Raw genomic sequence first — 461,373 nt, forward strand, 5'->3', positions numbered from 1 at the left:
ATCGGCAAAGGTCAAACTGCAAAGCAAGAGCCTGTACATTCTTTAGAAGAACTTCCAGAAGCAGTGAAAAATTTAATTGACGAAAATAATAGCGTTCTTGTAGGGCGCAGCGGTACAACTGCATTCGTTTCTTTATCAGAAGAGGCGAAAACAAAAGGCGTTATTCTTACAGATATCGTAACAGCTGCAACTGAGCATGCTGAACTAGTACAAAAGTATTTAATGAAAGACGGCGTGAAAGTTGACGAGCATCGTTTAACAGCGCTTCATGCTGCACTAATCAACGGCGGTGCGTTCGTATACGTTCCGAAAAACGTTGTTCTTGAAACACCGCTTCAAGCTGTATTCTTAGTAGACGGTGAAGAAGCAAATGTATATAACCACGTATTATTTGTAGCAGATGCAAACAGTTCTGCAACATATGTAGAAAACTACGTGGCAAATGAAACTGTTACTGGTATTGCAAATATCGTGGCAGAAGTAATTGTAGAACAAGGTGCACAAGTGAAATTTGGTGCAGTTGACTTATTAGCAAAAGATGTAACATCTTACGTAAACCGCCGCGGCGTAGTTGGACGAGATGGACGTCTAGAGTGGGCATTAGGTCTTATGAACGATGGAAACACAATTTCTGAGAACGTAACAAACTTAATGGGAGACGGTTCATTTGCTGATACAAAAACAGTAACAATTGGCCGTGGTAACCAAACACAAAACTTTACAACAAAAGTTGTTCACTTCGGTAAACATTCTGAAGGCTTTATCTTAAAACACGGTGTACAAAAAGATAGCGCAACATCTATCTTTAACGGAATTGGTAAAATTGAGCATGGTGCTTCTAAATCAAACGCACAGCAATCTTCTCGCGTTCTGATGTTAAATGAAAAAGCACGCGGCGATGCAAACCCAATTCTTTTAATCGATGAAGATGATGTAATGGCAGGTCACGCAGCTTCTGTAGGACGCGTAGATCCTACACAACTATACTACCTAATGAGCCGTGGTATTCCGAAGAAAGAAGCAGAACGTTTAGTCATCCATGGATTCTTAGCACCTGTAGTAAATGAGCTTCCAATCGAAGGAGTAAAAGCACAGCTTGTTGAGGTAATCGAAAGGAAAGTTCGCTAATGGATATTCATGAAATACGCAAACAGTTTCCAATTCTTGATCAAAAAGTGAACGGCAAACAACTTGTTTATTTCGATAGTGCGGCAACTTCTCAAAAACCAATTCAAGTAATTGAAACGTTAGAACGTTACTATAAAGAATACAACTCTAATGTTCATCGCGGTGTTCATACGCTCGGTACGAAAGCAACCGATGCGTATGAAGGCGCACGCGAAAAGTTCGTAAGTTTATTAATGCGAAGTCTATGGAAGAAATTATTTTTACGCGCGGTACAACAACAGCGTTAAATACAGTTGCGGCAAGCTATGGCATGGAAAATGTAAAAGAAGGCGATGAAATTGTCATCTCTTACATGGAGCACCATAGTAATATCATTCCTTGGCAACAAGTTGCTAAGAAAACAGGCGCAACGTTAAAATATCTTCCGCTTCAAGAAGACGGAACAATCTCATTAGAAGATGTTCGTCAAACGATTACGCCAAATACAAAAATCGTTTCCATCATGTACGTATCAAACGTACTTGGAACGATTAACCCTGTAAAAGAAATTGCAGAAATCGCACATCAAAACGGTGCAATTATGGTCGTTGATGGTGCACAAAGTACACCGCATATGAAAGTGGATGTACAAGATTTAAACTGTGATTTTTACACTTTATCCGCTCATAAAATGTGCGGACCTACAGGTGTCGGCGTATTATATGGTAAGAAGGAATTGCTTAACAATATGGAGCCAATTGAATTTGGCGGTGAAATGATCGATTTCGTAGATTTACAAGAATCTACGTGGAAAGAGCTTCCGTGGAAATTCGAAGCAGGTACACCGATTATTGCGAATGCAATCGGACTTGGAGCTGCAATTGATTTCTTAGAAGAAATCGGTCTTGATAATATTGAAAGGCATGAACATGAATTAGCGCAGTATGCTTTAGAAAGACTATCAGAAGTAGACGGTGTTACAATTTATGGTCCAAAGCGCCGTGCAGGTCTTGTTACATTTAATATTGATGACGTACATCCACACGATGTTGCTACAGTATTAGATGTAGAAGGCATTGCGGTTCGTGCAGGTCATCATTGTGCACAGCCGTTAATGAAGTGGCTAAAAGCTTCTTCTACAGCACGTGCAAGCTTCTATTTATATAACACAAAAGAAGAAATTGATACATTTGTCGAAGCGCTGACGAAAACAAAGGAGTATTTCACAAATGTCATTTAATAATTTAGATACGTTATATCGTCAAGTTATTATGGATCATTATAAAAATCCACGTAACCATGGCGTATTAGAAGATAGTGTTACGGTTAATTTGAACAATCCAACTTGCGGTGACCGCATTCAACTTACAATGAAAGTAGAAGACGGTATTGTTCAAGAAGCGAAGTTTGAAGGAGAAGGTTGTTCCATCTCTATGTCTTCCGCTTCTATGATGACGCAAGCGGTAAAAGGAAAGAAAATTGAAGAAGCACTTCAGCTTTCTAAAATTTTCTCTGATATGATGCTAGGAAAAGAGTATGATGACAGCGTTGATTTAGGAGATATTGAAGCATTGCAAGGTGTATGCAAATTTCCAGCGCGTATTAAGTGTGCAACATTAGCTTGGAAAGCGTTAGAAAAAGGCTTGAACGAAGAAAAGTAATGCAAATGAGTTCCTAAATACGAAGTTTATCCAAGGAGGGACATACGAACATGGCGAAACAGCTGCCAGATATCGGCGATTATAAATATGGTTTCAAAGATAAGGACGTTTCAATTTTCCGTGCTGAGCGCGGTTTAACAAAAGAAATCGTAGAAGAGATTTCACGTATGAAAGAAGAACCACAGTGGATGTTAGACTTCCGTTTAAAATCACTGAATCATTTCTATGAAATGCCAATGCCACAATGGGGCGGCGACTTAAATGACTTAGATTTCGATGAAATTACGTACTACGTAAAACCATCTGAGAAATCTGAGAAGTCTTGGGATGAAGTACCTGATGAAATTAAAGCAACGTTTGATAAATTAGGTATTCCAGAAGCAGAACAAAAGTATTTAGCGGGTGTATCTGCACAGTACGAATCTGAAGTTGTATACCACAACATGAAAGAAGACCTAGAAGCTCTAGGAATCGTATTTAAAGATACAGATAGCGCATTAAAAGAGAACGAAGATATTTTCCGTGAGCATTTCGGGAAAGTAATCCCGCCAACTGATAACAAATTCTCTGCATTAAACTCTGCAGTTTGGTCTGGTGGATCATTTATCTACGTTCCAAAAGGTATAAAAGTTGATACACCACTTCAAGCGTATTTCCGTATTAACTCTGAAAATATGGGACAATTCGAACGTACGCTTATTATCGTAGACGAAGGCGCACACGTACACTACGTAGAAGGTTGTACAGCACCTGTTTACACAACAAACTCACTTCACAGTGCGGTAGTAGAAATCATCATTAAGAAAGATGCATATTGCCGTTATACAACAATCCAAAACTGGGCAAACAACGTATACAACCTAGTTACAAAACGTGCAGTTTGTGAAGCAAACGCAACGATGGAATGGATTGACGGTAATATCGGATCGAAATTAACGATGAAATACCCAGCTGTTATCTTAAAAGGCGAAGGCGCTCGTGGTTTAACATTATCTATCGCGATTGCTGGTAAAGGCCAACACCAAGATGCTGGTGCGAAAATGATTCACTTAGCGCCAAACACATCTTCAACAATCGTTTCTAAATCGATTGCGAAACATGGTGGTAAAGTAACATACCGTGGTATCGTACAATTCGGACCAAAAGCGACAAACTCTCGCTCTAACATCGAGTGTGACACATTAATCATGGATAACCAATCTACATCTGATACAATTCCTTACAACGAGATCAAAAACGATCACGTATCACTTGAGCACGAAGCGAAAGTATCAAAAGTATCAGAAGAACAATTATTCTACCTAATGAGCCGCGGTATTTCTGAGCAAGAAGCAACAGAAATGATCGTAATGGGCTTCATCGAGCCATTCACTCGCGAACTTCCAATGGAATACGCAGTAGAAATGAACCGTCTAATCAAATTTGAGATGGAAGGTTCTATCGGTTAATATGAAAAGCAGAAGCGCCCTGTTAAACAGGGCGCTTTTTTAATTGGGCGCAAATATATCGGCGCTTTTCATACGATATTTACTTTGTTAGGGCGCTCGGACACGTATTTTATTTTTGTGGAAGTTTCACTTTATAGGCATAAAGATGTTAAGGAGTAAAAAAGGACCGGGTGCATGAAAGTAGCTGAAAAACTATCTGAAAAAATTTTATCAATATACAAAAATTGAAATTTTATGATACAATTTTTTGAAAAAGGAGGTTAGTTTTTAGATAATTCTAAACTTTATTGAGGGAATAAAATTCATAGTATGTTTATTAGTTAATTTATGCACTATTAATTATTCGTTTATTCCCTTCGCTGAAACTTAAACAAGTAATTCAGCTGATGCAACAAAATTATTCTAAAAAAGGAGTTGAATTTTTTGAAAATTATAAATAACATTAGAGGAATAAAGTTTCTAGCATGTTTATTAGTTAGTTTATGCACTATTAATTATTCATTTATTTCCTTTGCTGAAACACAAACAGATAATTCAGCTGATGCAACAAAAAATGCTAGTGGAATTGATACTGGCATAGCAAATTTAAAGTATGATAGTAGAGATGTTTTAGCAGTAAATGGTGATAAAGTAGAGAGTTTTGTTTCAAAGGAAGGTATCAATTCAAATGGTAAATTTGTGGTGGTTGAACGTGAGAAAAAATCACTTACAACTTCACCAGTGGATATTTCAATTATTGATTCTATGACTAATCGTACATATCCAGGAGCAGTACAACTTGCAAATAAGGCTTTTGCGGATAATCAACCTAATTTATTAGTGGCTAAGAGAAAACCTTTGAATATTAGTATAGACTTACCAGGCATGAGAAAAGAAAATACAGTAACTGTCCAAAATCCAACATATAGTAATGTGTCTGGAGCAGTAGATGATTTAGTATCTACTTGGAATGAAAAGTATTCAACAACACATACGTTACCTGCAAGAATGCAGTATACAGAATCTATGGTTTATAGTAAATCTCAAATAGCAAGTGCTCTTAATGTTAACGCTAAATATCTTGATAATGGACTGAATATTGACTTTAATGCGATTGCAAATGGAGAGAAAAAAGTGATGGTTGCGGCATATAAGCAAATATTTTATACCGTAAGTGCAGAACTACCTAACAATCCATCAGACCTTTTTGATAATAGCGTTACTTTTGAAGAGTTAACTCGTAAAGGGGTAAGTAATACGGCTCCGCCTGTTATGGTGTCAAATGTAGCTTACGGCAGAACAATTTATGTAAAATTAGAAACAACTTCTAAGAGCAAAGATGTACAAGCTGCCTTTAAAGCTTTACTTAAGAATAACAGCGTCGAAGCGAGTGCGCAGTACAAAGATATTTTTGAAGACAGTACCTTTACCGCTGTAGTATTAGGCGGAGATTCAAAAGAGCATAACAAGGTTGTTACAAAAGATTTTAATGAAATACGAAATATAATTAAAGATAATGCAGAATTAAGTCCTAAAAATCCAGCATATCCAATTTCATATACTAGCACTTTCTTAAAGGATAACGCAGTTGCTGCTGTTCATAACAATACAGATTATATCGAGACTACAACTACAGAATATTCCAGTGCTAAAATGACGCTTGATCATCATGGTGCATATGTTGCTCAATTTGAAGTATCCTGGGATGAATTCTCATATGATGAAAATGGAAAAGAAGTACTATCCCATAAAAATTGGGAAGGAAACGACAAAGACAAAACTGCTCATTTCTCTACAGTAATACCACTTCCACCTAATTCAAAAAATATAAAAGTCGTAGCATGGGAATGCACAGGTCTTGCATGGGAATGGTGGAGAACCGTTATTAATGAACAAAATGTTCCATTATCAAAAGAAATCAAAGTTTCAATTGGAGGAACGACATTATACCCAAGTGCTAATATTAGTTATAATTAAAGGTAATGTATACGTCCGAAGCGCCCTGTTTACAGGGCGCTTTTTTCATGGGCGCAAATATAACGGTACTTTTTACAATATATCGGCGCTTTGACACAATATAAAGACCTTCTGAAGAAGTTCGACATGCGAAAAGCTTTTGTTAATTACAAACATGCTGCATCTTCTCCTTAACTTTTAAAGAAGAAACTTTTGCTTTTTCCATCAATGAGAGTACAATGTAAAATAGCAAGAAAAGACGAAAAGTATTTACAGGATTCGAGCTTACATGTAGCGTAAACAAGAAGTATGGAATTGAGAGGAGGTTTTTCTCTGAATATAGATACAGAAGTAACAATTCATCTTTATCATACAAATGATATACATAGTCATTTTGAAAATTGGCCGCAAATTTCTCGGTTTGTTGTAGAAGAGAAAAAGCGTCGTCTTGCTGCTGGTGAAGCGGTCTTTACATTAGATATTGGCGATCACGTTGATCGCTTTCATATGATTTCTGAGGCAACGAGCGGAAAAGGAAATGTGCAGCTATTAAATGAAGCGTTGTACGATTATGTAACGATTGGGAACAATGAAGGGATTACACTTGCGAAGGAGCAACTGGATCATTTATACGACGATGCAAATTTTGAAGTGCTCGTTGCCAATTTATTTGAAACAAATCAAGCACGTCCTAGCTGGGTAAAACCATACGTGCTGCAAACACTTGATAATGGGGTTACAATTGCTTTTATCGGTTTAACAGTGGCATATCCTGACTTTTATGCGAAGTTAGATTGGCATATTGAAGATCCGTTTCTACATTTGGAAACAATTTTAGAAGAGGTACGTTCACAGGCGGATGTCATTGTTGTATTGTCTCATTTAGGAAAGAATGCAGATGAATATATGGCAGAGCATTATGATATAGATGTTATTTTAGGCGCACATACCCATCATTTATTTGAGCGCGGTGTATTAGTGAATGGAACGCTTCTCTGCTGCGCAGAGAAGTGGGGACATTATGTGGGGCATGTGCAAATAACGGTGGACTTACAAACAAAGCAAGTGACGAAAAAAGATGGACGGGCAATTAGTGCGAAGCGATTAGGCGCATATGGAGAGCCCAATATTTTATTAGGAGAGCTTGAACAAGAAAGTAAGTTCATCATGGCAGAGCCTGTTGTAAGTTTAAAGGAATCGTTAGAAATGGATTGGTTTCAGGAAACGAAATTTGCTCATATGCTTGCCGAATCCCTTAGGGAGTGGTGCGATGCTGAAATTGGCATGGTGAATGCTGGTGTATTACTCGAGGGATTACAGGAAGGTGTAGTTACCCGAGGAGATATTCATCGCATTTGTCCACATCCGATTAATCCATGCCGTTTGCAAGTGAAAGGGAAAACATTGCGAGATGTTATTTTGAAAGCACGACGTCCAAACATGGAACAGCTTGAAGTAAAAGGTTTAGGTTTTCGCGGGAAAGTCATGGGGAAAATGATGTATGCTGGCTTAGATGTTGTGCCAGATACGATTCCGGGTAATAAAATTTTACTCGAAGACGTAATCATTAACGGGGAATCATTAGATCTAGAACGAATCTATACAGTAGGAACGATTGATATGTTCACATTCGGTTACTTATACCCAGAGCTTGCGGTCGTGCCGGAAAAAGAGTATTATATGCCGGAATTGCTCCGTGATGTTTTGAAGGATACACTAATGAAATGCGCATTATCTGTGAAATTATAGCCTACTGATTACAGTAGGCTTTTTATATTCACATTCTTTTTTCTAATTTCATACAGATAAAGGAGAGAGGAGTGTGAACTATGGTTAATATAGAACCAATTATAATAAATGAATATACGTTTATAGCAGTAAGCGTAAAGCTTCCAAAGACAAATTTGTTAGCAGTTATGAGCGATAAAGGATATATTATGTGCGGGGCGTTAGATGTGGGATTGTTAAACGAAAAGTTAAGCGATCGCGGCATTCTTGCAGGGCGCGCTGTTGGCGTAAGAACGATTGAGCAGTTGTTAGAAGCACCGCTTGAATCGGTTACGATTGAAGCGGAAAGGTTAGGGATTACAAATGGTACAATTGGAAAAGATGCACTGCTAAAAATGATCTAAATATATCGTCCCTCTTTTTTGCATATACATGTGTAAGAAGGAGGGATTTGTTATGCGTGCGTTTCGCCCCCGGACTTCTCGGTTTCGGAAAGGACCACTGCCATTTCGGTACGTATTGCTTATTTCATTTGCTATTTTTATTATACTGACCTTACAAGGATTGTGGCTTGTAAACAAAAGCATTCAGCCAACATTAATGACATATGCAGAAATGCAGACGAAGCAAACTGCGACAGTTGTGATGACGAAAGCAGTAAAGGATAGGATTGCACAAGGGATCGATGTCGATTCATTAATGAAAGTGCAAACGGATAAGAATGGAAAAGTATCTACAATTGATTTAAATACAGAAGCAGTGAATGAGATTGTAACATCGACAACAACGTACATAGAGAAATATTTACATCAAGTCGAGAAAGGGGATACGAAGGGGTTAGGATTATCAGAAGATGACGGAACTGCACTATCTGTTCCTCTTGGTAGAATTACGGATAATGCATTACTTGGGAACATAGGACCAGATATTCCAATTACGTTTACAACAATTGGTCATGTATCCACAAATATTAAACAAGATTTTCAGCAGCAAGGAATTAACAATACGGCTATTAAAATTGTGATGGAAATTGAAGTGGCTCTTCAGGTTATTATTCCGTTTCATACGAAGGAAGTAACTGTGAAGCAAGATATTCCAGTAGCCACGCGCATTATTCAAGGAGAAGTACCTGGCTATTATGGAAGCGGCGGAGTTGTTGCACCAGAGAAAAAGGAGAAAAAAGCGGATAACTAATGTTACCCGCTTTTTTATATTTTTCATAACCGCCGCACTGCGGTTATTTTTTGGAGTTCATCCGTTCTTTCCGCTCCCATATGCTTAAATGCATGTACGGATCAAACGCCCATTCTGTATAGCCGTTATCTTTATACAATCCAAAGTGCAAGTGAGGCGGGAATTTACCTGCTGTTCCAGGCGGACCATAACCAGTACTGCCGACAAATCCAATGACAGTTCCAGGCTCGACGATTTGTCTAAGCTGTATTTCTTTGGAAAATCCGCCTAAATGTGCGTAGTAATGGTAGTTGTTATATAAGTCGCGAATACCAATGCGCCAGCCGCCAAGACGATTCCAACCTTTCGTTTCAATAATGCCATAGCAAGTAGAACGAACAGGTACACCATAGCCAGCGAAAATATCTGTTCCTTCATGCATACGCCGTCCGCCAAAGCTTCGTTTAGCACCAAATGTACTGCGATAACTATGATCGCTGCGAACAGGCAGAGGGAAAGCATTACCTTCTAAATTAATCCGATTGTAGTGCTTGTACATACGAGCATAACCTAATATTAGCTCTACTGTTTTAGTCCGCTGATAATATTCCCACAACATAATTTTTAGCTGTTCTCGATTTGTCCCACGTTTCCCTAATATGGTGGTCATTGTATAGAGAACATCTTTTTCATTATTTGCGTCTGCCAATCCATCGTTGTCTCCGTCTAACCCCATGCCTCCAAATAAGGAGATTGTGTACGGTTTTGTATCATGGGGGTCTGGATTTGCTGGTCCGGACCATACTTCTGGTTTGAAGTAAATAGAGATAATGGCATCTGGCTTTTTCGGAATATCGCTGCGAACAGCACGGATATTTCGCTCGTATTGATCGATGGCAGCAAAGTAGTACCATGGAATAAGAGAGAATGTCTCCATTTCTTTATATAATGTCATTCGCTTCATGTATATGTCTTCTTGCTTGTTTTCTTGTCCGTACACAATGTTTGTTTGAAGAAGAAGAAAACAGATAGAAAACAGAAGGAAAAATTTTCGATGCACGGCAGTAAGCTCCTTTCGAAATCACTACCTTTAGTGTGGGATATACACGATATTTCATTATAAGTAATAATTGGAAGGAATTCTTTGAATCTTCATTTGAGCAAATCGCTTTCATACGATAAAATAGATATGTTACATTGAAAGAAGCGAACATGGTAAACTATTTCATATTGTGCGGAGTTGATAAACATGACAAAACAAACAGAATATATGCGCAAGCCCGAGTGGTTAAAAATTAAATTAAACACAAATGAAAACTATACAGGCTTAAAGAAAATGATGCGTTCTAAGAACCTTCATACCGTTTGTGAAGAGGCGAAGTGTCCGAATATTCATGAATGCTGGGCTGTTCGTAAAACAGCAACATTTATGATTTTAGGTGCAGTTTGCACGCGCGCATGCCGTTTCTGTGCGGTTAAAACAGGCTTACCAACAGAACTTGATTTACAAGAGCCAGAACGCGTAGCAGATTCTGTAGAACAAATGGGCTTAAAACACGTTGTTATAACAGCAGTTGCACGTGATGATTTGAAAGACGGAGGAGCAGCTGTTTTCGCTGAAACAGTACGCGCAGTTCGTCGTAAAAATCCATTTACGTCTATTGAAGTTTTACCTTCTGATATGGGCGGAGTAGAAGAAAATTTAAAAATGTTAATGGATGCACGTCCTGATATTTTAAACCATAACATTGAAACGGTACGTCGATTATCTGACCGAGTTCGCGCTAGAGCAAAATATGATCGTTCTCTAGAATTTTTACGTCGTGCTAAAGAAATGCAGCCTGATATTCCAACAAAATCAAGCATCATGGTAGGACTTGGGGAAACAAGAGATGACCTTATCGAAGCAATGGATGATCTACGTGCAAACAACGTTAATATTTTAACGCTTGGTCAATATTTGCAACCATCTAAAAAGCATTTACCAGTTATTAAGTATTACACACCAGCAGAATTTGCAGAGCTAAAAGAAATTGCACTTAGCAAAGGATTTAGTCACTGTGAAGCTGGTCCGCTTGTACGTTCTTCTTACCATGCAGATGAGCAAGTACAATCTGCAAAAGCAAATACGGTAGAAGCAAAATAATGAGGAAATCCTTCTTAGTAAATGAGCTAAGGGGGATTTTTTTGGACAAGATACCAGTGTAGACAATGCAGAGGATAAAGGGGGAGTTTTATGAAAGGGTTTGTTTTTTTAGCGATTGCAATTGTGAGTGAAGTATTTGGGACAACGATGCTAAAGTTGTCAGATGGATTTACGAAAGTATGGCCAAGTGTCGGTGTTGTCCTTGGTTTTATATCTGCATTTTATTGTTTATCCCAAGCGTTGCAATACCTTCAACTTAGCACTGCTTATGCGATTTGGTCTGGAGTTGGTACAGCGCTAACGGCATTACTTGGTGTTCTCATTTGGAAGGACGCTTTTACATGGCAAACGTTCGTTGGCATAGTGCTTATTATTGGCGGAGTTGTTGTATTAAATATGTCGGGTTCGGGTGCACATGGATGAAAAAAGAACTGAAATTTTCAGCTCTTTTTCATTCATATTCTAATACGGTATTTCCACATGTGGATAACACTTTACGCAATTCTTCTGTGGATAAAGCAATTGTAAATTCAGGGACACCAGGTGAAATCAATATTTTTTCGTATTGATAGATAGAAGAATCCACAATAATTGTTACATCCTCTGTATAGCCAAAAGGAGCAACACATCCTGGGATGCATCCTGTTGTCGTTCTTAGTTCATCAGGTGAACAAAGAGAGACGCTTGTACCGATCATATTTTTCATTTGCTTCATATCAAGGCGAGTTCCTTCTAATGTAAAAAAGACATAGTAAGCCCCGGATTTCGTTTTTAAAAAGAGACTTTTACTTGGTTCACCATCTAAACCGAGACGTTCCCGAATCATTCGATCTGTTTCATAATTTAAAACAGGTTCATGTTCAAATTTCTCATATAAAACATTCGTTTTATGTAGTAATGAGATGACTTCTTCGTACATTGGAATACAAGCTCCTTTCTTTTCCCTTTTGTAGTTCTCATGTTTCAATTCAAATTTTATGTGCGATATATTCCTCGTTGGTGCACAGTAAATATGCTCTGATTTAATGCGAGAGTGGTTCAACTAATCATCAATGGGGGATGAAGAAAACCCCCATTGATGGAAGTTTCACTATATCAGTAGCTAACGTAACGATTTTCTAATTGCTCCCTCCACAATCTGTGGATAGTTGTTGCATGCTTGTCTAATGTAATTTCGTATACGTCTGGATTGCTTAAGCTTTCCCATGTGGAAAAACCAACGTTTTTGTCAAAAAGCCTTAAAATGAGTGTGAATAAGTTACCATGTGTAACGAGCAGTGTTACTTTTTTCGTATCTTCTTGTAATATGCTGTGGATAAGTGACTGTACTCTCTCCGTCGCTTGGCGCGTCGATTCTCCGCCAGGAAATGCGACATCTATTTCTATAAATGTTTGCTCTAGCATTTGTAGCCAATTACTCATTGGAGCGCCGCTCAGTATACGCTCAGTTAACCGCATATCCTCTTGAATAGGGAGCTGCATATGTGACGCGTAAGGTGTAATGGATTGAACAGCACGAGTAAATGGGCTAGAGATAATGTTTTCGATAGGGAGCTGTTCTGTGATGAGAAAATCTGCAAGAGCTTTAGCTTGTTGCTGACCTACTGCTGTAAGTGGTGCATCATGTTCTTGCCCAGTTGCAGTGCAATGGCGGACAACAATTAATTTCTTCATGATTCATCCCTCACTTATGAATAGACGAATTTGTACGTACTTCGACAAATAGAGTGAGGAATCCTCCTTTCTCTAGTTATTGGTAACTGAAATCAAAATAAAAAGCTAAGCCGATTCGGCTTAGCTTGCATGTTCTGCTAGGAATTTTGTTTTCATTTTACGAATTAGGATGTAAGCACCAATGCCAAACAGTATCATAATTCCTTCCGTTACGAACAAATTGATTTGTCTACGTTGGTAAAGCGCTGCGAAAAAGTCAACAAACGAATGAAGAAATACTGCCAGCCCTACAAACATATACTTCTTATGCTTTACGCCATATAAGACAAGCATTGTAAGAGCAATTTGCATGATAAAAGCAACGATCCGCTCTATTCCGCCAAGTAAATAGAAGTAAGGCGGAGTATGTAGTAATGCATCTTGGACAGCGCTGAGCTGAGGTACCTTTTCAATCATTTTGGAGAAGGTTCCATTATTAATAGAGAAAGCAAATACAAGACTTTGCACTCCGGCAGTCGCCCCAATTAATAATGATTCAATCCCTCCGTGACCGATTCCATAAGCAAGGCCGTCTTTATACTCCTGGTACTTCTTGAGTAAAAAGAAAAAGGCGATAAAACGTGCAAGTTCTTCAAAAATACCAGCAGTTAATCCGCCATATATAGCATAGATAAACGGATTTTTTAGTAGCTCAGTTGCTGCTGGATTTCCAAATACATAGACATGTAACGTTTTTTCTAAAATTTGTGAGAATCCCAAAAAGAATACAATCCCGACACCGACAATTTTTAAAGAGATTCCATACTTCTTTCGACAGTAAACGAGAGCAATGATTGGGATAAGAACTGAAATAGCAATTTGCACAATCATACTTCCAATTGTTGCATTTGAAACCATACATTTCACCACTTTCTAATATATATACTATTTCTATTATGCAGGAAAAACGGTGAAATGTTTAGTAAATAACCTGAGAGTATATTCTCAGGTCATTTAATGTATCCTGTTATTAGTAATATTTTAGCAAAAGTAAAGGAGTGTTAACTGCCGGCAGTCGCCCGATTGGTTCAACTAACCTTTTGGGGAAGAACGCTCCAAAAGGAAGTTTCACTTTACTTCATTGTGTTAGGCAGTGTAGTATTTTGCGTGTTGCTTAAATGCGGATTTTTGCTCATTTCATGCTTGAGCATATCGAGTGTTTGGGCATATTCTTTATCATTTAATGTGCCAGATTTGAGTCCTTGGATTTGTGATATCAATTTTTGATCCGTTGATACATATGCTTTGTAATAGCGGGGAACAACGGACAATGCTGCTTTTTGTACTTGATCAGCGACTAGAGCTGGATCTGTCGTGTTTGCTCGGTATACAACAAATACTTCATCATCTGTTACAAGTGTTGCGGCATTTATAACGTCTGGAAGTTTCACCGTTATATCTGTAATCATTTCTGCTAATCGTTCCTTGTTAATCGTACCGACTTGGCGATTCGACACTTCATCTTTTTGTTTTTGAGAATAGCCGACTTTTGTCAGCCTGTCGTTTGGCACGTCTTTCCCGTATATGTCTCTATGCGCAGACAAGAGTACGCGGCTTCCTTCTTCCTGTTTCATTTCCGCTTTGTTGTTTGTTTGACATCCAGCAAAGATGGAAAGGGTGAGAAGGGATAGGAGCAGTTGTTTTTTCATGATTGTTTCCTCCTTATTGATCTTGCTATTTGCGGGCAGTAGTACCCACATCTCAAGATTCAAGGAAAAACGAGGAAGATAGGTAGGGGATAACTGCCCGAAAAAGCCTAATTGGTGAGAGCTTTATTCATCCCGCCCTAACGGACAGTAAAGCTCCCCCCCCTCAAGATTGTGAGAAGTTGAAGAAGATAGGCGGGAGATAACTGTCCGTAAGAGCTCGATTGATTCAATTAACCTTTTGAAGAAGAACGCTTCAAAAGGAAGGTTCACTCCATAGCATTTCCCACTTAGGAGGTTTTTTGTATTTGAAATTGTTGGTTTTGTGGCTTTATGATACGATAAAAAGAAGAAAGAATAGGAAAGGGAATGGAAGATGGAGCAGAAGCAGGAGATTCGCACTACAGTTTACGTGAATAATATCCAGTATGAAGTCATACAAGAAAATCGAAATGGATTTAATGAAGAAGCATTTAAAGCTCGTTACGCAGAAATTTTAAATAAATATGATTATATCGTGGGTGATTGGGGGTATGATCAGCTACGATTGCGCGGCTTTTTTGATGATAGCAACCAGCGTGCAACGTATGATACGAAAATTAGTACGTTATCGGAGTATTTATACGAGTATTGTAATTTTGGATGTTCATACTTTGTACTGCGAAAAGTGAAGAAGTAAAAGAATTCCTCTTACACCGTTGTAAGAGGAATTTTTTTAACATTGTTATATCAATTACAGGTATATAGAAATACAATCGCCAGCTGAAAGTTTGGCATTTGGTTTAATGTGTTGACCGTTTAAATGAATAGAGCCGTCTTTAATTTTTCCCGTAATCACTGTTCGGCTCCAGCCTGAAATGTAGCTTGCAAGTGCTTTATCGATGCGAAACGAACCGTGCACGAATTTTAATAAAATAGTTAATTGCGTTGTTCCTGCATTTTTATAGAGCATCATTGAAATGGCGTTTAATGTTGCTTGGTGTTCTTCTTGAGATATATCGACTGTTTCAACATGTTCAGAATACGTTTTATATATGTGTAATTTCTTATTCCATGTATGTCCTTTTTCGCATTTATAAATTGCAAAACGATAAATGTTTTTACCGTTCGCATTATGTCTGCGAATATGTGTATCAGTAAACAGGACTGTATGACCACAATTTTTACAATGTTTTTCTACAGTATCTTCTAATTCTGTCTTATATAAATTCCAAGAAAGTTGTATGTTCTGCATTTTCCTTCACCTCGCATTTAGATTAAGGAACGTGAGACATCTATTTGGATGTCTTGCAGTATGAAATATAGAAAACAGAGAAAAATAAAAGAAGATTCCCCTGTGAGGAACCTTCGTAACAATCATACTACAGATGTGCTACGTTCCTTTGTAATGGGAATTGGGCAGACTACTCCCCGGAAAAAAGCGTTGTGCTTTTTTGAGAGTAATACTATCCAGTTGCTGCTCCATTACAAAGTATATGTTGGCATACGTAGTGTAACATCCTTTCTATCCAAATAGATTTGTCGTTATTATATAACATTAAACTGAAAATTCGAAATATATAACATAAAAAATCACCAACTCTGTTGTAAGTTGGTGATTTAAATTTACATCAGTTCAAATAAAAATGAACGTAATTCTTCTGCATTTTCTTCTGAAATAGAAAATGCATGTTCTAAGTAGCCAGGTTCTTCTAAGTCGTCACGACCGACAATGGCAAATTTATTGCGCTGTATATCAAGGACGATAGTTTTACCATAATGACGGTCAGAATACAAAAGTGCTAAATCGTGGCGCTCGTTTTCTCCCATAAAGCTTACGAAACGCGTTTTTGTTTCCACTGTATCATCGTAAAGAAAAAAACGTTCTCCCATGAACATGACTCCTTTTTAAATATCTAAATTTAAGTGTGGTTTATGATCTAAATGGTGGTGTGTTTTAATAAAGCGCACTGTTCTTGTTTTATAGCGCATAACGATAGAATATGTTTCTGCTAAATCTCCGCCAAGGAATTTCACACCATCTAATAACTCGCCAGCAGATACACCTGTTGCTGAGAAGATTGCATCGTCACCGGATACTAAATCATCTAGCATAAGAAGTTGACGTGGGTCTTCTAAGCCCATGGCATGGCAACGTGCTTCTTCTTCTTCATTCATTGGAACGAGACGTGCTTGCATTTCTCCGCCAAGACATTTGAGTGCAGCAGCAGAGATAACGCCTTCCGGAGCACCGCCAGTACCGATAAATAAGTCGATTCCTGTTCCAGGAAGCGCTGTTGCGATAGATGCACCAACATCACCGTCACCGAATAATTTTACACGTGCACCTTTTGTACGTACTCGTTCGATGATGTCTTGATGACGTTCACGCTCTTGTATGATAACTGTTAAGTCACGAATTTTTTTATTGTTTGCTTCGGCTACAATTTCAATTGTCTTTTCAATTGGATCATCTAAGCTAATTTTACCAGCTGCATTTGGACCAACTGCGATTTTTTCCATGTACATATCAGGAGCGTGTAGAAGGTTTCCTTTATCAGCGACAGCGATAACAGCCATTGCGTTTGCAAGACCTTTTGCTACGATATTTGTTCCTTCTAATGGATCAACAGCGATATCTACTTCTGGGCCGTTTCCTGTTCCAAGCTTTTCACCAATGTAAAGCATTGGTGCTTCATCAAGTTCTCCTTCTCCAATCACAACAGTGCCTGCCATGTTCACAGAGTCAAACATCGTACGCATTGCAGTTGTTGCAGCATCATCTGCTTCATTTTTCTTACCGCGGCCCATCCATTGTGCGGATGCAAGGGCTGCTGCTTCTGTTACACGGACAATTTCTAATGCGAGTTCACGTTCCATGGTGCCATTCCTCCAATTCTCCAATTCCGAAAATCATACACGTATAACTATAACAAAGAATGGGAAAAAGGTGAATTCGAAAAATTGTCGATTTTTTTCGAATAAAGGGGTACAATTGGGAATGAAAATGCTTTAATTTCCAGGTAGGTGACATATATGTACTTTGTAGACCGTAAAAAAATTGAACAAATGTTACAGTGTTTAGAGAAAGTTGTTGCAGCATTTCAAACAAAACAAGAGTACCGCGGAGCGCTTGATGAATATGCATTAGAGCGCATGGCACATCTTATGATTGATTGTATTTTAGACGTAGGCAATGCCATGATTGATGGATTTATTATGCGTGATCCAGGTAGTTATGAAGATATTATTGATATTTTAATGGATGAAAAAGTGGTTACGAATGAAGAAGGAGAGCGTTTAAAAGAAGTCGTTCGTCTTCGTAAAATGATTGTGCAGGAGTATGTAAATATGAACCATACAGAAGTGTATGATACAGTACAAAAACATATTGATATGATCAAACAATATCCTGCTAATATTCGCCGTTATTTGGAGCAAGAACTTGGTCCTGTATCTGCATTTGCAGGAGAGTAAAGTGAAACTTCCATCAGTGAGGGATTCATCCCCACTGATGGAAAGCTCTCAACAGTCAGTCCCCACCTCTTTTCTTTGTTTTTTCAGAATTTTGAGGTGGGGGTTTTACTGCCTGCGAATAGCGGGATGAATTCATGTGGCTCTAATGGACTGTGATTTACTTTGTTCATTAGAGCTTGATAAAAGGAAGAAGGTAGAGAAATGGGGGAAGCAGCACGTTCTACAAAAGAAGAAATTCTTCAGCTTTTGAAAGTAAGGGGAGAACAGACTGTTGCGGTATTAGCGGAAGCATTGCAAATCACGGAGATGGCAGTGCGTCGTCATGTAAGTAGGCTTGAAAAGGAAGAGTTGATTGAAACGAAGATGGTGCGTCAACATGTCGGGAGACCGATGTATGTCTATCGTTTAAGTACGAAAGGAGAAGACTTGTTTCCGAAACAATATAAGCAGTTTGCAGTCGAAATGTTAGAAGACTTGCTACATATTGGCGATGAGGAACTCGTTAAGAAGCTTTTAAGGGCACGTACGAACCGTATGGAAGAACAATTGGCAAACCGTATAAATCGAAAAGAAACAACAGTAGAACGATTAAAAGAAATTGCAGTCATGCAAGAGAAAAATGGTTATATGGTGCGTGTGCAGCAAGAAAGTGAGCGCTCCTTCCTATTACAAAAGCAAAATTGTCCGTTAATAGAGGTAGCTGAAAAATTTCCGCAAATTTGTCATGATGAGAAAAACATGTATAATACACTGTTGCCAGATGCTGATGTGAAAGTATTATCTAATATGTGTGATGGAGATTGCTTCTGTTCGTATCAAATAATAGAAAAAAAATGAACATTATGGGACGCTTTTTGAAAAAGCGTTTTTTTCTTTTGGGAAAAAGGATACGATAAGAGGAGAGTATGTATCAAGAAGGAGTGGCACCTATGTATAAAGGCTATTTAATTGACTTAGACGGAACAATGTATCGAGGCGAAGAACGAATTGAAGAGGCAAGTGATTTTGTAAAGGCGCTGCAAGAGCGTAACTTACCATATTTATTTGTTACGAACAACTCAACGCGTAAACCAGAGCAAGTTGCAGACAAGCTTGTGCAGTTTGATATTCCGGCTAGCGCAGAACAAGTATTTACAACAAGCATGGCAACAGCGAACTTTATATATGAAAGAAAGCAAAATGCTTCTGTATATATGATTGGAGAAGAAGGCTTACGCGATGCCCTTGTGGAAAAAGGATTCACACTTGTGGATAGTAATCCGGATTTTGTCGTCGTTGGATTAGATCGCGAAGTTACATACGAAAAGCTAGCAAAAGCATGCTTAGCTGTTCGAAACGGGGCAACATTCATTTCAACAAACGCTGATATTGCGATTCCGACAGAACGCGGCTTATTACCAGGGAACGGTTCCTTAACATCCGTTGTAACAGTATCCACAACAGTAAATCCAATTTTCATTGGTAAACCGGAATCCATTATTATGGAACAGGCTCTAAAAGTGCTTGGTACAACGAAAGAAGAAACGTTAATGGTTGGGGATAACTACGATACGGACATTTTAGCTGGTATGAATGCGGGGATGGATACGCTTCTTGTCCACACAGGAGTCACATCTGTGGAAAAATTAACAGAATATGATGTGCAGCCAACGCATGTTGTCCACAGTTTAACAGAGTGGATTGAGAAGATGTAAGAAGAGATAGGCAATCGTAAAAGGTTGCCTATTTTTTTATAACAAAAAAGTTCGTTCTGGTGATATATATGGTCGAATTGTGTGAAGTTTTATTCCTTCCTTGCTGAACAGGTGAATGGTATAATATGGAACAAATGTGATAAGGAGGCGTATTTATGAAGTGCACAAAAATGATGGGGGTACAAATTTAAGGGGAAAACGCATCATTTACCCTATAAACTGCGTGGTTCCCCTTTAATATGGGGGTATCATCCTAGTGGAAAAAGATTTACAAGAATTAAAGAATAGTAATATATCAACTACAGTAACCGATTTATCGAATTATGTATTTAGTGATGTAAAGAAGGCTTTTCTATGGCTTGGCTTTCTTGCTTTCTTCAGCGTATTGAACGAAATGGTTTTTAATGTAGTTTTACCTGATATCGCGAAAGACCTTGGTATATCACCGTCTTTGGCTAACTGGGTAAATACAAGTTTTATGCTTTCATTTGCTATTGGGTCAATCACGTACGGAACAATAAGTGATAAATATGGTGTGAAGAAATTACTTGTTTTCGGTCTGCTAGCTTATAGTGGTGGGTCACTTTTAGGTGTGTTGGCACATTCTAATTTTTTTGCTGTAATTGCTGCGCGTTTTATTCAAGGTGTTGGTGCATCATCAGTGCCGGCGCTTATTATGGTAATCGTTGCACGCTACGTGAAATCAGAGAATCGTGGTAAAGCATTTGGTATAATCGGCTCGTTGGTAGCTATGGGAGAAGGAATAGGTCCAGCTCTTGGCGGGACGGTTGCCCATTATGTACAGTGGCCATTTCTTTTTCTGATTCCGATGCTGACACTTTTCACTATCCCCTTTTTTTAAAAGAACTTCCTAATGAATCCACAGAGGGAGAGAGGATAGATACTTGGGGATTAGCGTTACTGTCCTGTGGGATTGTCACATTTACTATATATACAACGCAATATAACTGGTTGTATTTGTCGGTTAGTTTTGTGTTGTTTGCAGGATTCGCTTTGCATATACACAAGGCTGAATCGCCTTTTATAGAACCACGATTATTTATAAATCAAAAGTTCATATTGGGAGTTCTAACTGCTTGTATTCTGCTAGGTACTGTGGCAGGTTGTATATCAATGATTCCTTATATGATGAGAGATGTACACCAACTGTCTGCAAGTATGATTGGGTGGGTTATATTCCCAGGAACTATTAGTGTGATGTTATTCGGTATAGTTGGTGGTAGCCTGGTTGATAAACGAGGAACTACGTTTGTTCTATGGATTGGCTCATTTTTCATTATTGCGAGCTTTCTTATCATTTCATTATTTGCAGATCAAAAACCATGGTTAGTTTCAGGTATGTTGATTCTAATGTTTGGTGGACTTTCCTTCGTTAAAACAGTAATTTCTACGAGTGTTGCGGATGCTCTGGGGCCGAAGGAAATCGGCGCAGGTATGGGATTTCTCAACTTCGCCTGCTTCTTAGCGGAGGGATTAGGGATGGCTATTGTTGGTGGGTTGTTAACAAAACATATTCTAGAATATCCGTTACTTTCCACTATACAAAATGCTAAAGCGTACTTGTATAGTAATTTACTACTTGTTTTTATTGTTACCATATTAATTGGAGCAACCATTTATACAGTAGCTTATAGTCGAAGAAGGAAAAGGCTATAAAATGTTCGTAAAGGGGCATCTCCGCAAGAGAGTAGTATAGAAAAGTGGATTTATTAGAAGTGAAGATATAAAAGAGTTAGAAGAAGTCCTGCAAAGATATATCCCTAAAATTATTGGAAATTAAAAATCCACCTTCACAAGGTGGATTTTCGTTAAAACAAACGATTCACTAGTTCTTTCACTTCTTCAAGGTATTGTGTTCTCACTTCGTTATCCACAGAAGGAACACTCGTATAGAAAGCGTGCTCTACTGCTTCAATACCAGTAAAATCAAAAATCCCTGCATCAGTTGTTTTCTTCATTGCTTCAAACATACCGCCTGCATCGTAATTCTCTTTTGAATTGCCCATTGTGGATAATAATACCCCTTTTTTACCTGTTAAAAATTTATCAACACCATTTGGACCGTATGTAAAAGCAAATCCTTGGCTAAATACACGTTCTACATACCCTTTTAAGATAGCGGGAAGGCCTGCCCACCAAACTGGATAAATAAATGTGATCACATCTGCCCACGTAATATGTTCTTGTTCTGCCTTAATATCAGCCGGCGTATTTCCTTGTGAAAAGGAAATGAAATCATCGGCAGCTAATACAGGATTGAAGTTTATCGCATATAGATCGCGAACACGTACTTCATGTCCTTTTTCTTGTAACTGTCCTTGAAATGTTTCTAAAATTGCATGATTAAAGCTTTGTGGATTCGGGTGTGCATAAACGATTAAATGTTTCATTACAATTCCTCCTGTCTGTGGATATGTTAGTAATATGTCCAAAAGTGTAAACAAAACATATTTTGTAACAATTGTAGTTACATTGTATTAGGAAGTCAAAGAAGATGCTTCTTACAGATTAAGAAACAGGAGTTTTCCTAGCGTGAGCGAATTTGTACAAGGAAAGAGACGGTGAACGTACAAATGAACATTCATACACTTACGTTAGAAGAAGCGCAAGAAATAAATGTATGGCAATATGATGCGCCGTATGAATTATATAGTTTTACCGGAGCGTCTGAAACGCTGGAGGAATTGTTGGACGGTACATATTATGGCGTTCGTAATAAGCGTAATGAAATCGTCGGTTATTTTTGTTTTGGGGATAACGCACAAGTGCCGGGCGGAAGAGAGGCAAAGTTATACACAGGTGAGTGTGTTGTGGATATTGGGCTTGGAATGAAACCGGCGTTAACTGGAAAGGGATTGGGGATATCTTTTTTACAAGCTGGACTGCAGTTTGCGAACGAGCAATTTAGACCAGAGAAAATCCGTTTAAGCGTAGCTACTTTTAATGAGCGTGCAATCGCTCTGTATATGAAAGCAGGTTTTCAAAAGAAGACTTCTTTCATGAGCAGGGGAAGGGAATTTTTACTTATGGAGTATGACGCGGCGGAATGTAAAAACAAATAAGAAAAACCAGCTTAAAGAAGTTGGTTTTTCCTGTTTTTGTACTATTCAGCATGTGCAGCTCTATGCGCTAAACGGCTGGATGCAGCAGCGGCAATTGCTCCGACGATATCATCGAGGAATGTATGAACTTTACCTGTGGATTTGTCATTTAAATATTCTAAAATACCTGGTTTTAATTTATCAATATAGCCAAAGTTTGTGAAACCGATTGAACCGTATACGTTGACGATAGATAAGGCAACGACTTCATCTACACCGTATAATCCTTCGTCACGATGTATGATGTCTTGAAGAGGAGCGCTTAACAACCCTTTTTCGGCAAGGACGTCCAGCTCAATTCCTGTAATGAGTGCATTTTGCACTTCGCGTTTGGATAAGACGCGTTCTACGTTATAACGACACTCTTCCATTGCTAAATTGGGATGATATTTTTTTGAAGAAAATGAACGAGGTCTGCAATATCGTCAATTGTTACACCGCGTTCTTGTAGTAAGTGTAATGCTCTTTCTTGTAGTTCATTTCGTTGTGTCATGATTATCACCTTTTTTTCTTTTTAATATTGTATACGTATAGGTGTACTATGTGCATAGGAATGAAAGTTAATCAGAAGCTCATATATATATAGAAAAAATATAGGTGGCGAGTACGATGATTCAACATATTTATGAGCATTATCATATACACGTTAAAGAATTTACAACCCTCGGTCCCTATAAAAGCTTTTGGGTTCGAAATAAAACTTATGTGCTTCTTGCTACGGGAAACTTGCAAGAAGAAGAGCTTTTGAAATGAAGAAGTTAAGTGATTATATGAATCAGCAAGGCGATATTACAGTTGCGACGTTTGTTCCAAACATACAAGGTTATTATGTTAGCGAGATAGAAGATACAAATTATTGTTTGCTGAAAGGAATGCGTATGTTAGAGCGCAATGTAATGTCTTCAGGAAGCGAGCTATCGTTATTTCATAAGCGCGGAGCATTCTATTCTGATGATATTGAACATCTCAGCCGAATTGGTGAATGGAAGGCGCTGTGGGAAAAACGATTAGATCAGCTCGAACGCTTTTGGCAATCAAAAATAGTAAGTCACCCTACTGACATGTTTGAACAATTATTTATCGAATCATTCCCTTACTATTTAGGTCTTGCCGAAAATGCGATTCAATATGTAATGGATACAGAAATTGATGATGTTCCTCAACGCGCTGACGCCGCAACGATTTGTCAGGAACGATTTACGCCATTACTTTGGCAGCAAACGAAGCGATTAAAGCTGCCTGTTGATTGGGTATACGATCATCCAAGCCGCGACTTAGCAGAGTGGGTCCGTCACGTTTCTTTTGAAAAAAGAGCAAACTGGGAAGAAGAAATTGCTCAATTTGTAACCGACTATGAACGTAACTATCCATTATCTTCTTTTGGATGGCGGCTGCTATTTGCGCGTCTGCTCTTTCCTCTTCATTACTTTGAAACAATTGAAGGGTATTACTTAACTGGAAGCGAGACGCAGAAATATGTATATCAAGATCGGCTAGAAACCATTTTACAGCGGGTAGATCAATCGGAACAATTTCTTCAGCGCTTTTATGATCTTATTCGTTTACCTGTTGATAAGTTAGGAATTCGTAAGCTGGATTGGTTAACATAATATGTAATTTAGAAAAAAGAGACCATAGTGGGTCTCTTTTCTTTAGCTTAAAATACTTGTTCTACTTCGATTACGCCTGGTACTTCTTCTAAAAGTGCGCGTTCGATACCAGCTTTTAATGTGATTGTAGAACTTGGGCAGCTGCCGCAAGCACCTAGAAGGCGTAATTTAACGATACCGTCTTCAATATCTACTAATTCTACGTCACCGCCATCGCGAAGTAAGAATGGACGTAATTTATCTAATACTTCTACTACTTGTTCGTGTAAGTTTTCGTTTTCCATTTTTATCGACTCCTTTCATTAGTTTTATTATAATCAAGATACAGGGGAAAATCTATTTTTAATATCTTTCTGATGTTGTCAAAATAGTTTATAGAGAATTCCTTCTTATATGTGACAATAAGATGCAGAAAAAAATGTATGTGCGAATGGGGGAGAAAATATGATAAAAGTTAGCGTTTACGGGGCGAAAGTTGTGTGTGCTAGCTGCGTTGGGATGCCGTCATCAACAGAAACGTATGAATGGCTGCAAGCAGCAATTGGACGAAAGTATGAAGGACAAGAAGAGAAATTTCATTTTGAATATGTGGACATTCACGAGCAGCAAGAAGAGGAAGAAAAACGAGCTTTTGCTGAGCGTGTGATTGAAGAAGACTTATTTTATCCTGTTGTTCTTGTGAATAATGAGATTGTCGGAGAAGGCAATCCTCGCTTAAAGGATGTATACGAAGAAATTGAGAAATATTTATAATATAACTTATAACTCACAGAGCTCTTGCAACGTAGACTACGAATCGCAAGGGCTTTTTCTGTATTTGAAGGGGTGGATGAGATGAAGAAGGGCTTTGTAATAGGGAGTATAGGGCTTTTTGCAGTCAGCGGTATTGCCTATATGGAAGGAGATGCAGCGATGATTTACTCGTTAGCAGGTTGGCTGAGCCTCTTTTTCTTAGCTAGTGCAGCATTTCTTTGTATAGATGGATTCATTTTAGGAGCGCGGGGGACATTTTCTTCAGCAAAGCCAAGGCGAAAAGAATCCCGTTTTCAATCTGCTAAAACGAATGTGTTTGCAGCGATTCCAAATGTGGCAGCTGCGTTAGGGGTATACTTATGGGTATCGTAACGGAGCATTTTGTACCAGAAGAAGTAAAGGTCTTATTAGAGCAGTATGTGAATGGACTTCAGGAAATCGTTTCTAAGGAAAAACTAGTTGGCGTGTATTTGTATGGTTCATTAGCATTAGGAGCTTTTCATTTGGAAACGAGTGATGTTGATTTTGTAACGGTGACGACAGAACAAGTGAGTGAAGTAGAGAAAGTGAAGATACGTGAACTACATAAGAAACTTTATAAACATGATCTTGGTAAGCGAATGGACGGTATGTATATTCCGCTTGTTGATTTAGGAAAGCAAAATCATGAAATGTCACCGTATTTATATTGTTCAGACGGAAAAATGAATGAAGGGCATTGGGATATTAATTCTGTGACGTGGTGGACATTAAAAAATCAAGGTATTACTGTGTGGGGTAAACAAGTAAACGAACTTCCGTATGCAATCACGTGGAATGATGTTGTGAACACAATGAAATACAATGTGGAACAATATTGGAGTGAGAAAGTAAAGCGTCCGTATTTATTTTTATCTACAGAATGGGTGGAGTTTGCAGTTGTGACAATGGGACGTATCATATACACGTTAGAGGCGGAACGGATTGTTTCTAAAGATGAAGGGCTGCAATACGTGATGCAATCTTTTAAGCAATGGGAACCGCTGCTGCAAGACGTATATCGAATTCGTCACAAAGGAGGAATGAAACCGTCCTTATCGAGATGGAGACGTGCTGAGATGACGAAGCAATATTTGTTATTTGGAATAGAGGAATGTAAGAAGAAGTGGGGAAAATAAAGTGAAACTTCCATTAGTGGGGGGATACTGCCCGCGAATAGCGAGATAAAAGAAGTTCATGCTTTTGTGTGCTTTCATTGAAATCGTCTCTAATGTATATAGGTAATAAAAAAACAAGAGCTGCATGGCGGCTCTTGTTTTTTGCTTAACCATTATGATGCTTATACATCCAAAGAATACCTGATTTTAAAAGGCGAGGTACGCGGCCCATTAACGGCTGATTTGCGAGTAAACCGAAGCCGTGTTTTTTACCGAGAGAACCAAGAACACCTTTTAATTTAATAACAGGTAGTTCTTCTGGTAATGTTTCATTATTCCAACGTTTTAATAATATTTGGACAATTTGCTCGCCTTGTCCTTCTGCAAGCTGAGCAGATGGTGCGTGCGGCAACGCAGCGCAATCACCTAACACATATACATTCTCATAATCTGGAATATTATGATATTTTGTTAATACAACACGACCGCTATTATCGTGCTCGACAGGTAGATTACGAACAACCTCACTTGCTTGAATGCCAGCTGTCCATACGATTGCGTCGCATTCAAGTGGTTCATCGTGGTTATACACAATATTTGGCTCCACTTTTGTAATGTTTGAGTTGCGAATGATTGTAACATTATGTTTCAAAAACCACTCTTCCACGTATCTACTTAATTTTTCTGGGAATGGGAAAAGAATGCGATCTTTTCGGTCAAATAAATAAATGTTTAAGTCTGGACGGCTTTCACGAAGTTCACTTGCTACTTCAACACCGCTTAGTCCAGCTCCTACAACAGCAACTGTTGCGTGTGGCTCTAAACCGTTTAGTTGTTGATATGTTTGACGAACTTGTTCAATGGATTGAAGGCTATACGTATGTTCTTGCGCTCCTGGAACGTTGTGATAGTTGTCTTCACAACCAAGTCCAATAATTAAGTCATCATAATTCACAATTTCACCGTCATCAAGATGAACGGCTTTGTTTTCTAAATCAACATTAGTTATCGTCCCGTATTGAATATTAAGTCGTGGATGTTCTGGAAATGGAATGCGAATATGCGTTTCAGAAATCGTTCCTGCTACTAATGCGTAGTATTCTGTTTTAAAACAGTGATACGGCACTTTGTCGATTAATGTCACTTGAACATCATCCGGAAGTTGGTTGCTCGGAAGAAGACGCTGTAAAACTCTCATTCCACCGTAGCCCCCACCAAGTATTACGAGGTGCTTCATGATGGATTACCCCTTTTCTGTTGAAATATCCCCTAATTATAAAAAGTTTTTATATTACAAAAATATTTTGACTTTACCCACTCAAATTATATCGAATTCAGAAGCAAATAACAATGTATGAATGCATAATCTGTTGTACAATAAGAAGAAAAGTGGGGCGATTTGTGAAAAAATTGTAGAATGTTGCAGTTTTCGACCGAAAAGTGCTTTTTATTAAGGATTAACGCATAAAACGATTGAAAATTTTAGTCGTTTCAGCTCGATTTATACAACATCTTAGTTTTACTGTTATAAAACAAGGGTTAATATATAGATGTAGGGGGGAATAAGGGTGATTAAACCGTTAATTGAATTTTGTGTTGGCAACCTTGCAAGTGGTGCGCAAAAGGCAAGGGAACAACTAGAGAAAGATCCGAATTTAGATGTGATTGAGTATGGTTGTCTTGGTTATTGCGGCATTTGTTTTGAAGGGCCGTATGCACTTGTGAACGGTGAAGTTGTAAAAGGCGAAACACCAGAAGAACTTGTGAAAAACATATACGATTATTTAGATGAAAATCCAATGTTTTAAGGCGTTGCAACGTGGCAGCGTCTTTTTCATTTAATGTGAATAAAAGGAAAGGATAAACGCATAAAACCATCTCGAAGGAACAAGCTAACAAGTACAGCAATCGTTGGTATGCATATAAAAAAAGAAAGCCCTTTGTTGAAGGGCTTTTTTCTTACACGATACGTGCAAGCACGACTTTGTTACGCCAAAATTGTCGTTGAATATGAGAAACGGGGGACATTCTTATTGTTTTCCAAAAGCGCTCATTTTATACTTATAACAATAAAAAATTTTGGAGTGAACCAATATGGAACAACTTTCTTTCACGAAAATGCATGGTCTTGGAAATAATTATATTTATGTGAATATGTTTGAAGAGCAAATTGCGGAAGAGCATCTAGCGAAAGTTGCTGAAAAAGTGTCAAATGTGAATACTGGGATTGGTTCTGACGGAATGATTCTAATTTGTCCATCTGACGTTGCTCCTGTAAAGATGCGTATTTTTAATAAAGACGGTTCAGAAGGAAAAAGCTGCGGGAATGGACTGCGATGCGTTGCAAAGTACGCATATGAGCATAAATTAGTAGAAGAGACTGTTTTTACAATTGAAACGCTAGCAGGAATTGTTACAGCAGAAGTAGTAGTTGAAGATGGAATTGTAACTTCCGCTACAATTGATATGGGTGCGCCGCGATTAAAACGCACGGATTTACCGATGTTAGGTGAAGGAGAAACACCATTTATTCGTGAAGATTTCCTTTACAGCAATCACCGCTATGCATTTACAGCTGTCTCAATGGGAAATCCGCATGCTGTTATTTTTGTTGATGATATTGACGAAGCGCCGCTTACAACATTAGGACCTGTGCTGGAAACACATGAGATGTTTCCGGAAAGTGTGAATGTAGAATTTATTGAAGTTCTGAATCATCATGAAATGCATTTCCGTGTATGGGAACGCGGTTCTGGTATTACACAAGCGTGTGGAACAGGAGCATGTGCCGCAGTTGTAGCTGCAATCTTGAATGGAAAGATGAAGCGCGGGCAAGAAATCACTGTTCATTTAGCAGGCGGGGATTTAATGATTACGTGGACAGAAGAAGGAACAGTTTTAATGAATGGTCCTGCAGAAGTCACTTGCAGCGGTGTATATTATTATAAGATTGAAGAGTAAAGATGTATAATAGAACGAAAGAAGAAAGGAAGGTGGATTCTATGATTACTGTAACAGAACAAGCGGCATATCAAATTAAAGATATGTTAAAAGATGCCGAAGATGGAGAGAAATACGTTCGCCTTGCAGTGCACGGCGGTGGATGCAGCGGTCTTTCTTACGGCTTAGGATTTGAAAGAGAACCAAAAGAAGACGACACAGTTCTTGAATTTTTCGGTGTTGAATTTGTTATTGATAAAGAAAGTGCTCCGATTGTAAAAGGAGTAAAAATCGATTATAAACAATCTATGCTTGGCGGCGGATTCACAATCGATAATCCGAACGCAATCGCATCGTGCGGCTGCGGATCATCTTTCCGCACAGCGACGAATGCTGGTAAACCTGAAGAGTGCTAATGCAACTTTTTAGTATCGAGATATGAGTATTCAATCGAATATGAGAAGCTGCTAAAGAAGCCTATTGAGGATTTAATCAAATGGTTATCTAATTCGCTATAAATGAAAAACGCTTGGATTCGTTCAAGCGTTTTTTTGGTGATTTCTAATAAAATCATGGCAGCATTCTAATACTAATAAAAAGAGGTGATTTTGATGGGAAAATGGAATGAACAGGCGGCACCGAATAATAATTTGCCAGCCAGCACAATTCGGTCATCTGAATTGCTGTTAGGAAAGAAAGCAGATCATGAATTTTCAGAGGAGCTTTCCGATGGCGGAGAAAGAGATAAAAACATTCAGATACTCAAAAACAGTCCTAAATAGAAAAAAATGATGCAGAGGTGACGATGAAAAAATCGTCACTATTTTTTTGTTTTGCACCCCCATATTCTCTCAACATACGCTTCAAAAAAATATGCCAAAATCAAAAGGATTATTGTATAGTTTAAATATTAAATCACCTAGGAAGAACTATGCAGCAATTAGTGATGTTACGTAATCACTTTTAAGAAAAAGATACTAACTTTGTTTCTATTTTATTACTAAAGGGGGATTAGACATGGCACAACAACAATTGAAACGCGAACTGCAACCGCGTCACATCAGGCTTATGGCAATAGGCGGGATGATTGGGACAGGAATTTTCAAAGGAAGTGCAGATACAATTTCAGCTGCAGGACCCGGCATCGTTTTTTCTTATTTATTTGCAGGATTTCTTCTTCTCATTGTTATGAGTGCAATAGCGGAAATGGCTATTGCTTATCCTGGTTTAAACATTCAAGGGATGATTCAAAAAGCTTTCGGTTCTCGTTTCGCCTTTGTCATTGGTTGGCTCTACTGGGTCGACTGGATTTTAGTTATTATTGTTGAGGTTTTGGCAGGGGGAGCTTTTTACAATATTGGATTCCATCCGCTCCTTTATGGCTGCTTAGTCTAGCATGTACTGCGCTTCTTCTTCTTATCAATTTGTTTAGCGTCAAACTTTACGGTGAAATAGAGTTTTGGCTTGCGAGTTTCAAAATTATTACTCTTGTTTTATTTATTTTGCTTGGTTTTGCCTTATTATTTGGCTTCATTCCAAATCATGAAGCAGCATATTTTACAAACTATACAAGTCACGGCGGATTCTTTCCAAAAGGATTGGGAAGTATTTTCACAGCACTCTTAATAGTTGTCTTTTCTTTCGGAGGTTCAGAATTAATTGGATTAACTGTAACAGAAACGAAAAACGTGGAACAGACGCTTCCTAGAGTAATAAAAGGGGTCATGTTCCGAGTAGTTTTATTTTACACATTACCTATTCTTATCATCACTGGACTTATCCCTTGGGACGAAGTAGGAAAGCAAGGCAGTCCTTTCGTACAGGTTTTCTCTGCAACCGGATTACAAGGTGTAGCACATATTATGAACTTTATTTTATTGACCGCTGTGTTGTCGGCTGCCAATTCAGGAATGTATGCTACTTCCCGTATTTTGTACTCTCTAGCGCAAAATAAAGAAGCTCCTGCTTTATTCTCGCGTCTTACTAAGCGCGGTGTTCCTATCTGGGGAGTTCTTGTCAGTTGCACTGGTTTATTAATTGGAGCTTTTATCGCGTTCCTTACGCCAGAGCATGTTTTTGGCTATTTGATGTCTATCCCGGGCTTTACTGTTTTGCTCATTTGGACTAGCATTTGCCTTGCGCAATTCAAGTTGCGTAAACAGTATCCTAAAATGCCGTATTTTCGCGTGTGGTTCTTTCCATACAGCACCTTGTTTGCAGCAGCTGCCTTGGCAATTATTTTTATTTTCTTCTTGTTCAACGCAGGCAATATAATTAACTCTATTGTATGCGTAAGTATTCTTATCCTTTTATCTGGCCTATCTATTTTGGTTGGTAGAAAGGAATCGAAATAAAGATCTTCAGCTAAAAAGGCCGTGTGAAGCGGCTTTTTTTGTCTTAGCATTTCCGTTTTATTAAAAAAACTTCTGTAAGACTTTAACAGAATGCATATTCCACACATGGTTAGTTAATATAACATGTTTGCAAAAAATTTCAGATGACAATAGTAATTATGGAAAAATAATTCTTCACATAACGTTTGAAAAAATATTTGAAAAATCTAAAAAATTAGATTATTATTTAATTAAGGTTGATTTTTCGACAAATAAAGTCAAATGTTTACAAAGAACGAGAAGTTTTGTGGTTGTATTTTTCATTCTATATCTTTGATTCTATATCTTTGATTCCAAAGAAAATAAGGAGGAATGATTATGCCAAAAAAAACCCGTAAATTACTCAGTAAATCATTTAAAGAATTAGTGCAAGAAAATAAACAAATGATACTTAATGATAAACAAGAATTGGAACGAATTGAACAACGAATTGAACAACGTCATATAAATAAAAAACCAGCCTCATAATGGCTGGTTTTTTCATTTATTCTGCTATTCGCGGGCAGTAAGACCCCCACCTCAAGATTCAGAGAGAAGCAAAGAAGATAGGGGGGATAACTGCCCGTAAAAGCTCGATTGGTTCAACTAACCGTCAGTGGGGGATGAAGCCCCCACTGATGGAAGTTTCACTTTATTAAAAAAAGCTTCTGCAAGACTTTAACAGAAGGCATATTTCCTACATGATTAGTTAACATAAGATTTTTAAAAAATTCCCAGATAATTAATGGTAACTTGGGAAAAATAATTTTTCACATAACGTTCAAATAAACAACGTTTGAAAAATCAAAAGTTATAGTATTATTTAGGTAAGTCGAATTTTTCGACAAATTAAGACAATTTTTTACAAAGAGCGAGAAATTTTGTGGTTGTATTTTTCATTCTGCATCTTTGATTCCAATGAAAATAAGGAGGAATGATTATGACAAGAAGGCACCGTAAATTACTCAGTAAATCATTTAAAGAATTAGTGCAAGAAAATAAAAAAAAGATACTTAATGATAAACAAGAATTGGAACGAATTGAACAACGAATTGAACAACGTTATATAATTACAAAACCAGCCTCATAATGGCTGGTTTTTTCTTTCACTGAAATACTTGAGGGAACTGCTTTACTATTCCTTCAGTAAGCGCATCTGCCATTTCTAAGGCTTCTTTCTCAATTTTGTCATACAATTGCACACCTGATTGATAATCTTTCTTTAGCATGGATACTGCCTCAGCTTTAGTCAATGCTAGATGCTCATAAAACATTTTCCTAAATTTTTCTTTAGGTATATGAGGATTTATGCTGCTTATGAATTCAACAATTTGGTCTGCATTGGTGTACCATTTTTTCTCTGCGATTGAGGTAGCGTTTTGATCGCCGGCTTTTGCTGCCTTGACAAGGTCTGCGGCGATTACTAAGTGATCTTTTATCAAATTACTATATTTTGTAGCTGCATTTTGACCGTAGAAAGGTTTGAGTAAATTACCCATATCCGGAGCGTTTTTAAGGAGTCGTGTAATAGTAACGTTAACATCTGGTAAATTAAAAATAATGCTAATGATGGCCAGCCTTGTCCAAGCGACATGCTGTTCCCATAGTGAGCGCATATAGCTTTTTAAATCAACTTCATTTTTACTGATACGGTAATTTCGTGCCATTGAAAACGCAGATTGTGGATCCCAACTTACATAAGGTATATCATATGTGAAATAATTGGATTGCCAATAAGGGTACATAATGATTACACTCCTTTGAACATATATACCTCACGGTATGATAAATGTCATTCTTAAGTTCTGTGTCCAAATGTTTTTATCTTCTATAACGATTTCTTCATTTTCTTGTTCATATCGTTTGATTTCTTCACTCTTCTTACGTTCGTATAAAATCATCTTCCGAAATCACCGTAAAACCATGTCGTCTGAATAAGGCAGTTGTAACGCCGTAACCATCTTGTTTTTTTCCGTTAAACTCTCCTGTGTAAATAACGGAACTTCCGCAAGATGGACTGCGTTCTTTCAGAATAATATACTCAGGGTCTAAGTCTTTGATTTGATGTAATGCTTCATAGGCCCCAGCAATAAAGATTTCCGTCACATCATTTCCGTTTTGGTCTATTACTTTTGCAGTTCCGTTCAATACATCGTCACCGTTTCCACCGACAATTTCGGCAGGTGTACGAGGTGTTGGCAATCCGCCTAATACTTCCGGACAAATAAGAATCGTTTCTTCTTTTTCTAGCAGTTCTTGAATCTTTGTAACGAGATTATCATTTCCGTCATAACGACAAGCAATTCCAGCTAAGCATGCACTGATTACGATCATATTTTCACCTCAGTTTGATAGATTTACTTTCATCATACAACAAAATCTTTCGCCACTTTTATGTTTTTCCTCTTATTTATACAGTGAAACTTCCATCAGTGGGGGGATTGCCCGCGAATAGCGGGATAAACAGGGGTGATAAATATGAGTAAACTGTATGAGTTAATGAAAGAATATAGCGAGTTTCAAAGTAAAGAAGAGTTTAATACATATCAAAATCAAATTTTAACGCGGTACCAAGCTCATATGAATAAAACAGATTTTCTCGTGATTCGTTTGTTAGGAAGGTATGCGATAAATGAAAAACAAAAAACGGTTGGTGTTGCATGTCCGTTAATGGAAACAATTGCGGTGAAAATAGGGAAGAGTGTACGGACTGTACGACGTTCTGTTGCAAAGCTTGAGCAGCTTAGTATTATTAAACGTGTGTTCACGAAGGAAAGATATAAGCGCGGGGGATATAGTGCGAATTTGTATGTGTTTTGTAAACAGGCAGTTGACCGCATGAGTGACCGTATGCAAATGACCGCATGTGAAAATGACGGGAGTGCAGGAGAGTGTAAGAAGGAGCAGTTGAATGAGGAAACGGAAACTATTGTTTATGAAAACAATTTAAAGATACAACAGAAAGTAAAAACGTATGATATGGACGAAACGTATTGTCGTCATGATATTCCAGTGCGATTTGTAGATGCGATTTCACCAATGTCTCGTCATCCACAAACAATTAATTTTACCTGGAGTAAAGTGGAACTCGCTTATAAAAAGAGCGGTTTATTTGAGCTAGGGTTGTTGTGGGAACAGATTATGAAGCATGATGATATACAAATGCAAATCATTCGGCGGACAAAAAGCGTTGTAAGGGCGTATAAGTACGGTGAGATTCGCAAAGACTTTGGTGCACTTTTATATGGTACGATGCAGGCATTATTTTTAGATGTCGCATTAGAGTGGGGGGCGGCAGTGAGGAGGAACAGCGGGATTGTTTTATATAATCCATTTGAAAGTGAAAAAAGAAAAGAGTCATGCTTATGAAGCATAACTCTCTACTTTTAATCAAATTTTCGCACAGTCGGAACGCGAATGGCGATAAATAATACAAACAGAATGACAGCAATTGCACCGCTTTTCATAATCGTGACAATCGGTATCCCGGCAGCTAGTGCAAGTGAGGTAAGGGCATACGAAATAGGGATAAAGCCCATCGATGATAACATGAGTAAGCTCATGACTCGGCCCATCATTTCTTCTTTCACAGTTGATTGAATCATGGCCATTAACGGTACGATGGCCATTGCGATTGAAATACCGTAAAAGCAGCCTGCCAGAACTGCTTGCCAAAGTGTTGTACTAAAGTTAATAGATAAGAAGAAAATACCGGATAGCAGCATCATAATAATGCAAAATAAACCGCGTCGCCGATTAATATTTCGCAGCCCGACGATAACTGCACCAATGGCCATTCCCCCACCAACAGCAGCTTCTAAGTAACTAAAGTGGAGCGAGTCACCGTGCAGCACATCTTTAATGAACAGCGGAAAACCGACTTGCATCGGTCCAATTAAAAATAAATTCAAAAAGGCGCTGCAAATAAGAAACGTTGATAAAAATGATGATTCTTTCACATAAAGGATGCCTTCTTTAATAGAAGTGAACATGCCTTTGTTTGGATTTGTTTCTTCTTGCACTGTACTTGTGTGAACTTTTTGGATGAGTATGGCAGCAATAAGTAATAATAAAATCACTATCGTAAAAATTGTTTCATAATTACTGAATTTAATTAGTATCCCGCCAAGGACAGGACCAAGAATAACGGATGCTTGGTTTGTCATTTGCGTGAGTGAATTTGCTTGTGTAAGGCGATGCTTCTCTACGAGATCCGGTAAGATAGAGCCATCAGCTGACCAGAAAAAGGCATCAGCTAAACCAAAGAAGAGCGCAAAGAAAGCAAATGTGTATAATGTGACGTGCCCAATGATGAACCAAATGAGAATGATCGTTACAAGAAGCGCACGCACAATATTAGAATAAAACATGATGTTTTTTTCTGGAACTTGTCTGCAACGGCTCCGCCGATAATCATAAAGATCAGGCGCGGAACACTAAGGGCAACAAATACAATTCCAAGTGATGCTTCTAAGTTTAATGTCTTTGCTATGTACCACGTTTGCGAAAACGTAAAAAATGCTAAGGCAAAGCTTGAACATAGGGTAGCGCCCCAAAGAAAGAGGAAATTGGTATTTTTTAATAAAGGTGTTCCCATTTCTTTTGAAGCAAGTTTACTTTTATGTAATTCCTCCATATGAATCCCTTTCTGTCATATGTCTTTTTATCTTTGTTAACAGTTTCTAATTTTTCTATACAGATACTTTTCCATTGTATTCAAAAAAGCAGAATTTGCCCAGCGGATTTTTGAAGCATAAAAATAAGAAGATGCCGAGGCATCTTCTTATTTTACACTTTAAACTAACGCAATATAAATATCAACTTGTGCATTATTTGGATCGAAAGTTCGTTTATCCTACATTAACGGGCAGTAAGGCTCCCACCTCAAGATTGAGAGAAAGCAAAGAAGAATGGCTGATAGTAACCACTCCTATGTCTAATTTAAGGATAATTATGGTGAAGATAAGTAACTAAGTCAATACAGTAATAGTACAAGTGTGTATATTTGGTAGTAATTGACCATAATTATTTGTAAGAGGTGATCAATGTATGGAACAAAAAATAATATGTTTTAGTGCTTGTAGTTCAGAAGCTTATAAAAATTTTCAAGAATCCGTTGAACAACCAGTATCAGTTAATCAATTGGGCAAAAATATTAAAGTAGCTATTCAAGAAGTTGATAGTTCTTTAGATTCTGTATCGATATGGGCTATGCGCTACAGCCCTAAAAATCAAAAGCTTTGGGAGAAAATTGATGAAGGCGATATTGCCCTTTTTTATGGAAATAGGAAATTTATTTCGTACGGTAAAATTATTAAAACGTTAATGTGTGAACAGGCAGCAAAAAATATTTTTGGTGATACCATTTACAAGTTACTTATCATAATGGAAAAAAATAAAGCTGTAGATCAAAAAAGAGATAAGCTTTGGAATACATTTAAGTACTCTGAAATAGCTCGTATTCAAGGTATGATGATCCCAAATATAAAAGTGCAAAATGAACTTTTACAACTTCACAACAATAATATAAGCAGTTTATTAAATGACTTATTAGAAATAAAAGATAATGTAGGTTGATATTAAACTGTTCCATTAATAGACACTTCGAAAAAAGTTGATTAATTTTTCGAATGATTCTTTTGATTGATTAAGTACCTAATTATTTTGATATTTGCTCAAATTTCATATAGATATTTACCGTATTTGGGAATTTATATCTTTTATGATTGGTTTTTTATAATAACAGCTTGATTTGCATAAGTCGTTTAGAGGTCATCACAAATATAGCATATCGCCTAAAACATAAAATACTGAATCCCACATATAAGAATATATCTAATATGTGGGATTCAGTATTTTATTGTGATTTGTCGCACTGTTATTGTATGTTAAAATAGTTTAGCCCATGAATTATCCGTTTGACAAATTATGAGGTGATTATAAATGTGGAACAAAGTTTTTAAAAATATGGAATTTGAAAACCTTCACAATAATGATAGCTTTGTAGGATTGGGAGATAGTGTAGATCTACTTAAGAAGGTTAATGATAAAACGATTGATTTAATATTTGCAGATCCTCCTTACAACATCGGGAAAGATTTTGGTAATAATAAGGACAAGTGGGATAATACTCATGAATACATTAATTGGTGCAAGCAATGGATTGACGAATGTTTCCGTGTGTTAAAGGATAATGGAACATTTTATTTTATGACAGCAACACAATACATGCCTTACTTAGATGTTTATATTAGTGAAAACTACAATGTACTATCTAGAATTATTTGGACATACGATAGCTCAGGGGTTCAGTCTAAAAAAATGTTCGGTTCACTTTATGAACCCATTCTTATGGTAAATAAGGACTCTAAAGCAGCTTATACTTTTAATGCTCAAGATATTTTAGTTGAAGCAAAAACGGGTGCAAAAAGAAAACTAATTGATTATCGTAAGAATCCACCACAGCCTTATAGTACTGAAAAAGTTCCTGGGAATGTGTGGGAATTTCCGCGTGTTCGATTTAAGATGGAAGAATACGAAAATCATCCGACTCAGAAACCAGAAGCTCTTTTGGAAAGAATTATAAAAGCTTCTTCTAATCCGGGGGATATTGTTTTAGATCCATTTTCTGGTTCGTTTACTACTGCTGCGGTTGCTGTTAAGAATGGCAGAAAAGCATTGGGGTTTGAGTTCAATAAAGACTTCTATTTAATCGGTTTGAGAAGAACGGGAATAACAGAAAGATATGACGGAATTAAATTAGAAAAAGATAAGAGTCGAAAAACAACCAATAAATCTAAAAAAGACCACGTAGTTAGAGAAGGTAACATTACTTCTGAAGTGGAAGAAATAGAACACCTTGAAATGTTTTCAGGAGCTAATTTAAAAGTCCGCTAAATGCGGGTTTTTAAATCAGCTCCTTTTTGATTTCCTTCTACTTTTCGATATTATCCAATTCCAGCGGCTCGGCTACTCGCATGTCGAACATCGTCGAAGGGTCTTTATCCCGCATTAACGGGCAGTAAAAGCTGGAGAAGAGCGGGGAAGAAAATTGCCCGTAAAAGCCCGATTGGTTCAACTAACCATCAGTGAGAAAAGCATCACTGATGGAAGTTTCACTTTATATCATGTCGAAGCGCCGATATATCAGAAATAGCGCCGATAAATGCACCACTTCCGCCGATATTTCGGCGGACACGTAAAAGGGACTGATCTCAAAAGGCACTTACGTGCCTTTTGAGATCAGCCCTATATTAAAACATGCTAGAACTATGCATTGGTTGCAGCTTCGCATTTGGATCGAAGTACGCTTTTGCATTGTTTACTGCTGTTGGCGCTTCGCCAAATCCGCATGCAATTAGTTTTACTTTTCCTTCATATGTACAAATATCACCAGCTGCGTAAATACCAGGGATGTTTGTTTCCATTTTAGAGTTTACAACGATGCTGTTTTTTTGGATATCTAAACCCCAGTCTTTAATTGGACCAAGAGAAGATACGAAGCCGTAGTTTACGATGACATCATCAACATCAATGACAACTTTTTCTTCCGTTTTCACATGTTGAAGTACAACTTGTTCAATTTTCTCTTCACCGATCAGTTCAACTGGAACGTATGGTGTTTTTACTTGTGCGCGAGAGTTCATTAACGTTTCAACGCTATGCTCATGTGCGCGGAATTTATCACGACGGTGAACAATTGTTACTTCTTCTGCGATTGGCTCTAACATCATTGTCCAGTCTACCGCAGAGTCTCCGCCGCCAAACACGACAACGCGTTTGCCAGCAAATTTATTCATATCCTCAACGAAATAGTGTAAGTTTGCTTTTTCGAATTTCTCTGTATCCTCTAATTCTAAACGGCGTGGTTGGAACGCACCGTTTCCAGCTGTAATGATGACTGATTTAGAGTAGTGTGTTTCTTTATTTGTTACAAGCTTGAACACGCCATCTGCTTGTTTTTCTAACGTTTGAACAGCTTCTTCTAAACAAACAGTTGGTTCGAACTTGCTCATTTGTTCTTTTAAGTTATTAATGAGTTCTTGTGCACGAATTTTAGGAAAACCTGCAATATCATATATGTACTTTTCAGGATATAATGCAGATAATTGACCACCGAGTTGTGGCAAGCTTTCGATAATCTTTACGCTTGCTTGCCTCATACCGCCGTAAAAAGCTGTGAATAGTCCAGTTGGGCCTCCACCAATAATAGTGATGTCATATACTTTTTGATTTTCTGTCACTGTTTACTCCCCCTATAATTAGGAAATTTTTCGTGATTCTCCTATATACACTCGTATGTATGTTATACGGAACTTCCGTGAACGGAGTGCAAGCGCACTCAAGACAAATGATATCATATTTTATAAAAAAAGCGTTAGAAAACGACTGAATTGTGTATACACTTCGTATAGATTTGTTAGAAAAGAAAAACTAGCCAATAAGTGAAGTACATATCATTTGGTAATTATCACCATCTGTAGTTAATTGAATAGATTTATAGATAATGATTTCACATTTGAAGGTGAGAAGACAGTAATTGTCTCTTGAATTCTGAGCAAATAAGGGAATGTGAAAAAACTTAAAAAGACCTCGTTATTTTAAAATATTGATAATTCTACAACTGCTTGAAAAGTAAAGAGAAAACGACTAATATAGGAAAGTGAATGTGTTAATTTTTTGTGACAAATTTCGTAACATTTTTCAAACTTAATTTTTTATTTTGTCTAGATTGTGAAAAAGTCTACATTCTTAGCATTTAAATTGTTTTAGCATTATTTTTGCTATTTTTACTATCTATATAAAGAAGATTAATTTTTTTATTTTGTCTAGATTGTGAGAAAGTCTACATTCTTAGCATTTAAATTGTTTTAGCATTATTTTTATTATTTTTACTATCTATATAAAGAAGAGGGTTGTGATTAGGGTGAAGAAGCCAAAAATCGTAGTTCTAGGCGCAGGTTATGGCGGAATGATTACTACTGTTCGTCTGCAAAAAACATTATCTGTAAGTGAAGCTGAAATCACATTAGTAAATAACAACAGCTATCATTATCAAGCAACTTGGTTACATGAAAGTGCAGCTGGTACGTTGCATCATGACAAAGTTCGCTTAGACATCAAGGATGTAATCGACACAAATAAAGTAAACTTCGTACAAGACACAGTTGTAGAAATTAAAGCAGCTGAAAAGCGCGTTATCTTAAAGAATGGCGAGCTAGAGTATGATTACTTAGTGATCGGTCTTGGTTTCGAATCTGAAACGTTTGGTATTAAAGGATTAAAAGAGCATGCATTCTCTATCGCTAACATTAATGCAACTCGTCAAATCCGTGAGCATATGGAGTATATGTTCTCTTTATATGCTTCAGAAAAACGTGACGAGTTAGTTACAATTGTTGTCGGCGGTGCTGGATTTACAGGTATCGAGTACGTAGGTGAACTTGCAAACCGTGTTCCTGAGCTTTGCAAAGAGTATGATGTTCCTCGCGAAAAAGCACGCATCATCTGTGTTGAGGCTGCTCCAACAGCGCTTCCTGGTTTCGATCCAGAGCTAGTTGAGTACGCTGTAAAACAATTAGAGAAAAAAGGTGTAGAATTCCGCATCGGTACAGCAATTAAAGAAGGAACTGAAGAAGGTATTCTTGTTGCAAACGGTGACGATGTAGAATTACTGAAATCTGCAACTGTAGTTTGGGCTGCAGGTGTTCGCGGTAACGGTATTGTAGAAGAGTCTGGCTTTGAAGCAATGCGTGGCCGTGTAAAAGTGGACGAGTACATGCACGCTCCAGGTCATGAAGAAGTATTCATGGTTGGTGATGCAGCGTTAATCATTAACGAAGAAATTAACCGTCCATACCCACCAACAGCACAAATTGCAATTCAACAAGGTTATAACATTGCACATAACTTAGCTGTTCTTGTTCGTGGTAAAGGCGAAATGCAGAAGTTTGTATTCGATAACAAAGGTTCTGTATGTTCATTAGGTCATGACGATGCAATGGGCGTTGTAATGGGCAAAAAATTAACTGGTTGGAAAGCTTCATTCATGAAGAAAGTAATCGACAACCGTTACCTATTCATGCTTGGCGGACCTTTATTAGTTCTTAAAAAAGGTAAGTTAAAGTTATTTTAATACGTAATGTAAAGCAGAAATGGCTGTAAGCTGTTTCTGCTTTTTTTATTTTTATTTTACTGAATATTCCGAAGTGAATAAAGACCTTTCACAAAGAGTACACATTTCCCAACATTCTCCTTTCGAAAGCTTTATCCCGCTATTCGCGGGCAGTAAAACCCCACTGACGGAAGTTTCACTTTATAGTATAATGAAAGAAAAGAATGAATATTCTGTTCGTTTGATTGGAAGGGGTTTGCAGTGATGAGTAAGCGAGGAAATGTGTGGCTAGCGGTAAGTGGTCTCGTTATCACAGCAGATGGAAGATGGCTTGTCGTTAAGAAAAAATATGGTGGATTAAAAGGGGAATGGTCATTGCCTGCGGGTTTTGTGAACGAAGGAGAAACAATCGATCAAGCAGTGCAGCGTGAAGTATTAGAAGAAACAGGAATTGCCACAAGTGTAAAAGGAATAATGGGTGCACGATCTGGCGTGATACGCGGTGAGATTAGTGATAATATGATTATTTTTCTTTTAGAGCCAAAAGGAGAAGACATTGTTGTTCAAGAGCGAGAATTGTATGAGGGAGCGTTCCTATTTCCAGAGGATATTGTAAATGATGAAAATGCCTCAGTGTTAATTCGTTATTTGTTAGAAGCGATGCCAGCACCGCTTTTAAAAATGGACGAGACGTTAAATCCAGGGGAACAGTTTGATTATACGGTATATAACGTTTTTGTAGGAAGAGTAGATTGATAAGTAAGAAAGGGCGAAGAAATCATGAGCATACCTGTTTTATTAATCTCAATGATGTTATTTTTAGTCTTATTTTTTGGAATTGGCTTTTTATTAAATATGATTTTACGAGCAACATGGGTGATGGTCGTTGTATATCCGCTTATTTGTGTGTTTATTATTGATAAAGTTGATTTCTTCGATTATTTTGTACAGCCGAAAGAGGCTTTCTCTTCATTAGGAACAAGTTTTCTTCATCTTGGACAAGCTGATATTATGATTTTATCAACTGGCTTAGTTGGTGCTGCTTTATCTGGTGTTGTGATCAAAGCATTGCGGAAAAATGGATATCAAATGTTTTGAGGCTCCTTTCATAGGAGCTTTTTTTAGAGATGTCTAGTTTCAGCGCTTGTCTTTGCTAAACAGGGCACTTACGTGTTTCATGCGTATTTTCTTCATCGTTTAGGGAACAATAACGATGAAGGAGTGTGAAAAATGATAAAACGATTTAGCATTCGCATGATGATGGTTTGCTTATTTTTAGTTGCATTATGTGTAACTTGGCAAGCTGTGTCAGGAATCTCTCTTTCTGAAATGATTCATATGTATAAGAAAAATGAAGTGAAAGAAGTTCACGCAGCTGAGCAAAGTAAGCAAGCGATTCCAAGTACCTCAGTCATTCGTGCTTTAGAGAATGAAAAAGATTGGTCAAAATATCGTTCGATGGAAGTTATGGCAACAGGATATACAGCTGGCAGGGAGTCAACAGGGAAGACAAAAGGACATCCTCAGTATGGGATTACATATTCCGGTGTAAAAGTAAAACGGGACATATACTCAACAATTGCGGCTGATTTGCGCGTATTTCCGATTGGAACAATCTTGTTTATTCCTGGATATGGCTATGGTGTTGTAGCGGATAAAGGCGGTGCTATTAAAGGAAATCGACTTGATTTATATTATGAAACCGTGCAAGATGTATACAGTCAATGGGGAAAGAAGACAGTGAATGTTTACATTGTAAAAATGGGAAATGGAAAATTTACAGAACAAGAGTTAACACTTTTAAACGAAGCGGAACCGATGCAAGTGTTTCGCGGACAATATTTAAACCAACGATAGTCTAGACGCTTATAGCGCTAGACTTTTTTTATTCTCTTGTCATCATGAAATAGAGGGGAAAGAAAATATAGCAAAGGGAGAGCATATATGGAAGACTATCCTTTAGCGTATTATGAGTTTTTCATAAAGTATAACGAAGGTGATTATTATACGTGTCATGACTTATTGGAAGAAATGTGGCTCGAAGACCGGGGGAATTTGTTTTTAAAAGGTTTATTGCAAATGGCAGTTGCTCAGTATCATTACAGCTATGGGAATGTAAAGGGAGCGCGAATGATGATGGAAGTAGCGGAAGAATATTTAACTCCATATTGTCCTGTTTATTGGAATTTGAATGTTGAAAAGGTCGTACACTTTATTCAATTGTGTCGCAAAATTTTACCGAAAGAGATAAATCGAATTCCATACGAGCAAGTGCAGAATTTGCCGCAGCTCCCAGAGTTTATTTTATATATGGAAGAAGTTTGAATTGTCGCATTTTCACGAAAATAAAGCTATAATAGAAACAGAAAAAATCTGGGGGTGCTAGCATGTTTCAAGTACAAAAAGAACTAGCAAGTCATGAAGCGGTAGTTGTCGCCTTATTTGAAGATGAGGTAATGAGTAGTTTTGTAAAAGAATTAGATCAAGCATTTGATGGACATTTACAAGTGCTACTAGACGAGAAAGAAATTTCTCCGAAGAAAAAGTAATTTCGAAAGTACATAGCTTAGGAAAAACAGATGCAAAGCGTTACTACTTTGTCGGTCTTGGCAAAAAAGACAGATGTACAACAGAAACATTGCGCGGTGCACTTGGAAAGTTAGCGAGAACGTTACACGGTGCAAAAGTAAAAAATGTCGCACTTGTATTAGATTCATTCGTTACTGAAAAAATGGACGCAATTGATGTAGCGCATATTGCAGCAGAAACTTATTTACTTGGTACATATGAGTTAGTAACATATAAAACGGATAAAAAAGAAGCGCATCAATTAGAAAGTTTTGTTGTTGTTACAGAAGAAGATCCGCAAGAGATTGAAGCAGCATTAACGGTTGGTTATGTACATGGACGTGCTACAAACTCTGCGCGTACGCTTGTGAATTTGCCGCCAAACGTATTAACGGCAACTGCTTTAGCAGACTATGCAGTTGATCTGGCAGAAAAATATGATATGGACTATAAAGTGCTTGAGAAAGAAGAGATGGAAGAGCTTGGAATGGGTGCGCTTCTGGCGGTCAACCAAGGCTCCGCAGAACCGCCAAAAATGATTGCTCTTTTATATAAAGGTAAAGAAGAGTGGACAGATGTAATTGGCTTAGTTGGTAAAGGTATTACATATGATACAGGTGGTTATTCTTTGAAACCGCGCGAAAGCATGGTTGGTATGAAAGGCGATATGGGCGGCGCAGCAGCTGTTCTTGGAGCGATGGAAATTATCGGTGAGCTTCGCCCAGAGCAAAACGTAGTTGCGATTATTCCTTCTACGGACAATATGGTGAGCGCAACTGCATTTAAACCAGATGATGTGATTACCTCAATGAGCGGTAAAACAATTGAAGTATTAAATACAGATGCAGAAGGCCGCTTAGCATTAGCTGACGGTATTACGTATGCGAAAAAGCTTGGTGCAAATTATCTTGTTGATGTTGCGACATTGACAGGTGGTATTATCGTTGCTCTTGGAAACCATACAACAGGTGCAATGACAAATAACGAAGCATTTTATGAGCAAATGTTAGAAGCAGCGATGGAAACGGATGAGCCAATTTGGCAATTACCGATTTTTGAACGTGATAAAGAACGTGTTCGTAACAGTAAATTTGCAGATTTAAATAACTCACCAGGACGCGATGGTCATGCAATTATGGCAGGAACATTCCTTGGAGAGTTTGCAGAAGAAACACCTTGGGTGCATTTAGATATTGCAGGAACATCTGATACAAAGAGCGTACACGACTTAGGTCCAGTTGGTGGAACAGGCGCGATGGTGCGTACATTAGCAACATTTGTTGAGCGTTTTGGGGAAGAGTAAATGAGGAAAGGATTGGCAGACGCCAATCCTTTTTTTAGATTATTGCCAATGTTTTCCTTTAGTGAACAAAGAGTTAAATGTTGTAAAAAGATAAAAAATATTTGAGGGAAGCGCTATTTTTTTCATATAATGGGATTATGTCTATTGAGAGGAGAGAGCAACATGAATTGGAAAAAAGAATATGAACGCTGGATTTCCTTTGCGAATTTAGATGCAGAGCTAAAGCAGCAACTAGAAGCAATGCAAAGTGATGAAAAGAAAATTGAAGATAGTTTTTATAAAGATTTAGAATTTGGTACAGGTGGTATGCGCGGGGAACTAGGTGCTGGCACAAATCGTTTAAATGTGTACACTGTCCGCAAGGCAACAGAAGGTTTAGCCCGTTTCATTGAAAACCAAGGTGAAGAAGCAAAAGCACGCGGCGTTGTTGTCGCATATGATTCTCGTCACAAGTCTCCAGAGTTTGCGATGGAAGTAGCAGCAACACTAGGTGCTCATGGCATTAAAACATATGTATTTGAAAGTCTGCGCCCAACACCAGAGCTTTCTTTTGCAGTACGTTATTTACATACATGCAGTGGAATCGTTCTTACGGCAAGCCACAATCCGCCTGAATATAATGGCTATAAAGTGTACGGAGATGATGGCGGGCAATTGCCTCCAAAAGAAGCGGATGAGTTAATTCATTATGTAAATGATGTAAGTGACGAATTGACAGTAGAGGTTGCTGATGTAGAGCAATTGAAACAAAATGGTCTCTTACAGATCATCGGTCAAGAAGTTGACGATGCGTATTTAGAACAATTAAAAACGGTTATTCTTAATAAAGAGCTTGTGAAGGAAGTTGGACAAGATTTAAAAATTGTCTTCTCACCTTTACATGGAACATCTAATATTCCGGCTCGCCGTGGTTTGGATGCAGTTGGGTTTAAAAATGTAACTGTTGTGAAAGAACAAGAACAGCCAGATCCAGACTTCTCAACGGTAAAGTCACCAAATCCAGAAGAACATGCTGCATTTGAATTGGCAATTCGGTACGGTGAAGAAATTGATGCAGATGTATTAATTGCAACAGATCCGGATGCTGACCGTCTTGGTGTAGCAGTTCGTAATCATGATGGCCAGTATCAAGTGTTGACAGGAAATCAAACAGGTGCTTTAATGTTGGATTACTTATTAACACAAAAGAAAGAACAAGGTATTTTACCGACAAACGGTGTTGTATTAAAAACAATCGTTACATCTGAATTAGGACGCACAATCGCAAAAGCTTACGGACTTGATACAATCGATACGTTAACTGGCTTTAAATTCATCGGTGAAAAGATTAAGCAATATGAAGCGAGCGGAGAATATGAGTTCCAGTTTGGTTATGAAGAAAGCTACGGTTATTTAATTCGCCCGTTCTGCCGTGATAAAGACGCAGTACAGTCTGTATTATTTGCATGTGAAGTTGCCGCATATTATAAAGCGCAAGGTAAAACATTATATGATGGTTTACTTGAAGTATTTGAAAAGTACGGATATTTCCGTGAAGGACTTGTTTCCTTAACGTTAAAAGGAAAAGATGGAGCAGAGCAAATTCAAAATATGATGACATCTTTCCGTGAAAATAGACCGACAGAAGTGGCTGGCTTAGAAGTAACGATTGCGGAAGATTATAAAGCAAGCGTTAGAACAAAAGTAAAAGAAGATGCGACAGAAGAAATTGAATTACCAAAATCAAATGTATTAAAGTATTATTTGGCAGATGGATCTTGGTTCTGCCTGCGACCATCAGGAACAGAGCCGAAGATTAAGTTTTACTTTGGTGTACAAGGAGATTCACTACAACATAGTGAAGAGAAGCTTGAAGCGATTAAAGAAGATATTATGAATCGTTTTTAATATGAGTAAAGAGGGGGAATATTTTCCCTCTTTTTTTATTTTGCTTATGTTTCTATAATAAAGACAAGAAAGATTATGAGATAAGCATGAAATTTCTCTTATTCTGTGATAGAATTTTATATCGTGTGGGATAAGTATACGCTTTCAAATTGAAAGTTTAGAAGAATTATGTTTTATCTATACGTCAAGAATGGCGAATTAATATCGAAATATTCGGAATGTTTGAAGAAGAGCCCAGAAGTGGCTGGTTGATTCAACTGATCATCAGTGCAGGATGAAGGAAATCTCCACTGATGAAAGTTTTATTTTCTATCTAGGTTTTAATTCACAAAAAGAGAGTTGAGTGTATGAAAGCATCTACTAAAAATTATGTGTTTTTACATGCAGCCTTTTTTTATACTCTATCATAATGGTGTATATGAAATGGGCGGCAAAATTTTCAGTTACTTCAATTAGTTTTTTCTTAGCTTACATGGGGCTTATTATTCTTTTGTTTGGATATGCAATTATTTGGCAGCAAGTAATTAAACATTTTGAAATATCTAAAGCGTATTCACATCGAGGGATTATTATTTTATGGGGGCTTCTATGGTCCGTAGTATTTTTTGGAGATGTCATAAAATGGAATAATTTGCTGGGTGCAGCTATCATTATAATTGGAATTGTTGTGGTGACAAGAGATGAATAAATTTGTACTGCTTTATATTTTCGGCATTATTTTGGCGAACTATTCCCAAATTTTATTAAAAAAAGCAACATTAGCTGTTTATGATACGAAATGGAAAGAATACGTGAATCGTTATGTAATTATTGGATATTCTTTATTTGTGATAAATGCGGGTTTAAATGTAATTGCGATGAAAGGTGTCCCGTTAAAGCAAGCACCTGTTTTAGAATCGCTTAGTTATGTTGTTATTTTAATATTCAGTTGGTATTTTCTTGGTGAGAAAATCACGAAAAGAAAAATAATCGGAAATATTATTATCATTATAGGAATTGCTGTGTTTTGTATGCAGTGAGAGGAGTGTATTTCTATAATAAGTAGTGTTAATTTAAGACAAATAATATAAATGGAGTGTTATGTTGTATGATAAATAGGAAAAAGATATTTTTGTCTTTTTTTGTAGTTTTTTGTGCAGTTTTGTATGTATGCCTGACGGGACCTATTCATACTGTAAACAAAAGTCTTGCTTATAGCAATTATAAGATGGTTGATTTAGCCGAGGGCGATGAATTACGACAAGAGTTTCATTTTGATGGGGAAAACCCAAAGAATTTGTTATTACCTCTTACAAGCGAAAGTTATCATAAAAATGCACTATTGGAGTATGAACTTTCGGTTAAAGGAAGAGTAGTGAGTAAAGAGACAATCGATTTGAACAAATGGGGTGGAGAAGACTATATTAAAGATCCTCATTTTAAAAGTAGTATCATAGTTCCTATTCCAAAAGATTTAGATAATGATGTTGTCTTAAAAGTGAAAATCGTGAAAGCGGAGAATGGTGAAAAAATTGGTATTCGTACTGGGGCATCATTATCATCAGATGGAAAATTGATTGTTAATGGTAAAGAAGATAAAGGACAAGCAGTAGCAGCTAAAATATTATACGATCAACTGGATTGGCTAAAAATTAGACAAGCTACAATTACTGCATTAGTTGCCCTAGTTGTTTTAGCTTTAATTGGGAAAAATACAATTAAGAATTTTGTTGTTGTGGCTGGAGCAATGGGGATTATGTTTAGTTTTAATAATCCGCTTTTTGAAGCAACTGATGAGAATTTTCATTTTGCAAAAGCGTATGATATTAGTTTAGGGCATCTTCTGTCTACGAAACAAGGTGATAAAGTAGGCGTTAACTTGCCAGAGAATATAGATGACATGCCACGACCAAATCAATTTGAGACAACCTATGGATTGCTTGCAAATGGCGAAAGATACGATAGAGCTAAGAGCGAGGCTTGGGATACGTATACCTTTGCAAATAAAACAAAATTTGTCGAGCAACCGACAACGGCTGTTTATACACCAATTCCATATATTCCACAGGCTCTTGGTTTGTTTATTGCCAATATATTAGGTTTAAAAGCTTTCAGCGCTCTAATGTTAGGAAGAATTTTTAACTTAATTGTGTATATTGTCTTGACTGCAATGGCGATAAAAATAATTCCAAGATTGAAAAATACGCTAGCGTTTTTAGCTGCATTTCCGTTATTTGTATCATTAGCTGCATCATTTTCGGCTGATGCAATGTTGATGGGGCTAACTTACTTATTTATCGCTATTATATTACAGAAACTTATGTGTTCGGAAAAGGATGTATTACGAGTTAAGGACTTTGTTATTCCAACCTTGTTATTAATCCTTATTGTATTGTGTAAATTTACGTATTGGCCATTATCATTCTTAATGTTGTCATTTGTTGGACGGGACCTATTCCGTACGAAAATGCAAGGTATTATTTCTTTCCTTATGCTTGCAGGGATATCTGGTTTAATGATGAGTTCTTGGAATGTATTTGTGATGAAGTTTGTTGGAACAATTAATCCAAATGTAAACATTAATCCAGTTGAGCAATTGAAATTCATGTTTGGACATCCATTTGAGGCTATGAGAACATTCTTTGGAACTTTTGAAAACGGAATGAGTACGTGGCTGACCATGTTAAATCAAGTTGGATGGGTAACGCATTTACTGAGCGGTATTGTAATTATTAGTTTGGTTGGGCTTGTTATGACAGCAATCTTTGATTATACAGAAGATAAGTTTAAATTACGCAACTTCGATTATGGGATTTTTATTTTAACAAGTATAAGTATAATTGGACTAGTTATGTTAAGTTTATATTTAACTTGGTCTGAAGTTGGTGCAGATTTTATAAGTGGGCTACAAGGAAGATATTTCTTACCTATTTTGCCAATTATATTGTTTATGTTTAATGAAAAAATGAATGTGAAACAGCATTCGGAGTTAACGGCACAAAGATCCGCGCAGTTAGCATGTTGTATGTTGTTGTATGCAAATGTTTTTATGTTAGGTTATTTATATTAAAGTGGAGTGGGGGATTACTTTTGTTTAAAAAGAAGCTCATTATTATTCCTGCCTATAATGAATCAACGAATTTAATTCATGTTGTAGAGGATATAGAAACGAATGCACCGGATTTTGATTACGTCATTATTAATGACTGTTCAAAGGATGATACAGAGCAAATTTGTAAAGATAATAATTTTAACTACGTCAGTTTGCCAATTAATTTAGGAATCGGTGGAGCGATGCAAACGGGGTATAAATATGCGCAGCGCTACGGTTATGATATTGCTGTACAATTTGATGGTGATGGTCAACATGATGCTGCCTATTTAGGCGTTCTTCTTCAGACGATGGAAGAAGAACAGGCAGATATGGTTATTGGTTCACGTTTTATTAATAAAGAAGGCTTTCAGTCTTCCTTCACAAGAAGATTAGGAATTCGTTTCTTTGAAAAGTTAATTAAAGCTGTATCTGGAAAAATGATCACAGATGCTACTTCTGGATTTAGAATGGTGAATCGCGATATTATTAATGAATTTTGCGATTACTATCCAAAAGATTATCCAGAACCAGAAAGTATTGTTTCTGTATTAAGAAATGACTATAAAATAGAGGAAGCCCCTGTACTTATGCGAGAAAGAATCGGTGGCACATCTTCAATTGTAAATTACAAAGCAATTTATTATATGATTAAAGTGACACTTGCGATTACAATCGACAGATTAAAACCTAAACGAAAGGAGAATGCTTCATGACAATTCGCCTTCAAGTATTAATTATTTTAGGTGTATTAGTAGGATTGATTATTTTTACAAACTTAGTGCGTAAAGAGAAATTAGACCTGAAGTATGTACTAACATGGTTTGGCGTTTTAATCGGTATTCTCATCATTGGAATCGTACCAAAAACGATTAATGTTGTATCGGATTTATTAGGCGTTGCAACGCCAATTAACGCATTGTTTTTCTTCGGATTTATATTTGTAACATGTGTATTGTTCTTTTTAACGATTGTTGTTTCAAGATCTTCTGCTCGTATTAAAGAGTTGACGCAAATCGTAGCGATTCATCAGCATGAAAATGAAAAAATGAAGAAAAAATTGGATAACTATTATAAAGAAGAGAACCAAAAAGTGACTATGTAATAAAGTGAAATTTTTATCGTAGCGCTTCCCTACTGATGGTTAGTTGAACGAATCGGACCCTAACAGGAAACCTAACTTTTTGGATTGCTCAGGACTTTGAGTTGAGGGCTTATTGCCTATTAGAGTGGGATAAAGAGAACAAAAAGGAGTGAATCTTGTATTCACTCCTTTTTGCATGCGTGTAATTCAAACTCATTTAGGTGAATATAAAGTAGGAATATTATGATTATTGGTGATGTTTATATAATAATTAGGGTTGCTTCATTTTCTTACTATTTAAGTGGATTTTTTCGTTGGAAAAGTATAGTAAATTCTTATTTTATTGAAGTAAAAAGAATGAAGAAGTAACGGCAGGAGCATATGGTAATGCTAGAACAAAGCATGTTACATGATGTGCGCTTTTAGATATTAACTGTTTATTAAAGGAAAGTGACAAATAAAGGACAACTATAAAGTAACCTTGACGAATAAAGAAGCAATCATGTAGAATTTGTAGGAAGTGTCATTTTCGGTAAGTGAGAAACAAACATGTAAGAAAACTGTAATATGACACTCAGATTAATAGATATATAATATAGAAGTTGCGTTTTTTCTATAAGGGATGTCTTGTCAAGGAATAAAATGTATTCAATAAATGTACTTTGACGGGGCAAATTAAAAAAATAAATATTTGTATAAATGCGCATATAAACCAACAAAGAAAGAGGTTATAAGCATGAAAAAGGTAAGAAAGGCCATTATCCCAGCTGCTGGTCTTGGAACACGTTTTTTACCAGCAACGAAGGCAATGCCAAAGGAAATGTTACCAATTGTTGATAAACCAACAATTCAATATATCGTTGAAGAAGCAGTTGCTGCAGGTATTGAAGATATTATTATCGTTACAGGTAAAGGAAAACGTGCAATTGAAGACCATTTCGATAATGCTTTTGAATTAGAGCAAAATTTATTAGAAAAGAAAAAGTATGAGCTACTTGAAAGGGTACAAGCTTCTTCTAAAATGGTGGATATTCACTATATCCGTCAAAAGGAACCAAAAGGTTTGGGCCATGCAGTATGGTGCGCGCGCAAATTCATTGGTGATGAGCCGTTTGCTGTATTACTTGGAGACGATATTGTACAAGCAGAAACACCTTGCTTAAAACAGTTAATCGATGAGTATGAAAAAACACTGTCATCCGTAATTGGTGTGCAAACAGTTCCAGAAGATGAAACACATCGCTACGGTATTATTGATCCATTAGAAAAAGACGGCCGTCGTTATCAAGTAAAACAATTTGTTGAAAAACCAGCACAAGGTACAGCACCTTCAAATTTAGCGATTATGGGCCGTTATATATTAACACCGGAAATCTTCCGTTTCTTAGAAGAACAACATATCGGTGCTGGCGGTGAAATTCAATTAACGGATGCAATTCAAAATCTAAATGAAATTCAACGCGTATTCGCTTACGATTTTGAAGGAAAACGTTATGATGTTGGTGAGAAACTTGGCTTTATTCAAACAACAATTGAAATGGCGCTGCAACATGACGAATTAAAAGAAGATTTACTACAAATTATGCAAAACCTTGTGAAAGAACAGGGAGAAGCGATTAAAAACTAATTATTGATAGATGTTCAAGATTAGACATAGTGAATTGGAGAATGAGGTATTCTAAGGAAAACATCCAATTTACTATGTCTAATCTGTGCTTATAAATTGTTCTTTACTTGGAAAATTTGAAAAAGAAAGGGGTACCTACTTTGAAGACCATTACAATTTTAGTACCGGCCTACAATGAAGAAGAAGTGTTAGATCAGTTGTATAGTCGGTTGACAGGAGTAATTGAGTCGGTGCCAAATTACGACTTTGAAATTTTATTTGTGAATGATGGAAGTAAAGATAATACATTAAATATTATTAAAGAGTTTCGAGTACGCGATAAACGCATTTCTTATGTAGATTTATCTCGTAACTTTGGAAAAGAAACAGCAATGATTGCCGGACTGGATCATGCAATGGGAGATGCGGTTATCATTATTGATGCTGATTTACAAGACCCACCGGAATTAATCCCGGAAATGATTCAATATTGGGAGCAAGGCTATGATGACGTTTATGCAAAAAGACGTTCTCGTGCAGGAGAATCTTGGGCGAAAAAATGGACGGCTGGGAAATACTATAGTCTATTAAAGAAAACAACAAGAATCCCAATTCAAGAAAACACAGGAGATTTTCGTTTACTGGACAGACGCTGCGTGGAAGCATTAAAGAAAATTCGTGAAACACAGCGCTATACAAAAGGAATGTTCAGTTGGATTGGCTACAATAAGAAAGAAATTTTATTTGACCGCGATCCGCGCGCAGCTGGTGAAACGAAATGGAATTACTTTAAATTAATGGATTTAGCAATCGAAGGGCTTACATCCTTTACTACGTTCCCATTACGTCTTGCATCTTTCACAGGGTTTACCGTATCATTCTTTGCATTTTGTTACATTGTGTGGATTATTATTAAGACGATGATGTATGGTGAACCGGTAAGCGGCTATCCATCTATGATGACAGCGATTTTATTCATCGGCGGCGTACAGTTAATCGCAATTGGAATTATCGGTGAATATTTAGGACGTATCTTTAACGAAACGAAAAATCGTCCACTATACTTTGTAGATGAGTATAATGATGATAAAGTAACAAATTTGGATGAAAAGCCGACAGCAAAGTTATATCGCGTAGAAGATCATAAAGTAAAATCAAATCGTTAGGAGATTACAAACGTGAATAACAAAACGAAGGAAATCTTTAACTATTTGGTTTTTGGCGGTTTAACGACGCTGGTCAACATTGTTACGTATTATGTTTGTGCAACTTTAGCTGGAATGGATTACAAAGTTGCCACGACAATTGCATGGATTGTATCTGTGTTGTTTGCGTATATTACAAATAAAAAATATGTATTTAGCAGCCAACAAACAAGCTTTGCCCATGCCATGAAAGAATTCTTCTATTTTATGGGCTTTCGCGTAATATCTTATTTCATAGATATCTTCTCCATGATTGCATTAGTCGAATGGTTAGGTATTAATGATTTAGTATCTAAGATTATCGCGAATGTTATTGTTGTAGTTGTTAACTATTTTGCAAGTAAATATATAATTTTTAAAAAGAAGGCCGAAGTTAAAGAAGGCCAAAATGCATAAAAAACAAATAGCTTGGCTATATGCCGGCTATTGTTTTTTATACATATATATTTTGAACTAGGAATAACATGGAGGCGTATAATGCAACAACTGTTAGATTTATTTAAGAAAAAGAAATTTTTGTACGCATTAGCTTTTTTCCTTCCGTTTTCTATTTATGGTGTAATGTTTATACTGCTTGGTATTGCTCCATTTGGAGAAAAGTCAATTCTTGTTACTGATTTGCACACACAGTATGTACAGTTTTACACATATTTATATGATGTTATGAAAAATGGAAAAAGCATTTTTTATAGCTGGGAAGGCGGAATGGGACTAAACTTCCTTGGCGTATTTGCCTATTATTTAGCAAGCCCGTTTTCTATTTTAATTCTCTTTTTTGATCGTGCTCATATTCCAGAAGCGATTATGGTCATGACATTATTAAAAGTCGGGTTAGCTGGTATGACAATGACGCATTATTTAAGTCACATGATGAAGCGTCGTGATATTACAATTGCAGTATTCTCAACTTTTTATGCATTAATGTCATTTGTAACAGTCTATTCTTTCTGTGTCATGTGGCTAGATGCAATTTATCTACTTCCACTCATTATGCTTGGAATTGAGAGGTTGCTGACGACTAAAAAATACGGATTGTTTATTTTTAGTTTAGCTCTTACATTTATTACAAACTTCTATATTTCGTATATGGTTGGAATCTTTACATTTATTTACTTTATCGTGCGTTTTTGTGTCCTTTATGACATTCGCAATGTAAAGCAATTCTTTCAAAAGTTTGTATGGTTCTGTATTGGGACAGGTTTAGCAGTTGGAATGTCAGCATTCATCACGATCCCAACGTATTTGGACTTAAAGAGCAATTTTGCGGAACGTGCGAAAATTCCATTTTCTACATCGTTTAATTTTGACCCATTTGACTTTTATAGTCGTTTCTTTAATGGAGTTGTAGATACAACGGTTAATGGAATGCCAAACGTTTATGCTGGTGTATTAACAGTATTGCTTGTACCATTGTTCTTTGTAACAAAGAAGATTTCATTAAAAGAAAAAATTGCGTATGGGGCAGTGATGCTGTTTTTAGTTATTTCTTTTGAAATACCGTTTTTAAATATTGCTTGGCATGGTTTTGAGCCGCCAACGAATTTCCCGTATCGTTATTCGTTTGTATTTTCATTTTTGCTTGTTTATGTAGCTGCTCGAACATTTATGATATTTGGGGAAGACTTATTACCAGCATTAAAAAAAGTAGTTTTCTTCAACATATTTATGATCATTTTACTTGGGAAAGTAGCACCTTCTTATATGCAATCCAATAAAATGATGGCAAACATCTTTTTGGTTGTTGTTTATGCGTTGTTACTATACTTAAAGGTTCGACTAAAAAACAAAAAAGCATTAGTATCTTTTGCCTTGTTAGCTATAGCCTCGCTGGATGTTGCACTGAATACAATGTATTCGATTAAGCTAATGGGTTATGAGTATGGTTACATTAATCGTCAAGAATATGCATCCCCATATCCGGGATATGAAGAAACGATTCAAAAAGTAGCTGAAAAAGATCCAGGGTTATATCGCATGGAAACAACAATGGGGAGAACCTGGAATGATGCGATGCGCTTTGGATATAAAGGGATTACTCATTTCAATTCTGTTGCGAATGGGCATTTGAATTTATATATGCAAGATTTAGGTTACGGTTATTTGGACGCATTAATTTTACAAAACGGCAAAGGAATTGTTTCAACTGATGCCCTGTTTGGTATGAAATATATGATTTCGGATAGTCCATTAAATAAATATGGTTTTGAAAAAATCGACAGTGTCGGTGACTTCTCCATATATGAGAATAAAAATGCCCTTCCGTTTGGCTATATGGTCAATAAAGAAGAGTTTGATACAAAAGGAAAAGATAAGTTAAAGGTTCAAAAATACAATTATACAAACTCATTTGAAGAGCAAAATAAACTAATTGGCAAGTTAAATGGACAAAGTGTTGAATATTATAAAGCGCTTCAACCGGTTTCTGTTCAATATAACAACTTACAAGTAGTAGAAACAGAAAAAAGCAAGAAGCAACTTGCTAATGAAAAGCAAAAAATGGCTCTTACAAACCAAAAACCAATCGAATTGGCAAAACTGCAAGATGATAAGCCAGCGAGTATTAAATACGTGTTTGATGTTAAAGGAAAACAGCAGTTATATACAAAATTGCGTGTGAACCCAACTGGTGTAACAAAGGTTTACGTAAATGGAAAAACATTAGGTAAAACAATTGGTGAGGGACCGGATAGCGACTTATCTAATTATCCAGAGTATTATTGGAACAATGGTATTCTTGACTTGGGCTCTTTTGAAAATGAAAAAGTGGAAGTAGAAGTGCAGGTAAAACCTCATTCCATTGAATTAGATCAACAATTGTTCTATGGACTTGATGTAGATACATTTGAAAAACGGGTAGATGAATTAAAACAACAGCCGTTGAACGTAACAAACTACACGGGTCGCAGTGTTGAAGGAAAGATTGATGTAAAAGAAGATAATTTCCTTTTCTTATCTATTCCATATGATAAAGGATGGAAAGCAACAGTTGATGGAAAAGATGCAAAAGTACTGAAATTAAATGATGCATTTCTTGGAATAGAACTACCAAAAGGTACGCATACAATTGAATTGAAGTATACATCCCCAGGATTTACAGTAGGGGTCATTGTTTCTGTTATCAGCTTACTAGCAACGGTTTTTCTTTGCTTTATCGTGCTGAAGAAGAGGAAGTAAAATGAAAGAGGATCCTCTCTAAGTAGGGCTAACAGAGCCTACTTAGAGAGGATTTTTATATATTCGCTTACGTCAAGAAACAGCAAGTACGCAAGAGGAAAATAAAAATAAAACAGGAGCGTAAAATAATGAAAAAATTAAGAAGTCTGTATGGCGTTCTGTTCTTTTTCGTTCCATTCTGTATATTACTTATATGCTATGCTTTGTTCGGTGTGTATCCGTTTGGAAAGTATTCAATATTAATTAGTGATTTAAACACGCAATATGTTCAATTTTATTCTTATTTACATAGCGTATTTACAGAAGGGAAGAGCTTACAATATACAATTGAATTAGGCGGGGGACTTAACTTTCTCGGGACATTCGCCTACTATTTAGCAAGCCCGTTTTCTGTTCTTCTTTACTTCTTTAATAAGGAAAGCATTCCAGAATTTATTTTTCTTATCACACTTTTAAAAGTGGGATTTGCAGGATTAACATGTGGTTGGTTTTTACGTTATGTGATAGGGAAAGAGCATAAAGGGTTGTTACTGTTTTCAACTGCTTATGCATTGTCAGGTTATGTTATGGCCTATTCGTTTCATGTCATGTGGCTAGATGGTGTCGTGTTCCTACCGGTTGTTTTAATTGGAGTTGAAAAGCTTTTACGAGACAGAAAGGTTATTTTCTTTACGGTTGCATTAGCGATTATGTTTATCGCTAATTTCTATATTTCATTTATGTTCGGGATTTTTACATTCCTTTATTTTATCATTCGACTCTTTTCACAATATAAGTTTCGAGATATAAAAACATGGGGGAAATATTTTCTGTTGTTTTGCATTGGAACGGGACTAGCTGTTGGAATAGGATCTGTAATTATTTTTCCAACTCTTGGAGCGTTAAAGAGTAACCCATATAGTATCAGTTCAATGGACTTCAAATTAGAATGGAATCTTAATTTACTTGATTTTTATTGGAAGCTATTATCTGGAGGATATGATTCAAGTTTATTTGGTGCTCCTAATGTATATGCGTCCACATTAGTATTAGTATTATTACCTTTATACTTTGTTAATAAAGAAATTAACAAGAGAGAAAAATTCTTATCTATATTTGTATTTTTGTTCTTAATTTGCAGTTTTGCAATTCCATTTTTAAATTTAGCTTGGCATGGGAATAAGCCACCAAATGCGTACCCACATCGTTTTGCCTTTGTATTTGTTATGTTAACAATTTTTATGGCAGCCAGAGTATTTCAACATATGAATCGAAAATATGTTGTGCCATTATGGATTAGTTACATCGTACATCTTATTCTACTCTATTCATTATCAGTGAAAGGATATAAAGCAGTTCATAACGATATACTGCTTACAAACGCTCTTTTTATTACGGTTGTTGTTATCGTATTGCATATTCGTATGATGAAACCATCATTATCAAAATTAACAACAGGATTATTGTTCATTTGTTTAATAGTTGATGTTGGTTTTAATACAAATAACTACATTCATGGTCTCCATAAAGAAATGACTTATGCAAAGCGGAAAGAATACGAACTGAATAAAACTGCTAAACAAGCTATTCAATATGTAAATGAAATCAATACAGAGCGGTCTCGTGTAAGTTCTCAATATTTTCGAACGCTAAATGATTCATTACAATATGATTATCCATCTTTTCAAACATTTAATTCGATGGCAAATGGATCATTTCATCGCTTTTTAAAGCAGACAGGGTACTCAACGTCTCCCGATTTTTTAGTAGCAAATAATCATGGTGACACATTGTTATTAGACGCTATTTTAAAAATTGGATATAGAATTGAAGATGGTAGTATACCGAAATATGGGTACGAGAAAATAAAACAAATTGGTTTTGCTAATGTGTTTAAGGATAACAATATTATTCCATTCGGCTATCCGGTTGAACGTATACCTTCTAAAGATGAAAAGAATCCTTTTGTTTTTCAAGAAAAGCTGGTTGGTGCAAAAGAAGGAACGCTATTTAAAAAGCTAGCAGACCCAAAAATTTCGCTAAAAAATATGGCCGCTGTTTCAGGAGAAGAAGGAATATATGAAAGAGTTAATAAGGTAGAGCCGGGATATATTACGATTCAAGTAAGTATACCAAAAGAGGTTCAATTATATGGATTAGCTGATGGAATTGAAAAGTGGAAAGAAATCGTAGTGAATGACCAGTATACGTGTTACTTACCGCCTGATCCAGAAAAATCTATAATTGATTTTGGATACTTCCCAACAAAAGGGATTACAACAATGAAGATAAAGGTTGAGGACGAAGATGTCTTCTCATTAAAAGGGCTCCAGTTTTATGGATTAGATATAGACAAATTTAATGAGACGGTAAAAGAATTACAAAAGAGCACAATGAAAGTTACTGAAAACAAAGGAACAACAATAAAGGGAAATATAGCATTAAATAATGAATCTACATTTGTATTTCCGATTCCTTATGATGCTGGCTGGTCCGTTACAATTGATGGGAAAGAGCAGCCTACAGAAAAAATTGTGGATGGTTTATTAGGAGTCAAGGCGAACGCTGGTGACCATGAAGTTGTACTTACTTACCATTCTCCAGGTTTAAAACTAGGTATCAGTATTTCTGTTGTGAGTGTCATCCTTACTGTATTATTTGCTATTGTACAGACAAGGATGTTACGGAAAAAACGTAGAATAAGAAATGAAAAATAAAGAAAAAAGCTACTGAATTCTTCAGTAGCTTTTTTTGTACGGTGCTGTATATACCCAGTTGTTAAAAAGAAGTACAACATAAATGAAGCATTTTCTAATATGTTATAAAATGCGCTGCCAATAATTACTCCAACTATTAAATATAAAACAAGAGGAGCGAATGTTAATTCTTTCCTGTATTTCCAAAGAAGAGAAACGAACCCAAAGGCGAATCCCGCACATAAGAGTACGCCTATTATACCTGTTTCAGCAAGTATTTGAATGTATTGATTATCGGAATAGAAGTCCCATGTAATCTTATAGTGTTTATAAATAGGCGATGAGAAAGTTTGCGTAGCAGCATCACCAAATGTTCCAAATCCATAGCCGGTAATTGGTTTATCTTGAAAGATTTCAACTGCTTTTTTTACATAGTAAATGCGCCCATCTTGTTTACTAAGTTCAACTGTGTCTTCTGAGAGTGCTTCTGTAAATCGTTTTACACCCATTCTCTCTCCCTCTAAATAGTTCGTCATTTTGGAGATGCATGAAGCGCATAGGAATGACACAAGAGCGATTACTAGCAGTGATTTCCAATTTGAAAATTTCCGGTTGATGCATAAATAGACAACTAAAAAGACAGTAATTGTTAGAAATGCACCACGTGAATATGTGAGCCATAATGTTGTGGCAATGAGTGTGAGCCCTATATATGTGACATATTTCATTTTTCCTGATACGTTTCGAAGAACGTATAGTGAAATAAGAAAAGCTAATATCAAATATAGTGCCAATTCATTTGGGCCGCCCGCCATTCCGTATATCCGAATTTTGTTTGTTGGAGCAAGCACAAGATGTTTCCAAGCTTCTGGCAAAAACATGGTTCGCAATGATAGTTTCTCAATCAGCCCCTGTATAGACATAATGACAGAAGCAATGAAGGTGATTTGCGCAAAAAATAATATATCCTCATCGTGAATGGTGATACGAGAAGCGATATAGTATACAAAATAAAATAGAAGCAGTGTGTGTAATTGCATAGCAATTGCGACAAGTGAAACACCATGCGATAGACCGATTGCAGCACCAAACAAGCAGAAAAGAAAATATAATATTTCAAAGTATCGGAATGAAAAAAGCTGTGAAATATTATGTCGGTACTGCCATAATAGACGCAATAAGAGAGAAATAATGATGAATAGACCGATAAACTTTAGCCCAGGATTATAAGCAACGAGAAAGGGGCGCATCGGAATAAACATTAGTAAATAAGCAATACCGAGCTTTTCATCTCGAAAAGCAGCACATGCTAGTGCGACAGAAATGAAAAGTCCGGTATAAGTTGATGGAAACAGTAATCCCAATATAACGAAGAAGATACTTGCCCATATATAGTAGAATCGAGTTGAATGTGTCATATATATCCTCCTTTAACATGATGATGGTGTGCGATAAATTGCTGTAACTTCCTTTAACATTTTTGAAAAAGTGAAGTTTTGTAAGTAATGTTCGCGTCCACATTCTGCTAAGGAATGATATAACTTTTCATCTTGTAATAATTGTGCTAAAGATGCAGCCAATGTTTCTTCCGATCCATACGGTATTAATAAACCCGAATGATTATGAACAATTACTTCTGGCAAACCACCGACATTTGTTGCAATAACAGGTTTTTTCATAGCAATTGCTTCAATAGCGACATAGGATAATCCTTCATTTTCTGATGGAATCACAATAATGTCATGTTTTGTATATTCTTTTATAATGTCGTCTTGAAAGCCTGTTAATGATACATGTTCACATAGTGATAACTCTTGAATCATCTCTGTTAACTCTTCTTTTAACGGTCCTTCACCGATAATATCACAATGCCATTGTAAAGATGGATGTAGTGCTTTTAGCTCTTTCAAGCCTTTTAATAAGAATAGTTGTCCTTTTTCTTTGCTAAGCCTTCCGATAACAGCTATTTTTTTTGGGTGATGCTGAGAAAGAGAGGCATCTATATACGGATCTGCAACGCCGTTATAAATGACCTTTATCTTTTTTCTGGTACGCCCTTTTGACATAGCTGCTCCTTCATAAATTGAGAGATGCAAATGATAGCATCATTATAGCGGGTAAAAAAGGAATTGCTCCACTTTAGGTGAAATGACATCGGCACATTTACGTGGTATGTCCAAATAACCCGAATAGGAGCACCTAATAATTTGGCTAGAATAGCGATATAATTTTCACGTAAAAACTGTGCATGAACAATATCGATTTTTTCTTTTTTATAATTTTCTTTAACTGCATAGCAGCTTGTATATCAAAAGGATGACGCATTTTGATTTGATACATCGGTACGTTTAGTTGTTCAAACTTTTTTAAGAAAGGACCAGGGATAGAGTATACAAGGATACAGTGTTCTGGACCAACGGATTCCATTAAATCTAGAACGTATTTTTCGGATCCGCCATCCCCGATATAATTTAAAAGGTACATAATTTTATTCATTTATATTCTTCCTTTTACCTAAAAATAGCGACAGCAATTGTTGTAGCTCCTTTATCTTTAATATATAAGTAACGAGTAAGTAAACGATGGCACCAATTGCTATTGCTAATAAGATAAGCAACTTTGTATCGTGTGAGAAATGAAGCAGCAGTTTAGAAGCATACAAACTTACAAAAGATGCAACAATACATTTAAGTAAAAAGCCACCGTAGTGCGAGCTTACCTGTTCTTTCTCTTTCATGAATTTTCGGAGCATCCATAATAGCATGAGTACAGTGCTGGCTGATGCTATTGAAGTGGAAAGAGCTGCACCAGCTAAACCAATTTGGTTAACGAGTATAATGCATAATATAACATTTATAATCATGGAAATAATCGATGCATACATAATGTATCGATTCAGTTTCAAAGAAAAAGCAAGCGATCAAGTAAGTCTTTTAAAGGCTGCATGAGGGCAGCTAACGCATAAAATTGCAGCGCGGTTGCTGTCATTATGATAGAATCTTCCCCAAATGCACCATAGTTATAAACAACTTTGACAATTTCCTCTGTAAAAAAGGTGAAATAAATAAAAACAGGAATAAACAAATATAACAGCACCTTTATATTTGTTTCCATTAATTTTGTGAAGTCTTTCCAGTTCGAATGATTTACGTATTCGACAAATTTAGGATACATAACTGTTAAAACAGGAGCAGCAATTAACCCAAGCGGAATAAAGTATAGCTTTTGGGAGTAATTAAGAGCTGCGATGGATCCTTCTTGTAATCCGGAGACTAGTGTACGATCTACAAGTAGATTAATTTGAACAGACATACTTGTAATAAAAGCAGGAATGCTCAAAGATATCATGGTTTTTAAAGAAGGATCTTTCCAATCGATTACAAATTGATAGCGATATCCTTCACGCTTGGAGGCGAAATAAACGAGTATATTTTGTACGATGTTTCCGACAATAACACCTAATGCTAGTGCATAAATTCCTATCCATTGTACAAGGCAAATAAAAATAATAAGTGTAATACCGTTTAATACAACCCATTGCATACTCGTAATACGAAATTTATGTAAACTGTTCAAATAAGCATTAAAAATATCAATCATGAATGTACAAAATACAGTCGGAAAAATAATTTGCAATAGATGAGCCGATAATAAAGCTGTTTGCTCAGGGAGCCCATGCGCAAATATTGAAATGAAGAAGCGGGGCTGTAATTCAATGAGCAAAAGCGGAATGAAAAAAATAAGTAGAACTATGTTTAAAAAGTTATTCATAAATCGATATGCTTTATGTGGATCTTTTCCTTTTAACTCCATAAAGATAGGAATGAAAGAAAAGGCGAAAGCCCCTGTAATACCAGTGAAAACAATAGTTGGTATATTTAAAGCTACAACGTATGCGTCAACGGAATAATTTGTACCGAAATAAGCTCCAAGTGTTACTTCTTTTGTAAATCCAAGTAGTTTTCCTAAAGCTGTCCCAAGGGTGAAAAATAGTGTTACAATGAGAAATCTTTTTGTATTGTCTTGAGATGCCTCTCTACTCATTTATAATCAATTCCTTATTTAAATTTAATTCTTTTTCAAGCATAATTTATTTGTATGTAAAAATCAAATATATCTTGGTAACGTAAAATGTTTCCCAATTAAAAAAGGATATCACCCAATAGGGGCGGATATCCTTTTTAGCTCGCAATAAAAGACCGTAATAATTCTCGCCTCTTATAACAAAACAATAGTATGAAATAACGGTTTCACCTTATGAAGCAAGGCGACTATTCTGATAGGCAGAACGGCGAACAGCATAGTATATACGAGGTGCAATAACTGCACCGATCATTGTAAAGATGATATCTTTTACAGCAAACCACATCATAACTTTCCAAGCTGCTGCATAGCTAATATGACCGCCTACCCAATTGTTTATAGCTAAGTACATATAAGTCGTTCCAATAATATAGACAAGAATGATTCCGACAGCAGAAGCAGTAGCAAATGTACCGAATTTTGGGTTTTTGACTTGCTCAACGATTTTACCTGTTACATAAGCAACAACAATGAAAGAAAGAATAAATCCGCCAGTTGGGCTTAATAGAGTACTAAATCCAGCTTGAAAGCCAGCGAATATAGGTGCTCCTGCAATTCCAACTAGTGTATAAACAATCATAGATAAGGCCCCGATTCGGCTTCCAAGAAGAAGACCAGCTAAAATAGCAAAGAATGGCTGCATAGAAAGCGGAATACCTGCAACTTGTAGAAATGGTGCCCAAGATGTAATATTTGCGCCAATTGCCATAAGTGCGACAAACATTGCAGCTAAAGCTAAGTCTGATGCACGAAGTTTATTCATAATGTTAACCTCCGATTGTTTTGTAGTTAACATTATCGTACTGAATTCATCTATGCATTGTCAATTAGAATATTTTGATATTTTGGCTTTAATACTTCACGAAGTAATGTATATGGAATCCGGAATTGTGGGATACCACTTGCGTACGGCGCAATTTCGTACAGCGGGAAATAAATCATGAGATGATCTTGTTCTAAAACGTATTTGAGTTTTTTTCGTTCATCGCTTTCTCGGCAGCATCTGGGAAGAAGTTCTCCTTATTTTGCTCAATTTGTCTAACGATTTCTGTCTTAATGATTGTTTCATATTGACTATCTTTTTGAAATAAGTCTGCTAAGCGGAGAGGTTTGTTTTTCTCTACATCAAATGTATTTGCTTTCCACTCGTACATGCCATGAGCGCCACCCGTATATTGATAGCGATTTACATATAGACTGAGCAATGGGAATTTATTTAATCCTACTTTGTAGTCAACATTCGCGATATATGGATGAAATGGAGCATCTGTCTCTTTTGATTGTTCATAATATGTTTTTGCATCTTTTTCTAAGTTCTTTTTAAACTGGTTCGTGCTTTTTTCATAATACGTATTTAATTTCTTTTGAAATTGTCCATCTGGAATGTTATGAAATTGTGGATAGTTGAGTTGATATTCAAAATAAGGGTTCTTACCTTTTTGGGTCATAGTATGAACTTTAATTGTAAGGTTAGATGGTTGGGCTGCTATTGCATTTTTTGGTACAATAGCGATAGAGAAGTAAAAAAATAATATAATATATAATAGTTTCTTCATAAAAGGTACCTCCATGTATTATAGATTCACTGATAGTTTGAAAAGAAATAGATATTATTATGCGTTTTTTGGTAATTCGAAAGGGGATAATTGTATGCCTAAAACATTAATGGAAGCATTAGGTATTGAATTATTAGAAATGACAGAGGAGAAGGTTGTAGCGACAATGCCAGTACATGGAAGTACGCATCAACCATTTGGTTTTTTACACGGAGGAGCATCTGTTGCTCTAGCAGAAACAGTTGCAAGTGTTGGTACATATAATTTAATTGATCAAGATAAATATCTGTGCTTTGGTCTTGAAATTAATGCAAATCATTTACATTCAAAACGAGAAGGAATTGTAACAGCGATCGGAACACCACTTCACAAAGGGAAAACGACGATGGTGTGGGACATTCGAATTATTGATGAAGACAATACTTTAATTTGTATTTCCAGATGTACAGTTGCAGTGAAAGAGAAAAATAAAAACGATTGCCGATATTGGCAATCGTTTTTTTTCTTTCATGCTGTATTCATTGAACATTGTGGAAGGGTCTTTATCCCGCATTAACGGGCAGTAAAGGCTGGAGAAGAGCGGGGAAGAAAACTGCCCGTAAAAGCCCGATTGGTGAGAGCTTTCCATCAGTGAGAAAAGCGTCACTGATGGAAGTTTCACTTTATATCCTGTCGAAGCGCCGATATATTGAGAAGATGAAAAAAACGACTGCCTCAAGCAGTCGTTTTCTCATTAAAATTGAATTTTCTTCTCTAAGAAGCCTTTTAGTTCGCTAATTGGCATACGTACTTGTTCCATTGTGTCACGGTCACGTACTGTAACTGCTTTGTCTTCAACAGAGTCGAAGTCGTAAGTGATACAGAATGGTGTACCGATTTCGTCTTGACGGCGGTAACGTTTACCGATAGAACCTGTTTCATCGAAGTCCACCATGAAGTCTTTTGCAATTTCTGCGAACACTTCTTGTGCACCTTCAGATAGCTTTTTAGAAAGCGGCAGGATTGCTGCTTTAAATGGCGCTAATGCTGGGTGGAAACGAAGAACTGTACGAGAGTCGTTCTCTAATTGCTCTTCTTCGTATGCATCACATAAGAATGCTAATGTTACGCGGTCTGCGCCAAGAGATGGCTCGATGCAGTATGGTACGTAACGTTCATTCGTTTGTGGATCTACATAGTTAAAGTCTTCAGTAGAATGCTCCATATGACGGTTTAAGTCAAAGTCTGTACGAGACGCGATGCCCCAAAGTTCGCCCCAGCCAAATGGGAATTTAAATTCGATATCAGTTGTTGCGTTACTGTAATGAGATAATTCTTCTTCACCGTGGTCGCGAAGACGCATACTTTCTTCGTTCATACCAAGTGTAAGAAGCCAGTTTTTACAAGTGTTGCGCCAGAATGTGAACCATTCTAAATCGTCGCCAGGTTTGCAGAAGAATTCAAGTTCCATTTGTTCAAACTCACGTGTACGGAATGTAAAGTTACCAGGTGTAATTTCATTACGGAAGCTTTTACCGATTTGGCCGATACCAAATGGGAGCTTTTTACGCATAGAGCGTTGAACGTTTTTGAAGTTTACGAAAATACCTTGTGCAGTTTCAGGACGAAGGAAAATTTCGTTTGTGCTAGATTCTGTAACACCTTGGAATGTTTTAAACATTAAGTTGAACTGACGAATTTCAGTGAAGTCTTCGCTGCCGCAATCTGGGCATTTTACTTCGTGTTCTTTCATTAATCCAGCCATTTGATCGAAAGTAAGACCGTCAACGATCATTTCGATGCCTTTTGCATCTAAAGCATCTTCGATTAATTTGTCAGCACGGTGGCGCGCTTTACATTTTTTACAGTCGATCATTGGATCGTTGAAGTTTCCAACGTGGCCAGATGCTACCCAAGTTTTTGGGTTCATTAAAATTGCTGCGTCTAAACCTACGTTATACGGAGATTCTTGAATGAATTTTTTCCACCAAGCTTTTTCACGTTGTTTTTTAATTCGATACCAAGTGGACCGTAATCCCAAGTATTTGCAAGACCACCGTAAATTTCAGAACCCGGAAAAACAAAACCACGATGCTTTGCTAAGTTTACGATTTGTTCCATTGAAGCCATTTTCAATTCCTCCTTAAAAGGTAACGTATTGGCGATGAAGGATAGAGTAGTACTTGTAGAAGTGATGGGGAGTGAGCCGCTTCCGCTTTTCAATAAAAAAACGCTCGTCCCAAGGCTTATTCAGCCTAGGGACGAGCGTTTGCCCGCGGTTCCACCCTAGTTGACACACAAAATTGTATGTCCACTTTATATTGCATTGCTCGGGACTGCCTTTTTCCTTGCAGTTTCAGGCTTTCACCATCCCTGAATCGCTTCGTTTTTGCAAGTACTTATTTGTCCTTCATCGCTACCATATTTAAAAAATAGATGACCATATTTTATCATGTTCTCTTTTAATTCACAATAGAGAGACGTATTTAGCGTAGTATATGCAGTATCTAGTATGTAGTATAGCCCAAAAATTACTGCTCGAATACATTTTTGATATGTTTAATAGCTTCACGTTTACTAAGCGGTGCAAGATGATGTGTTTGTACGAATTCCCATACAGCTTGCGGATTTGTTTTTGCGTATTCACGAAGTACCCAGCCGATTGCTTTTTGAATGAAAAATTCTTTAGAGTGACTGAGCTGCTCGATTAACGAGAAGAGGAGTTTTATATCTGTTTTTTCTTTATACTTAAGCTGGAATAAAAGGCATGTTCGCTGCAGCCACATATTGTTAGACGCCATCCACTTTTGCACATACGCTTCGATTAAATGTGGGTGTGTCGCTAAGATGAGGCCAACAAAATGACTTGCAAGCATATCCACAGAATCCCACCATGATTTTGTAGTAATGAGCTCTTCTAAGAGTGGTAAATGTGTTTCATTTAAATGTTTGCGATATTTATCTAATAGAGTTAAAGCAACCATTTGAAATTCTCGTTCTGGCAGTGCCCATAGTTCGCGAAGAATAACAGGAAGTTCTGCTCCTTTTGGTGCCTCAGTATTTTGTAACACTTCCCGAAATAACTGTTTTCGCTCTGGGGTTTGAATGCCGAGAAATGGAAAGTGATTTTTCATATAACGTTCCATTGGTTCTGCTTTTTCCCGGTTGCGATGTGCTTCAAAGTGTTTCTGTAGGCTTTCTGTGAAAGGATGCATATATTCACTCCTTATTCTTATTTTTCTATTTAAGTGTAACGCTTTTGGGACAAGATAAAAATTTTTTTATCCACTTCTTAATACTTTCCGTTACGAATATATAGAAAAAGAACGGAACTGAGTTAAAAGGGGGTATTAAGATGGGTGACCAAGTTGTAATAGGTGGGACAGCGAATGATGGGATTATAGCCGGCTTTTTAGCGTTAGGACTTATTTTTGTTATTATCTTTTTAGTCTGGGTTGTAGCTGCTTATTTATTAACAGCATTCGCGCTGTATAACATGGCAAAAGCTGATGGGTTGGAAGATTCCTTCTTTGCGTTTATTCCATTTTTAAATTGTAAAATATGGGGAGATTTAATTGGAAAGAAATTACCGCAATTTATGCAGCCGCAAGCGGGATGGAAGTTATTTGGTGTGTATGTTGCCTGCTTTATTATCGGATGGATTCCATTTTTGCATACCATATCTTCAGTCCTATTGATTGCGTTAGGTATTTATATCGTATATTTACTATTAGAAAGATACACAACAAATGCAGTACTATATACGGTGCTACACGTTATTACATGTTCCATTTTTCTTCCGATTCACTTATTTGTAATTCGAAATAATGAACCGAGATATTAAGGATAAGAAAAAACGGAAGGGTTTCCTTCCGTTTTTTCTATTGTCTAGCTCCAGCAGCTAGCATGGTCAGTGGCTTCGCTTCTCATTCTGAGCGAGCCGCTTTCGCTTTACGTTACATTAAGTAACGGAAATAAATATAAATGTTCGAAATGATTAATGAAACAATTGTAATTGGGAAGCCAACTTTTAAGAATTCCATATAGCTAAAGCTATGTCCTTCGCGGTTTGCAATACCTGCAACGATTACGTTTGCGGATGCCCCGATTAATGTTCCGTTTCCACCTAAACAAGCGCCAAGTGCTAGTGCCCACCAGAGTACGTCGACCTGTGCATCAGATGGTGTTAAGCCGAGTCCAATTGTCATATCATTAATAAGCGGGATCATTGTTGCGACGAATGGAATATTATCAATCGTTGCAGAAGCGATGCCAGATACCCATAAAATAAGTACAGCAGCGAAAGAAATGTCACCGCCAGTTATATTTAATACTTGCTGTGCTAACGATGTAATTAAACCAATATCGATAAGACCGCCAACAAGTACGAATAAGCCAGCAAAGAAGAAAATTGTAACCCATTCTACATTAGCAAATACTTCTTCAATTTCATGCTCTTTTACACCGATTAACATTAATATCGTTGCTCCTGTTAAGGCGATAACTGCTGCATCAACGTGAAAAATAGAGTGTGTCATGAATCCGATGATTGTAAGCCCCAGTACAGTTAGTGATTTTTTCATTAGTACTGGATCTTTAATGTATTGCTTTTCATCTAGACTCATTAATTTTTTAATTTGGATTGGATCAGCTATTAATTGTTTTCTATACATGAAGTACAGCATAACTGCTGTTACTGCAATAATGATGATTACAATTGGAGCTAAGTTCACTAAGAAAGCATTAAAATCTAAATGTTTATTTGCAGAACCAATCATAATATTTGGAGGGTCACCGATAAGTGTAGCTGTTCCACCGATATTTGAGAAAATAATTTCTGATATTAAATACGGAACAGGATTTACTTGTAAAATACGTGTGATAGATAGCGTAACTGGTACGACGAGAAGAACCGTTGTTACGTTGTCTAAAAAGCAGAGCCAACTGCAGTTAGTAAAGAAAGGATAATTAAAATACGAATTGGATTTCCTTTCGCTTTCTTAGCGGATTTAATCGCAACATATTGAAAGACCCCTGATTTGCTCGTAATGTTAACTAAAATCATCATACCAATGAGTAAGGTAATCGTTCCCCATTCAATATGCTTCGTAAAAGCATTATGTAAGTCAACAACTCCTACAATTACCATTAAAGCTGCACCAAGCAGTGCGATGACAGCACGGTTAACTTTTTCAGAAATGATGATGGCATATGTAACTAAAAAGACAGCAATTGCAAAATAGTATTGCCAGTTTGCAATTTCTTGTGTTGTTTCATGCAAAAATCCCATCTCCTCTCAGTAGTTTTTCTTATTGTTTGATACGATTATGTAATAAACACAATTAAAGCCATTATAAAGTAGAAAAATGTAAGATGTAAATGAAAGCAATTGTTTTGTCATATTTTCTGCACAAATGAATTGAGTTATTTTCTTATTTTTGAAAATATTTGCTGTTATTTGACATATATATAAGATACATCTTATTGAACCAATCGGGCTCTTATGGACGCTTCTTCTTTCTCAATTAGGATTCATGCACGTAAACGTATTCGGGGTTATTTGTTGTGATATAATGGATTAATATGGAAGAATTTATAAGGAAGGGATCGTATGGATGAACAACAATTATTATTTTTAGATTTTGAGTTTACAATGCCTCAGAATCGAAAAAAGCCAAAAGGATTTTTCCGGAAATTATTGAAGTAGGAATTGTTTCGGTTGTAAATCATGTTGTAGTTGATACGTATTCTTCTTATGTAAAACCGGAAACCTTTTCATCGTTAACAGAACGGTGCAAAAAGTTTTTAGGAATTCAGCAAGAAGCAGTGGATGATGGGATTTCATTTGCAACGCTTGTTGAAAAGCTGGCAAACTATGATAAACGTTGCAGTACAACAATTGTGACGTGGGGAAACATGGATATGAGAGTGCTGAAACATAATTGCGAAATAGCGAATATTCCTTATCCGTTTACGGGACAATGCCGTGATTTATCGTTAGAGTATAAGCGTTTTTTTGGGGATCGCAACCAAACTGGATTATGGAAAGCTATTGAAGCATACGGAAAGGTCGCTACAGGTAAGCATCACTGTGCGTTAGATGATGCGATGACGACATATAACATTTTTAAACTTGTTGAGAAAGATAAACAATACTTAGTAAAACCAGCTCCTCCAACACTTGGCGAGCTTGTAGACTTTTCGAAAGTATTAAAAAAGGTAAGTGCACAATAACAGCCAAATTACAATCATAATTGTAATTTGGCTGTTTTGTTTGTTCGGCGCTACTGATTTTACAATTGATAATCATGCTTTAATTGTTCTAGCATTTGTAAACTTCGCTGTGCAAATGGAGAGTCGTCCTCTTGTAATTGTTGCATTTGTTCTGTTAATGCTTTTTGAAGCGATTCTTTATAATCAGGCACGTCACCTTCATATTGCTTGACCATTTGCTGTGGGATATTTGTTTGTTCACGAAATGCTAAGGCACGGCGTTCATGGAAAAAGGGCACGTCAGCTTGTTTTACGTTATGTAAGTCGCCTTGCATTGGATGTTTCATAACTGCGAGCACCTTTACAAGATAATGCTGTGGACGAACATTTGTAATTTCACCAATGTACTTCCCTGTTTTGTAAATGCCTGTTACAACATCACCAATTTGGAATGTTTCATTCATGTTTTTCACCTCTTTCTCATAGTAAGCAATGGAAGAGAAGGAGTCAAAGGAGAAGGAAGTTTTGTTTTGACTGAAATTTCTGTATAATCGGTTGTATAAGGAAATAAACAAAGGAGTGAAGAATTATGATGCCTTTATACTTTCCAGAAGACAAGACAGAATATATTATACCTGGTATTGTATGCGTGTTATTTCTTGTTGGAGCAGTTGCTACATGGCGTATTTTTATTAAATCATCAGAACGAGAAGCAGAGAATTTAAAAGAGATGGAAAAACGTATTATGGGACAAGAGAAACGGTAAAGCGAAACTTCCTTTTGGAGTGTTTTTCTCCAAAAGGTTAGTTGAGCCAATCGGGTTCTTACAGACGGTTTGTTATTTCTTCATAGCCGAGCATCTTACCGACTGTTAGAGCGGGATAAAGCGAAACTTCCTTTAGGAATGTTTTTCTCCAAAAGGTTAGTTGAGCCAATCAGGTTCTTACAGACGGTTTGTTATTTCTTCATAGCCGAGCATCTTACCGACTGTTAGAGCGGGATAAAGCGAAACTTCCTTTAGGAATGTTTTTCTCCAAAAGGTTAGTTGAGCCAATCGGGTTCTTACAGACGGTTTGTTATTTCTTCATAGCCGAGCATCTTACCGACTGTTAGAGCGGGATAAAGTGAAACTTTCTTTAGGAATGTTTTTCTCCAAAAGGTTAGTTGAACGAATCGGGCACTTACGGATGCTTTTTCGTCGAGAATTGTCTTAAGTATAGCGTCTATAAGTGGCGGGAGTTTTTGTATGTTTCCTTCTAGGCTCGGACAATATAAGAACAGAATGAGTCTGGAGGGAATACGGATGAAAAAGCAACTCGTATTGGGATGTTTCGCAGCCTTCCTCTTTGCTGGATGTGCACAAGAGAAGCCGACAAAAATAGAAGTGAAGCTTTACAATGCTTTTGGAGATAAAGTTGGAACAGCTAAGGTCTCTCAGGAGACAAGCGGTGTAAAGATTTCTATTAAAGCAGAAGGATTTACACCTGGTGTACACGGAGTACATATTCATGAAATGGGTGAATGTAAAGCACCGGACTTTATTTCTTCTGGAGATCATTTTAATGTTGAGAAAAAAGAAGCATGGATTATTGCATCCGCAAGGGTATGAAAACGGAGATTTACCGAATGTAATTGCAGATGGTGAAGGAAAGATTAAAGCGGATCTTACTGCACCGCAAGTGAGTTTAAAAGAAGGAAAAACAACGCTGCATAAAAAAGACGGTGCATCGCTTATTATTACAGAAAATGCAGATGATGGAATGACGCAACCAGCTGGAAATTCTGGAAAACGAATTGTATGCGGTGTGATTGTGAAAAAAGCTTCGGATATAAAAAAGGAAAAAGGAAAATAAGAAAAACGTTCGGCAAACCGAACGCTTTAAGGCTGCCGGGAAAGTCTCGGCAGCCTTTATATATTTTAATGTTAAAATCACCGATACAAGTTCTTGGATGCGGGTACAAAGTGTTTCAATAAAATTTGGTCCTTTGTGTAAGGTAACTCATATTCGCGTGCGACATCCGCTAAAGCACGGACAATTTCACGGCGATAAGCAGCAGTCGAAGAACGAACATGGAAGTTTCACTTTATCACCTGAAAATATTTGTTTTACTACTTGATACCCCAGTTTGTATTAATATAACCTATTAATATATAATATTTCCATTTTATCCCTGTATTTGTGGACGGTAAGACCCTCACTTCAAGATTCAGAGAGAAACGAAGAAGATAGGCGGGGGATAAAGAAAGGGGATTACATGAAAAAGAAGCTTCTATATATTGAGGACAATAAGGAAATTGGTGCTTGGGTATGTGAAGATTTATTCGAACGGGGCTATCAGGTAACTTGGATTACTTCAGGTGAAGGTGCCATTGAACATATGGCGGAAATCGACCTAGTAATTCTTGATATTATGCTTCCAGGATTGGATGGCTTTTCAGTTGGACAGCGATTGAAAAAGGATTTTCCAAAGACTCCTATTTTAATGCTATCCGCCAGATCATCGATTGATGATAAGTTGCAGGGACTGCAGTTTGCAGATGATTATATGACAAAGCCTTTTCACCCCGATGAACTCGCGGCACGGGTGGAAGTGCTTCTCAGGCGGTTTGACAAGATATGCTCCCCGCTCATTGTACTATCACATCTCCGCATTTATTTGAATGAGAACCGCATTGTGGATTCCAGATCGAATAATGATGTCATACTTACGGCTAAGCAGTTTCAAATTTTCACCTATTTACTCCGTCATCCAAACCAAATCTTAACAAAAGAACAAATTTATGAGGCTGTATGGGGAAATCCGTATATCGAAGGAGATAAAACCTTAATGGTACATATCCGCCATTTACGCGAAAAAATAGAGCAGGAGCCAAGTCAACCACAAATAATTGAAACAATTCGCGGTATTGGATACAGGGTGAAACAATGAAATTCCGACATTCGCTGTTAGCTAGATATTTGTTGATCATTACAACTGCGCTCGTTTTATGGCCGTTTGTTTTACCTCTTTATTACTTGCCGAAATATACACTAGACAAGGAGATGTACCAAAAGGTCAAGTATATGGATACAAAAAAGTTGGAACAAATGTGGAATGATGAGGCAGCAAAGTTGGACGGGGCGCCCCCGGATCAAGTGAACAAACAACTTCGTTCGTTAAAAGAACGGTATTCAATGGCGACAATGTTTTGGGTTGACGCCGCAGGCAAAACACAGCTCAAGCTTCCCGAAAAAAGAGTATACCTGACCAATGGACGTTTCAGGAAAGCACTAAGTTTATGAAGAAAAATGTTGATAATAACCTGTTCACAATGATTGCTTTTATTGGCGGCGACCAGAGTCAAGGCTTTATGGTTTTTCAAGTCCCTCTTTCCGTTACACAACCAGCCAGCGTGTCCTTCATCGATGATAAGTTTTTACTAGTATATGCTGTGCTTGTCTTTGCGATTTTTCTAATTGCATCTTGGGTATTTTTCTCGAAAATTCGCAGGCGGCTCGTTCAACTACAAACCGCAATGGCCGGAGTCGATGAGAACGGCATTCCTCAGAAAATTCTCGTTCGTAAAAAGGACGAAATCGCGCAACTAGGGTCGGCATTCAATCATATGATTGACGAGTTGACAAACGGTAGGAAACGTGAACTGGAGGAGGAAGTTCTTCGTAAACAATTGATTGCTAATATATCACACGATTTACGGACACCACTCACCACCATCCGTGGACATGCTTATTCATTGCAAAAGGAAACTTTATCTCCTAAAGGGAAGGAATCACTTCATTTGATTGAAAGTAAGGTGGATGCTCTTAGCCAATTGCTCGAAAACCTTCTTTCCTACACGTTATTATCGGCGGGAAAATATACTTTGCAACAGAAGAAGACAGATATTATCCGATTAACCCGGACTTCCGCTGCAGGGTGGTTTCCTGTATTTGAAAAGGAAGGATTTGAAGTAGAAGTTCATTTGGCAGAAAAAGCTTTAACGTGGAATGTTGATCCGCACTGGTTTACCCGTATATTAGATAATCTATTCCAGAACGCTGTTAGACACGCAAAAGCCGGACGGTATGTTGGTGTAAGTTTGGAAGAGTTAGATGGAAGGACTGCTATTGTTATTGAGGACAAAGGCCCTGGAATGGATAGCATCTCCAGTGAAAAAGGAGCTGGAATTGGTTTATCCATTGTTTCATTGATGCTCCAAGAAATGAATCTGGAATGGAAAATAGCAAGTTCGACGAACGGCACTCGCATTTATCTATATGAAAAAATTGAACTGTAAACAAAATAAGCACTGTACATGCATTAGCTCACCTGACAAAAGTTAAACGAAATTTAAACTAGACCCCACCATCATTTTAACCTTCACTGATTAGAATGATGGTGGGGTTAAATTTTGAAACATAAATAAATACCAATACCCTATCTGGTTGGTTCCTTAGCTTCAGGTCGTAGGTGTTTACAATAGTAAAGAAAAGAGGATGATTTCAATGGAGACTTCATCACCGATAATTGAAGAAAAAACTAGAAAAGGCTTTACACGATGGCCCTTATGGATTGGATATGGCGCTGCGGGATGGTCACTGCTCTACGGGATTGTACAGCTTTACTGGTTACTTGGAGGGGCGGGGTATCCCTTCAAACGTGGTGAAATGGATTTGTTTGCGGCTATGGTTACTTATCTTCCCTCCAAAGTTGGAGGCCTCATTTTTGTTATTCTTTGTTTACTAGGAATAGTGATTGGCGTAGCCATGCAAAAAACGGGGAGAGGTGTTCTTCTTCGGTGGCTATTCCTTACTTTTGCTTGGTGCTTTGCCGTTGCCTTGCTCCTTTTTGTTCCTGATATTAGTCTAATCGAGGTCATGGCTTATGCCTTTTTATTTAAGTTTGCTTTTAACTGGATTATGCTCAATCAGATTATTTGTATTATAGGTGCTCTGCTTTGGATCATGACTGCTGTTGCATATCAACGTAGGACCCGTGATGCTTGTGAATATTGCGGGCGGACAGAGAACGGAAACGCATTTGTATTGGTACGCTGGGGTAGATGGCTAACCATTATCGCGGCTCTCGCACCTATTCCTTATGCCCTCACACGTTTTGCGTGGGCACTTAATATGGACCCGCAATTCCTACACGATTTTTTAAAAGTCAACCCCATGGCACAGATAACAGCATGGGTATTTGGATTTGTTTGTGTAGGCGGAGGGATTCTTACACTTGGTTTGATTCAAAAATGGGGCGAAATATTCCCCCGTTGGTTTCCGTTCATTGGCGGTAAAAGAGTCCCCATCATGCTCGCGGTAGTTCCAGCTTCTATTGTAGCCATTGCTGTAACTGCAGCCGGATTTGTCTTTACCTTTTGTTTTTTTGCTGTGACATTTCACCTTATACCAGTCGACAATATCTTCTTCAGTCAGATAGGGTGGACGATTGGACCAATGCTTTTCTGGGTGCCATGGGGAGTAGCACTTGGTCTTGCTGCCATCGCTTACTATTATCGTCGGCGTGGTAAGTGTACGCATTGTGGGAGAGACGATCAAAATTGAAGCAGAAAAAGGAGAGTTGCATGAATATGAACAAAATAACGAATAATGGAGAATCTTCCGTGCAAATATTGAATGTTTTTGAACGCTTTACAAAGAAAGCGGTATGGCCTGGTTACGTTGGTTGCCTATTGGCATTTATGTATGCAGTTTTTGTTCGATTTTATGAAGCGGCAGGGGGAATATAGGCTTTTCGGGCCAACTTAATGACCCTAAATCATTTTACATGGCAAGTTACATCGCTGGTGTCATCATCATGTTATGTGGATTTGCCTTGCTTACACTTATCAAACCATGTGGAAAGGTCATTCCGAAATGGGTGCCGTTGATAGGAGGCAGAAAGATCCATCGTCTTATTTTATTAATTCCTACTCTTATCGGAACTGCCTTTTTAATTGCTCATGGAGTCAGTGGCATGATTACAAAAGCTATGCTTTTGGCAGGTGTCATTACAATTAACTTCCCTGGCTGGGCTGTACTCGATGTCCATAGCTTAGCTATATGGGATCTCTTGTTTTACGAACCGTGGTTTGTCATTATGGGTATTTTGGCTGGTTTGACTGCTTCCCATTATGCGCAAGCTTCTGGTGTTCCACTTTCTGCATTCAGACGCTGTACGTTAATTTATTTGAGTTTGGTTTTTCTCCTTACTGCGCTTTTTGTGTTCGCTATAATTTTTTGACTTCGGAAAATTTTAATTACCGCTACTGCGTCGGATCTTATATGAATCTATCACCATACAGATTCTGGTTTGGCGCAGCAGCGGATTTTTATCCCGCATTAACGGGCAGTAAGACCCCCACCTCAAGATTCAGAGAAAAGCAAAGAAGATAGGTGGGGGTAGTTCAATCAAAGAAAGTTGGAATGTATAATAACCAGGCTTAAGTCACATAGATAGCTTTTCCTTGGAAGTACATGAAAACGCGCATTGTAAGCGGCGGAGCGCATCTTCTAATACAGGGCGTGGACAGCCGAGATTTAAACGAATGTGTTGCTCACCGCCAACACCAAATTTTTCTCCTGGCTCTACAATGATTCTCCCTTTTTTTCTAATAATTCCATTCGCTCATTTTGAGTCAGCCCAAGTTTGGAACAATCAATCCAAAGTAAGAATGTACCATCTGGCTGAATGACGGATAGTTTCGGAATATGCTGTTTAATAAAGTCACATGCAAATTGTGCATTCTCTTCTATATAAGGTAACAGCTCTGCTAGCCATTCATTGCATTCTGTGTATGCACTTTGCATTGCTGCGTAAGCAAACGTGTTTAAGCCATGAAAGCCTTGGCGATGCTGCACAGCGGTAAAGGCATCTCGCAGCTTTTCATTTGGAATAATAATAACCGATGCTTGCAGTCCAGCAATATTAAACGTTTTACTTGGAGCGATGCATGTAACAGTTCGCTCTGCTAAGTTTGCTGATAAAGAGGCAAGTGGTATATGCTTGCGTCCATTAAAGATAATATCAGCATGAATTTCGTCTGCAACGACGATTACATCATATAATTCGCAGAGCGTACCGAGTTTAGTTAACTCTTCCACTGTCCATACACGTCCAATCGGATTGTGCGGACTGCACAGGAACATCAGTTTTACACCTTGCTGAAATTGTTTCTCTAATTGTTCAAAATCCATTTTGTAAACACCGTTTTCTAGGCGCAATGGATTGGTAAGTACTTGACGACTATTTGTTGTTACCATTTCGAAAAATGGTGAATATACAGGCGGCTGTACAAGTACTGAATCTTGCTTTTCAGTAAAAGCTTGTACAGAAACGCTAAGTGCAGGAACGATGCCAGCGCTAAAGACAAGCCATTCTTTTTCAATGACCCAATTATAATGTGTTTTTACCCAATGACAAATTGCTTCTTTTACTTGTTCACTTGAAGTGTTATAACCGAAAATCGGGTGTTGTAACCGGTTTTTTAAGGCGTCTTGAATTGGTGAAGGAACAGGGAAGTCCATGTCTGCAATCCAGGCATGAAGAAGCTCCTCGTTTTTATGTGTATCCCATTTAACGGAATCTGTCCCGCGGCGATTTACCATTTCGTTAAAATTCCCCATATTTGTTACTCCTTTCAATAATAGGTTAAAAGTACTGAATGTTCTCTCATTTCTTCTAGCATAGCTGATATGATACGATAAAGAAAAGTGGAAAATAAGAAAAAGGCGGGAAGTGTATGGGGACGTATGAGAAAATGATAGATTTTGTGAAGAGTTGGGATCCGTTTCGAATGGGGCCAGAATTTTATGAAACAGAAGCAAGTGATATCGTCTACATTGTAAGTACATTTGATGATGCGAAATATATCGCAAAGAAAATACAGCACATTTATTTGCTATCATTTGAAAAAACATTACCTATTGAAAAGTGTCAATGGTTAGCAGAACAATTGTTACTATTAAAAGGTGGCGGAAGCTGTACGCTATAAAGTGAAACTTCCTTTTGGAGCGCTCTTCTCCAAAAGGTTAGTTGAACCAATCGGGCTCTTACGGACGCTTCTTTCATAAGAATTGTCTTAAGTATAGTGCTCGTAAGTAGCGGGAGAAAGAGGCTGAAATCCAGAAGGTCATAGAAGTTAGACTTTTGGGTGTCAGCCTCTTTCTTTATCCTGCTATTCGAGGGTTTAGTGCTGGTATGCGCCAAGTGCGTTCAATTTGCTAAGAAGGTCATAATTTCTTCATATACGTGTTCCGGCTTTTCTTCTGGTAATAGATGTCCTGTGTCTTCATAAGAGATAAAGTGTGAATGCTGTAGGTCATTATGTAATCGGTATCCAACATTAATAGGAACAACACGATCTTTTTCTCCCCAAATGAGCAAAGTAGGTGTCTTAATTTGTTGTAGCTCTTTTGATGTTAAGTCTCCTTCGCGATCTCGAATCATGCGGGTTAGTGCCGGAAAGATACGATTATCATAAAAAGGTGCTGCATAGCCTTGCATCATTTCATCATCGATTAAAGAATGATCATGAACAACATTCATTAAATTATGGATGATGCCTCGTCGTATAATCCAATTTTTTACGTATAAATGAAAGAACGGTAAATAAGAAGTGTAGATAAGCGGCAAATTTGCTCGTGATAAATAGCTTGAACTGCATAAAAGAACTGTCTTTTGGATTAAATCAGGCCGCAACCGGTTTATATATAACGCAATTTGTCCGCCCATTGAATGCCCCACTAAAATAACGTTTTTTTCTGTAAATGTTCAATGAGTTCAATAACAATCGTTGCGAGGTTCTTATAGGAATATGTGAAATGATACGATTTATCGCTTTTTCCAAATGGCGGTAAGTCTAGAGCGACAACATTCCCTTGCTGAGCGAGCAGTGGGATGAGACGCCGATAGCTAAAGGTTGAAGAGAGAAAACCGTGAATTAAGACAAAGGTTGGCTTTTCTTCTGTGTTGAAAGACTGGTAAAGCTCATAATGAATTGTTACCCCTCTTGTAGAAAAGGTGAAGTGAGGGAGTTGAACTTCGTTTTCCATCTTCATCACTCCGTTGTTTTTTGTTCATATCATCTCCTTGTTAGGGGAAATTATCCCGTGGAAGAAGGGAAAGCAGGAAGAAAACCAAATGCATAAAAAAGACAAAACCACCGTGATGTGGTCTTGTCTTTTTATTGATTATTTCAGTTCATTGACGAGATTTGGAGGGGTATTCCCTTGCAATCCAGCTACTAAGTTTTTTGCTGCTGTCATCGCCATATTTTGTCGTGTTTTTAACGTTGCAGAACCAATGTGAGGGAGCGTAACGACATTTGGTAGAGATAACAATGGATTATCTTTTTCAATTGGTTCTTGTGTAAATGTATCAATGCCTGCCGCGAAAATTTTTCGTTGTTGCAGCGCTTCGATTAATGCTGTTTCATTCACCGTTTTACCACGAGACGCATTAATAAAAACAGCTGTTTCTTTCATTATATTAAATTCTTTTTCTCCAATTAAATGATGAGTTTCTTCTGTTAATGGTGTAAGTAGAACGATAAAATCTGCTTTTTGCAGTAACGTTTCTAATTCGCAATATGTTGCGCCAAGCTCGCGTTCTGCTTTTTCTTTGCGGCTCCGATTGTAGTATAAAACGTCCATATCGAATCCGAATTTCGCACGTTTGGCAACGACTTCTCCGATGCGACCCATGCCGATGATTCCAATTGTTTGATGGTGAACGTCTAAGCCGAAATGCTCTTTGCTAATTTCTGCATCCCATTTTCCGGATTTCACGTAACGATCAAGTTCGCAAACACGGCGAGAGGCAGATAGCATTAATGCAAATACAAGATCAGCGACAGTATCATCTAACACGTACGGTGTATTTGTTCCGATTATGTTTCTTTTTTTCATAGCTTCGATATCGAAGTTGTCATAGCCGACAGAAATATTACTTACTACTTTCAACTGCGGAGCTGCTTGGAGTAATTCTTCATCAATGGTTGCCCCGAAATTTAATAGTCCATGTGCATCTTTTACTTTTTCTAATAGTACGTGGCGTGGGATTTTTTCGTTTTTATCCCATGCCTCATATTCATAATGCTCAGCAATGTATTCTTCAACAAAGGCAGGAACTTGTTCTGCGATGTATACTCTTTGTTTCATGATTTCATCACCTTTCTATATTATTCGCTACTTTTGAACAGTAAGTCCCTCACCCTAAGATTATGAAGAGACAAAGAAGATAGATGAGAGTTAACTGCTCCTTAAGAGTCTGATTGAGTGGGCTTTCCATTAGTAGGAGATGAAGAAAAAACCCACTGATAGAAGTTTCACCTTATTGTTACATAATTCTCTGAAAAAATCTTCTTTTCAAATAGGAAAAGCAGTCTGTATAATTTAGAAAATACACAAAAAGGGAAGGACGAATATGATGACAGAAAAAGAATTAGAATTGTTAGCTTGTCTTGAAAAGAATAGCCGATTATCTGAAGAAACATTAGCCAAAATGTTAAACATAGATGTAGAAGAAGTGATAGCAATCCTTGAAAAATTAGAAAAGGAAAAAGTGATTGTAGACTATGTTACGCTGATTGATTGGACAAAGGTAAAAGAACATACAGGTTTAACAGCAATGATTGATGTGAAAGTTACACCGAAGCACGGCGTTGGATTTGCCGCGGTAGCGGAGCAAATTTATCGATATCCAGAGGTGAAGTCAGTTTACTTAATGTCAGGTACATATGACCTTTCCATTACTGTAGAAGGAAAAGGGATGGCTGAAGTTGCGACATTTGTAGCGGAAAAGTTAGCGACAATTGAATCTGTTGTATCGACGACAACGCATTTTATTTTGAAAAAGTATAAGCATGAAGGAATTATATATGAAAACAAAGATGATGATAAGCGAATTGTGGTGGCACCATGAGTAAATTTGAATTATCAAAAGTAGCACAATCTTTACAACCGTCCGGTATTCGTAAGTTTTTTGATTTAGCGGCGGGTATGAAAGGTGTTATTTCATTAGGTGTTGGCGAGCCGGACTTTGTAACGCCTTGGAATGTAAGACAAGCTTGCATTCGTTCATTAGAAGAAGGATATACGGCATATACTGCGAATGCTGGATTATTAGAGCTTCGCGAAGAAATTGCAAAATATTTAGAAAAAAATTTGCAGTATCTTATGATCCGAAAGAAGAAATTATTGTAACGGTTGGAGCAAGCCAGGCGTTAGATGTCGCAATGCGTGCAATTGTAAATCCTGGTGATGAAGTTATTATTATTGAACCAAGCTTTGTATCATATGCACCGCTTGTTACGTTGGCTGGCGGGGTACCGGTACCTGTTTCCACATCTCCAGAGGATGAATTTAAAGTGCAGCCGGAGCAGATTGAAGCTGCCATTACATCGAACACGAAAGCGATTTTATTATGTTCGCCAAACAATCCGACAGGAACGCTCTTAAATAAAGAAGAATTAGAAAAACTTGCGGTCATTATAGAGAAATACAATTTAATCGTACTATCCGATGAGATTTATGCAGAGCTTGTCTATGATGAGACATATACAAGCTTTGCGAGTGTGAAACATATGCGTGATCATACAATTTTAATCTCTGGTTTTTCAAAAGGGTTTGCGATGACAGGCTGGCGCCTAGGTTTGATCGCAGCCCCTCAACATTTTGCGGAATTGATGTTAAAGATCCATCAATATTCTATGATGTGTGCGCCGACGATGTCGCAATTTGCAGCATTAGAAGCACTTCGCTCTGGAGAACAAGAAGTTGTTCGAATGCGTGAGAGTTATAAACAACGCCGAAACTTTATGGCGACTTCATTTAATGAAATGGGACTAGATTGTCATATGCCAGGCGGAGCATTCTATGTATTTCCTTCAATTCGTTCAACGGGATTATCTTCGGCGGAATTTGCCGAACGTTTATTATTAGCGGAAAAAGTCGCTGTTGTACCTGGAAGTGTGTTTGGCGAGAGCGGTGAGGGATTCATTCGCTGCTCATACGCAACATCACTTGAACAACTTATGGAAGCGATGAAACGCATGAAACGGTTTATGGAGAACGAAAAAAGGACAAAACATAATACGTTTTGTCCATAAAAGGGGGGAATACTAGAAAGCCATGTGTTAGTATTTTATCCCGATATTTGAAGATTTATACATGTTAAGGAAAATTTTTTCATGATTTTTGAATGAAATGCTAGTAAGTGGTATAATTTACTAATACAAAAGGTAAAACATATGGGAGTGTTTCTTATGTCAGACAAATACACAACAGGAGTGGTTGTGAAGGGAAAAGTGACAGGAATTCAAGATTACGGAGCATTCGTTGCATTAGATGAAGAAACGCAAGGTCTTGTGCATATATCTGAAATTACAAATGGGTATGTGAAAGATATTCATGATTTTTTAAAAGTTGGGGATGAAGTAGAAGTAAAGGTGCTTTCAGTTAATAGAGAGAACGGAAAAATGAGTCTATCATTGAAGGCTGCCAAACGTAAACAAGGAAAGGTGCGTATACCGAATCCTTCTGCAAATGGATTTAACACATTGCGAGAAAAGTTAACAGAGTGGATTGAAGAATCTCAAATCACAAAATAAAAGCAGGGAGCATAGCTCTCTGCTTTTATTTCTTTTTCACCAAATAATCGGTGAATGTGATACATTATGATATAAAATAATCAAACATTTCTTTTGCTGCATTTGTAATCAGTATAAAGAAACATCCGTATGTCAGAAATTAGTAAAGCATCATAGATCTCCACTTGTGTGAAAACAAGTGGAGATGTATGTTTTATCATATCATTTTAGAATGGTATTAGATTTATCGTACTTCACGTGCTTCTGGGTGTGTTCCAAGTTCTTCAGAAGGTTTAAATAATAAGCCAAGGTTAATTAAACCTGAAATACCCACAATACCATAGATAATTCGAGCAAATGCTGTATCTTGCCCTCCAAAGATAGCTGCTACTAAATCGAATTGAAAGAAGCCAATGAGTCCCCAGTTTACTGCGCCAATAATCGTAAATACTAAGGCAATGCGTTGTAATGTACTCATTTTAAGCAGTCCCTCCTTAAATGATGAAGCAAAAACGAGATACATTCACTCGTTTAATGAAGCTTCCTTTATAGAATGGATACCTTTTGTTGTTCTTATACCCAAAAAATTAAAATTTCTTATTGTATACTTGTCTAGACCGAAAAAAGGAAGTTATGACGATTTTGTAAAAAAATAAATTGGCTACGCTTACAATTTGTAGTTCACTTGATTTACAACTGTGGTTTCGCTAAAGTGAAGACAGAAATACATATACATATTGTATTGGAGGGAAAAAGATGAGCACACATGTAACGTTTGACTATTCAAAGGCGTTATCGTTCATCAGTGAACAAGAATTAACATATTTACGTGATGCAGTAAAAGTATCACACCATGCAATTCATGAAAAAACAGGAGCAGGTAGTGACTTCTTAGGTTGGGTAGAGCTTCCGCTTGCATACGATAAAGAGGAATTTGCTCGCATTCAAAAATGCGCTGAGAAAATTAAAAATGACTCTGAAATTTTACTGGTTATTGGGATTGGTGGTTCTTATTTAGGAGCGCGAGCAGCAATTGAAATGCTAAACCATTCTTTCTACAACACGCTGTCTAAAGAACAACGCAAGACTCCACAAGTGCTATTTGTTGGACAAAACATTAGCTCCACTTACATGAAAGATTTAATGGATGTATTAGAAGGTAAGGACTTCTCTATTAACGTTATTTCTAAATCAGGTACAACAACAGAGCCTGCAATTGCATTCCGCATTTTCCGTAAGCTATTAGAAGAGAAATACGGAAAAGAAGAGGCGCGTAAACGTATTTATGCAACGACAGATAAAGCGCGCGGTGCTTTAAAAACATTAGCCGACGGAGAAGGATACGAAACATTCGTGATTCCAGATGACGTTGGTGGTCGCTTCTCTGTATTAACACCAGTTGGTTTATTGCCGATTGCTGTAAGTGGTTTAAATATTGAAGAAATGATGCAAGGGGCAGCTGTAGCTAGTGATGATTTTGCGAAATCAGAACTTGAAGAAAATCCAGCTTATCAATATGCAGTTGTACGCAATGCTTTATACAATAAAGGTAAAACAATTGAAATGCTTGTTAACTACGAACCAGCACTTCAATATTTTGCTGAATGGTGGAAACAATTATTTGGTGAGAGTGAAGGAAAAGATCAAAAAGGTATTTTCCCATCTTCTGCAAACTTCTCAACTGACCTGCATTCTTTAGGTCAATACATTCAAGAAGGACGCCGTGATCTATTTGAAACAGTTCTAAAAGTAGGAAAGTCTACACACGAACTAAAAATTGAATTAGATGAGAACGATTTAGATGGATTAAATTATCTTGCTGGTGAAACAGTGGACTTCGTTAACACAAAAGCATACGAAGGAACATTGCTTGCACATAGCGATGGCGGTGTACCAAACTTAATCGTCAATATTCCTGAACTAAATGAGTATACATTCGGTTATCTTGTATACTTCTTCGAAAAAGCATGTGCGATGAGCGGCTACTTATTAGGCGTAAATCCATTTGACCAACCAGGCGTAGAAGCATATAAGAAAAACATGTTCGCTCTACTTGGAAAACCAGGATTCGAAGAACTAAAAGCAGAACTAGAAGAACGTTTGAAATAAGAAAAGCTGTTGGGATTATCCCAACAGCTTTTTTTGATGAATGTGCGTCGAATGTTGTCGCAAGGTCTTTATCCCGCATTAACGGGCAGTAAAGGCTGGAGAAGGGCGGGGAAGAAAACTGCCCGTAAAAGCCCGATTGGTGAGAGCTCTCCATCAGTGAGAAAAGCGTCACTGATGGAAGTTTCACTTTATATCATGTCGAAGCGCCGATATATGGAGCGCGAAATGGGTATGCTAAAAAAATCTAGAAAGGATGATACATTTGATTCGGATTCATTCGAAGTTAGAAGGACAAACATTCGCTCTTTTCCAGTTAGAAGAAATATTAAAGCCGCTCGGTTATACAATCGGTGGGAATTGGGATTATGAGAAAGGCTGTTTTGATTATAAGATAGATGAGGAAGATGGATATCAATTTTTACGATTACCGTTTACAGCCGTTGAAGGAGAGCTTGATGTAAACGGAGTTATCGTTCGTCTTGATACACCTTATCTTCTTTCGCATGTGTACCAAGATGAACTAGATGATGAGGTAAATACATTCACAGCAGGCTTATCGTCTTTCGATCAGTTTGCAGAACCGAAAGATGCAGATGGGGACATGCAAGCTAAATATATTGATATTGGCAAAGCTATAGTTCGAGAGTTAGAAGAATATCTCTTTAATGTTTAATGACAATGAGTGAATCATTTTCTTGCAGAGTAAGTGAGTGAACTGGATTTATGTGATATTGTCCGTCGCGTTGTATACCAAGTAATAGTATATTTTGTTTTAATAAAGCACTGTTACAATATTCGAATGTTTCACCAGCGTATGTCTGAGGGATATGCGTAAGCTGCAATTTATTTGCAGTAATTTCATTATAAATTGTAAACAGCACCTCTGAAATCGAAGGAAATAATAGGGAAGCGGTAAATACATAACTTGTTAATTTATTTCCTTCAATAATTTCTGTCGCCCCAGCTCGTTTTGCATTTCGAATTTGATCGGAAGTTAGCATTTCAACAATGCAATAAATATTTGGATGTAATCCTTTCGCTGTTAAAATGGTTAGAATAGATTGTGTATCAGCAGAACTCTCACTTTTTTCTTTATCAGCTGTAATCAAAATGGTATGTGCGGTACGAATATTTGCTTTGAGTAAAATATGATCATGATGAGGACAGCCTTTAATAAATTGTAAGTGATGAAATGACTTAGGGAGTAGAGGAAGCGTTTCATCTATAAGAACAATATCAAGGTTTGGTTGTAATACGTGCAGTTGACTTACAACATGCTTAACACGTTCATTCCAACCGACAATAATCATATGACCATGACAAGAGGCAGCCTCTTCACCTTTTATTTTCATATATTGTTTACTAATCATTTCCGTAGCGAACGATATCATATAATAGGAGACGAATCCAGTTCCTAATAAAATAAGAATAATTGCGAGTATTCTTCCAGGTACACTGTGAGGAACATAATCGCCGTATCCAATAGTGAACGTTGTGACAAGCGCCCACCATATGCCGTCAAACCATGTTGGAAAGTGGAGTGGTTCTAATTTGTGTATAAGAAATCCAAAGAGGATAATGAATCCAGTAATTAGGGTAACCAATCGTAAAATGATAGAGTTGCGGAATGTGTCTAAAATACTACTCCGTGCATTCAATGTCTGCAGCTCCTCTCCAATCAATATGGTTATAGTGTTACCATTATAAAAAGAAGAAAAACCCCCTCATAGGAATAAGGGAGTCTTCACATGCTTTCAACTTCGGCTTGTCGTACACTTTCAAGATGCTGAATGGCATAGTACACGTCAGCTGTATGCATTTTTTGGTCAACAGATATTTTCATTTGTAGAAAATGAGCTCCATTTTCTAACGTTTTGAGTTTCATATTTTTAACTTTTATATCCATCTTTTTGATGTCTTCGATAACGATAGGGATGCTTTCCATACTATTCACAACGAGTTTTACAGCAATCTCGCGTTGACGAAGTGACTTTGGTCCTAAAACACTCATTGCAAAAGGAATAAGTTCTACACTAATCATAAGAAAGCACATGCCGGAAATTGCTTCTAGATAAAAACCAGCTCCGACTGCGATGCCAATTCCAGATGCTCCCCAAATCATTGCAGCAGTGGTGAGGCCTGCGATGCTATCGTTATCTCTTCGTAAAATAACGCCTGCTCCTAAAAAACCGATTCCTGATACAACTTGAGCTGCTAAGCGGAGGGGATCCATGCCGATTCTGTTTGAGACGGAGCTTGGTAAGTTATAAGCTGCTTCAATTGAAACAATGGTAAGTAAACAGCTAATAATAGAAATAACTAAGCAAGTTTTGAGGCCTAGTGGCTTGCGCTTTAATTCCCGTTCTAAACCAATCCCAAATCCTAAAATGGCAGAGAGGCCTAGCTTGAGTAATAAATCGAAGTGTTCCATTTGTATCCCTTCCTGTAAAGTGAGGTAATAGACGAGCTTATATTTTATGTATATGGTAAAAGGAAGGGAAGTTGGACAGTTTTTATAAAAAAATTTAAAAAGGATGTTGCATTTCGATTTTCACCATGCTATATTAATAAACGTCGCTGATGCACAACAGCAGAAAGCGAAAAGAAAAAGAAATAAAAAACAATGTTGACATCAAAAAACAAAGATGCTAACATAAGGAAGTCGCAATTGAGCGGCGGACAAGTTCTTTGAAAACTGAACGAAACAAACAACGTGAAACGTCAATTTTTATTTATGATGCTAGACAAACACTTTATTGGAGAGTTTGATCCTGGCTCAGGATGAACGCTGGCGGCGTGCCTAATACATGCAAGTCGAGCGAACCAATTAAGAGCTTGCTCTTAAGAAGTTAGCGGCGGACGGGTGAGTAACACGTAGGTAACCTGCCTATAAGACTGGGATAACTCCGGGAAACCGGGGCTAATACCGGATAACATTTTGCACCGCATGGTGCGAAATTGAAAGGCGGCTTCGGCTGTCACTTATAGATGGACCTGCGGCGCATTAGCTAGTTGGTGAGGTAACGGCTCACCAAGGCGACGATGCGTAGCCGACCTGAGAGGGTGATCGGCCACACTGGGACTGAGACACGGCCCAGACTCCTACGGGAGGCAGCAGTAGGGAATCTTCCGCAATGGACGAAAGTCTGACGGAGCAACGCCGCGTGAGCGATGAAGGCCTTCGGGTCGTAAAGCTCTGTTGTTAGGGAAGAACAAGTGCTAGTTGAATAAGCTGGCACCTTGACGGTACCTAACCAGAAAGCCACGGCTAACTACGTGCCAGCAGCCGCGGTAATACGTAGGTGGCAAGCGTTATCCGGAATTATTGGGCGTAAAGCGCGCGCAGGTGGTTTCTTAAGTCTGATGTGAAAGCCCACGGCTCAACCGTGGAGGGTCATTGGAAACTGGGAGACTTGAGTGCAGAAGAGGAAAGTGGAATTCCATGTGTAGCGGTGAAATGCGTAGAGATATGGAGGAACACCAGTGGCGAAGGCGACTTTCTGGTCTGCAACTGACACTGAGGCGCGAAAGCGTGGGGAGCAAACAGGATTAGATACCCTGGTAGTCCACGCCGTAAACGATGAGTGCTAAGTGTTAGAGGGTTTCCGCCCTTTAGTGCTGAAGTTAACGCATTAAGCACTCCGCCTGGGGAGTACGGCCGCAAGGCTGAAACTCAAAGGAATTGACGGGGGCCCGCACAAGCGGTGGAGCATGTGGTTTAATTCGAAGCAACGCGAAGAACCTTACCAGGTCTTGACATCCTCTGACAACCCTAGAGATAGGGCTTCTCCTTCGGGAGCAGAGTGACAGGTGGTGCATGGTTGTCGTCAGCTCGTGTCGTGAGATGTTGGGTTAAGTCCCGCAACGAGCGCAACCCTTGATCTTAGTTGCCATCATTAAGTTGGGCACTCTAAGGTGACTGCCGGTGACAAACCGGAGGAAGGTGGGGATGACGTCAAATCATCATGCCCCTTATGACCTGGGCTACACACGTGCTACAATGGACGGTACAAAGAGTCGCAAGACCGCGAGGTGGAGCTAATCTCATAAAACCGTTCTCAGTTCGGATTGTAGGCTGCAACTCGCCTACATGAAGCTGGAATCGCTAGTAATCGCGGATCAGCATGCCGCGGTGAATACGTTCCCGGGCCTTGTACACACCGCCCGTCACACCACGAGAGTTTGTAACACCCGAAGTCGGTGGGGTAACCTTTTTGGAGCCAGCCGCCTAAGGTGGGACAGATGATTGGGGTGAAGTCGTAACAAGGTAGCCGTATCGGAAGGTGCGGCTGGATCACCTCCTTTCTATGGAGAATTGATGAACGCTGTTCATCAATATAAGTTTCCGTGTTTCGTTTTGTTCAGTTTTGAGAGAACTATCTCTCGATTAGATACAGCGTGAATATATAGTCTTATATGCGGCTGCGTCTGCAAGTGAAATCCACGATGATGGATTCCTCGCCGCAAGCCAGCAAAGAAGCGTATTCAACGCAGTAGGCTTGTTCTTTGAAAACTAGATAACAGTGTAGCTCATATTTTTTTAATTTTGGTTAAGTTAGAAAGGGCGCACGGTGGATGCCTTGACACTAGGAGTCGATGAAGGACGGGACTAACACCGATATGCTTCGGGGAGCTGTAAGTAAGCTTTGATCCGGAGATTTCCGAATGGGGAAACCCACCATACGTAATGGTATGGTATCTTTATCTGAATACATAGGGTAAAGAAGACAGACCCAGGGAACTGAAACATCTAAGTACCTGGAGGAAGAGAAAGCAAATGCGATTTCCTGAGTAGCGGCGAGCGAAACGGAATCTAGCCCAAACCAAGAGGCTTGCCTCTTGGGGTTGTAGGACATTCTATACGGAGTTACAAAGGAACGAGGTAGACGAAGCAGCCTGGAAAGGCTCGTCATAGAAGGTAACAACCCTGTAGTTGAAACTTCGTTCCCTCTTGAATGTATCCTGAGTACGGCGGAACACGTGAAATTCCGTCGGAATCCGGGAGGACCATCTCCCAAGGCTAAATACTACCTAGTGATCGATAGTGAACCAGTACCGTGAGGGAAAGGTGAAAAGCACCCCGGAAGGGGAGTGAAAGAGATCCTGAAACCGTGTGCCTACAAATAGTCAGAGCCCGTTAACGGGTGATGGCGTGCCTTTTGTAGAATGAACCGGCGAGTTACGATCCCGTGCGAGGTTAAGCTGAAGAGGCGGAGCCGTAGCGAAAGCGAGTCTGAATAGGGCGTTTAGTACGTGGTCGTAGACCCGAAACCAGGTGATCTACCCATGTCCAGGGTGAAGTTCAGGTAACACTGAATGGAGGCCCGAACCCACGCACGTTGAAAAGTGCGGGGATGAGGTGTGGGTAGCGGAGAAATTCCAATCGAACCTGGAGATAGCTGGTTCTCCCCGAAATAGCTTTAGGGCTAGCCTCAAGTGTGAGAGTCTTGGAGGTAGAGCACTGATTGAACTAGGGGTCCTCATCGGATTACCGAATTCAGTCAAACTCCGAATGCCAATGACTTATCCTTGGGAGTCAGACTGCGAGTGATAAGATCCGTAGTCAAAAGGGAAACAGCCCAGACCGCCAGCTAAGGTCCCAAAGTGTGTATTAAGTGGAAAAGGATGTGGAGTTGCTTAGACAACTAGGATGTTGGCTTAGAAGCAGCCACCATTTAAAGAGTGCGTAATAGCTCACTAGTCGAGTGACTCTGCGCCGAAAATGTACCGGGGCTAAATACACCACCGAAGCTGCGGATTGATACCTATGGTATCAGTGGTAGGGGAGCGTTCTAAGTGCTGTGAAGTCAGATCGTAAGGACTGGTGGAGCGCTTAGAAGTGAGAATGCCGGTATGAGTAGCGAAAGACGGGTGAGAATCCCGTCCACCGAATGCCTAAGGTTTCCTGAGGAAGGCTCGTCCGCTCAGGGTTAGTCAGGACCTAAGCCGAGGCCGACAGGCGTAGGCGATGGACAACAGGTTGATATTCCTGTACCACCTCTTTATCGTTTGAGCAATGGAGGGACGCAGAAGGATAGAAGAAGCGTGCGATTGGTTGTGCACGTCCAAGCAGTTAGGCTGGTAAGTAGGCAAATCCGCTTACCGCGAAGGCTGAGCTGTGATGGGGAAGCTCCTTATGGAGCGAAGTCTTTGATTCCCCGCTGCCAAGAAAAGCTTCTAGCGAGATAAAAGGTGCCTGTACCGCAAACCGACACAGGTAGGCGAGGAGAGAATCCTAAGGTGTGCGAGAGAACTCTGGTTAAGGAACTCGGCAAAATGACCCCGTAACTTCGGGAGAAGGGGTGCTTTCTTAACGGAAAGCCGCAGTGAATAGGCCCAAGCGACTGTTTAGCAAAAACACAGGTCTCTGCGAAGCCGTAAGGCGAAGTATAGGGGCTGACACCTGCCCGGTGCTGGAAGGTTAAGGAGAGGGGTTAGCGCAAGCGAAGCTCTGAACTGAAGCCCCAGTAAACGGCGGCCGTAACTATAACGGTCCTAAGGTAGCGAAATTCCTTGTCGGGTAAGTTCCGACCCGCACGAAAGGTGTAACGATTTGGGCACTGTCTCAACCAGAGACTCGGTGAAATTATAGTACCTGTGAAGATGCAGGTTACCCGCGACAGGACGGAAAGACCCCGTGGAGCTTTACTGTAGCCTGATATTGAATTTTGGTACAGCTTGTACAGGATAGGCGGGAGCCTTTGAAGCCGGAGCGCTAGCTTCGGTGGAGGCGCTGGTGGGATACCGCCCTGGCTGTATTGAAATTCTAACCTACGGGTCTTATCGACCCGGGAGACAGTGTCAGGTGGGCAGTTTGACTGGGGCGGTCGCCTCCTAAAAAGTAACGGAGGCGCCCAAAGGTTCCCTCAGAATGGTTGGAAATCATTCGTAGAGTGCAAAGGCATAAGGGAGCTTGACTGCGAGACCTACAAGTCGAGCAGGGACGAAAGTCGGGCTTAGTGATCCGGTGGTTCCGCATGGAAGGGCCATCGCTCAACGGATAAAAGCTACCCCGGGGATAACAGGCTTATCTCCCCCAAGAGTCCACATCGACGGGGAGGTTTGGCACCTCGATGTCGGCTCATCGCATCCTGGGGCTGTAGTCGGTCCCAAGGGTTGGGCTGTTCGCCCATTAAAGCGGTACGCGAGCTGGGTTCAGAACGTCGTGAGACAGTTCGGTCCCTATCCGTCGTGGGCGTAGGAAATTTGAGAGGAGCTGTCCTTAGTACGAGAGGACCGGGATGGACGCACCGCTGGTGTACCAGTTGTTCTGCCAAGGGCATAGCTGGGTAGCTATGTGCGGAAGGGATAAGTGCTGAAAGCATCTAAGCATGAAGCCCCCTCAAGATGAGATTTCCCATAGCGTTAAGCTAGTAAGATCCCTGAAAGATGATCAGGTTGATAGGTTCGAGGTGGAAGCATGGTGACATGTGGAGCTGACGAATACTAATAGATCGAGGACTTAACCATACAATATGTATACTACATTGATGTTATCTAGTTTTGAGAGAATATAAAAAAACTTGTTGACTTTTTTAGTGAATCAAGTATAATAATGATTGTCTCAATTGAATACAGTCTGGTAATGATGGCAGAGAGGTCACACCCGTTCCCATACCGAACACGGAAGTTAAGCTCTCTAGCGCCGATGGTAGTTGGGACTTTGTCCCTGTGAGAGTAGGACGTTGCCAGGCAAATGGAGGATTAGCTCAGCTGGGAGAGCACCTGCCTTACAAGCAGGGGGTCGGCGGTTCGATCCCGTCATCCTCCACCATATAATGCCGGCTTAGCTCAATTGGTAGAGCAACTGACTTGTAATCAGTAGGTTGGGGGTTCAAGTCCTCTAGCCGGCACCAGCAACTATGGCGGTTGTGGCGAAGTGGTTAACGCACCGGATTGTGGCTCCGGCATTCGTGGGTTCGATTCCCATCAGTCGCCCCATTTTTTCTTGAAAAATTATATTATGCGGGTGTGGCGGAATTGGCAGACGCACCAGACTTAGGATCTGGCGCCTTTGGCGTGGGGGTTCGACTCCCTTCACCCGCACTTTTAATAAAATATCTCATATATGTCTGCGGAAGTAGTTCAGTGGTAGAATACAACCTTGCCAAGGTTGGGGTCGCGGGTTCGAATCCCGTCTTCCGCTCCAATTTTCAATATGACATGCCGGGGTGGCGGAACAGGCAGACGCACAGGACTTAAAATCCTGCGGTGGGTGACCACCGTGCGGGTTCGACCCCCGCCCTCGGCACCATATGCGCCCGTAGCTCAATTGGATAGAGCGTTTGACTACGGATCAAAAGGTTAGGGGTTCGAGTCCTCTCGGGCGCGCTTATTAACGGGAAGTGGCTCAGCTTGGTAGAGCACCTGGTTTGGGACCAGGGGGTCGCAGGTTCGAATCCTGTCTTCCCGATAGTTTTAAAATAATGGGGCCTTAGCTCAGCTGGGAGAGCGCCTGCCTTGCACGCAGGAGGTCAGCGGTTCGATCCCGCTAGGCTCCACTTATACTTTATTTATGGCGGTGTAGCTCAGCTGGCTAGAGCGTACGGTTCATACCCGTGAGGTCGGGGGTTCGATCCCCTCCGCCGCTACCATAAAGGACCTTTAGCTCAGCTGGTTAGAGCAGACGGCTCATAACCGTCCGGTCGTAGGTTCGAGTCCTACAAGGTCCACCACTCAAGTTTCATATATCTCGGAGGTATACCCAAGTTCGGCTGAAGGGATCGGTCTTGAAAACCGACAGGCGGCGAGAGTCGCGCGGGGGTTCGAATCCCTCTACCTCCTCCATTTTTATTTAAAAGAATATTATATCATCGCGGGGTGGAGCAGTCTGGTAGCTCGTCGGGCTCATAACCCGAAGGTCGCAGGTTCAAATCCTGTCCCCGCAACCAATGGTCCCGTGGTGTAGTGGTTAACATGCCTGCCTGTCACGCAGGAGATCGCCGGTTCGACCCCGGTCGGGACCGCCATTTATATTAAGGCTCGGTAGCTCAGTCGGTAGAGCAGAGGACTGAAAATCCTCGTGTCGGCGGTTCGATTCCGTCCCGAGCCACCATTTTGAAATATACAAGCCGGCTTAGCTCAATTGGTAGAGCAACTGACTTGTAATCAGTAGGTTGGGGGTTCAAGTCCTCTAGCCGGCACCATTTCAAAATGAGCCATTAGCTCAGTTGGTAGAGCATCTGACTTTTAATCAGAGGGTCGAAGGTTCGAGTCCTTCATGGCTCACCATTTTTATGCGGGTGTAGTTTAGTGGTAAAACAAGAGCCTTCCAAGCTCTGGTCGAGAGTTCGATTCTCTTCACCCGCTTTTTCTATGGGCCTATAGCTCAGCTGGTTAGAGCGCACGCCTGATAAGCGTGAGGTCGATGGTTCGAGTCCATTTAGGCCCACCATATTCCGCAGTAGCTCAGTGGTAGAGCTATCGGCTGTTAACCGATCGGTCGTAGGTTCGAGTCCTACCTGCGGAGCCATATATAGAGAAGTACCCAAGTGGCTCAAGGGGCTCCCCTGCTAAGGGAGTAGATCGCTTACGCGGTGCGAGGGTTCGAATCCCTTCTTCTCTGCCAGAAATTGGCCCGTTGGTCAAGTGGTTAAGACACCGCCCTTTCACGGCGGTAACACGGGTTCGAATCCCGTACGGGTCATAAAAAAAGAGATAGCATATATGCTATCTCTTTTTTATTTGTCTTGTGTTAATGGATAATTAATCCTCAACTTTAATCACATGAGTATTAATTAAAGAAGATAGTTTTTTTATTTAAAATACAATTCTTCGTTTTAATATCAATAAAAATGCTAAAGAACAATTGCATCAATGCGCTCGCAATTAGCGAGGATAATGCGCCCACTTTTATCTATAAACGTAGCAAGACCTGTGTTAAAGTGAAATCCTGTGAAAATTGAAACGGTTAATGGTGTGCCATTAACTATAATTTCGTTTACTTTTCTTCCTAAATTAAAGGTGTTTAAAAGGCAACAAATATCTTCAAGGTGTTTGTTTTTATTTTTTATATGTGAAGATTGTATATCTGTGTCCTTTACTAAATTCGGATTGAATATTTTAGGGGTAGCAGTATGATTTATGAGAATTGACATGTTTCTTTCCCTCTTCCTCTTTTGTTTATCTCGGATAGAAATATATTTTGAAATTATAAAAAAAGAGCTTTTTTCAAAGCTCTCTTTTATAAACTAGCCCTTACTAATTGTAAGTGCTTGAATATCACGGCAATCTATAAGAAGTACTCCTCCTTCTTCGTCTCCTTCTGTAAATACGAAAGTTGCGCAAAAGTTTTCAGGATTAAAGTTAACAAACGTAACATCATCTATAAAGTTTCCATTTAGAAAAATATCTACTACTGTACCTACCTGTAATTCTGCTAGTTGTTCACAGACGCATTTTGTATGCTTATTTATATAAACCAACTCCTTTCAAAATAAATTTTTGACTCAATATATAATATTTGAAAGCTGAAAAAAGGTGTGGACAACTTATATAAGATATATGAGTATTTTCATTTAGCTTAATAATACAAAGGTGCATTGTATTATTATGGGATTTTGTGTTGTCAACTTGTTATATGCCGGCGCTGTTATTGGGTTATGTTTCTTCTTTTTATAAAGTGAAACTTCCATCAGTGGGGGTTCTTCATCCCCCACTGATGGTTAGTTGAACCAATCGGGCTTTTAAAGGCCGTTATCCTCCGCCTATCTTCTTCGCTTCTCTCTCAATCTTGAGATGGGGGTCTTACTGCCCGTTAATGCGGGATAGAAAAAACGGGGCTTATCCAAAGGCAAGTAGGTGTCTTTTGGGAGAGTCCCTTTTACTGCTTACGTATGTTGGATATTGGCGAATCGCCGAATAGACGATAAGTGGTTTATGATTCTGGCGGAACTAGTATGTGAATGTATTTCGCTTAAACTGGGATAGATTCCATACCTGATACTATAATTTTCTCTCATCTGTGAAAAAGTTCACAAATAGGTCATAATTTGTGAATACATTCACAAATGAACGTGCTACAATATGTGTGTAAGGAAGTTAAACAATATAAAATCAGTATTTTAATTATTTACTTAAATGACAATGATAATAATAATAATGAAATGAAAAATAGAGAGGGGATTTTACCATGAAAAAAGGTATTAACCGCGTAGTATTAGTAGGAACAGGAGCTGTAGGTTGCAGCTATGCATATTCTATGATTAACCAAGGTGTAGCTGAAGAGTTTGTTCTTGTTGACGTAAACGAAGCAAAAGCAGAAGGGGAAGCAATGGATTTAAGCCATGCTGTTCCATTTGCTCCAGCTCCAACAAAAGTTTGGAAAGGCAGCTATGCAGATTGTAAAGATGCAGATCTTGTTGTTATCACTGCTGGATTACCACAAAAGCCAGGTGAAACTCGCTTAGATTTAGTTGAGAAGAATACAAAAATCTTTAAACAAATCGTTCGCGGCATTATGGATAGCGGATTTGATGGTATCTTCTTAATCGCAACTAACCCAGTTGATATTTTAACTTATGTAACTTGGAAAGAATCTGGATTACCAAAAGAACGTGTAATTGGTTCTGGTACAACTTTAGACTCTGCTCGCTTCCGTTACATGTTAGGTGAATACTTAGATGTGGATCCACGCAACGTTCACGCATATGTTATTGGTGAACATGGCGACACAGAGCTTCCAGTATGGAGCCATGCTACTGTTGGTGTACAAAAACTTGAAACAATCTTAGCAAACAATGAAAAGTACAATCAAAGCGATTTAGATGAAATCTTTGTGAATGTACGCGATGCTGCTTATCATATTATTCAACGTAAAGGTGCAACTTACTACGGTATCGGTATGTCACTACTACGTGTAACTAAAGCGATTTTAAACAACGAAAACAGCGTATTGACAGTATCTGCATATCTTGAAGGACAATATGGACAACAAGATGTTTACGTAGGTGTTCCAGCAGTTATCAACCGCCAAGGTGTTCGAGAAATTGTAGAGCTTGAATTAAATGAAGAGGAAGAATTGAAATTTGATCATTCTGTAAAAGTGCTAAAAGAAACTATGGCACCAGTACTATAATCCAAATTGTATAAACCCCTTTCCGGCAGCCCCCTGTATATCCCCTTTTGCCGGAAAGGGTTTTTTTATGTTTTGCTGAAAGTTAATTACTTTTTAAACGTAATATGTATTTTACTCTAATAGGAAGTAATGAATCGCAGTAAAATCTCCCCTCTTTTTCATTTTGAAAATTATTCTAAAATAAAACGCTTACAAGGAATATTCGTCAAAATTCGATATTTTCAGCGGAAATTTACGGAATTCCCATGAATTTCCGCGAAAAAAACGTATGTTTTTTTAGAAAATCGCAAGGATATTTCTATTTACCGAAGAATAGTAATAACATATTTAAAATTCTGTCATCTTGTGAGGTGAACATAGTGATTGTAACAAATTGTAATGAGGAAAAAATGCTATTGTTTCATAAAGAGAAATTTTACGATAGCTACGAAATATTTGGTGCTCATCTAACGAAGGAAGATGGGGTGCAAGGAACACGTTTTTCTGTATGGGCTCCTCATGCACAAGCTGTGAGTATTGTAGGAGATTTTAATGAATGGAATAATCAAATTCATAAAATGGTGCGAGTGACAGAGGATGGAATTTGGTCTTTATTCATACCAAATGTAGCTCAGCTGGAATTGTACAAATATGCAATTGAAGCCTTAAACGGCCATACAATTTTAAAAGCTGATCCGTATGCAATATATGCTGAAGTGAGACCAAATACGGCATCCATTGTTTATGATATAAAAGGATATAAGTGGAAAGATCAGAAGTGGTTTCAAAAAAAGAAACGAAAACCAATTTATAATGAACCGTTAGCAATTTATGAGCTTCACTTTGGTTCATGGAAAAAGAAAGAAGATGAGTCTTTTTACTCTTACAGAGAAATGGCAGATGAGCTTATTCCGTATGTAGTAGAGCATCAATTTACTCATATTGAAATTATGCCGCTTATTGAACACCCATATGATCGTTCTTGGGGATATCAAGGGACTGGATATTATGCACCGACAAGTAGATACGGAGCACCGCAGGATTTTATGTATTTTGTCGATGAATGTCATAAATATGGGATCGGTGTCATTTTAGATTGGGTACCAGGGCATTTTTGTAAAGATGCTCATGGGCTTTATTTGTTTGATGGAGAACCAACGTATGAATATAGAGATCTTGATGTACAAGAAAATCACGTATGGGGAACTGTGAATTTTGATTTAGGAAAACAAGAAGTACGAAATTTTCTCATTTCGAATGCATTGTTTTGGATGAAGTATTATCATATCGACGGCTTTCGCGTTGATGCGGTTGCTAACATGCTATATTGGGAGCGAAACGGGGGCAGGAAAGTAATGAACATGCTGTATTATTCCTGCAACAGCTGAATGAAGCAGTATTTGCGGAAGATCCAACTTTCTTAATGACTGCAGAAGATTCAACAGCATGGCCGCTCGTAACTGCACCGACATACGAAGGTGGACTTGGTTTTAATTATAAATGGAATATGGGCTGGATGAATGACATTTTAAAATATATGGAATGTGCGCCGGAGTATCGGAAATATATTCATGACAAAGTAACATTTTCACTGCTTTACACGTATTCTGAGAATTTTATTTTACCGTTATCACATGATGAAGTTGTACACGGGAAAAAGTCGCTATTAAATAAAATGCCGGGTGATTATTGGTCCAAGTTTGCTCAGCTTCGTTTATTGTATGGCTATTTATTTACACATCCAGGTAAGAAGCTGCTCTTTATGGGCGGCGAGTTTGGACAATATGACGAATGGAAAGACCTTGAAGATTTAGATTGGGGCTTACATGATTTTGAAATGCATGATCGTACGCATGATTACTTTAAGGAGCTCATAGCATTGTATAAGCGCTCTAAGCCGCTTTGGCAGCTTGATCACACAGAAAATGGTTTTCAGTGGATTGATGCGGATAATCGTGAGCAAAGTATTTTTTCGTTTATTCGCCAAGGGAGAGAGAAGAGGATGTCCTCGTTATCGTTTGTAACTTTACAAATGCGGTGTATGAAAACTATAAAGTTGGCGTACCAGCATTTCGCTATTATAACGAAATTTTAAATAGTGATAGTTCTGCATACGGCGGTTCGGGACAAATCAATAAGAAGCGATTAAAAGCAATTATGGAACCTTATCATAATCAGCTTGCTCATGTTGAAATGACAATACCACCATTTGGAATTTCAATTTTACGGCCGGTGAAAACACGAAAGGGAGTAGTACACAAGATGGTACAAAAGCAGACGTGCGTAGCAATGTTATTAGCAGGGGGAAAAGGTAGTCGTTTAAGCGCCTTAACAAAAAATCTAGCGAAGCCAGCTGTTCCATTTGGCGGTAAATATCGCATTATTGATTTTACATTAAGTAACTGTGCGAATTCTGGTATTGAAACAGTGGGGATTTTAACACAATATCAGCCGTTAGAATTGCATAGTTATATCGGTATTGGAGATGCATGGGATTTAGACCGTGTAAATGGAGGGGTTACTGTACTCCCTCCTTATGCAGAGTCTTCTGGAGTGAAATGGTATACAGGAACGGCAAGTGCCATTTATCAAAATTTGAATTATTTAAAGCAGTATGATCCGGAATATGTTCTCATTTTATCTGGCGATCATATTTATAAGATGGATTATGCAAAAATGCTCGATCATCACATGGAACGAGAAGCAGATGTCTCTATTTCTGTTATTGAAGTACCGTGGGATGAAGCAAGCCGCTTTGGCATTATGAATACGAATGAAGCGATGGAAATTGTTGAGTTTGAAGAAAAACCGCAGTTTCCAAAAAGCAATCTAGCTTCAATGGGCATTTATATTTTTAATTGGGCTATTTTAAAAGAGTATTTAGAAATGGATGCAAGAAATCCAGAATCTAGTAATGATTTTGGAAAAGATGTGATTCCCCTTTTATTGGATGAAGGGAAAAAGCTTGTTGCGTATCCATTTAGCGGGTATTGGAAAGACGTTGGAACAGTGAAGAGCTTATGGGAAGCAAATATGGATTTGCTTCGCGAAGATTCATCACTCAACTTATATGACCGTGATTGGCGAATTTGTTCCGTTAACCCGAACCAGCCGCCTCAATATATTGCACCGTCAGCTAAAGTGGAAGAATCGTTAATTAACGAAGGTTGTGTTGTAGAAGGTGATGTGCAGCATTCTGTATTGTTTCAAGGGGTAATCGTGGAGGAAGGCAGCAAGGTTGTAGATTCAGTTATTATGCCAGATGCCAGAATTGGAAAGAATGTTGTGATTGAGCGTGCCATTGTTGGGCCAGGGATGGTCGTTGAAGATGGAGCAATCATTCGTCCGGAACGAAATATTGAAGACGTTGTATTAATTGCAGAGGAAAATTAAATGAAGTAAAACTAATGATTAGCAAGGGGAGCTTAATCCCTTCACAAATAGTTAGCGGAGACAATCGGAGCTTTTACGGATAGTGATTCTATTCCTATCTTCTTTGAGTTTATGGAAGGTTACGGTGATAATTTTACTGTCTGTTAGAGCGTGACGAAAAGGGGATGAGATGAGTGAGAGAATCAATGTTAGGAATTATTAATGCAACAGAGAATTTTCCATCACTACAACAAGTAACAAATCATCGATCATTGGCGGTATTGCCGTTTGCTGGGCGTTACCGTTTAATAGATTTTATGCTTTCCAATATGGTAAATTCTCATATTCATAGTGTAGCCATTTTCACAAGTCATAAAAATCGTTCACTCATGGATCATCTCGGTTCTGGAAAACAGTGGGACTTAGATCGAAAACGTGATGGTTTATTTTTATTTCCTCCAAATTGTCAATGTGATCAAGATGAGTTTGGTACATTTGCTCATTTTAGCAGACATATGGATTACTTTTTACGTAGTAAAGAGCAGTACGTTGTGATTACAAACAGTCATGTTGTAACAGCGCTTGATTTCCAAGCGGTATTAGACCGTCACTTATACACAGAGGCAGATATTACAGAAGTATGTCACCAAGGTGAGTCACTTCAGACATATGTATTAAAGAAGGAGTTATTATTACATTTGTTTGAGACGTATCAAGACATGGGATATTATAGATTAATTGATGTTGTAAAAGAAAAACGAAACACATCATTGCATATTGAAAGTTATGAGCATACTGGCTATGTGGCGGTAATCGATTCAATTGAAAGTTACTATAAACATAGCTTGGAAATACTGCAGCCGCATATTTGGAAGCAAGTGTTTAAGAAAGAAACGCCGATTTTTACGAAAGTAAAGGATGAGCCGCCAACAAGGTACGGAAAAAACGCGAGTGTACATAACGCGATGGTTGCGAATGGCAGCATTATTGAGGGAGAAGTAGAAAATAGCGTTGTCTTTCGTTCTGTAAAGATTGGAAAAGGTTCGATTGTTCGTAACAGTATTATTATGCAAAAGAGCCAAATTGGAGAGAATTGTATACTAGATGGTGTAATTATTGATAAGGATGTAAAGATTGAAGATGGAACGACGTTAACAGGCGGAGCCCATTCTCCATTTGTTGTAGAGAAAGGAACAATACAAAGCAGTAATATAACGATTTACTAAGATGTATATTTGAAAATTGAGAGGAGGAATCTGCAGGCATGGCATAGGTAAGCATAGTTTGCCTATGCTTGCTGCTGCAGAGAGACAATCGCAGTGAATATTTTATTTGCAGTATCAGAATGTGTACCATTTATTAAATCGGGTGGATTAGCAGATGTAGCTGGAGCACTTCCAAAGGCATTACAAAAACTTGGAATGAACGTGCGTGTTATGCTTCCGTACTATAGTTTGATTCCAGAGCATGTACGAAAAGAATGTGTGCTTCATAAAGTGATTACGGTTCAGCTTGGTTGGCGTAATCAATATTGCGGTATTTTGAAAATGGAGCATGAAGGAATTACGTATTATTTTATCGACAATGAATATTATTTTAAACGCGATTCACTATATGGTCATTATGATGATGGCGAACGTTTTTCATTTTTCTCAAAGGCGGTATTAGAATGCATTCCGCATATAGATTTTGAAGTAGATGTTCTGCATTGTCATGATTGGCATACAGCGATGGCAAATTTTTTATTACGTGAAAAATATCGTGATCAGCCATTATACGAAAAGATAAAGACAGTCTTTACGATTCATAACTTGCAGTTTCAAGGCGTGTTTCCGCGCATTGTTATGGATGACTTATTGGGGCTTGGCAATGAGTATTTTCATAGTGAGCAGCTTGAGTTTTACGGAAACATCAACTTCATGAAAGGCGGAATTATCGCCTCTGATATGATTACAGCGGTAAGTCCGACATATAAAGAAGAAATTCAATATCCATTTTTCGGAGAGAAGTTAGATGGTTTATTGCGTAAATATAACGATAAACTTGTTGGAATTGTAAATGGAATTGATGATGTTTTGTACAATCCGAAGAATGATAAAACGATAGCGGCAATGTATGATGCAAATTCACTTCATAAAAAAAGAGATAATAAACGTGCATTACAGCGTTATTTTGGATTGCCAGAAAAAGAAGAGGCACCTATTATTGCGATGGTTACACGTTTAACGCAGCAAAAAGGATTAGATTTAGTGCGTCATGTTTTTCATGAAATGATGCAAGAAGATGTGCAATTTATTGTACTTGGATCGGGCGATAAAGAATATGAACAGTTTTTTGAACAAATGGCATATGAATATCCAGATAAAGTGAAAGTGTATATCGGATTTCATGAAGGGCTGGCACATCAAGTGTATGCCGGGACAGATTTGTTTCTAATGCCATCTTTATTTGAGCCATGCGGCCTTGGACAGTTAATTGCCCTTGCATACGGAGCGATTCCAATTGTGCGGGAAACAGGCGGTTTAAATGATACAGTTCAATCGTACAATGAAGCTATAAATGAAGGAAATGGTTTTAGTTTTACGAACTTCAATGCGCACGATATGCTGCATACGGTGCAGCGTGCACTGCACTATTATCATGACAAAAAGGTATGGCAGTCTCTTGTGAAACGAGCAATGACAGAGGATTATAGCTGGAAGCAGTCCGCACGTAAGTATAAGGAGCTTTATGAAAGCTTGTTCGAGTCAAATGAGGAACCACAATCTCATGAGGAACAAAAGGAGATTGATGATAAGCAACCGATTCTTTTTGTTCATCATCAGTAGGAAAGCGTAATTGATACATGTTTCACTGAACGGGTTGTATGTGTGAAGGATTCATTCGTTAGAACCGGATTGGGAGGGCTAACCAGCAGCGGGAAATCCACTGCTGGTAGTTTCATTTTGGAAGAGGTGAGAGAGATGTTTTCGAGTACAGAGAGTTTTAAAGCTGCTTTTTTAGAAAAGCTAGAAACGATGTATGGTAAAAGTTTTAAAGATTCGACTGTGCAAGATCAATATAATACGCTCGGACATATGGTACGTGAATATATTAGTCAGCGCTGGATTGAGACGAATGAACGATATCGGACAGACAATCAAAAGCAAATGTATTACTTATCGATTGAGTTTTTATTAGGGCGTTTATTAGGAAGTAATGTCTTAAACTTGGGAATACGTGATGTATGCGAGAGAGGATTAGAAGAACTTGGGATTTACTTACAAGACCTTGAAGAAATTGAAGCAGATGCTGGACTTGGAAATGGCGGTCTTGGTCGTTTGGCGGCCTGTTTTCTTGATTCTCTTGCTTCATTAGATTTGCCAGGCCACGGGTGCGGTATTCGCTATAAGCACGGTTTGTTTGATCAGAAAATTGTGGATGGTTATCAAATCGAGCTGCCGGAGCAATGGCTGCGTCACGGGAATGTTTGGGAAGTAAGAAGGCATGATCAAGCTGTGGAAGTTAGCTTTTGGGGACAAGTTGATACATTTCAGTCAAATGAACGTCTTGAATTTCGGCATATAAATGCGGAAACAATTATGGCTGTACCGTATGATGTACCTGTTGTTGGCTATCAGACAAATACTGTAAATACACTGCGTCTTTGGAGTGCAGAGCCGGTTCTATTTCCCCAAAATTGCAAGGATGTATTGAAATATAAACGGGAAACGGAAGCAGTATCGGAGTTCTTATATCCAGATGATACGCATGATGAAGGAAAAATACTTCGTTTGAAACAGCAATATTTTCTTGTGTCTGCTAGCTTACAAATTATTGTTCGGTTGCATCGTGAACGAAATGGCACGCTGCGCAATCTGCATGAGAAAATTGCGATTCATATTAATGATACGCACCCTGTCTTAGCGATTCCGGAATTAATGCGTATTTTGCTTGATGAAGAAAAGATGAGCTGGGAGGATGCGTGGTACATTACAAGACATACGATTTCTTATACAAACCATACAACCTTATCTGAAGCGTTAGAAAAGTGGCCGATTCATATTTTTGAGCCGTTATTACCGCGCATTTATATGATTGTACAAGAAATTAATGAGCGCTTTTGTCGTGATTTATGGGAGCGGTATTCGTATGAGTGGAATCGCATTGAAAATATGGCGATTATCGCTCATGGGCTTGTGAAGATGGCACATTTAGCAATCGTTGGCAGTCATAGTGTAAACGGTGTTGCTAACATTCATACGGAAATATTAAAGCAGCGAGAAATGCGATTGTTTTATGAGTTTTATCCAGAGAAATTCAATAATAAGACGAATGGAATTACCCATCGGCGCTGGTTATTAAAAGCAAATCCGCAGCTGTCAAAATTAATTTGTGAAACAATTGGAACAGATTGGATGAAGGAGCCAGATCAGCTGCAAACTTTAGGAAATTATAAGTATGATGCAGCATTTCAAGATGCGCTTCATAATGTAAAACAAGTGCGAAAAGAATTGTTAATGAAGCGGATTGAAAAACAAACAGGTATTGTTGTTGATCCATATTCTATTTTTGATGTGCAAGTAAAACGGCTACATGCATACAAGCGGCAATTATTAAATGTGCTGCATATTTTATATTTGTACAATCGTTTAAAAGAAGATTCTAGTTTTTCCTTTTATCCGCGTACATTTATTTTTGGTGCAAAGGCATCGCCTGGTTATTATTATGCGAAAAAGATTATTAAACTTATAAATGAATTAGCCCGAAAAGTGAATGATGATCCGTATGTAAGTCAATATATGAAAGTTATTTTTCTAGAAAACTATCGCGTTTCTCTTGCTGAAGATATTTTTCCAGCGGCAGATGTGAGTGAACAAATTTCAACTGCAAGTAAAGAAGCATCAGGAACCGGAAATATGAAATTTATGATGAACGGTGCGATAACGGTTGGTACGCTAGATGGTGCTAATGTTGAAATAAAAGAAACTGTTGGAAATGATGCTATTTTTATTTTCGGTTTAACTGCAGAAGAAGTACTACATTATTATCAAAATGGCGGATACCGTGCTAGCGATTATTATCATCATGATATGCGCATTCAAAAAGTCGTCAATCAGCTGACAAATGGCTTTTTTGAGGATGCGGGTGATGAGTTTGAAGCTATTTTCGACTCCCTTCTTATTCAAAATGATGAATATTTTGTTCTCCGGGATTTTGCACCGTATGCAGATGCGCAAGAAAAAGTTGGAAGAACATATGAGAATCGAAAAAAATGGCTTGAAATGAGTACTGTTAATATTGCGAAATCTGGTCATTTCGCAAGTGACCGAACAATCTTACAGTACAGTCGTGATATTTGGAGAATCGCAGAGGGCATGCGAGCGCGGTAAAAGAAAGTAGAGTTTCATCTAAATAGTTTCGAGAAGCGGAACAATTGTTTACTAAAGGAAAACGAAAAAAACGACTTGTAAACATTTCAAGTCGTTTTACTTTGTGGCAGAAGTAGGATAGAACGGTGCATATAATATACCGTGTCCATCGTATTCTGCTGTAGCAAAGTACGAAAATGTAAAGAAACCTGTAAAAACAACAAGCATAACTAGAAAGAATGTAACGATAGCTTTTACTATGTTCGGTCTCCAATATAGACCTTTTAAAAAAGAGCGGTAATTGACGTTTTATAAGTTGTAATGTGATGGTTTTTTGTAATGGAATTCATATTTTTCGTAAAGGTCATACTGCGATGAATATGGGAATATTCCCATTTATTTTCTTCGAATTGTACTTTACGAGGGGAAGAAGCGGGACGACATCAAATAAATTTACGAAGCGAAAGCTGTTGGACACTTGCATTTTATAATAATTTCGAAAGGCAATATCTCCGACTTTCGGGGAGCCGAAATTGTAGAGAGTGTAATGAGAGAATGAAGTGTTTACACGGGCGTCTAGTATGTGCAGGGTAGCAAGGGCTCCTCCTAAACTATGTCCAGTAACGAAAAGTGCTTTATGAGAAGATAGGGAAACGAGGGTGTCCATTATTGTATCTCTACATGATTCGTAAATAGAAAGAAAGCCGCTATGAACATTGCCGCTATTTGCAGTAAATGGATATGGTTTTTGTTGGACTATCGAATCGGCCATCCAATCACGGTCGGATTGTGTCCCGCGAAAGGCTACAATAATTTGATCCTCTGATTCTAAAATAAATCCAAACCATGTTGTTGTTTGAATGGCTTTTGCCTGAAAGCCTTGTATATATCGAAAACCTTCGGGAATGGTGAAAATGCCATTTTGCTTATATTGCTCATATGTTAGTTCGCAGCATGTAGCTAACAACACAGCGGTATCCTTATGAAAGGATACAGAAGTTGGCATAGAAAAGTCCTCCTCATGATGAAATATAATTCAATATATGAGGAGGATATGGAATTCATTCTTTTACTTACCCCGCACTAACGGGCAGTAAAGGATGGAGAAGAGCGGGGAGTAAAACTGCCCGTAAGAGCCCGATTGGTTCAACTAACCATCGGAGAAAGGCACTCCCGATGGAAGTTTCACTTTACCCCGCACTAACGGGCAGTAAAACTTTACTCGTCGCCATCCAGAATGCGTCCAAGTCCACCGAGAATACTGCCTTCTCCAGAATTTTTTGCTCCTGGGCCAGCAATGCGCTGTGCTAAGCGGCTTAATGTTAAAGATTGAACCCAAACCGTTCCCGGCCCTTGTAATGTTGCGAAGAATAGGCCTTCACCGCCGAAGATTGCACTTTTTACATTACCAACAAATTGAATATCATAATCAACATCTTGTGTCATGGCAACAAGGCAACCTGTATCAATTCGTAATCTTTCTCCTGGTTTTAACTCACGCTTATAAACCGTTCCGCCGGCATGCATGAAAGCAAGGCCGTCACCTTCAAGTTTTTGCATAATAAATCCTTCGCCGCCGAAGAAGCCGCTACCAAGTTTTTTTGTAAATTCAATGCCGACAGAAACACCTTTTGCAGCACATAGAAAAGAATCCTTTTGGCAGATTACTTTTCCGCGATACTCAGTTAAATCAACAGGGATAATTTTCCCAGGATACGGAGCTGCAAATGAAACATGACGTTTTTCATGTCCTGTATTTGTAAATACAGTCATGAATAAGCTCTCACCTGTCACGAGACGTTTCCCAGCACCGACAAGCTTGCCGAAAAATCCACCTGTTTGTGCAGCACCGTCACCAAATACTGTTTCCATTTCAATATTGTCTTCCATCATCATCATAGCACCGGCTTCAGCAACTACGCTCTCTTGCGGGTCTAACTCAATTTCAACAAACTGCATATCATCGCCGTATAATTTGTATTCGATCTCATGTGCTTTCATGGTTTCACCTCAATTATAAATATGTATATCCGTATTTATATTGTACCGAAACATTTTCAAATAGAAAATACAAGTTTTGTTAATTTTCAAAAAGATATTTTTGTTTTGTTTGACGTTTTATTCCGGGCGTGATATAGTAAAAGAACTATTGAGCTGCATAATGTGGTACGGAAATAAAGCGTGTTTGTTTCAAAGCATTAGCTTGTGAGGAAATCATGATGTTTATCTCGACCTTTGTATGTAGTTTCCAATAGATAGATTTCTTTTTATTTAGGAGGTACATGCAATGCAAACAGGAAAAGTAAAATGGTTTAACGGCGAAAAAGGTTTTGGTTTCATCGAAGTTGAAGGTGGCGAAGATGTATTCGTACATTTCTCTGCAATTCAAGGCGAAGGCTTCAAAACTTTAGAAGAAGGTCAAGAAGTTTCTTTCGAAATCGTTGAAGGTAACCGCGGACCTCAAGCTGCTAACGTTACTAAAAAGTAATGAAGGCAAAAGAAACATTCCTGAATAAGGAATGTTTCTTTTTTTCGCTTTAACGGGCAGTAAAGGCTGTGGAAAGAGCGGGGAAAAAAACTGCCCGTAAGAACCCGATTGGTTCAACTAACCATCGGAGAAAAGGCACTCCGATGGAAGTTTCACTTTATGGTCTTGAACTTGACTCATCTGAAGAAAGTTCGCCGTTAAAGGTTCTTTTTTCGTAGTCATCTAGCATTTGTTCATATTCTTCATGTGCTTCTGTGGCATATACTTGTACGTTTTTTCCGTACATATCTGTTCCAATAAAGTTTTCAAAATCCTCAACATATCCGCGCGGTTCCTCTGCATCTACATACATCTCATTAAAATTTTTAGAGTCGCGGCGCTCTAAATCAGCAGGAGTTTCTGACGTTCCATATAAAGCAACATCTTGCCAAGCATCTTCAGCATCATAACCAATAGCACTATCCATATCATATTTACCAAAAGGAGGCTCAATAAGTTCTTCTTCAATAGGACGCGCACCAAGGATTAGTTTATTATGTGTATGTTCGATACAAGTTGTTGCAGTCGGCATTGCTTCTAAACGTTCAAGTGGAATTGGTTCACCCGATACTTCGCAAATCCCGTATGTTCCAGCTTCTATTTTTTGCATGGCATGCTTTACATCCGTAAGTTGTTTATGCCAAAATTCGACTAATCCTAAGTCTTTTTCACGTTCATACAATTCTGTTCCCATGTCTCCAGGGTGATTATCATACGCAGAGAGTTCGCCAACTGAATCACGTTCAGAAGCTTGCCCTCGACTTTCATGATTTTGCAGTGTTTGTTCAAGCTCTTGTTTTTGTTTTTGTAGTACAGATTGAAAATGATCCATTTGTTGTGGAGTTAGCATAAAATCCACCTTCCTACAATTCGGTTTCTTTAAGTAGTATGAGCTCAATTACAGGAATTATGAAAAATAATACGTTAATATATCGGCGGTTCAACATAATATAGAGTGAAACTCCCATCAGTAGGGGTCTTACTGTGGGGTTAAAATAAAGTCACGATGTTTATAAAATAGATGCAATATTTAAAATAAAGTCGCGACATAAAAAAATTGCGAAGTTTTTCTCCTTTACATATTTTTGTCTGAAGAGGGTTTTTATGTAAGAACATCTAATATTGAATAGTGTTTCAAGGAAGGCAACCTTTTGTGTCGGTACACTAAACTATTGGAGGGATTAAGATGTTAAATAAAAATGTCGTCCTCTACACTGAAGAAGATGGTATCGCAAGAATTACACTAAACAGACCGGAAGCACTAAATGCGTTAAACCGAGATGTTCTTGAACAACTTTCGTTCGTCTTGGACAGGGTTAAAACTGATTCAGGTGTAAAGACAGTGATAATCATCGGTGCCGGAGAAAAGGCATTTTCCGCAGGTGCTGACATTCAATTTCTCAATAAAGCCACTCCGCTAGAAGTACGAGATTTAGCTCAGTTAGCTGTTACGGTTACTAATAAAATTGAGTCATTAGGGAAAGTAGTTGTTGCTGCCATCAACGGCTTCGCACTAGGAGGTGGACTTGAGTTAGCTGAATCCTGTACGCTCCGTGTTTGTGCTAATCATGCTAGATTAGGACATCCTGAAGTCCGTATTGGAGCTGTTGCCGGTTTTGGAGGAACTACGAGACTGCCCAGACTTATAGGTAAGGGGCGTGCTGCGGAGCTATTGCTCACTGGAAACGCGATAAGCGCAGACGAAGCTTATAGAATAGGACTGGTTAATAGGATTGTTGAACCCCATAAATTACTATCAGAAGTAGAAACGCTAATTTTAGAAATTCTGTCTCAGGCTCCTATCGCAGTAAAAATGACTTGGGAGGCAATTCATCGGGGAGGTAATCTAACTTTAGAAGAGTCCGCACTTCTCGGTGCAGATTATTTCGGTTTGATAGCGTCCACCGAAGACTTCAGAGAAGGAACTAAATCATTTTTAGAAAAGACCCAACCATTATTTAAAGGAAGATAGTTAATGAAAACAATCATGTGTGATTTAAAATAAAGTTTGATGAAAATAACACAATATCTTGGGATAAACCCTTGATTTATAAGGATATAGCAACTTGTTTTTATTAAACTTTATTCCAATTCAACACTTACTGCCCGTTCATGCGGGATAAAGACGATTCGACAATATATAACATGAATGCACCACAAAAAAACGCAAGTGCTTTTACACTTGCGCTTTTCTTATAGGAAATATCCAAGTAACAACCCGATTCCCATTAAAAATCCAAAAATTGTATTTGTTTTTGCTGTTGCAACCATCGCAGGTGCCATTTCCATTGGGATGCTCTTTCCGATAAAACCTTTTGTTGCTTTAAATGCTTTTGGAACGCTTAGAAAGACTACGAGCATCCACGGTGAGGCAATACCGACAATAATAAGGGCAATCGTCCATATATAAGAAATGATAAACATGGATGCTAACACACTAATTGCATTGTTTCGTCCGACTAAAATGGCTAATGTTTTTCGTCCGTTTTCTTTGTCGCCATCTAAATCGCGAATATTATTGGCAAGTAGAATGGCTCCAATTAAAATGGCATTTGGAATAGATAGTAATATAATTTCTGATGTTACAGTTCCAGTTTGAATAAAGAATGAAATCCCAATAATAATAACACCCATAAATAATCCTGCTGTTAATTCTCCAAAAGGTGTATAGGCAATTGGAATTGGGCCGCCTGTATATAAGTAGGCAACAGCCATACAAATAAGACCGATTGCCGCAAGCCACCAGCTGGAGCTCATACAAATGTAAACGCCTAATAAAATTGCGATGCCAAAGAATCCAAATGCTAAGTTTAATACTGTTTTCGGCTGAATACCATCGCGAACGATTGCACCGCCAATCCCAACGGATCCTTCATGATCAAGCCCTCTTTTATAATCGAAGTATTCGTTAAACATGTTTGTTGCTGCCTGAATGAGAAGGCAAGCAAGAAGCATGCTAAGGAAAAGAGGAAGATTTATTTTGCTAATACCTTCAACATGCATAGCATAAGTTGTTCCAATAAAGACGGGAACAAAAGCTGCAGTTAATGTATGAGGACGTAATAAACTCCACCAAATACGCCAGCCTGTTTGTTTACTTGGCTTTGGCTGCATGGAAGAGGAATTCGTTTCAGTTTTTACTTCCATATGGAATCCTCCTATCTGTTTGTTATATAAAATAAAAATGAGTTCTTACTGCCCATTAGAGCGGAACACGTACACAAAAAGTACACAATTAAGTGTAGGAAAAGCATCATATAGTGTCAATGTTTATTTTCTAGGAATATGCTCGGATTTTCTCAGAAATGCTAAACATTGACACACCTTTCGTTTGAGGTGTATCTTAAAATCAAGCGTATTTATGACTATTTTTCGCCCATAGGGGGAGACTGTGTGATTCAAACGAAACAACATGATGTAAAAGATGTGATTCTTACTGCGATTCAACGCGCAGCTGACGGGCAAGTACTCGTTAGCTTTGTGAAGCAAGTGGAATGGATTGATCCACTCCTTTTTTATGCAGCAGGAACACAATTTGGATATAGAGACAGATGTTATTTTGCAGATCCATCGCAGCACGTTATCTTCGCTGGAGTAGGTTCTGCCTTTACTATAGCAAATTCTTCTAATAAGCGCTTTCAAAATGCTCGTCAAGAGTGGGCGCGATTGAAAGACGAAGCAGTAATTCATCGTGATACTTACGAATTTGGAACAGGGCCGCTTTTATTTGGTGGTTTTGCTTTTGATCCACGAAAAGAAAGAACAGATTTATGGGAGTCATTTCACGATACAACACTGCAATTGCCAGCCTTTTTGTTAACGGTAAAGAATGAAAAGGCATGGTTAACAGTGAACCGTTTTGTTTCTGAAAATGATTGTGCAGAAAAGATTTATGAGGAATTGCAAAACGCTGAGGAGCAATTGTTACAGCAAAGCAAGCATTCCTTCGTGGAAGAGAATGTGACCATTCTTTCGAAAGTGGAGATAGAGCCGGAGAAATGGTTACGAGCAATTGAACAAGTGCAGGAAGAAATGAAGCGAGGAGCTGTCCAAAAAGTTGTGTTAGCTCGCGAGATGCAACTTGTTTTGGATAAAAATGTTGATTCGGCTTCTGTTTTGGCAGCACTTCGCATAGGACAACCGGATTGTTATGTATTTGCGTTTGATTATAAAGGAACGTGCTTCTTAGGAGCAACGCCAGAAAGACTTCTTCGTAAAGAGGGAGAAGCATATACATCCATGTGTCTTGCCGGTTCGATTGGACGAGGTGCTTCAGAAGAGGAAACGAAAGAGAATGGATATGAACTTTTGCATGATGAGAAAAATTTAGCAGAGCATGATTATGTTGTAAACATGATTCGCAGTGTGTTAACAAGGCATTGTGAAACAGTCGATATTCCATATGAACCGCAATTATTGAAGACGAAAAATTTACTTCATCTATATACACCAGTACAAGCAAATGGAAATGGTGATTTATTATCGATGATTGAAGAACTTCATCCAACGCCAGCTCTTGGAGGAACACCGCGAGAAGAAGCGCTGAAATTGATTCGTGAAGTAGAGCTATTAGATCGAGGGTTATACGGAGCGCCAATTGGCTGGGTTGATGAGCAAGGAAACGGCGAATTTGCCGTAGCACTTCGCTGCGGATTATTGTCTGGTAAACAAGCTTCGTTATTTGCTGGCTGCGGCATTGTCATTGATTCGAAGCCGCATTTAGAGTATGAGGAAACAAGGCTGAAATTTAAGCCGATGCTTTCTGCTTTGGAGGGACTATCTAGATGAGCAATCATATAGAAGCATTATCATATTACTTAGGCGCGTTTGTTGATGAATTGGCGCGCCTGCATGTGCAGGATGTTGTCATTAGCCCGGGTTCGCGATCAACGCCGCTTGCCTTATTAATGGCGCAGCATGAACAAATCCGCACATATTTACACGTAGATGAAAGATCAGCGGCCTTTTTTGCCCTTGGTATTGCGAAGGCAAAAAAACGCCCTGTTGCCTTATTATGTACATCAGGCACAGCGGCAGCAAACTATTATCCAGCTATATGTGAAGCATTTCATTCGCGCGTTCCGCTTCTCGTACTGACAGCGGATCGTCCGCATGAATTGCGAGATGTTGGTGCACCGCAAGCAATGAATCAATTTCATTTGTTCGGTTCGTTTGTAAAACAATTTATTGAAATGGCACTTCCAGAAGCAGCGGAACCAATGTATCGATATGCACGGATGACAGCGGGACGAGGAGTAGCAGCGGCATTACAAACGCCGAAAGGACCCGTTCATGTAAACTTTCCGCTTCGTGAGCCGTTAATTCCGAATTTCTCTTTAGAAAATTTATGGGAAAAAGGCCGCGGAGAATACGAAACAACCGTTCATCAAGGGAAAATAGCGGTGACGGATGAATATGCAGCATCTTTACGAGAGCGCCTTTCGCATATGAAAAAGGGGCTTATTGTATGTGGTGATGATAGTCATCCAAATATTGCAGAAGCTGTCGTGGCTTTTTCAAAAGCATATGGTTATCCGATTCTTGCAGATCCGCTTTCTGGGCTTCGCAGCGGTCTTCACGATAAAGAGACGATTATAGATTGCTATGATACATTGTTACGAAATGAACAACTGCGAGATAGTTGGAAACCAGATGTGATCATTCGCTTCGGCGGTATGCCAGTTTCTAAAGCACTTACGCAATACTTGAAAAAGCAAACAGAAGCATTGCACATTGTTGTTGACGAATCTGGAAATTGGCGTGATCCAGCGCTTATGTCCACAGAAGTTGTGTATGCTAATGATGCTAAATTTTGTGAGCAGCTTGTAAATGACGTCAAGCAGCAAAGCAACTATGACTGGCTTCATATGTGGCAACAGATAAATGCTGTAACAAAAGAGAAGCTTATTAAAATCGAATCGTATGAACATGCCTTTGAAGGAAAAGTGATTACAGAACTTGTAGATGTTCTGCCAAATGATGCAACTTTATTTGTAAGTAACAGTATGCCAATTCGTGATACAGATACATTTTTCTTCTCAAATGATAAAAATATTGAAGTGCTAGCAAATCGTGGTGTCAATGGCATTGATGGCATTGTTTCGACAGCGCTTGGGGTGAGTGTAGCTCGTGATTCGCTCGTATTAGTTGTGGGGGATTTATCGTTCTACCATGATTTAAATGGATTGTTAGCAGCAAAGCTACATGATTTAAATGCAACTATTGTTGTCGTTAACAATGATGGCGGCGGTATTTTCTCATTTTTACCGCAGTATGAACAGAAAGAACATTTTGAAGCATTATTTGGTACGCCGCTCGGACTTGATTATGAACATGTCGTCAAGATGTATAACGGTTCATTCCAGCGCGTAAAAACATGGGAAGCGTTTCGAAATGAAGTGGACAAAGGTACGAGAGAAAATGGACTGCATGTCATTGAAATCCAAACAGATCGTGAAGAGAACTTACAGCTTCATCGTGACATTATGGCAGAGGCAGCAGCCATTGTTTCAGAAGTATTGCAAGGTGAAGGGAAATGAAAGTAAACGTACATGGTGTTTCTTACGAATATGAAGTAATCGGAAGCGGCGAGCCGCTTCTTGTACTTCATGGTTTTACAGGCAGCATGGAAACATGGCGTTCGTTTGTCCCTGCATGGAGCGATCAGTTTCAAGTGATTTTAGTCGATATAATCGGACATGGTAAAACGGAAAGTCCAAAGGAAACCCGGCACTATAACATAGAAACGGTAGCTGGGTATCTCATTGCTTTGCTCGATCATTTGCAAATTGAAAAAGCGCATATGTTAGGTTATTCTATGGGCGGGCGCCTTGCGCTTACGCTTGCTTGTTTATATCCAGAGCGCGTCTTGTCTCTTTTGTTAGAAAACTGTACAGCGGGACTGATAACAGAAGAAGAACGTGAAGAGCGTAGACAAAAGGACGAACAGCTTGCTGAAAAGATTGAACGAGAAGGCGTTTCTGCTTTTGTGGAAAAATGGGAGAACATTCCGCTCTTTGCCACGCAAAAAAATTGTCTCTTGACGTACAAGCTCGTGTACGTGAAGAAAGGCTAGCTAATGATCCTGAGGGTCTTGCGAATAGTTTGCGGGGCATGGGAACAGGAGCGCAGCCATCTTGGTGGAATGAATTGCAACACTTGCAAATGCCGGTCTTACTCATGAGCGGAGAATATGATGAAAAGTTCTTTCACATCTTAAAAAAGATGAAAAAACATATCCCTCATGCTGAATTTGTACAAATTATTGGCGCGGGTCATGCAATTCATGTGGAACAACCGCAAAAGTTTGATACAATAGTAAGGGGCTTTTTGCAAAACATAAAAGGAGGTAGAGACAAAATGACGATTGAATGGGTAAAAGAAGGCAATTACGAAGATATTATTTACTCCACATACAATGGAATCGCAAAAATTTCGATTAACCGTCCTGAAGTACATAATGCATTCCGTCCAAAAACGGTAATGGAATTAATCGATGCGTTTGCACATGCACGAGATGATGAAAATGTTGGCGTTATCATTTTAACAGGTGAAGGTGGCCGTGCATTCTGTTCTGGCGGTGACCAAAAGGTTCGCGGGCATGGCGGATATGTTGGGGAAGACCAAATCCCGCGCCTAAACGTATTAGACTTACAACGTTTAATTCGCGCGATTCCAAAACCAGTTATCGCAATGGTAGCAGGTTATGCAATCGGTGGTGGACATGTTCTTCACATCGTATGTGATTTAACAATCGCAGCAGATAACGCAGTATTTGGCCAAACTGGTCCAAAAGTAGGTAGCTTTGATGGTGGATACGGTGCTGGCTATTTAGCTCGTATGGTTGGCCATAAGAAAGCTCGTGAAATTTGGTACTTATGCCGTCAATACAACGCGCAAGAAGCACTTGATATGGGCTTAATTAACACAGTTGTACCATTAGAACAGCTAGAAGAAGAAACTGTGAAATGGGCAGAAGAAATTTTAGCAAACAGCCCGATGGCACTTCGTTTCTTAAAAGCTGCATTTAATGCAGATACAGATGGCCTTGCTGGTATTCAACAACTAGCTGGTGATGCAACGCTATTATACTACACAACAGACGAAGCAAAAGAAGGCCGCGATGCGTTTAAAGAAAAACGCCGTCCGGACTTTGGACAATTCCCTCGTTTTCCTTGATCGGGAAGATGAACAAAAGAGACTTGATGAAATTTCATCAAGTCTCTTTTTTGTATCCGCATTAGCGGGCAGTAAGACCCCCACCTCAAGATGCAGAGAGAAGCAAAGAAGATAGGTGGGGGATAAAGCCCGATTGGTTCAACTAACCATCAGTGGGGGATAAAAAAACCCCACTAACGGAAGCTTCACTTTATGCTTAGCCAGTTTTCTAACATGATTTTCAAAAATCTGTATTAGATTACAGTTATTCTCGTATAATAACAAGTTATTGTTATATTTATATATAAATAAATGCTTCTAATATTGGATATTTATATACAAAAAGGTAAATTTTCCTTCTCATTATTTTATCATTATTGTTATAATAGAAATGGTAAAATTAAAATGGTTAATTTTACAATTTTTGCATATTGATAGGGGGAATATTAAATGTCTGGACAAATTCGTATGAGTCCTGAGGAACTTAAAGCTAAAGCAGCTCTATATGGTAGAAGCTCTCAAGAAATTGATAGTATTTTACGCAAGCTGGAAGGGTTACAAAATGAATTAAGAGGTGAATGGGAAGGCCGTGCTTTCCAAGGGTTTGATCAACAATTTAATGAATTAAAACCGAAAGTACAAAGTTTCTCTCAATTATTACATGAGATTAACGTTCAATTAGACAGAACTGCACAAGCTGTTGCTGAACATGATGAGCAGTTATCACGTAATTTTGGCTTGAAATAAGAAAGCTTGAATAGTAGAAGATTGATAAATGAGCCATGCGACTTTTGTTGTATGGCTGATTTATATATAAGTGGTTTAATTTTGAAATTTGAATAATAATCATTCTCTCCATTGCAATTATGTTGATGCAGTTTAAGGCTATACATTTGAAGGACAAAAATAAGCTGCATTCTAACAATGGATAAATTATTTCATATTCACAGGAGTGGTAAGTATTGAAAAAATTCAATGGAGGATCTTGTTGTTTATTGTTTTAGCTCTTGTACTAGCAACGGGAACTTCCTATTTAGCATTAAATCATAAGGTTGAAAAAAAGGATGAAACTAGTGCTAAAAAAATGGCAGTTGCCGTAGTAAACGAAGATCAAGGAACGGCGTTTGAAGGGCAGAAAATAAATTTTGGAGATCAGTTTATAAAAAACATTAGTAAAAATGATAAACAACAATGGTATGTAGTAAGTCGCGGAATAGCGGAAAGTGGTTTGAAAAATAATAATTATAACATGATGATTGTTATTCCGAATGATTTTTCGCAGAAAGCTGTTGCTATTAATTCGGATTCGCCAGAAAAAGTAACGATAAGTTACAAAATTAATGCTACTGGTAATAAAGATTTGAAGGCAGAGGCAGAAAATACTGCGGCTTCTATTTTAGAAGAGTTTAATAAACATATAGTAGATGTTTATTTTGCTAGTATTGTTGGGAATTTACAAGGTGCACAAGATAATATACAGGCAATCACCAACAAAGAACAAGCACAATTGAATGTATATAAGACAGATGTACAAAGCCCTTTAGCAAACTATACACAACAATTTAAAACAGTACAAGATTATACAGGAGTTTCAATAGATACATTTAAAGGGTTTCAAGGTGTCTTGAATGGGTTTGAACAAAATATTGATGGAACCTCACAATCTAACTTGGCTTTCCAAAATAGTTTTGGTAATTTCCAAAAGACACAAGGGGAAAATAGTTTAGTTGCAAATAATTTCTCTAACCAACTGAATCAATTCAATAGCGATTTAAGTACAGCGGATGTATTAAAAAGGCTAGATACTTTGGAGTTAACTAACAAAGCGATAGCTGATCAATTCACTCTTGCAGATAAAAGCGCTAATATTTTATCAGATTCAGCTGCTATTCAAAATTACTTAACAGACGTTAATAGTAAAATTCGCAGCTACGATGCAGATTTAACAGAAAAGTTAAAGTCGGATATTGAAGCGGAGACTCGTGAGAAATTAAAGAAAGCCATTTCGGGTGAGGATCAAAAAGCAGTATATCTAAATACACTTATGCAGCAACCGAACGATGCAATTAAGAAGAAAATTGAACAGCTAATCAATCACTTACCGAGTGTGAGTAAGGAAGAGATAGATCAGCTTCCGTTACCAGATGAAACAAAACAAGAGTTAAAAAATGTGATTCTAGTTACTGGAAAATACAATACAGAGAATCAATTTTATCCTGAAGATACAGGACAAATCCCTTTAGAAAATACAATAAAAACCATTAAAACGGATCTTGCAACAAGTGGAATCATCTTTAATGATGTCAAAAAAGTGCCGAAGATGGATGCTGCTCAAACGTTCACTTTAAATCTTCCTAGTGAGTTTGGTCTTCAGTCATTAGTAATTGATGGTAATGATTATACAGAAGAATTTTTAAATAAAGGCATAGTTACTTTACCAGCGCGAGAAGAAGGGAATTTAGAGGTTCGTGTACATGTTAAATTGCTAGATCAAAATGCCAATATAGATGTGTTTACTCCAGTAAATTGGCAGTGGAATTTAGATCATAAGTCTGAGAAGAAAACAACTACTGAATCAGGAAAGCCTTCCAATCCTAATGGAAAAGAAGATGCCGGAAAAACTGGTAATACATCGATAAGTGCAGCCTCACAAAAGGTAACGAAAACAGTACAAACAACGGATACAACCCCAAGTGATCCAAATAAGGGCAATGGAACAACTCCAAGCGATCCAAATAAGGGCGATGGAACAACCCCAGGTGATCCTAATAAAGATAAAACTAAGGTAGAAACAATTGAACGCACGAATGATCGAATCTCACATCAAAAGGCAGAGAATTTAGTTCCAGATTCAACAAATGTATTAATTAGCGATTCTGTTAAATCAGTACAAGCTTATCAGCAATTGTTAAGTTTGTATGAATTGTATTATGGCTTTGATATGACAAAACCAGATTTAGAAGCAGATCTAGCAGACAAAACATTAGATGAGAAAGCGGAATCAGATTCTCTTTATTACATTTTCAATAAGCAAGATATAGTAGATGTAATGGCAAACTTTATTGCAACTGAGATTACTGGTGAAATAACGGCAGAAACAAATGATTTAAAACAAAAAGTCGATACGTATATGGAATTAGTAGGTAATGCTGATCAAAATTCAGAACACTTGGCAGAAGTATTAAAACAAACAACAGAACAAGCTCAAGTTATGAATGCGACTTTAGGAGAATACTTAAAAAATGTAGAAGCATGGCGTGAAAATAGCTTGAAATTAATAGATGACCAAAAAGTAGTGGCGACTAATCGTGATGGTGAACAAACAGCCGTGTTAGGATTAGATTCCGAGTTTAAATCATTGTTAACACAAAGCCAAGCTTTAGGTGATGCGTCTAAAGGAAATCTATTAGCGGCAGATAACGTATATAAAACGTTTGATGAAATTAATAATCAGGCAAAAGAAATTCAAGATAGTGGTGTAACGATTGTATCGAAAGCGAATACATTACTAGATGATTATAGTGAAAAAGTAGCAGATGACAAGGATTTCTCCAAAAACTTTGCGAAAGTACTGTCAAATAGCCGTGTTGGAGAGCGTCAAAATGAAGACTTATATCAATTTTTAGCAAGTCCAGTTCAGAAGCAAAATGATGGTACGATTACAGCTGGAGATGCGTTTACACCGTACTTAATGGTATTGGTATGCTTTATTGTTGCTTTATTTACTTCTTATGCAATCGCACATCAAGAGAAAAGACGTAGTCAAAAAGATGATTTTGAAGAAGAATTCTCTACGATGCTTTCAAATGTACCAATTACTGCAATTACTTTAGGAATTGCAATTGCAGAAGGGATAACGATTGGTATTATTTCAGGGCATTTACTACAATTTGATCAGACACGTAATTTAATGTGGATTGGTTCTATTACAATGATTATGGCTGCTTTAGTTCTTATTTCCACATACTTATTACGTCAGGTAAAAATGATTGGGATGTTTGTATTATTAACGTTCTTTAGTATGTATTTGTTCTTAACGAATGCAGTAGGAATGAATGTAGATAAAATGTCGTACTTTGGACAAATACGTAAATTCTCACCGCTTCAATATATTGAAACATTTTTAAATAACTTTATAAGTGGTAAAAATAGTGAGCCTGCTATTCTTGGATGTATTATTGGCTTAGCTATTTTTGGATTTATTATCAATCTCTTTGTATGGCATAGAAGAAGAGGAGAGGAACAAGAGTTAGATGATCAAATCACGGAAAGTATTAGTTAATTTATCATTGTTTCTTTTCCTAGGCTCATTTGCCGCGTTACCGATGAGGTGCGCGGCAGAGAGCTACCTCAATGATAATGGGAAAATGGAGTTTAAAGTAGACCGAATCGAACAAACAGATCAAGAGAAAATGAATAAAGGGGAACAAGAAACGGAATTAGATAAGGCAGGAATAGAATTATTTAATCCAAAAGTAGAAAAAGAAATTGAAGAAAAACAAAAGAAAGAAAAGAAACAGATGCAAGAATTAAGGGAATCCTTATTTCTCAATACAAAAACAAATGATGATATCAAAGATACAAAAGAAAGTTTATTCCAGAAAAACTACGCGGTGCAAATGAATTCGAGTGAAACAAATAATAATCAAAGCACAACGGGAACACCAATTAGTACAACGATGACGGTACTACTCATCGGTGGGATTCTACTCATTTGTAGTGGTATTTATGCCATTATTCGAAAAACTGGGGTATAAGGAGAAATATGAATGGCTGTTCAAACACATATTAATGTCACCGTAGATTTTAGTAAATGGAATGGGAAAACATATGATTTACGCATTCCTAATCATCAATCTATTAAATATTTGTTGAAGAATTTAATAGAAACTTTAAAAGTTCAAAATCATGATGGGTCACATTATGTCATAAAAGTTGTTAATAAGTCACTATTACTAACAGACAATGATCGGTTAATAGATTATGAAGTAACTGATGGAGACATTTTACAAGTACTATGACTACTTGGATAAATAGTTCAATGTGTAGAAATTTATGTATACGATCAAAAGGAGAAGAACATGGTGGAGAAAACGATTCAGATTGATTCGATGAATTATCGATTTGAAATAGGCGAAGGGACTTGGAAATTAGAACTTGCCCAGTCACAAACTCGAGTAAAAGATTTTTGTCAATTTGATTTATTAATGGAGAAGTCAGCAATCTTTGTTCCGGTAGCGGTAGAAGAAACAGAGGATACCTTTGTCTTTTCATACGAAATTAGTAAGAAATTAAAGAAGTGGGACGATATAAAAGATTTAGAGAGAAATGAAAAATTACGATTGCTTCGAAATGTCGCTCGTTTTAAAGAGTATTTACATAGAAGAATAACGTTCTTTTTACACCCAGAAAATCTAGTATTTGATACTAATTATTTACCTTTTATTGTTCATCGTGGAATTCGAGAGATTGTTCCGCCAACCCCCATTACAGAAGAAAAATTCTTATTACAATATAAATGTTTAATTATTGCATTGTTTTCTAAAAAATATAGCTATGATGAATTGTATAGTGGCGTCTTGAAAAATGCAAAAGAAACAACATTTGAGCAAAATGTTGTTAGTATGAACAGTTTAGACGAATTAATCCAATTTATTGAAGATAGCTTTGAAAAAGAACAAAGAAAAACAGAAAAGAATATGCAAATTGTCCCTAAGAAAAATTTTAAAAGATTCAAATATATGGCGTATTCTTTTGCGGCAGCTACTGTTATTTTAATAGCACCATTAGCATATTACGCGTTTATGAAAGTGCCTTATCAAAATACATTGTTAGAAGCAAATAAAAACTTTTTAGCTACTGATTATGATCAAGTCATTAGTAATTTACGAGATGAAGATGCTGAAGGACTACCTTTAGCTTCTAAATATGAGCTGGCATATTCTTATGTTAAGGGTGAGAAATTAGGGGACCAGCAAAAAGCATCTATTATGAAGAACATCAGTTTAAAAAGTGATGAAAACTATTTGCTGTATTGGATTTATAACGGTAAAGGAGATTTTAACAAATCTCTAGATATAGCAAAGCAGATTGATGATCCACAATTAATCATGTATGGCTTAATTAAACAAATAGAGGCTGTGAAAAATAATCCGAAATTGTCGGGAAAAGAACGAGATGAGAAGTTAAAAACATATCAGCAACAGTTAGATGAGTATAAAAAGAAATATAGTGATACATCTGATGAAAAAGATTTATCTAATACGAACAAATAAACAAACTAAGAACGTTAAAAGAATGAAACTTCTTTTACTTCATGTATCCTGCTCTAATGGATAGTAAAACTCTCACCTCAAAACGTAAAGAAAAGAAGCTAGGTGGGAGTTTTACTATCTTTAAGAGAAACAGTACACATATTTTTTTAACGATAGAAGCTAACAAAGGAGTAGTGGAGAAGGATGAAGCAACAACTTCTAGCAGTGAGCTATGGCGATAAATTGTATAAATGTCGCCTAAATCCATCTGAACGTCCCGTTGTGACAATTGGGAATGAGTGGTCAAATACAATTACGAATCTTGATTTAGAAGAATCGCTTACGATGAATTGGGACCTTGAGAATGGTGTATGGAAAATAGAAGATAGAACTATTCATGTTAACAAGGAGAATCAAATTGAACTGAAAAATCATAAATCTCTCTATATGTGGATTACATATGTTGAAGAGGTTGCTGTATATGATATAGCGACGAAGTATTCCATCACGCTTAGCGAACGTGAAGGCGATGATATTACCATTGATGGAACAAGCGCAGACCTCGTATTCATTCGTGAGTCATTAGATGAACCATTCAAAGTTAACGTACACGGAGGGCGTGTATTCCATAACCATCAAAAATTAGAAGGTAGTGCTATTTTAGAAAGTGGAGATCAATTATTTTTTGATGGTGTAACAATTCAAATTGGACATGAAGATATTCAATTTGTAACAACCAAAGACAAAGTACAATCAACATTACCTCGTTTACTTGAAGCAGATAGCTATTTTCGTGATGAATATCCAGACTACCATCGTTCACCACGCATTATTTATCGCGAGCCAGTTGACAAAATGACAATTGCAAAGCCACCAAGTGAACCATCAAAACCAACAGAACATTTAGTACGAATGATTGCTCCGTCCCTTGTTATGATCGTGGTCACTGTACTATTGGCAATCTTTATGTCAAATGGCTTATATATATTTGCCTCATTAGCGATGACTGTAGCAACAGTAATTATATCGGTCACATCGTATATTAAAAGTTTAAAGCAATACAAAATTGATATTGTAGAGCGTGACACAAGTTATAGAGAGTATTTAAAACAAAAGACAAAAGATTTATATGAAGAAACTGAAAAGCAACGTCATGCACTTCACTATCATTATCCAGATGTTGCAGAAATTCGCAACATGGCTATGCAGGTAAACTCACGCATATATGAAAAAACGATGCTTCATCATGATTTCTTAACATATCGTGTTGGAACAGGTCAGGAAAATACTAGTTTTGAAATTCAATTTAACGAAGAAGAATTTAGTCAAAAGAAAGATGAATTAATTGAGGCAGCACGTGAACTAAGACAACAATATCTCTCACTACAAGATGTTCCAGTCGTGACAGATTTAATGAATGGACCAGTCGGATATATTGGACAACGTTCTTTAGTGTTAGAACAACTGCAACTTTTAGTTATGCAAACTTCATTATTTCATAGTTACTATGATTTGCAGTTTATTACATTGTTCCCTGAAGAGGAAAAGAAGAAATGGGATTGGATGCGCTGGCTGCCACAAGCAAGTGTACGCGATATTAACGTACGTGGTTTTGTGTATCATGAACGCAGCCGTGACCAAGTACTAAACAGTCTGTATCAAATATTAAAAGACCGCAAAATGAAAATAGAAGAAAAAGGTTCTTCTAATGAAAAATTATATTTTGCACCGCACTATGTTGTACTCATTACAGATGAAAAACTGATCTTAGATCACATTGTAATGGAATTCTTTAATGAAGATCCAACGGAATTAGGGGTATCACTTGTCTTTGTACAGGATGTAATGCAAAGTTTACCAGAACATGTGAAGACAGTCATTGATATAAGAGATTCGAAAAAAGGGAATATCATCTTAGAAAAAGGTGAACTTGTTAACCATCAATTCGCGCTCGATCATTTTCCGACGGACTTTAACTTAGAAGATATATCCCGTGCATTAGCACCGCTGAATCACCTACAAAACTTGAAAAATAGTATTCCAGAAAGTGTAACTTTCTTAGAAATGTATGGTGTCGAGAAAATTCAAGAATTAAACATTACAGCAAGGTGGGAAAAAATGCAGCCCACAAATCATTAGCTGTACCACTTGGATTACGCGGTAAAGAAGATATTGTAAATCTAAACTTACATGAAAAAGCACATGGACCACACGGATTAGTAGCAGGTACGACAGGTTCTGGTAAGTCAGAGATTATTCAATCATACATTTTATCTCTTGCGGTTAATTTCCATCCGTATGAAATAGCATTCCTACTTATTGACTATAAGGGCGGCGGAATGGCGAACTTATTCAAGGACTTACCGCACTTACTAGGAACTATTACGAACTTAGACGGTGCACAAAGTATGCGTGCCCTCGCATCGATTAAAGCAGAATTACAAAAACGTCAGCGCTTATTTGGGGAACATGATGTAAACCATATTAACCAATATCAAAAACTGTACAAACAAGGCAAAGCGAAAGAACCAATGCCGCATCTGTTCTTAATTAGTGATGAATTCGCAGAATTAAAAGCAGAGCAGCCTGACTTTATGAAAGAGTTAGTATCAACAGCACGTATCGGTCGTTCTCTAGGAATTCACTTAATCCTGGCAACGCAAAAACCAAGCGGAGTTGTCGATGACCAAATTTGGAGTAACTCGAAATTTAAATTAGCACTAAAAGTACAAAACACATCCGACAGTAACGAAATCTTAAAAACACCAGATGCCGCAGAAATCACACTGCCAGGACGAGCTTACTTACAAGTCGGGAACAACGAAATCTATGAATTATTCCAATCTGCATGGAGCGGTGCTGATTACATAGAGAACAGAGACGATCAAGAGCATTTAGACGCAACGATTTATGCGATTAATGATTTAGGACAGTATGAGATTTTGAGTGAGGATTTGAGTGGTCTCAGCAGCAGTAAAGAAATTGCTACTGTACCGACAGAACTTGATGCAGTAATTGATTATATCCATGATTACGCAGAAGAAAAACAAATTGAAGCATTACCAAGACCATGGTTACCGCCGCTTCCAGAGAAAATATTCCTGCAAGACTTACATCCAGTGAACTTTAAAGAAGCGTGGAAACAGGAAAAGAAACCATTACAAGCAACAGTTGGTTTACTAGATCAGCCTGAACTACAAGCACAAACACCGCTCACATTAGACATAAGCAAAGACGGTCACGTTGCAGTCTTCTCAAGTCCGGGCTACGGAAAATCAACTTTCTTACAATCGGTCATTATGGATGTGGCGCGTCAGCATAGTCCAGAGCATTTGCATGTGTATTTGCTTGATTTTGGTACAAATGGATTAATGCCGTTAAGAGCATTACCTCATGTAGCAGATTTGGTGACGTTAGACCAAGAAGAAAAATGTGAGAAATTCCTTCGTCGTATAGAAGAGACGTTGAAAGAGAGAAAACGATTACTAAGTAAATACGGCGTTGCTAGTCTTGAAATGTATGAACGAGCTAGTAATGAAATATTACCGACAATATTAATTACGTTAGATAATTATGATGCGGTGAAAGATGCAGGATTTTACGATGATTTCGAACGCCTTATTACCCAAGTGGTTCGTGAAGGTTCAGCAGTAGGGATTCATCTCATGTTAACTGCTACACGCCAAAATGCATTACGAGTACAAATAAATGCGAATATTAAATTGCAAATTGCTCTTTACATGATAGACGAAACAGAAGCGAGATCAATTGTAGGGCGTACTGACTTGAAAATTGAAGAAATCGCTGGCCGCGGTCTAGTGAAACTAGAAGATCCAACAGTATTCCAAACTTGTATGCCAGCGGAAGGGGAAGATGTGCTGAACTTAATTCAGCATATACAAGCTGAAGGCCGAGAAATGGAGGCTTATTGGGCTGGTAAAAAACCAAAACCGATTCCGATGGTACCAGAAGTATTCGAATACAAAGAATTTATGGCATGGCCAGAAACGAGAGAAATTATTGAAACTGGTAAACTTTCCTTTGGCGTTGAGACTGAGAATGTTACACCAATGGAATTAGACTTAGTAGAAGCCTCAAATGTTGTTGTAGCCGGAATCAAAAAAGAGGAAATTGAAAATGTAATCTATCAATTTATGCAACAATTAATTGCAAGTCAAAAATTTGATACAGGTCTTGTAGATACAAGAGCACAAACTTTTTCAAACTTTAAAGGCCAAACAGCTTTATATGTGGCTGAAAAAGTAGGGATAGAAAAAACGATTAAACAAGTTGCAAATGCTTATCGATCAAGGGAAGCTGCATTTAAAGAGGAGCAAGAAGCTTCTAATGAAACAATGAATCCAGCAGACTTTATTAAAAGGTTCAAACCAATTGTTATCGTAATTGCAGACTTAAATGACATTGTGAGTAGCTTAGGGGATACTGAATTATTTAGCTTATCTGAATTAATTACGAATGGTGCGTATATGGGAATCCATTTTGTTATTGGTTGTGATGTGGATGCAATTGATAGTCGCTATGATTCAGTTTCAAAAGCAGTTAAAGCACAATCTCATGTTATCTTGTTAAGAAAATCATCTGGACAAATGGTGTTTGATGTATCCAATAAAGATTTAACTAGTACGAAGTTAAATCCTTTTGAAGGATATTTTGTAAAAGATAGATATGCAACAAAAATTAAAGTACCAGTTATGCAGGGGGATATTAATGGAGCTATCTCAACTTAATAGTCAGAAAGCAAGTTTACTTAATAGTATTCATCAACAGCAGAGCCAATTAGCGGCTCTGCAACTGAAACAACAACGATTAATACAAGCGAAAGGACAATTTGTAAATAATATAGGATCCATTCGGGAAAATCATGAACAATTTAAATCGTTAGAAGTTAATGATAGTTTGTGGAAAGGAAAAACGGCAACTACTTTCAAATCCACGTATGAACAGCAAGTCATCTCAAATTTAGGAAGATTTATAGGCGAGTTAGATAGAGTAAAAGAAGATATTGATCATGCGATTCAACAAATTGAGAGACAAATTGATTCATGTGAATCAAGTATTTCCTCATTAAATAGAAGTGTTTCAAATGTGAACGATAATATTCGAATTGAAAAGCAGAAAAAGGAGAATGGATAATGGGTGAAATTAAGTTAAATAAAGCTGTCTTTGATTCGAAAGTAAATGAACTAAAAAGCGGTGCGAGTGATTTAGGGAAAACGAAATTCAATGATATGAAGTTGAATCGCACCAATTTAACTAGATTAACTAAATTTTGTGAAGCAATAGAAGAGTTATCGAAAAAAGTGCAGCAGTATGAACAATTGCTACAAAAAGATATTAATAACATTCAACAAGCCGGGAAAGAAATGGTTGAGAAAGATGAAAAACTTGGAAAAGATTTGAGAGACATTTTTACTCATTAGGCTATATAAAGAAATAGGGGGAGAAACATGAGCAAAATCATTGAGTTACAGGAAGTGAAAGAACTTCAAACTCGCTTTAATTCAAATGCTGAAGAGTTAAATCAACATTTTGAATCGTTAATGCAAAAAATAGAGGATTTTACACAAATTAACTCTTTTCAAGGGAAAACTGCTGATAATATTAAGAAGTATTTATCAGTTCATGTAGCGGTTATCTCTGGATTTACGGCTACAACGGAAGGATTAAAAAGTCAATTTCAAAAAGCTGTAGAGGAGTTTAACAGTGAGGTTGACAGTGATGCAGATACAAAAATTCATGGGAGCTATTTAGGTGATATAAAGAAAAAAGTTAATGGATATAGTGAAGGATTTAACCACTCTAATGAAGCGGCAAGAAAAACAGTGGATAAGATTAGTGACATCGTCGCAATTCAATATCCATCATCATCAAACATCACTGAAGGAGCTGTAAAAAGTCAAAAAGAAATCAGTGATACATTAGAAAAATTAGAGGCTTATAATAGTAAACAAAGTGATCTGCAAGAGTTTCATGAACAGATGCATAAGATAGATGAGGGAATGAAAGAAATAAAAGCGAATAATGGGAATTTATCTAGTGCTTCAATAGATAAGATTATTGCTAGCGGAGCAATTGGAAGGATAATTAAGGGAACAGCGGATATAATGACCAAATTTGACATTGGAGTTAAGGGAGCTAAGGCTCTTTTAGCTTCCTATATACGCATGCATTATGTTAAAAAGAATTATGGTTTAGACGTCCTTTTTAAGCCTGAAGGTCGAAAAGGAAAAGGAGCATATGAACTATCGATATTTAAGAAAGAAGATTGGGTTAAAGTAGCAAAAATACTTACGTCGGATAATAACGATGATGTTTTAGCTAAATTTCTCAAGAATAAACTTGAATTTGAATTTGATAATTTAAAAACAACAAATGCACAAATAAAAAAATCAAGAAAAACCGTTTTAAAATTACCAGAGTTTCAGGGATATCAAGACTTTCAAATTGATAGACTTGATAATGGATTCTTTAAAGCAGTTGGAAAAAAAGGATGGAGTTCATTTCAAACTGCTTATGCAGACGGTCTAAAGGATTTACATCCTGGGAAATGGAAAGAAATGTTTAAAGGCATGGGTAAGCCGGCCACAGCATTGAAAGGAGCAGGTATTCTTGGGGCGGTTGTGTCAGTTGGAGGTAATATTGTAGATGCTAAAGAAGGTGGTTGGCATTTAAACGATGTAGCTGATATAGCAACAGATTCAGCTGTAGATATTGGAGCAAATGCAGGAGCGATGGCAGCTGGTGCCGTAGCGGGATCGTTTTTCCTTCCGCCGCTTGGGACTGTGGTTGGAGCAGCGGTTGGGGTAGGTGCTACAATGTTATTGAATAAAAAATGGGACGAACTTGGAGGTGACAATATAATTGATGTTACTAAAAAGGGAGTTAAAAAGGTAACACACAAACTTGGAGCTATATTTGGGTAATTAGACTACACGAAAGGTGCAAATAGATAATGTGGAATATAAAAGAGGCAGATTTAGATAAATTTAGAATAACATGTAGAAATCGTTTAAGTCCTGAAGGTGCTATGGGTTTTTTTCTTGGAAGTATAATTTTTGTTTCCTTAGCAATGTTTTTTATTTTTTTAGCATTAATTAAAACAGGTTGGGATTACTATCCGACTCTCTTTGACAAAATAATTGTTAGTGTTGAATTAGTGTTATATGGCTTGCAAGTAATTTTTTTAATTCTATATTCATTTCCAAAAGCTCGTTTTAAATTTCAAAAGTTACAAACGCTTGTCATATTATTATATGCATTTCAATTAGGTACGATATTATTCACAGCGTTAGTTCTTCCTGGAATGTCTGATTATTCAATTGATCGAATTACGTTAATATATGTAGGTTTATTATTTTTAGGAGCGGTGATTGTTCATATTGTGACAACGATTGATACGTTTAAACAAGCAAGTGAAGGTGCGTTTAGTATGAATGAAAGATCCACTTCCTTTTTTAGTAAAACAAAAGGAACTATGATGAAGGGTGCTGCAATATACGCATTAATTCTTCTTATTTTGATTTATTTTCACAATGATTATGCGTTTGATACTTTAGCTATGTACGTGGTAGGAACTGTTTTAATGTATGCCGTGGCCATCGGTGCAGCGGAATTTCAGCTATTAGCGTATTGCAGATTTAAATTCCCATCATTCAATATAACATGGGAAGAACATCAAAGAGAAATTCAAAGATACCGAAAGAAAAATAAGAAAAATAAATCGAATAAATCAAAAAGTAGATAATAAAGCTTGGCCTGAATACAGACTATTAACTTGTAAGCACTAGACTAAAAGATTTGATTGTTTTCCATCTTTCGATATGTAAGAGATCATTTTAAAAGGAGTAGTTTTTATGAAAGTTCAATATAAAGCATTATCACTTTTAAATTTAATTAGTATTACTCAAATTGTGAAAAAAGAAGATTGGTTATTACCTGCTATCGCGCTGAGAAATCAAGTTGTTCATAATGGAATATATGCGGTAGGGCCTGTTCTTTTTAAATATACACCACTTGAAAATGAACCAGAATACGGTGAATATACATACTGTGTTCCAGTAAATGAACGTGTTAAATTGGGGGAAGATTCTGCATATGAATACAGTGATGCTCTAATTATTGAAGGTGCATTAAGTATTCGGTTTACGGACGAAGATGGTGATATTGAGGATGCCTATAATTTAATACACGAGTTTGCAGAGCAGCATCATATTAAATTAGATAACAGTTTTTACCACGTATGTTTAGATGTATACGGTGATACATGGCTAGATATTTATGCTCCTATTATAGAAGTAGGTGAAACGGTAAAATGATAATTGAAGGACAAAGCATTGCATATGCAAATGTTGTTTCAAGAGAATACTTTTTTCATTACACAGATATGGAAGAAGCAATTGAGGATTTTATGTCGGAAATTACAAAAGCGAATTTAACGATAAAAGGTCCAATGTTTTATGCTTTGAAAAATATACCAACAGATGAAAATATGTATATTGAATTATTTATGCCAGTGCATGAAGATAAAATTCCAGCTTCAGAAACAATTAAGTTTAGAAGCTATTACTATATTGATAATATGCTCATGAAACGCTATACGGGAGATTATGAAAAATTAACAGAGTATGCGTATGCTGAAATGCTCCAGTATATGGAGGATAATAATCTGAATTTAGCTTCACCAATTTATCATGTGTTTAGTGGTGATGAGTCTTTACAATATGTTGAAGTGAAAATTGCGGTATATAGTGAAGAATAATATACGAGGCTTATGATTTATAAAATACGGAAACATAATGAAGTATCTTAAAAGAGATGGTTTGGAATAGTATAAGGATATATGGTATGAATAAAACCTTCTCTTTTCGTTAGAATGAGAAGGTTTTTCGTTCTTAATCTATATGTAACTGACTTATCATTTCGACATACGATTTTTCGGTTGAATCAGTTATATATAGCTTATTTCAATTACTTGATACAATCTTGAAGATAGAATTAAAAATTATTCATAAGTTAATCTGTACAGAGAGGAAGGTGTTACTTTGAATAAAGAGCCAAAAACTTTAAAAACAGAAAAAGGCTTTTTTGAAAGTACAATAGTACCTATCTATAAAGCGTTAGAATTTATAATGAAATATATAATCATTCTAATAATAATAATGTCGATCTTAGTAATAGTTGCTTCTATTTTCTTTAAAATATATGAGGGTATAGGAGCTGGTGTATTCCTTTTAATCTCGTCAGTATTAGCATATTTGGTATTTTTTAAGAAAAGTAAACAGGACTAAATTAATATTGAATATGAAAATTGAAAGATTAACCGAGTATATGTATGCTGAGATGATGTATTATATAGAAAATATCATAGAATAATTCAGTACAAAACTAGGTCAATCGAGTAAGTAGCATTATTATATAAATGAAAAAGCTAATGCAAGAAACAGGCATTAGCTTTTTTCTATATGAGGGAACAGGAAAAAATGCGTAAGCTTATATGGCCTATTCTCTACCAATAGAAGGTGAATCTTTAGCAGGCAGTGTTGGCGGTATAGAACTCTCAACTACAAAAGTGATAAAAATAGCTGAAATAAAGAAAACTCGATACATCTGAACGAAATCTTAAAAACATCAGACGTCGTAGAAATTACCAATTTCAATAGAGTATTACAAGAATTTGGATTTATAAAAGAAATCAAATAAGTAGGGGGTTTGAAATGAACATTAGTGAGTTAAAAGCTAGATTGAATGAATTAGGAATAGAAGAACATGACTACAATTTAGGTAACAAACCTATTCGTGAATTGGAATTAGGGATATTAAAGGAAGAAAAAGTATGGAAAGTATATCAATCATTAGAGAGAGGTGGAATGAATATTATAGACACCTTTGAAAATGAAAATGATGCTTGTGAATTGATATTAAAATATTTAATAATACGAAAAAATCGAAGAGAGCGAAGAAAATAATGTTTTTCTCCTAAGAGGTACTCAGTATACCATAATGTGATAACATCAATTTATGGTATACTGAGTACTTTTTGTTTTTAAATAGCAAAAATGTATATATGGGTTTAAAGAATGAAGAAATAATTTCTGAGTGGAAAATAGAAGCAGAAGATGTTTTGTTTTGGAATAAAGACTATAACGCTTTTCAAATTGAACCTAAGTTAGTCGAATTATGTAAAGAAAAAGGTATTAATTCTACTTATGATGTTATGGGAAAAGCTGAACAATGGATGGTAAATGGAGAGTTAATTACTAGCGGTGGTGCAGGACAAATCAATACGCCGATTAATGTGAAGGCATTAGAAGATATAGGAATAATAAAAAATATAGGAGGTTGGTAATATGAAAAAGAATGAATATGAGAATGAAATAAAAACATTAGGCATAGATTTGGCAGAACTGAATATTGTTATTGGAAGAAAAACCAATATACCATTTTCAACAGGTTGTTACCTTGAAGATGGAAGTTGGGTTTTATACGATGTGGATGAAAGACAAAGTTTTTCTATTATTGAAAAGGGTAATGAAGAAAGAATTTTTAAATTTTTGTATATGATAACTATGGGTAAAATAGGTAAATAATATTATTAGATACGACGCTATTAATAAAACTTTCTCTTTTCGTTAGAATGAGAAGGTTTTTCGTTTTTAATCTAAATGATTTAAGAAAATCTAGTTAAACATGTAGAAAATGAAATGGAAGTATGTAGTGTAGTTAAATAATCGGGCTATTTTATACAAATTATCTACAAAATTATATAGAAGGTGGAGTAGACCAAGGGCTATTTCAAAAGAATGATAAACTGAAACAAAGTTGGAGTAAGTTAGTAAACATAGAAAACTCTAAAGAGAATAAAATGGCCTTTTCCTAAGCATATGAGGAGGCGTGACAAGAGACAAATAATATGTTAGGCCTTCTAAATATTTTTATTGTCTAAAAATGATAAGGAACGCTGTCGCAGTTTCCTAGTAAATAGGAGTATAAGACATCCAAATAAGGCAAGTAAAATATCTGAACAACATGATGAAACAGGATCATCGATTCATTAAGAGGGAAGGTTCCAAGTAAATTGGAGAGTAAAAACATAATGGATAAAAGAAAACAGTTAATTGAACAAATAAAAATTGTAATAACTAGCCTTGAAGAAAAGTATCTTAAGGAAATACAGAGAGGAGGAGTTCTACAACTTATATACATAAGATATAAAAATGCATTAGAGATACTTGAGAATGATAAAGATATCGCTAGAATTACTATTATTGGTGGTATAAGAGTATATTTAGATAGTTATAGTGATTATGAAAATCCTATATTAGGAGAGTTATATAAAGCTGAAAAATTGAATGAAGAATTATTATAAAAATAGTTGTTGCAAAATTTAATTAGAGTAAGCTTCATGCCTTAATCTAGCTCTTGATTGGTTATAGTGACTTTGCAAGAGTTGCAACCACACTTACTACTCGATTTATACTTTACACACGAGAATGACAAAGCTCGTGGTACAAAAGTTAAATACGCACAAGCACATATGGGTGAATGAAAAATAAAGTATACATTAGTGTTAGCTGCTGCAGAATTATATATAGAAAATATAAAACAATGAATAACTTAAAACAAGGCATTTTAGAGATTAATAAAGTTTTAATAACCCCTAATTGTAGATCAAACGAAGTTATTCTGGAATTTAATAAAGATGATATCAAGATAATAAAAATAGATGATGAAACGACGGTGGTAAGACCTTTAGCACCTGTAAAAATAGGTACAAAAAGTTTCGGGATAGGTATTTTCTTTAAAAATGGAGTGATTCGGTCTATTGATCTTAGAATAGATGATCCAGAGATAGATGAACCAATTATGGATGAGCATGATTTTTGGCGATATGTAGCTGAACAAAGAGAATGGCTTATTGAGGAACTAGGAAAAAGTGATGGGATACGTGATGATATTACGTTTGAGTGGGGAAAAATAGGTCCTTGGTTTGATCCGAGATCATTTGGAGCAGGTATAAGTATAATATATTTTCAAAAAACAGTATGATGATTGAATAGAGATGACCTCGGTATAAATCCGAGGTCAATTTTTTTATCATTCATCGATAATTGTAATAATTTAAAGATTGCAAAAGAGTCTATGCTACACTTGTTTTTGATTTTGGAGGAGATTATACAGAAATAGGTGGATGTATAGCAAAATTAGAGGATGTATATCATTTGCAAACTTCTCTAGATGTTTATCACTCTTTACGTCTCGACTACCATAAAACAAGATACACAATTAATGGAGAGTATACTGTAATCAGGTCTAAGAAAGTAATTTCTAGTAGGAGTGCAAGCGAATCGGCAGACCGCAGCATAAAGTGAATTTTTTATGCTTGTATATCAATAATTATGTATTTACAGCACCGTGTTCTATAATGAATATATATAAAACCTTAAGGAGAAGGGTTGGTATCTCATGACAAAATCTAATGTAGTTAAACTTACTTCACTATCATCTAAAGGAGGCTGTGGCTGTAAAATTGGTCCAGCAGATTTAGCGCAGGTGATTCGTACACTTCCTCCAGCAATGCCAAATCCTGACTTGCTTGTGGGGCTTGATACAAGTGACGATGCGGGGGTATACCGCCTTAATGATGATTTGGCGATTGTACAAACTGTTGATTTCTTTACGCCAATTGTGGATGATCCGTATTCGTTCGGACAGGTGGCGGCAGCTAATGCCATTAGTGATATATATGCGATGGGCGGGAAGCCGCTGACTGCGCTTAATATTGTTGCTTTTCCGATTACGACATTGGATAAGCAGATTTTGGCGGATATTTTACGCGGTGCTGGTGATAAGCTTAAAGAAGCGGGAGCGACGCTTGTCGGCGGTCATTCAATCGATGATAAGGAGCCGAAATTCGGGCTTGCTGTAACTGGAATCGTTCATCCGAATAAAGTACGGACGAATGCGGGGGCGAAGCACGGGGACAAACTGATTTTGACGAAACCAATTGGTGTCGGTATTTTGACGTCTTCTATTAAGCGTAATCTATTGAATGATGAAGAAATTGCCCGCGTCACGCAGGTAATGACAACGCTGAATAAAACGGCGGCGGAAACGATGGAGTCTTACAATGTACATGCTTGTACTGATGTTACTGGGTTCGGTTTGCTTGGACATGCATCGGAAATGGCTAAGGGTAGTGGTATGGGACTGCGCATTGTTAAAGATCAGGTACCTGTCTTGCCGCGAGTGAGAGAGCTTGCAGAAGCGGGCGTGATTCCTGGAGGAACGAAAAATAATTTTGTTCATTTGCAAGGAGCGGTGAGTTTTCCAGAGACGATGGATCAAATTGACCAATGGATTTTGTGTGATGCGGTTACATCTGGCGGACTTTTAATGTCTGTGACTGGGGAAGAGGCGGAATTGCTTCTGGCGGATCTGCGGAAGGCTGGCGTGGAAGCTTGCATAATCGGTGAAGTGACAGAAGATCATCCGGGTCAAATTGTTGTTATATAAGCAATCTATATTGTAGAAAGGCGGAAGGATCAGTGTTCCAAGATATCACTATTGATAAGTTATTAGCTTTGCATGATAAAAAGGAGCTTGTGCTGGTCGATGTTCGGTCACCTTCGGAATATAAGGATGCTACAATTCCTGGCAGCTTAAATATTCCGCTGTTTAATGATGAAGAAAGAGCTGAAATTGGAACGATTTACAAACAAGTTAGCTTTCAAGCAGCTAAAGAACGTGGTCTTGAAATTGTTTCAGCGAAGTTGCCGGCTTTCGTTAAGGAGTTTGGCCAAATTGATGCACAAAAGGCTGTATTTTGCTGGCGTGGGGGCATGCGCAGCGGGACGACAGCCACCGTTTTAGATTTAATGGGAATTCATGTTTATCGTCTACAGGGAGGCATTCGCGCTTATCGCAAGTGGGTTGTTGAAACTCTTGATCATCTAGAGCTCAAGCAGAAAACTTATGTTTTGAACGGTTATACAGGGTCAGGTAAGACTACTATTCTACGACGTCTGAAAAAGGAAGGATACCCTATTCTTGATTTGGAGGGGATGGCTAACCATAGAGGTTCCATCTTCGGGCAGATTGGACTTGAACCGTACAATCAGAAAACGTTCGAATCTCTTCTTGTTCAAGAGGTCCTTCATATACAGCAAGCTCCATATATGTTAGTTGAAGCGGAGAGCAAGCGAGTCGGGAAAGTAATGATCCCCGATTGTATTTTTGAGAGAAAAGAACAGGGAATACAATTATTTATTGATATGCCTGTAGAAGAACGAGTCCGACACATTTTGGAGGATTATTCTCCTTGGGAGCATCAAGAGGAATGCATTGAGGCTTTCCAAAAAATCAAAAGACGTATTCACACACCGGCCGCAACAAAGATTAACAATGATTTACAATCAGGTAATTTTGATTCAGCGGTGCAACTGTTGCTCGAACATTACTATGATCCTCTTTATGAACATACGGCGAAACACTATCCAGAGGAGCGTAGGCTCACTATAAAAGTGCAGAATGTGGATGAAGCGGTGGAGGCTATTCGGGATATTCTCTCGATTCCGTTCAAGTAAATGTAAAGTAGAGAAGATGGTTCTAGTATTCTGTTAAAAAATAGTTGTAGATTGAAAAGGTGTTTTCTATACATGAAAACACCTTTTGTTAACATAAAACCAATGGATCACAAAACCTTTAAAAGTCCCTTTAGAAGAACTGAAGGGACCTTCCATTCACATAATCAGTATTATCGGAAGTCAATGTTGTCGTTAGTTCGGATTCGACTTTTGTATAGTTGACGAAATTTGATGAAAGAAATAATCCTCCAAGGTAAGATATATCCCAGCGCTACAGTTATAAATAGTGCTGCTTCTGTCTCTGGACCTAGCCATTTTAAATAATCACGAAGTAAAAATCGAATAATAAATACGATGAGAAAGGTAATGGCAAAGCTCTTGTTTCTTACAGCATAAATATGCTGATCGGATCGGATTTCATAGTTAGTGGTCCAAATAAGTGGAATTGACAAAAGGAACCCAAAGATAGCTGCACAAATCCATTCCCAGGCAGCGGCATGTACATTTGGATTCAGGATTATGAAAACACTAGGTAATAGTAGAAATAATATGGGTAAGAGAAGACGGGCTCCGTTTCCTTTAATCGGACGACACATTGCCATAGTTCTACGCCATAAGACCAACGCAGCAACTATGATCACAATAGAGTAAAACGAAGAAGAATTCATAATCTCACCTCTATACATAGTGTATTTCAATTATTTATATGGGAAGTACAGGTGGTTGAGTACTGGTATTCGTTTTAATTGGAAAAATATAAAACTACTTTATGAATATCATATATAGAATTTCGAATTTAAACTGAAGTGATTCATGTTGAATATGAATTGGGGGAGGAAATAAAAGAATGGAACCTAAAATAGTAAGCATTCCAGCAAAAAAAATTGTTGGGATTAAGAGAGAAACAACTTTTGCCACAGATCCCGAAGTTACAAGAGAAATATGGAAAACATTTATGCCATTAAGAAATCGTATCACTCATAGAAGTAACTCTTGTTTTCTTTCTGTAAAGGTATTAAATACGCCTTTAAATATGAATGATATAAACTATGCTTATGAAAAGTGGGCTGCTGTTGAAGTTGAAGATTTTGAAACGGAGGCTTTTTCGGAATTGTCCACGCATACTTTAACAGGCGGCTTATATGCTGTTTTCATCCATCAAGGAACGGCATCTGATATGAGCACTTTCCAGTATATTTTTCAAGAATGGTTACCAAATTCCAATTATAGTTTAGACGTAAGGGAACATTTTGAAGTTATGGATGATCATTATCGTCCGGACGATGTAAACGCAAAAGAAGAGGTATGGATACCAATTATAAGTACCGCGAAATAGATTATTAAAATGAAAACATGTACGCAAATAGAACTGATAAAGAGATAGGTGGGGAGATGAAAAAACCTCGCTGGTGGTAGTTTTATTTCATGAATAGAAATCATTTTAAAATTTGCTTTTTTAATCTAATTACAAAAAGAACCTTAAAAAGGTTCTTTTTGTCGGGCATAAAATAAAAAGGGGAGGGAGCTTACAATCACACAATGCCGGTATTGGAGTCTGAAAATTCAGTTTATTAAAGGAGCAACATTCCCAACATCTATATGATTATTATTTATAATAACAGTAAAATTAAAAGATAACAACAAAAAAACTGAATTTTTTTCTTTTTTCGACAATTTTTTTACATGTATCCCACATTAACTGTCAGTAAGACTTCCAACTCAAGATTCAGATGGAAGTTTCTCTTTATGTACTGAGCAATCGTTTGCTATTCAAAAAAATAATGTAGAATAATTTGTTGCAGCATATGAAACAGACAAAGAGTTCCTATTTGATATAAAAGCAAGAGATAGATAAGATGGAAATAAGGCAACACTAGTTACAAGTAAAGAAATAGGTCAGAAGTAAAAGAAGTTATGTTAGTCTTCTATTCTGTGAAGGGAGAATATGATATGGAGAGAATGCCAAATTGGCTTATGCAAAGAGCTTTTTTAACACCGGAGCGTACCGCGATTGAAACGAAAGAAAGTACACATACGTTTTTGCAGCTTCATGAAGAAGTTCTTTCACTTTGTGAACATCTTGCTTATTTACAAGTGCAAAAAGGTACAAAAGTGGCTGTTCTGATGAAAAATAGTATGGAGATGGTAATAACGATTCATGCGCTTTCTTATATGGGTGCAGTAGCCGTCTTGCTGAATACACGTCTTTCAAGAGAAGAGCTACTTTGGCAAATGGAGGATGCAGAAGTTTCTTGTTTGCTTACGGATGAAGATTTCGAGGCAGAGCGAGTACCGGTATACTTATTTACAGAACTTACGGCATTGCCAAAACAAAAAGCAACTGTGCAGAATGAGTTTGTTTTAGAAGATACAATGACAATTATTTATACGTCAGGTACAACAGGAAAGCCAAAAGGCGTTATGCTTACGTACGGGAATCATTGGTGGAGTGCAGTTGGTTCTTCTTTGAATTTAGGACTTCGTGAGGATGATTGCTGGTTAGCGTGTTTGCCGTGTTTCCATGTGGGCGGGTTATCACTTTTAATGAAGAATATTATGTACGGTATGAGGGTGTTACTTGTTCCGAAGTATGATCCGGATTTTATTCATGAAGCGCTGCAAACGAGAGGCGTAACGATGATTTCAGTCGTATCTAAAATGCTGACGGATTTATTAGAAAGGTTGCAAGAAGATACTTATCCAATGTCTCTTCGCTGCGTATTACTTGGCGGAGGACCAGCTCCAAGGCCGTTGTTAGAAACGTGCGTTGCAAAAGGAATTCCAGTGTATCAGACGTACGGTATGACAGAAACATCTTCGCAAATTTGCACATTGGCTGCTGATTATATGCTAACGAAAGTTGGTTCGGCCGGAAAACCATTATTTCCGTGTCAGCTTCGCATTGAACAAGATGGAAGGGAAGCTGCGGTAGGAACTGCCGGGGAAATTGTTGTGAAGGGACCGAATGTAACGGGTGGTTATTTTAAGCGTGAAGAGGCGACGAGAGAGAGTATTCAAGACGGATGGCTGCATACTGGAGATATTGGCTATTTAGATGAAGGTGGCTTTCTTTATGTGTTAGATCGCCGCAGTGATTTAATTATTTCTGGCGGAGAGAACATATATCCGGCGCAAATTGAAGAAGTATTGCTTGCACATCCAGTTGTTTCGGAAGCGGGAGTAGTTGGAGCAAATGATGAAAGATGGGGACAAGTTCCTGTCGCATTCGTTGTGAAATCAGAAGAGGTACCAGCGGAAGAACTACTCGCTTTTTGTGAAGATAAACTAGCGCGGTATAAAGTGCCAAAAGCGATTTATTTTCTTTCTGAGTTGCCGCGCAATGCTTCAAAAAAATTATTGCGCCGTGAACTACGGCAGCTGGCGGAGGAAATGTAAATGCGTATTACAAAAGCAATACTTTACCTAACAGAAATGCCGCTCGTTATTCCATTTGCTGCAAGTTACGGGACGTATGAAAAGCGTGAAAGTATTGTAATTGAATTAATAGATGAAGAAGGACGAAGCGGATGGGGAGAAGTGGTTGCTTTTTCTGAGCCATGGTATACAGAAGAAACAGTTGTAACAGCATTTCATATGCTGCAAGACTTTTTGTTGCCAGTGTTATTTGAACAGAAGCTTTCGCACCCTGCTGATGTCGCATCTCTTTTTCAGCATATAAAACGTAATAATATGGCGAAGGCAGGAATAGAGGGTGCATTATGGGATTTATATGCAAAGCGTGAGAATCAATCACTTGCTGAGCTGCTTGGCGGTGTAAAACGAGAAATTGAAGTTGGTGTTGTCATTGGCCTTGATACAGTTCCCAACATGTTAAAACGTATTGAAACGTATGCAGAAGAAGGCTATAAACGTTTTAAAGTGAAAATCAAACCAGATAATGATTATGCGTTGCTTCATGAAATACGAAGAGCGTTTCCTACTATTCCATTAATGGTAGATGCGAATTCTGCGTATACGTTAGATGATATGAAGCAGCTCCAACGATTGGATGAGTTTGATTTAATGATGATCGAACAGCCGCTAGCAGATAACGATTTTCTTGATCATGCCCGTTTGCAAAAGCAAATGGAAACACCGATTTGTTTAGATGAAAGCATTCATTGCTTAGAAGATGCAAGGGTAGCGATTACACTTGGGAGCTGCCGTATTATTAACATAAAACCTGGACGAGTTGGCGGATTAACAGAGTCCATTCGTATTCATGATTATTGTCAGCAGCATGGTATTCCAGTTTGGTGCGGGGGCATGGTAGAAATGGGAATTTCACGTGCACAAAATATTGCGTTAGCATCTCTTCCAAACTTTACAATTCCAGGCGATATTTCAGCTTCGAACAGGCATTGGGAGCAAGATATTATTTCACCGGAAGTAACGCTGCAAAATGGAAAAATTGTTATTCCGCAGCAAGCAGGGTTTGGTTATGACATAAACCGGGCAAGACTAGAAGAGATAACGAAACAATGCATTGTATGTGAGAGGTGAACATATGCAAAAGCATGAAAAGGAGCTGCGTCATATACAAACGCGTTTATTAGACACACCATTTGTGAAAGTGGCGTACATCTTCGGATCTCATGCAAGAAAAGAAGCAACATCTTCTTCAGATTATGATATAGCAATTGAGACAACACATATTTCAGTAGGTGAGTTTCAGTGGCTTTGGTTTCAATTGATGGAAGAGCTGGACGGAGCAGGGAAAGTAGATGCAGTTCATTTGAATACATTGTCGAATAGCGAACTGAAGCGTCATATTTTACGAGAAGGCAGGTTGTTTGCGCAGCGGATATGAAGATTTTGAAAGAGAAAAAGGCTCTCCTTTGTACGTAAGGAATGAGCCTTTTCATTTACTTTCGATAACTATGTAAAACATACAGGCATATGATATACCAAAGGGATTTCACTTTTCAAATGAGAATATCTTAGTAAAAGAGAAAAATCATATAAGTACCCTATTAAAAACTATTATAAAAGGTGTGAACTGAACTGTTTTTGGATACAGTAACATTGGAATTTGTTCATTTAAATTTCATGATAAAGGAGAATTTTAATAATGAACAAAGATAATCTGCCGTTTAAAGAACTACAGCAAGCAGATTTTACGGAGGCCCCCCAATATAAAGAAAAAGTACCTTGGAAATTAGGTAGACATCTAAAAGATAAGCATATAGAGAAGTTAAGTACCTTAATAACAGATTATCATCAATATATGTTTCATTTATTCAATGATAAGGGTACTCATACAAAGCAAGATTGAAGTATATAAGCCACTTATGATTTGGGTTATGATAATGAAATGCTAGTCACATAAATTTTTTATATCAAAATGTAAGATAATAAAGTGTGTTTTCTCAACAATCGCATAGTCATAAGGAATACGATAGCATATAATGATAAAGGATTTTGAGAAAAAAGTGAGGTGGAACTGTTTTATGAGTAATCCGAGTATAGGAGAGTCGGACATAGCCCCGACGTCAGAGGAAGTCATACAACTGAATATCCGAAGCGGGTTACTGTGTAAAAATAGTTACCGCTTCATATAAACTTTGGAAAGATGACTTCCTCTATAAGAGAGGAGGTTTGTACAATGGTACAAAAAATCTGGAAGCAAATTAAAGGACAAAAAAGAAGCTGCACAAATCCAAGGTTTTGATATTGACTTAAACCAAGAAAGCTTAACACGTATTGACCGACTTGTAGATCGCTACGAGTCAGAAATACTTCACCAGCTTGATAGTGAATACACACAACGAACAAAGTGGGCAGACCGAATAGCTGATAAAATTGCACAGTTTGGAGGTAGCTGGCGATTCATCATCTGGTTTGCATGTTTTCTTGCTGGATGGATTATTTGGAATGGCCTGCCTTTTACAAAAGGAGCACACTTTGATGCCCCGCCGTTTATTTTATTGAACTTATGTTTATCTTTTATAGCGGCATTTCAAGCACCCGTTATTATGATGAGCCAAAACCGTCAAGCTGCACGTGACAAACATGAATCTGTTATTGACTTTGCGATCAATTATAAAGCAGAGCAAGAGATTGATAATATGCAAAGCCGCTTACACAATATAGAAAGCGAATTAGCGGAAATTAAAGAGCTGTTGAAACAATTAAAAAAAGAATAAATATATTGCCTTTTAAAAGAGTAAAAGCTAATCATTTACAGGATATAAGTAGATGATTAGCTTTTTTGCATTTTATCCCGCTATTCGCGGGCAGTAAGACCCTCGCCTTAAAAGTGGGTAAGATAGATAGGTGGGGGATGAAAAAAGCACTGATGGAAGTTTCACTTTATGCAGGATAGATTAGAAAATCAATCTCGTTTGGAAACAAGCCTGATTTTGAAAAGAACAAGCTCTTATTCCCGTTCAAAACATAGGATAAATGGAATCCAATTGAAAGGATCCCACAAATGAAAAGGACTTTTATTAAAGGAGGAAAAGAGCAATGAGTGAAAGTTGTGAATCTGGACATGGGCATGGGTTTCGTCATCATGGCAATGGCTTTGCGCTTGTAATCGTATTGTTTATTTTATTAATCATCATTGGTGCTGCCTGCTTCTGTGGCGGTGGCGGTGGCTACGGCGGTGGCTACGGCGGCGGCTTTGGCTATGGTGGTTATGGTGGTTTTGGCTGCTAATAAGTTAAAAACTATTGAAAATAGCCTTGTGCTCTGCACAAGGCTATTTTATTCACAGTTTAATATGCTGTGATAACTTTTGAATGTAAAATGAGCGAATTAGGAAAAAGGAAATGACTTCGACTATTCCAAAGAGGCTTAATACTAACATAGCTTCTTTTGTTAAAGAGAAAGAGAGTGTACTCTGTATAAATTTAATTGCAAATATTGTATGAATAGAAGCAATAATATAAGGAACGAAAAATAGTATGGCTAATTGAATTGTTGCCGAACATATCATTTCAGACTTTGTTAATCCAATTTTTGTAATCGTCTTATATTTTTCTGCTTCTCTCGTTAAATCAGTATACATACGGAAGTACAGAACGCTTCCTGCTCCGATAAAGAAAATAATTCCAAGAAATGTACCAGTGAAGAGGTAAGCAACATTCCATCGCTTTTCTGCATATAATTCATCGCTGGCAGTATAAATATGAAAGAAACTTTTCTGGTCATGCTTCGTTTGCTGATCTGGATTTGGAAGTAAACTATGTGCATCGGCATCGGTCATATGCAATATGCGCTTTGTAAGCGGAAGCGTATTTTCCCAATTATCCACTTGGAAATTATAAAGTGTAATTGGTTCGAGGTGTGGAATTTCGTTGTTTACAGCCTCATCCGACAGTACGATAAGATATACCCAAGCATGTTGCGGTATAATTGGCTTATTTGCTATTTCTTTTATACGAAATTGTTTTTTATTAGATTGTAACGTAATATTTTCTTGCTTAAGAAAAGGATTTGTTAACAATTCTAATGTTACAGGCGAATATTTTGGAATAACATATGTTTCGTTGTTAGCTAGTTGAATTTGAGAACGATTTAGAAATTTAGCAAGAATATTATAGTCGCTTTGTTTCATAATCCAAATATCTTCGTTAGCTGCCATATCTTTATATACAACTGATTTATGCTTTTGATATGTAAATTTGTCTGTCATTAATTCATTTTCTAGCGTTGTAATATGCTTCGTTTCAAATGGATTCCCTTCGTAAGATGCGTAAGTAAATGGAAAAGGAAATGATTCAATTATAGAAGCCTTTGTGTGTTTATTAAGAGCGTATAATGTTGTAATAGTGGTAAAAGCAACTGCAGATAACACTGTTACAATGAAAAGCATATTAATATTGACACGAACTCGTGATGCCAAATCGGATATCCAAAGCATATTTGTTTTTTTCATATAAAAGCGTCGTCGCTTTTTTAATATCCAAATGAAAAGGAAGCTAGCTTGTGAGAATAGAAAGTATGTTCCAACTATAACAAGAGGAATAATGGCTAAGATAATGAGTACACCAACTCCATTTGTTAAGCTTTCTTCTGTTATATAACTTTGTGGATAAGCCGCAAAAATATAACCTGAAAGTAAACACAGTAAACTAAAAATTGAAATGACAATGGAAGGCAGTTTTTCCTTCTTTGTACGAATTCCTCCTTTTAGAAGACGAGTTACTTTCCGTGTTCGAATTAAAGCAGGTGTAAAGACTGATACAATAATAAAAAGTATGAGAAATGTCGTTACAGTTGTCCAAATTGCTTCTGATGGCCAATATAAATAAAGGCCGTTAACACCTGAGATCTTTGAGGTGATTAATAAGAAAAAGTTAGAAAACACAAGGCCAACTTGAATGCCTACAAAAATAGAAAGCAATCCAATCAGCATATTTTCTAAAAAATAAGTCGTTTCAGTTGTTTGTTTGAAATACCTAAAATCGTTAAAACACCAAACTGCTTATTACGTACTTTTAAAAACGCTCCAATGGAGTACAACAAAAAGAAAAAAGAAAACAGTACAATTACAACTTGGGTAAAGCCAACTAAATTCATAAGAGGTCCGGTATCTTTGTAGTTTTGTATATTTTGCAGGCGTGGATGATATCGGTACACAGCAAATGAAAAGAAGACCGTAATGGAAAAAGAACTACTTAAAAAATAAGCAAAATAAGCTCTTGAATTACGGACTACATTTCTTAAAGCAAATTGCCAAAACTTCATCCACGTCTTCCTCCTAGCAATGCTAATACATCTAATATTTCTTGATAGAACTTTTCACGGTGGAGACCACGGTGCAGTTCATTGTAAAGTTCACCATCTTTAATAAAAATGACGCGACTGCAATAACTAGCTGCAAATGGGTCATGTGTCACCATTAAAATAGTAGCTTGTTCCTCTTTATTTAACTTCGTAAATAACTCCATTACATCGATAGCTGCTTTAGAATCTAAGTTTCCTGTTGGTTCATCAGCAAGCAATAAAGATGGCTGATGAATAACAGCACGGGCTACTGCCGTACGCTGTGCTTGTCCTCCTGAAATTTCAAAAATTCGTTTATTTAAAATGTGATTGATTCCGAGTTTGTTTGAAATTGTATCTAGCTTCTCATCCATTTCAGAAAGTGGAACATTATCTAACGTTAATGGCAGAATGATGTTTTCACCAATTGTTAACGTATCTAATAAATTAAAGCTTTGAAACACAAATCCTAACTCTTGCCGGCGAAACACAGCTAATTTTTCATTGCGAAACGTATGCGGCTGTTTTCCATTAATAAATACTTCTCCTGATGTAGGAGAAGCAATTGTCGAAATGACATTTAATAAAGTTGACTTGCCGCTCCCCGACGGGCCCATAATGGCAACAAATTCGCCTTTATCCACGTGTAAATTAATATTTTTTAAAGCGGTATGAGGGACTTTTCCCTCATATACTTTCGATACATTTTTAATATGTAGTACTTCGTCCATATGTAAATCACCTTTCTAACTATGCTTATCTTTCATTACAGTTTCATATGGCATATATAGTGAACGAATGAATGGAAAAAGAGAATTACCCTTCATACTCTTCTGTTTTGTTTATTACAGCGTTATGGAAAATAATTTTGATACTTGTACCTTTTCCAACTTCAGATTCTAATTTTATAGAATGACCTAAATAAGAACAAATTTTGCTAACAATATATAACCCCATACCAGTAGACTCTCCAAAAATTCGTCCATTTTTTCCAGTATAAAACGGTTCAAACACACGGCGAATATCTTCTTCAGGAATACCGACACCTTCATCCCGAACTTCAAAAACAATATCTTTTCCACTTTGAAAAGCAGATAAGAATACTTTTTTCCTCTTTCTCCTGAATAACGCACGGCATTTGTCATTAATTGATAAATAATGAATTTTAACCATTTCGCATCAGAAGTAACCATTAAATCAGAATGTACTTCTAGAACAGGAAAGACACCGCTTCTAATAAACAGTTCTTTTAAGTTATTTATATTTTTCGTTACCGCATCTTTTAATGAAATGGTTTCCACGTGGAAATCTTCATGGAAGTTCGTTAACCGTGCCATATATAATGCCATATCCAGTCCTTGATTTAATCTCTCTAGCTCTTTTTTAAACTTCGGAATGAGATGTTCGTCTTCCATTTCAAGCGCCATCAGCTGCATAACAGAAACAGGCGTTTTCATTTGATGAACCCATTGATTAATAAACATTTGATGTTCTTGCTGTTTGACTTCATATGTTTGCAATTCTTTCTGAAATAGACGATATTGTGTACGAACAAGTTCATTTACGCTATGCGGCATAGGGGCAGTTGCTCGTTCGATGAACGCATCTTCCATTTTTTCAGGTGGTTCACTTAGTCTTTTATACAACCTGCGATTCCGAACGTAGCGGTAAGCAAGAAAGCAGATGAATAGATACATACTTAACACAATAAAATAGAATTTATTGTTTTGAAATCCATCAACGGCATCATACAAAGCGAAGATGATGACAAAGTTTACAATATAAAGAAGTAAAAAACCAACATGATCACGTAAAAATAACTTCATGATTTATTCACTCCAAGTTGTGTTAAAGCGATAGCCTAAGCCGCGTACTGTTTCAATGGCATTTTCAATTCCAAGTTCAGTGAATTTTTTCCGAAGACGCGTAATATTTACGTTTAATGTATTTTCTTCGACAAAGCTTTCATCATCCCAAAGTGCAGATAATAAATCTTCTCGGTTTGCTGTACGAGGATATTTTGATAGGAGCATTTCTGCTAGAATTGCTTCTTTCTTTGTTAGTAATACTTGCTCATTTCTAAAATGAAGCTCTGGTCGTTCAGGATATAGTTTTAATCCTTCCACTTCAACGATACGTTCTGACATACTTGGTGCATAGTCACCGTAAATGCGGCGTAATTGTCCTTTAATTTTTGCCATTACTACATCATAGTGGAATGGCTTTGTAATATAATCATCCGCACCGCTTTCAATCGCCATAATTTGCTCCATTTCACCAGCGCGAGCTGAAATGAAAACAATTGGGCAAGTGGATTCATGGCGAATTTGACGACACCAGTAGAAGCCGTCGAATTTCGGTAAATTTACATCTAATAAAACAAGGTGTGGTTTTGCATTGTTAAATGAAATCATAATATCATCAAAGTTATCAGCAACAATTGCTTCGTAACCGTATTTTTGAATGTGGGATTGTAGTAAAGATGAAATATTAGGATCGTCTTCTACAATTAAAATTTTGTACATATGGAAACTCCTCCTCTAACTTTGTGTATGTATAGTGTAACATGTGTTTTCTCAGTTTTCATTATGTCAAAAATACCTATTATACTATACAGTGGGGATGAAATTGACAAATTAGAGAAGTGAATTTAATATTTAGATAAATATCTAAATGTCTAATTAACGAAAGGAAGAAGGACATTGAACCAAGCATTTAAAGCGTTGGCAGATCCGACAAGGCGCAAAATTTTAGACCTCTTAAAAGAAGGAGATTTAACTGCTGGAGAAATTGCAGAGCATTTTAATATGACAAAGCCGAGTATATCGCATCACCTAAGTGCGCTCAAAAACGCAGAGCTCATTCAAGATGAAAAAAGGGGACAGTTTGTGGTGTATTCATTAAACACGACTGTTTTTCAAGATTTACTAACTTGGGTATTTACGTTTACGGGTAGAGGGGGAGAAACGAAATGAAGAAACACATTTTTGCCATTATACTTATTAGCATAACAATATTAGCTTGGATTATTTCTTGGCCGCACCTTCCGAATACAATCGCTACGCATTGGAGTAGCAGCGGCACCGTAAATGGCTATTCTTCTAAACTAAATGGAATGTTGTTGATGGTTGGGGTTATGGTTGGAACTTATATATTACTCAATGTTGTTCCAAAGATTGATCCAAAGAAAGAGAATTATAAGAAATTCTCGAAAGGTTTTACAATGATCACGTATAGTGTCCTCGTTGTATTGTTTATTGCGAACATGGATATTATTGCGACTGGATTAGGCTATGATTTACGAATAAATCGTTTTGCAGAATTGATTGTTGGTATTTTATTTTTAGTGATTGGTAACTATTTACCTCAGTGTAAACCGAATTTCTTCGTTGGGATTCGTACTCCGTGGACATTAAGCAATGAAGAAGTATGGCGTAAAACCCATCGTTTTAGCGGAAAAGTATTTAGTGTTTTAGGCATTATCATGTGTTTAAGCATTTTTGCTCCTGTTACTTGGAAATCGTATATTGTACTGACTACTGTTTTAGCTGGAGTGGTAATTACAATGCTATATTCTTATTTTGCTTATAAGAAAGAGATGAAAATATAAAAAGAAGGTTCTTTTTCAAAGAAAAGATATTTATATTAATATATAGGTAAAATATTATTGTGTAATAATTCTTTTAGGATAGGCTTATAATACAGCCCTTATATCAGCAATCTATTTATTATATATTATGAAAATGGTCAAATAGAAAAAGCCACTCTTCCATTGAGAAGAGTGGCTTTTTTCTAATCTTACATAAATGTAATGTTTATGTAAGAGAAATAGATAGTGTGGCATTAGTGGCGGTGTTATAGTAACAAAATACTTAAGAAAATCATTTTAATATAATTTTTATAGAAGATATTGCGACTTATATAATAATCATGTTTGTGTAAGGGGTTCGATCGTGGCAACAGTAATGATGAGATAAGGTAAAGTGAGGGATATCGTAATGAAAACAGTGCTAGAAGCAAATAATATACAAAAAATATATGACACCGGTGGAAATAAATACGAAGCGTTAAAAGGAATTAACTTACAAGTGAAAGAAGGCGAGTTCGTTGGAATTATGGGGCCGTCTGGATCGGGTAAAACAACGTTATTAAATGTTCTTTCTACAATTGATAACGCAACAAGCGGTGAAATTTTAATTGATGGAAATGATATTGTGAAAATGAATGATGATAAATTAGCATTATTCCGTCGCGATAACTTAGGTTTCATTTTCCAAGATTATAATTTATTAGATACGTTAACAGTGAAAGAAAATATTGCGCTTCCACTTGCGTTATCAAAAGTAAAAGCAGGTGAAATTGATCGCCGTGTTCTTGAAATTGCGAAAAAATTTGGTATTGATCATATTTTAGATCAATATCCATACCAAGTATCTGGCGGACAGAAGCAGCGCTGCGCAGCCTCTCGCGCTATTGTTACAAATCCAAGTATGATCTTTGGAGATGAGCCAACAGGTGCGTTAGATTCTAAGTCTGCAACTGACTTATTAGAGAGCTTGAAAGCATTAAATGAATATAATCAATCGACAATTTTAATGGTCACGCATGATGCATTTGCCGCAAGTTATTGTCAGCGTGTTATTTTCATTAAAGATGGTGAGTTATATAAAGAACTGCACAAAGGAGAATTAACGCGGAAGCAATTTTTCCAAGAAGTACTAGACGTAATGTCTATTATCTCTGGAGGTATAGTAGATGACGTTATCTAGTATTGCCCTTCGCAATATAAAGCGAAACTTTAAAGATTATGCTTTATATTTTATGTCGATGATTTTTAGTATCGTCATTTACTTTACCTTTGCAGCACTTCAATATAATACACAAATGGAAAAAGCGGCAGAAGGATCAAAGAAAATTAGCGGGGCATTCCAAGTCTCTAGTGTAATGCTCATTATTTTCGTAGCGGTATTTATTATTTATTCCAATAGCTTCTTTACACGTAAACGAAAAAAGAAGTTGGGTTATATTCTTTATTAGGAATTCGGAAACGCCAAATTGGGAGAATGCTGTTTTATGAAAATATGTTAATGGGATTAATGTCCTTAGTAATTGGTATTCTGATTGGTAGTTTACTGTCTAAGCTATTTCTGGAATTACTAGTAAGCTTAATGGGACTCGATTTACATGTTCATTTTGAAGTGCCGTTAGCAGCAATTACGAATACGGCAGTTGTGTTTTTTGTTATTATTTTGTATACATCGCTGCAAGGGTATCGTTTAATTTATCGATTTAAACTTATTGAGCTATTCCGCGCTGAGCGTGAAGGAGAACAAATGCCAAAAGGGTCTATTATTATGGCATTTATCGCTATATTCTTAATTGGTTCTGGATATTTCTTATCACTTATGTTTACGAAAGCTATTAAATACGCAGACTTCATGATGATCGCATTTTATATTCTATTTGCAACCGTAATTGGTACGTATTTATTATTTAAGTTCTTTACAGTTGTCGTTTTAAAACGTGCAAGAAATAATAAACCATCCTTTTATAATGGAATGAATATGGTAACGACATCTCAGTTGTTATACCGCATTAAAGGAAATGCAAAATCGCTTGCAACCATTGCTATTTTAAGTGCAGTAACGTTAACAGCTGTTGGTACATCTGTCACGATGTATTACAACACATTCACACAAGCGAAAGATTATACACCGTATAGCTTCTCTTATGAGAAAAAGGATGAGGCTTTAGAACAGAAAGTGAATGCAATCTTTGAGGAAGAGAAGAAGCATAATCCAATTAAAGAGCAGTTCGAAATTGAAATGGTGCCGGTGAAAGGGAAATTTGAAGGTGAAAAAGCTGATATAAGTATGAATGCTCATTATATGATGACAGAGCAATATCAACTTGTGTCACAATCCGCCTTCAATACAATTGCGAACAAAATGGATACGGTAAGGTTAACCGCTGGAGAAGCGTTCGTATTGGATGGTACGTATATTGAAGGACATGAGTTTAGTACTGTATATACAGGAAATAAAGCGGTATTTCCTCTTGGAAATGAAACGAAGGCATTAACAATTAAAGGTGTTGAAGGTCGTAATGTTACGAACTTAGGAGAATTAGTTGTTGTTGTTCCAGATGACGTATACGAGCAAGCGAAAAAGGTAAATGGAACGAGAGTTGTTAAAAATATTAATGTGAAAAATGAGAAGAATAGTAAGGCATTAACGGAAAAATTAACAAAGAGTATGCCGAGAGAGCCTGAACCTGCACCGTCATTTAGAGATTTCTATACAGGATTTAAAGGCGGAATGGAAGCAACTGGTCTGATGATGTTCATCAGTACTTTCCTAGGACTGGTATTCTTACTTGCAACAGGTTCTATCATTTACTTTAAACAATTAACAGAAGCAAATGCAGACCGTGATCGCTATGTTGTTCTTCGGAAAATTGGGGTAACGAAGCAAGAGATGAAGAAGGCAATCGCAAAACAAATTCGTTTTATTTTTGCGATTCCATTAGTCATTGGAATTTTGCATAGCTTATTTGCGCTAAAAGGGTTGGCTAACTTATTGCCATTTGAAATTTTAATTCCACTATTAATGAACATTGGAGTATATAGTGTGATTTATATTGGATATTACTTCTTAACGGTTCGTTCTTATTTTAATATTGTAAGTGAGGAGTAGTAGAAAAGTAGCTATTGGTATGAGCCATAGCTACTTTTTATTGTCGTATATTGGCGAATGGCCGATATATGTAAAAAACGCTGATATCGTATTATTTATCTGTTGCAACAGAAGCGATGTATGGTAAGTTGCGATATTTTTCAGCGCAGTCAATGCCATAGCCGACGATGAATTCATCTGGAATGACAAAGCCAACATATTCAGCTGTTAAATCAACTTTACGGCGTTCTGGCTTATCAAGAAGCGTACAGAATTTTAACGCTTTTGGTTTATGCATTAAGAAGTGGTCTTTTAAGAAATGAAGTGTTAAACCAGAATCAATAATGTCTTCTACGACAATTACATTTTTACCTGTAATATTTACATCGATATCTTTTAATAATTTTACTTTTCCAGTTGTTGTTGTTTGGTTTCCATAGCTAGATGCAGAGATAAAGTCGATTGTTACATCGTTTTTAATGTGACGAATTAAATCTGCTGCGAATATGAAAGAACCTTTTAGTACAGCAATAACAAAAATTTCTTCTCCTTCAAAATCACGTTCAATTTGCAGTGCAAGCTCTTTTACTTTTTCTTGCAGCTGTTCTTGTGAGATTAAAGTGTCTTTTATTTGGATTTCCATGCTGATCCTCCTACATTGTAAAACTTATGAACAGTTTGACTGTAAAGGATTCATACAAAAAAGTCAAAAAAGAGAAGGAGGATTTACTTTTAAATAAAAATATAGAAAATTAAGGGAGTATATTGTAGATTAGGGAAAGGAAGTTAGTAGCGAAGAAATAAAATGATTATATAGAAAAAAGGACTTCTCTATAATCTGTAAAGCAGCCTTAAGACTGCTTTACAGGCTATTAAAAATGATAAATGATACGACTTAAGAATGTAGAGAATACTTGTACATATATAGGTGGAAATTAACTAGTTATCTCATTGAAATTTTTTTGTCTACAATATTTTTCTCTTAAAGCTAGTACATATCCTACAGATTGTTGAACACCTTTTTCTTGATCTTCAAGCATTTTTTCTAATAGATGTTCAGGAGGATAATAGTAATCTGCCGGCTTAATAACATGTAAGTCATATGGAGGATTTTCTACTTTGAATGCTCCTTCACCGACTTCATATACTCCCCCAGTTCCTTTTGGACGTTTAAATGGAGCTACGTATGGAAAACACATTTCTACATTGATTCTCGTTAGTGTTGATTCATTCACAAGGATTTTAAAACATTCTTCCAAATCGATATTTCCAGTTCCTGCTGGAACCCCGCAAACTATATGGTCTTCACCGTCATGAATGACAATATGATCTTTAAAATGAGTTGTGTAGGCATACGGAGCTAACTTTCTTACTGCTTCAACTGGATCTTCCCATGCCATCATTCCATTTCCTAAATCACAATGTGCCCCAACCCAAGGGCTGTTCACTTCCTTAATAATTTTAATTACCTCAGCTGTTGTTTCTTCTTCGTGGTTTTCGACTCCAAGTTTAATACGATACTTTTTTAATAATGGTACGACTTGTTTGAGATCTTCAGGAGCTTTAGCCATCTTTTCAGCATCGTATTCCCCTACACAAACGTAAGTCCGGATGACATCTGCACCAATTTGATTGGCAATGTCTATCACTTTTGTCAAATGCTCTATATCTGTACCTCTTGTATCAATTTCAGCATATAAACCATATTTTTGAATTGCTTCTCGAACCTTTTTCAAGTGATCAGGATCGTTCCCGCCAAGCACACCCCACTCTGGATGTAAATTCTTGTCTGCCTCATTTGTAATAATATTGATTTGAACCCCGTCCAATCCGAGTTCAGCTGTTTTTCTTATAAAATCAAAAATATCCATGCGGTTGTTGTGAAAAAATAAATGATAGCTTTCTGTTTCTAATCCAATTTTCATAATATCCTCACCTTTCTTATTTTCCTGTTATGAATCTCATGCTTCATTTAAAATTGAACTTGCCTCATTTTTCACTAACATAGGTGGAAATTATCTAGTTATTTCGTTGTAATTTTTTTGCATGCAATATTTTTCTCTTAAAGCTAGTACATATTTTACAGATTGTTGAACACCTTTTTCTTGATCTTCAAGCATTTTTTCTAATAGATGTTCAGGAGGATAATAGTAATCTGACGGCTTAATGACATGTAAATCATATGGAGGTTTTTCTACTTTGAATGCTCCGTCTCCGACTTCAAATACTCCTCCAGTTCCTTTTGGACGTGTAAATGGAGCTACGTATGGAAAACACATTTCTATATTGATTCTCGTTAGTGTCGATTCATTCACTAATATTTTAAAACATTCCTCCAAATCGATATTTCCATTTCCTACTGGAATCCCGCAAACTATATGATCTTCCCCATCATGAATGATAATATGGTCTTTAAAATGAGTTGTGTAGGCATATGGGGCTAAATTTCTCACTGCTTCAACTGGATCTTCCCATGCCATCATTCCATTTCCAATGTCACAATGTGCCCCGATCCAAGGGCTGTTTACTTCCTTAATAACTTTAATTATCTCAGCTGTTGTTTCTTCTTCATGATTTTCCAATCCAATTTTAATTCGATATTGTTTTAACAATGGTACGATTTGTTTGAGATCTTCAGCAGCTTTAGCCATCTTCTCAGCATCATATTTTCCTATAACGTAAGTACGAATGACATCTGCACCAATTTGATTTGCAATGTCTATTACTTTTGTTAAATGCTCTATATCTGTACCTCTTGTATCAATTTCAGCATATAAACCATACTTTTGAATTTCATCTCGAACCTTTTTTAAGTGATCAGGTTCGTTCCCGCCAAGTACGCCCCACTCTGGATGTAAATTCTTGTCTGCCTCATTTGTAATAATATTGATTTGTACCCCGTCCAATCCGAGTTCAGCTGTTTTTCTTATAAAATCAAAAATATCCATGCGGTTGTTGTGAAAAAATAAATGATAGCTTTCTGTTTCTAATCCAATTTTCATAATATCCTCACCGTTCTTATCTATTTGTTATCAATCTCATGCTTCACTTGAAATTGAACTTGCCTCATTTTTCGCTAACTCATTTTTCTTCTTAACAATTCGCACTAAATAACTGCTAATAATCAAACCAAGTACGGAAAAAGCAATCATTGTTAAAAATACATGCTTATAACCGTCCATTCCTGGTGTTCTATCTAACATGCTTCCATATAGAGAAAATGCAAACATCGAAGGTGCATATCCTATTAAGCAAGCAATGGAAACAGATGCACCACTGATTTCTCTTGGAATTCCCACCTCATCAATAGGAGCAAAAAATACTGCTCTTTGAGTAAAAATAATCGTGCCAAAACCAAGTGTAAAGATCATTCCAGTATATACATTCATCGTCTCATGAGGTAAGAAGATAAAAATAGTCATCCCAATAATTGCGGCTATAAAAGCAACTCTTAAATATTTAGATGGAGACTTGAATTTTTTATCAGCTAAGAATCCTCCTAGTGGACCTCCAAGCATTTTTAAAGCGTATTGATTAATAATTCCATAAGCACCTACTAGTGCAACAGGCATACCATAGATCTCTTTTAAAAACGGAATAAAATATGTTAAACCTATATAGACGGAATACACAGAGAATATAGTGAATGATACCGCCCATACTTCAGGCATCTTTACTGCTTGTAAAGCACCTTCTAGTGCAGCCTTATTTTTGTTAATTTTGTTACCATGTTCGTCTGTATCTTTAATTATGTCGTCTTCTACTAAGAAATAAGAAATGATACCAATAACAATTGCTGTTGCTGCAAGGAAGATAATTGCACCTTTAAAGCCAGCTGCTCCTGATCCTAACCAACTAAAAATTGCAAGGGCAGAAAAAGCAACGATCGTATCAACTACTCCTCTTCCTGCTTCAAGGAATCCAAACACTCTACCTTGTTCGTCTTTATCTCCTAATAACCTTACAGCTTTTATTAAAGCAGGCCAGTAAGCAGTCTCTGCAAATAAAGCGAAAATAATCCAAACGGTTAAAACACCATAATAACCAGGAAATGTTGTTAAATATAATCCTGATAATCCAACACCAATTAAGCTAAACGGTATGATTTTTTCTTAGAAAACCTGTCTACTATATACATCGATGCGATATAACCGAATGCTTGGATAATCCCATAAATAGATAAGATTACACCTATTTGGGTATGAGATAAGTGAAAATACTCCATCATGGGAATATAAAAAGCATCTTTTAAAAACGGAAGTTTAAAAATTGTTCCTCCGCCTAAAATTAGTACCACAAGTGCAAACCACTTATTTTTTTTGAAGTATCCATCCTTTTCCCCCTCAGAGGTTGATTTTTAAAAAGATAACGCTTTCATTGGATCCGAAATTTATCACTCCCTCACTATGAAGATTAAGTCTTTTAATCATTTAATAATAAGGGAATGGCATCTCATTTTTCATTTTTAATATTCAATTTTTCCTTATATAAAGCAATATAATTATATTGAACTGTATATTTTGGTATGAAAAACTTTATAAAGTTGCAATAACTTCAATTTCAACAAGTGCATCTTTTGGTAATCGTGCTACTTGCACGGCACTTCGAGCAGGACAATTTTCTGTAAAGTAAGTACTGTAAACTTCATTCATTTGTGCAAAATGATTCATATCTTTTAAAAACACAGTTGTTTTAACAACTTTACTTAAATCGCTTCCTGCTTCTTCTAGGATGGCTTTGACATTCTCTAATGACTGTTTTGTCTGGTTTTCAATTGTTTCAGGCATTTCTCCGTTTTTAGGGTCAATCGGCAGTTGTCCCGAAGTAAAGATAAAATTCCCCGCTTTCATCGCTTGTGAATAAGGACCAATTGCACCAGGTGCATGTTGAGTAGAAATAACCGCATTCATCCAAAAAACCTCCTGTGATAATTTTTTCTCATAACTATAATAATTTCTTATAACGTGATTTTATTTTAATTCTTTCTTTTTCTTAATTCAACAAATATTTTAAAAATTCTTTAAAATATTAAAAAATTCTCATTGCAATAAGAATTTTTTGTTGATAAATTTACATATAGAAAGTAAAAAATGAGAAAAATTGGGTGGGATCCGCCTCGTTATCCCGCATTAACGGGCAGTAAGACCCCCACCTCAAGATTGAGAGAAGCGAAGAAGATAGGTGGGGGATAACTGCCCGTAAAAGCCCGATTGGTTCAACTAACCATCAGTGGGGGATGAAGAAAACCCCCACTGATGGAAGTTTCACTTTATCTTTAGAGAGGCATTGTGTAGTAGTATGATAGTATGAAAGGAAGAAAGCAAAGAAAAATGTTGATGCGAAAATGTATACTTTCTTCATATCTTCTAAAAAAGGTGCGATATCAATGGAAAATAAAGAAAAGTTAAAGCAGTATATTCCTCTTGTTCATTTCATTGCAGATGTAATTGGAGAAAATTGCGAAGTTGTTTTGCATGATGTTACGAATCCAGACGAATCTATAATTGAGGTTGCTAATGGACATCTTAGTGGAAGAAAAGTTGGTGGACATTTAACAGACCTAGCTTTAAAAATTCTACAAGAAAAAAATACATAGATAAACATTTTATTTCCAATTACAAAGGGAACTCAAAAAATAATCAAACGTTTCGTTCATCAAGCTATTTCATTAAAGATGAACACAATAGCATAATTGGAATGCTGTGTGTGAACATTGATATTAGTAATATGATAAAAGCAAGAGACTGGTTAGACAGTATGATTATGAGTAATACTAGCTTGAATGAAGATGTAGAGAAGTCACATCCTAATCTTGAATTAGACCTTTCTGAGAACTTAGAAGAAAATCTTGATAGTCTTCTTTCATCACTTATTACAGGAGTTTTGTTAGAATACGAAGTTTCGCCTGAGAGAATGTCTCCTGATGAAAAAATGGAAGTGATAAAAAAACTTAATGATAAAGGGGTATTTTTACTTAAAGGCGGCGTAAGTGAAGTTGCTAAACATTTAAAAGCATCAGAAGCAACCATCTATCGATACTTAAACAAGGTAAAGTAAATGTGTTATTTACTTATTTAAGTAGCATTTTCTTTAAAGTAGAAATGCTACTTTTTTTATGCGTAGAAAAGTGATAGACTTTCCATTGATTAAATGAACTGAATAGAAAAGGAGAGTCATATGATTTCATTTTTACTTACTTTAAAAAGAATGTTAGAAGCTTTTTTTAGAGCGTGGAAAGATAAAGAATTTCAAGTGTTATTTGTATTAACGGCTGGAACTCTTATGACAGGAACTATTTTTTATAGTACGGTAGAAAAAATGCGCGTAATTGATGCTTTATATTTTAGTGTTGTCACATTAACGACAGTTGGGTATGGCGATTTTAGTCCAAAAACAGACTTTGGAAAGCTCTTTACTATTTTTTATATTTTCATTGGACTTGGTTTAGTAGCGGGTTTCATTCGTAAACTAGCAATAAATATTCAATTGCCAGATCGATTATCAAGACGAAAGAACGGGTAATAGCAACCAGGATATGCATTCGATTGTATGTACAGATGCTTTGAATTTTTTACGATACTAATAATCATTGCATTTCCTGCACTTTGTTTCTAAATTATACAAGCTACTTCATGAGAGAGTACTATCAATCAAAGTACGCGTATTATTTATATGTAATTGAATTTTATATATTTATATATAATCATTTATTATTATTACCTTACAAAATTGTAAGGTTTTTTGTAAGGTAAATCGATAGTTTGTACTGATTTTTTTGTATACACTACATATGTGTAAGGCACACACATTTTAGGGAAAAAAGGCAGGCACTAAAACAGAAAGGAGTAGGGGAATGGAGAGGCACTCGGCGGCTCTATCTTTATTATTAGAGAATGATGCGATTATGTTAGCTAATAATGAAGGCTGTAAAACTGTAGTTGATCGACAAGAAGTATGGGTAGATTCACATGATAAAGTTGTGTGGCACAAATGGAATGGTAGCTATAAAGAGAATATAAAGAAGCAGCACATAGGGTATGATATGCATAGAGTTGTTTTATGGAATGAGATGAAATCTTGGATTCATAAGCATAACGGTAAAAATAAACGAGAGCAGCCGAGAGAGATAGACACACTCCATTCTCAAACTCCTGAAATGGTAAGACACATAGATTCACATTAGGAAAGTAACATGGGAAACTGAGGCACAAAAAAAGATTGCTATTTAAGCAATCTTTTTTTTGTTTGTATAATTCATATTCACGCTTGTAAATAAGCGCGGTGCTGTTGTAAATAAAATAACAAGTAAAATTGCACATAATGCGAAAGAACCAATCATTGTGCTGCCATTTACGATGAAGGAATATAAAACAGCTGACTGTCCTTTTGGTGCATATTGACCAAAGAAAACAACGCCGGCAATAAAGTGCCAGAAGTAACGAGCTAGGCTGCCAATAAGTGTAGCGATAATGATATACATAATTGCTTTTGTTTTTTGTCTATTGGCAAGTGCTTGTTGGATTGGTGTATGAAATAATCCAGCAAAACCGATAAAAGCAAATGCAATGAAGTATTCAATAAACGCTTGTACAGGCGTTAAAATGTATGCATCTCCTACGACAATTTGTAGTAATCCCCAAACGAGACCACTTAAGAAACTAGCTTTAAATCCCCAGCGGTAAGCGACAATAAAAATTGGAATCATAGCAAATGAGATAGAACCACCGCCTGGAAGTTTAATAGATAGTGGTAAAATATCGATGACTAACGCAAATGCTGCAAGAATCGCTGCCTCTATCATCGCTTGTAAATTTGTATTATGCATGTATAAATCCCCCTACATCCAAGTTACAAAAAAAGAATCACTATCATAGGGGGATATTGAAATATACAAGTTACAAATAACTATTTATGTATATACGTTTGCACAATTCCTGCGTTAGCATTAACTAACAGGTTCAAAGGGTCGGAACGATGTGTTCCCTCTCAGCGACGCGGCTCCCCCTGTGATAACGAGATTCTTAGATTGTTAATATTATTGTAATAAAAATGGATAATAATTACAAATATAATTTTAGCATAGCTATGTTATGTAAGATAAAAATGATAAAACCGTACAAAAATAGTGATAAATTCACACAATATTGTATAGTTTTTTAAAAAATTCATGGTACAATTATCATTGATAATAATTATCGTTATCGTCTGAGGGGGATAAATTATGAACTTAGTTGATATGAATATAGATGAAAAAGTACGTGTGAAAGATTTACAATCTCTTGATAAATTGTTAAAACGTCGTTTAGCTTCATTTGGATTTGCTGAAGGATGCGAACTTTGTGTAAAACAAAAGGCAATGTTTAATGGTCCGTGTACATTAGAATGCCGCGGGCAATTAATCTCTATTCGCCATTGTGATGCGAAAATGATAAAGGTGGAATTAACGTGAATAAGGTTGCTTTACTAGGGAATCCAAATACGGGGAAAACATCATTATTTAATGCGCTTACTGGTTCTTATGAATATGTAGGGAACTGGAGCGGAGTAACTGTAGAAAAAAGATTGGTAAGTTGAAAGATAAGAAGGGAACTTTAATAGACTTACCAGGGGTATATGATTTAAACCCTGTTTCACGTGATGAAGGGGTTGTTACACAATTCCTATTAACTGACGAATTTCATCATATGTTAAACATTGTAGACGCTTCTCAATTCGAGCGTAATATGCATTTAACTTTGCAATTATTAGAATTTGGTAAGCCGCTCTCAATTGGTTTAAACATGATAGATGTTGCCAGGCAGCGTGGAATTATCATTGATGTGAAGAAACTAGCTGAAATGCTAGGTGTAACAGTTATTCCGGTTATTGCGAGGAGCGGAAAAGGCTGTGAGGAATTGTTAGCTTCTCTTCACGAAAGTGATCGCGTAGAACAGAAGCCATTTATTTTTTCTTATGGTGAAAAGGTAGATGCAGGAATTCAACAAGTTATGGATAAATTGCAACAAGCGAATTATGAACATTCAAGATGGCTTGCACTTCAATTCTTAGGAAATAACGAAGTGGTAGAAAAAGAATTGAGTCAATTACATGTATATAAAGAAATTGTAGCGATTCGCTCTGCATTAGAAGCAGAATTAGACGGAACGCTGGAACAGCATATGCACGGAGCACGTGCAGCGTATATCGAAAAGTTAAAAGCAAGTGTACTTCGTCATGAGAAAGAAGGAAGCATTCCTTTTTCTGAACGAATTGATAAATTAATTACACATAAAATCTGGGGACTTCCGATCTTTTTAGGGATCATGTATTTCATTTTTCAGGTTACATTTACGTGGATTGGGACACCTCTATCTGATCAACTTGATGCATTTGTCGGCGGTCCGTTCACAGATTGGGTAACGACAGCTCTAACTAATATGGGGGCATCTGAGTTTATTCGAGCGCTTATTACAGATGGCGTGATTGCTGGTGTCGGTGGAGTTATAGTATTTGTTCCGCAAATTTTTGTATTGTTCTTCTTTATTTCATTATTGGAAGACTCTGGATATATGGCGCGTATTGCCGTTGTAATGGATCGTATTATGGAGTTTTTTGGGCTAAATGGGAAAGCATTTATTCCAATGATCATCGGTTTTGGTTGTAACGTACCAGGCATTATGGCCGCAAGAACGATTGAACAGGATAAAGAGAGGTTGCTTACGATTTTAGTGACGCCATTTATGTCGTGTTCAGCACGTCTACCTGTATATGCATTGTTTGCGGGAGTCTTTTTCCCGCATAGCCAAGCGATTGTTGTGTTCTCTTTATATGTCATTGGTATTGTCCTTGCACTAGTCGTTACAAAAATTATGTCTGTTACGGTTTTAAAGCAAGAAAAATCTATTTTTGTAATTGAACTTCCGCCTTATCGCGTACCGCAAGCAAAAACGTTATGGCGCAGTACATGGGAAAAAGGAAAAGGATTTGTACGTAAAGCAGGTACATTTATCTTTGGTGGTTCTGTTGTCATTTGGTTATTAAACTATGCTGGTCCATCTGGATTTGGTGTAGATATGGGAGATAGTTTCCTAGCAATGATTGGCGGCGTCTTGGCTCCAATTCTAGCACCGCTTGGTTTTGGAACATGGCAAGCAGCTGCATCACTATTAACAGGATTTTTAGCAAAAGAGGTTGTTGTTTCCGCAATGGCGATTATTTATTCTGTGAAAGAAGATGTATTAGGAAACATAATCGGAGCTCATTTTACAGCATTATCAGCATATGCATTTATGTTCTTTATCTTATTATATGTACCATGTTTAGCAACAGTTGCGGTCATTCGTCGTGAAACGGGATCTGTCAAGTGGACTATCTTCTCTGTTGTTTATCCGCTTATTGTTGCGTATGTATTAACACTAATTGTATACCAAGTTGGATCTATGATGGGATTCTAGAAGGAGATGTATCATAATGATAGTCAATATTTTAATTGGAGCTGTCGTTTTTGGATATGCTGGATATACGTTAATTAACTTTGTAAAGAGAAGTAAAAAAGGAAATGTGCAGCGTGCTCCATTAATAAATCATGTCAGTCCAATGCTTGTAGCCCTGATATGAAGCATGTGGTGAATAAGTAGCACAGAGATTCCTAGATAACATATAAAAACGCATGGAGAAATGATCCATGCGTTTTTTCATGTTTCTTAGTAGTTTAATATTGTCCCTGTAAAACTAAATCGGCAATGTTTGTAGGGAATTCCGTGTTTATATAAAATTCTTCTGCTTTCCAATATCTATTTTGAAACTTAGAAATGTTTTGTTGCGTATGTTCACTTTCACGAAGAAATCTCTTATTTCGCGGGCAGTCCAAATAAACTACATAATCATAGAAACTTCTCCACTCTTTACGTTGAAGAAAAACACCTTCTATTACAATTACACAAGTATTAGGAAGTTTTATGTTCTTTATACTTTGTGTATCAGATTCGTTATCATAAAAGGGGAGAATAAGTTCACTTGAAAACTTGAGTTTATCGAAAAAGTGATCACGTAACCAAGTAATATCCCATTGTAAATGATAATATTCATACCATTCTTCATGGCCAGTATTGTAACGTTTTTTACGTTCAACAATGTGGTCATCAATATGAAAGACATAGAAAGGGATATTCTTTTCTTTTGCAGCCTCGCTAAGTTTTCTCACAAGTGTTGTTTTGCCAGAACGGCTTAATCCATCTACCCCTAAAATAAATCGACCATCTATCTCAAGGTTTGTAATCAAATGCAAGAGCGTTATGAAATTATCTTTCAAGGTATTAGCATCTCCTTTGAAAAAAGTCATTTTATTTTTACCTCATTTTTCTCAGCTTTGAACCATTAGCTGTTGTGCCAATAAAACCAGTGATAGTGAATACATAAGCTACGAACAAGGATGTTGATGATAGTGACCCTGTAATTATTCTAAATGTGCCAAAAGCAAATAATAGGAAACTACCTAAAAGAGTTATAATTGTTCGAGTCTTAATATCTATTTTTTGCACCCCCGAAAAATCTTTATTTTCAATAAATGTTAACACATTCATTGGTATTAATTAACATTAATCGTCATTTAGGAAGAGTTCTCTATATTTTTTATGGATATTTAACACGGACAAAATGAAAAAAGAAGCCTGCTAAAAACAAGCTTCTTTTTCATTTTAGTGATATCCTTTTGCAGAGTCTTTATGAATTTTCTCTTTAAAGATTGTGTAGCTCCATAACTGATAGCCAATAACAATTGGTACCATGACTATTGCAACAAAGAACATAATTTTTAAGTTTAATTCACTGCCTGCTGCTTGGAATAATGTTGTGCTGTATGCATCGTTAATGCGAGATGGCAACATTCTTGGGAACATGCCAGCAAAACCAGTTGCCATAAACATGGCGATTGTTAAGCAAACAAATGTGAACGCTAAACCAATTTTACGTTTGAAAACCATAATGATTACGATGACACTCATTAACATCGCAAGTAACGGGATGATAAACAGTACAGGATATTCCGTAAAGTTTTGGAATAAGTTTGTAAGATTTGCCGTTGCGACGTAGAAGATAGCTAGAATGGTTGCTGCTGCCATCGAAAATGGTTTGGCAATTTTATAAGCGCGATCTGATACTTCACCAGTTGCTTTAATCATAACCCAAAGTGCACCGGATACGACAAAGATTGCAGTGAAGAAGAGGCCGCCTAAAATACCGTAAGGATGTAACAAGCTAAGTAAATTTCCTTCATAGCCATGTTTACCAATTTGTAGTCCGTAGTACAGGTTAGCGAATGTAACGCCGAATAAGAAAGCAATTAAGAAACTACCAACCGCATACGTCCATTTACAAACAGTTTGCCAAACTGGTGAATCATCTTTATGCATAAATTCTAATCCTGCTGCACGAGCGAACAGAGCGAATAATACTAAAAATAATGGTGTGTATAAGTAGCTGAACATGTTTGCGTATGTTAATGGGAAAGCAGCAAATGTTGCTCCCCCTGCTGTAATTAACCATACTTCATTACCGCCCCAGAACGGTCCGATTGCTTCTTGTAGTTGATTGCGTTCTTGGCGATCTTTCGTAACGAATGGGAAAATCATTCCGTTACCGAGTGCATAGCCATCGAGAATAAAGTAAACTGTCCAAATCACGCCCCACAAACCGAACCAGATAATTGCAAGTGTATCATGAGACATGAGCTGCACCTCCTTGATTCGTTTCTTCTAATGCTGCTGGACCTTTTTTCGCAAATTTTAACATGAGATATACATCAGCAATTAATAGTAAAGTGTAGAACAAGACTAAGCTAATTAAAGAGAACCAAATTTGCGGTACAGCAATTGGTGAAACCGCTTCTGCTGTTCGCATCAGTTTGTACACTGTCCAAGGCTGACGTCCTGCTTCTGTAACGATCCAACCTGCATTAATTGCTACATATGGAAGTAATACGGACCACATTGTAATTTTTAAGAAACGTTTTGAGTTTTCTAGTTTTCCTTTGCGCATTAAATAGAAGCCAAACCATGTTAGAGCCATAAAGAATGTGCCAAGTGCAACCATTAAACGGAAACTGTAATAAACAAGATTTACGTTCGGACGATCTTCTTTTGGAATATCTTTTAAACCGACAATTTTTCCATCAAATGAGTTTGTATAGAAGAAGCTGCCGAGTTTTGGAATTGATAGTGCTTCAAAGTTTTTCTCATTTTTCACATCAGGAATTTGAATAATTGAGAAAGGTTTTCCTTCTCCAGTATCCCAAACTGCTTCCATTGCCGCACCTTTAGCCGGCTGCATTTTTGCTGCGAAAGCACCGGATTCGTGACCGATGAAAGGTGTTGCAGTTGCTGCAAATAAACCGAATATTAAACCGTACTTAAATGATTTTTTAAAGAATGCAACATCATTTTTACGTAGTAAGTGATACGCACTAATCGCCATAACGAAGAATGCACCAACGATATAACAACTAATAACAGTATGGAAGAACATATGCCATGCATATGGATTTGTAACTAGTGCCCAAAAGTCAGTTAATTCAGCACGGCCATTGCGGACTACATAGCCAACTGGATTTTGCATGAAGCCGTCCGCTGTAATGATCCAAAGTGCGGAAATATTTGTTCCAAGTGCGACCATCCACATAGAGAATGCACGGAACTTTGGTGAAATTTTATCTTTACCGAACAACCAAATTCCCATGAAAGTAGATTCTAAGAAGAAGGCAACAAGTGCTTCTATCGCTAATGGAGATCCAAAAATATCCCCCATGTATTTGGAATACTCAGACCAGTTTGTTCCGAATTGGAATTCCATCGTAATCCCAGTGATAATTCCCATTACGAAGTTAATAGTAAATAATTTACCCCAAAAGTTCGCCATTTTACGGTAAGTTGGATTCAATGTACGCGCATATTGCGTTTCCATAAATGCTACTAAAATAACAAGTCCGAGTGTTAACGGTACAAATAAGAAATGATAAAAGATTGTAATTGCAAATTGAAAACGACTCAGTAACAGAACGTCGGACATAATAAAGATTCACTCCTTTTTTCATTATCTACAAATAGTTTATAGTGAAAATTTGAGCAAAGTATGGATGAGTTGTTACAGAACTGTGTGAGAATTATGGAAGAATTATGGCTGTTATCTGAAAAAATCGTATTTTTAGAATAAAGCAATATATTTTTTGTTTTTTTCATTCTTTGATACACTTAGTTTGTATTTATATGAAGAAAGAGGGGTTTTACTATGAGAACATTAGAAGAGATTTTGAAATATAATCAGGAATTTGTTGAAAGTAAAAAGTATGAAGAATATGAAGCAGGAAAATTTCCGAATAAAAAAATGGTTATTATTTCATGTATGGATACACGTCTTGTAGAACTATTACCAAAAGCGATGAACATGCGTAATGGTGATGTGAAAATTATTAAAGTAGCTGGCGCTGTTATTTCACATCCATTTGGAAGTATTATGCGTAGCATTTTAGTCGCGATTTATGAACTTGGTGCAAATGAAGTGTGTGTAGTTGGTCACCATGATTGCGGTATGGCTAAAATTCAAGCGAGCAGCACGATTGAAAAGATGAGAGAACGAGGCGTTTCAGAAGAGAAATTGGACACACTTCGTTATTCTGGAATCGATTTAGAGAGGTTTTTACGTGGATTCTCAAGTGTAGAAGAAAGTGTAGAGCATAGTGTTTCTATACTTCGCAACCATCCGCTTATGCCAACAGAAGTGCCTGTGCATGGACTTGTTATTCATCCAGACACTGGAAAGTTAGATGTTGTTATGAATGGCTACGAAGGTTAATTCTCTTTTTGTTTTTTCTCTGGTACAGGATCGAATCCGCCTGGATGAAACGGGTGACATTTCAAAATTCGTTTCACTGTAAGCCAGCTTCCTTTTAATGCGCCGTGAGTTTGAATCGCTTCTAGTCCGTAGTGAGAACACGTTGGGTGAAAGCGGCACGTTGGCGGCGTCATTGGGGAAATGAATGTTTGGTAAAAGCGAATAATACCGATGAAAATGCGTTTCATAACGATCTCCTTTCTTGCATATGCTGTAAGTATTATAGCATGGTCTGTACATAATACTTTACTAATTCGCAATTCCGTTATATCATATTGGATATAACGGAATTAAAATAAAAGCGGGAGAGATGAATATGCCATCAGTAGAAAGCTTTGAATTAGATCATACAATTGTAAAAGCGCCTTACGTAAGACATTGCGGCGTTCATCAAGTAGGCAGAGACGGTATTGTAAATAAATTTGATATTCGTTTTTGCCAACCAAATAAGCAAGCGATGAAGCCAGATGTGATTCATACGCTAGAACATTTATTAGCATTTAATTTACGTAAATATATCGATCGTTATCCTCATTTTGATATTATTGATATTTCGCCAATGGGCTGCCAAACAGGATATTATCTTGTCGTAAGCGGTACGCCAACAGTACGCGAAATCATTGATTTATTAGAGTTAACACTGCAAGATGCAGTAAAAATTACAGAAATTCCTGCGGCAAATGAAACGCAGTGCGGTCAAGCGAAGCTTCATGACTTAGAAGGCGCAAAACGCTTAATGAATTTCTGGTTAAGCCAAGATAAAGATGAACTTGAGAAAGTGTTTGGATAAGATGAAGGAAAGCTGCCTGTGAAAGGCAGCTTTTTTTAATTGGCGAATATATGTATGTCGAATGGTGGCGTAAGGTCTTTATCCCGCATTAACGGGCAGTAAAGGCTGGAGAAGAGCGGGGAAGAAAACTGCCCGTAAAAGCCCGATTGGTGAGAGCTTTCCATCAGTGAGAAAAGCGTCACTGATGGAAGTTTCACTTTATATCGTGTCGAAGTGCCGATATATTGAAAATAACGCCGATATATTGTAAAAAGCAAGTGATTGTATTAAATAGAATGCGAAGTATTTTTAGCATCGTAGTATTCACATCGTGTTTCGTTTAGTGAAGGAACTGTAATAGAGGGATATATAATGCAAATGCACCAGTAAGAAACAGAAAAATCCCAGCAGATGTTTGTTTTTTTTGAAATTCTGCAATACTAGAAACGAAAAAGATGAGTCCTAAAGAGATGAACATATAAGGTAAAATGAATGGAATGTTATCTGTAAAAAGTCCAAAAGCGGCTAAAAAAAGCGTGATGATAGAAAAAGTAATGCTTAATATTTTCAGCATGTTACTGTCCCTTTTCTTCTTGATACGGATTATCCTCTACAGAATCTACTGAATGTTTATAAGAATATCCCTTATTAATCGTTAATACTGAGAGTAATAACACAACAATCACAATAATGACTGCTATAATTAATATTTTCATCATAGAAAGGCCCCCTTTTTTTATTTTATCATTGCATATACTCTCTTTTACATATTTTTGTAAGAAAATGAAAACAATAGAAAATAAAGCGGGTGAAAGAAGGGACGTTCTATGGATAAGAAAACATACTATGTTTCAGTTGCAAATGGTGAAATCTCACAGGTGAAAACGGCCAATACATATAGTTTTGCGATTCAAGCGACAGACGAGGAAATTATTAAGCTCCGAGAATATTTTGATCAAGCATATCGTGAAGATCTTGGAGCATTTGTGCGCTCACATGTTCCGTTTGTCGAATATCATAATGATTCCAATAATGATCGGTTCGATGAACAACTACAAGAAGCATATCGAATGATTTATGAATTAGGGGATCAGGAAGCGAAAGAATTGATTGCACAGATGGGGATTATCAATGGGTTATGATTGGATAAGATTAGTCATACTAGTCAGAATGTGCTACAATTTATGGTAAGAAACTTGTAACCATCAATAGGGGAGTAGGGCATGTACACATTTAAAGATTATTATCATAACACTGTACAATTATCGTTTGAACGTTACCCATTTTCTCCAGAACCAAAGCACGTTTGGGTTGTGTGTCGATATGGGAACCAATGGTTATTAACACATCATTTGCGCCGGGGTCTTGAATTTCCAGGTGGAAAAGTAGAAGCTGGGGAAACACCGGAAGAAGCGGCAGCTCGTGAAGTTCATGAAGAAACGGGCGGCATTGTATCAAGCTTAACGTATATCGGACAATATAAAGTATCCGGAAAAGACAAAATAATCATTAAAAACATTTATTTCGCAACAATTAGTGCATTAGAACAACATACGCACTATGAGGAAACGAAGGGATCTGTACTACTAACACATATTCCAGAAGATATTAAAGAGAATAGACGCTTCAGTTTCATTATGCGCGATGACGTACTAGCGCGCACAATGCAGCATATAGAAGAAATCGGCTGTTTCACGAAATAGAGCAGTCGATTTCTTTTTATTTTTTTGATTGTATTTCCTTATTCATGCTAGAGGGGACTCAAAAATATTATATAAAAACAGGTTTGTGATATGATTCAATTTAATTATTTTACATACACTCTCATGAATATAATTATCTTTTTGCCGTATTTTTTGTTTACCATTATCGGAAATTCTTATGACACTCCCTTGCATGGTTGGCTTCCGCTTATTATTTTCTATACATTTAAGTATACGGGGGCATTCCTCATTCATTCGTTTTTCCAAAAAGTGAAGACTCGGGAGTCATTGTTAGGCTTTCTTCTTGTTGCAATCTTCGCAGCTGTTTGCGGGATGTTAGCGCCTCTTTCACCGATTTGGATTGAGTTATCTGCCCTTTTGATGGGGGTTGCAACGAGTATCTTGCTTCCTCTTTATACGACAATTCAATATCATGAAAAGTATTTTTATGGTGTACGTCTAACACGTAAATCCAGCTACCCCTCATAATTTTTCATCTACACTTCTCCTTTTCTGTAGATTAATTATATAACTGCTGAAAATTGATTCTTCCTTTTTTAATCTACATACGCATATCATATTACATGTGTTTTTTGTATACGAATAAAAACAAAGAAAGCAGGTAGAAAGCAATAGATAAATGATTAACGTTTTCATGAATATATTGAATTTCTATCCACTGAAGGGGGAGATCGAGTCCTAATGATGCAAATAAAAAATTTCTTTCAAAGTAAAGGATTTCAAAGGTTGCTTGTGTTAGTAATTTTAACCCTTATATTATATGGGTTAAAAAGTATGATTAATTTAATATTGATTACCTTTATTCTTACGTTTTTAATGGATCATTTTCAAAGGTTTATTTCTGAAAAGCTTAATCGTTTTGTACGGATAAATAGGAAAGTGATTATCGCTTTTTTATACATTGTTTTAGTTATGTTGATTATTACCACGTTATATAAATATTTACCGGTCATTACCGTTCAAGTTTCACAGTTAATTCATCAGTTTCAAGTGTTTTTTAAGCAGCCACCTGATAATGAAATTATAAAATATTTGATTTCTACCATTAAAGAGATGGAAGTATCAAAGTATATTGAACAAAGTGTCGATGTTATTTATCAGTCTTTAGCTAATATTGGAAAAGTAAGTTTGCAAATGTTTCTTTCCCTTATTTTAAGTTTATTCTTCTTGTTAGAAAAAGAGCGTATTATAGCTTTCACTTCTAAATTCAAAGATAGTAAGCTTAGCATTTTTTACAATGAGATTGCATATTTTGGACAGAAATTTGTACGTTCATTTGGAAAAGTTATTGAGGCACAGTTTTTAATCGCTGTTGTAAATGGTATTCTTTCAGTTATTGCACTTTGGCTTTTAGGATTTCCACAGCTCCTTGTATTAGCAGTAATGATTTTTTTGCTTGGGCTCATCCCAGTTGCAGGTGTAATCATTTCGCTATTTCCACTTTGTATTATTGCCTATAATATTGGTGGAATTACATATGTAGTATACATTTTAATTTTCATTACAGTCATTCATGCGTTTGAAAGCTATTTTTTAAATCCAAAATTTATGTCTGCAAAAACGAATTTACCAATTTTCTATACGTTTATGATCCTTATATTTTCAGAGCAATTTTTTGGTGTGTGGGGATTAATAATTGGGATTCCGATTTTTATCTTCTTGCTTGATGTACTTGACGTGAAGAATGAGGAGAAATCGTATGTAGATGTAGAATGATACCTCGAAGGCACGTAAAAAGCAATCCAAGTATATTGGATTGCTTTTTATCCCGCTATTCGCGGGCAGTAATACCCCCACCTCAAAATTCAGCCTAAGAAAAGAAGTAAGCTGCGTTAACTTTAATGATAACTGCCATTACAATGTTTTTCCTTATTGGAGGCTTACTCTCATATGGGATTTGGAGAATAGAAAAAATCACTCAATATGGGAATGAGAATACTGGAATATAGAAAAGATAAAAAACTCGGCTGTTTTACGAAACAGCCGAGTTTTTTTGCCTGTTAGTAGGGGAGTTGTAGCGGACGGCGGCGTCCAGATTAAATGAAGTTACTTTTACCAAGTGAATAATAGTTAAATCGTGCTGTTGTATATCTTGTCAAAATTGATTATGATTTCAATGACATAATAGAGTGTAGGGAGGACGTTATGAGGAAACACCGTATTCATTTTTTATTTTTGCTCATATTCATTTGCTTTATTAGTAGCTGTAGTAAAGCAACAGATGTGGCAGAAGAACAAGAGGTATGTAAAACAAAAGAAGAATGTATAAAAAAGGGAGATGCATTCCTTAGTAAGATTAATAAAAAAATGCAGGGAATTTCTGAACTAGAAGCATATACGGAAATAGAAAATAAAGAACAATTAACAGCCTATGAAGAACAAAGAAAAGATGACGACCGTTACTTCTTTTTAGCCTCTTATTATATTGATAATGATGAATTAACAGATCCATATTTTGAAGAGTTAGATAAAAAGAGATTATATAAAGTATTTGCTGATGATAAAGATGCAAGTAAAGAAGTGATCGCATCTCATGAAGATATGGATTATCATCAAACGCTATGGGACATGTACAGCCTCTTAATTCCAGCAAAATATAGAGAGGATATTAAAGAATTCGATATTGTAACGGACGGATACGATAATATTGTTGCTCATGTTATGCAAAATGCAGAAAATCCTGAAGACTGGATAATAAGTTTAGATGCGTTAGATTCTAACATAAATATAAACGAAGTGATGAAAACGTTAATTCATGAAACTGCTCACGTTTTAACGTTGAACAAAACGCAAATTCCTGTAGATGCGAAGTATATAAAAGCTGTTACAGAAGAAAAAGATATCTCCGCATACGAAACAAAATGTACAGCACTGTTTTTAACAGAAGGCTGTACAAAGAAAGATTCGTATGTGAACCAATTTTATGAGCAGTTTTGGAAAACGCTTGAAAGTGAATGGAAAGAGAAAAAAGTAGAGACAGATTTAGAAGCACAAGTGCAATTTTTTAAAGAGCATGAAGACAAGTTTGTTTCTGAATATGCAACAACGAATGTCGCAGAAGACATTGCTGATACATTTACCGCGTTCATTTTACAAGATTCTAGCAAAGTGAAAGAATCACAAGAATTAAAGTATCAAAAGATTGCTTTCTTTTATCAATTTCCAGAGCTTGTGAAGATGAGAGCAGAAGTGCTGTCAGGGTTACAGCAAATTTCGGAGGAAGTAGAAGAGGCGTAGGATGAAAAACAGGATAAAGACATTATACAAAAGGAAGAGAATGCATGAGTTATGAATAATAGTTTAACTAATCTATTAAAAAACAAATTTATTTTAATAGTAATTCTATTGATTGGATCTTTTCATATGATTAACTTGGGGATATTTTTGTTAATTGTATTCGGTGTTTCTATGTTTTTGGACGCTCCAAATGCTGAATATCCCCCTATAGTAATGTCACAATTGTATCCTCCTTTGATTGGCTACTTATTCTTATTTTCAGCTATTCTTTTTTGTTATTTTTATCAAAAATTTGCATCTGAATCTCACTGGAAAAAGCGGATAGTTCAAGGGATATTTCTTGTTTTTGCACTTATCATTCCTATCTTCTTAGGTGCTTTTAAAATACCACTTGTGGAAATGTTAATGAAATTTTAATTGGTGAGTACTGTTCGTTGATGTGAGATTGGGGATAAGTATAACATTATAATTCGTGAATAATACGAAAATAAAATGTCGAGTTACCTCGAAATTTGTTATACTGTGAAGGTTATAGTTTTTGGATGTGATATATAGAGGAGATGCGAATTCTTTTGTCTAAGCATGAGTATCGCTTTTAATTCATTTACGTTTGATAAAAGCATTCAAATTTGTGATAGGGTGTTTAGACAAGAAAAGAGAATCTATAAATACATCCAAAATCTAAAGAGAGATTTGTATAAAATACACAAGAGAATGGAGAAGATAATATGAATCAACAACTAGCAGGATTTTGGAGACGATTTGGAGCTAATTTTTTAGATGGACTAGTGTTAGTTCCTTTTCTTGTAATTTTTATGTGGTTAGATATGTCTAAGGAGAAATCAGATAATATAATAGGTATTTTAGAAACGTTATACTATCTAATTGTTCCTGTCTTATGGGCAGGGTTTACAGTAGGTAAGAAAGCATTAGATATTCGAATTGTACGTATTGATGGAAAGAAAATTACGATTTGGACTACGTTAAAACGCTACCTATTAGGTGGAATTGTATATACACTTACAATTGGTATTGGATTTATCGTAAGTGCATTTATGGTAGCACTGCGAAAAGATAAACGTTCTATTCATGATTTTATTGCAGGAACAAAAGTTATTCGTGACTAATATGAAAAGCAACCTATACATTGTTAGGTTGCTTTTTTCGTACGCGTAATGAACTTTTCAAATCCTGCAACAAGCACATACATAAGTGTTGCGAGAATACATGTGAGAAGTACGCTAAGCAAAACGAGCGTAAAGTTAAAGACTTGAAAGCCGTAGCTAATTAAATAGCCAAGTCCTTCTTTTGAAATGAGCAGTTCCCCAAAAATAACCCCAACCCAAGAGAGACCGACGTTTACTTTTAATGTAGAAATGATGGCTGGGAACGATGCTGGTAAGATGACTTGTTTATAACATTGCCATTTGTTTGCGCCAAAGGTTTGCATGACTTTCAAATAATTGGCGTCCACTTCTTGAAAGGCACTGTAAATGACGAGAATGGTAACGATGATGGAAATGATGACACCCATCGCCACTGCAGATGAGATATTCGGACCGAAGATGACGATAATAATCGGACCGAGCGCGACCTTTGGCATTGCATTTAAGACGACAAGGTATGGATCGAGTACACGGGCAATGAAAGGGCTCCACCAAAGGAAGGTTGCAATGCACGTACCAAGAAATGTTCCGAGTATAAAGCCAAGGCACGTTTCAAAGAGCGTTGTATAAATGTGCGGCCAAAGGGAATTGTCTTGCCATTTTGTAATGAGTAAGTGAAGAATGCTAGAAGGTGAACTAAATAATAATGGATCAATCCACTGGTTTCGGCTAGCGACTTCCCACAATGCGAAAAAGAGGAAGAGAATGAATAGCTGCAATGTTCGTACAGCAAGTGTCCGTTTTATTTCTCGTTTTCGAAAGTCTTGGTGAATTTCTTTTATATTATCCAAGGTGTTCCAACTCCTTCCATATTAACTGGAAGAATGAAGGGAAATCGGGATGCTGACGCGCTTCAAATGGTGAAAGGGAGCGAATGTTTTCTGGAACAGAAAAGGCTTTGGCGATGCGGCCTGGTTTGGCTTGCAGTAAGTAAATGCGATCGCTCATTGCAATAGCCTCTTCGATGTCGTGTGTAACGAGAAGCGATGTTTTCTTATATTCTTTTAAAATGGAAAAAACGAGTTCTTCTAATTTTAATTTTGTTTGGTAATCGAGTGCAGAGAATGGTTCGTCTAGTAATAATATTTTCGGGTTTGTTGCGAGTGTCCGAACGAGAGCAGCGCGCTGGCGCATTCCCCCTGATAATTCATGCGGATATTGTTTTTCAACCCCTTGCAGACCGACTTGTTCTAATAGCTGCAAGGCGTGTTGTTTCGTTTTTGATGTGTATTCTTTTGTAATGCGTAAGCCGACTGAGATGTTATCTTCAATCGTTTTCCATGGAAACAAGTAATCTTGCTGAAGCATATAACCGATGGAGGATGTTGGTTTTGTCACACATTCTCCGTCGAGAAAAACAGTTCCTTCAATTGGCTGCAGTAAGCCCGAAATAATGGAAAGTAGTGTTGTTTTACCACAGCCGCTAGGGCCAAGGAAGGAGATAAACTCCCCTTCCTCGATTGTTAAGGAAATATTGGATAAGACAAGGCTGGCATTGTCTTTTGAGAAGAAGCAATGGGATACGTTAGAAAGCTGTAGAAAGTTCATTGCATGGTCCTCTATTTCTTAATAACACTTTCTGCAATGGATGTGTTCACTAAATCTTTATGTTGCACTTCTTTCGGTAATTCGCCAGCTTCTTTCATAATACTTTGCAGTTGTTTCCACTCTGCTTCATCTAACAATGGATTCGTTGCGTACGAATGTTGCTGTTTGTAACGATCGATAACTTTCACCATAATATCTTTTGATGTATCTTTAAAGCGCGGTTCAACAGCTTTTGCAATTTCTTCGGGGCTATGTGTATCAACCCATTGCTGCGCCTTATAAATAGCGCGTGTAAATTTCTCAGCAGTTGCCTTATCTTTCTTTAAGAAGCTTTCTTTTGCCATAAAGGTTGTATACGGAACAGTTCCAGATTCAACGCCAAATGAAGCAACGATGTAGCCTTTTCCTTCTTTCTCGAGAATACTAGCAGTTGGTTCAAAGAGCTGTACGAAATCACCTGTTCCAGAAGCAAAGGCATTCGCAATATTTGCAAACTCGATATTTTGAATTAAATTTGTATCTTTATGTGGATCAATTCCGTGCTTTTTCAGTACGTATTCGCCAACCATTTGCGGCATACCGCCTTTACGTTGACCGAGGAAAGTTGTACCTTTCACATCACTCCAATTAAAAGACTCCAATTTTTTACGAGAAACGAGGAATGTTCCGTCTGTCTGTGTTAATTGCGCAAAGTTAATGACAGGGTCTTTTGCCCCTTGCGCATAAACATAAATAGATGTTTCTGAACCGACAAGGGCAATATCGATGCCATTTGATAATAAAGCTGTCATCGTTTTATCGCCGCCAGCAGTTGTTTGCAAATCAATGTCTAACCCTTCATCTTTAAAAATCCTTTTTCCATAGCGACATATAACGGAGCATAAAATAATGAATGTGTCACCTCACCAACGCGTACTTTCTCTACTTTTGTACTTTCTTCTTTTTTATTACACGCAACAAACGTAAAGGCAGTAAGGAAGACAATTAAAAAACACGCTAGAACTTTTCGCAATTTATGACACCTCCTAAAAATACATCTACTTTAATGTATGTGGGTAAATGCCTATATGTGAGTGGACAGAGGAGGAATTTTTTGAGCGGAAAAGAAAAAATAACGATGTGCGGATTTCATTTTTTCGTCATAAAAATGGAAGTATCACTTTGTTAAAAGAGATGAAGGAAATGTGCAAGGGAAAACTAATATATGTAAAGGAGAAAAAAGAGAAGGGGTATATGACATGCATGCGAAAGTCAAACAAGCATTGAAATATTTTGGTGGGAAAGAAGAAAACTGCGTTAAGCTCTCTAGCGGATTTCAAAATGAGGTATATGAGTATACGTATGAAGGAGAACAGCGTATTTTACGGATTACACCGAGCTCTCGCAGAAATTTAAAACAAATTCAAAGTGAACTAGATTTTATACGCAGTTTACAAGAGGGCGGCGTGAATGTTTCCTTGCCAGTTGCCTCTTGTTTCGGAAATGATATAGAACGAATAGATATAGATAAAGAGGCATTTTTTATTACTTCATTTGTAAAAGCACCTGGTCAGTTTGTAAACGTTGCGAATGAACAAGAATGGAATATGAGGCTGTTTCAAAACTGGGGGCAAATGATTGGAAAGATGCATGCGGTTGCTAAGCGGAATCATAGTCATGATGAAGAGTACGAGAGGCCGATTTGGAAGCCGAGTGTAAACTCTATGAATTTATTATTATCCATAAGTAAACCGTTAGCCGTAAGCTATGAAAACATAATTACAGAAGTTCAGATGCTTTCCAAAGAAAGAGATACATATGGACTCATTCATAATGACCTTCATCAAGGAAACTTTTTTGTGCGGGATAACACATTAACAATTTTTGATTTTGACGATTGCTCATTTTGCTGGTTTGCACAGGATATTGCGGTATCATTTTATCACGCAGTTTGGCAGGGATTGTCAGTAAGGCCGGAACATGTATCCTTCCCCAAAGAATTTATGAGGTATTTTATAGAAGGATATAATAAAGAACATACGATGAATAAAGAAATATTAAAGCAAATTCCGCTTTTTCTTAAACTGCGGGAAGTCTTTTTGTTTACGCTGTTTCATGAAGTATGGGACTTTGACAAGTTAGAAGAATGGCAGGCTTACACATTAAAAAATTTGCGATATCGGATTGAACAGGGAGTTCCGTATACAGATGTGGATTTTTTAAGTTTTGTGTAAAGAGATAAAAAAAGCGATGTAATAGCTCACTGAAGGTGTAAGCTGTTACATCGCTTTTTTTATACAGACCTCATTCGATATGTTATCAAAATTCTGAAAAATAGTCTATTTCTTTTTATAGTATGCAGCTAACATGAGAGTGAAAGTAATAATAATGGATGGGGGACACTATATGTCAGTCTTTGATCAATCTTCATTTCAATGTCGCATAGAGTGGGGACGGCGCGGCGCTAGGGAGGCAGCGAAGCGAGGAGATATTACGATTATTGTAGATGTTCTTAGTTTTTCTTCGACAGTAGTCACAGCTTTACATGTAGGGGCTGAGATCTTTCCATATCCGCCGTCGTTAAATGAAAAAGCAAAAGCGTATGCACAGCAATTAGGTGCAGAGCTTATGTTAAGCAGGGCAGAAGCAGCGGAAATGGGTAAGCATTCTTTATCCCCGGTAACATTTAACGATGCTGACCAAGGGAAGAGGTTTGTTTTATGTTCATTAAACGGTGCGTCTTGTACATGGATTGCTTCGAAAGTTCCTGCTCTTTTCATTGGCTGTTTACTGAATGCTTCAGCTGTTGCGGAAGCTGCGAATCTCCTCCAAAAACAAACTGGTGCAAATATTACGGTTGTCCCTTGCGGAGAACATTGGGAAGATCCAAAGGAAGATGAAAATGAGCTGAGACCAGCAATAGAAGATTATTTAGGAGCAGGTGCAATTATAGAAAATTTACAAGGAAGTAAGTCAGTTGAAGCACAGTTATGTATGGGTGCTTTTCAAAATGCAAAGTCCAATCTTAATGAGTTTATTTGGGATTGTGGGAGTGGCCGAGAGTTACGTGAACGTGGATTCGCGGAGGACGTAACACATAGTGCATCTCTAAATCTACTGCAAGTAGTACCATTTTTACAGAATGGCCGGTTTGTGAATTTTATCCCGCTATTTTTGGGCAGTAACACCCCACCTCAAGATTGAGAGAGAAGTGAGGAAGATAGGTGTGTGATAAAGGGAATTTGTTATATAAACTAGCATTTTCTAAAAATTATCCTTTTTAATTTGATAGAATCAATATGTCTAAGTTCGGTAGATTTCTTGTGCCGGAACCACATTACACGTATCTCAGTTGAACCTTTACATGATTGATGATACATTTTAAAATGTAGTATTACGTAAAATATAGATGGGTTTATATTCGGGTTATAGTATAGAATTGATAGAATTCTTGGAGAGACATGGGAGGTGACTGTGAATGCCTGAACCATTAAAGAAAGATCGTCGTTATATGGTTGGATTAGAAAGTCTAAGAGGCCTAGCCATACTAGGTGTTATTTTGTATCATCTCAATCCTAAGTGGCTACCTGGAGGATTCCTAGGCGTTACTGTATTTTTTGTACTTTCTGGTTATTTAATTACCGATCTTCTTGTTATTGAATGGAAGGAAAAAAGAGGATTGATTTGAAAAATTTCTGGTTGCGTAGGGCAAGGAGATTGCTTCCAGGAATGCTTGTCATGCTTGTTATAATTCTAGCATGGATTACAATTTTTCATAGTTCTTTACTTGGAAAGATGTGGGGAGATTCATTAGCAGCTTTATTCTATGTTAGTAACTGGTGGTATATATTTCACAAAGTATCATATTTTGATAGTTTTGGCCAACTTGCTCCACTGAATCATTTTTGGTCATTAGCTGTTGAGGAACAGTTCTATGTGGTTTGGCCGCTCATAATTAGTCTAGGATTTTCCTATATAAAAAAACAGTCACGTATAACGTTACTTATTTTCCTCGGAGCGATTGCTTCAGCTGTCGCAATGGCAATGATATATGTACCGGGCGCTGATCCAAGTAGGGTTTATTATGGTACCGATACAAGAGCGTTTTCCTTATTGATTGGTGCAGCACTCGCTTTAATTTGGCCGAGCAGTAGGCTTGCTAATAAAATTATCCCGTCAGCTCGTCTTGCTCTTGATGTAATTGGAGGAATTGCTCTTATTGTGATTCTCTTTATGTTTTGGAAGACGAATCAATATGATCCATTCCTATACCGAGGAGGAATGTTCCTTTTCTCGGTTGTTACGGCATTATTAGTAGCGAATCTTGCTCATCCAGCTAGCCGAATTAGTGTATTTTTAAGGTTTAGGCCTTTACGATGGATGGGTGTCCGATCCTATGGGATATATCTCTGGCATTATCCGATTATCACATTGACAAGTCCGCAAGTGAGTACTGGAGAATTTCAGTTTACGAGGGCCATTTTTCAACTTTTTCTTATTCTGTTTATAGCGCAGCTTTCATGGAAATTTATCGAAAATCCAATTCGTCAAGGTGCATTGAAGAATATTCGTTTACATAACTTAAGCATAAGAAACTTAGCGTTAAGTGGTAAGCTAGCTTTAGCATTTGCACTATTGGTTTCTGTGACAGCTGGTTTCGGTTTATTAACAGGGAGCCAAGCAAAAGCGGATTCTAAAAAAGCTAGTATAGAAGCAGTACAAACAGAACAAAAAGAACAAACGAAACCAAAAGAGCAAACAAAACCAAAAGAACAAACAGAACAAAAAGAACAGGCTGATAAACCAGCTCAAAATAAAGAAGAAAAAGGAACGGTTTCTGAGAAGCCTAAAGAACCTCCAACAGTTACAGCCATTGGAGATTCAATTATGATTGACATATCTCCATATTTGAAAAATACTTTTCCTAATATTAAGATCGATGCGAAGATTGGAAGACAAATGTCTGAAGCAACCGCCACGGTAGATAAAATGAAAAAAGAGGGTAATTTAGGAGAGTATGTAATTATCGGATTAGGTACAAATGGAGCATTTACTACTGAGCAAATCACATCATTGATTCAATCGATAGGTAATGAACGTAAAGTTATATTAATTAATACAAGAGTGCCGCGTCCATGGGAATCATTGGTGAATGAGAGATTAAAAGAAGCAGCGAAGAATTTCTCAAATGTCACACTAGTCGATTGGTATTCAGCAAGTGCTGGGAAGCAGGAATATTTTGAACCAGATGGAGTCCATTTGACGAAAACAGGGGCAGAGGCATACGCTTCACTTGTAGTGAAGGAGATTAAGTAGGTAAAACACTCGTTTTGACTTTAAAGTGGTTTTTGGATGAGTAGGAAAAAGCGCTATTCTTTTTTACAGAAAGAATAGCGCTTTTTGTATTAATACCACCATTTTTCCTGCGGCAGTAACACAACATTTACATGAAAGTTTTGCGAAAACCAATCATACATTAGCGTCTTTTTCACTAAAAACTCAGACGCAGAATGAGAGACCCCAATAAGTGACATATTTGTATGCGGGATATACTCTTTCATGATGGCATATTTCTTTTTGCCATATTCATTATCAATATGACAATGCACCTCTCCAGTAATATAAGCTTGTGCGCCTTTTTCCTCTGCTTCTTGCATCATACTTACTTTATCACCGCATCCTGCGACGATGGCGATTTTCGAAATATGAGAACGTTCTTGTCCTTCAAAGTCCACATACGGAATATCAAAAATACTTTTTGCTTTTTCGATTAATGCATTTGTATGTATTGGGGCAATTTCACAAATCAACCCGTCGTCTTCAGCAAAGCTTTCAATGACTGACGCATGCAGTGCTTTGGCGATAGCGATATTTGTACCATATGCTTTGTGACGATCCATTGGCACATGACATGTGTACACGGATAATCCTTTTTCTTTTATGGCCCGTAAATAATGTTCTGGAATAGGAACGAATCCGCGCCCTGGTAAGCCTTGCGGGTCTCCGCATTCCATGACAAGAGGATGGTGCATAAATAATAAATCTCCAGCTTTTCCTTCATCAAGAAATCTATCTAGCACCTCATTTGTTGGAAAGACAGCTAGAAATACGTTACGAACAGTATCTTCTCCTTTTAGCATGAGCCCGTTAAAATATGTAACAAAATCATTTTCAAAGAAATCTTGCCATGGAAACGAAATAGGATCGTAAACAGCTGGAATAAAACGACTAAATCCAGGGTCTATTCCATGCTTATGAACTGCAAATAAAGTATCTAATTTATGTTGTATGTCTTGGAGTGTTGGCATGATGAACTCCTCCTTTGGAAAATATATGAATTTTATTATATATTTGAATGAATTTTCTGTATATACAAATCAGATCAGTTTATGAAAAAGAATGCTACAATAGGATAATCGTTATATATGTAGGAGGAAAAACAATGAATGTTACAGTGACAGAAGCGGCATATGCAAAAATAAAAGAAATGATTCCAAGTGAGGCAAAATATATAAAATTATTTTATGATAACGAAGGATGCGGCTGTGTGATGAGTGGGATTATTGACTTAGTTGCTGTATCTGAAAAAGATGAGCGCGATGTAGAGATTTCATCAAACAAATTTCAGTTTATTGCAGATCGAACGAAGCTCGTTTTTATGGATGATAACTTGATTGTTGATTTTCAGGAATCAGGAGGAAACTTTCAATTAAAAAGCCCAAGTCAATATTATAATCCGAATATGAAACTGCATGTTCGGGTGTAATGAATAAAATAAAAAAGAAGAAAGCGGATTAAACTTGCTTTCTTCTTTTTTATTTTGCTGCTTGTATACGTTAAGATTTAGGGAAGACAAAGAAGATAGGTGAAGGAAAGAAGGAATTTTAACATGTCTCTTGAAATTTAATGAGGTAAAGGATTAGATATAGTGGGGGAAATGTATGAAAAGATGGGGAATTGAATTACTGCTTTTCTGTGTTGTTATCATATGGGGAATCAATTATACAATCGGAAAATACGGTCTTGTAGAATTAACAGCAATCCAATTTACAGCAATGCGCATGGTTACTGCTGCACCACTTTTATTATTGTTGGCGTTTTACATAGAAAAATCGCTTTATATTGCATGGAAAGATGTTGTCAGGCTTACTTTCGTTAGTATGGTGGGGATTACGCTGTATCAAACGCTGTTCATGGAGACGATTCAACATACGTCTGCAACTAATGCGTCACTATTAATTTCGATTTCTCCCATTTTTACAACGATGTTTGCTGTATTCTTGAAAGAAGAACAGCTTTCATCACGTAAACTCATTGGATCGGTCATTGCGTGTATAGGAGCAGCACTTGTATTACTTGCAGGCCGTTCACTTGTGCAATCTTTTTATGGCAATGCAATTGGACTCATTGCTTCGATTTGCTGGGGATTATATCCTGTCTTAGCAGGGCCGCTTATGAAGAAATATTCAGCCCTGCGCGTAACGGCCTGGGCGGCAGCGATTGGTGCAGCGCCACTTGTATTAGTAAGCGGTTGGCGAATTGTTCAGCTGCCTTTTGAGATTCAGCACGGCAGTACATGGTTTTCGTTATTATATTCGATTTTCTTCGTTACTGTATTTGGTCTTGTCATGTGGTACGTTGGGATTCAAAAAATTGGTGCATCTCATACGATGGTGTATATGTACGTTACACCGTTTGTAGCAGTTTTATTTGCGGCAATATGGGCGAGAGAGCAGCTATCTTTACAACAAATGATAGGTGGAATTGTTATTTTTGTTGGTTTGTGGCTTGTAAAATCTAAAAAAGCTAATCAAACATTACTCGTAAAAGAAAATATATCAAAATAAGAAAGCAGATCAAATCTGCTTTCTTATTTTTTTATTTTAGGTAAGAAAATAAGATACAAAATAGCTGTAATAAATGGAATCCAGTTGAGGAAAGGTAAGCGGAAAAAGCTAATAAGAATCATACCTGTGAGAAGAACGCTGAGGACCGCATAAAAAATACTATGCTTAGGTGTGTACCAATATAATGTTAAGCCAACAAGAGCTGGGATAACAAAATGAATAAGAGCGATTAAAAAGAAGAGCAATGGAAGTCCCTCCTTTACCGTGTACTTATATATTATATCCATATTTTGTAAGGTTGATAGCTGATTTTTTAGAAATCGTCAAAAATGTTTGCAAATAGGAAAGAGGCTTACGAAATGAATCGTAGGCCTCTTTTATATGTAAGCATGTGCTATCACAAGAAAACGTGGGCTTTGTCGGTGAGTACTTGTTTTCTTGCAATAACAACATACTTATTCACATGATTTAGGATATTTCAAAGTAAAGTCGGGTTTAAGCGATTGGACCGCCAAGTTTTACAATTGTTTCAGAAACGTTATCAAATTTCTTGAAGTTTTCTTTGAACTTATTCGCAAGCTCAGTTGCTTTTGCTTTGTAAGCTTCTTTATCAGTCCATGTTTGTTCTGGCATTAATACTTCATCAGGTACACCAGGAACATGAAGTGGTACTTCAAGACCAAAGATATCATGTTTCGCTGTTTCAGCGCTATCTAACTCGCCGTTTAATGCAGCTTGCACCATTGCGCGTGTATGACCTAAGTTCATACGTTTTCCAACGCCGTATTCGCCGCCAGTCCAGCCAGTGTTCACTAAGAATACTTTAGCATCGTGCTTCTCGACTTTTTCTCCAAGCATTTCTGCATAGCGAGATGCATCAAGCGGTAAGAATGGAGAACCGAAGCATGTTGAGAATGTTGCTTGCGGTGAAGTAATACCGCGCTCAGTTCCTGCCAGTTTACTCGTGTAACCACTTAAGAAATGGTACATAGCTTGCTCTTTCGTTAATTTGCTGATTGGAGGCAATACGCCAAATGCATCAGCAGTTAAGAAAATGATTGTATTTGGATGACCTGCAACGCTAGGTAATACGATGTTATCAATTGCATCAATTGGATAAGCTGCACGTGTATTTTCTGTTAATGCAGTGTCATCATAATTTGCAATGCGTGTATGATCATCAAGCACAACGTTTTCTAAAACAGAGCCGAATTTAATCGCATCAAAGATTTGTGGCTCTTTCTCGCGAGATAAGTTCACACATTTTGCATAGCAACCGCCTTCAATATTGAATACACCGTTATCAGACCAACCATGCTCGTCATCACCAATTAATTTGCGGTTTGGATCAGCAGATAATGTTGTTTTACCTGTTCCAGATAAACCGAAGAATAAAGCGACATCGCCTTCTTCACCTACGTTTGCAGAGCAGTGCATAGAAAAAATATCTTGTTCTGGAAGTAAGTAGTTCATGATAGAGAAGATTGATTTTTTCATTTCACCAGCGTACTCTGTACCGCCGATTAACACGATACGCTTTTCAAATGAAACGATAATAAATGTTTCTGAGTTCGTGCCGTCAACTTCTGGATCTGCTTTAAAGTTTGGTGCAGATACAATTGTGAACTGTGAATCATGATTTTTTAATTCTTCCTCAGTTGGGCGAATGAATAATTGATGTGCGAATAAGTTATGCCATGCATATTCATTAATAACTTGAAGAGGAAGACGGTAGTTGCGGTCTGCTCCTGCAAATCCTTTAAATACGAATAGTTCTTCTTTTTCTTTTAAGTATTCTAATACTTTTGTATATAATTTATTAAAATGCTCTTCAGAAATCGGTTGGTTTACCGAACCCCAAGCGATTTTGTCCGTAACAGATGCTTCGTCTACAATAAATTTATCTTTCGGAGAACGTCCTGTATATTTTCCTGTTGAAACAGAAACAGCGCCAGTAGAAGTTAATCGTCCTTCATTTCTCATTAATACTTTTTCCGTTAATTGTGGAACGCTCAATTGAACCTGTGCATTGCTTCCGTTTAATAACTCATGTAATCCAATTTGGACATTCACAGTACTCATATTTTATATACCATCCTTTGTTTAATTTATAAATATTCTCGTAATCCCCATTAAGAGTATAACACAATCATATAAATAATGTATACTATTTATTTATTTTTGTTTGTGTTATTATATTATTTTTTTCCATAAATTTCTGTCGTTAAAAACTTATAGGAATATGTGTATATGGATTGACAAATGAAAAGCATTTCTTTAGTATAGTTGAGGACGGATACTCTCTTATCCCGAGCTGGCGGAGGGACAGGCCCGATGAAGCCCGGCAACCTCACTTGTATGTACGACAAGTTCAAGTGAATAGGTGCTTAAACCTGTGCGAGATGTAATGTCTCGAGCGATAAGAGCGAAGGGCAAAAAGCAGTATGCAAGTAGCGAATACAACCTTTCCTCTATATATAGGAAAGGTTTTTATTTTGCGCTTGTGGGAGAATACATGAATGTCGCAGTTTGTGGCAAATTAAGGATGAGTTCCGTACAATATATACATTTACTGTCGGGAGGTTTACCACATGACAAAAAAACGTCATCTGTTCACATCTGAGTCTGTAACTGAAGGACATCCAGATAAAATTAGTGACCAAATTTCTGATTCAATTTTAGATGCAATCTTAGCAAAAGATGCAAACGCACGTGTAGCTTGTGAAACAACAGTAACAACTGGTTTAGTATTGGTAGCAGGAGAAATTACGACTTCTACTTATGTAGATATTCCAAAAATCGTTCGTGAAACAATTAAAGGAATTGGTTATACTCGTGCAAAATACGGTTTCGATTCAGAAACTTGTGCAGTTTTAACATCTATCGATGAGCAGTCTGCTGACATCGCAATGGGTGTTGACAAAGCGTTAGAAGCACGCGAAGGTCAAATGACTGACGAAGAGATCGAAGCAATCGGTGCAGGCGACCAAGGTTTAATGTTTGGTTTCGCATGTAATGAAACAAAAGAATTAATGCCGCTTCCAATCTCTCTTGCTCATAAATTAGCTCGTCGTTTAACAGAAGTTCGTAAAGATGATACATTACCATACTTACGTCCAGACGGTAAAACACAAGTAACAGTTGAGTACGATGAAAACGGTAAGCCAGTTCGCGTTGATACAATTGTAATTTCTACGCAACATCACCCAGAGATTACTTGGGAACAAATCGATCGCAACTTAAAAGAATTTGTAATTAAACCAGTTGTACCAGCTGAGTTAATCGATGAAGAAACAAAATTCTTCATTAACCCAACTGGCCGCTTCGTTATCGGTGGACCACAAGGGGATGCTGGCTTAACAGGTCGTAAAATTATCGTAGATACTTACGGTGGATACGCTCGTCACGGCGGCGGTGCATTCTCTGGTAAGGATGCAACAAAAGTTGACCGCTCTGCAGCATACGCAGCTCGTTACGTTGCGAAAAACATCGTAGCAGCAGGTCTTGCTGACAAAGCAGAAGTACAACTTGCATACGCAATCGGCGTAGCGAAACCAGTATCTATCTCTGTTGATACATTCGGCACTGGAAAAGTATCTGAAGAAGTATTAGTAGAACTAATCCGCAGCAACTTCGATCTTCGCCCAGCTGGTATCATCAAAATGCTAGACTTACGTCGCCCAATTTACAAACAAACAGCAGCATACGGCCACTTCGGACGTACTGATGTAGATCTTTCTTGGGAGCGTACAGACAAAGCTGAAGCTTTAAAAGAGCAAGCTGGTCTATAATATAGGAAGAAAAAAGCTTTGCACACACGTGCAAGGCTTTTTTTATTTAATTACTTTCCTGTTTTTCTAACTTCCCAACGCAGGAAGTACAATACACTTCTCCGCCTAGTTCAATATACTTTTGAATATTTGTTATGCCGCTTGGCGGATATTGCATGTAAATCCAAGAACGTTCGTGTACCGCAATTTCCTTTCCGCATGATGTACACATAGCTGATTTTTTACCGAACATCAATTATTGCCCCCTCTGTGAACGGGATTTTCCGAAGCAGTATGCACTGCAAAGTAAAAAGATTGTTGCACATCCAAAACCGCCAATGACTGCGTAAGGTACAGCGTCTTTTAGTGCCATGCCGGCGCTAATGGAAGCGACGAAAAGTAAGATAAATAGTGTCGTTAATTTTCGCATTGTATCCATATGAAATTCCTCCCTTTTGAAAATCCCTATATTTCTATTATAAGGAAGAATTCGGAAGTGAGATATTTTTTCTATAAAAATGTGTGACATGCCGCACATTTTTTTGTTGCTGCATCATATATGATAAAATTTAGATAGTTCAGAAGAAGGAGCGAATGACAATGAGCGTCACAGAACATAAAAAACAAGCACCGGCACAGGTTCGTTGTAAAATCATAACGATTTCGGATACACGTACAGAAGAAACAGATAAAAGCGGACAGTTATTAAAAGAGTTATTAATAGAAGCAAATCATCAAGTAACGGCTTATGAAATTGTAAAAGACGATAAAGAAAGTATTCAGCAAGCTGTGTTAGCAGGCTGCCAGCAAGAAGATGTAGATGTTGTGTTAACAAACGGCGGTACAGGAATTACAAAACGTGATGTCACAATTGAAGCAGTGGAAGCGTTGCTTGATAAAGAAATTGTAGGCTTTGGAGAACTATTTCGGATGATTAGTTATTTAGAAGATATCGGAAGCGCGGCGATGTTAAGCAGGGCAATTGGCGGGACAATTGGACGGAAAGTTGTCTTTTCTATGCCAGGATCAACAGGTGCGGTTCGCCTTGCGATGAAGAAATTAATTTTACCAGAGCTTGGACACATTACATTTGAGTTGCATCGCCAGTGAAAATTGCAGGAATTGTATTAGCCGGCGGACAGTCCAGTCGTTTTGGAGAACCGAAAGCATTAGTAACTTGGTGCGGAAAAACATTTATTGAACATAGTATAGAAGCATTGAAAGAAGTTGTTACAGACATTGTTGTGATTAGCCATCCAGCGATTACAAATGAGCTCTCGCATATACTGTATGTACCAGTTGTAGAAGATATTGCGCTGTATAAAGGAAACGGTCCGCTTGCCGGTTTATTAACAGGCATGGAATTTGTAGATGCAGATTGGTATATTGTTGCACCGTGTGACACACCAAATATTTCGAAAGCATGGGCGATGACATTCATCGAACGAGCAGACGAAACATATGAAGCAATTGTTCCACTAGTTGAAGGACGGAAACAACCACTTTTAGCGCTATATCATCACAAGGTAAAAGGAAAAATAGAACAGTTATTAAAAGAAGGTAAGAGAAGTATGCAGGGGCTATTATCTCAGTGTAATGTCCAGTATGTGACGGCAGAAGAATCACAGCTGTCGAAAGAGTTATTTCTTAATGTGAATACAAAAGAAGAATATAGCCAATTACAGAATAGGAAGTGAATGGGGAAGGGGAGAAGCTATCATGGAGAACGAATTACTGAAAATATTTGATGATCATAGAAATCCAATAGGAGTAGCAACCCGTGAAGAGGTACATAAACTGGGGCATTGGCATGAGACGTTTCAGTGTTGGTTTATAAGTAGAGAAAACGGAGTAGATTATGTTCACTTTCAAATTCGTAGTGAGACAAAAAAGGATTATCCGAATCTGTTAGACATTACAGCTGCTGGGCATATATTGGCACACGAAACGGTATATGATGGAATCCGAGAGGTGAAGGAAGAAGTAGGGATTGATGTCTCGTTTGATGAATTAGTGTCATTAGGTATTATCGATTATTGCGTTACAATAGGAGATTTTATTGATAAAGAATTAGCTCACGTTTTTTTATATGAAAATAAAAAACCAATGGATGAATATAAGCTGCAAATAGAAGAAGTATCAGGCATTGTTAAAACTGAATTTAATAGTTTCTCTGAACTTTGGTTAGGAGAAATGAATGAAATTACAGTGGAAGGATTCGAAGTGAATGAAGCCGGGGAAAAAGTTTTAATCCATAAGGCTGTAGATAAAAGTAACTTTGTTCAGCATGAACATTCGTATTATGAGAGCATTATAAGGTTGATGAGAGAGAATATGAAATCGTTAGGGAGTACTGAAGCGTAAAGCGAATGACTAAACATCAGTGGGGGATGAAGAAAAGCCCCACTGATGGAAGTTTTACGTTATATAGGTATCTAAATCATCAAGCCCATAATAAGAGTATTATAATAAACACCATTTATATACGTATCTTGTTGTAATAATCCTTCTTCCTTAAAGCCAACTTTCTTATATAATTCTATTGCTCTAGCATTATCTTCTCTCGTTACGAGATGTATTCTCTTCGTAGTCCCATTTAATTTTGCCCACTCGATAAGCTCGTCCATCAGTATTCTACCTAAACCGAATCCGCAGTACTCTTCTGCAATTACGATCCCTAGTGTTCCTACGTGTTTTGTTCTAGCTTTTGGACTCGAGGTAATAGATGCGATGCTTATGATTTCATCATCCATTGTTGCTAGTAAGATGATGGAACTATTATCTGCTCCAGTAGATTCTATGAATTTTTCATAATCATTTAAAGACATACTGAACTCATTTTTCCCGAATGAAAGAAAATCAGTTTCGCCGCCGACTACATTATAAAAATCAATCATAGATTGAGCGTCTTTTTGTAAAGCCTCTCTTATAATTACTTCTTTTCCGTTTCTTAAACATATTGTTTTCATATTTCTCAACTTCTTTCGAATTAGTTAAGTTCATCATAATATTAATGTTTGAATTTGAATAGCGTAAAATTTATCCCGCATTAACGGGCAGTAAGACCTCCACCTCAAGATTCAAAGAGAGACGAGGAAGATAGGTGAGGGATAACTGCCCGTAAAATCCCCACTGATGGAAGTTTCACTTTATGTATGCTACAAGTGAAATGAATATAAAAAGAAGAGGACTTCTCCTCTTCTTTTCAAATAGTTGGTCTGTTATTTCCGTTAAGAGACACACATAAAGTTTCTAATTTGTGCATACCGATAGCTTACTTTTCGTCGACGTCCTGATTGCCAAATATATCCGGATACTCCGTTTTGTCTAACTTCAGTTGTATAAAACCAAAAATCTCTACCAAAAGGTCCTTGTCCTCTTAAACCAATAAATCCCCATCTACCTAAACAATTACACATCGCTGATCGTATTTGAAACGCTTGTATAGGAGAAGAAAATGCTGCTGGTGCTGCTGGTGCTTGTGCCGGTGGTGGGGTTGTTGGAGCATCTTCAGCATCGTCGGGACGATAGACATCATCGTCGATTTCCCTTGTGTCCTCGAATGGTTGATAACCTGGTTGTGGATAATCTGGGTGTTGATAATACGGCTGTTGATTATAATTTACATGCGGAAAGTACATTGGCTGATTATTCATGAAAAAATCACCTCATTTTTTTTAATACGCACTTAAAATATGAGTATGTTGCATGATTCTGATATGAAGCTTATTTATGGCCCAAATTACTTTCAGCAGTACAAATTATATGAACAAATTGGATCCAAGGCATTATCTTTTACTGGTAAAGAAACAATTATGAAGTTGATTCATATACATCTTTAGTTCTATATGATTAGAATAGAATATATTTACAATTATAACATTTGATGGATAGTCAAATAAGGAGGCTCGTTTTATACTAATATTGTACCACCCCTTCTAAGGAACAGTGGACAACCGGTGATTGGCTAATGGGAACATTCTCATTTTGCCAGTGCCGGTTTTTTGTTAGATAATGATGATAATAGATTTTGGGGGAGGGATCGTTTTGAAAAAGATAGACTTTACTTCTATGAGAGAACAAGTAGCTAGTTTTTATATTTATTCTATTTCTTTTCTTGGTGTGATTGCTGTTATCATTTCCTTATTTTTAAGTAAAATGCCTTCTCATCTCATACTGCTTTTGGTGTTAATTATGTTTATGGGAATTACTGAGTATTTTCCTATCCGTATTTGGAGAGGGGGAATCACACTAAGTCTTACGCTCATTTATGTAATGAATTGGCAGTTTGGAATACATATAACTGTTGTTTCTTGTGTATGTGTGATGTTATGTATCCATTTGCTTCGCCGCTTACCTATGCAAAGGACACTATTTAATTGTGCTCAGCTTGCTCTTAGTATTATATTAGCAGACTGGCTTTCCAGCGAATGTCTCTCTCTTTTTATTTCTGGGATGAATCTCTCAGTTTTATATGAAAAATTCATAAGCTTATTTTTATTCAGCGTGTTTCTTTGCTTTTTTAACAGCATTTTTTACGATCTTTTAATCATACTTCTTCCTCAGCCATATCCGCTAGAAGAGTGGCGTAAAAAAATATATTAGTATTATTGAGTGTGAGTTTTTGTTTATTTTACTCCTCGCTTATACATATTTTAGATTACCGATATCGCGGAGTGATGGATGAAATTATGGTTCTGTTCTTCTTCTTCCCGCTTGTGGCAATCTGTATTATTAGCTCTTTCGTTAGACAAATACGGGTGGAAAAAGAACGCTTATATAAGCTTTTTTCCATTACGACGGAATTAAGTCATGGGTTATCCGCCGGAAACTTACAGCAAATGAAACAATCACTGAAAGGATTCCTAGGAATACAGGCATATGTTTTATGGGCAAAAGATGAGGAAAACTGGACACTTTTATTAAAGGATGGAAAAGTGCACCGTGATATTTCTGATTATTCTGACCTGTATACGAAGTTTGAAGAGATATCTGAAACTGTTGTTGTTACGGATTGGAAAACAGGTATGGCTCCGGGAGATGAAGTGTTTGAAAATACGATGCGCTCTCTTGTATATTTACCTCTTAAAGTAAATCATGAATTGGTTGGAATGTTTGTAGCAGGGAAAAGCAGAAGTGCGAGCTTTATTACTGAAGATGTACAGACTTTAGCTACGTTTGCCAATCAATTGGGCAGCTTGCTTAAAACACGGACACTTGTCTCTGAACAAGAAAAAAGAACGATTTTGGAAGAAAGAAATCGAATTGCTCGTGAAATTCACGATGGAATCGCACAAGCATTGGCCGGAGTGATATTCCAGATGGAGTCAGCTCAGAAAAAGTACGCAGATCGACCAAAGGACATGCAGCAAGTGGTAGATACAAGCATAAAAAAATTACGGAAAAGTTTAGGGGAAGTTCGTTATTCTATTTATGCTTTAAAGCCATATCCAACACAAAGGTTAGGGCTAAAACAAGCAATTACAAATAAAATTCAATCCTTAAAACAAGAATATAATCTAGCTATTACATATCATGAAAGAGGCCGTTCTCGAAAACTTAGTTTTACGAAAGAACGAGTCATCTTCGATACTTTGCAGGAGAGCTTGCAGAACATTGTAAAGCATGCAAAGGCAGACAAAGTTGACGTTTTACTCAGTTATCAACGGGAACATGTACTTTTGAAAGTGAAGGATAATGGAATTGGCTTTTCCCTTTTTGAATCTATGATTAAAGCAAAGAATGAGCCGCATTATGGTATATTACATATGAATGAACAGGCTGAACAGCTAGGGGCTGCCCTTCAGATTGATAGTTCAGCAGGAAAAGGCACAGAAATCACATTGCTAATTCCAGATTCAGAAATGGGGGAGGAGTATCATGATTCGAATATTAGTAGTGGATGATCATACTGTTTTGCGTGATGGAATTCGAAGTATATTGGAACTCGAATCTGATATGCGAGTAGTTGGAGAAGCTGTTTCCGGGGATGAGGTATTAAAGAAAGTGGAAGAGTGCAGACCTGATTGTATCTTAATGGATATTAATTTACCAGGAAAAAATGGTATTGAGGCTACATCGCTTGTGAAAGAACAGTATCCGAACTGCCGCGTTCTCGTATTAACGATGTATGAACATGATGAATACTTGATGTCTGCTCTTCGGGCAGGTGCAGACGGTTATTTACTAAAGGATTCATCATCCGAGCAAGTGGTAGCCGCAATTCGAATGGTACTACAAGGAGATTCTGTGATTCACCCGCGCATGACTAAAAAGTTGATTACATACCATCAGCAAACGAAATCAGAATCAAATGAAAATGAACTGACAGAGCGTGAAAAAGAAATTCTGTTTGAATTGGTCAAAGGTCTTAGTAATAAAGAAATTGCTGAAGCCCTATATATCAGTGACAAGACAGTTAAAATTCACATTAATAAGATTTTCAAAAAACTAAATGTGAAAAGCCGTTCACAAGCAGTCATATATGCCGTTCGAAATCAGCTTGTTCCATTTTCTTAAATAAAAGCGCTTAAAAGAACTGCTCTGTGTTTTATTATTTCACTCGAAATAATAAGGCACGGAGTAGTTCTTTTGTACTATACGGTATAGAACTAATAACTATAAAAAATATTCCTTTTTGATAATTTTCAGAAAAGTATAAATTTAATAAAATAAGGAAGTAGAGTCGTAGTCTAATAGCTTCGTGAATTTATGTTATACATTGACTACAAATAAAAACAAAGATGGGGGAACTTGTATGAAGAGAGGGAAATTTGGAAAGGTTCTTACGGGGACGTTAGTTGCTGGCATGCTATTGTCACAAGGTATTCCGTATAACGTATTGGCAGAAAGCGCGGTTGAACTGAAGCCAGTTGATAATGCGGAACAGGTACTGATGAATCTGTCTCCAGAACAAAGAAAAGCGTTGGAACAGTTAGATGTAAGTCCTAATTTTACGATTTCACCTGATATTGATTCTAATAGTCCTGAATTAGTTAACGTTATCGTGGAATTCAATCAGGCTCCAGCAAAAATTGAAGTGATGAAACAAGCGGCGAAAGGAAAGAAAATAGCTTCTACTACTGCGCAAGCAAAAGTGGATGAAGAACATAAAGTGTTTAAACAACATGTCGAATCCTTGAAATCGAAGAAGGATGCTGGCACGTACGATACGCAAAAAATGAAGATTACACGTGAATACAAAAATGCAATCAGTGGTGTAGCGATGACTTTACCTAGTGTTGCAGTGCAGGATTTAATTCAATCCGGAGTAGTAAAACGTGTTTTTAAAGATTACGAGGTAAAAGTAGAACCTCCGGTAGAAACGAAAGAAACAAAAGAAACAATCGAGCCAAAAATGGCGGACAGCATTCCGCAAATTGGCGTGGACAAGCTCCATGCAGAAAATATTACAGGTAAAGGGATTAAAGTCGGCGTTCTTGATACAGGTGTTGACTATAATCATCCTGACTTAAAAGGTGCTTATAAAGGCGGATATGACTTTGTAGATAACGATGCAGATCCGATGGAAACAACATACGCCGATTGGATAAAAGCTGGTAAACCAACATCTCCAGGCTATACCTATTACACAGAGCATGGTACGCATGTAGCGGGGACGATTGCAGCCCAAAAGAAAAACAATGCGGATTATGCGGTGAAAGGTGTAGCACCTGATGTAGATTTATATGCTTACAGAGTATTAGGCCCTTGGGGCGGAGGAAATACAGCGGGAATCCTTGCTGGAATAGATAAAGCGATTGCAGATGGTATGGATGTTATTAACATGTCGTTAGGCGCACAAACTAATGATCCGTTATATGCTACTTCTGTCGCAACAAATAACGCTATGCTTTCAGGTGTGGTGACAGTTGTTGCCGCAGGAAACTCCGGACCGAATGAAAAAACTCTCGGTTCCCCGGGAACGGCAGCTCTTGGCATTTCAGTCGGAGCAAGTGATGTTTCTATGTCCATTCCTACATTCAGTGCAAGTGCAGCGAGCGAAAAATTTGAAAACATGCAGTTATTAGGTAAAGATTTTCCTGATAAGTTAGAAGATTTCCAAGGACAATCCTTACCAATTGTATTTGCGGGACTTGGTAAACCAGCTGATTTTGCGGGGAAAGATCTCAACGGAAAAATCGCGTTAATTCAGCGCGGAGAAATTACGTTTGATGAAAAAATTAAAAATGCAAAAAATGCTGGAGCTAAAGCGGTTATTGTGTATAACAATGTCGACGGACAAATATCTGCCTACTTAGGTGAAGGTGTAGGTCTTATTCCATCTTTCCGTCTGTCAAAAGCGGATGGCGAACGGTTAAAGGCGCTAGGTGAAGTATCTTTCAAATTCGAAACGCTGAGCAATACAAAAACGGAAGGCGATCACTTAGCTGATTTTAGCTCACGTGGGCCGGTAAATGGAAATTATGATATTAAGCCAGATGTAGTCGCTCCTGGTGTGTCGATTTTCTCTACTGCACCGGAATATATCAATGATCCGCAGGACGGTGTGAATTACAGCAATGCATATATACGACTGTCTGGTACTTCTATGGCGACTCCTCATGTGACAGGTACAGCAGCATTGATTCTGCAGGAGCATCCAGAATATACTCCTTTCGATGTGAAAGCAGCTCTTATGAATACATCGGATGATTTGAATGGCAAGAATTCCGTATACGAAGTGGGCGCGGGGCGCATCGATGCGTATCAAGCTGTTCATACGGACACATCCATCAAAGTATGGGACAAAACAAAAAATATTGAGAACGGAAATATTGTCGAAATTGACGACCAAACAGGCTCTATTATGTTCGGCAGACATTTTAAGCAAGAGGGTAAACCAATTGAAGCGAGCAAAAAAGTGACGGTTCAAAACAACGGCAAGGAAGAAAAATCATTTAAAGTGGAAGTGGAGTATCACGGCGAACGTACAGGTATTCAAGATGCAGTGAAGAACGGTATAAAAGTTGAGGTTCCTGAATCTCTTACAGTAGCAAGCGGACAATCGCAGGAGTTGCAGCCGAAAATTACGATTCCTTCTAGCGCAGCGAAAGGCAGATACGAAGGATATATTCATGTAACGAATGCGAACAATCCAGCCGAAACGTATCAAATTCCATTCGCTGTCATGGTGACGGAAAAGGGATTTGAATATATAAAAACGACTAAACCATCCGTAACAAATACAACACCTTTCTGGTATTATTTGGAACCTACGGTTCACGGAATCATGAAGTTGAATAGTCCGATGCAAACAATTGATGTGCTTGTTAAGGACAGTAAAACAGGAAAAGCTGTAGGTTTTATCGGAACAGCGAACACTAGTGGATTACTGACAGACAGAGAAACTTTTCTTATAGGAGCATTTAGCGGTACGGTATATCCATTTACAAATGATCCTTCCAAGCCGATTGGCGATCTTCCTGTGAAGCTTCCAGCAGGCGATTATATACTGGAAATGATTGCGCACGATGAGGAAGGGAAATCATATATTGCAGATAATCCGCTTATTGTGGACAATACAGCACCGGAAGTAAATATGGACAAAAAACCGGGTGTAATCGAGATCAATGATTCCATGTTTACGGAAGAGGATGGACAAAAAGCGGTATGGCTGCATGGAACAGCTAAGGATGCAACAGTGGATCTATTAAAATCCAAAGGGTTGAACTATGATCAATCGTCCAACCAAATGGGTTACTCTGCAAATTCTCCATTCATAGATGGATTCTTCCCGATCCAAGCGAATGGAGATGTGAAATTCGGAATTGAGGAAAGTGATATTGCAACAAACCCTTTACGTTTGACTTTGACTACGTTTGATATGGCAACGGCAATGGGTAAACAAAAATATGTCTTCGTGAAAGAAGGTACGGAATATACGACTGCTAGTTATGATAAGAAAGATGTGAAAATTGACGATACAGTTACGATGACACTCAGCCTCAATAATGTGAAGCAGCTTGTATCCGGGGAATTCCAGGTCGAATTCATGAATGATCTGTTCAAGTTTGAGAATGTGAAATTAAACAATGCGGTGAATCAGTACGCAAAGGAAAAAGGCTTGGAGGTATCGCTGCAAGAACCTGTCGTGACTGAAGGAACTTACAATAATAAGGTGAAAGTTGGCGCATCTATGAAAGGAAATGCATTCAACGGTATGGACGGAGATATGCCTTTCCTTGATGTAACGTTCCAAGTAGTAAGTGATGCATATTTCGATAATGTTATCGGATTCAATGTACAACAGGCGTCTTATATGAAAGCGGGACAAACAGCAGCCACTACTATTCCTTATTTCAACACGGCAGATTTTAACATTATTCCAACGCATTCGAGAGTGCAGGGTTCTATCGGACCAGAAGCATTTTTGCTTGGGAATGAGGGCTCTCAGTATTTGAGAAAAGCGGATTATACAAAAATCGGTGCTCAAGTATATGCGATGTCCCCAAGCGGTAAAAAATATAAGGGAACAATTGATGAGAGAGGATTCTACACCATTAAGGGTATCCCAGCTTCTACTGAAGCATACACAGTTGTTTTTGATGTTCCGGGACATCTTAAAGCGATGAAGAAATTCATTCCTGGATATTCTGTAAACGGTGAGATGCGCGGGCAACATGTTAGACTAGGTGCTAAAAATCTTGCAGGAGACGTGAATGGTGATAGATTGATTGATATTCGCGATATGCAAAGTGTAGTCGATGTATATGGTAAGAAGGATGCATCTATCGTGCCGCAAGATATCAATCAAGACGGTGTTGTGGACGAGACAGATGTCCGCTACATTGAGAAAAACTTCTTGCAAAAAGAAGTTGGCGTTCCAGAAGCGGTTAAGCCAAAAGAAACAATCGGTAAAAAAGGCCTGGCAGACTTCCTGCGTCAGATCGGTTTGGAGCCGAAATCAAAGTAATAAAGTGAAACTTCTATTAGTGGAGGGTTTTCTTCATCCTCCACTAATGATTTCTTACTTCATTTAACGCTAGGCTTTATCTATATAAAACCATTTTTAGGAAGAAACAAACAAGCCCGCTACTTGCTTGCTCCGTTTGTTTGAAACTATGCACTAGCCCATCCGAAAAAGAAAAGGGTTTTTATATTAGATTTTTGAATTGAAATATTTTTTAATAGCTTTAAAGATTACTTCTTTTGTTTCATTTTCAGAATGGCATCGTAGTTTACTAGTTTCATGGATTGTTATAAATAAGTAAAGGGAGATGCGCTATGAAGAGAAGAAAAGGAAAGATTTTCGCAGGAACATTAGTAGCTGGTATGCTATTGTCACAAGGCATTCCGTATAACGTATTGGCAGAAAGCACAGTTGCACTGAATCCGGTTGATAATGCGGAACAAGTACTAACGAATTTGTCTCCAGAACAAAGGAAAGCATTGGAACAGTTAGATGCAACTCCTAATTTCACGATTTCACCTGATATTAATTCAAATAGTCCTGAATTAGTTAACGTTATCGTAGAATTCAATCAAGCACCAGCAAAAATTGAAGTAATGAAACAAGCGGCGAAAGGGAAGAAAATCACTGCGACGACTGCGCAAGCAAAAGTAGATGAAGAACATAAAGTGTTCAAACAACATGTCGAATCCTTGAAAGCGAAGAAGGACGTCGGCACGTACGATACGCAAACGATGAAGGTCACACGCGAATACAAGAACGCAATCAATGGTGTAGCTATGACGTTACCTGGTGTTGCCGTGCAGGATTTAATGCAATCTGGCGTAGTCAAACGTGTCTTTAAAGATTACGAAGTAAAAGTAGAACCTCCAGTAGAAACGAAAGAAACAATCGATCCGAAAATGGCAGATAGCATTCCGCAAATTGGTGTGGACAAGCTTCATGCCGAGAACATTATGGGGCAAGGAATTAAAGTCGGCGTTCTTGATACAGGTATTGACTATAATCATCCCGATCTAAAAGATGCCTATAAAGGCGGATATGATTTTGTCGATAACGATGCAGATCCGATGGAAACAACATACGAGGATTGGATTAAAGCAGGTAAGCCAACTGCCCCTGGTTATGTGTATTATACAAACCATGGTACACATGTGGCAGGAACAATTGCAGCGCAAAAGAAAAATAATGTGGATTATGCAGTGAAAGGCGTGGCGCCTGAAGTCGATTTATATTCTTATCGAGTATTAGGTCCTTGGGGCGGTGGAAATACAGCGGGAATTCTTGCGGGAATCGATAAGGCGATTGCAGATGGTATGGATGTGATCAACATGTCGCTAGGTGCGCAGACGAACGATCCGTTATATGCGACTTCTGTCGCAACAAATAATGCGATGCTTTCGGGTGTGGTGACAGTTGTTGCCGCTGGTAACGCTGGACCGGGTGAAAAAACACTCGGTTCACCAGGAGCGGCCGCTCTTGGTATTTCAGTAGGAGCAAGCGATGTTTCTATGTCGATTCCTACATTTAGCGCAAGTGCAGCGAATGAAAAATTTGAAAATATGCAACTATTAGCGAAAGATTTTCCTGATAAGTTAGCAGATTTCCAAGGACAATCCCTCCCAATTGTATTTGCAGGACTTGGGAAAGCAGCTGATTTTGCAGGGAAAGATCTCAATGGAAAAATTGCATTGATTCAGCGCGGAGAAATTACGTTTGATGAAAAAATTAAAAACGCGAAAAATGCTGGCGCAAAAGCGGTTATCGTGTATAACAACGTCGACGGGCAAATCTCTTCCTATTTAGGTGAGGGTGTCGGTTATATTCCATCTTTCCGCCTGTCCAAAGCGGATGGCGAACGGTTAAAGGCGTTAGGTGAAGGATCTTTTAAATTCGAAACGTTAAGCAATACGAAAACAGAAGGGGACCACTTAGCTGATTTCAGTTCGCGTGGACCAGTAAATGGAAATTACGACATTAAGCCAGATGTAGTCGCTCCTGGTGTGTCGATTTTCTCTACTGCACCGGAATATTTGAATGACCCGCAGGATGGTGTGAATTATGGTAATGCATATGTCCGCTTATCAGGGACATCTATGGCAACTCCTCACGTGACAGGAACAGCAGCTTTAATTTTGCAAGCGCATCCAGAATACACTCCTTTCGATGTAAAAGCGGCGCTTATGAATACATCGGATGATTTGAACGGGAAGAATTCCGTATACGAAGTAGGCGCGGGACGCATCGATGCGTATCAAGCTGTTCATACGGACACATCCATTAAAGTATTAGACAAAACAAAAAATATCGAAAACGGAAGTGTTGTGGAAATTGACGAACAAACAGGCTCTATTATGTTCGGTAGACATGTTAAACAAGGTGATCAACCAATTGAAGCGAGCAAAAAGATGACTGTTCAAAACCATAGTAAGGAAGAAAAATCTTTTAAAGTAGAAGTCGAATATCACGGCGAGCGTACAGGCATTCAAGATGCGGTGAAGAACGGTGTACAAGTGGAAGTGCCAGCATCTCTTACAGTAGCAAGTGGACAAACGCAGGAGCTACAGCCAAAAATTACGATTCCTGCTAGCGCAGCAAAAGGCAGATACGAAGGATATATTCATGTAACGAATGCGAACAATCCAGCTGAAACGTATCAAATTCCATTCGCTGTTATGGTGACGGAAAAGGGATTTGAATATATAAAAACGACGACACCATCTGTAACAAATACAACACCTTTCTGGCTATATTTAAACCCCTTTGTTCATGTAATAATGAAGGTAAATAGCCCAATGAAAACCGTCGATGTGCTTGTTAAGGACAGTAAAACAGGGAAAGCTGTAGGTTTGGTAGGAACACTGAACACTAGTAAATTACCGACAGACGTAGAAGCTTTTGTTATAGGAGTATTCAGCGGTAATGTCTATCCGTTTACAAATGATCCTACCAAGCCGATTGGTGATGCTCCTGTAAAGCTTCCAGCAGGCGATTATATATTTGAAATGATTGGGTACGATGAGGAAGGGAAATCATATGTTGTAGACAATCCGCTTGTTATAGACAATACAGCACCGGAAGTAAACATGGATAAAAAACCGGGTGTAATCGAGGTCAATGATTCCATGTTTACGGAAGAGGATGGACAAAAAGCAGTATGGCTGCATGGAACAGCCAAGGATGCGACAGTGGATCTATTAAAATCCAAAGGGTTGAACTATGATCAATCTTCCAACCAAATGGGTTATTCTGCAAACTCTGGATTCATAGATGGGTACTTCCCGATCCAAGCGAATGGAGATGTCAAATTCGGAATTGAGGAAAGTGATATTGCAACAAAACCTTTAAATTTGACTTTGACTACGTTTGATATCGCAACGGCAATGGAGAAACAACGCTATGTCTTCGTAAAAGAAGGTACGGAATATACGACTTCTAGTTACGATAAGAAAGATGTGAAAATTGACGATACAGTTACCATGACACTCAGCCTCAATAATGTGAAGCAGCTTGTATCTGGGGAATTCCAGGTCGAATTCATGAACAATCTGTTCAAGTTTGATAAGGTGAAGTTGAACAATGCGGCCGATCAGTATGCGAAGGAAAAAGGTTTAGAAGTATCGCTGCAAGAACCTGTGGTGACCGAAGGCGCTTACTTTAGTAAGGTGAAAGTTGGCGCATCTATGAAAGGGAATGCATTCAGCGGTATGGATGGCGACATGCCTTTCCTTGATGTAACGTTCAAAGTAGTAAGTGATGCATATTACGATATGATTACTGGCTTTAATGTACAACAGGCGTCTTATATGAAGGTGGGACAAACGGCAGCTACTGCTATTCCTTATTTTAGCACGACAGATTTTAACCTTATTCCAACGCATTCGAGAGTGCAGGGTTCTATCTTCCCGGAAGGATTTTTGACTGGGGGGAATGGACAATCAGAGAATTTGAGAAAAACGGATTATACAAAAATCGGTGCCCAAGTATATGCGATATCCCCAAGCGGCAAAAAATATCAGGGAACAATTGATGAGAAAGGAGCCTTCACCATTAATGGTATCCCAGCTTCTACTGAAGCATACACATTTGTTATTGATGTTCCGGGACATCTCAAAGTGGTGAAGAAATTCATTCCTGGATATTCTGTAAACGGTGAGATGCGCGGACAACATATAAGATTAGGTGGTAGAAGTCTTGCCGGAGACGTGAATGGTGATAGATTAATTGATATTCGCGATATGAAAAGTGTAGTCGAAGTATATGGTAAGAAAGATGTATCCATCGTGCCGCAAGACATCAATCAAGACGGTGTTGTGGACGAGAAAGATGTCCGCTTCATTGAGAAAAACTTCTTGCAAAAAGAAGTCGGCGTTCCAGAAGCAGTTAAGCCAAAAGAAACAATCGGCAAAAAAGGACTGGCAGACTTCCTGCGTCAAATTGGTTTGGAGCCGAAATCAAAGTAATAAAGTGAAATTTCCATTAGTGGAGGATTTTCTTCATCCTCCACTAATGATTTCTTACTTCATTTAATGGCAAGTTTTATCTATATAAATCCATTTTCATGTTTCAACACCTAAGTAGCTACTATGAAGAATCAAACAGGCCTGCTACTTGCTTGCTCCTTTTGTTTGAAACTTGGCATGTGGCACAAACAGGCCCTGACCGCTTCTATGCATGGCTAGTTGCTCTCGTCCATCCGAAAAAGAAAAGGGTTTTTATATCGGATTTTGAATTGATATATATTTTTTTACAAAGTGAGATCAATAGCTTTAAAGGTTACTTCTTTTGTTTGATTTTCAGAATAGCATCGTAGTTTACTAGCTTCATGAATTGTTCGGAAAAACAATTATATGAGTAAAAGGGGATGCACTATGAAGAGAAGAAAAAAGGGAAGCTTCTTATAGGAACGTTAGCTGTAGGTATGCTATTGTCACAAGGCATTCCGTATAACGTATTGGCAGAAAGTCCGGTTGCACTGAATCCAGTTGATAATGCGGAGAAAGTCTTGACGAGCCTGTCTGCGGATCAAAGAAAGGCTTTAGAGCAATTAGATGTAAATCCTAATTTTACGATTTCGCCTGATATTGATTCTAATAGTCCTGAATTAGTTAAGGTTATCGTGGAATTCAATCAGGCTCCAGCAAAAATTGAAGTGATGAAACAAGCGGCGAAAGGAAAGAAAATAGCTTCTACTACTGCGCAAGCAAAAGTGGATGAAGAACATAAAGTGTTCAAGCAACATGTCGAATCCTTGAAATCGAAGAAGAACGTCGGCACGTATGATGCACAAAAGGTGAAGATTACACGTGAATATAAGAATGCGATCAATGGTGTAGCGATGACTTTACCTGGTGTCGCAGTGCAGGATTTAATGCAATCCGGAGTAGTAAAACGTGTCTTTAAAGATTACGAGGTAAAAGTGGAACCTCCGGTAGAAACGAAAGAAACAATCCAGCCAAAAATGGCGGACAGCATTCCACAAATTGGGGTGGACAAGCTCCATGCAGAAAACATTACAGGTAAAGGTGTTAAAGTCGGCGTTCTTGATACAGGTGTTGACTACAATCATCCTGATTTAAAAGATGCTTATAAAGGCGGATATGATTTTGTAGATAATGATGAAGATCCAATGGAAACAACATACGAGGATTGGATACAAGCTGGTAAACCGGAATATCCAGGTTATGTGTATTACACAAACCATGGTACACATGTAGCAGGAACGATTGCAGCTCAAAAGAAAAACAACGCGGATTATGCTGTGAAAGGTGTGGCACCTGAAGTAGATTTATATGCTTACAGAGTATTAGGACCATTTGGAGCAGGATATACAGAAGGAATCCTTGCTGGAATCGATAAAGCGATTGAAGATGGTATGGATGTGATTAACATGTCACTTGGTGCACAGACTAACGATCCGTTATATGCTACTTCTGTTGCGACAAATAACGCTATGCTTTCAGGTGTAGTGACAGTTGTTGCCGCAGGTAACTCTGGACCGAATGAAAAAACGCTCGGTTCTCCAGGATCGGCAGCGCTAGGTATTTCAGTAGGAGCAAGTGATGTTTCTATGTCAATACCTACATTCAGTGCAAGTGCATCCAATGAAAAATTTGAGAACTTACAGTTATTAGGGAAAGATTTTCCTGATAAGTTAGAAGATTTACAAGGACAATCCTTACCAATTGTATTTGCTGGACTTGGTAAACCAGCTGATTTTACAGGGAAAGATTTGAATGGAAAAATCGCGTTAATTCAGCGCGGGGAACTTACTTTTGATGAAAAAATCAAAAACGCCAAAAAAGCCGGAGCGAAAGCGGTTATCGTGTATAACAATGCTGACGGACAAATACCTGCCTACTTAGGTGAGGGTGTAGGTTACATTCCATCTTTCCGTCTGTCAAAAGCGGATGGTGAACGGTTAAAGGCGCTAGGCGAAGCATCTTTCAAATTCGAAACGCTAAGCAATACAAAAACGGAAGGTGATCACTTAGCTGATTTCAGTTCACGTGGGCCGGTAAACGGAAATGATGACATTAAGCCGGATGTAGTTGCTCCTGGTGTGTCGATTTTCTCTACTGCACCGGAATATATCAACGATCCGCAGGACGGTATTAATTACAGCAATGCATATGTACGCTTGTCTGGTACTTCTATGGCGACTCCTCACGTGACAGGTACAGCAGCATTGATTTTGCAGGAACATCCGGAATATACTCCTTTCGATGTAAAAGCGGCTCTTATGAATACATCGGATGATTTGAACGGGAACTATTCCGTATACGAAGCGGGTGCTGGGCGCATCGACGCGTATCAAGCTGTTCACACGGATACATCTATCAAAGTATTGGACAAAACGCAAAATGTCGAGAACGGAAATGTTGTCGAAATTGACGAACAAACAGGTTCCATCGTGTTTGGCAGACATTACAAACAAGGTGATAAACCAATTGAAGCAAGCAAAAAAGTAAATGTCCAAAACAATGGCAAGGAAGAAAAATCATTTAAAGTAGAAGTAGAGTATCACGGCGAGCGTACAGGTATTCAAGATGCAGTGAAGAACGGTGTACAAGTTGAGGTGCCTGCATCCATTACAGTAGCAAGTGGAAAATCACAGGAGCTGCAGCCGAAAATTACGATTCCTGCTAGCGCAGCGGCAGGCAGATATGAAGGATATATTCATGTAACGAATGCGAACAATCCAGCCGAAACGTATCAAATCCCATTCGCTGTCATGGTGACGGAAAAAGGATTCACCTATGTGAAAACGGATCGACCATCGGTAACCAATAATACACCTTTCTGGCAATACTTGAATCCATTCATCTTTGGATTCTTGAAGTTGAATAGTCCAATGAAAACAATCGATATAGTTGTTAAGGAAAGCAAATCGGGGAAAGCCGTAGGATTGACAGGAACGATAGATGGCAGCAATCTGATAACAGATAGAGAGTATCTTGGCAGATTGTTCAATAACTATGTCTATCCATTTACAAATGATCCTTCCAAGCCAATCGGAGATGTCCCTGTGAAACTTCCAGCAGGAGACTATACAATTGAAATGATCGGGCATGATGAGGAAGGAAAATCATATGTGGTAGGCAATCCGATGATCGTGGATAATACAGCACCGGAAGTGAATATGGATAAAAAACCGGGTGTAATCGAGGTCAATGACTCCATGTTTACAGTAGAGGATGGACAAAAAGCGGTATGGCTGCATGGAACGGCTAAAGATTCCACAGTAGATGTATTAAAATCAAAAGGCTTAAACTATGACCAATCGTCCAACCAAATGGCTTACTACGCAAATTCTGGATTCATAACTGGAAGGTTCCCGATCCAAGCAAACGGAGATGTGAAATTCGGAATTGAGGAAAGCGATATTGCAACACAACCGCTAAAGTTGAATTTGGCTACGTATGATATGGCAACGGCAGTTGGTAGACAAAGCTATGTCTTTATGAAAGAAGGTACAGAGTATACAACTTCTAGTTATGATAAGAAAGACGTAAAAGTCGGCGATACAGTTACAATGACACTTAGCCTGAATAATGTAAAGCAGCTTGTATCTGGAGAATTCCAAGTCGAATTCATGAAAGAGCTGTTCAAGTTTGAGAATGTGAAACTGAACAATGCGGTAAATCAGTATGCAAAGGAAAAGGGTTTGGAGATATCACTGCAAGAGCCTGTGGTGACGGATGGCGATTACTTTAGTACGGTAAAAGTCGGTGCATCGATGACTGGGAATGCATTTAGCGGTCTGGACGGAGATATGCCTTTCCTTGATGTCACGTTCAAATTAGTACATGATGAATGGTATAAAGGCGATATTTTTATGGATGTAAAGAAGGCGTCTTATATGAAAACGGGACAAACAGCAGCTACTGCTATTCCTTTTTACAACATAGAAAATGTTAATATCATTTCGAAGCATTCGAGTGTGGTAGGCTATATTGGGCCGGAAGCATTTATGACAGCAGGTGGTTATTTGAAACCAGGAGATTATACAAAGATCGGTGCCCAAGTATATGCGCTGTCTCCGAGCGGTAAAAAATATAAGGGAACCATTGATAAAAGAGGAGAATATCGTATCGACGGCATCCCGGCTTCTGATGAAGTATTCACAGTTGTTGCCGAGGTTCCGGGACATCTCAAATCAATGCAGAAGTTTATTCCTGGATATTCTGTAAACGGTGAACAGCGTGGACAACAATTTAGATTTCCTTCCCTAAAAGGTCTTGCAGGGGACGTGAATGGCGACAGATTGATTGATATTCGCGATATGCAAAGTGTAGTCGAGGTATACGGTAAGAAAGATGCATCTATCTTGCCGCAAGACATCAATCAAGACGGTGTCGTGGATGAGACAGATGTCCGCTTCATTGAGAAAAACTTCTTGAAAAAAGAAGTTGGCGTTCCAGAAGTAGTCAAGCCAAAAGAAACAATTGGTAAAAAAGGTCTGGCAGACTTCTTACGCCTTATCGGTCTAGAGCCGAAGAAATAAAGTGAAACTTCCATCAGTGGGGGGCTTTATCCGCCACTGATGGAAAGCTCTCACCAATCGGGCTTTTATGGGAAGTTATCCCCCGCCTATCTTCTTCGCTTTCTCTCAATCTTAAGGTGGGGGTCTTACTGCCCGTTAATGCGGGATAAAAAGAAGGTATCTTAGGAGCGGCTGTTGATAAAAGAGGGGGGAATTTCATCCTCTGCAAATATGGATAGTCGCTCTTGAATAAAACGAAAAGTTCTTTATTAAGAACTTGAAGAGAACAAGCTATTTGATTTTGTTTTACCTCATATGAGCATATTGGCTTTTGAAAAGTTTAAATATTATAAAAATAGGGGGATTATTAAAATGAGTCTTAAGAAAAAGCTTGGTATGGGTGTTGCATCTGCAGTTCTTGGTTTATCTTTAATTGGAGGCGGAACGTTTGCGTACTTCAGTGATAAAGAAGTATCAGAAAACACGTTTGCGGCTGGTACATTAGATTTGAGCGTTGATCCACAAGTTATCATCGATGTTGACAAAATCAAACCAGGTGACCAAATGGAACGCGATTTCCACTTGATCAATAACGGCACTTTAAAAATTAAGGACGTCCATCTTCTTACTGACTACACTGTAACAGATGCAAAAGGTGATAACGGAGGTGCTGATTTCGGTGATCATATTAAAGTGGAGTTCTTATGGAACATAGACAAGAACACAGTTCCTGTATGGGAAACTACTTTGTCTGAATTGAAAAAAGCTACTGCTGATGGTAACATTCCTGATCTTGTACAAAAAGGTGTCGTAAACTGGGAAGGAAACGGACTTGCTCCAGGAAGTGATGACACTTTCTATGTGAAATTCACATTTGTAGATAATGGAGAGGATCAAAACGTATTCCAAGGAGATTCATTGAAATTGAACTGGACGTTTGATGCTACCCAAACAAAAGGTAAAGACAAATAAGCTCAAATGTCAGCTATAATTGTGAAATCTATGTAGCTACTATATAAAGTGCAAGACAAAGAGAGGTTATACTATGACGTAGGACCTCTCTTTCTATATTTTGTACGATATAGAAGTTGCACTTTAAGCTAGCATTTCTGTTTTTCGATTTTGAATGACATCATCATAATGCATGAGTAAATCACCGAAAATTTCATCCCAGCTTTGTGCTAAAGCATAGTTTCTACCTTGTTGACCCATGTATTCACGTTTCTCTTTCTGATCAAGCAATGTGTAAATAGAAGATAAAAAAGAGTCCGTTTGTTTCGGCTTACAAAGAAATCCTGTTGTTTCATGCGTAATAATGCTTTTCACACCGCCTGCATTTGCGCCGATCACTGGTGTGCCGCATGCGAGGGATTCTAAGACGACATTTCCGAATGTTTCTGTTGCAGAAGGGAATACCATAACATCTGAACAAGCATATGCTTCAGCTAACTCTTCTCCTTTTAAATACCCAGTAAATGTTACATTTTCTGTAATTGTTTCTTTTACTTCGTCAGCGAGAGGGCCATCACCCACAATCATCCAATGAACATCGTTTTTTCGTTCTTTCGTTGTTTTTTGGATTAATGCTAGCAATGTTTCGATATCTTTTTCAGGAGCTAAACGTCCAACGTAAGAGAGGATATATGGCGATGTAATGTTATATTTTTTTCGAAATACGTCCTGATTATAATGAGGATGGAATAGATTGCAATCTACCCCGCGGCTCCATAAGTATAAGTCTTGGAAGCCTTTTTTCTGTAATTGATGCATCGTTTCAAAAGAAGGTACGAACGTTTTTTGCAGGGAACTATGAAACCATTTTAAATAGTTCCATAACATATTGGAGAAAAATTCAATTTTATAATATTGCAAATAAGCATCAAAATCTGTGTGATACGAACCGACAAGAGGGATATTTAGTTTTTTGGCGTAATACATGCCGCAAAGTCCCATGTTAAACGGCGTTGCGACATGTATTATATCTGGTTGAAATTGAAATAGTTCTTTTTTGATGAAACGTGGATTTGGAAATGCGAATCGGCACTCTGGATACAAGAGTTTAAGTGGAATACTTTTTATTTTATTGACGTTGGTAACAAAATTATCTTCCGCTGCATGCTGCGGTGCAAATACTGAATAAGAGATATTTTGCTTTTGCAAATACTGTGTAAAGCGATCAAGTGTTTTCGCAACGCCGTTCACTTGCGGTGTAAAAGTATCTGTAAAGATGGCAATTTTCATCAAATCCCCTCCTTCTTCTATCCCGCTATTAACAGGCAGTAAGACCCCCACCTCAAGGTTCAGAAGTTTCACTTTATATGAAAAGTGGAATGAATTGATAGTAAGAAACAATGCCGGACATTGTTCCGAGGCACATGCCAACAAGTACATCAGATGGATAGTGTAAACCGAGATAAATGCGTGAAATGCCCACGCTAATCGCTATTGGAAGTAGCAAGAATGTCATACTTGGCTCATATAATAAAAAAGGAATAATAACAGAAAAGATAGCAGTCGTGTGTCCTGATGGAAAAGAATGGTCTACTAATGGATTTGTTGGATACTTTGCATTAAGAATTGTTAAATAAGGCCGTTTTCTTGGATAAAACTTTTTTAAAATTTGCACAGGTATATGGCTAATCGCAAGGGAAATAGCACTTGCAATTGATGCGTCGTGTAAAGATCCGCTTGTGAAAAAAAGTAAGAATAGAACGAGGGAAATCGTAACGGTAGCACCGCCCATATGTGTAATGGTTCGAAAAAAGATGTTTAATGTTTTACGTTCAAAATAGCGATTAATTCCTTTGAAGATGTAGCACTCTATTTTATATAAGGAGCTGCTGGAACGAGTTTTCATGAAAAATTCTCCTCCTCACTACATATATATTTAAAGATTTACTTTTATTTTAATAAGATTTTATTGAGGGAATAATAAGATTTTGTAAAGAAAACGTAGAGTTTTGCAAAGAAAAAGCTGCCTGTATAGTGGCAGCTAAAAAAATCATTTTGTTTGTAAACTTTTATAATATTGTCCTTTTTCGACGTATTGGCGACGGATGCGAGCCATATCTTTACGGTCTTCATCCGTTAACTCACGAATAACTTTGGCAGGGCGGCCGAATGCAAGTGTATTTGGCGGGATTTTCTTTCCTTGTGGCACTAAACTGCCAGCACCAATAAATGCACCTTCACCAATTTCAGCTCCGTCTAAAATAATGGACCCCATGCCGATTAAAGCGTCTTTTTTCACTGTGCAGCTATGTAAAATGACTTGATGTCCAATTGTTGCATCATCTTCTAAAATAAGCGGATATTCCGGGCTTTGGTGAAGTGTACATTGATCTTGTACATTGACCCGGTCTCCGATAATGGTTGGAGAAACATCTCCGCGAATGACAGTGTTAAACCAAATGCTTGATTCTTCACCAATTGTTACATCACCTGTAATTGTGACATAGTCAGCGATAAACGCGCTATTAGCAATTTTCGGATTTTTGTCTTTGTAAGGATAAATCATATAAGTAGCCTTCCTCTCCTAGAAACTAATATAAGTGTAGCAAATTATGAAGCAGAGTGAAACGGAGGAGTTTTATGTGGAATTATGAAGCGGAAGAGGCGAAAGCTGTTATAGTTATGGTACACGGTGCGATGGAGCATCATGGCCGTTACGAGGCACTTGCAGAAATGTGGCGGCATATTGGTTTTCACGTGGTGATGGGGGATTTACCGGCGCACGGAACAACTTCAAGAAATAGAGGACATATTACTTCATTTGATGAATACATAGAAGAAGTAAAGACATGGATTAAAGAAGCGAGAAAATACTACTTGCCTATTTTTCTATATGGACATAGTATGGGGGCTTAACGGTCATTCGTGTGATGCAAGAAACGAAAATGGATATGCAAGGAGTAATCTTAACTTCGCCATGTTTAGGGGTTGTAGCAAATCCTAAAGTACCGCTTCAGGCCATTATAAAAGTGTTGAATGTTGTTGCACCGAAGATGCAGTTTAATTCAAATATTACAGTTGAAATGGCAACGCGTAATCATGAAATTCGTGATGCGATGGAAAATGACTCATTGTTCTTGCGCAAAGTATCAGTTCGTTGGTATAGTGAGTTAATTAAAGCTATAGAAATCGCCCATGAAAAACGCGATGAGTTTCCAGATGTACCACTCTTGCTAATGCAGGCATGTGAGGATAAACTTGTAGATAAAACACGTGTCCGCAAATGGTTTGATAATCTGAAAATTAGTGACAAAGCATACAAGGAATGGCCAAATTGCTATCATGAGCTATTTAATGAGTATGAAAAAGATGACGTTTTCGCATATGCAAAATCATTTGTAGAAACACATTTAATTCAGAAAGACAAATAAACAGATGAAATTCGTAATACATTTAGAACATGTTTGACCATATTCATTAGAGGAGATGAAGAAAGAAGTGAAAGTACCGAGTAACCCCATAACGCTCATGGCGAAAGTATACCGAGATGTGTTTCCGGTCGTACACCATGAGCTCGCAAACTGGAAAGAACGCGCCTATCATATTCCGAATGATGAACTTCATAATCAAGCGTTAGCGAGTATTGAACATAAAACGTTTCACTGTGAAGGCGGTGGGATTTTAGCACTGCTTGCTCATGAACATCGTGAGGAATGTATTCGATTTATTGTAGCGTATCAAACGATTAGTGATTACTTGGATAATTTATGTGATCGCAGCACATCGCTTGATCCGAATGATTTTGCGGCGCTTCATGAATCGATGCTTGCGGCGCTAACGCCAGGAAGTGAAGGAAGCAATTATTATCGATACCGTGATGATCAAGATGATGGCGGTTATTTAGATGAACTTGTAGAAACGTGTCAGGACGTGCTTACAAAAACGAAGCATTATAACAAGATTGCACCAATTCTTCATGAGCTTGCTTGTTATTATTGTGATTTACAAATTCATAAACATGTAAAGCTAGAAGAGAGAGAAGAGCGCTTAAAAACGTGGTTTGCAACGCATCGTGAAAATGTACCACCGATGAGCTGGTTTGAATTTTCCGCATGCGCAGGCTCAACGCTCGGTATTTTCTGTCTTGTAGCGTATGCGTTCCACGATGAATTAACAGACGAAGATATTATGAAAATTAAGCAAGGATATTTTCCGTATGTACAAGGATTGCATATTTTACTTGATTATTTCATTGACCAAGAAGAAGACCGCATTGGCGGAGATTTAAATTTTTGTAGTTATTATGAGAATAAAGAAGCAACACTTGAGAGGTTGAAACATTTTGTGATGGAAGCGGAAAAAAGTTTGGAACAAATCCCGCATATGAAGTTTCATCGCCTCATCAGCCGTGGGCTGCTTGGTATATATTTATCAGACCAAAAAGTGTCGCAGCAAAAAGAAATGCAGCAGATGGCACGGCGTATTGTGAAATATGGGGGTCTTACTTCGCGCTTTTTCTATTGGAATGGGAAGATGTATCGAAAGAAAATGGCGCAGTGATAGAAAAAGCCGCTCTTTATACTGTTGTATAAAGAGCGGCTTTTTTGCTTCTTTATACGTGCATACTGCACGTATTTTTGTGGGGTATTCACGTCGAATTTTGTAGAACGGTCTTTATCCCGCATTAACGGGCAGTAAAGGCTGGAGAAGAGCGGGAAAGAAAACTGCCCGTAAAAGCCCGATTGGTGAGAGCTTTCCATCAGTGAGAAAAGCGTCACTGATGGAAGTTTCACTTTATATTCTGTCGAAGCGCCGATATATGATGAGAAACGGTCGATATATTTCAAAAAGCGCCGATATATATGACGAGACGCTTTATCTTTTTTCAATCGCAATAATAAATGGCGGGTTATTTTGTTGGTTCATAAATTCGTACTTCAGTACATGCGCTTCTTTTTGATCCAGCTCTTGTGCAAATTTCACAACAGCATCGCGTTCGACTTGTCCTTCTGGATGTCCGTGATAGATGACGAGAACGATGATTCCTTCCGGTGCCATTACTTTTAATAACTGCTGGATGGCAGAAAGAGTTGAGTTCGGTTTTGTGACGATGCTTTTGTCACCGCCAGGAAGGTAGCCTAAGTTAAAGATGGCCCCTGTTACTTTTCCTTTTGCATCCTCTGGTAATATGTCTGCTAATGTATCGTGGCTATCATGAATAAGAACGGCACGCTCAGCTAGTCCTTTTTCTTGTAGACGCGCGGCTGAATTTGTGATTGCCTCTTCTTGAATGTCGAAGCCAAATACTTTGCCGTTCTCTCCAACAAGTTCTGCTAAAAAACATGTATCATGACCGTTGCCAAGCGTTGCATCAACGGCATAATCTCCTTCTTTCACTGCTCGCTCTAGCAGCGTGCGTGCAAAAGGTAAGATGCGTTCTAATTTCATACTTCCGTCACCTCATTTGCATATTTGCCTTGCCAACTGCCGCGGCGTACAAATTCAGCATCAATTGCATTTAATACTTCCCACTTGTTCAAGCTCCACATCGGACCAATCATTAAGTCGGGCGGACCGTCACCTGTGATGCGGTGCACAATGACATCTGATGGAATGATTTCAAGCTGATCAACAACAAGGTTTACGTAATCTTCAAGAGAAAGGAATTCTAATTGTCCTTTTTCATATTGTTTTACCATCGGCGTTCCCTTCAATAAATGAAGCAAATGAATTTTAATACCTTGAATATCAAGCTTTGCGACTTCGCGCGCTGTTTCCATCATCATGTCATAGTCTTCAAGCGGAAGACCGTTAATGATATGTGAACATACGTTAATGTCATGCTTACGAAGTTTATTTACACCCTCTACGTAAGATGGATAATCATGAGCACGGTTAATAAGAAGTGCTGTACGTTCATGCACAGTTTGTAAGCCAAGCTCTACCCAAAGGTACGTACGCTTATTTAAGTCAGCTAAATATTCGACAACATCATCTGGTAAGCAGTCTGGACGAGTTGCGATAGAAAGACCGACAACACCTTCTTCTTTTAAAAGAGGTTCGAATTTTTCTTTTAACACTTCAACGGGAGCGTGTGTATTCGTATAAGCTTGGAAATATGCAATACATTTGCCATCTTTCCATTTCGTATGCATTTTCTCTTTCATTTCATGATATTGCGTAACAACATCATCACGGCGGTCTCCAGCAAAATCACCAGAACCAGCCGCGCTACAAAATGTACAGCCGCCGTATGCGACCGTGCCGTCACGGTTTGGACAATCGAAGCCAGCATCTAAGGAAACCTTAAAGATTTTCTCACCAAAATGTCCGCGCAAGTGATAGTTCCATGTATGATAACGTTTATTGTCATTTGAATATGGGAAAGGATTTTGAGCCTTCATATTATGCCTCCTCAATGATATGAGCAAAAATCATTATAACATACTCATAAGCTTCAGATGGAAGGGATAGACTAATGGAGAAATGAAAGGCAAGGAGGAAACATGATGGCAGAGCGTAGCGCAATTGAACGATGCATGAATGAAGCAGAACAGGCGATGGAATACGCAAAACAACAACTAGAATGTGGTATGAGACAAGAACATTACAATAAGATGAATTATTCAGATGCACAGCTCCAATTGGAAAAAGCTTATACAGAAATTGAAACAATGGAGCACTTTGCAACTGCTGAGCAGCGCGATCAATTATATCGTGCTCGTCTTGCAGTTCAACAACTGCGGCATCAAATGATCACTACACCGCACTAATAAGGAGTGAAAGATAAATGGCAAAACGTTCTGATCAAAATAACCCAGAGCAAAAAACACAAAATGGACATAATGCCGAGTTTTCAAATGAATTAGATCCAGTGGTGCAAGCGAAGCAAAGAAATCGTAAAAAAGGGCAACCACAAAAATCAAAGCAATCAGAGTAAGCCAGGTCGAAGTATGACCTGGTTTTTATTTTTTATCCCGCTATTTTAGGGCAGTGAGACCCCCACCTCAAGATTGAGAGAAAAGCGAAGAAGATAGGTGAGGAATAACTGCTAGCATGTGCCTGATTGGGCGGGCTAACCATCAGTGGAGGATGAAGTAACCCCCATTGATGGAAGTTTCACTTTATTGCATCTTGTATTGTGTCAGGACCCCTATTATTTTTTTGTACTTTTTAAAAGTTAAGGAAAAGTTAAGGAACATGTCCGATAATTCCACTTGTAACGTCATTACGTATTTTAGGAGGAACTTCAAATGAAACTAAGATCAAGTTTGATTGCACCTATTTTAGCAGCGACAATATTGACTCCAGCATCTGGAAGTGCAGTAATGAATCATTCCAATACATCTAACAAATCAGCTACACATGAAACAGCGGAACATCACCATAAAGGTAACCATGAGAAGGAGCTTACGAATATCATTAATCAATACGCTTCTTCTGATTTGAAAACTAAACTTACACAAGATTTAGCAACACATAAAAACTTAGAGCAACAATTGCACAAAACAGCTGGTTTCCAAAAACAAGAGGCACAAGAGAAGGCACAACGAAAAGCTTTTTACGAAGCTCATAAACAAGAAATTAATTCTATTAAACAACAAGTAAAAGATGGGAAATTAACAAAAGAACAAGCGCATAAGCAATTAGAAGCGATATTTGGAAAACACGAAGATAAAGATCATGATAAAGGTAAAGAACAAGGCGAACGTGGTATTCAAAAAGAATTGAAAGCAGCTGTTCAAAAGAAAGACAAAACAGCTATTAATGCTGCATTAGAAAAATTTGATCAACAATTACAAAATTCTAATCAGAAATTACAACAAGAAATTAATGCTAACAAATAAGATGAATTTGAACAAAAAGGCGGCTGATCTCAGCTGCCCTTTTGTGTTGCAGCTCATACACAGAAAAAACAAAGCCCTCGTAAGGAGAGCATATCATTGTTAGAGTGGCTTTTATTTTAAAAAGGATAAAATGAAAAAAGCTGAGCTCATGTAAGCTCAGCTTTTTTATATTATACATGGTAATATGTGGTATATTTAGTGTGGAGAGAAATATTGACATGCTTGAGTTTTTTATAAAGTGAAACTTCCATCAGTGGGGGGCTTTATCCCCCACTGATGGTTAGTTGAACCAATCGGGCTTTTACGGGCAGTTATCACCCACCTATCTTCTTTGCTTCTTTCTCAATCTCGAGGTGGGGGTCTTACTGCCCGTTAATGCGGGATACAACACGACGGAGAAAATAAAGGGAAGGAAATAGAGATGAAAAATACTATAGAGACAAGAACTAATAATGTACAGGAGAAACTCAATGTATTTGGAAGTAAATCTTTTTCACAACCAGTTATTGCCGAAAGTGTCCGTGTGAAAGGTGTTGCATCTTTTAAAAAAGATGTACAGGCTAATGAATTTAGTATAATCGGGGACTGCGTCATTCGAGGAAGTTTAATTGCTAAAAGTTTTAGTAATTCTGGTACATGCAAGATTGAAGGGGTATCTCAAATTAACGAAATAAAAAACACCGGTAGTTGTAAATTAGGAAAAATACAGGCAAAACATATACACTCATCGGGTACTTTATCGATAAAGGAAGATGTGTGTGCTGAAACACTTACAGTGCAAGGGGCTGTTCGAGTAAATGGAAATCTACAAGCAAAAAAGATTGAAATAGGATTTATAGCACCTAGTGAATTGCAAAATGTTGAAGGGGATATAATCAGCTTAGCGCCATCTCGTAAATTTATATCTCTTACAAGTTTCATCCCAGGCATAAAGAAAAGAATTGCTTGTAAAACGATAAAAGGAAACGACATCACTTTAAGTAAAACAGATGTATCAATTGTGTCTGGTCGTCATATAAAAATCGGTCCAGACTGTAATGTGGGTGAAGTTGAATATAGCGGTACATTACATGTAGATCCAAGTGTGAGCGTTGGAAAGATCACACGGTTGTAATGTCACTTTATTACGTGAAATGAAAATATATATCTTAAAATAACAAGCGGCTCCATATGCTACGTGTTTACATGTAACATATGGAGCCGTTTTTGTATATGACAAAAATGTAAGATAAATGTAAGTTTAATCAATGGCAGATTATGCTTGAAAAGAGCAAAATAGGAACAGGAAAACAAAGCACAGGAGGGTATATATGAAAGCACCAGTTGTAGACGTAAAAAATGTTCAAAAAGTATACGGTAAAAAGGGTGAAAGCCAGTCACATGCATTAAAAGGCGTATCATTCTCCATTCAAGAGGGTGAATTTGTTGGGATTATGGGACCATCTGGTTCTGGTAAAACCACTTTATTAAATGTCATTTCAACATTAGATAAAGCGACGGATGGTATTGTTGAAATTGCTGGTACGGATATTACGAAAATGAAGCAAGGGGAACTATCTGATTTTCGTTCACAAAAACTAGGATTCATTTTCCAAGACTTTAATTTATTAGAGAATCTATCAATCTATGAAAATATTGCTTTGCCACTTTCTTTGCAAGGCGTTTCTTCTAAAAAGATTGGTCCAAAAGTAGAAAAGGTAGCGGAAATGTTAGGGATTTCAGCAATTCTTCAAAAATACCCTTCAGAAGTTTCAGGCGGGCAAAAACAGCGTTCAGCAGCAGCGCGTGCGCTTGTACATGAACCGGCAATTATTTTAGGGGATGAGCCAACAGGAGCGCTTGATTCTAAAAACGCAACAAGTCTTTTAGATGCGATGACAAGCTTAAATGAAGAACAAGGTGTTTCTATCATGATGGTTACACATGATCCGTATAGTGCAAGTTATTGCCAACGTATTTTATTTATTCAAGACGGAGAGTTATATAAAGAAATTCACCGCAAGGGTGCTCGTGAAGAATTCTATAAAGAAATTTTAGATGTGCTTGCTGATTTAGGCACACAAAAAGCGTAAGAAAGGAGGTTCAATCATGTTATTTAAGCTTTCTATGTCGGGGCTGAAAAGTAAGTTAAAAGACTATATCGTCTTACTTGTTGGTCTTGTTATGTCGATTTCTATTTTTTATATGTTCCAAACGTTAGCGACAAATAAAGCGTTTCTTGAATCAAATTCTGTTATTGCATCAATTGCATTTGTCTTTCAAGCAGGTTCATTTTTATTAGCTATTATTACATTCTTCTATATTTTATATGCGAACTCATTCTTACTATCCCTTCGTCAAAAAGAGTTTGGAATGTATATGATGTTAGGAGCGAAAAAACATAAGATTACATTGCTTATGTTTATAGAAACAATTGTAATAGGAGTAGCGTCTCTTGTGATTGGGATTGCAGTCGGTATAGGACTGGCGCAAGGAATTGGGCAGCTGCTTATGAAACAGATTGAATTTACTGCAAGTGGTTATAAAGCATTTTATGTTCCATCGATGACTGTTACGTGTATTTTCTTCTTTGCATTATTTGTGTTATCCGCAATTATGAATAGTATTAAACTATCACGTATTTCAGTATTACAGCTTGTGCATGCAGATGCGCAAACAGAGCGGGTTGCTGTAAAAGGAAAAATGACTGGTATCGTAGCATTTCTTGCGATTATTTTATTAGCAATCGGCTATGCTTCTATGATTTATATGGACAAGTTACAACAATTTGGTATCATCATTGCGCTCATTACAATAACATCAGGAACGTATATGTTATTTGCTTCTGTTCTTCCGCTTATTATTAAAAAGCTGAAAAGTAATAAAAAACGAAGCGAAAAAGGGCTTAACGCATTTACATTTGCCCAGTTAAATTTCCGTATTAACAGCTTAACGAGAGTGTTAGCAACAGTAGCGATGTTAGTTGCTCTTGGTGCAGGTGCCATTTCTGGCGGTATGGCTTTTAAAAATAATGTCACGCTGACAGTTGATGGCTTTGCAATATATGATGTAGCTATTCATAATCCAACAGCAGAAGAGAAGAAAATTTTAGACAGTATTACATTCAATGAGAAAAACGAATATCGTTATAAAGTTGATGATAAATTTGTTTACTATTTAAAAGAGGATTTAGAAAAAAATCCCCCGTTAGTACATGAAGGTAAAGGGAAAGAAAGCTTTGGTAAATTTAAACGCGTTTCAGGAGAGCTTCCTGTAGGTGCTATTTCTAGTCATGGTCAAGAAAAAACGGAGAATACAGCGGTAATTCCCGAAAAATGGGCAGAGGCTTTAGGAAGTATCCAGCCATTCTACTTATATCGCGACCACACTATAAGAATTGTTGATCAAAAGATGTACAATGAAGTACAAGGAAACGAAGGAATTGCCTTCATTGGAAAAACAGATAATTTTATAGCATATAAAGATGAATGGAAAAAACTTGATGAGTTAGAGTTAGCGAAATATAAAGATGTAAAAGGTGATGATTTAGCAACGAAATATGCGATGTATACAGGGTTTTACAGTATTGCGAGCGGAACTGTATTTATGGGCTTCTTCCTAGGAATTGCGTTCTTAGCAATGATGGCAAGTTGCTTAATGTTTAAGATTCTTTCTGGTGCATCAAAAGATATTACACGTTATAACATGCTTCGTAAAATCGGTGTGCGTCGTGAGTTATTAACCAAGTCCATTTATAAAGAGTTATTCTTAGTGTTCTTATTCCCGGCAATTGTGGGAATTGTACACGTGTTAATTGGGATGAAAATGTTCGGTTTTATTTTACTTGATCCGTACTTCCGTATTTGGCTTCCAATTGTTATCTTCGTAGTCATTTATACAATTTATTATTTCATTACCGTTCAATTGTATAAAGGGATTGTTTTGCCGAAAGAAGAATAGAATTTGGAAAATACCGAGCAGTGTATGCTCGGTATTTTTTTGTGTTATAACACATGATCATGGTAAATATGGGGGATTATGGATACTAAATAAACACTCTAATTGCGTGTTTCAAATAGAAATATTTTTCTTTAATCATGTGGTAATTTTATGCAGAGGATAAATGCAAAGAATATTATTGACATTCAAAATATAAAACCCTATAATTTTGTTAGTGATTTAAATGATAATGATTTTCAATGTTATTTGCATTACATTTAATGGAAAATTGTTGGTATATAGAAATGAGGGGTTAACATGAGGTGGAAAGTACATACCTTTTTACTAATTGTGTTATTAGGTTTCATAAGTTTGCCATTCCGTGGGTTTGCTGCAACAGCGGCAGATGATTTAGGAAAAGCAAATAAATCCGTTATACAAGCACTTCAGCTTGTACAAGAAGGGGATATAAATGGAGCTTCCAAACAATATGAAGCCTTTAGGTCGACATGGCTTTCCGTTGAGGATGGAATCAAAAAACAATCTTCAGAAGCGTATCGCGATATTGAAGATGCAATGGGGCAGGTGCAATTTGCGTTTGCTCAACAACCAGCAAATAAAGAAAAAGTAGAGACCGCACTTCAAAATTTAAAGGACGTAGATGATAAATTTATTGCCGGTAAGTTCTCTGCTACATCTACTCAAAAAGACGAGGGAAATACAAAAAAAGCGGATGTGGCTAGTTTGATTACCCTTTTAGATGATTCGCTTTCCAAAATCGACAAACATGACATTGAAGGAGCGAAAAAGGATATTGAGACATTCCGTTCCTCATGGTTGGATGTAGAGGGCGTAGTGTTGACGCAGTCTTCCAAAATATATGGAGATGCTGAGCGTGACATGGTTACTTCGTATGCTATGCTTTCTTCCGATTCTCCTGATATAGAAGGGGCTAAAAAAACAATCGAAGACATGCGAAATTACTTAGCGCCGCTTGTTCAGAAAACGAGCTACAACATGTTAGATGCGACTACTATTCTGTTACGAGAAGGATTAGAAGGGCTATTGGTCGTTGTAGCGTTGCTCGGTTTCTTGAAAAAGGCTGGGCATGAAGAAAAGAGCAAATGGATTTGGATTGGTGTTGGAGCAGGGCTTGGCGTCAGTATCATTCTTGGTGTGATTGTAAATCTGCTCTTCTCCGCAGGAGCATTTGGGAATAATAACTTCCTCATTGCTGGATGGACGGGAATATTTGCTGCGGTGATGCTAATGTACATGAGTTACTGGCTTCATAGTAAATCCAGTATCGCGGAGTGGCAACGGTATATTCGTACCCAAAGTACAAAAGCATTGGATACGGGAAGTCTATGGTCATTAGCAATCCTGTCATTCCTTGCAGTGTTTCGTGAAGGAACAGAAACTGTATTATTTTTCATTGGTATGGCATCTTCCATTAAAATATCAAGTCTGCTAATAGGTATTGCACTTGGAGCTTTTATACTCATTATCCTATCGTATTTAATTTTAAAGGTAGGCTTGAAAATTCCGATGCGTCCATTTTTCTTAGTTTCAAGTATTCTCATGTTTTACTTATGCTTTAAATTCACAGGAATGGGTATTCATGGCTTGCAACTTGCTGGATTATTGCCAGCTACGCACCTTTCAATCCCAACTATAGACTTTTTCGCGATTTATCCATCATGGGAAAGTACGATCCCACAAGTAATTCTTCTTGTTGCTGCGGTAATACTTGCAGTATGGAATAAGAAAAAAGATACAAAGTTAGAATCACAACAACAAAAACAGGCTCAATAGGAGGAAACAATATGAAATCTCGCAAACTAATTTTACCGGTTATAGTAGCAACTTCTCTAGCATTAGGGGCTTGCGGAGCGCAAGGAGAAAAGAAAGCCGAAAGTACGAAAACTACGGAGCAGGCGTCTGAGAAAAAAACAGTTTCTATTGCTGATGGAGCAACTAGCATGAAACAAACAGTGAGCGATTTGAAAGCTCAATTACAGGCAAATGATGCTGCCAAAGTAAAAGGCGATGCAGAACAACTAGAGAAAACATGGCAAACATTTGAAGATTCAGTAAAAGAAAAGAATGCTGATTTATATGAAAAACTAGAAACACCGCTTCATACAATCGAAGCAGGTGCAAAAGCTGAACCACTTGATGTACAAACTCTAAATAAAGCAGCGGAAGATTTAGATACTGTGTTAACTGAAGTAGGAAAACTAAAATAAGAATACAAAAAAAGCATCTTATCGAATAAGGTGCTTTTTTGATTTTGCTTAATGGCTGGAAGCGCCCTGGATTCATTTTTATCTTTCTAACTATTAGTTCTATATGATCAATTTCCATGTTAAAGGTAATTAGATTTTTCATTGTATAAGAAAAAGATTTTGGAAATAAAAACATGCAATGATAAATAAAGGAATTCTCTTTATAATGAAATTGAAAAGAAATTACAGGGGAAGGTTCTGATCATATGTTTACGGTAGGGATTGATGTTAAAAAAACAGAAAAAGAATTAATTATTAAGTGGCAGCTTGCAACGGTCAATATTCCATTGGAAGAAATTATTGAAATTACCGAAGATGATACTTACGGTGGCGAAAAAGCTGATGCAATTCGAATAGGTGCACCATATGGTACAACGAATCGGATTTTAATTAAAACGAAAAAACAAAATTACATATTGTTTACGACTAATATATCTAAAATTTTAAATGAAATACATTCATGAAAAACAAAAAGGCTATCTGTTCTCGATACTCAGTCGGGGTGGCAGATAGCCTTTTTGTTTGATATATAGGCAATAGTTTTAGCTGTTAAAACTTAGCTTGATGGCAATGCGGTGAGGCACTAAGGCACAGACCGCTTTGATAAGTTAATTTATTATGATTAAAAAAGCTATTTTCGTCAAAAATATGAATTGTATTTTTAAAGAAATTTTAAAAATTAAATAATAGAATTATTGATATACATTTTTTCTAGAGGAGGAAAAAAGATGTTTCAGGAAGTGTTTTCTCATATTCACCCCATCATGGTACATTTTCCTATTGTGTTAATTATTATGGCTACGTGTTACGACTTATTTTGGATTATAACGCATCGGGAGCTTTCGCCTAGAAAGGGTTATTGGCTATGGATGCTTGCTTTTATTTTTGCTTGGATTGCGGTTGGCACAGGTCCAGAAGAGGATGCGAGAGGAAATACGAATATTTTCGAGTATCATCAAAACTTAGCGGATCTTACTACTATATTGGCGTTTCTTGTAGTTGCTTTCCGTACGTTCTTCATTATTAAAAGGAAGGAATTTCAAAAATCTATACTGGTTGTGTATTGTTTGCTTTCAGTAATATGTTCTGTTGCGATTCTGTCTGTAGGGTATTTTGGTGGAAAAATGGTTTATGATCAGGGAGTGGGCGTAAAAGTGAATGATAAATATGTAAACCCTCCAAAACCGTGAAATTTTCATCATCATAATTAAGTAATGCTGGCTGTTTCTCATTATGTAAATGGTTCTTTTGAGGAACTAACAATATATCGTTCAAAACCGACATATCTACTATAGTTAGCATTTTTGGGAGAGCGGGCTCACACGCTCTCTTTTTTAGCTTGACCCCGCATTAACGGGCAGTAACCCCCACCTCAAGATGGAGAGAAAAGCGAAGAAGATAGGAGGGGGATAACTACCCGTAAAAGCCTGATTGGTTCAACTACCCATCAGTGGGAGATGAAGAAAACCCCCACTGATGGGAGTTTCACTTTATAGTGTCCAACTCAATAAGTGATATAATGAAAAAGAAACAAATAGGATGTGAAACGATAATGAAGCAAGCTTTAGTTGTTATTGACATGCAAGAAATCTTTTTTAATGAACCGCAAAACTTTTTATATGACAAGGAACATGTAGTTGAAAATATAAACGAATTAATCACAAAAGCTCATGAGAAAAATATCCCAGTTATCTTCATTCAACATACGAGCGCAGAGGAAACAGATGAACTGTTTGAAGAGAAAGATGAGTGGCAATTACATAAGGGGCTAGTGAAAACTCCTTCAGATAAAGTTATTCAAAAAACGAAATGGGATTCATTCTATCAAACAGAACTATTAAACTACTTAAAAGAGAAAGAAATTGAACAAATTATTTTTGCAGGTGCGCAAACTGAATTTTGTTTGGACACTACAATTCGAGCTGCGTATAGCTTAGGTTATCAAAATAACATTCTTTATAAAAATACACATAGTACATTAACGAGTACAGTATTAGAAGCGCAAACTATTATTAACCATCACGAGAATATTTGGAATAACCGATTTTTGAAAATTGTAGAATTAGATACAGTGCTATGAATAAAAGCTAGGAAACTATTCATTTGTTTTATTGAATTTTTTCCTAGCTTTTTCTTCTTTTAAATCACGGATTTCGTCTTTTAATTCATTTATAGATTCTCTCAGTTCTTTAATTTTTTGCGCTAACTTAGAAGCATTATCTCTTCTATTTTCTCTTCTTTTTTCTAAATAACATAGATTTAACTTAAACTTCCGCCCGGTAAAGTAAAATGAAAATCATTCCCTATGCTTAATTGCCAGCCTTCAAAAAAGCTACTATCATGAAAAATATCTAAAAAGATATTTTTATCAAATTCAATCGTTAAATCGGAAATTGGTGAAAAATGATGTACCTTTTGTACCTTCCTATTTAGTAGTAGTTTTCTTGCGATTTTACGAAATCTGGATCCATCCGAATCTGTAAGTTCATACTCTGGTTTTCCTACTTGTACCTCACTATGATTTCTTATACGCCAAGCACATTCTACAGTTAAACACCCATCTTCAAATATGATGATAAGAGGAAGTTTTGTTTCAGGATTTATTTCTTTTACTGATTGACCAAGTAACTCTGAGAAATTGTGCTCACTTAGATTTTGCATATATAGCCTCCCGTTCTAAATAAGGATAATACATGTAAGGAAAGGTTTATTGAAATATCCAATCTAAGGCAGTGTAAATACCGAGTAGAGTAAACAACATCATTAATATGAATACTGAGATACACCCAAAAGGAACGAGCTTATCTTGCCACGTTTCTTCAGGTACTTCTATAATTTTTTCTTTTACTTTTTCTTTTAGAGAAGATGCAGTGTGTTCCGAACATAACTTTTGAATAATTTTGTTATCCCCTTTAAATTTTAAAGCTCTAGCTATATGATTAGCGTTATTCCCCATAGATTTTTCAAATTGAGAACACGCCTCAATCATTTCAGGTGTTTTCTGCTCTTCTAGGTACCAATATCGACCAGCCATTGCGGGATGTTGTAATTTGTAATAGACATCTCCTAGTTTCTTACGAAGATATAATACATTAGGATAAGTAGAAATTAAGCCATGTAGTCGATCTCTTGCTTTTCCTAAATCATTATTTTTAATATCGTTTTCTATCTTTTTTAAGGTTTTTTCAGGTATGTTGTTTATGGTACAATCCTCCTTTTTCATTTCATAAATTGCTTAGGATATTCTCTCGTATAGTTTTTATCGTTACGCCAATCATACGTTTCTTGTTTGCGAATATTTAAAGTTTGATTTCCAATTCTAACTGTAGTTTCATCTACCCATTCAATAAGTGGATCTTCATCTGGATAATTCCAGTATATAGTTTTAGCAGAATTCGTTTTAAGATGAATTAACTCACCTCTAGCAGCGTTTGCGCTTAATGATCCTCCATCATGAAAATAAGTTTTAATTTTATAATCTCCATTTGGAGATTCAATCGTTCGAATTAGCTTTCCTTTTGGAACACCTTGCAAACTAAAAAACTTCCAATATACAAAACTAGCTCCAATAATCAACGTAGAAAGAAAAACAATTCTTATTTTTATCTTTGTTTTCTTGCCCTTTTTTTGTATTTTTTCCGTATTCATTTGCTTCTCCCTTAAAAATGGTTATATGTATCTTATACCATTTCATGGATAATTTCTATGTATGGCTAGGTGCCTGTGCTTTTAGGGAAAATCTCTTAGAAGGAAAGGGAATTAGTTTCCATACAAGAAAATATTTTTTATTTTTTGTCACAAATAGCTAATTTATGGTTTCTTTATAGTGAAAGCGGCTAATAAGGAGGAAGAAACGAGTGGAGGTGAAAGCTTCATTGTTAAATATGTATGAACAAGATTCGGTTTCCAATATACAGTTTCAAGATGTATTTAAACAATATTATGCTCACGTTGTGAGACAAATTATGAGGATTGTGCGAGATCAAGCAATTGCTGAAGATTTAGCGCAGGAAGTATTTTTGCAATTATATCATACAAAATGGAACCAAATTGAAAGTGTATCGGCATGGCTTGCAAAAGCATCCATTTATGCGGCATATAACTATTTGCGATCTGAAAAAAGGAATCAAGCAAGAATCGAAAAAGAAGCCAATAATAAACAGTCAATTAGCTGTCCGTCATCGGAAGAACAATGTATTCAAAAAGAAGAAATTACTTGTGTACAAAGTACATTAAAAGAAATGGATGAGCGTGAACGTACCCTCTTATTGATGAAGTTTTCGGGATTTCAATATAAAGAAATAGCGGAGGCAACTCATATGGAAGTTTCCTCGGTTGGAACAATGCTAGCAAGAGCAAAGGCAAAATTTCGGAAGATGTATAGAGGGGTAAAGGAGGAGTGACAAATGAAATGCCAAGATATTGGATTTATTCAGGCATATTTAGATGGAGAATTAAACCGCGATGAAAGAAAGCGATATATTCAGCATCTTGACCAATGTAAAGCATGTCAAAAGACGTTAGAAGAAATGAGCAAGCTTAATCAATGGGTACAAGTGGTATTGGATGATGAATTCACAAACGTTGGTCAAGAAGTTGATATCGACGTTGATCGAGCTTGGAAAAACTTTGAACAAAATATACAAAATCATAATACGAAAGAAACAAACAGTGAGGAAATTAAAAAGAAGGGAAGATGGGAGAATATGAAGAAATCATCTAAACGTTGGATTGCTGCAACAGCGGCAGCGGCAGTTGTGTGTGTGTCTTTAACAGTTCCAGAAGTACGGGCAGGAGCAAGTAACTTGTTATCGATTTTTCGAGTAAAGGATGTGCAGCTCGTTCAACTTACTGATTCAGACTTACGTGAAATGGAAGGATGGATCTCTAATATGGAAGAAGGAGAAAAGTCCATTAAAGGAATTGGGAAAATAGGAATCAAAGATAATGGAAGTAAAAAAGATGCTCATTTTCAGTCAGAACAGCAAGCAAGAGAAGCTGGATATGATGTTCCAAAAGTACCAAATGGATATCGTGTAACGAATGTGGATGTGAATCCGTCATTTATTATGCAATTTGAGCTCGATACAGAAAAAGCTAATAAATTATTGAAACAATTACAAAGTAATACGCAATTTGAAAGTGCTTTGAATGGTAAGCAGTTTTCAATCACAGTTCCGGAATCAGTACGTACTCAAATAGAAGTTGAGGGCAATCGAACATCAAGCGCTTTTTCTTATAATGTGATTGATGCACCAAAAATTTCTGTTCCAGAAGGTGTAGATGTTGCGAAATTACAAAAAACAGTTTTAGAGCTTCCGATTATTCCTGGGAATGTGAAAACACAACTTGCAGGTATTCAAGATTGGACACATACATTGCCGATTCCTTATGTAGCAAAAGATGCAAAAGCATCAGAGACAAAGGTTCAAGGAGTAAAGGCCGTTTTATATAGTGCTGAATATGAAAACGTGCTGATTTGGGAGAAAGATGGGAAATTGCATATGATCGAGCAACATAAAGAGCAAGGAAAAGATATGAATGCAAGTGATCTTATTAAACTTGCAAATGAATTAAAATAATGATTGAACAAGAGCGGCTCCGCAAAAGGGGCGGCTCTGTTCCTGTATAGGGCGGAGGTAAAACATGAACGAAGACTGGATTATACAAACAAAGAATTTAACAAAACAATATAACGGAAAAGGCGGTATCCGCAACATTTCATTAGACGTTCCGCGCGGTACTGTATTCGGGTTTATAGGTCCTAACGGTGCAGGGAAAAGTACGTTTGTGCGAACGATGCTTGGATTGATTCACGCGGATTCTGGAACAGCGCAAATGCTAGGACAGCCGATTGGGACAATTGAATCAAAACGGCGCATTGGCTATTTACCTGAACTGTTTCGCTATCCTGATTGGCTGACTGGTTGGCAGTTACTTGAAACGCATGCGAAATTATGCGATCTGCCTTTTCGAGAGCGGAAAGCAAAAATGAATGAGGTTATTGAAAAAGTAGGTCTAAAGGGAAGGGAGAAAGAAAAAATTCGCGGTTATTCAAAAGGAATGCAGCAGCGTATTGGACTGGCCTGTGCCCTGCTTTCTGATCCGGAATTGATTTTTTTAGATGAGCCAACATCCGCGCTTGATCCAATCGGACGAAAAGAAGTGCGTCATTTAATGGAAGAGCTTCGAGACCAAGGGAAGACAGTATTTTTAAATAGCCATCTATTAAATGAAATTGAACATCTATGTGATCACGTGGCGATTATTAATAAGGGAGAGTTAATTGTACAAGGAGATTGGCGCTCATTAATGATGATTCAAACAGAAGTTGAAGTAACACTTGGCGAAAAGAGCGAATTGTTTTTTAAACAACTGCCTCCGTTTATTAAAAATGTAAGGAAGATAGAAGAACAGCAAAATCGTAAACGTTGGATTATCACGCTGCAACAAGAAGACGACATTCCTAGATTGTTAGAAGCATTTGTATCACTACATATTCCTGTGTATCAGCTAAATCCGGTTCACCCGCATTTGGAAGATGTGTTTATGTACTGGGTGAATAAGAAAGAGGGGACGCAGCATGTGGACAATCGCCAAGTTATCATTTAAAGAAATCCTTTTAAAGCGTATTTTTACCATTACATTATGTATGACTTTTGCCTTTTTAATATTTTATGGAGTGGCCATTCATTACGCCGTCAGTGAAATCATTCCAGGAGAATCTAGTGGTCTTTCGACAGCTCAAGATTTTATGAGCAAGAGTTTCTTTTCTACACAACTTCTTGGGGTAGGGTTATACTTTTCTTCGTTTATCACAGCGTTGTTAGCTATTTTAAGTAGTGTTGGCAGCATTGCCAATGAAATTGAAAGTCATCAAATTGATACATGGTTGACGAGACCGATTTCGCGCTTTTCCTTTTTAATGGGAAAATGGATCGGCTTATGTTGCTTACTGATTGCGTACGCAGCCTTTCTATTTATAAGTATCGTGCTTATTCATCAAACAATGGGAGGGAATACGTTTCATTTAGATTTCACGGCGACGCAGATTATAAAAGCATTGGCTCTTTTTTTAATACAGCCCGTTATTTTAATTAGCATCGCGATATTACTAAGCACACGTATGGCGACATTAAATGCTGGCATTGTGTTAATTATTTTGTACGGAACTGGGTTTATTGGCGGATTTGTTGAGCAAATCGGTACATTGGCACAAAAAACAGCACTTGTAAACATGGGCATAATTGCAAGCCTTTTATTCCCAATTGATACAATGTATCGTAAAATGACAATCTATTTATTTGATTCATCAGACAATCCTTTATCAATAGCCTCACAAGGAGTGTTCGGGAGTGTTTCGACACCGAGTAATATGATGATTGTTTATGCTGTTTTATATGTGTTAGCAGCTATTTTTATAGCGATTCGTACATTTAAATCACGTGATTTATAAGGGGATGAAACTTCAATGTATTCTCCAAATGCTGTAAAGTGTGAAAGGAAATCCATCTCTTTATGTAGAGGTGGGTTTTATTTTATATCTCATTATCTGAATTTCACCAACTATTAATCATTTGCCTTCCTATTCAAAAACGACTACAATTTTACTGTTATTGAAGACCGAAAAAATAATAGAATAGGAGGGAAGGGGCATGCCAAGGAAAGTATGGCTATTAGTAGCTGGGATGATTATTAATGTCACAGGTGCTTCTTTTTTATGGCCTTTTAACACCATTTATTTACATGATCATTTAGGGAAGTCATTATCTGTGGCCGGAATGGTATTAATGATTAACTCGTTAACAGGAGTAATTGGTAATTTACTCGGCGGTGTTTTATTTGATAAATGGGGCGGATATAAGTCCATTTTAGTTGGTATTGTTATTACACTATTAGCGATTTTAGGACTGGTATTCTTCCATGGTTGGCCATTTTATGTTGTGTGGCTTGCGTTAATTGGATTTGGTTCTGGAATGGTCTTTCCGTCGATGTATGCAATGGTCGGAACGGTTTGGCCAGAAGGCGGACGGAGAGCATTTAATGCGATGTATGTAGGACAAAACGTTGGAATCGCTATTGGAACAGCGTGCGGTGGCTTAGTTGCTTCTTATCGTTTTGATTATATTTTCTTAGCGAACTTTATTTTATACTTTATTTTCTTCTTAATTGCTTTTATTGGATTCCGTGGTATGGAAGATAAGAAAGAGAAGAGTGTAGAAGTAAAAGAAAAAACGAAAAAAGGTTGGTCACTTACACCAGGATTCAAGGCGCTTCTTATTGTATGTGTAGCATATGCTTTATGCTGGGTTACATATGTACAGTGGCAAGGAGCGATTGCAACGTATATGCAGGAATTGAATATTAGTCTTCGTCATTATAGTTTATTATGGACGATAAATGGTGCGATGATTGTTTGTGCTCAGCCATTAATAAGTATGATTATTCGAGCGATGAAGCGTTCTTTAAAACAACAGATTATGATCGGGATTGGTATTTTCGCAGTATCCTTCATTGTACTGAGTCAAGCGCAGCAATTTACAATGTTCCTTGTCGCAATGGTGACATTAACAATTGGTGAATTATTTGTTTGGCCAGCTATTCCAACAATTGCGAATATCCTTGCACCAAATGATAAGCTCGGTTTTTATCAAGGTGTTGTAAATAGTGCAGCAACTGTTGGGAAAATGTTTGGACCTGTTGTCGGCGGAGCAATTGTAGATCTATATAATATGGAAGTATTGTTCATAGCGATAATGGTAATGCTTGTAGTAGCACTTATCGCAACGAGTATTTATGATAAGAGAGTACGGGTTGAAGAAACAGTAGAAGAAAAAATTGCAGTTTAGTTTGACGGAACATGTAACTTGTTTTAGAATATATTTTAAATAACTCATATGTAATAACAGTGATAAGGAGTAGTAGTAATAGAAGCTGGTTTAGAGAGTTGACGGTCGGTGCAAGTCAATCCACGTTTCGTTATGAACTCGCCTTGGAGTTGCAATCGTGAAAGATAGTAGCGATTTGTCGTCTATCCACGTTACGGATCTAAGCGAATGTATGTATGACATTAATTTAGGGTGGTACCGCGGGAATATAACCTCTCGTCCCTTTTCTGGGATGAGGGGTTTTTTGTATTTTTGGCGGTGAAAATATATAGAATTTGAATGGAGGGTATTTCATGAGCTTCAATCATCAAGAAATTGAAAAGAAGTGGCAAGCGTATTGGGAAGAGAATAAAACATTCCGTACGCCAGATGAAACAGATAAACCGAAATTTTACGCACTAGATATGTTCCCATATCCATCAGGTGCAGGTCTGCACGTAGGACATCCAGAAGGATATACAGCAACGGACATTTTATCTCGTATGAAACGTATGCAAGGCTATAACGTACTTCATCCAATGGGATGGGATGCGTTCGGTCTTCCAGCAGAGCAATACGCACTTGATACTGGAAACAGCCCGGCTGAATTTACAGAGAAAAACATTAACACGTTCCGCAATCAAATTAAATCATTAGGTTTCTCTTATGATTGGGATCGTGAAGTAAATACGACAGATCCAGGCTATTACAAGTGGACACAATGGATCTTCCTAAAATTATTTGAAAAAGGCTTAGCTTACGTGGATGAAGTACCAGTAAACTGGTGCCCGGCACTTGGTACTGTACTTGCGAACGAAGAAGTAATTGATGGCGTAAGTGAGCGCGGCGGACATCCTGTTGAGCGTCGTCCGATGAGACAATGGATGCTTAAGATTACAGCTTATGCAGATCGTTTACTTGAAGACTTAGATGAACTTGATTGGCCAGAAAGCTTAAAAGATATGCAGCGCAACTGGATCGGTCGTTCTGAAGGAGCAGAAGTACACTTTAACATCGACGGTACAGATGAGAAGTTTACGGTGTTTACAACGCGTCCTGATACACTATTTGGTGCAACTTACTGTGTACTTGCTCCAGAGCATGCGCTTGTTGCAGAAATTACAACTGCAGATCAAAAAGAAGCAGTGGAAGCATACATTGATTCTGTAAAAGCGAAAAGTGATTTAGAGCGTACAGAGCTTGCGAAAGAAAAAACAGGCGTATTTACAGGTGCTTATGCGATTAACCCAGTAAACGGTGAGAAATTACCAATCTGGATCGCTGACTATGTGCTTGCTAGCTACGGAACAGGTGCAGTAATGGCAGTTCCAGCACATGATGAGCGTGATTACGAGTTTGCGCAAACATTCGAGCTTCCAATGAAAGAAGTTGTAGAAGGCGGAGACATTACGAAAGAAGCACATACAGGTGATGGTGCTCACGTAAATTCTGCATTCTTAGATGGCTTAAATAAAGAAGAAGCAATTGCAAAAATGATTGAATGGCTTGAAGTAACAAGTGCAGGAAATCAAAAAGTAACATACCGTCTTCGTGACTGGTTATTTAGCCGTCAACGTTACTGGGGTGAGCCGATTCCGATTATCCACTGGGAAGATGGCACAATGTCAGCTGTAAAAGAAGAAGAATTACCATTAGTTCTTCCGAAAACAGAGAACATCCGTCCATCTGGTACAGGTGAATCACCACTTGCAAACATTGATGAGTGGGTAAATATTGTTGATCCAGTGACTGGTAAGAAAGGTCGCCGCGAGACAAACACAATGCCGCAATGGGCAGGTAGCTGCTGGTATTACCTACGTTATATCGATCCGAAAAACAGCGAAGCACTTGCTGATCCAGAAAAAATTAAACAATGGCTTCCAGTCGATATTTACATCGGCGGTGCAGAGCATGCAGTACTTCATTTACTATATGCACGCTTCTGGCATAAAGTATTATATGATGTAGGCGTGGTTCCAACGAAAGAGCCATTCCAACAACTATTTAACCAAGGTATGATTCTAGGTGAAAACAACGAGAAGATGAGTAAATCAAAAGGTAACGTTGTAAACCCTGATGATATCGTAGCAAGCCACGGTGCAGATACACTTCGTCTATACGAAATGTTTATGGGACCATTAGATGCTTCTATTGCTTGGTCTGAAAATGGTCTTGACGGAGCTCGTCGTTTCTTAGATCGCGTATGGCGTCTATTTGTTCAAGATAATGGTGAACTAAGCGAGAAAATTACAGATGCAGCAAATAAAAATCTTGAAAAAGCATATCATCAAACAGTGAAGAAAGTAACAGAAGACTATGCAGAACTTCGCTTTAACACTGCGATTTCTCAAATGATGATGTTTGTAAATGATGCATATAAAGCAGAAACACTTCCAAAAGAATATGTAGAAGGTTTTGTGAAATTGTTAGCACCAGTTGCACCGCACGTAGCGGAAGAGCTTTGGAGCAAGCTTGGACATAACGAAACAATCACATATGTAAGCTGGCCAACATTTGATGAGTCTAAACTTGTAGAAGATGAAGTTGAAATCGTTGTTCAAGTCATGGGCAAAGTACGTGCGAAGCTAACGATGAAAAAAGATGCATCAAAAGAAGAAATGGAACAACTTGCAATTGAGGCAATTAAAGAGCAAATTGAAGGGAAAACAGTTCGTAAAGTAATTGTTGTTCCTGGAAAACTTGTGAATATCGTAGCGAATTAATGGAAAAGAGCACCTATTTTTAGGTGCTCTTTTTATGTTTTGAACGGGATGAAAGAGCTGAATTTTAGACAGACAAACACCTATTTCTCTTTTTGCAATATGATAACATCGACACATTAAATTGTGAGGAAGAGGTGAACGAAATGAATTATAATGAACAACGACAAATGATTAGTCCATCTGGCATGGGTGGAGTTCCTACAACACAAGTAGGATATCCACATGGAGGATATCCTTATGGCTATCATCATGTGGGATATCATCCACATTATCCATATCATCATGTGGGGTATCATCCACATTATCCATATCATCATCATGGCTATCAACATGTTATTTATCATCCTCATCACCATGGTTATTATCACGGCCATCCTTCTGTCACGCCATATCAAGGCATGTAAGATTAAACAACTATGGAATAGGGCGTTAGTGCCTTAAAGAAAATCTCCTTCTATGCAAGGAGATTTTTTATTTGGGAATGATAAAGAAAAAGGGGGTGTATACATATGGGAAAAGGTAGAAGTAACAATACTGGCCAAAGACAGCCTAATTTCGATGCAAATGCTTCGAAAGGAAAGCAACCTCAGATGGGAGATTCGAAGAAGAAATAGAGAAAAGGAGCCATTTAACAGATGGCTCCTTTTCAAATGGAAATCATATATTATTTTTTTGCTTCTTGACGCTGACGTTCAATTTCCGCACGAAGTTGTGGTTCTGGTGCTTCCCATCCTTCAGGTTTTAAAATCTTGCCGTCACCTTCGCGGAAGCGTGGTTTACCGTCTGGGAATAATTTTGCCATGTTTGCATTGTTCACAATCTCAAAACCTTTATCAGGACGTACACCCATTTCAGCAAACGTTCCAAATGCAAAGTAAATTAAGTCAATTAATGCATCGTATTGATCTTCTACTGTATTTGCTTCTAAGAACTCCTCTAGTTCTTCTTGCATAAAGCTTGCACGAATTTTTGCACGCTCTTCTGTTAATTTTGTTGGAGTATCAGCAACAGGGTGACCGAATACTTCATGCATTTTCGCAACAAGTTCATATCCTTTATCTAAACCTTTTTCGTTTGTCATGTTGTTTCATCCTTTCTCGTTCTTTGCCGATTTTTATTGTAACATGATTTACGTTAGGGAGGCTTAAAATCTGTTTTTACTAAAAAAGATCCTCTTTCCAATTTAATTTTAGGAAAGAGGATCAATTATTTTACTCAATAACGCCTGAATTTGTAATATCAACTGTATACTTTACTTTCACAGGAACATCTTTGTACATTTTTTCCCATTCTTTCAATTTAAAAGGTCTGTAGTGTTGTTTAAATCTGGCACCTAAAGCGAGCGGGTCTGTATCAAGAGATTGAAATTTTTTTATTAATTTTACTCCATCTGCATTTAAGCTCTTTTCAATGTCTTTTCGTATTTTTTCTACATTTTTTTTGTTTTCTAGGTTAGCTTGCTTCGAAACCTCTTGAATGCGAGCTGCCATTTTTACGTGAATAAAAAAGGAAGGCTTGCCGTTGCTTACATATACACGATAAGAAGGAGAAGAACGAATATTGTTAATGATCGTATAGCCTAATTTTGTTTTAAATTCATGCGAATCCATCTGACTTTTCTCGAGCAGTGATTTAAAAAGAAACATATCTTTTTCTTCTACTTTTCCTATATACATACCTGTTTTGAAAAGAGCCATACCTGTAATTTTAATGCTTTTATTTTTCTTTTTTAATATAGGCATATACGTATCTTGCCCTTCACGATAATATCTGGCAGCCTGAAGGTGTAAATTATCTTTTGGTAATACACCCGTTTTCATATTATGTTCTAACGTTTTTGTCATGTAGATTGCTACGTTAGCAGATGTGTTATATTTGCCTGTGAGCAGTTTTTCCCCTTCTCCATTTCCGCCACCTTCAAGGATGCCAACATATAATAAGTTACCGATAGTTACATCGCGAAGAAGCGTATCAAGTATACCAGAGAGTCCTTTTTTAGCTAGTTTTTCTGTGAAAAGATTAACGCGCATTTGTCCGCTGACAAGAGGTTGTCCAGATTCTAAAGAAGTTGTTACTTTAATTTGTTTGACTGTATTCCCATACCCTTGAAGTACTTGTACTTTATTCCCTTTTCTTTGAATAGGACAAACGTAAGTCACTTTTACTCTTTTTTATTTGAGTCTGTATCTGAGGCGACATCAAAAACAGCACCTTGAATGAGGCTAAGATCATCAACAATGTTTTTGGGTACACATGCTGTTGTAAAAAATAAGCATAAACTAAAAAGGAATACTACTTGCTTTTTGATGTTTTCCATTTCTTTTTCACCCACATTATAAGAAATAAAACCGGGATGTACACGTAAACAATCCAAAAACTTGCTTTTGAGACTTGACTAATAAAATTATTAATGTCATACCGTTCTGTTAGCAATTGTGAAATAATGACGGTTAAGAATAGTAAGGAAATTAATATGTATTTTTGTTTTACGCGAAATAGTTCATGTAATCCTCTTGTTGCACCCCATAAGGGTAGGATGATACTTGTAATTGCAATGAGTGCATAGCCGGAGATAGCAATATATTCTAGTCGCTCAATGAAAGGAAGTTTAATTACTTGTGTGATGGATAGCTGTGACCAAATTGTTTTTGATAATTGTTTTTCGCTAAAGAACGCAAAAGCAAGAATTGTACTTAGTAAATATAAAAAGTTAGAAAATAAAACACCATATTGTGCAAATTTATGAGATTTCTCGGGTGTTTTAATAAATGGATATATCATCAAAATAATTTCGAAACTAATCATTGTATAAACAGATGCTTGAACTGATTTTAAAATATCCCCAAAAGAATGAGAGAATATAGGTAGTAGGTTTGCAAAGTTACTGTATTTCATTGCTAAAAATAACATCATGATATATCCGCATGTAGCGACAACAGAAACAACACAAATACCAGTCATAACTCGAAAGCCAGATGAGATAATGTAATAACTAAGTAGAGATAAAAAGATTGTTAATTTCCATGTAGCTGCTGTTGGGAACATCCAAACTTGAACAATTTCTACGTACGTGCGCATAACGGATACGCTAACAAGAAAGAAATATACAAGAAATATTAGAGTGAATGCATTTCCTATCCATTTTCCAAATATATTTTGATGCAATGTAATCAGGTTTCCATTCACACTTCCTAATAAACGGTACATCATCCACATCAGAAGGTGAATTATTATCCCTCCAATAATAACGCCTATCCATGCATCGTATCCGGCAGCTTTTGCAATAATACGTGCAAATCCAAGAACACCAACCCCGAATTGTGCACTATGGATTAAGAAAAAAGCAAAAATGGGAGATACTTTGTAGGTTATTTTAACTGTACTCATATGCTCTCCTCGTTTCTTACTCATCAAAATCTGTCATACGTTTTTGAAACACTTCTTTTACATAACGACCGGCATGTTGCGGCCTTGATTGAATATTGCGTGTATCTATTTTCGATAAGGGCATTCGTACGAGTGAGTCTTTTATCGACTGTTTCCGAAATGGATAAAAAAGCCCGTACGGTTTTCGAAGGGATGATAATTGAAAAAGTCGCGTTAAAAGAATGACAAATCCTAGCGAAATTCCTAATAGTCCCCACAACTCTGCAAGTATTAGAAATGGAAAGCGAAGTAAACGAACGGCATTACCCATTTTATAAATGGGTGTAATAAACGATGCAAGCGCAGATAAGGCGACGATGATCAACAAAATATTACTTGTTAATCCCGCTTGTACAGATGCTTGCCCAATAACGATACCGCCTACAATACCGAGTGTTTGTCCGACTTTCATTGGTAAACGTGTCCCTGCTTCACGGAGAAGGTCAATGGCTAACTCTAGAAAAATAGCCTCTATTAAAGGCGGGAATGGCACTTGTGCCCGCGATAAAATTAATGTTTCCAGCAAATCACTTGGAATCAATTCGTAATGATAACTAAGCACCGCTACATATAGAGGCGTTGCACAAATTGAAAATGTAACTGCTAAAAAACGTAATAAGCGGGAAAATGTTGCATAAAACCATGACACACTGTAATCCTCAGGCGAGATGAAGAAGTCTAGTAGAGATACAGGTGCTAATAAAACATTTGGTGAACCATCGACAAATAGAGCAATTTTTCCGTCAACGAGCCCGCTGCTTACACGATCAGCACGTTCTGTATTAATAAAAGTTGGAAAAATAGATGTATCGCCCATTAAATGGGGAATATAATAGCTATCATTAATTTGCTCATATTGAATTTTGCTCAGGATATCTTCTAAATATGTGATGTTTTCTTCTTCTGCTAAATTACTCAAATACATCATAACGACTTTTGTTTTTGAAAATTCCCCGATTAACAATTCTTTTGTTTTTAATTCCAGGACTGGTAAACGCTTACGAACAAGATTAATGTTTGTATCGATATCCTCTACAAATCCTTCTTGCGGCCCAATAACTGCTGATTCGTTTAATGGTATACTCGGCAATCTGTATTTCTCAATTGCGATGTTTGCAAGTAGGCATTCAGTATCATGCTCCTGCAGTTGAATAATGGCATGCCCTTTTAAGACCATTTCTTCAATTTTTTTACATCACTTGTAATGGTAAGGCCGCTTATTGGAACCATTGCTTTTATTTCTTCTAGTGTTGGCGCAGTATGATGTAATAAAGCAGGCATTAAATAATTTTGTAATCTCATACCATCCATTGATGTACGAAAATACGAAATCCAATAAGGCTTAGCTGGGTCTTCGGAAGTATGATAGTGAACAAAATCGCTTGATTCTTGTAATTTTTGCAGAAGTTCTTGTAGTGAATGAGCTGTTTCATGCTCTGGCTTACTAAAATCGAAAATGCCGTTTTTACTTTGTTTGGAATATTGTTGGTTTGATTGTTGATTTGGCTGTTGCTTATTTGTATCAGCTTGTTGTTGATTTGGCTGTTGCTTATTTGTATCAGCTTGTTGCTGTTTTGGCTGTTGCTTATTTGTATCAGCTTGTTGTTGTTTTGGCTGTTGCTTATTTGTTTGAGCTTGTTGTTGTTTCGGCTGTTGCTTATTTGTTTGAGTTTGTTGTTGCTCTGGTTGTTGCTTGTTTGTTTGAGTTTGTTGTTGTTCCGGCTGTTGCTTGCTTGTTTGAGCTTGTTGTTGTTCCGACTGTTGCTTGTTTGCTTGAGCTTGTTGTTGTTCCGGCTGTTGCTTGTTTGCTTGAGCTTGTTGCTGTTCCGGTTGTTGTTTACTTGCTTGAGCTTGTTGCTGTTCCGGTTGTTGTTTACTTGCTTGAGCTTGTTGTTGTTTTGGCTGTTGCTCCGTTTGCTTAGTTTGTTGTGTGCCTTTCATTTGTTCCTTCTTTGTTGCATCTGTACTGTTCTTTTTTCTATGAAACCATTTAAAAAACATATGTATTCCCTCTTTATCCAAATAAGATAACTTTAGTCTGTGGGAATTTTTATATATTATGCACATATTTGTATTTGAAAAAAGCGAAACAAATGGCTGGGTTATGGTAGGAGGAAATCATGCCCTATCGTTCGAATAAATATAATTGATTATGGTGTATGCGCATTCTTGTAACAAAGGATATATTTGCAGCGGCTTTTTTCGCTTTGTCTTCAGTATCACACTTTGTTTGTACTAGTAGAAATGAGGAAAAGTGTTATGTAAGGAGGACGAAATGGTGTTATATGTAGAAAAACAAGAATTTCGATTAAAGAAATTCACATTTGAAAACGGTGCATCAATCCCAATTCAAATTGGTTATGAAACATACGGTAAGTTAAACCGTGAGAAGTCCAATGCGATTTTAGTATGTCATTATTTTAGTGCAACGAGTCATGCGGCAGGACAGTATACAGAGCATGACCCTCTTCCTGGATGGTGGGATGAATTAATTGGACCAGGAAAAGCAATCGATACAAATAAATATTTTGTTATTTGCACGGACAATTTGTGTAACGTTCAAGTGAAAAATCCTTATGTTGTGACAACCGGGCCAAAGATGATAAATCCAGAAACAGGTGCAGAGTATGGGATGACTTTTCCCGTCTTTACGTTTCTTGATATGGCTCGTATTCAATACGAATTAATACGACATATGGGGATTGCGAGGTTACATACTGTGATTGGGCCATCTGCTGGTGGGATGATTGCTCAGCAATGGGCGGTTCATTACCCGCATATGATGGAGCGAGTGATTGGCGTCATTACAAATCCGCAAAATCCAATAGTGACGGCTGTTAATGTTTTGCAAAATGCAATAGATGCCATTCAATTAGATCCAGCTTGGAATAATGGAAATTACGGAGAGAGGCAGCCGGTGAAAGGACTGCATATGGCCGCTAAAATGATGTTTATAAACGCATTTGATGCGCATTATTATGAGACGACATTTTCGCGGAGCCATACAGAATCTGCACCTTATCAAGATTTCTTTACTTTAACTTCATTTGAAGAAGAAATTCATGAAGTAACATTACAGAATATTGCATTTGTCGATGCAAATTCATGGATGTATACAGCAAAAGCAACGTTATTACATGACATTGCCCGCGGTTTTTCTTCATTAGAAGAAGCGCTTCGACAAGTAGAAGCAAGCGTCCTTATGATTCCTTGTAAGCAAGATATACTACAGCCTTCTCGTTATAATTATGAAATGGTTGAGTTATTGAGGAAGACTAGAAAATTTGCAGAAGTGTATGAGATTGAAAGTATACATGGACATATGGCAGGGGTGTTAGAGACACATTTGTTTGCTAGCAAAGTACATCAATTCATAAATCAGCGAACTTCAAATGTTCTCTAATGAGACTTGGGAACATAGCTTGTTTTCTAGCTATTGCATGCTAAAATTGAGAATGAATCGAAAGAAGGAGGCAGTTCTATGTCTGAAATTAAAACAATTATGCCACAAGAAGTACAAGAGCGTTTAGAAAAAGGGGAAACGTTATTTTTAGTAGATGTGCGTGAAGATGAAGAAGTAGAATACGGGAAAATTCCAGAAGCAGTTCATATTAAAATGAATGATATTCCGCATAAAGTAGACTTCTTTGATAAAGAAAATGAATACATTTTTATCTGTAGATCAGGTGTGCGCAGTGAAAATGTTTGTCATTATTTAAATGAACTAGGCTATAAAACAGTAAACATGGTTGGCGGCATGATGCAATATGAAGGTGAAATTAAATAAAGTTCAACTAATCATCAGCGGGGATATCCCTGCTAGAAATAATTCTTTTAAAACTTGAAACGCGTCCGTTTCAAGTTTTTTTCTTTTGCATACAGTGTAGAAAGGAAGAGATATTGTTAAGGAAGGTGGTTTACGGGTGAATCCACTTATTCGCAAAATTAAAATCATAAACAATAGAGGACCAATCAATATGGGGAATTGTTATGATCTTTCTCCGTTTATTGCGACGAAGATATTTAGTGGGGCTGGTGGATCAAGCTCTGCTAGATTGTTAAATGGGAAGTTAATGCCACCGAGCGTACCACGAGGTAATACTGAATTTACTCCGGCGGAAATAAGTGTAACAGCAGGAGTGTAATAGAAAGGTTGTATAAAAATGGGAGCTTGTATTAAGGAGTTTGTTATTATAAATAATTCTGGGAATATTTTCACAGGAGATAATTTGCGGGATACTTCGTTTGTTGCAACAAAAACATTTACCGGATCAACAGGACCAACATGTATGGATGTTGTAGTCGTTATCGGAAATACAAATGAAGTTTGTCTGAAACCTGGAGACACAATTACAACAACTATTACACGAGGTAGCACCTTGACAGGTGCTGCTGCAAGTAGTAGCGGGATGACAGATACTTTACCGGGAGCTCAGAATAGCAATGGGATGACAGGTACTTCACAGGGAGCTCAGAATAGCAATGGGATGAAAGGTACTTTACAGACAGCTCAGAATAGCAGCGGGATGACGGGTGCTTCACAGGGGACTACGAATAGCAATGGGATGACAAGTGCTTTACCGGGAGCTCAGAATAGCAGTGGGATGACGGGTGCTTCACAGGGAGCTGCGAATGTGGAGCGTACAGATTGTATAGTAGAATAAGAAAAAAGCATTCCGATGAAAGGAATGCTTTTCTATTTTTATAAAATACTTATTTTGTAAAAAATCCCCTAATTAAAGTTTCATTTCGTTAGACTCTATCGGTTTTCTTTTTCGATAAATAACATAGCTGCGTCGTAAATATTTCACGGGAACGCTAAAGACATGAACGAGTCTTGTAAATGGCCATGCTGCAAACAGTCCCATTGCTGCAACGATGTGAATTTTAAACCAAATTGGCACCTCCGCCATATACTCGGCTTTAGGTTGGAAAATAAAGAGGCTGCGGAACCACGGGCCAACCGTTGTTCGATAATCAAAACCATTTGAATCAATATTTAAAAATGTAGAAGAAAGTCCTGCGAGCATTACGATGAGCAACAAGATGAGGGCAATGTAGTCTCCCTTTGTACTTGTTGCGATAATACGTTTTACGGTAAAGCGGCGATACGTTAAAATGAATAATCCGATTATAGAAGCAATACCTGCCGGAAGGCCGAAACCGATTGCCATTATATGATACGTATGCTCAGAAATGCCGAGGGAACTATAGACGGATTCGGGGATTAAAATTCCCATGACATGCCCGCCAATTACGAACATAATACCAAAATGAAACAATAAACTTCCGATTCGGAGCATTTTCTTCTCTAATAGTTCACTAGATTTTGATGTCCAACCAAATTGATCGTAGTTGTATCTAAAAATATGCCCACCAATGAAAATGACTAAAATGATATATGGAAAGAGTACCCATAAAAATTGATTTATCATCTTTGCCGTACTCCTTTCTATTCTATTTCATACTGCCATGCACCAATAGCAGTAAGGATGCATCGGACAATTGGTTCGTACATATTGTTTGCGTCTTTTAATTGTTGATGCAATGCCTCGATATTGCTTGTGTATTTTTTCATAATCGGCTCACTATCTTCTTCCTCTGCATTTGCGAGAAACTCTAACATAAGTGGTAAATAATCAGGCAGTTCTTTATCCGTTACAGCGAAGCCTGCTTTTTGATAGTGTTGTTTTAATTCTAGTAGTTCAATTCCTCGTTCTCGTTGTTCACCGGTATTCATATAAGTAAGATACATATTTGTTTTTTTGCCAAAATCAAATGTATATACATACGATTCAATTAATTCATCATTTGTTTTTTGCTTCGCTTGTTCGATAAATGTTGTAAGGGTAGTGCGAATTTCCTCATGTTCGATGCTTTGAATATCACTCTGTAAATGAGGAAGTGCTTCTCTCCATCCCTGTTCAGGATAGGAGAGAAGAAAGGAAGAACAAGAAAAAGCAGTTTGTAAACTTTGTTTCATAGTTGTTACCTCCTTTATTTTAAGAGATTGTCATACAAGAGCCCGGGCCGCCAGCAAAGGAAAGACCGCAGCTTCCTTGCTCGTTATAAAGGTCTGCTACTTGTTCGCGGTGAGAAGTTGGAATGACGAAACGATCTTTATATTTCGCAATCGCAAGAAGACGGTACATATCTTCAATGTCTTCTTTTGTTAAGCCCAGTCCTGTTAATACATCTTCATTTGGTTCTTTATTTATTTGCAATGCTCTCATATGGGTACGCATAACAGCCATTTTTTTCAATGTAAGACGAATATGAGATTCATCGCCTGCAGTTAATAAGTTTGCTAAATATTGAATCGGAATACGCATATTATCAATAGCAGGGAAAATTTCTTCTGCTTGCCAGTTGCTTCCTTTTCCTTCGACCATGTTCATAATCGGGCTTAAAGGCGGGATGTACCAAACCATTGGCAACGTACGATACTCTGGATGAAGTGGAAGCGCAATTTTCCAATCGATAATCATTTTATAAATAGGTGATTGCTGAGCAGCTTTGATCCATTCTTCTGGAATACCTTGTTTCTTTGCTTCAGCGGCTATTTCTGGATCGTTTGGATCTAGGAATACGTTAAGCTGAGAATGGTATAAGTCTTTTTCATCTTCTACAGATGCGGCTTCTTTTACTTTATCAGCGTCATATAACATAACTCCGATGTAACGAATGCGTCCAACGCATGTTTCAGAACAAATTGTCGGCATACCAGCTTCAATACGCGGGAAACACATCGTACATTTTTCAGCTTTATTCGTTTGCCAGTTGAAATACACTTTTTTGTATGGACAAGAAGAGACACAGAATCTCCAAGCGCGGCATGCGTTTTGATCAACAAGGACAATTCCATCTTCATCGCGCTTATACATAGAGCCAGATGGACAAGAAGATACGCACGGCGGATTGATGCAATGTTCGCAAATACGCGGTAAGTACATCATGAACACATTTTCGAAATCCGTTTTAACTTCTTCTTCCATTTTCTTGACGTTTGGATCTTGTAAGCCTGTTATATGCCCGCCTGCTAAATCATCTTCCCAGTTTGGTCCCCACTCAATTTTATCGATAAATTCACCTGTAATGGCTGACTTTGGGCGAGCAACCGGCTGGTGCTTTCGCTGCGGGCTGTTTGTTAATGTTTCATAGTCGTAGTTCCAAGGCTCAAAGTAATCATCAATTGTTGGTTGATCTGGGTTATGAAAAATGTTCATGAGACGTTTCATTTTTGAACCGGATTTCAACTGAAGGTCTCCGTTCTTCAGCTCCCAGCCGCCTTTATATTTTTCTTGATCTTCCCATTGTTTTGGATAGCCAATGCCCGGTTTTGTTTCCACGTTGTTAAAGTACATGTATTCAGCACCTGGACGATTCGTCCAGGTGTTTTTGCATGTTACGCTGCAAGTGTGGCAGCCGATGCATTTATCAAGATTCATTACCATTCCGACTTGTGCTTTAATCTTCAAGCCAATCTACCTCCTTCAGTTTGCGGATGACGACGTTTAAGTCGCGTTGGTTGCCGGTTGGGCCATAGTAGTTAAAGCCATAGCTTAATTGACCGTATCCGCCAATCATATGTGTTGGTTTTACGTGAATACGCGTCGGGCTATTGTGTGTTCCTCCGCGGTTACTTGTTAAATTCGTACCAGGCACGTTAATGTGGCGATCTTGTGCATGATGCATAAAGGCCATTCCTCGCGGCATGCGGTGTGTTACGACAGCACGTGCAACAACGACACCGTTTCGGTTAAAGCATTCAATCCAGTCATTATCAGCAACACCGGCTTCAGCGGCGTCATCTTTATTCATCCATACTGTTGGTCCACCACGGAACAGTGTTAACATTGGCAGTGCATCAAAGTACATACTATGAATGGACCACTTGTTATGCGGTGTTAAATAGTTCAGCGTAATTTCTTTTCCTTCTACTTCAGGGCGAGATTTACGGAACGGTTTATGCTGTAAAATTGGTTTGAACGTTGCCATTGTTTCGCCAAATTCTTTCATCATATCGTGATCTAAGTAGAAAGATTGACGCCCTGTTATTGTTCTCCAAGGAATAAGACGTTCTACGTTTGTTGTAAACGGTGAGTAACGGCGTCCTCCTTTTTCTGAGCCACTAAAAGCGGGGAGGTAATAACTGTTTTTGGCTGTGCTGTAATTTGTTCGAATGTGAAGCATTCTTCTTCACGCTCTGCTGCTAAATCACGGAGTTGTAAGTCCGTTTGTTTTTCAAGTGCTTCCCATGCTTTTACTGCCATATGACCGTTTGTTGTAGAAGAAAGGGTTAGCACGGCTTCAGCGGCATTGATTGCTTCTGTTATGTCAGGGCATCCTTTCGCGATAGAATCAGCGCGAATTACACCTAATTTACTCTTTAGTTGTTCGTATTCTTTTTCCGCAGACCAAGAGATGCCTTTCGTGCCAATCGGTTGTTTTCCAACGTTTGGTCCAAGTGCGGTCATTTTGTCATAAATCGTTTTATAGTCACGCTCTACAACATGAATTTGCGGCATTGTTTTGCCTGGGATTGGCTCACATTCCCCTTTGCTCCAATCTTTAATTTGTCCGAGCGGCTGCGCTAATTCTTGCGGTGTATCGTGAAGAAGCGGCGTTGCAACCACCTCTTTCATTGGCTCAAGGTCTAACTTTTGTGCTAGATCAGAGACTGCTTTTGAAAGGGAGCAGAAAATATCCCAATCAGAACGAGCTTCCCACGGTGAACCGATTGCTGGGTTAAATGGATGCACGAACGGATGCATATCTGTACTGCTTAAATCATGCTTTTCATACCACGTGGAAGCAGGAAGAACGATGTCAGAGTATAGTGCTGTTCCAGCCATGCGGAAATCTAAGTTGATAAGTAGATCTAGCTTTCCTTCCGGTGCTTCTTCATGCCACTTTATTTCCTCTGGTCGTAATGAATCACTATCGTCGTTCATTAATCCGTTTGTTGTACCTAATAAATGTTTTAAGAAATACTCGTGTCCTTTACCAGAACTTGAGATTAAATTTGCGCGCCATACGAATAAATTGCGCGGGAAGTTATTTTTGTTATCAGGGTCTTCAATCGCAAATTTAAGCTCTTTTTCTTTTAGCTTCTGCGCAACATATTTCCCGATTTCCTCTTGGGTTGTTGCACCACTAGCGACTGCTTCTTTATATAATTCAATGCCATTCTTTTCGAACGTTGGATAAGAAGGTAGCCAGCCAAGGCGAGCCGCTAACACATTGTAATCACCATGATGTTGATAGCGTGAATTGCCGACAACTGGCGATGCTAAATGTCCAACTGGTGTATCTTCATAGCGCCACTGATCTGTAACGAAATAGAAGAAGGATGTACCGTTTTGCAGTTTCGGCGGGCCTTGCCAATCTTTTGCTGTTGCGATGGTTTGCCAACCTTCTGCTGGGCGTAACTTTTCTTGGCCGACATAATGAGCCCAGCCGCCGCCGTTTACACCTTGTGCACCAACAAGAAGAACGAGGTTTAACACAGCGCGGTAAATCGTATCAGAGTTAAACCAATGGTTAATACCAGCGCCGACAATAATCATCGAGCGTCCATTTGTATCAACAGCATTTTGAGCAAATTCACGAGCGATTTGAATAATAAGTTCTCGTTTTACACCTGTCATTTTTTCTTGCCATGCTGGCGTAAACGGAACATCTTCATCAAAGCTCTTCGGTTCTTGGCCGCCAAGACCGCGGTCTACGCCGTAGTTTGCTAATGTTAAATCATAGACAGTTGTTACGAAAAGATCTCCGTTTGGTGTTGTAATCTTTTTCACTGGAATGGTACGTTCTAATACTTCATTTCCGTCATCAGAAAAGTACGGAATTTGTACAGTTCCAATTGCATCCTCCATACCAAGTAAAGAAAGACGCGGCCCAATTTTTTCACCTGTTTGTTCATCTTCTAAACGTAAGTTCCACTTTTTCTCGTTATCCCAGCGTGATCCCATTGTGCCATGCGGCGTTGCGAAATCATGACAGTTATCGTTCCAAAGAACGGGCTTCCATTCGCCAAGCTTCGTTTCCCGGCCAATATCAGCCGCATTTAAGAAGCGATCTGCAACAAATTGATCTCCTTGCTGCTTTAACGTGACAAGGAATGGGAAATCTGTATATTGTTTTGCATAATTTATGAAGTAGTCCACTTGTTTATCCACGTAGAATTCTTGTAAAATGACGTGCCCCATTGCCATTGCAAGTGCACCGTCTGTTCCTTGTTTTACACTGATCCAATCATCAGCGAATTTTGTTGATTCGGCAAAATCAGGGCTAACAGAAACGACTTTCGTTCCTTTATAGCGCACTTCAGCTAAGAAGTGGGCATCTGGTGTCCGCGTCATTGGTACGTTTGAACCCCATGTCATAATGTAGCCGGCGTTGTACCAATCACTACTTTCTGGCACATCCGTTTGATCACCCCAAATTTGCGGTGAAGCTGGCGGTAAGTCAGCGTACCAATCGTAGAAGCTAAGCATCGGTCCGCCCATAAGCTGCATAAAGCGGCTTCCAGCTGCGTGGCTTAACATTGACATCGCAGGAATTGGCGAGAAGCCAACATTTCGATCTGGACCGTATTTGATTACTGTATATAATAAGGAAGCAGCAACAAGCTGTAATACCTCATCCCAATTTGCACGAATGAAGCCGCCTTTTCCGCGTGCCCCTTTATATGTGCGTGCTTTTTCTGGATTTTCAACAATGCTTTTCCAAGCGTCTAACGGTGATTCATGTTTTTGTAGTTCCTCTTGCCACATATTCCAAAGAACGCCGCGTACATATGGGTATTTCACGCGAAGCGGACTATAAATGTACCAAGAAAAGCTTGCTCCGCGCGGACATCCACGTGGCTCAAAGTCTGGCATATCAGGACCAGTAGTCGGATAATTTAGCTCTTGTCCTTCCCAAGTTACAATTCCATCTTTTACGTAAATGTTCCAGCTGCAAGAACCGGTGCAGTTTACGCCATGTGTGGAGCGGATTACTTTATCATGCTGCCATCGCTTTCTATAAGCGTTTTCCCATTCGCGGTCTTCGTATGTTTCTTGTGTATGATTATCGTTATAACGATCTATTGGAGAAAAATATTTTAAACGTTGCATGAATGGTGATAGTTTCTTTTTCATACTGTTCACTCCTTTATTGCGTCTCTCTTGCTTACTTTCACTATAAGAGGGCGTGCAAAATAGAGATGTGATATCTATCACAGTTCAACAGATTGTCAAAAATTCATGAGTGTGTAAGGAAAAAATAGAGAAGGTGTGACATTTTGCACATTACAAAACATGTTTAGGATGTAGAATAAAAAAAGAGCAGCATCTAAATGAGATGCTACTCAATACTACAAATAGAGGTAGGGCAATCTTCACAAGCGATTGCACATTTTAAAAAGTGTAAATTATGAATGGTAATCTTTCCTTTATGAATGGAAATAATGCCTTGTTTTTTTAAATCATTTAACATGCGATTGACACTTTCCCGAGAGGTTGCACAGAAGTTTGCAAGATCTTGATTCGTTAATGGAAGATCAATGAGAATACCCTCTTCTTTTAAAATCCCGTAACTATTCGTCATGCGAATGAGAGTCGAATAGAGAGCTCCCTTTTTGCCATGCAATACTAAATCACGAAACTTCGTTTGCATTCTTCGTAAATGCTCACTAACCCACTTCATAAATTCAAACGCAAGAGCTGGCTTTTCCAGCAATGCTTTTTCTAATGCCTCTCGTTTAATGACGCCGATTTCTGCATGTTCAAGCACTTTTGCATTTAACAAATATTTGGCATCCTCTGTAAATAATGTGAGTTCTCCGATAATATCATGCTGCGAACAAATGCGCAGCGTCAATTCTTGACCATCGGCACTAATTTTACTAATTTGCACTTTTCCAGAGTGAATAATGTATAGTTCCTTTGCCACCATACCTTCTTGGAATATATAATTGGCTTTGCTTACTTTCATTTTATATTCCACAGATGCGAGCAATTCTTTTAAATCATTTGATAATGCCGTACTGTTTGCCACAGCAATCACCTTTCTTTTCAGAACAGTCTATTTCTTATTTTGAATGTAAATATAGTGCAAATGCAAGCAGTTTTTTCATTTAAATAATTGTGAACAGTTTTTGAACAGAATTGTGAAGAATTTTTGAATGAGAAAATCGATGTGAGAAATATCACAACATAGATTGTTGTTCTTTTTTATGATGAAGACAAATGAAAGACAGCCAAAAAAAAGATAAAGCGCAAGAGCAAAAACACCCTAGTTTAAAAATATATTATAATAGAATAAAGGTATATAGAGACAGCAAGAAGGAGGGGTGAAGATGACTGAGAAGATTTTAGATGTATGGGAGCGTCCGCTTCAAGATTTACGTATTTCTGTCATTGATCGTTGTAATTTTCGGTGCACATATTGTATGCCAGCTGAAGTGTTTGGACCAGATTATGCGTTTTTAAAAAATGAATTTTTGCTTACTTTTGATGAGATTGAGAGACTAGCTAAAATTTTTGTTCGCATGGGTGTTAAGAAAATTCGATTAACTGGCGGCGAACCGTTACTTCGTAAAGATTTACCACAGCTTATTGAACGTCTTGTAAAATTAGAAGGTCTAACAGATATTGGGCTAACGACGAACGGTATTCATTTAACGAAGCAAGCGAAAGCTTTAAAAGAAGCTGGTTTACAACGAGTAAACGTCAGTTTAGATGCACTAGATGATGATGTATTTCGAAGCATTAACGGCCGCAATGTAAGCACGAAGCCTATATTACGAGGAATTGAAGCAGCAAGGGCAGCCGGATTAGAAGTAAAAATCAATATGGTCGTAAAAAAGGAATGAACGATAATCAAATTTTGAAGATGGCCGCTTACTGTAAAGAGCAGTGCATCCCTCTTCGCTTTATCGAATTTATGGATGTTGGTAGTACGAACGGCTGGAATTTTGAACAAGTGATTACGAAGAAAGAATTAATCGATATGATTGGACGTGTGTATCCAATTGAGCCGGTAGATCCGCATTATTTTGGTGAAGTGGCAAAGCGATATCGATATGTTGGAACTGAGGCAGAGGTCGGCTTTATCACATCTGTTTCTGAATCGTTTTGTTCTTCTTGTACGAGAGCACGTATTTCAGCAGAAGGTAAGTTATACACATGTTTATTTGCAACAGCAGGAACGGATTTACGAACGCTGCTTCGCGAGGGGATAGATGATGAGGAATTATTCCGAGTCGTACAAGATGTGTGGACTAGGCGTAGTGATCGTTATTCAGATGAACGAACGGAAGAAAGTGCAAATAACCGCCCGAAAATTGAAATGTCATATATTGGCGGATAGGGGAGAAGGGGTCAAGATGCAAGAGCGGTACTCACGGCAAATACTATTTTCAGAGATTGGTGAAACTGGCCAGCGAAATTTAGGTGAAAAACACGTATTAATCATTGGCGCTGGTGCACTTGGTGCGGCAAATGCTGAGGCGCTTGTCCGGGCAGGAATTGGCAAATTGACTATTGCGGATCGTGATTATGTCGAGTGGAGCAATTTACAAAGGCAGCAGTTATATACAGAAGAAGATGCGAATCGTTATGTACCGAAAGCAGTTGCAGCGGCGCAGCATTTAAGGCGGATTAACTCTGAAGTAGATATCGAGCCAGTTGTAACAGATGTAACGGTGCAAGAAATGGAACAGCTTGTTAAGAACGTGGATGTAATAATAGATGCAACAGATAATTTCGATACGCGTCTTCTTATTAACGATATTTCACAGAAGTATAACGTTCCGTGGATATACGGTGGTTGTGTAGGCAGTTATGGTGTAACGTATACGATTATTCCAGGGAAAACACCATGTTTTCGATGTTTAATGGAGCATCCAACGAGCGGAGCAACGTGTGATACAGCGGGGATTATTCAACCAGCTGTGCAAATGGTCGTTGCTTATCAAGTTGCAGAAGCTTTAAAAATACTAGTTGGAGATTTTGAAGCATTACGAGAAACGATGGTAACATTCGATCTTTGGAACAATCAGTATATGGCATTTAAAGTAAACAGACAGAAAAAAGAGAATTGCCTGTCTTGCGGTAAATTGCGTACATATCCAAGCTTAACATTTGAGGCACAAATGAAAACAGAAGTGCTGTGCGGTCGAAATACAGTTCAGATTCGCCCAGGCATAAATCAGCTTCTTAACTTAGAAGAAATAGAAAAGCGCTTACAAAAGAGCGTAACGATGCAGAGGACACCGTACTTATTATCATTTCATGTAGATGAATATCGCTTTGTTTTATTCCAAGATGGGCGAGCCTTTGTTCATGGTACAAATGATATACAAGTGGCAAAGCGATTATACGCTCGTTATATAGGGTGAATCCAAGGGGACGCCCCCTTGGATTCGATGAAAGAGTTTAAGACTGATTTCTTGTATAATCGCCGCTTTTGCCGCCTGTTTTTTCAAGTAAGTATGTTTCACCGATGATCATGCCTTTATCGACAGCTTTGCACATGTCATATACGGTAAGAGCGGTAGCGGAAGCTGCAGTTAAAGCTTCCATTTCAACGCCGGTGCTGCCCTCTGTTTTCACTTTTACTTCAATAAGTAAACGATATTGTTCATCTGCAATATTCCAGTCAAAGGAAATATCAACACCTTTTAGAAGGAGTGGATGACACATCGGAATAATATCAGAAGTACGCTTTGCGGCCATAATACCAGCGATTTGTGCAACAGCTAGAACATCGCCTTTTCCGATTTTATTATGGGTAATTTTATCATAAATTTCTCTCGTCACGATGATGCTAGAACGAGCGATAGCTGTTCGCACGGTAATCTTCTTATCGCTAATATCGACCATTTTGGCACGGCCTTGTTCGTTAAAATGAGTAAATGAAGACATGGAATTCCTCCTTGAAGTAATTGCTATTATGATTAGCATTGTACAACAAAAATTGTAATGAAGATGTGATATTTTGCAAATGTGGGGTGAAAATGATGCTAGAAAAACGAATACCAATTGCAGTTAGCGATGCAGTGGCACATGTGATGAAATATGCAAAACATGGCGACGCAGAGCGAGTACCGCTTACAGAAAGTTATGGACGAATTCTTGGGGAAGACGTAGTAGCGGATCATGATGTTCCTCATTTCGATCGCTCTCCGTACGATGGTTTTGCGATACGTGCAGAAGATACAAAAAAAGCAAGTCAGGAGCAGCCAGTTGAATTTGAAGTCGTTGGAGAAATTGGTGCTGGTTTTGTTTTTACAGAAGAAGTGAAGGCATTTCAAGCGGTGCGGATTATGACAGGTGCAGCTATTCCAACAGGTTGTGACGCGGTTGTCATGCTAGAGCTTACAGAAGGCTTCCAAAAAAACGGGAAGACATATATGAAACTGAAGCGTCCGTTTCAATCAGGCGATAATATTTCATTTAAAGGTGAAGATGTAAAGCAACATGATGTACTTGTGGAAAAGGGAACAGTGATTAATCCAGGAGTGGCAGCGCTTCTTGCAACGTTTGGTTATAGTGAAGTAGCTGTCGCAAAGCGTCCTGTTATTGGAATTGTAACGACGGGAAGTGAATTGCTAGAAGTTCATAAGCCGCTTGAACCAGGAAAAATTCGTAACAGTAACTCTTATATGATTGCTGCACAAATTATGCGAGCGGGCGGCACGGTTCGGTATTATGGACAATTCGCAGATGACTTCGATACTTGCTATGAAATGGTAAAAAAGACAATGGAAGAAGTCGATATTCTCATTACAACAGGCGGTGTGTCAGTTGGAGATTATGATTACTTACCGGCTATTTACGAAAAGCTTGGAGCGCATGTACTGTTCAATAAAGTAGCGATGCGGCCAGGAAGTGTAACGACGGTAGCAGAAGTAAACGGAAAATTATTATTTGGATTATCAGGTAATCCGTCTGCTTGCTATGTTGGATTTGAATTGTTTGTACGCCCTATTGTTCAGACATTTCTACATCGGAAGCAGCCTCATATGTACCGCGGTGATGCCCTTTTAATGAAGGGGTTTCCGAAAGCGAATCCATTTACACGTTTTGTTAGGGGAAAGTAGAAATAGTAAACGGACAACTGCAAGCAGTGCCAGTTGGGCTTGATAAATCAAGTGCTGTGTCTTCACTCGCTGATGCGAATGCTTTTATCGTCTTACCAGGTGGTACGCGTGGTTTTGAAGCAGGTATGACTGTTACTGTCCTTTTACTGGAAGCAGAGCAAGGAAGTGAGTGGCCATGGAAAGAACCGTTCCAGTCTTACAAATCGTAGGGTATCAAAATAGCGGGAAGACGACAATGACAGAGAAACTGGTTAAGGCGTTAACGAATGAAGGCGTGCGAGTAGGGACGATTAAGCATCATGGGCACGGAGGATATCCAGAGTTGCCGCTGCAAAAAGATAGCGAACGCCATCGCGAAGCGGGAGCAATTGTAAGTGCAGTGGAGGGTGACGGATTATTGTCTTTATCTGCTACGAGCCACTGGTCTTTAGAAAAAATCATTCGTTTGTATACATGTTTTGAAGCAGAAGTTGTTATTGTTGAAGGATATAAAAAAGAACAATACCCGAAAGTAGTTTTACTTAGGTCAGATGAAGATGCCTCTTTATTAGAAAGTGTAGAAAATGTGATCGCTGTCATTACATGGAATGAGGCTCCGGAAACATGGCACGAGAACTATAAAGTTTTTCGTATAACAGAAGAGGCAGAGTATATAAAGTGGCTCGTACAAAGAATGAGGGATGCAAAATGACAAATACGTATTTTGAAGTAGTGGATACACCAATTTCCATTGAAGAAGTGACAAAGAAAGTGATTCGCCGTGAATGCGGTGCAGTTACAACGTTTATCGGTACAGTGCGTGAATTCACGAAAGGGCGCCGTACACTTTATCTAGAATATGCTGCATATCATTCGATGGCCGAAAAGATGCTTGCCAAAATTGGTGAAGAAACGAAGGGAAAATGGCCAGGAACACATGTGGCAATTACGCACCGCATCGGCACACTGCAAATTTCTGATATTGCCGTAGTTGTTGCTGTATCGACGCCGCACCGAAAAGCAGCGTATGAAGCAAATGAGTACATTATGGAGCGCATTAAACAAATTGTGCCAATTTGGAAGAAAGAATTTTGGGAAGACGGCGAGAAATGGATTGGCGATCAATTAGAGAAAACATCGTATCCAAAAGGGGAACCAGGAAAGGAGAATGCGGAATGATTACAGTATTATTATTTTCTCATTTACAAGAAGAAGCTGGAACACATCAATTACAAATCGATGTACAAAATCTTGCCGTATCAGAATTAAAGGAACTTGTGACGAAAGACTACAATGTATCCCTTTCACAGCACACAATGGTAGCAATTAATGAAGAATATGCGAATGAAGATGATATCATTCAAGATGGTGATGTTGTCGCATTGATTCCACCGGTAAGTGGAGGCTGATTCTTTCCTGCCTAATCACGCTCTATCGTGATTAGGCAGGAGGGAAGCAATAGAAATTGTGAAATATTGAACAAAATTGGAGGAGAGACTGATGAAAAATCCGAATTTTCAGTTAGGATTACAAACTTCAAATCTTGTAATGGGCTTTATGGTATGGGTTATTTTATCTTCTTTAATGCCATTTATTAAAGCAGACATTGCGTTAACAGCAGGACAGATTTCTCTTGTCACAGCAGTACCAGTTATTTTAGGATCTATTCTTCGCATTCCAATTGGTTACTGGACCAATCGTTTCGGAGCAAGAAAATTATTCTTTATTAGTTTTATTATTCTATTATTCCCTGTTTTCTATATTAGTAAAGCAACATCGATGCTAGATTTAATTATTGGTGGTTTATTTGCCGGAGTTGGCGGTGCTGTATTCTCTGTTGGGGTAACAGCTCTTCCAAAATATTATCCGAAAGAAAAGCATGGTTTTGTAAACGGAATTTATGGAGTAGGAAATGCAGGAACAGCGGTTACATCGTTTCTTGCACCAGTACTTGCAACTTCATTTGGCTGGAGAACGACTGTACAAATGTACTTAATTTTACTCGCTGCATTTGCACTGCTCAATTTCCTGTTAGGGGATCGTAACGAGAAAAGGTGAACACACCATTAATGGAACAAATTAAAGGTGTATATAAAAATGAAAAACTTTGGTTCTTATGTATTTTCTATTTCTTAACGTTTGGTTCATTCGTTGCATTTACAGTCTATTTACCGAACTTTCTTGTATCTCACTTTGGCTTAGCTAAAGTAGATGCTGGATTACGCACAGCTGGTTTTATCGTGCTAGCAACAATCATGCGTCCAATTGGGGGTTGGCTTGGTGACAAATTTAATCCATTTAAAATTTTAATCTTTGTGTTTATTGGATTAACATTATCAGGCATTATTTTATCCTTTATGCCAAGCATGCACGTATATACATTTGGCTGTTTATTAGTTGCATTTTGCGCTGGTATTGGAAATGGAACGATCTTTAAACTTGTACCAATGTATTTCTCGAAACAAGCTGGTATCGTAAACGGTCTTGTATCGGCACTTGGGGGACTTGGCGGTTTCTTCCCGCCATTAATCTTAACGATATTATTCCAATTTACAGGCCACTATGCAATTGGCTTTATGGCATTATCAGAAGTAGCACTTGCTTGTTTAATTATTACAGTGTGGATGTATAGTCAAGAAAAGTTACTTGCGATGTTACAGCATAGATAGTAAAAGAGGATGTTTCCAAGTCGAGATTTTGGAGACACCTTTTTAAATTTTTTAGGAGAGATTGTTCATGGAAAGTTCTCACCAATCAGGCTCTCCTTTCCCAGAGGCAGCAGGATAAATGAGAGAGGAATTATCTCGATAGTATAAGCATATTAGTTTATAGAGCTTATCTTTATGCATAAGGGGAATGGAGAGAATGGATAGAATGAACAGGGTAGGAAAAAATGATTTTGTTTCTGGGTTTGTACCACATCATAACCATGGATCAGTGGATTATACATCTGTTGAGGGAGGGCATGTACATCAATGTCTAGATGTAACATCCCCGCCAATTAAGACACAAGAGGGTGGGCATATACATTATACAGAAGGATATGTTTTGTTCGAAGATGGACATACACACTATTACAAGGCGTACTCAGGGCCAGCAATCCCGGTTGGAAATGGGATGCATGTTCATTATTACGATTTTTATACGACAGAAGATAACGGACATAAACATCATGTTAAGGGCGTAGATCAGCCCGCCCCGGGTGATAAATAAAGTTAATACGAAACCCCCTCTTGCTGTTAAATAGTAGTTTTTTTTGTCTTGTTTTTGTTTTTAATAATTAAAACGCAAGCGCCTAATAGCAGCTTCAGAACAGAAGAAATCACTTTGGAGTCGTCTGTTTGGTAAATAAATTAGAATTATTATTTATGTTGTGATGAATAGAAAAATAAGATTATTTTTATAGCCAGACTGAACTTTTATTGATGGTATTTATATATATATCTATTCATAAGAATATTTACTGGAGGGATTGAAAATGAATAGGAATGGAGCCTCATTACATCCTGATACGGGTGTTACATCTGGAATGTTTGTTGAACGATCATTAAATGAAATTCGTTTTTGGTCTAGAATCATGAAAGAGCACTCTTTATTTCTTCGATTGGGGTTTAGATGTGAGGATACTCAACTAATCCAAGAGGCTAATCAATTTTACCGATTGTTTGAACATATCGAACAAATTGCACATTCCTATACAAATCAAACAGATCCTGAGCAAATAAAAAGATTTAATTCAGAAGTACAACAAGCTGCAACTAATATTTTCGGATTTAAACGAAAAATTCTAGGATTAATTCTCACATGTAAATTGCCAGGGCAAAATAATTTTCCACTGTTAGTTGATCATACAAGTAGGGAAGCTAATTATTTTAGAAATCGTTTAATTGAATTAAATGAAGGTAAATTGGATGCTCTTCCTGATGCTATTATTAAAGAAAATGTTTTCTTTTTAAGGATTATGGCAGACCATGCTAAATTTATTGGTCATCTTCTTGATCCATCGGAAAGAAAGCTTGTAGATATGGCTCGGAATTTCAGCAATGATTTTGATCAATTGATGTATCAAGCAATTGACTTAGAATCTATGAAACCACAATCTCAAACAGTTCCTCTTTTAGATCAATTCCTGGATCAAAATCGTGTGTCAGTCACAGCTCTTCGGGATTTTAAGAAAACGGCACGTGATTTAATTGAGCAATGTAAAATAAAGAGTATCATTCACCCACTATTAGCAGACCATGTTTTCCGTGAAGCTGATAGATTCCTTGAAATAATTGATATGTTTGATGCTCATCTTACAAGCGTTAAATCACAATCTAAGCAATAATAGAAGAAATCTAGGGCTTCTATCTTAAAATTATGGGATAGCACCGTATTGCTATCAACCTAAGAGAATTAAATACCAAAAAAAGAGCTTATATTACTATAAGCTCTTTTTTTATCCGCTATTCGCGAGCAGTAAGATCCCCCACTTATGGAAGTTTTACTTTATGAAATTTCAAATTATCGATGTTAGCTTGATGGGCATGTGGTGTTACCCCATTATAAAATGGAATATTGAATCATACTTTATCAACCTTTAATATGAATATATGGGATATTATGTATTTTTGTATTGAGGTGGATTTGAAATATAGATTAATCATTTATAAAAAAGTTGTACTGTTTAACCCCCTGGAATATTTTTGTCTAAAGAGATGTTTTGGAGCTTTTAAAATAAGGATTGGGAATTTATAACGAGGTTCGATAGGATAGGGAGGATGTACGGAATGAATAAGAGTTTAAAAGAAAGACTTGTGTATTTATTTACAGGGGAACTCTTCGCAGTGATTACCTTTATTTTTCTGTACTTTTTTTATCCTTTAAACCCTAACGGTAGTTATGCTCTAATATATGTATTCTTTATATTAAATTTCGTCTTACTACAAGGGAGTTTTTACTGGTTTGTAAAGTGGAAACGATTAAAAGAAAAAAATCTCTTCTTCCTAATTTTTACAAGTTGCTTAGCATACTAAAAAAAATAAATTTTATACTCATATGTATAGCACCTATCATATTTCTTATTGATATAACTATGATGGAACGGATGTCATTTCCTGTATTTTTACTAACATTATTCATTTATGCATTTGCTATAATTGAGTATATTAACTACTTTCATATTCAATTAACAAATTACAAAAAAGGAAGGGGAAAAAAGGCTTCAATTGCTAAAGAAATTAACAGAATTACAAGTAAAGATTGATCTGATTTTTTTATAAAAATTCCATCTGTATTCAAAACTGTAGAATCTATTTTGTTCGATCTTTTTTTATGGATTCTTTTTGTTTGCTGTCTAATAATAATTAGTTTCGCCCTTTTTATCAAACTTTTTTACAAAACTACAGGTGCTGTTATTTGCATTGTAACAATACTTATCGTTTCAATACATAGAAAGAGGAGAGTTCTGTGAAAATAAGATACATGGTTCAATTCGGAGTAGCTTTTATATTCTTCATCGTTTCAGCAATTATCAGTTGGTATGAAGGAAGTAATTTAATTGAGGATTCATTTGACTGGAAATATTCCGCTAAGTTTACGAATTATTTTAAAGGGCCTGTTTCAGATTCCCATGACATCTTGCAAATCGATTTTTTTGTATATACAGCTAAATTTTACCCTATACCAGTTATCATTATGGTTACTAGTTTTGGATATATGTTGCTGTTAAGTTTGTATATCGTTTTGAAAAGAAGGCTGATTTCTTAAAGATTGTTTTATACTCCTATTTTCGTACCTCATTCTAACTCTAATGGGGGATTTTAAGAAGCATATCGCTATTTTATAGTAGAAGATGTAAGTGCTCTTGAATTCGTAGAGGGAGGAATTCATATGAAAAAATGGGTTCAGTTTAGAATAGCAAGACCGACAGACAAACTTGAAGAAGTAATTAAGTTTTACGAAGAAGGATTGGGGTTAAAACGCATAGGTGAGTTTCACAATCATGAAGACTATGATGGGGTAATGTTTGGATTACCTGGTGTAGAATATCATTTAGAGTTTACAAGGCATATAAATGGAAGTCCATGTCCTGCTCCAACAAAAGATAACTTACTTGTATTTTATTTTCCTGATAAAAGTGAAATCGAAAAAATACATCATAGACTAAATACAATAGGATATTATGAAGTTGAGCCAGAAAATCCTTATTGGAAAGAAAAAGGAATTACAATAGAAGATCCTGATGGATGGAGAATTGTACTCATGAATACAGAGGGACTGCGCTCCCGTGATTAAAGATGCAAGCTCATTAACGGAGCAGAGATTTTATATATTATAAAATTTATAAATTTTATTGTTAGTAAAACGGAGAACGATTATTTTGTTCATAGTTTTTAGGTTTACCTCGAGCTTCTTCTTTTCTACTTAGCATATCCCCTTAAATTTCATTCATAAAATAAAAAATCCTTAATACAATAAACCAAATCCGTTCTTTTTCGAAAGGAGGGGTGGGAGATGAGCCGCACAATTAAAATTGATATAACAGACAAGGTAGTGGCGAAATTCAAGACAGATTATTTGGAATTATACTCTAATAAATTTATGATTGGTAAATTTTATGTCTATACTGAAGAGAAGCAGTATGTATTAGAAGATGGTTATTTGTATGAAGATGGTAAGTTTTATCGCATCATTGATACGCGCCGAGATAATAGTTCAGCCGTAGAAGGTTGTGGCTTAGGATGGTGTTAATGTGATTCGAGTGAAGATATTTGATGAAAGTCATGAAAAGGATTTAGAAGAGGCTATCAATGTCTTTTTAAAGAAGATGGATGAAGAGCAAATTGTAGATATTAAATACCAAGTGTCGGTTTCAAATAATGATGAAGAGAGTCAAATTTATTGTTTTTCAGCGATGGTTGTATATCGGTCTTAAATAAAAACAACGAAAAAGGATGACGAGAAGTCGTCCTTTTTCGTTGTTTTTTAAATTTATCGGCGCTTTTTCCAATATATCGACCACTGGACACGATATAAAGACCGTTCGACAACACACGGCAGGAATAGGTTCTGAAAATAAAGTGAAACTTCCATCAGTGGGGGTCTTACTGCCCGTTAATGCGGGATAAACAAAAAAGGCTAGCGTTTCGCTAGCCTTTTTAATATAAATTTTACTTATTTGCAGCCTTTTGCTGGGGGCTGCTGCACCATCTTGGTTTTGTTTTAAGAAGAACCATGAAATAAGTAAACTGATCACAGCTAATATAAACGTGCCGCTAAAGATAATATGAACACTAGAAGCCAAGACTTCTTGCGATCCTGTAGCAGTACTTCCGTGTTCCGAAGTTACTAAGTTTACATTTCCCTCACCTGCACTGTGAATCATTGTATTGAAGATCGTTCCAAATACAGCTGATCCTAGCGTTTGGCTGAATGTATTAATAAATGTATTTAAACCGACCGCTGTTCCGCGTTTATTTGCAGGGACAGAAGCTTGAATTGTGACCATATAGATTGGTGTCACAAGTCCCATTCCTAAACCGAACATACCCATTGCGATGTAAATGAGAGCTGGATGCGAGTGAGTAGACAATGTGAACAACAGGAATGTAGAAACGGATAAAATGCTGCCGCCAAGTAAAATAATTTGTTTTGTTTGTAACCGGCCAACTAAGTTACCAGATAGCATGGCCCCAACTGTCCAAAGGACTGGAATTGGCATAAGAATCAAACCGGCTTCGGTTGCATTTTTTCCTAATACGCCTTGGGTCCAAATTGGGAGGTACATCGTAATACTAATAATCATACCACCAGCAATTAACGTTAATGCGTTAACAATAGATACAGTCCGATTTGAGAAAAGATCTAATGGAATTAATGGTTCTGGTGATTTTTTTCTACGAGTAAGAAAATGATAAATGCGACAATCGCAAATAGCAGCAGGCCAATAATTGTGATATCTCCCCAGTTTTGATGCTGACTTCCTGTTAATAGTGCATAAAGTAAAGAAATTGTACTAAGTGAGAAAATAACAGCACCTGGATAATCGATATGGTGTTTTGCTGGCGTGATGGATTCTTTATAAGAAATGGCGATCATCGCACAAGCAATGATTCCAAATGGAATGTTTATGAAAAAGATATAACGCCAAGATAGTGAATCTACTAAAAAACCGCCAACTAACGGTCCAATAACACCAGATACACCCCAAACAGCACTCATCCATCCTTGTGCTTTTGCTCTATCTTTTGCTTCGCTGTATAGGTCGCCAATAATTGTCATTGTAATTGGCATGACAGCTCCTGCACCTAACCCTTGCAGAGCACGGAAAAGAATTAATTGTTCCATTGTCGTTGCAAGGCCACATAATGTAGAGCCGATTAAAAAGATAGTTGCACCAATTAATAGTACTTTTTTACGCCCAAATAAGTCTGCTAGCTTTCCGTAGATCGGAGTTGATACAGCGGTTGCTAACATATAAATCGCATATACCCAGCTTACAAGTTCTATGCCTGACAGTTCGCTTGTAATGCGAGGCACTGCTGTGCTAACAATCGTTCCTTCAACAGCGGAGAGAAACGTCATTAACATTAAAGATATCATTACTTTTTTCTCATCTGTTTTCCCCTTTGTTTCTTTATACTGATATATCGGTGATTTTATATCATCCGACATTTTTTACTATTACATGGTAGCATTTTGCCCCGCAGTCATTCCAGCAATTCGGCCTGTAACAAGTGCAGAAGTAATATTATATCCGCCTGTATAGCCGTGAATATCAAGAACTTCGCCGCAGAAATATAAGCCGTTCATGAGTTTTGATGACATTTCTTTCGGGTTAATTTCTTTGACAGACACACCGCCGCCTGTTACAAATGCTTTTTCAAGAGACTGCGTTCCATTTACGGTAAAGGAAAATCCTTTGAAGTCTGCAGCAAGAGCCCGGATTTTTTCATGAGAAATTTGTCCGCATTGCTGACTGCCGTCAATTTCATTTTTTCTAATAGGAATAAGAAATAACGTTCAGGTACATAACCTTTCAGTACATTTTTTAATCCCTTTTTCGGCTCTTCTTTTATTTGCTTCATCATGCGCTGGAAGAGTTGTTCACTATGTTCATCTGGCAATGCATCAATGCTCATTTGTACCGCGCGAGTTTTGAACTTTTTCATCGTTTTCACAACAAACTGACTGCAGCGAAGGGCAGCGGGACCAGAAACGCCAAAATGAGTAAAGAGCATGTCCATTTTATGAGATATAACAGCTTTTCCTTTTGGATTTAATACGCTTAGTTCTACATCGCGAAGTGCTAAGCCTTGTAATGTACGGTCACGAATAAATGGTTCATTAGAAAGGATCGGTACCTCAGTTGGAAATAGTTCTGTAATTGTATGCCCTGCTTTTTCAGCCCAAGCATAGCCATCACCAGTTGAGCCGGTATGCGGTACAGATTTACCGCCAACAGCGATTACAACATGATTTGTTTCAAGAACTTCTCCGTTTTGCAGAATAACCGCTTTTGTTTGCCCATTTTCATACTCTACTGTTTTAACAGGAAGATTGGTACGAATCGTAACGCGCAGTTCTTTTAAGCGTGTTAACAAAGCATCAACTACTGACTGTGCTTTATTGGATACTGGGAACATGCGGCCGTGATCTTCCTCTTTTAATTTCACGCCAAGATTTTCGAAAAACTGAATAATATCTTCATTATTAAAAATAGAAAAGGCGCTATATAAGAAACGACCATTTCCAGGAATATGTTTTACAATTTCATCAAGCGGGAGACGGTTTGTCACGTTGCAGCGTCCGCCGCCAGAAATCGCAAGCTTTCTTCCTAATTTATTGCCTTTATCAAGAAGTAAGACACGCGCGCCTTCTTCCGCAGCTCCGATTGCTGCCATTAATCCAGAAGGGCCTCCTCCGATGACAATTACATCATAATGCATATAAATCGACCTCATTTTCTTATTTTGCTGCATTCAAGAATATCACGTTTTTGTAGAAAAGAAAAATGAGGGAAGGTACTGTTTACATGAGAAATTGTGGTACAATACAAAAGTTGAGTTCAGCGTTTTGAATAATGGAGGAGGATTTTTATGTCCGATTCAAAATTTTTACGCGGAACGCTTATTGTGACGCTTGGGACATTTTTAGTAAAGTTCCTCGGTATGATTTATGTCTTTCCGTTTCATGCGTTAGTTGGCACAGAAGGCGGGACGCTGTATACATATGGATATATTCCATATACAATCTTTTTAAGTATCGCAACGGCAGGAGTGCCGCTTGCAGTTTCAAAGTTTGTTTCGAAGTATAATGCGCTTGGAGATTATAAAACGAGCCGAAGAATGTTTCGCTCAGGTATGATCATGATGATCGTGAGTGGAATTCTTTCCTTTTTAGTATTGTATATGTCAGCGCCATTATTTGCTGAGGCAATGCTAGGGAAACAGAGTTTACATAGCAGCTTAGAAGATGTAACAATGATTATTCGCCTGGTCAGCTTTGCGCTTATTGTTGTACCAGCAGCGAGTTTAATTCGCGGCTACTTCCAAGGTCACCAATCAATGGGACCTACAACAGTGTCGCAAATTATTGAACAAATTATTCGTATCGTATTTTTACTTGCAGGTAGTTTTATCGTAATAAAAGTATTGAAGGGTTCTGTCGCAACAGCAGTTGGTGTGGCGACATTTGCAGCGTTTGTTTCCGCAGTTGGAGCGCTAGCTGTGCTCATTTGGTATTGGATGAAGAGAAAGCATCATTTAAATCAATACATCATCAATCAAACCGCACCAGAATCAACAGTTCGTATATTTGACCTATTTAAAGAGCTGTTTGCTTATGCGATTCCTTATGTTGTAGTTGGATTAACGATTCCGCTTTATCAGCAAATTGACGCGCTAACATTTAACTCGATTATGCAAGCAATTGGACAAGGCGATATTGCAGAGCGTGCTCTTGGTATTTTTACGATGTGGACACATAAGTTAATTATGATTCCAGTATCGCTTGCAACGGCGTTCAGTTTAACGCTTGTACCAGCGATTACAAAGTCGTTTACAGAAGGGCAGTTCCGTTATTTAAACCAGCAAATTACACAAACGTTTCAAGTGAATATGTTTTTAACATTGCCAGCTGTAATTGGAATTTCAGCTTTAGCTTATCCAATTTATACAGCATTTTACGAAGCTGATCCACTTGGCGGAAAAGTATTAATGTGGTATGCACCAGTCGCATTATTATTTGCACTATTTACAGTAACAGCAGCCATTTTACAAGGGATAAATCAACAAAAGTATGCAATCATTGCACTTGGAATGGGGATTATTTTAAAATTCTTATGTAACGTGCTATTCATTCGTTATTTTGGAACAATTGGTGCGGTCGTAGCAACAGGTGTAGGGTTCTTCGCATCCATTTGGTATACAAATAAACAAATTCGAAAACATGCCCATTTCTCATTTGAACTTGTATATAAACGAACGTTCCAAATTGCAATGTTAACAGCTGTGATGGTGATTGTTGTAAAGCTATTATTATGGATCCTTTCCTTTATGCTTCCATATGAGACAAGCCGTTTTGCAGCATTGGTTACAGTAGGCATTTGCGCAATGGGAGGAGCGGCTGTATATGGCTATTTAGCACTTCGTACAGGCGTAATCGAACGAGTACTTGGCGGTGAATTTTTAGAGAAGATTCAGCGTAAACTTGGTAGTAGATTGAAAATTAAAGTGAAAACTAAAGGGGCGTAATCGTACGCCTCTCTTTTTCTGAGTATAAAAAGAAGGTGTGAAACGATGAGATTAGATAAATTATTAGCAAATATGGGCTATGGTAGCCGCAAAGAAGTGAAGAAGCTATTAAAAGACGGCGTCGTAAAAATAGATGGCGTACCGGTGAAAGATGCAAAATATCATGTGAATGTGGAAGAACAAGAGGTTATGATTCACGGGGAAGTAGTGGAGTATAAAGAATTTGTGTATTTAATGATGCATAAACCTCAAGGCGTCATTTCTGCAACAGAAGATGATAATCATGAAACGGTTGTTGACTTATTAGAACTAGAAGATGCTATTTTTAATCCATTTCCAGTAGGAAGACTTGATATTGATACAGAAGGTTTTCTTTTATTAACGAATGACGGAAAGCTAACGCATCAATTACTTTCTCCGAAAAAGCACGTACCGAAAAAATATTTTGCGAGAGTAGCTGGGAAAGTTACAGAAGAGGATATTGCTGCGTTCAAAAAAGGTGTTATTTTAGATGACGGATATGAAACGAAGCCAGGAGAGCTTACGATTTTACAAAGCGATGATGTGTCTGAAATTGAACTTGTCATTACAGAAGGTAAGTTTCATCAAGTAAAGCGCATGTTTGAAGCAGTTGGAAAAAAGGTTGTGTATTTAAAACGTACAGAGATGGGGCCTTTAGTATTAGATGAGGAATTAGAACTTGGGCAATATCGTGAGTTAACAGATGAAGAAGTAGAAATGCTGAAGTCATATCATTCTCAAACAGAGGGTTTAGATAATTAATATATTACCCTGAGACCGATTCCGAAAACGAAAAAGAATCCCCTTTCTCTGTATAGAAAGGGGATATATATTGTAAATCAAGTTAAATTTGTCACGAGGTCATTCTCACTTTCTTTCCTGTTGTTGTCCACTTGCCGCGGCAAGGGCTATACACGAGTTCATTAAATTGCAACACATTCAGATCGCGCTGTATCGTTCGCGGTGTGATCCCGAACTCATCTACAAGGTCTTGCGTCGTTACGGTGCCTTTCTCATTAATGTACATATAGATAGATTTAATGCGTGTTAGCATACGAGTAGTTGTAGGTTTTATCAAAAAACCACTCCTCTACAAGTTTTTTGACCCATTCAGGAAAGAAGGTCTTTACTTCCATTGTACTCCATATGAAAAAAATCATGCTCTAACTTGCTCAAATTTTACAAAATTTTAACATGTAATAGAGTTTGTAGAAAGAAAGTTGTTGACATTTTGTTTCTCTTTATCAACTATCTTACTAAATTTCTACGGAAAACGTCAAATTCCTGCAAAAAATTTTGAGAAAAATAAGAAAAAACCAATTTTAATTATCTGAAATATTTAAATTGTTCGGTATTAATCCTTTCCTTGCTAGCATAATCAGAAATCGTTTGCTATGATGAAAGAGAGAATAGAGAAGAAGGTGAAGGTATGACAAACATAAATTGGATGCAAGAAGTAGAGAAACGAAAAGATGCTCTTATTCAAGACGTACAGCAATTTTTACAAATTAAAAGTGTATGGGAAGAAGAGACGGCAAAAGAAGGTGCACCATTTGGCGAGGGTGTAGCAAAGGCATTATCTTTCATGCTAGATAAGGGAGAAGCTGACGGATTTCTTTCTAAAAATTTAGAAGGATATGCAGGTCATTTAGAGATGGGACAAGGAGAAGAACTTCTTGGTATTTTATGTCATGTTGATGTTGTACCAGAAGGAGACGGCTGGACAACTCCTGCATATAGTGCGGATATTCGCGATGGTAAAATTTTTGCACGCGGTGCAATTGATGATAAAGGGCCAACAATGGCAGCTTACTATGCAATGAAAATTGTAAAAGAATTAGGATTGCCGCTTTCTAAACGTGTTCGAATGATTTTAGGAACAGATGAAGAAAGTAATTGGAAATGCGTGGATCATTACTTCAAACATGAAGAAATGCCAACGATGGGATTTGCACCGGATGCAGATTTCCCGATTATTAATGCTGAAAAAGGGATTTGCGATTTATATGTTGTTCAAAATAAAAAAGAACACGCAGCAGGAGAGAATGTATTAGTATCATTTTCATCTGGACGTCGTTTAAATATGGTTCCTGATTTTGCAGAAGCTGTTGTAACGAGCGAAAAAGCAGCAGAACTTGCAAGTCAGTATGAACAATATGTAGAAGAAGCAAAGAAAAACGGAAAAGCAATTGTGGAAGGAAATACAGTTACATTGCAAGTAAAAGGCATTTCTGCACACGGCTCTACGCCTGAACAAGGAGAAAATGCAGGATTAACACTTGTGAACTTCTTAACGACAATCTCTTTAGATGAGCAAGGCGCAGCATTTGCTAGCCTAGCGGCGGAAACATTCACAAATGATACGCTTGGGAAAAAAGCTGGCATTGCTTATGCAGATGAGATTACCGGGCCATTAACAGTAAACGTTGGTCTTCTTTCATATAAGAAAGAAGAAGGCGGTAAACTTGGATTAAATATTCGTTATCCAGTTACAACAAACTTAGAAGGAACGCTGCAAACATTAACGAATTATGTGAGTGCACAGGACTTTGCTATAACAAATGTGTCAGACTCTCGTCCGCATCACGTAGATAAAGATCATGTGTTAATTCGTACACTTCAGCGTGTATACGAAGAGCAAACAGGCGAAAAAGCAGAGCTATTAGCAATCGGCGGCGGTACATATGCACGTTCATTGGAAGCTGGTGTTGCGTTCGGTCCTCTATTCCCAGGAAAAGAAGAATTAGCGCATCAAAAAGATGAGTATATTGAAATTGAGGATTTACTAAAAGCGACAGCCATCTATGCACACGCTATTTATGAATTAGCGAAATAGTAGCAACAATACATGAACCGCTCTCTGCAAGGAGAGCGGCTTCTTTTGTATGTATGGAGAATAAGAAGACGTTTCACACTAATAATAGTGAAAAGTCCTGTTGAGATGTATTTAGTTAGAAAGTTTAATAACAGGAAAAGGAGTTAGAAAAGATGGCGAGACATTATTTTATTGCAGTGAAATTACCAAATGAGATAAAGAATGTGCTGGCGGAGTGGAAAGAAACGATAGAAGAAACCGCTCCGTTTCGTTCTTGGGTGCATAAAGAGGACTATCATATTACACTCTCGTTTTTAGGAGGTGCTGAGGAAGCGCAGATTAAAAAATTGAAACAAGACTTGCAGCAGCTAGCTGAAATTTCACGTTTTTCACTTACATTGCAAGGATGTCATACATTTGGAAGAAAAGAACAGCCGCGTGTTTTTTGGGTGGGAGTGGAAGAAGAAAGGGCTTTGTTCGACTTACAAAAACAAGTATATACAATATGTGAACAGAATGGTTTTCAATTAGAAACACGCCCGTATCACCCTCACATTACGATAGCTCGTAAATGGAAAGGTGAAGAAAAATTTGATGAGAAGCAGCTTTCAGTAGTACCGCGGCGTACATTTGAAGTCGAAACAGTAACCTTATACGAAACTCATGTAGACCAGGTACCGAAGTATGAGGCAATCCATGAAATATCTTTACAGAAGACACAAGCTTGAAAACGTTTTCCGTTTTTTTGAATATACTATAGAAAATGGAATGTCTCTTGGGAGGATGTGAGTACATATGTTAAACATACAGCGTACGTTTGAAGCGTATTTAGATGAAACGGATAAAATCACAATTTTACTTCCGCATGCGTACGGAACGAGTAGCATCTTCCATTTAAAACAAGATGCAAATGAATGGGAGCTCTCAATCGAACGTATCATCTCTCTTCCACATGCAATAAAATATGAATGTAAAGTGAGTGAACCAATTACACTGAATCAGTGTTATATCATATGTGATGAGCGCGGCGTAGAAACAGATTTGCAGATGGGTGCTGTCATTCGAACAGCGAAGTTTGATGAGTTATATATGTACGAGGGAAGCGATTTAGGAGCTTCTTATTCAAAGGAACAAACTAAGTTTAAAGTGTGGGCACCAACAGCCACTAAAGCAAAAGTTCGTATTTATGAAAGCGCCGATGTATATACAGATTATGAAATGAATGGACAAGAAAAAGGCGTTTGGTGCTATGAGTTGTCGGGAGACTGGGATGGTGCGCAATATACATTTCTTGTCTGTATCAATCTTATTTGGCGAGAAGCAGTTGATCCATATGCAAAATCAGTTTCTTTAAACGGCACATATGGAATCGTCGTAAATCTTGCGAAAACGTATGTACAAGACCATGAACCGTTACCGCCAATGACTTCTATGACGGATGCCATTATTTATGAGGCACACATTCGTGATATGACGATTCATCCTAATAGCGGTGCGAGCAATAAAGGAAAGTACCTCGGTTTAACGGAAGAAGGAACAGTAGGAAAAGATAGGACGTTCACAGCTCTTTCTTATATAAAGGAATTAGGAGTTACACATATCGAACTATTGCCTATTCATCATTATGCTGGAGTAGATGAGGAGCAGCCGTTCACAACGTATAACTGGGGATATAATCCGTTATATTACAACGTTCCAAATGGCAGTTATGCAACAAATCCGATTGATCCGTACAACCGAATTGTTGAATGTAAACAAATGATTCAAGCACTTCATCGAAATGGTCTACGCGTTATTATAGATGTTGTTTATAATCATATATACGAAAGAGAAACATCTTCTTTTGAGAAGCTTGTACCAGGATATTACTTTCGGCACGATGAAAATGGGATGCCGTCAAACGGGACGGGTGTTGGAAATGATATTGCATCAGAGCGTAATATGGTCCGTAAATTTATTGTTGATTCGGTATTATATTGGTTAACAGAATACAATGTGGACGGATTTCGTTTCGACTTAATGGGTATTTTAGATGTCGATACAATGAACGAGATTCGTGAAAAAACAAATGCAGTGAAAGAGCATGTAGTATTAATAGGTGAAGGATGGGATTTACAAACACCGCTTGCTGCTGATAAGAAAGCAACGTTACAGAATGCAATCCAAATACCATCTATTGCTCAGTTTAATGATCAATTTCGAGATGGAATCAAGGGAAGTACATTTGATGTGCAAAAAAGCGGCTACGCTCTTGGTGAAACAACAAATAAAGAGCATATCCAATATTTACTTACAGGAAGTGTCCCTTATTTAAAGTCGGCTAGTTTATTTCAAGAGCCTGTGCAAAGCATTAATTATGTAGAATGTCACGATAACATGACAATGTGGGATAAGATTGCAAGCAACAGTAAAGAGGAGGAACAATTGCAAAAACGTCGTCACCGCCTCGCAACGACAATGACATTATTAGCACAAGGTATTCCGTTCTTACATGCTGGTCAAGAATTTTACCGTACAAAACAAGGAAATGAAAATAGTTATAATGCCCCGGATTGCATCAATCAGATGGACTGGGATCAAAAAGAGCGAGAAGAAGAAAATATTTCCTATATAAAAGGAATGATTCGTATTCGAAAATCACACGGAGCATTTCGTTTTGCGTCTTCTGAGTTAATTAAGCGGTATATGTCCTTCTTAAATACGGTTCCTTCTGTTATCGCGTATTACTTACAGGATGTGCAGCAGTTTGGGAAGTGGAAAGAAATTGTTGTGTTCTTTCATAACGGAATAGAAGAGCAAACTGTTTCATTGCCAAATAGCGGCGTATGGTATGTACTTGCGAATGATAAAAATGCAGCAGAGAGTCCAATTTCTTCATTTGATGGAGATACATTTGTGATTGCTCCGATTAGTACCTATATATTGGCGAAAATGTGACAAATCGACCCTTGACGATGCGAATATAATAAATGTAGAATTGACAAAGGTGGCTATTCAGATAAGTTGCCATATATATTATTGTTTTTGTAAAATAAAGTAAAAGAGTGAACAGCTTGTTTGTTTCTTTTCATAACTATAAAAGATAAGGAATTGTTAACGGGTAATGAACATGGAATGGTTGGAACAATTGTTAGGAGAAGAGTGGAAAGTAATACCAGCCGGAGGGGCGACAGGAGATGCCTATATTGCGCATAATGAACAACATAAACTATTTTTAAAGCGCAATTCATCGCCCTTTCTTGCGGTATTGTCAGCAGAAGGGATTGTTCCGAAGCTACTTTGGACAAGGCGATTAACAAATGGCGATGTCATTTCGGCACAAAAGTGGCTGCCAGGACAAAGGTTAGAGCCAGAAGATATGAAATCTAAGCGAGTTGCAGCATTGCTGAAAAAAATTCATTCTTCTGAGGCGTTAGTGCATATGCTTCAAAAGCTTGGGAAACGGCCCCTGCAAGCACAAGATATATTAGAAGAAGTGCTTCTCACCTTGCAAGAGGATGTAAAGCAAAATGAAATCATTCAAAAAGGACTTCAGTATTTACAAAAGTCCCTCCAGAATGTAGAATTTGATAATCTTGCTGTTTGTCATTGCGATGTGAATCATAACAATTGGTTATTAACAGATGATGATGAATTGTTCTTGATTGATTGGGACGGAGCAGTTATTGCAGATCCAGCTCTTGATATTGGGATGCTACTCCATTGGTACATTCCAAGGGATGAATGGCACGAGTGGCTTGAGCATTATGGATTAGAACTGACTGATTCTTTGCTAAGCCGTATGAAATGGTATGTTACACTGCAATGTATGATTTTCGTACAATGGTACACAGCAAAAAATAAGCAAGTAGAAGCAGAATATTGGCTTCAATATTTAATACAACTACTCGCTTCAGAATAATTTAAGAAAAACTATCCATTCCTGTAATCCATTGTGACAGTTGTTCTTGATGACCAGAAATATGGCCGTCTAAATCAGGAGACAATTTACCCGATTGACTATAGTAATATACATCGTTTAACATCGTTTTGACCTCATTGCTCACACTGTCATTTACGAGTAATGATTGAATGAGACGTTCTAATTGTTCACACTCAGAAACCGTTCCACAGCAATCACTTTGATGATTGACTAAGATGTCTTTTAAGATTGCCATTTGATGTTCATGGTTAAGTGGCATTTTTGACACATCCTTTTCAGTTGTTATCGTAACAATGAAACGAGCGTAGTGTACCGCCAGCGAAGAGTTGATGGAAGTTGTATGTAATACACTTTGTAGTTTCCATCAAAATAGCAAATCTTATACTAGAAAGAAACGGACCGAGTGCTCGTACGTACTTGGTTTTTTATTTGATACACACATCTTGAAATGCAGAGAGGGAGAGAACTATGCGCTTAAGACATAAACCATATGCAATGGACCGAACGAAAGAATATTCGCAGTTTGTAATTGGAAATCCAGAAGAACATAACGGGAAATGGAAAGAGTTGTTTGGTAACGACAACCCAATTCATATTGAAGTTGGAACAGGACGTGGCCGCTTCATGTACGAAATGGCAAAAGCAAATCCCGATGTAAACTATATTGGAATTGAGAAGTTTACAAGTGTGGTTGTAGATGCACTTGATAAACTAATTGAAGAAGCAGTGCCGAATTTAAAATTAATTAATAAAGACGCAGAAGATTTAACAGTATTTTTTGCGGAGAATGAAATTGATCGCGTTTATTTAAACTTCTCTGATCCATGGCCAAAGAATCGTCATGAAAAACGCCGTTTAACGTATAAAACGTTTTTAAGTAACTATGAAACAGTACTTGTAAAGGGCGGAGAAATTCACTTCAAAACAGATAACCAAGCTCTATTCGAATACTCTCTTACAAGTATGGCGGAATATGGCATGCTGCTGCCGTATATTAGCTTAGATCTTCACAACAGTGATTTTGAAGGCAACATTATGACGGAATACGAAGCAAAATTCTCAAGCAAGGGAAATCGTATTTACCGCGTTGAAGCAAAATATCGTACAGAACCTGCGCAATAATGCGCAGGTTTTTTCTTTTTAAGGAACTAGCTGCATAAAATAAAGAAGCCGCCCCAAAGTACTAGCTTTGTGACAGCTTCTTGGAAAAAAGAAAGAGTTAGAGAAGCACAAGAATGTCAATGAAAGTGAAATGGTTTGAAAACTAAATTTTCAGAAAAATATAAAGCTTATAGGGTGTTTTTTTTCTACTCTTTCTTTATGATTATGAGTTTATCACTAAAAATAAAATAAATCAACAAAAAATAGACAATTTTCTTTATAATTCGACAATTAAACAGACTAATATAAGACTACTTATAAGAATTTAATATAGTTACTAAAGCTGGAAAGCTAGGCACATGAATATATTGTTGGAATTACATCTTTTGATTGAATTTGAGGTTTATCCCGCATTAACGGGCAGTAAGACCCCCACTGATGGAAGTTTCACTTTACATCAGAACCATTTAAACTATTATTAGGTTATATTAAATGTGGATAGCACATGCAATACATAGGAGTGAAAAGGATTGTTTCAGTTAAACAAAGGAGATCAAATAGGTATTTTTTCACCATCACTGCCAGGTACATATACATCGCCTAATAGATTCAAACGCTCCAAACAGTTTATGGAAAGTAAAGGATTTCGTATAGTTGATGGAAGTCTTACTGGAAAACATGATGGGTATCGATCTGGAAGTATAAAGGATCGTGCTCAAGAGTTGAATGAACTCATTCGAAATCCAGCGATTAAGTGTATTATGTCGTCTGTTGGAGGGAGCAATTCAAATTCTTTACTTCCCTATTTAGATTACGAAGCAATAAAACAACACCCTAAAATTTTTGTTGGATATTCAGATGTTACAGCAATTTTATTAGGTATTTATGCTAAAACAGGTATTCAAACATTTTATGGACCTTCCTTGATTTCTTCATTGGGAGAATTTCCTCCGTATGTAAATGACACATTTTCATCATTTGAAGATGTGCTAATAAAAAGTGAAGCACTTCCATATGAGTATCCTGTATATCCTTTTTGGACAGATGAGCAATTAAATTGGCAGACACAAAATAGGCCAAAAAAAGTTATCCGAATGAATGGATTTGTGTAAAAGAAGGTGTAGCAACAGGTCGGTTAATAGCTGGAAATTTAACGACAATGTTAAGTATATGGGGAAGTCCTTATATGCCTGCTATTAATAAGGGGGATATTTTAATGATTGAAGACTGTAAAAAAACAGCAGCGATCGTTGAAAAGCATTTTAGTTTCCTAAAAATACATAGTGTGTTCGACAAGGTTAGCGGCGTAATCATAGGAAAGCATGAACAGTTTGACGATCAAGGAACAGGGTTAGCGCCATATGACATTTTACTCGAAGTAATCGGGGACCTTGATATACCTATCTTAGCGGATTTTGATTGCTGCCATACACATCCTATTGTAACAATGCCAATTGGAGCAACTATTGAATTAAATGCAACGCAAAAAACAGTTCGTATTTTGAGCTTTTGATTGTTCATAGCATTTGCGATTAGAGTTATACCTATCTAGGGCGAAAAATACGTGCATTTTTAATCTTATAAGAAACATAAAAAAATCCCTTCAGAAAAAATCTAAAGGGATTTTTGATATTGAAAAAACATACAAGTCTTTGTGTTAATAATCTAGTTAAATAATAGATAAAATACATATCAAACCAAATAACCTCAAAAAGTTTAAGGTATTTGGTTTGATATGACAGGACAGCAAAGAAAGAGTGGTAACTGCACATACATGTCAAACAAGTGGAAATAGAGTAAACAAGCAAAAAAATGAATATTTATACTTCTTGGAATACAGAGGGTTTTAGTTACTCTCTCTTTGTGATTGTAAGTGTAACACTAAAAATAAAATAAATCAACAAAAAATAGACAATTTTCCTATTAATTCGACAATTAGGATTTTTGGATAATATCTGTGATAAAGATTCAACCATTACAAAAATGTAATGGTTACGTAACCTAAATCGATAACAAATCACGCACAAAACCTTTACGATACAAAAAGATAATACATTGCAAATTCATAGAAAAGGCGTGAACGATTTGAAGAAATATGTAGTAGGTGTTATGACATGTGTTCTATTATTTTTACTATCTTCAGTAGCAGTTTTGGCTGTTGCTGAAAAGAATGATGTACTAGATATTAAAAAATGGGGAACAAAAGAATATTATGTTCAAATCACAGAGAACGGAAAAGAAGAATCTACGAAAGGTGAAGATGGGGAAATGTATACGTTGTATTGGTATACATTGAAAGCATATGATGATAAAGGTAAGGAAGTAACTGTTAAATTTTTTGCAAATAAAAATTTGAAATTACATGCATTTCTTCGTGTGTATGTAGAGGGTGAATATGATGACAAAACGAAATCAATTCAAACTTATGAAGAGGTAACAATGAACGAATTACCTGTGAAGGCAAAAGAAAAGTTAGGTGTGAAATAATATATATATAAAGCAGTCCGTATTTATTTAGAAAAAAACGCTATTCTTTTTGTAGAAATATAAAAAGAATAGCGTTTTTTTGCCAATCTCGTTTTTTTAATTACAAAACCAATTACAAAACTTACAAAATCTGTTTTTACTATTGAAAGCGTTTTAATATTGTGAGTAACAACATAAGGGGGTGCCTCTATGGGGATTCAAAATAAAATGGAAACGGTGTCACCTGTAGGTGAAGTAGAAACAAAACAAGAATCACTCGTTTCAAAAATCATGAATATAAAAATTGGTGTTATACCGTTGCCTTTATATATCGTGCTAGCGGCTGTTATTTACGGAGCATCTGTATATAATAAGTTGCCTGCTGATATGATTGGTGGATTTGCAGTTATTATGATTATGGGAATTTTCTTAGGTGATATCGGAATGAGAATTCCGATTTTAAAGAACATTGGTGGACCAGCAATTCTTTCATTATTTATTCCGTCATTGCTTGTGTTTTTTAATTGGATGAACCCAGCTTCAATGAATGCTGCGAATATGTTAATGAAAAAATCGAACTTTTTATATTTATATATTTCTTGCTTAGTAGTCGGAAGTATTTTAGGAATGAACCGTAAAGTGTTAGTACAAGGGTTTATTCGTATGTTTATCCCGTTGGTTGTAGGAACACTTGCTTCAATCGCGGTTGGGTTATTAGTTGGATCGTTATTTGGATTCGAAATGAAGCGAACGTTCTTCTTTATTATTGTGCCAATTGTGAGCGGTGGTATCGGAGAAGGAATTTTACCACTTTCCTTAGCATACGGCGATATTTTACATCAATCATCAGCAACATTTGTATCTCAGCTTATTCCTGCAGCAATTATTGGAAATATGTTTGCGATTGTAAGTGCTGGATATATGAAACGATTAGGTGAGAAAAAACCAGAGCTTAGCGGTAATGGTTTATTAGTGAAAACAGATAATCAAGCTGAATTATTAAAAGAAAAAAATACAGAAAAACCGATTGATTTCTCATTAATGGGAGCAGGTTTATTAATTGCATGTACGTTCTTTATCTTCGGTGGGTTTGCTTCTAAATTTATTGGTATTCCAGGAGCAATCATTATGATCTTTTCTGCTGCAGTTGTGAAATACTTCAAATTAATGCCAGCAAAAATGGAGCAAGGAGCATTTCACTTATATAAATTTATTTCTACAAACTTCACGTGGCCATTAATGGTCGGTTTAGGATTGTTATACATTCCGTTAAAAGATGTAGCAGCTGTTCTTTCAGTTGGATATGTTGTTGTGTGTGCATCTGTAGTAGTAACAATGATCGTATCTGGTTACTTTGTTGGAAAAATCATGAACATGTATCCAGTCGAGTCTGCAATTGTAACAGGATGTCATAGCGGATTAGGTGGAACAGGAGACGTTGCAATCTTATCAGCTTCAAACCGTATGGAATTAATGCCATTTGCACAAATTTCAACACGTTTAGGCGGAGCAGCAATGGTTGTAGCTGCAACAATTTTATTAAAAATGTTTTCGTAATGTATACAGACAAGCTAGCTATGGAAAGACGTAGCTAGCTTGTCGAATTAGGAGGAGACTATTTCTATGTTAGAGAGTCAAATTAAGGAACGTTCATTATTGCTTCATAAAGAATTAGTAGGAAAAATTGAAATTACAAGTAAAGTAGAAGTGAATTCAGCAGATGATTTAAGCTTGACATATACACCAGGCGTAGCTGAATCTTGTAAGGCCATTGCGGCGGATGAAGAAACAGCTTACGACTATACTGCACGCGGTAATATGGTTGCAGTTATTTCGGATGGAACGGCAGTGCTTGGATTAGGGGATATTGGACCGAAAGCAGCTATGCCTGTTATGGAAGGAAAAAGTATTTTATTTAAAAAGTTTGCGAATGTCGATGCGTTTCCGCTTTGCCTTGGAACGAAGGATGTAGATGAAATCGTAACCATTACTAAAAATTTAGAGCCTACATTTGCAGGAATTAATTTAGAAGATATCGCAGCTCCGCGTTGTTTTGAAATCGAAAAACGTTTAAAAGAAGAAATGAATATTCCAGTGTTTCATGATGATCAGCACGGAACAGCAATTGTTGTTTTAGCTGCGGTGATTAACGCATTAAAAGTTGTAAATAAAACGATGAATGAAGTAAAGATTGTCATTAATGGTGCTGGTTCTGCAGGGATTGCAATTGGTAAATTATTATTAAAAGCAGGCGCACAGCATATGACATTAGTAAGTTTAGAAGGGGTTGTTTGTGAAGGAGAGTCATGGATGAACCCAGCACAAATCGAGATTGCTAAAGAAACGAATTGTGAACATGTACGTGGAACGTTAAAAGAAGCGATTTCCGGTGCGGACATTTTTATTGGTGTATCTGCTCCTAACGTATTAACAAAGGAACTTGTGAAGACAATGAATACAAATCCAATCGTGTTTGCAATGGCGAATCCCGTGCCAGAAATATTCCCAGAGGATGCGCTGGAAGCTGGGGCAGCTATTGTTGGAACAGGACGCTCTGATTATCCAAACCAAGTGAACAATGTATTGGCATTTCCAGGTATATTCCGCGGTGCATTAGATGTCCGTGCAACAGATGTTACAGAGGAAATGAAATTAGCTGCGGCGTACGGAATTGCTAACATTATTACGGATGAAGAACGAAATGCAAATTACGTCATTCCAAATCCACTGGATAAAAGAGTTGTACCAAGTGTAGCGGCCGCGGTAGCAAAAGCAGCTATTCAATCAGGAGTGGCGCAAATCACAACGATGCCAAACTATTCTACAGAACAATAAAGTGAAACTTTGAATGGAAGTTTCACTTTATAATTTGATGTTTTCTTGGCTTGTTAAATTAAATAGGTATCCATCGCTACTCATGGATATCTTTTTTGTTTGTTTAAAATCACCACTAGTATAATCTTTGGAAATAGAGTGTTCTAATTCGCATTCTTTTGAATCTATACTCAAAATCTTAATTTTTATTAAGTGTGAAGAAATCTTGTACCAAAAATATAACAGTTATAATGATCATTCCCAAGTTAAATATAAGAGCTGTTATAACAGATAAGTCTGTGATATTTAATAATACGATACAGATTGAAAAAATTGATGCAATAAAAGGAATGATTTTTTTCGTTCTTGATATCACATACCCTTTACTTTCCTGAAGATATATCATCATTACAGCAATAATTAATAGTAGGGGAGCAGTAATAAGGACCCCAAACCAACCTACAGCATCTTCAACAAACCAAGGTAAAAATCGTATGGTTGAGGAGAAGATAAATAGGTTAAGTACGAAAACAAGTAATTGTATGAGAGATAATCTATACATGTTTTTTTGCTTCATAGTTTCAAATCTCCTAAAGTGTAATTTTACACTATTTTAAAAATAATTCACTCGGGTGTCAAGTAGCTTTTCAGCAAATTTTATCCCGCTATTCGTGGGTAGTAAGACCCCCACCTCAAGATTGTGAGGAATCCGAAGAAGATAGATGGGGGATAACTGCCCGTTAAATCCCGATTGGTTCAACTAACCATTCGAAGGAAAAGCATCTCCGAATGGAAGTTTCACTTTATGCTCTTTTTTTCTATTTTTTTACCAAAATCTAGAAATCTGTATGGACCTTTTGGAACTATAGTATATTTGTATTAAAACTAGTAAAGTAATGTGGATGATTTTACTTATAAAAAGTGTTGTTTTTATTAAAGAGAATAAGTAAATATAGATTTTTCATGCGGTATAGAAGAAATAAGGGAGAAAATAGAGAGATGAGAAAAAGAAAAAACTTGTTAGGTTTATGGCCAACGATTACATTGCTGGTGTGTACGGTTGTCATATTGTCTTTGCTTGTAACAGATATTTTAATTAGTCATCATGTTGAGCGTATGACAGAAGAGAGCCAAATGGAAAAAGCTAAAGCAGTTGCACGTATTACAGCAAATTCACCGCTCGTAATCGATGCTTTAGCGGGAAGAAAAGATGTATCTGAAATTCAAACGTATACGAATAGACTTTTAAAAAATACAGATGTTCAATTCATTGTAGTCATGGATATGAATGGAATAAGAAAGTCTCATCCAGATCCTAAGAAGATCGGCCAACATTTTGTAGGGGGCGATGAAGGCTTAGCCATGAAAGGAAAAGAACATGTATCAAAAGCAGAAGGAACATTAGGGAGATCTATGCGGGTATTTGTACCCATTTTTTCTGAAGCGAAAGAACAAATCGGGGTTGTTGCTGTTGGAATTTCAGCTGACAATGTGGAAGAAAGGGTTAAGGAGAGTAGACATATTATTTACATCGGTGTTAGTGTTGGAATTTTAGTTGGTATTATAGGTGCTATTTTATTAGCTAGACATATTAAGAAAATTTTATTTGGCCTCGAACCTAGTGAAATCTCAAAAATTTTAGAAGAGCGGAATACGATGCTACAATCCGTCAAAGAAGGAATTATTGCGATTGATAAAGATGCGAGGATTACTTTAATTAATAACGAAGCGAAACGGTTAATTGAGAAAAGCGGAATTAAAGAAGAATGTATTGGTAAAGACATTGAGCAGTATATGCCGAACACAAGGATAAAAGAAGTATTACAAACGGGAGCAGCGCAGTTCGATGAGGAACAAAGTCTACATGGGATTACAATTGTTACGAATCGAGTTCCGTTATACGTAAAGGATGAAATTGTTGGTGTCATTGCAACATTTCGTGATAAAACGGAAATGAGAAAATTAGCAGAGCAGTTAACGGGTATTCGACTATATGCAGAGGCTTTACGGGCACAATCTCATGAATTTATGAATAAGATGCACGTTGTATTAGGGCTAACACATATGAAAAATTATGAAGAATTAGAGACGTATGTTAGTAGCATGGTATCAGAGCATCAATATGAAATTGGCGGTGTGATGAGGAAAATAAAAAATCCCGTGTTTGCAGGGTTTATGCTGGGCAAGCTTAGCTATGCGAGAGAAAAGGGGATAGAACTGACTATAAGTGAGGATTCGTATTTACCAGATCCAGATGATGAGAGATTGATTCATGAACTCATTACAATTGGAGGAAATTTAATTGATAATGCCCTAGATGCGGTGGCGAGTTGTGAATATAAGCAAGTACATGTTTCCGTCCAATATCATGATAAATTGATTATTAAAGTTACCGATACAGGAAATGGAATTTCGAAAGAAGAAGTGGATAAAATATTCGTCAAAGGCTATTCCACAAAAGGTGAAAATCGAGGGTATGGTTTATATCTTGTAAATGAAAGTATAAGGCGCATAAAAGGGAATATATACATCGATTCCGTCTTAGGGAAGGGAACGACCATCACAATTGAAATACCATATAAAAGTAGGGATGAGATAGGAAAATGATCAAAGTTTTAATTGTAGAAGATGACCCAATGGTGGCGATGCTAAATAAGCATTATTTAGAACAAGTGGGAGGATTTGAACTTGTTCATATAGCTAAATCCGTAAACGAAGCAGTGCAAATATTAGAGGAATCTCATATAGATTTTATACTGCTTGATATTTTTATGCCTGGTGATACAGGGTTTGAATTGTTATTGCATATCCGCAATAAAGAAAAAGAAACTGATGTTATGATGATTTCAGCGGTACATGATATGGCGAGTATTAAAAAAGCACTGCAATATGGAGTTGTCGACTATTTAATTAAACCATTTACATTTGAACGTTTTAAGGAAGCGTTAACTGCATATCGTGAGAAGTTTAGATTTATGAAGGCGCAACAAAAGATTAATCAATCTGAACTAGATGCACTGATTTTACAAAAAGAAAAAGTAGAACCTCACGTAAGTAAAGAACTTCCAAAAGGATTAACAAAACAAACATTGCAGTTAGTTTGGAAACAGATAGAATCGCTTTATGGAAAACCATTTACAACAGATGAAATGGCACAATTAGTTGGAATTTCAAGGGTGTCTATTCGAAAGTATGTCATGTTTTTAATTGAAATCGGAGTTTTAGAAAATGAAATGGTTTATCAGCAGGTAGGGAGACCGGTAAGTAAATTGCGTTGTATTGATGAAACAAAAATACAGTTGTACATGTAAAGCTGTCTCAAAAGGCCGTTAAATAACGACCTTTTGAGGGCAGCTTTTTTGAATAGAAAAGAGTAGGTATGCGAGATGACTAAGATGTATTTATTCATTATTTAGTAGTAATAGTTTTCAAAAAGTGAAAATATTTTTATATAAATAATTGACAATGGAGTAACTTTTTAATAATAATTAGATTATAATAATTTTAAAAAAATAATTGTTATTTGAAAGGAGGATTTCAAAAATGAATCTTAATAATCGTTTAACAACAAACCAAGGTGCTCCTGTAGGGGATAACCAAAATTCTCGTACAGCAGGTCGCCGTGGGCCAGTCTTATTAGAGGATTATCATTTAGTAGAAAAGTTAGCTCATTTTGATCGTGAACGTATTCCTGAGCGTGTTGTACATGCGCGTGGTGCTGGTGCCCATGGTATTTTCGTAACAAAAAAAGTATGAAAGACTATACAAAAGCAGCGTTTTTACAGAAAGAACAAACAGAAACTCCTGTATTTGTTCGCTTCTCAACTGTTATTCATGGTCAAGGTTCTCCAGAAACAGCTCGTGACCCAAGAGGCTTTGCGGTGAAGTTCTATACAGAGGAAGGGAACTACGATCTTGTTGGTAATCATTTACCTGTATTTTTCATTCGTGATGCAATCAAATTCCCCGATATGGTTCATTCTTTAAAACCGGCACCTGATACAAATATTCAAACACCAGATCGTTACTGGGATTTCATGACGTTATCACCAGAATCAACTCATATGCTAACATGGGTCTTCTCTGATTACGGTACGCCTGCAAATTACCGTCAAATGGAAGGCTTCGGTGTTCATGCATTTAAATGGGTGAACGAAGATGGCAAAATTGTGTACGTAAAATATCATTGGAAGCCACAACAAGATGTACGTAACTTTAATGCGAAAGAAGCAGAACAAATGCAAGGAAAAGATTTTAACCATGCAACTCGTGATTTATTTGATGCGATTGAGCGTGGCAATTATCCGAAATGGAATCTTCACGTACAAGTCATGGAACTAGATGAAATGGATTCTTTAGAGTTTGATCCACTAGATCCAACAAAGATGTGGCCAGAAGACCGTTTTCCATTAATTGAAGTAGGTACAATGACGTTAAATCGTAACCCGAAAAATTTCTTTGCAGAAGTAGAGCAAGTGGCATTTTCACCGAGCGCAACTGTGCCTGGTATTGAACCATCTGAGGATAAATTATTACAAGGACGATTATTCTCTTATCCGGATACACAGCGCTATCGCTTAGGTGCAAATTATTTACAAATACCTGTAAACTGTCCATATGCAGCTGTACACAACCAACAACGTGATGGTTTCATGCAAGTAAATCAACAACCGTCTACAATCAATTATGAACCAAGTCGTCATACTGAAAATCCAACTGAAGATCCAGCGTATCGAGATTCAACTATGAAACTTACAGGTTATGTAACTCGTGAAAAAATTGAGAAACCAAATGATTTCCAACAAGCTGGTGAGCGTTATCGTTCATTCTCTCAAGAAGAAAAAGATAACTTAATTGCGAACCTAACAAATGATTTAAAAGATGTACATGAACAAACAAAATTGCTTGCGATTTGTAACTTCTTCCGCGCAGATCGAGAGTATGGTATGCGTTTAGCGCAAGCATTAAACGTTGATATTTCGGCGTATATGAAAGGGATTAAAAAATAAAAATTGCGAATAACAAACAGTTAAATTTTCATATTGATTGTTTTAGGTGGAATTCTATTCTTCCGTCAAAGAATGAAATAATTAGATGATTTATGAATGGTAACCCGAGTGGTAGACAAGTTAAAAAGTCACTATTCGGGTTTTTTCTTATTTAGAACATGTCTTTTTTAAACAAATGCTCCTTGCTGCATATAGTTATAGGGAGAACGGAGGGATAAAAGTGACGAGAATTGCCTATTCAGAAAGTGATGTCGATTTACTTGCTCGTCTTATGAGAGCGGAAGCAGAAGGTGAAGGGCAACAGGGTATGATGGCAGTAGGAACAGTTGGTGTGAATCGTGTAATGTGTGATTGTTTGGATTTTAAACAAATTACAAATATTCAACAAATGGTGTATCAGCAGCCAGGCGGATTTGAAGCAGTGACGAAAGGGTATTTCTATCAACGAGCAAGAGAGAGCGACAAAGAAATGGCAAGAAAATGTTTGAATTATGCTCGTATATGGCCAGGTGTATATTCTCTTTGGTTCTTTCGTCCAGTTGGCGATTGTCCTCCTACGTGGTGGGATCAACCTCATGCAGGACAATATAAGAATCATTGTTTTTACGAACCGACTGGAAATGACTGTCCGAAGGTGTATAGTGGAAAATAGAGTAAGTAGCGTAGGACAAATATATCGGCGTAAGTGCATCATTTATCGACGCTTTTTACAATATAACGGCGCTTCGCCACAACATAAAGACCACTCGATGATATTCGACATACAAAAACACTTCATTTGCAAAATGAGGTGTTTTTTGCTATTTTCATAGAAAATAATACTGAGAGGAAGCGATTGTTATATGATGCCTGAGATTATAGTTAGAAGATTTTTTGAAGAAATACGTTCAGGACGTAATCTACATCTAGTAACAGAGTTTATGGCAGAAAAAGTGTTGGCTCATCAAGTTCAAGCTGAAGATGAAGTAACAGTTGAAAGATCTCCTATGGATTATGCGGATCATGTACAAGAGATGTTGGATGCTTATGGTACGTTTACTTTAGAAATTCAAGAGTTGTTAGTATCTCAGCAAGATCGTGTATATGTTCGATGGAAACAAACAGGTGCTCATATTGGTGAAGTTGATGGATTTCAACCAACTGGACTTCCTATCATTCAGTTAGCGAGCGCGGTGTATCGTGTAGAAGGCGGGAAAATTGTAGAGTACTGGATTCAAATTGACCGCGCTGGTATTACAGCTCAATTAGAACGAAATAAAAAGAAAAAAATCGAAAATAATTAAAAATATTTATTTTATATCCCTAAAACAAAAAAGCATTTCTTTCTATTAGTCATACAGAAAGAAATGCTTTTTTGTTTTGAGGATTTGATTAAGAGTACCATTAGTTCGTGAATAATGGGCCAAAATGGTTATTAGAATATTTTCCCTTAAAGAATACATAATAAAAAATAGTTATGAAATGCAGAAAGGGATGGAGTGTATGTTTAATTTTCTGAAACCATTAAAAGGTAGACGTAATTCAAAGTCTCTTCAAATAAACAATAATACTCATTTTCAGGAAAAAAACATAGAAGATTCTCCCTTGGACGTTAATTTAGCTAAGAACATAGCTCAACTTCAGCAACTCTTCTGTCAATCTCCTGATTTGGTCATTCGTCCGTTTCCAATCACAGTCGATGGATTAGAAGCAGCTTTAGTTTATTTGTCTGGCTTAACAGACAAGCGATCAATTCAAAATCATGTTTTAAGTCCTTTGATGAATAGTGTCCGTGATCCTAACATGGATCTGCCCATTACATTAGGGCAGGTTAAAGTCGTCGATACGTGGGGACAAATTGAAAATGCTATTTTAGGGGGAGATAGCGTTTTATTTATTCATGGCCAAACTACCGCGCATCAATTAGATACGAAAGGATGGCCGCAAAGAAATATTGAAGATTCTAGGAATGAAATATCACTAAAAGGTGCTCATCAAGGGTTTGTAGAAACTGGAAGTCAAAATATCGCATTGATTCGGAGATATATTCCTCATCGAGAATTAATGTTAAAAGAGATTACAATTGGTATGCGGGGCAAAACGAGGATTTCCATTTTATATTTGAAAGATGTAGCTTCCGAAGAAGTGCTGGAAGAATTAGAAACACGGATTCAAGATATTATGGTGGACGCTGTCATTAGTACGGGTGAACTTATCGAGTTCATTGAAGATAATCCGTATTCACCGTTTCCTCAATTTATATTAACTGAAAGACCCGATTTAGCTGTATCTCACATTCTCCAGGGAAGGTTTGTAGTTGTTGTGGATCATTCTCCAAATGTATTGATTGCTCCGACAAATTTTATATCCTTTTTTCAAGGAATTGATGATTACGGGACGCGTTGGTTAGTTGCCTCGTCTATTCGGATACTTCGTTTCTTCGCTTTTATGATTGCTCTATTTTTGCCAGCGAGTTATGTTGCGTTTATTTCCTTTAATTTTGAGGTCATTCCTGTGGAGCTTTTTTTATCTATTGCGGAATCAAGAACGCGCGTACCATTTTCTCCAGTTATGGAAGCACTGCTTATGGAAATGACTTTAGAAATGATGAGGGAAGGAGCTTTGCGGTTACCTACTCCTATCGGTCAAACAGTTGGAATTGTAGGAGGGATCATCATTGGACAGGCGGCTGTTCAGGCGGGAATTGTAAGCAACATTATGATTATTGTTGTTGCTGTTACAGCCATCGCTTCCTTTATCATTCCGAATTATGATATGGGAGCGGCAGTCAGATTGTTGCGATTTCCTATGATGATATCAGCTGCCTTGTTTGGAATTGTAGGAATTGTTATCGGATGGATGACATTAATTGCACATCTCATCAGTCTTGAATCGCTAGGTACTCCTTATGGGACTCCGTTAGCACCGTTTCGCTTTGCAGATATGAAGGATGCTTTTGTACGCTTTCCTCTCTGGGCAATGAGAAGTCGTTCTAAAGGTACGGGAGCTATTCAATCTATTCGCCAAGGAAAAAACCATAATAAAAGGTGAAACTATGAAAAAGTATGCCTATAATGAAATCACTCTTATGCAGTATATTTTTATAATTAATGGAATGCAGGTGGCAACTGGAGTTTTATCTCTCCCACGAGTGCTTGCAGAAAAAGCTGGAACAGATGGATGGATAGCTATACTTATCGGCTGGGTATTCTCCACAATATCTGGTACTTTTATCGTTAAAACATCTGCAAGATATCCAGAGGACACGCTTTATGACATTCTTATACGATTGTTTGGAAAAATAGTTGGGAAAGCACTAGTTGTTATTTATACGATATACTTCGCTTGTTATTCCTGTATCGTTCTTGTGAACGCTATGCTTTATCTTAAGGCGTGGCTTCTCCCGAAAACGCCTGACTATATCACTATATTTTTGTTTTCAATTCCGACTTTTCTTGTTGTACGAAACGGTCTTCGTATTATAGGACGATACTCTGAACTCGCTTTTTATATGATGCTTTGGGTTCCGGTGTTTTTTTTGATACCGCTAAGAGGTGGGTGGAGCTGGCTGCCTTTCTTTCCACTGTTGAAAGAGGGATGGAAACCGATATTGTCAGCTGTGCCAACTACTATTTTTACCTATTTAGGGTTTGATATTGCGTTCTTTTTGTATCCCTTTTTACAAAAAAAGCAGTACGCGGTCCATGGATTCGTTATTGCAAATACCTTGACGATGTTATTCTATCTGTTTGTTACTCTAGTTTGCTTTTCCTATTTTAGCCCTGATAGCATTACAGAATTTAACCAACCAGTACTAAACTTATTTAAAGTAATTGAATTTCGTTTTTTAGAACGTTTTGACATGGTTTTATTGGCTGTTTACCTAATTGTTGTTTCTAAATCCTGGATTAATTGTATATACTGTTGTGTATTTTGTTCTAGTCAATTACTTGGAAAAGAAGATCATAGCTCTCACGTCATTGTTCTATTATTGTGCATTATCGGTTTCATATTTTTGACCCATCCTACTTGGAATCAATCTGAGGTTTGGCAACAGGTAATATCAAATGCTGGATTAGGATTGGCGTATATATCACCTGTGATTTTATGGATGTACAGCTGGGTATATGAGAAGTATAGCCGGAGGGGAATACATTGAAAAGGAAGGTACTATGTTGTATTTTGTTATTGACGTTCACGATGACTGGATGCTTTGATCAAACAAATGTTGAAGATGTTTCCCTTACTCTTATACTTGGTATGGATTTAGATCGCGATAATAATTTATTGGTATATATGTCAAGTCCTGTGTTTAATAAAGAAGCAAAGATGAAAGAAGAAAATACTGGTGTGAAATCTGTTACGGTTCGAAATTCTAGAGAGAAATTCGATGCTACGGTTATGGCGCTAACATCGGGAAGCAAAACTCAAGTCTTCTTAATTGGGAAACGGCTGCTGAAACGAAAAAACTGGACAGATTACCTTGACCCATTTTACCGTGACCCCAAAAATACGGTTACTGCACGAATTGTCGCTGTAGATGGACCTGTTTCGGATGTAATTTTTTATAACCCAAAAGATAAGCCTCGGCTCCCTTTGTATTTAGCAAAATTAGTTGATACCGCCTATATAAGAAATGTTACGGTAAAAACAACTCTTCAAAAATTGCATGAACAGATGAAAGAAAAAGGGATGACAGCGAGTATTACCGAGATGAAAAAAAGAATAGAGTATGGGTGACAGGAACCGCCTTGTTGGACGAAAAAGACAGATATAAATTGACGCTAACACCGGATGAAAACAGATTATTACGCATTTTACAGCACGAAAATAAAGGTGAGTTTCTATTTACACTTGCAATCAAGCCGAAATCGGATGATCGTAATAAAGATTGGATCAGCTTTGCTGCTCAAAAAATCAAGGTAAAGACAAAGGCAAAATATGACGGTCGTTTTATATTTAATACAGATGTAAAGATGAGAATCATCATTACAGAACGGCTTTTTCCGTTCAATACAAGAAAGGACGCAGCAAAGCTGCAAAAAGCTATTGAAACTAAGCTGGAAGCTGATTTCAAGCACTTAATAAAGAAAATACAAGCAGCCGAAATCGACCCTTTTGGACTTGGTGAATATGCAAGAACTTATACATATCCAGAGTGGAAAAAAGTCCAAAATCAATGGGGTAAGGCATTGGCAAAGGGGGATGTAAATGTCAAGGTAAGTGTAAAAGTTGCTGGGATGGGAACGATTAAATAATTAAGATACGGATGAAAATTGAGTATAATTTGCAAGCCCCTTCAGAAGATCTGAAGGGGCTTTTCTAATGTGAAAGTAAATTAAAGTGGTAATACTTCTTCTAGATGTGTATTTAGTTCAGATACAAATTTATCAACATCAGGGTTCTTTATTACATTATAGCAAGCGAAGCTCTTTAACGGTTTCATACCGATAAACTCTTGCATCCGGTGTAAATGACTGAGTGCGTCTTCTAAGCTTTTTCCTCCAAAGAATTGTGTTGGATCGTTAAATGCTTTTTCGGGAGCATTCCACGTAGTCGAAAACATATAGTATTTGTCAGTTAATAATCCGCCTCTTCCGTATTGCTCAGAGCCTTTGAAAAATAATCCGTAAGCATATACCTCATCCATGTATGTTTTCAGTAATCCTGGAACATTAAACCAATAAATAGGTGTTTGGAAGATGACAATATCAGCCCATAAAAACTTACTTTGTTCTTCTTCGATATCATATCCGTTTTGAACCACTGTTGTTTGTACATGATTCTCGGGACTTAATATATTCACCATGTCGTCCGTCAATGTTTTGTTTAGTTTTCCTTCCGCTGATCTATATGTTTGATGCCCGTTTATAATAAGTATATTTTTCATCTTTATTTAGCCCCTTTATATAATAATGTGTTATTGATTCTAACAATCTTGTAAAGCTGTTTAATTTTCTGGTACTACGCCCTATAGGAGAGTAAGGTGGTCCTCTAAGTGTCAATCTTCAACGATCTTTCCATCTTTAATCTGTAAAATATTGATGGCAAAGACGTTAACAGCTTTTTTGGTTAATCCTCAATCACCTCCGTATTTTAGAAATATCTAGTCGCTAATGATATTGTATATATAGTTAATTCCTTTTGGGAAGTAGTGATATTTATTTCATATAGTTACCGTAAGGATAGAATTGTGATAGCATAAAGGAAAATCATAAAAATTTTTTTCAGGAGCGTGTTTTAATGGAGAATATGGATCCAATTGAATTAACAAAAGGAACACCAGGGCAAATTTGTCCCATTGCGAAAACACTCGACGTGATCGGAACAAAGTGGACTTTTTAATCATTCGAGATCTTCTTATTGAAGGAACGATGCGATTTAGTGATTTACAAAAATCGATGGATGGAATTAGCCCGAAAACCCTCTCGCTTCGTTTGAAGGAACTTGAAGTGCAAGGAATTGTGAAAAGAACGGTATACCCAGAGGTTCCACCGCGTGTCGAATACACATTAACGGACAAAGGAAAACGTTTAGAACATATTTTCATTGAATTAAAGCGATTTGGATTAACATTATGAAAAAAATTTGAAAGTAGATAAAAAAGGACCACAGGGTCCTTTTTTATTATGAAAAACAATTTTTTTGTGTGTACATTTCTTGTCAAAAAAGAAACTTTCTAAAATGTAACTATGTGTATTAAATATCACTACTTCCAAAAAGGAAGTTTTAAAAATACAATAATCTCAGCAAAACAAAACAAGAAAAACTGGGGGGAATGAACATGTTAAGCAATAAAAAAATTGTAATTATCGGCGGAAGTTCCGGAATTGGTTTAGAAACAGCGAGACTTGCACTCTTGCAAGGAGCTGAAGTTATCATTGCTAGTCGTTCAGAGGAAAAGTTGCGGAGGGCGACGGATCAGTTAGGAAGAAACGTGACTGCTTATACGCTTGATACGACGCAAGAACAACAAGTTCAATCCTTTTTTGAACAAGTAGGTACGATTGATCATTTAGTTGTTACGGCAGCAGAAACATCAGGAGGTTCCTTTATCGACACAGATACAGCCGTAGCACGTCAGTTGTTTGAAAACAAATTTTGGGGACAATTCTACTCTGCAAAATATGGTGCACCAAAGATTGCTACTAAGGGCTCCATTACTTTATTTTCCGGAGTTGTTGCTTATAAATCTATGGTTGGGTCGGCAACGCTCGGTGCAGTCAATGCGGCTGTTTCTAATCTTGGCAAAACGTTAGCTTTAGAGCTGGCTCCTATTCGTGTGAATGTTGTCTCTCCTGGAATTATTGATACGCCGTCACGCAGTGAAATGGCCGAAGAAGCGCGCAACAAATTCTATACTGACTTAGGAAACAAACTCCCTGCACAGCGAGTGGGGCAAGCAGAAGATGTAGCACAAGCTGTACTATATGCGATGCAGAACGGTTTTGTTACGGGAACAGTTCTGCATGTTGAAGGTGGGCATACTTTGATTTAGTAGATTAAAACGAGTTTGTATTTATATAAAGAAAAAACGCTATTCTTTTGTGGAAACATACGGAGAGAATAGCGTTTTTTATGAATTTATCTGTTTTTCTAATTGAAATCCCATTTAGCATTCGAACGAAACAGTCTACATACTATGAGTTTTGTCTATGGCTTCACGCAGTGCTTTAGCTAATTTGATTGGATCGTCATTTGCCCAAAAATGCATAAAAAATAGTCGGGGATTCTCGGTTAACATGTGATTATGTATAGCAGTTACTTCAATACCATGTTTACGTAACGTACTTGCAACAGGATTTACTTCTTCAGCAGTAAGTACAAGATCACCAGTTATGGCAGCTTTTTTGTTTTTCGTCGGCTGAAAATTGATTGCTGTTGCTACCCCCATAGCAGGAGGAATTTCCATGCCATTTTCCATGATTTTTTCTAACCGGGGAATACTTACGTGATAAACACCACCACTAACTGTACCTTTATGTCTAAATATTTTATCAAGCTTCTGTTTATCAATGGAAAAGGCATGCGAATCATTCGGTAATTTGTTGTTCCATGGTATTGTTGTTAGTTCCATTGCGGATCTAATCGCTTTAGCTAATTGAACTGGATCACCATACCCCTTAGCGTGCAAGTACATAATACGCGGTGACTCTCCCAGCAAATGATTATGTAGTGCAGAAACTTGAATTCCTTGATGAAAAAGTTGATTCATGACAGGTTGAACTTCATTTTCCGTAAGAACTAAATCACCCATAACCATCGTTTGATTACCCATTTGTTTAAAAGCTGTCCAGCCTCCCAAGGCTAAACTAGGCTGGATTGGTATTCCTTGGACATTTACTTGTAAATCATTACGTGGAAGGCTGATATAAAAGACTTCACCTGGCTTCATCGCACCTGATTGTCCCATTGCTTTCTCAACTAGTTTCCAGTTTACTTGTTGTGGTAAATGATTTGTTGAATGATTGTAATTCGGAGAAGAAGAGTTCTCCATCGCTTGAATTGAGGGGGCTGAAGTAAAATTATAAATTATAACAGCAACTAAAAAAGTAACTATAATATATTTCCACTTGTGCATAGATTAACTCCCTTTTAGAGGTATAGTGAAATATTAGGAAACAATATTATAATTCCCCATTCATCTTTTTTCTTGCACATAACAGCTTGTTAGTGAAGGACGGGATAAAGAAAAAATAGCACAAGAACTAATACAGGATAGTCAAAGACTTTTTTGTTGGTTAAAACGGTACAAGTTTTTGAATAAATTTTATTGTAAATAATTAACCTTTTTTACAAAATTACCCCTTTCTGTTTTGGCAAAGTCGTTATTTTTCTGAATTATATGATAACATAAAAGAAAAAAGGGGGTATACAAAAAATGGAACATTTACAAATTGGAGATATACAAGTGACATGGTTGCGGGGAGGAAATACGCATTTAGACGGTGGGGCGATGTTTGGTGTTGTGCCGAAAGCCCTTTGGTCACGAAAATATAGCCATAACGATAAAAATCAAATTAATTTACGAACAGATCCATTGCTGCTGCAAACGAAAGATGGAAATATGCTCATAGATTCCGGGATAGGCAACAATAAAATGAATGAGAAAATGAAGCGAAATCAAGGGGTGACTGAAGAGTCATCTGTTGAACAATCGCTCGCTCAACTTGGTTTGAAAGCGGAAGATATTCAGTATATTCTTATGACGCATCTTCATTTTGATCATGCATCTGGTTTAACAAAATGGAAAGGTGAAAAGCTTGTCCCGACGTTTCCAAATGCAAAAATATATGTATCACAAACAGAATGGGACGAAATGAGAAATCCGAATATCCGCTCACGCAATACATATTGGAAAGAAAATTGGGAGCCAATTGTACATCAAGTACAGCTGTTTACGGAAGAAGTAAACGTTACAGATGAAATTCGAATGGTTCATACAGGCGGACATAGCGATGGACATGCGGTTGTCATTGCGCAAAGCCAAAATGAAACATTGCTTCATTTAGCAGACTTACTGCCAACGCATGCGCATCAAAATGTATTGTGGGTCATGGCGTATGATGATTATCCAATGACGTCAATTGAGAATAAACAAAAATGGATGAAATATGGCGCAGAGCAGAAAGCGTGGTTTACTTTCTATCACGATGCATATTACCGTGCGGTGAAATGGGACGAAGAGGGGCGCATGGTAGAAAAATTAGAACGTGAAGAAGTAGAAGTACCGAGCGAAGTGTAATGGAGTAAAATTTGAATAAGCAAACATGAAGCGAATGAAAAGATAACCCATATGAGTAAACGAAAAGTATCGGTCTTTATTAACCGGTACTTTTGTATTTTTAATGATAATTCTGAAAATATAGACATTTAATTGTGAATGTTTTATAGTAGTTAATACAATAACTACTATTAGGAGGATTTATGGAAGAGAAAGCAATTACCGAATTGCAAAAACATGGATTTTCAAAATACGAGTGTAAGGCCTATATAGGTTTATTGAAATCACCAGCCATCACTGGCTATGAATTAAGTAAGCGTTCTGGCGTCCCGCGCTCAATGATTTATGAGGTATTAGGAAAATTACTCGATAAAGGGGCAATTCAAACCGTTCCCTCTGATCCAATTGTCTATAAACCAGTTGAGCCGAAGCAATTGCTTGCTAGGTTGAAAGAAGAGATCAATACATCATTAGAAGTACTAGAATCGTCTCTTACCACGTTAGAAAGTGATCAAAAGATAGATGTTGTCACGAGAATTGTTCAATATGAACATATTGTTCAAGAAATGCTTTCGATGATTCGAGATGCAAACAAAGAACTTTGGTTATCCATTTGGTCTCCTATTGTGAAAGACATTGAAAAAGCTGTTCGAGAGAAAGAAGGATCGATCCCTATTTTTACAGTTTTATTTGGGGCTGAAGATAAGACGCTAGGACACACGTATCATCACAACTATATGGCACCAGAGATTGTGAGTAAACGTATGGGCGGGTATTTGACCATTCTCATTCGGGATGAAGAAGAAGCATTAATTGCTAAGTTTAGCGACAGAGGTTCAGAATGGGCTGTAAAGTCAACTGACCCTGCTCTCGTTCTTATCGCTACCGAATATATTCGACACGACATTATGGTAGAAGAAATTACAACTGCGTTCGGTCCTGAAAAGCTTGATGAGCTATGGAAGAAACGAGAAGATTTAATTCATGTCATGACAGGAAAAAACAGCTTAGTATAGGGCTGTTTTTTATCATAAAACAAGAGTCGTTATAATTATAACGACTTTGGAGGGAATTAGATGTATGCAAAACTAAAATTTGCCGCCTCTATGGCTATCTTTGGTTCAATCGGTTTATTTTCGATAAAAACAGGCCTCCCATCGATTGAATTGGTTTTTGTACGTTGCCTCTGTGCAAGTGTTCTTTTAGGAGCAATATGGGGGTTTCACACATTAACAACAAAACAGCAGCATAAAAGTTTTATTCCGCGCCGGGAGTACTTACTTGCTTTACTATGTGGTGTGTTTCTTATCATAAACTGGGTCTTTTTCTTTCGCTCTATTGAAGTAATGCCCATTACTGTGGCAATATCCATTTATCACTTAGCGCCTGTTATTGTGCTTTTATTAGGTTCTTTTATCTTTAAAGAAAAAATAACAGGAACAGGATTGATATTCTTCTTTATTTGTTTTGCAGGAACACTGTTAGTCGGAGGGATTCATCAACATACAACCGTTGCTGGATTTTTATCTACGGGCGTTTTATGGGCGTTTGCAGCAGCACTCTTTTATGCCCTTACTTCAATTACGGGAAAGGGAATTCAAACACTTAGTCCGTTGTTAACGACCGTTATTCAAACGAGCTTGGGTGTTTTATTATTGATTCCATTCGTAGATTGGTCAAAGTTTACGCATCTTACCGCTGAAAATTGGTTTTATATCCTTGTTACAGGGTTTATTCATACGGGATTCGTGTTTTATTTGTTTTTTAGTAGTTTGCGAGAATTAAAGGCTCAAACAATTGCTATTTTAGTTTTTGTTGATCCAATTGTTGCAATCTTACTGGATGTTACTATTTTGAATTACCGTCCTGATGTCTATCAACTTCTTGGAATTTTGCTAGTGTTTCTAGGGATTAGTTATTCTCCGAAAAAAGAACGAAGATTAGCGGAAGATAAATTTGTTCGTTTAAACCAATAGTACGGATTATTCAATAATACGAATAGGTGTAGAAAAAGGAGAGCAAAGAATGCTCTCCTTTTTCTTAAGAAGTAGCTGTCTAACGTTTTATTGTAACTATTTGTCGAAATGTTCGTCTCTAAAGCATTCTGAAAATTGTTATAATAGCCCCAAGCTAGTCCATTTTTTAAAAGAAGATAACGAAAAAAATGAAAGCGTTTTAATGGATAAGGAGGGAAATGTATCGTGTATATGACGATTGGGAAGCTGCTGGAATTAACGGTTGGAAGTTATCCGAATAAGGAAGCAATTGTTGAGCCGGAAAAACAGGTTCGCTGGACGTATGTAGAGTGGAACGAGCAGGTAAACAAACTTGCCCATGCACTTCAACAAAGCGGGATACGAAAGGGTGACCGCGTTTCGACATTTCTTTTTAATAGTAGTGCGCTGGCAACGACATGTTTTGCCTGTGCAAAAATTGGGGCTGTATTCAATCCAATTAATTTTCGGTTAAAGCCGCAAGAACTTGCTTATATATTAGAAGACGCTTCTCCTAAAATCGTACTTTTTGAACAGCAATTATCCTCCCAAGTACAAAGCATTCATACACAATTTCCTCACATTCAGTTTTGGTACATTGATCAAGATCAGCCAACGTTTTCTATTTCTTATGAAGAAAAAATATCTAGTGCCACGCCACATTTTGAAAAAATAGAAGTAAAAGAAGATGATATTTGTTCCATTATGTATACAAGCGGAACAACGGGTTATCCAAAAGGTGTGCTTCATCGTCACCGAGAGATTATTGATCAAAGTTTGATGGGCGTTGCCTATTTACATTACACGGAAAATAGCCGCGGCCTTGTAACAGCGCCGATGTTTCATTGCGCGGAGCTGCATTGCTGCTTTATTCCGAGAGTACATAGCGGTGCAACAAATATCATTCTTCATCATTTTGATGCAAAGCTTGTTTTGGAGACAATTCAAAGTGAAAAGGTGACTGTTATGTTTGCGGCACCGACAATGTGGAATATGATACTGCAAGAAGATTTGTCACAGTATGATTTATCCTCACTTCAATACGGTTTATATGGAGCGGCGTCGATGGCACCTGCACTTGTGAAAGCTTGCGATGCAAAATTGAAGGTTTCATTAGTACAAGCTTACGGAATGACAGAGATGGGACCAGCCGTTACGTTTTTACGTGAGCATGAGCAGCTTTCAAAAGTTGGTTCGGCAGGAAAGGCTGGGTATAATCATGAAATTCGCATTGTCCGTCCGAACGATGATGGACCGTCTGAACCTGATGATAAGTTACCGCCATATGAAATTGGAGAAATTATTATAAGAGGTTCGTGTGTAATGGCAGGGTATTACAACAATAAAGAAGCGACAGAAAAGGCTTTATATAAAGGGTGGTATCATTCAGGCGATTTAGGGTATGTAGATAGCGATGGGTATTTATACGTTGCAGACCGCGTTGATGATATGGTCGTGAGCGGCGGTGAGAATATTTATCCGCGTGAAGTAGAGGATTTTTGTATACGCATGACGGTGTTTTAGACGTTGCGGTGCTGGGAGAGAAGGATGAATTGTGGGGACAGCGGGTTGTTGCGTATGTTGTTTCGAAGGACGGGTCTCTTACAGAAGAAATATTAGATGAATATTGTAAACAGAGCGATAAACTCGCTGATTATAAACGCCCGCGCAAGTATGTATTTACGGAGCAGTTGCCGAGAAATGCGAGCGGGAAAATTCAAAAGTTTATTATACGTAGTGAAGGGGCAGAGGTAAATAAATAAGGGGAGAATATGATGAAGCATGCATATTTGGAGGAGGAGCATCACATTTTCCGTGATGCCTTCCGTAAATTTTTAGAAAAGGAAGCGTATCCGCACTATAACCAATGGGAGAAAGACGGTATTATTCCGCGTTCCTTATGGAAAAAGATGGGCCAAAATGGCTTTCTTTGTCCGATGGTAGAGGAGAAATACGGCGGAGCTGGAGCAGATTTTGGATATTCAGCTGTGATAAATGAAGAGTTAGAAAAGGTTGGTTCTAGTTTAGTAGGAATTAGTCTCCATAATGATATTGTCGTTCCTTATTTAACGGCATATGGAACAGAAGAGCAAAAGAAACGTTGGCTTCCAAAATGTGTGAGCGGTGAATACATTACTGCAATTGCGATGACAGAGCCGGGAGCAGGTTCTGATTTAGCTGGTATTCGCACAACAGCACGAAAGGAAGGAGCTCATTATGTTGTAAACGGAGAAAAAACATTCATTACAAATGGCATTCATGCAGATTTAGTCGTTGTTGTTTGTAAGACGGATTCTACTGTAAAGCCAGCTCATAAAGGAATGAGTTTGCTTGTTTTAGAGAGAGGAATGGAAGGATTTAAAAGAGGGAAAAAATTAGAAAAGGTTGGATTACATAGCCAAGATACAGCAGAACTTATTTTTGAAGATGTGAAAGTTCCTGCCTCTAATTTGTTAGGAGAAGAAGGAAAAGGTTTTTATTATTTAATGGACAAATTGCAGCAAGAGCGCCTCGTTGTCGCGATTGCTGCCATAACTGCAGCAGAAGTGATGCTGCGTTTAACAAAGGAATATGTAAAAGGGCGAAAAGCATTCGGAAAGAGTATAAGTGATTTTCAAACTGTTCAATTCAGACTCGCAGAAATGTATACAGAAATTGAAATTGGCCGCACATTTATTGATGAATGTATTAGGGCACATATGCATGGGGAAAACATCGTTACCAAAGTATCGATGGCAAAGTGGTGGGTAACAGACCTTGCGAAGAAAGTAGCGGCAGAGTGCATGCAACTGCACGGCGGGTATGGATATATGGAAGAATACGAGATTGCAAGGCGGTACCGTGATATTCCAGTAAGTGCGATCTATGCCGGAACAAACGAAATTATGAAAAGTATTATCGCGAAAAGTATGGGATTGTAATGAAAGAGGAATGGGAGGAGAAACGATGATTCAAAATATTGCAGTAATCGGTGCAGGAATTATGGGAAGCGGTATTGTGCAAGCGTTAGCGATGGGCGGAAAGTGTGTGAAAATGTATGATGTATCGGAAGAAAGTTTACAAAAGGCATATAAGGGGATTACCGCAAGTTTGGATCGCTTTGTGAAAGCTGGGCGTATGAACGAAGAAGAGAAAGAGCAGGTTCTTGCTAATATTGTTTCTACGATTACGTTAGAGGAAGCATGTAAAGATGTAGAACTTGTTATTGAAGCTGCACCTGAAAATTTGCAGTTGAAAAAAGAGATTTTTAAACAGCTAGATAGCTATGCTTCTCAGGCTACTATTCTTGCAACAAATACATCTGAATTAAGTGTAACGGCGATTGCAAGTGCGACAAATCATCCAGAGAAAGTAGTAGGGATGCATTGGTTTAATCCAGCGCCTGTTATGAAACTCATTGAAATTGTGAAAGGGGTTGATACAGAGGAACATACAATACAAGCAGTGAAAGAATTAGCAGAAGAGATTGGAAAAGAAACAGTTGTTGTGAAAGATGTGCAAGGATTTGTCACTTCAAGAGCAATTGCAGTGCATTTGTTAGAGTGTATGCGCATGTATGAAGAAGGAGTAGGAAGTAAAGAGGAAATTGATAAAGCAATTAAACTCGGCTTGAATTATCCAATGGGTCCGTTTGAGTTAGCGGATTATGTTGGATTAGATACGATGCTATTTGCAAGTCAAGGCTTAAGCGAAGCGTTTGGTGATAGATTCCGCGCTCCGCAAACACTTGTAAAACTTGTAGAGGCAGGACATCTTGGCCGGAAAACGGGAAAAGGGTTCTATGATTATCAAAAAGGGAAAGTGGGAGAGAAAATATGAATCGAGAAGTCGTTATTGTTGAAGCGGTACGGACTCCAGTTGGAAAAAGAAACGGTGCTTTTCGTGAACTTCATCCAGTACAACTTGGAGCAGTTGCACTGAATGAAGTAACAAAACGTGCAAATATCGAAAAAGGAATCGTAGAAGATATTGTAATGGGATGTGTGACGCCGATTGCGGAGCAAGGCTTTAATATTGGTAGACTTGCCGCGCTAGAAGCAAATTTTCCGATTACAGTTCCTGCCGTAACGATTAACCGTCTTTGCGGTTCGGGACAACAAGCGATCCATTTTGCGGCGCAAGAAATTAAATCTGGTGATATGGATATTACCATTGCTGCTGGTGTTGAGCATATGACGAAAGTGCCAATTTTAAGCGATGGCAATGCAAATACAATTCCGAGTAGTCTTCATGCAAAATATGAAATTGTACATCAAGGTGTATCAGCAGAAATGATTGCCGAAAAATATGGAATTACAAGAGAGCAACTAGATAGCTATGCCCTTGAAAGTCATCAACGCGCACTACATGCGATAGAAGCAGGTCATTTTAAACGAGAAATTGTACCTGTAAATGGAATAGATAAGGAAGGAAATGCAATACTAGTTACAAATGATGAAGGGCCGCGGGCGAATACTTCTCTTGAAGCACTAGCAAATTTAAAGGCTGTGTTCAAGGAGAACGGATCGGTTACAGCAGGAAATGCAAGTCAAATTAGTGACGGAGCAGCAGCGATTCTTTTAATGGACAGTGAAAAAGCGAAAGAGCTAGGATATAAAGCACGGGCGCGAATTGTGAATCAAGTTGTTGTTGGCTCAGATCCTACAATGGGACTTACTGGAGTTATTCCAGCAACGAAAAAAGTACTGCAAAAATCAAATTTAACGATTCATGATATGGACTTAGTAGAAATTAATGAAGCATTCGCTTCCGTTGTTCTTGCATGGCAAAAAGAAATGGAAGCAGATTTACATAAGGTAAATGTCAATGGCGGTGCTATTGCATTAGGGCATCCGCTTGGAGCAACAGGTGTAAAGTTGATGACTTCTCTTCTTCATGAACTGGAAAGAAGAAATGGAAGATACGGGTTGCTTACGATTTGTATTGGACACGGGATGTCAACGGCAACAATTATTGAAAGAATATAACAGTAAATTTAAGTCATATATTATCGGCTCGCCGATATATTGATGTGATAATTAAAAGGGTGCAGAAATGAATCTGCACCCTTTTGATTAAGCAACTTTTACTTCTAAAATTGTACCTGTTTTTGCATCTACTAAAAATTCAAATCGTTCTTGTACATCGTGTAATAACGTTGTAATACCACCGCGGTATACATCATAAGTAACATCATATTTTTCAAACGTCTCAGGGACCATATGGACCCAAGAACCTGTAATTTCACCTTTATGACTTAATGCTTGTTTCACCATTTTTAATGCTTTTTCAGAAGAAATGTGTGCTTGTTCTTGTACTTTATTTGCAACAACATATCCAGCCGCAAATCCTATACCAACACCAGCTAGTAAGCTTTTCCAATTCATATACTCACCTCTATTCTATAAAAAGTTCATCTTCATAATTATAAATCAATTTACATGAAAAAAGAAGAAACTAGAAAGATTTCGAAAATTTCGTTACAATAAAAAGAGTGATTCTATTATTGGATTGAAGGAAGGATAACGCGATGAATAAAGAGACAATGGAGCTATTTCGTACGTTAACAGAGCTGCAAGGAGCTTCTGGATTTGAGCATGATGTGCGTCGTTTTATGAAGCAAGAACTGAGCAAATACTCAGATGAAATTGTGCAAGATCGTTTAGGAAGTATCTTCGGCTTAAAAAAGGGTGACGAAAATGGACCGCGCGTTCTTGTAGCTGGTCATATGGATGAAGTTGGCTTTATGGTAACGCAAATTACGAAAAACGGAATGGTTCGTTTTCAAACATTAGGCGGCTGGTGGAGCCAAGTGTTACTAGCGCAGCGCGTACAAATTATGACAGACAATGGACCAATTATCGGTGTAGTAGGTTCTGTTCCTCCTCACTTATTAAGTGACGAACAACGTGCGAGACCAATGGATATAAAAAATATGCTAATTGATATCGGTGCAGATAGCCCCGAGGAAGCACATGAAATTGGCGTGAAACCTGGTCAACAAATTGTGCCAATTTGTCCGTTTACACCAATGGCAAATCCAAAGAAAATTATGGCGAAAGCTTGGGATAACCGTTATGGCTGCGGTCTTGCGATTGAATTGTTAAAAGAGTTAAAAGATGAAAAATTACCAAACACGCTATATTCCGGTGCAACTGTACAAGAAGAAGTCGGTCTTCGCGGTGCACAAACAGCAGCGAATATGATTCAGCCAGATATTTTTTATGCGTTAGATGCAGGCCCAGCAAACGATGCGTCAGGAGATAAAACACAGTTTGGTCAAATCGGAAAAGGTGCTGTGCTTCGTTTGTATGATCGTTCTATGGTGACGCACCGTGGAATTCGTGAGTTTATTTTAGATACAGCAGAAACGCATAACATTCCGTATCAATACTTCGTATCACAAGGTGGTACAGATGCAGGACGTGTACACACAAGTAACTCTGGTGTACCATCAGCTGTTATTGGTGTATGTGCTCGTTACATTCATACACATGCGTCAATTTTACATATTGATGACTACGCAGCTGCGAAAGAATTGTTGATTCATTTAGTAAAAGCAACAGATAAAACAACATTTGAAACAATTAAACAAAATGTTTAATATGGAAAAGGCCAAATGCGGCCTTTTCTTTTTAAGTAGGAGGTTTAGCAGTGAAAGTAGCAGTCGGATCAAAAAATAAAACAAAAATAAATGCTGTTCAGCAAGTGTTACCAGATGCTGAAATGATTTCATTGTCTGTACCATCTCATGTGTCAGCGCAGCCGTTTTCTGATGAAGAAACGCTGCAAGGGGCAAGTAACCGGGCAAAATTAGCATTAGCAGAAGGAAAAGCAGATATTGGAATTGGTTTAGAAGGCGGTGTGATGCATACAGAACACGGCTTGTTTATGTGTAACTGGGGTGCTTTAGCAACGAAAGAAGGCAAACTATTTACCGCAGGCGGAGCACGTATAAAACTGCCAGATGAGTTTATTCAACCTCTTGAAGAAGGAAAAGAATTAAGTGAAGTGATGGAAGACTATACAAAGCGGCATGACATTCGCAGCCATGAAGGAGCAATCGGCATTTTTACAAACAATTATGTAGATCGAACGGATTTGTTTGTGCATGTTGTGAAGCTATTAGTTGGACAATATATGTATGACAGAAACGAAGCATAAACCTTGCACCGTACTTCATGTATGGTAGTATATAAATACAAATTAAAAAAACGACCTAAAAACCCTCTTTCTTTTTAGATGGGCGAGAGCATCTGGCCATGCATAGAAGCGGTTAGGGCCTTTTTCTGCCACGTGCAAGGGTTAAAACAAAGGTAGAAAGCGACTGCAGGTCATGTTTTGATCTGCATGGCAGCGATTTATATGTTGATAAATCAAAATGGATTTATATATAAAGTAAGATTAAATTAGTAAATACATACTTCTTTTTAGGGAGGAATTATAGATGAAATCATTAGAAAGCATGGAGCAATTTCAAGAATTGAAAAACGAGGAGAAAGTGATCTTTTTATTCTCAGCAGACTGGTGCCCAGATTGCCGTTTTATCGATCCATTTATGCCGGAAGTAGAAGAAAAATATAGCGAGTTCTCTTTCTATTATGTAGACCGTGATGAATATATCGATCTATGTATCAAATTAGACGTATTTGGTATTCCAAGCTTTGTCGCTTACAATAAGGGAGAAGAAATTGGTCGTTACGTAAACAAAGATCGTAAAACACAAGAGCAAATTGAAGAGTTTATTGAAGGGTTTAAAATAAAGTGAAATTTCCGTCAGTGGGTGGGGTTCCCCGCTAATTGTTAGTTGAACCAATCGGGCTTTTACGGGCAGTTATTCCCCCATCTTCCTCGTTTCTCTTTGAATCTTGAGGGTAGGGATGCTTACTGCCCGCGAATAGCGGGATAAGCTGTTTCCAGCCAATTAGAATGCGAAAAACAACCTCTGTCTTCACATGTGGAGGTTGTTTTTTTCGGAAGGGAGGTACATCATATGAAAATGACGAGTAAAAAGATGAAAGACGAGCTTATGAAGCGTCTTGAAAGAGCAGAGTGGAATTTTCAGTACGATAGTGAAAAGGAGACACTTCGCATTGAGCAGACAGATACGAAAAAGGGAATTACTGTTTCTCTTCCAGGTATCGTAGCGAAGTGGGAGGTAAAGAAAGAGAAGGCAATTGACGAAGTTGTATATTACGTAGAAGAAGCGCTCGTTGCGATGCATAAAGAAGTAAAAAGTACGGCGAAAATTTTGCCTGTTATTCGTTCGACGTCCTTTCCGAAAGAAGCGGAAGAAGGAAATCCGTTTGTCATGACAGAGCATACAGCAGAAACGCGTATTTACTATGCATTAGATTCAGATAAAACATATCGCCTTATTGATCAGCGTTTGTTGCAAAAACTTGGAATGACAGAAGAACAAGTGCGTGAAATGGCATTGTTCAACGTTCGTTCTTTAAATGCTGATTTTAAGCGAGATGAAGTCGCTGGAAATACGTTTTATTTCTTAAATACAAATGACGGGTATGATGCGAGTCGTATTTTAAACGATGCGTTATTACGAGAGATGCGTAAACAAATTTCAGGTGATATGGTTGTGGCGGTTCCGCACCAAGATGTATTAATTGTTGCTGATATCGTGAACAAAATCGGTTATGATATTATTGCACAAATGACAATGAAGTTTTTTGCAGAAGGTCATGTTCCGATTACATCACTTTCATTCGTATATGAAGATGGTAATTTCGAACCAATCTTTATTTTGGCGAAAAATCGGAAGGAACGAAGTGAAAAAGAGAAAGGATGAACAAAGTGAACGTTTTTTATAACCTTGAAGGTATTGGGGATACATTAATTGTTGCCCTGCAAGATATTACATTAGAAAACCGTACATTTGAACGTAAAGGAGATGTAGCGCGCGTTTTCGATCGTGAAAGCAATGTAACAGCAGGATTCAACATCTTTAATGCTTCTTCTTATATGGAAGTAACAGAAACAGGCAATCTTACACTAACAAAAGAGCTTGTTGAAAAGATCAATGAAATTTTAGCGAAGAACGATTTTACAGAAAAAGTAGAAGCGGATCTTTCTCCAAAATTTGTTGTTGGCTACGTAGCAGAAAAAGAAAAACATCCAAATGCGGATAAATTAAATGTATGTAAAGTAGAAGTTGGGACAGAAACATTACAAATCGTATGCGGTGCGCCAAACGTTGACGCAGGCCAAAAAGTAGTTGTTGCGAAAATCGGTGCGGTAATGCCAAGTGGTATGTTAATTAAACCAGCAGAGCTTCGTGGTATTCCATCTTCAGGTATGATTTGCTCAGCACGTGAATTAGAGCTTCCAGATGCTCCGCAAGAAAAAGGAATTCTTGTACTTGAAGAAAGTTACGAAGTTGGACAAGAGTTTAAATTTTAAGTATATGGCCCGTTAGAGCGGGATGAAAAATAGCCTCATTGTTAATGAGGCTATTTTTTTATGGTTATATATTTTCTTCGTAAAGAATTTCATTAAAAAAGGAATATACATATCCTCTGTATAATATTATAAAGTGTAAAATTACACTTTGAGGGTAGGGGTTGTATGAAAAAAATAATTGTCATATCACTTCTTAGTATCGTTGCTGCTATCGCTGTTTTGTTTTACGTTGCTTTTAACGGTAATCCTATTAGTAAATATGTAATGGAGAGAGAGACAAGGTTGTATTTAGAAAAGAAGGGATATAAAAAAGATGAGATTCTTTCTATAGAATCAACATATAACATGAAACGGAATACTGACCGCATTGAAGGAACCATTGCGAAGGTTGTATTTAAGGATGAGCAGAACGTAACATATATATACGTTAAGCATCGGAAGGACAATCGTATTTTACAACACTGTGAATATTATAATCACGATACAGGAACATGGGAGGTATGGGAGGTTGAATTTAATTCTAAACGTAAACATATGGAGAGAACTTGTATAAAAATGTATTGAAGTGGTCCGGTAGACGGACTTTTTTTATGGATGAGTTTTTTTTGTAAATTACTAAATAATGTATAATAATGAATATATTACAATTTTTTTGTAAGAGGCGGTGTTATGGTGAAAGTAAACAAGATAGGAGCGGTTATATCTATTTTAATACCCATATTATTAACTTTGTTTATTATTAATTTTGTATATGGAATTATTCCAAATACCTTTCAAGGACTCCCTATTTTCTTACCTTTGTTTTTTTGTCCAATCGGAATTATTTTAGCATTTATTTCTTTTAAAGCAGACAAAAATGGATGGTCAAAAATTGGATTAATATTAAATACTGTACTCTTTTTTACGCCTTTTATCTGGATGATAGGGGGAACTGTTCTCTTTGGAGTATGATTGGGTATGAGCCGAATCTTGGTGATCCTATTTTTGTAGATATCCAAAACTTGAATGTATATGCTGCAGAGCGTGCGTGGTATGGGTGTTTGTATTGCGAATCATATAGATGAAATTATGGGGAAAATAAAAGATTGTTTCAATAGATAAGGAGGATAGTATGAAGTACATAAGGATTGCTTCTGTAATCATGATAGCTATATTCTCTATGATAGGGTGCACAAAGGAGACTGTAAAAACATCACCTAAGAAAGAAGCTGAACAATCTCCTCAGGAAGGAAGAGAAGTAGATGAAACGCATTCATCTACTCCTGTACAAAACAATGAAACGAAAGAGCAGCAAGTGAAAGAAGAGCCTGCACTGGCACCTGTACCAGAGAAACCAAAATTTATTGTGTGTATTGATCCTGGCCATCAGCGAAAAGCAAACCTAGAGTTAGAGCCGATTGGTCCAGGTGCAACGACACAAAAATATAAAGTAACAGATGGAACAACAGGTGTTGTGACGAAAAAAAGAGAATACGAATTGAATTTAGAAGCCTCTTTTCTGTTAAAAGAGATGTTAGAAGCAAAAGGCATTGAAGTGGTCATGACAAGAACAACACATGATGTGAACATGAGTAATAAAGAAAGAGCGGCAATCGCCAATGAACATCATGCGAATTTATTTTTGCGAATTCATGCAGATGGTTCGGAAAATGAAGCGCAAAAAGGCTTTGCAGTGTTAACGCCGTCAAAAGAAAATACTTTTACAAAAAACATTTATCAAGGGAGTTTAACGGCTTCTGAGTTCATTGTGAATAAAGTGAAGGAAAACAGTAACGTACAAGTAAACGGAATTAAATTTCGTGATGATTTGTCTGGATTTAATTGGGCGGAAGTACCGGGAGTTTTATTAGAATTAGGATTTATGTCTAACCCAGAAGAAGACCAAAAACTATCAGACGTAAATTATTTACGCTCTTTACTGCAAAGTGTGGCAGATAGTGTTGAAAGTTACCGAGTAAGTAAAGGATAAAGTGAAACTTCCATCAGTGACGTTTTTCTCACTGATGGTTAGTTGAACCAATCGGGCTTTTACGGGCAGTTTTCTTCCCAGCTTTTCTCCATCCTTTACTGCCCGTTAATGCGGGATAAACTTTTTTCGATCAATATCACATAAAAGCGTTTTCATTTTGTAATCTTTTTCATTTTTCTGTAAATAATTTGAAATTAATTTCATCTGCACTTTTTGCCGAATGCTGATACAATAAAGGGTGTTACTATTTAGTAGAAAGAGTGGTAAGCATGCTAGATTGGATGAAAAAGTTTTTTAAAAAAGAGGAAGAAAATGAAGCGACAGCATTGAGAGAAATAGAGACTCCTGTAGAGAAAAAGGTTACTTCGCACACTCCTCGTGTAAACTACTACTCTAATAAACGAGAAGATGAGCTGCAAGTGTCTAAGCCGCATGCGAGCAGGAATTTTCGTTTTCCATTAATTCCTGACGGAGGATTTGAGGAGAACACAATGAAATCGCCTCGTATAGAGGAGCGTGCTATACAAGAAATACCAATTCGAGAAAGACGCCAATCAAGACGAGTAGAAGAAATACAAAAAGAGACACAGATTGAACCGATTATTCAAGAGGTAACGGAAGCAAAGCCTACTTCTGTAGAAGAAAGTCACCGAAGACCGTTTCGTCCAACAGAAATAGTTTCTCCGATTTTTGGGTATAAACGCCCGGAAGTAGTGGGACAAGAACATACTGAAAGTAAGAAACAACAACGAGAAGATATTGAGATATCAATAGAAGGAAAAGCAGTTGTTGATGTATGGTTTGAGAAGAATGGCTATGCGTTTTATGATTCATCACAAGATGTTCTACCAGAACAAAATCAAGTAGAGTCTACACGAATTGAAGCGGAAGTTAAGAAGTCTGTTGTTGATACATGGTTAGAGAAAAATGAAGCAGAACTTACATCTGTGCAAAATGATGCAACATTCCATGAAACGGTGCTACATAATCGTGATGCAGTTGCGGCTCAAGGTGAAAATGAATTACATGAACCTATTGCTGTAGAGTCAGAATTTGAAATGAAAGAAGAAGTTGAGAGAATAGAAGAGTCTGTTATGCAAGAAGAAGCAGAAGCGCCTGAGGAAATAGAAGTAGTAGAAGTATTTTCAGAGATAGAAGAAGCTGTTATGCAAGAAGAAACATTTGAAGCTGAAGAATCTAAGGAAACAGGAGAAATAGAGTTATCTTCAGAGACGGAAGAATCGAATGTACAAAAAGAAACATTTGAAGCTGAAGAATCTAAGGAAACAGGAGAAATAGAGTTATCTTCAGAGACGGAAGAATCGAATGTACAAGAAGAAACAGAAGAAGTTGAAGAGCCTCAGGAAATAGAAGTAGTAGAGTTATCTTCAGAGACAGAAGAATTGGATGTACAAGAAGAAGCACAAGAAGCAGAAGCGCCTGAGGAAATAGAAGTAGTAGAAGTATTTTCAGAGATAGAAGAAGCTGTTATGCAAGAAGAAACATTTGAAGTTGAAGAATCTAAGGAAACAGGAGAAATCGAGTTATCTTTAGAGATAGAAGAATTGGATGTACAAGAAGAAACAGAAGAAGTTGAAGTGTCTCAGGAAATAGAAGAAATCGAGTTATCTTCAGAGACGGAAGAATCGAATGTACAAGAAGAAACAGAAGAAGCAGAAGTGTCTCAGGAAATAGAAGAAATCGAGTTATCTTTAGAGATAGAAGAATTGGATGTACAAGAAGAAACAGAAGAAGCAGAAGAATCTCAGGAAACAGAAGTAGTGGAAGAATCTTCAGAGATGGAAGAATCGGATGTACAAGAAGAAACAGAAGAAGTTGAAGAATCTTCAGAAATGGAAGAGTCCAATATACAAGAGGAAGTACTTGAAGCTTCAATAACAGAAGAACCGCTTGAAGCTAAGGAAGTGGAAGCAGTAGAGTTATCTTCAGAAATGAAAGAGTCTAATACACAAGAAGAAGTACTTGAAGCGGAAGCAATAGTAACTGAAAATTTCGTTCATGAACAAAGTGAAGAACCTGTTAAAACTGATGAACAAACACAGCAAGCTGTACAAACCTTTGCAAATGTATTAATAGAAGAAACAGGGGAAAAACAAAATGCAATTGCTGAGCAGACTAAAGTAAAAACAGGGCAGCCCAAAGTAGATGCAACGCAAGAACCAAAACGTGAGAAGAAACGTTTCGTTCCGTTTAATGTAGTGATGTTGAAGCAAGATAAACAGATGTTAGCAGAAAAGCGCCGTGTAGCAATGCCGCCGCAACCGGCTCCTTCACAAAATGTGACTGAGCAAAAACAAAATATGGAACCGCCAACAGTGAAACAACCAGTGCAAGAAGAGATGACGCACCGAGTTGTTGTAGAAACAAAACAAGATATTCGTAACGTTTTACAGGCACCGCCAACGTATGAGTTTCCACCATTAGCACTTTTAAATATCCCAAGTCATCCGGCGGGACATGATGCTGAGTGGTTAGAGGAACAAAAAGAGCTGTTAAATACGACATTCCATAATTTCCATGTCGGTGCAAAAGTGGTGAATGTGACGCAAGGTCCAGCTGTAACTCGTTTTGAAGTGCAGCCAGAACCTGGTGTGAAAGTAAATAAAATTACGAATTTAAGTGACGATATTAAATTAAATTTAGCTGCTCGTGATATTCGAATTGAGGCGCCAATTCCAGGGAAAAATGCAGTTGGAATTGAAGTGCCGAATAAAGAGAGCAAAGCTGTATTTCTTCGTGAAATTTTACGAAGCCCAGTGTTTACGAAAAGTGAATCACCGCTTACAGTCGCACTTGGTCTAGATATTTCAGGAACACCGATTGTGACGGATATTCGAAAAATGCCGCACGGTTTAATTGCGGGGGCAACAGGATCAGGAAAAAGCGTATGTATTAATGCAATTTTAACAAGTATTTTATATAAAGCGAAGCCACACGAAGTAAAGCTGATGCTCATTGATCCGAAGATGGTTGAACTTGCGCCGTACAATTCTGTACCGCACCTTGTTGCGCCGGTTATTACGGATGTAAAAGCGGCGACGGCAGCTTTAAAGTGGGCAGTAGAGGAAATGGAACGTCGTTATGAATTGTTTGCACATGCAGGTGCGCGTGATTTAACGCGTTACAATACAATTATGAACGAACAAGAAATTCCAGGCGAGACGTTGCCGTATATCGTTATTGTTATTGATGAGCTGGCTGATTTAATGATGGTTGCACCGGGTGATGTGGAAGAAGCGATTTGCCGGATTGCCCAAAAGGCAAGAGCGTGCGGAATTCATTTATTAGTAGCGACGCAGCGTCCATCTGTAGATGTTATTACAGGATTGATTAAATCGAACATTCCAACGCGAATTGCTTTTACAGTGTCATCGCAAGTAGACTCACGTACAATTATTGATATTGGCGGAGCTGAGAAATTACTTGGCCGTGGTGATATGCTATTTTTAGATAATGGAACATCAAAACCGGTTCGTGTGCAAGGGGTATACGTTTCAGATGAAGAAATTGAAAAGTCTGTTGCACATGCGAAACGCCAAATGAAGCCAAATTATTTATTCCATCAAGAAGACCTATTGGCAAAAACAGAACAGCAAGAATCTGAAGATGAGTTGTTCTTTGAGGCATGTCAATTTGTTGTAGAACAAGGGGGAGCATCCACGTCTTCTGTGCAGAGAAGATTCCGCATTGGGTATAACCGTGCAGCTCGTCTTATTGAAGACATGGAAGCGCAAGGGATTATTTCAGAAGCACGCGGAACAAAACCAAGAGACGTCCTCATTACAGAAGATGAATTTGCTGCGATGCAGGATATACATGTATAAGAAAAGGTTTTGCTGTATACTAAGAGAAAACGTTGGATAGTAAAGTAGGGAGTATAGCGACATGAAAGAAATCGAATTAAAATTACAAGGTGAAATAAATCGACTGACAAACAAGACGTTCAAGTTTGATGAGCGCGTTGGTGAAGGATGGTTTTCTGCGGTTTATTTCTTAAAAACTCGTGATATTATTAAAGAATTTCGACCAGGAAGCGTTGTGACAATGCAGTTCTTCCAAAAGGAACATGCTGTATTATGCGGAACAGATGAAGCACTTGCTTTATTACAAACATTTGCAGAGCATCCTGAAGAGCTTGAAATTTATTCTTTAAAAGATGGGGATCAGGTTAATCCGTTTGAAACAGTATTAACGATTCGCGGACCGTATGAGTATTTTGGCTATTTAGAAGGTGTAATAGATGGCATTTTAGGACGCCGTACTTCTGTTGCAACAAATGTGTATAACGTTGTGCAAGCTGCGCGCAGCGGTGAGAAAGAGAAGCCTGTTATTTTCATGGGTGATCGTGATGATCATTATACGCAACAAGCTGGTGATGGTTATGCGGCTTATATCGGTGGCATGAGCGCGCAAGCAACGCATGCGATGAATGAATGGTGGGGTAGAAGCGGCATGGGAACAATGCCTCACGCTTTAATTCAAATGTTTAACGGGGATGTTGTGGAAGCGGCAAAAGCATATCATAAAAAGTTCCCAGAAGATGAGTTAGTTGTACTAATTGATTACAATAACGATGTGATTACAGATGCGCTTCGCGTGGCACGTGAATTTGGATCAGAGCTAAAAGGAGTACGTGTAGATACATCTCGTACGATGATTGATCAATACTTCATTCGTCATCCGGAAGTGCTTGGTACATTTGATCCGCGCGGTGTGAATCCGTCTCTTATCTTTGCACTTCGCAAAGCATTAGATGACGAAGGATTCCAGCATGTAAATATCGTAGTGAGCGGCGGATTTGATGAAAAACGTATCCGTGAGTTTGAAGCACAAAATGTTCCTGTTGATATTTATGGTGTTGGCAGCAGCTTATTAAAAATGAATATTGGCTTCACAGGTGATAACGTAGAATTGAACGAAAAACCGGAAGCGAAAGCAGGACGTAAATATCGTCCAAATCCACGCTTAGAGCGTGTTCAGTTGCAAGCAAGAGAAAATGAGGAATAAGAGGAAAAACTGATAGGGAATTGACCCTATCAGTTTTTCTGTTATCATAGTATAACGGATTGTTTTTTGCTATAATAAGTTTGTTGTGGATTTAAAAGAGAGCATAAACGTGATTATAAGAAAATCGAGATGATTACCAAAATAAAAAGAAAATCATATACTGTCTTATAGATAGACCGTTGGAATAGTTCGAAATGTTGGAGGTTCTTTAAGATGACAGTTTACCATTTTGTAGGAATTAAAGGGACAGGGATGAGTGCTTTAGCGCAAATTTTACATGATATGAAGCATACTGTTCAAGGTTCTGATGTAGACAAACGTTTTTTTACGCAAACAGCTTTGGAAAATCGTGGGATTTCTATCCTGCCTTTTGATAAGAATAATGTTGAAGAGGGACAAGTGATTATCGCAGGAAATGCATTCCCAGATACGCATGAGGAAATTGAAGCTGCAAAGGAATTAAATTTACCTATTTATCGTTATCATCATTTTTTAGGCGATTTTATGAGTAAGTATACGAGTGTCGCTGTAACTGGTGCTCACGGAAAAACATCAACGACAGGTTTGTTATCTCACGTGATGCAAGGAGCAAACCCTACATCTTGTTTAATTGGTGATGGAACAGGACTTGGAGTAGAGGATAGTAAGTATTTTGTATTTGAAGCGTGTGAATATCGTCGCCATTTCTTGTCATATCATCCAGACTATGCAATTATGACAAATATTGATTTTGATCATCCAGATTATTTTGCAGACATTAATGATGTATTTAGTGCGTTCCAAGAGATGGCACTGCAAGTGAAGAAAGGTATTATTGCGTGTGGTGATGATGAAGAACTTCAAAAAATTCATGCGAAAGTACCAGTTATTTTCTATGGATTTGGTGAAGATAACGATTTCCAAGCACGTAACATTCAAAAAAGAACAGATGGTACAGTGTTTGATGTCTTTGTTCGTAATACGTATTATGGAACGTTCCAAATTACAGGTTACGGCAATCATAGCGTACTAAATGCATTGGCGGTTATTGCTCTTTGTGATTATGAAGACATTGATGTCGAAGTTGTGAAACATCAGTTAACAACATTCGGTGGTGTAAAGCGCCGCTTCAATGAAAAGAAAATGGGCGAGCAAGTGATTATTGATGATTACGCACATCATCCAACAGAAATCAATGCGACAATTGAAGCTGCCCGTCAAAAATACCCAGAACGTGAAATTGTAGCAGTATTTCAGCCGCATACATTCTCTCGAACACAAAAATTCTTAGATGAATTTGCAGAGAGTTTACGTAAGGCAGATCAAGTATATTTATGTGATATTTTTGGTTCTGCTCGTGAAAATAGAGGAGAACTTACAATTCAAGACCTGCAGCAACGCATTGATGGTGCAGAGCTTATTACGGTTATGACAACAGAAACATTAAAGAAACATAAAAACGGCGTACTTATTTTTATGGGCGCTGGTGATATTCAAAAATTTGAAGCTGCTTATGCGAAGGAAGTACAAGTAGCGGAGAAAAAGTAAGGGAGAAATGACGTGCAATAGGCACGTCATTTTTTATTAACAACTTCTAAGTATAAATGTTAGAATAGTTAGAAAAAGGAGAGAGGAAATGTTTACACTAAGAGTCGATAAAGAAATCGAATTACAATTATTAGAAAAACATCATAAAGATGAACTGTACGAATTAGTGGATAGCAACCGAGAATATTTGCGAGAATGGCTTCCGTGGGTGGATCGCACGAAATCAGCTGAAGGATACAATGAAATCTTTCCAATGTGGCTGCATAACTTCGCAGATGGAAATGGTTTTGAAGCAGGTATACGCTATAAAGGAAATCTCGTTGGAATGGTTGGGATTCATCCGGTGGCTTGGGAAAAGAAGGCGACAAGCCTTGGATACTATCTTGCAGAAGAAGCAAGTGGAAAAGGAATTATGACGCGAGGTGTAAAGGCTGCGCTCCGTTATGCTTTTGAAGAATTAAAATTAAATAAAGTTGAAATTCATTGCGGAGTAAAAAATCAAAAGAGCCGTGCAATTCCAGAACGACTCGGCTTTAACTTAGATGGAATTATTCGTGATGGAGAATGGTTATATAATCATTTCCATGACATTGCGGTATATAGTATGTTAGCGAGAGAATGGAAGGGGAGAAGCGTTTAAAATGACGCTTCTTTTTTCTGAATTTATCAACAATTAATGGTATAATATGGATAAGGAGTGATAAAGATGGAGTTTTACGTGAAAAAAATCCAATTATGATACTGCTTACTGTAATTATGCTGTTACTTGTCGTAATCTCTCCTGTTATATCATTTATGCTGAACGAGAAAGGTTGGCTGACAGGACTTGCAGCAGGAATCTTATTTCTAGCTGCAAATATTATTCCGATTTCTGAAATGTTTGTGTTTCAGCATAAAGTCGTTGATGGTGAACTTGTAACAGGGCATTGGCTAACAAAGAAGAAAATTCCAATTGTAAGCATTCGTGTTATGCGATTTGTTGGAAAAAATAAGAGAAACTTAGAAATCACGTACGGTAGTAATTTTGAAGTACATATGATTACAATGCCAAAAGAGAAAGAAAAGTTTATGGAATTACTTTTACAAGGAAGTCCCTATGTGAGAATAGTAGACTGAATATTATATTTTCAGGGAGAAACTGATGGAGGTTTTACTATGACTAAAATAGGTATAATCCGTCACGGAAGTACACCGTGGAATAAAGAAGGCAGAGCACAAGGGAGTTCAGATATTTCCCTTGATCAAGATGGAATATTAGATGCGTATAAACTTGCAGAGCGCTTGCGTAAGGAGAATTGGAATTTCATATATTCTAGTGATCTATTAAGAGCGAAGCAAACTGCTGAAATTATAGGAGAAAAAATTGCGAATATACCAATTTACTTGGAACCTAGGCTTCGTGAAGCAGGTGGCGGACAGATTGAAGGGACAACGGAAGAAGAGCGAGTTTTAAAATGGGGAAAGAATTGGAGAGAGCTAGATTTAGGAATTGAAAGAGCTGATAGTGTAATCACAAGAGGTCTTTCGGTAATTGAGGAGATTGCATCTAAACATGATAACAGGAATATATTAATCGTTAGTCATGGTGCATTCATTAGACATCTTCTAAAGGAACTAGTACCGCATTTAAATATGGTGGAATCTCCGAGAAACACGTCTCTAACTAAACTTATAAAAGCAAAGAATGGTTGGGATTCAGAACTATATAATTGTACAATTCACTTAGAATAGAGTGTGATATTTCATTTAAGATTACTAAAGTGAAACCTCCATCAGTGGGGGTTTTTTCATTCCGCACTGATGATTAGTTGAACCAATTGCCCGTTAATGCAGGATAAACAATTCCAAAGAAGACTAAACAGCCACCGAGCTCTGATAGAATATCAAATCTCGATGGCTGTTTAGTCTTTTTATAGTTGTCTACTTAACAGGAATAGGTAGACCTTTTTTCGTTTACAAAAGCGTTCCTTATTGATATGTATTTTTTATCCATTGACAATGATAATCATTATCTTTAATATTAATTTGACTTTTCATTTAATTAAGGGGGACTTTTATGAAGATTCGCAGTATGGTTAGAAAGGTTCATTTATACCTTAGCATGATAGCTGGTATGTTTATTGTGCTAATTGGATTGACTGGAAGTTTGCTTGTCTTTGACAACGAATTAAATCGTATGATTTATCCTGATTTATACAAAATAACTAAGGGTCAACCGGTTACATACCAGAAAGCCTTGCAAACTGTAGCAAGCGCATACCCAAAGGGAGAAATTCAGCGTGTGTATACGCCAGATGATCCACACTCTCAAGGGATTTATTTGTTTAATTTGAAAGAAGGAAAAGGGACGAAATCTGTATATGTTGATCCAGGGACTGGTAACATAAATGGAGATTTAGGAGAAACAGCGTTTTTTAATCAAGTCAAAGAAATTCATTATCATTTACTTCTGAAAGATTTTAATGGTAAAGAAATTGTCGGTATTATTGGATTTATTTTCTTTTTTATTAGTTTATCTGGATTGTATTTATGGTGGCCTGGAATTAAAAAGTGGGCACGTGGTTTTGTTATACGGCGCAGTAAGAATACATATGTAAAACAGTATGATCTACATAAAGTCATTGGAATCATTGCTATGCCACTTTTATTAGTGGTTTCATTAACAGGGGCACTTTTTGCATACGATAAGACAATTTTTGGGTGGGTCGGAGCGAAAACTAGTGTCATGCCATCGAAGGAGAAACTTATTTCTAAGCCTCTTTCAGGAGGAAAACTCCCTCTTGATTCCTTGCTAAGTGAAGCTGAAAAGGCGGTTCCTCAAGGGACTATTACGCAAGTAAGGATGCCAGCGCAAGCTAAAAAAGGAAAAGCAGAAGGTGCTGTAGAAATTCGTTTGAGTCGTCCATACGATCCAGGGAATGGGAATGTGAAAATATGGGTTGACCAGTATAGCGGGAAAGTGTTGGCTAAACAAGATCCAAAGGTGGATGATGGACTGACGTATCAGACATGGCTTAAACCACTACATACAGGAACGTTTGGTGGTGTATTTACAAAAATCTTATATGTTATTGGTGGTCTTACACCATCAATTTTAATGTTTACTGGTACGTATATGTGGTGGCACAAGAAAAAGAGTAAGCGAAAACCAAAACGTTCTTCAGTAACTGCAGCATAACTATAGAAGCTATATTTTTCACTTGATTATGATGAGTGAAATGATATTCAAATTTAAATTTTGATGCAAAGTCGTAAGAAATTCAGATAAGATGAAGAAAAAATTAGAGCGATTAAGAAAGCTCAAAAAGATTTAGGTGAGCCTAAGGGCAATATTGATTCTTTATAATACGTATAAATTCCGCTAACGAGCGTTATGTAAATAAGAAATCCCGTCAGAACAAAGACTGACGGGATTTTTTATTTCATTACACAATTTGTTTGGGAGTTTTCCCAGTGCTGTTATTTGAATAGAGACGTTCCCAAAGTTCGTTCATTTTGCTTCTGCCGCTATCAATCCCAGGATTGAATTGGATTGCAGCTTGCTTGCGAACGGTACGGACATGCTGCACAGATTGTTGTAGTTTCTGGTCAATCGTGTTCGATTCTTTTTCTGCATGTTTGACGATTGATAATCCCGCCGTTGTTCCTTGAGCCATGGCAATCTTGCCACTTTCGATACCGGTGATATTACCAGCAACAAATAGTCCATCAAGAGGAGTTTCCATCGTCTCTGAATGGTGGGGCACATGACCGCCAAGTTCAGGAATGTATTGAAATGGACATCCGGCAACGGCAGCAAGTTCTGCCAACGGATATAAACCGCCAGCTATACAGACAAAATCTGCTTCGTAAATTGTTTCAGACCCCGGAACAATCTTGCCATTCGCATCAATATCGGCGACGCGTACTCCTTCCACTTGATCTTTACCGATAATTTCGAGTGCTGCTTTCCGAAGTTGGAGGGAGTACCATTCACTTTCATGCCATTTTTCGGATAAAAGTTTAAAGCAACTTTCCTCATCCAGTCATTTTTCATGAAACGGCTCCCGATACGTAATAACGGTGATGGGGCAAGATGAGCTGCGTTCAAGAGCGATTTCATAACCTCTTCAGGTTCACCTGCTTTTTGACTAAGGGCACTTTTTTCTGGGAGTACAATTCGATCAACCGTTATGCCAGCTAGTTGTAATTCATTTAAAATCGCAAATGCTAAAATATTTGCTCCGATAAGAATTCCTTTTTTGCCGACCTGGACGCGGTGAACATTTGTCATTACTTGAGCCGCGCCAATGGACATTACGCCAGGAAGGGTCCAACCAGGCAGTGGGATAGAGTATTCGGCAGCTCCAGTAGCCACTAGTACAAATGGTACTTCTAGCGTACCTAGGCTCGTATGTACATTCCATAGGTGATTTTCTTTTTCTAAATTGTAAACAGACACACCGCAGCGAATATCGACCGATAATTTTTTCGCTTCTTGATGAAGGCGCTCTGATTCTTTTATTCCATTCCACCATTCACCGGAAGGCTCTTGATGAAGTTGTCCGAGTAACCTGCCGCCTGGTTTTATAAATTCATCAAGAACAGTCACTTTGAGACCAAAGCTCGCACAGGCAATAGCTCCTGCTAATCCTGCTGGGCCTCCTCCAATTACAATTACATCAATCATCGCTTTTCCACCATCCTTCTTACAATATTCGGATGCTGTTTGCCGCTTTCAACAATCATATCCTTCTCTACAACTGTTAAGCAGGCTCTTACGTTTGCTTGATCATTGACAGTTACACGGCACTCTAAGCAATGACCGATGTTGCAATAAATACCTCTAGGTGTCCCGCTATCTTCGTGAACGCGCAGTTTTCTTATTCCATTTGCCAAAAGAGCAGCAGCAATTGTTTCATTTTCATATGCTTCATATTCCATTCCATCAAATTGAAAGGAAATACGTTCTCTATCCTCTAAATCCCCTAAAATTGGATGCTTCATGATTCTAGTCATTGATTTTCACCTACTGTTCCAAAAGTCACCGGCCGAATTGGGGGCTGGTGTTTTAACGGAATTTCACCAGGTGACACATTAGGGATAACACTTTCAATAATTCTATCTAATGTCGGCCTGCATGTGCGGCCTCCACAAAAGCCCATTCCTGCTCGTGTTCTTAATTTTAATTCTCTTGCTGTGCATTTATGTTGATCTGCTGTTGACTGGAGTTGTCCGTAAGTAACTTCTTCACAGCGGCAAATCACAATGCTTTCTTTGTTAACCATTTGAATTCCTCCTCGACAGTCTTTCATAAAGATATTATGCAAAAAATGTGCCAATGCAGAGGAGAAAGAGGGTTAATGTAAGCCAAGCCGCTTCAAGCGATTGTATAAAGTGGCTCTTGTGATACCGAGTTGTTTCGCACACTCTAATTTATTTCCATCTAAGATTTGTAGTGCTCTTTCGATTACTTTTCTCTCGTGTTGATTCATTTCTTCTTGTAACGATAAGATGGTAAAATCACTTTCTTGAAGTACATTAGATACAGTCTTTGGTTTGTTTTCAAAGCTGATACTATTGGTATGAAAGGGTAAATAATCTCTTTTTATTACGCCATCTGTTGCGAATACGATAAGCCGTTCCATGACGTTGCGAAGTTCGCGAATATTGCCAGGCCAATCATACCGAAGCAGTTCATGCATGACTTCTGGAGGAAATTCATGAATCGGCCGTTGATAATTCAAAGAAAAGTCATGTAAAAAATAATGGGTTAATTCAATAATATCTTCTTGCCGTTCTCTTAAAGGAGGAATGTGTAGACTGACTACGTTCAATCGGTAATACAAATCTTCACGGAACTGTCCTTTTTTCATTACTTCTTGTAAATCACGATTTGTGGCAGCGATGATACGGAAGTCGATATTAATTTCTTTTTCTCCACCAACGCGATAATATTTTCGCTCCTGCAGCACGCGTAGAAGTTTCACCTGCATTTCGAGGGGCATTTCACCTACCTCATCAAGAAATAATGTACCTCCTTTTGCCAGTTCTATTTTTCCTTTTTTCCTTTGCTGTCAGCACCGGAGAAGGCGCCCCGCTCATATCCGAATAGTTCACTTTCAAATAAAGCTGCTGGTATCGCACCGCAGTTAATTGAAATAAAAGGTGCTTTCGGTTTTTCGCTCGCTTCATGAATCGCTTTCGCAAATACCTCTTTTCCGACACCGCTTTCACCTAATATGAGAACAGTAGATTTAACAGAACATACCCTTCTAGCTAAATCCACTGTTCTTTGCAGGGCAGCACTCTTTCCTTTAATAGAATGAAAGGGATCAGAAGAATCTTTATATTTTGCTACTTCTTGTTCTAAACGGTGTACTTCATTGGACATGTTGAACAATTTTTCATTCAGTACGACTTGATTTGTGATATCCGTTTCTGAAACGACTGCACCGATAATCTGATCGTTAAAATAAACGGGATTAGAGTTAATTAAGACAAACAAATCAGACTGAGGCTGATGGTGCTGTCCTACAATTTTTTCCCTTTATGTAGAGATTGCAAGATTTCTAGGTTTTTATAGTCAAAGAAATCCGTAATCGGTCGGCCGATGATATCTTGCCGTTTGACGGAGAAAATTTTTTCTGCTCCTTCTGTCCACGTACAAACACGTTCGTTATCATCAATGACCGTGACGGAAGAATCCGTCGTTTGAATAACAGTTTCATAAAATGCTTTTAATTGATTGTAAGAGTTATGAAGAAAATGGATGATTTGTGCTGCTGTTATACAGCCTACTGGATTTTTGTTTGTATCAAGAATAACAGCTGTGGAATGATGACTAAATGCCTGAAGTAAGGTGAAGAATGATTCATCTTCATATACGACTTTGCATGGAAGCTCGGGCATCTTTGTTGTTGAACAATAATAAAATTCACCGTTTTTTTGTTCAATTTGCTGCTTATCGAACGATGTATCCATTAAAATCCGTTGTATAATTTCTTTCCCTGACGGTAATGAAAATATGATAATCCCCTCCAAAATTAATTGTAAAAAGTTATTAACACTGTAAAAAAAATTATACACGTGTTCATGAAATATTTAAAATATTTTTACAATAGAGCTTACCTCACTTTAAAGGGCAGTAAAGCTTCTACTTCTAGAAAACAAGGAACTGGATAACTGGATCAAGAGGGAGTGTCTATAAAGTGAAACTTCTATCAGTGGGGGTCTTACTGCTCAAAAGTAGCGGGATAAATTTCTAATCAACAAAGATTTGAAAGTACAACTTCCTCTAAAACTATTACATTTCCTTTGTACAGCGTCTCTGTCACGCGTACCTAACTATCAGCGGGGAAGAAATAATTCTCTGTTGTGAAAGTTTCACGTTAATTGGCACACGAATTGCATTTTAGGTAATGAGGCCATTTCATCGAGAGGAGGAATGCCATGTGAAACATTGTGACGTGTTAGTCATTGGCGGAGGAATTATTGGCTGTTCGATTGCCTATTATGCTTCTAAGTATGGAAGAGATGTAACGATCATTGAAAAAGGGGAATTTGTTAGTGGCACGTCTTCACGATGTGACGGCAATATTTTGGCGATTGATAAAGACCCAGGTTTTGATAGTCAGATGTCGCTGTTTAGTCAGAATTTAGTGGATGAATTAAGCAAAGAGTTGGAGCATCCATTTGAATATCGAGCACCAGGAAGCATCCTTGTTTGTGAGTCGGACGAGGAGATGGAAGCGGCACAGAAATGGGTAGATCGTCAAAAAGCCGCTGGTTTACCATTTCGAATGCTTGACCAGCAGGATATTCGGCAGGAGTCTCCCTTTTTTGCAGATGACCTATTAGGGGGACTAGAATGTGCCACTGATTCCACGGTTAATCCTTATCTCTTAGCTTTTTCACTTTTGGAGGAAGCAAAAAAACTAGGAGCTAAAGCTTTCAAGCATACAGAAGTAAAACAAATGAAAAAAGAAGAAAGTGGTTCATTTACTGTAGAAACGACAAACGGAGTTTTTACTGCGGATCATGTCGTCAATGCAGCTGGAGTATGGGCGCCTCGAATAGGAGAGATGCTTGATCTTTCAATACCAATTGAACCGAGAAAAGGACATATTATCGTTGCCTCAAGGCAGCAACATGTAGGATCTCGAAAAGTAATGGAGTTTGGTTACTTAATTTCCAAGTTTGGTGGAAAGCGCAGTGTTGATCCGCTAACTGAAAAATACGGGGTAGCTCTTGTCTTTGAACCAACGGAAAGTCAAAATTTTTTAATTGGGAGCAGTAGAGAATTTGTTGGCTTTCATACGAAAGTAAACAATGAAATTATTAAATGTATTGCTAACCGGGCAATCCGCTTTTATCCGAAAATGGCAGATATGATGGTGATTCGTTCGTATGCAGGATTAAGGCCATGGACGGAAGATCATTTGCCAATCGTTTCACGCGTAGATAAAATTCCAAATTATTATATTGCGGCCGGTCATGAAGGGGATGGAATTAGCCTCGCAGCAGTAACTGGGAAAATAGTAGAGGAATTAATTAACGAAAAAGAAACATCTATTCCCGTTGACCCGCTTAGCTTTAACCGATTTACAGAAAGGGTGTTGAGCAGATGAGGGCACAAAGAGTCTTTACAACAATTGATACACATACAGGCGGGAATCCAACGAGGACACTGATTAGCGGGCTTCCGAAATTAGTTGGGGAAACAATGTCAGAAAAAATGCTCTATATGAAAAAGGAATATGACTGGATTCGCAAACTGTTAATGAATGAACCGCGTGGTCATGATGTTATGTCTGGTGCTTTGTTAACGGATCCGTGTCATCCAGAAGCAGATATTGGCGTGATTTACATAGAGACGGGCGGATATTTGCCAATGTGTGGACATGACACGATTGGTGTGTGTACGGCGCTAGTTGAATCTGGATTGATTCCCATTCAAGAACCGGTCACTTCCTTAAAATTGGATACACCTGCTGGGCTCGTCGAAGTGGATATTTCAATAGAGAATGGAAAAGCAAAAGAAGTGTCTTTTTGCAATATCCCAGCATTTCTTTTAAAAAGTGTTTCCGTTGATGTTGAGGGGATTGGGCGTATAGATGCTGATATTGCGTATGGTGGTAATTTTTACGCAATCATTGACGCAAAATCAGTTGGATTGGATTTAATTCCAGAGAATGCTTCTAACATAATCGAAAAGGCGATCAACATTAGAAATACCATTAATGAAGAATTTGAAATCGTTCATCCACAATATCCGTTTATTAAAGGGTTAACTCATGTTGAGTTTTTTACTGAACCAACTCATGCGGAAGCAGATGTGAAGAATACAGTTATTGTCCCCCAGGAGGAATTGATCGTTCTCCATGTGGAACAGGTACTTCTGCGAAATTGGCTGTCCTATATGCAAATCAACAAATTTCAATTGGCGAAGAATTCATCCATGAAAGCATTGTTGGTTCCTTATTTAGAGGACGCGTATTGGAAACAACCGATGTGGAAGGTGTTGAGGCTGTAGTGACCCAAATTACGGGATCAGCTTGGTTGATGGGGATGCATCGCTTCTTCTATCACGAAGAAGATCCGCTTAAAGAAGGATTTTTGCTCATTCCCCCATGGAACATGAAACGGAGGACGTGAAATGAAAATTCAGAAGACGTATTCAACAACAGATGTACACGTGGCTGGTGAAGCGTTTCGTGTTATTAAAGATGTGCCGTTTATTCATTATCAAAACTTGGAACAGTTAAATAAACATTTTACGCATGTGTTTGCAGAAGAAATCAATCTTTTGTTGAATGAACCGCGTGGGTTTGCTGGTTTAAATGGTTGTCTTGTTGTTCCGACGATTAATGAAGAAGCTGATGCCGCAGTATTATTTCTAAATCATGAAGGAACGGTTCCATTTCATTACGGTGGCATCGTTGCTGTAATTACAACTTTACTAGAATGCGGTCATTTGCAGCCGAGAGCGTCAAATGAATATAAAATCGAAACGGTCAGTGGTGTGATTTCAGTTATCGCGATGATGGAGAATGATGAAGTAGTTTCGGTGGTGATAGAAAGTGAACCGTGTCAAATAGTCGAAACAAACATTCCATTGTCTAATTCGCATTGCAATACGCAGTTCTCCCTCGTGCAAGCTGATCAATTATACGCAGTGTTTGAGAAAAGTGATATTTCTGCAGAGATTCGCGTTGAGGAACTTTCTGAACTAAAGAGATGGGGACAAACGGTGCTTCAAGCTCTCGAGTCAAAAATGCCAGTAAAAGGTGTCATTTTAATGGATGACTCTCATCTAGAAGAGGGGCGAATTAAAACAATTACGTTTCGCGCTGATCAGTATATCGTTCGTTCTCCCGGCTTCGAATCGACGATGGCGTGTTATACAAGCTTACTTTCTAAAGGGAAGGTGTATATAGAACCACCATTTGTAAATGAAAGTATTTTTGGCAGCACTTTGACAGTAGAAGTAGCAAAACAATCAGAGAGTGGATGTAAGTTCACCTTGAAAAGTCGTGGTTTCATTACAGGAATGCAGCTATTTGTATTAGATCCGACAGATCCTTTACCCGCTGGATTTTTACTAAAATAATCAAATTATAATCGTTTACTAAAGTTATTATGCCTGCTAGTAATAGCAAAAAAACTAAAAAAATATTAAGGGGGAAATAGAAATGACAACAATTAGAGGAGCTTATCCAGTATTAATTACTCCAATGAATGAGGCGCAAGAGATTGATTGGGGCGGTGTGAAAAATAATGTGAACTATTTCGTGAATCAAGGAGTTGCAGGTATTGTAATCAACGGCAGTACTGGAGAGTTTGTGAGCTTATCTAAAGAAGAAAAATTCCAAATGGTTGAAACTGTATTAAAGGAAGTCAACGGCCGGATTCCTGTTATTGTGGGAACAGCTGCTGAAACGACAAAAGAAACAATTGAATACACGAAACAGGCGGAAGCACATGGTGCAGATTGTGCGCTGATCATTAATTCTTATTATTGTAAACCGAAAGAGGAAGAAATTTATTTCCACTTTAAAGAAGTGTCAAATGCAGTGAATGTACCTATTATGCTGTACAACAATCCTTTTACATCTGGCGTTGATATGAGTACAGAGCTGATGCTGCGAATTGGAAAAGAATGTGAAAGAGTTACTCACATTAAAGAATCAAGTGGGGATATTCGCAAAGCAAGAGATCTTGTCAGACATGGCAAAGGGGATATTGAAATTTTCTGCGGTTCAGAAGATTTAGTGATGGAGTCTTATTTAGTCGGGGCAACAGGCTGGATTTCTGTTGCAGGGAATATTGTGCCAAAGCTTGTTACGCAAATGTTTAATCACTTCCAAAAAGGTGAACTAAAAGAAGCTTGGGCAATCAATGACAGCATATTACCGCTTTGTACATTCCTTGAAGGGTCAGGAAAATATGTGCAAATTGTTAAACGTGCAATGGAATTAAATGGACAGGCAGGAGGTCCTTCCCGTTATCCTCGTTTAGGATTGACACTTGAGGAAGATCAAAAGTTGAAAGATATTTTAGCCACTTTGACTGCCGTTTCACATGTGTAAAAAAGTATAGCACTGTATGAATAAAAAAATGCAAAGGGAGTGGAACATGTTAACAGCACAAATAGAATTAAAGCCGAGAGTGAAAGCTTTTTTAGAAGGAAATATTGAACTTTTTATCGATGGAAAATTTGTACCAGCTATAAGCGGTAAAACGTTTGAAACGTATAACCCAGCGACAGAAGAAGTTCTTGCTTTCGTAAGTGAAGCGCAAGAAGAAGATGTTGATTTAGCGGTGAAGGCAGCTCGCCGGGCGTTTGAAAAAGGACCATGGCCTGAACTTAGTGCAGCTGAAAGAGCACACTTAATTTACAAGCTGGCTGATTTAATTGACGAACATAAAGAAGAACTAGCTCAATTAGAAGCACTAGATAACGGAAAGCCGTATCAAGTAGCATTAGAAGACGATATTCCAGCAACAGTGGAACATTACCGTTATTATGCTGGCTGGGCAACGAAGATTCTTGGTCAGACGACTCCGATTTCAAAGGACTATTTAAACTATACACGTCATGAACCAATTGGTGTTGTCGGCCAAATTATTCCGTGGAACTATCCATTAGTCATGGCTGCGTGGAAAATGGGGGCAGCACTTGCGACAGGATGTACAATCGTATTAAAACCTGCTGAGCAAACGCCGTTATCCCTATTATATACGGCTCAGCTTTTTAAAGAAGCAGGCTTCCCAGACGGCGTTGTGAATTTCGTCCCAGGATTCGGTCAAACAGCAGGTGCAGCGATTGTGAATCATCATGATATCGAAAAAGTAGCTTTTACAGGTTCGACTGACACTGGTAAATATATAATGCGTCAAGCAGCTGAAACGATTAAACATGTGACGTTAGAACTTGGGGGAAAATCACCAAATATTATTTTGGAAGATGCAGATTTATCAGAGGCGATTACTGGTGCTTTCAACGGTATCATGTACAACCATGGTCAAAACTGCAGTGCAGGATCCCGTGTGTTCGTTCATAGAAAGCACTATGAAAAAGTGGTGGAAGAACTAGCGAAACTAGCAAACAATGTCAAACTCGGTGCAGGAATGGAAAAAGGTACTGAAATGGGACCGCTTGTTTCGAAAAAGCAACAAGAGCGCGTGTTACGTTATATTGAAAAAGGAAAAGCGGAAGGAGCAAGAGTTGCGGCTGGCGGTGAGGAGGTGTTTGAAAAAGGATACTTCGTTCAGCCAACTATTTTTGCTGATGTCACAGATGATATGACAATCGCAAAAGAAGAAATATTTGGGCCAGTAGTCGCAGTTCTGCCGTTCGATACAGTTGAAGAAGTCATCGAAAGAGCCAATAATACTCCATTTGGACTCGCTGCAGGTGTATGGACAGAAAACATTAAAACGGCACACCAAGTGGCGAATCGCTTAAAGGCAGGCACAGTTTGGATTAATGATTACAACTTAGAAGACGCTGCAGCGCCATTCGGTGGTTATAAACAATCGGGCATTGGGCGCGAAATGGGCTCTTATGCACTCGACAACTATACAGAAGTGAAGAGCATTTGGGTAAACTTGAAATAAAGTGAAACTTCCGTCAGTGGGGGACTTCATCCCCCACTGACGGAAAGCTCTCACCAAACGGGCTGTCCGTTTTTTCGATTAATTTTGAAAGGTTATTGGAATACCTAAAAATTAAAGCGTTTACATCGAGGGTTTTTTTTCATCTATGCCGTTCTTCTATAAAATTATGAAACAATGGCAATAGTCTAATTATAAAATACTGAATATTAAGAAAATGTAAGATTGAAAGGGGAGAGATTAAAGTATGGCAAACAAAGGCAAGTTTAAAAGAGAAATATCATTATTGGATTTAGCCTTTATTGGTTTTGGATCTATGTTTGGATCAGGATGGTTGTTTGCTGCTAGCCATGTTTCAGGAATAGCAGGTCCAGCGGGAATTATTTCATGGGTCATTGGCGGAATCGCTATTTTGTTATTAGGACTTGTATATTGTGAACTTGGGGCATCACTTCCAAGGGCTGGAGGAATTGTTCGCTATCCTGCCTATTCTCATGGTCCAATACTTGGATATTTACTCGGATTCATTACTCTTATTGCGTTTTCAAGCTTAATTGCAATTGAGGTAGAAGCGGCTAGGCAATATGCTGCAGCTTGGTGGCCGAGCTTGACGAAAGAAAATTCTACTTTGCCGACTGTAAGTGGATGGCTTATGCAATTTGGGCTGCTCGTCATTTTCTTTTTGTTAAATTATTGGAGCGTAAAAACATTTGCGAAATCGAATTTAATCATAACCATCTTTAAATTTTTTGTACCAGCACTAACAATCATTGTATTGTTAATGCATTTACATGGTGATAATTTTTCAAGTGCTGGTTTCGCGCCGTTTGGATTTTCTGGTGTACAAGCAGCTATTTCTGCAGGCGGTGTTATTTTTGCTTATTTAGGACTGACACCTATTGTATCAGTTGCAAGTGAAGTGAAAAATCCGCAAAGAACGATACCGATTGCTCTTCTTTTGTCTGTGATCTCTTCATTAATTGTTTATGTTCTTTTACAAGTTGCTTTTATTGGAAGTATTCCAACTGAAATGCTTAGCCAAGGCTGGGCGGGAATTAGTCATGAATTTAGTTTACCATTTAAAGATATTTCCGTTCTGTTAGGACTGGGGTGGATGGTCTATTTTATTGTTTCCGATGCAATTATATCACCGAGTGGAACGGGGAATATTTATATGTCCGCTACGCCCCGTGTTGTATATGGCTGGGCTCAAAGCGGAACATTATTTAAAGTATTTTCTAAAGTTGATGCAAAATCAGGTATACCAAGACCTGCACTTTGGCTTACATTTGTCCTTTCTGTTTTCTGGACATTGCCATTTCCTTCATGGGAAGCGTTAATTAATGTTGTTTCTGCAGCGCTTGTATTAAGTTATGCTCTCGCACCGATTACAGCGGCAGCGCTTAGAAAACGGGCTCCTGAGCTAAATCGTCCGTTTTGGGTAAAAGGAATGTCAATCATTGGACCACTTTCATTTGTTATTGCATCATTAATCGTTTATTGGTCTGGTTGGAAAACACTTTCTTGGTTATTATCTTCACAAGTTATCATGTTTGTAGTCTATCTATGTTGCAAAAAATGGGCACCAACTTCACAAGTATCCTTTACACAACAAATCAAATCATCATTATGGCTCGTTTTTTACTACATTGCGATAATGGTGGTGTCGTACTTTGGGATGTTTGGTGAAGGAAAGGGGTATTTAACCTATTCAACAGATTTGATAGCGGTTAGTATGGTTTCCTTGATTAGCTATTACTGGGCGGTTCATACTGCTTTACCTGTTGTGGATTTGGATGACGAAGATGAAGTGGAAAGTACGGATTATTTACAGATGGAGAATGCTACGATTAGTAAATAACATCTAGTTATTGCGAAAAATAGAAACATAGAAAAGGAAGAAGCGTATAGAGAGATGCTTCTTCCTTTTTTTCTGAATTTACCGACAATTAATGGTATAATATGGAGTGGAAAAATCTAATTATAAAATACTAAGTTAATTAGGAAAAGAGAAATAGTAATCTTCTAAAAAGAGGTGGGTAAATTGCGTGGAACCTTAAAACAGCGTTGGAGTTTGGATGAGATTTTCCACGGGGGAAGTGAGTCTAGTGAGTTTAAACATTTTCTCATGAAACTAGAGGAAGATATTTCTACAGAAACAGTTACAACAATAGAGAGTAAGGAACTGAAATCAATAAGTGGATTCGAACGGTGGATAGAACAAATGGATCGAATACAAGAGTTATCTACTCGCTTGCTTGAAGCAACCCATTTTGTTGGATGTTTGGAATCAGAAAATGTTGAAGATGAGAAGGCTATTATATTAAGTGAAAAAGTAAGGGGGATTTCAACACAATTTGAGATAGTCATAAACGACTTTGAACAAACATTGGTACACATACCAGATGATATTTGGGAACAGCTATTGCAGCTGGAACAAATAAAACCGATTGCTTACCCGCTTCATGAAAAAAGAGAAAAGGCGAAGGGGAAATTGCCAATAGTACAGGAAAAGTTGATTCAAGATCTTTCTATTAATGGATATCATGCCTGGGTCAATTTATATAATTCTGTCACTGGGAAAACGAAAATTGTTCTAGAGGAAGAAGGGCGAAGTAAACACCTGAGTTTTGGACAAGTATATAATATATTACATTCATCTATAAATCAGCATACTAGAACGAATCTAGTAAATGCTTTAAATGATGCAAGCGAAAAAGTAGCTGAGACATGTGCAGCAGCTCTAAATAACATCGCTGGTTTTCGATTACAAGTATATAAACATCGGGGGTTACCTTCAGATTCTATTTTAAGAGAACCACTTCGTTATAATAGAATGTCGCAAACAACGCTTGATTCGATGTGGGAGGCCATCAATCAAAGTAAGCCTGTAATAACTTCATATTTAGAGAGAAAGGCCCACCTACTAGGAGTAGAAAAAATGAATTGGTTTGACATATATACACCTATAGGAAAAGTGACTAAGACTTATACATATGAAGAGGCTGCTGAAATAATCCTTACTGAGTTTAACTCTTTTAGCCCTAAATTGGCGGATTATACAAAAAGAGCATTTCTGGAAGGCTGGATTGACTCTGAAAACAGAGATACAAAAGCAAGCAGGGGATTCTCATCTAGATTTCCGTTAACAAAACAGTCGCGCATCTTCATGAATTTTCAAGGAACGCCTAATAATCTCGCTATACTTGCACATGAATTAGGGCATTCTTTTCATCAAGGAGTTATTTCAAATGATGTTCCTCCATTTGCACAGCAATATACGATGGCTGTTAGTGAGACGGCTTCTACTTTTGCTGAAACTATCATTTTAAATGCAATGATTAAAGATATTTCAAATGAACATGAAAAACTGCTCCTTCTAGAAGCAAAAATACAATCTGCACTTAGTTATTTAATAGGAGTGCAGGGCCGTTTTATATTTGAAAAAGACTTTTATGAAATTCGAAAAAAGCAGGTTGTAGGAGTCGATGAATTGAACCATCTGACGGCAGAAGCACAGAAGTATGCGTTCAATGAGTCGCTTGCTTCTTATAATCATTTTTCATGGATTTGGAATCGACATTTCTACTTCACAGATAAACCTTTTTATAATTTCCCTTATACATTTGGCTTCCTATTCAGCCAAGGAATTTATGCAAATGCACTTCAAGAAGGATCTTCATTTGAAGAAAAATATATACATTTACTTCGGGATACTGGCAGAATGACTGCTGAGCAATTAGCTTTTCATCATCTTGGTTTTGATTTAACAAAACAAGAATTTTGGGAGAAAGCAATACATGTTGTTTTACAAGATATAAAAGACTTTCTTGCTTTAACGGAGAAGTTGGACTTAGTTTGTTGTAATGGACGAGCCGGGAGGGAATGAAATGCCGAATGTAGCATCAAAAACAGAAGAATTGAAACCTCACCGTTTCTCTTATATAATTAATATAGAAACAAGTGTTCGAGTGAGGTTGTAAGGATGGATAAGGCGTTTAGAAATTTATTAAAACACATTGATAAATTAACCCTAACAAAAAAAGAACAAGTCTATCAATGGGTAAAACGCTATGTTGATCCTTCTTCCTCCATCGGCGAACGTTTAATCAATGAAATGAGGGAAACTCGTAATCGGATAGCTAAAAATTTGATGACAGACAGGAGTTAGATACGATGATAAAAGGTTTCGGAGGAATATTTTGGAGAACTAAGAATCTTGAAGTTATAAAAAAATGGTACAGTGAAGTGTTGAAGATTGAAATAGAAAATTGGAATGGGACTATGATAAAACCCCAATTAGGAAATGAGACTATCTTTTCTTTCTTTACCGAGAATGACAGTTATTTTCCAACAGAACAACAAGTGATGTTAAATTTCCAAGTACATAATCTAAACGAGACTATTAAGCATCTTGAACATATTGGTGTACCTCTTGCAAAGAAAAAAGAGATTAGTGAATTTGGAAAGTTTATTTGGATTGAAGATCCTGAAGGTCGACTGATCGAGCTTTGGGAGAAATAACGAGTTGTAATTCATTTGCTATTAAGCTAACGGGGGCGTTAGTTGAACAAGAATGGGGAACCTCGACAAATGAAAGTTCCCCTAATTACTATATAAAAATCAACATTTAAATTTAACAGAGCCTAATTAAAAAAGTGTGAATCCAGATGGTCACTATCATCATTGCCTCTATTCTATGCTTTGCTTGGAATATAGAGAAAAGGGAGATGTGAAATATGATAAATTCCACATTAGAAATGTATGACTATCATGTATGGGCGACTCAAAAAATGATTAATCGATTAAAAGAACTGTCTCAGGATGTTTACACCAAGGAAATGCAGAGTATTTTTCCTTCTATATCAAAAGCGTTATCTCATATTTATCTCACCGATCACTTATGGTTAGATGTGATTTCTGGTAAAAGTATGAATGAAGCATTTGAATTAGTAAATCAATTAATAGAGCAAACAGAGTCAAAAAGTATCGAGGAAATGGAGAGCATATTTTTCGATTTATCAAGGAGATATAAAGACTTTCTAAGTGTTCAAGAAGATATGGAAAAGGTAATAGTAGTTGATAATCCATATGCTGGTTTACTTACAACTTCTATTTCTGAATCTATACTACACGTTGTTACTCATGGATCTTATCACCGCGGTAATATCGCAGCTATGTTACGACAACAAGGTCACGCCTCCATTATGCAAGATTATGGTCTTTATTTGTATAAGAAGTAATCTTCTATTAGGAAAAATGAGTATCTTTATTTTGTATTTAGCTTGTAGTGTAGAAGAAAGGGAGAAATAAATATGAATTCTTGGATTATAACTGCATTAGTTTTTTTCGGTGTCATTTATATTTCAGATCATATTAATCAAATTAATAAAAGAGTAAAACGAACAGAAAATCAATTAGAGCAAATAGCTAAACAAGTGGGTGTTCCAGAGCATGTAAGCAATGAAGAACTTCGTCAGTTGGTTAAAAATGGAGAGAAGATTAGAGCGATTCAAAAAGCCCAAAAAAATCTAGGATTATCATTACGTGAGTCTAAAGATTATATTGATTCTTTATGATACATATAATTTCCGCTAACGAACCTCATGTTAAAAAACAAAAGTGAGCACAACAATCTGTGCTCACTTTCTCTATCTTATTTTAAGTTCTCAGGATTTAATGCTTCTAATTCAGGTACAACGAAGCGGCCATCTTTACGGATTAATACGTCATCGAAGTAAATTTCTCCGCCGCCGTATTCAGGGCGTTGGATGCATACTAAATCCCAGTGGATGTTAGAGTTGTTGCCGTTCCATGCATCTTCGTATGCTTGTCCCGGTGTGAAGTGGAAGCTGCCGTCGATTTTTTCATCGAATAGAATATCGCCCATTGGGTGTAAAATGTATGGGTTTACGCCAATTGCGAATTCACCAACGTAGCGTGCGCCTTCATCTGTATCGAAAATTTTGTTAATGCGTTCTGTATCGTTTGCAGTTGCTTCAACGATTTGACCGTCTTTAAATGTAAGTTTTACATTTTCGAACATGTAACCGTTGTACGGAGATGGTGTGTTGTAAGAAACTGTACCGTTAACAGAATCGCGAACAGGCGCAGAGTATACTTCGCCGTCTGGAATATTTAAGTGACCAGCACATTTAATTGCTGGAATGTCTTTAATTGAGAATGTTAAGTCAGTTCCAGGTCCAACAAGACGTACTTTGTCTGTTTTGTTCATTAACTCAACAAGATTGTCCATCGCTTTATCCATTTTAGCGTAGTCTAAGTTACATACGTCAAAGTAGAAGTCTTCAAAGCCTTCTGTGCTCATTTTTGCAAGCTGTGCCATAGAAGCGTTTGGATAGCGAAGTACAACCCATCTTGTTTTTGGAACACGAATGTCTCTATGCACTTTTTTACCTACTGTGTTGCCGTAAATTTTCATGCGTTCGCTTGGAACGTCAGCTTGTTCATTTACGTTATCACCAGAGCGAAGGCCGATATAAGCATCCATATCCTTCATTACGCTTGCTTCATATGCAGCGATTTGCTCGAAATGTTCTTCTGTTGCGCCCATCATTAAAGAGCGGTCTACTTGATGATCTTTTAATAATACGAATGGATAACCACCAGCTTCATATGCAGCTTTTACAAGTGCTGTTACAAGCTCTTTTTGTAAGCCGAAGTTTTCGATTAACACTTTTTCGCCTTTTTGTAAACGAATAGAGTAGTTAATTAAATTTTTTGCTAATGTTTCAATACGTGGGTCTTTCATATGTAAAGCCTCCCTTATATATGTATCCTTTCTTATTGTAACCTACTTGTCTGAATTTGTTTAATAATTTATGTTGCATTTGCCAAACAAATATGAAAATTAATACGAAATATGGAACAATTAGAATGAAACGGAAAATGATTGTATAATAGGAGAAAACATAAAAAGATAAAGGAGTGATTCGTATGCAAATTCTTTTATACGTCAGTGTAGCCATTATCGCAATTGCGTTTGCCGTATTAGTTGTATATGTATGTAAGACTTTAGTATCTGTCCAAAAAACGTTAGAAAATGTAGCAAGTACGATGGAAGGTCTTGAAAAACAAATGCAGGGTATTACTGTGGAAACAGAGCAGCTTCTTCATAAAACAAATGCATTAGCAGAAGATATTCAACAGAAATCACAGTCGTTAAATAAAGTTGTGGAAGGTGTAGAGGGAATTGGAACAACGATTCATTCTTTAAACACAAGACTACGCAGCGTTTCTGATTCTGTTGCAGATCAAGTAGAAAATAATGCAGATAAAGTAGCACAAGTAGTGCAATGGAGTAATGCGGTCATTGATGTGTACAATCGCTTTCGTGCAAAAAAGAAAGAGGATGAAGTAGAGCAGTTTGAAAAGCCAGAGAAAAAACCGAAAAAAGAAAAGAAATTACCGCGACTTCCGATTCGAATGAGAGGCGAATGAAATGAGCATGACGAAGATTGAAACAATGGAGCAATTTGAGGAATTAACAGCAAGTAAAGAGCCTTATATCTTGTTTAAACATAGTACAACATGTCCAATTAGTCACGGTGCTTTCACAGCGTTTCAAGAATATCGTAGTGAAGAGCAAGCTGTACCGGCATATTATTTATATGTGCAAGATGCACGTCCTGTTTCAAATAAGGTTGCCGAGCATTTTGAAATTAGACATGAATCACCGCAAGTATTATACATAAAAGATGGTAAAGTGCTATGGCATGCATCGCATTGGAAAATTACAAAGCAAGCGTTAAAAGAAAATATTAGATAAGGAAAAGCAAGCAAATATGCTTGCTTTTTAAATTTTTCGAAAATATTATTGACGCGCTGTGCGTTTTACGATTAAATTAAGAAAAAATAACGATTCCATACGCAGTCTAATGCGAAGTGTATGAAGTGACATCTGCATATGTATCATATATAATAAGTTATCTTATGGATGATATTTATATCTTTTTATTAGTATACATATAAATTTTGAAAGAGGTGGCTTTATTATGGCATCACAGGAATTAGATCGTTTACGTTCTCAAATTGATGAAAAGAACTTACAAATTTTAAAATTATTAAATGAGCGCGGTCGTCTTGTACAAGAGGTTGGTAAATTAAAAGAAGTGCAAGGTGTGAAACGTTTTGATCCAGTACGCGAGCGCAAAATGCTTGATTTAATTGCAGAAAATAATGATGGGCCATTCGAAACATCAACGCTTCAACATTTGTTTAAACAAATTTTTAAAACAGGTTTAGAACTGCAAGAAGATGATCATCGTAAAGCACTCCTCGTATCTCGTAAGAAAAAGTCCGATGATACGATTGTTGATATTAAAGGTGAAAAAATTGGTGATGGAAATGCTCACTTTATTATGGGACCATGTGCAGTTGAGAGTTATGAGCAAGTTCGTCAAGTAGCGGAAGCAATGAAAGAACAAGGATTAAAACTTATGCGCGGCGGTGCATTTAAACCGCGTACATCACCATATGATTTCCAAGGTCTTGGTATTGAAGGGCTGAAAATTTTACGCCAAGTAGCAGATGAGTATGATTTAGCTGTAATTAGTGAAATTTTAAATCCAAATGATATTGAAATGGCGCTTGATTACGTAGATGTAATTCAAATTGGCGCGCGCAATATGCAAAACTTTGAGCTGTTAAAAGCAGCTGGTTCTGTGAAGAAGCCGGTATTATTAAAACGAGGATTATCCGCAACGATTGAAGAGTTTATGTATGCGGCAGAATATATTATTGCACAAGGGAACGGCGATATTATTTTATGTGAGCGCGGCATTCGTACTTACGAGAAAGCAACGAGAAATACATTAGATATTTCTGCTGTACCAATTTTAAAGAAAGAAACACACTTGCCGGTTGTTGTAGATGTAACACATTCAACAGGACGCCGTGATTTATTATTGCCAACTGCAAAAGCAGCGATGGCAATCGGAGCAGATGCGATTATGGCAGAAGTGCACCCTGACCCAGCTGTAGCACTTTCAGATTCAGCGCAGCAAATGGATATTCCAGAATTTAATGCATTTATGAACGAATTAAAAGCATTTCGTATGAGATAAAGTGAAACTTCCTTTTGGAGCGCTCTTCTCCAAAAGGTTAGTTGAACCAATCGGGCTCTTACAGACGGTTTGTTATTACTTCGTAGCTAAGCACCTTACCGACTGTTAGTGCGGGATAAAGTGAAACTTCCATCGGTGGGGGTCTTACTGCCCGCGAATAGCGGAATAAGAATGGCTTCAAAATCTATGCAGCTGAATGCTGCATAGATTTTTTTCTCGAAAATAAGTATTTTTCTATTTAAAATATGAAAATATAAGAAAAGGAACGAATTTTTTCGAAACTTTTTCGGGAAAATATTGTCTCAATCCTTATTTGTATCGTATCATTAGTAAAAGGGCTCGGGAGTGACATCTTCAAGTAGAGTGGATGTCTTTTTTTCATTCAAGTTAACCGATACATAGTATATAGATAAATTTTATAAAGGAGTGTGTGAAAAGATGAACGTAACAATATATGATGTAGCACGCGAAGCAAATGTCTCAATGGCAACAGTATCACGTGTTGTGAACGGCAATCCAAATGTAAAACCGACAACAAGAAAGAAAGTACTAGAGGCGATTGAGCGCCTTGGCTACCGTCCAAATGCAGTAGCACGAGGATTAGCAAGTAAGAAAACAACAACAGTAGGAGTTATTATTCCAGATATCTCTAACACGTTTTATGCAGAACTTGCACGTGGTATTGAAGATATCGCAACAATGTACAAATATAATATTATTTTAAGTAACTCTGACCAAAACAAAGAGAAAGAGTTCCATTTATTAAATACAATGCTTGGTAAGCAAGTAGACGGCATCGTATTTATGGGAGAAGATATTACAGACATTCATGTAGAAGAATTTAAAAAATCTCCTGTTCCAATCGTACTTGCGGCATCATTTGATGAGCAAAACATTACACCATCTGTAAATATTGATTACACACAAGCAGCATATGATGCAATGAAGCATTTCTTAGAGAAAGGTCATACACGCATTGCTTTCGTATCTGGTCCTTATGTTGATAAAGCAGGCAGCGCAAAAAATTACAAGGGTATAAACAAGCATTAGAAGAAGCTGGTATTGCTTACGATGAAGAGCTTGTTGTTGACGGTGATTATACATACGATTCAGGTATGGAAGCATTAGATAAGCTATGGGAACTTGCTGAAAAGCCGACAGCAGTATTCGTATCCTCTGATGAAATGGCATTAGGTGTGATTCATGCAGCACAAGATAAAGGTCTAAACGTGCCAAACGATTTAGAAGTACTTGGTTTTGACAATACACGTCTTGCAATTATGGTACGCCCGCAGCTTTCAACAGTTGTACAGCCAATGTATGACATCGGAGCAGTTGCAATGCGCTTATTAACAAAATACATGAACAAAGAAACAGTAGAAGATCATACTGTTATCTTACCGCACAGTATTAAGTTTAGAGATTCAACAAAGTAATAAGGAGAAAACTCGTGGAAATACAACCACGAGTTTTTTATTTTGTAAAGAGTTCAATAGTCGCTGTGACATTTGTTTTTAGATGGAAGTTTCGCTTTACCACTATTTCTAATGTATAATGATTATAAAGTGAAACTTCCATTAGTGGGAGATTATACTGTTCGTGAATAGCGGATAAAACTATGTGAGGGGAGATGAAATGATAATTCTTTGGGGAATTACGCTTTGTGTGACGGCTATATTTGCTTATATGACGTTAAAGCAGAGTGGTATGAGACGCTTTATTCCTGGTGGTGTTTTGGCAGGGATAGCCCTAATCACATACGTTACTTCGATTTTTTTAGAAAGCGCTGGAGACCAAATACATGACATTTTTGTATTTTTTTCTATTACATTATTTGTAGGCGCTATTATTATTTTACTTGTCGCAGGTATTATTTTGTTTATTCATACAAATTCAGAAACGCTATAAAATGAAACTTCCATCAGTGGGGGGTTCATCCCCACTGATGGAAAGCTCTCACCAATCGGGCTCTTACTGCCCAAAAGTAGCGGGATAAAAAAGAGAGCAGATCTATGTCTGCTCTCTCTTCGTCTATTTCATTATGCATTGTCTCTTGATGCATTTTGTTGTTTTAATAAATCACGAATTTCTGTAAGAAGCGCTTCTTCTTTTGATAAAGCAGCTGGTACTTCTTCTTTCTTCTCTTCTTCTTTTTTGAATGATAGTCTGTTGAATAGTTTAATGAATAAGAAGATAGAGAATGCAATGATAAAGAAGTCAACAATAGTTTGAATGAATGCACCGTATTTTAATGTTGCATCACCTACTGGATAAGAAAGACCCGTAAAGTCAACGCCACCTAGTAAAATTCCGACCAATGGCATAATAATATCATTTACTAATGAAGAAACAATTTTACCAAATGCGCCACCGATTACAACCCCGACAGCTAAATCCATGACGTTCCCTTTTAAAGCGAACTTTTTAAACTCGTTCCACATTTATAATTCCCATCCTTTTCACAATAATGTATAAAATTATTAGTCCTATCCCATACATTGTATATAGATTTAAGGTAGAAATAAAGAGTAAAAGGGAATGAAAGTGAATTCGGAAAACTGAATGCGTTTTCCTTTTTTTGTATTTGTTAACGATACGACAAAGCTTGCTTTCCTAACGCATCCCAAGATTGAATAAACGTTTCTTTGTTTACCTTCAGTGCTTTTTTCTCAGTTAAAGGATCATTAATATAAACGCATCCATTTTCAAAACCTACGAGTACAACAGCATGTAAATCTAGAGGAGCTGTAATATTTTCGTTTCCATGTTTCCATGACGCCCATTTGTCAGGAAGTTTATAATCCCCTGTTGTCCAAACTACTACAGGTTTACCCATGTTGACTTGAGCTAACACATCATCAAAAGATTTTCCTGTTAAATTGACTGTGCGATTTGGAAGATACTGTTCCATTAATTGTTGCAGCGGTTCAACGTAAACAGCATATCCCATAGTTTTCCCTGTTATATCTCCGACGAACCCTTCTTTAGGGTCTCCCCATTGAAGAATGTCCCCGTCTTTGCTGACAGACGGCGGATCGTTATCTTTTTTGATATTGTTTGCTAACTGCATTTTATCGACTTTCACGCCAGCGTGTTGCAGTACCATCGCTAAGCTCGTCACTTCACAGCCGAATTTCAGCTCAGGTTTTTGAGGTATGAGCGGTACATCTAAAATAACCTTTTCTTGTTTTGGAGGCGATGAATATTTTACATTTTTCGTTAATTCGGTTTCTTCATGCTTGGGATGAGATGCATGCTTTTCAGCGGAAGCCTGTTTAGTAGAATAGCCTGTCATAAATGCAAATAGGGTATACAAAACTAGAAATCTTTTCATAGTGTTCACCTTCTTTATGTAGTGCCATACATGGTGGAATGATAGCGTGTTTATCCCGCATTAACGGGCAGTAAGATTCCCACCTCAAGATTTTGAGATAATCGAAGAAGATAGGTGGGGGATAACTGCCCGTAAAAGCCTGATTGGTTTAACCAACCATCAGTGGGGGATGAAGCCCCCTACTGATGGAAGTTTCACTTTATAATTAAGTTCTTTCATTTCTCATGAAAATATGCAAAAGATAACGGATTTGGTTTAAGCGTAAAAAGAGAAATTTCCATCGGTGAGAGGATGAAGAACCTCTCCACTGATAGAAGTTTCTCTTTATTAATGAAGATATAATTTAAAAATAAAGTTAGTTTTTCAAACATAGCACTTATTCCTGTATTTGCTTGTCTTCCAAAGGTTCAAATGAAAACGGAATTCCAACCATTTTCGCAGTCAACTCATCATATGATACTAAATCTTTTTTTGACAATTCTTTTAATGAGCGTTTTCCCATTGCTCTTAATGCCATTTTTATTTCTTCTACACTTGCCGTTAAGAACTTTTCAGCAGATTTTACCCCATCTTCGGCATTAAATTGATCCTTAAATTTCCCATTGTACCAAACAGCTTGTGTCGGCGGCTCAAAAGGAAGTGCATTGAAGGATTGAGTATGTGAGAGAGCAAATAGCATTGCAGAGCCAAGATACACGGCATCAGCGCCGAGTGCGAGCACCTTCAAAAAATGTCCAGGGACTAAAAGTCCTCCGGAGACAATTAAGCTTATTTCTCCTTTCTTATTTCTTTTTCTAAATGATTCACAGCACGAACGACTGCATGCAATGTTGGAATACCAAAATCATCGCATAAAATAGGTGGAGCCTCTTTCATTGCTGCCTGTCCTCCATCAATCGCGATAAAATCAACACCTTGGTCAATTAAATGATCAATATCTTCTTCAATTTTTCCGCCTGCCCCTATTTTCACACCAATGGGGACACCGCCAGATAAACTCCTCAGTTCCTCAACTAGTTCTTTTATATCCCTTAATGTTTGATTTTCAAAAAAATGTTCAAAAATCACAGCATCCTCATTTTCCTTAAGGCCCATTACCTCGCGAGCACGACCTGTTAAATCTTTAGGTTCGATTTTCTGGCCCATCCCGGCTAGTGCCCCTTGACCAAGTTTAATTTCGATCATGTCAGCACGTTTAATCACTTCTTTTTCCTTTGCCCATGCTGTTTTCGAAAACTGTAAAATATACTTCCCGGCTGTGTCTAACTCTTCAGGCAAGATTCCTCCTTCACCAGAATTAATCGCTGTTCCTGCATTTTTAGCTGCTTCGACTAATGAAAGCCTTGCTTGTTCACTAAGCCCTATCCCATAGCCCATCCCACTGATCATTAGAGGGATTTGAATTTCCAGTGGTTTTTTTGCTTTTGGTCCAATGGTTATTTTTACATCAATTTCCTCTTCGCCATCAATTGGAAATGGTGTCGTTTGTGCAGGAATAAAGGTTATCGGATCCAAGTGCGGCCATTTTTTGGAAGATCCAGCAAGTGGTCGCTGAAGGACGCTGCCTGTTTCTGCGCGCAAGCTATTTTCCAGCATATTTTGAATGCCCATATGCCTTAGAGTTGGTATCAACTCTGTAATATTTTCTTGATAATTATCGGTTAAAATAATTTTCCCGTACTTCTTCACCGTGAGTTCTATAATCCAACGCCAACCAATAAATAGGAATAATAATAGAACAAATACAATGGACAACATTGCAAACGCTATATAAATAAAAATGTTGGGCATATTCACTTCTCCGCTATAAATTAAATAGTTGCTGTTACTATTATTCCTCAAAGAGCGATAATTATCATTTGATATGAAACACTGCACGGCACTTAAAAATATAACAATAAAGTTGTTTAAATCTAAAGAGTATTCAGCAATCGCGGCTAATTGTTGAATAGCAAACTTCATACAATTACTATTAGGTGATTAGTCTTTTTTCGAATTAACGTTCCTTGTTATTATTTCAGCTATTATTGTATCTTGTAACTCTACATTCTCTAGTTTTTTTAATAGAAAAAAATAAAATATACCTCCGATCATCCAGTAAGGCTCCCAGAGTACCAATCTCCAGAAGGTGGCATATCTATCTAATTCAAGGTTTAAAACACCAATTGCACTTAAGGATATTGTTATGAAATTGAACAAACCGTATAAAAAAAGTAAAAGTCCACAAATTTTTATTATGAGATAGAGCGACTTTTGAATCCGAGAATTTCCCCATTTCATTAACAACATGATGAGCAATACTACTCCGAGCAATTTTATGAATCCAGTTATCCAAACGATTGCTATAAACGATGGTGTTGGATGTAATGCCATTTTATAAATTGCACCTCCTAGGGATCTAACACCAAACATGCCACCCGCTGCCCAATAGAAACTCAACACAGAAAATAGGAGTGTCCATATCACTCCTAAATACAAAAAATACTTGTTGGTTTTCATAAAAATAGCTCCTCGTATTAAAAAATCACCCTTCATAAAAAAGAATAGGAGCGAATCTCCTATTCTTTTATTTAATATAATGCCTTTTTTGTATTATTCCGAATAATTTCAAGAGACTTTGCCACGGTTAATGCGTTTTTTTCTTCGATTTCTGGTTTTCGAGGGATAGGATTATACATGTTGTTAGGGTCTTCCCATGTGAGGGGAAGTTCAGCTGTTGCTTGTCCTTTCCAAGCTTCAATCCATTCTGGAGGGAGATAACCTGAGATGTTCTGGATGTTATTCATTTCGAGCCAAATGAGTGCCCAAGCTCTTGGAACGACGCGCCACATATCATAGCCGCCACCACCGACTGCAATCCAGCGACCGTTGCAATATTCATGAGCAATTTCATGAGCAAGTTTCGGGATTTCACGGTAAATTTGTATCGTTGAACAAAGATGTGTTAGAGGATCGTAGTAATGAGCATCCGCTCCGTTTTGCGTTAAAATAATATCTGGTTTGAAATAATCGGCGACTTCACGAATGACAGTGCGATACGCATGTATAAATGAATCATCTTCTGTAAAGGCATCAAGAGGAACGTTAAAAGAATAACTGTATCCATTGCCTTGCCCACGCTCGTTTACAGTACCTGTTCCTGGAAATAAGTAACGCCCTGTTTCATGTAAGGAAATTGTGCATACGTTAGGATCATCATAAAAGGACCACTGTACACCATCACCGTGATGAGCGTCTGTATCAATGTATAAAACACGAAGACCATATTTTTGCTGTATATACTTAATAGCAATCGAGCTGTCATTATAAATACAAAAGCCAGATGCTTTGCCGCGAAAGCCGTGATGTAAGCCGCCTCCTAAATTTAGAGCATGTTCTGCTTTTCCTTCAAGGATTGCATCGACCGCAGTTAATGTCCCCCCAACAAGAAGGGCGCTTGCTTCATGCATATTGGCAAACATTGGCGTATCTTCTGTTCCAAGACCATAAGACATTGCAATTGATTTTTCTAGCGTTCCTTCTCCAGCACGTTTTACCGCATTTATGTATTCCTCTGTATGAATTAAAGCAATTTCTTCATCTGTTGCGATTCGTGGTGGAATGACTTGTGAAGGGTGTATGAATCCTCCTTTTTGGAGCAAATCATATGTCAGCTTTACACGAAGCTGATTAAAAGGATGATCAGGACTAAAGGAATAGCCCTGATAATCTTCTGAGTAAATGAATACATTTTTCATGTTCCCATCCCCGCGATATTCGGCCATAACACACGGTAGCCTTTTTGTTCTAGCTCTTCAATTGCTTTAAGAGGATTCATTGTTTGAATGCGGAAAACAAGAACTTTGTCGCTCTCTTCTTTTGCTGGATAGACGAGAACACTTACAATGTTAATTTTCAGTTCACTAAAAACAGCAACAACTCTTCCGAGAATACCAGGTTCATTTTTTATTTGAATTTCAATTTGTGAACTTGGTTGATGAGCACCTGTTAATTTGACGAGTGTATGCAGTACAGTTGATTCTGAAATAATACCGACAAGCTTACCGCTTTTTGTAACAGGAAGACAGCCAATTTTATTTTCGAAAAATAACGTGGCGATTTCTTCAACGAAGTCAAGAGGATGACATGTCATAACGGGATGTTTCATAATACGTTCAACGGGCTCGTTAAGAGCATCCTTTGAAACGTGTTCATCAAGAATAGATGGACTTGCATCTCGAACGTCACGGTCGGAGATAATCCCAACGACTTCATATTTTTCATTTACAACTGGAATGTGACGGATGCTTTTTGCTGCTAATGTTCGTAAAGCTGTTTCAATCGTGTCGTTTGGGCGCAGCGCTGTTACATTTTGATTCATAATTTCTTCAACAATCATGATGTAATCCTCCCTTTTAGTACATGAAACGATTTTGGAAGCGTAAGCGGTCAAACTTTTGAATGGATTGTGTATCAACGCGTTTTCCGATGCGAACCATTAAGCAGTTTGCTGGATGAGAACAAATTTCGGGATCATCCGTTGCCATCCATTCAAGTCCACCAGCATTCATCATTTTTTCCATTACTTTTCGATATTCCCAAACATTTAAGCCGGTTTGTTTTAAATCCCAGTGCCAATAATATTCAGTTGTTAAAATAATATAATCTTCCATATAATCATCCATCATGGAAACTTCTAATAAATTCTTTCCGACAGCACATCCGCGAAAATCTGATGAAACCTCAATGGCACCAAGTTCGATTAAATTGTCCATTTTCCCTTCAGACCATCTCTCAAGCGGATCGGGATATAAATATGTTACATAGCCAACAATCGTTTGTTCATGACGAGCAATAATGATGCGGGCTTCCGGTAACTTAGAAATTTCGACAATTGCTTTATATTGCTGATCGGCAGGTCGAAAGGCAACTAAATCAGGATGAAACTCATACATTTCTAAATTATGTGTTTTGACAGGACCTTCAATAACTAAAGTTCCTTTCGGCGTTTTCAAGTTCCTTGCGTTGTATACTTTACTATGAATCAATTTTAGGCTCACCACCTTCAGGGCTTTGTGAATCTACTATCTATTTTCATACTACTGTACTCAGTATGCGATGTGAATCGAAATTTGTCAGTAAAAATTTGTGCGAAATTTGTAAAAAATACTGAAAATTATAAAAAATATATTTATAATAAAAATACATGGAGTACATAGAAGGGGGATGTAAAGAATGAAAGTAGAAACGCTTCCAGTAATTAAAGGTGAAAATAATTTGTTAAATTATGATGAAGCATATCAAAATTTTAATTGGGAAGAAGTAAATCAAAACTTTTCTTGGCATGAAACTGGGCGAGTAAATATGGCCTACGAAGCAATTGATCGACATGCTAAATCCCACCGAAAAAATAAAGTAGCATTGTATTATCAAGATGGTGAGAGAAAAGAGAAATATACATTTAAAGAAATGATGGAGTTTTCGAATAAAGCAGGAAATGTCTTAAAGAATTTTGGGGATGTCGAAAAAGGCGATCGCGTCTTTATTTTTATGCCTCGTTCACCGGAATTGTATTTTACTTTACTTGGTGCTGTAAAGCTAGGAGCAATCGTCGGACCATTATTTGAAGCTTTCATGGAAGCGGCTGTTTGCGACCGCTTAGTGGATAGTGAAGCAAAAGTGCTTGTGACAACGCCAGAATTGTTAGAGCGCATACCCCTTAATGATTTACCAGCATTAAAAACGGTATTTGTCGTTGGTGAAAATGTAGAAGAAGGCGGTAAAATTACAGCGTTTAATCCACTTTTTGAAAAAGCTTCTAATAAATTGAATATTGAATGGCTTGGAAGAGAAGATGGACTTATTTTACATTATACATCTGGTTCTACAGGGAAACCAAAAGGCGTGTTGCACGTTCAAAATGCAATGGTGCAGCATCATCAAACAGCAAAATGGGTGTTAGATTTAAAAGAAGACGATGTATACTGGTGCACAGCTGATCCAGGCTGGGTAACAGGAACTGCCTACGGTATATTTGCACCGTGGTTAGTCGGGGCGTCAAACGTTATTGTAGGAGGACGCTTTAGTCCAGAGGCATGGTATGAAGCGTTGCAAGATTATGGTGTAACGGTTTGGTATAGTGCTCCGACAGCATTCCGCATGCTAATGGGTGCTGGTAACGATACGCTTAAAAAGTATGATTTATCACAGCTACGCCATGTGTTAAGTGTTGGTGAGCCGTTAAATCCAGAAGTAATTCGTTGGGGAATGAACGTATTTGGTCTTCGCATTCATGATACATGGTGGATGACAGAAACAGGAGGACAAGTTATTTGTAACTATCCTTGTATGGAAATTCGTCCAGGGTCAATGGGAAAACCAATTCCAGGCGTGAAGGCAGCAATTGTTGATAATGAAGGAAATGAAGTGCCGCCATATACGATGGGGAACTTAGCGATTGCGAAAGGTTGGCCATCGATGATGCGTGCTGTTTGGAATAACCCGCAAAAATATGAGTCTTATTTTATGCCAGGAGACTGGTATGTATCAGGTGACTCTGCGTATATGGATGAAGATGGCTACTTTTGGTTCCAAGGGCGTATTGATGATGTTATTATGACGTCAGGTGAGCGCGTTGGTCCATTTGAAGTAGAAAGTAAATTAATCGAGCACGCTGCTGTAGCTGAAGCTGGTGTAATTGGTATTCCGGATCCAGTACGCGGAGAAATTATTAAAGCGTTTATCGCACTGCGCGCAGGATATGAAGCGTCCGATGAATTAAAAGAAGATATTCGTCAATTTGTGAAAAAAGGATTAGCTGCTCATGCGGCTCCTCGTCAAATTGAATTCCGTGATAAATTACCGAAAACGAGAAGCGGTAAAATTATGCGCCGTGTATTAAAGGCTTGGGAGTTAAACTTGCCAACAGGAGACTTGTCTACGATGGAAGATTAAGTAAGAAAGGTCTGAACTACACTTGGTTCAGGCCTTTCTTGTTTAGAGTATAGTGAAATTGTGTTCAAATTGTTCAGCGTTACATATAACTTATTGTAATATGTAAAATGCAACAGAGGATGCAAGAATGTTAATACAATGGGATAAAGAAAAAGTTTAACCTGTGGAGGGATGTTAGTGACGCAATATTATCTTTTTGTGGCTATGTCAATTTTTCTTATTATTTTGCCAGGACCTGATACGGGATTAGTAACTCAGAATACAATATTGCAGGGAAAACAAGGCGGAATGAAAACTGTTTTTGGTATTCTATGCGGTTTAAGTATTCATACGTTAGCAGCTGTACTTGGGATTTCTGCAATTCTTGTTAAATCGGCATTTTTATTTTCTATTTTTAAGTATATTGGTGCTATTTATCTTATTTATTTAGGATGCGTATCATTATGGTCTATACGAAAGAAAGGAAAACAAACGGAGGATATTACAGTTAAAAATAAGTATCAGGGTGCTCCTTGCTTCCGGCAAGGTTTTCTTACTAATTTGTTAAATCCAAAAGTAGCTATTTTCTTTTTAACATTTTTACCACAATTTATACAGCATGATGGAAATATGTTTTTTCAACTTTTTATTATGGGAATGACATATACAGTTTTAACCTTTCTATGGTTTATACTCTATATTTATTTAATCAATGCAATTCGGACATGGATGAAAAAGCCGTCTACAGAGCGGGCTATTCAAGGTATAAGCGGTTTTGTACTTGTGGCATTTGGTATTAAATTAGCGCTGGAAAAAAGACCGTAGTCATTTTCATAAGTAAAGCTCATTTGACATGCATATACAATTGATGGTATAAAAGAAAATATATAAATAATCGAGCGTGGAAAGGGAACAGTAGTGATCATTTCCCTGTTTTAGAGAGCTGATGGTCGGTGGAAATCAGCACATAAATGATCGTGAATTACACCTCTGGAGCATCTTTCTTCGATTGGATTTCATCCGAAAGGGGAAAGACGGTGATAAGCCGTTATGTGAATGAAGTGGCAGGTTTTTTGCCTGCAACTAGGGTGGTAACGCGATGAGTAAAATCGTCCCTTATTGAAGGGGCGATTTTTTTATGTTTTTAAAATCCGCGCAAAAACTATTTCTAAAGGAGTGAATTTGATGAACATTTTACAAGATCTTGAGTTCCGTGGTTTGATTAATCAACAAACGGATGCAGAAGGTTTACAAGAGTTGCTAGAGAAAGAAAGTGTGAAATTATACTGTGGCTTTGATCCGACAGCTGACAGTTTACATATTGGTCATATGCTTCCAATTTTAATACTGCGTCGCTTCCAACAAGCGGGACACCAACCAATCGCACTTGTTGGCGGAGGTACAGGTTTAATTGGTGATCCAAGTGGTAAAAAAGCAGAGCGTACATTAAATGAGAAAGAAACAGTTGCCTTTTTCAGTGAGCGCATTAAAGAGCAGCTTTCTAGTTTCTTAGATTTTGAAAAAGCAGGTAATCCAGCGATTATCGCAAACAACTACGATTGGATTGGTTCTTTAGATTTAATCACATTCTTACGCGATATCGGTAAAAACTTCGGCCTAAACTACATGTTAGCGAAAGATACAGTTGCATCTCGTTTAGAAACAGGTATCTCATTTACAGAGTTTAGCTACATGATTTTACAATCATACGATTTCTTAAACTTATACCAAACATACGGCTGTAAATTACAAATTGGTGGTAGTGACCAATGGGGGAACATTACAGCTGGTCTTGAATTAATCCGTAAATCAGAAGAAGATGCGAAGGCGTTTGGATTAACAGTACCGCTTGTAACGAAATCTGACGGTACGAAGTTTGGTAAAACAGAAGGCGGCGCAGTTTGGTTAGACCCAGAAAAAACAACGCCATACGAGTTCTATCAATTCTGGATTAATACAGATGATCGCGATGTTATTAAATACTTAAAATACTTCACATTCTTATCTCATGAAGAGATTCTTGAATTAGAAAAACAAGTAGCAGAAGCACCAGAAAAACGTGAATCACAAAAAGCATTAGCTTCTGAAATGACAAAACTTGTTCACGGCGAAGCAGCATTAGAGCAAGCAATCAAAATTTCAGCAGCATTATTTAGCGGTTCTGTTGCAGAATTAACAGCAGCAGAAATCGAACAAGGCTTTAAGGATGTACCATCTGTGGAGCGTAACACAGAAGATGCATTACTAGTGGATGTACTTGTAGAAAGTAAAATTTCACCATCAAAACGTCAAGCGCGTGAAGACATTACAAATGGCGCGGTTTATGTGAATGGTGAACGTACACAAGAGTTAGACTACACGGTAACAGAAAAAGACCGCATTGAAGGCAAATTTACAATCATTCGCCGCGGTAAGAAAAAATATTTCTTAATTCGTTACTAATATGCGAAAAAGCGTAAGAATCCTTACGCTTTTTGCATTTTAAAGGAGAGGAGTTAATATTTTGGATATTCAGAAATTTTTCGAAGATTATATTTTAAACCCAGAAAAATTAATGAGCTTTGGGGGAACTATCCTAAGAATTATTATTATTTTTATTGTTGCAAAAGTGGTTATTCGCGTAACTTGTGTAGGAATTGAACAAATTTTTAAGATGAGCAGCAAAGCGCCTGTTCGCACGAATGAAAGACGTGAGGCGACATTAACGAAGCTTTGTCAAAATATTGTTCATTATGTTGTGTATTTCATGGTAGTTGTGACGGTTTTAGACACAGTAGGAATCGATATTAAAGCACTTCTTGCTGGGGTAAGTGTTGCCGGTTTAGCAATTGGTTTTGGTGCACAAAACTTAGTAAAAGACATTGTAACAGGATTCTTTATTATTTTTGAAGATCAATTTTCAGTTGGCGATAAAGTGAAAATTAATGATATCGATGGTATTGTCGAAGAAGTAGGGCTTCGTACGACGCAGCTAGTTGCAGAAGAAGGGGAGATTTACTTCATTCCAAACAGCTCAATTACAAAAGTTGTGAACTACTCTTTAGGAGAAAAGCGTAAAGAAATAGCGTAAGAGAATATATAAGACTTCGGTATGTGATACCGGAGTCTTTTTTTGTTCAAAAATTTTCCGTATGTTCACTTCAAGTTCATAACAAGCTTGTATGATGTAAGTATCATAAGTGATAGAAAAAAGGAGCTTAACTATATGTCACTAGAAGCATTAATTATCTTTTCGTTACTGAACGCAGGACAGTTAGCAGAAAATGAAAAAACTCACTTACAAAAGAATCAAAGTGAACAACATGTTTATGTAGAGAAACCAGAACGTAATGAAACCATGAATATAAAGCTTAAATAATAATTTTTTTATAAAACGAAAAAAGCCAATCCAAAAGGATTGGCTTTTCATCATTAACGAGAGTAGAACTCTACGATTAACGCTTCGTTGATTTCAGCAGCTAATTCAGCGCGCTCTGGTAAGCGAGTGAAAGTAGCTTCTAATTTGTCAGCATCGAAAGTTAAGTACTCAGGTACGAAGTTGTTAACTTCGATAGCTTCTTTAACTACAGCTAGGTTCTGAGATTTTTCGCGAACGCTAATTGTTTGGCCTGGTTTAACGCGGTAAGATGGGATATCAACGCGAGCGCCATCTACCATGATGTGGCCGTGGTTTACTAATTGACGAGCAGCGCGACGAGTGCGAGTTAAGCCCATGCGGTAAACTAGGTTATCAAGGCGAGCTTCAAGAAGGATCATGAAGTTTTCACCGTGTTTACCCATCATTTTACCAGCTTGGTCAAATGTGCGACGGAATTGACGCTCAGTCATGCCGTACATGTGACGAAGTTTTTGTTTTTCTTGTAATTGTAAACCGTATTCTGAAAGTTTCTTACGTTGGTTAGGACCGTGTGGACCTGGTGCGTAAGGGCGTTTTTCTAATTCTTTACCTGTGCCGCTTAGAGAGATTCCAAGACGACGAGAAAGTTTCCAAGATGGACCTGTATAACGAGCCATGAATGACTCCTCCTTTAGATGTTTTTATTTTTGTAAAATAAAAACAGACGTAATTGACATTTATGCGTATTTCATTTTCATGTACCCTCGCTCCAGCAGCAGGGAGTTACACGATACACCTCTTCGTGAGGAACAAAATACAAACAATAAACTCACATTACAAGGCTGCCTTTTTATTTTACACAAAGGCTATTATATCTGTTTATTAGGAGGGAGTCAAGAATATCAATTTTTATTTTATACATATAAATTTTGGAAAAATGCAAGAAGGAATTTTATGAATGCTCATGGAAAGGATAGCAACAGATAGAAAACGCTTACATAGTATGGAGTATAAGGGGGATGTTTGTATGAAAAAGAAACATATCGAAACGACGCTAGTCCATCACGGGTATGATGCTGCGCAGTATAAAGGGAGTTTAACACCTCCGTTATTTCAAACATCTACGTATACATTTGAAACAGCTCAGCAAGGGGAAGCGAGTTTTGCTGGATATGATTCAGCTTACATTTATTCTAGACTTGGCAATCCAACAGTTGAGTTATTTGAAGAAAGAATGGCAGCTTTAGAAGAAGGGGCAGCTGCGCTTGCATTTGGCTCCGGAATGGCAGCTATTTCAGGGACGCTTTTAGCCTTTTTAAAAGCGGGAGATCATATTGTTTGTTCTAACGGATTATACGGTTGTACGTATGGATTTTTAGAAGTGTTAGAGGAGAAATTTGCAATTACGCATACATTATGTGAGATGGAAACAGAAGCAGAGATTACAAATAGTATTCAACCGAATACGAAGATTATTTTTGTAGAAACACCAATTAATCCAACGATGAAACTTATTGATTTAGAACTTGTTGTAAAAGTAGCAAAGCAGCATGGGCTTCTCGTTATTGTTGATAATACGTTTTGTTCACCATATTTACAAAGACCGCTTACATTAGGCTGCGATGTTGTTTTGCACAGTGCGACAAAATATATTGGCGGTCATGGTGATGTTGTCGCGGGTGTTACGATTTGTAAAACAAAAGAGCTTGCAGAAAAAATTCGTCCGATTCGCAAAGATGTTGGAGGAATTATGTCACCATTTGATGCATGGCTGCTTTTGCGCGGTTTAAAAACATTAGCAGTGCGGATGGATCGCCACTCTGAAAATGCAGAAAAAATTGCTGCTTTTCTGAGAAATCATGAATTAGTAGAAGATGTATGGTATCCGGAAGGGATGCTTGCAAATAAACAAATGAAGCGCGGCGGTGGAGTGCTGTCGTTTACAGTAAAAGGTGGAAAAGAAGAGGCACAGGCTTTGATGGATAACTTAAAGTTAATTGCAATTGCAGTTAGCCTTGGTGATACAGAAACATTAATTCAGCATCCAGCAACGATGACACATGCGGTTATTCCAAAACATATTCGTGAGCAGATGGGTATTTATGATAATTTACTACGCTTATCCGCAGGACTTGAGGCGTGGGAAGATGTCGTAGTAGATTTAGCACAAGCGCTGCAAAAAGAAAAAACGGCTCTATCTTAAGAGCCGTTTTTTTATATATGGTTTAACAAAGTTTCTACAAATTTCTCTAAATATGTTTGATCGATTTCATCAAAACGACCTTTATTTGGGCTATCGATGTCTAGTACGCCAATGACTTCACCGTTTTTGATAAGTGGTACAACAATTTCTGAATTAGAAGCTGCATCACAGGCGATATGCCCAGGGAACTGATGAACATCAGCGACAAGTTGCGTCGTTTTTGTTTCCGCTGCTGCGCCGCATACACCACGGCCAAATGGGATACGAACGCAAGCTGGTAATCCTTGAAATGGTCCAAGTACAAGTTGATTCCCTTCCGTTACATAAAAGCCCACCCAGTTAATATCTTGTAAAAACACATTGAGTAAAGCAGATGCATTTGCTAAGTTAGCTACTACATTTGCCTCACCTGTTAATAATGCATCGAGCTGTTTGATTACTGTTTCGTATTGCTCCTCGCGTGTACCTGTATATCCTTCTGATGTAAACATAAAAACGCCGCCCTTTCTCTAGTAAAATGTAAAATCATTGCAAAATAGGCTATAATTCGCATGACTTTGTCGATAGAAAATTAAAGGAATTTGTCCTAAAAGTCAAGAAATTTACATAAAAGTGAAACTTTCATCAGTAGAGGAGGGCGTCCTCCGTTGATGGCTAGTTGAACCAACGGGCTCTTACTGCTTGCTAAAGAATAAAAGCTGTTCTACGAAAGGGAGTGAGTAAGTATATGACACAGGCAAGACAGAAGATTATCGATGCGGCAATTTCGCTATTTTATGCGAAAGGATATGATGGTACATCGGTGCGTGATATAGCAAAACAAGCAAATGTCAATGCTGCCAATATTTCGTATTATTTCGCTGGAAAACAAGGGTTGCTGGAACAGTTGGTGTCAGACTTTTTAGAGGGGTACTTACGTGTAATTGAAATGACATTTGAACAGCGGAATTTTTTGTCTTCAAAAGAAGTATTATTTCAGATGGTACGCAATATTTTACAATATCAATTTGAGCGAAGAGAACTTACTCGTTTCTTTTACAGAGAACTTTCATTAGATAGCACATTAATTCGAGAAGTAATGACGATTTACTTTTCAAAAGAGAGATATTATGTGGAACAACTTATTAGACAAGGTCAGGAAAATAAAGAATTTCAAAAAGTATCCTTCACGATGTTTATGACGCAGCTGAAGGGGATGATCAGTATGCCATATTTATATCCGCAATATATATCGGAAGTGCTGCATTCATTTCCGTCAGAAGTGTTTTTTATTGAAATGTATATAAAGGAAGTAGAGCAGTGGATAGAGAAAACTCTTTGTATAGAGCATTCGCATTATCGTCTGCCGAGAGCGGCTTATGTATAAAGAAAATCGAAAAACATAAAAACAGCTTGTTACCAGTATATATGGGAACGAGCTGTTTTTATGTTTACTTCCTAATGAAATAGTATCTTCTTTTCGCATTCTTATATAGTAGTATATCAATGAAATGGTAATAGTACTTACTTTATCCCGCATTAACGGGCAGTAAGACCCCCACTGATGGAAGTTTCACTTTATATCGAAGAGAAATACTGTTTTTAGCAATTATAACTTTTGGTTAGAGGTGTAACCATAATGAATTTGGAGGTAGTAAATTCTTTCGTTAAATTTTTCTAAAAACTAGGTCAAAAACATATGATTACATGGTATGATTAGTACATTGACAGTTGTTAAATATAGGGGATTTTCCTTTTCTTACATAACGCCTTCCATTTCAAAAAACGGAACGGACAAAAAACAAGATAAAATAAATAGGAGGCTTTTGAATGGATTCAATTTTAACGATCGTTATCATCGTAGTAAGCTCTATTTTGCTCTTCCTCATAGTAGAGCTTGTGATGAGAAATCGTTTATATAAAGATATCGAGGCATTACAGCAATGGCAACAAGAAATTAAGGATAAGCCCGTTGCAGATGAACTGAAGAGAGTAAAAGAGTTAAATATGACCGGACAAACAGAAGAACTGTTTGAGAAGTGGCGAAATGAATGGGATGAAATTGTTGCTAATATTCTTCCGAAAGCAGAAAAAGAATTAGAAAGCGCTCAAAAGCTTGCCGCGCAATTTTCCTTCCGAAAAGCAAAACATATAATGAATGAATCCATTAGTAGTTTAGATGAAGCAGACCATCGGATTACTGATATATTAAATGAATTGCAAGAGCTGTTGGAAAGCTATGAGAAAAACAATTCAGAAATTGAACAGTTACGTGATACATACCGGAATATGAAAAAGAGTGTGCTTGCTCATCGCCATATGTTTGGCTCAGCAGAACAGAAAATTGAAGAGTTACTTGATGTAGAGTCTAAGAAATTTCAAACGTTTGAAGAAGCAACGCAAAATGGAGATTATTTAAAAGCGCGTGAAATTGTTAGGAGTTTAGAAGAAGGGTTATCAAATTTAGAACTAATTGTGCATGAAGTGCCTGATCTATTAGTAGAATGTCAAGCGACCTTACCAGTACAATTAGAAGACTTAACACAAGGTCACGACGATATGAAAAAGCAAGGCTATGTATTAAATCATTTGGAAATCCCAAAAGAAGTAAGAGAGATGAACAAACAACTGCAAACATGTCTTGCGGATTTAGAATATCTACATGTGTTGGAAGCAAAAGAAAAAATCGATGTTTTAAAAACGCAGCTCGATACGTTATACGAACAATTGGAATTAGAAGTGAGAGCGAGATACTATGTTGAGCAACAGACAGCAACTGTATATGAAGATTTAGAAACAACTCGAGAGCAAGCACTGGAAACAAAAGCAGAAACACAATTTGTGAAGCAAAGTTATCAGCTGCAAGATAAAGATATTGAATCACAAAAAGTGATTGAAAAACAAATGCATATTTTGATGAAGCGTTTTGAAGTATTACAACTTCGTATTGCAGAGCAAGATATCGCCTTCTCTGTCATTCGAGAAGATTTAGAGGAAATTTACGAGCAATGTGAAACATTGAAAGTACTTCACGCTGAGTACAAGGATATGTTACAAACAATGCGTAAAGATGAATTCGAAGCACGTGAAGCGTTACGAGAAATGCACCATACAATGTTGGAATCAAAACGTATGATGCAAAAATCAAATTTACCAGGTTTACCAGATAGCATCATGGTTGATCTGCAAAACGGCCAACGTGCGATACAAAGTGTGTATGAGCAGCTGGAATTAAAACCGCTGAATATGGGTGTGGTAAATAGTACGTTAGAAGAAGCAGTAGCTATTGTAAATGGTGTATATGAAGCAACGCAAGAATTAATTGAGCAAGCATATTTAGTAGAAAAGTTAATTCAGTATGGTAATCGTTATCGCAGTCATGATGATATGCTGGCGCGAAGTTTAGATAACGCAGAGCAATTATTTCGTGAATATGAATACGACGCAGCTCTTGAACAAGCAGCTTCTGTATTAGAGCAAATTGAGCCAGGTGTTGTCCAAAAGATTGCTGAATTTGTTGACATAGAACAAACTCCTTAATAGGTATTAAGGGGTTTGTTTTTTTTTTGTTCAAATAACTTTTGTATGCGTGATGTTGCAATATTGCTATAATGAATAGCGGAATATGGAGCGTTTTTTAGTTAAAAGTAGAAAAGCATACTTCCGCTTTAATGACGGAAACTATGAGCATGCTTAGCGTAAACGCATGAATTTATGATATGATTGTGTGATGTGATATCGCTGAAAGGGGACGAACGATGATCTATTTTGATAATAGTGCGACGACAAAACCATACCCGGAAGCCTTGCAATCTTATGTAACAGTTGCAGGAAAATATTTTGGAAATCCTTCTTCTATTCATTCCCTTGGGGAGAATCAGAGCGTTTATTAACGCAATCACGTGCGATTGCAGCTCAGCTTCTTCATGTAAAGCCTTCAGAAATTATCTTTACGTCTGGAGGAACAGAAGGGAATAACCTTGCAATTAAGGGGATTGCGATGAGAAATCGCTCCCGCGGCAAGCATATGATTACAACAAATATTGAACACGCTTCTGTGTCTGAAGCATATAAACAGCTAGAAACTCTTGGTTTTGACGTTACATATTTACCTGTAAATGAAAATGGTGTTGTATCGGTAGAAGATGTAAAACGTGCTCTTCGAGAGGATACAATTCTTGTTTCCATGATTCACGTTAATAACGAAACAGGAGCGATTCAGCCTGTTGGTGAAATTGGAAAGTTGTTAGTGGACTATCCGAAAGTACGGTTCCATGTGGATCATGTGCAAGGAATTGGAAAAGTACCACTTGACTTTTATGAAAATCATATTGACTTTTGTACAATTTCTGGGCATAAGTTCCATAGTGTAAAAGGAACAGGGCTTTTATATGTTCGTGATGGCGTTAGACTTGATCCAGTTTTATCAGGTGGTGGACAAGAGTTGCGTTACCGTTCTGGTACAGAAAACTTGCCGGGAATTGTTGCAATGATAAAAGCTTTGCGAATGACATTAGAAAAGCAGTCAGAGAATATCATACATCTTCAAACATTAAAAAAAGAACTCATTCATGTTTTTAATGATATGGAGGATGTTACAATTAATACGCCGAATGACCATACGGCACCGCATATTTTAAACGTATCATTTGTAGGATTAAAGCCAGAGGTTGTTGTACATGCCTTAGAAGAACGTGATGTGTATGTATCGACAAAGTCTGCTTGCTCTTCCAAAGCAAACGAAGTCAGCCGCGTTTTACTGGCGATGGGCTTGCCGCACGCAGTAGCAGCAAGTGCAATTCGCGTGAGTCTAGCGCCGGAAAATACGCTGGAAGAAGTAAAACAATTCGAAGGAATTGTAAAAGAAACATTGCCAAAATTATATGAAGTGATGAGGTAAGGAAAGATGATGACATACGAATATATTTTAGTTCGTTACGGCGAAATGACAACAAAAGGAAAGAACCGTTCTAAGTTTGTGAGCACATTAAAAGATAATGTGAAACATAAATTAAAGAAATTTACAAACTTAAAAATTGATGCGACGCATGATCGCATGTATATTCAGTTAAATGGTGAGAATCATGAAGCGGTTGCGGAGAAGTTAAAAGATGTGTTTGGTATTCATAAATTTAATTTAGCAATGAAAGTGCCAACAGATTTAGAAGAAATTAAAAAAGGTGCACTTGCTGCTTTCTTGCAAGTAAAGCGTGAAGTGAAAACATTTAAAATTACGGTTCATCGTTCTTACAAGCACTTCCCGATGCAAACGATGGAATTGCTTCCAGAAATCGGCGGGCATGTTTTACAAAATACAGAGGATATTACAGTAGATGTTCATAATCCAGATGTAAATATCCGTGTTGAAATTAGAAGCGGTTATAGCTATATTATGTGCGATGAGCGCATGGGAGCTGGCGGTCTTCCAGTTGGTGTTGGAGGAAAAGTTATGCTTCTTCTTTCTGGCGGTATTGATAGCCCAGTTGCTGCTTACTTAGCAATGAAACGCGGCGTATCAGTGGAAGCTGTCCATTTTCATAGTCCGCCATTTACAAGTGAGCGCGCGAAGCAAAAAGTTATTGACTTAGCCCAAGAGTTAACGAAGTATTGTAAACGTGTAACACTTCATCTCGTACCGTTTACAGAAGTGCAAAAAACAATTAATAAAGAAATTCCATCTAGCTATTCGATGACAATTATGCGCCGTATGATGATGCGCATTGCAGAGCGTATTGCAGAAGAGCGTAACGCGCTTGCTCTTACAACAGGGGAAAGCCTTGGTCAAGTAGCGAGTCAAACATTAGATAGTATGCACACGATTAACGAAGTGACAAATTATCCAATTATCCGTCCACTTATTGCGATGGATAAGCTAGAAATTATTAAAATTGCAAATCAAATCGGTACGTATGACATTTCGATTCGTCCGTACGAAGATTGTTGTACAGTATTTACTCCAGCAAGTCCAACAACAAAACCGAAGCGTGAAAAAGCAAATAAATTTGAATCATACTATGATTTTACGCCGCTTATTGAAGAAGCAGTTACCAATACAGAGAAAATGGTATTACAAACAGTAGAAGTAGCAGAAGAAGAACAATTCGAAGATTTATTTTAAAACCATAAATTACCATTAAAAGATATGTATGAAGCCATATGGTTTATCACACTCTATACTCACAAGGAGGTGATACCATATGGCAAACACAAATCAATTAGCAGTTGCTGGTGCGCAAGCTGCTTTAGATCAAATGAAGTATGAAATCGCTCAAGAGTTTGGTGTACAACTTGGACCAGATTCAACATCTCGTGCTAACGGATCTGTTGGTGGAGAAATTACAAAACGTTTAGTTGCAATGGCTGAACAACAATTAGGTGGTTTTCAACGATAACAACCATATATAATGGCTTAGAGAGAGCGGGATTCCCCGCTCTTTCTTTTTTTGTTGTTTTTTGTAAAAAAATAAGAGAAAACATCTACTATTGTAGCCAACTGGTCAAAATATAAACCGATTTGTCAAAAGAAGATAGTTTTAAATTGACAGAAAATTCTTTACCATCGACAGAAAACTCTTTATTATTGACAGAAAATTCTTTATTATTAAAAGGAAGTCGTATATTGTAAAGGGGGAAGCGTATGAGACATGTGAGCCGCGAAGAGTTATTAGCACCGCCGACGTATAACTTAGTAGAAGAGATGGAGCGTCATGCAAAGCAACCAAATAAGCTTGCGCTTATTTGGCAAGATGATCAAGGCAATAAAAAGAAAGTAACATATGGGGAATTGTTACAAGGGGCAAATAAGATTGGAAACGCTTTTATAAAAAGTGGTCTGCAAAAAGGGGACAAGCTTCTAATTATGATGCCTCGTCTTATTGAAACATATATGACGTATATTGCCGCAATTAAAGCGGGATTTGTTGTCATTCCAAGTTCAGAAATGCTGCGTAAAAAAGATATTGAATACCGCATTGCGCATGGAGAAGTAAAAGCGATTGTGAGTTATGAGCCGTATGTTAGACAATTCGATGGAATCGAAGCCATGAATTCGCTTTATAAATTTGTATTAAGTGAAGAACCGCTAGACGGTTGGAACAATATAAGAGAAGCGCTTGAAACAGAGAGTGATGTACTAAAAATAGCAGAGACAAATTGTGATGATATGGTGTTTTTATCATATACATCTGGAACGACAGGTAATCCAAAAGGTGTTGTACATACACATGCTTGGGCGTATGCTCATCTTCGTACGAGTGCTGCAAATTGGTTAGCGATCGAAGAAAATGATGTTGTATGGGCAACAGCAAGTCCAGGATGGCAAAAGTGGGTTTGGAGTCCTTTTCTTGCAACACTTGGTTCAGGTGCAACGGGATTTGTGTATCACGGGAAATTTGACCCGACAACATATTTACAATTATTAAGTGATAATAAAGTAAATGTGTTGTGCTGTACGCCGACTGAATATCGCTTAATGGCAAAAATAGACAACTTGCAGCAATATGACTTGTCTTCCTTGCATAGTGCTGTTTCAGCAGGAGAGCCATTGAACAGAGAGGTTATTGATACGTTCCGAAATTATTTTCATGTAACGGTTCGCGATGGTTATGGCCAAACAGAAAATACATTACTTGTTGGTGTATTAAAAGGAATGGAAACAAAGCCTGGTTCGATGGGGAAACCAACGCCAGGTAATCAAGTTGATATTGTTGATGAAGATGGTAAACCAGTTCTTCCGGGAGAAGTAGGAGATATTGCGGTACATATCAAAACACCAGCATTATTTAAGGAGTACTATAAAGACCCGGAACGTACAACTATGCAATTTCGCGGTGATTATTATATTACAGGTGATCAGGCGAAAAAGGATGAAGATGGCTACTTCTGGTTTGAAGGGCGAGGCGATGATATTATTATTAGTTCTGGTTACACAATTGGACCGTTTGAAGTGGAAGATGCACTTGTGAAGCATCCATACGTAAGAGAATGTGCTGTTGTGGCAAGTCCAGATGAAATAAGAGGGAATGTCGTAAAAGCCTTTATTGTTTTACAAGAGGGGATAGAGGAACAAGATGAAATGTTAATTCCACTTCTGCAAGAGCATGTAAAAGAATTAACAGCACCTTACAAATACCCGCGGAAGATTGAATTTGTGAAAGACCTTCCAAAAACAATTTCCGGTAAAATTCGCCGCATTGAACTGCGAAAGCGTGAAATGGAAATAGCTTCGAAGTAAAGTGAAACTTCCATCAGTGGGGGCTTTATCCCCCACTGATGGTTAGTTGAACCAATCGGGCTTATCCCCCACCTATTTTCTTTGAGTCTTGAGGTAGGGGTTTTACTGCCCACCAATAGCGGGATAAAGAAGGATTGTAAGTACGAAAGAATCGTGGGCAGAGAAATCTGCCTGCTTTTTTCTTGCTGCCAATTTCGTACACTAAAAAGTAAGAAGCAAAGGGGGAGAAAAAATGGGAGAACTTTGGTATGGCGGAAAGATTTATACAATGGAAGAAGAAGGAACGACCGTAGAAGCTGTTTACGTAGAAAATGGTAAGATTATTGCTATTGGAATGAAAGAAGATTTAGAAGCCCGTTATCATCCGAAGCAGTTATTTGATGTAGAAGGAAAAACAATGCTCCCTGGTCTTGTAGACAGTCATATGCATCTTATTGGACACGGGGAACGATTGCTTCGCTTAGATTTATCAGCATGTACATCTTATCAAGAAGTGTTAAATCTTGTTGCTGAACGAGTAAAAATAGCCAAGCAAGGAGAATGGATTATTGGAGAGGGCTGGAATGAAAATAACTTTACAGACCGGAAGGACATACATAAACGTGATTTAGATGTTCTGTCACTTCATCATCCTATTTTATTGAAACGCGTTTGTCGTCATGTGACTTTGGTAAATTCCTATATTCTTGAGAAAGCAGAGATTATGCAGGATAGAGAAGACCCAAAAGGCGGGAAAATTGGGCGAGATAAAACTGGTGAATTCACAGGGTTATTGTACGAACAAGCGCAGGATTTGATTGCTCATATTCAACCAGAAATCGATGCAGCGTATTTAACAAACGCATTGAAAACAGCCATTCAAGATTGTTGGAAATACGGGTTAGTTGGTGGTCATACAGAAGACTTAAACTATTACGGTGGTTTTCAAAAAACATATAAAGCCTTTGCAGAAGTGATTCGAGATATGCCGTTTAAAGCACACCTTCTTGTTCATCATGAGGTGGCACATGAACGGGAATGCTATGAGAATACACATTATATTGAGTTTGGAGCAATGAAAATCTTTTCGGATGGTTCCTTTGGCGGACGAACAGCGCTGCTTAGTGAACCATATGAAGATGCAAAGGAAACAAATGGAGTTGCCATCTTTTCACGTGATGAGCTGGCGCTGCTTGTAAAACAAGCGAGAGATTTCCATATGCCTGTTGCAATTCATACAATTGGTGATTTATCACTTGAGTATGTGATAGATGCGCTCGAAAAATATCCACCAAAAGAAGGGCGGCGTGATCGCATTATTCACTGTCAGCTTGTACGTGAAGAGTTAATTGAGCGAATGAAGAAGCTCCCTGCAATTTTAGATCTTCAACCTGTCTTCGTTTCTTCCGACTTTCCATCCGTTATTGAAAAACTAGGGGAGCATCGCCTTCGTTATGCCTATGCTTGGAAAACACTTCTTGATGCTGGCTTGCACTGCGCGGGCGGTTCGGATGCACCAATCGAGCAGGTGAACCCGCTTTTAGGGATATACAGTGCCGTAACAAGGAAAAGCTTTGTGGATGGAAACTGTTACATACCAGAAGAAAAGATAACAGTATTTGAAGCTGCTTCGCTATTCACAACAGGAAGCGCATATGCAATCGGAAAAGAAGAAAGCCGCGGGAAAATTGCTGCAGGATATGAAGCAGATTTTACTATATTAGACAGAGATATATTTGACATTCAGGAAGAGGAAATAAAAGAGGTAGATGTTGTAATAACGGTTGTGGATGGTGAAATTGTATATAAAAGATAGAGGCGGTATATGCCGCCTCTATTTTTTATCCCGCTATTCGCGGGCAGTAAGATCCCCCACCTCAAGATTCAGAGAGAAGCAAAGAAGATAGGTGGGGGATAACTGTCCGTAAAAGCTCGATTGGTTCAACTAACCGTCAGTGGAGGATGAAGAAAATCTCTACTGACGGAAGTTTTACTTTATAAAAACGTTCTTTGTACTTTCTCCCAGAACGAGTTATTTTTCAGTTTTACTGTTTTAATTTGCTTATCGCTTAAACGAACAACTGCTTTTTCGACTTGTTTAATACTTAATGCTTCGTTATCCATGCCCATGACAGGATAATCTTTTCCATTTGGAGCTAATTTTAATGTTAATGTACGATTGCTGCTTAAAATAAATGGAGAACCAAGTGTACGGTACGTATTGTTATTTAAAGAAGCAAGTTCACTCACTTGGAAACATGGAATTAATGGATCCACAACAGCTCCGTGTAGTGATTTATTATACGCCGTACTTCCAGTTGGTGTAGAAACGACTAAGCCATCGCCTCTGAATGTTTCAAAGTATAAGTCATCAACGTACACATCTAGTACAAATGTTTTAATAACGCTAGAGCGCAGTGAAAATTCATTTAAGCAATAAAAAGATGTATCGTGATCAACTGTTATTTGAATTGTTGGATATCTTCTTACTTCAATTTCATTTTTTGTGATTTCTTGAAGGGCGCTATCGACATGGTCAATGTGGAAGTCACAGTAAAAGGAAATATCATCTGTTGTCGAAACCCCTGCGTATAAACAATCTTCACGAAATCCTGTTTTTCTGACAGCTTGCAAGAATGTACCGTCGTCGCCAACACTAACGATGGCATTTGCATGTTTTGGATGGTCTAATATTGTAAATCCATTTTCTTCTAAAATGTCGTATACTGGTTTCATTTTTTCGACAAGTGTTGCTTTATCATCACCGTAAAAGAAAAATAAATTGCGACGATCTGCCATTTTGTATCCCTCCATGCAGTAAATAATATGTTCGAATATTATATTTCGATAAAAAGTATCAAAAGTCCTTCTATTTTTTAGAAAAATCTATATTTTCAATTTCGTTTATTCTTTTCATATTGTGTCGATAATGGATACGGAATGAAAGGATGGTACGATGAAGTGGCTTGCGATTGGAATTGGAATACTTATTTTGTTCGTCTTGCTTATTTTGTTATCGAAATTATCGCTGAAAATTAGTTTGTTATATACAGAAACAGAAAAACAGTGTTTATTTCAAGTGAAAATATGGATGATTCATTATACGTTTGATGTACTTGAGCGGATAGAGAAACAACAAAAGAAAACAGATCAAAAAATTGAAAAAGCAGGAGAAGAGGGCGGAACAGAAGATAAGTTTGTAGCAATGCTTGACAGTATAGCCGAGGTTATAAAAAGGTTGCAAGAAATCCATACTATGATGAAAGGTTTTCTTCAAAAAGTGAAAATCAAAAATTGGAGATGGCGTTCGCAAGTTGGAACAGGTGATGCAGCGAGCACTGGAGTTATAACAGGTTATGTATGGTCAGTAAAAGGAATGATTGTTGGTGTTGCTGGAAATTACATGGAAATTATTGGTGCACCTCAGCTTGAAGTTACTCCAATTTTTCAAGGGAAAACTGTGGCATCACATTGTGAATTAACAGCTTCATTTCGTATATACCGTGCAGTGAAAGCGGTAATTCGTATATTTATATTTTTGAAACAACAAGGAGTTATTGCTACAGATAATGCTATGCAACAATGAACATAGGGGGATTATGTGGAACATCCAATTCAGGGATTGATGACAACAGCGATGCAACATTTAAATCATATGATTGATGTAAGCACAATCGTCGGTGATCCAATTCAATCGCCAGATGGAAGTGTCATCTTACCGGTTTCTAAAGTAAGTTTTGGCTTTGCGGCAGGCGGGAGTGAATTTGGTAAACTTGAAAACAATAATCGCCATCCATTTGGCGGTGGTAGTGGGGGCGGCGTTTCCATTAATCCAATTGCTTTTCTCGTTGTAAATAGTGAAGGTGTGAAAGTGCTTCACTTAGATAAACAGACGCACATACTTGATAAAGTGATGGAATTAGCACCGCAAGCGGTCGATAAAGTGAAAGAAATGATGAACACACAAAAAGGTGAACAGCCGGAGTATGAAATATAGAATGAAGAAGCTAATCGAGTGATTAGCTTCTTTTTTCATAAAGCAGAGCGATTCATTTGCATTCTGTTTGCTGAACATCTATCATTTACACTGTACATATTTTGTTTTAGAAAAGGGAGGATTTTCAAATGGCAAACGTAACGTTTAAAGGAAACCCAATCACTTTAGTTGGAACAGAAGTTAAAGTAGGCGACCAAGCGCCTAACTTTCAAGTATTAGCAAATGACTTATCTCCAGTAACTTTAGAAACATACAAAGGTGCAGTGAAATTAATTAGTGTTGTACCATCTATCGATACAGGTGTATGTGATGCACAAACTCGTCGTTTTAACGAAGATGCAGCTGGTATTGAAAATGCAAAAGTATTAACAATTAGCGTTGATTTACCATTCGCTCAAAAACGCTGGTGTGCAGCTAACGGTTTAGAAAATGTTGTAACGCTTTCTGATCACCGTGACCTTTCTTTTGGCGAAGCATACGGTGTTGTAATGAAAGAACTTCGTTTACTTGCACGTGCAGTATTCGTAGTAGATAGCAACGACAAAGTTGTTTACGCAGAATATGTAAGCGAAGGTACAAGCCATCCAAATTACGAAGCAGCATTAGAAGCAGCAAAAGCTGCAAAGTAATGTGAAGAGCAAAAAGCGACCTCTTATGAAAAGAGGTCGCTTTTTCTTTTGGAAAGAATTTAGAGTGTGGTATGATATAAGTTATGTGTATTTTAGTTTTAAGGAGGAATTTTCGTGAGTTCAACAGTAGAAACATTATTTTCTATCTTTGATTCTTCTGCCGTAATTTTACGTAAAGAATTAGACATAACCTATTTAGAAGCGCTTGTAGAAACAGGCGATAATTTATTTGAAGGAACAATTTTACAAGAAGGATTAGAACAACCAACAATTGAACGACTAGAGCGTGAATATAGTAAGTTTAATGAAGAAAACTATAAAGGCGAAGAAATTCGCAAAGCGTTTCAACTTGCCATCTTAAAAGGAATGAAAGAAGGCGTACAAGCAAATCATGAAATGACGCCAGATGCGGTTGGTATGTTTATGAGTTATTTATTCCAAAAATTTATGAAGGATCAAAAGGAAATGACTGTTTTAGATCCTGCAGTTGGAACGGGAAATTTATTAACGACAATCTTTAACGGTTGCCCAGAAGGTACAAACGTGAGCGGATTTGGGGTAGATGTAGATGATTTGCTTGTTAAGCTTGCTTTAGTTAATGCAAACTTACAAAAACAAGCAGTTGAGTTTTTCAATCAAGATGGCTTGGCTCCCCTTTATATTGATCCAGTTGATGTAGTTGTGTGTGATTTACCAATTGGCTATTATCCAAACGAAATTGGTGCAAGTGAATATACTTTAAAAGCAGATGAAGGCATGTCTTATGCACATCATCTTTTTATTGAACAAAGTGTAAAACATACAAAAGAAGGCGGATATTTATTTTTCTTAGTACCAAATTTCATATTTGAAAGTGATCAAGCGCCAAAACTTCATGCATTTATTAAAGAAACATGTTTTGTACAAGGGCTACTACAGCTACCTGTTTCCATGTTTAAAAACGAAAAAAATGCAAAAAGTATATTTGTTCTCCAAAAGAAGGGACAAGACATACAAATGCCAAAACAAGCGTTATTAGTAGAATTACCAAAATTCTCAAATATGACAGCGATGGAGAATATTATGAATCAAATTAATGGTTGGTTCGCTAAACAAAAGTAAATAATGTTTGTATGTAACAGGTATATACTAATATATAGTACAGTTTTATAGTGTTTACAAAATTCAGTAATATATATAAGAACAAAAATAAGAATTATGAAATCTGTAATATAAAAAAATCTTTGTGTTACAATTTTTTCACTTGAAATATATGTCGTACGATGTTTAAATTAAAATCGTGAGTTTAAATTTTTTTCAGTGAAACGGTTATGTTAGCTGATAAAAATTGAAGACATAAAATTGAGCGGTTTGTGGAAAGATTCCACACGGCTAACAAGAGAAAAAGGGGCGAAAGACTAGATGTCAAAAATCATCGCGATTAATGCAGGAAGCTCTTCCTTAAAGTTCCAATTATTTGAAATGCCAAATGAAACGGTATTAACAAAAGGTTTAGTAGAACGTATCGGTTTAGAAGATAGTATCTTTACAATTACTGTAAACGGCGAGAAACAAACAGAAGTAACAAATATCGCAGACCATGGAGTTGCGGTTAATATGCTTTTAAACAAATTAACTGAAACTGGAATTATTAAATCTCTTGATGAGATTAGCGGTATTGGTCACCGTGTTGTACACGGCGGTGAAAAATTCGCAGATTCTGCTCTAATTGACGATCAAGTATTAGCAGAAATCGACGCTTTAAGTGAGTTAGCGCCACTTCATAACCCAGCACACGTTATTGGTATTAAAGCGTTCCAAGAAGTTCTTCCGAACGTACCTTCAGTAGCAGTGTTTGATACAGCATTCCATCAAACAATGCCAGAAGAATCTTTCTTATACAGCTTACCTTACGAATACTATGAGAAATACGGCATCCGTAAATACGGTTTCCACGGTACTTCTCACAAGTACGTAACAGAGCGCGCAGCTGAATTATTAGGCCGTCCACTTGAAAGCTTACGTTTACTTTCTTGTCACTTAGGTAACGGTGCAAGTATCGCAGCTGTTGAAGGCGGAAAATCAATTGATACGTCTATGGGCTTCACTCCACTTGCTGGTGTAACAATGGGTACACGTTCTGGTAACCTTGACCCTGCGTTAATTCCATATATTATGAAGAAAACAGGCCAAACTGTAGATGAAGTTCTTAACGTATTAAACAAGAAAAGTGGTATGTTAGGTCTTTCTGGATTCTCAAGTGACTTACGTGATATTGAGCAAGCTGAAGAAGAAGGAAACCATCGTGCAGAAGTAGCACTAGAGATATTTATAGGCCGCATTCATAAATATATCGGTTCTTATGCAGCTCGTATGAAAGGTGTAGACGCAATCATCTTTACAGCTGGTATTGGTGAGAACAGTGCATTAATTCGTGAGCGTGTATTAGAAGGCCTTGAGTTCATGGGTGTATACTTTGATGCGAAACGCAACAATATCCGCGGTGAAGAAGCATTCATTAGCTTCCCGCACTCTCCAGTAAAAGTAATCATAATTCCAACAGACGAAGAAGTTATGATTGCTCGTGACGTAATACGTCTTGGAAATATTGGTTAATATATGATAAAAAAGACGGGATGATTCCCGTCTTTTTTTGTATATTTTTCAGAAAAAAACAGGGCGTACGGACTCTCACAGCAAATATGTTACAATGTAGAAAAAATAATCCAAGGGGTTGTTTGTATGCTGTCAAAGCGAGAAGAACGAATTTTATATGATATGAAAAGCTGGGAGCAGCAATTAGTGCAACAAGAATCAACGGATTTCCAGAGAATGTTTGATAAGTGGTTGAACGGCACATTTTCTAAGCTGCCAGAAAAAAACGAAATGAATTTTTTTCGAAAGCAGATGGATGGCTCTTTCATCTTCATGCATTTATTCAAAGTTCGCAATCACAGCTCGATGCACGGGGACGTATTTTAGGCACGGCACGATTATTTAATGATTCCATTGAACATATTGAAGACATGAAAGCATTATCGATTGATCAATTAACATACATAGCAGAACAGCAAACAGCTCGTCATCGTTTATATTCTTTCGTGCAAGGAGGAGTAACAGGAATTGGTGGCTTTTTATTATTAAGTGCAGACTTACCAGTACTGGTTGCCTTAAATGTGAAAGCAGTGCAGTTAATCGCCACATCATTTGGTCATGATGTGAATAAACCGTATGAAATGATGCTAGCGTTAAAAGTATTCCATGCAGCCATATTGCCAGCGCACTTGCAGCAGTATGCTTGGTACAACTTACTGCAAGAGTTAGAACAAGAAGAAGCGGCTCCATTCTTCTATGAGGGAGAAGAGGAAGTACTAAATCCAGTATCTGTACAAGTACTATTAAAACAAATCTTGAAAACGTTCATTATTTATTCGCTGCGCCGCAAGTTGTTTCAAGGTGTACCAGTACTTGGGATTGCGGTTGGATCAACGGCGAATTATCGGTTAACACGGAGCATAACAGAATTTGCAAATCGATTTTATCAAATGCGTTATTTACGCCAAAAAATATAAAAAGCGAAAGGCAGCCGCCTTTCGCTTTTTAGTTTGTTGCATGTTGTTTTGCTAATGGAATTGCCACTGGTTTCTTTTCCTTTGCTGGATAGTAGATTAAATCTAGTACTTTCGCCTGCACGGCAAGGGAAAGAATCGTAAAGGCAATTTCAGTCCATGATAAATAATATAATGAAAGTGCAATGACAATTGCGTCAAAAACGAAGAAAATTTGCCCAATTGTAAAGCGTGTTTTTTTGCTTAATACAATGGTTAAAATGTCATCTCCGCCTGTTGCACCACCGAATCGTAAAATAAAACCAAGCCCAATCCCAGCTAATGCACCGCCTACTACTGCAGCTACAAATAAGTGATTTGATAAATCCACCGTGAACGGAGAATAGTTTTCCATTAAAGAATAAAATACTCCGAATGAAACGGAACCAACAAATGAATAACCGACCATTTTTTTACCTAAAAATGTAGCACATAGTAAAATGACAGGAATATCCATTAAAACAGTTGAAATTGACGGTGAAATGTCAAAAAAGTTTTGTAAAAACAGTGCGATTCCTACAAAGCCACCTTCTGTTAAGTGATTTTGAAACTGAATGTGGTATAGCGCGACAGCTAAAATAAATGAACCAAGTAAAACCATAAAAATTTCTTTAATAATTTGTCGACTTTGGATGCTTTGGATGTTCTCCATCGTTATTCCTTCTCTCCGTAGTTAGTAGTTTTTTGTTTTTCATAAACTAACTACGCCTACATAGCAGCAGTTAGTTTACATACGTCTAACTACGCTATATATCACTGAAGAAATAACGAATAATCCTCTCGTCCATCAATTCTCCCTACTTTCGTTTTAGTTTAGGTCTGAAACAGACTAAACAAAACGCTACGTGTAAGAAGAGTCTTTTCGTTGCCAAATTATCCTTCGGGCAATCATAATTTCCCCACTCTCGTATTTTTTTCGCTAGACAAAGTATCTAAGCAAAAAAATACGCTACGTGTAAGATTCGTCTTTTCGATGCCACATGCTCCTTCGAGCGATCATGATATCTAAATCCTTTCTATAAAAGATTATATTCTATTATATCATACTTTTTTTAAATGTATGTTCTTGGAAATCGACAATGGGCAACGAAAAACCTACATACTTCGTAAATATGGGAGCTTTAGTTGAAATTCATGTGAATTTTGCTGAAAAATGGTGCGATACAAAAATATTTTCCGTCGAAAGGGTCTCTGTATGAAAAAGTAAATTTTGTCGATTTTTCTGTAAAATTTACTTTAATTAATTACAAAATGTTTATTTTAAATAAAATATTTTGTATTATTCGAATAATATTATCTATGGTGACTGGAGAGATTTGTATGAAAACGATAGATATACAAGAAAGGATGGAGGAAAAAAGGAAGGAACTAATTGAACTTGTAAGAGAGTACGGTTTTTATCATGATAGAGTAATTGTATGTAGTCAAGAATTAGATAGTTTAGTATATCTTTTGATGGAAAGTATTATATACACAGAGAAGGCGTCTCATATGTCTGAAAAGAAAAATACGATTACCACTACATGTTTAACGGAATAGACAAGAGCGTATTTTCCATTATTATAATATAAATATATTTTAACTAGTTTTGCGTTGTAACTTACCGTATTTGAACAAGTCGACGACGCTATTGTTTACCTATAATTGAAAGCGTTTGCAGAATACGTACAAAGGGGAACGGAAAGCAAAAAAGGATAGAACTGTTTTATCCCGCATTAACGGGCAGTAAGACCCTTACCTCGAGAATCTAAGAAGATAGGTGAGGATAACCGCCCGTTAAAGCCCGATTGGTTCAACTAACCATCAGTGGGGGCACTGATGGAAGTTTCACTTTATAAAATTATTAAGTCGTTGAGGAAATATTCTCAACGACTTTTTTATTCCACTATTCGCGGGCGGTAAGACCTATACTTCAATATTCAGAGAGAAGCGAGGGAGATAGGTGGGGGATGAAGAAAACCCCCACTGATGGAAGTTTCGCTTTACTGATGTACTTTTCCTGCAGATACATTTTGAGTTAGACGATACCAAAGCCAAAGGTCGTTAATAATGGAAGCGAGATCCGCAATTTCTGTATTGAGTCTACAAGAAATTTCAAAGTTTTCTTCGTTATTTAACCCGTGTTGTTTCGTGTTAATGATATGTTCAAGTTCTTTAATCCGATCTGGTATTTTCCCGCGAATTTGTTCCCACTTTAATAAAATTGTATGTTGCACTGTTTCAGGTATATCCTCCCATTCTTCTTGGAAATCAGGTAGTTCAATACCTAGGTGTTCGTTATATGTGAAATATTGTTCCATACATTGTCCCCTCCATTTTCTGTCTTCATTGTATCGAAAAAGAGAAAGAACTTCGATGAAATTGTTTTAAAAATAATTATGAATATCCCTTGCAACATTTTGTGAAAGGTGATAAATTATGAATTAATATTAATAACAATGAATAATTATTCTTTAGGGGGATATAAAATGGAGAACAAAAAAGTTGTATTAGCATATTCCGGAGGTCTTGATACTTCCGTTGCGATTAAATGGTTGCAAGAAAAAGGATACGAGATTATTGCCCTGTGTTTAGATCTAGGGGAAGGAAAAGATTTAGAGTTTGTAAAAGAAAAAGCATTGTCCGTCGGAGCAATTAAATCTTATATGATTGATGTTCAAGAAGAGTTTGCGAATGAATATGCATTAAAAGCACTGCAAGCTCACACGTTATATGAAGGGAAATATCCACTTGTATCTGCATTATCTCGTCCGTTAATTGCTAAGAAATTGGTAGAGATTGCAGAGATGGAAGGTGCAAGTGCAGTTGCACATGGATGTACAGGAAAAGGAAATGACCAAGTACGTTTTGAAGTTTCTATCCAAGCGTTAAATCCGTATTTAGAAGTGATTGCACCGGTGCGTGAATGGAAATGGTCACGTGAAGAGGAAATTGCGTATGCAAAAGAAAACAATGTACCAATTCCGATTAACTTAGACAGCCCGTTTTCAATTGATCAAAACTTATGGGGACGCAGCAACGAATGTGGAATCTTAGAAGATCCATGGGCAGCACCGCCAGAAGATGCATATGAAATGACGTTAGCATTAGAAGATACACCAAACAAACCCGAATTTGTAGAAATTGGTTTTGAAGCAGGGGTGCCAACGACATTAAATGGCGTATCATATTCACTTTCAGAGTTAATTAAAACGTTAAACGCTCTTGCTGGTAAGCATGGGGTTGGCCGTATCGACCATGTAGAAAATCGTCTTGTTGGTATTAAGTCACGTGAAGTGTATGAATGCCCAGCGGCGATGACATTGATTACTGCACATAAGGAATTAGAAGATTTAACACTTGTAAAAGAAGTAGCACATTTTAAACCGATGATTGAACAAAAATTAACAGAGTTAATTTATAACGGTTTATGGTTCTCGCCTTTAAAAGATGCTCTTGTTGCCTTTTTACAAGAAACGCAAAAAAATGTAACAGGTACAGTACGTGTGAAACTGTTTAAAGGACATGCGATTGTAGAAGGACGTAAATCAGAGTATTCTCTATACGATGAAAAATTAGCGACGTATACAGTAGATGATGAATTTAACCACGATGCAGCGATTGGATTTATTTCATTATTTGGTTTACCAACAAAAGTATACAGCCAAGTGAGTCAAAAGAAGGTGGAGGCATGAGCAAACTTTGGGGCGGCCGTTTTACGGAACAGGCTGAACAGTGGGTTGAGGAGTTTGGAGCTTCCATCTCCTTTGACCAGCAATTAGCAGTAGAAGATATACAAGGAAGTATGGCCCATGTTACGATGCTTGCGAAATGCGGTATCGTAACGGCTGAAGAAGGAGAGAAAATTAAAAACGGCTTGCAGTATTTACTTGAGAAAGCAAAGAAGCAAGAGCTTACGTTTTCTGTTGAAGCAGAAGATATTCATTTAAACATTGAAAAGATGTTAATTCAGCATATTGGTGAAGTTGGCGGTAAGCTGCATACAGGAAGAAGTCGTAACGACCAAGTAGCAACGGATATGCATTTGTATTTGCGAAATGAAGTGCAAGGCATCATCGAGGCAGTGAAGCAAGTGCAAATTGCACTTGCAGGACAAGCTGAAGAACATATTGAAACAATTATGCCAGGGTATACGCATTTGCAGCGTGCACAGCCAATCTCTTTTGCCCACCATCTCCTTGCATACTTTTGGATGTTAGAGCGCGATGCGAATCGTTTTAAAGATTCGTTAAAACGTATTAACATTTCTCCGCTTGGAGCCGGGGCACTTGCTGGGACAACATTCCCGATTGATCGCGAGTATAGTGCACAGTTGCTCGGTTTTGAAGGAATATATGAGAATAGCTTAGATGCAGTAAGCGACCGTGACTTTATTCTTGAATTTTTAAGTAATGCTTCTATATTAATGATGCATTTATCACGTTTTTGTGAGGAACTTATTTTATGGAGCAGTCAAGAATTTCAGTTTATTGAAATGAGCGATAGCTATGCAACGGGTAGCAGCATTATGCCGCAAAAGAAAAATCCGGATATGGCAGAGCTTATTCGCGGGAAAACAGGAAGAGTATACGGCAACTTGTTTAGCTTATTAACAGTTATGAAAGGATTGCCGCTTGCTTACAATAAAGATTTGCAAGAAGATAAAGAAGGTATGTTCGATACGGTAAATACAGTAAAGGGCTGTTTACATGTAATGGCAGGCATGCTTGAGACGATGACGGTGAAAAAAGATAAAATGGCACAGGCTGTCACGCAAGATTTTTCAAATGCGACAGAGATTGCTGATTATTTAGCGAGTAAAGGGTTACCGTTTCGTCAGGCACATGAAATTGTAGGGAAACTTGTCCTTCATTGTATTAACGAAGGTGTTTATTTGCTAGATTTACCGTTAACAACCTACCAAGAGATGAGCTCGTTATTTGAGGAAGACTTATATGAAGTGCTTTCACCATATGCAGCAGTAAAACGAAGAAACAGTGCAGGTGGTACAGGATTCGCACAAATTGAACAGGCACTTCAAAAAGCAAAAGAGATAGTAGAAAATCCCGTGAACATGTAATGTTTCACGGGATTTTTCATGATTGTTACATATATTCAATTAATGTACTTTCTAATGCATACGATCTTTGTAGGGATGTTGTTTTTCGTTTACGGCTTGTAGCAGTTCCAAACATAATATTTTCAGGGTCTAAGCTATGCGTCCGATAAGAGTTTCTATCTGGATTTTTTCCTTGTAGTTTTCGGTGGGAATAGAATAAGATATGTCCGAGTTCGTGCGCAAGTGTATTTTCTAGCGAAGATTTTGTAAGGATAATATGGTTGAAGCGGCTTTTCGTCGTGAAGGAAGAGAACGTTCGTCCTGTCGTATTACTCGAGAGGTGCCTTGCATTTGTATAGAATATTGAAATACTATTTGGATTTGGAAAGAGATACTTTCTTTCACGAAATAATCGCTGTATATTTTTGCTTTGTCTTTTACGAAATGAAGTATCATTCGTTTGAACAGAAAAATTTTTCAGCGTTGTGATACTTGTGATAATAAAGTCTATGTTCCATATTTTGGTTGCTAACGCAACTTGCTGCTTAATTTGTTTTTCAGTTACATTACAGCCGGGAAGAGTAAATATACATAAGTTCATAATAGGAGTAGCGGATTTGCTTTTTCTTTTATTCTCATCACTCAAAAACATCACACCTTTATGCTTGGACATATATATAATGTATGCATAAAGAAAAGGGTTGCTTGTACGCTGCAAGCAACCAGTCGCCTATCTTTTTTCATGTTCGTATTTATGCTTTCCTTCTGTAATGCGAATATATTCTATATCCATTAAATCGCGAAAAAGTGCACCGTGACTTAACTCTACACCATGTTTTTCTTTGAAGTGGGCACAAATTTTTTCTACCATGTCAATTTCTTGTCCGTTTAAATCCAGTATAATACGTTCATGACTTTCCATGCCGTTTCCCTCATTTCCTTTTTTCTTAGCATAACCTTAGAGAATCATTTTATCCCGCTATTCGCGGGCAGTAAGCCCCCACCTCAAGATTCAGAGAGGAGCAAAGAAGATTGGTGAGAGCTTTCCATCAGTGAGGGATAACCCCCACTGATGGAAGTTTCACTTTATTTAAAGCAAATAAAAAAGCACCAAGCTCATGAAATAAAGGCTTGGTGCTGCTTCATTACAGTTATTAAATTTCTCCTTGCTCTTCTTCACCGCGAACAACAAGGACATCGCATTTTGCATAGCGAATAATATGTTCAGAGACACTGCCGATTAAGAAACGCTCTACTGCGTTTAAACCAGTTGCACCGCACATAATTAAATCAACGTGGTGCTTCGGTGCGATATCTTTCGAGATTTTTGATTTTGGATTACCGAACTCTAATACAGTTTCTATTTTTGTAAGTCCCGCTTCTAGTGCAGTCTTTTTGTAGTCTGCTAATAGATCTTCTGCAAATAAGTTTGCACGTTCTGCAATAGCACGGCTATATGCTTCGACTGCAGAGTAAGCTTTGACGTCAACGATATGAGCGATTGTTAATGTAGCGTTGTTACGCTTCGCTACTTGAATGGCTTTTTTGAATGCTTTTTCAGCTTCTTTAGAACCATCGACTGCAATTAAAATATTTGTATATGTAGTATTCATGAACGATTCCTCCCAATTGTATAAGTGTTATAACTCTTTACACTTTTATTATAAAGTAAATTATGGAAAAAAGTATGTCAGAAACGTTACAGAATTTTGAAAAATCTGTTCAAACTTTTTAGTTGTAATTGTTCGAAGAAGTTGTTACATATGAATTATAGCAAGAAAAAAGGAGGCTTATTTTTGTGAGACATGCGCTCATTACAGCCGGTACAAAAGGTTTAGGGAAGCAAGTAACAGAGAAATTATTAGATAAAGGATATTCGGTAACAGTAACGTATCGCAGTGATGTACAAGCGATGGAAAAGTTACAACAGCAATATAAACATCTTGCATATCGTATGCAATTTGTACAAGCGGATGTAACGAAACAAGAAGATTTACATAAAGTAGTAATAAAAGCGATGGAGCGTTTTGGTCGTATCGATTTTCTTATTAATAATGCAGGTCCTTACGTATTTGAACGTAAAAAATTAGTTGAGTATAAAGATGACGAATGGAATGAAATGATTCATGGTAATTTAACGGCAGTTTTTCATTTATTAAAGCTCGTTGTACCGATTATGCGACAGCAGAAATTTGGCCGCATTGTGAATTACGGATTTCAAGGAGCGGATAGCGCGCCGGGATGGATGTATCGTTCCGCATTTGCAGCTGCAAAAGTCGGACTAGTTTCACTCACAAAAACGATTGCCTATGAAGAAGCAGAATATGGTATTACATCAAATATGATATGCCCGGGTGACATTATTGGTGATATGAAAGAGGCAACAATTGCTATGGCACGTACGTTATCCGATCATCGTACACCAATTGGGCGTTCTGGTACAGGGGAAGATATCGCACGTACAATTTCCTTTTTATGTGAGGAAGATTCGGACATGATTACGGGAACAATTATAGAAGTAACGGGAGCAGTTGACGTTATTCATCGACATCGTCAAAACTAGACAAATTCTATCGGACAACTTGCATTATTTTTGTCAAAAAATGCGAGATTATGGTAAAATATAAGAGAATAGAAAGCGCTTTATGAAAAGCGTATATGCTATGGCTATTCAGGGGTAATTTTATAATCTCAAGGGGAATTTCCAATGCGTATCGGTGTACCAACAGAAATTAAAAACAATGAAAATCGTGTGGCAATGACGCCAGCTGGTGTTGTTCATTTAATTCACAATGGTCATGAAGTTTTTGTTCAAAAAGGTGCTGGTTTAGGATCTGGTTTTACAGATGAAGCATATGTAGAAGCCGGAGCAACAATTGTAGAAACAGCACAAGAAGCTTGGAATCAAGAGATGGTTATGAAGGTAAAAGAGCCAATCGCAAGCGAATACGGCTATTTCCGCGAAGGCTTAGTTTTATTCACGTACTTACACTTAGCTCCAGAACCAGAATTAACAAAAGCATTAATTGACAACAAAGTAGTTGCAATTGCGTATGAAACAGTTCAATTAGACAACCGTTCTTTACCACTACTTGCACCTATGAGTGAAGTAGCTGGCCGTATGGCAGCGCAAATTGGTGCACAATTCCTTGAAAAGAATAAAGGTGGTAAAGGTATTTTACTTGCAGGCGTTCCAGGGGTAAAACGCGGAAAAGTAACAATTATCGGTGGTGGTCAAGCTGGTACAAACGCAGCGAAAATTGCTGTTGGTTTAGGTGCTGACGTAACAATTATCGATTTAAGTCCAGATCGTCTTCGTCAATTAGACGATATCTTCGGTAACCAAGTAGCAACATTAATGTCTAACCCGTATAACATTGCAGAAGCTGTAAAAGAGTCTGATCTTGTTATCGGTGCAGTATTAATTCCAGGTGCAAAAGCGCCAAAACTTGTAACAGAAGAAATGATTAAATCTATGGAACCAGGTTCTGTTGTAGTCGACATCGCAATCGACCAAGGCGGTATTTTTGAAACAACTGACCGTATTACAACACATGACAACCCAACTTACGAAAAACACGGCGTAGTTCACTATGCAGTTGCAAATATGCCTGGTGCAGTTCCACGTACGTCAACTCTTGCGTTAACAAACGTAACAGTACCATACGCAGTACAAATCGCAAACAAAGGCTATAAAAAAGCTTGCTTAGATAACAGTGCCTTATTAAAAGGTATTAATACATTAGATGGCTATGTAACATTCGAAGCAGTGGCAGAAGCACATGGTTTACAATATGCAGATGCGAAAGAGCTTCTTGAAAAAGCTCCTGCTTTATCATAAGAAAGAATACAAAGCGACTATCCGTTGGGTAGTCGCTTTTTTCTATAGAAGCCCGATTGTTAATTTTACTTTACTGAGGCTTCATGCGTGCTCTTGCAGTTTCTCGTTGACTATTTATGGGAAAAGAAGTACCTGCTTTTGCTAAACCGAATAGAGGCATGTTTGCATATAAACTCTCGTATTGCCCTTTCTCAACAACAAATGTTTCATGAAAAATACCAACTGTTTCAGTTTTGGAAGCCTTTTGATTAAAATTTTTCCATGCTTCTAAATGTAAGGAAGCGTGACGTGCATAGTGTTCAAGGGCTTCGAATGACTTCCAATATTGAATTTGTACAATTGTGCGGCCGTTGAAGAAAGATTCTGTGCCGAGAAAACCGAGTTCTTTATTTTCATATAGTTCTTTTAGCATGCCACCCATTGACAGAGCTACAGGTAACCACTTTGAAACAGCGAAAAATTTATTAATTCGCATACCAATTACAAACACTACAAAGGAATCACCCATCTGTGCAGTATAGCGTCCAGATATTACAGATTTCATTATTCATCCCTCTTTTACTATGGATTTAATATGTTTAAATGAAGGTCATACATTTCCATTACATTTTGAGTTTGAAAGACATGAGTTGTTAAATAGGCACCGTAAAAAATAGAATGTAATAGTTTTACAATCTGTGAAGTATCCATCTTGAGTGTAATTTCTCCTGTGGCTTTTCCTTCTTCGACGCAGTTTGCAAATACTTCATTCAAATTTGGAATGAGCTTTCGAACTTGTTCTTCTTTTTCGGGATATAGTAGGTGAATTTCAGCATCGGTTAAATCGGGCATACAAGGATGCATTTTTTCTTCAGAGAGAAATGCAATCAAACTTAGCATCAGTCCAGGTTTTTCTTTTGCATATTCTGAAACTCCTTCAAAAATATGACGGAGTGCGGTCATTCCTTTTTTGTTTGTTTCTTTCAACTCCAACATCCGATCCGTTAACCATAACCTCATGAAATAAATAAGAATGTCTTCTTTGCGGGAGAACATTTTAAAAAATGTCACCTTTGAAATTTCTACTTGTTCGCATAATTCTTCAACGTATACTTCTCGAAATGATTTTTCTCCAATGATATCTAATGCAGTGTGAAATAACTTGATTTTTGTTCGTGCTTTTTTGATTTCTCGTAGTGGTAACTTCTCTTTCATTACTATGCTCCTTGTTAATAAAAGTTAACTCTTATTAATAAATTAACACGAGTTAACTTTTGAATCTACACTATAATTCTAATTTTTCTGATAGATAAGAAAAATGTTTGGTATGATGAAATTAGAAGAAATAGTAAAATACTTGGATAATGAGTAAGAGGGAGATAAATATGAAGAATGAACTTACAAAAGAATTAAACTTAGAAAAAATCAACTTATTAGAGATGACAAGAAATATTACGGAGCAGCATAAAAATTTTGTTGTTTCAGATGTAAATAACCACTGTTTACGCATCGCGGTATTTATAGGAGAATATGATTGGCATTTTCATTCGAATTCAGATGAATTATTCATGGTATTAGAAGGGGAGTTATTGATTGATTTTCAAGATCGGGAAACAATTGTCTTGAAGCCAAATGATACGTTATGCATTCCAGCAGGAACGATTCATCGGACAAGAGCGATAAAGCGTACTGTTAATCTTTGCTTTGAAGATGTAGATGCCGATACAGTTATCGTGGAGAATGTATAAAGAGTTTAGTGAGAAAAAATTCTTCCAATTAAAAATAAGCGAAAGAAAAGAAGGTACTATTTAAAGTACCTTCTTTTTTGCATTCGAATTATGATTATTTTACAAACTGCAATTCTTTCGGGAATTTCGTTAAAATTTCCACGCCATCTTTCGTTATATAAACATCATCTTCAATACGAACGCCGCCTACGTTTGGTACGTAAATACCTGGTTCAATTGTGAAGACCATTCCTTCTCGTAATGGAGAGTTGTTGCCATCTTTTACGTCTGGATATTCGTGGACGCTAATGCCAAGTCCATGACCGAGGCGGTGCGGGAAGAAGTCACCGTAGCCAGCTTCGGCGATAATAGAACGAGCAGCACGGTCAATTTCACTAAATGTCACGCCCGGTTTACATGATTCAACTGCATTTAATTGCCCTTTTAATACAGTGTCATAAATACGTCTTTGTTCGTCTGTAATCTCGCCAAAAGCAACTGTACGCGTAATGTCAGAGCAATAACCGTCAATAATAACGCCTAAGTCAAATAGGACGAAATCACCGCGTTGAATTTTATTTGCACCTGGTATACCGTGCGGAAGGGCAGAATTTGCACCTGTTAATACCATTGTGTCAAAGGACATTTTATGAATGCCTTTTTCTTTAATTCATGCTCAATTATCGCTAATACTTCAAGTTCACTGCGATTCTCTTGAATTGCACTTACCCCAACTTCAACTGCATAATCAGCCATAGCAGCAGCTTGGCGTAAAATCGCTAGTTCTTTTTCATCTTTAATTAAGCGAAGTTCACGCACTTTTTCTTCAGCAGGTTTGAAAACTGCTTTTGGGAATAATTGTGATAAGTGCTCGTAGCGTTCTACATTTAAATGTTCTTTTTCGATTGCCACTGCATTTGCATCAATGCCGCGTGCTTTGATTGCTTTCGCGATCATATCCCATGGATTGTCTGTATCTGTAAATCCGATAATTTCGTGAGTCCAGCCAGCACTTCTTACTTTGTCTTCTTCCATCTTAGGACAAATTAACATCGGTTCTTTTTCTTGGAATACAAATAGACCGAGTAATCTTTCGTGCGGTTCGCAGTGGAAGTTCGTCATATAGAAGACGCTCGGTGTAGAAGTTAAGAATGCAGCTTCTGTATTTTGTTCTTGTAGCCATTGCGTTAATTTTTCTAATCTAGTATTCATATATCTGCACCTCCGAAATTTCAATTACATGTATAACTTTACATCGAATGAAAGTATTATGACAAGAAAATCGATGTTTGAAAAGACAGGAAATTGTGAAATCGTGTAGAATAGAAGGTGTGAATGTGAACAAGGGAGGTAATGAAAAGATGAAAGTATCTTATCACGGTCATTCAGTTGTAAAAATTGAAACGAACGGAAAGGTTATTTTAATTGATCCATTTATTACAGGTAATCCGAAAACAGATTTAAAAGTAGAAGAGGTAACAGTTGATGCAATTATCCTTTCTCATGGACATGGCGATCACGTTGGGGATACAGTAGAATTAGCAAAAAAATATAATGCAGTTGTTATTGCGCCGTTTGAGCTTGCAACATTTTTAGGTTGGAAGGGTGTAAATACACATCCGATGCATATTGGCGGTTCCCATGCGTTTGAATTTGGAACAGTGAAGTTTACACAAGCATTTCATGGTTCTAGCTATGTTGATGAAGAAAATCAAACGATTACATATACAGGTATGCCAGCAGGGATTGTATTTACTGCAGAAGAAAAAACAATTTATCACGCCGGAGATACAGCGTTGTTCTCGGATATGAAATTAATTGGCTCTCGTCATACAATTGATGTGGCATTTTTACCAATTGGAGATAACTTTACAATGGGTCCAGAAGATGCCGTGTTAGCAGCAGAATGGATTGGAGCAAAAATTGTTGTACCAATGCACTATAATACCTTCCCAGTTATCGAACAAGATCCGCATCAATTTGTAGAGAAACTAACAGGTAGTGTAGGGAAAGTATTAAAAGCAGGAGAAACAATTGAATTATAAAGTGAAACCTCCATCAGTGGCGGTCTTACTGCCCGCGAATAGCGGGATAAAAAGAAACCTTCATTTTGCGCGGCAAAGTGAAGGTTTTTACATGTGGGAAGGACATAATGTAAATGTTGGATTTGTTATATTATTTTTAGATTGTAATCTATGTGTTTCTGTTTCAGCTACTTCGTTGATTTCGGTTGCTACTTTCTTTCCATCCACGAACACTAACAATACCGCACCAATTATTTCTAAAGTTTTTTTATATCATATCGCTCCTTGTCTCTCATTTCTTGTCTTTATTGTACGATAAGAAAATGAAACAAACTATCGAATAAGATGACAAGGAAATTACATAATTGTAAGAAACATGTATCCTTTTGTTATAAAAAAATTAGTACAGATATATAAACATACAGTGTAACAGTTTTGAAAATATAGTATACTAAAAAGATAACACATGAAGAATTTAGGGAAAAGAAAGTATGGTGAAACTACTTGGCTACGAAACACAACCAAATTTTGGAATATATCAACAGTTTGCCAATTGGGCATAAAATTTCTGTGCGCCAAATTGCAAAAGAGTTGAGCGTAAGTGAAGGAACGGCATATCGGGCGATTAAAGATGCGGAAAATAAAGGCTATGTAAGTACAATTGAACGGGTCGGGACAATTCGTATTGAACAAAAAAAGAAAGAAAATATCGAAAAGCTAACATTTGCAGAAGTTGTTAACATCGTGGATGGTCAAGTACTTGGTGGTAGAGAAGGTTTACATAAAACGTTAAACAAGTTTGTAATCGGGGCAATGAAGCTAGAAGCGATGATGCGCTATACGGAAGCAGGGAATTTACTTATTGTCGGAAACCGTACACAAGCACATCAATTAGCGCTTGAAGAAGGAGCAGCTGTACTGATTACAGGTGGATTTGATACAGAAGAGCATGTAAAGAAATTGGCAGATGAATTAAAGCTGCCGATTATTTCGAGCAGCTATGATACATTTACAGTAGCAACGCTTATTAACCGGGCTATTTATGATCAGCTTATTAAAAAAGAAATAGTTCTCGTTGAAGATATTTTAACACCAATTGAAGAGACGGTATATTTACAGCCAAGTGATACGGTGGAAAAATGGCATAAGTATAATGAAGAAACGATGCATGGCCGTTATCCGATTGTAGATGAAGCACATAAAGTGCTTGGCATTGTAACGTCCAAAGATATGATCGGCGTAGTAAAAGAAACACCAATTGAAAAAGTAATGACAAAACAGCCGATTACTGTAAACGGAAAAATGTCTGTTGCGGCAGCAGCGCGTATGATGGTGTGGGAAGGGATTGAGCTTCTTCCAGTTGTTGATGATAACAATACATTGCAAGGTATTATTAGTCGTCAAGATGTGCTGCAAGCACTCCAAATGATTCAGCGTCAGCCGCAAGTTGGGGAAACGATTGATGATATTGTAACGAATCAATTTATGAATCCGAAAGAAGCAAAACAAGATTCTGCTTACCATTTTTCTGTCACACCACAAATGACAAATTCAATAGGAACTTTGTCATATGGCGTCTTTACAACAATTGTGACAGAAGCGACAAATCGTGTGCTTCGTGCGCAGAAAAAAGGTGACGTCATTGTTGAGAATTTAACCATTTACTTTGTAAAGCCGGTTCAAATTGATAACGTTGTGTCCGTTCATCCGAAAGTGCTAGAAATTGGACGTAAATTTGGTAAGGTTGACGTAGAAGTACGACACGAAGGAAATGTTGTTGGAAAAGCATTGCTCATGGTTCAATTGATTGATCGTTAAGGAGGAAAAGCTGCCTGAAAGGGCAGTTTTTTTATATAAATAAATATCTGGATTTTTGTTCGATGTGTTATGATGGGAAATAAAGGGAGTGATGTATGTGTTATCTTCTGGTATCTTTTTCGGAAGCATTGCTGTTCTTTACTTTTTAATCATGATTCCAATTCAATACTCCTATATATCTGGCTTGAAAGAAAGAATGAAAAAAGCAGGTCTCACGCAAAGTGAGTTATATGAAAAAATGTCATTTGAAGAAGAACAAGCGCATTTTAGTTTGCAAGGGAGTTTGTTTAATTTACCGTCGGCTATTGTTGCGAGTCTTATATATAAATTGCGCCATCGTTAGTAAGTGTCTTTATTTTAAGACAAGTCCTAATGACTATATTTCAGCAATAATAAAAAATATAAAAAGGCCGGTCTCACTATTGATGAGCCGGCTTTTTTGTATAGTATGTGGGCATTTCATTTCGTTAGGTTGGTGGGAATCTCTACACAGATCTCTAAACTAAAAAACGGGATTATCCTTGTTCCTTTTCAATATACATGCAATGGGGAATATGATTTCATCTAGATGTATCTTGTCCTACTCAAGACAAAAGCTTTGTAACGCCTGTCGTTTTTCTTTTGTTAAACCGAACTCGTGAGCAAAGTACGTATCAAGGTTTCCATACGTATTTGTAATAGTTTGGAAAACACCTTCTAAAAACTCCTCTTTTACTCCAAGCAGCTGTTCCATAACTTGAAGACCTCTGTCATCCAAATGCGCTGAAATTTGCTTCAATACCTTTTTTTAAACTCTTTCATCGTTTCATTTGTCAATAAATAATCTTCCATAACAGTTTCTTTTGGAACTTCAAGCGCAGATAAAATAAGAGCAGCACCAACGCCCGTACGATCCTTTCCAGCGGCACAATGATGTAATAGCCCCAAATTATTTGGATCTTGGATAATTTCCATCAATCGTTTGTAAGATGGATTGTTTAGCGGAAGTTTGGAATACACCTCCGACAAAATATCTAAGTTAAGATTTTTGAAGAAATTATTTCTAGCCATTTCTTCGATCGTGCCGAATTGATTATTTTGCTCTGATGCCGGGATACGTTCGTATGCCACATTTGAAAGTATAGGATCGGGCTTCATTTGTGCTTCCAGATCATCGCGATAATCAAAAATGTATTTAATGTTTAATGTTTGTAAGAAATTCATATCTTCGTCTGTCAAACCTGTTAGTTCGTCTGAACGGAAAAAAAGTCCAAACTTTACTGTACGGCCATCGGATGTTTTATAGCCGCCCATGTCACGAAAGTTATTAGCTCCAATAAAAGGGACTACTCGGTTTGCAGGATATGTCGCATAACGATTTGCTGTTGTGATTTCCATTAAAATAAACACCTCTTCTATTTGTAATTAAGAATACTTGCTTGTTGGAGAGTTGAATGACAACTTTCTCTTTTTTATAGAAAGTTGTATACAAGTAGAATACTACTTAATTGTAAAAAAAATATTAAGGCTTTTTAAAGTTCTTGTAACTTTCGAATTTTAGATGCGTTGAAATAATATTTTGGGGTTTCCTTATAGTTCAAAAACAGGTATTTTGTATACGAAAAGGATCCACGGGAGTTACACATTCCTACAGCTAATTTAGAACTGGTTATGTGAAAGATAGGAAGAAATTATTAAAAAAAGCGTCACATATTATCAGAAAAGAAAAAGAGAAAGGGACGAAAGATTTATGATCTGACGTCCCTGATAAATATGAAGTAAGGTATAAACAAATAAAACTCAAAATTTACATTCTTCCTTCCATTACTACACGATTACGAGTGCTGAGAAGAGTCTCTTTTACTATTTGCTTTGCACCTTCATAGTCTTTGGATACTACAGCTTGATAAAGAGATTCATTAACGCGGTTAGCGGAATAATGAGGCTGATGAGGAGTAAGCTTCCAGTTTACCGTAGCAATCATGATAATTTTATCTTGATATGAATCCATAATTTGCAGCATAGCTTGATTATTTAAGGCAGACATAATACAGCGTGAAAACAAATGGGAGTATTTGACGTATTCAGGATAATCATCTTGCTGGCTAGCCTCAATCTGATTTTTGAGACATTTTCCTAATTCCGAGATATTTAAAATACAACCGCGTTCAATCATAGAATCTAGCGCATGTATTTTAAAAGAGGTTAGTACTTCCATCATATCCAAAATTTCTTTAACTGAAATTTCTTTCACTAAAATGCCCCGATTTTTTAATGAAACCACAAACCCCTCCGATTCCAAATGAGAAATGGCAGTTCGAATCGGTGTTCGACTCATGTTTAGTTCGTTTGCAAGTTCGTTTTCTGATAATAGTGTTCCAGGCATGAAATCGCCAAGAATAATCTTTTGGCGTATGTTTGCATAGGCAATGTCTATTAAAGATTTAGATGACATGAACTTTTAATTCCTTTCATTTATCATTTACAAAATTATCTTAAAGTAGCTGGGTTTCAACTGCAAGTAAATAATCGTAAGTGTCGGTTCAGGATAAACGAGAAACTTACATGAACTTTAAGAATAATTAATATTTCATTTACATTCCACTGGTATTCTTCTTGTATACAACTAAGAAAGGAAGGTATACCTAAGCGAAAAGATTGTTTCTCACTGTTTGTAGACCAATGACTTTAAGGGGGAAGATCGAACAAACTAATAAGCGCAGAAAAGTGTTGTATAGAAACATAAATAACAAACAATTTGGAGGAGACATACAATGAAGGTTTCGTCAAAAACGGTTCTATCTTACGGACTGGGGAGTCTTGGGCAGAATTTAGTTTATATTTTGACTGTTAGTTATTTAATGTTATTTTATACCGATTACTTTGGGATATCAGCAGCTGCTGTAGGAACATTATTTCTTGTAGCCCGATTGTTGGATGCTTTATTGGATCCTTTTATAGGTATCATGGTAGATAATACAAAATCCAGATGGGGAAAGTTTAGGCCGTATCTTTTGCTTCCCCCTGTTATTATGGCCGGTTTTACAGTTCTTTGCTTTTTGCAGCCTAATATTAGTCCTGCCGCTAAGATCATTTACGCTTCTGTAACCTATATCATGTGGGGAATGAGCTACGGTCTGGTAGATGTTCCATATTGGTCTATGACATCCGCTATCACAGAAGATCCAAAGGAAAGAACAAAAGTGGTGATGGTGCCTCGTGTAATGGCAATTATCGCTGCATTATTTGTAAGTGTCTTTACCTTACCGCTTGTTAAAGCGTTAAACAGCTGGATCCTTGTCAGCGCAATCTATGCTGTATTATGTATCGGCTTCTTCTGGATTACGTTTTTCAATGTAAAAGAACAAGTAACAGTAGCACGAAACGAAAAGTTTACGTTCAAAGATGCTTTTCGTGTAATCAAATTGAATCAGCCGCTTCTGCTGTTGTTGTTGACAATGTTAATGGAAGACATAGTAACAAAATTCCGCGGTGCTTTCGGTATCTACTATTTCAAATATTATTTACATGCAGAAAATCTTTTCCCTGTGTTTTCTTTGGTGAGCATAGTGCCAGTATTAATAGGAGGCCTGTTAGCACCTACGATTTCGAAGCGCTTAGGGAAAAAGAAAACGACTATTATTGGAATTATTGGTTACGGTGTAGAGCATATTGCTTTATTCTTTGTAGGCAAAAATATGATTCCGTTCTTTACACTAAATATTCTAGGTGGTTTATTTTTTGGTATAGCGACGATTACAATGAGTGCTATGATTGCTGATTGTGTGGAATATGGGGAATGGAAAACTGGAAAACGGGCAGAGGGAACGGTATTTTCTACTAACACTTTCCGCGCTAAATTCGCAGGAGCGATTGGCGGAGGAATAGGAGCTTATGCGCTTTCTGGTATTGGTTACATCCCGAATCAAACTCAAGCAGGTACAACGATGGTTTGGATGCAGTTGTTTTTTACGCTTATTCCAGGAATTTTGCTGCTTATCTCTGTTATACCCCTTATGAAATATCAGTTAACAGAAGGATTCTATGAAAAAATCCTATCCGAAATAAAAATTAGACGAAAGAGTTCTACGACTGAATTTAAGAATGCACAATAAGATCTGATAATTTGGACATGTATTAAAAAACATACAAATCAGGGGGAGTAAACATGATGAATTTAAGAGAAAATCCTTTCTATCTAACAGATCAAGATATTACATGGGTGAACGAAACCTTATCCTCTATGACGACTGAAGAAAAAGTCGGACAACTTTTCTGCCTGCACGGTATGGAGAAGGATGAAAAGAAATTGAAAGAAATAATGGAAAAATTTAAGCCTGGTGGGTTTATGTTTAGGCCAGACAAAGGAAAGGCAATTCAAGAGGTTCATCGTTTTTTACAAGAGCAATCCACTACTCCTCTACTTCTTGCGGCAAACCTAGAAGCCGGAGGAAATGGCATTGCATTGGACGGGACAGCAATTGCTAATCCCATGCAGGCAGCAGCAACAGGAAACACAGAAATCGCATACAAGTTAGGGGAGATTGCAGCTAAAGAGGGCAGTGCTGTCGGCTGTAACTGGTCTTTTGCACCTGTAGTAGATATTGATATAAACTTTCGAAATCCGATTACCAACATTCGTACTTTTGGATCAGATGTTTCCACAATTATAAAAATGAGCAAAGAGTATGTACAAGCCTTGCAAGAAAACGGACTAGCGGCATCCATCAAACATTTTCCAGGAGACGGTGTGGATGAAAGAGATCACCATCTAGTGACTTCTGTTAACTCTCTCTCTGTAGAGGAGTGGGATCGTACCTATGGTATTATTTATAAGGAATTAATTGAGGCAGGTACAAAAACGATTATGCCTGGACATATTATGCTCCCTCATTATTCCAGAAAGCTTCGTCCTGATATTAAGGAAGAAGAAATCATGCCGGCTACTCTATCTAAAGAATTGTTACAGGATTTACTAAGAGAACAACTGCAATTTAATGGTGTCATTGTCTCTGACTCTACAATGATGGCTGGGTTCGCAATGGCAAAAAGTCGAGAAGAGGCAGTTCCTTTAACAATCGAAGCAGGCTGTGATGTGCTGCTCTTTAACCGAGATGTACAAGAGGACTTTGAATTTATGATGAAGGGTCTTGAAAACGGACTGCTGACGATGGAAAGAGTAGAGGAAGCAGTCACGAGAGTGTTGGCCTTAAAAGCATCTCTCGGTCTTCATAAAAAAGAAGCCGCTGCGTTAATTCCGAGAGAAGAGGAGCTTAAGGTACTCGGCTGTCAAGAACATAAGGAGTGGGCATCCATTGCAGCAGATGAATCCATTACCTTGGTAAAAGATACAAAACAATTACTGCCTATATCCGCTGATCAATATCGGAGAGTTTTATTAATTCCTGTAGAAGACATAAATTCTCAGTTAAAAGCAGAGGGCTTCTACTCAAAATCATACACTGAAAAATTTGCAGATAAGCTGCGAACGAATGGGTTTGAGGTGGTTCTCTTTGATCCAAATCAAAATTTTGGAGCGTCATTTACAGCTCCTACGTACACAATAAAAGAACAATTTGACCTTGTTATTTATTTAGCGAACCTGCCTACCGCTAGCGTAAAGCCTACTTTGCGGCTGCAGTGGTCGCCTAAGCTTGCGGGCGATTTACCATGGTTCATTCAGGAAGTGCCTACTATTTTCATTTCTTTAGCTAATCCGTATCATTTATTCGATATTCCGAGAGTCCCTGTCATGATTAACTGCTATCACGCAAACGAAGACATTATTGATTATCTTTATAAGAAGTTAACGGGGGAATCCGAATTTAAAGGAAAGAGTCCGGTAGATCCATTTTGTGGATGTTGGGATACACGGTTTTAACCAATGATGTGTTATCCCGCATTAATGGGCAGTAAGACCCCCACTGATGGAAGTTTCACTTTATAAGCTAAGGTCGTAAGGGTGAATGTACAAGGGGGTTTCATTTAAAAACGGTCATCCTTTCATGGATATTCTATGAAAGGGTGACCGTTTTTTTGTCTTCAATGAATCTTATAGAAAAAATACAGTTATTAGATAAAGGAATGACTCCTAGTCGATTGTAATGCCAAATTCACTCAAAGCAAGTGCTTGGAAAGTTTGTATATCAATCGTTTGTTTAGATTTATGATTCCCTATCGTTACGGTATAAGTTTTGTCTGTCAGCGTAATGTGACCATCGTCTGTTCGTTTTGCAAGAAGCGGTGATTTATTAAATGGTGATTGTTCATGGTGGGTAATGATTTGTTGTGCGTTTTGTAAAACCGTTTCATCAATTGGCGATGTGAAGAAGTCATAGCCAATTTCTAGAGTGCCATTTTGATATTTTTCAAATGCGTATTCTCCTAAATCTGTTTTTTCTTTTGAATGCGATATTCACCAGTTGAAGAAGATACTAGTTCTCCTGTAAACGGAAGAGGTTGCAGGGTATGATGTGAACCGAAACCAACATCAATCAAGTATGGCTGACTGTTATGCTGAAGAATCGTTGCAAAATGGGTTCCAATTAGCCGGATTTCTCCATCATTAAATACAGTGCCGCATATCATATGGACTTGAAATCCTAGTTTTTTTAAAGCGTAGTAAAACAAAGGGTTCAGCTCATAGCAAACACCGCCGCGCCGGTTGTCTATAATCTTTCTTTTTAAGTTTTCAAAGGTAATATCAATGTTTTCATTTTGTATAATACTAATATTTTCAAATGGCACATGTTTAGCAAATTGAGATTGTAACGTACGAATATCTTCAAATGTTACATCTTTTTTTCATATTGAATGCGGTTGAAAAAATCGTTTAGAAAGGTGTTCATTTTATCTCACCTCAAATTATTTTTGTAACTGCTCTGCCTCTTCAATCGCAAGCGGTAAAAAATGCTTATATTGGCGAATACCGTTGTAGAGGCTAGCACCGCCAACAATTACAAATAAAGTTCCAACGATTATACGAGCTGCTGAAAGATCCAAGAAAAATTGGTTCAGGCCAAATAATGCAACAAATAATCCGAGTGCAATTGCTGATTTTCCAGCAAGCCATCCTTTCTCCATAGAACGATTTGTACGAAAATATTTCGTTTTGTAGAAAATGTACAACATAAATGTAACGATAATACAAAAGACTAATACTGGCATGACCCCAATCCCCCATCTGTTTGTATATTATTTCTTTATTGTAAATCAATTCTCGACCTGTATGAAGTGTTATGCGTTATAATGGGTATAAATTGGTGGAAAAGGAGAGTTTTACATATGCATGAGCAAATTTTAGCGGCAATTAAGCAATTTGATACGATAATTATTCACCGTCATGTACGTCCAGATCCAGATGCATTAGGTTCTCAGTGCGGACTTGGTACAATGCTGCAAGAGTCGTTTCCACAGAAAAAGATTTATATGGTAGGATACAATGAACCATCTTTAGCATTTTTACGCGTAATGGATGAAATTGATGATGCTACGTATGAAGAGGCGCTTGTTATCGTTTGTGATACAGCAAACCAAGAGCGCGTTTGCGATCAGCGTTATACAAAAGGAAAGCAATTAATTAAAATTGATCATCATCCAAATAAAGATCCGTACGGAGATATTGTTTGGGTAGATACAACTTCTAGTTCTACAAGTGAACTTATTTATGAATTTTATTTATACGGCAAAGACAAAGGGTTAACTTTAACAAAAGAAGCTGCGCGTCTTATTTTAGCTGGTATCGTTGGTGATACAGGCCGTTTCTTATTCCCGAGCACATCGGCAAAAACACTTCGTTATGCATCTGAACTTGTAGACATGGGAGTTGAATTCCCTGCATTATATGATGAAATGTATAAAACAAATGAGCGCATTGCACGTTTAAATGGTTACATTTTACAAAATTTCACAATGGCAGAAGAAGGAGTAGCGTATATTAAGATAACAAAAGAAATATTAGAGCAATTTGATGTACTTCCGTCTGAGGCATCAGGAGTTGTTGGAGCACTTGGAAACATTGAAGGCTTAAAAGCGTGGGTTCTATTTCTGGAGGAAAAAGATGTAATTCGTGTTCGACTTCGTTCAAAAGGACCGGTAATTAATACATTAGCAATGCAATATAACGGTGGAGGGCATCCGATGGCGTCAGGTGCAAAAGCTTTTTCTTGGGAAGAAGCAGATCGTCTTTTTGCAGACTTACGTGAATTGTGTAAATAAGAAGAAAGGTAGAGGGGACTCTACCTTTCTTGTTTTATTTTTACGCTAATTTCGAGTGTAGTGTCAAAAGAAACTGTTTCGATTTCAAATCGATAGACACGGTCGTAATATTTATATATTTTATTTTCAATGACCTTTTTCAGTAGTTCTTTATTGTTTGCGACGCTCTGAATATTTTGGGTAAGCAAGTGGCGGAGATCATCGCGAATCGAGGTTTTTAATGTTTCAACAGTTAGAGAGTCTACATTGTATTTATCATGATTGACAATCTCAACTTCAATCTCTTGAATCGTTAATATTTTTTTATTTTTTTCATTTTCTTTATTTTGATCTTCAATGATTACATGTAAGTCATCTGTTAACTTCTTTATTTTTGCTTCTTGTTGTTCTAGTGTTTTTGTTTGTACTTCTTGAAATACGCCATATATGTACAAAAAAATAATCCAGCTTAAAATACCGCCAACAGCAGCGCCGCCTAAAAAAGCTTCCATCGATTGGAGAGTGAGCTTGGAACTCTCATACATGCTCCTGTGTAATCCAATTAATAATAATGAATCCAGTTTGCATACCGCCTGTGGCAAAGAAAATAAGCAGAATTTGTTTCACAATATCTTTTGTATCTCCTCCAAAGAAGCTGCGTTCAAAGCTGTAAAATGTATCAAAAGTCCCGCCAATAGCAGCGACGAGTGCCCAAATTCGTAAATTTTCTGCAAACTGCGTAATCATTGTGAGGGGTGGTTTTCCAACTAAAAAAGCACCGACCCCGCCGATTAACGATCCACCAATCATAACACCAAGGGCAATAAAATAACTTGTAACGAGAAGAGAGAAAAAGCTTTGATTCACTTCCATCATCATTCCCCTTTCTTTTTCATGTATATGGACAAAGAAGGAGAAGTATGTTTTGATTTCACGTATAATAAGAGGTAGTCAAATAGATAAAGAGAGGGCATAAAAGTGAAGTTTGTGCATTTACAATGTCAAACCGTTTATAGTTTATTGAAAAGTGCTTGTAAAATAGACGAGCTTGTTCATCAAGCGAAAGAACTTGGTTTTACAGCATTAGCGATTACAGATGAAAATGTGATGTATGGTGTTGTTCCGTTTTATAAAGCGTGTAAAAAGGCGGGTATTAAGCCGATTATCGGTTTAACAGCTTCGATATGGAATGAAGAAGAGGATCGGTCTTATCCACTTGTTTTACTGGCTGAAAACGAAACTGGGTATAGAAATTTACTCAAAATTTCTAGCAGCATTATGACAAAGTCAAAAGACGGTATTCCAAAGAAATGGCTTGCGCACTATGCAGGCGGATTAATTGCGATTTCTCCAGGGAAAAATGGCGAAATTGAACAACTTGTATTGCAGGGCAAACATGAGGTTGCTGAAGAAGTAGCGAATATGTACAAAAGTATATTTGCAAGCTTTTACATAAGCTTGCAGCACCATGCCATTCAAGAAGAATTATTGCTGCAGGAAGAGCTTCTGCCATTTGCAAAGCAGCTTGGAATTCCGCTTGTGGCGACGAATGATATTCGTTATGTCAAACAAGGCGATGCGATTGTACAGGAATGTTTATTATCCGTTCATAGCGGGACAAAAATGACAGATTCTGAAAGGCCGCGTTTACAAACTGATCAATATTATATGAAATCGCCTTCTGAAATGGAAGCGTTATTCTCTGCTATGCCAGAAGCGATTCAAAATACTGTATGTATTGCAGAGCGCTGTCATGTAGAGATTCCGTTTCATACAAATCAACTTCCGAAGTTTCCGGTACAAACAGATGAGTCATCGGATTGCTTTTTACGCCGCATTTGTGAAGAAGGGCTGAAGAAGCGTTATGAAACAGTGACAGATGTGCATAAGGCACGTCTAGCGCACGAATTAGGCGTTATTTCTCGAATGGGGTTTAGTGATTATTTTCTTATTGTATGGGACTTTATGACATACGCTCACGAGCACCGCATTTTAACAGGACCAGGCCGTGGTTCGGCAGCTGGATCACTCGTGTCTTACGTACTGGAAATTACCGATATCGATCCAATTCAGTATGATTTACTGTTTGAACGATTTTTAAATCCAGAGCGTGTTACACTTCCTGATATTGATATTGATTTTCCAGATATTCACCGCGATGAAATGATTCGTTATGTGAAAGATAAATACGGAGAACTACGTGTTGCCCAAATCGTAACATTTGGAACACTTGCAGCAAAAGCAGCGATTCGCGACATTGCAAGAGTAATGGGGCTGCCGCCAAATGAAATTGATATTTTTTCAAAGCATATTCCATCCAGGGTTGGCATTACATTAGAGGAAGCTTATGCAGAATCGCAAGCACTGCAAAATTATATACAAAGTAACCTCATATTTCAAAGGATATTTGATATCGCAAAACGGGTAGAAGGCTTGCCCCGTCATACGTCTATTCATGCAGCCGGAGTGATTATGAGTGAAGAACCGCTTACAAATAGCGTTGCCATTCAAGATGGGCATGATGGTGTATATATTACGCAATATCCCGCAGAGGTATTAGAAGAACTTGGATTGTTAAAGATGGACTTTCTTGGTCTTCGTAATTTAACGTTGCTTGAAAATATTCGTACCTTTGTTGCACAAACAACTGGGACAAATATAGATATAAAGAAATTGCCTCTTCAAGATGCAAAAACATTAGCACTGCTTGGACGAGGAGATACGACCGGAATTTTCCAGCTCGAATCAAGTGGAATGCGGAATGTTTTGCGTTCGTTAAAACCGAATGAGTTTGAAGATATTGTTGCAGTCAACGCGCTATATCGACCAGGACCAATGGAGCAAATTCCGGTGTTTATTGAATCAAAACACGGGAAACGTGCGATTCATTATCTTCATCCTGATTTGAAACCAATTTTAGAAAATACGTATGGAGTTATCGTTTATCAAGAACAAATTATGCAAATTGCCTCTCGTTTAGCAGGATTTTCTCTTGGTGAGGCGGACTTATTACGCCGTGCAGTAAGTAAAAAAATCGTGATATTTTAGATGAAGAGCGTACTCACTTTGTGAAAGGTTGTTTGCAAAATGGATATGATGAAGAAACTGCCCAAAAAATTTATGATTTAATCGTTCAATTTGCGAATTATGGATTTAACAGAAGTCATGCAGTTGCTTATAGTATGATTGGATATCAGCTTGCCTATTTAAAAGCAAATTATCCGCTGCAGTTTATGACAGCACTATTATCAAGTGCAATTGGAAATGAAGAGAAGATTGTACAATATGTTCGGGAAACAAAGCGAAAAGGGTTTCATGTTTTACCTCCATCTCTTCATAAGAGCAGTTATGATTTTCATGTTGAAGGAAATGCAATTCGGTATAGTTTACTTGCTATTCGCAATGTAGGGATGGCAACAGTGAAAGCCTTGATTGAAGAAAGGAACAAAAAAACATTTCAAGATTTATTTGAGTTTTGTTTGCGCATGCCGGCGAAGTTTGTAACAGAACGCAATTTAGAAACAATGATTTGGGCGGGTTGTTTTGATGATTTTGAGGTTTCACGTTCGTCCTTGTTTAACAGTATTAAAGGTGCGTTAGAATATGCGAGCTTAGCACGTGAAATTGGCGAGGAACTTGTGCCGAAGTCAGAGTATGCACAAGAGGCAGAGCTATCTTTTATCGAACAATTAAATAAAGAGAAAGAAGCACTAGGTTTTTATTTATCAAGTTATCCAACTGCACAGTACGAACCGCTTGTTAAACAATTGGAAATTCCGACACTTGCACAAGCGATGAAGCAGCAAAGAAAAGTGCAGCGGGCAATTGTGTATTTGACAAATATAAAAATCATTCGGACAAAAAAATTACAAAAGATGGCGTTTGTCACGTTTTGTGATCAAAATAATGAAATGGAAGCGGTTGTATTTCCTGAAACATATATCCATTTTGCAGAGCGATTACAAGAAGGTGAAATTGTTTTAATAGAAGGTACAATTGAACAGCGAAATCACAAGTTGCAATGGATTATAAATGGCGTCTATCCGCTAGAACAAATGGATACTTACGATAAAATGAAAGACGCTTCTATTTACGTGAAAGTACCATCACAGTATGAAAAAAGGCTGTTAAACAATGTAACAAAAATATTATTTCACTATTCAGGTTTTGTGAAAGTACTAATTTATTATGAAAAAGAGCATAAGATGGTACAATTATCTCGTAGTTTATCCATTCATCCAAGTGAAGAATGCCTACAAGCACTTTATGAGGTAGTCGGGAAGGAAAATGTCGTTGTAAAAATATAATGGACAATTTCCCTCCATTTCGATTATAGTAATAATAGCGTTCGTGGTCAGACCACCTTGGAGAATGAATAATGCTATTCAGCAAGAACATATGAGGAGAGTGGATCGTTTGTCAACACTTCGTGAAGAAGCACTTCACATGCATAGAGTGCATCAAGGAAAATTAGAAACTGTATCAAAAGTAAAGGTAGAAAATGCAAAAGATTTAAGTCTTGCGTATTCTCCAGGGGTTGCAGAACCATGTAAAGTTATTTATGACGATAAAAGCAAGGTATACGAATATACAATGAAGGGCAATATGGTAGCAGTTGTAACAGATGGAACGGCTGTGTTAGGTCTTGGAAATATTGGACCGGAAGCATCTCTTCCAGTTATGGAAGGTAAAGCTGTATTATTTAAGAGCTTTGCTGGTGTAGATGCATTTCCAATTGCTTTAAATACAAATGATGTAGATAAGATTGTTGAAACTGTAAAATTAATGGAGCCAACTTTTGGCGGCGTAAACTTAGAAGATATTGCAGCGCCAAACTGCTTCATTATTGAAGAGCGTTTAAAGAAAGAAGCAAATATTCCTGTATTCCACGATGATCAGCATGGGACAGCAATTGTAACAGTAGCGGGTCTTGTAAATGCATTAAAGCTAGTTGGAAAGAAAATGTCTGATATTAAAGTTGTCGCAAACGGTGCCGGAGCAGCTGGCATTGCGATTATTAAACTTTTATATCGCTACGGCGTACGTGACATTATTATGTGCGATACGAAAGGTGCGATTTTTGAAGGTCGTCCTGTTGGTATGAATCCTGTGAAAAATGAAGTTGCAAAATATACGAATAAAAATCGTGTAGAGGGTTCATTAGCAGAGGTGATTCAAGGTGCAGATGTGTTCATCGGTGTATCTGCAGAAGGCGCATTAACAGAAGAAATGGTTCGTTCTATGAACAAAGATGCAATTATCTTTGCGATGGCGAATCCAAATCCAGAAATTATGCCAGAAATCGCAAAAGCAGCTGGAGCAGCTGTTGTAGGTACAGGTCGTTCGGACTTCCCGAACCAAGTAAACAACGTACTAGCTTTTCCTGGTATTTTCCGCGGTGCTCTTGACGTACATGCAACGCAAATTAATGAAGAAATGAAGATTGCAGCAGTAAAAGCAATTGCTGAGCTTGTATCAGCTGAAGAACTGAATGAGGATTATATTATTCCAGCTCCATTCGATGCGCGCGTAGCACCGCAAGTGGCAGCGTATGTAGCGAAAGCTGCAATGGAAACAGGTGTTGCTCGCCGTCAAGTCGATCCGAATGAAGTAGCTGAGAAAACAAGAAAACTAGCGATTATCGGTAAAGAATAAGCGAGGAGTGTCCATTGACATCATCACAAACAAAAGTATACCTGGAAATAGTGAAAAAATCCGTTCTATTATAAAAGAGGACGGATTAGAAGCAGGTAATCGCCTGCCATCTGAACGAGAGCTAAGCGCACGTTTAAATGTTGGTCGTTCCTCTGTTCGTGAAGCGCTCAGAGCGCTGGAATTGGTCGGCTTAATTGAAACGCGGCGCGGTGAAGGGACGTTCATTCGAAATTTTTATGAAAATGGTCTTGTGCAATTAATTGCACCGTTCGTATTACAAGATGAAAAAACGCGGCAAGATTTGTTACAAATGAAAGAATTGCTTGAGAGGGATGCGATTCGTGTTTTATGTCAAATGCAGACAGAAGACTGCTTAAAGGCACTTAAGGCAACTTTTTCTAATGAACAGTCATCTATCGCTGAATTTCATCAAAACTTTTTAAAAACGCTTGTAGAGCAAGTAGATAATTTTTTAATGTATCGTGTTTGGATGATTGTACATGACTACGCTTCGACGCTTTCTTGTGATGTTCATTTAAACGCGAGAGAGTTGCATGAAAAGCTATATAAAGCATTAGAGAATAAGCAGGAACAAACAGCAATAGAGCTTTATGATGCAATCATAGAGAACATACAGTTTCATTTGTAATTCTAACATCTATACAAAATTTGTCGAAATGACCATGACACGTTCTGACAAACATTCTGCCAGACAACGTTTAAAGTTAAACGTAAAGAGATGGGTTATAAGACAAATTGAGAAAACAAGGCTAACACTTATTAATGTAGGTGTTAGCCACATTTTCTTACTCGTTAACCTTAGCTCTTTTATCACCTAAAGGAGGGTCAAACTTTGCTACGAGATTTATTCCAAAAGAAGAAAAAATATGCTGCAATTCCTTCAGAGCAAGTAAGAAGAGATGTACCGGACGGTGTCATGACAAAATGTCCGAAATGCAAAAAAATCATGTATACGAAAGAACTTCTGAAGAATTTAAAAGTATGTGTTAACTGTGGGTATCATCATCCGATGAACGCATGGGAGCGTCTTGAAAGTTTGTTAGATGAAAATTCATTTCGTGAATATGACAAAGAAATGATTTCGGCAAACCCGCTTCACTTCCCTGGTTATGAGGAGAAACTTGAGAGCGATCGTAAAAAAACTGGATTAAACGAAGCAGTTGTGACAGGAGAAGGAACAATCGAGAATATGCTCGTTGTTGTTGCGGTTATGGATTCAAGGTTTCGAATGGGAAGCATGGGCTCTGTTGTAGGTGAAAAAATTGCGCGTGCTGCTGAAAAAGCACATGAAATGAAAGTGCCGTTTCTTATTTTTACCGCATCAGGCGGAGCTCGTATGCAAGAGGGTATTTTAAGTTTAATGCAAATGGCGAAGACAAGTGTTGCTTTGAAAAAGCATAGCAATGCAGGCGGTTTATTCATTTCTATTATGACGCATCCAACGACGGGCGGAGTTTCCGCGAGCTTTGCTTCACTTGGTGACTACAATCTAGCAGAACCAGGCGCATTAATTGGATTTGCAGGTCGTCGTGTAATTGAACAGACTGTTCGTGAAAAATTGCCGGAGGACTTCCAAACGGCAGAGTTCTTACTGGAACATGGACAATTAGATGCAGTTGTGCACCGTAATGATATGAGAGATACACTCCGCAAGATTTTAGAAGTTCATCAAGGGGAGGAAGTAGCGTCATGGCAGAATTAGAATTTGAAAAGCCAGTTGTTCAGCTGAAAAATAAGATTCTTGAATTAAAAGAGTATACGAAAAACAGCCAGATGGACTTCAGTGAAGAAATCCGTATTTTGGAAGATAAGTTAGAGCATTTAGAGGAAGAAATATACGGCAATATGAAAGTATGGGACCGTGTTCAAATTGCTCGTCATGCCGAAAGACCGACAACACTTGATTATATTGAGCACTTATTTACTGACTTTTTTGAATGTCATGGAGATCGCCTATTTGGTGATGATGCAGCGATTGTCGGCGGTATTGCGAAATATAATGGAATGCCTATAACGGTAATTGGCCATCAGCGCGGAAAAGATACGAAAGAAAATATTCGCCGAAATTTCGGAATGCCTCACCCAGAAGGCTATCGCAAAGCATTGCGTCTTATGAAACAAGCAGAGAAATTTAATCGTCCTATCATTTGCTTTATTGATACGAAAGGTGCATATCCTGGAAAAGCAGGTGAAGAACGCGGACAAAGCGAAGCGATTGCACGTAATTTATTTGAAATGGCAGGACTCTCTGTACCAGTTATATGCATTGTGATTGGTGAAGGCGGCAGTGGCGGTGCGTTAGGACTTGGTATTGGGAATTATGTCCACATGTTAGAAAACTCCACGTATTCAGTTATTTCTCCCGAAGGAGCGGCAGCAATTCTTTGGAAAGATGCTACGAAAGCAAAAGAAGCTGCTGAAGCGATGAAAATTACGGCGGCTGATTTGAAAGAATTGGGTGTAATTGATGAAATGATTCCAGAAGCTCGCGGCGGTGCGCATCGCAACGTTAAAGAACAAGCGGAATATATAAACCGTACCTTACAAAAAACATTCCAACAATTAGAAGGTGTTTCGAAAGAGGAACTGGTTGAAAATCGTTATACAAAATATATGAAAATTGGGCAAGTTTCGTTTTCAAACGCTTCCATTGGGGTAAAATAGAAAAAGCGTGCGTTCCATCTCGCGAATGCACGTTTTTCTTATGAAAAGACACATCTTCTCCATTGTCATTTTATCTTTCTTCATGTTATTTTATTATAAGGCAAATAATCTTTATGAGGTGAGTACTAATGAAACGTATTGGTGTGTTAACAAGTGGTGGAGATTCACCTGGTATGAACGCTGCTATTCGTGCGGTTGTTCGTAAAGCAATGTACCACGATCTAGAAGTGTATGGTATCTATCATGGATACGCAGGATTAATTTCTGGTCATATTGAAAAATTAGAGTTAGGCTCTGTAGGCGATATTATCCACCGCGGTGGAACGAAATTATATACAGCAAGATGCCCTGAGTTCAAAGAACTAGAAGGACAATTAAAAGGAATTGAACAATTAAAGAAATTCGGTATTGAAGGACTTGTTGTTATTGGTGGCGATGGTTCTTACCAAGGTGCAAAAAAATTAACAGAGCATGGTTTCCCATGCGTAGGTGTACCGGGCACAATTGATAATGATATTCCTGGTACTGATTTTACAATTGGCTTTGATACAGCTGTAAACACTGTTATTGATGCAATTGATAAAATTCGTGATACAGCTACATCTCATGAACGTACATATGTAATTGAAGTAATGGGCCGTCATGCGGGAGATATTGCGTTATGGGCTGGTTTAGCAGACGGAGCAGAAACAATTTTAATTCCGGAAGCAGACTATGAAATGAACGATGTAATTGCTCGTTTAAAACGCGGTAGCGAACGCGGGAAGAAACATAGTATTATTGTCGTAGCTGAAGGTGTTGGCAGCGCGATTGAAATCGGTAAACAAATTGAAGAAGCAACAAACTTTGATACACGCGTTACAGTATTAGGTCACGTACAGCGCGGAGGATCTCCAAGTGCGATGGACCGTGTATTAGCAAGCCGTCTTGGTGCAAGAGCAGTTGAGCTTTTATTAGAAGGAAAAGGTGGCCGCTGCGTAGGTATTCAAAACAATCAACTTGTTGATCATGATATTATTGAAGCGTTAGCGCAAAAACATCAACTTGATTTAGATGTGTATCAGTTATCAAAAGAATTATCCATCTAATTGGCGTAGTGTCGGATTGGTGGTAACGTTTTCATAAATATTTGGAGGTGCGTTATGCGCAAAACTAAAATTGTATGTACAATTGGTCCTGCTAGCGAAAGTATTGAAAAATTAGAACAATTAATGGGAGCGGGTATGAACGTTTGTCGTTTAAACTTCTCTCATGGTAGCCATGAAGAGCACGGAGCACGTATTAAAACCATCCGTGAAGCTGCGAAGAAAACTGGTAAAACTGTAGCAATCTTACTTGATACAAAAGGTCCAGAAATTCGTACACATGACTTTGTAGACGGACAAGCTGAGCTAAAAATAGGTGCAGAAGTTGTTATTTCTACAGAGCAAGTATTAGGAACTGCTGAAAAGTTCTCTGTAACTTACGCGGGACTTTATGATGATGTCGATGCAGGTTCTCGCATTCTAATCGATGATGGTCTTATTGAGTTAGAGGTAATCGGAAAAGCGAACGGTGATATCCGCACAAAAGTATTAAACAGCGGTACTGTAAAAAATAAAAAAGGTGTAAATGTACCAAACGTAAGCATTAAGCTTCCTGGTATTACAGAAAAAGACATTCAAGATATCATCTTCGGTATCGGGCAAAATGTTGACTTTATCGCAGCTTCTTTCGTACGCAAAGCATCTGACGTATTAGAAATTCGTGAGCTATTAGAAGAGCACGGAGCACAACATATTCAAATCATTCCAAAAATCGAGAACCAAGAAGGTATCGATAATATCGACTCTATCCTAGAAGTTTCTGACGGCTTAATGGTAGCGCGCGGTGACATGGGTGTAGAAATTCCACCAGAAGAAGTACCGTTAGTGCAAAAGCGTCTAATCAAAAAATGTAATGTATTAGGGAAGCCAGTCATCACTGCAACGCAAATGTTAGATTCTATGCAGCGTAACCCTCGTCCAACACGCGCGGAAGCAAGTGACGTAGCGAACGCTATTTTCGATGGCACAGATGCAATCATGCTTTCTGGTGAAACGGCAGCAGGTTTATACCCACTTGAAGCGGTACAAATGATGGCAAACATCGCGATTCGTGTTGAGAAATCATTGCAATATGAAGACATGTTCCAAAAACGTCTTAAAGAGCAATCTAGCACAATTACAGATGCAATTAGTCAATCTGTTGCACATACAGCAATCGCACTTGATGTAGCGGCAATCGTAGCTCCTACAGAAAGCGGCTATACTGCGAAAATGATCTCTAAATATCGTCCGAAATCTCCAATCGTAGCAGTAACATCTAATGAACAAGTATGCCGTCGTCTTGCGCTTGCATGGGGTGTACAAGCGTATATGGCAGAGGAAAAGGCAAAATCTACAGACGAAATGTTAGAAACTGCTATCGAAACAGCTATGGATGCAGGTATGATTGGCCTTGGTGATACAGTTGTTATTACTGCTGGTGTACCAGTTGCTGAAACTGGCACAACAAACTTAATGAAAATTCATGTTGTTGGCGAACAAATCGCTAAAGGACAAGGAATTGGCCGTAAAACAGCAAAAGGTAAAGTTGTTGTAGCGAAAACAGCTGAAGAAGCATTAGCAAACGTAACAGAAGGTTCTATCCTTGTTACAACAAGCACTGACAAAGATATGATTCCTGCAATTGAAAAAGCTGCGGCTCTTGTTGTAGAAGAAGGCGGCTTAACAAGCCATGCTGCGGTTGTTGGTGTAACAATCGGTATTCCGGTTATCGTTGGTGTAGAAACTGCGACTGCTATCCTAAAAAATGGTCAAGAAGTAACAGTTGATGCAGCGCGTGGAATTGTATATAATGGACATGCGGAAGTGCTATAAGAAATAATATGTAGGGAAGGATCGAAAATCCTTCTCTTTTTTTACACAATTTGAGAATAAGAAGATTTAGAAAAAGAGGTGAGAGGAATGAAGTTATTTCTCTTTTTGTTAATTTTAATTCCAGCGTTAGAGGTTACGGTATTGATTGGATCGAGTCAATTGATTGGACTGTGGCCGACGTTTTGTGTGATTGTAGTAATGAGTATCATGGGAGCGTATATAGCGAAACGGCAAGGAGTAGCGGTCTGGAGAGATATTCAGTCTCGGTTAAGTAGGGGTGAGATTCCCGGTGATGCTGTATTAGATGCGATTTGTATTTTTGCAGGTGGTATACTTCTGTTAATCCCGGGGTATATAACAGATTGTATAGGATTGGTTTTATTAATTCCGATAGCGAGAAAACCGGTGAAATATATGATAATTAAATGGATGGAACGAAAAATAAACCGAAATAACACTATTATTGTGCAAAAATAACGCTTGAAAGAGGAAACTCTTCAAGCGTTATTTTTTTGTCGAAAATACAAATGAATAAATATTCATTTGTAGAAAAAGGAAGAAAAAGATTGTATTTTTATTCATATTAGTAAATAAAAAAACAAGGAGAGATTTCTCCTTGTTTTTAGCTGAAAATTCACTTTATACCGACCGTAAGAGCACAATTGGCTCAACTAACCATAAGTAGGAAACCCACCCACTTATGGAAGTTTCATTTTACCCCGCTTAACGGACGCTATACTTTCAGTAATTCACGATGGAAAAGCGTCCGTAAGAGCCCGATTGGTTCAACTAACCATAAGTAGGAAACCCACCTACTTATGGAAGTTTCACTTTACCCTTTTATGAACTTCCAAAGATCTTTAAATACATTTGCTTTATGCAGTGTATTTAATAAAACGAGAGTTACAGGACCGATAATCAGTCCTAAAAAACCAAATAATTTAAATCCGATAAATAAAGAAAATAATGTTGGAAGTGGATCAAGTCCGATATTAGATGATAATACCTTTGGTTCCATTAATTGTCGTTGTACAATGACAACGATATATAAAATGAGTAAACCAAGTGCGAAAGCAGTGTCTCCTGTAAAGAATACATAAATAATCCATGGAACGAAAATAGTCCCTGTTCCTAAGTATGGAAGTAAATCAACAACTCCTGTAATAAGGGCGATAGTAATTGCGTATGGTACACGCAAAATTAATAGGCCGATTAGAACGATAATGGTTGTCATTGATATAAGTGTAAATTGTGCTTTTACAAATCCAAACAAAGCTTTTCGTAAATCAACAAAAATTGTTTTTCCATAGCCATGTAACCGATTTGGCAATAATTTTTCAATTTTACGGGCGAGACGGTGCCAATCAAAGCTAATAAAGAAAGTGGCTAATAAGACGAATACAAGAACAGTTAACATAGTCGGAAGAGCGCTAATGAAATTTGTTAATCCGCTTATAATAGCTGTCAAAATAGTTTTCATTTGCTGAGTTGCTTCTGTCCCAAGGTTTTGAATGTTTGTTGTAATCGTAATTTGTTGTGTTGCTCCAAGGTGATTAAATTTAGCAATCAAATCATTGTAAAGCGGCATAATGTTGGTGAGTGCGAATTCTTGCAGATACTGAACCATAGCCGGGAATTTTTCGGGTACAATTTGTAATAAGTAAGTTGCTGCAGAAATCGCTTCTGTTACAAGATAAGTAACGAGTCCAACGATAGCTCCAAATACAAGGATGAGGCTAATAAAAACAGACAAAGCACGAGGAAATCGTAGTTTTTGATCAAGAAAGTTTACAACTGGATTGATCAAATATGCAATTGCAAAAGCGATAATAAATGGGTATACCAGACCTGCTATATATATGAGTGCGTATACTCCTAATATAGTTGCTGCAATGACAAAGAGAAGTCGAAGTGCTATGTATAGTGAATGTCGATTCAAAGGTCTTTCCCCCTTTGCAAAATATGTTGTGTATGAGCTAAAGTTGTGTAAATGTTCACTTATCAAATGATGAGATGCTTTGATGCCTCTTCTGTAAATGGTATGATATTGTATGGGTTTTTTCCTTTTTATTTTACCTTTTTCTTATAAGAAAGAAAAGGAAAGCAAAGTCTATTTGGTTGTAAGTGGAAACGATTCTCTATTTGTTGAATGAATTCCTCTTTTTCCTGCTATTCGCGGGCAGTAAGATTCCCGCCTAGGTGAGGAAGATATTTTTGGCATGCGCCCGATTTGTTCAAATAACCATCATTGAGAGGTGAAAAAAGCCCCAATGATGGAAGTTTCACTTTATTTCATTAAACGGGCATGTTTGAGAGCCCTTCATTATTTTCAGAAAGGATGAGGCATTATGATTAGTCAATCAACTTTATTTTTATTCATACTTCTTCTCATTGGATTTATCGCAAAAAATCAATCTTTATCAGTAGCAGTTGGCGTTTTGCTGTTGATGAAATGGACGTTCTTAGGAGATAAACTTTTTCCTTATTTTCAAACGAAAGGAATTAACCTTGGGGTTACCATTATAACAATTGCGGTGCTTGTGCCGATTGCGACAGGAGAAATTGGATTTAAGCAACTTGTAGAGGCGACAAAGTCTTATTATGCTTGGATTGCTCTTGCTTCTGGTATTGCTGTAGCACTTCTTGCGAAAGGCGGTGTACAACTTTTAGCGAGTGATCCGTACATTACGACAGCTCTTGTGTTTGGAACGATTATTTCGGTAGCACTATTTAATGGAGTAGCGGTGGGACCGTTAATTGGAGCTGGAATTGCATATGCTGCGATGAGTATTATACAGCTATTTAAATAAAAAAATTTTATTGTAATATAAATTTTCGAATTCTTTCCATTCACAAAAGTCAGATAATTGTTTATAATAGATTCATGGAACTTCTTCGAGTTACATAACAGCATAGACCTACACCAAATAAAATAAAAACAACATGAAATAATTTGGTTAATATTGTTTTATGTTGTTTTTATATATCAGCTCTCCGAAATTATATTTCCTCACTATGTATCGTTTGTAGCGTGGGGGATCGGGGAGAAGCTCACGTCTATGCTAAAAAGCATGGAACGATAGATAGGTGTAAATGCAGAAGTGATTGTGCCAGGATGTATTTTGCTTGTTTCAGAGATGAACGGATGCTCATTCATTTTCGTTACCAGCTGAAAACACATTTTATTGCGACAAAGTATAAGGTTGGGGAGAAATTTCGAGGAAAAGGAGAGATTATAATGACTGTTATTCGAGGTTTAGAAGGGGTAGTAGCAACAACATCATCTGTAAGCTCCATTATTGATGATACATTAACTTATGTGGGTTACGATATCGATGATTTAGCTGAAAATGCTACATTTGAAGAAGTCGTATATTTATTATGGCACCGCAAGCTTCCAAATGAAATGGAATTAGAAGAATTAAAAACACAATTATCCCAGCATGCAGAAGTGCCGGGGAAATTTTAGAATATTTAAAAAACACAAACTTGAAAATAACACATCCAATGTCTGTTTTACGTACAGCGATTTCCATGCTATCATTATATGATGAAGACGCTGAGTTAATGGATGTAGAGTCCAATTATTTGAAAGCGGTTAAATTACAGGCGAAAGTTTCAACGCTTGTTGCGGCATTTGCAAGAATCCGCAAGGGGTTAGATGTTGTTGAGCCTCGCAAAGATTTATCACTAGCTGCAAACTTTTTATATATGTTAAATAATCGTGAGCCAAATGAAGTTGAAATTGAAGCGTTTGATAAGGCGCTTGTACTTCATGCGGATCATGAATTAAATGCCTCTACTTTTACAGCGCGCGTTTGTGTAGCTACACTTTCTGATGTGTATTCCGGTATTACAGCAGCAATTGGTGCTTTAAAAGGACCACTTCATGGCGGGGCAAATGAAAATGTAATGAAGATGCTGATGGAAATCGGTGAAGAAGAAAATGTAGAATCATATATTCATAATGCGTTTGCGAATAAAGTGAAGATTATGGGCTTTGGCCATCGTGTATACCGCAATGGTGATCCACGTGCAAAACATTTACGTGAAATGTCTAAGCGTTTATGTGTGCTAACAGGGCAAGATAAGTGGTATAATATGTCTATCAAAATTGAGGAGCTTGTAACTTCAGCAAAACAGCTTCCGCCAAATGTAGATTTTTATTCTGCATCTGTTTATCATTGCTTAGGAATTGATCATGATTTATTTACACCAATCTTTGCAATCAGCCGTATGTCTGGTTGGTTAGCTCATGTTCTAGAACAATATGAAAATAACCGTCTCATTCGTCCGCGTGCAGATTATAATGGTCCGATTAACCAACGCTATGTACCAATCGGCCAAAGAGCGTAATGCGCTTTCAAGAATCTGACTTTTTTGTAAAGATACAATGATTGGAATATTTAAACTTAATTTATGGTTTGAACTGAGGGGATATCCCTCAGTTTCATACATATGAAATTTCAAACATGGGGGTAATCGCAGTGACTACAGGAGAAAAAATTACCGTAACTAATGGTGTTATGAATGTACCAAACAACCCAATCATTCCTTTTATTGAAGGAGATGGAATTGGACCAGATATTTGGGCAGCAGCATCTCGTGTATTAGAGGCAGCTGTTGAAAAAGCATATAACGGCGAAAAGAAAATTGTTTGGAAAGAAGTGCTTGCTGGGGAAAAAGCATTTAATCAAACAGGTGAGTGGTTACCAGAAGAAACGTTAGAATTGATTCGCGAATATTTAATCGCAATTAAAGGGCCATTAACAACTCCTGTTGGTGGTGGCATTCGTTCTTTAAACGTAGCGCTTCGTCAAGAACTAGACTTATACGTATGTTTACGTCCTGTTCGCTACTTTGATGGTGTTCCTTCTCCTATCAAGCGTCCGGAAGATACTGATATGGTTATTTTCCGTGAGAATACAGAGGACATCTACGCTGGTATTGAATATGCACAAGGTTCTGAAGAAGTTCAAAAACTTCTTGCGTTTTTACAAAATGAAATGGGCGTGAAAAAATCCGTTTCCCAGAAACTTCTGGACTTGGGATTAAACCGATTTCTGAAGAAGGTACAAAGCGTCTTGTTCGCGCTGCGATTCAATATGCAATTAATGAAAAACGTTCTTCTGTTACATTAGTTCATAAAGGTAACATTATGAAGTATACAGAAGGTGCATTCAAAAACTGGGGTTACGAAGTAGCAGAAAAAGAGTTTGGCGACAAAGTATTTACTTGGGCTGAATATGATCGCATTGTTGAGAAAGAAGGAAAAGATGCTGCTAATAAAGCGATGTCAGAGGCAGAAGCTGCTGGAAAAATCATCGTAAAAGATTCAATTGCAGATATCTTCTTACAACAAATTTTGACGCGTCCACGCGAGTTCGACGTTGTAGCAACAATGAACTTAAATGGCGATTATATTTCTGATGCACTTGCAGCGCAAGTTGGCGGCATCGGTATTGCACCTGGTGCTAACATTAACTATGTTACCGGACATGCTATTTTTGAAGCGACACATGGTACAGCTCCAAAATATGCAGGTTTAGATAAAGTAAATCCATCTTCAGTTCTTCTTTCAGGGGTATTAATGTTAGAACATTTAGGATGGAATGAAGCAGCGAAATTAATTACTAATTCTGTAGAAAAAACGATTGCTTCAAAAGTGGTAACATATGACTTCGCACGCCTTATGGAAGGTGCAACTGAAGTGAAATGTTCCGAATTTGCTGATGCTCTTATTAACAATATGGACGCAGCGATTATTAAAAACTCATAATTCAAAGTGGGGGAGAAATTATGACAATCAAACGCAAAAAAGTTTCAGTCATCGGTGCAGGATTTACAGGGGCAACAACAGCATTCTTATTAGCACAAAAAGAATTAGCAGACGTTGTATTAGTGGACATTCCGCAACTTGAAAATCCAACAAAAGGGAAAGCGTTAGATATGTTAGAAGCAAGCCCTGTACAAGGTTTCGATGCTAATATTATCGGTACATCTGATTACGTAGATACAGCTGATTCTGATGTTGTAATCATTACGGCAGGTATTGCTCGTAAGCCAGGTATGAGCCGTGATGATTTAGTAGCAACGAACTCTAAAATTATGAAAAGTGTAACGCGAGAAATTGCAAAATATTCTCCGAATACAATTATTGTTGTATTAACAAATCCAGTTGATGCAATGACATATTCTGTATTTAAAGAAGCTGGATTCCCGAAAGAGCGCGTTATCGGTCAATCTGGTGTATTGGATACAGCTCGTTTCCGTACATTTATTGCACAAGAATTAAATCTATCTGTGAAAGATATTACAGGATTTGTTCTTGGTGGACACGGCGATGAAATGGTACCGCTTGTTCGTTATTCTTATGCAGGTGGTATTCCGCTTGAAACATTAATTCCGAAAGAACGCTTAGATGCAATTGTTGAACGCACTCGTAAAGGTGGCGGTGAAATTGTAAATCTATTAGGAAATGGTAGTGCATACTACGCACCAGCTGCTTCTTTAGTAGAGATGGCAGAAGCTATCTTAAAAGACCAACGCCGCGTATTGCCAGCTATTGCATACCTTGAAGGTGAATATGGCTATAGCGATCTTTACTTAGGTGTTCCAGTTATTCTTGGCGGTAACGGAATCGAAAAGATTATTGAATTAGATCTTCTTCCAGAAGAAAAAGAAGGATTAGATCGTTCTGTAGAATCTGTACGCAGTGTAATGAAAGTTCTTGCATAAGAAAAGAAGGAAAAAGGTTCGGGGCTCCCGAATCTTTTTCCACTATTAGAGGATTATTTTTGTGAAATAATTTGAAAGCGTTATCAAATAGGTATCCTACAATGTAAAATGTAGATTTGTAGTGAATGTGCTCTCATTGTTATAAAGATTCGTATAATATACCACTTCGAGTAGGATAATTTAAATATCGATCGGAGGGATTGTATCATGTTAAAAAAGAAAAGCAAATTAGGTCGTAAAATGGATGAAATTACAGTAGGGGAAAAGTTATCCGTTACAGAGAAAATAGAAGACAAAGATTTGTTATTATATTTAGGATTAACGAATGATTCAAATCCGTTATATATTCAGCATGACTATGCATCCCAAACTCCGTATGAAAAACCAATTGTACCAAGTGTTATGTTAACGGGGATTGTTACAACTGCGGTTACAAAATACTTACCTGGTCCAGGAAGTCATGTTGTAAGGCAAGAACTTGAATTTATAAAGCCTGTATACCATTATGCAACGCTGCAAATTCATTTTGAAGTTGTTTCCGTTTACGAGAAAGATCATTTAATTGAAATGCAAATGTTTGCGTACAATGAGAAAGAAGAAGAAGTGATGAAAGGTTTACTAACAGTAGCACCGCCGCATCATTTAACAACGATATTTGAAAGAGCGCTTGATAATTTTTGATGAAAAACAGGTGATGTGATGTCACCTGTTTTTCTTATTCAGCTTAAACGGGCAATGTTATTTAGAGAAACATGAACCTTATCCACGTGGCCATAACATAATAAATACGCCAATGATGCAAACAAAGGCTCCGGTCCAATCGAATAAGTCGGGTGTTTTTTTATCAACCCACCAACCCCACAATACACTCATTACAATAAACACGCCACCGTAAGCTGCATACACTCTTCCAAAGTTTGAGAATACTTGGAATGTAGCGATGACCCCATATAAAAATAGAATCACTCCCCCGATGATGCCGATTCCAATAGAACCGCCTTCGCGCAGCCATTTCCAAATGAGATAACCACCGCCAATTTCAGCTAATCCTGCAAGAAAAAAGATAATAAATGCTTTTAACATAAGAGTCCTTTCTATAAAAATGTATTTTGTTGTATAAAGGTAACATAAAGTGGAGCATAAGTCAGTAGGGAGGACTGCCCGTTAATGCGGGATAAACTCTTATTTTTCAAAGTACAATTTTATTGAGAGGGGTATTGTTTTCTAGTATGATGGAAATGTCGGGGAAGAATACTAGGGTGAAGAATGTTTAAGAGTCTATAACCTGGAGGAAAAGAATGAGCAATCGAATTTTAGTCGTGGACGATGAGGAGTTTATCTTAACTTTAATCGAATTTAATCTGCAGCAAGCAGGGTTTGAAGTCATAACAGCGATGGATGGAGAAACAGCGCTGCATAAAGCACAGACGGAACGTCCGGATCTGATTATATTAGATTTAATGCTTCCAAAAATGGATGGAATGGAAGTTTGTAAAGAACTGCGCCTGCAGCGTATTATGACACCTATTTTAATGTTAACAGCAAAAGATGATGAGTTTGATAAAGTGTTAGGTCTTGAGCTTGGAGCGGATGACTATATGACAAAGCCGTTCAGTCCAAGAGAAGTGGTTGCGCGTGTAAAGGCTATTTTGCGCCGTACGAAACTCCACGATGAACAAGTGACGGAAGTAGAAGATGAAAATAGTATTATAATTGCTGAATTAAGAATTTTACCGGATTTTTATGAAGCATATTTCCAAGGGGAAAAGTTAGAACTTACACCAAAAGAATTTGAATTACTTGTATATTTAGCGAGACATAAAAGCCGCGTGTTAACTCGCGATCAGCTGTTAAGTGCCGTATGGAATTATGATTTTGCTGGGGATACACGTATTGTTGATGTTCATATTAGTCACTTGCGAGATAAAATCGAAAAAAATACAAAAAAACCAACTTATATTAAAACAATCCGCGGATTAGGTTACAAATTGGAGGAGCCAAAAGGGGATGAATAAATTTCGCTCAAGGCTTCTCTTTACGTTTATTTCTCTAATTGTTCTTATTTTTGTAGGGACAGGATTATTGCTTGAAAAAGTATTGGAAGGATTTTATGTTGATCGTTTCCATGAGAGATTGGAGAAAGAAACGCAGTACGTTGCTTCTGTTGTCGAAGCGGAAGGAATTGATAACGTCCTTAAGAAACCAAATGTATTTTTGAAATTTGAAGAGCAGTTTGGTGTATATGTAACGTTTGTAAATGAACAAAAACAAATTCAATATGAGACTGTAAATCAACAGGCGGTACCACGTAAAGAAGTGATGGAAGACCTTCTTCCAGAAGCAAGAAAACAAACGCATACAGTTGTGATGAAGGAAACAAAGGATGAACACCCATATTACTATGCTACGTTTATCCAAGATGCACAGGGGAAGAAAGGGTATATCATTATTAATGCTTCTATTGAGTCCTTGAAAACTGTGCATCAAAAAACATGGGGCATAGTAATTCTTGGTTTTATCACTTCTTTCTTTATTATTGTGTTTCTTGTTATGAGAATTACAGGGCAGTATATTAGACCGATTGAGTCTGTTACAAAAGTAGCTATTGAACTTGCGAAAGGAAACTATAAAGCACGTGCTTATGAAAGTCATTCGGATGAGACGGGAATGCTCAGCAAGGCAATCAACGTTTTAGCGCGTAATTTACAAGAGATGACGTTGGAGCAAGAAATGCAGCAAGATCGGCTGCATACACTCATTGAAAATATGGGAAGCGGTATGATTTTAATTGATAGCCGCGGCCATGTTAGTCTTGTCAATCGTTCTTATAAAGAGATTTTTCATGTAACAGATGAAGAGTATTTACATCGTTTATATTATGAGGCATTTACGCACAAAGAAATTGTCGAACTTGTGGAAGAAATTTTTATGACAGAGGTCAAAGTACGGAAGCAAATGTTGTTGCCTCTTGAAATTGAAAGAAAACACTTTGAAGTATATGGTGCTCCAATTATTGGAACAAACCATGAATGGAAAGGGATTGTACTTGTTTTTCATGATATTACGGAGCTTAAGAAACTTGAGCAAATGCGTAAAGATTTCTTGGCAAATGTGTCACATGAACTGAAAACGCCCATTACTTCTATTAAAGGATTTTCAGAAACGTTACTTGATGGAGCGATGGAAAATCAGCAATTTCTTGAGCATTTCTTACATATTATTTTGAAAGAAAGCGACCGAATGCAAATGTTAATTGAAGACTTACTAGATTTATCGAAAATTGAACAACAAGGATTTCGATTAGATATGGGAGTTGTCGACTTAAAAGGGTTATTAGAAGAAGTCGGTATTATATTAGAAAATAAAGCAAGTGATAAAGGCATTCGTTTACATGTCGATGTAAATGAACATATCTCTGTTGTAGGAGATGCAGGACGATTGAAGCAAGTCTTTATTAATTTAATGAATAACGCAATTTTATATACGCCAGCAGGCGGGACTGTTTCTGCTAGGCTTTCGTATGATAGTCAAAACGTATATATAAAGGTATCTGACACAGGGATTGGAATAGAAAAAGAAGAAATCCCTCGTATTTTTGAGCGTTTTTACCGCGTTGATAAAGCGCGCAGCCGCAATACAGGTGGCACGGGACTTGGATTGTCTATTGTGAAACATTTAGTTGAAGCGCATCATGGGATGATTACTGTAGAAAGTGTAATTGGGGTTGGAACGACTTTTACTGTTACCCTTCAAAAGTACAGTAAGTAGATATTTACATTATATTAACAATAGCTTCACTTTATATTAATAAAGGTCTGTTACTATAATACATGAAAACCCCTTCATCCAAGGAGTAGTTTTGGACGAGAATAAGGAGACTTATTCTCGTCACTTCCCTTTTTTAAATGGTATTTCTTCTTTTGAAATGTATTCATGCATGCTATGTTATACCGATATATATGCTGTTATATTTCAAGGGTAAGAATGAATTCCACCTATATGATGCTGAATATAATATATGAGGAAAGCCGTTGTTTTTCTTCTCTCTTCTAGTCGTGGTAATATAGAGAGAAGAAAAGGAACGGTTTTTTCTATGTATTGAGAAATCGTTTTAATTTTTTACGGGGAGGTTTTTCAAATTGGAAAAGAAAGTCGTTTTAGTTGATGGAAATAATATTGCATATCGCGCTTTCTTTGCGTTGCCGCTTTTAAACAACGACAAAGGTATACATACAAATGCCATTTATGGTTTTACGATGATGTTAATGAGAATTCTAGAAGAAGAAAAGCCAACGCATATGCTCGTTGCATTTGATGCAGGGAAAACAACGTTTCGTCATAAAACATTTAGTGAGTATAAGGGTGGCCGCCAAAAAACACCACCAGAACTATCAGAGCAATTTCCATTCATTCGTGAAATGTTAGATGCATTTCATGTGCCTCGTTACGAATTAGAGAACTACGAAGCAGATGACATTATGGGAACATTGGCGAAAGAAGCGAGTGAGCAAGGAGTTCCAGTAAAAGTCATTTCCGGAGATAAAGACTTGCTTCAGCTCGTTTCAGACAATACCCGTGTTTGTATTCCGCGTAAAGGAATTACAGAAGTGGACGAGTATACAAACGAAACATTATTTGAAAAATATAGTTTATCTCCAAAGCAAATTATTGATATGAAAGGGCTGATGGGAGATCAATCAGATAATATCCCAGGTGTCCCAGGTGTCGGTGAGAAGACGGCAATTAAATTGTTAACGCAATTTGAAACAGTAGAAGCTGTATATGAAAACTTAGACAAAGTGAGCGGTAAGAAATTAAAAGAAAAGCTTGAAGAAAATAAAGAGCAAGCATTGATGAGTAAAGAGCTAGCAACAATTATTACCGATGCACCAATTACGATTCAATTAGATGATATTGCTTATAACGGATATGACAATAGCGATATTATTCCAATGTTTGAGAACTTAGGGTTTCATTCTTTATTGACTAAGCTAGGAGCACCGATTGCAGAAACGCCTGCAGCTGAGCTAGATGATATCTCATTTGAAATCGTAGAAGAAGTAACGGAAGAAATGTTGCAGCAAGATAGTGCGCTCATTGTAGAAGTGCAAGAAGACAATTATCACGGAGCCGATATTCAAGGATTTGGTATTCAAAATGAAAACGGATGTTACTTTGTTCCGACTGATATCGCTCTTCAATCACAACCTTTTACGAGCTGGTTAGCGAATCCAGAGATGAAGAAGTATACATTTGACGCTAAGCGTGCAATTGTTGCGTTAAAGTGGAAAGGCTATGAAATAAAGGGAATCGATTTTGATTTATTAATTGCAGCTTACTTACTTGATCCAGCAGAAACCGATAAAGATTTTCGTGCCGTTGCGAAAATGAAAGAAACGCATGCTGTGCAATCAGATGAAGAGGTATATGGAAAAGGTGCAAAACGAGCTGTACCAGAGCAGACAGTTGTAGCAGAACACGTAGCGCGAAAAGTACATGTGCTATACGATGTACAGCAATCATTTGCTGAAGAACTGAAAAAGAATGAGCAGTATGAATTGTTTACAGAGCTGGAAATGCCGCTTTGCCGCGTATTAGCTGAAATGGAATGTAAAGGTGTTGCAGTTGATACAAATCGTCTCCGTAATATGGGTGATGAAATTGGCTGCGCAGCTCAAGAAAATGGAAGAAGAAATTTACGAGCTTGCAGGAACGGAATTCAATATTAATTCACCGAAACAACTTGGTGTGATCTTGTTTGAAAACTTAAACTTACCGGTTATAAAAAAGACAAAAACAGGTTATTCTACATCGGCTGATGTGCTTGAAAAATTAATGGAGCATCATGAAATTATTCCGAAAATCTTACACTATCGTCAGCTGGGAAAATTAAATTCTACGTACATTGAAGGTTTGCTGAAAGTTGTTTATACAGATTCGTCCAAAATCCATACACGTTTTAATCAAGTATTAACACAAACGGGACGTTTAAGTTCAACAGATCCAAACTTACAAAACATTCCGATTCGTTTAGAAGAAGGACGAAAAATACGTCAAGCGTTTATTCCATCAGAAAAAGATTGGGTTATGTTTGCTGCGGATTATTCTCAAATCGAATTACGTGTATTAGCACATATTTCTGAAGATAACGGTTTAACCGAGGCCTTCCAACATGATATGGATATTCACACAAAAACAGCGATGGATGTGTTTGGAGTTGAAAAAGAGGGGTAACCTCTAATATGAGACGACAAGCGAAAGCTGTAAATTTCGGAATTGTGTACGGAATTAGTGATTATGGTTTATCGCAAAACCTTGGCATTACAAGAAAAGCAGCAGCTGATTTCATTCAAAAGTATTTAGAGAGTTTTCCGGGAGTAAAAGAATATATGAATGATATTGTGCAAGATACGAAGCAAAAAGGATATGTATCTACATTGCTGAATCGTCGCCGTTACATCCCAGAAATTACGAGCCGCAATTTTAATCTGCGCAGCTTTGCAGAACGCACGGCAATGAATACACCTATTCAAGGAAGTGCTGCGGACATTATTAAGAAAGCGATGATTATTATGGCGGATCGACTAGAAGAAGAAGGATTACAAGCTCGTCTTCTTTTGCAAGTGCACGATGAACTTATTTTTGAAGTGCCTCAAGAGGAAGTGGAAAAGCTAGAGAAGCTTGTACCTGAGGTAATGGAACATGCGATTGAACTTTCTGTTCCATTAAAGGTTGATTACTCATATGGTCCAACATGGTACGACGCAAAATAAGGAAGTGATAGTATGCCAGAACTACCAGAGGTTGAAAATGTAAGGCGAACGCTAGAGAAGCTCGTCAAAGGAAAGACGATTGAAGAAGTGATTGTAACATACCCGAAATTGGTGAAAGAGCCAGATGATGCTGAACTTTTCAAAGAGATGCTGCGCGGAGAAACGATTGAAAAGGTCGAACGCCGCGGTAAGTTTCTTCTTATATATGTAACCCATTACGTCATTGTTTCGCATTTGCGAATGGAAGGGAAATATATGCTGCACGAAGCAAATGATCCAGTTGATAAACATACACACGTCCGTTTTCGTTTTACAGACGGTACGGAACTTCGTTATAAAGATGTACGTAAATTCGGTACGATGCATCTTTTCGAAAAAGGAACGGAGCTTACAGTCATGCCGCTGTCAGATTTAGGACCTGAGCCTTTTTCGGCTGAATTAACACCGGCGTATTTACGAGAAAGAATGCAAAAAACCGCTCGGAAAGTAAAAGTTGTCTTGCTAGATCAACGTATTGTAGTTGGTCTTGGTAATATATATGTAGATGAAGTATTATTCCGTTCACGTATTCATCCAGAGCGAGAAGCGTCTTCTTTAACGAATGAGGAATTTGAAACGTTGTATAAAGAAATTGTTGCAACATTAACAGAAGCGGTCGAGCGTGGTGGAAGTACAATTCGTACGTATATGAATTCGCAAGGACAAATTGGTTCATTTCAAGAACGATTTTACGTATATGGAAAAAAGGTGAACCATGTGTAACATGTGGCACTGCACTTGAAAAAACAGTTGTTGGCGGACGAGGTACACATTATTGCCCTGTTTGTCAGTTGAAAAGTTAAACAAACAAAACATCAGTAAAAATACTTATTGATGACAGCATCATTTTATCCCACATTAAAGGACAGTAAGACCCCCACCTTCAAGATGCAGAGAGAAGCAGGGAGCTAGGTGGGGGATAACTGTCCGTAAAAGCCCGATTGGTTCAACTAACCATCAGTGGGGATGAAGAAAACCCCACTGATGGAAGTTTCAATATATTTTTTGTAATAACATCGGATAGGCTTCTGTCATATATATACAACAAAGCTATGTATAGGGAAGGAGCTTATCGATGTATCATTATTTCTCTCTTATTTTATTAGCTTTTACGCTAAGTTTAGATAGCTGCAGTGTGGGGCTTACATATGGGCTCCGCAACGTCCGAATTCCACTGAAATCTATTATTGTAATCGGGATTTGTTCAGCTGTTGTGATGATATTATCAATGGGAATCGGGCATATGATTGCACAAGTTTTTTCGCCGGTGCTTGCGACAAGAATTGGAGGATTGGTTCTCGTAGCAATCGGTGCGTGGGTGTTGTATCAATTTTTTCAAAGTGATAAAAAAGAGGAAGCACCGCAAGAAGAAAAAGTATGGAACTTAGAAATTGCTTCTCTCGGCCTTGTCATTCAAATTTTGCGAAAACCGACTGTTGCTGATTTTGATAAATCTGGGACAATTTCGGGGGTGGAAGCACTTCTTCTTGGTATGGCGCTTTCATTAGATTCATTTGGAGCAGGTATTGGGGCGTCTTTACTTGGATATTCCCCATTTACGATGGCGGGATTAGTTGCGGTAATGAGCTCGTTATTTTTATTTATTGGAATGAAAGCGGGAACGATATTATCAAATATGCGATGGCTACAAAAGCTTACGTTTTTGCCGGGTATATTACTTATTATTATTGGAATTTGGAAAATGTAAGAGGAGACGTGAACCGATGTTTCACGTCTCTATTTTTAAAGGATACGAATTTATCCCGCATTAACGGGCAGTAAGCCCCCACCGCAAGGTGCAGAGAGAAGCGAGGAAGCTAGGTGGGAGATAACTGCCTGTAAAAGCCCGATTGGTTCAACTAACCATCAGTGGGGGATGAAAAAACCACTGATGGAAGTTTCACTTTATCCCGCTATTCGCGGGCAGTAAGCCCCACCGCAAGATGCAGAAAGAAGCGAGGAAGATGGGTGGGGGATAACTGCTGGCATGTGCTCGATTGGACGGGCTCTCCAGCAGTGGGAAATGAAGAAAACCCCACTGCTGGAAGTTTCGCTTTATAAAAGTTGGAGATGTCTAGCTTCAGCGCTTGTTTTGCTAAACAGGATGCTTAAGCTTTTCTTAAGGGGAATTTTGATGACAGTTGTAATTGGATTAACAGGCGGCATTGCAAGTGGAAAAAGTACAGTATCACAAATGTTTCAAGGTTTTCATGTTCCAGTTATTGATGCAGATATTATTGCGAGGGAAGTTGTAGAACCAGGGAAGGAAGCGTATAACGAAATTGTAACAGCATTTGGGAAAGAAGTGCTGGGGGAAAATGGAGAACTAGATCGTCCGAAGCTTGGTAGCATCGTATTTCATAATGAAGAAAAACGTTTGCTGTTAAACGGCATTGTTCACCCTGCTGTACGAAAAGAAATGAATGCACAAAAGGATATGTACATAAGAGAAAAAGCGCAAGCGGTTGTGCTCGATATTCCACTTTTATTTGAGAGTAAATTAACAGGTCTAGTAGATAAAATTTTGCTAGTTTATGTTGATAGTGAGACTCAGCTTACAAGATTAATGGAGCGCAACAATTTTAAAGAAGAAGAGGCAAAAGCCCGTATTGCTTCGCAAATGCCGCTAGAAGATAAAATCACATTAGCGGATGAAGTGATTAATAATAATGGCACAATGGAAGAGACGAAAGCCCAATTAAGTCGCATTTTAAAAGAATGGAACATTATTAAATAAAAAAATTTAAAAATGATGAAATTGTTTAGTGACATATCTTCTTTTTGTGTTATACTATTATTGGGATTGGAGATAAATAGTATAACGCAATCAAGGGGATAACATATTATGATTCGTGTGGCAATTAATGGGTTTGGACGTATTGGGAGAATGGTGTTTCGCCAAGCTATAAAAGAAAGCGCATTCGAAATTGTAGCGATTAATGCGAGCTACCCATCTGAAACGTTAGCACATTTAATTAAATATGATACAGTTCACGGTAAATTTGATGGTACAGTAGAAGCGTTTGAAGATCATTTATTAGTAGATGGCAAAATGATTCGCCTTTTAAACAACCGCGATCCAAGAGAATTGCCTTGGAAAGAAATGGGAGTAGACGTTGTAATTGAAGCAACAGGTAAGTTTAACTCCAAGGAAGGCGCAAGTCTTCACGTAGAAGCTGGTGCGAAAAATGTTATTTTAACTGCACCAGGAAAAAATGAAGATGTAACAGTTGTTGTTGGTGTAAACGACGAACAACTTGATATTACAAAACATACCGTTATTTCAAATGCATCTTGTACAACAAACTGCTTAGCACCTGTTGTAAAGGTGTTAGATGAGCAGTTTGGAATTGAAAACGGTTTAATGACAACAGTTCATGCTTATACAAATGACCAAAACAATATTGATAATCCACATAAAGATTTACGCAGAGCACGTGCATGTGGCCAGTCTATCATTCCAACAACGACAGGTGCTGCGAAAGCGTTAGCAAAAGTTCTTCCGCATTTAAATGGAAAACTTCATGGTATGGCACTTCGCGTTCCAACACCAAACGTATCTCTTGTTGACTTAGTTGTGGATGTAAAGCGCGATGTAACAGTGGAAGAAATTAATGAAGCATTTATGACAGCGGCTAACGGTGCGTTAAAAGGAATTGTCGCATTTAGTGATGAGCCTCTTGTTTCTATAGATTTTAATACAAATACACATTCCGCAATCGTTGATGGTTTATCTACAATGGTAATGGGCGAGCGCAAAGTGAAAGTACTTGCTTGGTACGATAACGAATGGGGTTATTCTCGTCGTGTTGTAGATCTTGTAAAGCTTGTTGTAGATCAATTTGCGAAACAAGAAAACGTACAACATATTTAATAGATGAGAAAAGGGCAAGCGTTAGCTAGCCTTTTTCTTTTTTTATGAAAGGAAAAGAATACATATGCTTTTTCTTTGTAAATCACCTAAAAGAGCTATAATTACTGTAATTTGGAGTCTTTTCTTTTGTTTTCGGAGAAAAGAAAAAGAGAAAGTGTCATCGGAAAAATGAAAAACTGTTGTTGCAAAATGAAAATAAACAAAGTATACTAACATTCGTAAACTTAAGAGCTGAGGTGGTAGTCACTACTTAAAGGGTTAGGACCTCTCTGGACTAACTTTCCCCGTGGTAGTGGAGCAAACCAAATTGCAAATTAGTTTTCAATTCGAACAGTTAGATTAAATTTATAAGGGGGAACTGTAGAATGGATACTATGGATACTATGGGTCGTCACGTAATCGCGGAACTTTGGGATTGCGATTTCGACAAACTTAATGATATGCCTTATATTGAAAAATTATTTGTGGATGCAGCACTTCGAGCAGGCGCTGAAGTACGTGAGGTTGCTTTCCATAAATTTGCACCACAAGGTGTAAGTGGGGTTGTAATTATTTCTGAATCTCACTTAACAATCCACAGCTTTCCAGAACATGGTTATGCAAGTATTGATGTATATACTTGCGGAGATCGCATTGATCCGAATGTTGCTGCAGAGTACATCGCTGAAGGTTTGAGCGCAAAAACGAGAGAGAGCATTGAACTTCCTCGTGGTACAGGTAGCTTCGAAATTAAACAAAGAGAGACAAAAGCTCTTTAAAAAAGAAGATAAGTGATTTAAAATGTAAAGAGGTGTATTATACACCTCTTTTTAATTTATCTGCTATTTGCGGACAGTAAGACTCACACTGATGGAAGTCTGGGTAAATTAATTGTTAGAAAGATAAAAAAGAATAACGTACATAAGTATATTTGATTAAGGGTTTATAATATAGAAGAGATAATTCTTGTTTATAATGTTTTGGTTTTGTTAAGATAAAATTAAATTGTAAAGGAGTGAATGGATTGCGTTGTCCATCCTGTTTTCACAATGGTACGAGAGTATTGGATTCGCGTCCAGTTGACGAAGGGCGATCGATTCGTAGAAGAAGAGAGTGCGAAAGTTGTCTCAATCGCTTTACAACATTTGAACGTGTCGAGGAGCCACCACTAATTGTTGTAAAGAAAGAAGGAATGCGAGAAGAGTTTAACAAAGAGAAAATTTTGCGCGGTTTAATTAAAGCGTGTGAAAAACGACCTGTATCTTTAAAACAACTAGAAGAAATCACGCAACATGTAGAACGTGAATTGCGTAACTTAGGAATGTCAGAAGTAAAAAGCGATATGATTGGTGAAATGGTCATGGAAGAGCTTCGTGATATTGATGATGTTGCATATGTACGTTTTGCATCTGTTTATCGACAATTTAAAGATTTGAACGTATTTATTGAAGAATTAAAAGATATACTTCAAAAAGAACGAAAATAAAAGAGCTAGAAGCGTAAGCTATTAGCTCTTTTTTTCACTAATAAGTAGTAACGAACGGAAATATAAATCACATATATCCCGCTATTTGCGGGCTGTAAGATCTCTACCTCGAAATTCTGAGAAAACAAAGAAGAAAGGTGGAGGACAACTGCTGGCATGCACCCGATTGGTGAGAGCTTTCCATCAGTGAGCCCTTCACTGATGGAAGTTTCACTTTATCCCGCATTAACGGGCAGTAAGACCCCCACCTCAAGATTCAGAGAAAAGCGAAGAAGAGAGGTAGGGGATAACTGTCCGTAAAAGCCCGATTGGTTCAACTAACCATCAGTGGGGGATGAAAAAACCCCCCACTGATGGAAGTTTCACTTTATGATAAGAATGGATAACAGAAAGGATTTGCAAGAATGGAAAGACAGTCATGGATGGAGTTACTGCCAATTGACCGTTATAAAGTAAGTGCAAGAGGACTGCTCAGTAATTATGACCGTAAAGTGCTTACGATGCTATATCAACCGCTAATCGGTAGTAAAGCTTTTAGTTTATATATGACATTGTGGGGAGAATTGGAGCAGGATCGTTTATTTGGAAGAGAAAATACACACCATTCTATTATGGTAACGATGCAAATGCCGCTCCCAGATATTTATGAAGAACGTATAAAACTAGAGGCAATTGGACTTTTAAATGTGTATATGAAAAAAGAAAAAGATATTCGCATGTTTATTTATGAGTTGCAGCCACCTCTCATGCCGAAGCAATTTTTTGATGATATTGTATTAAGTATTTTTTTATATAACCGCTTAAGCAAGGCAAAATACAATCAAGTAAAGCAATATTTTTTAGAAGAAGAATTTGACTTTGTTTCTTATGAAAATATGACACGATCCTTTAATGATGTGTTTGGCTCGTTTAATCCAGGACAAGTTGAGTATGCCAAGGAAGAATTGCTTATACCAAATGCAACTGTGATGCCGGGCAGAGCGCAGGGGAATGCACCTAAGCTCTGGAATGATTTCTTTGATTTTTCATTATTTGTAGAAGGATTATCAGCACTCGTTCCGCGCAAAGCCATTACAGAACAGATGCGTGAATGTGTGATGACATTAGCTTACGTATACGGGATTGATCCGCTATCCATGCAAAATATTGTTCTTGGTGCTGTTACAGAACATCATACAATTGATATGGAGCGACTGCGAAAAGGTGCGCGTGATTGGTACCAATTTGAGAATGGACAAGCGCTCCCAGTATTTAGTGAACGAACGCAGCCATTGCATGCGCGGACGATGAAAGAGAAAGAGCCGAAAACACAAGAAGAAATGCTCATTAAACAGTTAGAAGAAATTTCGCCAAGAGAGTTATTAAAAGAAATTTCGGGCGGAGCTGAGCCGACGAAAGCTGATTTGCAAATTATTGAAGAAGTGATGTTGAATCAAAAGCTCACACCAGGCGTTGTAAATGTGCTTATTTATTATGTGATGCTTCGTTCTGATATGAAGCTGGCGAAATCGTACGTGGAAAAAATCGCTGGACATTGGGCGCGTAAAAAAGTTACAACAGTAACAGAAGCGATGAGTCTTGCGAAAGAGGAAAACCGTCAATATCAAGAGTGGGCAGAAACAAAGAAAAAAGGAAAGACGACGAAGAAAACAGTTCGTAAAGAACTTGTACCAGATTGGTTAAAGGAACAAGCTGAAGAGAGCGAACAATTGGCTGAACAATCGCCTCGCAGTGAAGGTCATGAAAAATTAGAAGAAGAGCGTAAAAAGTTAGAGGAAGAGCTGAAAAAATATAAGCGAAACGAATAGAGGAGAGCTCCCTTTGAGGTGAAAAAATGGAACCGATTCAAAATACATTTGCGAAGTTAATGCAAAATGAAAATTTTAAGAATAGATATGAAGTATTGAAACAAGAGGTAATGACGCATCCGCGTGTAAAAGAGTTTATAGAAGAGCATCAGGGTGAAGTGACAACGTCCATGGTAGAACGCAGCCTTGTGAAGTTATATGAGTACATCGGGCAAAGTGTTAGATGTGAGGATTGTCCGAACTTAGAGTCATGTAAAAATATGATTCAAGGATATGAACCAAAGCTTATCATTCAAGGTAAGATGATTGATATTCAATATGATCGTTGCGTAAGAAAAGTGGCTTATGATGAGAGGAAGAAACATGAGAAGTTAATTCAAAGTGTGTATATGCCAAGTGATATTTTGCAAGCTTCTATGGGAAATTTAGACCCATCAGATTTAGAGCCGCGGTTTCAGGCAATTCGTGCTGCTAATGAATTTTTAAGTGCATATGAGCCTGGAAAAAAAGTGCAGGCAATATACTTTCATGGGCCATTTGGTGTAGGGAAAACCTATCTTTTAGGAGCAATTGCCAATGAACTGGCGCTGAAAAAAATAAGTTCGATGATTGTGTACTTACCAGAATTTTTACGTGAAATTAAAAGTTCATTGCAAAATAATACAATTAGTGAAAAGATTGATGCAGTGAAGCGTGTATCAGTATTAATGTTAGATGATATTGGAGCAGAAGCGATGTCGAGCTTTGTGCGCGATGATGTACTTGGAGCGATTTTACAATTTCGTATGCTGGAGAACTTACCGACGTTTTTTACATCTAACTTTGATTTTAAACAGTTGGAACATCATTTAACATATACACAGCGCGGAGAAGAAGAAGAAATGAAAGCAGCCCGCATTATGGAGCGTATTAAATATTTAGCAAAGCCGGTTCCTATTGGTGGGAAAAACCGCCGGCATAAGTAAAGAGCAAGCAGTGAGCTTGCTCTTTATTTTTTGGAAGGAAATATAATAAAGCATTACTTTGAATGATAAATTACTTTACGCTTGTATCATTTTTTGTACATCCCCCTAATATATATGGAAATAGCAAGAATTATAAAAGGGGGACAAAAGTGATTGAAATCTGCTTTGAAGAAAAAAATGATGCTATTGTTATATATAAAGAGCTGAAAAAACGGACAGATGATATATATGCAGAAATAAGCATTTATTTGTACGAACAAATGGTGATTGTTCATATACCAATACAAGAATCATGCTACATTGATCGAGTGGTTATCCCTGTACTTGTTCAATATATTATAAATACAAAACAAGATGAATGGATAAGTGATATTTTAAAAGAGAAGTTTTACTATGAAGAGCGAGAAGAACGAATTCAAATTTTACATATGGCTCATTCTATTTTAAATGGGAGACGTAAGGGGCTAAACGATGCCCCTTCTAAACAAAGAGGGAAAGAATTGGTGGTTTCTTCCTTGCGGGGGTGGATGCATGATAAGATGTCTTTTTCGTTTGAAGCATACATTCGTTTTCGCTTGAGAAAGTACAATGAATTTTTATATCGCACTACAGAGATGGCGATAGATGAATATAAGTTAGAACAAGAGTATCAAATGTTTGTGGAAACGCTCCGGCAGCAAGTGAGCAGCCGGAAATCGCGTTTGTCATGCTTGCATCTTGTGTTTGATGACAGTTTTATTTTTTATGATGAAAAGGGAGCTCGTTTAAAACAAGATAAACTTGTTCAGTATATAGAAGAAGAATTACTCTCTCAAAAAGGCTTGTACATTGATCCGAATATTATGGCACCGCTTCTTTCAATCTCGCCTAAAACAATTCATCTGTATACGAAAGAGCAAGATCATAATATGATTGTGACAATTCAAAATGTGTTTCAAGAGAGAGTACAACTATATGCGCTTCATGAATTTGAAAAGAATGTGAAAAATTATAAAAATAAAGGGAACGCCCTTGATTTTCTAAATTTTTGAGCATATAATTACGTACATACATGAAAATACATTAAAATGTTACGATGAGGACATGAGTAATTGTCTACGATTCTCAGAGAGGGAAGCCTTAGGCTGTGAGCTTCTTAATACGAGATTATTACTTACCACCTCTGAACTTCAGCAGTGAACGAAATTCTAGTAATTGCTGACGGTAAATGCCGTTATAATGAACTTGAGCAGTTAACAATGCGTTAGCTGGAACAAGGGTGGAACCACGAATTCAACACTCGTCCCTTTTTATAGGGATGGGTGTTTTTTATTTTGACTATGAAAAAGGAGTGACCAAAGATGGCAGACGTAGTAAAAATTACATTTCCAGACGGAGCTGTGAAGGAATTTCCAAAAGGAATAACAACAGAAGATATTGCTGCTTCTATTAGCCCTGGCTTAAAGAAAAAAGCAATTGCAGGGAAATTAAACGAGGAAATGGTAGACTTACGTACACCGATTGAGCAAGATGGTGCGATTTCTATCGTTACATTAGATTCTGAAGATGGTTTATACATTTTACGCCACTCAACAGCTCACCTTTTAGCACAAGCATTAAAGCGTTTATATAAAGATGTGAAGCTTGGAATTGGGCCTGTTATTGAAAATGGTTTCTATTATGATATCGATATGGAAGAAGCAATTACAGTTGAAGACTTCCCGAAAATTGAAAAAGAAATGCAAAAGATTGTGAACGAGAACCTAGAAATCGTTCGTCATGAAGTACCACGTGCTGAAGCACTTCGTCGTTATGAAGAAATCGGCGATGAGTTAAAATTAGAATTGATTAATGATCTTCCAGAAGATGCGGTTATTTCAATTTATGAACAAGGCGAATTTTTCGATCTTTGCCGCGGAGTTCACCTTCCATCTACAGGGAAAATTAAAGTGTTTAAACTGTTAAGCGTTGCTGGTGCTTACTGGCGTGGAGATAGCGATAATAAAATGCTACAACGTATTTACGGTACTGCATTCGTGAAAAAAGCGGAATTAGATGAGCATCTACGTATGCTTGAAGAAGCGAAAGAGCGTGATCACCGTAAATTAGGTAAAGAGTTAAAACTATTTACAAATAGCCAAAAAGTAGGACAAGGTTTACCACTTTGGTTACCAAAAGGTGCAACAATCCGTCGAATTATCGAGCGTTACATTGTTGATAAAGAAGCAAGCTTAGGATATGACCACGTATATACTCCAGTATTAGGAAGCCGAGAGCTTTATGAAACTTCTGGTCACTGGAATCACTACCGAGATGGCATGTTCCCATCAATGGAAATGGATAATGAGGAATTAGTACTTCGTCCAATGAACTGCCCTCACCATATGATGGTTTATAAAAACGATATCCACAGCTATCGTGAATTACCGATCCGTATTGCAGAGCTTGGAACAATGCACCGTTATGAAATGTCTGGTGCATTATCTGGGTTACAACGTGTACGCGGGATGACTTTAAATGATGCGCACATTTTCGTTCGTCCAGACCAAATTAAAGAAGAATTAAAACGCGTTGTAAACTTAACTTTAGAAGTATACAAAGACTTTGGTTTAGAAAATTATTCATTCCGCTTATCTTATCGTGATCCAGAGGATACTAAAAAGTATTATGATGACGATGAAATGTGGGAAAGAGCACAAGGCATGTTAAAAGAAGCTATGGATGAAATGGGTCTTGAGTACTATGAAGCTGAAGGTGAAGCGGCATTCTACGGTCCGAAACTTGACGTGCAAGTCCGTACTGCGCTTGGAAAAGACGAAACACTTTCAACTGTACAATTAGACTTCTTACTTCCAGAACGCTTTGAGTTAACTTACATCGGTGAAGATGGTAAGCATCATCGACCAGTTGTTATTCACCGTGGTGTTGTATCAACTATGGAACGCTTTGTTGCTTTCTTAATCGAAGAATATAAAGGTGCATTCCCAACTTGGTTAGCACCAGTTCAAGTACAAGTAATTCCAGTTTCTCCGCAAGTACATTTAGACTATGCGAAGAAAGTACAAGAAGAATTACAACGTGCTGGTATTCGCGTTGAAGTGGATACTCGTGATGAGAAAATCGGTTATAAAATCCGCGAGGCACAAATGCAAAAAATCCCGTATATGCTTGTAGTAGGTGACAATGAAGTTGCTGAAACTGGTGTAAACGTACGTAAATACGGTGAACAAAAATCAGAAACAATCTCATTAGATGCTTTCGTTGACTTAATTAAAGTTGAAGGAAAACGATAAGAAAAAGCCGCGGTTCGTCCGCGGCTTTTTTGTATGTTTTGTTTGGTAATAAGAACCAAAGTTTGCTTTGTATAAAAAAATGTTGCATGTATTCGTTTTGTTTGTTACAATATTTTTTGTTGCTACTTAAGAAGCTCAACTTCTTGACACGCATCACGTCCTATGATAGAATCATCAAGGATAATAGAATACGGATTTGTGGAACAAGTAGAAGCACCCGCTTCTCACCTGATTGACGCGAAAGCAGTTACCAGGTAAATGTATTTCTTACTTAAGATATTACAAGTGTGGGTGTCATATACCCGCACTTTTTTGTTTGGGTTCTGCCTTCCCAAAACGTATTCCCATAAAAACCTTGGAGGTGGCTTACTATTAGCAAGGACATGATGATTAACGAGCAAATTCGTGCACGTGAAGTACGTTTAGTTGGTGCAAATGGTGATCAACTTGGAATTAAGTCTCGTCAAGAAGCATTAGACATGGCTGCAAACGTAAATCTTGATCTAGTATTAGTTGCTCCAAATGCGAAACCACCAGTATGCCGTATTATGGACTACGGAAAATTCCGCTTTGAGCAACAAAAGAAAGAAAAAGAGCAGCGCAAAAATCAAAAAATCATTAGTATGAAAGAAGTACGTTTAAGTCCAACAATTGATGAACATGACTTTAACACAAAACTTCGTAATGCTATTAAATTCTTGGAGAAAGGCGACAAAGTTAAAGCGTCTATTCGCTTTAAAGGTCGTGCTATTACTCATAAAGAAATCGGTCAACGTGTTTTAGATCGCTTCTCTGAAGCTTGTGCTGAAGTTAGTACAATTGAATCTAAGCCAAAAATGGAAGGACGTAGCATGTTCTTAGTTTTAGCACCGAAAAATGATAAGTAATAAATAGAGGAGGAAATCACTATGCCTAAACAGAAAACTCACCGCGGCGCTGCAAAGCGTTTCAAAAAAACAGGATCTGGTAAACTAAAGCGTTCTCACGCTTACACAAGCCACTTATTCGCTAACAAATCTACAAAAGCTAAACGTAAATTACGTAAAGCTGGTGTAGTAAGCGCTGGTGACTTCAAACGTATTCGTCAAATGCTTGACAACATGTAATTAATATTTTGTTCAGATAGATATCTAGGAGGGAAATAATATGCCAAGAGTAAAAGGTGGTACGGTTACTCGTAAACGTCGTAAAAAAATTATTAAATTAGCAAAAGGTTACTACGGTTCTAAACATACATTATACAAAGTTGCTAACCAACAAGTAATGAAATCTTTAATGTATGCGTTCCGTGACCGTCGTCAAAAGAAACGTGACTTCCGTAAATTATGGATCACTCGTATTAACGCAGCTGCTCGTATGAACGGTCTTTCTTACAGCCGTTTAATGAACGGTCTTAAAGTTGCTGGTATCGAAGTAAACCGTAAAATGCTTGCTGACCTAGCTGTTCATGACGAAAAAGCTTTCGCTGAATTAGCAACAGCTGCTAAAACTGCTTTAAATAAGTAATGATAAAAAATCCTTAGGACATTGTTCCTAAGGATTTTTTTATTTTTCGTAAATTAACATTGTTTTTGCTGAAATGGAAGAAAGAAAGATGAATGGACGTGTTGTGCCATATATGACAAAATAAGCATAAAAGGCACAATAATATAGAAGAATAAAGATAAAAAGTCGGAGGGGGTCTCTGACTTTTTATCTTTATCCCGCATTAAGGGGTAGTAAGAACCCCCCATTGATGGAAGTTTCACTTTATTTAGGTGTATAGTCATAAGCTCACTTATATACGGAAGAACGATGGTGGTAAGGAGGAGTTTGACTTCAGACAATCATGTCTTTCCACGCGAAACTGACACTGTTATAATGTAAGAATGTAACTTGCTTATTTTCTTATATTTACCATTAGAATGGAACAATATCGGATAATGTTTATTGGATATTGAAGGAGGAGTACGTTTTGGATTTACTACAACTATTTAAATTACAAAAAGAATTAGATGATCGTATTGCGAGAGAACATAATTTAGAGCCAAAAAAGTTGTTAAAAGAAAAGATGCTAGCGCTTCTTGTGGAAATTGGAGAACTTGCAAACGAGACACGCTGCTTTAAATATTGGAGCAACAAGCCAGCATCTGAGCGTGCAATTGTACTAGAAGAGTATGTGGATGGGTTACATTTTATTTTATCTATCGGAATTGACTTAGGAATTGATAAAAATTTCTTATTTTATAAGTGTGCAATAACAAATAAAACACAGGTAGAAATTTTCTTAGATGCATATGCAAAAGTAATCCGTTTTAATGAACAGCCGTCTATTACGAATTATATTGAATTGTTTACGAGCTATCTTCGCCTAGGACAAGCACTTGATTTTGGTCAAGAAGAGATTGAAAAAGCATATTTAGATAAAAACGAAGTGAATCATCAGCGTCAAACAGAAGGGTATTGATGAAATTTTTTGAACATTCTTTTCCGCTCTTGTATAATTAAAGAGATGAAGAAAAAGGAGGACATTGTCCAATGACAAAACTAGATGCGACATTGACGATGCTAAAAGAACTAACAGACGCGCGCGGGATTGCTGGAAATGAACGTGAGCCTCGTGAAGTAATGAAGAAGTATATCGCACCGTTTGCTGATGAAGTGTCAACAGATAACTTAGGAAGCTTAGTTGCGAAAAAATTGGTGATGGTAACGGCCCGAAAATTATGGTAGCTGGTCATTTAGATGAAGTTGGTTTTATGATTACGCAAATTGATGATAAAGGTTTCTTACGCTTCCAAACAGTTGGCGGCTGGTGGTCACAAGTTATGTTAGCGCAGCGCGTAACAATTGTTACGAGCAAAGGTGATGTAACGGGTGTCATTGGTTCGAAGCCACCTCATGTTCTATCAGTTGATGCTCGTAAAAAGCCGGTTGATATTAAAGATATGTTTATTGATATTGGTGCTTCTAGTAAAGAAGAGGCAATGGAGTGGGGCGTACGTCCAGGAGATCAAGTTGTACCATACTTCGAATTCCAAGTGATGAAAAATGAGAAAATGTTACTTGCAAAGGCATGGGATAACCGCATTGGTTGTGCAATCGCAATCGATGTTTTAAAACAATTAAAAGATGAAAAACATCCAAATATCGTATATGGTGTTGGAACGGTTCAAGAAGAAGTAGGTTTACGAGGTGCGAAAACATCTGCGAACTACATTCAACCGGATATTGCTTTTGCGGTAGATGTTGGTATCGCTGGAGATACACCGGGAATTAGTGAAAAAGAAGCACAAGGCAAAATGGGTGATGGCCCGCAAATTATTTTATATGATGCATCTATCGTTGGACATAAAGGTCTTCGTGATTTCGTTGTTGGTGTAGCAGATGAATTAAACATTCCATATCAATACGATGCACTTCCAGGCGGCGGAACGGATGCAGGTGCAATTCATGTTTCTGTGGATGGTATTCCAGCGATGGCAATTACAATTGCAACTCGCTATATTCATTCTCATGCTGCAATGTTGCATCGCGATGACTATGAAAACACAGTGAAGTTAATTGTAGAAGTTGTGAAACGTCTTGATGCTGAGGCTGTACATAACATTACATTTGATTAATATACGAAAGAGCGAAGGGACATTCCTTTCGCTCTTTTTCATCCCGCATTAACGGGCAGTAAGCCCCCCACCTCAAGATTTAGAGAAAGCGAGGAAGATAGGTGGGGGACAACTGCCCGTAAAAGCTCGATTGGTTCAACTAACCATCAGTGGGGAATGAAAAAACCCCCACTGATGGAAGTTTCACTTTATTTAAATGGTGGTTCTAATCCAGCGGCTGTATACGGACCTAAAATGATTAAACGAGATAGCTGCAAGGCCATATAATGAGGCGTATACGGCATATTTTGTCTTAACCAAGAAATAATCATACCTAAATGTGCACCTGCCATATAACTAGTGAGAATATCACGAGGTACAATTAATTCTTCTTCATTTGGTTGTGAAAGAGAAAGGGCGTTAAGCAAATTCGTTTGAATTGCTTTCATCATTTGTGAGGAAAACTTCGGAATCCCATTCTCTCCGAGCATCACTTGATAAAAAAAGCATGTTCAGCAATATGGCTAAATAAAGATAAAAAGATAGGATGAGGAGTATCAAAAGTAAGTTCAAACTCCCTCTTATCTAATTTCTTCGATTTGAGAATATCTGCTAATGCTGTTAACATTTCTGCAATGCTTTTGTCTAATAAATCATATTTGTCATGATAATGACTATAAAAGGTTGCGCGGTTTACAGTTGCCTTTTCAGCAATATCTTGAACCGTAATGCTATCAAAACCTTTTTCATGTATTAAAGATATAAGAGCATCACGTATCGCTTGTCTCGTTCGTTTTACGCGTGGATCGTTTGAATTTTTAATAGACATTTTCGTTCTCCTTGCTTGATTTTTTTATACTTTTTCAACATATATATGAAGGACTGTTGGAAAAACAACATATCGAAATAAATTGTTGGTTGTCACTCAGAATGAATTATTTATAATTATAAACGATATTCTTTTTCTTAGCACAAAATAAGGAGAGGATTTTGTGCTCGAAAAAGGGTTATTTTTTTAACTAGTCCTTAACAATATGAATGGTCAATATTGTTAACTAAAAAAGAGAAGGACTTTTTAGAAAATACATTAATATTCAAAACAAGGAGAGAACACAATGAGTCAATTTCGGAGAATGATTATCATCAATGTTATTACATTGATTGTGTTAGTTGGCGGCGGATTTGCCGGCTATTATTATTACAATCAATCAACAAGTTATTTAAAAACGGACAATGCAAAAATTGATGGAAAAGTTGTACCTATTGCATCTCCAGTTGCTGGGAAATTAACAAACTGGACAGCTGAAGTAGGAAAAAGTTATAGTGCTGGGGATAAAGTAGGTTCTGTAACGAGTAATGCTGGCGGAACAGCACAAGAAGTGGATATTACAGTTCCGACAAATGCAACACTTGTTCAATCGAATGCAACGCAAGATTCTTACATTGCTCCAGGAACACCGCTTGCATATGCCTATAATATGAGTGATTTATGGGTAACAGCAAACATTAAAGAAACAGACATCGACGATATTCAAAAAGGGCAAGAAGTAGATGTGTACGTAGACGCATATCCTAATACAACGTTAACAGGAAAAGTAGAACAAATTGGTTTAACAACGGCAAATACGTTCTCTATGCTGCCATCTAGTAATGCAACAGCAAACTATACGAAAGTAACACAAGTTATTCCAGTTAAAATTTCATTAGACCATAGTAAATCGTTAAATATTGTCCCAGGCATGAATGTCACAGTTCGGATTCATAAGTAAGGGGGAATGAAATATGTCCTCGATCTTTATTGCAGGATACGCTCTTTTATGTATTGCCGTATTCATTATTGTAAATCGTGTTTTTAGAAAGAAAGACACACAAAGGATAGAAGAACCGGTTCAAGCAGTTTTAAAGGATACAAAAGAGGCAGTAATAAAACAAGAAATATCAGAAGCTATTGAAGAGAGAACTCAGGAACAAGAAATTGTAGAAAAAACAATTGAAAAACAAAAAGCATCAGAATTTGTAAAAGAAGCGGTACAAGAACAAAAGGTGGAAAGTAAAGAACCGAAAGCTTCTCGGGCTCAGGCGATTCTCCCTGATTTTAACGTGAAGGTCGTTTTGGCTGTTCTTATTTCCGGGATGTTCGTTTCGATTTTGAATCAAACATTAATTAACGTTGCTTTACCGTCTTTAATGAATGAATTTAATGTATCGACATCTACAGCGCAGTGGCTTACAACAGGTTTTATGCTTGTGAATGGGGTATTAGTACCGGTTAGTGCGTTTTTAGTTTCACGGTTTACGTATCGAAACTTATTTTTAGCAGCCATGATATTCTTTACAGTAGGTTCGATTATTTGTGCGGTATCTGGAAACTTTACGATGATGATGACAGGACGTGTCATTCAAGCTGTTGGTGCCGGTATTTTAATGCCTGTTGGGATGAATATTTTTATGACACTCTTCCCGCCTCATAAACGCGGGGCAGCGATGGGTTTGCTCGGTTTTGCAATGATTTTAGCGCCTGCCATTGGGCCAACAATTACAGGATGGATCATTCAAAACTATAAATGGAATGTGATATTCTATGCGATGTTTATTATTGGTTTATTCATTATTGTATTAGCGTTAAAATATTTCACGCTAAAACAGCCTGTGTCAAAGGCAACGCTGGATACGTATGGTGTTATCACTTCTAGTATCGGCCTTGGGAGCTTACTATATGGTTTTAGTGAGGCAGGAAATAAAGGCTGGGGCAGTGCGGAAGTTATCATTGCGATTATTATTGGAGTTATTGGACTAAGTTTATTTATATGGAGACAGTTAACAGCTGACAATAAAATATTAGATCTTCGTGTATTCAGCTATTCTGCATTTACTTCGACGCTGATTATTAATGCAATTGTTACGATGGCGCTATATGGTGGTATGCTATTACTTCCTATATATTTACAAAACATCCGTGGATTTACGCCAGTTGTTTCCGGATTGTTACTTCTTCCAGGATCTTTAATTATGGGACTGATGGGACCGTTTGCTGGAAAGCTATTTGATAAATATGGGATTCGGCCGCTTGCAATTTTTGGATTACTCCTTACAACATACGCAACATACCAATTTACACATTTAACATTAGAAACACCTTCTATTCAAATTATGATAGATTATATTATTCGTTCGTTTGGGATGTCCTTTATTATGATGCCAATCATGACAGCAGGGATGAATGCTCTGCCAAGGCAACTGATTTCGCATGGAACAGCAACGCAAAATACAGCAAAGCAAGTTGCTGGTTCCATTGGGACTGCGCTTTTAATTACAATTATGACGCAGCAAACGACAAATCATATGGCAGACTATGCAAATGCGATTACAACAACAAATCCGATTATTGTAAATAAATTATCTCAATTGGGGCAAAGTATTGGTGCATTGACAGGATCAGCTCAGGCAGGAAACGCGTTAGGCTCACAAATGCTATTCGGGCAAGTTTCGAAGATGTCTGTTATTAACGGAATTAACGATGCGTTCTGGATTGCAACAATATTAACAGCTATTGCCTTGTTCTTATCATTTTTCTTACAATCAGGAAATAAGGTGAACAAAAAAGCAGAGAGATGATGTAAGTAGTTTGGTTATGAAGGTTAATTAATAGACTAAATAACAAGCAAAATGGCATTGTTTTGAACAATGGAATCACATAAAAAAACGCAGAGATTTTGAAATCTCTGCGTTTTTCTGTTATGAAATGGCCGTAAATGCCCGATTGGTTCAACTAACCATCAGTAGGGGATGAAGCCCCCACTGATGGAAGTTTCATTTTATATGTTAATGCTTCACAAGTTTTGTCTGTCCTTTTCCTTCATTTGCAGAAATGTGCAAATAGGATGGTGTATGTGTTTGTAATTCACGATCTATCATCTGATCTAATCGCTTGATCGCTTGCAGTGCTTTTTCATAAGAGATTGTTCGATAGTGATGTGTTCCCCCTGGTTCTTCATCTGCTTCGTCTGCCCATTTAATAATATTTTGCAGAGGCGTTCTTTCAAGTGTTTGCTCTAGTAGAAAAGAATCAGTGTGCAGGAGAATGGCAACAGAAATTTCTTTTGCTTGATTAGGGTGTTCTTCTAATCGGATTAGCAATTTATGAGCTCTTTCCGCTCCTTTAATAGCGTGTATATCATTCTTTTTATACAATTCATAGTCCCATTTCCCATCCCGATACCATGTGTGATGTCCGATATCATGAAGAAAACCAGCCTTTGTTGCCGCATCGACTGAGGCGTGATGCTTTTTGGCTAAGTGGAACGCGTGGTAAGCGACAGCAATCGCATGAACCATTCCAGAACGGTTTACATATTTTTGGGTGATGGGATGTTGAAAAATTTGTTCAAGTGTAACACGGCGCATAAAACATTCACTCCTTTCATTCAGTGCAGTGTATTATAGAGAAAAAACAATAGCTATAAATATATTTTGAACATTTTACTACATCATTGTTATGTTAGTAAAGTAATTAATGATGTAATAGAAAAATTTTTATTCTAATTTTACTTGAAAGATATAACCCGCATCGCCTTGCTCCCAAAAAACACCGATATGATATACGTATGTTCCAGGTTCACTTGGAAGAGGAATTGTATTGTTTTTATTTAGAACAACAGGAACAGCGGCTCCATTACGAAGCATCGTAACATCAATTGATTTCTGTTTCCTTTTTGATTTGACAGAGAAGACGGCTTCACTTCCTTTTCGTACAACAGCTGGTGTATGTTTGGCGGCTATTTGCTCAGGACCAATCGTATCCACACATTTTGTACCCCAGCAATAACTTCCCTGATATACTTCTAAAGGTTTCTCGTTTACTTTTACACTCATTTTTGGAAGCGGTTCTTGTTCTTGGTGGCAACTTGCTAAAAATAAGAAGCAAAAAAACAAGAAGAATTTTTGCAAGTTATGTTCTCCTTTCAAGAGAATCAAGAAGAGTATTACATCATTTCATAAAAAAGTATCCCTACTACAACAAGCGAAAATACAGTAATCCCTACATGTTTAATGCTAGTTAGTTGATTGCGTGCACCACTGATGCCTGCTAATAAACTAGCAATAGCTAACATACCCCAGTACATAGACGTCGAAAGTGGGAGAGACTGTTCTACATCCCTTCCTATCCCTGCAGAAATAATAGGCAGGAGAACGAGTGAAAAACAAACGATTCCCATTAGAAAAATAAACCATTTTTTATGTATTGCTCCTCTTATCATAAAAAATAATCCCCCGCCAATGCCGCATAGTACAAGAACGGGTACGAAAAAGATCCAAAGTAAGCTGAAGATTGGCATATGTAAGAACCCCCCTATGTAATAAGTTATATTTTATAACTGGGAGGTTTATTTTGGATAGTATAAAAAAATATGGATTTTTGATAGAAATGAACAATATATAATCGAAATAATAAGTGTAAAACGTTTGAGAGAGGAGGGGACATATGGAAATTAGAGAAGAAAATGTTGTAAAGAAACTTCCACAGAAACTATCAAAGGTTGTCCAAATGTCTATTTCACAGAGTCACATTCGGTCATATAAATATATTAACTCTATTAAAGAAAGGATTTAATATTATGGCTCTTTTAACTAACTGTGAAACCTGCACTCCTCCTGCGGGTTCAACACCTATTCTCACTCTGAATGTACCTGGTGGATTTGCTATTAACCTATTAGGAATACAGATTGAAGCTTGTCCACTCTGTGTTACAGTATTCACTACTGATGGTGAGGGTACACTAACAGCTCAACAACAAGACATTGTAAACAACCTTCTTCAGACTGTTCGTATTTTTAATCCGAATATTACGAATGTTCAAAAGTAAATAAATTAATAAATGTATAGATATATTAATTAGCCTTCGGTTTTCTCCGCAAGGCTTTTTTATTTGATATATTTTTTAGGGCGCAAAACTGAACGGTAATCATTTCAGAATCTTTTTTTATTTCATTCAGTTGGTGTCGTTGTGAAAATCGCTAAAATATTTTTTCAGATAGAAAAGATTGTAAACACCGTTTTAAGCTTCTTATCCAATGGAATCACGGAGAGCATCAACAAGAAAATTTAGCTCATGAAATGCTGTGACTATTTTTACGAATATGATTAGAGACGGAGCATTAAAATATCACTCCGTCTTTGAGAAAATTCCTTATCTTTTTAATCCTTGCTCTAGCGTAGCTAACATTTCATGCTTTTCATTTTCCTCAGCATTTTTCCAAATCACTTCAAATAAAACGCCAAGACCTGGAAGCATTTTTTCTTCACCGCTTTGAATGGCATCGACAATTGTTTCTTGTAATTGGTTTTGTGTATTTCCGGATACGTTTGCTAATACAGCATTGCGTAAATTAAAGTTCATCATTTTCACCTCTTTTTAGGAATGGAAACTGACATTAGTTTTTGTTCTTTTTTATGTAAATATGTATGAAAAATAGGCTATAATGAGAAGACAAGAAGAGAGGGAAATACATATTATGAAAAACATTGATTCAGTACAAAATCCGCGCGTGAAGCAGTGGAAAAAGCTGCAGACGAAAAAAGAGCGCGATAAAAAAGGACTATTTTTTGTAGAAGGATTCCATTTAGTTGAGGAAGCTTTAAAAGCAGGAGTTGTAACAGAGCTTATCGTTTGGGATCAAACAGATCTTCCGAAAGATTGGGCAGTTACCGATGTTGAAATGTACATTGTGCCTGAAGCAATTGTAAAGATGTTACGTGAAACAGAAACGACGCAAGGTGTATTTGCGGTTTGTGAGAAGCAAGAAAAAGAAGTAACTCTTACAGATGGAAAGTTTCTGTTACTTGACGGTTTGCAAGACCCGGGTAACTTAGGAACAATTATTCGTACAGCAGATGCAGCTGGTATTCATGCCGTTGTGCTTGGAGAAGGATGCGTTGATATTTATAACAGTAAAGTACTGCGTTCTACACAAGGCTCTGTATTCCATTTACCAATTGTAAAAGGAGACTTAGAAAAATGGGTAGACAAGCTAAAAGAAAAGAACGTTCCTGTATACGGAACAGCTCTTGAAAACGGGGTTCCATACGGTGAAGTAACGTCGACGGGAAGTTTTGCATTAATTGTAGGAAACGAAGGAAATGGTGTACGCCAAGAGATTCTTGCCAAATGTGATCAAAACTTATACATCCCGATTTACGGAGGGGCAGAATCATTAAATGTTGCGGTTGCAGCAGGGATTTTAACGTATTATTTACAAACTCCGGTTGCGAATCGATAAAAAACTTTTTATAATAAATTGAAGTATAATACTAAAAAACGTTGATAGAGAAGAGTAACTTACAAAATCGCTATGTAGGGAGAGAGTGCCATAGACTGAAAGCACTCTTATAGTAGACGTGAGTGAATTCACCTCTGGAGTTGACGCCAGGACCATTTATATGTAAAGGCGTTCCGGTTTAAAAAGCCGTTATAATAATGAAGTGGGCAGACTCGTTCTGTCAATTTAGGGTGGTACCGCGAATTTACCTCGTCCCTTTTTAGGGAGCGAGGTTTTTTTATTTTTAAAATTAGGAGGGTTCCAAATGGAAGCACGTTTAAAAGAGCTAAAGCAAGAAGCACTGCAGCTGATTGAAGAAGCGAAAGAGCTAAAGGGCTTAAATGATGTACGCGTTGCGTATTTAGGAAAAAAGGTCCAATTACAGAAGTACTGCGCGGTATGGGGAAATTATCTCCAGAAGAGCGTCCACGTATGGGAGCTTTAGTAAACGAAGTACGCGAAGCAATTCAAACACGTTTAGAAGAAAAAATTAATCATTTAGAAAAAGCGGTAATCGAAGCGAAATTAGCATCTGAAACAATTGATGTAACATTACCAGGCCGTCCTGTAAATACAGGTTGTCATCATCCGTTAACAGCGGTTGTTGAACAAATTGAAGATTTATTCATCGGTATGGGCTATGAAGTTGCTGAAGGTCCAGAAGTAGAAAAAGATTATTACAACTTCGAAGCGTTAAACTTACCAAAAGATCACCCAGCACGCGATATGCAAGATTCTTTCTACATTACAGAAGAAATGTTGCTTCGTACACATACATCTTCTGTGCAAGCAAGAACGATGGAAAAGAATACAGAAAAAGGCCCAATTAAAATTATTTGCCCTGGTAAAGTATATCGCCGCGATGATGATGATGCGACGCACTCTCATCAGTTCATGCAAATTGAAGGTCTTGTAATCGATAAAAACATTCGTATGAGTGATTTAAAAGGTACATTACAAGCATTTGCGAAGAAGATGTTTGGTGAAGACCGTGAAATTCGCCTTCGTCCAAGTTTCTTCCCATTCACAGAGCCATCTGTTGAAATGGATATTTCTTGTATGATGTGTCATGGAAAAGGTTGCGGCACATGTAAAGGAACTGGCTGGATTGAAATTTTAGGTGCAGGTATGGTTCATCCAAACGTTCTTGAAATGGCTGGTTATGATTCAAAAGAATATCAAGGCTTCGCATTCGGTATGGGTGCAGAGCGTATTGCGATGTTAAAGTACGGCATTGATGACATTCGTCATTTCTATACAAACGATGTACGTTTCTTACAACAATTCAAACGAGCGTAAGGGAAGGAGAGATAAAGAATGTTCGTATCATATCGTTGGTTACAAGAGTATGTAGATATTAAAGATGTAACAGCACAAGAATTAGCTGATAAAATTACGAAAAGCGGTATCGAAGTAGAAGGCGTTGAAGTATTAAATAAAGGCGTAAAAGGTGTTGTAGTTGGTCACGTATTAGAGTGCGAAAAACATCCGGAAGCTGATAAGTTAAGCAAATGCTTAATCGATATCGGTGAAGAAGAGCCAGTTCAAATTATTTGCGGTGCTCCTAACATTGCGAAAGGTTTAAAAGTACCGGTTGCAAAAGTTGGCGCTGTTCTTCCTGGTAACTTCAAAATTAAAAAAGCAAAACTACGCGGTGAAGCTTCTCACGGTATGGTTTGCTCTTTACAAGAGCTTGGCATTGATGGGAAATTAGTTGCAAAAGACTATGCAGAAGGTATTTTTATCTTCCCAAGTGATGCAGAAGTTGGCGCAGATGCATTAGAAATCTTAAACTTACACGATGAAGTACTTGAACTAGGGTTAACACCGAACCGTGCAGACTGCTTAAACATGTTAGGTGTTGCATACGAAGTAGCAGCAATTTACGGTCGTGAAGTAAAACTTCCAGCAGCAGACTTACAAGAAGCGGAAGAGAAAACATCTGATTACATTTCTGTAAGTGTAGAAGCAACAGAGCAAAATCCACTATACATTGCGAAAATGGTGAAAAACGTAAAGGTTGGTCCATCACCAATTTGGATGCAAACGCGCCTAATGGCAGCTGGCATTCGTCCAATTAGCAATGTAGTTGATATTACAAACTATATCTTAATTGAATACGGTCAACCGTTACATGCGTTTGACTATGATAAATTAGGATCAAAAGAAATTGTTGTTCGTCTTGCACAAGAAGGCGAGAAAATGACGACATTAGACGATCAAGAGCGTACATTACAAGCTCATCACCTTGTTATTACAAATGGTACAAAAGCGTTAGCTGTTGCCGGGGTAATGGGCGGAGCAAACTCTGAAGTAGATAACGATACAGTAAATGTATTAATCGAGTCTGCATATTTTGCAGGTCAAACGGTTCGCCGTACATCAAAAGACTTAGGTCTTCGCAGTGAATCAAGTGCGCGTTTTGAAAAAGGCATCGTCCCAACTCGTACATTTGAAGCGATTCAACACGCAGCGGCATTAATGGCAAAATATGCTGGCGGCGAAGCGTTAGAAGGTGTTGTAGAAGTTGATAACTTACAAGTAGAAGAGCGTACAGTATCTGTTACAGTTGAAAAAATTAACCGTGTATTAGGTACAGACATTTCTGCTGATCAAGTGAGCACAATCTTCACAAACTTAAAGTTCCCATTCACAGAAGTGGAAGGAACATTCCATGTGAACGTACCAGTACGTCGTCCTGATATTACAATTCCAGAGGACTTAGTAGAAGAAGTAGGTCGTCTATACGGATACGATCACATTCCGTCAACATTACCAACTGGTACAATTACACGTGGTAAATTAACAGCAGCGCAAACAAAGCGTCGTAAAGTACGCCGTTATTTAGAAGGCGCTGGGTTATATGAAGCGATTACGTATTCATTAACAAGTGCTGAAAAAGCAAAACAATATATGGTTGAGTCAAACGAAAAGACACCTGTGAACCTTGCACTTCCAATGAGTGAAGAGCGCAGTCAGCTTCGTTTAAGCCTAGTACCGCAATTATTAGAAGCGGTAGCATATAATAATGCTCGTAAAGTAGATAACGTTGCATTATACGAAGTAGGTTCTGTATTCTTACCAACAGTAGAAGGCGAACTTCCGAAAGAAGAACAACATCTTGCTGGGGTTATGACAGGGCTTGCTCTTCATCATCAATGGCAAGGTGAGAAGAAGGTTGTTGACTTCTTCGTTATGAAAGGTGTATTAGAAGGATTATGTGACGTACTTGGCGTTGCTAAGAACATCACATATGTACCAGCAAAACGTGAAGGCATGCACCCAGGCCGTACAGCTGACATTTTACTAGACGGTGAAGTCATTGGCTTCATCGGTCAATTACATCCAGAAGCGCAAAAACAATTAGATGTAAAAGAAACGTACGTATTCGAATTATCTCTTGTAAAAGTATTTGGTGCAGATGTAGAAGAAACATACTACACTACAATTCCACGTTTCCCATCTATGACACGTGATATGGCTGTTGTTGTAACTACTGAAGTAAAAGCTGGCGAAATGAAGCAAACAATTGCTGAAGCAGGCGGAGCACTTCTAAAAGAAGTAACATTATTCGACTTATATGAAGGCGAAAAAATGGAAGAAGGCAAAAAATCACTTGCATTCTCTATGAACTACTTCGATTCAGAACGTACATTAACAGATGAAGAAGTAACAGAAGCACATAGCCGTGTATTAGCAGCGGTAGAAGAGAAATTTGGTGCGGAGTTACGTAAATAATAAAAAACAGCTGTCGGAAAAAATTCCGGCAGCTGTTTTTTATAGGGAGAATTCATGTCGTATGTTGTAGAAGAGTCGATATATAGAACGACAACTTGCATCTTTTCCTCGAATGTAGTACATTAATTTTAGTTTAACAAAAGAAAAGACGATGATAAGGAAAAGTAGTATATACTATAATCCAAAGCGAGTCAGGGACGGTGCGAGCCTGATGAGGCGGTATATGTGAAGAACACCTTGGAGTTGCTAACCGAAATTGAATGTTATATTCAAGAGTAGACTTAGACGGGAATCCGGCCTGTTACAAACCGGGAAGTATGTGTAATACATACAAGTGAGAGCTGGTCTTTATGACAAATTGGGTGGTACCGCGAAGTTTAACCTTTCGTCCCTTTATGGATGGAAGGTTTTTTTGTATTTAAATATAAGTAAAGGAGAATTTCAATATGGAAAACACATTAGTAAAAAGTCTGTATAGAGAAACTGATAAGTATGTAGATCAAAAAATACAAGTATCAGGTTGGATCCGTAACTTACGTGATTCAAAAGTATTTGGTTTTATCGAATTAAACGATGGTAGCTTCTTTAAAAGCGTTCAAATCGTTTTTGATACAGAACTAGATAACTTTAACGAAATTGCGAAGCTTCCGTTAAGCTCTTCTATTAAAGTAGAAGGTACGCTAATCGCAACGCCAACTGCAAAGCAACCGTTTGAAATTAAAGCGGACAAAATCGAAATTGAGGGATTATCAGATTCTGATTACCCGCTGCAAAAGAAGCGTCATACGTTTGAATACTTACGTACAATCGCTCATTTACGCCCAAGAACAAATGCATTCTCAGCGACATTCCGCGTGCGTTCTATCGCAGCGTTTGCGATTCATCAGTTCTTCCAAGAGCGCGGATTTGTACACGTTCATACACCAATTATCACTGGAAGCGACACTGAAGGTGCAGGTGAAATGTTCCGTGTAACAACGCATGATATGAACGACGTACCAAAAGGTGAAGATGGACAAGTAGATGATTCAAAAGACTTCTTCGGCAAAGAAACAAACTTAACAGTAAGTGGACAATTGAATGCTGAAGCTTATGCATTAGCGTTCCGCGATGTATATACATTTGGTCCAACATTCCGCGCTGAAAACTCAAACACAACTCGCCATGCAGCTGAGTTCTGGATGGTTGAGCCTGAGATTGCATTCGCTGAATTAGAAGATGTAATGGATTTAACAGAAGATATGCTGAAATATGCAATGAAATATGTGTTAGAGCACGCACCAGAAGAAATGGAATTCTTCAATAGCTTTGTTGATAAAACAGTTCTAGAGCGCATGAACAACGTAATCAACTCTGATTTCGGACGCATCACATATACAGAAGCAATTGAAGTTCTTCAAAAATCAGGTGCAGACTTCAAATACCCAGTAGAATGGGGTATTGATTTACAAACAGAGCATGAAAGATACTTATCAGAACAAGTATTCAAACGTCCTGTATTCGTAACAGACTATCCAAAAGATATTAAAGCATTCTATATGCGCTTAAACGATGACGGTAAAACAGTAGCTGCAACAGACTTACTTGTTCCTGGCATCGGCGAATTAATCGGCGGCAGTCAACGTGAAGAAAGAATGGATGTTTTAGTAGACAGAATTAAAGAATTAGGCATGGATGAAGAAGACTACTGGTGGTACTTAGAGCTTAGAAAATACGGCGGTACAAAACACGCTGGATTTGGCCTAGGTTTCGAACGTTTCTTAATGTACATCACTGGTATGGCGAACATTCGTGACGTGATTCCATTCCCAAGAACACCAGCTTCTGCGGAGTTTTAATTAAAAAAGAGGTATATCAACAGCAATCCGGCTGTGTGATATACCTCTTTTTATTTTTCTTTTGAGCAGGGGGAGAGGTGAGATAAGGAGAAACAATTATGAGGAAGAGAAAGGAGCTGAATTTGTGAAAAAAGAATGATATGTTTCTTAGCGATCGTGCTAATCAGTTTAAGTGCATGTGGAAAGGAAAAAGAAAAACAAGAAAAAGTAGTTCCTACATCACAAGAGGCAGAGGTTGTTACGTTCCAAGGGAAAGAAATAAAGGAGATTCAGCTTACATCTACGAAAACGAAAGGTACGAAAGTATTGAAAAAGAAAATGACATAAAACAACTTGTATCCGCGATGGAGCAGGTTGGATTGGCGGAAAACGGGGATGAACCTAAAACACTATTGCTAGATGAAGAAGCTAAATCAGCTATTCGCTACAATATGACTATGGATTATAATGATGGTTCGGTTGAAAATTACTTTGTTTGGGTAGAAGATGACGGGGAAGTTGTAATTGGGCATAAAGATACACCAGAGAAAGAACGTGTTGAGTTTTATGATTTAAAAGAAGTCTCAAAAAAAGTTGCAGAGACGTTTAAAACAGAGTAGTAAAAACAAAGGAGCTGACTAAAAAATCCACTTTTTAGTCAGCTCCTTTCACTTTTCGGCATGATCCAGTTCAGCGGCTCGACTACTTGCATGTCGAATATCATCGTAAGGTCTTTATCCCGCATTAACGGGCAGTAAAGGATGGAGAAGAACTGAGGAGAAAACTGCCCGTAAAAGCCCGATTGGTTCAACTAACTATCAGTGAGAAAAGCGTCACTGCTGGAAGTTTCACTTTATATTCTGTCGAAGCGCCGATATATTCTAAAGAACGGTCGATATATTGGTGGACACGAAGAAAAGGACTGACTTCAAAAGGCATCTAGGTGCCCTTTGGGTCAGCTTCTTGTTTATTCATTTCGTATCCTGCCCATACTGAAAAATAGCTATTTCTTTAACAATCGGAACGCCTTTTCCGTATTCGCAAAATGTAATTTCACAAACTCAGGTAATCTGTCTTTCCCAAGCTTTTGAATCAATTTTGCTGCTGCAACATCGACTTGTTTCCCAGCACCTTTTGGAAGCGTCATACCTGCTTTTTTGCTCAGTTCATCAAATTGTTTTACAAATGAATAACGGGCTAAAATGGAAGCTGCTGCAACGGCGATATGTACACTTTCGCCTTTTGTAGCGAAATATACGTTTTCACGCTGTACGTTTTTCTGCTTTGCTAAATATTTATAATATGTAGCCGGCTGTGTGAACTGATCAATTAATATGCCTTCTGGTTTCGTTGGCGCCATCTTAGCCAATAAGTTTGTAATGGCTTTATTATGAAGCAGTGCTTTTAGTTGTCCTTGATTGTAGCCTTTCTCAAACATTTCGTTATATTTTTCGTTGTGAAGAACAAGGGAACTGTAAGGGACAACCGCCAGTAATTGTTTCGCAATTTCACAAATTTGTGCATCATTTAAGTTTTTTGAGTCTTTAACGCCGAGTTCTTTTAACAATGGAATTTGCGCTGCATCGACGTATACTGCAACAACTGTCATCGGTCCAAAATAGTCACCTGTTCCGACTTCATCCGAACCAAGAATAGACATAGTGGCGATGGAAGCTGGCGGTGCATAGGAATGGTCATTTACACTTTTCTTTACAGAAGCTTTCGGCACTGCAGCATTTGCTTGCCAATGACTAGATTCTTCAGCGGCACGTCCACCCTGAAACATTACCTTTCCTGATTTATAGGCTGTAATTGTGCAAGATGGAACCTTTGCCATGAAGATACCGCCTTGGGGGATTTTTGGTTGCAATGCTTGTGCGTATTTTGTTTTCATGTCCTCTATAACAGCAGAACTTACTTGAATGACAATAGAATTTGACAAAATGGTTGCTCCTTTTTCATTATTTACCTCGCGCTAACGAGCAGTAAGACCCCCACCTCAAAATTTTGAGAAATCAAAGGAGATAGGCGGGAGATAACTGCTAGCATGCGCCCGATGGATTTAATTAACCAGCAGTGGGGATAAAGCCTTCTCATTGCTGGAAGTTTGACTTTATATTTTTATCATATCGAATTGTTGTTTCTGTTTCCATATCATGTTTTTTCATGGTATGATAATCTGTAGGATTCTGTACGGGATTGGAGGACAGTAAGTTGTCACAACAAAAAGGAAATCGAAGTCGAATTAATGTAGAAATTTACGGTCAACAATATTCAGTTGTTGGCGATGAAAGTACAAGTCATATACGCATAGTCGCGGCGATTGTGGATGATAAAATGCGCGAACTGAATGCTAAGAGTCCTTCGCTTGACACAAATCGATTGGCGGTGTTGACGGCAGTCAATGTCGTGCATGATTACATAAAATTAAAAGAAGAAAATGAAAAATTGAAAGAAAGAATGAAACAAAAAGGAATGGAATAACATGGTTGATATTATAATCATTGTATTGCTTGTTATGGGTTTTCTCCTTGGATTAAGAAGAGGACTGGTACTGCAGCTTGTAAAATTAGCAAGCTTTATTATTGCCTATCTTGTGGCATATTGGTATTGCAAAGATTTAGCACCGGCACTTCAAAAGATTATTCCGTATCCATTTAAGCCAGAAACAAATGTGCCAAATTGGATCGATGCAAATAGTATGGAAACGGTTTTTTACCAAGCAATTGCGTTTATCGCATTATTTATCATTACAAAAATCGCGTTAACGTTACTGGGACAGCTTTTAAATATGTTTACAGAAATCCCTGTTTTGAAACAGGTTAACGCATTAGGCGGAGCAATCTTAGGCTTTTTAGAAGTGTATATTATATTGTTCGTATTAATTGTGATTGGTACGGTACTTCCAGTTGAACAAGTACAAACGTCGCTTAATACATCAACAATAAGCAAAGCAATTGTAAATGATACACCGATTCTTTCTGAAAAAGTTAAGGAATTATGGCAGACAGGTAACAAGGTATAACTTCTCTTTTTAGAAAGAGAAGTTTTTTTCTATGATGGGAAGGCGGGAGAAGAATGAAAGTAAATAAAAAACAAGTGATTCAACTACTTGAGACGATTGCACTTTTCATGGAATTAAAAGGTGAGAATCCCTTTAAAATATCAGCATTTCGTAAAGCGGCAGCAGCGTTAGAAAGTGATGATCGCAGCCTTTCAGAGATTGAGGATTTTACGAAAATACCGGGCATCGGAAAAGGAACCGCAGCCGTTATCGCAGAATATATTGAAGTTGGAACGTCAGAAGTGCTTGCGGAGCTGGAAAAAGAAGTACCGAGCAGCTTATTGCCCCTTTTAAAACTGCCAGGTCTTGGCGGTAAAAAAGTAGCGAAGTTATATAAAGAACTTGGCGTTGTAGATATGGAAACATTAAAGAAAGCTTGTGAGGAGAATCAAATTCAAGCGCTTGCGGGATTCGGTAAGAAAACGGAAGAGAAAATATTAGAAGCAATTGCTCAAGTTGGTTCTCGTCCAGAACGTCTTCCGGTGGCGATGGTGCTTCCTATTGCCGGGGAAATAGAACAGAAATTGTCGAATGTACCAGAAATTATTCGGTATTCCCGTGCTGGTAGTTTGCGCCGTGTTCGCGAAACAGTGAAAGATTTAGATTTTATCATTGCAACAACAGAACCAGAAAAGGTGCGCGAACATTTATTGCAGTTTGGTAATATGATTGAAGTCATTGCAAGCGGAGATACAAAAGTTTCTGTACGCCTTCAGTATGAGTACGATATTTCTATTGATTTCCGTCTTGTTAAGCCGGAAGAATTTATTACCACTCTTCACCATTTCACAGGTTCAAAAGACCATAATGTAAGAATGCGCCAAATTGCGAAAGATAAAGGTGAGAAAATTAGTGAATATGGTGTTGAAAACTTAGAAACGGGTGAAGTGAAAACATTCGAAACAGAAGAAGCGTTTTTTGCACACTTTGGACTTCCGTTTATTCCGCCAGAAGTACGTGAAGATGGGAAAGAAATTGACTTGATTGGGCAGTATCCGAATTTAATTCAGTTCTCTCATATTCAGGGTGATTTACATATGCATACAACGTGGAGTGACGGTGCTTTTTCTATTGAGGAAATGGTACAAGCATGTCGCGCTCGTGGATATAAATATATGGCAATTACCGACCATTCACAATACTTAAAAGTGGCGAATGGTTTAACGAAAGAACGTCTTCGTGAGCAAGGAAAAGAAATTGAACGTATTAATGAAAAGTATCCGGATATCACCATTTTACGCGGTATTGAAATGGACATTTTACCGGATGCAACGCTTGATTTTGATGATGAAGTATTAGCGGAGCTTGATTATGTAATTGGTGCAATTCATTCTAGTTTTTCACAAAATCGTGAAACAATTATGAATCGCCTTCGCACGGCAATTGAAAACCATCATGTGACAATGATTGCGCATCCAACGGGCCGCTTAATTGGTCGACGTGAAGGATATGATGTCGATACAGATTTATTAATTGAGCTTGCGAAAGAAACAAATACTGTACTTGAATTAAATGCAAATCCAAACCGTTTAGATTTAAGTGCGAAACTGTTAAAACAAGCGCAAGATGCAGGTGTGAAAATCGCGATTAACACAGATGCCCATACGCTTGAAATGCTAGAGGATATGGAAATTGGTGTTGCTGCAGCGCGAAAAGGTTGGATTCAAAAAGATACAGTTATTAACACATGGGAAATTGAACGTTTATTAGATTATATTAAGCGTAATAAGTAACACAAGGGGGACAAGCAACTATGTTAGAACGAACGTTGCGGGTATTAGAATATGACAAAATAAAAGAACAATTGCTTGAGCACGTTGCTTCTTCACTTGGTCGTGATAAAGTGAAAGGGCTTATGCCGAGCACGAATTATGAAGAAGTTGTAGAACTTCAAGAAACAACAGATGAAGCAGCGAAAGTAATCCGTTTAAAAGGACATGTGCCGCTTGGCGGGATTTTTGATATTCGTCCAAATGTAAAGCGTGCGAAAATTGGCAGTATGCTAAGTCCGCATGAATTGCTCGATATTGCAAGTACGATGTACGGCAGCCGTCAAATAAAACGATTTATTGAAGATATGATTGAAAACGGTGTTGAGTTGCCAATTTTAGAAACGTATGTAGCACGTATTATATCTTTATATGATTTAGAAAAGAAAATCACGAACTGCATTAGTGATGGCGGAGAAGTAGTTGATAGCGCGAGTGAAAAACTACGCGGTATTCGCCAGCAAATTCGCACAGCGGAAAGTCGCATTCGTGAGAAACTTGAAAATATGACGCGTTCTTCTAACGCACAGAAGATGTTATCAGATGCGATTGTAACGATTCGTAACGAGCGCTATGTAATTCCTGTTAAACAAGAATATCGCGGTGTATACGGTGGTATCGTTCATGATCAGTCTGCTTCAGGACAAACGTTATTTATCGAGCCGCAAGTCATTGTGGAATTGAATAACACACTGCAAGAAGCACGGGTAAAAGAAAAACAAGAAGTAGAACGCATTTTAATGATGTTAACAGAAGAAGTCGCTGCCGAGGCTGATATTATTTTAGAGAACGTTGATGTTGTGGCAGAGCTAGATTTCATTTTCGCAAAAGCTTTCTATGCGAAACGATTAAAAGCAACGAAACCAATTTTGAACAATGAGCGTTATATGAATTTACGCCAAGCGCGTCATCCGCTTATTGATCCTAAAGTCGTTGTGCCAAACGATATTGTGCTTGGAAAAGACTTTACAACAATCGTTATTACTGGACCGAATACAGGTGGTAAAACTGTTACATTAAAAACGGTAGGGATTTGTATATTGATGGCGCAGTCCGGTCTGCAAATTCCTGTTCTTGATGAATCGGAAATTTGTGTGTTTAAACATGTTTTTGCCGACATCGGTGATGAGCAATCTATTGAACAAAGTTTAAGTACATTCTCATCTCACATGGTAAACATTGTTGATATTCTAGAACAAGCTGACTTTGAAAGTTTAGTACTGTTTGATGAATTAGGAGCAGGAACAGATCCACAAGAAGGGGCTGCACTTGCAATTTCAATTTTAGATGAAGTGTGTAACCGCGGTGCGCGCGTTGTCGCAACGACGCACTATCCAGAGCTAAAAGCATACGGATATAATCGTGAACAAGTGATTAACGCAAGTGTTGAGTTTGATGTAAATACATTAAGCCCAACTTATAAATTGTTAATTGGTGTACCAGGACGAAGTAACGCTTTTGAAATTTCAAAACGTCTTGGTTTATCTGACCGCGTAATTGACCGTGCTCGTGGTCATATTAGTACAGAATCAAATAAAGTAGAAAATATGATTGCTAAGCTGGAAGAAAGCCAAAAGAATGCTGAGCGTGAATGGAATGAAGCAGAAGAGCTTCGTAAGCAATCTGAGAAGCTTCATAAAGAATTGCAGCGTCAAATTATTGAATTTAACGAAGAACGTGATGAAAGATTATTAAAAGCACAAAAAGAAGGCGAAGAAAAAGTTGAAGCTGCGAAGAAAGAAGCAGAAGAAATTATTCGTGAACTGCGTCAATTGCGAAAAGCAAAGCTTGCTGATATTAAAGATCACGAGCTAATTGAGGCAAAAAGCCGTTTAGCAGGAGCAGCACCGGAGCTTGTGAAAAAACAAAAAATCAATGTAAAAAACACAGCCCCAAAACAAGTGTTGCAGCCAGGCGACGAAGTGAAGGTGTTAACGTTCGGTCAAAAAGGTCAGCTTCTTAAAAAAGTAAGCGACAATGAATGGAACGTCCAAATCGGAATTCTGAAAATGAAAGTGAAAGAGTCCGATATGGAATATATTAATACACCAAATCCTGTTGAGAAAAAGCAGTGACGGCGGTAAAAGGAAGAGACTATCATGTTTCGTTAGAACTTGATCTTCGCGGTGAACGCTTTGAAGATGCGATGGCACGTGTTGAAAAATATTTAGATGATGCACAGCTCGCAAGCTATCCACGCGTTTCGATTATTCATGGAAAAGGAACAGGAGCACTGCGCCAAGGTGTACAAGATTACTTGAAAAACCATCGCGGCGTGAAAAGCTTCCGTTATGGTGATATGGGCGAGGGAGGCCTTGGTGTTACAGTTGTAGAACTGAAGTAGGAAAACAAGCAAAGGGGAAACGACTATGTTTATGGACAAACTTGCAAAAGTATTGTTAGCTTGTTGCGGAACGTTCTTTATTATCGGGGTTATATATTTGCTGTTTTTTGCGAAATAAAGGAGAGAACACCATTTTTGGTGTTCTTTTTCATTGCATGTTTTCCAGTAAATATTAGGGTATGTGCATGAGTCGGAGTTGTTATGTATAATAGAGAATGTTATACAGGAATAGAAGGAGACGTTATGATTACAACGAAAAAATTGTTAGAGGAAGCCACTAATTTTATTACAGCTTGCTACAATGAGCTAGAAAAATCTCATGAAATACAAGATAGATTATCACAAATTGAAGCTGAAATACAAAACACAGGAACGTATGAACATACTTTTGAGGAGCTTGTTCACGGGGCGCGAATGGCGTGGAGAAATAGTAACCGCTGCATCGGTCGTCTTTTTTGGAATAAGCTGCATGTATTAGATGCACGCGATGTAAATGATGCAGAAGGTATATATGAGGCATTGCTTCATCATATTCAATATGCTACAAATGACGGGAAAATCCTACCTACAATTACTATTTTTAAACAATATCAAGGTGAGCATAATCAAATTCAAATTTATAATCACCAGTTGATTCGTTACGCGGGATATGAAACCGAGCAAGGTATTATCGGTGATTCTCATTCATTGTCATTTTCGGAGTTCTGCCAGGAGCTTGGCTGGAGTGGTAAGGGGACACATTTTGATGTGTTGCCGCTCGTATTTTCAATTAATGGAAACGAACCGGTTTATATGCCGATCCCAGAAGAATATGTAAAAGAAGTGCCGTTAGAACATCCAGAGTATCCATTCTCTAATTTGGAAGCAAAATGGTATGGTGTTCCGATGATCTCTGATATGCGCTTAGAAATTGGCGGTATTTCTTATACAGCTGCACCTTTTAATGGCTGGTATATGGGAACAGAAATAGGTGCGCGCAATTTAGCTGATTATGATCGTTATAACCTTCTTCCAGCTGTCGCTGAGATGATGGGATTAGATACATCAAGAAATAGTACACTCTGGAAAGATAAAGCATTAATAGAACTAAATGTAGCAGTTTTACATTCTTTCAAAAAACAAGGAGTAACCATTGTAGATCACCATACAGCGGCTCAGCAGTTTAGTCAATTTGAGAAGCAAGAAGCAGCATGCGGCCGTCTTGTAACAGGGAACTGGGTATGGTTAATTCCGCCTGTATCTCCTGCAGCAACACATATTTATCATAAGCCTTATCCAAATCAAATACTTACACCTAATTTTTTTCATAAAAAGGGTAAGAACTTGTAAAGATTTGAGCTTGCTGTGTGGATAAAGTGAAACTTCCATCAGTGTGAGTTTCACTGTCCACGAATAGCGGGATAAAAGAATAACGTGGTATAGTTAGAAGGGACTGTTTATGGGGGATACTTATATAAACAGCCCTATTTCATTTTGGAATATATATGCTTCTAATATAGAGTGGTTTCATACATAAGATAAGTTGTGATCAAGCTTCTGACTTCGTATAAGCCTTTCTGAATAGCTAGAAAGCATTGGAATTGAAAGGTAGGATATGTGATGAACACAGAAGTTGTTTTAAAGGTTAAGACGAAATACGTAAACGAATTAAAAAGTGGCTATCCACTTATTTCGAAAGAAGCGATTCTGAATTTACATGATGTAAATTCAGAAGGTACAATCGTAAAACTTGTAGATGACAAAAATAAGTTTATCGGTAAAGGATATTACGGTAAGCAAAATAAAGGATATGGCTGGGTTCTAACAAGAAAAGAGCAAGAACAAATCGACCAATCCTTCTTTGAAAAGAAGATTAAATCCGCTTTAAGTAAACGAAAAAACTTCTATGAAGCTTCAGATACAACAGCATTTCGCGTGTTCAATGGTGAAGGCGATGGAATTGGCGGCTTAATTATTGATTATTATAATGGGTATTACGTAATTAGCTGGTATAGCGAGGGAATTTATCAATTTAGTAAAGAGATTATCGAGTCATTGCAAAATGTTACAGAATTTAAAGCGATCTATCAGAAGAAGCGCTTTGATACAAAGGGGCAGTATATTGAAGAAGACGATTTCGTAGCAGGAGAACGCGGAGAGTTTCCGATTATCGTCAAAGAGAATGGTGTAAACTTTGCTGTGTATTTAAATGACGGAGCAATGGTCGGGGTGTTTTTAGATCAACGTAATGTAAGAAAGCAAATTCGTGACAAGTATGCAGACGGTAAAACAGTCTTGAATATGTTCTCCTATACAGGTGCGTTTTCTGTCTTTGCAGCACTAGGTGGAGCGGCAAAAACGACAAGTGTTGACCTTGCGAATCGCAGCTTAAGTAAAACAATTGAACAATTTAGCGTGAACGGTGTTGATTACGAAGCGCAAGATATTATTGTAGAAGATGTATTTCACTATTTCAAATATGCAGTAAAGAAAGCACTGAAATTTGATATGGTGATTCTAGATCCGCCAAGCTTTGCACGTTCAAAAAAATATACATTTAGTGCTGCGAAAGATTATAAAAATTTATTAAAAGAAGCAATTGCGATTACAGAAAATAACGGTATTATTGTAGCTTCTACAAATTGCAGTGCCTTCGGTATGAAAAAGTTTAAAGATTTTATTGATACAGCATTTAAAGAGATGAATGGCAAGTATAAAGTATTAGAAGAACATTCATTACCAGAGGACTTCCGTACAATTGCACAGTTTCCAGAAGGGGATTACTTAAAAGTTGTATTCATCAAAAAAATCAAAGGCTAAATGTACAATATATCGACTATTCAACGAAAAGTCACATAAGAAAAGGAGCTCATTATTCAAAAATGAGCTCCTTTTCTTATGAAATAATATTTTTCACACGACCAACTTGTCCATCTTGAAGGCGGACTTTAATACCATGTGGATGTGAAGGGGAATTTGTTAAAATATTCTTCACAATACCTCTTGTTAATTTCCCTGTACGCTGATCTTGCTTTAATACAATATCAACCTCAAGCCCGGGTGAAATATTTGCTCGCTGTTGTCCGTTCATTTATACACCTGTACGTCTGCGTTGATTGTTTGGTTTCTTCGTTTGTTGATTTTGCAACTTTTTCGTTGATTGGCTTTGATTTTTAGCAGTTGCTCCGTTTCCATTTCCTTGCTTTTTCTTCGCAAGTTGCTCACGCATTAAATCCGCTAGGCTTACTTTTTTATTTTCTGACATATTAAATCTCCTTTTATATACAGTGAATTGTAAACATTCATAGTGAACTCAATCATATCATTGTTGAGGGAAGAAATGAAGCTGGATTATGGAGAAATAAGAAGCTTGGGATATGAGAGTGGAAAAGTTGTCGTAAAGGACTTCTTTTGGAAATGCGTTAAAACGAATCGATAGTTCATGTATCAATTTACTTAACAAAAAGCCCCTCCAGTGTATGAACTGAAGGGGCTTTTTACTCATATTTCCTAAATTGTGGATGATATAATAATCTGTTCTCTTATGGAGTGATAAAGCTAAGCGGAGCGTAAGGATAATTTGGGAGAAGATGTGAAATGGCAGGAGTAGGTGAAAATTGATGATGCAAGATCGTATTTCCATCTTGCGGAACACCCGCAGTATTGACTCCAAATGTGTTCGCGATGACACATTGGGCAGGTCCATATTGAGGAGTCACAAGTACTTCATAGCAAGGACTTGATTGCTGAACAGGATTTGGGAGAAATGCGTGAATCACGAGAAGATTGCGAGGAGGAATTGTAAATGTAAGCGGTGTGAGAATCGGTTGAACGTTATCAGGCGGAACGATGTTGCTTTGCTGAGGTTGAATCGCTTGTGCGGGATTGACGACTTGCCCACATAAAAATACAAACTTGGCAACCTCGGCTGGATTACACGTATTTTGCCAATCTAACACGGATACGGTGACGGTTTGGGGCATGTTGTAATCCTCATTTGAAAGCGTGACGATCACGATCTCGGTATTGGGGTTTCTACATATAGATCCTGTCGTAAATACAGCGGATTCTCCTGGGCATTTTGGAGTCGGGCACCAATAAGAATTAAAGTGTTTGTCTGACAAGAATAATAAAACTCCTTTCTTTTAAAATATAATTCAATTATATGGAATTGTATCCCTTTTGCTTGTATACTTGTCCGACCGATGAACTTATTGAGTATTTCGTTTTTTTTTTGAAATAAAAGCTGTTTGAATGTAATTGTATTCATATATGAGGAATTGAAATGAGGAACTATGCTACATGCTAGTCGGGATAAAGTGAAACTTTAATCAGTGGGGGTTTTCTTCATCCCCCACTGATTATTAGTTGAACCAATCGAGCTTTTACGGGCAGTTTATCTCCCACCTAACTTCTTTAGAAAAGCGGCAGCGGCTCGTTCAGAATCGCAGGGCGTTGGAGCCCCCGACAGAGAGGCGCTTTTTGCCTCGTCCGAGGGGGTGAAACGACCGGAGATTCTAGCCGCTAGAGCTGGACAATGCTTTCACCGAATTTTGAGGTGGGAGTATTACTGCCTGTTAATGCGGGATAAAAGAATGATAGGAACATGGTTATATTTATTTGTGATCCACTCCGTATATTTCATTTACCAAATTAAACCATCAAGTTACAATATAGATATAAATTCTTCTAGAAATTGGGTGATGGGCGTGCAACATAATATTTTATTGGTGGAAGATGATTTATCAATCCGTGAAATGGTGGAAAGTTATTTAACAAAAGAGGGGTTTATTGTAGCGACGGCTTGTGACGGAGAGGAAGGGCTTGATAGGTTTTTACAAGATCAGTTTGATTTAATCATTCTTGATATTATGATGCCTAAAATAGATGGCTTAGAAGTGATGAATATCATTCGTAAAAAGAGTTCTGTACCTATTTTAATTATGTCAGCAAAAGACACGGATGTTGATAAAGCATTAGGACTTGGACTTGGCGCGGACGATTATATTTGTAAGCCGTTTTCTATGATTGAGTTGTCTGCACGGGTGAAGGCAGGTATTCGTCGTTCGACAAAATATTCTGCTCCGCAAAAGAAAGAAGATGAAATGATTGTAATAGGTGATTTGAAAATTGATACGACGAATTTTACAGTTCAGAAAAAGAACAAAGATATTAAACTCACTTCTAAAGAATTTGAGCTTTTAAAGTTATTTGCGACAAATCGAAATCGTGTGTTTACAAAGGCGCAAATTTATAACTTAATTTGGAATGAAGAATATTACGGTGATGAGAATGTCATTAATGTTCATATGAGAAGGCTGCGAGAGAAAATTGAGGATGATCCATCTCAGCCGCAGTACATTAAGACACTATGGGGCATCGGTTATAAGCTGGAAGTGATATAGAATGGTTCTATTATTAATGGTTATTATTTTTATATTAATTGGTGTTATTTATTTTCAATATCGTACGGGGAAAAATCGAAGTGCGAATTTACGTTATACATATGAAAAGTTGCAGGATATTGTGGAAAAGCAAACGAGTGAAAATTTATTAGTGGTAACAGACGATAAAGAATTGAAATCATTATTAGTGGCAATTAATTATTTGCTAGATGAAAAGAAAAAAACAATTGCTAAGCATTCGAAACTAGAAATATCGATGAGGAAGATGCTTTCTAACATATCACATGATTTAAAAACCCCCTTACTGTGATTCTTGGTTATGTTGAAATTTTAAATGTAGATGAAACGATAAATGAAGAGGAACGACATATATTACTAGAAAAAATCCATATGAAAACGTTAGAAGTGCTAGATCTTATTCATAAGTTTTTCGATCTCGCAAAATTAGAATCTGGCGATAAAGATATTGCAATGACGCGAATTCATATGAATGAAATTTGTCAGGAACATATGTTGTCGTTTTATGATTTATTAACAACGCAAGGATTTGATGTTCATATTGATATACCAGAAACACCAATATATGCGCATGGAAATACAGAAGTCATCGGAAGAATCATGAATAACTTAATCTCAAATGCAATTGCCTACGGGGGAGACGGAAAAACATTAGGGATTACACTACGAAGTGATGATAAGTTTGTGTACGTGGATATATGGGACAAAGGAAAAGGAATCTCTGAATCTCACATTGATAAAGTGTTTGAGCGTATGTACACATTAGAAGATTCACGAAATCGTTTGTATCAAGGCAGTGGACTTGGACTTACGATTACGAAGCGTCTTGTAGAAGCATTAGGGGGAGAAATTCATCTGTCTAGTACACCATATGAGAAAACAGTGTTTACAGTCATGTTGAGGAAAATTAATTTTTAGCTTGTAGAAAGGGGAATTCTACAAGCTTTTTTTGAGCTTAAGAAATTTGTAAGAATGTAGTAAGAAAAAAGAGAACTTCGTTGCTTACAATGCAAATATAGAGCAAGTGCGAAAGGGGAATGAAAATGACATATGTATTGAAAACGAATCAATTAACGAAAGTGTTTCACGGTAAAGAAGTTATTTCAAACGTAAATATGCATGTGAAACAAGGTGAAATATATGGTTTTCTAGGGCCAAACGGTGCTGGTAAAACGACGATTATGAAAATGATTACGAATTTGATTAAACCGACGAGCGGTGAGATTGAGATCTTCGGTGAGAAATTAACGGATACTTCATATGAAGTGTTAAAGCGAATGGGGACAATTATTGAATATCCAATCTTTTATGAAAAACTAACAGCAAGAGAGAATTTGTATTTACATTGTGAGTACATGGGCTATTATGACAAGAAAGCAATTGACCGAGCATTAGACCTTGTAAACTTACACAATGTGGACGACAAGAAGGTAAAAGACTTCTCACTTGGGATGAAACAGCGGTTAGGAATTGCAAGAGCCATTACGACAAAACCAGAGCTGTTAATTTTAGATGAACCGATTAATGGTTTAGATCCAATCGGCATTAAAGAATTACGAGAATTATTTAAAATGCTTTGTAAAGAATATGGAATTACTCTATTAGTTTCCAGCCACATTTTAGCGGAAATGGAGCAAATGGCAGATACAATTGGTGTCATTCAAAATGGGAAGTTAATAAAAGAAGTTTCGATGAAAAGTATTAACGGTAAACAAACAGAGTATATTGAGGTTACGGTTCAGGATGTAAAACAAGCAGCCTATGTTTTAGAGAATAAACTACGCCTTACAAACTTTAAAGTAATGAATGAAAATACGATTCGAATTTATGAAGCAAGAATAGCACAGCAAGAGATTTCAAAAACGCTCATTATGAATGATGTCGTAATTGAAGGAATTAATAAGAAGCATAGCTCATTGGAAGATTATTTCTTAAATCTTATGAATGGAGAGGGAATTCATGCTTAATTTGATGAGATTAGAATTGATAAAAATTAAACTAGGTTCTTCCATTAGAGGGGCATTTATTGCGACGTTTATAATTTTTGGTTTTCTTCTACTAGTTGGATATACTTCAAAATCAGAAGGAGACATTGCCTTTACAAATTATAATGAATTATTTTCTGTCATAGATACTTTGGTACGGGCAACATTTATTATTTTTGGAGCGAGTTTATTGGCAAAAATCATTGTTCAAGAATTTACAGATAAGACGATAACAGTGCTATTCATGTATCCAGTCAATCGACAAAAATTGATTATCGCCAAATTACTGATTGTGATTGCATTTACTTTTTTCTCAATGATTATTTCGGAAACGATTGTGTTTAGTTTGTTTTATGTTGTTAATGCTTATAATCCATTGTTTACTGAAGCGTTAACATTGTCGACCATTACACATAATGCAGCAAAATTAGTGATGAATGCAATCGCAGCAACGAGTATGAGCTTAATCCCGCTCTTCTTTGGAATGAGAAAGTATTCCGTTCGTACAACTATTATATCTTCTATTATAATTGTGTCTCTCGTAAGTTCGAATAATGGCGGAACTTCGTTAAATGATATTATTATCATTCCGATTATATTAGCTTGTATTGGAATAGTGGTTGCTTATATGACAGTGCGAAAAGTTGAGCAGGCGGACTTGTTTAAATAAGCGAAGTAGATGAAATAGGAGGCGAGGCCATTATGTTACAGCTCATGAAGCTAGAAATGAAAAAGTTTAAGTTTGGTTGGTATGTAAAAGGAGCGTTGATCGCCAACATCATTATTACGGCCTTATTCATTTCCATGAACTATATCCAGGAAGTAGAAAAGGATGTAATTATGACGAATGCTGAGGAGGCTTTTTTATTGATAGGGGCAATGGTGCGGGCAACATTTATTGTGTTTGCAGCAGTATTACTTGCACAGTTAGTTATTGAAGAATATAAAAATAAGACAATAATGCTCATGTTCTCTTATCCGATCAAGCGGAAGAAAATCATTGCCAGTAAATTAGCCATTATAGCTATACTGACATTTATAACAATTTGGTTATCTAATATAGTTATTACAGGTGCTGTCTTTCTTTTACAAGGATACTTCTCGTTTATATCATACTCTATAACATTTACTGAATGGATGCAGCAAGCCATCACCATGATTCCATTTGCAGTCGCTGCTGCAGGTACAAGTTTAATTCCACTATATTTCGGGATGCGTAAGTATTCTGTTCCTACCACAATTGTATCATCATTGCTTGTCGTTTCATTCGCTTGTTCTTATAATCCAGGGTTCTCAGTGGTTACTGTTATTCCGATTCAGCTCGTCCTTGCAGTTGTGGGAATTATAATTGCCTACTTAGCAATTCGAGACATTGAGAAAGAGGATGCAATCTAGTTTTTATCATTGAAATTGGATTTGTATGACTTTAATTTTAATAGGAATCTTTAGCTTGTAGAAAGAACAATTCTACAAGATTATGTAGCTTAAGAAATTTGTAAGGAATAGGTAAGGAAAAAGAGAATTTCATTTCTTATTATATAAATATAGAACGGGAGCGAAAGGGGAATGAAATACGAAGTGCTGTTTTGATAGGAATGGCACTAGTATTCAGCATAATAAAAGTTAATTAGGGAGGAATGATTATGGATTTACTGGTACTTAATTTAGTAGGTGGACTTATAGCACTTTTAATAGGAGTAATCTTATATTACAGAAATCCAGAGCAGAAGTTTTCTTTACTTTTAATGATGATAGGGATAGTAGGTGTAAGTATAAATGGGATTAGAATGTTTTTTGAATAGGTGACGAATTACAAAAATGTATCCCGCTATTTGAGGGCAGTAATACCCCCACCTCAAGATTTAGAGAAAAGAAAAGAGGATAGGTGGGGGATAACTGCTGGCATGTGCTCGATTGGGCGGGCTTTCCATCAGTGGGGGATGAAGAAACCTCCACCGATGAAAGTTTCACTTTATCATTGAAATTGAACCTGTATGACTCTAATCCTACTAGAAAAAATTAATTCCTTATTTTCATAAACTCTAACAAGTCTTCAAAAGCTGCTTGTTGATCCCGCCATAATTCAGGCAATTCGTCTAAGGAGAAAAATTTTAGCTGTAAGCTCTCTTCGTTATGAGTATGTAAATTTCCGTGGAAATCTCTACAAATATAAGCTAACTTCACTAAGGCAAGTTGATCTCCGTTGGATAACGTTTTTTCGTATTCTTTTCCAGAATACACATTAAAGAATTCAAGTTTTCCTAAT

392 protein-coding genes, 22 tRNA genes, 3 rRNA genes, 66 pseudogenes, 2 riboswitches and 6 other annotated features (2 of these 491 only partly in view) are annotated in these 461,373 nt (G+C 37.5%); of the genes and pseudogenes, 345 read left to right on the plus strand and 138 right to left on the minus strand.

What is annotated here, in order from left to right; genetic code table 11:
* The 8 genes and pseudogenes from sufD to yunB all read left to right on the plus strand — a co-directional run.
* Positions 1-1,128: pseudogene (sufD, locus tag ACEWFJ_RS03715) on the plus strand (Fe-S cluster assembly protein SufD) (it extends 166 nt beyond the left edge of the window).
* A pseudogene (gene sufS, locus ACEWFJ_RS03720) lies at positions 1,128-2,347 on the plus strand (cysteine desulfurase SufS). The pseudogenes sufD and sufS overlap by 1 nt, the downstream one beginning before the upstream one ends.
* A complete protein-coding gene (gene sufU / locus ACEWFJ_RS03725) occupies positions 2,337-2,768 on the plus strand; it encodes a Fe-S cluster assembly sulfur transfer protein SufU (RefSeq protein ID WP_473690493.1) in 432 nt (143 codons plus the stop codon). The pseudogene sufS and the gene sufU overlap by 11 nt, the downstream one beginning before the upstream one ends.
* Positions 2,769-2,818: 50 nt before the next feature.
* The gene (sufB, locus tag ACEWFJ_RS03730) at positions 2,819-4,216 is read left to right on the plus strand and encodes a Fe-S cluster assembly protein SufB (RefSeq protein ID WP_473690495.1); all 1,398 of its coding nucleotides are present in this window, start codon (positions 2,819-2,821) and stop codon (positions 4,214-4,216) included.
* A gap of 414 nt (positions 4,217-4,630) precedes the next feature.
* Positions 4,631-6,172, plus strand: a complete 1,542-nt coding sequence (locus ACEWFJ_RS03735) for a thiol-activated cytolysin family protein (RefSeq protein WP_473690497.1) — start codon at positions 4,631-4,633, stop codon at positions 6,170-6,172.
* Between the two features lie 294 nt (positions 6,173-6,466).
* Positions 6,467-7,900, plus strand: a complete 1,434-nt coding sequence (locus ACEWFJ_RS03740; RefSeq protein WP_473690499.1) for a bifunctional metallophosphatase/5'-nucleotidase — start codon at positions 6,467-6,469, stop codon at positions 7,898-7,900.
* Positions 7,901-7,980: 80 nt separating this feature from the next.
* A complete protein-coding gene (locus tag ACEWFJ_RS03745; protein ID WP_429706829.1) occupies positions 7,981-8,283 on the plus strand; it encodes a YunC family protein in 303 nt (100 codons plus the stop codon).
* Between the two features lie 52 nt (positions 8,284-8,335).
* Positions 8,336-9,073 (plus strand): sporulation protein YunB, encoded by a 738-nt coding sequence (gene yunB, locus ACEWFJ_RS03750; RefSeq protein WP_473690501.1) that lies wholly within the window; start codon positions 8,336-8,338, stop codon positions 9,071-9,073.
* A gap of 43 nt (positions 9,074-9,116) precedes the next feature.
* On the opposite strand, the gene ACEWFJ_RS03755 is transcribed toward yunB, so the two are convergent.
* Positions 9,117-10,112, minus strand: a complete 996-nt coding sequence (locus tag ACEWFJ_RS03755) for a M23 family metallopeptidase (RefSeq protein ID WP_473690503.1) — start codon at positions 10,110-10,112, stop codon at positions 9,117-9,119.
* Between the two features lie 189 nt (positions 10,113-10,301).
* Between ACEWFJ_RS03755 and lipA the strand changes: the two genes are divergently transcribed.
* Both lipA and ACEWFJ_RS03765 read left to right on the plus strand, forming a co-directional pair.
* Positions 10,302-11,198 carry a lipoyl synthase gene (lipA, locus tag ACEWFJ_RS03760; protein ID WP_473690505.1) on the plus strand — a complete coding sequence of 299 codons (897 nt, stop codon included), beginning with the start codon at positions 10,302-10,304 and terminating at the stop codon, positions 11,196-11,198.
* A gap of 90 nt (positions 11,199-11,288) precedes the next feature.
* A complete protein-coding gene (locus ACEWFJ_RS03765) occupies positions 11,289-11,621 on the plus strand; it encodes a DMT family transporter (RefSeq protein ID WP_473690507.1) in 333 nt (110 codons plus the stop codon).
* Between the two features lie 28 nt (positions 11,622-11,649).
* Here the strand turns inward: ACEWFJ_RS03765 and ACEWFJ_RS03770 are convergent, their stop codons facing one another.
* From ACEWFJ_RS03770 to ACEWFJ_RS03785, 4 genes are all read right to left on the minus strand, one after another.
* Entirely contained in the window at positions 11,650-12,117 is a 468-nt protein-coding gene (locus ACEWFJ_RS03770; RefSeq protein ID WP_253630783.1) for a YbaK/EbsC family protein, read from the minus strand.
* A 176-nt stretch (positions 12,118-12,293) separates the two neighbouring features.
* Positions 12,294-12,872, minus strand: coding sequence for a histidine phosphatase family protein (locus tag ACEWFJ_RS03775; RefSeq protein WP_473690509.1), 579 nt, complete (start codon positions 12,870-12,872; stop codon positions 12,294-12,296).
* A gap of 120 nt (positions 12,873-12,992) precedes the next feature.
* On the minus strand, positions 12,993-13,769 hold the full coding sequence (locus ACEWFJ_RS03780; protein ID WP_473690511.1) for a YhfC family intramembrane metalloprotease: 777 nt from the start codon (positions 13,767-13,769) through the stop codon (positions 12,993-12,995).
* A gap of 215 nt (positions 13,770-13,984) precedes the next feature.
* Positions 13,985-14,560, minus strand: a complete 576-nt coding sequence (locus tag ACEWFJ_RS03785; RefSeq protein WP_473690513.1) for a YhcN/YlaJ family sporulation lipoprotein — start codon at positions 14,558-14,560, stop codon at positions 13,985-13,987.
* Positions 14,561-14,933: 373 nt separating this feature from the next.
* Here ACEWFJ_RS03785 and ACEWFJ_RS03790 point away from each other — a divergent pair, with 373 nt between their 5' ends.
* Positions 14,934-15,236 carry a YutD family protein gene (locus ACEWFJ_RS03790; RefSeq protein WP_473690515.1) on the plus strand — a complete coding sequence of 101 codons (303 nt, stop codon included), beginning with the start codon at positions 14,934-14,936 and terminating at the stop codon, positions 15,234-15,236.
* Between the two features lie 54 nt (positions 15,237-15,290).
* On the opposite strand, the gene ACEWFJ_RS03795 is transcribed toward ACEWFJ_RS03790, so the two are convergent.
* The 3 genes from ACEWFJ_RS03795 to glpX all read right to left on the minus strand — a co-directional run bounded on the left by ACEWFJ_RS03795 (position 15,291) and on the right by glpX (position 17,416).
* On the minus strand, positions 15,291-15,791 hold the full coding sequence (locus ACEWFJ_RS03795) for an RNA-binding S4 domain-containing protein (RefSeq protein ID WP_473690517.1): 501 nt from the start codon (positions 15,789-15,791) through the stop codon (positions 15,291-15,293).
* 371 nt (positions 15,792-16,162) lie between these two features.
* Positions 16,163-16,429: a DUF3055 domain-containing protein gene (locus tag ACEWFJ_RS03800; protein WP_473690519.1), complete on the minus strand. Its 267-nt coding sequence runs from the start codon at positions 16,427-16,429 to the stop codon at positions 16,163-16,165.
* 15 nt (positions 16,430-16,444) lie between these two features.
* The gene (glpX, locus tag ACEWFJ_RS03805) at positions 16,445-17,416 is read right to left on the minus strand and encodes a class II fructose-bisphosphatase (RefSeq protein WP_473690521.1); all 972 of its coding nucleotides are present in this window, start codon (positions 17,414-17,416) and stop codon (positions 16,445-16,447) included.
* 156 nt (positions 17,417-17,572) lie between these two features.
* Between glpX and hepT the strand changes: the two genes are divergently transcribed.
* The 4 genes and pseudogenes from hepT (at position 17,573) to ACEWFJ_RS03825 (ending at position 21,384) form a co-directional block, all read left to right on the plus strand.
* Positions 17,573-18,013, plus strand: a complete 441-nt coding sequence (gene hepT / locus ACEWFJ_RS03810) for a type VII toxin-antitoxin system HepT family RNase toxin (RefSeq protein ID WP_098308800.1) — start codon at positions 17,573-17,575, stop codon at positions 18,011-18,013.
* A 201-nt stretch (positions 18,014-18,214) separates the two neighbouring features.
* Positions 18,215-18,850 carry a helix-turn-helix transcriptional regulator gene (locus ACEWFJ_RS03815; protein WP_429706806.1) on the plus strand — a complete coding sequence of 212 codons (636 nt, stop codon included), beginning with the start codon at positions 18,215-18,217 and terminating at the stop codon, positions 18,848-18,850.
* A 92-nt stretch (positions 18,851-18,942) separates the two neighbouring features.
* A complete protein-coding gene (locus ACEWFJ_RS03820; protein ID WP_473692341.1) occupies positions 18,943-19,707 on the plus strand; it encodes a TIGR01457 family HAD-type hydrolase in 765 nt (254 codons plus the stop codon).
* A gap of 292 nt (positions 19,708-19,999) precedes the next feature.
* Positions 20,000-21,384, plus strand: a pseudogene (locus tag ACEWFJ_RS03825) (MFS transporter).
* A 152-nt stretch (positions 21,385-21,536) separates the two neighbouring features.
* On the opposite strand, the gene ACEWFJ_RS03830 reads toward ACEWFJ_RS03825, so the two are convergent.
* Positions 21,537-22,118 carry an NAD(P)H-dependent oxidoreductase gene (locus ACEWFJ_RS03830; protein ID WP_473690524.1) on the minus strand — a complete coding sequence of 194 codons (582 nt, stop codon included), beginning with the start codon at positions 22,116-22,118 and terminating at the stop codon, positions 21,537-21,539.
* Positions 22,119-22,301: 183 nt separating this feature from the next.
* On the opposite strand from ACEWFJ_RS03830, the gene ACEWFJ_RS03835 reads away from it, so the two are divergent.
* Positions 22,302-22,790: a GNAT family N-acetyltransferase gene (locus ACEWFJ_RS03835; protein WP_473692343.1), complete on the plus strand. Its 489-nt coding sequence runs from the start codon at positions 22,302-22,304 to the stop codon at positions 22,788-22,790.
* 41 nt (positions 22,791-22,831) lie between these two features.
* Here ACEWFJ_RS03835 and ACEWFJ_RS03840 read toward each other — a convergent pair.
* Positions 22,832-23,322 (minus strand): annotated as a pseudogene (locus tag ACEWFJ_RS03840) (phosphatidylglycerophosphatase A family protein).
* Between the two features lie 116 nt (positions 23,323-23,438).
* Between ACEWFJ_RS03840 and yutH the strand changes: the two are divergent.
* A pseudogene (gene yutH / locus ACEWFJ_RS03845) lies at positions 23,439-24,439 on the plus strand (spore coat putative kinase YutH).
* 47 nt (positions 24,440-24,486) lie between these two features.
* Here yutH and ACEWFJ_RS03850 read toward each other — a convergent pair.
* Positions 24,487-24,705: pseudogene (locus ACEWFJ_RS03850) on the minus strand (NifU family protein); the annotation flags it as partial.
* Between the two features lie 178 nt (positions 24,706-24,883).
* Here ACEWFJ_RS03850 and ACEWFJ_RS03855 point away from each other — a divergent pair.
* The 3 genes from ACEWFJ_RS03855 to ACEWFJ_RS03865 all read left to right on the plus strand — a co-directional run bounded on the left by ACEWFJ_RS03855 (position 24,884) and on the right by ACEWFJ_RS03865 (position 26,349).
* The gene (locus tag ACEWFJ_RS03855) at positions 24,884-25,192 is read left to right on the plus strand and encodes a YuzD family protein (protein ID WP_230574713.1); all 309 of its coding nucleotides are present in this window, start codon (positions 24,884-24,886) and stop codon (positions 25,190-25,192) included.
* Between the two features lie 81 nt (positions 25,193-25,273).
* Positions 25,274-25,564 carry a hypothetical protein gene (locus tag ACEWFJ_RS03860; RefSeq protein ID WP_473690527.1) on the plus strand — a complete coding sequence of 97 codons (291 nt, stop codon included), beginning with the start codon at positions 25,274-25,276 and terminating at the stop codon, positions 25,562-25,564.
* A complete protein-coding gene (locus ACEWFJ_RS03865) occupies positions 25,552-26,349 on the plus strand; it encodes a nucleotidyltransferase domain-containing protein (RefSeq protein WP_473690529.1) in 798 nt (265 codons plus the stop codon). Before ACEWFJ_RS03860 ends, ACEWFJ_RS03865 begins: the two co-directional genes overlap by 13 nt.
* A 145-nt stretch (positions 26,350-26,494) precedes the next feature.
* Here ACEWFJ_RS03865 and ACEWFJ_RS03870 read toward each other — a convergent pair whose 3' ends face one another.
* Positions 26,495-27,565: an NAD(P)/FAD-dependent oxidoreductase gene (locus tag ACEWFJ_RS03870; protein WP_473690531.1), complete on the minus strand. Its 1,071-nt coding sequence runs from the start codon at positions 27,563-27,565 to the stop codon at positions 26,495-26,497.
* A gap of 331 nt (positions 27,566-27,896) precedes the next feature.
* Here ACEWFJ_RS03870 and ACEWFJ_RS03875 point away from each other — a divergent pair, with 331 nt between their 5' ends.
* From ACEWFJ_RS03875 to ACEWFJ_RS03905, 7 genes and pseudogenes are all read left to right on the plus strand, one after another.
* A complete protein-coding gene (locus ACEWFJ_RS03875; protein WP_098308736.1) occupies positions 27,897-28,136 on the plus strand; it encodes a YuzB family protein in 240 nt (79 codons plus the stop codon).
* A gap of 286 nt (positions 28,137-28,422) precedes the next feature.
* Positions 28,423-29,289 carry a diaminopimelate epimerase gene (gene dapF / locus ACEWFJ_RS03880; RefSeq protein ID WP_473690533.1) on the plus strand — a complete coding sequence of 289 codons (867 nt, stop codon included), beginning with the start codon at positions 28,423-28,425 and terminating at the stop codon, positions 29,287-29,289.
* 41 nt (positions 29,290-29,330) lie between these two features.
* A complete protein-coding gene (locus tag ACEWFJ_RS03885) occupies positions 29,331-29,684 on the plus strand; it encodes a HesB/IscA family protein (protein ID WP_473690535.1) in 354 nt (117 codons plus the stop codon).
* A 195-nt stretch (positions 29,685-29,879) separates the two neighbouring features.
* Positions 29,880-30,050: a hypothetical protein gene (locus ACEWFJ_RS03890; RefSeq protein WP_195933862.1), complete on the plus strand. Its 171-nt coding sequence runs from the start codon at positions 29,880-29,882 to the stop codon at positions 30,048-30,050.
* 235 nt (positions 30,051-30,285) lie between these two features.
* A pseudogene (locus ACEWFJ_RS03895) lies at positions 30,286-31,622 on the plus strand (amino acid permease).
* A gap of 351 nt (positions 31,623-31,973) precedes the next feature.
* Positions 31,974-32,129 (plus strand): FbpB family small basic protein, encoded by a 156-nt coding sequence (locus tag ACEWFJ_RS03900; RefSeq protein ID WP_098309268.1) that lies wholly within the window; start codon positions 31,974-31,976, stop codon positions 32,127-32,129.
* 451 nt (positions 32,130-32,580) lie between these two features.
* A complete protein-coding gene (locus ACEWFJ_RS03905) occupies positions 32,581-32,730 on the plus strand; it encodes an FbpB family small basic protein (RefSeq protein ID WP_473690538.1) in 150 nt (49 codons plus the stop codon).
* Between the two features lie 16 nt (positions 32,731-32,746).
* Here ACEWFJ_RS03905 and ACEWFJ_RS03910 read toward each other — a convergent pair whose 3' ends face one another.
* Together ACEWFJ_RS03910 and ACEWFJ_RS03915 are read right to left on the minus strand one after the other, a co-directional pair.
* Positions 32,747-33,385 (minus strand): acetylglutamate kinase, encoded by a 639-nt coding sequence (locus ACEWFJ_RS03910; protein WP_473690540.1) that lies wholly within the window; start codon positions 33,383-33,385, stop codon positions 32,747-32,749.
* 136 nt (positions 33,386-33,521) lie between these two features.
* Positions 33,522-33,974 (minus strand): 2-thiouracil desulfurase family protein, encoded by a 453-nt coding sequence (locus ACEWFJ_RS03915; RefSeq protein WP_473690542.1) that lies wholly within the window; start codon positions 33,972-33,974, stop codon positions 33,522-33,524.
* 144 nt (positions 33,975-34,118) lie between these two features.
* Between ACEWFJ_RS03915 and ACEWFJ_RS03920 the strand changes: the two genes are divergently transcribed.
* Positions 34,119-35,009 (plus strand): helix-turn-helix domain-containing protein, encoded by an 891-nt coding sequence (locus tag ACEWFJ_RS03920; protein ID WP_473690544.1) that lies wholly within the window; start codon positions 34,119-34,121, stop codon positions 35,007-35,009.
* Between the two features lie 17 nt (positions 35,010-35,026).
* Here the strand turns inward: ACEWFJ_RS03920 and ACEWFJ_RS03925 are convergent.
* Positions 35,027-36,276 (minus strand): annotated as a pseudogene (locus tag ACEWFJ_RS03925) (MFS transporter).
* A 413-nt stretch (positions 36,277-36,689) separates the two neighbouring features.
* On the opposite strand from ACEWFJ_RS03925, the gene ACEWFJ_RS03930 reads away from it, so the two are divergent.
* Both ACEWFJ_RS03930 and yhdJ read left to right on the plus strand, forming a co-directional pair.
* Entirely contained in the window at positions 36,690-37,217 is a 528-nt protein-coding gene (locus ACEWFJ_RS03930; protein ID WP_473690546.1) for a hypothetical protein, read from the plus strand.
* Positions 37,218-37,583: 366 nt separating this feature from the next.
* Positions 37,584-38,537, plus strand: a complete 954-nt coding sequence (yhdJ, locus tag ACEWFJ_RS03935; RefSeq protein WP_473690548.1) for an adenine-specific DNA-methyltransferase — start codon at positions 37,584-37,586, stop codon at positions 38,535-38,537.
* A 356-nt stretch (positions 38,538-38,893) separates the two neighbouring features.
* On the opposite strand, the gene ACEWFJ_RS03940 is transcribed toward yhdJ, so the two are convergent.
* On the minus strand, positions 38,894-39,883 hold the full coding sequence (locus ACEWFJ_RS03940; protein WP_440603036.1) for an NAD(P)/FAD-dependent oxidoreductase: 990 nt from the start codon (positions 39,881-39,883) through the stop codon (positions 38,894-38,896).
* A 683-nt stretch (positions 39,884-40,566) separates the two neighbouring features.
* Between ACEWFJ_RS03940 and ACEWFJ_RS03945 the strand changes: the two genes are divergently transcribed.
* The 17 genes and pseudogenes from ACEWFJ_RS03945 to ACEWFJ_RS04025 all read left to right on the plus strand — a co-directional run.
* Positions 40,567-41,775 carry an NAD(P)/FAD-dependent oxidoreductase gene (locus ACEWFJ_RS03945; RefSeq protein WP_098309259.1) on the plus strand — a complete coding sequence of 403 codons (1,209 nt, stop codon included), beginning with the start codon at positions 40,567-40,569 and terminating at the stop codon, positions 41,773-41,775.
* A gap of 243 nt (positions 41,776-42,018) precedes the next feature.
* Entirely contained in the window at positions 42,019-42,510 is a 492-nt protein-coding gene (locus tag ACEWFJ_RS03950) for an NUDIX hydrolase (protein WP_098309258.1), read from the plus strand.
* Positions 42,511-42,534: 24 nt separating this feature from the next.
* Positions 42,535-42,852 (plus strand): YuiB family protein, encoded by a 318-nt coding sequence (locus ACEWFJ_RS03955; protein ID WP_429718288.1) that lies wholly within the window; start codon positions 42,535-42,537, stop codon positions 42,850-42,852.
* A gap of 132 nt (positions 42,853-42,984) precedes the next feature.
* Positions 42,985-43,611: a 3D domain-containing protein gene (locus ACEWFJ_RS03960; RefSeq protein WP_473690551.1), complete on the plus strand. Its 627-nt coding sequence runs from the start codon at positions 42,985-42,987 to the stop codon at positions 43,609-43,611.
* 87 nt (positions 43,612-43,698) lie between these two features.
* Positions 43,699-44,079 (plus strand): DUF309 domain-containing protein, encoded by a 381-nt coding sequence (locus ACEWFJ_RS03965; RefSeq protein WP_473690553.1) that lies wholly within the window; start codon positions 43,699-43,701, stop codon positions 44,077-44,079.
* 62 nt (positions 44,080-44,141) lie between these two features.
* Positions 44,142-45,625 (plus strand): annotated as a pseudogene (locus ACEWFJ_RS03970) (leucyl aminopeptidase).
* Between the two features lie 162 nt (positions 45,626-45,787).
* Positions 45,788-47,512, plus strand: coding sequence for a phospho-sugar mutase (locus ACEWFJ_RS03975; protein WP_098309253.1), 1,725 nt, complete (start codon positions 45,788-45,790; stop codon positions 47,510-47,512).
* Between the two features lie 347 nt (positions 47,513-47,859).
* Positions 47,860-48,200 (plus strand): annotated as a pseudogene (locus tag ACEWFJ_RS03980) (EamA family transporter).
* Complete coding sequence (locus ACEWFJ_RS03985) at positions 48,193-48,531, plus strand: EamA family transporter (protein WP_473690555.1); 339 nt, start codon at positions 48,193-48,195, stop codon at positions 48,529-48,531. Before ACEWFJ_RS03980 ends, ACEWFJ_RS03985 begins: the two are co-directional and overlap by 8 nt.
* A gap of 92 nt (positions 48,532-48,623) precedes the next feature.
* Positions 48,624-50,561, plus strand: a complete 1,938-nt coding sequence (locus tag ACEWFJ_RS03990) for a DUF2142 domain-containing protein (protein WP_473690557.1) — start codon at positions 48,624-48,626, stop codon at positions 50,559-50,561.
* A gap of 20 nt (positions 50,562-50,581) precedes the next feature.
* On the plus strand, positions 50,582-51,298 hold the full coding sequence (locus tag ACEWFJ_RS03995; protein ID WP_473690559.1) for a glycosyltransferase family 2 protein: 717 nt from the start codon (positions 50,582-50,584) through the stop codon (positions 51,296-51,298).
* Positions 51,295-51,687, plus strand: a complete 393-nt coding sequence (locus tag ACEWFJ_RS04000) for a DUF2304 domain-containing protein (protein ID WP_473690561.1) — start codon at positions 51,295-51,297, stop codon at positions 51,685-51,687. The genes ACEWFJ_RS03995 and ACEWFJ_RS04000 overlap by 4 nt, the downstream gene beginning before the upstream one ends.
* Before the next feature lie 715 nt (positions 51,688-52,402).
* Positions 52,403-53,293 (plus strand): UTP--glucose-1-phosphate uridylyltransferase GalU, encoded by an 891-nt coding sequence (gene galU, locus ACEWFJ_RS04005; RefSeq protein WP_098309247.1) that lies wholly within the window; start codon positions 52,403-52,405, stop codon positions 53,291-53,293.
* A 140-nt stretch (positions 53,294-53,433) separates the two neighbouring features.
* On the plus strand, positions 53,434-54,438 hold the full coding sequence (locus ACEWFJ_RS04010) for a glycosyltransferase family 2 protein (RefSeq protein WP_473690563.1): 1,005 nt from the start codon (positions 53,434-53,436) through the stop codon (positions 54,436-54,438).
* 12 nt (positions 54,439-54,450) lie between these two features.
* Positions 54,451-54,873, plus strand: coding sequence for a GtrA family protein (locus ACEWFJ_RS04015; RefSeq protein WP_473690565.1), 423 nt, complete (start codon positions 54,451-54,453; stop codon positions 54,871-54,873).
* 81 nt (positions 54,874-54,954) lie between these two features.
* Positions 54,955-57,651 carry a YfhO family protein gene (locus ACEWFJ_RS04020; protein WP_473690567.1) on the plus strand — a complete coding sequence of 899 codons (2,697 nt, stop codon included), beginning with the start codon at positions 54,955-54,957 and terminating at the stop codon, positions 57,649-57,651.
* A 128-nt stretch (positions 57,652-57,779) separates the two neighbouring features.
* Positions 57,780-60,200, plus strand: a pseudogene (locus ACEWFJ_RS04025) (YfhO family protein); the annotation flags it as partial.
* Positions 60,201-60,220: 20 nt separating this feature from the next.
* Here the strand turns inward: ACEWFJ_RS04025 and ACEWFJ_RS04030 are convergent.
* From ACEWFJ_RS04030 to ACEWFJ_RS04065, 8 genes and pseudogenes are all read right to left on the minus strand, one after another.
* Complete coding sequence (locus ACEWFJ_RS04030) at positions 60,221-61,744, minus strand: O-antigen ligase family protein (RefSeq protein ID WP_473690569.1); 1,524 nt, start codon at positions 61,742-61,744, stop codon at positions 60,221-60,223.
* A 12-nt stretch (positions 61,745-61,756) separates the two neighbouring features.
* Complete coding sequence (locus tag ACEWFJ_RS04035) at positions 61,757-62,392, minus strand: glycosyltransferase family 4 protein (RefSeq protein WP_473690571.1); 636 nt, start codon at positions 62,390-62,392, stop codon at positions 61,757-61,759.
* Positions 62,362-62,589 carry a glycosyltransferase family 4 protein gene (locus tag ACEWFJ_RS04040; RefSeq protein ID WP_473692345.1) on the minus strand — a complete coding sequence of 76 codons (228 nt, stop codon included), beginning with the start codon at positions 62,587-62,589 and terminating at the stop codon, positions 62,362-62,364. Before ACEWFJ_RS04040 ends, ACEWFJ_RS04035 begins: the two co-directional genes overlap by 31 nt.
* Complete coding sequence (locus tag ACEWFJ_RS04045; RefSeq protein ID WP_473690573.1) at positions 62,538-62,822, minus strand: hypothetical protein; 285 nt, start codon at positions 62,820-62,822, stop codon at positions 62,538-62,540. The genes ACEWFJ_RS04040 and ACEWFJ_RS04045 overlap by 52 nt, the downstream gene beginning before the upstream one ends.
* On the minus strand, positions 62,815-63,231 hold the full coding sequence (locus ACEWFJ_RS04050) for a lipid II flippase MurJ (protein ID WP_473690575.1): 417 nt from the start codon (positions 63,229-63,231) through the stop codon (positions 62,815-62,817). The genes ACEWFJ_RS04045 and ACEWFJ_RS04050 overlap by 8 nt, the downstream gene beginning before the upstream one ends.
* Positions 63,228-64,370 carry a murein biosynthesis integral membrane protein MurJ gene (murJ, locus tag ACEWFJ_RS04055; RefSeq protein ID WP_473690577.1) on the minus strand — a complete coding sequence of 381 codons (1,143 nt, stop codon included), beginning with the start codon at positions 64,368-64,370 and terminating at the stop codon, positions 63,228-63,230. The genes ACEWFJ_RS04050 and murJ overlap by 4 nt, the downstream gene beginning before the upstream one ends.
* Before the next feature lie 211 nt (positions 64,371-64,581).
* The gene (locus ACEWFJ_RS04060; RefSeq protein WP_473690579.1) at positions 64,582-65,172 is read right to left on the minus strand and encodes a biotin transporter BioY; all 591 of its coding nucleotides are present in this window, start codon (positions 65,170-65,172) and stop codon (positions 64,582-64,584) included.
* 50 nt (positions 65,173-65,222) lie between these two features.
* Positions 65,223-65,965 (minus strand): annotated as a pseudogene (locus ACEWFJ_RS04065) (DUF3298 and DUF4163 domain-containing protein).
* Between the two features lie 94 nt (positions 65,966-66,059).
* Between ACEWFJ_RS04065 and ACEWFJ_RS04070 the strand changes: the two are divergent.
* Positions 66,060-66,437 (plus strand): annotated as a pseudogene (locus tag ACEWFJ_RS04070) (hotdog fold thioesterase); the annotation flags it as partial.
* Positions 66,438-66,698: 261 nt separating this feature from the next.
* On the opposite strand, the pseudogene ACEWFJ_RS04075 reads toward ACEWFJ_RS04070, so the two are convergent.
* Both ACEWFJ_RS04075 and ACEWFJ_RS04080 read right to left on the minus strand, forming a co-directional pair.
* Positions 66,699-68,074 (minus strand): annotated as a pseudogene (locus ACEWFJ_RS04075) (glycine--tRNA ligase).
* A 401-nt stretch (positions 68,075-68,475) separates the two neighbouring features.
* A complete protein-coding gene (locus ACEWFJ_RS04080) occupies positions 68,476-69,159 on the minus strand; it encodes a DNA alkylation repair protein (RefSeq protein WP_473690581.1) in 684 nt (227 codons plus the stop codon).
* 140 nt (positions 69,160-69,299) lie between these two features.
* Between ACEWFJ_RS04080 and ACEWFJ_RS04085 the strand changes: the two genes are divergently transcribed.
* The gene (locus ACEWFJ_RS04085) at positions 69,300-69,788 is read left to right on the plus strand and encodes a hypothetical protein (protein WP_473690583.1); all 489 of its coding nucleotides are present in this window, start codon (positions 69,300-69,302) and stop codon (positions 69,786-69,788) included.
* A gap of 112 nt (positions 69,789-69,900) precedes the next feature.
* Here ACEWFJ_RS04085 and ACEWFJ_RS04090 read toward each other — a convergent pair.
* Positions 69,901-71,225: pseudogene (locus ACEWFJ_RS04090) on the minus strand (ArsB/NhaD family transporter).
* A gap of 330 nt (positions 71,226-71,555) precedes the next feature.
* Between ACEWFJ_RS04090 and kapD the strand changes: the two are divergent.
* Positions 71,556-72,178 (plus strand): annotated as a pseudogene (gene kapD / locus ACEWFJ_RS04095) (3'-5' exonuclease KapD).
* Between the two features lie 59 nt (positions 72,179-72,237).
* Here kapD and kapB read toward each other — a convergent pair.
* Positions 72,238-72,621, minus strand: coding sequence for a kinase-associated lipoprotein KapB (gene kapB / locus ACEWFJ_RS04100; protein WP_440603045.1), 384 nt, complete (start codon positions 72,619-72,621; stop codon positions 72,238-72,240).
* 125 nt (positions 72,622-72,746) lie between these two features.
* Between kapB and ACEWFJ_RS04105 the strand changes: the two genes are divergently transcribed.
* The 8 genes and pseudogenes from ACEWFJ_RS04105 to ACEWFJ_RS04140 all read left to right on the plus strand — a co-directional run bounded on the left by ACEWFJ_RS04105 (position 72,747) and on the right by ACEWFJ_RS04140 (position 78,382).
* On the plus strand, positions 72,747-72,923 hold the full coding sequence (locus ACEWFJ_RS04105; RefSeq protein ID WP_176524603.1) for a hypothetical protein: 177 nt from the start codon (positions 72,747-72,749) through the stop codon (positions 72,921-72,923).
* Positions 72,924-73,460: 537 nt separating this feature from the next.
* A pseudogene (locus tag ACEWFJ_RS04110) lies at positions 73,461-74,010 on the plus strand (superoxide dismutase family protein).
* A 403-nt stretch (positions 74,011-74,413) separates the two neighbouring features.
* The gene (locus tag ACEWFJ_RS04115; protein WP_473690585.1) at positions 74,414-75,088 is read left to right on the plus strand and encodes a response regulator transcription factor; all 675 of its coding nucleotides are present in this window, start codon (positions 74,414-74,416) and stop codon (positions 75,086-75,088) included.
* The gene (locus ACEWFJ_RS04120) at positions 75,085-75,441 is read left to right on the plus strand and encodes a hypothetical protein (RefSeq protein ID WP_473690587.1); all 357 of its coding nucleotides are present in this window, start codon (positions 75,085-75,087) and stop codon (positions 75,439-75,441) included. The genes ACEWFJ_RS04115 and ACEWFJ_RS04120 overlap by 4 nt, the downstream gene beginning before the upstream one ends.
* Entirely contained in the window at positions 75,438-76,436 is a 999-nt protein-coding gene (locus ACEWFJ_RS04125; RefSeq protein ID WP_473690589.1) for a HAMP domain-containing sensor histidine kinase, read from the plus strand. Before ACEWFJ_RS04120 ends, ACEWFJ_RS04125 begins: the two co-directional genes overlap by 4 nt.
* Before the next feature lie 208 nt (positions 76,437-76,644).
* The gene (locus ACEWFJ_RS04130) at positions 76,645-77,703 is read left to right on the plus strand and encodes a hypothetical protein (RefSeq protein ID WP_473690591.1); all 1,059 of its coding nucleotides are present in this window, start codon (positions 76,645-76,647) and stop codon (positions 77,701-77,703) included.
* Between the two features lie 20 nt (positions 77,704-77,723).
* Positions 77,724-77,888: a hypothetical protein gene (locus tag ACEWFJ_RS04135; RefSeq protein WP_473690593.1), complete on the plus strand. Its 165-nt coding sequence runs from the start codon at positions 77,724-77,726 to the stop codon at positions 77,886-77,888.
* Between the two features lie 68 nt (positions 77,889-77,956).
* On the plus strand, positions 77,957-78,382 hold the full coding sequence (locus ACEWFJ_RS04140) for a hypothetical protein (protein WP_473690595.1): 426 nt from the start codon (positions 77,957-77,959) through the stop codon (positions 78,380-78,382).
* Between the two features lie 204 nt (positions 78,383-78,586).
* Here the strand turns inward: ACEWFJ_RS04140 and ACEWFJ_RS04145 are convergent.
* A pseudogene (locus ACEWFJ_RS04145) lies at positions 78,587-79,764 on the minus strand (MalY/PatB family protein).
* Positions 79,765-79,880: 116 nt separating this feature from the next.
* Here ACEWFJ_RS04145 and ACEWFJ_RS04150 point away from each other — a divergent pair.
* The gene (locus ACEWFJ_RS04150) at positions 79,881-80,132 is read left to right on the plus strand and encodes a DUF1871 family protein (protein ID WP_098309224.1); all 252 of its coding nucleotides are present in this window, start codon (positions 79,881-79,883) and stop codon (positions 80,130-80,132) included.
* 221 nt (positions 80,133-80,353) lie between these two features.
* Here ACEWFJ_RS04150 and ACEWFJ_RS04155 read toward each other — a convergent pair.
* Positions 80,354-81,192: pseudogene (locus tag ACEWFJ_RS04155) on the minus strand (alpha/beta fold hydrolase).
* Between the two features lie 138 nt (positions 81,193-81,330).
* Entirely contained in the window at positions 81,331-82,299 is a 969-nt protein-coding gene (locus tag ACEWFJ_RS04160) for a 2-hydroxyacid dehydrogenase (RefSeq protein WP_473690597.1), read from the minus strand.
* Positions 82,300-82,564: 265 nt separating this feature from the next.
* Here ACEWFJ_RS04160 and ACEWFJ_RS04165 point away from each other — a divergent pair, with 265 nt between their 5' ends.
* From ACEWFJ_RS04165 to yugI, 3 genes and pseudogenes are all read left to right on the plus strand, one after another.
* Positions 82,565-83,062, plus strand: coding sequence for an Lrp/AsnC family transcriptional regulator (locus tag ACEWFJ_RS04165; protein WP_473690599.1), 498 nt, complete (start codon positions 82,565-82,567; stop codon positions 83,060-83,062).
* A pseudogene (locus ACEWFJ_RS04170) lies at positions 83,059-84,248 on the plus strand (aminotransferase). The gene ACEWFJ_RS04165 and the pseudogene ACEWFJ_RS04170 overlap by 4 nt, the downstream one beginning before the upstream one ends.
* A gap of 156 nt (positions 84,249-84,404) precedes the next feature.
* Positions 84,405-84,749 carry a S1 domain-containing post-transcriptional regulator GSP13 gene (yugI, locus tag ACEWFJ_RS04175; protein ID WP_098309219.1) on the plus strand — a complete coding sequence of 115 codons (345 nt, stop codon included), beginning with the start codon at positions 84,405-84,407 and terminating at the stop codon, positions 84,747-84,749.
* Between the two features lie 223 nt (positions 84,750-84,972).
* Here yugI and ACEWFJ_RS04180 read toward each other — a convergent pair whose 3' ends face one another.
* Positions 84,973-85,206 carry a DUF378 domain-containing protein gene (locus ACEWFJ_RS04180; RefSeq protein WP_098309218.1) on the minus strand — a complete coding sequence of 78 codons (234 nt, stop codon included), beginning with the start codon at positions 85,204-85,206 and terminating at the stop codon, positions 84,973-84,975.
* Between the two features lie 278 nt (positions 85,207-85,484).
* Here ACEWFJ_RS04180 and ACEWFJ_RS04185 point away from each other — a divergent pair, with 278 nt between their 5' ends.
* A complete protein-coding gene (locus tag ACEWFJ_RS04185) occupies positions 85,485-86,837 on the plus strand; it encodes a glucose-6-phosphate isomerase (protein ID WP_473690601.1) in 1,353 nt (450 codons plus the stop codon).
* A 262-nt stretch (positions 86,838-87,099) separates the two neighbouring features.
* Positions 87,100-87,510 carry a YugN-like family protein gene (locus tag ACEWFJ_RS04190; protein WP_429706711.1) on the plus strand — a complete coding sequence of 137 codons (411 nt, stop codon included), beginning with the start codon at positions 87,100-87,102 and terminating at the stop codon, positions 87,508-87,510.
* Here ACEWFJ_RS04190 and ACEWFJ_RS04195 read toward each other — a convergent pair.
* On the minus strand, positions 87,500-88,495 hold the full coding sequence (locus ACEWFJ_RS04195) for a potassium channel family protein (RefSeq protein WP_473690603.1): 996 nt from the start codon (positions 88,493-88,495) through the stop codon (positions 87,500-87,502). The genes ACEWFJ_RS04190 and ACEWFJ_RS04195 overlap by 11 nt on opposite strands.
* Positions 88,496-88,581: 86 nt before the next feature.
* Positions 88,582-89,268 carry an MgtC/SapB family protein gene (locus tag ACEWFJ_RS04200; RefSeq protein WP_098309214.1) on the minus strand — a complete coding sequence of 229 codons (687 nt, stop codon included), beginning with the start codon at positions 89,266-89,268 and terminating at the stop codon, positions 88,582-88,584.
* A gap of 322 nt (positions 89,269-89,590) precedes the next feature.
* On the opposite strand from ACEWFJ_RS04200, the gene ACEWFJ_RS04205 reads away from it, so the two are divergent.
* The 25 genes from ACEWFJ_RS04205 to ACEWFJ_RS04325 all read left to right on the plus strand — a co-directional run bounded on the left by ACEWFJ_RS04205 (position 89,591) and on the right by ACEWFJ_RS04325 (position 96,483).
* A 16S ribosomal RNA gene (locus ACEWFJ_RS04205) occupies positions 89,591-91,142 on the plus strand.
* A gap of 243 nt (positions 91,143-91,385) precedes the next feature.
* Positions 91,386-94,307 (plus strand): 23S ribosomal RNA (locus tag ACEWFJ_RS04210).
* 108 nt (positions 94,308-94,415) lie between these two features.
* Positions 94,416-94,531: ribosomal RNA gene (rrf, locus tag ACEWFJ_RS04215) — 5S ribosomal RNA — on the plus strand.
* The 16S, 23S and 5S rRNA genes sit together here with 22 tRNA genes alongside, the layout of an rRNA operon.
* Positions 94,532-94,535: 4 nt before the next feature.
* A tRNA-Val gene (locus tag ACEWFJ_RS04220) sits at positions 94,536-94,611 on the plus strand.
* Between the two features lie 6 nt (positions 94,612-94,617).
* A tRNA-Thr gene (locus ACEWFJ_RS04225) sits at positions 94,618-94,693 on the plus strand.
* Between the two features lie 9 nt (positions 94,694-94,702).
* Positions 94,703-94,778: transfer RNA gene (locus tag ACEWFJ_RS04230), tRNA-His, on the plus strand.
* Between the two features lie 24 nt (positions 94,779-94,802).
* Positions 94,803-94,883: transfer RNA gene (locus tag ACEWFJ_RS04235), tRNA-Leu, on the plus strand.
* Between the two features lie 28 nt (positions 94,884-94,911).
* Positions 94,912-94,986, plus strand: a tRNA-Gly gene (locus ACEWFJ_RS04240).
* A 16-nt stretch (positions 94,987-95,002) separates the two neighbouring features.
* Positions 95,003-95,091: transfer RNA gene (locus ACEWFJ_RS04245), tRNA-Leu, on the plus strand.
* A 3-nt stretch (positions 95,092-95,094) separates the two neighbouring features.
* Positions 95,095-95,168: transfer RNA gene (locus ACEWFJ_RS04250), tRNA-Arg, on the plus strand.
* Positions 95,169-95,176: 8 nt separating this feature from the next.
* Positions 95,177-95,250 (plus strand) — tRNA-Pro (locus ACEWFJ_RS04255).
* 15 nt (positions 95,251-95,265) lie between these two features.
* A tRNA-Ala gene (locus ACEWFJ_RS04260) sits at positions 95,266-95,338 on the plus strand.
* A 16-nt stretch (positions 95,339-95,354) separates the two neighbouring features.
* Positions 95,355-95,431, plus strand: a tRNA-Met gene (locus ACEWFJ_RS04265).
* A gap of 4 nt (positions 95,432-95,435) precedes the next feature.
* A tRNA-Ile gene (locus ACEWFJ_RS04270) sits at positions 95,436-95,512 on the plus strand.
* Positions 95,513-95,531: 19 nt separating this feature from the next.
* A tRNA-Ser gene (locus ACEWFJ_RS04275) sits at positions 95,532-95,624 on the plus strand.
* Between the two features lie 27 nt (positions 95,625-95,651).
* Positions 95,652-95,728, plus strand: a tRNA-Met gene (locus ACEWFJ_RS04280).
* Positions 95,729-95,730: 2 nt separating this feature from the next.
* Positions 95,731-95,806, plus strand: a tRNA-Asp gene (locus ACEWFJ_RS04285).
* Positions 95,807-95,816: 10 nt separating this feature from the next.
* Positions 95,817-95,892 (plus strand) — tRNA-Phe (locus ACEWFJ_RS04290).
* Between the two features lie 15 nt (positions 95,893-95,907).
* A tRNA-Thr gene (locus ACEWFJ_RS04295) sits at positions 95,908-95,983 on the plus strand.
* A gap of 9 nt (positions 95,984-95,992) precedes the next feature.
* A tRNA-Lys gene (locus ACEWFJ_RS04300) sits at positions 95,993-96,068 on the plus strand.
* A gap of 7 nt (positions 96,069-96,075) precedes the next feature.
* A tRNA-Gly gene (locus ACEWFJ_RS04305) sits at positions 96,076-96,146 on the plus strand.
* 8 nt (positions 96,147-96,154) lie between these two features.
* A tRNA-Ile gene (locus ACEWFJ_RS04310) sits at positions 96,155-96,231 on the plus strand.
* 3 nt (positions 96,232-96,234) lie between these two features.
* Positions 96,235-96,309, plus strand: a tRNA-Asn gene (locus ACEWFJ_RS04315).
* A 5-nt stretch (positions 96,310-96,314) separates the two neighbouring features.
* A tRNA-Ser gene (locus ACEWFJ_RS04320) sits at positions 96,315-96,405 on the plus strand.
* Positions 96,406-96,411: 6 nt separating this feature from the next.
* A tRNA-Glu gene (locus ACEWFJ_RS04325) sits at positions 96,412-96,483 on the plus strand.
* Positions 96,484-96,634: 151 nt separating this feature from the next.
* On the opposite strand, the gene ACEWFJ_RS04330 is transcribed toward ACEWFJ_RS04325, so the two are convergent.
* The gene (locus tag ACEWFJ_RS04330; RefSeq protein WP_440604457.1) at positions 96,635-96,934 is read right to left on the minus strand and encodes a hypothetical protein; all 300 of its coding nucleotides are present in this window, start codon (positions 96,932-96,934) and stop codon (positions 96,635-96,637) included.
* A gap of 93 nt (positions 96,935-97,027) precedes the next feature.
* Positions 97,028-97,252, minus strand: a complete 225-nt coding sequence (locus tag ACEWFJ_RS04335; protein ID WP_440604504.1) for a penicillin-binding protein — start codon at positions 97,250-97,252, stop codon at positions 97,028-97,030.
* Positions 97,253-97,968: 716 nt separating this feature from the next.
* Here ACEWFJ_RS04335 and ACEWFJ_RS04340 point away from each other — a divergent pair.
* The 7 genes from ACEWFJ_RS04340 to ACEWFJ_RS04370 all read left to right on the plus strand — a co-directional run bounded on the left by ACEWFJ_RS04340 (position 97,969) and on the right by ACEWFJ_RS04370 (position 107,636).
* Positions 97,969-98,913 (plus strand): L-lactate dehydrogenase, encoded by a 945-nt coding sequence (locus ACEWFJ_RS04340; RefSeq protein WP_230576426.1) that lies wholly within the window; start codon positions 97,969-97,971, stop codon positions 98,911-98,913.
* A gap of 359 nt (positions 98,914-99,272) precedes the next feature.
* Positions 99,273-100,280, plus strand: coding sequence for a GlgB N-terminal domain-containing protein (locus ACEWFJ_RS04345; RefSeq protein WP_473690606.1), 1,008 nt, complete (start codon positions 99,273-99,275; stop codon positions 100,278-100,280).
* Positions 100,220-100,987 carry a hypothetical protein gene (locus tag ACEWFJ_RS04350; RefSeq protein WP_473690608.1) on the plus strand — a complete coding sequence of 256 codons (768 nt, stop codon included), beginning with the start codon at positions 100,220-100,222 and terminating at the stop codon, positions 100,985-100,987. Before ACEWFJ_RS04345 ends, ACEWFJ_RS04350 begins: the two co-directional genes overlap by 61 nt.
* A complete protein-coding gene (locus ACEWFJ_RS04355) occupies positions 100,930-102,285 on the plus strand; it encodes a glucose-1-phosphate adenylyltransferase (RefSeq protein WP_473690610.1) in 1,356 nt (451 codons plus the stop codon). Before ACEWFJ_RS04350 ends, ACEWFJ_RS04355 begins: the two co-directional genes overlap by 58 nt.
* Before the next feature lie 173 nt (positions 102,286-102,458).
* Positions 102,459-103,490 (plus strand): GlgC family sugar phosphate nucleotidyltransferase, encoded by a 1,032-nt coding sequence (locus ACEWFJ_RS04360; protein WP_473690612.1) that lies wholly within the window; start codon positions 102,459-102,461, stop codon positions 103,488-103,490.
* A 93-nt stretch (positions 103,491-103,583) separates the two neighbouring features.
* The gene (glgA, locus tag ACEWFJ_RS04365) at positions 103,584-105,092 is read left to right on the plus strand and encodes a glycogen synthase GlgA (protein WP_473690614.1); all 1,509 of its coding nucleotides are present in this window, start codon (positions 103,584-103,586) and stop codon (positions 105,090-105,092) included.
* A gap of 135 nt (positions 105,093-105,227) precedes the next feature.
* Entirely contained in the window at positions 105,228-107,636 is a 2,409-nt protein-coding gene (locus ACEWFJ_RS04370) for a glycogen/starch/alpha-glucan phosphorylase (protein WP_473690616.1), read from the plus strand.
* A 263-nt stretch (positions 107,637-107,899) separates the two neighbouring features.
* Here ACEWFJ_RS04370 and ACEWFJ_RS04375 read toward each other — a convergent pair.
* Both ACEWFJ_RS04375 and ACEWFJ_RS04380 read right to left on the minus strand, forming a co-directional pair.
* Positions 107,900-108,621: pseudogene (locus tag ACEWFJ_RS04375) on the minus strand (lipase family protein).
* A 212-nt stretch (positions 108,622-108,833) separates the two neighbouring features.
* Positions 108,834-109,616 carry a TIGR00266 family protein gene (locus ACEWFJ_RS04380; RefSeq protein WP_429710144.1) on the minus strand — a complete coding sequence of 261 codons (783 nt, stop codon included), beginning with the start codon at positions 109,614-109,616 and terminating at the stop codon, positions 108,834-108,836.
* A gap of 286 nt (positions 109,617-109,902) precedes the next feature.
* Between ACEWFJ_RS04380 and cspD the strand changes: the two genes are divergently transcribed.
* Positions 109,903-110,103: a cold-shock protein CspD gene (gene cspD / locus ACEWFJ_RS04385; RefSeq protein ID WP_035432508.1), complete on the plus strand. Its 201-nt coding sequence runs from the start codon at positions 109,903-109,905 to the stop codon at positions 110,101-110,103.
* A gap of 157 nt (positions 110,104-110,260) precedes the next feature.
* On the opposite strand, the gene ACEWFJ_RS04390 is transcribed toward cspD, so the two are convergent.
* Positions 110,261-110,992, minus strand: a complete 732-nt coding sequence (locus ACEWFJ_RS04390; protein WP_473690618.1) for a yteA family sporulation protein — start codon at positions 110,990-110,992, stop codon at positions 110,261-110,263.
* Between the two features lie 336 nt (positions 110,993-111,328).
* Between ACEWFJ_RS04390 and ACEWFJ_RS04395 the strand changes: the two genes are divergently transcribed.
* Positions 111,329-112,114, plus strand: coding sequence for an enoyl-CoA hydratase/isomerase family protein (locus ACEWFJ_RS04395; protein WP_473690620.1), 786 nt, complete (start codon positions 111,329-111,331; stop codon positions 112,112-112,114).
* A 221-nt stretch (positions 112,115-112,335) separates the two neighbouring features.
* Here ACEWFJ_RS04395 and ACEWFJ_RS04400 read toward each other — a convergent pair whose 3' ends face one another.
* Positions 112,336-113,289 (minus strand): 1,4-dihydroxy-2-naphthoate polyprenyltransferase, encoded by a 954-nt coding sequence (locus ACEWFJ_RS04400; RefSeq protein ID WP_473690622.1) that lies wholly within the window; start codon positions 113,287-113,289, stop codon positions 112,336-112,338.
* Between the two features lie 246 nt (positions 113,290-113,535).
* On the opposite strand from ACEWFJ_RS04400, the gene ACEWFJ_RS04405 reads away from it, so the two are divergent.
* The 25 genes and pseudogenes from ACEWFJ_RS04405 (at position 113,536) to mnmH (ending at position 139,156) form a co-directional block, all read left to right on the plus strand.
* Positions 113,536-114,930, plus strand: a complete 1,395-nt coding sequence (locus ACEWFJ_RS04405; RefSeq protein ID WP_473690624.1) for an isochorismate synthase — start codon at positions 113,536-113,538, stop codon at positions 114,928-114,930.
* Positions 114,927-116,681: a 2-succinyl-5-enolpyruvyl-6-hydroxy-3-cyclohexene-1-carboxylic-acid synthase gene (gene menD, locus ACEWFJ_RS04410; protein ID WP_473690626.1), complete on the plus strand. Its 1,755-nt coding sequence runs from the start codon at positions 114,927-114,929 to the stop codon at positions 116,679-116,681. Before ACEWFJ_RS04405 ends, menD begins: the two co-directional genes overlap by 4 nt.
* Positions 116,678-117,486: pseudogene (gene menH, locus ACEWFJ_RS04415) on the plus strand (2-succinyl-6-hydroxy-2,4-cyclohexadiene-1-carboxylate synthase); the annotation flags it as partial. The gene menD and the pseudogene menH, both read left to right, overlap by 4 nt.
* Positions 117,487-117,501: 15 nt before the next feature.
* Complete coding sequence (gene menB, locus ACEWFJ_RS04420) at positions 117,502-118,320, plus strand: 1,4-dihydroxy-2-naphthoyl-CoA synthase (protein ID WP_098306808.1); 819 nt, start codon at positions 117,502-117,504, stop codon at positions 118,318-118,320.
* Positions 118,321-118,749: 429 nt separating this feature from the next.
* On the plus strand, positions 118,750-119,046 hold the full coding sequence (locus tag ACEWFJ_RS04425) for a WXG100 family type VII secretion target (protein ID WP_098306453.1): 297 nt from the start codon (positions 118,750-118,752) through the stop codon (positions 119,044-119,046).
* 241 nt (positions 119,047-119,287) lie between these two features.
* Positions 119,288-122,581 carry a type VII secretion protein EsaA gene (gene esaA, locus ACEWFJ_RS04430; RefSeq protein ID WP_473690629.1) on the plus strand — a complete coding sequence of 1,098 codons (3,294 nt, stop codon included), beginning with the start codon at positions 119,288-119,290 and terminating at the stop codon, positions 122,579-122,581.
* The gene (gene essA / locus ACEWFJ_RS04435; RefSeq protein WP_429710151.1) at positions 122,553-123,056 is read left to right on the plus strand and encodes a type VII secretion protein EssA; all 504 of its coding nucleotides are present in this window, start codon (positions 122,553-122,555) and stop codon (positions 123,054-123,056) included. Before esaA ends, essA begins: the two co-directional genes overlap by 29 nt.
* A gap of 12 nt (positions 123,057-123,068) precedes the next feature.
* Positions 123,069-123,320, plus strand: a complete 252-nt coding sequence (locus ACEWFJ_RS04440; protein WP_098306458.1) for an EsaB/YukD family protein — start codon at positions 123,069-123,071, stop codon at positions 123,318-123,320.
* A gap of 60 nt (positions 123,321-123,380) precedes the next feature.
* On the plus strand, positions 123,381-124,574 hold the full coding sequence (essB, locus tag ACEWFJ_RS04445; protein WP_473690632.1) for a type VII secretion protein EssB: 1,194 nt from the start codon (positions 123,381-123,383) through the stop codon (positions 124,572-124,574).
* Between the two features lie 183 nt (positions 124,575-124,757).
* Positions 124,758-126,692: an FtsK/SpoIIIE N-terminal domain-containing protein gene (locus ACEWFJ_RS04450; RefSeq protein WP_473690634.1), complete on the plus strand. Its 1,935-nt coding sequence runs from the start codon at positions 124,758-124,760 to the stop codon at positions 126,690-126,692.
* Positions 126,662-129,301 (plus strand): type VII secretion protein EssC, encoded by a 2,640-nt coding sequence (gene essC, locus ACEWFJ_RS04455; protein WP_473690636.1) that lies wholly within the window; start codon positions 126,662-126,664, stop codon positions 129,299-129,301. Before ACEWFJ_RS04450 ends, essC begins: the two co-directional genes overlap by 31 nt.
* On the plus strand, positions 129,282-129,707 hold the full coding sequence (locus ACEWFJ_RS04460) for a YwqH-like family protein (protein WP_473690638.1): 426 nt from the start codon (positions 129,282-129,284) through the stop codon (positions 129,705-129,707). The genes essC and ACEWFJ_RS04460 overlap by 20 nt, the downstream gene beginning before the upstream one ends.
* Positions 129,707-129,994 (plus strand): TIGR04197 family type VII secretion effector, encoded by a 288-nt coding sequence (locus tag ACEWFJ_RS04465; RefSeq protein WP_473690640.1) that lies wholly within the window; start codon positions 129,707-129,709, stop codon positions 129,992-129,994. Before ACEWFJ_RS04460 ends, ACEWFJ_RS04465 begins: the two co-directional genes overlap by 1 nt.
* A 27-nt stretch (positions 129,995-130,021) precedes the next feature.
* On the plus strand, positions 130,022-131,497 hold the full coding sequence (locus ACEWFJ_RS04470) for a T7SS effector LXG polymorphic toxin (RefSeq protein WP_473690642.1): 1,476 nt from the start codon (positions 130,022-130,024) through the stop codon (positions 131,495-131,497).
* Between the two features lie 29 nt (positions 131,498-131,526).
* A complete protein-coding gene (locus ACEWFJ_RS04475; RefSeq protein WP_473690644.1) occupies positions 131,527-132,318 on the plus strand; it encodes a hypothetical protein in 792 nt (263 codons plus the stop codon).
* A gap of 109 nt (positions 132,319-132,427) precedes the next feature.
* On the plus strand, positions 132,428-132,889 hold the full coding sequence (locus ACEWFJ_RS04480; protein ID WP_473690646.1) for a GyrI-like domain-containing protein: 462 nt from the start codon (positions 132,428-132,430) through the stop codon (positions 132,887-132,889).
* The gene (locus ACEWFJ_RS04485) at positions 132,886-133,332 is read left to right on the plus strand and encodes a DUF5085 family protein (protein ID WP_473690648.1); all 447 of its coding nucleotides are present in this window, start codon (positions 132,886-132,888) and stop codon (positions 133,330-133,332) included. Before ACEWFJ_RS04480 ends, ACEWFJ_RS04485 begins: the two co-directional genes overlap by 4 nt.
* A gap of 283 nt (positions 133,333-133,615) precedes the next feature.
* Complete coding sequence (locus ACEWFJ_RS04490; RefSeq protein WP_473690650.1) at positions 133,616-133,861, plus strand: hypothetical protein; 246 nt, start codon at positions 133,616-133,618, stop codon at positions 133,859-133,861.
* A gap of 426 nt (positions 133,862-134,287) precedes the next feature.
* Entirely contained in the window at positions 134,288-134,539 is a 252-nt protein-coding gene (locus ACEWFJ_RS04495; protein ID WP_473690652.1) for a hypothetical protein, read from the plus strand.
* Between the two features lie 98 nt (positions 134,540-134,637).
* Entirely contained in the window at positions 134,638-134,919 is a 282-nt protein-coding gene (locus tag ACEWFJ_RS04500) for a hypothetical protein (protein WP_473690654.1), read from the plus strand.
* A 1-nt stretch (position 134,920) separates the two neighbouring features.
* The gene (locus tag ACEWFJ_RS04505; RefSeq protein ID WP_473690656.1) at positions 134,921-135,160 is read left to right on the plus strand and encodes a hypothetical protein; all 240 of its coding nucleotides are present in this window, start codon (positions 134,921-134,923) and stop codon (positions 135,158-135,160) included.
* A gap of 506 nt (positions 135,161-135,666) precedes the next feature.
* Positions 135,667-135,939, plus strand: coding sequence for a hypothetical protein (locus tag ACEWFJ_RS04510; protein ID WP_473690658.1), 273 nt, complete (start codon positions 135,667-135,669; stop codon positions 135,937-135,939).
* Positions 135,940-136,178: 239 nt separating this feature from the next.
* Positions 136,179-136,619 carry a hypothetical protein gene (locus ACEWFJ_RS04515; RefSeq protein WP_473690660.1) on the plus strand — a complete coding sequence of 147 codons (441 nt, stop codon included), beginning with the start codon at positions 136,179-136,181 and terminating at the stop codon, positions 136,617-136,619.
* Positions 136,620-137,036: 417 nt separating this feature from the next.
* Positions 137,037-138,086: a selenide, water dikinase SelD gene (gene selD, locus ACEWFJ_RS04520; RefSeq protein ID WP_473690663.1), complete on the plus strand. Its 1,050-nt coding sequence runs from the start codon at positions 137,037-137,039 to the stop codon at positions 138,084-138,086.
* Positions 138,087-138,118: 32 nt separating this feature from the next.
* Positions 138,119-139,156, plus strand: a complete 1,038-nt coding sequence (gene mnmH, locus ACEWFJ_RS04525; RefSeq protein ID WP_473690665.1) for a tRNA 2-selenouridine(34) synthase MnmH — start codon at positions 138,119-138,121, stop codon at positions 139,154-139,156.
* 170 nt (positions 139,157-139,326) lie between these two features.
* Here the strand turns inward: mnmH and ACEWFJ_RS04530 are convergent, their stop codons facing one another.
* A complete protein-coding gene (locus ACEWFJ_RS04530) occupies positions 139,327-139,824 on the minus strand; it encodes a CcdC protein domain-containing protein (RefSeq protein ID WP_473690667.1) in 498 nt (165 codons plus the stop codon).
* A gap of 179 nt (positions 139,825-140,003) precedes the next feature.
* Between ACEWFJ_RS04530 and ACEWFJ_RS04535 the strand changes: the two genes are divergently transcribed.
* From ACEWFJ_RS04535 to ACEWFJ_RS04565, 7 genes are all read left to right on the plus strand, one after another.
* The gene (locus ACEWFJ_RS04535; RefSeq protein ID WP_473690669.1) at positions 140,004-140,492 is read left to right on the plus strand and encodes a GyrI-like domain-containing protein; all 489 of its coding nucleotides are present in this window, start codon (positions 140,004-140,006) and stop codon (positions 140,490-140,492) included.
* A gap of 614 nt (positions 140,493-141,106) precedes the next feature.
* Complete coding sequence (locus tag ACEWFJ_RS04540) at positions 141,107-142,552, plus strand: o-succinylbenzoate--CoA ligase (protein ID WP_473690671.1); 1,446 nt, start codon at positions 141,107-141,109, stop codon at positions 142,550-142,552.
* Complete coding sequence (gene menC, locus ACEWFJ_RS04545) at positions 142,553-143,659, plus strand: o-succinylbenzoate synthase (protein ID WP_473690673.1); 1,107 nt, start codon at positions 142,553-142,555, stop codon at positions 143,657-143,659.
* Positions 143,660-143,663: 4 nt separating this feature from the next.
* Positions 143,664-143,966: a nucleotidyltransferase family protein gene (locus tag ACEWFJ_RS04550; RefSeq protein WP_473690675.1), complete on the plus strand. Its 303-nt coding sequence runs from the start codon at positions 143,664-143,666 to the stop codon at positions 143,964-143,966.
* A gap of 261 nt (positions 143,967-144,227) precedes the next feature.
* Positions 144,228-144,431: a hypothetical protein gene (locus ACEWFJ_RS04555; RefSeq protein WP_473690677.1), complete on the plus strand. Its 204-nt coding sequence runs from the start codon at positions 144,228-144,230 to the stop codon at positions 144,429-144,431.
* A gap of 592 nt (positions 144,432-145,023) precedes the next feature.
* Positions 145,024-145,302, plus strand: a complete 279-nt coding sequence (locus tag ACEWFJ_RS04560; RefSeq protein WP_473692347.1) for a DUF1003 domain-containing protein — start codon at positions 145,024-145,026, stop codon at positions 145,300-145,302.
* A gap of 322 nt (positions 145,303-145,624) precedes the next feature.
* On the plus strand, positions 145,625-145,816 hold the full coding sequence (locus tag ACEWFJ_RS04565; protein WP_473690679.1) for a YjcZ family sporulation protein: 192 nt from the start codon (positions 145,625-145,627) through the stop codon (positions 145,814-145,816).
* Positions 145,817-145,868: 52 nt separating this feature from the next.
* Here ACEWFJ_RS04565 and ACEWFJ_RS04570 read toward each other — a convergent pair.
* The 4 genes and pseudogenes from ACEWFJ_RS04570 to ACEWFJ_RS04585 form a co-directional block, all read right to left on the minus strand.
* A pseudogene (locus ACEWFJ_RS04570) lies at positions 145,869-147,850 on the minus strand (FtsX-like permease family protein).
* Positions 147,847-148,599, minus strand: a complete 753-nt coding sequence (locus ACEWFJ_RS04575) for an ABC transporter ATP-binding protein (protein ID WP_473690681.1) — start codon at positions 148,597-148,599, stop codon at positions 147,847-147,849. Before ACEWFJ_RS04575 ends, ACEWFJ_RS04570 begins: the two are co-directional and overlap by 4 nt.
* Before the next feature lie 85 nt (positions 148,600-148,684).
* A pseudogene (locus ACEWFJ_RS04580) lies at positions 148,685-149,694 on the minus strand (sensor histidine kinase).
* A 3-nt stretch (positions 149,695-149,697) separates the two neighbouring features.
* A complete protein-coding gene (locus tag ACEWFJ_RS04585; protein WP_473690683.1) occupies positions 149,698-150,393 on the minus strand; it encodes a response regulator transcription factor in 696 nt (231 codons plus the stop codon).
* Between the two features lie 177 nt (positions 150,394-150,570).
* On the opposite strand from ACEWFJ_RS04585, the gene ACEWFJ_RS04590 reads away from it, so the two are divergent.
* From ACEWFJ_RS04590 to ACEWFJ_RS04605, 4 genes and pseudogenes are all read left to right on the plus strand, one after another.
* Positions 150,571-150,843 (plus strand): autorepressor SdpR family transcription factor, encoded by a 273-nt coding sequence (locus ACEWFJ_RS04590; protein ID WP_154710781.1) that lies wholly within the window; start codon positions 150,571-150,573, stop codon positions 150,841-150,843.
* Entirely contained in the window at positions 150,840-151,478 is a 639-nt protein-coding gene (locus tag ACEWFJ_RS04595) for an SdpI family protein (protein ID WP_473690685.1), read from the plus strand. Before ACEWFJ_RS04590 ends, ACEWFJ_RS04595 begins: the two co-directional genes overlap by 4 nt.
* Before the next feature lie 388 nt (positions 151,479-151,866).
* A complete protein-coding gene (locus tag ACEWFJ_RS04600; RefSeq protein WP_473690687.1) occupies positions 151,867-152,637 on the plus strand; it encodes an ABC transporter ATP-binding protein in 771 nt (256 codons plus the stop codon).
* Positions 152,624-154,563 (plus strand): annotated as a pseudogene (locus ACEWFJ_RS04605) (ABC transporter permease). The gene ACEWFJ_RS04600 and the pseudogene ACEWFJ_RS04605 overlap by 14 nt, the downstream one beginning before the upstream one ends.
* Positions 154,564-154,654: 91 nt before the next feature.
* On the opposite strand, the gene hpt reads toward ACEWFJ_RS04605, so the two are convergent.
* The 6 genes from hpt to ACEWFJ_RS04635 all read right to left on the minus strand — a co-directional run bounded on the left by hpt (position 154,655) and on the right by ACEWFJ_RS04635 (position 159,452).
* Positions 154,655-155,185: a hypoxanthine phosphoribosyltransferase gene (gene hpt, locus ACEWFJ_RS04610; RefSeq protein WP_473690689.1), complete on the minus strand. Its 531-nt coding sequence runs from the start codon at positions 155,183-155,185 to the stop codon at positions 154,655-154,657.
* 292 nt (positions 155,186-155,477) lie between these two features.
* Positions 155,478-156,467, minus strand: coding sequence for a sugar phosphate isomerase/epimerase family protein (locus ACEWFJ_RS04615; protein WP_473690691.1), 990 nt, complete (start codon positions 156,465-156,467; stop codon positions 155,478-155,480).
* A gap of 90 nt (positions 156,468-156,557) precedes the next feature.
* A complete protein-coding gene (locus ACEWFJ_RS04620; protein ID WP_473690693.1) occupies positions 156,558-157,544 on the minus strand; it encodes a sugar phosphate isomerase/epimerase family protein in 987 nt (328 codons plus the stop codon).
* Positions 157,545-157,580: 36 nt separating this feature from the next.
* Positions 157,581-158,648 carry an MFS transporter gene (locus ACEWFJ_RS04625; protein WP_473692349.1) on the minus strand — a complete coding sequence of 356 codons (1,068 nt, stop codon included), beginning with the start codon at positions 158,646-158,648 and terminating at the stop codon, positions 157,581-157,583.
* Positions 158,630-158,839: a hypothetical protein gene (locus ACEWFJ_RS04630; protein ID WP_473690695.1), complete on the minus strand. Its 210-nt coding sequence runs from the start codon at positions 158,837-158,839 to the stop codon at positions 158,630-158,632. The genes ACEWFJ_RS04625 and ACEWFJ_RS04630 overlap by 19 nt, the downstream gene beginning before the upstream one ends.
* Before the next feature lie 238 nt (positions 158,840-159,077).
* The gene (locus tag ACEWFJ_RS04635; RefSeq protein WP_429712418.1) at positions 159,078-159,452 is read right to left on the minus strand and encodes a RidA family protein; all 375 of its coding nucleotides are present in this window, start codon (positions 159,450-159,452) and stop codon (positions 159,078-159,080) included.
* Positions 159,453-159,928: 476 nt separating this feature from the next.
* Between ACEWFJ_RS04635 and ACEWFJ_RS04640 the strand changes: the two are divergent.
* The 4 genes and pseudogenes from ACEWFJ_RS04640 to ACEWFJ_RS04655 all read left to right on the plus strand — a co-directional run.
* Positions 159,929-160,224: pseudogene (locus ACEWFJ_RS04640) on the plus strand (PAS domain-containing protein); the annotation flags it as partial.
* Positions 160,225-160,248: 24 nt separating this feature from the next.
* The gene (locus tag ACEWFJ_RS04645; RefSeq protein ID WP_473692351.1) at positions 160,249-160,599 is read left to right on the plus strand and encodes a helix-turn-helix domain-containing protein; all 351 of its coding nucleotides are present in this window, start codon (positions 160,249-160,251) and stop codon (positions 160,597-160,599) included.
* 120 nt (positions 160,600-160,719) lie between these two features.
* The gene (locus ACEWFJ_RS04650; RefSeq protein WP_429709694.1) at positions 160,720-161,064 is read left to right on the plus strand and encodes a potassium channel family protein; all 345 of its coding nucleotides are present in this window, start codon (positions 160,720-160,722) and stop codon (positions 161,062-161,064) included.
* Between the two features lie 331 nt (positions 161,065-161,395).
* Entirely contained in the window at positions 161,396-161,725 is a 330-nt protein-coding gene (locus tag ACEWFJ_RS04655; RefSeq protein WP_473690698.1) for a hypothetical protein, read from the plus strand.
* A 42-nt stretch (positions 161,726-161,767) separates the two neighbouring features.
* Here the strand turns inward: ACEWFJ_RS04655 and thiT are convergent, their stop codons facing one another.
* The gene (gene thiT, locus ACEWFJ_RS04660) at positions 161,768-162,367 is read right to left on the minus strand and encodes an energy-coupled thiamine transporter ThiT (protein WP_473690700.1); all 600 of its coding nucleotides are present in this window, start codon (positions 162,365-162,367) and stop codon (positions 161,768-161,770) included.
* Positions 162,368-162,455: 88 nt separating this feature from the next.
* Positions 162,456-162,557, minus strand: a riboswitch (TPP riboswitch).
* A gap of 206 nt (positions 162,558-162,763) precedes the next feature.
* On the opposite strand from thiT, the gene ACEWFJ_RS04665 reads away from it, so the two are divergent.
* The 3 genes and pseudogenes from ACEWFJ_RS04665 (at position 162,764) to ACEWFJ_RS04675 (ending at position 165,158) form a co-directional block, all read left to right on the plus strand.
* Positions 162,764-162,991: a FeoA family protein gene (locus ACEWFJ_RS04665; RefSeq protein ID WP_429716315.1), complete on the plus strand. Its 228-nt coding sequence runs from the start codon at positions 162,764-162,766 to the stop codon at positions 162,989-162,991.
* A pseudogene (feoB, locus tag ACEWFJ_RS04670) lies at positions 162,988-164,975 on the plus strand (ferrous iron transport protein B). Before ACEWFJ_RS04665 ends, feoB begins: the two are co-directional and overlap by 4 nt.
* A 16-nt stretch (positions 164,976-164,991) precedes the next feature.
* Positions 164,992-165,158 (plus strand): annotated as a pseudogene (locus tag ACEWFJ_RS04675) (FeoB-associated Cys-rich membrane protein).
* Positions 165,159-165,232: 74 nt separating this feature from the next.
* Here ACEWFJ_RS04675 and ACEWFJ_RS04680 read toward each other — a convergent pair.
* The 3 genes from ACEWFJ_RS04680 to ACEWFJ_RS04690 all read right to left on the minus strand — a co-directional run bounded on the left by ACEWFJ_RS04680 (position 165,233) and on the right by ACEWFJ_RS04690 (position 168,582).
* Positions 165,233-165,862, minus strand: a complete 630-nt coding sequence (locus ACEWFJ_RS04680; RefSeq protein ID WP_473690702.1) for a kinase — start codon at positions 165,860-165,862, stop codon at positions 165,233-165,235.
* 355 nt (positions 165,863-166,217) lie between these two features.
* On the minus strand, positions 166,218-167,246 hold the full coding sequence (cydB, locus tag ACEWFJ_RS04685) for a cytochrome d ubiquinol oxidase subunit II (protein WP_473690704.1): 1,029 nt from the start codon (positions 167,244-167,246) through the stop codon (positions 166,218-166,220).
* The gene (locus tag ACEWFJ_RS04690) at positions 167,236-168,582 is read right to left on the minus strand and encodes a cytochrome ubiquinol oxidase subunit I (protein WP_429716320.1); all 1,347 of its coding nucleotides are present in this window, start codon (positions 168,580-168,582) and stop codon (positions 167,236-167,238) included. The genes cydB and ACEWFJ_RS04690 overlap by 11 nt, the downstream gene beginning before the upstream one ends.
* Positions 168,583-168,801: 219 nt before the next feature.
* Here ACEWFJ_RS04690 and ACEWFJ_RS04695 point away from each other — a divergent pair, with 219 nt between their 5' ends.
* Positions 168,802-169,365, plus strand: coding sequence for a beta-class carbonic anhydrase (locus ACEWFJ_RS04695; protein ID WP_429716321.1), 564 nt, complete (start codon positions 168,802-168,804; stop codon positions 169,363-169,365).
* Here ACEWFJ_RS04695 and yidD read toward each other — a convergent pair.
* The gene (gene yidD, locus ACEWFJ_RS04700) at positions 169,362-169,592 is read right to left on the minus strand and encodes a membrane protein insertion efficiency factor YidD (protein ID WP_230576080.1); all 231 of its coding nucleotides are present in this window, start codon (positions 169,590-169,592) and stop codon (positions 169,362-169,364) included. The two genes, ACEWFJ_RS04695 and yidD, sit on opposite strands and share 4 nt — an antisense overlap.
* Before the next feature lie 128 nt (positions 169,593-169,720).
* Here yidD and luxS point away from each other — a divergent pair, with 128 nt between their 5' ends.
* Positions 169,721-170,194: an S-ribosylhomocysteine lyase LuxS gene (gene luxS / locus ACEWFJ_RS04705; protein ID WP_429709684.1), complete on the plus strand. Its 474-nt coding sequence runs from the start codon at positions 169,721-169,723 to the stop codon at positions 170,192-170,194.
* A gap of 319 nt (positions 170,195-170,513) precedes the next feature.
* On the opposite strand, the gene ACEWFJ_RS04710 is transcribed toward luxS, so the two are convergent.
* Together ACEWFJ_RS04710 and ytzI are read right to left on the minus strand one after the other, a co-directional pair.
* Positions 170,514-170,747, minus strand: coding sequence for a DUF3953 domain-containing protein (locus ACEWFJ_RS04710; RefSeq protein WP_473690707.1), 234 nt, complete (start codon positions 170,745-170,747; stop codon positions 170,514-170,516).
* Position 170,748: 1 nt separating this feature from the next.
* Positions 170,749-170,892 carry a YtzI protein gene (ytzI, locus tag ACEWFJ_RS04715; RefSeq protein ID WP_429709682.1) on the minus strand — a complete coding sequence of 48 codons (144 nt, stop codon included), beginning with the start codon at positions 170,890-170,892 and terminating at the stop codon, positions 170,749-170,751.
* 108 nt (positions 170,893-171,000) lie between these two features.
* Here ytzI and ACEWFJ_RS04720 point away from each other — a divergent pair, with 108 nt between their 5' ends.
* The 7 genes from ACEWFJ_RS04720 to ACEWFJ_RS04750 all read left to right on the plus strand — a co-directional run bounded on the left by ACEWFJ_RS04720 (position 171,001) and on the right by ACEWFJ_RS04750 (position 176,261).
* Positions 171,001-171,315: a hydrolase gene (locus ACEWFJ_RS04720; RefSeq protein ID WP_230576083.1), complete on the plus strand. Its 315-nt coding sequence runs from the start codon at positions 171,001-171,003 to the stop codon at positions 171,313-171,315.
* An 81-nt stretch (positions 171,316-171,396) separates the two neighbouring features.
* Complete coding sequence (gene ytkD / locus ACEWFJ_RS04725; RefSeq protein WP_473690709.1) at positions 171,397-171,876, plus strand: RNA deprotection pyrophosphohydrolase; 480 nt, start codon at positions 171,397-171,399, stop codon at positions 171,874-171,876.
* 90 nt (positions 171,877-171,966) lie between these two features.
* Positions 171,967-172,365 (plus strand): hypothetical protein, encoded by a 399-nt coding sequence (locus ACEWFJ_RS04730; protein ID WP_473690711.1) that lies wholly within the window; start codon positions 171,967-171,969, stop codon positions 172,363-172,365.
* Between the two features lie 213 nt (positions 172,366-172,578).
* On the plus strand, positions 172,579-173,613 hold the full coding sequence (locus tag ACEWFJ_RS04735) for an AI-2E family transporter (protein WP_473690713.1): 1,035 nt from the start codon (positions 172,579-172,581) through the stop codon (positions 173,611-173,613).
* A gap of 429 nt (positions 173,614-174,042) precedes the next feature.
* A complete protein-coding gene (locus tag ACEWFJ_RS04740; RefSeq protein WP_473690715.1) occupies positions 174,043-175,134 on the plus strand; it encodes a recombinase family protein in 1,092 nt (363 codons plus the stop codon).
* Between the two features lie 51 nt (positions 175,135-175,185).
* The gene (locus tag ACEWFJ_RS04745; protein WP_098306577.1) at positions 175,186-175,551 is read left to right on the plus strand and encodes a hypothetical protein; all 366 of its coding nucleotides are present in this window, start codon (positions 175,186-175,188) and stop codon (positions 175,549-175,551) included.
* Between the two features lie 311 nt (positions 175,552-175,862).
* Entirely contained in the window at positions 175,863-176,261 is a 399-nt protein-coding gene (locus ACEWFJ_RS04750; RefSeq protein ID WP_473690717.1) for an RDD family protein, read from the plus strand.
* Between the two features lie 23 nt (positions 176,262-176,284).
* Here the strand turns inward: ACEWFJ_RS04750 and ACEWFJ_RS04755 are convergent, their stop codons facing one another.
* The 3 genes and pseudogenes from ACEWFJ_RS04755 to ACEWFJ_RS04765 form a co-directional block, all read right to left on the minus strand.
* Positions 176,285-177,091: an ABC transporter permease gene (locus tag ACEWFJ_RS04755; RefSeq protein ID WP_098306581.1), complete on the minus strand. Its 807-nt coding sequence runs from the start codon at positions 177,089-177,091 to the stop codon at positions 176,285-176,287.
* Positions 177,084-177,848: an ABC transporter ATP-binding protein gene (locus ACEWFJ_RS04760; protein ID WP_473690719.1), complete on the minus strand. Its 765-nt coding sequence runs from the start codon at positions 177,846-177,848 to the stop codon at positions 177,084-177,086. The genes ACEWFJ_RS04755 and ACEWFJ_RS04760 overlap by 8 nt, the downstream gene beginning before the upstream one ends.
* Before the next feature lie 11 nt (positions 177,849-177,859).
* A pseudogene (locus ACEWFJ_RS04765) lies at positions 177,860-178,860 on the minus strand (ABC transporter substrate-binding protein).
* A 226-nt stretch (positions 178,861-179,086) separates the two neighbouring features.
* Here ACEWFJ_RS04765 and ACEWFJ_RS04770 point away from each other — a divergent pair.
* The 3 genes and pseudogenes from ACEWFJ_RS04770 to ACEWFJ_RS04780 all read left to right on the plus strand — a co-directional run bounded on the left by ACEWFJ_RS04770 (position 179,087) and on the right by ACEWFJ_RS04780 (position 183,143).
* Positions 179,087-180,061 (plus strand): phosphotransferase enzyme family protein, encoded by a 975-nt coding sequence (locus ACEWFJ_RS04770; protein WP_473690721.1) that lies wholly within the window; start codon positions 179,087-179,089, stop codon positions 180,059-180,061.
* Positions 180,062-180,233: 172 nt separating this feature from the next.
* Positions 180,234-181,031, plus strand: coding sequence for a 2-phosphosulfolactate phosphatase (locus tag ACEWFJ_RS04775; protein WP_473690723.1), 798 nt, complete (start codon positions 180,234-180,236; stop codon positions 181,029-181,031).
* 274 nt (positions 181,032-181,305) lie between these two features.
* Positions 181,306-183,143: pseudogene (locus tag ACEWFJ_RS04780) on the plus strand (acyltransferase family protein).
* A gap of 89 nt (positions 183,144-183,232) precedes the next feature.
* Here the strand turns inward: ACEWFJ_RS04780 and ACEWFJ_RS04785 are convergent.
* Positions 183,233-184,135 (minus strand): Nif3-like dinuclear metal center hexameric protein, encoded by a 903-nt coding sequence (locus ACEWFJ_RS04785; protein WP_473690725.1) that lies wholly within the window; start codon positions 184,133-184,135, stop codon positions 183,233-183,235.
* Positions 184,136-184,269: 134 nt separating this feature from the next.
* Here ACEWFJ_RS04785 and ACEWFJ_RS04790 point away from each other — a divergent pair, with 134 nt between their 5' ends.
* Positions 184,270-184,593: an iron-sulfur cluster biosynthesis family protein gene (locus ACEWFJ_RS04790; protein WP_253630679.1), complete on the plus strand. Its 324-nt coding sequence runs from the start codon at positions 184,270-184,272 to the stop codon at positions 184,591-184,593.
* Positions 184,594-184,768: 175 nt separating this feature from the next.
* Entirely contained in the window at positions 184,769-185,674 is a 906-nt protein-coding gene (locus ACEWFJ_RS04795; protein WP_473690727.1) for a DMT family transporter, read from the plus strand.
* Between the two features lie 23 nt (positions 185,675-185,697).
* On the opposite strand, the gene ACEWFJ_RS04800 is transcribed toward ACEWFJ_RS04795, so the two are convergent.
* The gene (locus ACEWFJ_RS04800; protein WP_440602336.1) at positions 185,698-185,919 is read right to left on the minus strand and encodes a hypothetical protein; all 222 of its coding nucleotides are present in this window, start codon (positions 185,917-185,919) and stop codon (positions 185,698-185,700) included.
* A gap of 250 nt (positions 185,920-186,169) precedes the next feature.
* Complete coding sequence (gene pckA, locus ACEWFJ_RS04805) at positions 186,170-187,756, minus strand: phosphoenolpyruvate carboxykinase (ATP) (RefSeq protein WP_473690729.1); 1,587 nt, start codon at positions 187,754-187,756, stop codon at positions 186,170-186,172.
* Between the two features lie 219 nt (positions 187,757-187,975).
* Positions 187,976-188,100: riboswitch (SAM riboswitch) on the plus strand.
* Positions 188,101-188,265: 165 nt separating this feature from the next.
* Between pckA and metK the strand changes: the two genes are divergently transcribed.
* Positions 188,266-189,465 (plus strand): methionine adenosyltransferase, encoded by a 1,200-nt coding sequence (gene metK / locus ACEWFJ_RS04810; protein WP_473690731.1) that lies wholly within the window; start codon positions 188,266-188,268, stop codon positions 189,463-189,465.
* Positions 189,466-189,511: 46 nt separating this feature from the next.
* Here metK and ACEWFJ_RS04815 read toward each other — a convergent pair whose 3' ends face one another.
* Positions 189,512-189,697 (minus strand): hypothetical protein, encoded by a 186-nt coding sequence (locus ACEWFJ_RS04815; RefSeq protein WP_473690733.1) that lies wholly within the window; start codon positions 189,695-189,697, stop codon positions 189,512-189,514.
* A 3-nt stretch (positions 189,698-189,700) separates the two neighbouring features.
* Complete coding sequence (locus tag ACEWFJ_RS04820; RefSeq protein WP_473690735.1) at positions 189,701-189,883, minus strand: hypothetical protein; 183 nt, start codon at positions 189,881-189,883, stop codon at positions 189,701-189,703.
* 161 nt (positions 189,884-190,044) lie between these two features.
* Between ACEWFJ_RS04820 and ACEWFJ_RS04825 the strand changes: the two genes are divergently transcribed.
* Genes ACEWFJ_RS04825 through ACEWFJ_RS04835 form a run of 3 tightly spaced genes read left to right on the plus strand, consistent with a single transcriptional unit; the run spans position 190,045 to position 191,808 of the window.
* Positions 190,045-190,554 (plus strand): MogA/MoaB family molybdenum cofactor biosynthesis protein, encoded by a 510-nt coding sequence (locus ACEWFJ_RS04825; RefSeq protein ID WP_429718178.1) that lies wholly within the window; start codon positions 190,045-190,047, stop codon positions 190,552-190,554.
* Positions 190,551-191,141 (plus strand): molybdenum cofactor guanylyltransferase, encoded by a 591-nt coding sequence (gene mobA, locus ACEWFJ_RS04830; protein WP_473690737.1) that lies wholly within the window; start codon positions 190,551-190,553, stop codon positions 191,139-191,141. The genes ACEWFJ_RS04825 and mobA overlap by 4 nt, the downstream gene beginning before the upstream one ends.
* Positions 191,142-191,163: 22 nt before the next feature.
* Positions 191,164-191,808: an NUDIX hydrolase gene (locus ACEWFJ_RS04835; RefSeq protein ID WP_473690739.1), complete on the plus strand. Its 645-nt coding sequence runs from the start codon at positions 191,164-191,166 to the stop codon at positions 191,806-191,808.
* Positions 191,809-191,879: 71 nt separating this feature from the next.
* On the opposite strand, the gene ACEWFJ_RS04840 is transcribed toward ACEWFJ_RS04835, so the two are convergent.
* Positions 191,880-192,413: a GNAT family N-acetyltransferase gene (locus ACEWFJ_RS04840; RefSeq protein WP_473690741.1), complete on the minus strand. Its 534-nt coding sequence runs from the start codon at positions 192,411-192,413 to the stop codon at positions 191,880-191,882.
* Between the two features lie 261 nt (positions 192,414-192,674).
* On the minus strand, positions 192,675-193,100 hold the full coding sequence (locus ACEWFJ_RS04845) for a hypothetical protein (RefSeq protein ID WP_473690743.1): 426 nt from the start codon (positions 193,098-193,100) through the stop codon (positions 192,675-192,677).
* 391 nt (positions 193,101-193,491) lie between these two features.
* Here ACEWFJ_RS04845 and ACEWFJ_RS04850 point away from each other — a divergent pair.
* The 6 genes and pseudogenes from ACEWFJ_RS04850 (at position 193,492) to ACEWFJ_RS04875 (ending at position 210,314) form a co-directional block, all read left to right on the plus strand.
* A pseudogene (locus ACEWFJ_RS04850) lies at positions 193,492-195,350 on the plus strand (GAF domain-containing sensor histidine kinase).
* A complete protein-coding gene (locus tag ACEWFJ_RS04855) occupies positions 195,325-195,963 on the plus strand; it encodes a response regulator (protein WP_253630667.1) in 639 nt (212 codons plus the stop codon). The pseudogene ACEWFJ_RS04850 and the gene ACEWFJ_RS04855 overlap by 26 nt, the downstream one beginning before the upstream one ends.
* A 238-nt stretch (positions 195,964-196,201) precedes the next feature.
* On the plus strand, positions 196,202-200,359 hold the full coding sequence (locus ACEWFJ_RS04860; RefSeq protein ID WP_473690745.1) for a S8 family serine peptidase: 4,158 nt from the start codon (positions 196,202-196,204) through the stop codon (positions 200,357-200,359).
* A 311-nt stretch (positions 200,360-200,670) separates the two neighbouring features.
* Positions 200,671-204,819, plus strand: a complete 4,149-nt coding sequence (locus ACEWFJ_RS04865) for a S8 family serine peptidase (protein ID WP_473690747.1) — start codon at positions 200,671-200,673, stop codon at positions 204,817-204,819.
* Positions 204,820-205,220: 401 nt separating this feature from the next.
* Complete coding sequence (locus ACEWFJ_RS04870; RefSeq protein WP_473690749.1) at positions 205,221-209,363, plus strand: S8 family serine peptidase; 4,143 nt, start codon at positions 205,221-205,223, stop codon at positions 209,361-209,363.
* Positions 209,364-209,714: 351 nt separating this feature from the next.
* Positions 209,715-210,314, plus strand: coding sequence for a TasA family protein (locus tag ACEWFJ_RS04875; RefSeq protein WP_473690751.1), 600 nt, complete (start codon positions 209,715-209,717; stop codon positions 210,312-210,314).
* A gap of 123 nt (positions 210,315-210,437) precedes the next feature.
* Here the strand turns inward: ACEWFJ_RS04875 and ACEWFJ_RS04880 are convergent, their stop codons facing one another.
* The 3 genes from ACEWFJ_RS04880 to ACEWFJ_RS04890 form a co-directional block, all read right to left on the minus strand.
* Positions 210,438-211,583: a glycosyltransferase family 4 protein gene (locus tag ACEWFJ_RS04880; RefSeq protein ID WP_473690753.1), complete on the minus strand. Its 1,146-nt coding sequence runs from the start codon at positions 211,581-211,583 to the stop codon at positions 210,438-210,440.
* 73 nt (positions 211,584-211,656) lie between these two features.
* Complete coding sequence (locus ACEWFJ_RS04885) at positions 211,657-212,199, minus strand: phosphatase PAP2 family protein (RefSeq protein ID WP_473690755.1); 543 nt, start codon at positions 212,197-212,199, stop codon at positions 211,657-211,659.
* Positions 212,200-212,343: 144 nt separating this feature from the next.
* On the minus strand, positions 212,344-212,859 hold the full coding sequence (locus ACEWFJ_RS04890; protein ID WP_473690757.1) for a gamma carbonic anhydrase: 516 nt from the start codon (positions 212,857-212,859) through the stop codon (positions 212,344-212,346).
* Between the two features lie 74 nt (positions 212,860-212,933).
* Between ACEWFJ_RS04890 and ACEWFJ_RS04895 the strand changes: the two are divergent.
* Together ACEWFJ_RS04895 and ACEWFJ_RS04900 are read left to right on the plus strand one after the other, a co-directional pair.
* Positions 212,934-213,724, plus strand: a pseudogene (locus ACEWFJ_RS04895) (lysophospholipase).
* A gap of 67 nt (positions 213,725-213,791) precedes the next feature.
* The gene (locus ACEWFJ_RS04900) at positions 213,792-214,853 is read left to right on the plus strand and encodes a tetraprenyl-beta-curcumene synthase family protein (RefSeq protein ID WP_473692353.1); all 1,062 of its coding nucleotides are present in this window, start codon (positions 213,792-213,794) and stop codon (positions 214,851-214,853) included.
* Between the two features lie 315 nt (positions 214,854-215,168).
* On the opposite strand, the gene mnmM is transcribed toward ACEWFJ_RS04900, so the two are convergent.
* Both mnmM and mnmL read right to left on the minus strand, forming a co-directional pair.
* The gene (gene mnmM / locus ACEWFJ_RS04905; protein WP_473690759.1) at positions 215,169-215,741 is read right to left on the minus strand and encodes a tRNA 5-(aminomethyl)-2-thiouridylate-methyltransferase MnmM; all 573 of its coding nucleotides are present in this window, start codon (positions 215,739-215,741) and stop codon (positions 215,169-215,171) included.
* Positions 215,738-216,697, minus strand: a complete 960-nt coding sequence (gene mnmL / locus ACEWFJ_RS04910; RefSeq protein WP_473690761.1) for a tRNA modification radical SAM protein MnmL/YtqA — start codon at positions 216,695-216,697, stop codon at positions 215,738-215,740. Before mnmL ends, mnmM begins: the two co-directional genes overlap by 4 nt.
* 105 nt (positions 216,698-216,802) lie before the next feature.
* On the opposite strand from mnmL, the gene ACEWFJ_RS04915 reads away from it, so the two are divergent.
* From ACEWFJ_RS04915 to ACEWFJ_RS04965, 11 genes are all read left to right on the plus strand, one after another.
* The gene (locus tag ACEWFJ_RS04915) at positions 216,803-217,066 is read left to right on the plus strand and encodes a YtzC family protein (protein WP_440602360.1); all 264 of its coding nucleotides are present in this window, start codon (positions 216,803-216,805) and stop codon (positions 217,064-217,066) included.
* A gap of 17 nt (positions 217,067-217,083) precedes the next feature.
* Positions 217,084-217,233 (plus strand): hypothetical protein, encoded by a 150-nt coding sequence (locus tag ACEWFJ_RS04920; protein WP_003208774.1) that lies wholly within the window; start codon positions 217,084-217,086, stop codon positions 217,231-217,233.
* Positions 217,234-217,546: 313 nt separating this feature from the next.
* Entirely contained in the window at positions 217,547-218,140 is a 594-nt protein-coding gene (locus tag ACEWFJ_RS04925; protein ID WP_473690765.1) for a hypothetical protein, read from the plus strand.
* 421 nt (positions 218,141-218,561) lie between these two features.
* Positions 218,562-219,254, plus strand: coding sequence for a hypothetical protein (locus ACEWFJ_RS04930; protein WP_473690767.1), 693 nt, complete (start codon positions 218,562-218,564; stop codon positions 219,252-219,254).
* A gap of 196 nt (positions 219,255-219,450) precedes the next feature.
* A complete protein-coding gene (locus ACEWFJ_RS04935) occupies positions 219,451-220,212 on the plus strand; it encodes an ABC transporter ATP-binding protein (protein WP_473690769.1) in 762 nt (253 codons plus the stop codon).
* A 16-nt stretch (positions 220,213-220,228) separates the two neighbouring features.
* Complete coding sequence (locus tag ACEWFJ_RS04940) at positions 220,229-222,079, plus strand: FtsX-like permease family protein (protein WP_473690771.1); 1,851 nt, start codon at positions 220,229-220,231, stop codon at positions 222,077-222,079.
* Between the two features lie 297 nt (positions 222,080-222,376).
* Positions 222,377-223,873 carry an FTR1 family iron permease gene (locus tag ACEWFJ_RS04945; protein ID WP_473690773.1) on the plus strand — a complete coding sequence of 499 codons (1,497 nt, stop codon included), beginning with the start codon at positions 222,377-222,379 and terminating at the stop codon, positions 223,871-223,873.
* Between the two features lie 11 nt (positions 223,874-223,884).
* On the plus strand, positions 223,885-224,307 hold the full coding sequence (locus ACEWFJ_RS04950; RefSeq protein WP_473690775.1) for a hypothetical protein: 423 nt from the start codon (positions 223,885-223,887) through the stop codon (positions 224,305-224,307).
* Positions 224,308-224,552: 245 nt separating this feature from the next.
* Positions 224,553-224,810: a SunI/YnzG family protein gene (locus tag ACEWFJ_RS04955; protein WP_473690777.1), complete on the plus strand. Its 258-nt coding sequence runs from the start codon at positions 224,553-224,555 to the stop codon at positions 224,808-224,810.
* Between the two features lie 264 nt (positions 224,811-225,074).
* Positions 225,075-225,536 carry a DUF2231 domain-containing protein gene (locus tag ACEWFJ_RS04960; RefSeq protein ID WP_473690779.1) on the plus strand — a complete coding sequence of 154 codons (462 nt, stop codon included), beginning with the start codon at positions 225,075-225,077 and terminating at the stop codon, positions 225,534-225,536.
* A gap of 362 nt (positions 225,537-225,898) precedes the next feature.
* Positions 225,899-226,426: an isochorismatase family protein gene (locus ACEWFJ_RS04965; RefSeq protein ID WP_473690781.1), complete on the plus strand. Its 528-nt coding sequence runs from the start codon at positions 225,899-225,901 to the stop codon at positions 226,424-226,426.
* A 179-nt stretch (positions 226,427-226,605) separates the two neighbouring features.
* Here ACEWFJ_RS04965 and ACEWFJ_RS04970 read toward each other — a convergent pair whose 3' ends face one another.
* The 3 genes from ACEWFJ_RS04970 to ACEWFJ_RS04980 are packed head-to-tail and all read right to left on the minus strand — an operon-like array spanning position 226,606 to position 227,994.
* Positions 226,606-227,007, minus strand: coding sequence for a hypothetical protein (locus ACEWFJ_RS04970; protein ID WP_473690783.1), 402 nt, complete (start codon positions 227,005-227,007; stop codon positions 226,606-226,608).
* Positions 227,008-227,053: 46 nt separating this feature from the next.
* On the minus strand, positions 227,054-227,569 hold the full coding sequence (locus ACEWFJ_RS04975; RefSeq protein WP_473690785.1) for a DUF6584 family protein: 516 nt from the start codon (positions 227,567-227,569) through the stop codon (positions 227,054-227,056).
* Positions 227,566-227,994 carry a DUF5412 domain-containing protein gene (locus tag ACEWFJ_RS04980; RefSeq protein ID WP_473690787.1) on the minus strand — a complete coding sequence of 143 codons (429 nt, stop codon included), beginning with the start codon at positions 227,992-227,994 and terminating at the stop codon, positions 227,566-227,568. Before ACEWFJ_RS04980 ends, ACEWFJ_RS04975 begins: the two co-directional genes overlap by 4 nt.
* Before the next feature lie 236 nt (positions 227,995-228,230).
* Between ACEWFJ_RS04980 and ACEWFJ_RS04985 the strand changes: the two genes are divergently transcribed.
* The 7 genes from ACEWFJ_RS04985 (at position 228,231) to ACEWFJ_RS05015 (ending at position 236,340) form a co-directional block, all read left to right on the plus strand.
* Complete coding sequence (locus tag ACEWFJ_RS04985) at positions 228,231-228,749, plus strand: RNA polymerase sigma factor SigX (RefSeq protein ID WP_473692355.1); 519 nt, start codon at positions 228,231-228,233, stop codon at positions 228,747-228,749.
* A 3-nt stretch (positions 228,750-228,752) separates the two neighbouring features.
* Positions 228,753-229,928, plus strand: a complete 1,176-nt coding sequence (locus ACEWFJ_RS04990; RefSeq protein WP_473690789.1) for an anti-sigma factor family protein — start codon at positions 228,753-228,755, stop codon at positions 229,926-229,928.
* 64 nt (positions 229,929-229,992) lie between these two features.
* Positions 229,993-230,958, plus strand: coding sequence for an ABC transporter ATP-binding protein (locus ACEWFJ_RS04995; RefSeq protein WP_473690791.1), 966 nt, complete (start codon positions 229,993-229,995; stop codon positions 230,956-230,958).
* A complete protein-coding gene (locus tag ACEWFJ_RS05000; protein WP_440602370.1) occupies positions 230,930-231,802 on the plus strand; it encodes an ABC transporter permease subunit in 873 nt (290 codons plus the stop codon). The genes ACEWFJ_RS04995 and ACEWFJ_RS05000 overlap by 29 nt, the downstream gene beginning before the upstream one ends.
* 199 nt (positions 231,803-232,001) lie before the next feature.
* Positions 232,002-233,195, plus strand: coding sequence for an MDR family MFS transporter (locus ACEWFJ_RS05005; protein ID WP_473690794.1), 1,194 nt, complete (start codon positions 232,002-232,004; stop codon positions 233,193-233,195).
* 50 nt (positions 233,196-233,245) lie between these two features.
* Positions 233,246-233,461: a binding site (T-box leader), on the plus strand.
* Between the two features lie 66 nt (positions 233,462-233,527).
* Complete coding sequence (leuS, locus tag ACEWFJ_RS05010; RefSeq protein ID WP_473690796.1) at positions 233,528-235,936, plus strand: leucine--tRNA ligase; 2,409 nt, start codon at positions 233,528-233,530, stop codon at positions 235,934-235,936.
* A 143-nt stretch (positions 235,937-236,079) separates the two neighbouring features.
* A complete protein-coding gene (locus tag ACEWFJ_RS05015) occupies positions 236,080-236,340 on the plus strand; it encodes a hypothetical protein (protein ID WP_473690798.1) in 261 nt (86 codons plus the stop codon).
* A 260-nt stretch (positions 236,341-236,600) separates the two neighbouring features.
* On the opposite strand, the gene ACEWFJ_RS05020 is transcribed toward ACEWFJ_RS05015, so the two are convergent.
* The 4 genes and pseudogenes from ACEWFJ_RS05020 to ACEWFJ_RS05035 form a co-directional block, all read right to left on the minus strand.
* Positions 236,601-237,017: a pyrophosphohydrolase domain-containing protein gene (locus ACEWFJ_RS05020; protein ID WP_253630643.1), complete on the minus strand. Its 417-nt coding sequence runs from the start codon at positions 237,015-237,017 to the stop codon at positions 236,601-236,603.
* A gap of 130 nt (positions 237,018-237,147) precedes the next feature.
* Positions 237,148-238,253: pseudogene (locus ACEWFJ_RS05025) on the minus strand (Ger(x)C family spore germination protein).
* Entirely contained in the window at positions 238,229-239,323 is a 1,095-nt protein-coding gene (locus ACEWFJ_RS05030; protein ID WP_473690800.1) for a GerAB/ArcD/ProY family transporter, read from the minus strand. The pseudogene ACEWFJ_RS05025 and the gene ACEWFJ_RS05030 overlap by 25 nt, the downstream one beginning before the upstream one ends.
* 16 nt (positions 239,324-239,339) lie before the next feature.
* Positions 239,340-241,363, minus strand: a pseudogene (locus ACEWFJ_RS05035) (spore germination protein).
* A gap of 274 nt (positions 241,364-241,637) precedes the next feature.
* Here ACEWFJ_RS05035 and ACEWFJ_RS05040 point away from each other — a divergent pair.
* The 4 genes and pseudogenes from ACEWFJ_RS05040 to ACEWFJ_RS05055 form a co-directional block, all read left to right on the plus strand.
* Positions 241,638-242,765: an alpha/beta fold hydrolase gene (locus ACEWFJ_RS05040; protein ID WP_473690802.1), complete on the plus strand. Its 1,128-nt coding sequence runs from the start codon at positions 241,638-241,640 to the stop codon at positions 242,763-242,765.
* 78 nt (positions 242,766-242,843) lie between these two features.
* Positions 242,844-243,149: a rhodanese-like domain-containing protein gene (locus tag ACEWFJ_RS05045; protein WP_098306683.1), complete on the plus strand. Its 306-nt coding sequence runs from the start codon at positions 242,844-242,846 to the stop codon at positions 243,147-243,149.
* A 136-nt stretch (positions 243,150-243,285) separates the two neighbouring features.
* Positions 243,286-243,507, plus strand: coding sequence for a spore germination protein (locus ACEWFJ_RS05050; protein WP_473690805.1), 222 nt, complete (start codon positions 243,286-243,288; stop codon positions 243,505-243,507).
* Positions 243,508-243,525: 18 nt separating this feature from the next.
* Positions 243,526-243,735, plus strand: a pseudogene (locus tag ACEWFJ_RS05055) (hypothetical protein); the annotation flags it as partial.
* Between the two features lie 363 nt (positions 243,736-244,098).
* On the opposite strand, the gene narI reads toward ACEWFJ_RS05055, so the two are convergent.
* The 5 genes and pseudogenes from narI to ACEWFJ_RS05080 all read right to left on the minus strand — a co-directional run bounded on the left by narI (position 244,099) and on the right by ACEWFJ_RS05080 (position 251,410).
* Positions 244,099-244,797: a respiratory nitrate reductase subunit gamma gene (gene narI / locus ACEWFJ_RS05060; RefSeq protein WP_473690807.1), complete on the minus strand. Its 699-nt coding sequence runs from the start codon at positions 244,795-244,797 to the stop codon at positions 244,099-244,101.
* A gap of 17 nt (positions 244,798-244,814) precedes the next feature.
* Positions 244,815-245,345 carry a nitrate reductase molybdenum cofactor assembly chaperone gene (gene narJ / locus ACEWFJ_RS05065; protein ID WP_440602380.1) on the minus strand — a complete coding sequence of 177 codons (531 nt, stop codon included), beginning with the start codon at positions 245,343-245,345 and terminating at the stop codon, positions 244,815-244,817.
* A gap of 19 nt (positions 245,346-245,364) precedes the next feature.
* Complete coding sequence (narH, locus tag ACEWFJ_RS05070) at positions 245,365-246,840, minus strand: nitrate reductase subunit beta (protein WP_473690809.1); 1,476 nt, start codon at positions 246,838-246,840, stop codon at positions 245,365-245,367.
* A pseudogene (locus tag ACEWFJ_RS05075) lies at positions 246,830-250,512 on the minus strand (nitrate reductase subunit alpha). Before ACEWFJ_RS05075 ends, narH begins: the two are co-directional and overlap by 11 nt.
* Before the next feature lie 205 nt (positions 250,513-250,717).
* On the minus strand, positions 250,718-251,410 hold the full coding sequence (locus ACEWFJ_RS05080) for a Crp/Fnr family transcriptional regulator (protein ID WP_473690811.1): 693 nt from the start codon (positions 251,408-251,410) through the stop codon (positions 250,718-250,720).
* Positions 251,411-251,711: 301 nt separating this feature from the next.
* Between ACEWFJ_RS05080 and moaA the strand changes: the two are divergent.
* Positions 251,712-252,724 (plus strand): annotated as a pseudogene (gene moaA / locus ACEWFJ_RS05085) (GTP 3',8-cyclase MoaA).
* Between the two features lie 16 nt (positions 252,725-252,740).
* Entirely contained in the window at positions 252,741-253,754 is a 1,014-nt protein-coding gene (locus ACEWFJ_RS05090) for a molybdopterin-synthase adenylyltransferase MoeB (protein WP_473690813.1), read from the plus strand.
* Between the two features lie 37 nt (positions 253,755-253,791).
* On the opposite strand, the gene moaC is transcribed toward ACEWFJ_RS05090, so the two are convergent.
* The gene (gene moaC, locus ACEWFJ_RS05095; protein WP_473690815.1) at positions 253,792-254,280 is read right to left on the minus strand and encodes a cyclic pyranopterin monophosphate synthase MoaC; all 489 of its coding nucleotides are present in this window, start codon (positions 254,278-254,280) and stop codon (positions 253,792-253,794) included.
* A 95-nt stretch (positions 254,281-254,375) separates the two neighbouring features.
* On the opposite strand from moaC, the pseudogene ACEWFJ_RS05100 reads away from it, so the two are divergent.
* The 11 genes and pseudogenes from ACEWFJ_RS05100 to ACEWFJ_RS05150 all read left to right on the plus strand — a co-directional run bounded on the left by ACEWFJ_RS05100 (position 254,376) and on the right by ACEWFJ_RS05150 (position 262,356).
* A pseudogene (locus ACEWFJ_RS05100) lies at positions 254,376-255,667 on the plus strand (molybdopterin molybdotransferase MoeA).
* A complete protein-coding gene (gene mobB, locus ACEWFJ_RS05105; RefSeq protein WP_473690817.1) occupies positions 255,634-256,149 on the plus strand; it encodes a molybdopterin-guanine dinucleotide biosynthesis protein B in 516 nt (171 codons plus the stop codon). The pseudogene ACEWFJ_RS05100 and the gene mobB overlap by 34 nt, the downstream one beginning before the upstream one ends.
* On the plus strand, positions 256,146-256,616 hold the full coding sequence (locus ACEWFJ_RS05110; protein ID WP_473690819.1) for a molybdenum cofactor biosynthesis protein MoaE: 471 nt from the start codon (positions 256,146-256,148) through the stop codon (positions 256,614-256,616). Before mobB ends, ACEWFJ_RS05110 begins: the two co-directional genes overlap by 4 nt.
* Positions 256,613-256,846 carry a molybdopterin converting factor subunit 1 gene (gene moaD, locus ACEWFJ_RS05115; protein WP_098306709.1) on the plus strand — a complete coding sequence of 78 codons (234 nt, stop codon included), beginning with the start codon at positions 256,613-256,615 and terminating at the stop codon, positions 256,844-256,846. Before ACEWFJ_RS05110 ends, moaD begins: the two co-directional genes overlap by 4 nt.
* Before the next feature lie 91 nt (positions 256,847-256,937).
* Positions 256,938-258,106, plus strand: a pseudogene (locus ACEWFJ_RS05120) (nitrate/nitrite transporter).
* 205 nt (positions 258,107-258,311) lie between these two features.
* Positions 258,312-258,650: a YmaF family protein gene (locus ACEWFJ_RS05125; protein ID WP_429711067.1), complete on the plus strand. Its 339-nt coding sequence runs from the start codon at positions 258,312-258,314 to the stop codon at positions 258,648-258,650.
* Between the two features lie 265 nt (positions 258,651-258,915).
* A complete protein-coding gene (locus tag ACEWFJ_RS05130; RefSeq protein ID WP_473690822.1) occupies positions 258,916-259,767 on the plus strand; it encodes a DUF2935 domain-containing protein in 852 nt (283 codons plus the stop codon).
* 1,121 nt (positions 259,768-260,888) lie between these two features.
* On the plus strand, positions 260,889-261,188 hold the full coding sequence (locus ACEWFJ_RS05135; protein ID WP_473690824.1) for a YjdJ family protein: 300 nt from the start codon (positions 260,889-260,891) through the stop codon (positions 261,186-261,188).
* 123 nt (positions 261,189-261,311) lie between these two features.
* Positions 261,312-261,716: a VOC family protein gene (locus tag ACEWFJ_RS05140; RefSeq protein WP_473690826.1), complete on the plus strand. Its 405-nt coding sequence runs from the start codon at positions 261,312-261,314 to the stop codon at positions 261,714-261,716.
* Between the two features lie 219 nt (positions 261,717-261,935).
* On the plus strand, positions 261,936-262,172 hold the full coding sequence (locus ACEWFJ_RS05145) for a DUF2553 family protein (protein ID WP_473690828.1): 237 nt from the start codon (positions 261,936-261,938) through the stop codon (positions 262,170-262,172).
* 1 nt (position 262,173) lies between these two features.
* Positions 262,174-262,356: a sporulation protein Cse60 gene (locus ACEWFJ_RS05150; RefSeq protein ID WP_020060291.1), complete on the plus strand. Its 183-nt coding sequence runs from the start codon at positions 262,174-262,176 to the stop codon at positions 262,354-262,356.
* A gap of 285 nt (positions 262,357-262,641) precedes the next feature.
* Here ACEWFJ_RS05150 and ACEWFJ_RS05155 read toward each other — a convergent pair.
* The 3 genes and pseudogenes from ACEWFJ_RS05155 to ACEWFJ_RS05165 all read right to left on the minus strand — a co-directional run.
* Positions 262,642-264,023, minus strand: a pseudogene (locus ACEWFJ_RS05155) (MDR family MFS transporter); the annotation flags it as partial.
* A gap of 81 nt (positions 264,024-264,104) precedes the next feature.
* A complete protein-coding gene (locus tag ACEWFJ_RS05160) occupies positions 264,105-264,431 on the minus strand; it encodes an NAD(P)/FAD-dependent oxidoreductase (RefSeq protein WP_473692357.1) in 327 nt (108 codons plus the stop codon).
* A complete protein-coding gene (locus tag ACEWFJ_RS05165; protein ID WP_473690831.1) occupies positions 264,323-265,369 on the minus strand; it encodes an aminoacetone oxidase family FAD-binding enzyme in 1,047 nt (348 codons plus the stop codon). Before ACEWFJ_RS05165 ends, ACEWFJ_RS05160 begins: the two co-directional genes overlap by 109 nt.
* Before the next feature lie 150 nt (positions 265,370-265,519).
* Between ACEWFJ_RS05165 and ACEWFJ_RS05170 the strand changes: the two genes are divergently transcribed.
* Together ACEWFJ_RS05170 and ACEWFJ_RS05175 are read left to right on the plus strand one after the other, a co-directional pair.
* Positions 265,520-267,175, plus strand: coding sequence for a putative polysaccharide biosynthesis protein (locus ACEWFJ_RS05170; protein ID WP_473690833.1), 1,656 nt, complete (start codon positions 265,520-265,522; stop codon positions 267,173-267,175).
* A gap of 45 nt (positions 267,176-267,220) precedes the next feature.
* Positions 267,221-267,958 carry a pseudouridine synthase gene (locus ACEWFJ_RS05175; protein WP_473690835.1) on the plus strand — a complete coding sequence of 246 codons (738 nt, stop codon included), beginning with the start codon at positions 267,221-267,223 and terminating at the stop codon, positions 267,956-267,958.
* A 91-nt stretch (positions 267,959-268,049) separates the two neighbouring features.
* On the opposite strand, the gene ACEWFJ_RS05180 is transcribed toward ACEWFJ_RS05175, so the two are convergent.
* Positions 268,050-268,271: a DeoR family transcriptional regulator gene (locus ACEWFJ_RS05180; protein ID WP_035436379.1), complete on the minus strand. Its 222-nt coding sequence runs from the start codon at positions 268,269-268,271 to the stop codon at positions 268,050-268,052.
* Positions 268,272-268,625: 354 nt separating this feature from the next.
* Between ACEWFJ_RS05180 and pepV the strand changes: the two genes are divergently transcribed.
* The 4 genes from pepV to ACEWFJ_RS05200 all read left to right on the plus strand — a co-directional run bounded on the left by pepV (position 268,626) and on the right by ACEWFJ_RS05200 (position 273,912).
* Positions 268,626-270,032 (plus strand): dipeptidase PepV, encoded by a 1,407-nt coding sequence (gene pepV / locus ACEWFJ_RS05185; RefSeq protein ID WP_473690837.1) that lies wholly within the window; start codon positions 268,626-268,628, stop codon positions 270,030-270,032.
* Positions 270,033-270,184: 152 nt separating this feature from the next.
* Entirely contained in the window at positions 270,185-270,739 is a 555-nt protein-coding gene (thpR, locus tag ACEWFJ_RS05190; protein WP_473690839.1) for an RNA 2',3'-cyclic phosphodiesterase, read from the plus strand.
* 67 nt (positions 270,740-270,806) lie between these two features.
* Positions 270,807-272,948, plus strand: a complete 2,142-nt coding sequence (gene pulA / locus ACEWFJ_RS05195) for a type I pullulanase (protein WP_473690841.1) — start codon at positions 270,807-270,809, stop codon at positions 272,946-272,948.
* A gap of 166 nt (positions 272,949-273,114) precedes the next feature.
* Entirely contained in the window at positions 273,115-273,912 is a 798-nt protein-coding gene (locus ACEWFJ_RS05200) for a phosphotransferase (RefSeq protein WP_473690843.1), read from the plus strand.
* 1 nt (position 273,913) lies between these two features.
* Here the strand turns inward: ACEWFJ_RS05200 and ACEWFJ_RS05205 are convergent, their stop codons facing one another.
* On the minus strand, positions 273,914-274,192 hold the full coding sequence (locus ACEWFJ_RS05205; protein WP_098306736.1) for a YtzH-like family protein: 279 nt from the start codon (positions 274,190-274,192) through the stop codon (positions 273,914-273,916).
* Positions 274,193-274,401: 209 nt separating this feature from the next.
* Here ACEWFJ_RS05205 and trmB point away from each other — a divergent pair, with 209 nt between their 5' ends.
* From trmB to ACEWFJ_RS05230, 5 genes and pseudogenes are all read left to right on the plus strand, one after another.
* Entirely contained in the window at positions 274,402-275,055 is a 654-nt protein-coding gene (trmB, locus tag ACEWFJ_RS05210) for a tRNA (guanosine(46)-N7)-methyltransferase TrmB (protein WP_473690845.1), read from the plus strand.
* Positions 275,056-275,564: 509 nt separating this feature from the next.
* A pseudogene (locus ACEWFJ_RS05215) lies at positions 275,565-276,547 on the plus strand (S66 family peptidase).
* A gap of 572 nt (positions 276,548-277,119) precedes the next feature.
* Complete coding sequence (locus ACEWFJ_RS05220) at positions 277,120-277,521, plus strand: YxeA family protein (RefSeq protein WP_473690847.1); 402 nt, start codon at positions 277,120-277,122, stop codon at positions 277,519-277,521.
* Between the two features lie 189 nt (positions 277,522-277,710).
* Entirely contained in the window at positions 277,711-279,057 is a 1,347-nt protein-coding gene (locus ACEWFJ_RS05225; protein ID WP_429719065.1) for a 2-hydroxycarboxylate transporter family protein, read from the plus strand.
* Positions 279,058-279,123: 66 nt separating this feature from the next.
* Positions 279,124-280,335 carry an NAD(P)-dependent malic enzyme gene (locus ACEWFJ_RS05230; protein ID WP_473690849.1) on the plus strand — a complete coding sequence of 404 codons (1,212 nt, stop codon included), beginning with the start codon at positions 279,124-279,126 and terminating at the stop codon, positions 280,333-280,335.
* 178 nt (positions 280,336-280,513) lie between these two features.
* On the opposite strand, the gene ACEWFJ_RS05235 is transcribed toward ACEWFJ_RS05230, so the two are convergent.
* Complete coding sequence (locus ACEWFJ_RS05235) at positions 280,514-280,891, minus strand: hypothetical protein (RefSeq protein WP_473690851.1); 378 nt, start codon at positions 280,889-280,891, stop codon at positions 280,514-280,516.
* Positions 280,892-281,313: 422 nt separating this feature from the next.
* On the opposite strand from ACEWFJ_RS05235, the gene ACEWFJ_RS05240 reads away from it, so the two are divergent.
* The 9 genes and pseudogenes from ACEWFJ_RS05240 (at position 281,314) to ACEWFJ_RS05280 (ending at position 290,560) form a co-directional block, all read left to right on the plus strand.
* Positions 281,314-282,921 carry a sensor histidine kinase gene (locus tag ACEWFJ_RS05240; RefSeq protein ID WP_473690853.1) on the plus strand — a complete coding sequence of 536 codons (1,608 nt, stop codon included), beginning with the start codon at positions 281,314-281,316 and terminating at the stop codon, positions 282,919-282,921.
* On the plus strand, positions 282,918-283,625 hold the full coding sequence (locus ACEWFJ_RS05245) for a response regulator (protein ID WP_473690855.1): 708 nt from the start codon (positions 282,918-282,920) through the stop codon (positions 283,623-283,625). The genes ACEWFJ_RS05240 and ACEWFJ_RS05245 overlap by 4 nt, the downstream gene beginning before the upstream one ends.
* 232 nt (positions 283,626-283,857) lie before the next feature.
* Positions 283,858-284,957: pseudogene (locus tag ACEWFJ_RS05250) on the plus strand (catalase); the annotation flags it as partial.
* A gap of 102 nt (positions 284,958-285,059) precedes the next feature.
* A complete protein-coding gene (locus ACEWFJ_RS05255) occupies positions 285,060-285,323 on the plus strand; it encodes a catalase-related domain-containing protein (RefSeq protein WP_473692360.1) in 264 nt (87 codons plus the stop codon).
* A 175-nt stretch (positions 285,324-285,498) separates the two neighbouring features.
* Positions 285,499-285,975, plus strand: a complete 477-nt coding sequence (locus tag ACEWFJ_RS05260) for a cell wall hydrolase (protein ID WP_473690857.1) — start codon at positions 285,499-285,501, stop codon at positions 285,973-285,975.
* Positions 285,976-286,165: 190 nt separating this feature from the next.
* Positions 286,166-286,606: an ester cyclase gene (locus tag ACEWFJ_RS05265; protein WP_473690859.1), complete on the plus strand. Its 441-nt coding sequence runs from the start codon at positions 286,166-286,168 to the stop codon at positions 286,604-286,606.
* A gap of 199 nt (positions 286,607-286,805) precedes the next feature.
* The gene (locus ACEWFJ_RS05270; protein ID WP_473690861.1) at positions 286,806-288,353 is read left to right on the plus strand and encodes a spore germination protein; all 1,548 of its coding nucleotides are present in this window, start codon (positions 286,806-286,808) and stop codon (positions 288,351-288,353) included.
* Between the two features lie 4 nt (positions 288,354-288,357).
* Positions 288,358-289,461, plus strand: coding sequence for a GerAB/ArcD/ProY family transporter (locus tag ACEWFJ_RS05275; protein WP_473690863.1), 1,104 nt, complete (start codon positions 288,358-288,360; stop codon positions 289,459-289,461).
* Positions 289,458-290,560 (plus strand): annotated as a pseudogene (locus ACEWFJ_RS05280) (Ger(x)C family spore germination protein). The gene ACEWFJ_RS05275 and the pseudogene ACEWFJ_RS05280 overlap by 4 nt, the downstream one beginning before the upstream one ends.
* A gap of 80 nt (positions 290,561-290,640) precedes the next feature.
* Here ACEWFJ_RS05280 and ACEWFJ_RS05285 read toward each other — a convergent pair.
* Positions 290,641-291,192, minus strand: a complete 552-nt coding sequence (locus ACEWFJ_RS05285) for an NAD(P)H-dependent oxidoreductase (RefSeq protein WP_473690865.1) — start codon at positions 291,190-291,192, stop codon at positions 290,641-290,643.
* 353 nt (positions 291,193-291,545) lie between these two features.
* Here ACEWFJ_RS05285 and ACEWFJ_RS05290 point away from each other — a divergent pair.
* Positions 291,546-291,883, plus strand: a pseudogene (locus ACEWFJ_RS05290) (winged helix-turn-helix transcriptional regulator).
* A gap of 188 nt (positions 291,884-292,071) precedes the next feature.
* The gene (locus ACEWFJ_RS05295) at positions 292,072-292,800 is read left to right on the plus strand and encodes an SDR family oxidoreductase (RefSeq protein ID WP_473692362.1); all 729 of its coding nucleotides are present in this window, start codon (positions 292,072-292,074) and stop codon (positions 292,798-292,800) included.
* Between the two features lie 135 nt (positions 292,801-292,935).
* Here ACEWFJ_RS05295 and ACEWFJ_RS05300 read toward each other — a convergent pair whose 3' ends face one another.
* Positions 292,936-293,883, minus strand: coding sequence for a DUF1259 domain-containing protein (locus ACEWFJ_RS05300; protein ID WP_473690867.1), 948 nt, complete (start codon positions 293,881-293,883; stop codon positions 292,936-292,938).
* Positions 293,884-294,183: 300 nt separating this feature from the next.
* Here ACEWFJ_RS05300 and ACEWFJ_RS05305 point away from each other — a divergent pair, with 300 nt between their 5' ends.
* The 7 genes and pseudogenes from ACEWFJ_RS05305 to ACEWFJ_RS05335 all read left to right on the plus strand — a co-directional run bounded on the left by ACEWFJ_RS05305 (position 294,184) and on the right by ACEWFJ_RS05335 (position 301,987).
* The gene (locus ACEWFJ_RS05305) at positions 294,184-295,047 is read left to right on the plus strand and encodes a YtnP family quorum-quenching lactonase (protein ID WP_473690869.1); all 864 of its coding nucleotides are present in this window, start codon (positions 294,184-294,186) and stop codon (positions 295,045-295,047) included.
* 182 nt (positions 295,048-295,229) lie between these two features.
* The gene (locus ACEWFJ_RS05310; protein WP_473690871.1) at positions 295,230-296,042 is read left to right on the plus strand and encodes a TrmB family transcriptional regulator; all 813 of its coding nucleotides are present in this window, start codon (positions 295,230-295,232) and stop codon (positions 296,040-296,042) included.
* A gap of 60 nt (positions 296,043-296,102) precedes the next feature.
* Complete coding sequence (locus tag ACEWFJ_RS05315) at positions 296,103-297,002, plus strand: DMT family transporter (protein ID WP_473690873.1); 900 nt, start codon at positions 296,103-296,105, stop codon at positions 297,000-297,002.
* Positions 297,003-297,227: 225 nt separating this feature from the next.
* Positions 297,228-298,783: pseudogene (locus ACEWFJ_RS05320) on the plus strand (fatty acid--CoA ligase).
* A gap of 12 nt (positions 298,784-298,795) precedes the next feature.
* Positions 298,796-299,941: an acyl-CoA dehydrogenase family protein gene (locus ACEWFJ_RS05325; protein WP_473690875.1), complete on the plus strand. Its 1,146-nt coding sequence runs from the start codon at positions 298,796-298,798 to the stop codon at positions 299,939-299,941.
* A 25-nt stretch (positions 299,942-299,966) separates the two neighbouring features.
* Entirely contained in the window at positions 299,967-300,839 is an 873-nt protein-coding gene (locus tag ACEWFJ_RS05330; protein WP_473690877.1) for a 3-hydroxyacyl-CoA dehydrogenase family protein, read from the plus strand.
* Positions 300,836-301,987, plus strand: a complete 1,152-nt coding sequence (locus ACEWFJ_RS05335; protein ID WP_473690879.1) for a thiolase family protein — start codon at positions 300,836-300,838, stop codon at positions 301,985-301,987. The genes ACEWFJ_RS05330 and ACEWFJ_RS05335 overlap by 4 nt, the downstream gene beginning before the upstream one ends.
* 87 nt (positions 301,988-302,074) lie before the next feature.
* On the opposite strand, the gene ACEWFJ_RS05340 is transcribed toward ACEWFJ_RS05335, so the two are convergent.
* Complete coding sequence (locus ACEWFJ_RS05340) at positions 302,075-302,386, minus strand: PepSY domain-containing protein (RefSeq protein ID WP_098306792.1); 312 nt, start codon at positions 302,384-302,386, stop codon at positions 302,075-302,077.
* 143 nt (positions 302,387-302,529) lie between these two features.
* On the opposite strand from ACEWFJ_RS05340, the gene ACEWFJ_RS05345 reads away from it, so the two are divergent.
* The 15 genes from ACEWFJ_RS05345 to ACEWFJ_RS05415 all read left to right on the plus strand — a co-directional run bounded on the left by ACEWFJ_RS05345 (position 302,530) and on the right by ACEWFJ_RS05415 (position 318,118).
* The gene (locus ACEWFJ_RS05345; protein WP_098306794.1) at positions 302,530-303,603 is read left to right on the plus strand and encodes a M42 family metallopeptidase; all 1,074 of its coding nucleotides are present in this window, start codon (positions 302,530-302,532) and stop codon (positions 303,601-303,603) included.
* A gap of 50 nt (positions 303,604-303,653) precedes the next feature.
* On the plus strand, positions 303,654-304,163 hold the full coding sequence (locus ACEWFJ_RS05350) for a DUF84 family protein (RefSeq protein WP_473690882.1): 510 nt from the start codon (positions 303,654-303,656) through the stop codon (positions 304,161-304,163).
* Between the two features lie 283 nt (positions 304,164-304,446).
* Positions 304,447-304,767 (plus strand): thioredoxin family protein, encoded by a 321-nt coding sequence (locus tag ACEWFJ_RS05355; RefSeq protein WP_473690884.1) that lies wholly within the window; start codon positions 304,447-304,449, stop codon positions 304,765-304,767.
* Positions 304,768-304,992: 225 nt separating this feature from the next.
* Entirely contained in the window at positions 304,993-305,805 is an 813-nt protein-coding gene (locus ACEWFJ_RS05360) for a DUF1444 domain-containing protein (RefSeq protein WP_473690886.1), read from the plus strand.
* The gene (gene ytpR / locus ACEWFJ_RS05365; RefSeq protein WP_098306800.1) at positions 305,802-306,416 is read left to right on the plus strand and encodes a YtpR family tRNA-binding protein; all 615 of its coding nucleotides are present in this window, start codon (positions 305,802-305,804) and stop codon (positions 306,414-306,416) included. The genes ACEWFJ_RS05360 and ytpR overlap by 4 nt, the downstream gene beginning before the upstream one ends.
* A gap of 165 nt (positions 306,417-306,581) precedes the next feature.
* Complete coding sequence (locus tag ACEWFJ_RS05370) at positions 306,582-306,980, plus strand: DUF3139 domain-containing protein (protein ID WP_473690888.1); 399 nt, start codon at positions 306,582-306,584, stop codon at positions 306,978-306,980.
* A gap of 105 nt (positions 306,981-307,085) precedes the next feature.
* Positions 307,086-307,367, plus strand: coding sequence for a hypothetical protein (locus ACEWFJ_RS05375; RefSeq protein ID WP_473690890.1), 282 nt, complete (start codon positions 307,086-307,088; stop codon positions 307,365-307,367).
* A 160-nt stretch (positions 307,368-307,527) separates the two neighbouring features.
* Complete coding sequence (locus ACEWFJ_RS05380; RefSeq protein WP_473690892.1) at positions 307,528-308,385, plus strand: N-acetylmuramoyl-L-alanine amidase family protein; 858 nt, start codon at positions 307,528-307,530, stop codon at positions 308,383-308,385.
* A gap of 269 nt (positions 308,386-308,654) precedes the next feature.
* A complete protein-coding gene (locus ACEWFJ_RS05385; protein ID WP_473690894.1) occupies positions 308,655-312,230 on the plus strand; it encodes a DNA translocase FtsK in 3,576 nt (1,191 codons plus the stop codon).
* Positions 312,231-312,291: 61 nt separating this feature from the next.
* Positions 312,292-313,413, plus strand: a complete 1,122-nt coding sequence (locus ACEWFJ_RS05390) for a nicotinate phosphoribosyltransferase (protein ID WP_098311068.1) — start codon at positions 312,292-312,294, stop codon at positions 313,411-313,413.
* A gap of 213 nt (positions 313,414-313,626) precedes the next feature.
* Positions 313,627-314,940 carry a UDP-N-acetylmuramate--L-alanine ligase gene (gene murC / locus ACEWFJ_RS05395; RefSeq protein WP_098311067.1) on the plus strand — a complete coding sequence of 438 codons (1,314 nt, stop codon included), beginning with the start codon at positions 313,627-313,629 and terminating at the stop codon, positions 314,938-314,940.
* Between the two features lie 88 nt (positions 314,941-315,028).
* Entirely contained in the window at positions 315,029-315,580 is a 552-nt protein-coding gene (locus ACEWFJ_RS05400; RefSeq protein ID WP_473690897.1) for a GNAT family N-acetyltransferase, read from the plus strand.
* Positions 315,581-315,675: 95 nt separating this feature from the next.
* The gene (locus tag ACEWFJ_RS05405; protein WP_473690899.1) at positions 315,676-316,056 is read left to right on the plus strand and encodes a PH domain-containing protein; all 381 of its coding nucleotides are present in this window, start codon (positions 315,676-315,678) and stop codon (positions 316,054-316,056) included.
* 39 nt (positions 316,057-316,095) lie between these two features.
* Entirely contained in the window at positions 316,096-316,671 is a 576-nt protein-coding gene (locus ACEWFJ_RS05410; RefSeq protein ID WP_473690901.1) for a histidine phosphatase family protein, read from the plus strand.
* A 325-nt stretch (positions 316,672-316,996) separates the two neighbouring features.
* The gene (locus tag ACEWFJ_RS05415; protein ID WP_473690903.1) at positions 316,997-318,118 is read left to right on the plus strand and encodes a PepSY-associated TM helix domain-containing protein; all 1,122 of its coding nucleotides are present in this window, start codon (positions 316,997-316,999) and stop codon (positions 318,116-318,118) included.
* 247 nt (positions 318,119-318,365) lie between these two features.
* Here the strand turns inward: ACEWFJ_RS05415 and ACEWFJ_RS05420 are convergent.
* From ACEWFJ_RS05420 to ACEWFJ_RS05435, 4 genes and pseudogenes are all read right to left on the minus strand, one after another.
* A pseudogene (locus ACEWFJ_RS05420) lies at positions 318,366-319,609 on the minus strand (NAD(P)/FAD-dependent oxidoreductase).
* Positions 319,606-319,938: a (2Fe-2S)-binding protein gene (locus tag ACEWFJ_RS05425; protein ID WP_473690905.1), complete on the minus strand. Its 333-nt coding sequence runs from the start codon at positions 319,936-319,938 to the stop codon at positions 319,606-319,608. Before ACEWFJ_RS05425 ends, ACEWFJ_RS05420 begins: the two are co-directional and overlap by 4 nt.
* Positions 319,935-320,207 carry a (2Fe-2S)-binding protein gene (locus ACEWFJ_RS05430; RefSeq protein ID WP_473690907.1) on the minus strand — a complete coding sequence of 91 codons (273 nt, stop codon included), beginning with the start codon at positions 320,205-320,207 and terminating at the stop codon, positions 319,935-319,937. The genes ACEWFJ_RS05425 and ACEWFJ_RS05430 overlap by 4 nt, the downstream gene beginning before the upstream one ends.
* Before the next feature lie 72 nt (positions 320,208-320,279).
* A pseudogene (locus tag ACEWFJ_RS05435) lies at positions 320,280-321,951 on the minus strand (sigma-54 interaction domain-containing protein).
* 422 nt (positions 321,952-322,373) lie between these two features.
* Here ACEWFJ_RS05435 and ACEWFJ_RS05440 point away from each other — a divergent pair.
* The 11 genes and pseudogenes from ACEWFJ_RS05440 (at position 322,374) to ACEWFJ_RS05490 (ending at position 333,617) form a co-directional block, all read left to right on the plus strand.
* Positions 322,374-323,549, plus strand: coding sequence for an NAD(P)/FAD-dependent oxidoreductase (locus ACEWFJ_RS05440; protein WP_473690909.1), 1,176 nt, complete (start codon positions 322,374-322,376; stop codon positions 323,547-323,549).
* Positions 323,546-324,581, plus strand: a pseudogene (locus tag ACEWFJ_RS05445) (proline racemase family protein). The gene ACEWFJ_RS05440 and the pseudogene ACEWFJ_RS05445 overlap by 4 nt, the downstream one beginning before the upstream one ends.
* On the plus strand, positions 324,578-325,531 hold the full coding sequence (locus ACEWFJ_RS05450; RefSeq protein ID WP_473690911.1) for a proline racemase family protein: 954 nt from the start codon (positions 324,578-324,580) through the stop codon (positions 325,529-325,531). Before ACEWFJ_RS05445 ends, ACEWFJ_RS05450 begins: the two are co-directional and overlap by 4 nt.
* 82 nt (positions 325,532-325,613) lie before the next feature.
* Entirely contained in the window at positions 325,614-326,510 is an 897-nt protein-coding gene (gene dapA / locus ACEWFJ_RS05455) for a 4-hydroxy-tetrahydrodipicolinate synthase (RefSeq protein WP_473690913.1), read from the plus strand.
* Positions 326,511-326,556: 46 nt separating this feature from the next.
* Complete coding sequence (locus tag ACEWFJ_RS05460) at positions 326,557-328,041, plus strand: aldehyde dehydrogenase family protein (protein ID WP_473690915.1); 1,485 nt, start codon at positions 326,557-326,559, stop codon at positions 328,039-328,041.
* Between the two features lie 244 nt (positions 328,042-328,285).
* Positions 328,286-329,899 (plus strand): APC family permease, encoded by a 1,614-nt coding sequence (locus tag ACEWFJ_RS05465; RefSeq protein ID WP_473690917.1) that lies wholly within the window; start codon positions 328,286-328,288, stop codon positions 329,897-329,899.
* Between the two features lie 183 nt (positions 329,900-330,082).
* Positions 330,083-331,927 carry a M3 family oligoendopeptidase gene (locus tag ACEWFJ_RS05470; protein WP_473690918.1) on the plus strand — a complete coding sequence of 615 codons (1,845 nt, stop codon included), beginning with the start codon at positions 330,083-330,085 and terminating at the stop codon, positions 331,925-331,927.
* A 96-nt stretch (positions 331,928-332,023) separates the two neighbouring features.
* Positions 332,024-332,170, plus strand: a pseudogene (locus ACEWFJ_RS05475) (IS1595 family transposase); the annotation flags it as partial.
* A gap of 44 nt (positions 332,171-332,214) precedes the next feature.
* Complete coding sequence (locus tag ACEWFJ_RS05480; protein ID WP_379306456.1) at positions 332,215-332,562, plus strand: VOC family protein; 348 nt, start codon at positions 332,215-332,217, stop codon at positions 332,560-332,562.
* A gap of 215 nt (positions 332,563-332,777) precedes the next feature.
* On the plus strand, positions 332,778-333,281 hold the full coding sequence (locus tag ACEWFJ_RS05485) for a DinB family protein (protein WP_473690921.1): 504 nt from the start codon (positions 332,778-332,780) through the stop codon (positions 333,279-333,281).
* A 72-nt stretch (positions 333,282-333,353) separates the two neighbouring features.
* Positions 333,354-333,617 (plus strand): hypothetical protein, encoded by a 264-nt coding sequence (locus ACEWFJ_RS05490; protein WP_473690923.1) that lies wholly within the window; start codon positions 333,354-333,356, stop codon positions 333,615-333,617.
* Between the two features lie 77 nt (positions 333,618-333,694).
* Here ACEWFJ_RS05490 and ACEWFJ_RS05495 read toward each other — a convergent pair whose 3' ends face one another.
* On the minus strand, positions 333,695-334,810 hold the full coding sequence (locus ACEWFJ_RS05495; protein WP_098305477.1) for an aminopeptidase: 1,116 nt from the start codon (positions 334,808-334,810) through the stop codon (positions 333,695-333,697).
* A gap of 185 nt (positions 334,811-334,995) precedes the next feature.
* Here ACEWFJ_RS05495 and ACEWFJ_RS05500 point away from each other — a divergent pair, with 185 nt between their 5' ends.
* The 5 genes and pseudogenes from ACEWFJ_RS05500 (at position 334,996) to ACEWFJ_RS05520 (ending at position 339,032) form a co-directional block, all read left to right on the plus strand.
* The gene (locus ACEWFJ_RS05500) at positions 334,996-335,499 is read left to right on the plus strand and encodes a DUF948 domain-containing protein (RefSeq protein ID WP_098305475.1); all 504 of its coding nucleotides are present in this window, start codon (positions 334,996-334,998) and stop codon (positions 335,497-335,499) included.
* 1 nt (position 335,500) lies between these two features.
* On the plus strand, positions 335,501-335,827 hold the full coding sequence (ytxJ, locus tag ACEWFJ_RS05505; RefSeq protein ID WP_473690925.1) for a bacillithiol system redox-active protein YtxJ: 327 nt from the start codon (positions 335,501-335,503) through the stop codon (positions 335,825-335,827).
* 226 nt (positions 335,828-336,053) lie between these two features.
* Entirely contained in the window at positions 336,054-337,124 is a 1,071-nt protein-coding gene (locus ACEWFJ_RS05510; protein ID WP_253630581.1) for a bifunctional 3-deoxy-7-phosphoheptulonate synthase/chorismate mutase, read from the plus strand.
* A 438-nt stretch (positions 337,125-337,562) separates the two neighbouring features.
* Positions 337,563-338,560: pseudogene (gene ccpA, locus ACEWFJ_RS05515) on the plus strand (catabolite control protein A).
* A 199-nt stretch (positions 338,561-338,759) separates the two neighbouring features.
* The gene (locus ACEWFJ_RS05520; protein WP_429720270.1) at positions 338,760-339,032 is read left to right on the plus strand and encodes a DUF3917 domain-containing protein; all 273 of its coding nucleotides are present in this window, start codon (positions 338,760-338,762) and stop codon (positions 339,030-339,032) included.
* A gap of 131 nt (positions 339,033-339,163) precedes the next feature.
* Here the strand turns inward: ACEWFJ_RS05520 and mscL are convergent, their stop codons facing one another.
* The 7 genes and pseudogenes from mscL to ACEWFJ_RS05555 all read right to left on the minus strand — a co-directional run bounded on the left by mscL (position 339,164) and on the right by ACEWFJ_RS05555 (position 345,485).
* Entirely contained in the window at positions 339,164-339,565 is a 402-nt protein-coding gene (mscL, locus tag ACEWFJ_RS05525; protein WP_473690928.1) for a large conductance mechanosensitive channel protein MscL, read from the minus strand.
* 146 nt (positions 339,566-339,711) lie between these two features.
* Positions 339,712-340,458 (minus strand): C39 family peptidase, encoded by a 747-nt coding sequence (locus ACEWFJ_RS05530; protein WP_473690930.1) that lies wholly within the window; start codon positions 340,456-340,458, stop codon positions 339,712-339,714.
* Positions 340,459-340,834: 376 nt separating this feature from the next.
* Positions 340,835-342,249, minus strand: a pseudogene (locus ACEWFJ_RS05535) (FMN-binding glutamate synthase family protein).
* A gap of 189 nt (positions 342,250-342,438) precedes the next feature.
* Positions 342,439-342,957, minus strand: a complete 519-nt coding sequence (locus tag ACEWFJ_RS05540) for a DUF3995 domain-containing protein (protein ID WP_473690932.1) — start codon at positions 342,955-342,957, stop codon at positions 342,439-342,441.
* 71 nt (positions 342,958-343,028) lie between these two features.
* Positions 343,029-344,195 (minus strand): acetoin utilization protein AcuC, encoded by a 1,167-nt coding sequence (locus ACEWFJ_RS05545; RefSeq protein WP_473690934.1) that lies wholly within the window; start codon positions 344,193-344,195, stop codon positions 343,029-343,031.
* Positions 344,192-344,836: an acetoin utilization AcuB family protein gene (locus ACEWFJ_RS05550; protein WP_473690936.1), complete on the minus strand. Its 645-nt coding sequence runs from the start codon at positions 344,834-344,836 to the stop codon at positions 344,192-344,194. The genes ACEWFJ_RS05545 and ACEWFJ_RS05550 overlap by 4 nt, the downstream gene beginning before the upstream one ends.
* Positions 344,837-344,852: 16 nt before the next feature.
* Positions 344,853-345,485: a GNAT family N-acetyltransferase gene (locus ACEWFJ_RS05555; RefSeq protein ID WP_473690938.1), complete on the minus strand. Its 633-nt coding sequence runs from the start codon at positions 345,483-345,485 to the stop codon at positions 344,853-344,855.
* Positions 345,486-345,672: 187 nt separating this feature from the next.
* Here ACEWFJ_RS05555 and acsA point away from each other — a divergent pair, with 187 nt between their 5' ends.
* The 5 genes from acsA (at position 345,673) to ACEWFJ_RS05580 (ending at position 350,728) form a co-directional block, all read left to right on the plus strand.
* Positions 345,673-347,391 carry an acetate--CoA ligase gene (gene acsA / locus ACEWFJ_RS05560; RefSeq protein WP_473690940.1) on the plus strand — a complete coding sequence of 573 codons (1,719 nt, stop codon included), beginning with the start codon at positions 345,673-345,675 and terminating at the stop codon, positions 347,389-347,391.
* 171 nt (positions 347,392-347,562) lie between these two features.
* The gene (locus tag ACEWFJ_RS05565; protein WP_230573681.1) at positions 347,563-348,195 is read left to right on the plus strand and encodes a LysE family translocator; all 633 of its coding nucleotides are present in this window, start codon (positions 347,563-347,565) and stop codon (positions 348,193-348,195) included.
* A 68-nt stretch (positions 348,196-348,263) separates the two neighbouring features.
* Positions 348,264-348,490 (plus strand) — a binding site (T-box leader).
* A 65-nt stretch (positions 348,491-348,555) separates the two neighbouring features.
* Positions 348,556-349,812, plus strand: a complete 1,257-nt coding sequence (gene tyrS, locus ACEWFJ_RS05570) for a tyrosine--tRNA ligase (protein WP_473690942.1) — start codon at positions 348,556-348,558, stop codon at positions 349,810-349,812.
* Between the two features lie 61 nt (positions 349,813-349,873).
* Positions 349,874-350,440, plus strand: coding sequence for a mechanosensitive ion channel family protein (locus ACEWFJ_RS05575; RefSeq protein WP_098305441.1), 567 nt, complete (start codon positions 349,874-349,876; stop codon positions 350,438-350,440).
* Positions 350,441-350,575: 135 nt separating this feature from the next.
* The gene (locus tag ACEWFJ_RS05580) at positions 350,576-350,728 is read left to right on the plus strand and encodes a transporter (protein WP_154712003.1); all 153 of its coding nucleotides are present in this window, start codon (positions 350,576-350,578) and stop codon (positions 350,726-350,728) included.
* A gap of 53 nt (positions 350,729-350,781) precedes the next feature.
* On the opposite strand, the gene rpsD is transcribed toward ACEWFJ_RS05580, so the two are convergent.
* On the minus strand, positions 350,782-351,384 hold the full coding sequence (rpsD, locus tag ACEWFJ_RS05585; RefSeq protein ID WP_098305437.1) for a 30S ribosomal protein S4: 603 nt from the start codon (positions 351,382-351,384) through the stop codon (positions 350,782-350,784).
* A gap of 350 nt (positions 351,385-351,734) precedes the next feature.
* Between rpsD and megL the strand changes: the two genes are divergently transcribed.
* Entirely contained in the window at positions 351,735-352,910 is a 1,176-nt protein-coding gene (megL, locus tag ACEWFJ_RS05590) for a methionine gamma-lyase (protein ID WP_429706620.1), read from the plus strand.
* A gap of 11 nt (positions 352,911-352,921) precedes the next feature.
* Here the strand turns inward: megL and ACEWFJ_RS05595 are convergent, their stop codons facing one another.
* A complete protein-coding gene (locus tag ACEWFJ_RS05595) occupies positions 352,922-353,401 on the minus strand; it encodes a GAF domain-containing protein (RefSeq protein WP_473690945.1) in 480 nt (159 codons plus the stop codon).
* Positions 353,402-353,637: 236 nt separating this feature from the next.
* On the opposite strand from ACEWFJ_RS05595, the gene refZ reads away from it, so the two are divergent.
* The 7 genes and pseudogenes from refZ (at position 353,638) to ACEWFJ_RS05630 (ending at position 362,917) form a co-directional block, all read left to right on the plus strand.
* Positions 353,638-354,276 (plus strand): forespore capture DNA-binding protein RefZ, encoded by a 639-nt coding sequence (refZ, locus tag ACEWFJ_RS05600; protein WP_473690947.1) that lies wholly within the window; start codon positions 353,638-353,640, stop codon positions 354,274-354,276.
* 443 nt (positions 354,277-354,719) lie between these two features.
* A complete protein-coding gene (gene ezrA, locus ACEWFJ_RS05605) occupies positions 354,720-356,429 on the plus strand; it encodes a septation ring formation regulator EzrA (protein ID WP_473690949.1) in 1,710 nt (569 codons plus the stop codon).
* 218 nt (positions 356,430-356,647) lie between these two features.
* Positions 356,648-357,789, plus strand: a pseudogene (locus ACEWFJ_RS05610) (cysteine desulfurase family protein).
* 6 nt (positions 357,790-357,795) lie between these two features.
* The gene (thiI, locus tag ACEWFJ_RS05615; RefSeq protein ID WP_473690951.1) at positions 357,796-359,007 is read left to right on the plus strand and encodes a tRNA uracil 4-sulfurtransferase ThiI; all 1,212 of its coding nucleotides are present in this window, start codon (positions 357,796-357,798) and stop codon (positions 359,005-359,007) included.
* 79 nt (positions 359,008-359,086) lie between these two features.
* Positions 359,087-359,281, plus strand: coding sequence for a small, acid-soluble spore protein, alpha/beta type (locus tag ACEWFJ_RS05620; protein ID WP_429719127.1), 195 nt, complete (start codon positions 359,087-359,089; stop codon positions 359,279-359,281).
* Positions 359,282-359,535: 254 nt separating this feature from the next.
* On the plus strand, positions 359,536-361,122 hold the full coding sequence (gene mbcS / locus ACEWFJ_RS05625; protein WP_473692364.1) for an acyl-CoA synthetase MbcS: 1,587 nt from the start codon (positions 359,536-359,538) through the stop codon (positions 361,120-361,122).
* 232 nt (positions 361,123-361,354) lie between these two features.
* Positions 361,355-362,917, plus strand: a complete 1,563-nt coding sequence (locus ACEWFJ_RS05630) for an amidohydrolase (RefSeq protein WP_473690953.1) — start codon at positions 361,355-361,357, stop codon at positions 362,915-362,917.
* A 179-nt stretch (positions 362,918-363,096) separates the two neighbouring features.
* Here the strand turns inward: ACEWFJ_RS05630 and ACEWFJ_RS05635 are convergent, their stop codons facing one another.
* A complete protein-coding gene (locus ACEWFJ_RS05635; protein ID WP_253630565.1) occupies positions 363,097-363,900 on the minus strand; it encodes an NAD kinase in 804 nt (267 codons plus the stop codon).
* Positions 363,901-364,057: 157 nt separating this feature from the next.
* Between ACEWFJ_RS05635 and ACEWFJ_RS05640 the strand changes: the two genes are divergently transcribed.
* From ACEWFJ_RS05640 to ACEWFJ_RS05665, 6 genes and pseudogenes are all read left to right on the plus strand, one after another.
* A complete protein-coding gene (locus tag ACEWFJ_RS05640) occupies positions 364,058-364,687 on the plus strand; it encodes a DUF2953 domain-containing protein (protein WP_473690955.1) in 630 nt (209 codons plus the stop codon).
* Between the two features lie 15 nt (positions 364,688-364,702).
* A complete protein-coding gene (gene ytfJ / locus ACEWFJ_RS05645) occupies positions 364,703-365,098 on the plus strand; it encodes a GerW family sporulation protein (RefSeq protein WP_473690957.1) in 396 nt (131 codons plus the stop codon).
* A 128-nt stretch (positions 365,099-365,226) separates the two neighbouring features.
* Positions 365,227-365,727 carry a thiol peroxidase gene (gene tpx / locus ACEWFJ_RS05650; RefSeq protein ID WP_473690959.1) on the plus strand — a complete coding sequence of 167 codons (501 nt, stop codon included), beginning with the start codon at positions 365,227-365,229 and terminating at the stop codon, positions 365,725-365,727.
* Positions 365,728-365,841: 114 nt separating this feature from the next.
* The gene (locus ACEWFJ_RS05655) at positions 365,842-366,828 is read left to right on the plus strand and encodes a class I SAM-dependent methyltransferase (protein ID WP_473690961.1); all 987 of its coding nucleotides are present in this window, start codon (positions 365,842-365,844) and stop codon (positions 366,826-366,828) included.
* A 300-nt stretch (positions 366,829-367,128) separates the two neighbouring features.
* Complete coding sequence (locus ACEWFJ_RS05660) at positions 367,129-368,322, plus strand: acetate kinase (protein ID WP_473690963.1); 1,194 nt, start codon at positions 367,129-367,131, stop codon at positions 368,320-368,322.
* A 126-nt stretch (positions 368,323-368,448) separates the two neighbouring features.
* Positions 368,449-369,278, plus strand: a pseudogene (locus ACEWFJ_RS05665) (EcsC family protein).
* Positions 369,279-369,306: 28 nt separating this feature from the next.
* Here ACEWFJ_RS05665 and ACEWFJ_RS05670 read toward each other — a convergent pair.
* Positions 369,307-369,957 carry a YitT family protein gene (locus tag ACEWFJ_RS05670; protein ID WP_429706697.1) on the minus strand — a complete coding sequence of 217 codons (651 nt, stop codon included), beginning with the start codon at positions 369,955-369,957 and terminating at the stop codon, positions 369,307-369,309.
* Positions 369,958-370,634: 677 nt separating this feature from the next.
* Here ACEWFJ_RS05670 and ACEWFJ_RS05675 point away from each other — a divergent pair.
* Entirely contained in the window at positions 370,635-370,853 is a 219-nt protein-coding gene (locus tag ACEWFJ_RS05675) for a Spo0E family sporulation regulatory protein-aspartic acid phosphatase (protein WP_429719230.1), read from the plus strand.
* 443 nt (positions 370,854-371,296) lie between these two features.
* Here the strand turns inward: ACEWFJ_RS05675 and ACEWFJ_RS05680 are convergent, their stop codons facing one another.
* Complete coding sequence (locus ACEWFJ_RS05680; protein ID WP_473690966.1) at positions 371,297-371,614, minus strand: radical SAM protein; 318 nt, start codon at positions 371,612-371,614, stop codon at positions 371,297-371,299.
* Between the two features lie 168 nt (positions 371,615-371,782).
* On the opposite strand from ACEWFJ_RS05680, the gene ACEWFJ_RS05685 reads away from it, so the two are divergent.
* Positions 371,783-372,988 carry an argininosuccinate synthase gene (locus tag ACEWFJ_RS05685; protein WP_473690968.1) on the plus strand — a complete coding sequence of 402 codons (1,206 nt, stop codon included), beginning with the start codon at positions 371,783-371,785 and terminating at the stop codon, positions 372,986-372,988.
* Positions 372,985-374,373: an argininosuccinate lyase gene (argH, locus tag ACEWFJ_RS05690; protein WP_473690970.1), complete on the plus strand. Its 1,389-nt coding sequence runs from the start codon at positions 372,985-372,987 to the stop codon at positions 374,371-374,373. Before ACEWFJ_RS05685 ends, argH begins: the two co-directional genes overlap by 4 nt.
* A 25-nt stretch (positions 374,374-374,398) precedes the next feature.
* Here argH and ACEWFJ_RS05695 read toward each other — a convergent pair whose 3' ends face one another.
* The 3 genes from ACEWFJ_RS05695 to ACEWFJ_RS05705 form a co-directional block, all read right to left on the minus strand.
* Complete coding sequence (locus ACEWFJ_RS05695) at positions 374,399-374,998, minus strand: hypothetical protein (RefSeq protein ID WP_098305394.1); 600 nt, start codon at positions 374,996-374,998, stop codon at positions 374,399-374,401.
* An 84-nt stretch (positions 374,999-375,082) separates the two neighbouring features.
* Positions 375,083-375,274, minus strand: a complete 192-nt coding sequence (locus tag ACEWFJ_RS05700) for a ProA domain protein (RefSeq protein ID WP_473690972.1) — start codon at positions 375,272-375,274, stop codon at positions 375,083-375,085.
* Positions 375,275-375,506: 232 nt separating this feature from the next.
* Positions 375,507-375,965, minus strand: a complete 459-nt coding sequence (locus ACEWFJ_RS05705; RefSeq protein ID WP_473690974.1) for a universal stress protein — start codon at positions 375,963-375,965, stop codon at positions 375,507-375,509.
* Between the two features lie 185 nt (positions 375,966-376,150).
* Here ACEWFJ_RS05705 and ACEWFJ_RS05710 point away from each other — a divergent pair, with 185 nt between their 5' ends.
* Positions 376,151-376,915, plus strand: coding sequence for an SDR family oxidoreductase (locus ACEWFJ_RS05710; RefSeq protein ID WP_473690975.1), 765 nt, complete (start codon positions 376,151-376,153; stop codon positions 376,913-376,915).
* A 144-nt stretch (positions 376,916-377,059) separates the two neighbouring features.
* Positions 377,060-378,193 carry an alanine dehydrogenase gene (ald, locus tag ACEWFJ_RS05715; protein ID WP_473690977.1) on the plus strand — a complete coding sequence of 378 codons (1,134 nt, stop codon included), beginning with the start codon at positions 377,060-377,062 and terminating at the stop codon, positions 378,191-378,193.
* Positions 378,194-378,263: 70 nt separating this feature from the next.
* On the opposite strand, the gene ACEWFJ_RS05720 is transcribed toward ald, so the two are convergent.
* Positions 378,264-378,737, minus strand: coding sequence for a DUF4188 domain-containing protein (locus tag ACEWFJ_RS05720; RefSeq protein WP_473690979.1), 474 nt, complete (start codon positions 378,735-378,737; stop codon positions 378,264-378,266).
* 17 nt (positions 378,738-378,754) lie between these two features.
* Positions 378,755-379,387 carry a TetR/AcrR family transcriptional regulator gene (locus tag ACEWFJ_RS05725; RefSeq protein ID WP_473690981.1) on the minus strand — a complete coding sequence of 211 codons (633 nt, stop codon included), beginning with the start codon at positions 379,385-379,387 and terminating at the stop codon, positions 378,755-378,757.
* A 170-nt stretch (positions 379,388-379,557) separates the two neighbouring features.
* Between ACEWFJ_RS05725 and ACEWFJ_RS05730 the strand changes: the two genes are divergently transcribed.
* Positions 379,558-379,920: a cupin domain-containing protein gene (locus ACEWFJ_RS05730; protein ID WP_473690983.1), complete on the plus strand. Its 363-nt coding sequence runs from the start codon at positions 379,558-379,560 to the stop codon at positions 379,918-379,920.
* Positions 379,921-380,014: 94 nt separating this feature from the next.
* Here the strand turns inward: ACEWFJ_RS05730 and pepQ are convergent.
* Positions 380,015-381,111: pseudogene (gene pepQ / locus ACEWFJ_RS05735) on the minus strand (Xaa-Pro dipeptidase).
* 149 nt (positions 381,112-381,260) lie between these two features.
* On the opposite strand from pepQ, the gene ACEWFJ_RS05740 reads away from it, so the two are divergent.
* The 3 genes from ACEWFJ_RS05740 to ACEWFJ_RS05750 all read left to right on the plus strand — a co-directional run bounded on the left by ACEWFJ_RS05740 (position 381,261) and on the right by ACEWFJ_RS05750 (position 384,084).
* Complete coding sequence (locus tag ACEWFJ_RS05740) at positions 381,261-381,944, plus strand: metal-dependent hydrolase (protein WP_473690985.1); 684 nt, start codon at positions 381,261-381,263, stop codon at positions 381,942-381,944.
* 483 nt (positions 381,945-382,427) lie between these two features.
* Positions 382,428-383,741, plus strand: coding sequence for a CBS domain-containing protein (locus ACEWFJ_RS05745; RefSeq protein WP_230573723.1), 1,314 nt, complete (start codon positions 382,428-382,430; stop codon positions 383,739-383,741).
* A gap of 91 nt (positions 383,742-383,832) precedes the next feature.
* Positions 383,833-384,084, plus strand: coding sequence for a DUF3949 domain-containing protein (locus ACEWFJ_RS05750; RefSeq protein ID WP_473692366.1), 252 nt, complete (start codon positions 383,833-383,835; stop codon positions 384,082-384,084).
* 237 nt (positions 384,085-384,321) lie between these two features.
* Here ACEWFJ_RS05750 and ACEWFJ_RS05755 read toward each other — a convergent pair whose 3' ends face one another.
* From ACEWFJ_RS05755 to ACEWFJ_RS05765, 3 genes are all read right to left on the minus strand, one after another.
* Complete coding sequence (locus ACEWFJ_RS05755) at positions 384,322-384,519, minus strand: tyrosine-protein phosphatase (protein ID WP_473690987.1); 198 nt, start codon at positions 384,517-384,519, stop codon at positions 384,322-384,324.
* Positions 384,516-385,118 carry a tyrosine-protein phosphatase gene (locus ACEWFJ_RS05760; protein ID WP_473690989.1) on the minus strand — a complete coding sequence of 201 codons (603 nt, stop codon included), beginning with the start codon at positions 385,116-385,118 and terminating at the stop codon, positions 384,516-384,518. The genes ACEWFJ_RS05755 and ACEWFJ_RS05760 overlap by 4 nt, the downstream gene beginning before the upstream one ends.
* A gap of 409 nt (positions 385,119-385,527) precedes the next feature.
* Positions 385,528-386,175, minus strand: a complete 648-nt coding sequence (locus ACEWFJ_RS05765) for a GntR family transcriptional regulator (RefSeq protein ID WP_473690991.1) — start codon at positions 386,173-386,175, stop codon at positions 385,528-385,530.
* A gap of 319 nt (positions 386,176-386,494) precedes the next feature.
* Here ACEWFJ_RS05765 and ACEWFJ_RS05770 point away from each other — a divergent pair, with 319 nt between their 5' ends.
* Both ACEWFJ_RS05770 and ACEWFJ_RS05775 read left to right on the plus strand, forming a co-directional pair.
* Positions 386,495-387,835, plus strand: coding sequence for a glycoside-pentoside-hexuronide (GPH):cation symporter (locus ACEWFJ_RS05770; protein ID WP_473690993.1), 1,341 nt, complete (start codon positions 386,495-386,497; stop codon positions 387,833-387,835).
* 53 nt (positions 387,836-387,888) lie between these two features.
* The gene (locus ACEWFJ_RS05775; RefSeq protein ID WP_473690995.1) at positions 387,889-389,601 is read left to right on the plus strand and encodes a glycoside hydrolase family 3 protein; all 1,713 of its coding nucleotides are present in this window, start codon (positions 387,889-387,891) and stop codon (positions 389,599-389,601) included.
* 210 nt (positions 389,602-389,811) lie between these two features.
* Here the strand turns inward: ACEWFJ_RS05775 and ACEWFJ_RS05780 are convergent, their stop codons facing one another.
* From ACEWFJ_RS05780 to ACEWFJ_RS05790, 3 genes are all read right to left on the minus strand, one after another.
* Positions 389,812-390,135 (minus strand): arylamine N-acetyltransferase, encoded by a 324-nt coding sequence (locus tag ACEWFJ_RS05780; protein ID WP_473692368.1) that lies wholly within the window; start codon positions 390,133-390,135, stop codon positions 389,812-389,814.
* Complete coding sequence (locus tag ACEWFJ_RS05785; RefSeq protein WP_473692370.1) at positions 390,105-390,500, minus strand: arylamine N-acetyltransferase family protein; 396 nt, start codon at positions 390,498-390,500, stop codon at positions 390,105-390,107. The genes ACEWFJ_RS05780 and ACEWFJ_RS05785 overlap by 31 nt, the downstream gene beginning before the upstream one ends.
* Before the next feature lie 84 nt (positions 390,501-390,584).
* Positions 390,585-390,887, minus strand: coding sequence for a YtpI family protein (locus tag ACEWFJ_RS05790; RefSeq protein WP_473690997.1), 303 nt, complete (start codon positions 390,885-390,887; stop codon positions 390,585-390,587).
* A 117-nt stretch (positions 390,888-391,004) separates the two neighbouring features.
* On the opposite strand from ACEWFJ_RS05790, the gene ACEWFJ_RS05795 reads away from it, so the two are divergent.
* Positions 391,005-391,937 (plus strand): DHH family phosphoesterase, encoded by a 933-nt coding sequence (locus ACEWFJ_RS05795; protein WP_473690999.1) that lies wholly within the window; start codon positions 391,005-391,007, stop codon positions 391,935-391,937.
* A gap of 20 nt (positions 391,938-391,957) precedes the next feature.
* Here ACEWFJ_RS05795 and ytrI read toward each other — a convergent pair.
* Both ytrI and ytrH read right to left on the minus strand, forming a co-directional pair.
* Positions 391,958-392,457, minus strand: a pseudogene (ytrI, locus tag ACEWFJ_RS05800) (sporulation membrane protein YtrI).
* Positions 392,454-392,795 (minus strand): sporulation membrane protein YtrH, encoded by a 342-nt coding sequence (ytrH, locus tag ACEWFJ_RS05805; RefSeq protein ID WP_098305354.1) that lies wholly within the window; start codon positions 392,793-392,795, stop codon positions 392,454-392,456. Before ytrH ends, ytrI begins: the two are co-directional and overlap by 4 nt.
* A 99-nt stretch (positions 392,796-392,894) precedes the next feature.
* On the opposite strand from ytrH, the pseudogene dnaE reads away from it, so the two are divergent.
* From dnaE to ACEWFJ_RS05845, 8 genes and pseudogenes are all read left to right on the plus strand, one after another.
* Positions 392,895-396,223 (plus strand): annotated as a pseudogene (gene dnaE / locus ACEWFJ_RS05810) (DNA polymerase III subunit alpha).
* A 91-nt stretch (positions 396,224-396,314) separates the two neighbouring features.
* Positions 396,315-397,571, plus strand: a complete 1,257-nt coding sequence (gene ystJ / locus ACEWFJ_RS05815; protein WP_176524509.1) for an NADP-dependent malic enzyme — start codon at positions 396,315-396,317, stop codon at positions 397,569-397,571.
* A 14-nt stretch (positions 397,572-397,585) separates the two neighbouring features.
* Positions 397,586-398,220: pseudogene (locus ACEWFJ_RS05820) on the plus strand (FadR/GntR family transcriptional regulator).
* 204 nt (positions 398,221-398,424) lie between these two features.
* Entirely contained in the window at positions 398,425-399,294 is an 870-nt protein-coding gene (accD, locus tag ACEWFJ_RS05825; RefSeq protein ID WP_230573734.1) for an acetyl-CoA carboxylase, carboxyltransferase subunit beta, read from the plus strand.
* On the plus strand, positions 399,282-400,256 hold the full coding sequence (gene accA / locus ACEWFJ_RS05830) for an acetyl-CoA carboxylase carboxyl transferase subunit alpha (RefSeq protein ID WP_473691002.1): 975 nt from the start codon (positions 399,282-399,284) through the stop codon (positions 400,254-400,256). Before accD ends, accA begins: the two co-directional genes overlap by 13 nt.
* A 128-nt stretch (positions 400,257-400,384) precedes the next feature.
* Positions 400,385-401,344 (plus strand): 6-phosphofructokinase, encoded by a 960-nt coding sequence (gene pfkA / locus ACEWFJ_RS05835; RefSeq protein ID WP_473691004.1) that lies wholly within the window; start codon positions 400,385-400,387, stop codon positions 401,342-401,344.
* Positions 401,345-401,398: 54 nt separating this feature from the next.
* Positions 401,399-403,156 carry a pyruvate kinase gene (gene pyk / locus ACEWFJ_RS05840; protein WP_473691006.1) on the plus strand — a complete coding sequence of 586 codons (1,758 nt, stop codon included), beginning with the start codon at positions 401,399-401,401 and terminating at the stop codon, positions 403,154-403,156.
* Positions 403,157-403,243: 87 nt separating this feature from the next.
* Positions 403,244-403,633 carry an FxsA family protein gene (locus ACEWFJ_RS05845; protein ID WP_473691008.1) on the plus strand — a complete coding sequence of 130 codons (390 nt, stop codon included), beginning with the start codon at positions 403,244-403,246 and terminating at the stop codon, positions 403,631-403,633.
* A 355-nt stretch (positions 403,634-403,988) separates the two neighbouring features.
* On the opposite strand, the gene ytvI is transcribed toward ACEWFJ_RS05845, so the two are convergent.
* Positions 403,989-405,095, minus strand: a complete 1,107-nt coding sequence (gene ytvI, locus ACEWFJ_RS05850; RefSeq protein ID WP_473691010.1) for a sporulation integral membrane protein YtvI — start codon at positions 405,093-405,095, stop codon at positions 403,989-403,991.
* Between the two features lie 409 nt (positions 405,096-405,504).
* On the opposite strand from ytvI, the gene ACEWFJ_RS05855 reads away from it, so the two are divergent.
* The 5 genes and pseudogenes from ACEWFJ_RS05855 to ACEWFJ_RS05875 all read left to right on the plus strand — a co-directional run bounded on the left by ACEWFJ_RS05855 (position 405,505) and on the right by ACEWFJ_RS05875 (position 410,575).
* Entirely contained in the window at positions 405,505-405,966 is a 462-nt protein-coding gene (locus ACEWFJ_RS05855; RefSeq protein WP_098305334.1) for a DUF441 domain-containing protein, read from the plus strand.
* A gap of 428 nt (positions 405,967-406,394) precedes the next feature.
* Positions 406,395-407,512, plus strand: a pseudogene (gene citZ, locus ACEWFJ_RS05860) (citrate synthase).
* Positions 407,513-407,643: 131 nt separating this feature from the next.
* A pseudogene (gene icd / locus ACEWFJ_RS05865) lies at positions 407,644-408,935 on the plus strand (NADP-dependent isocitrate dehydrogenase).
* Between the two features lie 20 nt (positions 408,936-408,955).
* Positions 408,956-409,894 (plus strand): malate dehydrogenase, encoded by a 939-nt coding sequence (gene mdh, locus ACEWFJ_RS05870; RefSeq protein WP_098305331.1) that lies wholly within the window; start codon positions 408,956-408,958, stop codon positions 409,892-409,894.
* 207 nt (positions 409,895-410,101) lie between these two features.
* Positions 410,102-410,575 (plus strand): MaoC family dehydratase, encoded by a 474-nt coding sequence (locus tag ACEWFJ_RS05875; RefSeq protein WP_098305329.1) that lies wholly within the window; start codon positions 410,102-410,104, stop codon positions 410,573-410,575.
* 78 nt (positions 410,576-410,653) lie between these two features.
* On the opposite strand, the gene ACEWFJ_RS05880 is transcribed toward ACEWFJ_RS05875, so the two are convergent.
* Positions 410,654-410,977: a YnfA family protein gene (locus ACEWFJ_RS05880; protein ID WP_473691013.1), complete on the minus strand. Its 324-nt coding sequence runs from the start codon at positions 410,975-410,977 to the stop codon at positions 410,654-410,656.
* 215 nt (positions 410,978-411,192) lie between these two features.
* Here ACEWFJ_RS05880 and ACEWFJ_RS05885 point away from each other — a divergent pair, with 215 nt between their 5' ends.
* From ACEWFJ_RS05885 to ACEWFJ_RS05970, 18 genes and pseudogenes are all read left to right on the plus strand, one after another.
* Complete coding sequence (locus tag ACEWFJ_RS05885) at positions 411,193-411,909, plus strand: response regulator (RefSeq protein WP_473691015.1); 717 nt, start codon at positions 411,193-411,195, stop codon at positions 411,907-411,909.
* The gene (gene pnpS, locus ACEWFJ_RS05890) at positions 411,902-413,662 is read left to right on the plus strand and encodes a two-component system histidine kinase PnpS (protein ID WP_473691017.1); all 1,761 of its coding nucleotides are present in this window, start codon (positions 411,902-411,904) and stop codon (positions 413,660-413,662) included. The genes ACEWFJ_RS05885 and pnpS overlap by 8 nt, the downstream gene beginning before the upstream one ends.
* Positions 413,663-414,033: 371 nt before the next feature.
* A pseudogene (polA, locus tag ACEWFJ_RS05895) lies at positions 414,034-416,667 on the plus strand (DNA polymerase I).
* Positions 416,668-416,679: 12 nt separating this feature from the next.
* Positions 416,680-417,509 (plus strand): annotated as a pseudogene (gene mutM / locus ACEWFJ_RS05900) (DNA-formamidopyrimidine glycosylase).
* A 272-nt stretch (positions 417,510-417,781) separates the two neighbouring features.
* Positions 417,782-418,414 (plus strand): sporulation membrane protein YtaF, encoded by a 633-nt coding sequence (ytaF, locus tag ACEWFJ_RS05905; protein WP_098305317.1) that lies wholly within the window; start codon positions 417,782-417,784, stop codon positions 418,412-418,414.
* Positions 418,415-418,840: 426 nt separating this feature from the next.
* Positions 418,841-419,443: a dephospho-CoA kinase gene (gene coaE / locus ACEWFJ_RS05910; RefSeq protein ID WP_230573750.1), complete on the plus strand. Its 603-nt coding sequence runs from the start codon at positions 418,841-418,843 to the stop codon at positions 419,441-419,443.
* A gap of 108 nt (positions 419,444-419,551) precedes the next feature.
* Positions 419,552-420,580 (plus strand): glyceraldehyde-3-phosphate dehydrogenase, encoded by a 1,029-nt coding sequence (locus ACEWFJ_RS05915; RefSeq protein ID WP_473691019.1) that lies wholly within the window; start codon positions 419,552-419,554, stop codon positions 420,578-420,580.
* Between the two features lie 374 nt (positions 420,581-420,954).
* Complete coding sequence (gene speD, locus ACEWFJ_RS05920; protein WP_176524508.1) at positions 420,955-421,338, plus strand: adenosylmethionine decarboxylase; 384 nt, start codon at positions 420,955-420,957, stop codon at positions 421,336-421,338.
* Positions 421,339-421,583: 245 nt separating this feature from the next.
* Positions 421,584-422,045 carry a transcriptional regulator NrdR gene (gene nrdR, locus ACEWFJ_RS05925; RefSeq protein ID WP_098305307.1) on the plus strand — a complete coding sequence of 154 codons (462 nt, stop codon included), beginning with the start codon at positions 421,584-421,586 and terminating at the stop codon, positions 422,043-422,045.
* Between the two features lie 404 nt (positions 422,046-422,449).
* Complete coding sequence (locus tag ACEWFJ_RS05930) at positions 422,450-423,853, plus strand: replication initiation and membrane attachment family protein (protein WP_473691022.1); 1,404 nt, start codon at positions 422,450-422,452, stop codon at positions 423,851-423,853.
* Positions 423,854-423,879: 26 nt separating this feature from the next.
* On the plus strand, positions 423,880-424,818 hold the full coding sequence (gene dnaI / locus ACEWFJ_RS05935; RefSeq protein WP_473691024.1) for a primosomal protein DnaI: 939 nt from the start codon (positions 423,880-423,882) through the stop codon (positions 424,816-424,818).
* Positions 424,819-424,967: 149 nt separating this feature from the next.
* Positions 424,968-425,849: a putative sporulation protein YtxC gene (ytxC, locus tag ACEWFJ_RS05940; RefSeq protein WP_473691026.1), complete on the plus strand. Its 882-nt coding sequence runs from the start codon at positions 424,968-424,970 to the stop codon at positions 425,847-425,849.
* A gap of 32 nt (positions 425,850-425,881) precedes the next feature.
* Positions 425,882-426,108, plus strand: a binding site (T-box leader).
* 50 nt (positions 426,109-426,158) lie between these two features.
* Positions 426,159-428,090 carry a threonine--tRNA ligase gene (gene thrS, locus ACEWFJ_RS05945; RefSeq protein WP_440602469.1) on the plus strand — a complete coding sequence of 644 codons (1,932 nt, stop codon included), beginning with the start codon at positions 426,159-426,161 and terminating at the stop codon, positions 428,088-428,090.
* A gap of 199 nt (positions 428,091-428,289) precedes the next feature.
* Positions 428,290-428,410, plus strand: a sequence feature (ribosomal protein L20 leader region).
* Between the two features lie 63 nt (positions 428,411-428,473).
* On the plus strand, positions 428,474-428,977 hold the full coding sequence (gene infC, locus ACEWFJ_RS05950; protein WP_020060081.1) for a translation initiation factor IF-3: 504 nt from the start codon (positions 428,474-428,476) through the stop codon (positions 428,975-428,977).
* A gap of 21 nt (positions 428,978-428,998) precedes the next feature.
* Complete coding sequence (gene rpmI / locus ACEWFJ_RS05955; RefSeq protein ID WP_020060080.1) at positions 428,999-429,196, plus strand: 50S ribosomal protein L35; 198 nt, start codon at positions 428,999-429,001, stop codon at positions 429,194-429,196.
* Positions 429,197-429,236: 40 nt separating this feature from the next.
* Positions 429,237-429,596 (plus strand): 50S ribosomal protein L20, encoded by a 360-nt coding sequence (rplT, locus tag ACEWFJ_RS05960; protein WP_154709926.1) that lies wholly within the window; start codon positions 429,237-429,239, stop codon positions 429,594-429,596.
* Between the two features lie 448 nt (positions 429,597-430,044).
* Positions 430,045-430,536 (plus strand): dUTP diphosphatase, encoded by a 492-nt coding sequence (locus tag ACEWFJ_RS05965; protein WP_098305295.1) that lies wholly within the window; start codon positions 430,045-430,047, stop codon positions 430,534-430,536.
* Between the two features lie 71 nt (positions 430,537-430,607).
* Positions 430,608-431,692: pseudogene (locus tag ACEWFJ_RS05970) on the plus strand (M42 family metallopeptidase).
* 188 nt (positions 431,693-431,880) lie between these two features.
* Here ACEWFJ_RS05970 and ACEWFJ_RS05975 read toward each other — a convergent pair.
* Positions 431,881-432,500: pseudogene (locus ACEWFJ_RS05975) on the minus strand (TetR/AcrR family transcriptional regulator).
* Between the two features lie 286 nt (positions 432,501-432,786).
* Between ACEWFJ_RS05975 and ACEWFJ_RS05980 the strand changes: the two are divergent.
* Together ACEWFJ_RS05980 and ACEWFJ_RS05985 are read left to right on the plus strand one after the other, a co-directional pair.
* The gene (locus ACEWFJ_RS05980; protein ID WP_473691030.1) at positions 432,787-433,440 is read left to right on the plus strand and encodes an HlyD family secretion protein; all 654 of its coding nucleotides are present in this window, start codon (positions 432,787-432,789) and stop codon (positions 433,438-433,440) included.
* Between the two features lie 13 nt (positions 433,441-433,453).
* Complete coding sequence (locus ACEWFJ_RS05985) at positions 433,454-435,286, plus strand: DHA2 family efflux MFS transporter permease subunit (RefSeq protein ID WP_473691032.1); 1,833 nt, start codon at positions 433,454-433,456, stop codon at positions 435,284-435,286.
* 207 nt (positions 435,287-435,493) lie between these two features.
* On the opposite strand, the gene ACEWFJ_RS05990 is transcribed toward ACEWFJ_RS05985, so the two are convergent.
* The 3 genes from ACEWFJ_RS05990 to ACEWFJ_RS06000 all read right to left on the minus strand — a co-directional run bounded on the left by ACEWFJ_RS05990 (position 435,494) and on the right by ACEWFJ_RS06000 (position 437,007).
* Positions 435,494-436,075 (minus strand): HD domain-containing protein, encoded by a 582-nt coding sequence (locus ACEWFJ_RS05990; protein ID WP_473691034.1) that lies wholly within the window; start codon positions 436,073-436,075, stop codon positions 435,494-435,496.
* Between the two features lie 129 nt (positions 436,076-436,204).
* A complete protein-coding gene (locus ACEWFJ_RS05995) occupies positions 436,205-436,618 on the minus strand; it encodes a hypothetical protein (protein WP_473691036.1) in 414 nt (137 codons plus the stop codon).
* Between the two features lie 35 nt (positions 436,619-436,653).
* Positions 436,654-437,007: an ammonia permease gene (locus tag ACEWFJ_RS06000; RefSeq protein ID WP_473691038.1), complete on the minus strand. Its 354-nt coding sequence runs from the start codon at positions 437,005-437,007 to the stop codon at positions 436,654-436,656.
* A gap of 279 nt (positions 437,008-437,286) precedes the next feature.
* Between ACEWFJ_RS06000 and ACEWFJ_RS06005 the strand changes: the two genes are divergently transcribed.
* On the plus strand, positions 437,287-437,535 hold the full coding sequence (locus ACEWFJ_RS06005; protein ID WP_473691040.1) for a hypothetical protein: 249 nt from the start codon (positions 437,287-437,289) through the stop codon (positions 437,533-437,535).
* Between the two features lie 324 nt (positions 437,536-437,859).
* Here ACEWFJ_RS06005 and sspI read toward each other — a convergent pair whose 3' ends face one another.
* On the minus strand, positions 437,860-438,069 hold the full coding sequence (sspI, locus tag ACEWFJ_RS06010) for a small acid-soluble spore protein SspI (protein WP_473691042.1): 210 nt from the start codon (positions 438,067-438,069) through the stop codon (positions 437,860-437,862).
* Positions 438,070-438,151: 82 nt separating this feature from the next.
* Between sspI and ACEWFJ_RS06015 the strand changes: the two genes are divergently transcribed.
* From ACEWFJ_RS06015 to ACEWFJ_RS06040, 6 genes and pseudogenes are all read left to right on the plus strand, one after another.
* Positions 438,152-438,949 carry a TrmH family RNA methyltransferase gene (locus ACEWFJ_RS06015; RefSeq protein WP_473691044.1) on the plus strand — a complete coding sequence of 266 codons (798 nt, stop codon included), beginning with the start codon at positions 438,152-438,154 and terminating at the stop codon, positions 438,947-438,949.
* 32 nt (positions 438,950-438,981) lie between these two features.
* Positions 438,982-439,209 (plus strand) — a binding site (T-box leader).
* Between the two features lie 44 nt (positions 439,210-439,253).
* Positions 439,254-440,287: pseudogene (gene pheS, locus ACEWFJ_RS06020) on the plus strand (phenylalanine--tRNA ligase subunit alpha).
* A gap of 18 nt (positions 440,288-440,305) precedes the next feature.
* Positions 440,306-442,726 (plus strand): phenylalanine--tRNA ligase subunit beta, encoded by a 2,421-nt coding sequence (gene pheT / locus ACEWFJ_RS06025; RefSeq protein ID WP_473691046.1) that lies wholly within the window; start codon positions 440,306-440,308, stop codon positions 442,724-442,726.
* 142 nt (positions 442,727-442,868) lie between these two features.
* Positions 442,869-443,122, plus strand: a binding site (T-box leader).
* A gap of 50 nt (positions 443,123-443,172) precedes the next feature.
* Positions 443,173-444,564, plus strand: coding sequence for an asparagine--tRNA ligase (asnS, locus tag ACEWFJ_RS06030; RefSeq protein ID WP_473691048.1), 1,392 nt, complete (start codon positions 443,173-443,175; stop codon positions 444,562-444,564).
* Between the two features lie 135 nt (positions 444,565-444,699).
* Positions 444,700-444,891: a hypothetical protein gene (locus ACEWFJ_RS06035; RefSeq protein WP_473691050.1), complete on the plus strand. Its 192-nt coding sequence runs from the start codon at positions 444,700-444,702 to the stop codon at positions 444,889-444,891.
* 32 nt (positions 444,892-444,923) lie between these two features.
* Positions 444,924-445,163 carry a hypothetical protein gene (locus ACEWFJ_RS06040; protein ID WP_473691052.1) on the plus strand — a complete coding sequence of 80 codons (240 nt, stop codon included), beginning with the start codon at positions 444,924-444,926 and terminating at the stop codon, positions 445,161-445,163.
* A gap of 383 nt (positions 445,164-445,546) precedes the next feature.
* Here the strand turns inward: ACEWFJ_RS06040 and rnhC are convergent, their stop codons facing one another.
* Positions 445,547-446,485 carry a ribonuclease HIII gene (gene rnhC / locus ACEWFJ_RS06045; protein ID WP_473691054.1) on the minus strand — a complete coding sequence of 313 codons (939 nt, stop codon included), beginning with the start codon at positions 446,483-446,485 and terminating at the stop codon, positions 445,547-445,549.
* Positions 446,486-446,757: 272 nt separating this feature from the next.
* Here rnhC and zapA point away from each other — a divergent pair, with 272 nt between their 5' ends.
* From zapA to ACEWFJ_RS06075, 6 genes and pseudogenes are all read left to right on the plus strand, one after another.
* Positions 446,758-447,027: a cell division protein ZapA gene (gene zapA, locus ACEWFJ_RS06050; RefSeq protein WP_473691056.1), complete on the plus strand. Its 270-nt coding sequence runs from the start codon at positions 446,758-446,760 to the stop codon at positions 447,025-447,027.
* Between the two features lies 1 nt (position 447,028).
* Positions 447,029-447,568, plus strand: coding sequence for a CvpA family protein (locus tag ACEWFJ_RS06055; protein ID WP_473691058.1), 540 nt, complete (start codon positions 447,029-447,031; stop codon positions 447,566-447,568).
* A 53-nt stretch (positions 447,569-447,621) separates the two neighbouring features.
* Positions 447,622-449,340, plus strand: coding sequence for a DNA polymerase/3'-5' exonuclease PolX (gene polX, locus ACEWFJ_RS06060; protein WP_473691060.1), 1,719 nt, complete (start codon positions 447,622-447,624; stop codon positions 449,338-449,340).
* Between the two features lie 20 nt (positions 449,341-449,360).
* A pseudogene (locus ACEWFJ_RS06065) lies at positions 449,361-451,720 on the plus strand (endonuclease MutS2).
* A 243-nt stretch (positions 451,721-451,963) separates the two neighbouring features.
* On the plus strand, positions 451,964-453,049 hold the full coding sequence (locus tag ACEWFJ_RS06070) for a nitric oxide synthase oxygenase (protein WP_473691062.1): 1,086 nt from the start codon (positions 451,964-451,966) through the stop codon (positions 453,047-453,049).
* Between the two features lie 270 nt (positions 453,050-453,319).
* Positions 453,320-454,519: a class I SAM-dependent rRNA methyltransferase gene (locus ACEWFJ_RS06075; RefSeq protein ID WP_473691064.1), complete on the plus strand. Its 1,200-nt coding sequence runs from the start codon at positions 453,320-453,322 to the stop codon at positions 454,517-454,519.
* Between the two features lie 76 nt (positions 454,520-454,595).
* Here the strand turns inward: ACEWFJ_RS06075 and ACEWFJ_RS06080 are convergent, their stop codons facing one another.
* The 3 genes from ACEWFJ_RS06080 to ACEWFJ_RS06090 all read right to left on the minus strand — a co-directional run bounded on the left by ACEWFJ_RS06080 (position 454,596) and on the right by ACEWFJ_RS06090 (position 455,682).
* On the minus strand, positions 454,596-454,790 hold the full coding sequence (locus ACEWFJ_RS06080) for a YwbE family protein (protein ID WP_473691066.1): 195 nt from the start codon (positions 454,788-454,790) through the stop codon (positions 454,596-454,598).
* Positions 454,791-454,964 carry a hypothetical protein gene (locus ACEWFJ_RS06085; RefSeq protein ID WP_336481883.1) on the minus strand — a complete coding sequence of 58 codons (174 nt, stop codon included), beginning with the start codon at positions 454,962-454,964 and terminating at the stop codon, positions 454,791-454,793.
* A gap of 277 nt (positions 454,965-455,241) precedes the next feature.
* Positions 455,242-455,682 carry a hypothetical protein gene (locus ACEWFJ_RS06090; protein ID WP_473691068.1) on the minus strand — a complete coding sequence of 147 codons (441 nt, stop codon included), beginning with the start codon at positions 455,680-455,682 and terminating at the stop codon, positions 455,242-455,244.
* A gap of 726 nt (positions 455,683-456,408) precedes the next feature.
* Here ACEWFJ_RS06090 and ACEWFJ_RS06095 point away from each other — a divergent pair.
* From ACEWFJ_RS06095 to ACEWFJ_RS06120, 6 genes and pseudogenes are all read left to right on the plus strand, one after another.
* On the plus strand, positions 456,409-457,104 hold the full coding sequence (locus tag ACEWFJ_RS06095) for a response regulator transcription factor (protein WP_473692373.1): 696 nt from the start codon (positions 456,409-456,411) through the stop codon (positions 457,102-457,104).
* 1 nt (position 457,105) lies between these two features.
* Positions 457,106-458,040, plus strand: a pseudogene (locus ACEWFJ_RS06100) (ATP-binding protein).
* Between the two features lie 125 nt (positions 458,041-458,165).
* A complete protein-coding gene (locus tag ACEWFJ_RS06105; RefSeq protein WP_473691070.1) occupies positions 458,166-459,089 on the plus strand; it encodes an ABC transporter ATP-binding protein in 924 nt (307 codons plus the stop codon).
* Entirely contained in the window at positions 459,082-459,777 is a 696-nt protein-coding gene (locus ACEWFJ_RS06110; RefSeq protein WP_473691072.1) for an ABC transporter permease, read from the plus strand. The genes ACEWFJ_RS06105 and ACEWFJ_RS06110 overlap by 8 nt, the downstream gene beginning before the upstream one ends.
* 32 nt (positions 459,778-459,809) lie before the next feature.
* Complete coding sequence (locus tag ACEWFJ_RS06115; RefSeq protein ID WP_473691074.1) at positions 459,810-460,502, plus strand: ABC transporter permease; 693 nt, start codon at positions 459,810-459,812, stop codon at positions 460,500-460,502.
* Positions 460,503-460,750: 248 nt separating this feature from the next.
* Positions 460,751-460,909, plus strand: coding sequence for a hypothetical protein (locus ACEWFJ_RS06120; RefSeq protein WP_473691076.1), 159 nt, complete (start codon positions 460,751-460,753; stop codon positions 460,907-460,909).
* A 217-nt stretch (positions 460,910-461,126) separates the two neighbouring features.
* Here the strand turns inward: ACEWFJ_RS06120 and ACEWFJ_RS06125 are convergent, their stop codons facing one another.
* Positions 461,127-461,373, minus strand: partial view of an NUDIX hydrolase gene (locus ACEWFJ_RS06125; protein WP_473691078.1) — the 3' portion only. It continues 212 nt past the right edge of the window; the window shows 247 of its 459 coding nt (coding positions 213-459); its start codon lies beyond the right edge, outside the window — the gene reads right to left on this strand; the stop codon is at positions 461,127-461,129.

Source organism: Bacillus sp. EA-CB0995, from assembly GCF_055814245.1.

Bases quoted from the DNA above. Each gene is read 5' to 3' on its own strand.
- sufU (WP_473690493.1), top strand. From the start codon at position 2,337: ATGTCATTTAATAATTTAGATACGTTATATCGTCAAGTTATTATGGAT.
- sufB (WP_473690495.1), top strand. From the start codon at position 2,819: ATGGCGAAACAGCTGCCAGATATCGGCGATTATAAATATGGTTTCAAA.
- ACEWFJ_RS03745 (WP_429706829.1), top strand. From the start codon at position 7,981: ATGGTTAATATAGAACCAATTATAATAAATGAATATACGTTTATAGCA.
- yunB (WP_473690501.1), top strand. From the start codon at position 8,336: ATGCGTGCGTTTCGCCCCCGGACTTCTCGGTTTCGGAAAGGACCACTG.
- lipA (WP_473690505.1), top strand. From the start codon at position 10,302: ATGACAAAACAAACAGAATATATGCGCAAGCCCGAGTGGTTAAAAATT.
- ACEWFJ_RS03765 (WP_473690507.1), top strand. From the start codon at position 11,289: ATGAAAGGGTTTGTTTTTTTAGCGATTGCAATTGTGAGTGAAGTATTT.
- ACEWFJ_RS03770 (WP_253630783.1), bottom strand. From the start codon at position 12,117: ATGTACGAAGAAGTCATCTCATTACTACATAAAACGAATGTTTTATAT.
- ACEWFJ_RS03775 (WP_473690509.1), bottom strand. From the start codon at position 12,872: ATGAAGAAATTAATTGTTGTCCGCCATTGCACTGCAACTGGGCAAGAA.
- ACEWFJ_RS03780 (WP_473690511.1), bottom strand. From the start codon at position 13,769: ATGGTTTCAAATGCAACAATTGGAAGTATGATTGTGCAAATTGCTATT.
- ACEWFJ_RS03785 (WP_473690513.1), bottom strand. From the start codon at position 14,560: ATGAAAAAACAACTGCTCCTATCCCTTCTCACCCTTTCCATCTTTGCT.
- ACEWFJ_RS03790 (WP_473690515.1), top strand. From the start codon at position 14,934: ATGGAGCAGAAGCAGGAGATTCGCACTACAGTTTACGTGAATAATATC.
- ACEWFJ_RS03795 (WP_473690517.1), bottom strand. From the start codon at position 15,791: ATGCAGAACATACAACTTTCTTGGAATTTATATAAGACAGAATTAGAA.
- ACEWFJ_RS03800 (WP_473690519.1), bottom strand. From the start codon at position 16,429: ATGGGAGAACGTTTTTTTCTTTACGATGATACAGTGGAAACAAAAACG.
- glpX (WP_473690521.1), bottom strand. From the start codon at position 17,416: ATGGAACGTGAACTCGCATTAGAAATTGTCCGTGTAACAGAAGCAGCA.
- hepT (WP_098308800.1), top strand. From the start codon at position 17,573: ATGTACTTTGTAGACCGTAAAAAAATTGAACAAATGTTACAGTGTTTA.
- ACEWFJ_RS03815 (WP_429706806.1), top strand. From the start codon at position 18,215: ATGGGGGAAGCAGCACGTTCTACAAAAGAAGAAATTCTTCAGCTTTTG.
- ACEWFJ_RS03820 (WP_473692341.1), top strand. From the start codon at position 18,943: ATGTATAAAGGCTATTTAATTGACTTAGACGGAACAATGTATCGAGGC.
- ACEWFJ_RS03830 (WP_473690524.1), bottom strand. From the start codon at position 22,118: ATGAAACATTTAATCGTTTATGCACACCCGAATCCACAAAGCTTTAAT.
- ACEWFJ_RS03835 (WP_473692343.1), top strand. From the start codon at position 22,302: ATGAACATTCATACACTTACGTTAGAAGAAGCGCAAGAAATAAATGTA.
- ACEWFJ_RS03855 (WP_230574713.1), top strand. From the start codon at position 24,884: ATGATAAAAGTTAGCGTTTACGGGGCGAAAGTTGTGTGTGCTAGCTGC.
- ACEWFJ_RS03860 (WP_473690527.1), top strand. From the start codon at position 25,274: ATGAAGAAGGGCTTTGTAATAGGGAGTATAGGGCTTTTTGCAGTCAGC.
- ACEWFJ_RS03865 (WP_473690529.1), top strand. From the start codon at position 25,552: ATGGGTATCGTAACGGAGCATTTTGTACCAGAAGAAGTAAAGGTCTTA.
- ACEWFJ_RS03870 (WP_473690531.1), bottom strand. From the start codon at position 27,565: ATGAAGCACCTCGTAATACTTGGTGGGGGCTACGGTGGAATGAGAGTT.
- dapF (WP_473690533.1), top strand. From the start codon at position 28,423: ATGGAACAACTTTCTTTCACGAAAATGCATGGTCTTGGAAATAATTAT.
- ACEWFJ_RS03885 (WP_473690535.1), top strand. From the start codon at position 29,331: ATGATTACTGTAACAGAACAAGCGGCATATCAAATTAAAGATATGTTA.
- ACEWFJ_RS03890 (WP_195933862.1), top strand. From the start codon at position 29,880: ATGGGAAAATGGAATGAACAGGCGGCACCGAATAATAATTTGCCAGCC.
- ACEWFJ_RS03900 (WP_098309268.1), top strand. From the start codon at position 31,974: ATGATTATGCCAAAAAAAACCCGTAAATTACTCAGTAAATCATTTAAA.
- ACEWFJ_RS03905 (WP_473690538.1), top strand. From the start codon at position 32,581: ATGACAAGAAGGCACCGTAAATTACTCAGTAAATCATTTAAAGAATTA.
- ACEWFJ_RS03910 (WP_473690540.1), bottom strand. From the start codon at position 33,385: ATGTACCCTTATTGGCAATCCAATTATTTCACATATGATATACCTTAT.
- ACEWFJ_RS03915 (WP_473690542.1), bottom strand. From the start codon at position 33,974: ATGATCGTAATCAGTGCATGCTTAGCTGGAATTGCTTGTCGTTATGAC.
- ACEWFJ_RS03920 (WP_473690544.1), top strand. From the start codon at position 34,119: ATGAGTAAACTGTATGAGTTAATGAAAGAATATAGCGAGTTTCAAAGT.
- ACEWFJ_RS03930 (WP_473690546.1), top strand. From the start codon at position 36,690: ATGGAACAAAAAATAATATGTTTTAGTGCTTGTAGTTCAGAAGCTTAT.
- yhdJ (WP_473690548.1), top strand. From the start codon at position 37,584: ATGTGGAACAAAGTTTTTAAAAATATGGAATTTGAAAACCTTCACAAT.
- ACEWFJ_RS03950 (WP_098309258.1), top strand. From the start codon at position 42,019: ATGAGTAAGCGAGGAAATGTGTGGCTAGCGGTAAGTGGTCTCGTTATC.
- ACEWFJ_RS03955 (WP_429718288.1), top strand. From the start codon at position 42,535: ATGAGCATACCTGTTTTATTAATCTCAATGATGTTATTTTTAGTCTTA.
- ACEWFJ_RS03960 (WP_473690551.1), top strand. From the start codon at position 42,985: ATGATAAAACGATTTAGCATTCGCATGATGATGGTTTGCTTATTTTTA.
- ACEWFJ_RS03965 (WP_473690553.1), top strand. From the start codon at position 43,699: ATGGAAGACTATCCTTTAGCGTATTATGAGTTTTTCATAAAGTATAAC.
- ACEWFJ_RS03975 (WP_098309253.1), top strand. From the start codon at position 45,788: ATGAATTGGAAAAAAGAATATGAACGCTGGATTTCCTTTGCGAATTTA.
- ACEWFJ_RS03985 (WP_473690555.1), top strand. From the start codon at position 48,193: ATGAATAAATTTGTACTGCTTTATATTTTCGGCATTATTTTGGCGAAC.
- ACEWFJ_RS04000 (WP_473690561.1), top strand. From the start codon at position 51,295: ATGACAATTCGCCTTCAAGTATTAATTATTTTAGGTGTATTAGTAGGA.
- galU (WP_098309247.1), top strand. From the start codon at position 52,403: ATGAAAAAGGTAAGAAAGGCCATTATCCCAGCTGCTGGTCTTGGAACA.
- ACEWFJ_RS04020 (WP_473690567.1), top strand. From the start codon at position 54,955: ATGCAACAACTGTTAGATTTATTTAAGAAAAAGAAATTTTTGTACGCA.
- ACEWFJ_RS04030 (WP_473690569.1), bottom strand. From the start codon at position 61,744: ATGACACATTCAACTCGATTCTACTATATATGGGCAAGTATCTTCTTC.
- ACEWFJ_RS04035 (WP_473690571.1), bottom strand. From the start codon at position 62,392: ATGTCAAAAGGGCGTACCAGAAAAAAGATAAAGGTCATTTATAACGGC.
- ACEWFJ_RS04045 (WP_473690573.1), bottom strand. From the start codon at position 62,822: ATGAATAAAATTATGTACCTTTTAAATTATATCGGGGATGGCGGATCC.
- murJ (WP_473690577.1), bottom strand. From the start codon at position 64,370: ATGAGTAGAGAGGCATCTCAAGACAATACAAAAAGATTTCTCATTGTA.
- ACEWFJ_RS04060 (WP_473690579.1), bottom strand. From the start codon at position 65,172: ATGAATAAACTTCGTGCATCAGACTTAGCTTTAGCTGCAATGTTTGTC.
- ACEWFJ_RS04080 (WP_473690581.1), bottom strand. From the start codon at position 69,159: ATGCATCCTTTCACAGAAAGCCTACAGAAACACTTTGAAGCACATCGC.
- ACEWFJ_RS04085 (WP_473690583.1), top strand. From the start codon at position 69,300: ATGGGTGACCAAGTTGTAATAGGTGGGACAGCGAATGATGGGATTATA.
- kapB (WP_440603045.1), bottom strand. From the start codon at position 72,621: ATGAATGAAACATTCCAAATTGGTGATGTTGTAACAGGCATTTACAAA.
- ACEWFJ_RS04105 (WP_176524603.1), top strand. From the start codon at position 72,747: ATGATGCCTTTATACTTTCCAGAAGACAAGACAGAATATATTATACCT.
- ACEWFJ_RS04115 (WP_473690585.1), top strand. From the start codon at position 74,414: ATGAAAAAGAAGCTTCTATATATTGAGGACAATAAGGAAATTGGTGCT.
- ACEWFJ_RS04120 (WP_473690587.1), top strand. From the start codon at position 75,085: ATGAAATTCCGACATTCGCTGTTAGCTAGATATTTGTTGATCATTACA.
- ACEWFJ_RS04125 (WP_473690589.1), top strand. From the start codon at position 75,438: ATGAAGAAAAATGTTGATAATAACCTGTTCACAATGATTGCTTTTATT.
- ACEWFJ_RS04130 (WP_473690591.1), top strand. From the start codon at position 76,645: ATGGAGACTTCATCACCGATAATTGAAGAAAAAACTAGAAAAGGCTTT.
- ACEWFJ_RS04135 (WP_473690593.1), top strand. From the start codon at position 77,724: ATGAATATGAACAAAATAACGAATAATGGAGAATCTTCCGTGCAAATA.
- ACEWFJ_RS04140 (WP_473690595.1), top strand. From the start codon at position 77,957: ATGTTATGTGGATTTGCCTTGCTTACACTTATCAAACCATGTGGAAAG.
- ACEWFJ_RS04150 (WP_098309224.1), top strand. From the start codon at position 79,881: ATGGGGACGTATGAGAAAATGATAGATTTTGTGAAGAGTTGGGATCCG.
- ACEWFJ_RS04160 (WP_473690597.1), bottom strand. From the start codon at position 82,299: ATGAAACAAAGAGTATACATCGCAGAACAAGTTCCTGCCTTTGTTGAA.
- ACEWFJ_RS04165 (WP_473690599.1), top strand. From the start codon at position 82,565: ATGATGACAGAAAAAGAATTAGAATTGTTAGCTTGTCTTGAAAAGAAT.
- yugI (WP_098309219.1), top strand. From the start codon at position 84,405: ATGTCAGACAAATACACAACAGGAGTGGTTGTGAAGGGAAAAGTGACA.
- ACEWFJ_RS04180 (WP_098309218.1), bottom strand. From the start codon at position 85,206: ATGAGTACATTACAACGCATTGCCTTAGTATTTACGATTATTGGCGCA.
- ACEWFJ_RS04185 (WP_473690601.1), top strand. From the start codon at position 85,485: ATGAGCACACATGTAACGTTTGACTATTCAAAGGCGTTATCGTTCATC.
- ACEWFJ_RS04200 (WP_098309214.1), bottom strand. From the start codon at position 89,268: ATGGAACACTTCGATTTATTACTCAAGCTAGGCCTCTCTGCCATTTTA.
- ACEWFJ_RS04330 (WP_440604457.1), bottom strand. From the start codon at position 96,934: ATGTCAATTCTCATAAATCATACTGCTACCCCTAAAATATTCAATCCG.
- ACEWFJ_RS04340 (WP_230576426.1), top strand. From the start codon at position 97,969: ATGAAAAAAGGTATTAACCGCGTAGTATTAGTAGGAACAGGAGCTGTA.
- ACEWFJ_RS04370 (WP_473690616.1), top strand. From the start codon at position 105,228: ATGTTTTCGAGTACAGAGAGTTTTAAAGCTGCTTTTTTAGAAAAGCTA.
- ACEWFJ_RS04380 (WP_429710144.1), bottom strand. From the start codon at position 109,616: ATGAAAGCACATGAGATCGAATACAAATTATACGGCGATGATATGCAG.
- cspD (WP_035432508.1), top strand. From the start codon at position 109,903: ATGCAAACAGGAAAAGTAAAATGGTTTAACGGCGAAAAAGGTTTTGGT.
- ACEWFJ_RS04390 (WP_473690618.1), bottom strand. From the start codon at position 110,992: ATGCTAACTCCACAACAAATGGATCATTTTCAATCTGTACTACAAAAA.
- ACEWFJ_RS04395 (WP_473690620.1), top strand. From the start codon at position 111,329: ATGTTAAATAAAAATGTCGTCCTCTACACTGAAGAAGATGGTATCGCA.
- ACEWFJ_RS04400 (WP_473690622.1), bottom strand. From the start codon at position 113,289: ATGGAAGTAAAAACTGAAACGAATTCCTCTTCCATGCAGCCAAAGCCA.
- menD (WP_473690626.1), top strand. From the start codon at position 114,927: ATGAGCAATCATATAGAAGCATTATCATATTACTTAGGCGCGTTTGTT.
- menB (WP_098306808.1), top strand. From the start codon at position 117,502: ATGACGATTGAATGGGTAAAAGAAGGCAATTACGAAGATATTATTTAC.
- ACEWFJ_RS04425 (WP_098306453.1), top strand. From the start codon at position 118,750: ATGTCTGGACAAATTCGTATGAGTCCTGAGGAACTTAAAGCTAAAGCA.
- essA (WP_429710151.1), top strand. From the start codon at position 122,553: ATGATCAAATCACGGAAAGTATTAGTTAATTTATCATTGTTTCTTTTC.
- ACEWFJ_RS04440 (WP_098306458.1), top strand. From the start codon at position 123,069: ATGGCTGTTCAAACACATATTAATGTCACCGTAGATTTTAGTAAATGG.
- essB (WP_473690632.1), top strand. From the start codon at position 123,381: ATGGTGGAGAAAACGATTCAGATTGATTCGATGAATTATCGATTTGAA.
- ACEWFJ_RS04450 (WP_473690634.1), top strand. From the start codon at position 124,758: ATGAAGCAACAACTTCTAGCAGTGAGCTATGGCGATAAATTGTATAAA.
- ACEWFJ_RS04460 (WP_473690638.1), top strand. From the start codon at position 129,282: ATGGAGCTATCTCAACTTAATAGTCAGAAAGCAAGTTTACTTAATAGT.
- ACEWFJ_RS04465 (WP_473690640.1), top strand. From the start codon at position 129,707: ATGGGTGAAATTAAGTTAAATAAAGCTGTCTTTGATTCGAAAGTAAAT.
- ACEWFJ_RS04470 (WP_473690642.1), top strand. From the start codon at position 130,022: ATGAGCAAAATCATTGAGTTACAGGAAGTGAAAGAACTTCAAACTCGC.
- ACEWFJ_RS04475 (WP_473690644.1), top strand. From the start codon at position 131,527: ATGTGGAATATAAAAGAGGCAGATTTAGATAAATTTAGAATAACATGT.
- ACEWFJ_RS04480 (WP_473690646.1), top strand. From the start codon at position 132,428: ATGAAAGTTCAATATAAAGCATTATCACTTTTAAATTTAATTAGTATT.
- ACEWFJ_RS04485 (WP_473690648.1), top strand. From the start codon at position 132,886: ATGATAATTGAAGGACAAAGCATTGCATATGCAAATGTTGTTTCAAGA.
- ACEWFJ_RS04495 (WP_473690652.1), top strand. From the start codon at position 134,288: ATGAACATTAGTGAGTTAAAAGCTAGATTGAATGAATTAGGAATAGAA.
- ACEWFJ_RS04500 (WP_473690654.1), top strand. From the start codon at position 134,638: ATGGGTTTAAAGAATGAAGAAATAATTTCTGAGTGGAAAATAGAAGCA.
- ACEWFJ_RS04505 (WP_473690656.1), top strand. From the start codon at position 134,921: ATGAAAAAGAATGAATATGAGAATGAAATAAAAACATTAGGCATAGAT.
- ACEWFJ_RS04510 (WP_473690658.1), top strand. From the start codon at position 135,667: ATGGATAAAAGAAAACAGTTAATTGAACAAATAAAAATTGTAATAACT.
- ACEWFJ_RS04515 (WP_473690660.1), top strand. From the start codon at position 136,179: ATGAATAACTTAAAACAAGGCATTTTAGAGATTAATAAAGTTTTAATA.
- selD (WP_473690663.1), top strand. From the start codon at position 137,037: ATGACAAAATCTAATGTAGTTAAACTTACTTCACTATCATCTAAAGGA.
- ACEWFJ_RS04530 (WP_473690667.1), bottom strand. From the start codon at position 139,824: ATGAATTCTTCTTCGTTTTACTCTATTGTGATCATAGTTGCTGCGTTG.
- ACEWFJ_RS04535 (WP_473690669.1), top strand. From the start codon at position 140,004: ATGGAACCTAAAATAGTAAGCATTCCAGCAAAAAAAATTGTTGGGATT.
- ACEWFJ_RS04540 (WP_473690671.1), top strand. From the start codon at position 141,107: ATGGAGAGAATGCCAAATTGGCTTATGCAAAGAGCTTTTTTAACACCG.
- menC (WP_473690673.1), top strand. From the start codon at position 142,553: ATGCGTATTACAAAAGCAATACTTTACCTAACAGAAATGCCGCTCGTT.
- ACEWFJ_RS04550 (WP_473690675.1), top strand. From the start codon at position 143,664: ATGCAAAAGCATGAAAAGGAGCTGCGTCATATACAAACGCGTTTATTA.
- ACEWFJ_RS04555 (WP_473690677.1), top strand. From the start codon at position 144,228: ATGAACAAAGATAATCTGCCGTTTAAAGAACTACAGCAAGCAGATTTT.
- ACEWFJ_RS04565 (WP_473690679.1), top strand. From the start codon at position 145,625: ATGAGTGAAAGTTGTGAATCTGGACATGGGCATGGGTTTCGTCATCAT.
- ACEWFJ_RS04575 (WP_473690681.1), bottom strand. From the start codon at position 148,599: ATGGACGAAGTACTACATATTAAAAATGTATCGAAAGTATATGAGGGA.
- ACEWFJ_RS04585 (WP_473690683.1), bottom strand. From the start codon at position 150,393: ATGTACAAAATTTTAATTGTAGAAGACGATCCTAATATTTCATCTTTA.
- ACEWFJ_RS04595 (WP_473690685.1), top strand. From the start codon at position 150,840: ATGAAGAAACACATTTTTGCCATTATACTTATTAGCATAACAATATTA.
- ACEWFJ_RS04600 (WP_473690687.1), top strand. From the start codon at position 151,867: ATGAAAACAGTGCTAGAAGCAAATAATATACAAAAAATATATGACACC.
- hpt (WP_473690689.1), bottom strand. From the start codon at position 155,185: ATGGAAATCCAAATAAAAGACACTTTAATCTCACAAGAACAGCTGCAA.
- ACEWFJ_RS04615 (WP_473690691.1), bottom strand. From the start codon at position 156,467: ATGAAAATTGGATTAGAAACAGAAAGCTATCATTTATTTTTTCACAAC.
- ACEWFJ_RS04620 (WP_473690693.1), bottom strand. From the start codon at position 157,544: ATGAAAATTGGATTAGAAACAGAAAGCTATCATTTATTTTTTCACAAC.
- ACEWFJ_RS04635 (WP_429712418.1), bottom strand. From the start codon at position 159,452: ATGAATGCGGTTATTTCTACTCAACATGCACCTGGTGCAATTGGTCCT.
- ACEWFJ_RS04650 (WP_429709694.1), top strand. From the start codon at position 160,720: ATGATTTCATTTTTACTTACTTTAAAAAGAATGTTAGAAGCTTTTTTT.
- ACEWFJ_RS04655 (WP_473690698.1), top strand. From the start codon at position 161,396: ATGGAGAGGCACTCGGCGGCTCTATCTTTATTATTAGAGAATGATGCG.
- thiT (WP_473690700.1), bottom strand. From the start codon at position 162,367: ATGCATAATACAAATTTACAAGCGATGATAGAGGCAGCGATTCTTGCA.
- ACEWFJ_RS04665 (WP_429716315.1), top strand. From the start codon at position 162,764: ATGAACTTAGTTGATATGAATATAGATGAAAAAGTACGTGTGAAAGAT.
- ACEWFJ_RS04680 (WP_473690702.1), bottom strand. From the start codon at position 165,862: ATGACTTTTTTCAAAGGAGATGCTAATACCTTGAAAGATAATTTCATA.
- cydB (WP_473690704.1), bottom strand. From the start codon at position 167,246: ATGTCTCATGATACACTTGCAATTATCTGGTTCGGTTTGTGGGGCGTG.
- ACEWFJ_RS04690 (WP_429716320.1), bottom strand. From the start codon at position 168,582: ATGTCCGACGTTCTGTTACTGAGTCGTTTTCAATTTGCAATTACAATC.
- ACEWFJ_RS04695 (WP_429716321.1), top strand. From the start codon at position 168,802: ATGAGAACATTAGAAGAGATTTTGAAATATAATCAGGAATTTGTTGAA.
- yidD (WP_230576080.1), bottom strand. From the start codon at position 169,592: ATGAAACGCATTTTCATCGGTATTATTCGCTTTTACCAAACATTCATT.
- luxS (WP_429709684.1), top strand. From the start codon at position 169,721: ATGCCATCAGTAGAAAGCTTTGAATTAGATCATACAATTGTAAAAGCG.
- ACEWFJ_RS04710 (WP_473690707.1), bottom strand. From the start codon at position 170,747: ATGCTGAAAATATTAAGCATTACTTTTTCTATCATCACGCTTTTTTTA.
- ytzI (WP_429709682.1), bottom strand. From the start codon at position 170,892: ATGATGAAAATATTAATTATAGCAGTCATTATTGTGATTGTTGTGTTA.
- ACEWFJ_RS04720 (WP_230576083.1), top strand. From the start codon at position 171,001: ATGGATAAGAAAACATACTATGTTTCAGTTGCAAATGGTGAAATCTCA.
- ytkD (WP_473690709.1), top strand. From the start codon at position 171,397: ATGTACACATTTAAAGATTATTATCATAACACTGTACAATTATCGTTT.
- ACEWFJ_RS04730 (WP_473690711.1), top strand. From the start codon at position 171,967: ATGATTCAATTTAATTATTTTACATACACTCTCATGAATATAATTATC.
- ACEWFJ_RS04735 (WP_473690713.1), top strand. From the start codon at position 172,579: ATGATGCAAATAAAAAATTTCTTTCAAAGTAAAGGATTTCAAAGGTTG.
- ACEWFJ_RS04740 (WP_473690715.1), top strand. From the start codon at position 174,043: ATGAGGAAACACCGTATTCATTTTTTATTTTTGCTCATATTCATTTGC.
- ACEWFJ_RS04745 (WP_098306577.1), top strand. From the start codon at position 175,186: ATGAATAATAGTTTAACTAATCTATTAAAAAACAAATTTATTTTAATA.
- ACEWFJ_RS04750 (WP_473690717.1), top strand. From the start codon at position 175,863: ATGAATCAACAACTAGCAGGATTTTGGAGACGATTTGGAGCTAATTTT.
- ACEWFJ_RS04760 (WP_473690719.1), bottom strand. From the start codon at position 177,848: ATGAACTTTCTACAGCTTTCTAACGTATCCCATTGCTTCTTCTCAAAA.
- ACEWFJ_RS04770 (WP_473690721.1), top strand. From the start codon at position 179,087: ATGCATGCGAAAGTCAAACAAGCATTGAAATATTTTGGTGGGAAAGAA.
- ACEWFJ_RS04775 (WP_473690723.1), top strand. From the start codon at position 180,234: ATGTCAGTCTTTGATCAATCTTCATTTCAATGTCGCATAGAGTGGGGA.
- ACEWFJ_RS04785 (WP_473690725.1), bottom strand. From the start codon at position 184,135: ATGCCAACACTCCAAGACATACAACATAAATTAGATACTTTATTTGCA.
- ACEWFJ_RS04790 (WP_253630679.1), top strand. From the start codon at position 184,270: ATGAATGTTACAGTGACAGAAGCGGCATATGCAAAAATAAAAGAAATG.
- ACEWFJ_RS04795 (WP_473690727.1), top strand. From the start codon at position 184,769: ATGAAAAGATGGGGAATTGAATTACTGCTTTTCTGTGTTGTTATCATA.
- pckA (WP_473690729.1), bottom strand. From the start codon at position 187,756: ATGAGTACTGTGAATGTCCAAATTGGATTACATGAGTTATTAAACGGA.
- metK (WP_473690731.1), top strand. From the start codon at position 188,266: ATGACAAAAAAACGTCATCTGTTCACATCTGAGTCTGTAACTGAAGGA.
- ACEWFJ_RS04815 (WP_473690733.1), bottom strand. From the start codon at position 189,697: ATGTTCGGTAAAAAATCAGCTATGTGTACATCATGCGGAAAGGAAATT.
- ACEWFJ_RS04820 (WP_473690735.1), bottom strand. From the start codon at position 189,883: ATGGATACAATGCGAAAATTAACGACACTATTTATCTTACTTTTCGTC.
- ACEWFJ_RS04825 (WP_429718178.1), top strand. From the start codon at position 190,045: ATGAGCGTCACAGAACATAAAAAACAAGCACCGGCACAGGTTCGTTGT.
- ACEWFJ_RS04835 (WP_473690739.1), top strand. From the start codon at position 191,164: ATGGAGAACGAATTACTGAAAATATTTGATGATCATAGAAATCCAATA.
- ACEWFJ_RS04840 (WP_473690741.1), bottom strand. From the start codon at position 192,413: ATGAAAACAATATGTTTAAGAAACGGAAAAGAAGTAATTATAAGAGAG.
- ACEWFJ_RS04845 (WP_473690743.1), bottom strand. From the start codon at position 193,100: ATGAATAATCAGCCAATGTACTTTCCGCATGTAAATTATAATCAACAG.
- ACEWFJ_RS04855 (WP_253630667.1), top strand. From the start codon at position 195,325: ATGATTCGAATATTAGTAGTGGATGATCATACTGTTTTGCGTGATGGA.
- ACEWFJ_RS04860 (WP_473690745.1), top strand. From the start codon at position 196,202: ATGAAGAGAGGGAAATTTGGAAAGGTTCTTACGGGGACGTTAGTTGCT.
- ACEWFJ_RS04865 (WP_473690747.1), top strand. From the start codon at position 200,671: ATGAAGAGAAGAAAAGGAAAGATTTTCGCAGGAACATTAGTAGCTGGT.
- ACEWFJ_RS04870 (WP_473690749.1), top strand. From the start codon at position 205,221: ATGCACTATGAAGAGAAGAAAAAAGGGAAGCTTCTTATAGGAACGTTA.
- ACEWFJ_RS04875 (WP_473690751.1), top strand. From the start codon at position 209,715: ATGAGTCTTAAGAAAAAGCTTGGTATGGGTGTTGCATCTGCAGTTCTT.
- ACEWFJ_RS04880 (WP_473690753.1), bottom strand. From the start codon at position 211,583: ATGAAAATTGCCATCTTTACAGATACTTTTACACCGCAAGTGAACGGC.
- ACEWFJ_RS04885 (WP_473690755.1), bottom strand. From the start codon at position 212,199: ATGAAAACTCGTTCCAGCAGCTCCTTATATAAAATAGAGTGCTACATC.
- ACEWFJ_RS04890 (WP_473690757.1), bottom strand. From the start codon at position 212,859: ATGATTTATCCTTACAAAGACAAAAATCCGAAAATTGCTAATAGCGCG.
- mnmM (WP_473690759.1), bottom strand. From the start codon at position 215,741: ATGAAATTAGAACGCATCTTACCTTTTGCACGCACGCTGCTAGAGCGA.
- mnmL (WP_473690761.1), bottom strand. From the start codon at position 216,697: ATGAAGGCTCAAAATCCTTTCCCATATTCAAATGACAATAAACGTTAT.
- ACEWFJ_RS04915 (WP_440602360.1), top strand. From the start codon at position 216,803: ATGGCAGAGCGTAGCGCAATTGAACGATGCATGAATGAAGCAGAACAG.
- ACEWFJ_RS04920 (WP_003208774.1), top strand. From the start codon at position 217,084: ATGGCAAAACGTTCTGATCAAAATAACCCAGAGCAAAAAACACAAAAT.
- ACEWFJ_RS04925 (WP_473690765.1), top strand. From the start codon at position 217,547: ATGAAACTAAGATCAAGTTTGATTGCACCTATTTTAGCAGCGACAATA.
- ACEWFJ_RS04930 (WP_473690767.1), top strand. From the start codon at position 218,562: ATGAAAAATACTATAGAGACAAGAACTAATAATGTACAGGAGAAACTC.
- ACEWFJ_RS04935 (WP_473690769.1), top strand. From the start codon at position 219,451: ATGAAAGCACCAGTTGTAGACGTAAAAAATGTTCAAAAAGTATACGGT.
- ACEWFJ_RS04940 (WP_473690771.1), top strand. From the start codon at position 220,229: ATGTTATTTAAGCTTTCTATGTCGGGGCTGAAAAGTAAGTTAAAAGAC.
- ACEWFJ_RS04945 (WP_473690773.1), top strand. From the start codon at position 222,377: ATGAGGTGGAAAGTACATACCTTTTTACTAATTGTGTTATTAGGTTTC.
- ACEWFJ_RS04950 (WP_473690775.1), top strand. From the start codon at position 223,885: ATGAAATCTCGCAAACTAATTTTACCGGTTATAGTAGCAACTTCTCTA.
- ACEWFJ_RS04955 (WP_473690777.1), top strand. From the start codon at position 224,553: ATGTTTACGGTAGGGATTGATGTTAAAAAAACAGAAAAAGAATTAATT.
- ACEWFJ_RS04960 (WP_473690779.1), top strand. From the start codon at position 225,075: ATGTTTCAGGAAGTGTTTTCTCATATTCACCCCATCATGGTACATTTT.
- ACEWFJ_RS04965 (WP_473690781.1), top strand. From the start codon at position 225,899: ATGAAGCAAGCTTTAGTTGTTATTGACATGCAAGAAATCTTTTTTAAT.
- ACEWFJ_RS04970 (WP_473690783.1), bottom strand. From the start codon at position 227,007: ATGCAAAATCTAAGTGAGCACAATTTCTCAGAGTTACTTGGTCAATCA.
- ACEWFJ_RS04975 (WP_473690785.1), bottom strand. From the start codon at position 227,569: ATGAAAAAGGAGGATTGTACCATAAACAACATACCTGAAAAAACCTTA.
- ACEWFJ_RS04980 (WP_473690787.1), bottom strand. From the start codon at position 227,994: ATGAATACGGAAAAAATACAAAAAAAGGGCAAGAAAACAAAGATAAAA.
- ACEWFJ_RS04985 (WP_473692355.1), top strand. From the start codon at position 228,231: ATGTATGAACAAGATTCGGTTTCCAATATACAGTTTCAAGATGTATTT.
- ACEWFJ_RS04990 (WP_473690789.1), top strand. From the start codon at position 228,753: ATGAAATGCCAAGATATTGGATTTATTCAGGCATATTTAGATGGAGAA.
- ACEWFJ_RS04995 (WP_473690791.1), top strand. From the start codon at position 229,993: ATGAACGAAGACTGGATTATACAAACAAAGAATTTAACAAAACAATAT.
- ACEWFJ_RS05000 (WP_440602370.1), top strand. From the start codon at position 230,930: ATGTGGACAATCGCCAAGTTATCATTTAAAGAAATCCTTTTAAAGCGT.
- ACEWFJ_RS05005 (WP_473690794.1), top strand. From the start codon at position 232,002: ATGCCAAGGAAAGTATGGCTATTAGTAGCTGGGATGATTATTAATGTC.
- leuS (WP_473690796.1), top strand. From the start codon at position 233,528: ATGAGCTTCAATCATCAAGAAATTGAAAAGAAGTGGCAAGCGTATTGG.
- ACEWFJ_RS05015 (WP_473690798.1), top strand. From the start codon at position 236,080: ATGAATTATAATGAACAACGACAAATGATTAGTCCATCTGGCATGGGT.
- ACEWFJ_RS05020 (WP_253630643.1), bottom strand. From the start codon at position 237,017: ATGACAAACGAAAAAGGTTTAGATAAAGGATATGAACTTGTTGCGAAA.
- ACEWFJ_RS05030 (WP_473690800.1), bottom strand. From the start codon at position 239,323: ATGAGTACAGTTAAAATAACCTACAAAGTATCTCCCATTTTTGCTTTT.
- ACEWFJ_RS05040 (WP_473690802.1), top strand. From the start codon at position 241,638: ATGGTGTTATATGTAGAAAAACAAGAATTTCGATTAAAGAAATTCACA.
- ACEWFJ_RS05045 (WP_098306683.1), top strand. From the start codon at position 242,844: ATGTCTGAAATTAAAACAATTATGCCACAAGAAGTACAAGAGCGTTTA.
- narI (WP_473690807.1), bottom strand. From the start codon at position 244,797: ATGATAAATCAATTTTTATGGGTACTCTTTCCATATATCATTTTAGTC.
- narJ (WP_440602380.1), bottom strand. From the start codon at position 245,345: ATGAAACAAAGTTTACAAACTGCTTTTTCTTGTTCTTCCTTTCTTCTC.
- ACEWFJ_RS05090 (WP_473690813.1), top strand. From the start codon at position 252,741: ATGCAAGAGCGGTACTCACGGCAAATACTATTTTCAGAGATTGGTGAA.
- moaC (WP_473690815.1), bottom strand. From the start codon at position 254,280: ATGTCTTCATTTACTCATTTTAACGAACAAGGCCGTGCCAAAATGGTC.
- mobB (WP_473690817.1), top strand. From the start codon at position 255,634: ATGGAAAGAACCGTTCCAGTCTTACAAATCGTAGGGTATCAAAATAGC.
- ACEWFJ_RS05110 (WP_473690819.1), top strand. From the start codon at position 256,146: ATGACAAATACGTATTTTGAAGTAGTGGATACACCAATTTCCATTGAA.
- moaD (WP_098306709.1), top strand. From the start codon at position 256,613: ATGATTACAGTATTATTATTTTCTCATTTACAAGAAGAAGCTGGAACA.
- ACEWFJ_RS05125 (WP_429711067.1), top strand. From the start codon at position 258,312: ATGAACAGGGTAGGAAAAAATGATTTTGTTTCTGGGTTTGTACCACAT.
- ACEWFJ_RS05130 (WP_473690822.1), top strand. From the start codon at position 258,916: ATGAATAGGAATGGAGCCTCATTACATCCTGATACGGGTGTTACATCT.
- ACEWFJ_RS05140 (WP_473690826.1), top strand. From the start codon at position 261,312: ATGAAAAAATGGGTTCAGTTTAGAATAGCAAGACCGACAGACAAACTT.
- ACEWFJ_RS05145 (WP_473690828.1), top strand. From the start codon at position 261,936: ATGAGCCGCACAATTAAAATTGATATAACAGACAAGGTAGTGGCGAAA.
- ACEWFJ_RS05165 (WP_473690831.1), bottom strand. From the start codon at position 265,369: ATGCATTATGATGTAATTGTCATCGGAGGAGGCCCTTCTGGATTAATG.
- ACEWFJ_RS05170 (WP_473690833.1), top strand. From the start codon at position 265,520: ATGTCCGATTCAAAATTTTTACGCGGAACGCTTATTGTGACGCTTGGG.
- ACEWFJ_RS05175 (WP_473690835.1), top strand. From the start codon at position 267,221: ATGAGATTAGATAAATTATTAGCAAATATGGGCTATGGTAGCCGCAAA.
- pepV (WP_473690837.1), top strand. From the start codon at position 268,626: ATGACAAACATAAATTGGATGCAAGAAGTAGAGAAACGAAAAGATGCT.
- thpR (WP_473690839.1), top strand. From the start codon at position 270,185: ATGGCGAGACATTATTTTATTGCAGTGAAATTACCAAATGAGATAAAG.
- pulA (WP_473690841.1), top strand. From the start codon at position 270,807: ATGTTAAACATACAGCGTACGTTTGAAGCGTATTTAGATGAAACGGAT.
- ACEWFJ_RS05200 (WP_473690843.1), top strand. From the start codon at position 273,115: ATGAACATGGAATGGTTGGAACAATTGTTAGGAGAAGAGTGGAAAGTA.
- ACEWFJ_RS05205 (WP_098306736.1), bottom strand. From the start codon at position 274,192: ATGCCACTTAACCATGAACATCAAATGGCAATCTTAAAAGACATCTTA.
- trmB (WP_473690845.1), top strand. From the start codon at position 274,402: ATGCGCTTAAGACATAAACCATATGCAATGGACCGAACGAAAGAATAT.
- ACEWFJ_RS05225 (WP_429719065.1), top strand. From the start codon at position 277,711: ATGGGGATTCAAAATAAAATGGAAACGGTGTCACCTGTAGGTGAAGTA.
- ACEWFJ_RS05230 (WP_473690849.1), top strand. From the start codon at position 279,124: ATGTTAGAGAGTCAAATTAAGGAACGTTCATTATTGCTTCATAAAGAA.
- ACEWFJ_RS05235 (WP_473690851.1), bottom strand. From the start codon at position 280,891: ATGAAGCAAAAAAACATGTATAGATTATCTCTCATACAATTACTTGTT.
- ACEWFJ_RS05240 (WP_473690853.1), top strand. From the start codon at position 281,314: ATGAGAAAAAGAAAAAACTTGTTAGGTTTATGGCCAACGATTACATTG.
- ACEWFJ_RS05245 (WP_473690855.1), top strand. From the start codon at position 282,918: ATGATCAAAGTTTTAATTGTAGAAGATGACCCAATGGTGGCGATGCTA.
- ACEWFJ_RS05255 (WP_473692360.1), top strand. From the start codon at position 285,060: ATGAAACTTACAGGTTATGTAACTCGTGAAAAAATTGAGAAACCAAAT.
- ACEWFJ_RS05260 (WP_473690857.1), top strand. From the start codon at position 285,499: ATGCTCCTTGCTGCATATAGTTATAGGGAGAACGGAGGGATAAAAGTG.
- ACEWFJ_RS05265 (WP_473690859.1), top strand. From the start codon at position 286,166: ATGATGCCTGAGATTATAGTTAGAAGATTTTTTGAAGAAATACGTTCA.
- ACEWFJ_RS05270 (WP_473690861.1), top strand. From the start codon at position 286,806: ATGTTTAATTTTCTGAAACCATTAAAAGGTAGACGTAATTCAAAGTCT.
- ACEWFJ_RS05275 (WP_473690863.1), top strand. From the start codon at position 288,358: ATGAAAAAGTATGCCTATAATGAAATCACTCTTATGCAGTATATTTTT.
- ACEWFJ_RS05285 (WP_473690865.1), bottom strand. From the start codon at position 291,192: ATGAAAAATATACTTATTATAAACGGGCATCAAACATATAGATCAGCG.
- ACEWFJ_RS05300 (WP_473690867.1), bottom strand. From the start codon at position 293,883: ATGCACAAGTGGAAATATATTATAGTTACTTTTTTAGTTGCTGTTATA.
- ACEWFJ_RS05305 (WP_473690869.1), top strand. From the start codon at position 294,184: ATGGAACATTTACAAATTGGAGATATACAAGTGACATGGTTGCGGGGA.
- ACEWFJ_RS05310 (WP_473690871.1), top strand. From the start codon at position 295,230: ATGGAAGAGAAAGCAATTACCGAATTGCAAAAACATGGATTTTCAAAA.
- ACEWFJ_RS05315 (WP_473690873.1), top strand. From the start codon at position 296,103: ATGTATGCAAAACTAAAATTTGCCGCCTCTATGGCTATCTTTGGTTCA.
- ACEWFJ_RS05325 (WP_473690875.1), top strand. From the start codon at position 298,796: ATGAAGCATGCATATTTGGAGGAGGAGCATCACATTTTCCGTGATGCC.
- ACEWFJ_RS05330 (WP_473690877.1), top strand. From the start codon at position 299,967: ATGATTCAAAATATTGCAGTAATCGGTGCAGGAATTATGGGAAGCGGT.
- ACEWFJ_RS05335 (WP_473690879.1), top strand. From the start codon at position 300,836: ATGAATCGAGAAGTCGTTATTGTTGAAGCGGTACGGACTCCAGTTGGA.
- ACEWFJ_RS05340 (WP_098306792.1), bottom strand. From the start codon at position 302,386: ATGAATTGGAAAAGCTTACTAGCTGGTGTTGGTATAGGATTTGCGGCT.
- ACEWFJ_RS05345 (WP_098306794.1), top strand. From the start codon at position 302,530: ATGAATAAAGAGACAATGGAGCTATTTCGTACGTTAACAGAGCTGCAA.
- ACEWFJ_RS05355 (WP_473690884.1), top strand. From the start codon at position 304,447: ATGAAATCATTAGAAAGCATGGAGCAATTTCAAGAATTGAAAAACGAG.
- ACEWFJ_RS05360 (WP_473690886.1), top strand. From the start codon at position 304,993: ATGAAAATGACGAGTAAAAAGATGAAAGACGAGCTTATGAAGCGTCTT.
- ytpR (WP_098306800.1), top strand. From the start codon at position 305,802: ATGAACAAAGTGAACGTTTTTTATAACCTTGAAGGTATTGGGGATACA.
- ACEWFJ_RS05370 (WP_473690888.1), top strand. From the start codon at position 306,582: ATGAAAAAAATAATTGTCATATCACTTCTTAGTATCGTTGCTGCTATC.
- ACEWFJ_RS05375 (WP_473690890.1), top strand. From the start codon at position 307,086: ATGGTGAAAGTAAACAAGATAGGAGCGGTTATATCTATTTTAATACCC.
- ACEWFJ_RS05380 (WP_473690892.1), top strand. From the start codon at position 307,528: ATGAAGTACATAAGGATTGCTTCTGTAATCATGATAGCTATATTCTCT.
- ACEWFJ_RS05385 (WP_473690894.1), top strand. From the start codon at position 308,655: ATGCTAGATTGGATGAAAAAGTTTTTTAAAAAAGAGGAAGAAAATGAA.
- ACEWFJ_RS05390 (WP_098311068.1), top strand. From the start codon at position 312,292: ATGAAAGAAATCGAATTAAAATTACAAGGTGAAATAAATCGACTGACA.
- murC (WP_098311067.1), top strand. From the start codon at position 313,627: ATGACAGTTTACCATTTTGTAGGAATTAAAGGGACAGGGATGAGTGCT.
- ACEWFJ_RS05400 (WP_473690897.1), top strand. From the start codon at position 315,029: ATGTTTACACTAAGAGTCGATAAAGAAATCGAATTACAATTATTAGAA.
- ACEWFJ_RS05405 (WP_473690899.1), top strand. From the start codon at position 315,676: ATGATACTGCTTACTGTAATTATGCTGTTACTTGTCGTAATCTCTCCT.
- ACEWFJ_RS05410 (WP_473690901.1), top strand. From the start codon at position 316,096: ATGACTAAAATAGGTATAATCCGTCACGGAAGTACACCGTGGAATAAA.
- ACEWFJ_RS05415 (WP_473690903.1), top strand. From the start codon at position 316,997: ATGAAGATTCGCAGTATGGTTAGAAAGGTTCATTTATACCTTAGCATG.
- ACEWFJ_RS05425 (WP_473690905.1), bottom strand. From the start codon at position 319,938: ATGACTAGAATCATGAAGCATCCAATTTTAGGGGATTTAGAGGATAGA.
- ACEWFJ_RS05430 (WP_473690907.1), bottom strand. From the start codon at position 320,207: ATGGTTAACAAAGAAAGCATTGTGATTTGCCGCTGTGAAGAAGTTACT.
- ACEWFJ_RS05450 (WP_473690911.1), top strand. From the start codon at position 324,578: ATGAAAATTCAGAAGACGTATTCAACAACAGATGTACACGTGGCTGGT.
- dapA (WP_473690913.1), top strand. From the start codon at position 325,614: ATGACAACAATTAGAGGAGCTTATCCAGTATTAATTACTCCAATGAAT.
- ACEWFJ_RS05460 (WP_473690915.1), top strand. From the start codon at position 326,557: ATGTTAACAGCACAAATAGAATTAAAGCCGAGAGTGAAAGCTTTTTTA.
- ACEWFJ_RS05465 (WP_473690917.1), top strand. From the start codon at position 328,286: ATGGCAAACAAAGGCAAGTTTAAAAGAGAAATATCATTATTGGATTTA.
- ACEWFJ_RS05480 (WP_379306456.1), top strand. From the start codon at position 332,215: ATGATAAAAGGTTTCGGAGGAATATTTTGGAGAACTAAGAATCTTGAA.
- ACEWFJ_RS05485 (WP_473690921.1), top strand. From the start codon at position 332,778: ATGATAAATTCCACATTAGAAATGTATGACTATCATGTATGGGCGACT.
- ACEWFJ_RS05490 (WP_473690923.1), top strand. From the start codon at position 333,354: ATGAATTCTTGGATTATAACTGCATTAGTTTTTTTCGGTGTCATTTAT.
- ACEWFJ_RS05495 (WP_098305477.1), bottom strand. From the start codon at position 334,810: ATGAAAGACCCACGTATTGAAACATTAGCAAAAAATTTAATTAACTAC.
- ACEWFJ_RS05500 (WP_098305475.1), top strand. From the start codon at position 334,996: ATGCAAATTCTTTTATACGTCAGTGTAGCCATTATCGCAATTGCGTTT.
- ytxJ (WP_473690925.1), top strand. From the start codon at position 335,501: ATGAGCATGACGAAGATTGAAACAATGGAGCAATTTGAGGAATTAACA.
- ACEWFJ_RS05510 (WP_253630581.1), top strand. From the start codon at position 336,054: ATGGCATCACAGGAATTAGATCGTTTACGTTCTCAAATTGATGAAAAG.
- ACEWFJ_RS05520 (WP_429720270.1), top strand. From the start codon at position 338,760: ATGATAATTCTTTGGGGAATTACGCTTTGTGTGACGGCTATATTTGCT.
- mscL (WP_473690928.1), bottom strand. From the start codon at position 339,565: ATGTGGAACGAGTTTAAAAAGTTCGCTTTAAAAGGGAACGTCATGGAT.
- ACEWFJ_RS05530 (WP_473690930.1), bottom strand. From the start codon at position 340,458: ATGAAAAGATTTCTAGTTTTGTATACCCTATTTGCATTTATGACAGGC.
- ACEWFJ_RS05540 (WP_473690932.1), bottom strand. From the start codon at position 342,957: ATGAAAACCAACAAGTATTTTTTGTATTTAGGAGTGATATGGACACTC.
- ACEWFJ_RS05545 (WP_473690934.1), bottom strand. From the start codon at position 344,195: ATGAAAAATGTATTCATTTACTCAGAAGATTATCAGGGCTATTCCTTT.
- ACEWFJ_RS05550 (WP_473690936.1), bottom strand. From the start codon at position 344,836: ATGATTGTTGAAGAAATTATGAATCAAAATGTAACAGCGCTGCGCCCA.
- acsA (WP_473690940.1), top strand. From the start codon at position 345,673: ATGAAAGTAGAAACGCTTCCAGTAATTAAAGGTGAAAATAATTTGTTA.
- ACEWFJ_RS05565 (WP_230573681.1), top strand. From the start codon at position 347,563: ATGTTAGTGACGCAATATTATCTTTTTGTGGCTATGTCAATTTTTCTT.
- tyrS (WP_473690942.1), top strand. From the start codon at position 348,556: ATGAACATTTTACAAGATCTTGAGTTCCGTGGTTTGATTAATCAACAA.
- ACEWFJ_RS05580 (WP_154712003.1), top strand. From the start codon at position 350,576: ATGTCACTAGAAGCATTAATTATCTTTTCGTTACTGAACGCAGGACAG.
- rpsD (WP_098305437.1), bottom strand. From the start codon at position 351,384: ATGGCTCGTTATACAGGTCCATCTTGGAAACTTTCTCGTCGTCTTGGA.
- megL (WP_429706620.1), top strand. From the start codon at position 351,735: ATGAAAAAGAAACATATCGAAACGACGCTAGTCCATCACGGGTATGAT.
- ACEWFJ_RS05595 (WP_473690945.1), bottom strand. From the start codon at position 353,401: ATGTTTACATCAGAAGGATATACAGGTACACGCGAGGAGCAATACGAA.
- refZ (WP_473690947.1), top strand. From the start codon at position 353,638: ATGACACAGGCAAGACAGAAGATTATCGATGCGGCAATTTCGCTATTT.
- ezrA (WP_473690949.1), top strand. From the start codon at position 354,720: ATGGATTCAATTTTAACGATCGTTATCATCGTAGTAAGCTCTATTTTG.
- thiI (WP_473690951.1), top strand. From the start codon at position 357,796: ATGATGACATACGAATATATTTTAGTTCGTTACGGCGAAATGACAACA.
- ACEWFJ_RS05620 (WP_429719127.1), top strand. From the start codon at position 359,087: ATGGCAAACACAAATCAATTAGCAGTTGCTGGTGCGCAAGCTGCTTTA.
- ACEWFJ_RS05630 (WP_473690953.1), top strand. From the start codon at position 361,355: ATGGGAGAACTTTGGTATGGCGGAAAGATTTATACAATGGAAGAAGAA.
- ACEWFJ_RS05635 (WP_253630565.1), bottom strand. From the start codon at position 363,900: ATGGCAGATCGTCGCAATTTATTTTTCTTTTACGGTGATGATAAAGCA.
- ACEWFJ_RS05640 (WP_473690955.1), top strand. From the start codon at position 364,058: ATGAAGTGGCTTGCGATTGGAATTGGAATACTTATTTTGTTCGTCTTG.
- tpx (WP_473690959.1), top strand. From the start codon at position 365,227: ATGGCAAACGTAACGTTTAAAGGAAACCCAATCACTTTAGTTGGAACA.
- ACEWFJ_RS05660 (WP_473690963.1), top strand. From the start codon at position 367,129: ATGTCAAAAATCATCGCGATTAATGCAGGAAGCTCTTCCTTAAAGTTC.
- ACEWFJ_RS05675 (WP_429719230.1), top strand. From the start codon at position 370,635: ATGAAAACGATAGATATACAAGAAAGGATGGAGGAAAAAAGGAAGGAA.
- ACEWFJ_RS05680 (WP_473690966.1), bottom strand. From the start codon at position 371,614: ATGGAACAATATTTCACATATAACGAACACCTAGGTATTGAACTACCT.
- ACEWFJ_RS05685 (WP_473690968.1), top strand. From the start codon at position 371,783: ATGGAGAACAAAAAAGTTGTATTAGCATATTCCGGAGGTCTTGATACT.
- argH (WP_473690970.1), top strand. From the start codon at position 372,985: ATGAGCAAACTTTGGGGCGGCCGTTTTACGGAACAGGCTGAACAGTGG.
- ACEWFJ_RS05700 (WP_473690972.1), bottom strand. From the start codon at position 375,274: ATGGAAAGTCATGAACGTATTATACTGGATTTAAACGGACAAGAAATT.
- ACEWFJ_RS05705 (WP_473690974.1), bottom strand. From the start codon at position 375,965: ATGAATACTACATATACAAATATTTTAATTGCAGTCGATGGTTCTAAA.
- ald (WP_473690977.1), top strand. From the start codon at position 377,060: ATGCGTATCGGTGTACCAACAGAAATTAAAAACAATGAAAATCGTGTG.
- ACEWFJ_RS05720 (WP_473690979.1), bottom strand. From the start codon at position 378,737: ATGAAATCTGTAATATCTGGACGCTATACTGCACAGATGGGTGATTCC.
- ACEWFJ_RS05725 (WP_473690981.1), bottom strand. From the start codon at position 379,387: ATGAAAGAGAAGTTACCACTACGAGAAATCAAAAAAGCACGAACAAAA.
- ACEWFJ_RS05730 (WP_473690983.1), top strand. From the start codon at position 379,558: ATGAAGAATGAACTTACAAAAGAATTAAACTTAGAAAAAATCAACTTA.
- ACEWFJ_RS05740 (WP_473690985.1), top strand. From the start codon at position 381,261: ATGAAAGTATCTTATCACGGTCATTCAGTTGTAAAAATTGAAACGAAC.
- ACEWFJ_RS05750 (WP_473692366.1), top strand. From the start codon at position 383,833: ATGTATGTGTTATCTTCTGGTATCTTTTTCGGAAGCATTGCTGTTCTT.
- ACEWFJ_RS05760 (WP_473690989.1), bottom strand. From the start codon at position 385,118: ATGGAAATCACAACAGCAAATCGTTATGCGACATATCCTGCAAACCGA.
- ACEWFJ_RS05765 (WP_473690991.1), bottom strand. From the start codon at position 386,175: ATGTCATCTAAATCTTTAATAGACATTGCCTATGCAAACATACGCCAA.
- ACEWFJ_RS05770 (WP_473690993.1), top strand. From the start codon at position 386,495: ATGAAGGTTTCGTCAAAAACGGTTCTATCTTACGGACTGGGGAGTCTT.
- ACEWFJ_RS05775 (WP_473690995.1), top strand. From the start codon at position 387,889: ATGATGAATTTAAGAGAAAATCCTTTCTATCTAACAGATCAAGATATT.
- ACEWFJ_RS05790 (WP_473690997.1), bottom strand. From the start codon at position 390,887: ATGCCAGTATTAGTCTTTTGTATTATCGTTACATTTATGTTGTACATT.
- ACEWFJ_RS05795 (WP_473690999.1), top strand. From the start codon at position 391,005: ATGCATGAGCAAATTTTAGCGGCAATTAAGCAATTTGATACGATAATT.
- ytrH (WP_098305354.1), bottom strand. From the start codon at position 392,795: ATGATGATGGAAGTGAATCAAAGCTTTTTCTCTCTTCTCGTTACAAGT.
- ystJ (WP_176524509.1), top strand. From the start codon at position 396,315: ATGAGGAGAGTGGATCGTTTGTCAACACTTCGTGAAGAAGCACTTCAC.
- accA (WP_473691002.1), top strand. From the start codon at position 399,282: ATGGCAGAATTAGAATTTGAAAAGCCAGTTGTTCAGCTGAAAAATAAG.
- pfkA (WP_473691004.1), top strand. From the start codon at position 400,385: ATGAAACGTATTGGTGTGTTAACAAGTGGTGGAGATTCACCTGGTATG.
- pyk (WP_473691006.1), top strand. From the start codon at position 401,399: ATGCGCAAAACTAAAATTGTATGTACAATTGGTCCTGCTAGCGAAAGT.
- ACEWFJ_RS05845 (WP_473691008.1), top strand. From the start codon at position 403,244: ATGAAGTTATTTCTCTTTTTGTTAATTTTAATTCCAGCGTTAGAGGTT.
- ACEWFJ_RS05855 (WP_098305334.1), top strand. From the start codon at position 405,505: ATGATTAGTCAATCAACTTTATTTTTATTCATACTTCTTCTCATTGGA.
- mdh (WP_098305331.1), top strand. From the start codon at position 408,956: ATGACAATCAAACGCAAAAAAGTTTCAGTCATCGGTGCAGGATTTACA.
- ACEWFJ_RS05875 (WP_098305329.1), top strand. From the start codon at position 410,102: ATGTTAAAAAAGAAAAGCAAATTAGGTCGTAAAATGGATGAAATTACA.
- ACEWFJ_RS05880 (WP_473691013.1), bottom strand. From the start codon at position 410,977: ATGTTAAAAGCATTTATTATCTTTTTTCTTGCAGGATTAGCTGAAATT.
- ACEWFJ_RS05885 (WP_473691015.1), top strand. From the start codon at position 411,193: ATGAGCAATCGAATTTTAGTCGTGGACGATGAGGAGTTTATCTTAACT.
- pnpS (WP_473691017.1), top strand. From the start codon at position 411,902: ATGAATAAATTTCGCTCAAGGCTTCTCTTTACGTTTATTTCTCTAATT.
- ytaF (WP_098305317.1), top strand. From the start codon at position 417,782: ATGTATCATTATTTCTCTCTTATTTTATTAGCTTTTACGCTAAGTTTA.
- coaE (WP_230573750.1), top strand. From the start codon at position 418,841: ATGACAGTTGTAATTGGATTAACAGGCGGCATTGCAAGTGGAAAAAGT.
- ACEWFJ_RS05915 (WP_473691019.1), top strand. From the start codon at position 419,552: ATGATTCGTGTGGCAATTAATGGGTTTGGACGTATTGGGAGAATGGTG.
- speD (WP_176524508.1), top strand. From the start codon at position 420,955: ATGGATACTATGGGTCGTCACGTAATCGCGGAACTTTGGGATTGCGAT.
- ACEWFJ_RS05930 (WP_473691022.1), top strand. From the start codon at position 422,450: ATGGAAAGACAGTCATGGATGGAGTTACTGCCAATTGACCGTTATAAA.
- dnaI (WP_473691024.1), top strand. From the start codon at position 423,880: ATGGAACCGATTCAAAATACATTTGCGAAGTTAATGCAAAATGAAAAT.
- thrS (WP_440602469.1), top strand. From the start codon at position 426,159: ATGGCAGACGTAGTAAAAATTACATTTCCAGACGGAGCTGTGAAGGAA.
- infC (WP_020060081.1), top strand. From the start codon at position 428,474: ATGATGATTAACGAGCAAATTCGTGCACGTGAAGTACGTTTAGTTGGT.
- rpmI (WP_020060080.1), top strand. From the start codon at position 428,999: ATGCCTAAACAGAAAACTCACCGCGGCGCTGCAAAGCGTTTCAAAAAA.
- rplT (WP_154709926.1), top strand. From the start codon at position 429,237: ATGCCAAGAGTAAAAGGTGGTACGGTTACTCGTAAACGTCGTAAAAAA.
- ACEWFJ_RS05980 (WP_473691030.1), top strand. From the start codon at position 432,787: ATGAGTCAATTTCGGAGAATGATTATCATCAATGTTATTACATTGATT.
- ACEWFJ_RS05985 (WP_473691032.1), top strand. From the start codon at position 433,454: ATGTCCTCGATCTTTATTGCAGGATACGCTCTTTTATGTATTGCCGTA.
- ACEWFJ_RS05990 (WP_473691034.1), bottom strand. From the start codon at position 436,075: ATGCGCCGTGTTACACTTGAACAAATTTTTCAACATCCCATCACCCAA.
- ACEWFJ_RS06000 (WP_473691038.1), bottom strand. From the start codon at position 437,007: ATGCCAATCTTCAGCTTACTTTGGATCTTTTTCGTACCCGTTCTTGTA.
- ACEWFJ_RS06005 (WP_473691040.1), top strand. From the start codon at position 437,287: ATGGCTCTTTTAACTAACTGTGAAACCTGCACTCCTCCTGCGGGTTCA.
- sspI (WP_473691042.1), bottom strand. From the start codon at position 438,069: ATGAACTTTAATTTACGCAATGCTGTATTAGCAAACGTATCCGGAAAT.
- ACEWFJ_RS06015 (WP_473691044.1), top strand. From the start codon at position 438,152: ATGAGAAGACAAGAAGAGAGGGAAATACATATTATGAAAAACATTGAT.
- pheT (WP_473691046.1), top strand. From the start codon at position 440,306: ATGTTCGTATCATATCGTTGGTTACAAGAGTATGTAGATATTAAAGAT.
- asnS (WP_473691048.1), top strand. From the start codon at position 443,173: ATGGAAAACACATTAGTAAAAAGTCTGTATAGAGAAACTGATAAGTAT.
- ACEWFJ_RS06035 (WP_473691050.1), top strand. From the start codon at position 444,700: ATGATATGTTTCTTAGCGATCGTGCTAATCAGTTTAAGTGCATGTGGA.
- ACEWFJ_RS06055 (WP_473691058.1), top strand. From the start codon at position 447,029: ATGGTTGATATTATAATCATTGTATTGCTTGTTATGGGTTTTCTCCTT.
- polX (WP_473691060.1), top strand. From the start codon at position 447,622: ATGAAAGTAAATAAAAAACAAGTGATTCAACTACTTGAGACGATTGCA.
- ACEWFJ_RS06070 (WP_473691062.1), top strand. From the start codon at position 451,964: ATGATTACAACGAAAAAATTGTTAGAGGAAGCCACTAATTTTATTACA.
- ACEWFJ_RS06075 (WP_473691064.1), top strand. From the start codon at position 453,320: ATGAACACAGAAGTTGTTTTAAAGGTTAAGACGAAATACGTAAACGAA.
- ACEWFJ_RS06080 (WP_473691066.1), bottom strand. From the start codon at position 454,790: ATGAACGGACAACAGCGAGCAAATATTTCACCCGGGCTTGAGGTTGAT.
- ACEWFJ_RS06085 (WP_336481883.1), bottom strand. From the start codon at position 454,964: ATGTCAGAAAATAAAAAAGTAAGCCTAGCGGATTTAATGCGTGAGCAA.
- ACEWFJ_RS06090 (WP_473691068.1), bottom strand. From the start codon at position 455,682: ATGCCCCAAACCGTCACCGTATCCGTGTTAGATTGGCAAAATACGTGT.
- ACEWFJ_RS06105 (WP_473691070.1), top strand. From the start codon at position 458,166: ATGACATATGTATTGAAAACGAATCAATTAACGAAAGTGTTTCACGGT.
- ACEWFJ_RS06110 (WP_473691072.1), top strand. From the start codon at position 459,082: ATGCTTAATTTGATGAGATTAGAATTGATAAAAATTAAACTAGGTTCT.
- ACEWFJ_RS06115 (WP_473691074.1), top strand. From the start codon at position 459,810: ATGTTACAGCTCATGAAGCTAGAAATGAAAAAGTTTAAGTTTGGTTGG.
- ACEWFJ_RS06120 (WP_473691076.1), top strand. From the start codon at position 460,751: ATGGATTTACTGGTACTTAATTTAGTAGGTGGACTTATAGCACTTTTA.